This is a genomic window from Rhizobium sp. F40D2 (assembly GCF_051810745.2).
Classification (GTDB): Bacteria; Pseudomonadota; Alphaproteobacteria; order Rhizobiales; family Rhizobiaceae; genus Rhizobium.
Window position 1 is genome coordinate 2,587,844 of record NZ_CM131436.1, and the last position, 448,949, is coordinate 3,036,792.

A 448,949-nucleotide genomic window follows, 5' to 3' on the forward strand; every position below is an offset into this window, starting at 1 on the left:
CGGCCGGAACGAAGATCGAGATCCTGAAGGCCGGTAACGTAACCGGCGCGTTCGGCAAGGTCACCGTTTCCGGCCACAAGGCCAGCCTTTCCTATGGCCCGACGTCGGTCATCCTGACGATCGAAGGATAATTTCTTCTCGAACCAAGAGGGCGTTCCCAACTGCGGGGATGCCCTTTGCTTTCCGGCCTGTTCGTTTGCCCCCTACACCTACGTCATTTTGCGTATGTGTTTTTGCGATGCAGCACCCGATAGTCCCCTCGGCAACAGTTAAATTCCGTTTCCGGCCTGTTGCGGAACAAGAAGAGGGGCTCAACCAAATGAATCTCAGATCCACATTCACCGGCGCTGCGCTCGGTGCCGTCATGGCGGCATCGGCTGCCTTCCAGGGCGCGCTTGCCGCCGACGACACGATCAAGGTCGGCGTATTGCATTCGCTTTCCGGCACGATGGCGATTTCCGAAACCACGCTGAAAGACGCCATGTTGATGCTCATCGACGAGCAGAACAAGAAGGGCGGCCTTCTCGGCAAGAAGCTCGAGGCCGTCGTTGTCGATCCGGCTTCCGACTGGCCGCTGTTTGCCGAAAAGGCCCGCGAGCTGATCCAGAAGGACAAGGTTGCCGCCGTCTTCGGTTGCTGGACGTCCTCGTCGCGCAAGTCCGTTCTGCCGGTATTCGAAGAGCTGAATTCGCTGCTCTTCTACCCCGTGCAGTATGAAGGCGAAGAATCCTCGCGCAATATCTTCTACACCGGCGCTGCTCCAAACCAGCAGGCTATTCCGGCCGTCGACTACCTGATGGAAAAAGAAGGCGTCAAGCGCTTCGTTCTTGAAGGGACCGACTACGTCTATCCGCGCACGACCAACAAGATTCTCGAGGCGTACCTGATTTCGAAGGGTATTCCGAAAGAAGACATCATGACCAACTACACGCCGTTCGGCTTCTCCGACTGGCAGACCGAAGTTTCCAAGATCAAGGAATTCGGTTCGGCCGGCAAGAAGACCGCCGTCGTCTCGACGATCAACGGTGACGCCAACGTTCCGTTCTACAAGGAACTGGGCAACAAGGGCATCAAGGCAACCGACATTCCCGTCGTCGCCTTCTCGGTCGGCGAAGAAGAACTTGCCGGCCTCGACACCAAGCCGCTCGTCGGCCATCTGGCCGCCTGGAACTATTTCGAGTCTGTGGAAAGCCCTGCCAACAAGAAGTTCATCAAGGACTGGCACGCTTATACCAAGAACGACAAGCGCGTGACGAACGACCCGATGGAAGCTGCCTATATCGGCTTCAACGCATGGGTTAAGGCCGTCCAGGCCGCCGGCACGACCGATACCGACAAGGTTCTCGACTCCATCATCGGTGTCAGCGTTCCGAACCTCTCCGGCGGTTATGCGACCGTCATGCCGAACCACCACATCACCAAGCCGGTGCTGATCGGTGAAATCCAGGCCAACGGCCAGTTCGAAATCGTCCAGCAGACGCCCGCCGTCGTTGGTGACGAATGGTCGGATTACCTGCCCGACTCCAAGGACCTGATCTCCGATTGGCGCAAGCCGATGTCCTGCGGCAACTTCAACGTTGCAACCGGCAAGTGCGGCGGCAAGGGTTCCTGAATACAATACCGATCAGATGATTGCCTGAAGACTTCCGTCCGGGTTTGATACCCGGGCGGAAGCTCCGTCCCAGCGATTGCGCCGCGAGGCCAACACTATCAAGGGCGAGAAAGCCGATGTATCGCGCCATAAAGATTTTCCTCATCACGCTCTGCCTGACATTCTCGGGCCCGACATTTTCCGGCCTCGCATTTTCGGGCCTGGCTGCATCGAGCGAAGTTCGGGCCGAGGACGATATCCACGTGCTCATCGATGCGCTCGGCGTCGGCGACTTCCCGGAGCGCGAAGCGGCCATCAAGACGCTGGTCGCCTCCAAGAACCCGCATGTCAGCCAGATCCTGCAGCAGTTGAGCGACGGCCTTCTCTACGTCAATTCCGACGGCGGCCCGGTGCTCCTCCAGGGCGGCACCGATGACGAACCGACCTATTCCGATCCAATCACCGGCGAAGCAGCTGCCGATGTCGATCCCGACATGATGACCAAGGTCAAGATCAACAACGCGCTTCGCGGCGTGATCAGCGCCGCCACCAGCCAGCTGACGCTGATGAGCCCGGACCGCTCGGCGCGGCTCGCCGCGGCACAGGGCCTGCTGAAGGACGCCGATCCCGCCAATCTCGATCTGCTGAACGCGGCGCTTGCGGCTGAAAAGGACACCGAGATCAAGAATACGATGGAAGCGGCGCGCGCTGTGTTGCTGCTGAAGACCGATGCGAGCGTCGAAGACAAGAAGGCTGCGATCGATACGATCGCGGCTCGCGGCAATCGTGATGCGCTGACCATTCTCACGACCACACTCGAAACCGCGCCTGACGATCTGAAGCCGGCGATCCAGGCCGATATCAGCACCATCAATCGCAGCCTGGCGCTGTGGGATGTGGCCCAGAACGTCTGGTACGGCTTGTCGCTCGGCTCGGTGCTGCTGCTTGCCGCGATCGGTCTTGCCATCACCTTCGGCGTCATGGGCGTCATCAACATGGCGCATGGCGAAATGGTGATGATCGGCGCCTATACCACCTATGTCGTGCAGGAATACATTACTTCGACCTTTCCCGGCGTGGCGGACTATTCGCTTGCCTTTGCCGTGCCTGCCGCCTTCGTCTTCACCGGCTTCGTCGGCCTGGTGATCGAGCGCGCCGTCATTCGCTATCTCTACGGCCGCCCGCTCGAAACGCTGCTCGCCACCTGGGGCGTGTCGCTGATCCTGCAGCAGGCCGTGCGCAGCATCTTCGGCCCGACCAACCGTGAGGTCCGCAATCCAACCTGGATGTCCGGCGTCTTCGATCTCGGCGGGCTCTCGATCACCTGGAACCGACTGTGGATCATCGTCTTTTCGATGGTTGTCTTCGTGACGCTGCTCCTGCTGCTCAAGCGGTCGGCCTTCGGCCTGCAGATGCGCGCCGTCACGCAGAACCGCCGAATGGCCTCCTCGATGGGCATCCGCACCGGCTGGGTTGATGCCTTCACCTTTGCGCTCGGTTCGGGCATTGCCGGTATTGCCGGCGTGGCGCTCAGCCAGATCGACAATGTCTCGCCGAACCTCGGCCAGTCCTACATCATCGACAGCTTCATGGTCGTCGTCTTCGGCGGTGTCGGCAATCTCTGGGGCACGCTGGTCGGCGCTCTTTCGCTCGGCGTCGTCAACAAGTTCCTCGAGCCCTTCGCCGGCGCCGTGCTTGGCAAGATCCTGGTGCTCGTACTCATCATTCTCTTCATCCAGAAGCGGCCCCGCGGGCTCTTCGCACTCAAAGGAAGGGCGGTGGAAGCATGATAACGGCCTTCCTTCTCCGGTCACTTGATCGCAAGATCGTCATTGCCATCGCGCTGCTGCTTCTGGTCGCCGTTCTCGTGCCGGTCCTGAACCTGATGACCGGGCCGACCAATCCGCTGCATGTGCCGACCTACATCATGTCGCTGTTCGGCAAGTATCTGACCTATGCCTTGCTGGCGCTGGCGCTCGATCTCGTCTGGGGCTTCTGCGGCATTCTCTCGCTCGGCCACGGCGCCTTCTTTGCGCTCGGCGGTTATGCGATGGGCATGTATCTGATGCGCCAGATCGGCGCCCGCGGCAGCTACGGCGACCCAATCCTGCCTGATTTCATGGTGTTTCTGAACTGGAAGGATCTGCCCTGGTTCTGGTACGGCTTCAACCATTTCTGGTTTGCGGCGCTGATGGTCCTCGTCGTGCCCGGTCTGCTCGCCTTCGTCTTCGGCTGGTTCGCCTTCCGCTCACGCGTCAACGGCGTCTATCTCTCGATCATCACCCAGGCGATGACCTACGCGCTGCTGCTGGCGTTTTTCCGCAACGATATGGGCTTCGGCGGCAATAACGGCCTGACCGATTTCAAAGATATTATCGGCTTCAATGTCCAAGCTGACGGCACGCGTGCAGCCCTCTTTGCGACAACCGCGGTCTTGCTGGCGCTGTCGCTGCTGCTTGCCTCGGCAATCGTGCGCTCGAAGTTCGGCAAGGTGCTGGTCGGCGTGCGCGATGCCGAAAGCCGCACGCGCTTCCTCGGCTACCGCGTCGAACACTTCAAGCTCTTCACTTTCGTCGTCTCGGCGATGATGGCGGGCATTGCCGGCGCGCTCTATGTGCCACAGGTCGGCATCATCAATCCCGGCGAATTCGCCCCCGCCAATTCGATCGAAGTGGTCATCTGGACGGCGGTCGGCGGGCGGGCGACGCTGATCGGACCGATCATCGGCGCGATCCTCGTCAACGGCGGCAAGACGATCTTCACCGGACTCTTCCCGGAGTTCTGGCTGTTTGCGCTCGGTGGTCTTTTCGTCGCCGTCACGCTGTTTCTGCCGAAAGGTGTCGTCGGCACGATCGCCCAATATCTCGGCAGGCGGAAAGCCGTCTCCAAGGCTGCTCCACCGGTGGCGCAGGAAGACGTCATTGAACCGAAAATCCAGGCCGCGGAGTGAGCGCCATGATCCCCGACATCAAACCCACCAGCGTGCTTTACCTCAACGGCGTCTCGGTTTCCTTCGACGGCTTCAAGGCGCTGAATTCGCTGTCGATCGTCATCGAGCCCGGTGAACTGCGCGCCATCATCGGCCCGAACGGGGCGGGCAAGACGACGATGATGGATATCATCACTGGCAAGACGCGGCCCGATGAGGGCGAAGTGTTTTTCAACGGCACGATCGACCTCACCAAAAAGGACGAGGCGGATATCGCCGAGCTCGGCATCGGCCGCAAATTCCAGAAGCCGACGGTCTTCGAAAGCCACACGGTATGGAACAATCTGGAACTGGCGCTGAACCGCCGCCGCGGCGTGTTCTCGACGCTGTTCTATCGGCTTTCGGGCGAGGACAAAGCACGCATCGAAGAAATCCTCGAAACGGTGCGGCTGACGCATCGGCGTGACGAATTCGCCGCCAACCTCTCGCATGGGCAGAAGCAATGGCTGGAGATCGGCATGCTGTTGGCGCAGGAGCCGAAGCTGCTGCTCGTCGACGAACCGGTTGCCGGCATGACGGATGCCGAAACGGCGGAAACGGCAATCCTGCTCAAGGACATCGCCCGGACCCGGTCGGTGGTCGTCGTCGAGCACGACATGGGCTTCATCCGCGATCTTGGCGTCAAGGTGACGTGCCTTGCGGAAGGCTCGGTGCTGGCTGAGGGATCGATCGATTTCGTAAGCTCGGATCCGAAGGTGATCGAGAACTATCTGGGCCGGTGATCCATGCAACTTAAAGGCTTGAACCTGACAAAAGAAAACGCTCTAAAACGGGCGGGGTTTTTGTGGGGTTTCATCATGGCTTTTCTCGGTATTCTGGTCGCGGCGATCAGCGGCGCGGTCATCTGGTATTGGCGTTTTAAGATGGTGCGTGAGGCGGGAGGCGAGATCATCGATTCCGTCGAGCGGATGCGGGGCGCCTATAAGCGTGGAAAGTTGCGCAAGCAGGCGGAGGCAGCGCCGCTGGCCTCGATCGCCGATCCGGCGATTGCGGCAGTGGCCTTCTTCTTCTGCCTCGCCAAGGAAAAGCCGATGTATCTCGACGCTGCCAAGGATGTCGTCCGCAACCGCATGAAAGGCATCATTCGGCCGGGCGATATGGAGGAGGTGCTGGTTTTCGCCGATTGGGCGTCCAAGAACGTCACCAGTCCCGAAGACCCGATCCGCCGGTTCCGGGATCTCTGGATGAGGGCGCTCGACATGCAAGAGCGTCAGCAATTGATCGGCATTGCCGAGGACGTGGCCGTTGCCGGCGGCGAGAAAACGAAGGAACAGGAGTACGCCCTGCAGATGCTGAGGCGGACGCTGATGAACTGATGGGGAATGGGTGAACGGATGCTGACAGTCGAAAACGCGAATCTGCATTATGGCGCGGCGCAGGCACTGCGCGGCATCTCCATCAAGGCGGAGATGGGCAAGATCACCTGCGTGCTGGGGCGCAACGGTGTCGGCAAGAGTTCGCTTCTGCGCGCCGTGACCGGCCAGCATCCGCTGTCGGCCGGCACCGTCACCTTCAACGATACCAGGCTGAACGGCCTGCCGCCCTTTGCCCGCGCCAAGCAGGGCATCGGCTATGTGCCGCAGGGGCGAGAAATCTTCCCGCTGCTGACGGTCAAGGAAAATCTCGAAACCGGCTTTGCCCCGCTCGGCCGTCGGGACCGGAATATCCCCGATGACATCTTCAGTCTCTTCCCGGTGCTGAAGTCGATGCTGTCGCGCCGCGGCGGTGATCTTTCCGGCGGCCAGCAGCAGCAGCTGGCGATCGGGCGGGCGATGGTGACGCGGCCTCGGATTCTCGTGCTCGACGAGCCGACCGAGGGCATTCAGCCATCGATCATCAAGGATATCGGCCGGGCGATCCGTTATCTCCGCGATTCCACCGGCATGGCGATCCTGCTCGTCGAACAATATCTCGACTTCTGCCGGGAGCTCGCCGATTACGTCTACATCATGGATCGCGGCGAGATCGTCCACGAAGGCCTTGCCGAAACGCTGGATACGCCGGAGGCCCGCCGCCATCTGACCGTCTGATCGGCAAATGCTGCATTTTTCAGCAGGTGGCGGAGCGCCTTTCAAATCTACCGGCCCCGCTACGGGTATCCTTGGACGGCATGGGAATTGCTTGCTTTCCGTCACCCGCGCAATCGAACGAACCGGTTGCGCGACCGAAAGGGGCTTTATGATGATTGCGGCGGCAGGCACGCGACCGCAAAGAGCGGAAGGACGCGGGCATCTGGCGGCAAAGCTGCTCGACGGCCGCACGCGTCTGCGTGAGCTCTACCAGGAGGGCGCGGCGAAGATCCGCCTGCCGGATACGTTCGATGCCTCGATGGAAGCCGTCATCATCAACACAGCGGGTGGGCTGACCGGCGGCGACCGGATGGATTGGAGCGTTGAGGCCGGAGCGGGCACGCGCATCGACGTGACCACCCAGGCCTGCGAGAAGATCTATAAGGCCTCGGCCGGCACGGCCGAGGTGACGACCAGCATCAAGGTCGGAACCCAAGCCCGCGTCGACTGGCTGCCGCAGGAAACGATCCTCTTCGATCGTTCCGCACTTTCTCGCCGGCTGGATGTCGATCTCGACGAGAGCGCCGAATTTCTGGCCGTCGAGGCCATACTGCTTGGCCGCAAGGCGATGGGCGAGACGGTGACGACTGGGCTTTTCCGTGATCGCTGGCGCATCCGGCGCTCGGGTCGGTTGATCCATGCGGAAGAACTGAGGCTTTCGGAAGGGGTGGCGGCGCTGGCGGCGCGCCAGGCGGTGCTCAGCGGGCAGGTGGCTTTTGCGACGCTGCTTTATGCCGGGCCCCTTTCGGAAGCCTATCTCGGCAAGGTGCGGCCGCTGGTCGAGGGCGCGATGGGCGGTGCGAGCGCCTGGGACGGCAAGCTCGTCGTCCGCCTTGCGGCAGCCGACGGCTTTTCGCTCAGAAAAATCCTGATCCCGGTCATTTCCGCCTTGCGCAATGGTGCGCCCGTGCCGAAAGTCTGGAATCTATGAGTTCAATAAGCAGGTAGAAAATGAACCTCACTCCGAGAGAAAAAGACAAGCTGCTGATATCGATGGCGGCGATGGTGGCCCGGCGGCGGCTGGAGCGCGGCGTCAAGCTGAACTACCCGGAAGCGATCGCGCTGATCAGCGACTTCGTCGTCGAAGGCGCCCGTGACGGTCGCCCGGTCGCCGAGCTGATGGAGGCCGGCGCCCATGTGATCGGCCGCGATCAGGTGATGGAGGGGATTGCCGAGATGATCCATGACGTGCAGGTGGAGGCGACCTTTCCGGACGGAACCAAGCTCGTCACCGTGCACGAACCGATCCGGTAAGGAGACCGATATGCTCGAGCTCAGGCCCAACTGCGAATGCTGCGACAAGGATTTGCCGCCGGAAAGCGCGGAGGCACGGATCTGCACCTATGAATGCACCTTCTGTGCCGACTGCGTCGACGGAGTGCTGAAAGGTCTCTGCCCGAATTGCGGCGGCAATCTTGTTGCAAGGCCTATCCGGCCGGCGGCGATGCTTGCCAAAAATCCGGCAGCAACGAAACGCGTGCTGAAGGCCGAGGGCTGCGCGCCCAAGGCGGCTTAAGGAGATAAGATGATTCCGGGCGAGATCATTGCCGCAAGCGGCGACATCGAACTGAATGCCGGCGCGCTGACGGTGACGCTGGAGGTTTCCAACACCGGTGATCGGCCGGTGCAGGTCGGCAGCCACTATCATTTCGCCGAGACCAATGCCGGGCTTTCCTTCGACCGGGCGGCGGCGCATGGCAAGCGGCTCGATATTCCGGCGGGAACGGCGGTGCGCTTCGAGCCGGGACAGACGCGTTCGGTGACGCTGATCCCGCTTTCCGGCAAGCGCGAAGTTTATGGCTTCCGTCAGCTGGTGATGGGAAAGCTTTAACGGGAGGGACGCATGCGTTTGAACATCTGCCTCATCGGGGCGGCGATGTTGCTGGCGGCTGATAGCGCTTCCGGTCAGGATATCGATTGCCAGAACCCGAAGACGCAATCGGACATGACCTCTTGCGAGGCGGCGCGCCACGAGACCGCCGACAAGGCTCTGAATGTGCAATACAAGAAGACCCGCGCGGCTCTGGCGGCGGTCGACAAGGATCTCGACGGCGACAGGAAGGGCGCGGAGCAGGCGCTGGTCAAGGCGCAGCGCGCCTGGATCGATTATCGTGACGCCGAGTGCGATGCCTCCGGCTTTCAGGCACGCGGCGGCACGATGGAGCCGATGCTGGTCGCCGGCTGTCTCGCCAACATCACCGACAAACGCACGAAAGAGCTGAAAGAGCTCGAAGACACGATGAGCAACTAAGGTGATCAGGAAAATCGCAATCGTCGGCAATGGCGAAGTCGCGGAGGCGGAAGCAGGCGTGATCGATGCCGCTGATTTCGTCATCCGCTTCAACGATTGCCGTTCCTATGGGACCGGCGGCAGCAGGACGGATGCCGTTGCGGTCTGCAATACCGGCCGGCCGGCAAAGGCGATGCTCGGTTCGCCGCAATGGCGTGCCCATCCCGGCGTCGTTTCGGCCCGCGAAATCTGGAGCGTGCGCGACCCGGAAAAGTTCGCCGCGATTCGGGCGCCGCTTGCCGTCTCGCATCCTGATCTCGACGATTTCTGCGACGATTATACCGATGAATTCACTGCCTTCTGCGTGGCGACGTGCAAGAGACATGTCGTCATCGGCAAGTCGGTCCACGACGCCGTCGATTCCGCTCTATCGGCCTTTGCGCCGGCGCCCTATGTCGTGCCGAGCAGCGGCTTGATCGTCATTGCCGAGGTGCTGAACAAACATGCCGGGGCCGAGGTGATGCTGGCCGGCTTCGGCCACGTCGGCTGGGAGTGGCACCCGTTTGCGGCCGAACGGCAGCTCGTCGATCGTTATATTGCCGCCGGCCGCCTCACGCGGCTTGGCCGAAACACACTAGTCTTTTCCTCCCACGGAGCCTGACGGATGCCCTATAAGATCTCGCGCGCCGCCTATGCCGGCATGTTTGGACCGACGACCGGCGACAAGGTGCGCCTTGCCGATACGGAACTCTTCATCGAGATCGAGAAGGATTACACCACCTATGGCGAGGAGGTGAAGTTCGGTGGCGGCAAGGTGATCCGCGACGGCATGGGCCAGAGTCAGGTGACGCGGGCGGACGGCGCGGTCGATACCGTCATCACCAATGCGGTGATCGTCGATCACTCCGGCATCTACAAGGCCGATATCGGGCTGAAGGACGGGCGCATCGTCGCCATCGGCAAGGCCGGCAATCCCGATATGCAGCCCGGCGTCGATATCATCGTCGGCCCTGGCACGGAAGCGATCGCCGCCGAAGGCAAGATCATCACCGCTGGCGGCATGGACAGCCATATCCACTTCATTGCGCCGCAGCAGATCGAGGAAGCGCTGATGTCGGGCATGACCTGCATGCTCGGCGGCGGCACGGGGCCGGCGCACGGCACGCTCGCCACGACCTGCACGCCCGGTCCCTGGCATCTCGCCCGCATGATCGAAGCGGCCGACGCCTTCCCGATGAATCTCGCCTTTGCCGGCAAGGGCAATGCCTCGCTGCCGGGGGCACTGACCGAGATGGTGCTGGCCGGCGCCACCTCGCTGAAACTGCACGAGGACTGGGGCACGACGCCTGGCGCCATCGATTGCTGCCTGTCGGTCGCCGACGAATATGACGTACAGGTGATGATCCACACCGATACGCTGAACGAAAGCGGCTTCGTCGAAGACACGATTGGCGCCATCAAGGGCCGCACAATCCATGCCTTTCACACGGAAGGGGCAGGCGGCGGACATGCACCCGACATCATCAAGATCTGCGGCCAGCCGAACGTCATTCCGTCGTCCACCAATCCGACCCGGCCCTATACGGTCAATACCATTGCCGAGCATCTCGACATGCTGATGGTCTGCCATCACCTGTCGCCGTCGATCCCCGAGGATATCGCCTTTGCCGAAAGCCGCATCCGCAAGGAGACGATCGCCGCCGAAGATATATTGCACGACATCGGCGCCTTCTCGATCATCTCGTCCGATAGCCAGGCCATGGGTCGCGTCGGCGAGGTGGCGATCCGCACCTGGCAGACGGCCGACAAGATGAAGCGCCAGCGCGGCCGGCTGAAGCAGGAAAACGGCGACAACGACAATTTCCGCGTCCGCCGCTATATCGCCAAATATACGATCAATCCGGCGATCGCCCATGGCCTCAGCCATGAAATCGGCTCCGTCGAAGTCGGCAAGCGCGCTGACCTCGTGCTCTGGAACCCGGCCTTCTTCGGCGTGAAGCCCGACATGGTGCTGCTCGGTGGCTCGATCGCCGCAGCGCCGATGGGCGATCCGAACGCCTCGATCCCGACCCCGCAGCCGGTGCATTACCGGCCGATGTTCGCCTCTTACGGCCGGAGCCTCACCAATTCCTCCGTGACCTTCGTCAGTCAGGCCTCGCTCGATGCCGGTCTGAAGAGCCGGCTCGGCGTCGCCAAGCAGCTCGTGGCGGTGAAGAATACCCGCGGCGGCATCTCCAAGGCCTCGATGATCCACAACGACCTGACACCGGAGATCGAGGTCGATCCAGAGACGTACGAGGTCAGGGCAAACGGTGAATTGCTGACCTGCGAGCCGGCGACGGTGTTGCCGATGGCGCAGCGCTATTTCCTGTTTTAGGCATAGGTCCCCATGCGAGGGACAGCTCTGATGAAAACAGGCATCCGCTGGCTGTTGCGGGCCGTATTCCTGCTCGTGTTTCTGGCGGCCTGCGGAACCTTCATTCCCCGGCCGCTGATTGCCCCCGTCGAGGCGTCGTCTGCGGCGGCGACGCATCGGATTCTGCTGCTGTCCGGACCGATCCATACCGATATTGCCATTCCGCTCGACGAGGAGACGCGGGCTGCCTTTTCCTTTCTCGCCGAGACCGGTGTTCCGCTCGGCCATCCGGATGCGGAATGGCTCATCATCGGCTGGGGCGGCCGCGCCTTCTATCTGGAAACCCCGAGCTGGTCGGAGCTGAAGCCGCTGCCGGTGCTGCGGGCGCTGACGATCGACCGTTCGGTGTTGCATGTCGATCTTGCCGGTCACATTACCGAGCCGCAGCCCGCCGTTGCGGCGTTCGATATCGGCGACGATCAAATGGCGCGGCTGCGGAATTTCATCTCGGACAGCTTCATTCGCGACGCGGGCGTGGTGGCGCCAATCCCAAATGCGGGGTACGGCGAGATCGACCGGTTCTTCGAGGCCAAGGGATATTTCAACGCCCTCTTCGGCTGCAACACCTGGACGGCTGCCGCGCTCCGCTCGGCGGGGCTTCGGACCGGCTTATGGAACCCGCTTCCACAATCATTGCGATTGTCTCTCGGTGTCTACAATTGAGGCAGCCGCCGGCCGGTCCGCTCTTAATGTGAATTGTGAACGGAACTCTCCATTCGGTTGTAAAAATCGGTAGAGAAACCGGTGTTTTCCCCCGCTAGATCATTCTAGAACAGCCTCACCGCCCAGTCTGATAAAGCTGTTTTAATTCAATAGCCTAAGCGTCCCCCTGTGCTGTCCGATTCAGGGATTGGGCCGTTGCATCTCCTGCTAGAAAAAATCTGCCCAGCGAATCGTCCGAAACCGTTCGCATTTTAACGAGTCGATTAAGGCACCCGCAGTAATTGGGCTCTTATCAATGCCTTGAAACGCCGGGCAGGAAGGCCGATTCTCATGAGAAACTGGATGTCGCCGCAGGCCGATTTCGGCAATTTTCAACATCGCAGGAACGTCTATATCTTCGCGTTGAAGATGAGCTTTCTTGCAGTCATTCTCTCCGGCGTCGTCATATCGCTGACGATACCGCCGCTCGGCTTTTTCGGGCTGCTGCCGGTGACGCTCGCGCATGCGATCGGCTTCGGCGCCATTTTTTCCTGGCTCGTCGGCGGGACGGTTTCCGGCATGCTGTCGCTGGCTGCCGGTTTTGCCCTGCATGAATTGACGCTGTCGCGGGCGGAGTTCGAAAAGCTCAGCCGCACGGACATGCTTTCAGGCCTATTGAACCGGCGTGCCTTCACCGAGGCGCTCGAGAACACCGAGGGCAACGCGTCACTCGTCATATTCGACGTCGACCGCTTCAAGGCGATCAACGATCGCTTCGGCCATGCCTGTGGCGATGCCGTTATCACCGCGGTCTCGGCAATGCTCACATCCGCCTTCGATGACATGTCCGTCGTCGCACGGTTGGGCGGGGAGGAGTTTGGCGTCATCGTTTCCGGCGAGCCGCTGGAGGCGCGGATGGAACGCATCGAAGGTGTCCGGGCCCGGATCGCAAGCGGCGCCATAGCGGCCGAGGGGCACGATATCCGCATCACCGTTTCCGGCGGTGTCGCCGATTTCGTCGCCGGGCGCAACAAGCAGGCGGTCTATGCGTCGGCAGACCGGGCGCTCTACCTCGCCAAGGCGCTCGGGCGCAATCGGGTCGTACACGAGCGGGAGGGCCTGCACCATGCCTGGCACGGGCTTGCCGATAATGGCATCGAGACCAAGGGCAGGGGAGTAGTGAGCGACAACGTGATGCAGGCTTACGGAATATAAAAGCCCGAAGCGGGCACAAAGGCCATTGGTGCTTGCATCGGGAAAGGCTATTTTGCATGGTCGCCTCAGCAAAACGGACATATCATGCAGCGCGTTACCTCCTATCTTCCCGCCGGAACCCCGTCCTCCCATCCGACCGCCCAGGTCAAGCTGCCGCACGATCTGCGCCATCTGCGCCGCAAGCTGCTGCATCTGGAAAATGGCGAGATGGTCATGCTCGATCTAAAGGACCCGGTGCTTTTCGCCAATGGCGACCTGCTGGTGCGCGACGACGGCGAACTGATCGAGATTCTCGCGGCCGATGAGAAACTCTTCGAAATTCGCGGCCGCGACCGCACACATCTGGTCGAACTTGCCTGGCATCTCGGCAACCGCCATCTCGCGGCGCAGATCGAGGAAGACCGTATCGTCATCCTGCGCGACCACGTCATTCGCAGCATGCTGCAGGGGCTCGGCGCCACCGTCCTCGACATCGACGAACCGTTCCAGCCGGCGCGCGGCGCCTATCATTCCCATGGCGCGCATTCGCACGATCAGGGTCATGCGGCGCATGACCACGGGCATGAGCACAAACAGGATCACGGCCACGACCATGTGCATGGGCCGGGATGTGACCATGACCATGACCACTGACCATGACCATGACCATGACCATGGGCATCATCACGACCATAAACACGACTGAGGCTCGATGACGGGAGATCGTGAGCTGCAGGCATTGCTGCGCCTGACGGCATGGCTCTCGCCAGCCTTTCCGATCGGCAGCTTTGCCTATTCGGGCGGGCTGGAGCGGGCGGTTGCGGACGGGCTGGTCACCGATGCCGCCTCGCTGGCGGCCTGGATCCGCACGCTGATCGGCCATGGCTCAGTCTGGAACGATGCGGTGCTTTTGGCCGAGAGCCAGAGGTGGCAGGCAGAGCCCACACGCCTTGCCGAGATTGCCGCGCTTGCGGAGGCGCTTGCCGGCTCGCGCGAGCGCCATCAGGAAACAATGTTGCTCGGCGAGGCCTTCCTGGCGGCGGCAAGCGCCTGGCCGGATGGCGTGTTCGAAAGACTGCCTGACAGGGCGGCCTATCCCGTCGCGGTCGGGGCGGTCACCGGCGCGCACGGCATAGGGCCTGAGAAGGCGCTCGCCGTCTTCCTGCATGCCTATGCCTCGCAGGCGGTTTCCTCAGGCATCCGCCTCGGCGTCACCGGCCAGAGGGACGGTGTTGCCGTGCTTGCCGGCCTCGAAGAGTGCATCACCGAGGTTGCTCGGCGGGCAGCGGTCTCGTCGCTCGACGATCTCGGCTCGGCGACGGTGCAGGCCGATATTGCCAGCCTGCGGCATGAGACGCAGGCAACGAGGCTGTTCCGTTCGTGATGGCGTAAATTATGCGAGCATCTGCGTCATTTGACGGTGGCGTGCGCAGCGGTGACGGCTATCATCGGGTTCGATTGGAGTAAGGCATATGAAATCAAGAAACGGACCTCTGCGCGTCGGCATCGGCGGGCCGGTCGGCTCGGGCAAGACTGCGCTGACGGAAAAGCTCTGCAAGGCGATGCGCGACGACTATTCCGTCGCTGTCGTTACGAATGACATCTACACGACCGAGGATGCCGAGGCGCTGGTGCGCATGCAGGCATTGCCTTCGGACCGCATCGTCGGCGTCGAGACCGGCGGCTGCCCGCACACCGCCATTCGCGAGGACGCGACGATCAATCTTCAGGCGATCGCCGGCCTCAACCAGCGGATCCCGGATCTCGACGTCGTCTTCATCGAGTCCGGCGGCGACAATCTGGCGGCGACCTTCTCGCCCGATCTTGCCGATATCACCATCTATGTCATCTCCGTCTGCCAGGGCGAGGAAATCCCGCGCAAGGGCGGGCCCGGTATCACCCGGTCGGACCTTCTCGTCATCAACAAGAAGGATCTGGCGCCCTATGTCGGTGCCGATCTCGAGGTGATGGACCGGGATGCGACGCGCATGCGCGCAAGCCGCCCCTTCGTCTTCTCCGACATGAAACGCGGCGACGGCGTCAGCTCGATCGTCAGCTTCCTCAGGGAGCAGGGCGGGCTCTGACCATCAGACCTGCCGTTGCAGATAGCGGCGAGAACGGCAAAATGAAACGGGCCGGGAGATCGCTCCCGGCCCGTTCATGTTCTGCGTTTTGCTCATTCCGCTGCGAAAGGCGGCAGGCGCAGCACGTTGGTGTCTTTGCCGTTGGCGTTCTTGCGCTTGCTTTCCGGTTTTTCGATCGCGGTCAGCCGCTCCTCCAGCGAGTCGATATCGTCGCGGTTCTCGCGGGCGACGCGGGTGAGATCCTCGCGCGACAGCGGCAGTTCCTCCTCGTCCTTCCTGCCGACCAGGCGACCGAACATCCAGCCGAGCAGGCGGGACAGATCATCCATGATCAGGAAGAAGGACGGCACGACGACGAGCGAGAGCACCGTCGAGACGATGATGCCGCCGATCACCGCGATCGCCATCGGCGCGCGGAACGAGCCGCCTTCGCCGACGCCGAGCGCCGATGGCAACATGCCCGCCGACATGGCGATCGAGGTCATGATGATCGGCCGGGCGCGCTTGCGGCCGGCTTCGACCATGGCCTCGACGCGAGCCATACCCTGATGGCGCATCTCGATCGCGAAGTCGACGAGCAGGATGGCGTTCTTGGTGACGACACCCATCAGCATCAGGATGCCGATCATGACGGGCATCGACAGCGGATTGTTGGTGATGATCAGAGCTGCCGCGACACCGCCGATGGCGAGCGGCAGCGAGAACAGGATAGTGAAGGGCTGGATCACGTCCTTGAAGAGCAGGATCAGCACCGTCAGCACCAGCAGCAGGCCCATCAGCATAGCGTTGACGAAGCTCTGCTGCATCTCGCTCTGCACCTTGGTGTCACCGCTTTCGGCAAGGTGCACCGTGGCCGGAATGTTGGCTGATTTGACGATCTCGCGGAAGCGGGCCGAAGCCGTGTCGAGCGCCACGCCCTGCGGCAGGTCGGAGCCGATCGAGACGACGCGGTAACGGTTGTTGCGCTTGATCGAACTTACGCCTTCCGAGTAGTCGATATCGGCGACGCTTGCGAGTGGAACGGTGCCGCTGCTGGCGGTCTGGATCTTCAATGCGCGGATGGCTGAGAGATCCCGGCGCATGTCCACCGCCGCCTGGACCCGGATCGGGATCTGGCGATCGTCGAGCGAGATCTTGGCAAGTGCCGCATCGACATCGCCGATGGTGGCGACACGGATCGTCTCGGAGATCTGCTGCGGCGTGATGCCGAGGCGTGCGGCCTCGTCCTTGCGCGGATAGACCTGCAGTTCCGGACGGGGCAGGGCGCCGTCGGCGCTGACATTCGCCAACAGCGGATCGGCGCGGAGCTTGGATTCCAGAATGCCGACGGCGTCGTTCAGGTCCTTCTCGTTTTTGGAGAGGAAGTTGAAGGAGAGGTCGCGTTCGCCGCGGTCGTTGAGCTTCAGGATATGGACGTCGGGAATGTCGCGCAGCTTGGCGAAGACCTCCTTTTCGATCTCCCATTGCGGACGCTCACGGCCGTGGACTTCTACCTTCGGCAGCATCGGACCGATGAGAGGGATGCGGCCGAGCCCATCGTTGACCATCTTCTTGATCAGCGATTGGTCGAGCTTGTGAAGCGCGAGCGTGATGGTCGCACGGCGCAATTCGAGATCGCCCTTCGGCGATGCACCGCCGAGCACGAAGACACTCTCGACGCCGTTGATATCCTTGACCCTGTCGTAGATCGCATCCGTCGTCTTTTCGGTGTCGTCGAGCCTGGCATTGGGCGGCAGTTCAACGGAGAGTACGATGCGCGAAGCGTCTTCGGGCGGCAGGAAGCTGCCCGGAACCTGCATCAGCAGCATAATGGAGCCGGCCAGGAAGCCGAACGCGACAAGCAGCGTCGCGTAACGCGTGTACCAGCGCCCGGTTGTGCCACGTATGAGCCGTGTGTATCCACGCATCAGAAGGCTGTCATTGTCATGATGGTCGTCGACGCCATCTTCTGCACGCATCAGATAGGCGGCCATCATCGGGGTGATGAGGCGTGCGACCATCAGCGAGAAGAAGACGGAGAAGGCGACGGTCAGGCCGAACTGGATGAAGTACTGGCCGGGAATGCCCGGCATGAAGGAAACCGGCACGAAGACGGCGATGATGGTGAAGGTCGTGGCGATGACGGCAAGGCCGATTTCATCCGCCGCCTCGATCGCCGCCCGATAAGGCGTCTTGCCCATCTTGATATGGCGGGCGATGTTCTCGATTTCGACGATCGCATCGTCGACCAGGATACCGGTCGCGAGCGTCAAAGCGAGGAAGCTGACGAGGTTCAGCGAGAAGCCCATCATGTCCATGACCCAGAAGGTCGGGATCGCCGACAGCGGCAGGGCGATGGCCGAAATCAGCGTCGCACGCCAGTTTCTGAGGAACAGGAGGACGACGATGACGGCGAGCAGCGCGCCTTCGAGCAGCGTATGGATGGCGGCTTCGTAGTTGCCGTAGGTGAAATAAACCGAATCGTCGATCAGTTCGATCTTCACGTTCGGGTTTTCGGTGCGGACCTTGTCGAGGCTCTGTGCGACGGTTTCGGAGACGCTGACTTCGCTGGCGCCCTTCGAGCGGAAGACGCCGAAGGTGACAACAGGCGTATCGTTGAAGCGCGAGAAGGATTTCGGCTCTTCATAGGTGTCCTTGATGGCACCGAGATCGGACAGCTTGACGAAGCGGCCGTTCGGCAGCGCAATCGTCGTGTCGGCGAGCTCGGCGACGTTGCGGGCATCGCCGAGAACGCGGATCGCCTGTTCGCTGCCGGCCACCTGGCCGCGGCCGGAGCCGAGGTCGATGTTGGTGCCGCGCAGCTGCTGGTTCACGCTTGCGGCGGTGATGCCATAGGCATCGAGCTTGCCCGGAGTGAGTTCGATGCGCACTTCGCGCTCGGCGCCGCCGTAACGGTCGACGCGGCCGATGCCGGCCTGGCCCTGCAGCGCACGCTTGACGGTATCGTCGACGAACCAGGAGAGTTCTTCCAGTGACATGGCGGGCGAGGACACGGCGAAGGTCTGGATCGCTTGGCCCTCGACATCGACCTTGGTGACGATCGGTGCCTCGGCGGTCGCCGGCAGATCGCTGCGAATGCGGTCGATCGCATCCTTGACGTCCTGCACGGCCTGTTCCGTCGGCACTTCCATGCGGAACATGACGTTGGTCTGCGAGCTGCCGTCGGTCACCGTCGACTGAATTTCGTCGATGCCCGTGATGGAGGCGATCGCGTCTTCGATCTCCTTCGTCACCTGCATTTCGAGCTCGGCCGGTGAAGCGCCGCTCTGCGTGACGCTGATCGAAACGAGGGGAACGTCGATGTTCGGGAAGCGCGTGATCGGCAGCTTGTTGAAGGACTGCATGCCGATGAATATCAACAGGCAGAAGGCCAGGAGCGGCGCGATCGGGTTTCGAATGGACCAGGCTGAAAAATTCATCGGATGGTCTCTTTAGTTGGAAGCCGGGGGCTGTTCACGCACCGGCGTGATGTGGTCGCCGTCACGGACATAAGCGCCCGCCTTGGCCACGACCTCGTCGCCGCTCTTCAATCCATCGACGATCTCGACATAGGCACCGTCCTGGATGCCAGTCTCGACCTTGGCGAATTTCACCACGCCATCTTCGACCTTGCGGGCCGACGAGCCTTCGTTGCCGGTGAGCACTGCGGTCAGCGGAAGCGATACGCCTTCCGTCTCGCGAACGATGATCTCGGCGCTGCCATACATGCCGGAGCGCGCCTTGCTGTCGTCGTCGATGGAAATATGGACGAGGCCCAGGCGGGTGGTGGGATCGACGGTCGGGGACACCAGGCGCACTGCCCCGGAAAGCTTGTCGCGGCTGCCGGAAAGGGAGATGGTCGCCTTTTGGCCGGCCATCACTCTAACGATATCGCTTTCGGCGACCTCGGCGACAAGCTCGACATCGCCGTCACGGATGATGGTGAACAGCGGATCGCCGTTGCCGGCGGCAATGGCGCCGACCTTGGCGTTCTTGGCCGAGATCGTGCCGGCGACCGGGGTCTTCACATCGGTACGCGCCAGCTTCAGATCCGCATCGGCGATCTGGCTGTCGAAGACCTTGAGATCGGCTTCGGCGACCTCGATCGCCTGTTCGGCGGAAACGACGCGGGCGTTAGCGGCTGCGGCGGTCGCATCGGCCTGTTCGACCTGGGCGGTGGAAACCGTGCCCTTCTTGCCCATTTCCTGAGAGCGGGCCTGCTGCTGCCTAGCCTGTTCGGCATTGGCCTGCGCCTCGATGAGCTGGGCGCGCAGCTGGGCGAGGCTTGCCTCGCCCTTGGCTTTCGTCGCCATCATCTGGCTTTTCTCCAGCACCAGCGCGTCATCGTTGAGCGTCGCCAGGGTGCTCTCCGCCTGAACCTTGTCGCCGACATCGGCTTTCAGCGTGCGGATCGACAGGCCTTCAACCTGCGGCTGGATATAGACTTCCTCGACGGGCTTGATCGTTCCCGTTCCGATGACACGGTCGACGAGCGTCCGATTGACAGCCTTGGTGACGACGATCGCCGGCAGATTCTGTTGCGGTTTTTCAACCGGCTTTTCCTGCGAAAATGCGGTGGATGCGGCGAGAGCCGCTGCAAAAAGGGTAGCGGCGCCTAAAATTTCAATCGGCTTGCGTGCCATGCGTCTTCGTCCAATCTTGTAACAAGCTTAGCCGAACTCGCGCGTCTGCCACTCAGTTCGCGACCAGGCCACTGCCTTTCCTGCATTCTCAGGGGTATCCACACATCATTGCCGTCTTCGTCCCTCGCCGGCAAATCGGCTTCTAATTGGTATCGATTTGCTCGATATGCAAGCCCGGCAGAAAACAATTCCCTATGAGCCGATACTAATTACCATCGGAACTTGAATCAATCACCGGAGGGTTATGTGAACATGACGATGATTGATCTTGGTTCTTCCCTATGACGTTTGACGCCGGATCAATGCGACAGTTGCAAGGCGTTTTTTTTCCTCTAGTCAAGAAAAAGACGAAACGCGCGGAGATCTCCCGCGCGTTCCGCTTCGCATTGCATGCCGCGATTATTTGGACGCGGCGTCGGTAATGTCGTGCGTCCAGGCGCCCGAGGGCTCCTTGCTGATGATCTTCTGGTCGAGCAGCGCCTTGGCCGTGCGGGCATAGAGCGCTTCATCCAGTTTGCCGGAGCCGTCTCCGACGAGCTTCGCGACTTCGCCCATCATCCGCTTCTGGTGATTGTCGTCCTGACCGCCATTGTCCATCACGATCTCGGCGGCTTCGTCGGGGTTTTCGGTCGCATATTTCCAACCCTTCATTGAGGCGCGGACGAACTTGACCATCTTCTCCTTGAAGGCTGGGTCCTTCAGCTTGTCTTCCATCGCATAGAGGCCGTCTTCCAAGAGGTCATTGCCCATCTCGGTATAGTTGAAGACCGTCAGTTCCTCCGGCTTGAAGCCGGCATCGATCGCCTGCCAGTATTCATTGTAGGTCATCACAGAGATGCAGTCGGCCTGCTTCTGGACGAGTGGCTGCACGTCGAAGCTCTGCTTCAGCACGGTGACGCCGTTCGCGCCGCCTTCCGTCGACAGACCCAGCTTGTTCATCCAGGCGAAGAAAGGATATTCGTTGCCGAAGAACCAGACGCCGAGCGTGTGGCCCTTGAAGTCGGCTTCGGTCTTGACCGGGCCATCCTTGCGGCAAATCATTTCCAGGCCCGATTTCTGGTAGGGCTGGGCGATGTTGACGAGCGGAACACCCTTTTCGCGGGCAACCAGGGCGCCGCCCATCCAATCGACGATGACATCGGCGCCGCCGCCGGCGATCACCTGCTCGGGGGCGATATCGGGGCCGCCCGGCTTAATATCGACGTCGAGGCCTTCTTCTTTATAGAAGCCCTTGTCTTTGGCGACGTAATAACCGCCGAACTGGCTCTGCGTGACCCATTTCAGCTGCAGCACCACCTTGTCGGCGGCCATCGCCTGAGCAGCGGCAAGCGTCATCGCGCTCGCCATCATTGCAACCATCAACTTTTTCATTTTCTTATCCTTACCCTCTGAAGTTATGCCCGAACCCCATTTGCGAAGCCCGTGCGCGCCTAGCCACCACGGATAGACGGATGCCAGAACGTCACCGCCCGTTCGGTCAGGGCGATGATGCCATAAAAGATCGAGCCGGCCAGTGCCGCGATGGCGATTTCCGCCCAAACCATGTCGACATTCATGCGGCCGATCTCGGTGGAGATGCGGAAGCCCATGCCGACGATCGGCGTCCCGAAGAATTCGGCAACGATGGCACCAATCAGCGCCAGCGTCGAGTTGATCTTCAGTGCGTTGAAAATGAAGGGCATGGCGGCCGGAAGCTTCAGCTTGAGCAGTGTCTGCCAGTCGCTCGAGGCGTAGGTGCGCATCAGGTCGCGCTCCATGCTGCCGGAGGCGGCAAGGCCGGCGACGGTATTCACCAGCATCGGGAAGAAGGTCATGATGATGACGACGGCGGCTTTCGACGGCCAATCGAAGCCGAACCACATGACCATCACGGGTGCGACGCCGATGATCGGCAGGGCCGACACCATATTGCCGATCGGCAGGAGGCCGCGGCGTAGGAAGGTGATGCGGTCGGCCAGCACCGCGACGGCAAAGCCGCTGAGGCAGCCGACGATATAACCGATCAGCACCGCCTTGAAGATCGTCTGCCTGACGTCGGCACCGAGGATGGGCAAGGAGGCCATGATACGGGCGCCGATGGCGCTCGGCGGCGGCAGGATGATGAAGGGAATGCCGGCGCCGCGCGTCGCGGCTTCCCAGAGGATGAGAATCCAGGCGCCGAAGATCGCGGGGATCAGCAGTTGGAGCGCCGATTTGCCGAAAGCAGTGACGGGCTGCAGTTTCGACAGCTCGGTGACGCATCGCCAGGCAAGCAGCCAGCAGGAAAAGAGCAGCAGGAAATAAGCCCGCGTTGCCATGCCCTCATTGCCGGAGAGAGCGGAAAGCAGCATCCAGGCGGCGCCATGCGCGCCGATGAACAGCACGGTGGCCCGGTAGGCCGGCGGCTGCGGCGCAAAGGAGAGCAGGGCGGCCGCCATGACGATGGTGAAGACGAGGCTTGCCGTGCCGTCGGTGAAGGGCTGCGCCGCACCTTCGGCCAGAAGCGGCAGGGTGACAAGCGCTGCCATGCAGAAGAGAAGGGCGGTCACGCCCTGCCAGGAGAAGGTCAGATGTCTCATGCCGGCCTCCCGCCCATGGCACGGTCGACGATCTTCGCCGCAAGGCCGACGATCGCAACCAGGATGCCCGCCAGCAGCGACCCGGCGACGAGAGCCGCCCAGATATCGATGGTCTGGCTGTAATAGGAGCCGGCCAGCAGCTTCGAGCCGATACCGGCAACCGCACCTGTCGGCAGCTCGCCGACGATGGCGCCGACGAGGCTGGCGGCGATGGCGACCTTCATCGAGGTGAAGAGGAAGGGGATCGAGGCCGGGACCCGCAACTTCCAGAAGGTCTGCATGGGGCTCGCATAATAGGTGCGCATCAGGTCAAGATGCATGATCTCAGGCGACCGCAAGCCCTTCACCATGCCGACGGCGACGGGAAAGAAGGAGAGGTAGGTGGAGATCAGCGCCTTGGAGACGAGGCGGGAAGCGTCGGAATCGAGGTTCAACAGATGAGCAAGTGCATTGTCGCCGGTCAGCACATTGTAGGAGATGATGACGATCATCGGCGCGATGGCGAGGATCGGGATGGTCTGGCTCGCCACCAGCCAGGGCATCAGCGAGCGGTCCATGGCGCGGTTATGTACGATCAGCACCGCAAGAAGAATGCCGAGCAGCATGCCGAAGCCGAAGCCGAGCAGGGTGGAGGAGAGCGTCACCCAGCTGTGATAAATGAGGCTGCGATTGCTCGAAAGGCTGCGCAGAAATGTGTTCTCGTAGACATTTTGCGCCACCTGATGCGGCGCCGGCAAGATCGGCTTCGGCTGCGCCAGCGTCTTGCCGATGAATTCGATTGTCGTCGGTGTGACGCCGGCGCGGCTGTCCATGTCACGCTGGAACGGCGCGTTCATGAGAACGGCGGCGACATACCAGATGGCGATGAGAGCGAGCAGGATGGTGGTGACGGGGACGATCTTGTTTTTGAAGGTGTCGGGTTTCACAGCGACCGCCCCCATTTGTATGCTTCCAAACTCAACCGCCTAAACCTCATGACTATGCCCCGTCCTCAGCCCTTCGCGGACACGATGGGCGATCTCCAGAAACTCGGGGGTGTCGCGGATGTCGAGTGGGCGTTCGGCGGGCAGGGGCGAGTCGATTACGTCGGTCACGCGGCCCGGGCGCGGCGACATCACCACGATCTTGGTCGAGAGGTAGACTGCCTCGGGGATGGAATGGGTGACGAAACAGATGGTCTTGTTGGTGCGCGCCCAGAGTTTCAGCAGTTCTTCGTTCAGATGGTCGCGGACGATCTCGTCCAACGCGCCGAAGGGCTCGTCCATCAGCAGCAGGTCGGCATCGAAGGCCAGCGCGCGGGCGATCGAGGCGCGTTGCTGCATGCCGCCGGAGAGCTGCCAGGGAAACTTCTTCTCGAAGCCGGTGAGGCTGACGAGATCGAGCGCCTCGGCGATGCGTCTCGTCCGGTCGGCGCTGGAATAGCCCATGATCTCCAACGGCAGGGCGATATTGTTTTCGATGGTGCGCCAGGGATAGAGCGCCGGTGCCTGGAAGACGTAGCCGTAGGCGCGGGCCTTGCGGGCTTCTTCCGGCGTCATGCCGTTGATCGAAATCTCGCCCGAAGTGCTCTTTTCGAGATCGGCGATGACACGCAGGAAGGTGGTCTTGCCGCAGCCGGACGGGCCAATGAAAGAGACGAAATCGCCCTTGCGGACATCGAGATTGACATCGCTGAGAGCCCGCACCGGGCCGTCATTCGCCTGGTAGGTGAGACAGAGATCCTTGGCGGATACGACGGAGGGTGCTTGCATCAATGCGACCGTTCTTGTTTTCGCCGCGGGGAGGCGGTTTGCATGTTACCATCGCCGCAGGCCCTGCCGGCGGCACATTTCATGGAGGAAGAGAATGGACGCGACATCAAAACCCACCTGCCACATCGTTCGGCCCAACCATGCCTATGACGGCAAGCAGGGGCTCAGCTATTTCCAAGGGATCGCGGCCGAGACGGTGGGCGCCAAGGGCATCTGCATGCACCTGCTGACGATCCCGCCCGGCGTGCGCGCCAAGGCGCATCTGCACGAGGCGCATGAGACGGCGATCTACATGCTCTCCGGCGAGGCTCATACCTGGTACGGAGATCGGCTCGAGCAGCACGTCATCGTCCATGCCGGCGAACTCTTCTACATCCCGGCCGGCGTGCCGCATATGCCGGCAAACCTCAGCAGCACGCCGTGCACGGCAATCATCGCCCGCACCGATCCCAACGAGCAGGAAAGTGTGGTGCTGCTGCCGGAGTTGGATGCGCTGGTGCCGGCATGAGGTCATCGACATGAAGGCGCCGTTCTCCGGTTGATGGCGGGTTGGTCATGGAGCATCGTCAAACGCCGGTCGCCGGAATGCCGCTGCGCGTCACCTTGCGCGGGGCGGTGATCTCCTTCCAGGTGGAGAGTGCCTTGCTGACGGCCGTTACTGGTTCGCGCCGGACGAATTCACCATGGCCCTCTTGGGTCTTGATGGTGCTTTCCTCGATAGCGACGACGCCGCGCGTCAGCGTGTAGCGCGGCAGGCCGGTCACCTCCTTGCCTTCGAAGACGTTGTAGTCGATTGCCGACTGCTGGCTCTTGGACGAGATGGTCTTCGATCGCTTCGGATCCCAGACGACGATATCGGCATCGGCGCCGACGAGGATCGCGCCTTTCTTCGGATAGATGTTGAGGATCTTGGCGATGTTGGTCGAGGTGACGGCGACGAACTCGTTCATTGTCAGCCGGCCGGTGTTGACGCCGCGGGTCCAAAGCATCGGCATGCGGTCTTCAAGGCCGCCGGTGCCGTTCGGGATCTTGGTGAAATCACCGACGCCGAAACGCTTCTGCGCCGTGGTGAAGGCGCAATGGTCGGTGGCGACCACCTGCAGCGAGCCGGAGGCAAGCCCGGCCCAGAGGCTGTCCTGATGTTGCTTGTTGCGGAAGGGCGGCGACATGACCCGGCGGGCGGCGTGGTCCCAGTCGGGATTGGAGTATTCGCTCTCGTCGAGCGTCAGGTGCTGGATCAGCGGTTCGCCGTAGACACGCATGCCCTTGGCGCGGGCCCGGCGGATCGCTTCATGCGCCTGCTCGCAGGAGGTATGCACGATATAGACCGGGCAGCCGGCCATGTCGGCGATCATGATGGCGCGGTTGGTGGCCTCGCCCTCCACCTCGGCGGGGCGGGAATAGGCATGCGCCTCGGGACCGTTATTGCCTTCGGCGAGCAGCTTTGCCGACATGGAGGCGACCACGTCGCCGTTTTCTGCGTGTACCAGCGGCAGCGCGCCGAGCTCAGCGCAGCGCTGGAACGAGGCGAACATCTCGTCGTCGTCGACCATCAGCGCGCCCTTGTAAGCCATGAAGTGCTTGAAGGTGTTGATGCCCTTGTCGCGGACGATGGTCTCCATCTCCTTGAAGACCTGCTCGCTCCACCATGTGACCGCCATGTGGAAGGAATAGTCGCAATTGGCCCGCGTCGACTTGTTGTCCCACATGGTCAGCGCCTCAAGCAGCGACTGGCCGGGGGCGGGCAGGGCGAAATCGACCACCATGGTCGTACCGCCGGAAAGGGCCGCACGCGTGCCGCTCTCGAAATCGTCGGAGGAATAGGTGCCCATGAAAGGCATTTCGAGATGGGTGTGCGGATCGATGCCGCCCGGCATGACATAACAGCCGGAGGCGTCCAGCGTTTCGTCGCCGGAGAGGTTCGGACCAATCTCGATGATCTTGCCGCCGTCGATCTTGACGTCAGCCTTGTAGGTGAGATCGGCCGTGACGATGGTGCCGTTTTTGATGACTGTGGTACTCATAATCCTAGTCCTTCCTATAGTCGAAATCTGGTTGACCATCAGGACGCTTAATGATGTGAAGGCCTCTCAGTGTTATACCTTTGACTTTCCACGTTTGTAACGTGCGACAATCCCGGTTTAGGCTTTCGATAATGAACAAGTTCAATTTCTGAACGGCATCCCTCGTGTTCCATACGTCGCTATTGTCCTGAAGAATAACTGTAACAGAGTCGCCTTCACGCGTGATTGTGGCTGGTGTCAATGATCTTGAGTCTGGCAACACCGGGTTGGCTATCATCAGCTCCAATGTTTGGTTGCGTGTACAAAAGTCAGCTGGCGTAATGTGAATTTCCTGATTTTCTTCCACATTACTAAGCTGTCTTACATCCGCATCATTGTTCGTTGCGCCAAAGACGTCAGGTGCACCCACTAATGCAGTCCAAGCGAAGACTGCATAAGCGAGATACGGCGGCCAAAGGTTCATTCGGTGACAATCTCTGCCGTCTCGACGACCGCATGGAACAACACGTCGGCGCCCGCCGTCGCCCATTCCTTGGAAATCTCTTCCGCCTCGTTGTGCGAGAGCCCGCCGACGCAGGGGCACATGACCATCGTTGCGGGCGCGACCTTGGCGGCCCAGCAGGCATCGTGGCCGGCGCCGGAGATGAGGTTCATGTGAGTGTAACCGAGGCGCTCGGCGGCCGCGCGGACTGAAGTAACCAGCTTTTCGTCGAAGGTGACGGGCGCGAAATGGCCGATCGCCTCGATGGAACAGCCGACGCCGAGGGCATCGCAGATGCCAGGCGCTTCCGCCTCGATCTTTGCCCGCATGCGGTCGAGCTTGGCCTTGTCGGGCGAGCGGATGTCGACGGTGAAAACCACCTTGCCCGGCAGCACGTTGCGGGAATTCGGCGAGAAGAAGGCCTGGCCGACGCCGCCGACGGCGCCCGGCTGTTCGCCCATCGCGACAGCCTGAACCATTTCCAGGATGCGCGACATTGCAAGGCCGGCATTGACGCGCATGTTCATCGGCGTCGAGCCGGTATGGGCTTCCTTGCCGGTCAGCGTGAATTCCAGCCACCACAGGCCCTGACAGTGGGTGACGACGCCGATCTGCTTGTCTTCGGCCTCGAGGATCGGGCCCTGCTCGATGTGATATTCGAAATAGGCGTGCATCTTACGGGCGCCGACCTCTTCGTCGCCGAGCCAGCCGATGCGCTTCAGTTCGTCGCCGAAGAGATTGCCCTCGGGATCCTTGCGATTATAGGCAAAGTCGAGGCTGTGCACGCCGGCGAAGACGCCCGAGGCCAGCATGGCAGGGGCAAAACGTGCGCCTTCCTCGTTCGTCCAATTGGTGACGACAATGGGATGTTTGGTCTTGATGCCGAGATCGTTCATGGTGCGCACGACTTCGAGGGCCCCCAGCACGCCGAGCACGCCGTCAAATTTGCCGCCGGTCGGCTGGGTGTCGAGATGCGAACCGACATAGACGGGCAGGGCATCGGGATCGGTGCCGGGGCGGGTGGCGAACATCGTGCCCATCTGGTCGATGCCCATGGTGAGGCCCGCTTCGTCGCACCATGTCTTGAAAAGGCTTCGGCCCTCGGCATCCGAATCCGTCAGCGTCTGGCGATTGTTGCCGCCCGCAATGCCGGGGCCGATCTTCGCCATGTCCATGAGACTGTCCCAGAGACGGTCGCCATTGACGCGCATGTTCTCGCCTGGTGCTGCCACCATTCTTCAAGCCCTCACCTGTTTGCGGCAGCCATGCGAAGTGGCATGCCCGCCTGTTCCCGTGGTCTATTCCAGCGCCTCTTATTGCTTTTGTCGAGCGCCGGAAAATCGCCAGTTGCCTTTGTTTTTCATCTGGCGGATAATTTGACCGATTGGTAAACATTACAACTTCCACCGCCGGGCTCAAGACGAAAATCACGAAAATTGCCGATAAAAATACGGGCAGTTGCTCAAGAAAGCGGCAGGGTCGCCTCCTGCCAAAACTTGAGCGAAGAAGTTGAATTTCAAGGGGAAACGACAGCCTGTGACCATACCGAGAGCAGCGAAAACCCTGAGGCGGACGCGAATTCAGGAGGAGAAGGAAGAGCAGATCCTGGAGGCGGCGCTCGACGTGTTTTCGGCAAGCGGCTTTCGCGGCTCGACCATCGACCAGATCGCCGAAGTGGCCGGCATGTCGAAACCCAACCTGCTCTATTATTTCCGCACCAAGGAAGCGATGCATCGGGCGCTGATCGACCGGGTGCTCTACACCTGGCTGGAGCCGCTGCGTGCCTTCGACGCCGAGGGCAATCCGGAGGAGGAAATCCGCAGTTACATCAGACGCAAGCTGGAGATGGCCCGTGATTTTCCGCGGGAGAGCAGGCTCTTCGCCAATGAGGTGCTGCAGGGCGCTCCGCATATCGAGGACGAGCTGAAGGGACCGCTGAAGGAACTGGTCGACGAGAAGGCAGAGGTTATCCGCGCCTGGACGAAATCAGGCAAGATCGCCAAATGTGATCCCTACCACCTGATTTTCTCCATCTGGTCGACGACGCAGCATTACGCGGATTTCGACGTGCAGGTGCGTGCCGTGCTCGGGCAGGAGCATTCCGGCGAGGGGCGCTTCGAGGATGCGGCGCGGTTTCTGGAACAGCTCTTCATTGGCGGGCTGCGCCCGGATCGCTCCGAGAGCTGACGTTTATTGCTTTTTCAAAAGCGGCAGGCGAGCGAGGGTGTCCGTCACACCGTCGATGGTATAGGGCTTCTGCAGCACGGGCGCGTCCGAGTGGCTGTTTGCTTGGGCAATGCCTTCCCCATAGCCTGTGGCAAAAGCGAAGGGAACGCCTTCGGCTGCCAGTCGGTCGGCAATTCCGAAACTCGTCTCATCGCCGAGATTGACGTCGAGAAGCGCCAGGTCGAAGGACTGGCCGGCCAGGATCTCCATCGCCTCGGCGACACTGGGCGCCGTTGCCACGTCGGCGCCGAGGCGACGCAGGATATCCTCTCCATCCATGGCGATGATCAGGTTGTTTTCCACCAGCAGCACCTTTAGGCCGGAGAGCGGCCGATGATCGCCGGCAATCGTCTTCTGATCGGCCGCGCTGGCCGCAGCCGGATCTGACCGTTCGCTCGTCGCTGTGACAACATATCGTGCCGGAATAGAGAAATCTGCTTCGACCCCATCTCTGCTGTAGCGAACGTCCGCCTTGCCGCCGAGGTCATAGGGAATCGAGCGGCGGATGATCGTCGAACCGAAGCCGTGGCGTTTGGGCTCGACGACCGGCGGACCATCCTTTTCGCGCCAGTCAATGTGCAGATTGCCTTCGTCATCGCGGTGCCAACCGAGTTGGACGGTGCCGCTGCCGGTGCCGGAAAGGCTGCCATATTTAGCGCTGTTGGTCATCAGCTCATGGAAAACAAGGGCTGCGGTGGAGAAGGCCTGCGGTTCCAGCAGCACGTCCGCTCCGCTCAGCTGAATACGCTGGGCGTTTTTGCCGAGATAGGCGGCGGTCTCGGCCAACAGCAATTGCCGCAGCGAAGCCGGCGCCCAATGATCGCGGGTGATCTGGTCATGAGCGCGGGCGAGCGACTGGACGCGGCCCTCGATCTGGCGGATGTAATCGCCAACGCTGACCGACGTCGCCTGCGATTGCCGAATGATGCCGGTAATCAGGCTCAATATGTTGCGGACCCGATGGTTGAGTTCGGCGATCAGCAGCTCCTGGCGCTCGTTGGCGGCCTGGCGCGCCATGCTGGCCTCGTCGGTGAGGCGCAATACCACTTCGATCAGCGTGATGCGGATCGTCTCGGCGACACGGCGCTCGGCTTCCGTGAAGGGCAGGGAGCGGCCGCGCACCAGTTCCGACCAGGCTTCGAAACTCTTGCGCGGCGTCAGCCGCGGGCCATTGGGGCCGTATTCAACCGGCTTGTGCGGGTCGCCGCCCCAGCGGACGGTGCGCACCATCTCCTGGCGGAAGAGCACGACATAGTCGCGCGGCGAGCGCGAGATCGGGATAGCGAGCATGCCCGCCACCGCTTCGTCGAGTTCGAGATCCGGATAGGTCTCGGCGAGCCTGTCGACGGCGTAGATGCGGCCGGCGGCATTGCGGTTGAGATGGCGGACAAGGGCTGCGAAGCTTCTCTCATCCGGCCCGATGCCGGCAAGCGCCAGCCGGCCGTTGATCCAGACGCCGATGCCGTCGGCAGGAATGACGTCGGCGAGCGCTTCGATCAGCCAGGCCGGATCGTCGAGCAGGCTGGCATTGTCGGCGACGGAGGTGAGAAGCCGGTCGGCGATGCGGCGCGTTTTGGTCTCATAGTCAAGCGCCAGCCGTCGTTCGCGGCTTTCAAGGCGCGACGCAAACATCTGGCCGAACAATTCGGCGGTGGAGCGGCTTTGCGCCGAGGGCAGGCGCGAACCGTAATGATGGCAGGCAAACAGGCCCCAGAGCTTGCCGTCAACGACGATCGATATGGAGAGCGAGGCTCCGACGCCCATGTTTTTCAAATATTCGATGTGGATCGGCGAGACCGAACGCAACACCGACATGGAGAGATCGAGCGACTGTCCGTTCTCGTTGAGCTGCGGGAGGATCGGGACCGGAGCGGCGTCGACATCGGCAATGATGCGGAACAGGTTGCGCAGATAGAGCGCCCGCGCCTGCACCGGAATGTCGGATGCCGGATAGTGCAATCCGAGGAACGAGCCGATGCCGGCCCGGGCCGCTTCGGCTACGACTTCGCCGGAGCCGCTGTCGTCGAAGCGATAGACCATGACCCGATCAAAGCCGGTCAGGGCGCGCGCCTGTCTTGCCCCGTCGCGAAAGAAGGCCTCCATCGTTTCCGTATGGTCAAGACGGGACATCATGCTGCGCATGGAAAGGGAGGGGGCGTCGTGCCTGTCTTCCTGACAGCGCTCGCCTTCGATGATGACCCCGCTGTCACTCATATGCACGGCAAGATCGAACCTGTCCGGAGCTGATGTCAGGGCAATGCCGAAAATGCGCTCGACGACGTCAGAACCGCGCAGTGTGGTCAGCTTGTTGCGGATTGTGTGGAGCGACTCTGGCGTGATCAGCGAGGTGACAGGGCGACCGAGCGCGTCGGCCTGGGTAATTCCGAGGAACTCCGCCAGATTTGCCGAGGCGCGCGTGACAATCCAGTCCGAGGATATCGCCAGCAGAAAGCCGAAGGGTTGAACCGATCCGAGCTGATGGATCGGCTCGCGGTCGCAATTGGTCAGATCGACGGGTTCAAAGGTGCCGCTCATGGGACGGCTTCCAGTTCGAGTTGCCCGGCTTTTAAAAAGAGGCTGAACACATCGCGGGCTGCGGAAACGGCGGCCGCGGGATCGTCTATACCGCTGGCATCGAGGCGATCCATGAAGATCTTCGTGGCGCCCTTTGGACCTTGCGGTATGAGGTAGCTGCCGGGCAGGTGATCGGGCACGGATTTGGCAAGCAGGGCGCCCCCGAGCTTGGAGCCTTCGAGCACGTAGAGGGCGCCCCAGAGCGCGGTCTCGCCGTGCAATGCCGGCGGCGGAAGAAACGGGGGCAATGGATCGCCGAGTTTCCGGATATCGGCCAACAGCAGCCGCGTGCGCCGTCGTTCCGGCCAGTCGGGCAGCAGGCGGATGATTCCCGCATCCTCAAGGGCGTCTTCGGTCGCCGGCACGATCCGGGCGTGGGCGCGCAGGAATGTCCTATATTGCTGTCTATGGGAAAGATCGAACGTGCCGAAAAGCTTGTCGACCTCGGCGTGGCAATCTGCTGTTTGTGCGCGGAGTACGCTGCGAAGTGACATGCGGACCGTGTTCTAAGGAATATGGCATAGGATGCCGTTCATGCGGGATGGCAAATTGGCGATATATTGCAGCATCGCTGTATTTCCAGGGAAACTCGTAGAAACACATGGGCTTCCCCTCTTTTCCGCAGCTCGTTGTTCGCCTCCCTCGACTTTTGAAAAGGCGCAGCCGGGCGAGACCGCCGGACCGCCAGACAGCAAGGTCAGCCCATCAGGCGCGGTAGCTCGGCCGCCAGCATATCGATGGCAAGACGCACCTTCGGCAGCATGACGGGCGATCTCGGCCAGACGGCATAAGCGTCGAAGATGCTTGGCGGCCTATCGGTCAGAACCCGCACGAGTTGGCCCGACAACACCCTGTCGCGCACCAGCCAGCAGGTCAGCCAGGCAAGCCCTCGGCCTTCGACAGCGGCGTCGGCTATCGAGGCGAGATCGTCGAGCCGCAGTCGCGATTTCGGTAGAATTTCACGTGCGGGCCCCGCGACAGCTGGAAAGGTCCAAGCTTTGTCGTTGTCACCCCGGCTATAGACGATGCACTGGTGATGGGCGATATCGTCCAATGTTTGCGGCACCCCATATTTTTCCAGATAAGCGGGCGAAGCGCAGACGGTCATGGGCTGTCGGGCGATCGCCCGCGCCATCAGGTCGGGGTTGTCTTTCAGCGGGCCGTTGCGAACGGCAAGGTCGAAACCGTCTTCCAGAAGATCGACGACGCGATCGCTGAAGGAGAGGTCGAGTTCGAGATCCGGATGGTCGTCGAGCAGGCGGGCCAGGATCGGGGCGGCGCAATGGCGGCCAAACAGCATCGGCATCGATACGCGCAGCCGGCCGCGGACTTCGCGCTTGCCCGATTCAAGCTGGGCCTCGCCGATGCGGATTTCCTCGACGGCTCTCAAGCAGCGCTCGTAGAAGAATCGGCCCTCGTCGGTCAGGTTCTGGGCACGGGTCGTGCGGTTGAACAGCCGGACGCCGAGTCGTTCTTCGAGCCTCGCAATCGTCTTGCTGACCGCCGAGCGGGTGAGATGGAGCCGCTCGGCGGCGGCCGAGAAACCGCCAGCCTCGACAGTCTCGACGAAGATCGAGATTCCCTTCAACTGCTCCATCTTTGTTTCCCAAATGGCACCATTCTGACGATTTAATATCGCAACTAGAGAGGAATATTCAACGATATACCTGCTGCTCCGCCTATTGAGAAGGAGCAGAAAGATGCAGACGACAAGACAATGGCAGACCGATGCCATCGGCCCGCAGGCCAATCTGAAGATCGGCGAGGTAAGAATTCCCGAGGTGTCAGGCGCGATGATCCGGGTGCGCACACAGGCTGTCTCCCTCAATTTCCGCGACAGGCTGGTGCTTGAGAGCGGCATGGGCCTGCCACTGCAATTCCCCTTCGTGCCGGCCTCCGACATGGCAGGGGTGGTCGATGCCGTCGGGCCTGACGTCACGCGCTTCAAACCCGGCGATCGGGTGATCTCCAGCTTTTCCCCGGATTGGATCGATGGACGCGGGCCTGGTTCTGCCCGCAACCCGCCGTACCAGACGCGCGGCGGCTTTTATCCTGGTGTACTTTCCGAGCACACGGTGCTTTCCGAGGAATGGTTTTCGCTTGCACCGAAAACTCTCGACGCGGCCGAAGCAAGCACATTGCCGTGCGCTGGACTGACGGCTTGGTTTGCGCTCGTCGAGTGCGGCAAGCTCAAGGCTGGCGACAAGGTGGTGGTGCAGGGAACCGGCGGTGTTGCGCTGTTCGGTCTGCAGATTGCCAAGGTGCATGGCGCCGAAGTCTTCATCACATCAGGCAGCAGCGAAAAGCTCGAACGTGCATCGGCCCTCGGCGCCGATCATCTGATCAACCGGCACGAGGGCGACTGGGTGGAGCAGCTCTATCAACTGACCGGCGATTATGGCGCCGACCACGTGCTCGAAATCGTAGGCGGGCCGCATCTCGGCCAGGCGCTGAAGGCTGTGGCGGTCAACGGCCGCATTTCGGTGATCGGCGTGTTCGAAGGCTTCGAAGTGTCGGCGCCCGTGGCGCCATTGCTTCTCAAAGCGCCCGTCGTGCAGGGAATTACCGTCGGTCATCGCCGGGCGCTGGAGGATTTGGTGCGGGCTGTCGATCAGACCGGGCTGAAGCCCGTGATCGACAGGCGTTACTCTTTCGAGGAGCTGCCGCAGGCGCTCGATCATCTCTATCGCGGCCCGTTCGGCAAGGTCGTCATCGAGTTCTGAGATTGCGCTCCCCTCCTTCAGAGGGAAGCGTTGTTCTATTCGGCGGCAACGGCTTGGCTTTCGAAGGCGAAACCCTCGTCGGCCCAGCCGGTCATGCCGCCGATCATCAGCTTGGCCTTGAGGCCGAGCTTGGCGAGGCGGAAAGCGGCCTTGTCGGCGCCGTTGCAATGGGGACCGGCGCAATAGACGACGAAGAGGGTGTCCTTTGGCCATTCCGACATGCGATGCGCGGTCATCTTGCCGTGCGGCAGGTTGATAGCTTCGGCCAGATGGGACTGCGCAAACAGCGCCGGGGTGCGCACGTCGAGGAGGATGAAATCGACCTTGGCGCCGGCAAAGGCGGCATGGACATCCGAGCAATCGGTTTCGAAGGCGAGCTTGGCGGCATAGTGGGCGGCGGCGAGATCAGGTTCGGCAGCAGGGATTTCAGCGACGGGGCTTGGCATCGGTCTTTCCTTTCCAGGTTGGAGTTGCCGCCTGGTATCGCCGATGCTAGAGCTTTGCGGAATTGGCCATCATGACCGACAGCGTAAAGATCATGCCAATCTTATCACCACAGCAGACGAAAGGACCGTTGGTCGCAGCCCTTGCCTATGACGGGCTCTGCACCTTCGAATTCGGCATCGCCTACGAGGTCTTCGGCCTGCCGCGCCCGGAGATGGGCGAAGGCTGGTATCGCTTCTCGGTCTGCGGCATCGAGCCGGGGCCGCTTCGCGCCGCGGGAGGACTGACGGTCGCGGTCGACAACGGGCTGGAGGTGCTTGATGAGGCGGATCTGATCGTCGTGCCGGGCTGGCGGGCGATCGATGCGCCGGTGCCCGAGCCGCTCGCCGCAGCGCTGAGGGCGGCGCATCAGCGTGGCGCGCGCATCATGTCGCTCTGCTCCGGCGTTGCAGTTCTGGCCGGATCTGGATTGCTTGCCAACCGCAGGGCGACGACGCATTGGCGCTATGTTGCCTTGATCGCCGCCCGTTATCCCGATATCGCGCTCGATGCCGGCGTTCTCTATATCGACGAAGGCAGCCTGCTGACGGCTGCGGGCAGTGCTGCCGGCATCGATCTCTGCCTGCATGTGGTGCGCGGCGATTTCGGCGCGGAGGCGGCAAACAGCGTCGCCCGCCGCCTTGTCGTGCCGCCGCATCGCGAAGGCGGACAGGCGCAGTTCATCAGCGCGCCGGTTCCCGAAGAGCGTGAGGGCATTCGCTTGGGACCGCTGATCGAATGGATGCGGGGAAGTCTTTCGCAGGAGCAGCCGATCAGCCTGCTGGCTAAAAGAGCGGGCATGAGCATGCGCACCTTCCAGCGCCGGTTCGAGGCGACGACGGGTCTCAGTGTCGGCGAATGGCTGCTGACGGAGCGGCTGCGCCATGCCCGCGACCTTCTCGAGAAAGAGCTTGCGGTGTCGCTCGACGACATCGCGGTATCAAGCGGCTTTGGCACGCTGGCGACAATGCGGCATCATTTTCGCAGGCGGCTGGGGACGAGCCCAAGCGCTTACAGGCGGTCGTTCGGTCTTTGACCCACCTCACGCTTGCATTTCTTTCTCACTTCGCCGACTTGACCGCGACAATAAACGGCGCCTTCCGATGAAGGGCGCCGCCTGCTTTAGTCACGATCTCCAAAAAATAGTAGTCCCGTTCGATGCCGTCATAGCGGCCGGATTGCAGCCAGCAGCTCTTGAAACCGCCTTCTGGAATCGCAGGAGCAGGGATCGTTGCGGCCGAGTTTTTCGATCAGTTCAACGTCGCCATGAATGATCTGCGAACCGGTCTTGACCCGGGCTTCGGACGGGAAGGATTTACGTCGTTTCGACGTGACTTCAAAAGCTGAAGTCGGTGAGGTGTTTGCGAGCCATGGCTGCCTCCTCTACGGTTACACGCTGCGATCGTGCAGCATGAACCCCCTAACTCCATTGCCGGCTCAGCGCAACGCCGCGGAGTGGTTTTCTCCGCGGCATGTCAAACCGATCACTCCGCCGCCTGGCGGGCCATCGGGTTGTTCGGGTGCGTCGTCCAGTTGGCGTAGTTCGGGTCGACGGTGCGGCCGGTGCGCTTGTCGAGGGTGCCGGCGGCAAGCGGCTCCATGGTGATGCAGTTCTCGACCGGGCAGACGTTGACGCAGAGATTGCAGCCGACGCATTCTTCTTCGATCACCTCGAAATGGCGCAGGCCGTTGACGACGTTGGTGATCGCCTGATGCGAGGTGTCCTCGCAGGCGATGTGGCAGCGGCCGCATTTGATGCAGGCGTCCTGGTCGATCTTCGCCTTGGCGATATAGTTGAGGTTCAGATACTGCCAGTCGGTGACGTTCGGTACGGCGCGGCCGGTGATATCGTCGAGGCTGCGATGGCCTTTTTCGTCCATCCAGTCGGAAAGACCCGAAATCATCTCCTGCACGATCTTGAAGCCGTAGGTCATCGCAGCGGTGCAGACCTGGACGTTGCCGGCGCCGAGAACGAGGAATTCGGCCGCGTCGCGCCAGGTGGTGATGCCGCCTATGCCGGAGATCGGCAGGCCGTAGGTTTCAGGATCGCGGGCGATTTCGGCCACCATGTTGAGGGCGATCGGCTTGACCGCCGGGCCGCAATAGCCGCCATGACTACCCTTGCCGCCGACCGTCGGGTTGGGGGCGAAGTTGTCGAGATCGACCGAGACGATCGAATTGATCGTGTTGATTAGCGAGACGGCATCGGTACCGCCGGCCTTGGCGGCGCGGGCGGGGCGGCGGACATCGGTGATATTCGGCGTCAGCTTGGTGATGATGGGCATGCGGGTGTACTGCTTGCACCAGCGCACGACCATTTCGATATATTCCGGCACTTGGCCGACGGCGGAGCCCATGCCGCGCTCCGACATGCCGTGCGGGCAGCCGAAATTGAGTTCAACGCCGTCGGCGCCAGTCTCTTCGACGAGCGGCAGGATCGACTTCCAGGCCTGTTCCTCGCAGGGCACCATGATCGAGGCGATCAGCGCCCGATCCGGCCAGTTCATCTTGACCTGCTTCATTTCCCTGAGATTGGTGTAGAGGTCGCGGTCGGTGATGAGCTCGATATTGTTGAGGCCAAGCAGCCGGCGGTCGGCGCCCCAGATCGCGCCGTAGCGCGGGCCGTTGACATTGACGACGGGCGGGCCTTCCTCGCCGAGGGTCTTCCAGACCACACCGCCCCAGCCGGCCTTGAAGGCGCGCTCGACGTTATAGGCCTTGTCGGTCGGCGGTGCGGAGGCCAGCCAAAACGGGTTGGGCGACTTGATGCCGACGAAATTATTGCGGAGATCAGCCATTATTCTCTCTCCCCTTCAAGCAACCGCGACCGCCGGAGCGGCGGCTGCGGTGAGGGCGCGATGGATGGATTCAGCCGCGTCGCGGCCGTGAGCGACGGCGGAAACCGTGAGATCGTCGCCGCCGAAGACGCAGTCGCCGCCGGCCCAGACGCCATCGAGCGAGGTGTGGCCGTCGGCATCGACGGCAATACGGCCGGATTCCATGCGCAACGAACCGAGGCCCGAGGCGTCAAAGCTCTGGCCGATCGCCTTGAAGATCTGGTCGGCGGCGATCACGCCGGTTTCCCCGGTGCCGATGAGGCGGCCTTCGAGGATCCTGGTATACTCCACCTCGATCGCCGCGACCTTGCCGTCCTGTGACAGGATCGACTTGGGCGCCAGCCAGTGGCGGATGATGACACCCTTGGAGCTTGCCAGATCCTGCTCATATTCCGACGCGTTCATGTGCTCCTTGCCGCGGCGGTAACAGATCGTCACCTCCTCGGCGCCGAGCAGCGTCGCCTGGACGGCAGCGTCGATCGCCGTCATGCCGCCGCCGAGGACGACGACACGGCGGCCGATGGCGATCTGGCTCTTATCTTCGGCTTGGCGCAGTGCCGCGATGAAATCGACGGCGTCGTCGACGCCGGCGAGATTCTCGCCGTCGATGCGCAGCGCATTGACGCCGGCAAGGCCGATGCCGAGGAAAACGGCGTCATATTGCGCCTGCAGATCGGAAAGCGAAAAATCGCTGCCGAGAAGAGCGCCGTGGCGAACCTCGATGCCGCCGATCGAAAGGATGTAATCGACTTCCGCCTGGGCGAAATCGTCGACTGTCTTATAGGTGGCGATGCCGTATTCGTTGAGGCCGCCGGATTTTTCCCTGGCATCATAGATGACGACGGAATGGCCTTTCACGGCCAGTCGATGGGCGGCGGCAAGGCCGGCCGGGCCTGCGCCGACGACGGCGATCGTCTTTCCGGATGCTTCGGCCCTGGCGTAGAACTGCCTGCCGGCCTGCATGGCGGCATCGGTCGCATAACGCTGCAGGCGGCCGATCTCGACGGGGCGTTCTTCGGCCGTGTTGCGCACACAAGCCTGTTCGCAGAGCTCTTCGGTGGGACAGACGCGGGCGCACATGCCACCGAGGATGTTCTGGTCGAAGATCGTCTTGGCCGAGCCGATCGGATTGCCGGTCGAAATCTGGCGGATGAACAGCGGAATATCGATCGAGGTGGGACAGGCCGTCATGCACGGCGCATCATAACAGAAATAACAGCGGTCGGCGGCGACCAGCGCCTCATGATTGTCGAGGCGCGGATGAAGATCGGAAAAATTAGCCTCATACTCGGCGGGCGAAAGCCGGCCGGCATGAATCCCCGTTTCCAGTCGTTCCATTGAAGTTCCCTCATTATTGGTAAACGGCCTGTGAGGGAAAGCGTAACTCAGGTTTAAAAATTTATCAAACGGTAAAATTTTGACGATCATGCCTTCGGCGCGCTGCGGCAAATGTCTGTTTATCATCCTAATTTATACAGTTTCCTATCGGCGAAATGGTTACGCGTGCGGCCGAAGGAGGACCTCCGAAAAAAGATTCAAAAAAGTCGAATTTTTTGTCGGTGGAGGGAACCAATGTCTGAGGTCGTCGTTAATGCGATATCCGGATGGTGATCGCATCGACCCAACATGCGCGCCCCCAACCCACTATCCGGACGTACTCACGGTCCCCTCCCGGTGAGTGAAGACAGCCGGTGCGCCGCCCTCGCACCGGCTGTTTTTCCGTTCGGCCATTCCCGTCTCTCAAGCGCAGGGATCTCACACGCGCTTGAAGATCTCGAATTCGGTTTCCGGAATCGTCAGACAATATTCGATGCGGCCAGGAACGAGGTTCAACTCCGCATTGCCGTTGACCGATGAGGGCACGACACGCTCGAGCACGGTGCGACCGAAGCTGTTGTCGCTGAATTCGTGGACTTCCGTCTGGTTCTGCAGAACCTCTGCCCAGATGACTTCGATCGCCTTCCTGTCGCCGATCATAGCGTCGCGGCAATTCAAGGTGATCGAGGCGGCGCCACCTGATATCGCGCCATAGGAGGCGGAGTTGACGATGAGTTCGTGGAGGGCGAGCCCGAGATGCACAGCGGCATTCGGCGTCAGATGGGCGTTGATGCCGTAGATCGGCATGGAGCCGGCCGTTTCCGGCCAGTAGGGAGCGAATTGCTTTTCGGCCAGTTCGAAGAGGTAGGCGCCGCGCCAGCTGGAATCGGTGATCAGATCCTGCGAGTTGGACAGCGATTGCAACCGTCCGCGGAATTTGAGCAGGAAACTGTCGAGGGAGAGCGTGTTGCGCGCCGTTTGCGTGGCGATACCCTGAATGATGGCGAGAAGGTTCTTCGAGCGGTGCGAAAGTTCGCGCAGCAGGGATTTCAGTACTTTTTCACGATGCCGGCTTTCGGTAACTTCAGCCATGACCGACAGAAGCGCATGGGTACCAGGTTGGCCGGTACGCTGGATCTTCAGCTCATAGGTGCGCATTTCGCCGTCGACGTCGACGTCGACCTCGGCATTGTTGGGCATGCCGGTTTCCAGCACCTTATGTTTAAGCGCTGTCAGATACCGGCCGTGCGTGTCGCCGAACAGAGCAGCATCGCCGTCGCCCGGCGTGAAGACCGCTGCGAAATGGGGCGGCAGATTTTCGGCATAGAAGATTGCCAGCCGGTCATCCTGGCAGAGGATAGAAATCCCGGCGCTGCCGAGCGCGCGTTCCATCATTTCGGCTTTGCCCTCAGAGGTAAAAGGCATGCCGGACAATGGTTCAGTCGTATTCACTCGGCCGCCTTTCCTTGTGACATCTTGAACGTCGCTGAAGGAAGCGCCCATAGGGACGCCGCCCGTCAACTTTAGAACAGAGCGCTGCAGAAACCGTTAAAACAGCGGCGCGTCCCGGTAGCACCGGAACGTCTGCTTTGGCGATTTGGTTCCGAAGGCCGGAAAATTGCGTCTCAGGCGGCCACTCGCGTCGATTCGTTGAAGAAAAGAGCTTGGCTGATCAATGCTTTGACCATGTCGGGATTGAATGGCTTGGTGACAAGGAAAGTCGGTTCCGGGCGCTCGCCGGTCAGAAGCCTTTCCGGGAAAGCGGTAATGAAGATCACCGGCACGCTCGACGTCTTGAGAATGTCGTTGACGGCGTCGATGCCGGAGCTGCCGTCGGCCAGCTGGATGTCGGCCAGCACCATGCTCGGCTTGGTCTTGTTGTAGAGCGCCACGGCCTCGGCATGGGTACGGGCAATCCCGGTGACGCGATGGCCGAGGCTTTCGACCATTTGCTCGATATCCATGGCGATCAGCGGCTCGTCCTCGATGATCATGATATCTGTTGCGACCTGACGTGAAATTTCCTGCGAGGCGATGTCGAGCAGACGCATGACATCCTGTTCGTCGAGTTCCAGGATTTCGCCGATCTCGGCGACGCGGAAATTCTCTACGGAGGCGAGCAGGAAGGCCTGTCTGGCGCCCGGCGAAACCTTAGATAGGTTCAGGGTGGCGCGCTGTTCCCAGGCATAAGGCGAAGTCGGCTCTGGAATCTGGACGGCAGTGGAACCAAACAATTGTGTAAATAGTTTGTAGAGTGCCACCCGGTCATTCGCCGTATCCGGGAAAATGGTGAGATCGGCGATGATAGCTTCGAGGACGGCGGCGACATAAGCGTCGCCCGAAGTCTGAGTGCCGGTAAGGGCGCGGGAATAGCGGCGCAGATAAGGAAGGTGCGGCGCAATTCGAGTGGAAAGTGTCATTAAGGGCTCCCGTATGCAGGCCGGTCATTGGCTCCAATGAGCGGTTAACTCCCCTTTGATAAAAAAGTTCCGGAACGGCAGGAACTTTTTTTGTCGCGCCGCATTATCAAGCCGACGAAGAAAGGGCGTAGCGATTTGACCCATGCAACAAAAATGTCAGCGACATCGACAAGCGAAGGGTCGGTGTCGAAGGTTGAAATCGTGATCAGCCCCATGCACGCCCCAACAGACAACCGGCGAGAAGACGAATTGATGACGACACGCAAGAAAGAAGCAGCCGATCAGCGCAAGCTGGAGCTGCGGGCAAGCGACATCCTCGACCCGAACAATCAGATCGGCGTCAGGCTACGGTCGCTCTATGCCTCTGCGCAGGAGGAGGCGATCCCCGATCGCTTTCTCGACCTCCTCGAAAAGCTCGACCACGCCGAAATGATGGCTTCTGCCAAGATGGCCGAATAGGATCGTGCGCATGGAAGAAAAAGCGCAACCCAGCTTCAAGCGGGAACTACTGGCGGCCCTCCCGAGTCTCCGCGCCTTCGCAATTTCTCTGATCGGGCGGCATGATCGTGCCGACGATCTCGTTCAGGACACCATCATGAAGGCCTGGGCCAAACAGGATCATTTCGAGATGGGCACCAATATGAAGGCCTGGCTCTTCACGATCCTGCGTAACGAACTCTATAGCCAGATGCGCAAGAGCGGCCGCGAGATCCAGGACAGCGACGGGCTGTTCACGGAATCGATGGCGATGCACCCCTCGCAATACGGCGCCCTCGATCTGCAGGACTTCAAGAAGGCGCTCGACCAGCTGCCGCCGGATCAGCGCGAGGCGATCATCCTCGTCGGCGCCTCGGGTTTTTCCTACGAGGAAGCGGCCGAAATCTGCGGCTGCGCCGTCGGCACCATCAAGAGCCGCGTCAACCGCGCCCGCCAGCGGCTGCAGGAATTGCTGCAGATATCCGGCGAAGCCGATTTCGGCCCTGACGCCACCTCGGCGCCGCTGACGTCGAAGGCGTTTGCATTCTGAGAAAGTGATGATTGCGAGGAAGCCGGCTGCCTGTTGGGGCGCCGGCTTTTTGCATCGTTTTACAGGGCGTCGCCATTCGTGGCACTACCTCTCCACCCTCATTCCTGTGCTTGTCACAGGAATCCAGTGCGCCCAAGTCCTTGGGCGCGAAAGACTTTTTCGTGACGATTTCGTTCATTTGCGGCGCGGACGCGCCGTGGCTGGATTCCTGTGACGAGCACAGGAATGAGGGCGGAAAGGTGCGGGCTCCACCTCTCCGGGGTCGGGGCGATCACCGCAAGGGAATCAATCCTCCCGCTTCGACCCCACCAGATTGGCCGCGACGATGGCCGCCAGCACGCCCGCGGTCAGCAGCGGTTGAGAGCGGATCAGGCCGATCCCCACTGCTGCCATCGATTCCAGTGCGGCGCGGCGCTCGCGGGCGCGACGCTTTTCCCGGGCATTGATAACCGCCATCACCACCAGCGCGATGATGGCGATCAGCAGCGCGCAGGCGGCGAGAAAGAGAACGGCGCCCAACGCGCCGTAGATGCCGGCGAGCCAGATGGCGCCGGCGGTGACAGCCAGCGCGTAGGCTGTGAGGAGAAAAAGCGCGGCGACCGCGATGAAGATGCTATTGCGCTTGGCGCGTGCAACGGTTCGCTGCACGCTTGCGCCCGTCACGAGGCTGAGGATCGACAGCATTGCGCTTCCTCAGCGGCGGGCGAGGAAGGCGATGGCGAGGCCGAAAGCGGCAGCCGCGCCGAGGGTTGCCAGCGGATGTTTGCGTACGGTGTCGCGCATTTCGGTCGTGCCGCGCTCATAGCCGTGCTGCAATTCGCGCAGCAGATCCTCGCTGCGGCTAAGCAGTTCCTCATAACCGGCGCCGGCCTGGCTGCGGATTTTCTCGCTCTGGTGACGTGAATTCTTGCCGACGAGGCGCGTCAGTTCTGCGAGTTCGTCGCGCAGTGCTTCGATCTGCTCCTCGACGCCGGATTCGAGATTGTGGAAGGTGCCGTTGCGGCGGCTGCGGCCGGACTGGAAGATAGAATAGCTCATGGCTGTCTCCATTGGCTGGGGCGCGCGCAAGCCCGCCTATTTCGCACTGGGGGTCACCACCGTCCATTGCATGAAAGATATCGCGCGGCATTGACCCAAATCACTGCCGAAAACGCCCCGGGCGGTCAAAAGTTCCGCTGCGCGGTCGGTCAGCGCTGGGAAACGGCGCTGTGGGCGAGCACGAAGGGCGTGCCGTCGGCCGGCACCTGGTTGATCCGTAGCGCGCAGCCGAATACCGAGAGCATGGTCTCGTCCGTCAATACGTCACAGATGCCGCCGGCAACGGCGAGGCGGCCGGATTTCATCAGCACGATGCGGTCGGCAAAGAGCGCCGTCAGATTGAGATCATGCATGACGGCGATGACGCCGCCGCCGCGCTGGCAGAAATTACGGGCAAGCGTCATGATCGTCAGCTGGTGGCTAATGTCGAGGCTTGAGACCGGCTCGTCGAGCAGCAGCCAGCAGGGTTTGCCGTCGACGACAGGCTCGGCGATCTGGCAGAGCACGCGGGCAAGCTGAACGCGCTGCTGCTCGCCGCCGGAGAGTTCCTGATAGAAACGGCCTTCGAAGCCGGTCAAATCGACTGATGCAAGTGCGGAGGCCGCGGTCTGCTCGGCCTTGTCGGGGTTGAGGTTGATGCCCGATGTCAAGCCCATGCGAACGATCTCGCGCACGGTGAAGGGAAAAGAGATGGTGCTGGCCTGCGGCAGCACGCCGCGAATGGCGGCAAGCTGCCAGGGTTTCAGCTCTTTCACCTCGTCGCCGCCGATGCGCACCGAGCCGCCATAGGCAAGCTCGCCGGAGATGGCTTTCATCGTCGTCGTCTTGCCGGAGCCGTTCGGCCCGGCAATCGCTGTCAGCTCGCCGGCCTTTGCCATGAAGGCGACATCGCTGATGATTGATTTGCCGGAAAGGCGCACGGAAAGGTCGGACACTTCGATCATCTCGTCACTCAAGACAGCACTCACAGGGCAAGGCGCGAACGCTGCCTCAGCAGAATCCACAGGAAGAACGGCCCGCCGACCGCCGCGGTGATGATGCCGATCGGCAGCTCGGCCGGGGCGACCAGCGTGCGCGCCAGGACATCGGCGAAAATCAGCAGCGAGCCGCCGAGAAGAGCTGCGGCCGGCAGCAGGAAACGATGGTCCGGGCCGATCGCCATACGCAGGATATGTGGCACGACGATGCCGACAAAACCGATGCCCCCGCTGGCGGCGACGGACGAACCGGTCGCCGCGGCGACGCCGACGACAGCGATATTCTTCAGTCGCTGCACCGGCACGCCCATATGAAAAGCGGCGGCCTCGCCGAGCGTGATGGCATTGAGGCCGCGAGCCATGAAGGGCAAGGCGGTGAAGGACAGGAGAATGATCGGGGCGGCGGCGGCGATCTTCGTCCATGTGGCGCCGGCCAGCGAGCCCATGCTCCAGAATGTCAGGTCGCGCAGCTGCTGGTCGTTGGCCATGTAGATCAGCAGGCCGGTCAGGGCGAGTGTGAGCGTGCCGAGCGCGATGCCGGCCAGCAGCATCGTCGCCACCGAGGTCTGGCCGTGACGGGTGGCGATCCTGTAGAGCAGCAGCGTCGTGACGAGACCGCCGCCAAAGGCGGCGGCCGGCAGGGCATAGATGCCGAGAAGCGCCTGAAGCGGCGCTGCAAGGCTGCCGCCGAGCACGATCATGGTGACGGCACCGAGGCTTGCACCGGAGGAGACGCCGACCAGGCCGGGATCGGCCAGAGGGTTGCGGAACAGGCCCTGCATCACCGTGCCGGAAACGGCCAGCGAGGCGCCGATCAGGAAGCCGAGGATCGCTCTCGGCAGGCGGATGTCGAGGATGATGATCCGGTCGCGCGTGTTCAGCGCCGCCTCGGAACCGGCCATCTTGCCGACAAGGTCGAGGATCGAGGCATCCGAGGCGCCCGTCGTCACCGAAAACAGCATCGAGAAGACCGAGCCGACGACGAGCAGCGCGATGACCAGCACGGCGAGCCGCGTTCTGTCGCCCGCCTGCCGGTTTGCGCTGATCTCCACCATCGGTAATGGCCGCCTTCGTTCCATCATGGCTTGCGGCAGGGCCATGATCAGCCCCCGTAGATCGCCGCGTTGAGCTCACGCGCTGCGGCTGCGGTGCGCGGGCCGAAGCCGAGCAGGTAGATGCCATCCATGCGGATGATCGCCTTCTTCTCGCCAGCCGGCGTCAAGGCGATCGCGGGCTGAGCCAGCAGGTCCTCGTTCGTTGTGCCGGCGCCATCGCCGCGGTTCATCATCAGGATGATGTCGGGCTTGGTTTCGATGATCGCTTCGTCGGTCAGCGGCTTGTAACCCGGGAACGCGCCGACGGCGTTGACGGCGCCGGCGAGCTTGACGATGCCATCGGCCGCCGTGCCGGTGCCAGAGGCCATGATCCGGCCGTTCTGGGCGCTGAGGATGAAGAGAACGCGCTTGCGTTCGGCCTCCGGGCGCTTTTCGGCGTCGGCAATCGCCGCATCGAGATCGGCCGCCACCTTTTCTTCAAGCGTCTTCGCCTTTTCGGGCACGTTTAGCAGTGCGCCGACGCGATCGATCTTGGCGATGATGCCGTCGCGGGTAAAGGGGCTCGGCACGGTCTCGAAGGGCACGCTGGCATTCTTCAGGACGGCCAGCGCCTCCTTCGGGCCCGACCCCTCGACGGCGATGATCGCCGTCGGGTTCATGGCAAGGATGCCTTCCGGCGAGAGCGCCCGCATGTAACCGACGTTGGGCAGCTTCAGCGCCGCCTCCGGATAGATGCTCGTCGTGTCGCGGGCGATCAGCCGGCTTTCCTCGCCGAGCGCATAGACGATCTCGGTGATATCGCCGCCGACCGAAACCAGGCGCGAGGTGTCGAGCTTCTTTTCCTCGGCGTGGCCGGGGCGCACGAAGGCGATGCCCTTGAGCGCCGGTGCCGACGGGATCAGTGGCAGTGCCATGACGGCCGCCGTGAGCGCCAGTTGCCAGGGGCGAATCCCGCGAAGATTGTTAGGCATCGTCATCGTTGCAATCCTTATGCGGCGAAACTTGCCGCCCGCGGCAGGTTTTCCATGATCTCGCGCCACTCGGCGCGTTCGTCGGATCCTTCCTTCCGCTTGCCGAAGAACTGGATGATCATCTCGCCTTGCGCATTGTAAGCCTCCAGCGAGGTGACGTGGCCGTCCTTGGTCGGCTTGCGCACCGCCCAGGTCTCGGCGATGTGATCCTGGCGCAGATGCAGATGGAAGGTAGGGTCCATGATATTGATCCATGGGCCCATGGCCTGGACGTTGAAGATCGGGCCGGAATGGATCTGGACGATGCCGTCATTGGCGACGAAGCACATGATCGGCAGGCCGGATTTCACCGAGGCATGCATCATCTCAGCCGTCGCGCTGTTGTCGAGCTTCCAGGCATAGTCGTCGCCGACGCTGCGCACGGCCGCCTGGCGGCCGATCTTCAAGCGTTTGAGCATGCCGAAGAACTCGTGCGTGTCGGTGAGCCTGCTCCAGTTGTCGCGCAGCTCGTCGCGGCTGACGTCGGCGGTTTCATCAACGGTGTCCGAGGTCTCGGCCTCGACGAAGTCCTGCGACTGGTCTTCCAGCTTCAACTCGGCGACCAGCGCGTGATAGGCCTCGACATTCGAATTCGGACGTAGGTGCACCTTGTGCACGGCGTTGCCCGCCTTGTCGAAATATTGCAGGCTGAGGCGCAGCTGGTCGCCATCCTTCTTGGATACGGCGAAGCCATGTTCCCATCGGCTCGGGAAGATGCGCAGGTCGATATTCTCGCCGAGAACGATTGCGGCCTGCACGCCGCTTTTGATGTTTTCGAAGATGCCGATCTTTTCGTGCACGGCACTTTCGTTGCGCGACAGCGCCATCACTTCGCCGAGGCTTGCGACGCGTTCGAGGAGCTTCAGCGCGCTGCCATCGATGCGGGTGACGCTGATGCCGGTTTCGGCGGCGACGAGCGCTGCCTCGGAAATCTTCAACTGGGCGGCGATATCGCGCTCGCGCATCTTCGGGTTTTCGGCGCGAAACGCCCGGATTTCGGCTGGTGCCGGTCTTGTCTGTTCAGCCATGTGTTACCTACTATTGGCCCTACTTATTGAGAATGAGCTTGCCCTGACGGGTGATCTTCAGGCGATAGGTCACGCCCTCGTGTCTGATCATGATCTCGTTCATGCCGCGGAAAAGATCCGCGCTTTCGACGATCCGGTGCTGCGCCGCGGGCTCGCTCGGCAGCGACACGTGCTTAAAGTTATCTGGCTTTTCAACCATCATTTCGGTTGGCAATTCCGTGAGGCCGGGGATCTGGACCCCCGGTTGTGGTGACATTTATCTTGACTTTCATACTCATGGTTTTTTAAAGACGCAATAGGAGACTGTTACAGTCAGGTTTTCGAAATTGCTGATGCGAGTTGCCTGCGGGCGGCTCGCGACGATGACGGAGAAGGTTTTATGACAGGTAGGTTTGCGGCTGTTGCGGCCGGCATGGCGATGGCGGTTTCAAGCGTATGTCAGGCGCAGGAGGCGGCACCCGCAGCTTCCCTCGATGTCGAACTCAATGCGCTGGCGCCCTCGCAGAAGGGCTGCATGATGACCTTCGTGGCGCTGAACCAACTGCCTGCCGCCATCAATAAGGTTTCCTTCGAGCTTGCCTTCTTTAACGACATGAATGCCGTCGACCGGATCACCGTGCTCGATTTCCGCGATCTACCGCAGGGCAAGAAGCGCGTGCGCCAGTTCGATATGCCGAATGTCAAATGTGAGAGCGTGACCCGCATCCTCATCAACGACACGCCGGTCTGTGACGGGCCGGCGGCGGGCGAGTGCATGAAGGGCCTCGTTACCCGATCGCAGATTTCGGTTCCCTTCGAGGGCTAAGATAACGCCCGGGATGATCCCCGGCGGACATGTTTCAGGCTGTCTAAGGCGTACACAATGGCGATTTCATCGAAGTCCAGATCGAGTCAGGTGCTCATCGGGGAGGCGGACGCCGATAGCAGCCTGAACGACAATATGCCCGGCATGCATCCTGGCCATGAGCTTTCCGAACTGCGCAATGCGCAGCGGCAGCCAGCCGGCGAGACGGTGATCCACTACACACGTTTTGCGCAGATATCCTCCTTTCCCGACCATCCGGAAGCGGCGTTGGCCGCTCCGCTCTCGGCGCCGCCGATGGATGCGGCTGGAGAAAAGCAGGATGACGAGAAGAAGCCGGTGCGGCGACGGCTGGCGCTGACTTGTGTTGGTTCGCTGCTTTTCCACGCGACCTTGGCTATAGCGCTGATCATTGCCTTCCCAAAAACGCCGGAGGAGGCGATCGAGGAAGCTGGCGAAGCTGTGAGCGTCGTGATGTACGGCAATTCGGACGTCGATCAGACTGCTGCCGGTGAGACCGAGGTGACCGTACAGGAAGAAATCATTCCGGAGGCTGTCGAGCCGGACACGATCCAGCCGACCGAAACCACTGACCTTCAGCCGGAAACTGTTCAGCCCACCGAAGTCTCGCCGGTCGAGACGCAGGATACTATCCAGCAAGCCCCGGCCCCTGAGGTGACGCGTGTTTCGCCGGAAACCGCGGCCGCTGTCGAGCCTGAGGTTCTCGTTTCCGAAGTTCCGTCTGAAACTGCCGTGGCGCAACCGATGTCGACGGTCGTTCCGGAAGAGCAGAAGCCAGTCGAAGAGATTCCCGCGGAGATAAAGCCATCCGAGACGCCTCCCGTCGCCGCAGTTGAACCCGAAGAGGTCAAGCCCGTCGCGACGGCGGAGGTTCAGCCGGAACCGGAAACGCCGCAGGAGATCGTGACGCCGACGCCGAAGCCAAAAGCGGCGATTCAGGAAAAGCCGAAACCGGTTGAGAAAAAGCGCGCCCCGAAAAAGACCGCAGGTTCTCAGGGCGAGGCACAGCAGGATTCCGCTCGTGGTGTTGCTGAAGGTGACCCGTCGGCGCAGTCGGATCGCAACTCGCGTAGCGCCGGCAACAATAATGGGATCGGAACTGCGGCCTTTGCCAACTACGACGGGAAGGTTCGTAGCCGCATTCGCCGCGCGATCAGAAAGCCTCGTGGTGTCCAGGGAACTGTGGTCGTCTCGTTTTCCGTGAGTGGCAGCGGCGGCTTGACTTCCGTTCGTGTGGTGACCGGATCCGGCGTTCCGGAAATCGATCAGCTCGCCGTCGATGCCGTCCGGCGCGCGGCGCCATTCGGGCCGACGCCCGGAGGGAATGGAAGGAGTTTCACCTCCCTGTCGATCGCAGTCGAATAATATGAGAATACTAATCAACTTTATACTTTACTCTAAAAATCAAGTTTAATAGGGTCGGCCCGAACACGCAGGAATCGTGTGACGATCAACGAATGAACGGGTGGTATATGGCTCGCAAGGGCAAGAAGGGGTCGAACCGGGAGGTCCGCGACGTCGCGGGCGAGGGCGTCGCTCAGGCGTCCGCCGGGCGTTCCAAACTGGATGGCCGCAGTTTCCTCTATGTCGGCGGGCGTGACTGCCAGGTGGCGCATCTTCGCCAGATCGCCAGCAATTTCGGCGCCGAACTCCTTCATCATGACGGCGGCCTGCGCGAAGCGGTGTCCCGCATCGATACCGTGCTGCCGTCTGTCGACTGCGTGTTCTGCCCGATCGACTGTATCAGCCACGATGCCTGCCTGCGGGTGAAGACCGGCTGCAAAAAGTTCGGCAAGGCCTTCATTCCGCTGCGCAACGGCAGCAAGTCCAGCCTGGAGCGTGCGCTGCAGACGATGAACGAGCGAGACAATTCCCGATGAACGACCAGCGTCCCGACGGCTTCACCATGATCGGCCTGCACAAGCTTGCCGCGCAGACGGGCGAGGGCCTCGTGCCCGAACTCTACGAACTTTTCCGGCAGCATGCCGAACGCCAGGAGAGCTACCAGAATGTGGCGCTGTTCCCGACCTGGGAAGCGCGCATGCCCGGAGAAGCGGCGACAAGGCCGCTTGGCCCAGCGGCGGCAAACGGCAATAATGTTGTCGCCTTTCCCTCGTATGCGGCAAGGGCCGGCAAGAGGAACGCGTAAGGAGATCGCATGTATATCGCAATGAACCGCTTCAAGGTCGCAACCGGGAGCGAAGGTGATTTCGAGACGGTCTGGCGCAATCGTGATTCGAGCCTGGCCGACGTGCCCGGTTTCGTCGAATTCCGTCTGTTGCGCGGCAAGGCCAGCGTAGAGGAGGGCTATACGCTCTATTCCTCGCATACGGTCTGGGCGAGCGAAGCGGATTTCCAGAACTGGACGAAGTCCGAGAATTTTCGCGCGGCGCACCGCAATGCCGGCGATCGCAAGGCGATGTACAAGGGCCCGCCCGTTTTCGAAGGCTTCAACGTCGTCGAGGACGTATAACTGCTGACGTTAGCTCGGCGCCTGCAGCCCCCTCATCCGACCCTGCGGGCCACTCTTGTTTGCCCAAGGAACCGGCGGCGATTGCCAAAACTCTACGCCCGTACCCGAAACACGGCGCCGGCGGCAACGGCCACCCACCCCAGCATCATCGCCCAGCCGCCGGTCGGGGCCGCATAGGGGAAGAGGCCGGCACCGGTGAAGCGCAGGGTCACGAGGTCGCCGGCAAAGAGCAGCGTTCCAACAATCATGAGCAAACCGGCCATCCAGGCGGTTTTGAGCTTGGCGGTGCCGAGAGCCAATGCCAGCAGGGCAGGGGCGTGCGCGAGGCACATGGCGGATGCGGATGCCGCCAAGTTGGTTTCGCCGCCGCCATGGGCGGCAAGAGCCGCAAGAGCCACGCCGGCGATACCGAACAGGCCGGCAAAAAGATAGAGCACTGGCTCCAGACGCGCATTCAGGCTCATGGTTAGTCCTTGTTCTGCATATGATGTGCGAGCCGCTCCACCGGCGCCCAGATGAGATCGCGTAGCGCCTGGCTTGATATCGTCTCGTCAAGGGCGCGGCGGAAGCAGAGCAGCCACTCGTCGCGCTCGACGGGGCCGATCTCAGCGACGAAATGGCGGCTGCGCAGGCGCGGATGGCCGCGTTTGTCGGTATAGAGCGGCGGGCCGCCGAGATAACCGCTCATATATTCGTAGAATTTCTCTTCGCTGCCGTGAAGGCTCGGCGGGTGCACGGCGCGCACGTTGCTTGCCTCCGGCAGCTTGTCCATCAGTTCGTAGAAACGGTGCGTCAGCGCCCGCACAGCCGGATCGCCGCCGATCGCTTCATATAAAGTGGTGACCTTTTCCGTCACGAAACCATCCCGGATGTCATTCCCCGTCTGCCACTTTCATGCACCGGGGGTTAAATGATCGCAACTGTCATCAAGCTGCCGCGGCATTTTGCGCATAATGCCTGTAGCGCATGGGTTCCGACCGATTCTCCTTGACAAAACCGTCCAGACGGTATCTTTTAATTGCATGTCGAACGCTCATCATCGCAAGAAACAACCCGTCCTCGTGCGCCAGCAGTTGCTGGATGTTGCCGCGCGCCTTGCTGCCAGCGAAGGCATGGCCGCGGTCACGCTCGATGCGGTCTCCGCCGCCTCCAGCATCAGCAAGGGCGGGCTGCTGCATCACTTCCCGACGAAGAATGCGCTGCTGGATGCCCTGTTCGAGAGCCTGCTTGAAAAGTTCGACGCCGATATAGAGGAACTGATGCGCGGCGATCCGCTACCGCAGGGCCGTTTCACCCGCGCCTATCTGCGGGCCGTATCCGGTCTCAAGGATCGTCCCGCCGATTCCAGGGGCTGGACGCAGGTGACGATCGCGCTTCTTGCCGAACCCCGGCTGCGTCTTCGCTGGCGTCAGTGGGTGCAGGCGCGGGCGGAGGAATATGTCGGCACTGATTCCTCCCTCGACGCACAGGTCGTGCGTTTTGCCGCCGACGGGCTGTGGTTCGCAGATACGTTGGAAAGCCATGATATCGACGGCGTTCTGAGGCGGGATCTCATCGATCGCCTTGTCGAACTGACCGGGAAATAATCCGAAGGAATTTCGCCATGAGCCAGGCCGCCGTCTACGGGCTGTTGTTTGCCGCCATCGTGCTCGAGGTCATCGGCACGACCGCGCTGCAGCTGTCGCAGCAGTTCACCCGCATCGGGCCGACGGCGCTCGTCGTCGCCTGTTATGCGGCCGCCTTCTATTGCCTGTCGCTGACGCTGAAAAGCATTCCTGTCGGCATCGCTTATGCAATTTGGAGCGCTTTGGGAATCGTCCTGATTTCCTCGGTCGGCCTGGTCTTCTTCAAGCAGCGTCTCGACCTGCCGGCGATCGTCGGGCTCGGGCTGATCATTTCAGGCGTTTTGGTCGTCAACCTCTTCTCGAAATCGGTTTCCCATTGATATTGCTATGATATTTCCTGCCTGATTTTCCATCTTCCGGCGGCAAATTTTCTCCTTTGTCAAATTCCTGACAAAGGTCTATGTCTTGCTAAGACGTGGAGGAGACCAGGCGTAGCCGGCGCTGTTTTCCAAAGCGCTTTGAATCCCTGCCTTCCCGCCTCTCGATACTTCCAGTTTCTACAGGAGCACATCATGGCCATTCGCACCGTCGTCTGGGGAGAGAATATCCACGAGACCACCAATGAGATTGTCCGCGGCATCTATCCCGAGGGCATGCACACGGCGATTGCCAATGCGCTGAACACCGACCCCGGCATTTCGGCGACGACGGCGACGCTGCAGGAGCCGGAACACGGGTTGAGTGAAGCCCGCCTTGCCGAAACCGATGTGCTGACCTGGTGGGGCCATAAGGATCACGGCGCGGTCTCCGACATCGTCGTCGAGCGGGTCGCCAGGCGTGTCTGGGAAGGCATGGGCCTGCTTGTTCTGCATTCCGGCCATTTCTCGAAAATCTTCAAGCGGCTGATGGGCACCCCCTGCGCGCTGAAATGGCGCGAGGCGGGCGAGCGCGAGCGGCTGTGGACCATCAATCCGCGCCATCCGATCGCCGCCGGCATCGGCGAGCATTTCGAGCTGGAAAACGAGGAAATGTACGGCGAGCAGTTCTCGGTGCCGGAGCCGCTCGAAACGGTGTTCATCTCTTGGTTCCAGGGCGGTGAAGTGTTCCGCTCCGGCCTGACCTGGCGGCGCGGCGCCGGCAACATCTTCTATTTCCGGCCCGGCCACGAGACCTATCCGACCTATCACGACGCCACCATCCAGAAGGTGCTGATCAATGGCGTCAAATGGGCGTACAACCCGCAAGGGGCGTTGACTGGCATTATCGACGCCCCAAATGTGCCGGTAGAAAAGGCACTGGAGCCGATCGTCGAACGCGGCCCGAAACTGCATCAGGCCGGCGAAGCCGGTTACCGCTGAGGAGCATCCATGCGACTACTCGTTCTTGGCACGGGAGTGATGGCGAAAAACCAGCTCGCCCGCTTTCCCCTCATCGATGGCGTGACGGTGGTCGGCGCCGTCGACACCGATCCCGAACGGCTTTCCGCCTTCGCCGACAAGTTCAACATCGAAAAGCGGTTTCTTTCGCTGGAAGAGGCGATCGCCTGGGGTGAATTCGATGCGGCGACGAATGTCACGCCCGACCGGATCCATCACCCGACGACCATGGCGCTGATTGCCGCCGGCAAACATGTGTTCTGCGAAAAGCCGCTGGCGGAGAACTATGCGAAGGCGCTGGAGATGACGGAGGCAGCGGAGAAGGCCGGCGTCATCAACATGGTGAACCTGACCTACCGCAATGTCGCGCCGTTGCAGCGGGCCCGCGAGATGGTGCTCGCCGGCGAGCTTGGCACGATCAGGCACGTGGAAGCCTCCTATCTGCAGAGCTGGCTCGTGTCGCGCGCCTGGGGCGATTGGCGGACGGAATCCACCTGGCTGTGGCGGCTTTCCACCGGCCACGGCTCGAATGGCGTGCTCGGCGACGTCGGCATCCATATCCTCGATTTCGCCGCCTATGGCGCAGCGACCGACATCGACCACGTCTTTGCGCGGCTGAAGACTTTCAACAAGGCGCCGGGCGGCCAGATCGGCGAATATATGCTGGATGCCAATGACAGCTTCACCATGTCGGTCGATTTCGCCAACGGCGCGCTCGGCGTCATCCACGCCAGCCGCTGGGCCACGGGCCATCTGAACGAGCTGAAGCTGCGCATCTACGGCGAAAAAGGCAGCCTTGAGGTCATCCATCGCCCCAGCGGCTCCGAGCTGCATGGCTGCCTCGGCGAAGGTGTTGAAACCGCCACCTGGACGCAGATCGAGGTTGAACCGGTGGCGACCAACTACGAGCGTTTTGCCGAGGCCGTGGCAACCGGTATCCAGCCCGACCCGAACTTCCGCCACGCCGCCAACCTGCAGAAGGTACTGGATCTCGCCATGGTGACCGAGCGCGAGCGGCGCGAGCTGAAAGTCTGATCTGCCTTAGGATGAGGTGCAACGGGGCAAGGACACGCGGCATGAAAAGCCTTCTGACAAGCTGGCCGCTTTGGGCGCTTCTTTCCGCCGGCTTTGCAGCGCTCACGGCGATTTTCGCCAAGGTCGGCGTCGAGAACGTCAATTCTGACTTCGCGACCTTCATTCGCACCATCGTCATCCTGCTGGCGGCGGGAATGATGGTCTACATCACCGGCAGCTGGCAGGAACCGTCTTCTGTGTCGAACAGGAGCTGGCTCTTCCTGGTGCTTTCCGGCCTTGCCACCGGCGCATCCTGGATTTGCTATTTCCGGGCTCTGAAGCTCGGGGATGCTGCCGCGGGTCGCCCCGATCGACAAGCTATCCGTCGTCTTCGTGGCCGTCTTTGCGGTGCTCTTCCTGGGTGAACGCCTGACGCTTCCGAACTGGCTCGGCGTTATCATGATCGCCGGCGGTGCCGTACTCGTCGCTTACAGGGCATGAACCGGCGAGGAGCATAATGCGTTTTCGCGGGCCCACGAAAAATGACCCCGCCGAGGCGGGGCCGGAGGGGGCCGAGCCGCAGCAGGCGGCTTCGGCAGGTTGATTATTCAATCACTTGCACCACGCGGTGGGTGCGCGGCTCGACGATCACATGGCGATCGTTGATGACGGTGTAGGCATATTTCGGATTGTCGGGCACCGGCGTCACCACGACATCAGCCGGAAGCGGCTTACCGACGACGATCGGTTCCTGGACCACCACCGAGGCGGTCGGGGCAGGCTGCTGCTCAACATAGGTGACGACCTCGCGCGGCGGCGGATCGACTACGGCACCGGCGACACCGCCGGCTATGCCGCCAACGGCAGCACCCACGGGGCCACCGACGATTGCGCCGGTGATGGCGCCGCCGGCTGCACCGGTCACGGCGCCATCAGCGAACGCATTGGTGGCAAAAGACGACAGCGCAAGGGCGCTGGAGACAAGTAGGATCTTGTACATTTTGCTTCTCCTTTGCTGGGGTTGCGTTTGGGTAACGACCACGCCAATCCGAGGTTCCGGCAGAAGAGAGTCACGCTTTGGCAGGCCGGTTCACATTCTGTGAGGCGACCGAAGCATGCGGCGTTATTGGGTTATTCCAGGCGCCGCCGGAAGAGCCAGGCGGCGGCGCTGAGTGTCACGGCGGCGATCAGCGCCAGCGGGATCGTCTGGCTCACCACCTCGCTCAAAGGGATATCCTTGAGGAAAACGCCTTTGACGATCACCAGGAAATAACGCAGCGGGTTGATCAAGGTCGCCGGCTGCAGCCATGCCGGCATGTTTTCGATCGGCGTCGCGAAGCCCGAGAGCAGCATGGCCGGGACCATGAACAGGAAGGCGCCGAGGATCGCCTGCTGCTGGGTCATCGACAGTGCCGAGATGAAGAGGCCGAGGCCGGCGACCGAGCCGAGATAGAAGACCGCGCTGCCGTAAAGCAGGAACAGCGAGCCGCGCAGCGGTACCTCGAACAGGAAGACGGCGGCCAGAATATAGACGGTGATGTGGAAGAGGCCAATCATCATCGGCGGGATCAGCTTGCCGATCAGGATTTCATGCAGGCGCAGCGGCGAGACCATCAGCTGGTCGAAAGTGCCGAGCTCGCGCTCGCGGGCGATCGACAAGGCCGTGACGATCAGGCCGATCAGAAGCGCGATGCTGGCGATCAGGTTCGGCACCATGAACCACTGGTAGGTGAGGTTCGGGTTGAACCAGTTGCGCGGCACCGATGAGACGATGCCGGCGCCGGCGCGTTTGCCGGCCGGTGTTTCGGCGGCGAGGGCGCCGCCAATCTGCGAGAGGTAGCCGGCGACGATCTGCGAGGCGTTGGAGCGGCGACCGTCGAGCACCACCTGCAGATCAACAGGCGTTCCCGCCTCGATATTGCGCGAAAAGTCCGGGCCGATCTCGATCGCCGCGATGGCCGTCTGGTTATCGATCGCCACCCTGATATCCGCCTGGCTTTCCGCAATCTCGATCCGGCGGAAGGTCGGCGAGCCGTCGATACGCTCGATCAGTTCCTGGCCCCAGTGACCGCTGTCGCGGTTGAGGATCATCACGTCGACATTGCGGACTTCCAAGGTTGCGGCATAGGAGAAGACGAGAAGTTGCACGATCGGCGGGCCGATCAGGATGGCGCGGCCTTTGGGGTCGCGCAGCACGGCGAGTAGTTCCTTGACGATGAGGGCGTAGAGCCTTGTCCATCCCATCTCAGCCGATCCTCTTCCGGGTGCTGCGGGCCGCAAGCACGAACATGACGGCGCCGATCGCCAGCATGACGGCGATTGCCTTTGCGAACATCGGCCAGATGTCGCCGGCGAGAAACACCGTCTGCAGGCTGGGGATCAGGTAACGCGCCGGCACGATGAAGGTGATCCACTGGATAATCCTGGGCATAGAATTGATTTCGAACAGGAAGCCCGAGAGCAGGAAGGCCGGCAGGAAGGCGGAGATCAGTGCCAGCTGCGAGGCGAGGAACTGGTTCTTCGTTGCCGTCGAAATCAACAGGCCTTGGCCCAGCGCCGGAATCAGGAAGGCGGCCGAAAGCGCGTAAAGGGCGGCGACCGAGCCGCGGAACGGCACGCCGAAGAGAAAGACGGCAAGCAGCACGCAGAGCGTCATTGAGGTCAGGCCGAGCAGGAAATAGGGCAGGATCTTGCCGGTGAGCAGTTCGACCGCCGTCACCGGGGTCGCCATCATCGCTTCCATCGTGCCGCGCTCCCATTCGCGGGCGACGACGAGTGAGGTCAGCAGCGTGCCGACCAGCGTCATGACGATGGCGATCGAGCCGGGCACGAGAAAATTGCGGCTGGCGAGCTCCGGGTTGAACCAGAAGCGCTGCTCGACCGCAATGGCGGTACCGCGGGAGGCGACGTCGGCCTGCCGCTGCCGCTCCCAGTTGGCGACGGCGCCCTGGGCATAATTCTGGACGAAATTGGCAGTGTTCGGGTCGGAACCGTCGACGATCACCTGGATGGCGGGACGGTTGCCTGCGGTGTAACGCGTGGTGAAATCGGCCGGGATGACGACGATGCCGCGCACCTTGGCGAGCACGAGGTCTTCCTCGAACAGTCGCCGGTCGCGGCCCATTGCGACATCGAAATAGCGTGAGGCCTGGAAGCTGGCCGACAGGTCCTGCGTGAGAGGCGTCAGCTCCTCGGTCACGAGGCCGATGCGGGTGCGGGTGGTATCGAGGGAGACGCCGTAGCCGAAGAGAAAGAGCAGGATCAGCGGCAGCACGAAAGCAATGAGGATGCTGCTCGGATCGCGGATCGCCTGGAAGCTTTCCTTGCGCACGAGGGCAAAAAGACGCCGACGCCGGCCAGAAGAGGCGCTCATGCGGCATCCTCCGCTTCCGATTGCTGCACCAAGGCGATGAAGGCGTCCTCCATCGTCGGATCCGGCTGCTCTTTCGTTGCGACCCGGGCCTTCAATTCATCCGGCGAGCCGAGCGCGATCGAACGGCCGCGATAGATCAGCGAGATGCGGTCGCAATATTCCGCCTCGTCCATGAAATGCGTGGTGACGAGCACGGTGACGCCTTTTTCAACCAGCGCATTGATATGCGTCCAGAACTCGCGCCGGGTGATCGGATCGACGCCTGATGTCGGTTCGTCGAGGAAGAGGGCGCGCGGCTCGTGCATAACCGCGCAGGCGAGCGCCAGGCGTTGCTTCAGGCCAAGCGGCAGGTCCTTGGCAGGCTCGCGGGTGTGGCGGCCGAAACCGAAAATGCCGACCATCAGCGCGATGCGTTCGCGCTTGCGCTGCCCACGAAGACCGTAGACGCCGGCGAAGAATTCGAGATTCTGCATGACGGTGAGATCGCCGTAGAGCGAGAATTTCTGCGCCATGTAGCCGAGCTGGTTGCGCGCTTCGGCGGCATCGCGGCGAAGGTCGAAACCGGCGACGCGGCCTTCGCCGCCGGTCGGTTTCAACAGGCCGCAAAGCATCTTGAAGGTGGTGGATTTGCCGGCGCCGTTCGGGCCGAGCAGGCCGAAGATCTCGCCGCGGCGGATATCGAAGCTGATATCCTCGGCGGCGGTGAAATCGCCGAAACGCTTGGTCAGGCCCTTGGCCTCGATCACCGGACGGTCGCCCTCAGCCTTTAGCGGCTCTTGCGCCTCGGCAAGCCTGGAGCGGCCGCCGGGGCCGCCGCCCAGCATGTCGACGAAGGCATCCTCGAAGCGGGGCGGGGCCGGGCTCAGCGATGCGCCGTCGCCGGCCTTGCCGATATCGGGCTTTTTGTCGTTGGCCGCCACCAGGCGGATCGCCTCACCCTGGATGACACCGTCGATGACGCCATCGGCCTGCAGGAGCTCGGCAAGCACCTGTCGGCGGCGCCCGGTGACATTGGATACCCTGAAGACCCGATCGTTGACGCGCTCGGTCATCTCCGCGGGCTTTCCCGAGAAGAGCAGCCTTCCCTGGTTCAGCAGCAGGACATGGTCGCAGGCTTCCGCCTCGTCGAGATAGGCGGTCGACCACAGCACGCCGATGCCTTCCTTCGTCAGGTTCTCGACCATCTTCCAGAGGTCGCGGCGCGAGATCGGATCGACGCCGACGCCCGGCTCGTCGAGCAGCAGCAGGCGTGGCTTCTTCAGAAGCGCGCAGGCAAGACCGAGCTTCTGCTTCATGCCGCCGGAGAGTTTGCCGGCGAGCCTGCCGGTGAAACGCTTGAGGTCGGTGAACGTCAGCAGCTCGTCGAAGGAGCTCGCGCGCTCGCTCTTCGGCAGGCCGCGCAGATCGGCATAAAGATCGAGATTTTCCTGCACCGAGAGGTCCTCATAGAGGCCGAAACGCTGCGGCATGTAGCCGATTGCGGCCTGGATGCCGGCGGCGTTCTTCCTGGTGTCGAAGCCGAGAACCTCCACTGTCCCCGCATCGGGCAGCATCAGGCCGGTCATCAGGCGGATCAGCGTCGTCTTGCCGGCGCCATCAGGGCCGACGAGGCCGGTGATCGCACCGCCGCCGATGATGCCGGAGACGGCGTCGAGGGCCGCGGGCGCATCGCCGAAACGTTTGGTGACGCCGTCAATCCGGACGAGCGGCTTCTCGTCCCGCTCTGTCTGGGTGGCGGTTTCGGCGGCGGTCATTGTCTGTCTGCCTGAGGATGGGGAAGTCGCACGGTGACTGGCATGCCCTGGCGCAGATCCGCGCCGGGCTTGTCGATGACGATCCTCAGGCGGTAGACGAGATCGGTCCTGAGCTCCGGCGTCTCCACCGATTTCGGGGTGAATTCGGCGACCGGCGAGATGAAGCCGATCGTGCCGTCATAGGGCCTGTCGGGCGCCGTATCGGAGGCGACGGACACCTTCATGCCGGGGTGGATGCGACCGAGATCGGGCTCGGCGACATAGCTGCGCACCCAGACGGGCTCGGTCAGGGAGAGCACGAAGACGGTATCGGCCGGTGAGACGATGGCGCCGTTCTCCCGCACGCGCGAGAGGATGACGCCGTCGTTCGGCGCGCGCAGTTCGGTGTCGGCAAGCGACGTGCGGGCCGAGGCGAGCGTTGCCTCGGCTGCCTTTACCTGCGCATCGGCGGCGGCAATATCCTCGATGCGCGAACCTTCCTGCAACAGCTTCAGCGCCTCGTTGGCGGACTCGGAGCGGGCCGCAGCCATCGCTTTTGCCGCGGTTGCCTGGTCGAGCGTCGCTTCGGAAATCGTGCCCTGCGGACGAAGCTGGCGGGCTCGGTCATAGGCGAGGTTGGCATTTTCGAGATCGGCGAGGCTTTCGTCATAGGCGGCGCGCGCCTGGGCGATCTCGGTCGGGCGGGGGCCCGCCTTCAGCTTGTCGAGCGTTGCCCGAAGGGCCGCGGCATTGGCTTCGCCCGAACGGACGTCGAATTCATAGGGCGCGGCATCGAGTTTGGCCAGTACCGCTCCGCTCTTGACGACATCGCCTTCGTCGACGCCGAGTTCGGAGAGGCGACCGCTGACGCGGAAGCCGAGCGAGACCTGGCGGATATCGACATTGCCGTAAAGGACGAATTCGCGGCGGGCCTCGGGCAGCCAGCCGAGCTTTTCAGGCAGGCCGTACCACCAGGCGGCGGCGCCTGCCGCAACGAGGAGAAGGAGGGCGACGGGGACGAGGCGTTTCATGCCGCGCCTCCCTTCGTCGACGGGCCGAGCATATCGACTAGTTCGGCGGCGAGGCCGCGCAAGATTTCCACCTGTTTCGGGCCGATGGCGTCCCATTCCATCTGGGCAAGCACGGCCGCGTGGGTGACGCGAAACACAAGGATGCTGCCGACAAGGTTGAAGGTGCGCAGGCGCACGTGTTCCGAGGCGGGATCTTCACCCAGGATGGCGCCGATCAGCCGCCGGCCCATCTCGATCATCGGCCGCATGATGCCCTGATAAACCCGTGCGAAGGCTTCGGTCGGCTCCATCTGCTCGCGGATCAGGAAGCGTGCCCAGGATTCGGATTCCTTGCCGACGAAAAGCGTCACCATCGTCTGAAGAATTTCTGTGAGGAACAGGCGGGCTTGCGTTTCGTCCAGCGTTTCGCCGGCGGCGTCCAGCGCCATGAGGCGCATGCCGATGCGCGTTCTCATGTCGCCGACATGCGTATCGATGCGGGCCATCAGATACTCGGCGGTGGCGATATAGAGACCTTCCTTGCTGCCGAAATAATAGGGGATTGCCTGCAGGTTGACGCCGGCGGCTTCGGTCAGCTGCCGTGTCGAGGCGCCGTCAAAGCCGTAGCGGCCGAAGACGTCGAGGGCGGCGGCCAACATCTTCTGGCGCGCGGCCTCGGCGCGGGTGGATGCTGGTGGGGTTTGGCTGTCGTGTTCCTGGTTCATGACTGTTTTATAGCGCTGATCGTAAAATAAGTCAATCGATTGATATATTTTGCCGCGCAATGGTCTAAGCTGTGGGGCTTATTACTCAGGCCCGATGTATCGGAGGATGTCAGCCACCCGCATGAACGTCGGCAAAAAAGGCAAAGAGGCCCGTGGCGAACGGACCTCTGAGGGTTCTCGGGATGGCAAGAGAAGCCAAGTCTCGGGGTAGGCTGCTAACAGTAGCTACGCACCATCGCCCAATTCACGCGACACCGATATGGCCGATCCCAAACGAACGGGCAAAAGCCCCCCGATTTTTTCTATTTTCGCGGTCATTTTTTGACACAAAACTGCCTTGCTCTTTCCGTATCGCCGATGAGATGCGTATTCAAATTTATATTATTGCGCTGCTCCTGAGCGCCATCATGTGGTCGATCTCGTTCGATGCGGCGCGCGAATCCTATCATGCCGCGCAAAGTGCGGGATTGATGCCCAACCTGCATATCAACAAGAAGCTGGATCGCGTTCTCTAGATTGCGGTCAGCGTCCCTCGTTATTCCGCCGATCTTGCCTTGGCGACCTCAGGGCGGGGAAAGCGTTTTCCCGTGTGCCCTATCGGGACAGAAAACCGAAATTCATAAAATTTGACTGATCCGCTTAAAAGCCCTGCAAATACTGATGTGTAGAGTGGCCTCATGAAAGCGACCGAAGCGTGGACAGACGCGTCGATCGTTTGGAGACGGGCAAAGCGAAGCCCGCCGATCCACAAACGGGGACTTCGACATGCACAGACTTCTTGCCGCTATCGCTTTGACTCTGACCATCACGGCCGCCGCCGGGCCGGCGTTCGCGATCGGTCCGGCCAGCCTTGGCCGCGACCTGATGTACACCTCCGCCATCGGCCATTCGCCTGAAATTCCGTTGACGACACGCGCCGGTTTCGTGCGCCCGAGCGTTCCTTTCGTCCTGCGCAACCCCGCTGAAATCGAGGGCGAGGGTTATCAGCTCGAGGCCTATTCGCAGACACTGATCGTTATCGTCGACTATGTGTTTTCGAAGGCGCTCGACGCGGCTGAGGCGGTGACGTTTCTGCGTTGATATTCCCGGTCATAGGAAACACAATTCCGGTCGGCGCAGGGGGTAACCCAACTAGGCGTCGAGTTCGCCGCGGACGTCGAGATACCAGTCGACGAAGGCTTTGACGCCGACATCCAAAGTCGTATCCGGCTTGTAACCCGTCAGCGCAACGAGCAGATCGGGGGCCGCGAAGGTGCGCGGCACGTCACCCTTCTGCATCGCTAGCATCTTGCGAATGGCCGGACGGCCGAGCGCCTTTTCCACCGTTTCGACGAAATCCATCAGGCTGACCGGCTGGCCGCCGCCAATATTGACGACTCGAAAGGGCGCTTGGCGCGAAAGCGTTTCGACGGCCACGTTGTCCAGACGGTTATCCTCACCAGGGGCGATTGCCGACAGCCTGACGATCCCCTCAACGAGATCGTCGATATAGGTGAAGTCGCGGCTCATATTGCCTTCGCCGTAGATCTCGATCGGCTGTCCCTCAAGCATGTTCTTGGTGAATTTGAACAATGCCATGTCGGGCCGGCCCCACGGGCCGTAAACGGTGAAGAAGCGAAAGGCCGTCGTCGGGATCTTGTGCAGATGGGCATAACTGTGCGCCATCAGTTCCATCGATTTCTTCGTCGCGGCATAGATGGTCAGAGGCTCGTCGGCGCGATCGGTCTCGTGAAAGGGAACGGTCGCATTGGCGCCGTAGATCGATGACGTCGAGGCCAGCATCAGGTGGCGAATTTCGGCGCGCCGCGCGATTTCCATGATGTTCCACGAGCCTTCGACGTTCGATCGAAGATAGGCCTCGGGATTTTCCAGGCTGTAACGCACACCGGCCTGGGCGGCGAGGTGGATCAATATGTCCGGCTTGGCCGCGACAACCGCCGCCTCAAGCGCTTCGCGATCCTCGAGCATAGCGATGACCGGTTTGAAGGCCGGGAACTGGGAGAGTGCTGCATGGCGCATCTCCTTGAGCTTGACGTTGTAATAGGGAGTGAGGCCGTCGAAGCCGGTGACCTCGTGCCCTTCCTGCAGCAGGCGCCTGGCCAGATGAAAACCGATAAAGCCGGCCGTCCCGGTAATGAAGTAGCGCATTCCCACCTTCTCTCGGCTCGCTGCCGACGGCAAAAGCCGATTCCGTATCGCGTGACCCCACTTACAAGATAAGAAGAGGCCGAGTCGATAGATCTTTGAAAGAGAAGGCGGCGGCTGCCTTTGCTGCGGTTGCCGGCATATTCGCCCGCTGCGCTGCCGGGTGACGGAGGGCCGTCGATATGGTCCGATCGCCGGCCGCGGCCATCGGCCGTCATGCTGCGTTGCAACATCCCGGCCTGCATGTTATGGCCGGCGGGTCGTCTGCAAGTAGGTCAGGATCGATGAGAGAGATAATTTATTGGATTCTCTGCGCGTTTCTGACCGTTGCCATCGCGATTGTGTCCTTACGCTATGTCACGAACTTCTGGCTGCTGTCCTTTCTCTATAGCTTTCAGGTTCACTTCGGCGTCCTCTTTGTTGCCGCCAGCCTTGTCATTCTGGCTGTCAGGCGACAGATTTACGGCTTCGTCCTTCTGTTTGTCTCGCTTCTTCTCATCGCTCACGGCGTCATCATGCTGCGGGAGTTTTCGGAGGACGGCAGAGGCACGGACAGGCCGCCGCTTTTTCGTCTGATGTCGTTCAACATCGCGATCGACAACTGGAAAAACTCGACTGCCATCACCGACATGGTGATCGCGTCGAATGCCGATGTCGTCAATTTGCTCGAAGCCAAGCCGCTGACCTTCCATCTGCAGCAATTGTTCAAGGCCTATCCCTATCATATCGGTTGCGACACCGGGAAGGATACCTGCGATACGCTGGTGCTGTCCAAACGGCCTTTCGTCAACCAGCAGGTCGTTAGCATGGGCAGCCTGCGGAAAAACAGGCTGGTTATATCGAGCGTCGACTTCGGCGGCGAAACCATCAATCTGGTATCGGCGCATCTGACCAAACCATATTTCGACGATTTCCAGATGGCTGAATTGGAAGATCTCGCCAAAGTGCTTGGTTCGATCGACGGCCCCGTGGTGCTGTCCGGTGATTTCAACTCTTCTTCGATCGCCCCGAGCATCCAGGCTTTCCTGCGCAAACAGGGACTGAAGACGATTGTGCCCGAACCGGCGACATGGCCGATTGCTGCCGGCTCATTGGGGATCGCCATCGATCATATATTTGCGCGCGCGCCGCTTCATCTGACATCGCTGAAACGTCTCGATGACAATCTTGGCTCGAACCATTCCGGTCTGATCGCGGAATTCGTTCTCGACAGGGACGGTAAAACTGCACCGGCAAAATAAGCTGCCGGTCAAAGTCAAAATTTCGTCCTGCCGCCTTTCTTGTCGATCATCTGAAATTTCTCGCCGTCGGTCTTCACGCTGACGCAGTCGGTCGACTTGTTGGCAAACCGGACGCACACCTGGCCATTGGTTATTTTATAGCCATTCCTGTTGCCCTGGCGATATTCGTAACCGTTGCTGCTTTCTTTCAGTTCCGACGTGCCCGGAAGGTGCTCACGGATTTCAGCCTCGCTTGCGGTCCGCATCTTTCCGGTTTCGGCAAACGCCATTGCCGGGGCCATGATTGAAAGAAATCCGGCGAGGGCGGGCAGGATGCGCATCAGGGGATATCTCCGGTCATGTCTCTCGGTACGTCCATTCTACGAGAAGTCCGATAGCGAATTCAACAGCGATGGCGACCGCGCCGGAAAAGGCGGCATTGTTTGGGCCTAGCCGGCGGTTCGGCTGCGACGTCACGTTCTTCCGAACTCATCGACGATGCGGATGATGTCGTCCTCGCCGAGATAGGAGCCGGTCTGCACCTCGATCAGTTCGAGGAGGATCTTGCCGGGGTTGGCGAGACGATGGACTTCGCCGAGCGGAATATAGACGCTCTCGTTTTCGCGCAGCATCCGCACGGTCTCTCCGACCGTCACCTCGGCGGTTCCCTTGACGACGACCCAGTGTTCGGAGCGATGGTGGTGTTTCTGCAGCGAAAGCTTCTTGCCCGGCGTCACGAAGATGCGCTTCACCTGGAATCGATCGCCGTTGAAGATCGAGGTATAGCCGCCCCAGGGGCGATAGGATGTCGGATGGGTTTCGGTGAATTTCGCCGTGGCGGAAGAGGAAGCCAGCATCTTGACCAATTGCCCGACATTCTGGCTGTCTTTGAGCGGTCCGACATAGACGGCGTCCTCGCTGGCGATGACGGCCACATCCTCCATGCCCTGAACGGCAAGATGCACGCCGTGGGTCATGACCAGCGAATTGCGCGTGTTGACGACGGTGGTGTTTGCGGCGGCGACATTGCCGTTGTCGTCACGCACGCCTGATTTCCAAACGGCATCCCAGCTTCCCATGTCCGACCATTTGAACGGCGAGGGGACGACAGCGGCTTTGGAGGTCTTTTCCATGATCGCGTAGTCGATTGAGATATCGGGGCTCTTGGCGAAATGGTCGGCGTCGAGGCGGGTAAAGTCGAGGTCGCGGCTTGCCTTGGAAACGGCTTTGCTCGCCGCCTTCAGCACATCGGGCGCATATTCCTGCAACTCGGCGATGAGTTCCTCCACCGGGAACATGAAGATGCCGGAGTTCCAATAGAAGCCGCCGTCGGCAAGCATCTGTTCGGCCTTTTCCAATGCCGGTTTTTCCACAAAACGGCTGACTTTGTGGGCGCCGTTTTCAAGCGCATCGCCGATTTCGATATAGCCGTAGCCGGTTGCCGGCTCGGTTGGGCTGATGCCGAAGGTGACGAGCTTGCCGTCGGCTGCAGCATTCCGGGCGATGCGGATGCAATCGAAATAGCTCTTGTCGGCGAGGATCTCGTGATCCGAAGCGAGCATCTGGATAATGGTGTTCTTGCCGAAAAGCTCGGCGGCAAGGGTGGCGGCGGCGGCCACCGCTGCTGCGGTGTTGCGGGCGACCGGCTCAAGCAGCACCGCGGCGAGCGGGACGCCCAGAGTGCGGGCCTGCTCGGCGACCAGGAAGCGAAATTCCTCATTGGTGACGATGATTGGGGCTTCGTAGAGCTCCGGGTTGGAAACACGTTCGAGCGTCTCCTGAAACAACGTCTTGTTGCCGACGAACTGGATGAACTGTTTCGGGGCGGTGGCACGGGAAAGCGGCCAGAGCCGCGTGCCTTTGCCGCCGGCCATGATCACGGGAACGATTTTCTGCGTCATAGGCGGGTTCCTTGAAAAAAGCTTGTTCGTGGCATGTTTAGCGGGCGTTTGCCCAGTCCGTTATTCGGGTGAGCCCTGCCTTCAGCAGATCCAGGGCTGCGGTTTCGCTCCCGGCTTCGACGTAGCAGCGCATTTCGGGCGCATTACCGGACGGGCGGAAATGAATGATGCTGCCGTCTTTCAGCGTCACGCGAAGTCCGTCGATGTCGGATTTCGCCGCCACCTCGCCGATCGGTTGCAGGAAAGCGGCAAGGTTTTCACCGGAGGCGCGCAGATGCTCCATCAGCGCCGCACTCGTCTCCAACGGAAAATTCTCCAGGCGATCGGCGGCGGCAAAGGGCAGATGGTAGGAGGCGGCAACGGCCGAAAGCGGCTGCCCGCGAACGGCGGCGAGCGACAGGATCGCAAGCATCGGGAGAAAACAGTCGCGCGTCGGCAAGGCGCGCACGGATCTGCCGTTGATATCGAAAGGGGTTGCTGTCAGCAGCCCGCCATTGGCTTCAAAGCCCATGACATGATCTTCGCCGGCGGCTACGGCCTCTTCCATGCCTGCGATGACGAAGGGCGAGCCGACGCGGGTGCGCCTGACTGCGAAAGAGCCTGCGGCCTCGATGCCGGAATTGGAGGTCACCGGCGTCACGACCGTGCCGGCGCCGAGAAAATTGGCTGCGACAAGGCCGAGAAGGTCGCCGCGCAGCGGCATGCCGGTTTCGTCTGCGACCAGTGGGCGGTCCCCGTCGCCATCGGTCGAGACGATCGCATCGAACTTGTGCTCGGACACCCAGCGTTTCATCAGCGTGATCGTCTCGTCGGAAACGGCTTCGGTGTCGACGGGAATGAAACTCTCCGAACGTCCAAGAGCGGTGATCTCGGCGCCATAATGGGCGAGAACGTCAACCAGCATGTCGCGTGCGACGGTGCTGTGCTGGTAGACGCCGATCCTCAGGCCAGCTAGTGCGCCTTGCGGCAGCAGGTCGGCGTTGCGTTGGAAAAACAGCTGACGGCAGATCGCCTCATGATCTTCGGTCTCAGCCGGGGCCTCTGCAACTGTCTCGCCTGTTCGCTCGATCTCGGCCGCCGATGCGGTGATATGAGCCTCGTCCGATTTGTCGATCTCGCCGTCCGGGCGATAGAACTTGATGCCGTTGCGGTCTGCCGGAATATGCGAGCCCGTCACCATCAGGCATGCAGCGTTGCTCTCGAGGCCATAGAGGGCAAGGGCGGGTGTCGGGACATTGCCGCAGTCCAATACCCGGAAGCCGAGTGCGGCGAGTGCGCCGGCACAATTTCCCGAAATATCGGGGCTCGAATCGCGAAAATCGCGGCCGATCAGAATGGCGTCGCCGGGCTGCGCCTTGCCGGTCTGCAGCAGATATCTGCCGAACGCCGTCGCATAAAGCGCAGAGGCGCGTCCCTTGAGATCCACTGAAAGTCCGCGAAGGCCGCTCGTGCCGAATTTCATTTGAAGACATGTCTCCGGTTTATCATAAGGTTCTACTCAGGCCGCCAGCCGGCGTAAATACCAAAGCCGTCATATAGTTAAACACGGACGACCGTGCTTCGGACAGGCCTCGCAATCTTCTCTCGCCGATTCTATCTCCCTGGACCCGTTGCCGAGCCGACAGGCATTGCAGCGTAGATCGATTTTGTTAGAACCGTGTGTCCGTTGTTTCGTCATATACGAAGGGTTTGCTGGATGAGCGATACATCAGTCAGTCTCGAAGAGAGCTGGAAAGCCGCCTTGGCGGGGGAGTTCTCAAGCCCCTATATGCAGCAGCTTAAATCCTTTCTTGTCGCGCAGAAGCAGGGCGGTAAGCGGATTTTCCCCCAAGGCAGTGAGTATTTCCGCGCCCTCGACCTGACGCCGATCTCCAGCGTCAAGGTCGTCATTCTCGGTCAGGACCCCTATCACGGGCTGGGACAGGCCCATGGGCTGTGTTTCAGCGTGCGGCCGGGCGTGCGCATCCCGCCCTCGCTCGTCAATATCTATAAGGAGATTCAGGCGGATCTTGGCATAGTGCCGGCGCGTCACGGGTTTCTAGAACATTGGGCAAGGCAGGGCGTGCTGCTGCTGAACAGCGTGCTGACCGTCGAGGAAGGGCAGGCGGCTGCCCATCAGGGCAAGGGGTGGGAGCGCTTCACCGATGCCGTCATCCGCAAAGTCAACGACGAGTGCGAATCCGTCGTCTTCATGCTCTGGGGCTCCTATGCCCAGCGCAAGGCCGCCTTTGTCGATACCACGCGGCATCTGGTGCTCAGGGCGCCGCATCCCTCGCCGCTTTCGGCCCATAACGGATTTTTCGGCTGCGGGCATTTTTCGAAGGCGAACGATTTCCTGCAGTCGCGCGGGCGGTCCCCAATCGATTGGCAGTTGCCGGCCGATCCACAAGGCGTCGAGGTGTGAACGCAAACCGCTGTTCGTTCACTAAAAGAAGACAATGCGTTTTGATCCAGGGGTCTGTTCCCACGGAGTTTCAGCGCGCATCTTAGCCCCATCGAAAGCCTGCGCACTGCAGGCAAGAAAAGGGGTCTCACATGCTCGATCAAATCAAGGGTCTGCACCACGTCACGTCGATGGCGGAGGACGCCCGGACCAACAATCAGTTCTTCACCAATGCGCTTGGGCTGCGCCGCGTCAAGAAAACGGTGAACTTCGATGCGCCTGATGTCTATCACCTCTATTATGGCGACGAGACCGGTGCGCCCGGCACTGTCATGACCTATTTCCCGTTCCCGAAGATGGCGCAGGGCCGTCCCGGCACCGGGGAGGTCGGCACGACGGTGTTCTCCGTTCCGCAAGGCTCACTCGGCTTCTGGAGCGATCGTTTCAGCGCGTTGAATATCGGCGGGCTGAAGGCCGAGGAAAGTTTCGGCGAGAAGCGCCTGAATTTTTCCGGTCCCGACGGCGACGGCTTTGCGCTCGTCGAGGTCAAGGACGATGCCCGCCAGCCCTGGACACACGGCGGCATCAGCGAAGACCACGCCATCCGCGGCTTCCATTCCGTGGCGATGCGGCTCAGGGATGAAGGCGCCACCGCCGAACTCCTGAGGTTCATGGGCTACGAGGTCGCCGAGGAACGGGATGGCGTCAAGCGGCTGATCAAGCCTGACGGCAACGGCGCGCATCTCATAGATATCGAGACCATGCCGAACATTGCCCGAGCGCTTCCCGGTGCCGGCTCCGTTCACCACGTCGCCTTCGCCGTCGAAAACCGCGAGAAGCAGCTCGAAGTGCGCAAGGCGCTGATGGATACCGGCTATCAGGTAACGCCGGTGATCGACCGCGATTATTTCTGGGCGATCTATTTCCGCACGCCGGGCGGTGTGCTGTTCGAGGTCGCGACCAATGAGCCGGGCTTCGACCGCGACGAGGATACTGCCCATCTCGGCGAAGCCCTGAAGCTGCCCCAGCAGCACGCCCATCTTCGCGCGTTGCTGGAGCAGCACCTGCAGCCGCTCGAAGCGTAAGGAGGGGCGCTATGACCGAAGCTGGATATGTGCACCGGCTGCATGCCGGTGCACCTGATAGACCCATTCTGCTGGTGCTGCATGGCACCGGTGGCGACGAGAACCAGTTCTTCGATTTCGGCCGGCGCCTGCTGCCCGAAGCGACAGTCCTCTCGCCGCGCGGCGACGTTTCCGAACATGGTGCGGCGCGGTTCTTCCGGCGCACCGGGGAGGGGGTCTACGACATGGCCGACCTCTCACGGGCGACGGAGAAGATGGCCGCCTATGTCAAGGCATTGGCAGACGAATACCAGGCTTCCCAAATTCTTGGTCTGGGTTTTTCGAATGGCGCGAACATTCTTGCCAATGTGCTGATCGAGAAAGGCATCTTCGATGCCGCCGTTCTGATGCACCCGCTCATTCCGTTTCAACCCGAAGCCCAAGCAACTCTTGCGGGGAGAAAGGTGCTGGTGACGGCCGGGCAGCGCGATCCGATCGCTCCCGTCCCGGTGACCGAGGCGCTGTCGGAGCATCTGAAGGATCGCGGCGCTGATGTCAGAACGGTCTGGCATCCCGGCGGTCATGAGATTGCGCCGCTCGAGATCGATGCAGTTCGCGATTTCTTCAGTGGTTATTGATGGAATGTGCGCCGGTCGGCGGCACTGATTTGCGGGGCCGGTGATGCCGGTCCCGTATCAGCCTGTCGCGGAAAAGTGTGCAGCGGTTTTGCGGAAACGACATGCGCAAAACAAAAGCTAAAGCGCGAGGAGCGAATCTGAAAAGATCGCGACGCGCTTTAGCTGAAATGAAAGATCACATTAGGGGCGGGGAGGATATTTGCCCCTGATTGCCGTCATATAAAAATTTCCCGGGGATTCCGCCATCGTCAAGCCGACGACGACGCCCTTGGGGACGCCTTCATATTCCCGCCTCTGACCGTTTGTCAGATAGACCCGTAGATGCCGGCTGTCTTCGTCGTAGCTGATCGCCTCGATAAGTTTCGAATCAACCGCAGTTTCCACTTTGCACCCCGCAGTTTTGGATCTGAGAATCCCGGTAAAGACTGTCATTGACGCTCGCAATGCGCCATCATCATGCGCCAGTGCAGTAGCGTCAAGCGTGATAATCTTAAGCGTTCATTTTTTTCTACGCGCTCTCGCTATAGTTGATTTATACAGCTTTTTCGGAGGTGTCGCCTGTGGAAATCCGATTGCCGAAAGTTCTTTGGTTTGGAGAACTGGCGGCGGACACAGCCGCTGCTGGAACGAATAATACGGCTTAACGCTGAATTAACCCTCATCTACCAAAATACAGCGCGATATTGACCGTGATGTCCTTCTAAAACGGCCGAATACAAAATGCGTTTCTCGCAATCATAATTTCGCTGTCGCGGGGACGTTGCGCAAGGGCAGCACGATGTGACTGCGAAAGCCAATCCGCATGAAAGCCGGAAGGGATCAACTGAGGATTGGGTGATTCGACGCGAGGCTGAGTGTCCGGTGGGGAGGAGACCGTTCCGGGAGCGATCGACGACGCAAGAAAAGTGCTGTCGGTTCACGGGCGACGGCCCTATAGCCTCTTCACGCGGGGTTCCGGTTACAATTTCGATGAGGCCGTGATCGGGTCAATTTCTTTTTGAACACTGAGCCTTATACCCATGCAAGGATCGGCAGGAAATCGAGCTTTTCCGACACCCTCGCGGGCTGTCGGACCTAATATATGGATTACATGTTTAACTATCTCGGGCCGTGGCGACAACGGATACGGATACTGGCCGGCAACCGCAAAGGACGCGCCCGGCTGACGTTTGCCGAAGGTGAATTCGCTGCGGTCTATGCGATGAGCGATGTTCACGGATGTTATAAGGAGCTAGTCGAGGCGCATCGCCGCATCGAGGAGGATGCCGCGCGCATTCCGGGGCCGAAACTTATCGTCATGCTCGGCGATTATGTCGACCGCGGGCCTGATTCGAGCGCGGTGCTGGAGTTCCTGAGCAAGAGCCCGCCGCCGGGATTTCAGCGTTTCTCTCTGTGCGGCAATCACGACGCGGAACTGGTGAAGCTCTATCGTAAACCCGCGCACATTCTTGAATGGCTCGGCTTTGCAGGGACCGAGACACTGCACTCATACGGTATCGATATCGAGCACCTGCTGCAGTCGGCGGCTGGAAGCGAAATGATTGCCCGGGTCATTCGCAACATGATCCCCGAGCGGCATATCCAGTTTCTGGAATCACTGCCGATCATGCTGCGGATCGGCAGGGTGGTCTTTGTCCATGCCGGCGTCAAACCGGGCATCGACCTCAAGAAACAGAAGGACAGCGACCTGATGTGGATCCGCCAACCCTTCCTGGATGACGGGCCGCAGCTTCCCGTCCTGGTGATCCACGGGCATACCCCGGCGCGAACGCCGACATTCGGTCCGCAACGGATCGGCATCGACACCGCGGTCTCGGCGACGGGCCGGCTGACCGTGCTGACGATAAAAGGAACGCGGGTCGGGCTTCTCAAGTAAAGCGCGTTCAGGCCTTTTGGTGCAGTGCGCTAAAAACCAAAACGCCGCGGGATTTGCTCCGCGGCGTCAGGACGATTACCGGTTCACCAGAACCTGTCAGGCGTTTGATTCCTGATAGAGATTGGTGCCGATGCCGGTATAGGTAAAGCCGTATTTGCGGACCTCGTCGCTGCGGTAGATATTGCGCAGGTCGACCAGGACCGGCGCGCGCATCGCCTGCTTCAGGCGATTGAAATCGAGTGCGCGGAACTGGTTCCATTCGGTGACGATGACCAGCGCATCCGCATCGGCGGCCGCTTCATAGGGACCGTTCGCATATTCGATGTTCTCGATCACCTTGCGAGCGTTCTCCATGCCCTCGGGATCGTAGCCGACCACCTTGGCACCGGCGTCCTGCAGGGTCTGGATGACGGCGATTGCCGGGCTGTCGCGCATGTCGTCGGTGTTCGGCTTGAAGGTCAGGCCGAGAATCGCGATCTTCTTGCCGCGAATGTCTCCGCCGACGGCCGAGATAACTTTGCGTCCCATCGCCCGCTTGCGGTTGTCGTTGATCGAGATCGTCGTCTCGATGAGACGGATAGGCGCGTCGTAATCCTGCGCCGTCTTGGCAAGAGCAAGCGTATCCTTGGGGAAGCACGAACCGCCGTAACCCGGGCCGGCATGCAGGAACTTGGCGCCGATACGGCCGTCGAGACCGATGCCCCGCGAGACGTCCTGGACGTTTGCGTCGACCCGCTCGCAAAGATCGGCGATCTCGTTGATGAAGGTGATCTTCATCGCGAGGAAGGCATTGGCCGCATATTTGATCAGTTCCGAGGTGCGGCGGGTGGTGAAGACCAACGGCGCCTGGTTAAGGTAAAGCGGACGGTAGACCTCCGTCATGGTTTCGCGCGCGCGGTCGTCATTCAGTCCGACGACGATACGGTCAGGACGCTTGAAATCTTCGATCGCCGCACCTTCGCGCAGGAATTCCGGATTGGAAACCACGGCAACATCCGCCGCAGGATTGGTTTCGCGCATGATGCGCTCGACTTCGTCGCCGGTGCCGACCGGCACCGTCGACTTGGTGACGATAACGGTGAAGCCTTCCACATAAGTGGCGATCTCGCGCGCAGCGGCGTAGACATAGGAGAGATCCGCGTGGCCGTCGCCGCGCCTGGACGGCGTGCCGACCGCGATGAAGACGACGTCGGCGCTACGGACGCTTTCGCCGACATCCGTCGAAAACGATAGGCGGCCGGTGCTGGTATTTTCGGCAACCAATTGTTCCAGACCCGGCTCGTAGATCGGAATGCGGCCTTCGCGAAGGGCTTCGATCTTACTCAGATCCTTGTCTACGCAGATGACGTCGTGGCCGAAATCCGCAAAGCAAACGCCTGAAACGAGGCCGACATAGCCTGATCCAATCATCGTGATGCGCATAATTCCCTCAAATCATTAGAGTAGGACATCATGCTGCGTCGCAGCATGGCGTCCGTCATACTTAATCTGGGCGAAAAGACAATATCGAAGATCGCTTGATACCCACACTGGAAATCGAACTTGGGGCGCCGCAACTCGGTGTCGGCGGCCGTGCCGTTAGCTAAAAGCATAGGTTTATGTGGGCGATATGACAAGTCGAGCCGCCCATGAGAGCGGCTCGACTTCGATGTCGAGGAGGTGCGTTCGGTGTATTTTGCTGCGCCCGCTGTTACAGCCGGTACCAGACATAGGGGTCTGTTCCCGATTGAATCTTGTCCCAGCGCAGATCTGTGTCCCGCCAGTTCTTGATGCTGCTTTGCCTATTGTCGAGCACGAGGTCGCCCTTATCAGTCCTGACCACCAGGACGGCATGCCCTTCGCCGGAGGGCGTGTAGGCAGTCGCAATCCGCAAAGCGCGTGACGACCAGCCCATCGCAATGAGCCGGCTGCGCTTGGTGAGGGCGAAATCTTCGCAGTCGCCGCTGCGGACATTCACCTTCCAAACGTCGCCGTTTAATTCGCTGCGGGAATCGTTCCTGCCGATCATCGTATGATTGACGGCGCCGTTCACGGTTTTCAGCTGCAGCATTTGCTCATCGGTGAGCGCGATGACCGAGACACCGTTGTTGTCACGACATTCGGCCGGGTTCTGGGCGCAGAACAATACCTGGGCAAAGGGCGGAATGATCTTGCCTTTTTCTGAGATATAACTGACTGCCGAACCGTCGTCGAGGCCGCGGGCAAAACCTGCGGGACCGGCGGCAAATGCTGAACAAGCATTCCCTGCTGTAAAGGCCAGCGCCAGAAGTGTAACGAATGCTTTCTTCACCTGTCAGATCCTCGTTGAGAGCAACCGATTGAGATCAGGCTTGCCTTTTGTCCCAGTCAATGGCATGGCGACTTAGTGATCTGCCAAGTATTGGCCGCAGAACGGCTGTCCCGTTCCTGCTGCTTGACGGAGCATAGCCAGGGCTTGTCTCGATTGGCTTAAGTCTTTCGCGACAATTTTAAACGATGTGAAATTCTGTTACACTTTAACACGCAAGCCGTTGATATGCAACTTATGTTAGTACGTGCATATTAGCCGCTTGGGTTGCAATTCCGCTATTGCGGCCCGCTTGTGAAGAAATCGAATGTTATCCAACCTCATCAACCGGCAGGTCTTGCGAGAGGCTCTTCTCCTCGCCTTTATCGGCCTCGTTATACTGACGCTCATTCCGTTTGGGAGCGTCACGCCCTTTCCCTTCGCCTTTGCCGCGATCGGCATGTTTGCCCTTGGCGCCTTTTCGGCACTGCTGTTCGGGGAGCCGAGACAGAGCAGATGGGTCTTCAGCAGCGCTTTGTTGGTGCTCGTCGTGGTGACAGGCTGGACGTTCATCCAGACCATAGAGCTGCCTTCCAACTGGCTGGCAAACCCGGCCTGGAGTGCAGCTCATGACCTTGCAGGTGTCGAGTACGCGGCAATCTCGGTCGCGCCGGCCGACACGCTGGCGTCGATCCTCGCGGTGGCGCTGCCTTTCGCCACCTTCCTGACGGGGCTTCTCTTATGCGATACCGATCGGCGCGCAAGTAAAGTGCTGACCCTCCTCGGACTTTCAGCGGGCATCATCGCTGTGTTCGGGCTGATCCAGTTTTCGCTGTTCCCAAACATCCTAATCGTCGTGGAGAAACAGGCATACCTCGACAGCTTGACCACGGTCTTCGTCAACCGCAATACCGCAGCGACCTTCCTCGGGCTTGGAACGCTGCTGATGCTGACCCTGGTCAGAGACATCGCCCGTTCCTATTCAAACCATCCGCCCGGCGAGCCGGGCCGAAACACGCTTCTGTTGAAATCGTGGATCTACATCCTGCTCTTGTGCGCATGCTTCACCGCACTAATGCTGAGCCGCTCGCGCGCCGGCATATTCGCGACCTTTATTGCCGCCCTCATTTATTTTCCGTGGCTGGTCATGAATTGGAACGGCTCGCGGCGTTATCTGAAGCCGGCGCCCGGATGGCGTTCGATGCTGAAGTTCCTGTCGGCGATTGTTTTCGTCGTCGTGCTGCTGGCGGTGTTTGCAGGTCAGGCGATTTTACGCGCGCAAGAGCGGCGGCTCGAGGATGATGATCGGTTCTGCATCCTGCCGGGCATATGGCGTGCTATTTCGGATCATTGGTTGACCGGGACCGGCCTTGGAACCTTCCGGACCGTATTTCCTGCTTACCGCGATCCGGCCTGCGGTATTTTCGGGATCTTCGACCGAGCGCATAACTTCTATCTGGAAGGATTTCTGGGCCTCGGGATATTGTTCCCAGTCACGGCAATCCTTGCCTTCGCGGTGCTGGCCAGGGTGTTCCGGCAGGGGTTCGCCCAAAGGCGGCGTCTCAGGCATTTTGTTCTTCTTGGCTTGGCGGCAACGGTTCTGGTCGCCCTTCATGCGGCCGTCGATTTCTCGCTGCAAATACCGGGTTTCGCCGTGTTTTATTCCGCCTTCCTCAGTGCTGTCGTTGCCATAAGCCTTGGACGCAGCAACGGGGACGCGGACGTGGCATATGAGCGGCCGCTCAGCCGCTAAAATTTAAACAGATGGTTTATGAAGGTTTTTGAAAAATAACGATTGTGCAGGTGCGAACGGTTGACTCTGAAACGCAAGAAATTTTATAGCGGGTCTGGCCTTCGGGTTCTTACGGCGCCAGAAAAGTTGGGCTGGGTCGTTTTTCGCTTCCTCAGGGGCTTGGCGTTGCCAGCCTGCCACAGTTAGGGGAATGTTAATCGGCTTCCAGTGTTATTGATCGGGGTTTGTCTTGTATTTTGTCAGATTGCGGGGCAGTAGCTTCAGGGGCGTCAACACAGGTTATTCTATGGGTTGTTCTCGTATCGGTAGTACACGCGTCGCCATTGTTGTAGCGCTAACCACTATATTGGCAAGCTGCACATCGTTGCCAAGATCCGGTCCCGATCACAAAGATGTTGATCGAGATGCGGCAGTGAAAGTGACAACGAAGGAGCGTCGCGTCGGCATCGACTACGCCCTGATCGATCTTAGCAAGAACGTTCTGCCCTATTTTACTTCTCCCCAGCCGACGTCCTTCAAAGGATTTGGCGGTGGTCGCGGCGGTGCGCCTGAAATTCCGCTTGGTTATGGCGACGTCGTCCAGGTTGCCATCTTCGAAGCTCAGTCCGGTGGGTTGTTCATTCCCTCGGACGCCGGAAGCCGACCCGGCAATTACATTTCCCTGCCAGAGCAGACGATCGACAGAAACGGGACGATTACTATCCCCTATGCTGGTCGCGTTCCGGCCGCCGGTCGCCTGAAGGAGACCGTGGAGCAGGACGTGGAAGATCGGCTCGCAAGCCGTGCGATCGAGCCGCAGGTAGTTATCACGACGACGACCAACCGCTCCAGTCAGGTGGCCGTGCTCGGTGACGTCAACAATCCTCAGCGCATCACGATCAGCCCGGCCGGTGAGCGCGTTCTCGATGTCATTTCCGCCGCCGGCGGTTTGACGACCAACAATATCGAAACGAATGTTACGCTGCAGCGTCGCGGCAAGACGGCAACCGTCGCCTACAATACGCTGTTGAAGAATCCGGCGGAGAATATCTATGTCGCGCCGAATGATACGGTCTCGATCGATCATGAGCGCCGCACCTATCTTGCGCTCGGCGCCGCTGGCGTCAGCGGCCGCTTCGATTTCGAAGAATCCGACCTGACCCTCGGCGAGGCTATCGCCAAGGCGGGCGGCTTGCGCGACGATCGCGCGGATCCGGCCCAGGTCCTGCTCTATCGCCTGGTCCCGAAGAAAACGGTTCAGTCGATGAACGTCGACACGACGAGATTTACGGGTGAGACGGTTCCAGTCATCGTCCGCGCCAATCTTCGCGATCCGGCGACCTTGTTTGCCGTTCAGCAATTCAAGATGGAAGACAAGGATATTATCTATATTTCCAATTCGGACTCGGTTGAACTGGTCAAGTTCCTTGACATCGTAAACTCGGTATCGTCCACTGTTTCCGGCGTGAGCGACGACGCGCGTGATACTCGCAACGCGGTCCAGGATCTCGGAAATTGATTGAAATAGGCCGCCGGCATCGATCGCAAGCGATCGATGCCGGCGGCCTATCTAGCGGATTTGATGAAGGACTATGTTATGGCAAGGATTGGTGTTTATCGTAAGCTTGCATATAGCGGAATGGCCGTGGCGATGTTTGCCGGCATGAACTCAAACGCTTTTGCGGCTGCTTGCCTGGGTCCGGCAAATCTCACTTCCGTCGATGTCAGTGGATTTACGGCCAACCCCGCCGTTCTGCTCGACATGTCCGATCCATTGATTTTGTCGTCGCGTGTTCGCGCCCTGGTCGGGACCAGCAATGACGCGCTGTCACCGGTGATCGAACAGGCCAAGAAGGCCAATGCCGCGCAGATGGCGGCAATCGGCTCCGGACTTGGACGGGCCGCAAACAGCTGCCAGGTGTCGGATCCGCAGTTCAAGCTGGCGATCGAAAAGGCTGTTGCCGATGCGGCAAGTGCCGATCCCAACCTCGCGCCGCTGCTCGCAGCCTTTGCAAAGGTCCTCGCAGAAGGCGGGACCGCAGCACTCGGCCCGGGTGCTGGCGCTGCCGCTGCCGCATCCGGCATCGGCAACACGGGATTGATTGGGCAGACAGGTCCTGGATCGGACGATGGCACGCCTTATGACGGCGCAGCGACGACTGCGGGAACGCTCAAGGTGTCGAACGCCAGCAACGACTCGTCTTCGACGACCACGACGATCGTCAGCACAAATGGGGGAGGTCAGTCCTCCTCAGACACGACCCAGTCGACCAGTCCAAGCGTCGCGGTCATACAATAGCTGGAATTGCCCTTAGATCTTAGCGCTTGATTTGTTGGAGATCGAAATTGCTATCGCCAGATAAACTTACGCCGCGTATCGACCCCTCCCGCGATACGGGAAATGAAGCTGATTTCATCGATTTCGACAAGCTCATCGCGATTGCCCGCCGACAGTGGCGGATGGTTGCGGCGTGCGCGTTCGCCTTTGCGATTCTCGGGATTGTGTATGTCTTGACGTCGGTGCCTGTCTACACCGCCGACACAAGCGTGTTGATCGACCGCAGCGACAATCAGGTCATCAACCAGTTGGCGGCTTTCGGCCAGATGGACGATGACGAAGGAACTGTTCTTAGCCAGGTCGAGCTGTTGAAATCCGACACGATCGCCTATGCCGTCGTCGACAAGTTGAAACTGGTGGACGATCCGGTGTTCAATGCACAGCGGAGTTCGCTGTTTTCGGTTGCAACGCTGAAGTCTCTGTTCAATTTTAAATCATGGTTTGCCGACGACACGGCAGTAGCGCCCGATCCGGAAATGAAACGGCGGAGCGCTGCGGAAACTGTGGCCGGCAATATCGATGTCGAACGTGTCGGTAAATCCTACGTACTCGATGTCAGCTATACCTCGCAGTCACCCGATATGGCGCGTCAGATCGCCGCGGCCATTGCCGACGTCTATCTGGTCGATAAACTCAATTCGAAATACGAGGCGACACGCCGGGCCGGCGAGTGGCTGCAGGAGCGTATCGAAGAGCTCCGGCAGCAAGCGCTGGACACCGACCTTGCTGTTCAGAAATTCCGCAGCGAGCACGGGCTTGTCGAGGCCGGATCGGGTACGCTGATCAGCGAGCAGCAGCTTTCCGAGATCAACACGCAATTGATCAATGCCCAGGCCGAGACGGCGAAGGCCGAGGCAAAATATGCGCGCGTCAAATCGATCATCGACGCCAAGCAGACCGATGCGATCGTCACCGACGTGCTCGACAGCTCCATTTCCAACGACCTGCGAAAGAAATATCTCGAGGCTTCCAAGCTTGAGACGGAAATCGAGGCACGGCTCGGTCCTGATCACGTCCAGGCGGTTCGGCTTCGTGCGGAGATGGAAGAATACAAGAGACTCATGTTCGATGAGTTGAACCGCATCGCCGAGAGCTACCAAAGCGAAGTGCAGGTCGCACAATCACGGGAAAATTCTTTGCGTGAAAGTGTCACAAAGGCGACTGGCGTTGCCGCGACGGCCGGCGAAACGCAGGTGCAGGTTCGTGAACTCGAGCGCACGCGTGATACCTACAAAAATCTTTATCAGAGTTTCCTGACGCGCTACCAGGAAGCCATTCAGCAGCAGAGCTTTCCGATTACCGCTGCGCGCATCATCACGATGGCGGAGAAACCGACAAAGCCGAGTGCTCCGAAGAGAGCCCTTGTCGTCGCTTTTGCAATGTTCCTCGGATGTGCGGTCGGAAGCGGTATCGGCGCCTTCCGAGAATTCCGGGATCGGTTCTTCCGCACCGGTGATGACGTCAAGGAAGTGCTCGATGTCGAATCGCTTGGCGTCATGCCGCTGGTTGACGATAACATCGATGATCCGACGCTCGTCGATCCGAGCAATCCGCGAAGCATCGCCAGGGGTAGCAAGACCACGACCTATGTCGAGGAGCATCCGCTCTCGGCGTTTGCCGAGACGCTCCGAAGCGCCAAGATTGCGATCGACCTCAGTGCAGCCGACCAGCGCTGCAAGGTCATCGGCGTGGTGTCGAGCTTGCCCGGCGAGGGGAAGTCGACGACATCCATCAATTTTGCCAAGCTTCTGGCAATGCAGGGCGCCCGCTGCCTGCTGATCGACGGCGACATGCGCAATCCCGGTGCGACCCGAGCAATCGGTCGTCATGCCGAGGCCGGCTTGCTCGAGGCGATCGTCGATGGCCGTCCGCTCAAGGATCTGATCCTTCTCGATCCCAAGACAAAGCTTGCATTTTTGCCCACGGTTGCAAGGTATCGTGTCCCACATTCGTCGGAGCTGCTCGCGTCACGCGGCATGGACCAGCTTCTTGAAATTGCGCGTCAAAGCTTCGATTACATTATCGTCGACCTGCCGCCCTTGGCGCCCGTCGTCGATGCGCGGGCTATCAACTCGAAGCTCGATGCAGTGGTTTTCGTTATCGAGTGGGGAAAGACATCGCGCAAGGTCGTGCAGTCGACGCTGCTGTCCGAGCCGGAGCTCTATGCGAAATGCGTCGGCGCGATATTGACCAAGGTCGATCCGTCGCAGATGAAGCTTTACCGGACATTCGGCTCCAGTGAGTATTATTATAAGCGTTACTCGCGATACTACACTGAAAGCTGATGCCTCGCGGCCCGTTCGTTTCGGTCACACGGATTGTTTTCCTTGTCGTCACCGCAGTCTTTGCGGTGCTCGCCGGCAGAGAGCTGTACGCTTCGATAAGAACCGCCAGTATCTCTATCGTCGCTGAAAGGCTCGAGCACGGCGAGACTGTCACCGATGATGTTGCAGCCAAATATGCGGCGCGGACCATCGACATTGTCGATGGACATTATTGTCGGTCCGACATTGTCGCCGCCGGTGTGACACTTGTCCTGGCGCAACTCGATCGGCAGAACGTCAACGTCAATTACGACGCCTGGGCTGCCGCGGCATCGAGCGCCCGACACTACCTGCAACACGCGCTCTCGTGCATGCCGACGAACAGCAATTTTTGGCTTCGTCTCGCCGCCGTCCAATCCGTCATTGCGGAAGATCCGCTTTCGGTTGCGGAAATGATGAAGCGGTCAGTCGCTCTTGCGCCCCACGACGAGTCGATGATTCTGACGCGGTTTTACTTCTGGAACGATTTTACGAATGCGACGCTTTCAACGGCAAAGGCTGCGCTCGATAGCGATCTCGTGACGATGCTGAAACTTGGCGACCGTTGCAGGGTCAACGCCACCATTAAAGAGATCAGCCCACAACTCCGCCCTATCTTCGATCGAACCTGGGCAGGGCTTGGGGATGGAGCGACTGCGCGATTCCGGCAGCGCTGCAGCAAGTAATCGTCAGCCGTTCCAAGGAGAACAGCTGCAGAGTCAGAACCGCCGTCAACTAGGGCTTTAAGGGCAATAGCGCCCGCCGCTTGCGCGGCGGGCGTCGTCTATTGATTATCTGATGAACGATTAGACGCTGGCGCCCGAGACAAAGTCCGTGCCCGTGATATTGAGCGTCAGAACGCCGGCATCCGTATGACCTTCGCCGTCGGAGATCTTGTAATATTGGATGGTTTCCGTGACGTGATCGCCCGGAGCGATATCCGCTGCCAGATCGTAGGTGAATGAACCGTCCGCCTTGACGTGGAACGTGCCATAGGTCCCGGCGACGTCGGTCGTTGCGCTCGGATTGCCGTTGACATTCGTGCCAGCGAACTGACGGAGGAAGAGATGTCCATTGTCGCCGGCAATGTCGTTGTCGAGCGCATTACCGCTGATCGGGCTGCCTTCATTGAAGCTGTAGTGGTCGTCGACAGCGATCGGCTTGACCTGGGTGACGCCCTGGATGTTCAGGGTGAACAGGCCGACATCGGTATGACCGCTGCCGTCGGAGATCTTGTATGAGACCTTTTCCTGGAGCAATTCACCATTGGTGAAGTTAACCTTGGCAGCATCGCTCAGAACATAGGTGTAGCTGCCGTCCGGTTTGACGAAGAAGGTGCCATAGTCGCCCTGGATTTCAGTAACCTGGCTGTTGCCTTGCTTGGCGCCGACGCTCTGCTGGTCGAATGCGCGAAGGAATAGGTGGCCGTTGTCAGATGAATCGTTGCTCAGGAGGTTTCCCGAAATAGCGTCGGTTTCAAGGAATGTTGCAGTATCGTCGGTTGCGTGAATAGCCATTGTTGTCTCTCCTGAATTGATCTTCGCTGGCCAATTTTAACCTTAGCGACGTATGGAATTAAGGATATATTAATACATGGAGTCAAGGCTATGATTAACAGAAGCTGAACATGAGGCGTGATGTGTGCAATAATGGCACACATGCTATCGAGGTGATGGGGTGAAACACTTGCAGATTGGTGCGTTGATAATAAGTGAATACGTGGTGCTCTGGACGATTGCGCTGAGTTCTTCGGATGGTAAGAAATTTTATTCAGAGGCAATCAATAATAATACAGGCATTCACCTCTATGAAGCTGACATTGTCAAATAATCAAATTGGGCTACCAATCGCCTTTGACGATTTTCTCGCGTTGCTCCGATATCCCACCGCACATCTTTTTAAGTTCATCACTGTCGTTTCCTCTGCCGGATACGTTGAGGGAGGAAACTTCGCCGTTGTGGCAACATGATCACAGTAATCCGCCGGATACGGAAATGGACTGCTATCAGAATGATGTTCTAGTAAAAATACACTTTGTCGTTCTATACAACTTTGGCGCCATGAAAAATACCTCGGTGGTAAAGAAGGTTCGCCCGATGATAAAGAATATCGGCAGATAGAAAGAATTTTAGTGTTTCATTTTAGCTACCGGAGAGAGGTCCACGCTTAGAAGATTTCCATTATCTTCGGGAGATCAAAGCATGACCGTCTACTACGTGAATTCAGCGACCGGATCCGATCATAACAGCGGAACCACGGAGAGCTCGGCTTTCGCGACATTGTCCGCTGTCGAATCCCTGAGGCTGAACCCTGGCGACAGTGTGCTGCTTGCTGCCGGAAGCGTGTTCAATGAACAATTCGATTTGAAATACTCCGGAAGCGTCACGGCTCCGATCACCATTGGCAGCTACGGTCTTGGCGACGCCCCGGTCATTCACAGCAGCAATGACGGCATCCACGGGTCCAAGGCCTCGAATATCGTAATCGAGAATATCAAGATCGCCGATACCGGGGCGAACGCGATATATGCAGGGAACGTGTCCAACTGGGTCGTGCGGAATGTCGAGGTGACGAATACCGGCCTTGCCGGAAAGCCGGGATCCGTCAGCTTCCAAAGCAGCCAGAACATCACCATCGAGAACAGCACGCTGACCGGTGTCCATTCCGACGGGATCTGGATGGAAAAGGTCAACGGCGTCACCCTGATCAACAACACTGTCACAAATAGCCAGGGAAGTGCCGCAGACGCCATTCAGCTCAACGACAGCAGCAATATTCTCGTCAAGGACAATTATCTGGAGCAAACGCAAACCAACAGCGCCAAAGGTGTGCTGGTACTGGTTCGAGCTCAAGATGCTTTGGTCGAGGGCAATACGCTCGTCGGCGGCGGCTTCGGGTTGAGCGCACAAGCGGGCACCAACATCGCCATCCACGACAACGACATCTCGGGATATGGCGGCTACAGCTGGTCCTACGGCATCGGCCTTGGCGATCAGGGTGATGCGAAGAGCTACGATATTAGCGGGAATTATATCCATGACGGCGTATATGGGGTTCTGGTCAGCGCCGCCGGCAATCCCGTCTATATCCGCGAGGATATCGTTGTTCATGACAACGTCTTTGACGATCTGTCCTCCTCGGCGCTTAAGGTCGACCGGCCTGCATCGGGATCCTTCTATGATAATATCATCGACAGCGATGTATCGACGCTGACGATGCCCGCCACAATCGCTGCGCAAAACACGTTCTTTGTTGGCGACAACAAAACATTCGAGCAGGCGCAGGCTGAAATCGACAGCGCCGCCGGCAGCACGGATGGCGATACGTCAACGAGCCACGAGCAGCCGCCTGTCGCGCCGGTCATCGAGCATCCCGCGGAAATACCGGCGCAGCCGCAGACAACCACTCCAGCGCCTGCGGCAGAAACGCCGGTCGCGACCACGCCCTCAGTCGCCGCCCCGAAAATTGTCGCTGTCCACGACAACTTGAAGATTTCGGCCGATACCGGCAGCGCATATCATGGAAACCTTCTTGAAAACGACAGTGCGGCTAATGGAAGTGTGCTGCTCCGCCGCTTTGGCGACGCTGCCGTGGATAAACATGGGCTGACGGTAATGGGGAAATATGGTGTGATCCATATCGAGAGTGATGGCGATTACACCTACACCGTGGATGCGGCCAAACTCGCCGGCCTTAGCGGCAACGTCAGCGAATCCTTCCAGTACAAAATTTCCGACGGTGCTTCGCACATCGACACGGACTCGTTGGGTATCTACATCAATGTCGATGCATTTCATTCCAGCCAAGCATCGCACCTGTTGGTCTGAAGCCCGCCAACGCTGAGACAGCGTCAATCGGTCCTCTTCTTCAGGTTGACGTTTCCCGGCTTCAATGAAGATGATTGCTGCAAGCCTGTCGAAAGCGGGAGATGGCAGATGGCAAAATATGTCCGCCGGTCATAATCAGAACAAACTATAGACTGAATTTATAGTTAATCCCCCAGTAAATCTCGCGTCTATGTGCGCGTCATGTTCATCTCTTTGAACCGTTATTGGGCGATTTGCGGTTTTCCCTTGCTTAGGCCGATATATTTAGCGTAGCGTTAAACTAGGGCCTCTGAAATCATTCGCTATAAATAGGGAATTTCGGTCATTTTTCAGTGGGGTTCATATAATAAGCTTTGGACTTGTCAGCGGGTTTCGGTACCAGTGCCGAAACCGCGAAGTAGCTATGTCATTGTCTGGCCTTGATGGGCCTGTAGCTGGGATATACGCAGGCCTGTTTGCCTGTATGCGATGCGGTAGAGAGGGATTTAATTCGTGTTTCAGAGTTCAGCGACTGATGCCAGTGAGCCGTCCAAAGCCTTGCGGAAGTGCAAGGGAGGACTTGTCTTCATCGGCATAGCAAGCGCGCTTATCAATATTCTCTATCTTACCAGCTCGTTTTTCATGCTTGAGGTATATGACCGCGTCATTCCGAGCAAAAGCATACCGACGCTGGCTGCCTTGGCGATACTTGCACTGGCTCTTTATGCGTTCCAGGGCGCGTTCGAGGTTCTCCGGAGCAGGATGCTCGTGCGCGTTGCCGGGGCGCTCGACGAGATGGTGAATGGACGCGTGTTCCGGGCACTCATAAAGGCACCGCTGAAGGTCAAAATCGGCGGTGATGGGCTTCAGCCGTTGCGCGACTTCGACCAGATAAGAACCTTCCTGTCCGGCATGGGCCCGACAGCGATGTTCGATCTGCCCTGGCTTCCCTTCTATCTGGTGATCTGCTTCCTGTTTCATCCGGCAATCGGATATATTGCGATCGGTGGATCGCTGGTTCTCGCCATCCTGACGTTCTTGACCAATCAGGGAACGCGGACACTGTCAAAACAGCAGTCCGAAGCCGCCAATATGCGCAATGCCTTTGCGCAGACCTCGATCCGCAACTCCGAGGTCATTCACGCAATGGGCATGGCGGGCACCATGGCTGAAATCTGGGACCGCAAGAACGGGGAATACCGGCTCATCACCCGGCAGGCGTCGGATGTGGGGAACGGATATGCGACCCTGTCGAAGATTTTCCGTATTGCCCTGCAATCGGGAACGCTTGCGACCGGCGCGATCCTGGTCATTCAGGGGCAGGCCTCTTCAGGCATTATCATCGCCGGGTCTATTCTGACGTCTCGCGCTCTGGCGCCTGTGGAAGCCGCGATCGGAAATTGGCGCGGCTTCGTTTCCGCCCAGCAAAGCTGGGCGCGGCTTGCGAACCTGTTGAAAACCATTCCGGAAATTCCAGCACCGCTCGCGCTTGCAGCGCCTTCCAAGCAGGTTACGGTCGAGGGGCTGGCAAGCGGGCCACCGGCAGGCCAGCGACTGGTTATTTCCGATGTCAGCTTCGGATTGAGAGCAGGAAGCGCGCTCGGGGTCATCGGTTACAGCGCCTCTGGCAAGTCGTCGCTGGCGCGGGCGATGATGGGCATCTGGCCGACCGTCCGGGGATCCATTCGCCTCGATGGCGCAGCACTCGATCAGTGGGATGGCGACGCCCTTGGCCGGCATATCGGTTATCTCCCGCAGGACGTGGAACTGTTTTCAGGAACCGTCGCGCAGAATATCTGCCGTTTCGCCAAGGAGATGTCGCCTGAGGCGGTGGTTGCCGCGGCGCGGGCGGCGCGAGTTCACGATCTCATTCTTCGTCTGCCGAACGGTTACGAAACCGAAATCGGTGAAGGGGGTGCGGCACTTTCGGCCGGCCAGAGACAGCGTATCGCACTTGCAAGAGCGCTTTACGGCGAGCCCTTCCTCGTCGTGCTCGACGAACCGAACTCTAATCTCGATGAAGAAGGCGAGCGGGCGCTGAGTGCCGCGATCATGAGCGTGCGCGCACGCGGCGGCATCGTCGTCGTCATCGCGCATCGGTCCGGGGTCCTGGCGGTCTGCGACTTCGTGCTGATGATGCAGGACGGCCGGATGATCGCATTCGGTCCGAAGGAGGAAGTTCTGGCACGGGTCAGCCGTCCGGAACCGGCGGTGCGTACGCCGATTGCCGAGCGCGTTGCTCAGCTCAAAGTCGTGGTCGACGGCATGAATGCGGCCGAATAGGCCGGAAGGAAGATTGTGACTAAAGTCATCAGTGAATCGAAACGCTCCCTCAATCGTCATGTCGCCATTGTCGGCGTGCTGTCGTTAGCTCTCGTTTGCGGCATTGGCGGTTGGGCGGCAACGACGGAGCTGTCGAGCGCCGTCATCGGCGAAGGCGTGGTCGTCGTCAACGGCGATGTCAAGAAGATCCAGCACCTGACCGGCGGCATCGTGTCGAAACTGCTGGTCTCCGAAAATGATCATGTGACGGCTGGACAGATCCTGATACAGCTCGATGGCACGACGACAAAAGCACAGCTCTCGATCGTCGAAAGCACACTCGCACAGCTTTATGCGCGTCGTGCCCGTCTGAAGGCCGAACGGATCGACGCCGAGTCGTTCGATGTCGAGGAAAATATCAGCGATCTGACATCCAGCACCGCGGCGCGGGATCTGCTCGACGGCGAGACGAAATTGTTTGACAGCCGCAGGTCGGCGCTGGTCGGAATGAAGAGCCAGTTGGCGTCGCGCAAGGATCAGCTGGCCGAGCAGATCAAGGGCTTGGTCGTTCAGATCAATGCCACCAATGATTCCCTAGGCCTGATCGAGCAAGAGCTGGAAGGTGTCGATACGCTCTACAAGAAAGGGCTGGTTACGCTCCAGCGTTTGAATGCACTCAAGCGCGCCCGCGCCGACCTTCAGGGTAATAGCGGCCAGGAAATTGCTGCAAAGGCGGAGGCCGAAGGCAAGGCGATCGAGATCGATCGCCAGTCGCTCCAGCTGGACGAGGATCGCCGTTCGGAGATCGCCAAGGAACTGACCGACGTTGAGGCGAAGATCGCCGAAAATGAAGAGCGCCGAGGAACCGCGCTCGATCAACTCCGCCGTCTCGACATTGTCGCGCCGCTCAGCGGGCGTGTACACGAGCTTTCCATTCACACGGTCAATGGCGTCGTCAATCCGGGTGAGACCCTGATGCTCGTCGTTCCCGAAAATGAAGATCTCACGGTTCAGGCGAAAGTCGCCACGCGCGATATCGACCAGCTTCACGTCGGCCAATCCGTGGATGTTCGTTTCAGCGCCTTTGATCAGCGCACGACGCCTGATGTGCGCGGCGAGATCACTTCGATTGCGCCCGATGTCGTCAAGGATGAGCGGACGGGCATCAGCTATTATCCCCTTCGCGTCAAGCCGGAGGCTGAAAGCATCGCCAAGCTGAAGTCGATAAAGCTCTATCCCGGCATGCCGGCCGAAGTCTTCATCAAGATCGCCGACAGAACCGTTATCTCCTATCTGACGAAACCGCTGACCGATCAGATGCAGCACGTATTTCGTGAGGAGTGATGGCGCGGCTGTGCCGCGTCACAAGCGGCGTGAGCGGTCATCTTCATGACATTGTTTCAAGGCTGCTGCAGCTTGGTTGAAGAAGGGCATGGCTGCCCTTCCAGCCGGATTTCTGACGCGTGACCTACCGGTTCCGCTGAGATATGATTCCTCCATGATAAGTTTGCGGCTTTGGCGAATGCTGCCAATCGAGAGACGATCGACCTATGGATGGCTTCTGCTTCTGGCGTGTCTGGTGATGCTCTCGGCTCCGAAAAGCGGTTATGCCGAAAATTCCCCGCCGTTGAAAATAGTAGCTTTCGGAACATCGTTGACAGCCCGAGGAGGGTGGCAGCCCGCTCTGGAGAGAAGGCTTGCAGCCTGCCTGCAGAGGCCGGTGAAAATCGAGAGCGTTGCAAAGAGCGGGGAGACGTCGCTCTGGGCTCTCACCCAGATTGATCGCGTCGTCGCCGAGCAGCCGGATGTCGTTCTGATCGAGCTTTACGCTAACGACGCAGCATTGCAGCGGTTCGTCTCGCTTGCGCAAAGCCGACAGGATATCGGCGATATCCTCGATCAGCTTCGGCAGCGCCTGCCGCAAGCGCGGATCATCGTCATGGCGATGAATCCGTTTTCGGGACTGCGTGCACTGATCCGCCCCTTTGTCGGCAGTTACATCTCGGCCCATCGGGCGGAGGCAGAGAAACGGGGTCTGGAGTTTGTCGACCACCGGCCGAACTGGCAGCGTCTGACACCGGGGGATCTGGCCGCGGCAATTCCCGATGGCGCCCATCCCCTGCCTGACGTCGCTTCCAAAATCATCGCGCCTGAACTCGTCCGGCGTATTGCTGGCCGCAGTTGCGAAGACTGAAATTCTCTCCTTTGTCGACGGCGTCGGCGATTGGTCGCTCAGCCTGCAGCGAGATAGCCTTTCAGGTAGTTGACCAGCGAAGCCCGCCCAAGCTCAGACGGATCCTCGTGAGAGGGGCTGTCCAGATCGTCGAGAAGATAGTTTTTCAGATCATCGTCGCTGTGCGCGACATAAATGCCCGGCCGGCCCGCGAGCTGGCCTACCGTGGCAAGCTGATGATCGTTGCGATGCTCGCCGAGGGATGCCTGCCGGGGCACGAGAATGATCGGCTTTCCAAAACGCTTTGCGGTCAGCACAGTGCCGATTCCTGCATGAGAGACGATGACGCTTGCATCGAAAAAGACCCTGTCGAAGTCCGCGGGCTCGATATTCTTGATCCATTTCATATTCTGTGGCGTGTAGGTGCCCTTGCCGATCTGCGCCAGAACCGGCCTGGACAGGTCCTTTGCGAAAGTGTCGACAGCCTTGACGAGGCGATCGAACGGCAGCTGCGTTCCGACGGTGACAAGGATCAAAGGACAGCTCCTGCGTAGTGGGGGCCATCAGGCCGCGACAAATGTTGCCATTGCGTCAGCCACAGCGTCGCGATACGGCCAGCCAGTTTTCCCGATAGCGACAGCTTCTCGACATTGGCGACGCTGTCGATCCAGATCGTCCGTTTGCCCGTCAATTTACCGGCAAGCAGGCAAAAAAGCCCGGGCGCGGCACCTGTGGAAATGACGACGTCTGGCCTCTGCTTGATAACGATGGCGAAGGCGCTGAAAAAGCATCGGATCGACATGGTAATCGAGTCGCGGCTGCAATCGGGAAGGACCAGCCCGTCGCGAATATCATATTTGGCAAGCAACCCGGGAATGGTCGTCGCAAAGACGATATCGCAGCCCTCGAACGCGCCGCGCATGGCCATCAGCTGCTCCCAATGGCCGCCTCCCGAGGAGGCGGCGAGGACCTTCAATTTTTTCTCAGTCATAGACAGGCCTCTCCTATATTTGACCGACGATAAGAGCGAGAAACCGTTCAGGTTGAACAGCAGTTGTGTCACGGTTGTTCAGTAAAAGCATATCATTCTTGCCCCGCTTGGTTGAAGCCATCAAGTTCGTCGATGTTATTAGGCATGATGCTTTTGGCTGAAACATAGTAAGAGCCTGAAGGTCTCCAAGAGCGCTTCCGCAAATAATATCAGTGGGCGCCATTGGGCTTGTATTCCTGATAGGCATGTCCGAGGATCCCGTTAACCATGCCAGCGCCGCGCAGAACATGGGTGAGCGCGCGCATGCCCCAGTAAGGTGAAATCAAGATCGCCGGCAGCATGACCAGTCCGAGCACGACCCTCGTGGCTCCATAGGCCGCGCGATAGATCCGGCGCTTGAGGTTGCCATGCAGAACCTCGCTGACGGCGAAGGTATTGCCCAGCCGGTACTGTCTTTGCAACACCCACTTCCAGGTCATCCGGTTCGCGGGAACGATGTCATAGACAAGGGCCTTATCAGCCCAGAAAATCTGCATGCCGCGGCGGATGGCCTGATTGAAGAACAGATAGTCCGTGCCGCCGGTGAAGCGCATCTTTTCCTCAAAACGAAGATTCCATGAGCGGATCAGGGGATAGTCGAACATGACGTTGTTCGAAGCCGCATAACCGATGCGCTGGCCGTCGATGTTCTTCTTGCGCTCGAATACCCTGGCCTTGATGAAATATTCCGGCGGGTTTTCGGGATAGACCGGCTGGACGGGGCCGTAAACGCAATCGGCGCGGTTTTTCTCGCGGGTCTCCAGCATGGCGTCCAGCCAGCCGTCGACCGGCCATTCGTCATCGTCGAGAAAGCAGAAGAGGTCGGTGCCGGCAGGTGCCGAATCCAGCGCGCGGTTGCGCGCAAAGGGGATTCCCTGGTTTTGCTCGACGACGTAGATCAGATCATAGGCGCCTGTCTGGCCAAAGCCCTCCACCGTTGCCTTGGCGCTGCCGGCCGCATCATTGTCCACGATCACCATGGTGAGATGATAGGGGCGGGCCGGGTGCCTGATCTGGCGCGTCATGACGTCAAGCAGCTTGGCGATCCCATCCAGACGCCGATAGGTCAGTACGCCGACGGCGATCTTCAACGGCGCAGCACCTGCCTGATCGGTGCCGACGGATGAATGCGGGAAGGTTTCCTGCTGGTTCATGCCTGTCCTTTCCGCAGCATATTTGCCAAACGCTTGCGCGCGGCCATCAGGGCCACCTCGGTTGCGGCAGCATCGCCGAACGGACCGCCGGTCACCGTGTTGCGCGCTTCGCTCCTAAGCTTCAGAAGCGATGTCGTCTCGGCAATGCCGCCGGCCACCAGGCTCTTGCCGAGCGCCTGCAGCCCATCATATCGGCGGGCCAGTTCCAGGCCTGTCGCGATCATGATCCGCGGGCGCAGCGTCTTTGCCCTGCTTGTGCCGGTATAGCGGTTCGACGCATGAATGCGCTGGAAGGTCAGCGGTGTTTCGACGATGGCGCCGCGACCAAGAAAGGCTGCGGCAAACTTGATATAATTGTCGCTGAGGACGACGTCTGACGCGACGGTCATCGGCAATATCTGGGACAGCAGGCTGCGGCGGAAGCTCAGGCCCGAAGTCGGAACCGGAAGCGAGGGAAAGCCGCCCTTGCGAAGCGTGTCCCGCTTGTCGAACAGCGTCACTTGCAGTTCTGCGGAAGGCTGGTCGCTTTCCTCTGTCGTCACCCGGTCGAAACACCAGTCGATCTCGTTGCGATCGTAGATCTCGGCGATCCGTGCGAGTTTGCCGGGCAAAAACGCGTCGTCGGCGTCAAGGAGAAAGAGGATATCGCCGCTTGCGGCCGCGAAACCTGCATTGAAGCTCGAGGCCTGACCGCCGTTCTCCTTCAACACAGCCAGAATCCGATCCCCGTAGGAGGCAAGAACCTCGCGGGAATCATCCGTCGATCCGTCGTCGACCACCACGACTTCGAAATCAGGGTAGGTCTGCGACAGGACGCTGTCTACACATGCACGTAGGTACTGACCGTAGTTGAAATTATTGATGAGCACCGAGAGCTTCAAATTACCGCCTCCTAGATCAATCGATCACCGCGCCAGGGTCTGAGGCGCATATCGGCGAATTCCGGCACGATAACCCCGCATGTAGTAATATTTCCAGATAGCCCAGAAACGCTTCTTGGATTGCGGAAAGAGATAAAGGGTGGCTGCCCGGAATGCCCATTGCGCGCTTTCGATCCAGGTCGGAAGCGGAACTCCGCTTAACCTCACTCCTCCAGGCACCTCGTCGGGAAAAAGCGCCGGCATGCCGTAGCCCAGACGCTCGCCGCGTTTCTGCACCCAATCCTCGGTGACGCTCGACGCAGGAATCCAGTGATGAACCACGGCTTCGGCGCAGCGATAGGATTTGGCGCCATTTGCCGCCAGGCGAATGATGATTTCCGCATCTTCACCCATGGCAAATATCTTTCCGGGAAGAGGACCGATATCTTCGCGGTAGCGCACGCTTGTTCCCAGCAGTTCCCGCCGAATGATCGTATTCGGACCCCAGACTTTTGTCGGGTCACACGGTCCGCTTTGCTTTTCATCGACGATCGCAAAAGTGGAGCCCATCGGGATCCACTCGATAAAAGGGTCTTTTGGTTCTCTCTCCCAATCAGGGACGATTCTGCCGCCGAAGACGCCATAACCCGGGTGGGCGGCAGCGCAGTCGACGATCGCTTTCAACCAGTTGGGTTCGGCGCGAACATCGTCATCGGTAAAGACGACGAGATCGCCCTTCACCCGATCCAGAGCCAAATTCAGCGCCCCAGACTTTCCCGGCTTGCGCTGCTGCAGGATCGTGATGGGGAGCTTGTCGCCATACGACGTCAAAAGATCAAACGTGTCGTCATTGCTATTGTTGTCGACAGCAATCAGTTCCCATCGATCATGAGGAAGCTCCTGGCGCACCAAGGAATCCAAAGTATGGCGCAGCCGGCGGCTGGCGCCATTGTAGGATGAAAAGAGTACGCTGACGAAGAGATCCGACATCAGTGACCAACCCTCTTGGTGAAGTCGAAAGCGAAAAGTCTCATATTTTGACTGCCTGTGCGATGTTTGAACGGGATCGGCGCCTTACGCGGGGCTCGACCGTGTTTTGCCGAAAAACTCGCGTCTTTGATTTTCGCCGAGTACCCTCAGCTTGCGGAGATTGCGCAACCAGCGCCGCGGTTTGGTCAACACGCCGCGGTTTAGGAAATACTGCCGCAGCAGGCTCGGTGCCTGACTGTGCGATCCGCCGTGGGCAACCCGGTAGACGGCCCCGCGAAAGGGAAGTTTCGTCAACGGCGCTCCACGTTGGGACAGGATATTCGCGATGCGGACATGGCTGCCCAGCATCGACTTGATCCAGTCGAGCGAAGCATCCTCGAAGCGGTCGGGGAGTTCGTAGAGATCGGACCGAATGATCAGCGACGTGCCGCAGAGATGGCTGAAATCATCATGGCCGAACAGGAAATTGCCGCCATCGTCCCAGATATAGCCATGGTCGATCGTCCACCCGTTGGCGTCCCGATTTTCGGACACGTGCTGCACGATTCGAGAACTGACGAAGTCATCGTCGTCGACAATCATGAAAAAGCGACTATCGGCGGCGGTCAACATGCCGCTCAGGACGCGCCGGCCCTTGTCTGCCCGGAAGGCGTCAAGGAAGTCTTCCTTGCTGCCCTTTCCGAGTTCATGCAGGTCATTGGGCGGAAAAGTCACGCGCACGGCGGAAAATTTCTCCGGCAGATCAGGCAGGTCGGCCCCTTCGTTCGCCACGATGATCCCGCGCCAGTCTCCATTGGTCTGGTTGGAAATGGAGGCCACGGTCTGGCTGAGGTTTGCCTTCAGCTTGCTCCAGTCGCGGGCATTGTCCTGATGTCGGACCGGGATAATGAAGGTGACAAGTGGCATCGAATAACCCCCTTAAGCCCGCAAGCTCACAGCTTCTTTGTCATCGATACGCCGATTGGCTGCCTGGTGACGCGCCCACTCGATCCCGTCTTCGAGCGAGGTTGCCTTGTAGGAAAGATCCGTTCCGCCGGAGAATGCATTCATGAAGCGGCGGATCTTTCCGTAGCTGTTGTCCAGCACGGCATGCGGACGGCCGAGCAGCATCGAGCAGATATGGACGTGCAGGCGGTCGGTGACGATTGCGCGGGCACGCGAGATCTGGCTGATGCCGCGTTCGAAGCGGTTGTGCGCAGCCGAGTCCAGCCTGCGCAAGGCAACTTCGCTTGGCTTCAATGCGAGATAGGCCGAAGCTACTCCAAGCTTCTTGGCGATATTCACCTTCCGTTTTGACTCCGTGATCCAGTCTTCCACAGGGATGTCGGAAGGGATATTGCGATCGGCGCCGCCAACCCGTTCCGCATCCTCCCGCAGCATGGCGAGCACGGGAATTTGCGTCGCCCTTTCCGGAAGCGCGCCGATGGCGAAAGCCATATCCGGGCATAGGCGCACCGTGCAGTCGAAATGTTTCTCGGAAAATTCCTTCGATTCTTCGTCGCGCACGAGCAGCACGAAATTCTTGTGGCGTCCGATTGCCCGTTTGGACTGCTCGATGCGCTCAGCCGAACTGTAGTGGATCGACTGCGGGAACTGGATGATCTGCCGATCGGGGAAACGCTCCATGATCGCTTCACGGAAATCCTGATGGGCAACCCAGATGTCGCCGAAGTTGCCGCCACCGTGAATGAAGATCGGGCCTGTGGGAGCGCGCCGTTTCAGCTCTTCGGCGGAGAAGTCGTATAGTCTGGAAACATAGTCCGGGCGCTTGCCGAAACGATCGTTGAGATAGGCCATCTCACCCAGCCAGATCGCCGAGTCGCCGCAATTGCGGATGTCGGGGAAGTCGAGAATCGCGAGCGGCTCGTCGCGCGAGACATAGTCCTTCAGGCAATCATGGATCATGCCATTGAGTTTTGCGATCAGCTCAGATCTGGATAGGCTGGTCATTCTGCCTCACTTGTTAATGTTCGTTTTAGCTTTAAGCCGACTTGGGAACGGCAATACGCTTGGCTTTTGACAGGAACTTGACGACGATACGCTGAACTTCGGTTTCCGGGCCATTCGGCTTCTTCATGGCGAGCCAAAGGACAAAGCTGGAACCGATATAGAGAATACCGCCGGTGACGACGAGGATGGCGAGGTGCAGGGCCAGCGCCGGCTTGTCGGTCGGGGTGTTCAGGATATGCGACAATCCCCAGACGCCGGCGGCCATCAGGGCGACGCTGGCAAGCGCGCGGAAATTTGCCGCGAGCTGCTGGAGGAATGGCAGGTTGATCAGCCGCTTGACGAGAAGCATGTTGACCACGGTGGAAATCAGGCCCGTGAACACACGCGCATAAACGACGCCCGGAAGCCCGGCCATCATCAGGCCGGCGATGATGATGGGAATGCGAACCACCAGCATCTGCGTGTCGCGGATGAACAGCATCTTGGTATGGCCCTTGGCCATGCCCAGCGGCTGGACGAGCGAACCGAGCGTCTGCAGGGCGAAGACCGATGCGAGTGCCTGGACGATGAAGATGGCGGGAGCCCATTTCTCTCCCAGGGCCAGCCGCATCATCGGATCAGCCACAACAGCCATGCCGATACCTGCCGGAAGCGCCACCGCAGCCAGAAGCGCCTGCGCGCGCTGATAGGCTGCGATAAGCCGGACCGGATCGTTTCGGACCTTGGAAAAGCCCGGATAAATCGTCTGGTTCAACGGAGCCGTCGCCTCGCGCGTCGGCAGCGTCGAAAGCGTGTTGCCGACGGTATAATGACCAAGCTGCGTGGCGCCGAGCATCTTGCCGATCAGCAGATACTCGATCCGCCAGTTCAGCGTATTGACGATCTGTCCGGCCGTCAGCCACACCGAGAAGGAAAACAGTTCCCGGGCATGGCGGAAGGTGATGCGCGGCCAGAACGGCAAGACGGTGTAGGACACGATGATATTGGTCACCTGATAGGCAAGCGTGCCGATCACGAGCGCCCAATAGCTCTGATAGATCGCAGCAATTGCCACCGTCACGATGAAGCCGACGAGCTTTTGCGAGACGTTGAGGACGAATTCCTGCCAGAAGATCAGATCGCGCTGGAGCATGACGCGGCGCGGATTGGCGAGACCACTCAGCAGCAGGCTGAAACTCAGAGCAAGCATCACGCTCGTCAAACGAGGTTCATTGTAAAACTCGGCGATCGGATAGGACGCGGCGGCAAACAGCAGCGCCAATATGGCGCTTCTCGTCACGCTCAATGTCCAAACCGCGCTGAAGTGCGTTTCGCTCGGCGACTCGTGGCGGATGAGCGCCTGATTGAGCGAAAGCTCGGTGACCGAACTCAAGATGACCTGGATCGTCGTTGCAATGGCGACGAGACCAAAATCCGCCGGTACGAGATACCAGGCGAGGACAAAGGTGCTGAGTGCCGAAAGCCCGTTGACGATGGCGCGGGACAGGCTCAGCCACATGCTGCCTTGGATCAGTCGGTCGGTCACACTGCTCATGGGCGAACGGCTCCCGAGGTCGAGCAAATCGACCATCTGAGCGGACCACATGCACATTCAAGGTGCTTCTCGCCCTTGCGGGCGCAGAAGCTATTGAGGGAGTCGAAAAGCATCATGCCTTATTGCCTCGTCACGAAACCGGTTACGATCTTAAAGGGCGCTTGCCGTTTTCTTGGAAAAATCTTGCTTCAGCCGGTTCAGTTCGACCAGCATTCTATCGTGTGCTCTTACGATCGACTCATCGGTGCTGAGCTGGCCCGGCTTCTCAGCCACCCGCTGCAACGTCTTGACCGTCGATCCGAACACGTAATTTCCGGTCAGCTGGCGGATGCGGCGGTGACGGAACGTTATGTTCTTCAACAGGGTGGTATTTTTCCGCACCAGCGACGCTCCGACCTCGACGAGGTTCGACGGGCCGATCGGGTCGAAATCGATCTCCAGATCGAGCGCACTCGCCCAGTCATACCACTTGGCTCTGTTCCCCGGCGCGATCGGCCGGATCGCCCGCCACGGAACGCGCAGCGCATCCGAAATAATGCAGCCATGCATCGCTTCCGATACGACCTTATGTGATGCGCTGATTTCGGTCAGAACCTTTTCCACCGACCAGCGCGGATCGATATAGTGAATGCCGGCGAGATCGCAGACCTTATCCCAGCTGCCGTACATGGCGCTTTCGTAGTGCGGCATGAACGAGACCGAGTAGCGCTTCTCGATGTTTTTTGCATCCCAGCAGCTACGCGTCAGGATGCCCGAATCGCCGATGGCGTAGCTCGGATCGATGCCGAGGACTTCGGCGGTCTTCTTTCCGCGCACGAAATAGAAGGTCCAGTTGCCGTCGACTTTCGGCGGGTTGGTGTAGCCGCCATAACCTGAGCCGAAGACGATCTTCTGCATGTTCGGGTCGAAATTGTCGTAGAGGATCGAACCGATGCCGAGAAAGAGCTGACCTTCGTCATCATCGAAGAAGTCGGGCAGCAGCCGCTCCCAGAGCCAATGATTGAGCTCATCGCCAAAATTCTCGTGTTTCCCGCGATAGGCAAACATCTTCATCGTGCTTCTCCAGTCGGCAAGTGCGTGACGATCTGCGAGACCGCTTCGTCTTCGCGTGCCATGCGTCCGTAACGCGAAATGATCTTGATGTCGCTGCGGATGACCTTTGCCGGGTTGCCCGCCACGAGCGAGCGCGGCGGCACGCTTCTGGTCACCACCGAGCCGGAGCCGATGACGCATTCGTCGCCGATTTCAACGCCGGGCAGAATGATGCTGCGGGCGCCGATGAAGCAGCGTTTGCCGATACGCGTGTGGAGGTAGAGCCCGCGCGTGAGGTCATGGGTCAGGATCGCTGCCTCAAAGGCGACATAGGTTTCCGCGCCGATATGAAGGCCTTTCGGATTGGTCTTGTCGAACCGGACGCTTAGGGAAAAGCTCGCCGTCGGATCGATGTCCATGCCCCAGAATTTCGTATAATAGAGCCACTTGGCCGTCACTATGCCGTTCCGCAGCGGCCGAAATACGTTCAGTCCCCACTTCGGCTTCTTTCCTGTCTGCACCATCAAGTCCGACCCCGGCTGGAAAATTCGTCTAGCACGGAACTGTAATAGTCCTCGAGCATCCCCGTCTGACGACGTAAGTCGAAGCGCTCGGCCACCAGAAGCGGTGCCCGCGCGCTGAAGGCTGTCCACAGAGAATGGTCGTTGAGCAGCCTTCCGACGGCTTCGGCCATTCCTGCGACATCCCGCTCCTCCACGAGATAACCAGTTTTCCCCTCTTCGATCGCTTCGCCCACGCCTCCCGAGCGAAATGCGACGACCGGAGTCCCGACGGCTTCCGCCTCTAGATTGGCGAGGCCGAACGCTTCGGCGTGACCATTGTCGAGGGTCACGCTGCCATGAAGATAGAGCTCCGCACTGGCGAGCAGATCCCTTATCTCAGTCTGCGACAGATTTTCATGGATCGTGACGCTTGGCAAGGAACGACGCGCCAGCGCCTCGATTTCCTCTTTCAGCGGTCCCTGACCCACCATGACGAATTCGACCGGGGTGCCGGTCGCCGCCACGCGCGACAGCGCGTCGATCATGAAGCGGTGGCCCTTATAGTCGACGAAACGGGCAATGGAAACCACCAGTCCTTTTTTTCGGGGACGCGGTTCCATTTTGAAGAGGTCGAGATCGATGCCGATATGGTGGCGAAAGACCCGATCGGCGCGAAAGCCGAGCGCCAGCAGCCGGTCGCGGATGAAATCGGAAACGGCGATATTCCAGCTGTTCCAGCCGGCCATCTCCCGGCGTCCCTTGGCAAAGAAGCGCACCTGGTTGAAGCCGCCCGGCTTCCTTGGATCGCCGCCATAGGTGGCGTCGAAGCCGTGGAATGTCGTGACCAGCGGCTTGCCGGCGGCGCGCGCCAAGGGGCCGATGACATAACCGTTCTTGCCGAAATGGGCGTGGATAACATCGGCATTGCCGATCGCGGGAAAGAGAAAGGGAAGGCCGATCTGGGGGATTTTCAGAAGCAGTTCACCGGCCCGCGCAACGGGAGACCGACGGATGTCATGAACCGGAACCGTGGATTTTTTGGTATGGGCGGAAGAAATTCGCGAACCGGCAAGAATTTCAGCTTCGAAGGAACGAAATGCCACCGCCTGATTGAGAACAAATGCCTGGCTGGCAGGCAGAAATTTTTCCACGTAAATAACGGCTTTTCTCATGAATCTGTCGACGTCTCCGTTGTCTTGCGCATCACATCGCCTCTATTGCCCGTCGGATGCCATCAACCGCACTTCTCGGCGTGTTGTTTTCGTCGTAAAGATTAACGCGCTTCGTGCAAGCCGCGTCGGGGCCGGCCGCCTTCTCGTCGGGCTCGGCGTATTTTTCCGACATGCCCCATACCGTCACGCCTTTCAAGTCGCCACGCTCGGCCGCCACGGTGATCACGTCACTGAAAATATCGGCGTATGACGCCGGCGTGAAGCCTTTGTCGCGGTTGAGGAAGTGGCAGGACGCATCGAGTTCGGTGATGAAAACGCCGACCCCCATGTCCTTCAGCGCCGCGCAAAAGCGCCCCATTCCTTCCGGATCGATTCGGTCGAGGCCGGGCCGGAAATGCGCTTGCAGCCCGACCGCGCCGATCGGCGTTTTCCGGGCGATGAGGTCCTCGACGATTTTCAGGATGCGGGCGCGCTTCTGTTCGAACACGTCGGATTTTTTCTCCAGATGCGTTTCGTTGAGCACAAGCGTCGCGCCGGGATTGGCCTGATGTGCCATGTCGAAGCTCATACGGATATAGTCGTCGCCAAGAAGGCGTCGGAAAACACAATCCCGCAGATCCGGCGCATCATATTCCAACGGCTCGTTCACCACATCCCAAGCGTCGATCGAGTTCTTATAGCGAGTGACAACCTGTTTTATATGACGGTTCATCGTCGCCTGAATCGTCTTGGCGTCGGTGATCTCAGACACCCAGTCCGGGACGCGATACCAGATCAACGTATGGCCATAAACCCTCATGTTGTTTTTTCGTGCAAATGCAACCATAAGGTCGGCGCTCTTGAAGCTGAATATTCCCGGCCTCTTTTCCGTCGCATTCCATTTCAGCTCGTTTCGCGGCGTTATCGAATTGACGTTGTCGATGTAGATCCCGGAAGCGATTGGGTCGTTGATGTTCTGCAGGTCGATTGCCGATCCGAATCGGAGCGCCTTGCTGTCGGCAACGGCACGCAACCCTCTTGCCGGAGGCACCTGTGCGAGGACGTCGCCCGCATTGGCATACAACAGAGCAAGCGGAATCGAGGCGAGGAAACGTCTTCTATTCATTCTATCTCTCACTGTTGGCTTTTTTCATGTCCGCGGCGGAATTTAACGGGCCGGGCGCACCGGCACCGATCCATCGCAGAGTTTGCGCTCAATCGAGTAGAACAAAGCAACCTGAAATATACTTTCGAATTCGGGATATCGTCAGTATCTGCTAAATCTCCAAGATATAAACCGGTATGGAGGGCGCTCGCGACGGGAGATTGGTTTAGCTACCTGATGAGCTGTTTTCATATGGAATTTCAAAATGCCGTTTTTTTATGGCGACCGTCCGAAACGATCTATTTCTTCTCGATGGCCGGCAGTTCACAGCCCTTGTTCTCGGCGTCGTCGCCCTCATTGTCATCCTGTTTGCAGCGCTGATCAGAACACCCTGAGGTTGCGTCGATCGGCAGTCGCCCTTCGCTCTCCGAGCGATGATCTTGCCCAGTCACACAGGACATCAATGTCGAGCGTCTCTGACGCCTGGCGGGCAGAGACGGCACCGAACGGCCGAACGCGGAAAGCTTGAGAGAGCTTTACAGGATCCTGGCCAGGCATCACGACGATGCAAGTTACATGGCGTGACAAACCGGCGCATAATCTCGCCAGGTCCTAATGCGGATGGTCCGCATTTTCTCTCGGTGCCTCGGCATCGGCAGGCGTGGATAGCTGGGCCGGTCGTAGGTTGGTCTCGACCGTCGGTTCAGGCGATGGGAGCCATGATCTGTCGGAAAAATAACTTCTTGTTCTTTTTTGCGGTCCCGAGGTCGCATCCAGCGACAGCGTGAAATTATAGCGGCCGGGATTGAGCACCTCACGGGCGAAGTTGATACTGGCTCCGAAGCCGTCTTCCTTGATGTCCTTCAGATTCTTGATTGCGTTCAATGTCTCGTGAAAATCGAGCCATTGCGGTTGCCGCAACATGGTTTCGAAAATTCGCAGGATGGCGGGATCGAGCTGGCCGTTTTGATCCGTTTCGGGATTGATGATTTTCACCCGCATATTGCTGATCACGCCAGCGGCGTCGCCGCGAACGATGACGAAGATGGAACTCGGAAGCTGATCCTTTTCCCGCTTGGCGCCATGTTCGAAAAAGCATTCGAACGTGTCGGCGTTAAAGCTCGCCGCCGCCCAATCGCTGGTTTCGATACCGGCATCGCGCAGAGCTGCACACATTGCGGGCCCGGATATTCGCCACGTGCGCAGAAAGGTCGACACGGTCTGCGCCACGGGAGGCTCGATGAGATGCAAGGGTAGTGTAAAGGCGGCAGGCGGCGCCGGGCGGGGAAGGGCTTTGGGGGGAGGTGGCTTAACGTCAGGGGGGAAGAGATCAAAGCCAAAATAATGGCCCACCGTCTTCAAGTGTTTCATATCGTTGGAAAGAAGCACCGTCCCCATGACCAGTGAGAGGGAGATCGTCAGCAGCAACCAGAAGACCACGGGAATCGTCGGTTTTCCCAATGGCTGTTTCGCATTTGCGGACGACGAATTATCGGGCAAGCTTGTCTTCTCCGGTGCGAGAAGGGTTTCGATCGGGCTGTCTAAATCCAGCAGTATACATTTATCCGTTAAATATCTTTGGCTTCGTGTCGGCAATTGGGCGCCTTTGCGCCTCACCATCAGTGCGCGAGAGGCGAAGGCGCAGCACCATCTGGGAACCGCTCATGCCGCTCAATGTCACTCTTCGCTCGCTGGTTTCATGCTTTCGTAATTTCGAGAAATTGCTTTGATTATTATTGTGAATTCGAAGAATTCATTGGCTTATTTCAAGTATTATTAAAGATATTGTGTAATGTTGTGCATTCTGTGCATCGCAGTTTTGGTATTTTCGCGCGATGGTTTTAGTTTTAATGGCAAAACTCCAGATTATATCTTTTTCTATCCTTGCTGTTTGGCGGATTTCATCAAATTTTTGACGCATTCTTCGATAGGGTCTGCCGCGCAATCGCGGAGGGGGACATGTCCGTCGAATTAGACGCAACTAACTATGTTCATGCCAAGCCGACAACCGCGCATTCCTACATCTTGCCCGCCGTGCTTGACGCGCTGGAGAGCCATTTCGACGGTTCTGCGAAAAACGACGTCTTTGATTTGGGATGTGGTACGGGCGGAGCGGCGGCTGCTCTCGCGGAGAAGGGTTATTATGTCGTCGGCGTCGATCCTTCCAGCGACGGTATTGCCAAGGCCAATATCAATTATCCCGAACTGCCGCTGAATGTCGGCTCGGCCTATGACGATCTTTCCCGGGAGTACGGCACGTTCAACGCGGTCATCAGCCTGGAGGTTGTCGAGCATGTCTACGATCCGAGAGCATTTGCCTCGACGATGTACGATCTTGTCAAGCCGGGCGGCGTCGCCGTGATGTCGACGCCCTATCACGGCTATCTGAAGAATCTTGCGCTCGCCGCGATGGGGAAAATGGATGATCACTTCATGCCGCTGAAGGATCATGGGCATATCAAGTTCTGGTCGAAAAACACCCTGAGCACGCTGCTGCTGGATGCCGGCTTCGACAAGGTCCGTTTTCAATATGTCGGAAGAATTCCCGTTTTGGCCAAGTCGATGATCGCCGTGGCTCAAAAGCCTCTTTAAAAGCGAGTCGCGATCTTTCAGATTCGCTCCTTGCGCTTTAACTTTTTGTTTTTACGCATGTCGTTGCCGCAAAACCGCTGCACACTTTTGTGCGACATGCTTTGGAGACGCTGTCCTAGCGGCCCTCATTTCGAGCAGCAGTGCGCGCGAGAGCGCGGTACGCATCCCTCCAAGCGGAACCGCTACGATAATCCACAGGTTGTTTCATCCGGTGCGCGGCGCGGAAAAAAATCTTATGAAATATTTACTTTTAGTTGCATTTTTGACTAAACTCTCCATTATACGGCTGGCATGCTGATAAAGTGGGAGACTTATTCACATGAAGGCTAAATCCCCGAATTCGATCGACGTCTATGTTGGCAATCGCGTCAGGGTCCGGCGAAAGACGCTCGGGATGACCCAGCATGGTCTCGCCGAACTTCTGGGCATTACCTTCCAGCAGATCCAGAAATACGAAAAAGGAACGAACCGAATAGGCGCCAGCCGCCTTCAGCGCATATCCGAGATTCTTCGTGTGCCCATCGGCTTTTTCTTCGAGAACGGTGGCTCCGGACCGATCGAAGGCGAGACGAGCGAATTGAACAAGTTTTTGTCCTCGAAGGAGGGGCTGGCGCTCAACAAGGCGTTCATCGCCATCGAGGATCCGAATATCAGGCAAAAACTGGTGGCATTGGCCAAAAGTCTGGCAGTCGCCGGGTTGTCGGAGATCGACGGTGAGTTGCAGGATCCGGTTGTAAACGGCTGAGGACGGATGGTGCATCACCTGCAGACATTCGACGATCTGCGGTTGATCGAGACGAATGGTGACTGGTCCTCCCTCCGATCAAGGGGCTGTTGATGACGGCCCATATCTATGCCGGCGCGCTATGAATTCAGCCCTACACCCGGCCCACTATTCCGACAGGACCATATCGCCGGGGAGACTCTTTCCCGCGTCGAACCTTTCTTGACCAGATTCGGCATTACCAGGGTTGCGCGACATACCGGATTGGATGACATCGGAATCCCCGTCTGGTGCGCCTGTGCCCCGAATTCGCGGTCGATCGTGATTGCTCAGGGAAAGGGCCTGACCGATCTGGACGCCATGGTATCCACTGTCATGGAGGCGCTCGAACGGGCCGTTGCCGGCGAACCCTTCGTCAAGCGCGTCCACGGTTCCTGTTCCCGCCTGCAGGCGATGGGCTACCAAGTCGACAGGTTGAGCTGCCTGACCGCCGTCCATAAACCCGATCTCGGGCCGGATGACGAAACCGAATGGGTTGCCGGCCTCAATATCCTCAGCGGCGAAGAGATCCACATTCCCTTCGAAGCGGTTGTGCTCGACCGGACGCGTGACGCGCGATACTGGATGTCGTCGGATGGCCTGGCTTCGGGAAACAGTGTCGAGGAGGCAATCTTTCACGGCGTCCTGGAGCGCATCGAGCGTGACGCTCAGGTGCTGTGGCAGGTGGGCGGGGAAGCTGATCTCTATGCCGGCTGTGTCGACCCCCGCGGCTTTGAGGATATTGCCCTTAACGGGCTGATCGACAAGATCGAAGCATCGGGATTGGCGCTCAGGCTGTTCGATATCACCAGCGACATCGCAATCCCCTGTTTTACCGCCATGCTGGGTCCGGGGGAGCTAGTTCCAGGCCCAATGCATGTTTGCGCTGACAGGGACATTCGCCTCGTCGAGGTGACCGGTGGCACCGGGGCGCATACGTCCCCCGTGCGTGCGGCCATTCGGGCGGTGACGGAAGCCGTGCAATCGCGGCTCACCTATATCAGCGGCGCCAGGGACGATATTTCTCCTGCAACTTTCTCGAGATCCCTTCCGCCGCTGATGCGGCGGGCCTTCGATGCGGTTGCCGCACCGCCCGCCGCCCTCCGCCATGACGGCGCGGCAGGATATCGGGCACGGAATCTGACGGAGTTGCTGCAACATGTGCTTGACGCTCTGCGCAATCGGGGGATCGCTTCGGTGATCCGAGTTGTCCTCAGCGACGACACGCTTCCCTTCAGCGTCGTCAAGATCGTTATCCCCGAACTCGAAAATCCGGAGGGGGAGCGCGCCCGGCGATTTGGAACAAGGGCTCTGGCCAAGGCGATCGGGTTTTGAAGATCATTTTCGCAGGCCCCAGTCTTCCCGATGCGGCATCGCTCGCCGGCGAGGCGGTATGCGTCCTGCCGCCTGCTATGCAAGGTGATGTCCTGGGTCAGGTGGAACAGGGCGCCAATGTCATCGGCTTGATCGACGGCGGCTTCGAATATGCCGCACCGGTCTGGCATAAGGAAATTCTCCATGCTCTCTCGCTTGGCGTGGCCGTTCTCGGGGCAGCAAGCATGGGCGCCTTGCGGGCTGCGGAATGTCATCCGTTCGGGATGATCGGGATCGGCCGCATTTTCGAGGGCTATCGCACCGGTCGGCTGATCGACGATGCCGCCGTCGCACTTATGCACGCGCCGAGCGCGCTCGGCAGCAAGCCGCTGACGATACCGCTCGTCAACGTCAGCGCCACGCTCGATGCGATGGCAGATAGCGGATTGCTTGCAGCTGGACTGCGCGAGCGGCTCGAAGATGCGGCAAACGCGATCTTTTTCAAGAAGCGGACGTGGCAGTCGATCGTCGAGCAATGCGCCGGTATAGCCGAGCCGGACCGTCCGCAGCTGCTGGCGACGCTTCTTTCGAATTCTGTCGATCAAAAACGCATCGATGCCCTGGAATTGCTGAAAGCCGTGCAGGACGCCCGTGACACCCGCTCGAACGCCGATCTGCCCTGGAAACTGCATGCAACTGCGTTCCGTACGCGTCCTGCATTGTAAATCGAAAGCGGCAATTCTCACCGAGGGTTGTGTCACGCTTTTTTCACGGGCTCAATTATCTCTGCGCGCGTATCATTGCTTCAATTCGTTGGAGAAATGCTCATGAGCGTGACATCGATTGCCAAGGCAAATGCAGACCACGGGGCGGAAGATGGTCTGAACGAACTCATCGCGCTGGCGCGGATGATTGCCTACGCGCGGCAGGTCGCTGACGATGTCAAGCTGCAGTTCGCAACGAATTGCCTCGATCTGGCGCTCGAGGCGGTGAAGCAGGAGGTGGGGGAAGGCTTCACCAGGGAACTGGCCGAATTGAGCTCGCCGGTTCCGCAAGTGAGTGTGAGCTGTCACTAAAACAAACGACTGGAGCGGTTCTGCGCTTCCGTAACAGTTGAACCGCTCCAATGCATGTCGCCCGGAAGTGTGTAGCGTTCCGGGCGATATGCATTGACATAACGCGCGTCGCTTGGCGCGATGCGACACTCCTCCGAACGCGCGCGCATAACCGCGAAAATCAACATCGATTTTCGCGGTTATGCGCGCACTGTTAGGGACAGGGGCGTTTGCGGAACCTTTCGATCCCTTCGCGGGGGCGATAACGGGCTCAAACCGACGCCTGAGCTTTGGCGAATCCATTTGAACTGCGGCTTGGAGGCCCGGCTGGTTGGTCGGCGCGTTATTCAGGATCTGCCGGACACGATCTCGGGATGGTTGCCAGCGAAGAGTAAATGATCTCCTCGACGTTGCTTCCGGGAGGGGAAGCGGCGCAACTTCGCGTTCACATGGCTTCTGCGCGATGGGCCGATCGACGGCCGATCCCTCATCTCAGTGGGTCAAATTGCGCTTCTGGGCCAGCAGTAAAATGTAATCGTCGGCGATGTCTGCGATGGCCATTGCGACTTCAGCCGGATCGCACCCTTCGACCTTCGTATTTGCAATGAACTGATAAACCGCCTTCTCGATCTGCTTCCGGCAGATCATCACGCGTTCATCGTAACCAAATTCCGGAATATGCGATGCTATATCACTCATCAGGTCGGCTCCCTCACTACTTACAGTGACCATGACACAAATTATAAGTTGAGCAAGTAAATGCTTTATGAAGGGTTAATTCCCTATCGACGTGCGACCATTTCGACACAGGTGTAGCACACCATAAGACGCCTTCGCCGTGTTGAACGGGACGGGCTCGAAGAAGGTCGACCACCTCGTGTCGGAAAGATCGCGAACGAGGATGACGCCGCGGCTTGGCGCCGTATCTCGGTCGGATATACCGGAACCCATGCGCCGGGGTTGAAACGGACAGAGCCGCTGCTGCTGGCGGAACTGTTCTGTGTTCACGGTCTAACCATCTGATTTGACAACACGTTGCACCATCGTACATCTCCGCTGCCGTCATAGGACGGTCCTAAGTTGCACCGCCAACGCTCTGGCGCGCGCTCATCTCCACGACTGCCAAACTATCAAGCGTGATCCCCATCCGGTGTTCACGGGAAGTTTGGCGGGCGGCTGAAACCCGAGGTGGGACGCGGCTTAAGCTGGCTTTTTGGCCTCCTGATAAAAACTGAAACCGGGCAGGTGGTAGTTAAAGACAGAATAACCGGCAGCCGATTATCAGAGTGCTCAAGAAAATTTTTATCAAAATGTTAAATAATATGTTTCAGATGGAGGTTGTATTTAAATATCAATTAAAAGATGATTTAACTTTTATTTCTATATAATCACGCGATGTATTGTGTTGCGGCTTTCGCGGTTTATTGGTGGTTAACATGTTCCGATATCGACTATGTGACATCGGTGTTGGGTGAAGTTACATCGAGGCATGCGTAGGTGTCTGGCTCGCCGTTGAAATAAGCTTCCGATATTGCCCGCGCGGGCGGCGGGCCTCCAGTCTTCAGTTGGAAAAATGTGAGTTTGTCTCATCCGGCAGATCTCTGCCGGGCGATATCATTGTTGAAAGCAATATTTTTCTATGCCGATACAAAAGCAACAGCAATTGCATTTATGGCAAGCGTCCGGGAAGCAAAGCAGAGGACCCGCCGGGGTGGTGACGGGTCCTCCAGTAGAAATGCTTGCACAGTGCGCAGGTATGATTGCAGGTAAATCGTGTATTGCAACACATTATTATTGGGGTGATTGGTTTTTCCCATGAGTTTGTCGATTTTTACTTATTGATATTCTGGCGAAATATCACATTTCGGAGTGTAATAGCGAGATGTTGACCGGTCAGCCGCCAGGCATCACGTCTGGCGTGACGAGGTCGCAACAGTGCATTGCCAGACCGATCGATTTCCGACAAGCGCTGGAGCAATGCTTTTGTCCTGAAGCGCGACCAACCGCCCACCAAGGGGGAAAGCGGATCTATCTCTTCAAATTTCCTGACATTCTTTTCCTCATTTTCGCTGGCCGGCCAAGCTTTGGACAATGTCCTGCGTGCCGCTCTGTTGGCTTTTGAGAGAATCAACTTGGCCAGCACGGCGGAGGCGAGCATGGGGCTATGATGATAGATATGATTCAGCGAGGCCGCGGCGCTGTGCCAATCTTTCAAAATCGCAAATTTCGAGAATGCATAAAGATGCGCCGAGGCGCGGGCGCAACTGATGACAAATACCGGCAGATCCGGATTGCGGGCGATACATTGCTCGGTCACTGCCAGGAGCGATCGAGCCATCCGTGATTTATCTGCAGACATGGCCTCCGAGTGAAGACGATATCCCACCAGACCCAGCGGTACTGTCTCGATCTTGAAATGCTCGGCCGTACGGAGTTCGAAATCGAAATCCTCGCATCCGCCGATCCCCTGCCTGGCATAGCGCGGATCGTAGCCGCCGATCTTGTCGATGACGGCCCGGCGAACCATGAAGCCGCTGCCATTGCCGACGAAGCGGAAGACGAGATGACGCGCTAAAATGGAGTCCCGGGCGTTCAACGACGAGCCTGATTTGGTGCAATATCCTTCGGAATCGATAAAGCGATGAAGAGCATAGACCGCCCCCCAGGCGTCCGGCAGCGGATGAAGGGCCGAAAGCATGCGCTCGACATAGGTCGGATGCCATAGGTCGTCGGCATCGAGGAAGGCGATATAGCCTGAGGTCGATGCCTCTATTCCGAAATTGCGGGCGGCAGCAACGCCGCGGTTTGCCGTCGACAAAAGCTTAAACCTTGGATCTCCGGCTGCGAAGCGACGGCAGATGGACGCCGTCTCGTCGGTCGAGCCGTCGTCGACGATGATGATTTCCAGTGCCTTATGGGTCTGATCGACAACCGATTGCAGCGTCTGGGCAAGGTAGGGGCTGGCATTATAGGCCGGGATCACGACGGCCACCTCAATCCTTGATATGGTCGAAAGTTCCATCGCCGTCACCCCAGCCTGGAGGTAGGGGTGGGCGGACGGAGATCGATGCGGTTTTTCATCAGCCGGGCGACAGCCGGCCGATGGCTGACGACGATCAGCGTTCTGCCGGCGTCTTCCTTCATCGCCGCAAACACCCGCATCTCGGTATCCTCGTCGAGTGCGCTCGTCGCTTCGTCGAGCAGCAGGATTTGCGGCCGGCCGGCGAGCGCGCGCGCCAGGCCGATGCGCTGCCTTTGTCCGCCCGAGAGCCGGATCGCTTCGTCACCCAGCCATTCATCGAAGCCATAAGGCAGATCTTCGATGAACTCCGTGGCGCAAGCCACATCCGCGGCCCACCGGATATCCTCCTCCGAGATATCGCGCCGAAACCTTATGTTGTCGAGGACCGTGCCCTCCATTAGTTCGACGTCCTGGCCGGACACGGAGAGCAGTTGCAGCCAGCTGGAGCGGTCGATTGTTGCGAGATCTCTGCCGTCGACCGTGATCCTGCCTTGGGTCGGGCGGCTGAGGTCGAGGATCATGTTGAGGATCGTCGTCTTGCCGGAGCCGCTTGGCCCTGTCAGAGCGGTCGTCTCGCCTGCTCGGATCGAAAAGCTGAGCCCGCGAACCGCCGGCGCGTTCGCATGCTCATAGGTGAACGAAACATCGTGGAAGACGATCGCCTCTGCGAGACACGTCACCGGCGCCGCTTGCAAAGTCCGTTTGACGTCGTCCTTTTCCGAGAGCAGCGCCAGGACGTTGTGCAGCGACGCTTCCATCTCGTAAAGGCGCAGGATCTGCGAGTCGAATCCCTTGATATGCGGTTGAAGCCTGTAGAGAAGGATCGTCGCCGAGAGCGCCGCCTTGAAATCGACGGGAAGGAATTGAGAAGACAGAATGATCGTCAGGATGACCCCGAAGGTCAGAATCTCGCTCAGAAGGGATGTTGTGGCTCCCATCCAGTCCGACCGGCGCCAAGTGTGGCCGACGTCGCGGGAAAGCGTTTCGAAGAGATCTTGATGACGGGTCTCAAGGCCGAAGCTTTTGACCGCCTTCAAGGTCTGCAGTGTTGTCCAGCTCAGCTGCGTCAGTGCTTCTACTGCGGCCAGCGTAGAGGCGCCGAGGCGCCGGTAGGGACCGGCAAAGGAACCCAGAGCGAAGTTATGAATGAAGCCGAAGGCGAGCCCGAGCAATGCGATAGGCCAGGCCATGACCAGCATGCCGATCCCGAAGATCAAGATCGTGCCGAAATTGACCCCAAGACGCACCAAGCTGGCATGCGCCGACGATACGGCGTAGGATTCGGTCGCGATCACGTTGATCAGATCGCTGCGCTCATAGTCCTGAAAGCGCTGGAAGGGGATGGTCAAGACCTTGGCGTAGAGGCGCGCGCGTATGGAGTCGTTGATTTGATGGCTGACCGTGCTTGATATAAGCGAATTGGCGAAGCCTAAAAAAATTCTGAGGAGGATGGATCCGATCAGAATGCCGATTAGCATGGGCTTGGAAAGGCTGAGATCGATACTGCCAAAAAATGCCGGGAGCCATGCGCCGGCGGAGCCGGAAGCCGCATCCTGCTGCCCAAGAAGAAACACGAGGCTGACCAGGAAGGTGATTCCGACCATTTCCGCGAAGCCGGTGAGAATTCCGAGAATGATCATTACGGCCGTCGTCAGCCGCAGCGTCGGCACGAGTTGCAGAAGGTCGCGGAACCGTGCCGCGACTACCAGGTTGTAGGCGCCGGCGGGCTTGGAGGAAGCGGGTTTTGGTAACCTCTTCATTGCAGGCCGTCCTTGGTCGATTTCATCGTCTCCCTGACGGGCACGGGCGCGAATCGATCGATGAATGCCGTTCCGACCTGTGGAAGGACGGCGCCGGCGAAGCGGGTTTTCCGGGACGGCGATTTTCCGAGCGCGCGCCTGGCGATCTGCATGCCCTGGCGTTTTGCTTGGCGCCAGCTTTGCCGCACGCCATGGACGACCAGCTGCGGGATATATTTTTTCAGCATCATCGGCGCCATCTCGTTGAGCTGTGCACGGTCGCCGTCGACAAAAGCCTTCTTGAAATACCAGCACGCGGTGTTGAACTGAGCGAGGCGGATATCCCGCGCAAGAAGCGGATGGCGTGCAATGATCGGGGCCATCACCAGGGCGTGGGATTTCAACATCCGATAGGCATTGCTGGACATGTTTCCCCTGGTGAAGCGATAGCCGGTGAGGAAATCGGGAACCAGGGCGAAGGGTAGGGTCTCGGCGAGCACCAGATAGAGTTTCAGATCCTCGCATCCCTCGGCGCCGCTGTCGCGCAAGCCGGCGTCATAGCCGCCGCAGGCAAGGACCTCCGCCCGCGGCATCAATGGCGTGCTGCCATTGCCGATGAAGTTTTCCCTCAACAGCGGTTCGAAGATGTCGCCTTCGTGCATAACTGGCCGCGAATTGCCAAAAATGATGCCGTTTTCGTCGATCGCCGCATACCAGTTGTAGACGACCCCGTGTCCGCCGGGAAGCTTCCTCAGCGCCTGCAGCTGGAGTTCGATTTTCTGAGGATGCCATATATCGTCGGCATCGATGGGGGCGATATAGAGGCCGCGCGCTTCTCTGATGCCGTGGTTGCGGGCGCGCGCCACCCCGCCATTCTCCTGGCGCAGAACCCTCACGCGGCCGTCGTTCAGGCCATAGTCGCGCGCGAGATCGAAAGTACCATCCAGCGATCCGTCGTCGACCACTAGAATTTCAAGCCTGTCATAGGACTGATTGGAAACGCTGGTCAGCGTTTCCAGAAGCGTCTTCTCGGCGTTGTAAGCCGGGATGACGACGGTGACCAATGGGCTCGCTATGGCAGTCATGGCTTTGTCATCCGATAAAGGTTCCGGGCAGGCCCATGAGTTCGGGGAAGGCTTCGAGCGGCCGGTCACCGCGAACTTCGAGACGCGGCAGGGCGAAAAAATTGTCGGAGAGGCTGGCTATTACAGGCCGTGTGGTGAAGCAGATCCGGTAGCCCGCCAGCGCCAGAATGCCGGGGACCCGGAAATCCGTCGCGCCATAGGGGAGAGCGACGGATTCCACGGAGCCGCCCAGCCAGTTCTGCAGCGCTTTGCGCGAGCGCATCGCTTCAGCGAGCAGACTTTTGCTTTCCATCGCCGTGGCCGGTGTATGGGAGGCAAGATGGGAGCCGAAGCTGATGCCCTTTTCCTGGAGCTCCTGAATTTCCGGCCACGACATCAGCGCCGCCGGCTCGCCATTGGCGCAATCCCAGTCCGAGTGGCCGCCGACCTTATCGGTGACGACAAAGACGTCGGCGCTCAGATCATTTTCGACAAGTACCGGGAAGGCGTTGGTACGGAAATCGACATAGGCGTCGTCGAAGGCCAGCATGACCGGCCGGCCCTGGATCGGCTTGCCGCTGCGGAAAAGATTGAGCAGGGTGGGCGCCGTCACGGAGTAATAACCGTGCCGGCGAAGGAACTGCATTTGCTTGCGGAAGTGCTCCGGCGTGGTGCGGAAGCGCCGCAGCGCCGCGGGGCCGTCTTCTGCGATCCGATGATACATCAGGATGGGAATCGAGGTTGTCACTTCAGTCGTCCATGCGGCCTCGCGCGCGACGCCGGCCGGTCCGCAGATGATGTGTTTTGCCACAAAGGCGTCCATGGGCGTTCCATGCGTCTCGATCCGCAGAACGGGATCGGCGACGGAGGCTTTCCGGAACCGGTGGATGGCGTAAAGCTCGGTGTCGATCGTCTCTTCCAGAGCGAGCCCGGCTTGCTCGGCCAGAACCCGCTTGATGGTGCCGACGCCGAAGGGATGGCCCCAATCGAAACCGGTTCGGGCAGGTTCATCTCGGCGGAGATGCGCATGAGCGGTGATCAGATAGCCGCCCGGCTTCAGCGCCGCCGCCATCTTGCGGCAGACGGCCGCAAGCATCTCCTCATCCTTCATGTAATAAAGCACTTCCGAGCAGAGGATGAGATCCTGTTGGGGCGGAAGATCTTCGCTGACGAAGTCGAGAACGCGGAGCTCGACATTGGAGAGATCGCGGCAGCGCTCGACCGCCCTGTCGATCGCCCGCTGGGAAATGTCCGTCGCGGTTACCCGGCCGACTTCTCGTGCCAGATTCTCGGTGAAGATCCCTTCGGCGCAGGCGAGTTCCAAGGCCGTCTCGATGCCTTTCGGGATCAGGCTCATCGTCTGTGCATATTTGACCTGCTCGTAGACGGAGAGGTAATTCCACGGATCCGGGCGTTCGAAGATATGCTCCCAATAGTCTTCTTCGGACTGGGCGGGAGGAGCCGGCTTTACCGTCTGCGGCCGCGGCCCGGCCGTCTGCCGAACGGGCTGCGGCAGGTCGCGTTGGAGATCGCGCAGAATGCCGTACAGTCGGGTATCGTTGTCCTGCTTGTCGCCTGGCGCCTGGGCAAGGATGGCGTTACGGCCGATCCGCACCAGAAGCCGTTCGAGACGTCCCCGCCGCCGGCCGCTGCGGATGATGACACCGCCGAAGGTTCTGTAGCCGCGTAGTGCCTCCCTTGTCCACGAAGCTGCATAGGCGAGCGTCCGCTTCGGCTGCAGATGCTCGTCCGCCTGCATTTCCTGCATGATCAGCCGGATCTGCGCCCGAATCGACAGATCGCCCCAGAACGGCCCGACAAAGGTGCCGACATGCTCGTCGCCGGAGAAGGCATGCATGACGAGCGTATCCGCCTTCTCCGCTTTCGGGATACTGGAAAGGGCGCCGAGCTCGACGCTGGCCACCTGGATATTGCCGAGGGTGAAGGAGCGCCGGAGGTTCCCGGCGGATAGCTGCCAGGCGGCGGCCTCAAGGATCTTTCGGCCGGTGCCGGGGAAGGAATGACGCTGAATCAGTTCCACGAGCAAGAGGAAAGTCGGTCCCCATTTGTCGGGCGCATCCATGAGATCGTCGGCGCGATCGGGGAGGAGACCGGTCTGCAAGCCATGCAGAATCACGCCGGCAAAAAAGCTCTCGTAGCCCACGGCATCAGGTATATCGGGCAGCAGTGCGGCAAGGGCCGGTATATCCAGGCTCGGATCGCCCTTGGCGGCGACAGCCCAGACAAGCATGCGCAATTGGCTGATGGCGGGCGTGATCCAGCCGGTCTCGGGGCCTTCCTCCGCCAAGCCATCCTGCGTCCGTAGCGCCTGCGCCTTCGTCGTCACGCGAATAGCGTCGCGCACCAATTTCGTCGGGTCGCCGGAGAGCGAGCCCGGCTTCATGCGATAGAAGGCGAGGCACATGTCGACACGGCGAAATTGGGCGCCTGCAAAGGCCAGGCGCAGCCAGAGTTCCCACTCCTCGCAGGTCTGCAGGGTTTCATCCATGCCTCCGACCCGCTCAAAGAGGCTACTGGGAAAGACAACCGTATGAATGGCGAGTGCACAAAGGACGAGAACTCGCGCTTGGCGGCATCGCCGGCGAGGAGGGGGCCTGTTCGACCGGCATCATCCGACCGTCCGGGGCGACGCGGCGGTAGGCGCAATGGGCGATAGCGGGGGTAGATTGATCCTCAGCGACCGGGAGCATGTTCTCGATGAAGGCCGGATCCAGCCAGTCGTCGGCATCCAGCATGCAAAGCAGCGGGGCAGCCGCCAGCCGCGCGGCATGGTTTCGCGCCGCCGCCGCGCCGGCATTGGCCTGGCGAGAGGGGAGAATGCGTTTGTCCGTCCCGGCGATCGCCTGAAGAAGCTCCCAGGTGTTGTCGGTCGAACCGTCATCGACGACGACAGCCTGCCAGTTGGATCGCGTCTGCCGCTGCAGGCTGGCAAGACATGCAGCCAGCGTCTCGCCGGCATTAAAGGCAGGGATGAGGAAGGAGATATCCGGTGCGGCGGCGGTCACCATGCGCGCATCTTCCAGCGGCGCAGAACGTAGAAGGCGCCATGGACGCTGCCGAGCATCTCCTGCTTGAGGAAAAAGTCGCGCGAGCTCGCACCCTTGCGCAACCGTCTGCGCAGTCTTCCGGCATAATATCTCGGAAAGGAGAGAAGAATGCGCCGCAGGTTGCCGCTCTGTCCGGTATTCTGATACTGCACCAGCAGTGCCGCGATGTGGCCGCTCATATATTGGTGGATCTGTTTGGCCAGCCCCTTCATATCCTTGCGATGAAAGTGCCAGGAGACCGCCGTCGGCTCGTAGCGGCAGACATGGCCGTGATGCAGCAGCCGGTTCCAGTATTCGGAATCGCCCGAGCATCCGGCGGCGCCCATGTCCAGGCGGACATCGAACAGGCCGATCTCGTTGAAGACCTTGCGGCGGAACGCCTGGCTGGCGCCGGCGCCGATCGTCCAGACCGGGGCGCCGTAACGGTCGTGCAAGCGGTAGAAATCCTGGTCGAAATCCTGCCGGAGATAACCCCTGCCGAAACTCCAGTGTGTTTCGAAGATAAGTTGTGCAGGCGTTGCGAGTTCTCCGGGAAGGATCAACCCGGTCACGCAGGCAATTTCCGGCCGGTCGAACGCCTTCATCAGGTTCTCCAGCCATCGCGCGTGCAGAACCACGTCATCGTCGGTAAAGGCGACGAATTCGGTTTTCGCCGCCCGAATGGCCGCATTGCGGGCATGATCCAGCCCGACCCGATCTTCGCGGACATAGGTGACGCCGGCTTCTTCGACCACGCGACGCGTCGCATCGCCTGATGAGGCATTGTCAACGACGATGATCTCGACGGGCTTTAGCGACTGGTCAGGGATCGATGCCAGGCACCGGCGCAGTTCCTCCGGCCGGTCCTTGGTGCAGATCAGGATGCTGACGTTGCGATTGCCAAGAGGCGTTTGCGCGACCTGGGCAATGTGCTCGAGCGTCTCCGGCCGCACGACACGCTCGGCCAGTGCCGCCGCCGTCTCGGGCGTTTCGAGATAGGCTTGTCCGACCGGAAGCCCATCCGACAGAAAGACCACCAACCCGTCGGAGAGCGGGGACGAAACGGCATCGAGAGGGCAGGATGCGAGATCGAGATACTGAATCGGAACGGGAAAATTTATATCGTTCAGATCGGACGGTATTGGTTCACGCATTACCACTCTCTCAATCGCACTGTGAGCATACGCCGCGCCGGCAAAGACGCGAAGCTCAAAGCCGTGATGGTTTATTCGGCCGCACCTGCCTTTATCTTGTCCCTGAACCAGTCGAGCGTCATGGCGACGCCCTGTTCGTAGCTGATGTTGCACGACCACTCGGGCATGACGTAGTTCGCCTTGGTCAGGTCCGGCCTTCTGTTGGTGGGGTCCTGCGGTGGCGAAGGCTCGAAGACGATCGGCACGCCACCGACCAGCTTGGACACATATTGCGCGACTTCGAGAACCGAGATCTCGCGATCATTGCCGACGTTCAAAGGTCCCTTGTAGTCGGTTTCATTCATCCAGAAATAGCGGGCGAAACCATCGACGACGTCATCGACATAGCCCCAGCTGCGCGATTGCTTGCCGTCGCCGAACACTGTGATCGGCCGGCCCGCCAGCGCCTGGGTGATGAAGTTGGAGACGGCGCGGCCGTCGTCGGGCCGGGTGCGGGGACCGTAAATGTTGAAGGGACGCACGACCTTGAGGTCGAGCCCGCGGGTGCGCTGCATTTCGAAAAGCAGCGATTCCGTGCACCTTTTGCTCTCGTCGTAGGACGAGCGCGGTCCGGTGCAATCCACCTGGCCCTTGTAGGATTCCGGCTGCGGCGACACCAAAGGGTCGCCATAGACTTCGGAGGTCGAGGTGAAGCAGAAACGCCCGCCCTTCTTCAGCACATCCAGCAACCGGAAGGCGCCGAGAAGGTTGGCGGAAATCGTCCTCTGCGGTTCTTTCATGTACCACGGTGGCGATGCGGGGGATGCGAGATGGTAGACTTCGTCGAACTTCTCCGACGTCTGCAGCTTCTCGACGTCCGATTTCACGAAGTGAAAACGCGGATCCCTGATGTGGGCGATATTTTCGAAAAGCCCGGTCCAAAGATTGTCAACAACGACCAGCTTGTGGATGTCTGTTCTAAGTAACAGTCGATCGCACAAATGCGATCCGATAAATCCAGCTCCGCCAGAAATCAATACGCTTTTCATTGCATGGCGCCTTGTGACTTTAAGAAGGTGAGTGTTTATTAGCATCACCTTTAAGGCGTGGCAATTACTTAGAAATGTTCTGGAAAATACTCGCTTATTAATCTTAATTATTAACACGTGTTACTTAAAGTAGTGCCGCCGGCTTCGACATCGGACCAATTGCGGCAGGGTGAACCCGTTGCCGGCAGCCCATTTTATATCACGACGGCGCTGGCTGGCGCATCAGGCTAAAGTCTGACGCCATTTTCGGTAGCCGGGTACACGGATTCAACTGTTGCAGTTGCGCGTCTGACGCTTAGCGCGCCGCCTGTTTTCCGATCAGTCGGAGAGTGCCGTCAATATCTGATAGGCGGCGGCGACGCGATCCTCGTTGGGATAGTTCTTGTTGGCCAGGATGACAATGCCGAGCCGCTGTTTGGGGATGAAGGCGACATAGGCGCCGAAGCCGTTGGTCGAGCCGGTCTTGTTGATCCACACATCGTCGACAGGTTTCATGGGCGGCTGCAGTTCCGAAACCGGCATGGTCTTCAGCATCGCGGGCGAATTGCCCTCCAGCAAGTCGTTCAACGCGGCGGGATAGGCATATTGCTCCCAGATGAGATCCTGGCTCATCGCCCCCGCTTTGAAATATCCGATATGGGTGTTGGTGATCGCCTGCTGCAGTTTTTCGTCGAGCTTGACCAGGCCCATATTGGCGCCGACGAAGCGGATCATGTCGCCTGCGGTGGATTTGACGCCATAGGCTTCGGCCGAAAGCATGGCAGGCGTCATCCGGGCGGGCTCGCCGCTGCGCTTATAGCCTTGAGCATAGTCCGCCAGCCGCGCTTTCGGTACATCGATATAGGTGCTTTTCAAGCCGAGCCCGGCAAACAGCTTGTCCTGCATCAAAGCCGTAAAGTCCCCATGCATGGCTTTGGCCACGATATAGCCGAGCATGCCGATGCTAGGATTGGCATAACTTCTCTGCGTCCCAGCCGCATAGGAGGGCTGCCATGCCTCGACATAGCCGAGCAGCTGTTTTTCGGTTTTGATCTCCTCGGGAAGCTGCAGCGCAAATCCGCCCGCCGTGTGGGTGCCCAGATTCATCAGGGCGATATCGCCGAACGGCTTGCCCTTCATCGCCGGCAAATACTTGCCGACCTTGTCCGATAGCGAGAGCTGTCCGCTCGCTTGCGCGTAGGATGCCAGCGTCGCCGTGAAGGTCTTGCTGATCGATCCGAGTTCGAAGAGCGTGGTCGGCGCCACCGGCCTGCCGCTGTCCTTGGATTCGACGCCGTAGTTGAAGATGTGGTCCTCACCGTCAGCGGTGATGGCGACGGCAATGCCGGGGATGGTGTATTTCTCGATGATCGGCTTGATCGCCGCATCCGTGATCGCCTTCAACTTGGTCTCGTCGGCGGCAAAAACACTTGTGGCAGCGCTGGCCGAGAGCAAAATGGCCGATAAAATTCTTATCCCAACGCTTTTCATAACCGTCATCCTCCAATCGACAGGGCAGCCAAAACAAGCGCAAAAGCGCATGGGGAAGACGTTTAACGGCGCTATTTTGCAATCACAAATGATGATATCTCGCAGCAGCCACAAGAATTTCTAGGGCTCACATGGTTCGGCAATTCCTCCCCCTGAACGGCCTGCGCGCCTTCGAAGCCTCGGCCCGGCATCTGAGTTTCACCCGTGCGGCGATCGAGCTCTGCGTCACCCAGGCGGCGGTCAGCCAGCAGGTCAAAGGCCTGGAGATGCGATTGGGGGTGGCCCTGTTCCAGCGTCTTCCCCGCGGCTTGAAAATCACCGCGGAAGGCGAAGCGCTGCTGCCGACGGTGACGGCCTCCTTCGACCAGATGGCGACGACGCTGGACAGGATCGAAGCCGGGCAGGTGCGGGAATTGCTGTTTCTCGGCGTGGTCGGGACGTTTGCCGTCGGCTGGCTGTTGCCGAGGCTTGCGGATTTCCAGCGCCGGCATCCCTTCATCGATCTGCGCATTTCGACCAACAACAACCGGGTCGATCCGGCCGCCGAAGGACTGGATTTCGCCATCCGCTTCGGCAGCGGTTCATGGCACGGAACGGAGGCGCAGCGCCTGTTCGAAGCGCCGCTCTCGCCTCTCTGCATCCCCAAACTGGCGGAACATCTGCAGTCGCCTGAAGATCTCGCCGGGGCGGTGCTGCTGCGCAGTTACCGGACGGATGAATGGAGCAGCTGGTTTCAGGCGGCAGGCGTTCCCCCGGCGGCGCAGGTCAATGCCGGCATCGTCTTCGATTCCTCCGTCGGCATGATGGAGGCGGCCCTCCAGGGGCTCGGCGTCGCGCTCGCGCCGCCATCGATGTTCACAAGGCATCTTTCCTCGGGCGCGATCGTCCAGCCCTTCGCCACCGCCATATCGCTCGGCAGCTACTGGCTGACGCGCCTGCAGTCGCGCCCGGTCACGGCGGCCATGCAGGCGTTTTCGGATTGGATCGGTGCGCAATCGAGCGCTGCATAATCATCGGAGCGCCCACGTGTGTGGGCGCTCCGAGCCGCATCATTGAGGGAATGCCGACGTCACTTTTGAATGCAGGTGTCGACGGTATCCTTGGTGCATTCGTCCAGCCCGGTAAACACCGGATCCTCGACCGGCTTCCCGGCGATCAGGTCCATCATCACGGTTGGCGCCTTATAGCCCATTTCGAACGGCCGCTGGCCGACGAGGGCGGTGACCAGGCCCTCCTTGGCGATCGCCACTTCGTCGCCGATCGTGTCGGCGGCGCCGATGACGAATTCGTTCTTGGCGATCTTGTCGGCCATCGGCTTGAACAGGTCGCGATAGGGCTGCGGGGCGCCGAACAGCGGCCAGCCGCCCATGATGCCGAAGGCATCGAGGTCGGTATTGGCGGCAAGGATGTCGGTCATCGCCTGCACGCCCTTGGCGCCATCGTCATTGGTAAAGACCGGGCAGCCGGCGACCTCCGTCCAGCCGCCTTCACCTTTCAGCGCCGCCAGCCCCTTCTGGCCGCTCAGCGTATCACGCATGCCCTGGGCGCGGCGCAGAATGTTGTCGGCGCCGGGATTGCCTTCGATGGTGCAGATCTTGCCGCCGTTCGGCTTGGCCTTCTTGATGTATTCGCCGATCTTGGCGCCCATCAGGTAGTTGTCGGTGCCGAGATAGGTCTTGCGCAGCGCCGCGTCATCGGCTGCAAGATCGGCATCGAGCGTCATCACCGGAACGCTTGGATTGGCCGTCTTCAGCGTCTGGGCGATCAGCTTGGCGTTCGACGGCGAGATGGCGATGGCCGCGGTATCGGCCTTCCCCAGCATATCCTGGACGATCTGCGCCTCGCCGGCCTCATCGGAGGTCGATGCCGGGCCGGTGTAGAAGCATTCATATTCGGCTGATGCGTTTTCCTTGTTCCACTTCTGGCAACCCTGGTTGATCGCCTCGAAGAACGGGTTGTCGAGGCCTTTGACGACGATGACCAGCTGCTTCTTGGCGGCGAGCGCCTGACCGGCCGTCAGCGCCATAACTGCAGCTGTAAGCAATAATGCCTTCCTCATAGCTTCCTCCCATTGAAAAAGACGGGCACTTCTGCACCCGCCGCGTCATCAACCTGGATACCAGACGACCCGAGGCTCCTCCTTCGAACGCTGGTAGTCCCAAGCCGAATTGATCAGCTTTTCCAGATCGTAGACCGGCTTCCAGTCCAAGAGATATCTGGCCTTGCTGTTGTCCATCCAGTTCGAGTGGAACTGGCTTGCGATGTCGATCGAGCCGAGCCCGCGCGTGCGGGCAAGGTGTGCTGCAACCTCGCCATAATCGACGGGCCGATCCATCGCGATGTTGAAAAGCTCCCCCTTGGCGCGCGGATTGTCGATTGCCGCAAGGATCGCCGCGACCAGATCGTCGACATGCACGAAATTGCGCTTCAGCGGCCGCCCGTCGGCATCGCGCAGCAGCGGCACGGTGCCGTCATGGGCGTAACGTTCGGCATCGGCCGCCGGCACCAGCGTCTTCCAGTCCGGCCCGCCGAAGACATCGTCGCCGAAGGACAGGGTGTATTTGAAATCGTCCTTCTCCATGATCCAGGGCGCGCGCAGGCAGCAGGTGTTGATGCCGTACTGGATGGTGAACTGCTCGAGCATCACCTCTTCCAGCACCTTGGAGAGCGCGTAGCAGCCGGGATAGGCCCGATGCGGCGTCTTTTCGGTCACCGGCCCGTCATGGCGATAAAAGAAATGGCCGATGCCGGCATCGCCGCCGATCAGGATGAACTGCTTTGCCGTGGGGCTGGCGCGAAACGCCTCGAGCAGCCAGAACAGGCCCTTGACGGTGATATCCATCACATCGGCCGGGATTTCCTTGCAGGTGGCGAGATGCACGACGTGGGTGACGCCGTCCATTGCCGCTGCCACGACATTGCTGTCGGCGATCGAGCCTTTCACCACACTGATGCGGTCGGTCTCCTCGAGCACACGATTATGACAAAGCGCGCGAATGCGTGCTTTGGAAAATTGCGGCTCGTCAAGCAGCCCAGTAATGAAGCGCCGCCCGACCTTGCCCGTAGCCCCGGTGACAAGGATCAGCATACCTCTCTCCCCAGTAACAGCTAATATCCCCGCGTTTCCGGCGTCAATCTGTATTTGTCGTACAAAATAGATTTTTGTGATGAGAGGCCGTTTTAGCGGACATTTGATTGACGATTCCTGGCGCTTTTGCATTAATGCAGACAATCGCTTTTCCGGGAGGAGATCGGCCAAGCGAGATCGCAGGTGTCTGACTGGCAACCGGGGTTTGGCACCGGCGGCGAAGGCGGGCCTGCAGGTTCCGGGGAGGGTAGTCGGCTGGTCGCGGTTCTCGAACTCACCAATATTTCAAAACATTTCGGCGCCATCCAGGCGGTCAACGACGTGTCCTTCGCGCTCGAAGCCGGCCAGGTCGTCGGCCTGATGGGCGATAACGGCGCCGGCAAAAGCACGCTGGTCAAGATGATCGCCGGCAACTTCCGGCCGAGCGAGGGCACGATGCGGCTGGAGGGCAAAGAGATCGTCATGCACCGTCCGATCGAAGCGCGCCAGCACGGCATCGAGATCGTCCACCAGGATCTGGCGCTCTGCAACAACCTGACGGCGGCCGCCAACGTCTTCCTCGGGCGGGAGCTGCGCCGCGGCATCGGCCCGTTCCGCATCCTCGATTACAAGGCGATGTACCGGCGCGCCGGCGAGATCTTCAAGGAATTGAAATCGGAAACCCGCCCGCGCGACCTGGTCAAGCAGATGTCGGGCGGCCAGCGGCAGGCGGTGGCGATCGGGCGCACCATGCTGTCGGAGGCGAAGATCGTACTGATGGACGAGCCGACCGCGGCCATCTCGGTCCGCCAGGTGGCCGAAGTCCTCAATCTGATCCGCGAACTGCGCGACCGCGGCATATCGGTCGTGCTGATCAGCCATCGCATGCCCGATGTTTTCACCGTCGCCGACCGGGTGATCGTCATGCGCCGCGGCCGGAAGGTCGCCGACAAGGCGATTACGGCAAGTTCGCCTGAGGAAGTGACGGGTCTTATAACGGGCGCCATCGAGCAGGTCTGAGCGGGCTATTTCTCCCGCGGGAGAAATACCGCTGACGGCAATGCCCCATCTGGAGTGAGAGGTCGAAATGGCAGTGACACTGGACCAGACGATTGCACAGAAGCAGCGCAGCCGGCTTGCGGAGTTTGTCGGCGGTCAGACATTCTGGGTGCTGATCGCCGTGCTTCTCGCCTGCCTCTTCCTGTCCTTCGCCACCGATTCCTTCGCGACGTCGAAGAACCTCTACAACATCACCCGCAACGTCACCTTCGTCGCCATCATCGCGCTCGGCATGACGCTTGTGATCATCACCGGCGGCATCGATTTGTCGGTGGGCTCGGTGCTCTGCCTCTGCAGCATGGTGCTGGCGGTCACCATGAACGCCGGTTATTCCATCGAGGTCGGCATAGCGGCCGCGATCGTCACGGCGCTGGTTATCGGCGGCTTCAACGGCGTGCTGATCGCCTATCTCAATTTCCCGCCCTTCGTGGTGACGCTCGGCATGCTGTCGATTGCGCGCAGCTTGGCGATGGTCGCCTCCAACAACACCGTCGTTTTCCAGTTCGGCCCCGACCATGACAAGCTGCTCGCGCTCGGCGGCGGCGCCTGGTTTTTCGGCATCGCCAACCCGGTGCTCTACATGGTCATCCTGGCGCTCATCACCGGCTTCGTGCTGCGCTGGACGCGCTTCGGCCGCTATATCTTCGCGATCGGCGGCAATGAACATGCCGCGACGCTGACCGGCGTTCCCGTGCGCAACATCAAGGTCGCCGTCTATATGATCTCGGCGCTCTCAGCCGGCATTGCGGGCATCGTCCAGACCGGCTGGCTCGGCGCCGTCACCACCAATATCGGCGCCGGGATGGAACTGCAGGTCATCGCTGCCGCCGTCATCGGCGGCGCCAACCTCGCCGGCGGCGTCGGCACCGCCTTCGGCGCCCTGGTCGGCGCGGCGCTGATCGAAGTGATCCGCAACAGCCTCGGGCTGCTCGGCATCAATGCGTTCTGGCAGGGGACGTTTATCGGCGGGGCGATCGTGCTGGCGGTGCTGTTCGACCGGATTCGGAATTTGCGGCAGAGCGAGTAGGGTTGGGCTGCGCGGCCTGCAGCACATCCGGCCGCAGCAGTCGTTGAACAGACTCTGACTACACCCTCAGAAGCGCCCGTCCTCATAGCCATCCAACTCAGGGCATCCCCTGATGTTGCCGAAGCCGATCTCCCGCCGGTCGCCCGATTGATCCAGGCCTCTGAGCACGATGACATTGTCATCCTGCTGTATAATCTCGCTACGATAGATGCCGGCCCGCAGCGCCAGGTTTTTCGCCTGGCTTATGTTGCATTGTCCGCGCCGTGGCGTGACGTGCCAGTATCTGGTGCCTTGGCCATCCGTCTGCCATCCGCCGGAGGCGGCGAGCCCCGACACGCTGGAGAGCAGGATGGCACACGACACTATCGAGCTGCCTAAAACCAGTTTCATGTCATCTCCGTCAGCCGTCGGCGTTTCAGGGCTCGTCGCTCATCGACTTGCCTCGGTTGCAATGGATAACCGGGTTTGCCTAGCGTCACGACAGTAGATCACTCGCGCTAACACGGTGCTAACGCGGCGCCGGCATCCGGCCCAAGGCCCCGAAACCCCGGTTTCAAGATAACGCTGCCAGCGACTTTCATCCTCGGCATGTTCGCGGATCGCGCGTTCTGCTTTATCGGCATAGGAACGCAATATGCTTTCGATGAAATCGGCAAGGGAGGTGCCTTGCCTCTTTGCGAGCACTCCGCGCTATGGACGGCAGTCGAGACAAAGTTTGATAATCCCCGCCAGAGCCAAAACCGTGACGAGCAACATGAAAGAGGTTGCCACCACGGAAAAAGGCATGGCGATCAGGAACTTCGATTTCGGCGTCGCCAACAGGCGATCGTCACCCCCACCACCGGACCAGGATATTTTAGGGCCGAAATCCTGGCTGAAATCATAGCCGTTTTTGCGGTAGAAGATGATCGACCGGATGCACCAATACCAGCTGTAGGCGCAAAAGCCGCCTGCCGCGCAGAACATCACCCACAGTTCAACCCACTCGTCAGTAACCAATACTATTCTCCCCACCGTTCGAAGGTGCCGCTGCATCAAGCCGGTATTGAAGATCAACCAGAGATAGCTATGTTGCGTCGTATAGTCACAACAATTTAAGGTCTATCGAATTTTGCACAGCGTCATCTCACTCTTCTCAATGCTTGGACTATGCATTCTGGCCATTCCCGCCGAACGCGCCCTGGCCACCGACAATCCAAACATCCAGAGGATCGCGCCCGGCGATCCGGCCATGGCCAAAGCCCATGAGAAATCCATGAGGGAGTTGGACGGCTTCCTCGAGAAACTGCGCAATCCACCGCCGGGAACCGAAAACTACAACATAAAACTTGGTTTCACGGACAAAGCCAAGGGCGTGGTACTGACCACTGACGAGATGGCGTCGCATATTGAATTCATGTGGGTCTATCAGATCGAGGCATCGGGTGACCATTTTACTGCTCTTCTGGGCGATACGCCGGAAGACGTCCACAACATCAAGCAAGGGGATCGCGTCGAGTTCGAGAAGTCGGATATCTTCGACTGGCTCTATATCGAGAATGGGAAAATGAAGGGAAACTATACCGTTTGCCCATTGCTCTTGGCCGGCCCGAAAGAAGAGTTGGACCAATATCGCGAAATCCTCGGCATCGTCTGCGACTGACCGCAAGGACGCTCCCAGCTCCCCATGATGATCGCGGTCAGCCCTCCGGTGCCGATGTAAACCGGCTGGCATCGAACGGGCCTCTGGCGGCGACCGGCCCCCTGGCGGCGACCGGGATGACATCCTCACCCGACGTCGCGACATTCGCTTCACGATGAACCGCGCGGGGGAGATCCGCGGCGCGCTCAACCCGATCGCCTCGCCCGGAGAATGCAGCGCCCATTTCATCAGCGCCGCGTCGGACGTGGATCCGAGGAAATTTGCTTCTTCCCAGGAGGCGGTCATCGGCAGCGAGGCGATCATATCAGCGCCCGGCCTGGAGGCCTCCGCTGCAGCAATGCGGGGATGGAAGCGGGCGTGATCAGGCAACGCCGAGATCTGTCTCTCCGGAAGTGCGGCAATCGGCCCGATCGACGCAGTCTCCAGTTCGTCGTCCACATCAGCGTCCTGCGCAAGGGCAGGCGGGCGCATCGCCGGTATCGGAATCTGCAAAGATGAAAGATCCGGAGCGGAGCCTTTGTCATCCCGCTCGGCCGCGCCGGTCTGCAGCGCGAGCGCGTTCACTGCTCGGCTTTTCGGCGTCGGCAGAAGCGCCGTCACCAGGTTGCCGTCTCTGGCGCCGCCGCTCGGCCTGGTCGACACCACCACCTCTTCGTCTTCTCCGGCGGTGCCGGCGATCTGGATCGCGGTGGGGCTGACGCGCTTCTTGTAGTTCGCAACCGCCTGATTGTATCCCGGCAGCGGCCGGCCATCGGCCGGCAGATGCATGGTCTGCCCATTCGGGAATATTCGCGCGAGTTCCTGCCGCGACATGCGCGGCCAGGCCCTGACATTGCCGACGTCGAGATGCACGAAAGGCGATCCCGATGTCGGATAATATCCGACACCGCCGATCTGCATCTGCATGGCAAGCGCCCGCAGCGTCGCAAGCTTCACGCCGGGAACGTAGAAATCCATCGCCTTACCCAGCATATGCTGGCTCTTCTTGGCGACACCCGTACTGCGCGAACGGTTGCGGAGCATGTTGTTGGTGGTGGGAGATCGATAGGCGGAGACGATGTGGATGTAGTCCTTGCCGCCGCTGCGCTTGTACACCTCCCAGACCAGGTCGAGCAGCCGCGGATCCATCCGGGTCGGCTCGTTCCTTCGCCAGTCGCGCAGAAACCGATTGATCTGGGCAAGGCCCTTGGCATCGAACTTTCCGTCGCGCTTATAGGTGATCGTCGCCTTCTCGCCCGTATGGGTAAAGAACAGCTTCAGGGCGCGATCCTCAGCCGAGGCAAATGATGCGGAACCGATAAGGGGAGGGAGCGCAAACAGAGCCGGCAGAATGGTCTGCGCTGCGAAGCGCTCAACACGCGACAGGAGCGTGGCAATTCCGCCCGACAAACCTTGCAGTGAATACCTCAACGCCAACAATCCCGTCTCACACCGAACACTTGACGACGGGCGGGAACTCCGCATCCATCAGGCTCAGTAAAGCCAGCTTATGGTCAATAAATTGCTAACGAGGGGATGCGGAAGCTCGGTGAGTTGAGGATGCGAGCTATCCGAGAGCGCAATCGCAGCCTGCGCCCTCGGAGGAGGCCGCGGCACGTCACCACAATATCGGCGGCGGCGCGGCGCGTCTTTAGAACCAATGGCTTTTCATTTCGGCAAGGAATTCCATCGCCGCCGCAGGAAAACCAGAGGCCTCACCGATCACAGCGTCAATGCCGCAGCGCGGGCACAGAGCTGTACTGTCATCGTCACCCACTCTTCAATCTCGGCAGGCTTAAAAACTGCGCAGCAGTGAAAGCAGCCACAAGATGCGCTCGCGTCGATCTCTCGTCGATGATTGCTGGACTGTGTGTGCGCTTGAATGAAATCATCGCGCATGCTGCATCTTTTCCTCGGAGTATCGGGTGTTGGCGCTGTTCCCATTCAGTGTTGCGGGCTACATACTTGCTCCTTCGTGGCGGTGATCGCCGCCCAGAAGGTCCAGCCAGGCCTGCGCCAGTTTCCGGCAACCGTGAACTCGGCGTGATAAAGAATAACCGCGATCACCGATATGGCCCTGAGGCCATCAATCTCTGGTCTGTAAACCTTCAATGCCCGCGGCTTCATATCGAGAGTGTACTTGGTCGCGCGCAAGATTGGCGCTTTTGGGGCTGCCTAACACAGAGATCCTGGAGGGAGAACCGTTACGGCCCAATAAAAGATTTGCGGGCGGGGCCGATTTCAATCTTTATTTTCTGCGCTGTTGTAAATCAGCATTCCCCGTTCGTTTGTTTTCCCGGTCGCTCTATTGGCTGTTCCAGAAGCGAGAAAAGACGCCAACTGACTTAGATCCCGCTTTCCCCCGGCATGATCGGGATCAATGCGGGCCTCGGCGAGCTTCTCCAGTTCCGCGTCGCCGAGGTCGCCCTGCAATTACGATGAGGCATCAGAAGGACGGAAAGAATTCTGGCCAATGACGGTACGACGGCGTGCCGTCACCCTATTCACGGTCAGTTCGTCTGACGCAGCTTATACCTTCGGCAGCAGGATGGGGTTTTTCATGCGGCGTAGACTTTTACTCGTACGTTTCCGCCGCCGGCAAAAGGATTGTCGCAATGAAGGTAGAGGCCGAGCGCGAGCCGTAAGCTGCGAGGCACGTAATGTGCGTCAAAATCTGTCGCCGTGAAAATCGGTTGCTGACTCCATGGACGAAGTACGGCCCATCCCCAGCCGTTGGTATCGCTTCCTTCGCACTCGATGAATATGCCATCGGGAATGTCTCCCGGCGCCAACTGCGACTGATCGCCGCCACCTGCGTTTGTGAACGGACCTTGTACTCGACCTGCTCCAGGGGTGAGGTCCCCTATTGCAATGGTGAGTGTATGATCTTCTTTTTTGTTAATGTGATCCCCGGCGGAGCATCCCATCCAGAGTTCACCCAATAGTTTTGCCATAAATTATCTCCATCAATGATATTGTTCATTCGCTAGTGGCTTACGTTTCGAGGCGATCTCTCGCGTGCTCGCGATGGATAAAATTGCGAAATCCGTTGCGCCCCGCCTCCTCCATTTGGAGGAGGGCCGTGAATAGCCAGTTGATTTTCAGATGTGCCGGTTCGACGTGCATACCTTCGTCCGCTCAGCAATTTACTGAAGAGCAGATTATTTCAGTGATGAAGGAAGTGGGAGGCTGGCGCGAACGAAAGCCCCCCGTGTGTCAAGCGCGGATTTCTGAAACGACATCCTACGATTGGGCCGCAAAAATATAGCGGCATGGAGGTCTCCGAGGCGAAGCGTCTGAAGGTCTGCCGTGGAGTATAAACGCTATGAGTCCATAGAGGGCGGACGTCAGTTGGCCTGGCATCCTCACTTGAGTTTGTTAAGCAGCGCAATCAGCTGCCCCTGCTTGGAAGTATCGGTTTTCGCAAAGATAGCTCGAAGATGCGTTCTTGCAGTCTCGTAGGTGACATTGCAGATGTCGGCGACGTGGCTCAACTCCTTACCCGTAGCAAGGAGGCTTGCAACCTTGACTTCGGTTCCTGTTAAGCCAAACAAAGCACGTGCGACGTGCAAGTCACCTGGCGATTGGTTCTCATCAGGATCAACGAGGATACCGAGCGCCCATCCTGTATTGAAGACATCCAGCAAATTGCCGCGCAGCCTATGTATCTTTAAAACAAGATCACGCCTGTCATCACGCGCAAGCCTGATGGGGCTGCCGCTATTGGCGATCCCGCTTGGGTTCAGAATGGCATTACAGGCAGCCGCTTTCACACGGGCACCGTCTCCACTTCGCGGAGTTGAAATCTGCCCTTGCTTAAGATTGATACCGTTTCGGAACATGGTTTCAGCTTTCGCATTGACCCGGATGGTGTTGCCCGCCCGGTCGAAAAACAATCCTGCGACATCCACCAGATCGAATGCGTCGTGCATCGCTTCTATTTTCGTGTCTGCAAGTTTTCGAGCCACCGTCCCGGCGACGGACATCTGATTGCGAAAACGGTGTAGTACCGCCTGCTCCTCGTCGGAGAAGGGGGCATCATCAAGCCCCCGATTGAGAAGAACCGCATAAAGATCGCTGTTTATATTGAAGCCGACATAGGCGCCGTAAAAGAAACCGTGTGGCCGCAGGAATTCCTGATAGTAGGGATCGGTCCGATATTCCTCTTCCGTTGCACAATCCTTGTCAGTCATAATTCCTTTGCGTTCCAGTGCAGGAATGCCTCTGGCGCGAACACAGGTTTTGTAGAGTTCGTTTCGGAGATAGAACTCCGTCATTTCCTTGGCATTGTGGGTGAACTCGATGGAACCAGGAACCTGAGCGCGAATGGGCATGACGTTCGCTCCGGTCGCACCTCCCCTCGCGCAAAAACATCCAGTGCATCATGCCAAGGCGAGATTCCGATGGATGCCTCGAAGAGCAGGTCGGTAGCTTTCCCCAACAGTTCTATGTCCACGCTCACCACCTTCGGTTGGAATTTCCTCAGCACAAGCAACTTGGTCCACAAGATACTTTGTTTGTAAACGGTGTTTCGATGGGCGCTGACTTTTTACCGTTCACGGAGCGGGAACTTCTTGTCACGAAGCTGACGATGGCGCGGAGGTTGCCTCAAAATGGAGGATGGAGCGGAAGCCGAGAACCGGGCTAGCGGCCTTTCCCTTGTCGAGCCGCGATCCGATGAAGGCGCACGAGGAGACAAATACCACGACTTAGTCCGGAACCTTGTTCCGGCACGATGAAGGTCAGGCGGGCGCTACCGGTTTGCTGGAGGGCCGGGGCATGAGCGATGTGTGCCGGGATTTCGGCATCTCGCGCAAGACCGGCTACAAAATCTTCAATCGCTACAGGGAGGGCGGGCTTGAGGCCCTGACCGGCCGGTCGCGTCGCCCGGTACGCTATGCAATCAGTTGCCGGAGCCAGTTACGGCGGTGGTCGGCCTTAACAATACCCTCAGAAGTTCGGGCTTTCCTCATAGCCTTCCAACTCAGGGCATCCCCTGATGTTGCCGAAACCGATCGTTCGCCGGTCGCCCGATTCATCCAGACCTCTGAGCACGATGATGTTCTCATCCTGCTGTATGATCTCGCTGCGATAGATGCCGGCCCGAAGCGCACGGTTTTTCGCCTGGCTTATATTGCATTGCCCGGGCGGCGGGGTGACATGCCAATATCTCGTGCCTTGCCCATCCGACTGCCATCCGCCAGAAGCGGCAAATCCCGACGCGCTGGATAGCAGCATGGCAGACGACAATATCAGGCTGGCTAGAACCGGTTTCATGTAATCTCCGTAAGCCGTGGCGTTTACGGGGTCGTCACCATTCCATTTGTCCCTGTTGCAACGGACAAACCGGGTTTCCAATAGTGCCGCTATGGTAGGTGACTTACGCTAACACCGTGCTAACGCCGGCTGCGGCCGCAATTCGCCGATTGAAAACAACGAGTTTTCCTTAGCGGTTTGCGTTGCGCTGCCGATGTTGCCGTTTAAGGAAGAGCGCAAAAGCCGACAAATCAACAATTTCGATAAGGCGGAACCGCACGGGACGAGATGAAATTTGGCACTCATATGCCATTGTTTTTGCTAAATAATTTCGATGACTCTGTGTTGGGTGGCTGTAGTTTATCAAAAAGATTCGGCTGACCGGAGATAAAATTATCTTAACGGTTCACGCGATTCCTAGGCATGCCGAATTGCCCATTTGCACTCTCAATAAATGCACTGCTACCACAATTCGGAGGGGGTTTTGTTTGATGGTGGAGCGTTCGATCGTATATGGGACAGAGTTCCAACTATGTCTTCAGAGAATCAGAACAAGGTGCCGGTAGTAGCCCGCGTCTTTCGCGTTTTTGAGATCCGCGCCTCCTTAAATCCCGTGTTGCAGTAAGGGTGTGTCAGTTGGGCATTGTCAACAGACGCAGCACCACCGTCCTGTCGGCGCTCGTTATGGTCAATGCTGATGGCCTGGCGTGGGACTACGCCAGTGCAGATGGAACATCTCGGGCTCTTTGCGAGTAGTTCGCGGATTACAATCCCAGACTTCATTTGCGAGGAGTACGAGTTTGAAGGCGACGGTTGGTAAGGGTTTTCTGAAGGCTGAAGATACGAGAAAGCCCGATCTTCCATCACGGCTTTCGTTATCTCGTCTGCAGTTTTCCCGGCCTGGATTGCCTCAAGAACTTTTGTGTAGAACGACTGGAGGTGAGTCTGGAGGGTTCTGTGAGGTCCGGGCGCTGTGCGTGCGGCATTCACTGATCGGACCTCATTGAAGCCGGATTGAGCGAAGGCGCGGGTTGTTTGGCGCTATGGGGATTTAGCCGAAGCGGTGGATGGCGTTTTGCAGGGTTGAGCCTTGCCGGAGCCCGTGGACAGGTATGGAAGGAGATTCTTGCCGGTATTTGCGGTGTCTTTGACGCGCCTGTCGGCTGGTTTGCATCGACCGAAACGTCGCTCGGGCACGATTGGCCAAAGCACTCGCACCGCGGCTCTTCGGCATGCCGACGCTGATCGTTGCAATGATGCCGCGCGTAATATGATCATGAACTGTCGTTCCATGCTGGCCGACGTACCGGCTGGAGCGGGGTCCACGCGCCGATGATCGTCATGGTTCCGCCGCAACAGGAGCAGCGGTGCAGCAAAGGTGGTGGCTTTGTGTCCGGTTCTTCGACCGGGTGTTCCGGCGGCGGGACGTCGAGCAGGCTTCGGCACAGGTCCAGCTTCAGTTGCCGATGGCCATTGGCAAGCAGGCCATAATGACGAATGCGGTGAAAGCCGTCCGGAACGGTGTGAAGCAGGAAACGGCGGATGAACTCGTGGGCATCGAGCGTCATTACCTTTTGCCTGCCGCCCGTTCGATAGTCCTTCCATCGGAATGTGACTCGATCGCCATCGATGCTGACGAGGCGGGAATTGGAGATGGCAATGCGATGGGTATAGCGCCCGAGATAGGCCAGCACCTGTTCGGGTCCGGCAAATGGCGGCTTGGCATAGACCACCCAGGCGACACGCCGCGTTTCTTTGACAATGTGATTGAACGCCGCCGGATTGGCCAGGCCGGCGATATCGCCAAAGAACCGAAGCTGGTCCAGGTCGTAGGCCTGCTTCAGCTCTTCAAGAAACAACCGCCTGAACAGGGATGACAGAACGCGCACGGGCAGGAAGAAGTTTGCCCGGCAGGGAACCCAACGGGACTGGTCCGCCGACAATCCGCCGCCCGGCACGATGCAGTGGATATGAGGGTGAAAATGAAGGTTCTGTCCCCAGGAGTGCAGCACCGCGATGAAGCCGATCTCTGCACCCAGATGCCTGGGATCGGCAGCAAGCTTGCGCAACGTCTCGGCGACGGCGCGAAACAGGATCGTGTAAACGGCATTTTTGTTCTGGAAGGCAATTGCGGCGATCTGCTGCGGTAGGGTGAAGACCACGTGGAAATAGCCGACAGGCAGAAGGTCGGCCTGTCGGGCAGCAAGCCAGTCACGGCTCGCCTGTCCCTGGCACTTTGGGCAATGCCGGTTGCGACAGGAATTATAGGCGATGCGGAACGCCGCGCAGTCCTGACATTGCTGGACATGCCCGCCCAGGCGAGCGGTCCGGCACATCTCGACCGCACTCATGACCCGGCGTTCGACACGCCCGAGATGGGTGTCGTGGGCTTGACGATATCTTTCCCCGTGGCGGCGAAAAATATCCGCCACCTCCAGTCCCGCCGCCATGGCGAAACTTGCTCAGCTTGGCGGCACCACCTCCAGCGTCAGTCGGTCGAGCGGGCTGGTCGTGCTGCGGATCAGGGTATTGGAAACCTTCGTGTAGCGTGCCGTGGTGGACAGATTGTTGTGGCCGAGCAAAACTTGGATGATGCGGATGTCGGTTCCGCTTTCCAAAAGATGGGTGGCAAAGCTGTGGCGCAGCGTATGCACCGTTACCCTTTTGTCGATGCCGGCCGCGGCGCACGCCGAACGGCAGGCAGAATACAGAACCTGGACGTCGATGGGCTTGGTCTCGTCCCGACCCGGAAACAGCCAGACCTCGGGTCTCGCCAGCCGCCAATAGACCCGCAGGATCGCGAGCAACTGCGCTGACAGCATGACGTTGCGATCCTTTCCGCCCTTGCCATGCTCGACGCGGATGATGCCGCGTTCGCCATCAATGTTGCGGACCTTGAGATGGACAGCTTCCGAGGCGCGCAGCCCCGCCGCATACGCTGTCGTCAGTGCGGTACGGGTCCTCAGGCTTGGAACGGCTTCCAGAAACCGCACGATCTCGTCGCCGTTGAGGATCGTCGGCAGCTTGGCCGGTGTCCGGGCATAGGCAATGCGCTCCGGTATCTCGCCATGACCAAGCGTGACGCCAAAGAAGAACCGCAGGGCACAAACTGTCTGGTTCAAGGCTGGCCATGATAGGCCCGAAGAAACCAGATGCACCTGAAACGCGCGCACGTCTTCCAGTCCAAGACGGTCTGGCGATCGCCCGAAATAGCGCGAGAACTTCGTTACCGCATGTAAATACGATCGTTGCGTTGCTGGCGAAAGATTGCGGATCGTCATGTCATCGATCATGCGCCGGCGTAGAGGGCTCATCTCCGTCATCGTCATCTCCTGATTGAAGGTTGGGCAAAACAGCCCATTCCTTCAATCAGGAGCGCTTCATGCAATCAGATCCTCCAAATGCCGCGAAAGCGGCTTCGTTCAATCCTGCCGGAATCCTTAGTTCCGAATTTTCGTACAATCTGATTCAAAAGGGTTCGGTTGGATATTGACCTGATGTGGTGGACGGCCTCCGCTCCCGGCATCGCAATGTGCCAAAGTGTGGCTGTCGAAAGTCACATAAGGGAGAGCCGTCCATGGAGAAGATTACCACAATTGGTCTGGATATCGCCAAGCATGTATTTCAGGTTCACGGGATCAATGGTGCTGGCGCGACGGTGAGCCGCCGCAAGCTGCGCCGCGACGATGTCGTTGGATTCTTCAAGGCATTGCCGCCATGCCTGATCGGAATCGAGGCATGCGCGACTGGACACCACTGGGCTCGGGTTCTTATGGCGCTGGGTCACGAGGTTCGGCTGATGCCGGCGTCTTACGTCAAGCCATACGTGAAGCGGCAGAAGAATGACGCGACGGATGCCGAGGCGATTTGCGAGGCGGTGACGCGGCCGACGATGCGGTTTGTCCCTGTGAAGAGCGAGGAGCAGCAGAGTGTGCTGATGCTGCATCGGGTCCGCGAGCTTTTGATCCGGCAGCGGACAATGCTGGTAAACGCCTTGCGCGGCCACTTGGCGGAGTTCGGCATCGTAACGCGACAGGGCATTGCCGGCGTCGGAATGCTGATCGCGTTGGTCGAAGATGGTGATCACGATCTCATCCCGCCGCTCGCGCGGTCCGCGCTTCTTCCGCTGATCGGGCAGTTGCGGGAGGTGCACGAGAAGGTTAGCGAGCTGGATCGCCAAATTCATGCTTGGCATCGCTCGAACGAACTGAGCCGCCGCCTTGAGACGATCCCTGGAATTGGCCCGATCACTGCCAGCGCAATTGCCGCGACGGTGACCGACGCGTCGCTCTTCAAATCCGGCCGACAATTGGCGGCCTGGATAGGCCTGGTGCCGCGGCAGAACTCATCAGGTGGCAAGGACCGCCTCGGAAGGATCAGCAAACAAGGCGATCCCTATCTCCGCCGGCTTCTCGTTGTGGGCGCGCATGCGGTGCTTCGTTTCAGCGGCAAGGCTAAAGTTGCACCGACGCGTTGGGCGGCCGAACTTCTGGTGAAGAAGCCGTACAACGTCGTCGCTGTTGCTTTGGCCAACAAGATGGCGCGGATCGTCTGGGCGTTGATGACGACGGGCAGGCGCTTTGAGGCAACCGCCGCCCTTTGAATGCTCACAGAGGATGCAGAAATTGGTGAGGTGCTGATGGCGTGATGGCGAACGGTCGAGCCGGGATCGGACAAACCCGATCAGTGGGTGCCGCTTGAAAGCGCGTTGACCTGTCTGGGATCCGATCAGCGGACTACATCAGGGCCAGCGGCATGAACGCGCCGCAATCAAAGGCCGTATACATGCCTGCACCCGACCAATCTGCCAGAAATACTACACTGCCCCTTGCCACGCGGAGGCCGTCCATACATGCCACTGCGAATTTCCTCCAGAATGGATAAGAGTCCGGCCCATTGAAGGACGGACGAATAAAGAAGCAGCGATTTACGGAAGAGCAGATTATTGCGGTGCTGAAGGAGCAGGAGGCTGGCGCGAAGGCAGGCGACCTCTGCCGCAAGCACGGGATTTCAGAAGCGACGTTTTACAACTGGAAGGCCAAATACGGCGGCATGGAAGTCTCCGAGGCGAAGCGGCTGAAGGCGCTTGAGGACGAGAACGCGAGACTGAAGAAGCTGCTGGCCGAACAGATGTTGGACGCAGCAGCGCTCCGCGAGCTTCTTGCAAAAAAATGGTAGGGCCTGCCGCCAAGCGTGACGCCGTCACGCATCTGAAGACCGTCATGGGTCTTTCGGAGCGGCGGGCCTGCCAGATCATATCTGCCGATCGCAAGATGGTGCGATATCGGTCCTGCCGACCGCCGGAGGTAGAATTACGGACGAAGCTGCGCGACCTCGCCAATGAGCGAAGGCGTTTCGGCTACCGGCGGCTGTTCGTCCTGCTTCGGCGGGAGGGAGAGCCGTCCGGGGTCAACCGCATCTATCGGCTCTATCGCGAGGAAGGTCTTACTGTGCGCAAGCGTAAAGCCCGGCGGCGTGCTGTTGGCATGCGTGCGCCGATCCTGGTCGAAGCGAAGGCCAATTCCCGCTGGTCGCTGGATTTCGTGCACGACCAGTTTGCCTGCGGCAGACGCTTCCGCATGCTCAACATTGTCGACGACGTGACGCGCGAATGCCTGGCAGCAATCCCGGACACCTCGATCTCCGGCCGCCGCGTCGCTCGCGAACTGACGACCCTCATCGAACGACGCGGCAAGCCGGGAATGATCGTCTCCGACAACGGCACCGAATTCACCTCGAATGCCATCCTTGCCTGGTCGAAGGATCACAAGGTCGAGTGGCACTACATCGCGCCGGGAAAGCCGATGCAGAATGGCTATGTCGAGAGCTTCAACGGCCGGATGCGCGACGAGTTGCTCAACGAGAGCTTGTTCTTCGGCCTCGATCATGCCCGCAGTGCCATTGCCGAGTGGGCTGAGGATTATAACAATTTCCGGCCGCACTCATCGCTCGGATACCAGACCCCGGCAGACTATGCCGGGTCCATCGCCGCAACCGGCTCCAACACTACGCAAGATGAAAGCTTCGCGTTTCCGCCGGTTGCTCACACCGCGCCACTTGGCGTATTGAAATCCGCCGAGGCTCTAATCGCAGCTGGATGAAAGTTCAGTGGCATGTATGGACGGCCTCCGCGTGGCAAGGGGCAGTGTAGTATTTCTGGCAGATTGGTCGGGTGCAGGCATGTATACGGCCTTTGATTGCGGCGCGTTCATGCCGCTGGCCCTGATGTAGTCCGCTGATCGGATCCCAGACAGGTCAACGCGCTTTCAAGCGGCACCCACTGATCGGGTTTGTCCGATCCCGGCTCGACCGTTCGCCATCACGCCATCAGCACCTCACCAATTTCTGCATCCTCTGTGAGCATTCAAAGGGCGGCGGTTGCCTCAAAGCGCCTGCCCGTCGTCATCAACGCCCAGACGATCCGCGCCATCTTGTTGGCCAAAGCAACAGCGACGACGTTGTACGGCTTCTTCACCAGAAGTTCGGCCGCCCAACGCGTCGGTGCAACTTTAGCCTTGCCGCTGAAACGAAGCACCGCATGCGCGCCCACAACGAGAAGCCGGCGGAGATAGGGATCGCCTTGTTTGCTGATCCTTCCGAGGCGGTCCTTGCCACCTGATGAGTTCTGCCGCGGCACCAGGCCTATCCAGGCCGCCAATTGTCGGCCGGATTTGAAGAGCGACGCGTCGGTCACCGTCGCGGCAATTGCGCTGGCAGTGATCGGGCCAATTCCAGGGATCGTCTCAAGGCGGCGGCTCAGTTCGTTCGAGCGATGCCAAGCATGAATTTGGCGATCCAGCTCGCTAACCTTCTCGTGCACCTCCCGCAACTGCCCGATCAGCGGAAGAAGCGCGGACCGCGCGAGCGGCGGGATGAGATCGTGATCACCATCTTCGACCAACGCGATCAGCATTCCGACGCCGGCAATGCCCTGTCGCGTTACGATGCCGAACTCCGCCAAGTGGCCGCGCAAGGCGTTTACCAGCATTGTCCGCTGCCGGATCAAAAGCTCGCGGACCCGATGCAGCATCAGCACACTCTGCTGCTCCTCGCTCTTCACAGGGACAAACCGCATCGTCGGCCGCGTCACCGCCTCGCAAATCGCCTCGGCATCCGTCGCGTCATTCTTCTGCCGCTTCACGTATGGCTTGACGTAAGACGCCGGCATCAGCCGAACCTCGTGACCCAGCGCCATAAGAACCCGAGCCCAGTGGTGTCCAGTCGCGCATGCCTCGATTCCGATCAGGCATGGCGGCAATGCCTTGAAGAATCCAACGACATCGTCGCGGCGCAGCTTGCGGCGGCTCACCGTCGCGCCAGCACCATTGATCCCGTGAACCTGAAATACATGCTTGGCGATATCCAGACCAATTGTGGTAATCTTCTCCATGGACGGCTCTCCCTTATGTGACTTTCGACAGCCACACTTTGGCACATTGCGATGCCGGGAGCGGAGGCCGTCCACCACATCAGGTCAATATGATGAAAGCTTCCAATTCCCCCCGCGCCTCCGTGAACGCGGGAAGGGTTTTGTTTCGATCATGCTCGATGATCAGAGAGGCCATCGTCAGAAACAGAATTGGCTGCTGCTTTCCAGTCCACGAGTAGAAGTAAACAGCCCGATGCAAGCCGACCGAACTTGGCTTGTTGCTTATTATTAGCTCAGCGGCACGTTTGGTCCGCCGCAGAAACTCCACTGTCCGATGCCCCCTGCTATCCTCGGCTTCATCGATGGTGCCCTGGGCTAGGAGCACAAAATCATGGATCATTTTCAGCGTGGGCGCCGCGTAAACCGAGCCACCAGCAGGAAGATCAACGGTCTTGATAGGATAGGAAATCGAAGGCTCGAAGAGCAGAGCGTAAATCTCTGCAGCAAGCGATTTGATTTCAGCTTGCTCAGTGTCCCCAAATCCCGACCAATATTGGTGGCCTGTGCCTCGACGAGTAATCGCGCGGGCTGCCATTACATCGGGCTTTCGTCGACCCCTTATCAGGCTTAATTCTTGTGGAGTGATTTGGGCGGCTTGCTGATTTATTCGAACGAATGAATCTTCGGCCGTTGCAGCATCACCTCTGACCCATTGCAAACTTAGTACCCGGCTTCCCAGCGCGCGACTTTTCGCAACGATATCAGGTCCGAAGTCGCTGGGATTCTGCGCCGCTTTTACAAAATCTTTGTAAGAACCGATCTCCTTAGACACAAGTTCGCGTGTTTTTTTCGCAAATTCGAGTTGTTCTTGGGGAATGGCGTGGCCGAAAAATTTCTGAGATAATTCGCCATCGCCATAGTCATCCTGAACCCAAGCGATGAGTGCACTGAGCCGATGAGAACCATCGATTACAAATAGGAGGTCCTTATGCTTCCAGAGAATTACCGCTGGGATCAAGTGCCCATCGATGAATGTTCTTATCAGCCCGACCACCCTCTTCGCGTCCCACTCTGAAGTTTCGCGCTGAAAGTCGGGTTTCCGCAAGGCGAGATAGAAGAAAGCGTTGATCTCCAAATCACGCGAGCTAATCGTTTGTGGCACGGGTGCATCATCATTGGAGCTGACGACCTCAAAATCCTCGCGGGACAAAAGTGCGTCAAGATTAACATTTCCGGCCACGATACCCACCCACTTTCCTAAGTCGCCCTAAGCGAATCACAGGTCCGCATTCATCATAACGTTGCAATCGGGGGTCGCACAGAGAGATGTAGGTGAGTTGTTTACTTCTGAAACCGGAGCATTTGGCAAAGTGTTGTGAAGCATCATGCGCTATCACCACCCGGCAGTTCGAATCTCGTCCGGTAGTATGGCGCACCCGACAGGATCTGAACCTGTGACCTTTGGAATCGGAATCCAACACTCTATCCAGCTGAGCTACGGGTGCATGCCGAAGGCGGTTTGAATCGCCTGTCCGATGGGTGGTTCTTAGCCTAGCTTGCGGCCGGCTTCAATCGCGAAATTCTCAGAAATACCAATGCTTGCGGTTTGCAGGGTGTTTTTATTCGTCAGTCTCGGGATTGAACGAAAAACTCCGCCGGCCTTGCGGGCGGCGGAGCGGGTTGTCTGGGGCAGGGCGCGCCTTACAGCGGTCAGATCTGCATGGCGCCGGGGCCGGGGATGGCCTTGGGCGGCACCTTGCCGAGGATGATCATCCCCAGCACTTCGTCCTTGGTCACATCCTCGGTGCGGGCGTGGCCCACGAGCTGGCCGTTCTTCATCACCGAAACGCGGTCGGCGAGGTCGAAGACGTCGTGGATGTCGTGGCTGATGAGGAAGATGCCGATGCCCTCCTTCTTCAGCTGCTTGATCAGCTCGCCCACCTGCGCCGTCTCCTGGGGGCCGAGGGCTGCCGTCGGCTCGTCCATGATCAGGATGCGGGCGTTGAAGAGGATGGCGCGGGCGATCGCCACCGATTGCCGCTGGCCGCCCGAAAGCGCCTTCACCGGCTCCTTGAAGCGCTTGAAGTTGGGGTTGAGCCGCCCCATCACCTCGCGTGCCGAGGCTTCCATCGCCACGTCGTCGAGCGTGCCCCAGCGGGTCTTCAGCTCGCGGCCGAGATAGAGGTTGGCGGCGGCGTCGACATTGTCGGCGACGGCAAGCGTCTGGTAGATCGTCTCGATGCCGTATTTCTTGGCGTCGCGCGGGTTGCGGATGTCGGCCGGCTCGCCATTGATCAGGATCTCGCCGCTGTCGCGCTTATAGGCGCCGGAGAGGATCTTGATCAGCGTCGATTTGCCGGCACCGTTGTGGCCGAGAAGGGCGACCACTTCGCCGGGGTAGAGATCGACCGAGGCATTGTCCACGGCATGGATGCCGCCGAAGGAGATCGAGATGTTTTTCAGTTCCACAAGGGGAGTGCGTTGATCAGCCATGTCTAGGGCTCCTCTCACTTGGCACGGGCGCGATAGACGGTGTCGAGCCAGACCGCCACGACGAGGACAGTGCCGACGACGACGCTCTGCAGCGGCGTGTCGACATGGGCGAGAACCATGCCCGATTGCAGCGACTGCATGACGAGCGCGCCGAGCATGGCGCCGGCAATGGTGCCGGTGCCGCCCGCCAGCGACGTCCCGCCGATGACGGCGGCGGCGATGGTGTAAAGCTCGTCGAGCGTGCCCTGCGAGTTGGTTGCGGCGTTGAGCCGCGCGGTGGAAATCGCCGCCGCAATGGCAGCAAGAACGCCCATCAGCGCGAAGATGCGCACCGTCACCCAGCGGGTCTTGATGCCGGCGAGCTCGGCCGCCTCGGGGTTGCCGCCGATTGCGAAGACATAGCGGCCGAAGCGCAGCCTTGTGGCGATGAAGGTCATGATGATGCCGACGACGATGGCGATCAGCACCGGCACGGCGATGCCGTAGGGAATATCCAGGCCGGTTTCGGGCCAGGGGATATTGTTGGTCTCGGCATATTTCTTGGCGATGTTGATCGGCCAGTAATAGCTGTTGGCGATGCAGACGGCGCCGAGGATCAGCACGCAGCTGAGGATGGCGAGGAAATATTCAGCCCAGATCGGCCGGCGCGGAAAGCCGAAGCGGCGGCGCTGCCGGCGCGAGCCGATGATGCTGGCGATGACGAACAGGCAGGCGGCGATGCCGACGATCCAGCTCCAGGTGGCGCCGATCGAGCCCTCCGCGCCGCCGCCCATGATGCGGAAGGTCTGGTCCATGGGGGCAACCGTCTGGCCGCTGGTGACGAGCCAGGTCGCGCCGCGCCAGACCAGCAGGCCGCCGAGGGTGACGATGAAGGAGGGAACGTTCAGGAAGGCGATGATCATGCCCTGGAAGGCGCCGATCAGGAAACCTGCCGCAATGCCGACCAGCAGCGTGATCGCCCAGGTGAAGGGGCTGTCGAAGCCGATATACTCAGGCAGGATTTTCGCCTGGGTCACCCCCATGATCATGCCGCAGAGGCCGAGCACGGACCCCACAGAAAGGTCGATGTTGCGGGTGACGATGATCAGCACCATGCCCGTCGTCATGATCGCGATATCGGTCGTCTGAACCGAGAGGTTCCAGAGATTGCGCGGGGTCAGAAACAGGCCGCCGGTGATGATGTGGAAACCGATCCAGATGATGATCAGCGCGCCGATCATGCCGAGCAGGCGCGTGTCGATCTCGGTCGCGCGGAAGAAGCGGGTCACCGGATTGGCTTCCGCCGTTCGCGGCCCGCTTGATGCTGTTGATTTTACCATTTCGGCCATGGGTTTGCCGTTCCCCCATTATGTTTGGACGGCTGCGCCGGCGTGCCCGAAACTCTGGGCGGCGTCATTCGTCTGTTCTTCAACTGACCATCGCGATGCTTCCGGAAACCGTGGCGTGGCGTCGCGACACCCTTCCGGCAGGGAATGCAGGTCCGCGATGGTGCGGCGAGGCGGAGAAAGCTCTGTGGTCGAAGTTCTCATCCGCATCCGGCGCCGCAACGGTCTTTCCGCTGCGGCGCCGGCAATTTCGTTCGAAGCTTGCTTACTTGCAGGCGGCGACCGTGCCGGCCTTGACGCCCTGGCAGGCTTCAGCCTTGGAGATCCAGCCGGCGTCGATGACGACGTTCAGATTGTCCTTGGTGATCGCCAGCGGCTTCAGGAAAACCGACTGCATTTCCACGCCCTTCGGGCCGCCCTTGAAAGCCTGGGCGCCGTCGATCTTGCCCATGTCCTTGCCGCCGGCGAGGTCGAGAGCGATTTCGGCAGCGCGCTTGCCGAGTTCGCGGCTGTCCTTCCAGACGGAAACCGTCTGTGTGCCGAGAGCGATGCGGTTCAGCGCCGCCTTGTCGCCGTCCTGGCCGGAAACCGGAACGGAGCCGGCGAGGCCCTGCGCGTCGAGCGCTGCGATCGCGCCGCCGGCCGTGCCGTCATTGGAGGCGACGACGGCGTCAACCTTGTTGTTGTTGGCGGTCAGGAACTGCTCCATGTTGCGCTGGGCGTTCTCCGGCAGCCAGCCGTCGGTATAGGCCTCGCCGACATTCTTGATCTTGCCGGCGTCGATCGCGGCCTTCAGCACTTCCTGCTGGCCCGAGAACAGGAAGTCGGCGTTCGGGTCTGAGGATGAGCCCTTGATGAAGACGTAGTTGCCTTCCGGCTTCGCCTTGAAGACGCCTTCGGCCTGCAGGCGGCCGACTTCCTTGTTGTCGAAGGTGATGTAGAAGGCAGCCGGGTTTTCGATCAGGCGGTCGTAGCCGACGACCGGGATGCCTTCGGCAGCAGCCTTTTCGATTGCCGGGCCGATGGCGTCGGAATCCTGGGCGAGAATGATCAGCGCGTTGGCGCCCTGCGAGATCAGCGATTCGACGTCGGTCAGCTGCTTTGCGGCCGAGGACTGCGCGTCAGCGGAAATATACTTGGCGCCCTTGGCTTCGAGAGCCTTCTTGATGGCGGCTTCGTCGGTCTTCCAGCGCTCTTCCTGGAAATTCGACCAGGAAACGCCGACGACGAGATCGGCAGCCAAGGCCGCGGTATGCACGGAAACGAGAATGGCCGCGCCTGCCATCAATTTAAAAATAGACTTCATAATGTCCTCCCGAGTGAGTTGCGACCGGCCCAGCCCATGCTTCCTCCGGCCACCGCGAAAAGCTGTCGAGGGAAATTCGGATTATTTTCTCGACAGTCGAGAAATTTGATGTCAGAGATTTTTTCGGCTGTCAACACTGGGCCGTCAGCTTTATTTTCCTTGCGGAACGACGGCCGGCGATGCAGTGGAAGCGAGGGCGGAGAGAAGCATGATGCCGAAAAGTGTGAGCGGTTTTCTCATGATATCATGCTCTAACTTTTGAATTTTAGCGGGAAGGAGAGGGCGGCATTCATGCTGACCAAGTCGAGCACGGAGCTGGTCCGGCAGAGAAACAGCGTGCTCGTGCTGTCCGTGCTGCGCCGTCACGGTGCGCTCGCCCATACCGAAATATCGGATTTCACCGGCCTTTCCTCGGCCACCATTTCGGCGATCACGGCCGATCTGGAGCGCGCCCATATCATCGAAAAATCCGAGCAGCAGGCGGCGAGCGGCCGCGGCCGCCCGCGCGTGCTTCTGCGCCAGCGCCGCGATTGCGGCTATCTCATCGTCGTCATCATCTCGTCCGATGCCGTGCAATATTCGCTGGTGGATTATGCCGGCAAGCTGATCGACCGTTTCAGCGAGGAGCGCTCGCATGATCCCTCGGGTGCGGCCCGTTTCGTTGAAGGCGTGCGCGCCGGTCTCTCGCGCATTCTCGAGCGCTCCAGAATTACGCAGGAAAAAGTGCTGCTAATCTCGATCAGCAGCAAGGGACTGGTCAATTCCACCGAGCCGGTCCTTCTGTGGTCGCCGATCTTCGGCAGCGATCAGATCGATTTCGAATCGGTGCTGCGGCCGGACTGGCAGGCCAAGGTCATCCTCGACAACGAAACACTGCTGGTCGCAGCCGCCCTCGGCGCCCGCGAAGAGATCGTCAAGGGCGCCGATTTCCGCTCGCTCGCCGCCCTTTCGCTCGGACACAGCATCGGCCTCGGCATCGTCAGGCGCGGCGGCCAGACCGGCCAGGAGATCTCGGCCCCCAATTTTGGCCACATGCTGCACATGGCGGGTGGCGGCCTCTGCCGCTGCGGTACCCGCGGCTGCATCGAAGCCTATGCCGGCTTCTACGCCATCCTGCGCAGCGCCTTCGAAGTGCCGCTCGACACGATCCCGGCGAAATTCGTCCCCGTCACCGAACTCGATAAAATCGCCGCCAAGGCCCGCCAGGGCCACCGCACCTCCACCATCGCCTTCCGCCAGGCGGGCCTTGCGCTCGGCAACGGCCTGTCGCGCATGCTCAGCCTCACCGAACGCATGCCCATCGCCATCACCGGCCCGGGCACCCGTTATTACGACCTGCTGCGCCAGGGCATCGAAGAAGGGCTGGGGCAGTCGCACATCGTGCGCATGGAAGGCATGCCGGAAATTCGCGTGGTGGCAGACGAACCGATCCTCGTGTTCGAAGGCCATCTCAACCGGGCGCTCTCGGTAATCGACGAGGATATCGTGATCTCGGGGGGGCAGGGCGGGGATTAAAGCACCCCCGACACCGGCCTATAGTGGCTTTCGGAAGAACACGACGCGCTGTGTCTCCTCAAATCCTAAAGCGGTATGGAGCGCGTGGCTCGCTGAATTCTCAAGCGGCGCGTCAGAGCCAAACTCAACACACCCACGCGACCTTCCCCAATCCGCAACGGCATTGCAAAGCGATCCTGCGATACCCTTTCGCCTGTCAATCGGCCGGACATAAATCCCTTCGAGGAACAGAACGGGCGAGCTGCTGCATCCATTCACATAATCATGTCGCAACGTGGCCTCCGCAAACCCGACAGCTTCATTCGCAGCATTTCGAGCGATGAACGCGACGGCTTCTCCACTGTCTGACAGAAACGCCCGGCCCAACTCAGCGCGATGATCTTCAAGCGAGTGATGCGGCCATAGCGCAAGGCGAAGCCGCGCCCATGGCTCGGCATCTTTTATAGTCCCAATCTCGATCATCGATTCCATATTGCGATCCCTCCTGTCGACAAAATCCCGATTGAAGCGACACAGATGCTTCACGAAGATAGCGCCGCCCCGTGAATATCTCCTAGAGCGCCACCCACCCTCCGTTAAGCCGAGTATCCACACCGCATCCACCACCGACGATGAGCAGGTCGCATCTCCTCTTGCACCCTCATTCCTGTGACGGGCACAGGAATGAGGGCGAGAGAGGTCGCGTCCCGACCCCAGCAGGTCGCGTCCGCCGTGCTATGTGGCTGCCTAAGACCCCGCCCCAACCCCTCCCCACAACGGGGAGGGGGCTTACCCCGTTGCGCCCGGGTCGGCTGCGGCCATGAGTTCCAGGCTCAAGGCCTGGAATGACAGAGGTTGGAGGTGCGCTGCCGCCAAACAGGCTGTCGATATTTCGGATGGCGCGGGGTGCTTTCTCGTGGCTGTCATAGCGCCCGCCCGATGACGCCTCATCCGCTGCGCTGAGGGCGAGTTTGGCGCAAACGCAACCCTACCCTCCGTCATCCCAGGCCTCGAGCCTGGGATCCATGCCACGACTGCCGGTGAATGCGGCGTGGGTGCTCGGCTCAAGGCCGAGCATGACGGAGGGAGGGGCAAAAGTCGCTGGAGATAGCTCACCCGCCAGAGACTTTGCGACAGATTCGAGCCTACTGACGGCGAGTTTGGCGCAAACGCACCCTCACTCTCCGTCATCCCAGGCCTTGAGCCTGGGATCCATGCCACGACTGCCGATGCATGCGGCTTGGATGCTCGGCTCAAGGCCGAGCATGACAGAGGGTGGGGAGCCGGAGCAAACAACGGGGCCATACACAAACGAAAAACGGCCGGGCAAACGCCCGGCCATCTATATCACCCAATCAAAAGCCAGCCGTCAGCCAACTTTGACCAGCTTGCCTTCCTTGACCGACTGCACCGCCGCATCGGCAAGCACCAGAGCCGCCAGGCCATCGGCGCCGGAAGGCGAGATCTTCGTGCCCTTTTCGATCGCGGCAATGAAGGCGGCGATTTCGTTGGCGTAGGCTTCGGTATAGCGGGTCATGAAGAAATCATGCAGCGGTGGGCGGGTATAACCGTCGCCGTTTGCCACTTCGATCGAGACCGGACGCTGGTTTTCGGCCGCGGCCATGCCCTTCGCACCGTGCACTTCGATGCGCTGGTCGTAGCCATAGGTGGCGCGGCGGGAGTTGGAGATGACGGCCTGCTTGCCGGATTTGGTCTGCAGGATCACCGAGACGCTGTCATAGTCGCCGGCTTCGCCGATCGCCTTGTCGACGAGGACGGCGGCGGTTGCCAGCACCGACACCGGCTCTTCGCCGAGCAGGAAGCGGGCCATGTCGAAATCGTGGATCGTCATGTCGCGGAAGATGCCGCCCGAGCGCTTGATGTAATCGACCGGCGGGGCGCCGGGGTCGCGCGAGGTGATCGTCACCATTTCGACATCGCCGATCTTGCCGTCGTCGATCACCTTGCGCACCGCCATGAAATGCGGGTCGAAGCGGCGGTTGAAGCCGACCATCAGCTTGGCGCCGGTCTCTTCCACCACCTTGATGCAGGCCTTGACGCGGGCGACGTCGAGATCGACAGGCTTTTCGCAGAAGATCGCCTTGCCGGCGCGGGCGAAGCGCTCGATCAGGTCGGCATGGGTGTCGGTCGGCGTGCAGATGACGACGGCGTCGATATCCTTGGCTGCCTCTATCGCCTCGATGGTGCGGACTTCGCAGCCATAGGCCGAAGCAATGGCGTCGGCCGCCTGCGGAAAGGCGTCGGCCACCGCGACCAGCGTCGCATTGGCGTCGCCGCTGACGGCTTTCGCATGAACCTTGCCGATGCGGCCGGCGCCGAGAAGACCAAATCTCACTGTCATAGCAACCTCCGTTGAATTCGGAACAAATAAACCGAATTACCCAAAATCTGGAATTTTCATTCCATCTTCTCCACGCGGCGTCAAGCCCGCGGCTCTTTCACATTTGCAAGATTCCAACTAAAGACAAGCGCGACACATGCCGATGGCTGTGCCGCACATGCCAGGGGCATGTGCGGCACATGCCGGGGTATGCACGACATATCCGACCGCGGGGCAGAGATGCAACTGATTGATCCGAACCATCCGGCATACCGGCGCCTTTGGGTGCGTGTCGCCATCGTTGCCGTCTGCTTCGGCTGGGCGGCGTTCGAGATCGTTGGCGGCGATCCCTTCTGGGCGGTGCTCTCGGCCGCGGCGGGCGCCTATTCCTTCTATATGCTGTTTTGGACCTTCAAGCCGCAGCCGGCGACCGTCGAGCCGACGGCCGAGCCTCAGGCAGATGAAGACGAAGAGCCGGCGGAGATATCCACGGAGAAATCGTCCAAGGACGGGCTCTAATGCAATGTCGCCCGGAAGTGTGCAGCGGTTCCGGGATAACGACATGCATCAAAACAAAGCGCTAAAGCGCGTCGCATGAATCAAGTTTGATGCGACGCGCTTTAACGGCCCAATCGCCGCAGCGCCTCGTCGATCAGCAGATTGGCCAGCATCATCCGTGTCGTCGCATTGTCGCGGAAGGGCAGGGCGACGCCGTCGGGATGGTTGGCGCGGGCGAAGGTGCGGCGTTTCTCGCTGAGGGTCATCGGCGTGTCGGCAGCCGAGATCGCCAGTTCGGCGGCAACCTCTTGCGGCGCCGTGCGGGTGAGATGGTCCGGCATGGCGGGCTCTGGTTCCGGCAAAGGCGCCGGTTTCTCGACGAACCCGGCGGCGGCGTCGAGATCCAGGTTGTCGAAATAGGCCTCGCCGATCCGCTGCGAGGCGACCGAGACGCCCTCCATGACATCGAAAGCAAAGCCGGTGCCGAGGCCTGCCACGCGGTGGCTGGCTGGCGCTTCGGCCTCTTCAGTCGTCTCCTCCTCAGCCTTCAGCCGCTCGAGCACTGATTGAAATACCGACTGTCCGAACAGCATCCGCTTTCCTCGAGAGCGTTCGTTTTCTTCGAAACACCCGACGTGCTCAAATTTTTTCCGCAATTCCCGGACGCAAAAACTGCTGCGCCTTTTGGTGGAATTGCGCCGGCGCGCATTAGAGATGGGGAAGATGGCGCCGGGCTTGCGGGCCTCTTCAGCCTGCCTGCTTCAGGCTCTCCTCCAGAATGATGTCGTAGAGCAGTCTTGCGCTCGGCGGCAGCGCCCGTTCCCTGGCGGTGATCAGGCTGTAAGGCTTGACGTTGATGTCGAAATCGATCGGCAGCATCCGCACGTCGGAAGCCCTGGCGCTCTGGCCGGACAGGAACTGGGCGACGTCGGTGGCGACAGGAGCGATCGCATCGGTTCCGCAGACGATGGCGCAGGTCAGAAGCAGCGAGGAGGTGTTGACGATATTTTCCGGCAGCGCCACGCCGCGCGACAGGAAAATATCCTCGATGGTCCGGCGCAGCAGCGTGCCCGGCGGTTGAAATACCCAGTCGTAATCCCTGATATCGGCAAGGCTGCTGGCCTTTTTCTTCTTCAGCAGCGGATGGCGGCTGCGCACGATCAGGCAGGCGCGTTCGATGCCGATCTCAGTCACCTCGAACAGGCGCGGATTGAGATCGTCGGGAATGCGGCTGATGATGAAGTCGTGGCGGGCTGCGAGCAGCTCGCGGGCGAGCACGTTGCTGGTCTCCACCTGAATGTTGATCTCGATGCCGGGATAGGCCTTGCGCACCCTGTTGATTGCCGGCACGACGAGGCTCATGGCCGGCGCCGTCACCGCGCCGATAAAGACCGGGCCGCCCTTGCCGCTCTTCAGTTCGCCGATCTCGCGGCTCGCCTCGCGCAGCTCCAGAAGGATCTTCCGCGCGCGTCTCGCCAGCGCCGCGCCGAAGGTCGTCAGCACCACGCCGCGGGCGACGCGCTCATAGAGCGGGGTCTTGGTGATTGATTCCATTTCGGACAGCATGCGCGATGCGGCGGGCTGTGAAATGTTCAGGACTTCCGCAGCTGCGGAAATCTGTCCGCTATCTTCGATTGCGACGATCATGCGCAGGTGATTCAGCTTAAGTCCTGCACGTAAAAGGCTGTCATCGCCGAAACTATCGCTGTGGATATCGACGTGGTCCATCAAAATGGGTTCTGAAACAATCGTCATGGTTGCAGCCTCCTCGCTGCGCTCCATCAAAAGTAATACTTTTTAACGATATACCAAAATTGTTATGCACGTTACCACTTATTCTATTTGACAGTTATAGGAATCCATACCAGTTTGCCGCCGTGTGCTGGTTGGCACTCAACACGTGTGAGATCGTGGAGGAGACCTACTTCGTTTCTCACCATCTGAAGTAACTATCCAATACGGAACCTGCCACAGTTTCGGGGCGGGCGATTTTTCGTCCGCTGCTTATTAACAAGGGAGAGAGAAATGAAGTCCATTATCTCATTGATGGCTGCGGCTGCCTTCGGCGTCGCTTCGTTCGTTGCACCGGCAATGGCCGCCGACAAGGGCACCGTCGGCATTGCCATGCCGACCAAGGCTTCGGCCCGCTGGATCGACGACGGCAACAACATCGTCAAGCAGCTCGAAGCTGCCGGTTACGCCACGGACCTGCAGTACGGCGACGACGACATTCCGAACCAGCTTTCGCAGATCGAAAACATGGTCACCAAGGGTGCCAAGGTTCTGGTCATCGCTTCGATCGACGGCACGACGCTTTCCGACGTGCTGCAGAAGGCTCATGACGCCGGCATCAAGGTCATCGCTTATGACCGTCTGATCCGCGATTCGGGCAATGTCGATTACTACGCGACCTTTGACAACTTCCAGGTTGGCGTTCTTCAGGCTAACTCCATCGTTGACGGCCTCGGCCTCAAGGATGGCAAGGGCCCGTTCAACATCGAACTGTTCGGCGGTTCGCCGGATGATAACAACGCCTTCTTCTTCTATGATGGCGCAATGTCCGTCCTGCAGCCCTACATCGACTCGGGCAAGCTCGTCGTGAAGTCCGGCCAGACCGGCATGGACAAGGTCGGCACCCTGCGTTGGGATCCGGCAACGGCCCAGGCCCGCATGGACAACCTGCTCTCGGCTAACTACACCGACGCCAAGGTCGACGCTGTTCTGTCGCCTTACGACGGTCTGTCGATCGGTATCATCTCCTCGCTGAAGGGCGTTGGTTACGGTACGGCTGCTCAGCCGCTGCCGATCGTCACCGGCCAGGACGCTGAAATCCCGTCGGTCAAGTCGATCATCGCTGGCGAACAGCACTCGACGATCTTCAAGGACACCCGCGAACTCGCCAAGGTCACTGTTGCCATGGTCGATGCCGTCATGTCCGGCAAGGAGCCTGAGGTCAACGACACCAAGACCTACGACAACGGCGTCAAGGTCGTTCCGTCCTACCTGCTGAAGCCTGTTGCCGTCGACAAGACCAACTACAAGCAGATCCTCGTCGACAGCGGTTACTACTCTGAAGACAAGCTGAAGTAATAAGCAGGACCGGAACCCGCGCTTGCGGGTTCCGGTCTTCGATTTTATGATCGCCAAGCCGCTTGGCGGCTCACGGCGCTGGAACTTTGACTATGGACAACACCATCCTCGAAATGCGGAGCATCACCAAGACGTTCCCGGGCGTCAAGGCGCTGGAGAACGTGAACCTCAAGGTTCGCCAGGGTGAAATTCACGCATTGGTCGGCGAAAACGGGGCCGGCAAATCGACCCTGATGAAGGTCCTCTCGGGGGTCTATCCCACCGGAAGTTATGACGGCGACATCGTCTATGAAGGCGAGACGCGCAACTTCAAGGTCCTGAAGGATTCCGAAGAAATCGGCATCGTCATCATTCACCAGGAACTGGCGCTGGTGCCGTTGCTGTCGATCGGCGAGAATATCTTCCTCGGCAACGAAAATGCCAAGAGCGGCGTCATCAGCTGGGACGAGACGTTCAACCGCACCAAGCAGCTGCTCAAGAAGGTCGGCCTGTCGGAATCTCCGAACACGCTGGTGACCGACATCGGTGTCGGCAAGCAGCAGCTCGTCGAGATCGCCAAGGCGCTTTCGAAGAGCGTCAAGCTGCTCATCCTCGACGAACCCACCGCCTCGCTCAACGAAAGCGATTCCGACGCGCTGCTCAACCTGCTGATGGAATTCCGCAACCAGGGCATCACCTCGATCATCATTTCCCACAAGCTGAACGAAATCCGCAAGGTCGCCGACCAGATCACCGTCCTGCGCGACGGCATGACGGTCAAGACGCTCGACTGTCACGCGGACGAGATCAGCGAAGACATCATCATCCGCAACATGGTCGGCCGCGATCTCGAGGACCGCTATCCCCCGCGTTCGGTGCCGATCGGCGAAACCATTCTCGAAGTGAAGAACTGGAACTGCTATCACCAGCAGCACCGCGACCGTCAGGTCCTGCACGATATCAACGTCACCGTCCGCAAGGGCGAGGTCGTCGGTATCGCCGGGCTGATGGGGGCAGGGCGCACCGAATTCGCCATGAGCCTGTTCGGCAAGGCCTATGGGCACAAGATTTCGGGCGACGTGCTGATGCATGGCAAGCCGGTCGATGTCAGCACCGTGCGCCGGGCGATCGATGCCGGTCTTGCCTATGTCACCGAAGACCGCAAGCAGCTCGGCCTGGTGCTCAACGACACGATCCTGCACAATACGACGCTCGTCAATTTGAACGCGGTGTCGAACGCATCGGTCATCGACAGCGTCAAGGAATCCAGGGTCGCCTCCGACTACCGCTCGAAGCTGCGCATCCGCTCTTCCAGCATCTTTCAGGAAACGGTCAATCTGTCCGGCGGCAACCAGCAAAAGGTGGTGCTGTCGAAGTGGCTGTTCTCCGATCCCGATGTTTTGATCCTCGACGAGCCGACGCGCGGCATCGATGTGGGTGCAAAATACGAAATCTATACTATCATCAATCAGCTCGCGGCTGACGGCAAAGCCGTTCTGATGATCTCGTCGGAAATGCCGGAACTTCTTGGCACCTGCGACCGCATCTACGTCATGAATGAAGGGCGTATCGTTGCGGAACTGCCGAAGGGAGAAGCGAGCCAGGAAACCATCATGCGCGCCATCATGCGCTCAGGAGAGAAGAAACAATGACGCCGATCAACCAACCCATCGCTGAGCAAGGGCGTGTCGTCTCGATCGGAGACTACGTTCGCGGCAACATCCGGGAATACGGCATGTTCATCGCGCTGATCGCGATCATGGTGTTCTTCCAGATTTCGACCGGCGGCGTTCTCTTCAGGCCGCTCAACCTGACCAACATCATTCTGCAGAACTCGTTCATCGTCATCATGGCGCTCGGCATGCTGCTGATCATCGTCGCCGGCCATATCGACCTTTCGGTCGGCTCCGTCGTCGGTTTCATCGGCGCCATTGCCGGCGTCATGACGGTGCAATGGCACGTCAACTATGTCGTCGCGACTGTCGTCTGTCTGGCCATGGGCGCGCTTGTCGGCGGCGTCCAGGGCTATTTCGTCGCCTATCACAAGATCCCGGCCTTCATCGTGACGCTGGCCGGCATGCTGGTCTTCCGTGGCCTGACGCTGTTCGTGATGACGGCTTCGGGAACCGGCACCAGCATCGGTCCGTTCCCGCCGGAGTTCCAGCTGATCAGCATCGGCTTCCTGCCGAACCTTTTCGATATGGGCGGCATCAACTCGACCTCGATCATTCTGACCGTTATCGGCGCCGTCGCCCTCTTTTATCTCGCGTGGCGCAAGCGGCTGTCGAACGAGAAGCATGGCAATGACGTCGAGCCGTTGGGCTTCTTCCTCGCCCAGAACGTCATCGTCAGTCTCGCCATTCTGGCGCTCGGCTACCAGCTGTCGATCTATCGCGGCTTCCCGAACGTGCTGGTCATCATGCTGGCCCTGGTCGCTGCCTACGCCTTCATCACCCGTCGCACGACGATCGGCCGCCGCATCTACGCCATGGGCGGCAATGAGAAGGCGACCAAGCTTTCCGGTATCAACACCGAGCGGCTGACCTTCCTGACCTTCGCCAATATGGGTCTGCTCGCTGGTCTCGCCGGCCTGATCGTGGCGCTGCGCCTCAACTCGGCGACGGCCAAGGGCGGCTTCGGTCTCGAGCTTGACGTCATCGCCGCCTGCTTCATCGGCGGCGCGTCGGCCCAGGGCGGCGTCGGCAAGGTGACGGGTGCAGTCATCGGCGCCTTGATCATGGGCATCATGAACAACGGCATGTCGATCCACGGCCTCGGCACCGACTCGCAGCAGATGGTCAAGGGCGCGGTGCTACTCGCTGCCGTGTTCTTCGACGTCTACAACAAGAACAAGGGCTGAGCGCTCGAGCGCAGCCCGGGCATTCGCAGTCATATGAATGATCAATTCCGGCTCCTGAGGGAGCCGGACAGGCGGAGCTTTTTCTGAAAGTCTTCGCTGGAACGAGAAGGATCGAAGTCGTGCTTATTTCCCAGATCAAGGGTGCCAACGGAGAGATCGTCGTCGCCGTGCGCGAGCAGGGCGGCGCTGCAAGATCGGTGAAGAATGCCGGCAGCGTCTATGCGCTGGCGATGGAAGCCGCCGACGGCGGCAAGTCGCTTGCCGCGGTTATCGAGGCGCATGGTTACGGCGATGCCGTCGATCTTGAAAAAGTCTATGCGGAAGGCCGCTTCCTGCCGCCGATCACCCATCCGGAAGCCGCCCACCTGCATCTGACCGGCACCGGCCTGACGCATCTCGGCTCCGCCGCCACCCGCGATTCCATGCACAAGAAGACCACCGAGGCGGCCGAGGAAACGCTCACCGACTCGATGAAGATGTTCAAAATGGGTCTCGAGAACGGCAAGCCGAAGGCTGGCGAAAAGGGCGTCCAGCCCGAATGGTTCTACAAGGGCAACGGCTACGGCACTGCTGCCCCCGGCGCGCCGCTCGTCTCGCCGTCTTTCGCGCTCGATGGCGGCGAAGAGCCTGAAATGGCTGGCATTTACGTCATCGCCAAGGACGGCTCGCCCTTCCGCATCGGCTTTGCTTTGTCGAACGAGTTTTCGGACCACGTGACCGAGCGGATCAACTATCTCTATCTGGCCCACTCGAAACTGCGCCCCGCCGCCTATGGTCCGGAAATCCGCATCGGCGCCGCCCCCGACGACATCCGCGGCACCTCGCGCATCAAGCGTGGCGACAAGGTGATCTTCGAAAAGCCCTTCCTGTCGGGCGAGGCGAACATGTCGCACACCTTCGCCAATCTCGAATATCACCACTTCAAATACGGCATCTTCCGTGTTCCGGGCGATGTTCATGTCCATATGTTCGGCACGGCGACGCTCTCCTTCGCCGACGGCATCAAGGCGGAAGAGGGCGATGTCTTCGAAATCGAAGTAGCCGATTTCGGCCTGCCGCTGCGCAATCCGCTGAAGGTGGCCGCCGAAGAAGAGATCGCCGTCAGGCAACTCTGATTTCTCGTAAACGGCAAAGGAGGCTCATTCAGCCCATGACCATTTATCAAAACCTGATCGCCGGCGAATGGGTCGGCACCAACGCGACGAAGAACATCAATCCGTCCGATACGAACGAAGTCGTCGGCCTTTATGCCGACGGCAGCGCCGAAGATACCAAGAACGCTATCGCCGCCGCCAAGGCCGCTTTCCCGGCCTGGTCGCGCTCGGGCATCTGGGAACGCCACGTCATCCTGAAAAAGGCCGGCGACGAGATCATGGCGCGCAAGGACGAGCTCGGCGCGCTGCTTGCCCGCGAGGAAGGCAAGACCCTGCCTGAGGCCACAGGCGAGGTCATCCGCGCCTCGCAGATCTTCGAATTCTTCGCAGGCGAAGCCCTGCGGCTGGCCGGCGAGGTCATCCCGTCGGTGCGCCCGAACATCGGCGTCGAAATCACCCCCGAGGGCCTCGGCGTCATCGGCATCATCACGCCGTGGAATTTCCCGATCGCCATTCCCGCCTGGAAGATCGCGCCGGCGCTCTGCTACGGCAACACCGTCGTCTTCAAGCCGGCCGAGCTGGTGCCCGCCTGTTCGTGGGCGATCGTCGACATCCTCAACCGCGCCGGCCTGCCGAAGGGCGTGTTGAACCTCGTCATGGGCAAGGGCTCGGTCGTCGGCCAGGCGATGCTCGAAAGCCCCGACGTTCACGGCATCACCTTCACCGGCTCCACCGGCACGGGCAGGCGCGTCGCCGCCGCCTCGATCGAGCATAACCGCAAGTTCCAGCTGGAGATGGGCGGCAAGAACCCGATGGTCGTGCTCGACGACGCCGATCTTTCCGTCGCCGTTGAAGCCGCCGCCAATTCCGGCTTCTTCTCCACCGGCCAGCGCTGCACCGCCTCGTCGCGGCTGATCGTCACCGAAGGCATCCACGACAAGTTCGTCGCGGCCCTCACCGACAAGCTGAAGACGCTGGTCGTCGACAATGCGCTGAAGGCCGGCACCCATATCGGCCCTGTTGTCGACGAGCGGCAGTTGAAGACCGATACCGACTATATCGAGATCGGCAAGTCGGAAGGCGCCAAGCTCGCCTTCGGCGGCGAGGTCATTTCCCGTGACACGCCCGGCTTCTACCTGCAGCCGACGCTGTTCACCGAAGCGACCAACCAGATGCGTATTTCGCGCGAGGAGATCTTCGGACCTGTGGTCTCGGTGATCCGGGCGAAGGATTACGACGAGGCGCTTGCCATCGCCAACGACACGCCGTTCGGGCTTTCGGCCGGCATCGCCACCACCAGCCTGAAACATGCGACGCACTTCAAGCGCAATTCCGAGGCCGGCATGGTCATGGTCAACCTGCCGACGGCGGGCGTCGATTTCCACGTGCCGTTCGGCGGCCGCAAGGGTTCGTCCTACGGTCCGCGCGAGCAGGGCAAATACGCGAGCGAATTCTACACAACCGTCAAGACCGCCTACACGCTGGCTTAAAACAAAGTGCGATGACCCGGGCCGTACGAGGCGGTCCGGGGATATCCCTGAAGGACAGAGACGATGAAAAAGAAAGCGGAATGGCCGCGCAGGCTGAGGTCGCAGGAATGGTACGGGGGCACGAGCCGCGACGTGATCTATCACCGCGGCTGGCTTAAAAACCAGGGTTATCCGCACGACCTGTTCGACGGCCGACCGGTGATCGGCATCCTCAACACTTGGTCGGATATGACCCCGTGCAACGGTCATTTGAGGGAGCTCGCCGAGAAGGTGAAGGCGGGTGTCTGGGAGGCCGGCGGCTTCCCGCTCGAGGTGCCGGTATTCTCGGCATCCGAAAACACCTTCCGCCCGACCGCGATGATGTACCGCAACCTCGCCGCACTGGCGGTGGAAGAGGCGATCCGCGGCCAGCCGATGGATGGCTGCGTCTTGCTGGTCGGCTGCGACAAGACCACACCGTCGCTTCTGATGGGGGCCGCCTCCTGCGACCTGCCGTCGATCGTCGTCACCGGCGGGCCGATGCTGAACGGCTATTTCCGCGGTGAACGCGTCGGCTCCGGCACGCATCTGTGGAAGTTTTCGGAAATGGTGAAGGCCGGCGAGATGACGCAGGCCGAATTCCTCGAGGCGGAAGCCTCGATGAGCCGTTCGTCGGGCACCTGCAATACCATGGGTACCGCCTCCACGATGGCCTCCATGGCCGAGGCGCTCGGCATGGCACTGTCCGGCAATGCCGCAATCCCGGGCGTCGATTCCCGCCGCAAGGTCATGGCGCAACTGACCGGCCGGCGGATCGTGCAGATGGTCAAGGACGATCTGAAGCCCTCCGAGATCATGACGAAACAGGCTTTCGAAAACGCCATCCGCACCAATGCGGCGATCGGAGGATCGACCAACGCCGTCATCCACCTACTTGCGATTGCCGGCCGCGTCGGCATCGATCTTTCGCTCGACGACTGGGACCGCTGCGGTCGTGACGTCCCGACCATCGTCAACCTGATGCCGTCGGGCAAGTACCTGATGGAAGAGTTCTTCTATGCTGGTGGCCTGCCGGTGGTGCTGAAGCGCCTCGGCGAAGCGGGCCTGCTGCACAAGGACGCGCTGACGGTCTCCGGCGAAACCGTCTGGGACGAGGTCAAGGAGGTCGTCAACTGGAACGAGGACGTCATCCTGCCGGCTGAAAAGGCGCTGACCTCTTCGGGCGGTATCGTCGTGCTGCGCGGCAATCTGGCGCCGAAGGGCGCCGTGCTGAAGCCTTCGGCCGCCTCGCCGCATCTCTTGGTGCACAAGGGCAGGGCTGTCGTGTTCGAGGACATCGACGACTACAAGGCCAAGATCAACGACGACAATCTCGACATCGACGAAAACTGCATCATGGTCATGAAGAACTGCGGGCCGAAGGGTTATCCCGGGATGGCCGAAGTCGGCAACATGGGACTGCCCCCGAAGGTGCTGAAGAAGGGCATCCTCGACATGGTGCGCATTTCCGACGCCCGCATGTCCGGAACCGCCTACGGCACCGTCGTGCTGCACACCTCGCCGGAAGCGGCAGTCGGCGGCCCGCTTGCAGTCGTGAAAAACGGCGACATGATCGAACTCGATGTGCCAAACCGTCGTCTTCATCTCGACATTTCCGACGAGGAGCTGGCGCGGCGGCTTGCTGAATGGCAGCCGAACCATGATCTGCCGACATCAGGTTATGCCTTCCTGCATCAGCAGCATGTCGAAGGAGCTGATACCGGCGCCGACCTCGACTTCCTCAAGGGATGTCGCGGAAACGCAGTCGGCAAGGACAGCCACTAACCGGATGCATCCGGAATTGATCGTTGATGAGGCGGGGCAAAACCCCGCCTTTTTCTGTCCACCGGTTCCGTGCGACTGGCCAGGCCCTTTATGCGGTCGATCGGAGCCGAGCGCTTCGAAGACGTCGGCGACCGCCACGGTGCGTGCTTTGATGGGGATTGCGTCGCCGGACAGGCCTTAGGATAGCCGGTTCCGGCCCATTTTTCATGATAGCCTGCAGTTCTGACGGGTCGAAGGGCTTGGCCAAAAAAATTCGTGGCGCCGGCCTCCAGCGCTTCGAGCCGAACCGACCGTTTTGCCTGCGACGTGAACCGCGCCCGGAGCGCGACGAAACGGGCAGCCGCGACGCTTCCAGGGGCGGGTCAGAGGAAATTCGCTCTGACATCAGAGACGAAAGCGCCGGGCAAAAACGGCCAGTCGAGACACTGGTGAAAAAACCAGCACGTTTCCAACCAGCACGGCGCAGAGCCCGAGAGCTGCCAATGGGCCGAGCTGATAATCTTCGAGAAACATCGAAATCGTCAGGGCAACGATGGGAAAGAGGACGGTCATGTAAGCGGCTTTGGCTGCTCCCAGCCGGTTAACGACGGTGAGATAGGTAGTAAAGCCGATAACGGAGCCGAAAATCGCGAGATAAAGGAGAGAGCCGACATAGGACGCTGAAGGATCGAAGGTAAATTCGACACCCCGAATGGCGGCGAATGCCGAGACGATGCCCGCACCATAGAGCATTCCATATGCGTTTACCGAAACCACCGACAGTCCGTGCTTCCTGTTGCGCACGGACACGAGGTTGCCGACCGAAAAGAACCATGTTCCGAGGAGGGCAAGCATCACACCGATCACAATGTTGCGGTCGAATGCGGCGGCGGCAGCTTCATTCCAAAAAAGGCAGACAATGCCGGCAACGCCGAAGGCCGCACCCACGAGAATGCGCGCCGACGGCCTTTGGCCAAATGCGACCATGCCATTGGCAAGATTGAAGATTGTCGCAGCTGAAAAGATCACTGAAACAATGCCGCTCGGTACCAAGGTTTCGGCGATATAGAAGCAAAGAAAATTACAGGAAAAGAGACAGATCGACTGCAGGACCACATAGGGATGATGACGCAAGGGAATGGGCTGAAGCCTCTTCGCAACCGTCAGACCTACGAATAATATCGCGCCGGCAAGGGCGAAGCGGTAGGCGATCGACGCTTCAATCGGAACGACGCCAAGCTGGTTCTTGATGGCGATCCAGGTGGTGCCCCAGATCAAGACGGTTAAAGCATAGCAGAGGCCGGTCATGGTCTTTCACTCCGTCAATGACAATGGGAGGATCGATATCGAGCCGAACAACCAGGTCTATGCCGCAGACCGTGGAGACATTATATATTCTTGGGTTTTTTGCTTTTGGCCCTATTGATCGGCTGCGCCGTCCCATTCAAACTCGTGAGACAAGGCCGCGATGGATCATGGAACAGCAACACCGTCTGACAGTCAAAGAAGCGCTCTCAAGATCCGGCGCTTGCCTGCAGCGCGCCGGCTCGATCGACCGGGGGCTGTCGCTTGCGGAGTGGACCAACAGCGCGGGACAAGCGTTCTATGAGCGCCCCGATCACCACACGCTGAGCATCTATCTTGACGGCGGCGAAAGGGTCATTCGGGAGGATAAGCGGCTATCGGGCGGAGCACCGGGCAAGCTTTGCCTATTGCCGGCCGAACACAAAAGCCAATGGCATATCGGCGGGCCGTTGAGGATGTTTCATCTTTACGTCGATCCCGAGCTCCTCGCTTATGAGGCGCTGACGTCGTTCGACATTGACCCGAGACATATCGATCTGATGGATCTGACGTTTTGCGATGATCCGGCGATGGCAATGATTGTCCGGGGAGGGGTTTTGCCTCTGAACTGGCAAGAAAAGAGCGACCGCATCGCCCTTGATGCGGTTTGTAAGCTTCTCATTCATCGCATCTTGAAATCGCACAATCGGCGGGCGCGGCAGGAGGCCGTGCGCGGAGGGCTTTCACCCTCAGTGCGTCGCCGTACTGCCGATTACATCGACGCCAATCTCGAACAGGCGCTGACTCTTGATCGGCTGGCACGGGAAGCCGGCTTGAGCACCTTTCATTTTGCCAAGATGTTTCGCCTCAGCTTCGGAATGCCTCCACATCGCTACGTGGCGGCGCGGCGGATCGAGCAGGCAGAAAGGCTCCTTCGCAACCGCGAAAACAGCCTTGCAGCCGTTGCCTCCGCCTGCGGCTTCGGTTCACAAAGCCATTTTTCCAAGGCGTTTAAAGCCACCACCGGCGTGCCGCCAGGGGAGTGGCGAAGCCTGCCGTGAGACCAGGCTCCCGCTAGCGAGAGTCGTTGTCTGACATCCACGGAGAAATGAGAGGCCTCGAATGGCGGGGGATTGTCAGCAGGCGCTGTTGCCGCGCTTTGGCTCGCATCCGCATCCGCTTCCTATATCGTCGGTTGGGATATCGTCATCGATTGCGGCGCTTCGGCGTGATCATCGATACCGGCGACAATACACCGCCGAAAAAATCCCGCCGGCGATATCGCCGGGCGGTTAGTGCGGTCTTTCATCGAAATGCAGAATCCCTTTAGCTTTCTGTTTTAACGTAAGAGCGCTTCGCGCTTTGCCTGGAATTGCTCTTAGTCCGCCTGCAGGAAATCGCCGGCGCGTGATAGGCCCAGCCATGACGCTTCGAGGGGCAAAGGCCGGATGCCGCCAGCAGTTCAGCCAGGCGGACGGCTGCATCGATGCCGTCGATGACGGGAATGCCGAACTCCTGCTGCAGCGCCGCGGCCAGATCCGCCATGCTGGCCGGATCGTATCCGAGCGAAGCTCGTCTGCCGATCGCGACATGCGGATTGCCTTAGATGCGGTGCGTGAAGGTTGCGCCAGCCCCAACTGTTAATTGCTGTCCTTGCCGCGGGACGAAACCGAGCCGGCGGATATCAACTCTGGAAGGCCGTCGATATCGAGTGTGCGCATGCAAGGGAACCCAGATTTGGATCTCCCTCTTTCAAGCTGCTGATGTCGCTTAGCTCTGGCTCTGGCTTTGCATCTGGCCGCCGTCCTCGACCTTCACGGTCACCGACAGCGTTTCACCCGGCGTGCCGATGCGCATGCCCGAGATCGGCGCGGCGTCGCGGTAGCAGAGGCCGGAGGCGACGCGGACATAACGCACATCCGGGCAGATCTCGTTGGCGGGATCGAAACCGACCCAGCCGAGGCCGGGAATATGGGCTTCGGCCCAGGCATGAGTTGCCGCCTGCTCGACCTTTTCCTCCATCATCAGATAGCCCGAGACATAACGCGCCGGCACCTGCAGGGCGCGGGCGGCGGCAATGAAGATATGCGCATGGTCCTGGCAGACGCCGCTCTTCTTTTCCAGCGCCTGTTCGGCCGTCGTCGCGGTGTTGCTGGTGCCGGGCTTATAGTCGACCGTCTCATGGATGGCCGCCATCAGCGCATGCATGCGGGCAAGCTCGTTATCGCCAGCGACGCCCTTTATGAGCTCCCTGACCAGCTTGCCGCACTTGGTCAGCGGCGTTTCGCGCAGGAAGAGCCAAAGCGGGCAGAAGCCGGTATGCGGGCCGGTGACGCCGTTATTATCAGCCGTTTCGATCTCGCCCTCGGCCAAGATGCGCGTCATGTGCTGCGCGCCTTCCAGCGACACCAGGTTGACGTGATTGCCGTACTGGTCGTCATATTCCACCTCGGGCTTGGCGCCCTCGACGTTCAGTGACCAGCAGAGCACCTTCTGGGCAGCCGTTGTCGGCGGCGTCAGCCTGAGGCGCTGCAGCGAGAACTGCGCCGGTTCGTCGTAGCGGTATTCGGTGAGGTGGCTGATTTTCAGTCTCATGTTCTGATCCGCTTAAACGTAGAACCGATAGCCGTCGGAAATTTCCGCGCCGAGCTGGTTGTTGCGCGAGACGAAATCCTCCAGGAACTCGTGCAGGCCCTGATCCATGATGTCGCGGATCGCCCGCGTCTGCAGCGTGGTGCGGATCGCATCGGCCGTATCGTGGGCGGGCAGCCGCTCCTCGTAATCCTGAGCGAGATAGCCGAGATTGCTGACGATCTTCTCGTAACAATAAGCCAGAGAACGCGGCATTTGGACATTGAGCGTCAGGAAGTCGGCGATGTTCATCGCCCGGTATTCGCCATCATAGGCCCAGCTATAGGCGCGGTGGGCGGAGACCGAGCGCAGGATCGATTCCCACTGCACGTTGTCGAGCGAGGAGCCGACGGCCGAGACCGAGGGCAGCAGCACGTAATATTTCACGTCGAGGATGCGGCTGGTATTGTCGGCCCGCTCGATGAAGGTGCCGATGCGGGCGAAATTATAGAGTTCGTTGCGCAACGTCGAGCCATGGAAGGCGCCGCGGATGAGACCGGCGCGGCGCTTGATGGCGTCGATCACTTCAGGCATTTCGGCCGGCTTGACGCGCCTTTCGAGCAGCGACTTCAGGTCGATCCAGCATTCGTTGGTCGCTTCCCAGGTCTCTCGCGTCAGCGCGGTGCGCACCATACGGGCATTGTTGCGGCCGGACTCGATGCAGGACATCACGCTCGACGGGTTGGCCCGATCGCGCAGGAGATAGTCGATCGCATCGGCATTGGTCAGCTTCGTGTGGCCCTCGTCATAGGCTTCGCGAACACCGGCACTTTGCAGCACGCCGTCCCAGTTGTCGTCGCCGGCGCTGCTGCGGGTCAGCGACATGCGCAGCCCGGCATCGACCAGGCGGGCGATATTTTCGGCTCGCTCGATGTAACGGAACATCCAGTAGAGGCCGTTTGCGGTTCTTCCGAGCATCAGTCCTCCAATACCCAGGTGTCTTTGGTGCCGCCGCCCTGGCTGGAATTGACCACCAGCGAGCCCTGCTTCAACGCGACGCGGGTGAGCCCGCCCGGAATGATCTGAACCTTGTCCGACACAAGAACATAGGGGCGCAGGTCGACATGGCGCGGCGCAATGCCCTTGTTGACGAGGATCGGCACGGTGGAGAGCGACAGCGTCGGCTGAGCGATGTAGTTGTTCGGCTTGGCCTTCAGCTTTTCGGCGAAATCGGCGCGCTCCTTCTTCGATGCCGTCGGTCCCACAAGCATGCCGTAGCCGCCGGAGCCGTGCACTTCCTTGACGACCAATTCCTCGAGGTGCTCCAGCACGTATTTCAGGCTTGATGCTTCCGAACAGCGCCAGGTCGGCACGTTCTCGAGCAGCGCCTTGCTGCCGGTGTAGAATTCAACGATCTCCGGCATATAGGAATAGATCGCCTTGTCGTCGCAAATGCCGGTGCCGGGCGCGTTGGCGATGGTGATATTGCCGGAGCGGTAGACATCCATGATGCCGGGAATGCCGAGTGCGGAATCGGCCCGGAAGGTCAGCGGATCGAGGAAGTCGTCGTCGACGCGGCGGTAGAGCACGTCGATCGCCTCGTAACCACGGGTCGTCCGCATCTTCACCTTGCCATCGATGACGCGCAGATCCGAACCCTCGACCAGTTCGACACCCATCATGTCGGCGAGGAAGGAATGCTCGTAATAGGCCGAATTGTAGATGCCGGGGGTCAGCACCGCGACGCGCGGCTTGCCGCTGCAGCCGGGAGGCGCGAGCGAAGCAAGGCTCTGGCGCAAGAGATAGGGATAATCTTCGACGCGCTGCACCTTGTTCTCATGGAAGAGTTCCGGGAACATCTGCATCATGGTTTCCCGGTTTTCCAGCATGTAGCTGACACCGGAAGGCGTGCGGGCATTATCCTCCAGCACGTAGAACTGATCCTCGCCGGTGCGCACGATGTCGGTGCCGACGATATGGGTGTAGACGCCGCCGGGCGGGCGGAAGCCGATCATCTCGGGGATGAAGGTGACGTTGTTCTCGATCAGCTCGCGCGGGACGCGGCCGGCACGGATGATCTCCTGCTTGTGGTAGATATCGTCGAGAAAGGCGTTGAGCGCGATCACCCGCTGCTCGATGCCCTGGGCGAGCTTGCGCCATTCGCGGGCGGAGATGATACGGGGAATGATGTCGAAGGGGATGAGCTTTTCGGAACTATCGGCATGGCCGTAAACCGCGAAAGTGATGCCGGTCTTCCGGAAGATGTTTTCCGCATCGCGGGATTTGGCAATCAGATGCGACCGGTCTTGGCTGTTGTACCACTCAAAATATTTTTCATAAGGCGGGCGAGGACTTTCGTCCCCGGTAATCATTTCATCAAATGCCAAAGGTACGTGCTCCCCTTTTTTGTTCATTTGAATACAACGCAAATTGCAATGCAAGAACCATGCGCAGTTCGAGGAAAAGATTTTGCGTTGCGGGAAACAGGGGGAATCTGGGCGGTGGAAGCGAGGTGGCGGATGGTAGTTCTGCAAAGGCTGCCTAAAATGTGAGCAGGTGATGGTTTTTCGTTCGGCGGATATGCGGAGGCGCGGCCTTGCCGCACACTCCCTCATCAAGTCAGTTCGACCGAGGTGCCGGCATTGTTTGGTTCAGTTGGTGGATGGCATTCGAGAACCGGCTCTGCGCTGTGAATAGCTCTTTGTGCCCGCCCTCCCTCCGTCATGCTCGGCCTTGAGCCGAGCATCCACACGGCATCCACCGGCGTCGTGGGATGGATCCTCGGCTCAAGGCCGAGGATGACGGAGAGTGGGGTTGGCTTTCCAGCCAAACTCCCTCGGAAGTACTCGGCGTTTCAGATGCTTCATCAGGCCGGCACTCACCCACCCTCCTGTGCCTTTCACAGGAATCCAGTGCGCCCAAGTCCTTGGGCGCGGGAGACTTTCTTGCCGTAGAGTCATTCACCGCGCTGACGCGCGGTGGCTGGATTCCTGTGACAGGCACAGGAATGAAGATGGGTGGGAGGCGTAGGCGATTCCTTGCTGCGGCGGTATGGTGTGGATCTGTCGATAGGCTTGTCCATCAAATTGGATTATCGTCGGCCAGCCCTGTCCTCTCACCATCAGCGAAATTTCAAATAAGCATCAACGCTTCGCCTTTGACTGTGACCGCCGGATGCAGCTATCAGCGCGGCGAAACCTTATTTCCGAGCAGCCCCATGTCCCTCGATCGCTTCGCACCCGCCGTTTTCGTCCTGCTCTGGTCCACGGGCTGGGTGGTGGCGAAATATGCCTCGCTGCATTCCGAGCCCTTCACCTTTCTTTCGATACGTTACGGGCTGTCGGCCTTGGCGTTCCTCGCCTTTTGCCTGGTGACCAAAGCGCAATGGCCGACAAGCCGAGCGACGTGGCTGCGTGCAGTCTATTCCGGCTTTTTTCTGCATGGGTTTTATCTGGCCGGCCTGTGGTGGGCGATCGCCAATGGGGTGCCGGCCGGCATATCTGGGATCATCGCGGCGCTGCAGCCGCTGTTGACAGCGATGGCCGCTCCCTTCCTGGTCGGCGAGCGGTTGCAGCAGACGCAGAAGCTCGGCCTTGCCTTCGGCTTCATCGGCATTGCCATCGCCATTTCGCCGAAGCTCCTCGATCCGGCGACAGCTGATCTTACGCATGCTGCCCTGCCGCTTGCGATCAACCTCATCGCCATGGGGTCGGTCACCTACGGCACGCTCTATCAGAAGAAACACCTGCAATCTGGCGACCTCAGATCCATCGCGACGCTGCAATATGTCGGGGCGCTGCTTCTTACCCTGCCGCTTTCGCTGATCTTCGAGCATCAGCATTTCGACGGCACCGCGCAGGCCTATGGCGCGCTCGTCTGGTCGGTCTTCGGCCTGTCGATGGGCGGCGTCGGGCTGCTGCTTTATCTGATCCGCCGGGGGCAGGTCTCCCGCGCCGCCTCGCTGATCTATCTGATGCCGCCAGCCGTTGCTTTCGAAGCCTTCATCGCTTTCGGAGAGCCGCTGACCGTGCCGTTGATTGCGGGTACAGTGATCGTGGTTGTCGGCGTCTATCTAACGAACCGCCGGGCGGTCGAAGGCCAGACGCTGGCGGAAGCATAAATAGCAAAAGGCCGGGTTTCCCCGGCCTTTCTAGTTTGTCATCGATCGATGCTTAGGCGCGTTCGCGACGCTGGCCGCCGCCATTGCGGGAGCCGGAGCCGCCGCGGCGGTTGCCGCCATTGCCCTCGCGGCGCGGTTCGCTGCCCTGGGCCTGCTGCGGGCCGCGGTCTTCGCCGTGCTTGCGGGCCGGGCGGCCGTGGGCGTGGCGGTTATTGCCGCGGTGATGACCGCTCGGCTCGCCATTGGCAGGACCGGCATGGGCTGGACGCTGCGGCTTTGCCGAGGGGCGGAAGTCGGAGGTCGAGACCAGATCGTTGTCGGGGCCGAGATTGGGGGTGGCTTCGCCGCGGCGCTGGCCGCGGAAATCCTCGTTGCGGCTCGCGTGTTCGGGACGCGGACGGCGCTCGCGGCGCTCCTCGCCACCGGCGCGGACTTCGCTGCCTTCGCCTTCACGGCGCGGGCGGCGTTCCTGGCGGCTGCCGCGATGCTCTGAGCGGTTCTGATCGCCACGGCCTTCGCCGCGACCCTGGCCTTCGCGACCCTGGCCGCCACCGCGATTGCGGTTGTTGCCATTGCCGTTGCCGCGGCGCGGGCCGGCATTGCTGATATTGGCCGGCGCTTCGCCGCTTGCGACCTTGATGTCGATGCCCATCAGGCGCTCGATATCACGCAGCAGCTTGGCCTCGTCCGGGGCGCAGAAGGCAATCGCGATGCCGTCGCGGCCGGCGCGCGCCGTGCGGCCGATGCGATGGACATAGGCGTCGGGCACTTCGGGCAAGTCGTAGTTGTAGACATGGCTGACGGCCGGGATGTCGATGCCGCGGGCGGCAACGTCGGTGGCGATCAGCGTCTTGATGCTGCCGTCGCGGAAGGCCTTCAGCGCCCGCTCGCGCTGGCCCTGGCTCTTGTTGCCGTGGATCGAGGCGACGGAATAACCGATATTGTCGAGATGCTTCATCAGCTTCTCCGCACCATGCTTGGTGCGCAGGAAGACGATGGCGCGGCCATCGGGGTTTTCGGTCAGCGACTTGCGCAGCAGTTCCGTCTTGTCGTTCTTGCCGGCGACGAAATGGACATACTGCTCGACCTTGTCGGCAGCCTTGCCGGGCGGGGTGACTTCGACCTTGACCGGATCGACGAGATATTCGCCGGCGAGATCGGCGATTGTCTTCGGCATGGTGGCGGAAAACAGCATGGTCTGGCGCTTCTTCGGCACCAGCTTGGCGATCTTGCGCAGATCGTGCACGAAGCCGAGGTCGAGCATCTGATCGGCTTCGTCGAGCACGAGATAACGCACCGTGGTCAGGGTGATGGCGCGGCGATTGACGAGATCGAGCAGGCGGCCTGGCGTCGCGACCAGGACATCGGTGCCCTTTTCGAGCTGCAACTGCTGCTTGTTGATCGAGACGCCGCCGACGACGACGTTGACGCGCAGGTGCGACTTACGGATGAACTTCTTCAGATTGTCGGCGATCTGGTTCACCAGTTCACGGGTCGGCGCCAGGATCAGCGTCCGCGTCGTGCGATTGTCGGGGCGGCGCTCGTCGGCAAGCAATTTTTCGATGAGCGGCAGGCCGAAGGCGGCGGTCTTGCCGGTGCCGGTCTGCGCAAGGCCGATTAGGTCGCGGCCTTCAAGAAGGAGGGGGATGGCCTGTTCCTGAATGGGCGTCGGCGTTTCGATGCCGAGCTGGAACAAGGTGGCGACGATCGGCTTGGAGACACCAAGCGATTCAAAATTAGTCAAGGCATAACCTTTCGGGGCGCCACAACGACTATCGCCGGAACGCACCATGCGATCCGGTTTCATTCTGGCGTCAAGAACCCCGCGTGAAGTGGGAACTTGTGAGTTGGAAAAAGCTTTCCAGCGCTTCTGGCCGCGGATGGGAGTGCGGCGCTCTATCGAAATGCGCTTTTGTCCCTTCTTCCTGCGTCCGTATTTTCTAGCAGGGGCACGCTCACGCGGCGGCCGGAAGGGTGAAAGCTGCGCTGCATTTGGGCTAGTTCGCTGACAAAGTCAAGTGCAGTGCACAAGAAAGCCGCCGGTGGAACTTAGTCGGGCATGACGAGCAAGAAGCTTTGCGATGCGCTTTCCGCGCCGTTGACGAGGATGGCGATGCGGTGTTCGCCGGGGTAATAGCGCCGGGTGGTGATCGGCCGCATGGCGTGGCGGCGCTCGATTGTGTGGCTTTGGCCGGGCGCGAGCATGATCGTCTTGCATTTGAAGACCTTGGGCGAGAGCGAGCCGTCGGCCTTCACGTGGTGGATGGCGTAGTCGATCATCAGCGATTGCGCGGTCTCGCCGGCATTATTGACCCGGATTTCGAAATCCAACCCTTCGCCGAAGGCGACCTCGCCGTTCAAGAGGCGCAGTTTGCATGTCAGCGCGGTCGCCGCGCCGAAGCCGAAATTGGCGAGCGCTTGCGCATGACCCTTCTTCAGGAGCGTGCGCGAGGCATGTTTCAGCAGACGGCGCCGTTCAAGCGATGCCGTCTCGATGTGGCCGGCGATGAAGGTTGCGATCAGATCCGGGTGATCCTTGGCGATGTCGTTGAGGCTGTTGGCGACGGAGCGGCGGACATAATCCTCCGGATCGTCGATCAATGCAGTCAGGATCGGCAGGATCGGCGCTGGGTCCTTCACAAGCTGCGGCAGGCGCATGGCCCAGGGCAGGCGCGGTCGCGTTCCTTCGCTCGCCAACCGGCGCACATGCTGATCAGGGTCGCCGACCCAGGCTGAGATAATGGCGAGCGCGCGCTGCTGGTCGCGGTGGATGAATTGTCGGATGCCGAATTCGGCGGTGAAATGCGGCGTCAGCGCCTTCAGCAGATCGAGGCCGAGATCGAAATGATCCGGGCCGCGGGCCGCGATGAACTGGTTGACAGGCAGCAGCATCCAGCCGCGCAGTCCCGGATTGCCTGACGCAGGCAGGCTTGCCTTCAGGATTGCGGCGGCCTTCGTAAAATCATCGGGAAGCGTGGCATACAGCGCGTCGCGGATCAGAGCCGAGCGCTCCATCAGCTCCAGCGCACCGAGGCCATTGGTCGCCAGCGCCACGAAACGGCTCCTGTCGAAGGCGGGCGCATTGGCAGCGATGCGATCGGCCATGTCGCCGACCAGCGTCTCATGCAGCAGGTTCTTGAGCGGTTCCGGCATGCTGATCCTCCCTCTGGGAGGATTGGACTGGCGCCGCCGGGAGGTCAAGCGGCGCCGGGTGTGGTTTTCTATTCCGGGCAGACTTGGACGCGGTGTGGTTCGCCCCAGCGATCGCGCCGCCATTCGATGTGACAATAGGACGGGCGGTAATAGGTTCGGTAGACGGGATAGGGTCGATACACAGGATAGGCCGGATAAACCGGGTAGGCGGGGCGGGCAGCCTCGGACAGCAGGGCGCCGCCGACGACGCCGGCGGCAAGGCCGCCCCAGAAGGCATCGCGTGGACGGGCATCGGCGGTGGTGGCGGTGGCGAGTGAGGCGCCGGCAAGGGTCAGCGCGATCAGGCCCGTCGCCATGGTCTTATGAAGAGCGGACATGCTATTTTCCTTGATCTAGACTGGCTTCCATAAAGCCGTGTTCAGATTCCGCCCGCATCGCGGCGCCGCGATGGCCGTGCAAGCGTCTCCCGCATTAAATTTTCGTCATGATTTCAACGACGGTCGAAGCGGTAAGGGAATGAGCGAGCGGTGAGGATTGCGCGCCGGGGCGCCAATGCGCGGCGGCTCGGCTTGATGAGCCGACTGTAAAAATCCGCTGCTGAAATTTATGGTTAAAACCTTGTTAAAAGCCTTGGCGTTATAGTCTTTGTAGTTGATATTTCATTCATTGCGGGAGCGACAATTTCTTGAAATCAGCCGGGGACATATTGGAATTGGCTTGCCGCCGGATCGCCGATCTGGACACCCCGGCCTATGTCAAGAACAGCGAACTGCGCTATGTCGCCGTCAACGAGGCCTATGCCGATTTCCTCGGCCGCGAGATTTCCGATTTCATCGGCAGACGCAGCCGCGAGCTGTTCGACCGTCCCGAGGAAGAGGAGCGCGAGGATAGGGAACGCCGCGCGCTGGTGTTCGGCACCGAGGAAAACGCCATCTGTTTCGATGCCGCCGGCCTCGGCCACGAGCGCATCCAGATCGAAAGTTTTTCGCCGTCGCCGGAGCGAGCCTACGTGCTCGGCATTTTCGAAGTGCGCGAAGCGCCGCGGCGCGCGGTGAACGATAGAGGGGCTGCCGGCAACGCCGGCGCTGCGGCGGATTTTGCCCGTGTGCGCGAGGCGCTGGAAAAGCTCGACCACCCGATCGGCATCTTTGCCGAGGACGGGCGACCGCTGGTCGTCAACGCCGCCTACCGCAACGGCGCAAAGCCGGCTGCTCAGAGCGATACGGGCTGGCACGAGAGCGTCAACGAACGCGATCTGCTGCGCACCATCATGGAGGACCTGCCGGTCGCGGTTTTCGTGCGCGACGATAAACATCGCCTCGTCTATGCCAATCAATATTACGAGAGCTTCAGCGGCTATGAACGCTCTCAGGTGCTGGGGATGACCGAGCACGAGATGTTCGGGCCGGAGGGTGGAGAGGCGATCTACCAGGAAAACCGCCTTGCGCTGGAAGATGGCTTGTCGAAGGAGATCGAAAGTCAGATGCCGGGTAGGGATGGCCGCATTCATCCGCTGATCTCGCGGGTCAACCGCGTCGTGACGGCGGATGGGCGCACCTATGTCGTCGGCTCCTTTTCCGATATCGCGCCGCTCAAGGAGCGGGAGGCGGCGCTGATCGAGGCGAAGAAGCAGGAAGAGGTGCTGCATCGGGATATCGAGAGCATCCTGCGCTCGCTGCCGATCGGCGTGCTGATTCTCGATAACGACCACCGGATTCTCTCCGCCAACGACGAATTCTACAGCATCTGGGAGCTGCCGCTCGACGATCCTTTCGACGGCCGTCATTTCGTCGACGTCATCCGCCGCAACAACGAGCTCGGCCGCTACGACGGCACGCAGACGCCGGAAGAGATCTACGCCTTCCGCAAGCACCTGTTCGAGACCGATGAACCGGAACCGATCGAGCTCGGTTGGGCGGGCGGAAAATCCGTCATCTTCGACAGCCGCCGCATCTCCAACGACCGCATCCTGCTCACCTATGCCGACATCTCGGCGGTGCGCGAGCGGGAAAAGGAAATCCACGAGACCCGTGCCGCGCTGGAGCGGGTCGGCGAAATGATGCGCGACGCGACGCATGCGATGTCGCAGGGTCTTGCCATCGTCCAGGACGGCATCATCAAGATGTCCAACGAGGCGATGGCCGATATCCTGCAGATTCCGTCCGCCTATATCGAGGCCGGGCAGGGCTGGCTCGGCATGTTCGAATTCTGCGCGGCGCGCGGCGATTTTCATGATGCGGCGGACGAGATCCTGCAGGGCTGGCGCGCCAATATTGCCGCCAGGCAGCCGATTTCCACCGTCTTCCATGTCGGCGGCGAGCGCTGGGTGAACATGGACGCGATGGTCAGCGAGGGACAGCATTGGGTGGCGCTGTTTACCGACGTTACCGAGCTGAAGAGCCGCGAGGAGGAACTGCGTCATCTCTTATCGCGCGCCGAAGCCGCCGACCGCGCCAAATCCGAATTCCTCGCCAATATGAGCCACGAAATCCGCACGCCGATGAACGGCGTGCTTGGGATGGCGGAGCTGCTTGCCAAGACCAATCTCGATACGCGCCAGAAGACCTTCGTCGACATCATCGTCAAATCGGGCAATGCGCTGCTGACGATCATCAACGACATCCTCGATTTCTCGAAAATCGATGCCGGGCAGATGAAACTGCGCAGAGCCGCCTTCGACATCACCGAAGCGGTGGAGGATGTGGCTACACTGCTCTCCTCTCACGCGGCCGAGAAGAATATCGAACTGTTGGTGCGCGCCGCACCCGATCTGCCCGCCGCCGTGATCGGCGATGCCGGGCGCTTCCGGCAGATCGTCACCAATCTCGTCGGCAATGCGGTCAAGTTTACCGAGCGTGGCCATGTCTTCGTCGACGTCGGCTTCGAGGCGGCCGGGGGCGGCGAGATCATGGCGAGCATCCGCATCGAGGATACCGGTATCGGCATCCCGGCCGAAAAGCTCGAATCGGTCTTCGACAAGTTCTCGCAGGTCGACGCTTCTTCGACCCGGCGGCATGAGGGAACGGGTCTCGGCCTTGCGATCACCGCCGGCCTTGTCGATCTCTTCGGCGGCTATCTCAATGTCGAGAGCGAATGGGGCAAGGGCTCGGTCTTCACCGTCAACCTGCCGTTTGCGGTGGCGGCCGCCCGGCTCGAGCCGAAGCCGCTGCCGATCAATGTGCAGGGTGCGCGCATCCTTGTCGTCGACGACAATGACGTGAACCGGCGCATCCTGACCGAGCAGCTGTCGCTCTGGGGCTTCGACGGCGTGGCGGCCGAAGGCGGCGGCACCGGTCTGGCGATCCTGGAGGCGGCGGCCGATCTCGGCATCACCGTCGATGCGGTGGTGCTCGACTATCACATGCCGGATATGAACGGCGCCGATGTCGCGCGCCGGCTGCGTGCCGATCACCGCTTCGTCGAGCTGCCGATCATCTTCCTCACATCGATGGATATTTCGGGCACGGAAAAGGAATTCGCGGCGCTGAACGGCCACGCGCATCTGATGAAGCCGGCGCGCGCGAATTTGCTGCGCAACACCGTCGTCGAAGTGGTGCGCGCCAGCCGCGTCAAGCAGGCTTCAGAGGCTGAGTTCGCCCGGCTGCGGGCGGAAGCGGCCGCACCTGTACCGGCGCCTGCGCCCGTGCCGCAGCAGCGGGCGGCGGAATTCGTCGACGTGCTCGTCGCCGAGGACAACGAGGTCAACCAGATCGTCTTTACGCAGATCCTGCAGGGAACCGGCCTATCCTTCCTCGTCGTCGACAACGGCGAGGAGGCGGTCGCCGCCTGGGAGCGGCATACGCCGCGCATCATCATGATGGACGTGTCGATGCCCGTCATGAACGGCCATCAGGCGACCCAGACGATCCGCGAAAGGGAAAAGGGGCAGGGCCACCGCGTGCCGATCATCGGCGTCACCGCCCATGCGCTGGAAAGCGATCGCGAGCTCTGCCTCGACGCCGGCATGGACGACTACATGTCGAAGCCGATCAGCCCGGAATTGCTGGAAGAGAAAATCCGGCAGTGGCTCCGCAAGGACGATCGGCAACCGGAACGCACCAGCTACTGATCTCAGTGCGTGTCGGGCGTCTTGATGCCGCAGAGCATTTCGCGTTTGCCGGCGAAGCCCTGGCGGCGTTCGACGGCAAAACCTGCCGCGATGAGATTGCGGCGGACGAAGCCCGCCGCCGCATAGGTGGCGAAGGTGCCGCCGGGCGTGGTCTTTTCGTGGACGCGCCTCATCAGTTCCTCCGACCACATGTCGCCGTTGCGCGACGGGGCGAAGCCGTCGAGATACCAGGCGTCGAAGCCGGACTTTGCGGCTGCGACGCCGTCGAGTGCTGCGCCGCAGACGACGCTGAGCCTCGTCCGGTCGTCGAGGTCGAGCGAGACGGTACCGGCAGGCGTTTGCGGCCAGGACGCCGTCAGCGCCCGGCGTTCGGCATCGATCTCCGGCCAGTGCGAGAGCGCCCGATCGATCTCCTCGCCGCGCATCGGGTGGAGTTCGAAGGAGATGAAATGCAGTCGCTGACCGGCCGCGCGGTGCTGCTTCCATTGCCGCCAGGTCTCGGCGAAGTTCAGGCCGGTGCCGAAGCCGAGTTCGCCGATCACGAATTCCTGCCGCCCGTCCCAGCGCTCCGGCAGGCCGTTGCCGGCGAGGAAGACGTGGCCGCATTCCAGCCGCCCATCGGTTTGGCAATAAAAATGATCGCCAAAGGCGGTGGAATAAGGCATATCGCCGTCGCGCCATTCGAGCGGCTGCGGCGCGCCCGCGCCAATCTGATCGGGGTTAACGTCTGTCATGGAAAAAGCCGATAATCCTCGGCCGGTCTCAGGTCAATCGTCCTGCCAATTGCTGATCGTCGGCGGTGGCATCATGGGTCTCTGGGCGGCCGTCCATGCCGAGCGGCGCGGCATCGATACGATCATCGCCGACGCCGGCAGGTTGGGCGCAGGCGCAAGCGGCGGCCTGCTCGGCGCGCTGATGCCGCATATGCCGGATCGGTGGTCTAAGAAGAAGCAATTCCAGTTCGATGCGCTGGTGTCGCTCGAGGCCGAGATCGCCACGCTCGAAGCGGCGACCGGGCTTTCGGCCGGTTATCGCCGTTCGGGACGGCTGATCCCGCTGCCGAAGCCGCATCTCGAAAAAATCGCGCGCCGCCATTGTGAGGACGCCGAGCGCCATTGGCAGGCTGGCGAGCGCAGCTTCCACTGGCATGTGCTCGCCGGCCCGCCGGTCGGTGGCTGGATCGAGGCCACTGCCGGCGAGAGCGGCTTCGTGCACGACACGCTCGCTGCCCGCGTTGCGCCCCGCTCGCTGATTGCAGCGCTCGTCGCTTTCCTGCGGCGGGCCAAACATGTGCGTATCCTTGAGTATGCAATGGTTGCCGGCCTTGATCCGGATCGCGGCACGGCCGCTATAGGCGGCGAAAATATCGCTTTCAATCACTGCATCCTGGCTGCCGGCCATCAGTCCTTTCCGTTGCTGCAGGGCCTGACGCCCGGGTTGAAACACTGGCTTGGCCAGCCGGTCAAGGGACAGGCGGCGCTGTTGAAAGCCGATATCGACCCGGGACTGCCGACGATCTTCCTCGACGGGCTCTATATCGTCGCGCATGAGGGCGGCCATGCGGCGATCGGCAGCACCAGCGAAAACCGTTTCGACGATCCCGCTTCAACCGATGCCCAGCTCGACGCGCTGATCGAGATGGCGCGAGAAATCGTGCCGATCCTTGGCGACGCGCCCGTTGTCGAACGTTGGGCCGGGCTTCGTCCGAAGGCGATCGATCGCGATCCGATGATCGGCCGCCATCCCGATCACCCGTGCCTGATCGCGCTGACCGGCGGCTTCAAGGTCAGCTTCGGTCTCGCGCACCGGCTGGCGGAGGCGGCGATATGTATTGCAGGCGATACAGACTGTGGATTTTTGCTGCCGGAAAGCTTCGCGATATCTAGCCATATCGCAGCCGCTTCACGTTAAACGTGAATTCGGCGTCGCTTCGTTTCGTTATTCTGTCATGCAAATCACCTATCTGCTTGCGCATCGACAGCGCCTGAAATCACCGGCGCTCCTCTTCCTGATGGAGGAAATCGCATGCGCTATGCCATTTGCTTCACGCCTCCGGCGAGCGACCCGCTATCGCTCATGGCCGCCCATTGGCTTGGCCGAAACGTGTTTTCAGGTGAGATGCTGGAGCCTCCGGCAGTTCGTGGCCTCGGCATTCATGAAATTGCCTTTTATACGGCCGTGCCACGGCGCTATGGTTTTCACGGCCTTTTGAAGGCGCCGTTCCACCTGCGTCCGGAGCTGTCCGAATCGCAACTCCTGCGCGACCTCATGCGTTTTTCCGGGACGGTCCTTCCCTTCCAGATTCCGCGTCTCGAAGTCGCCCGGCTCGGCAACTTCTACAGCCTGCTGCCGAGTGTTCCCTGCGAGCAGATCCAATATCTCGCTTCGGCGATCGTGCAGGAATTCGACCGTTTCCGCGCGCCGCTGAGCGAGGCCGATATCGAACGCAGCGATCCGGACGGGCTGTCGGCGGCGCAATTCGCCAACCTGCATCGCTGGGGCAATCCCTATGTGATGGAAGAGTTCCGCTTCCATATGCCGGTCACCGGCCCGGTCAACGCGATCGACATGCCGCGCATCGAGCCGGCGGTGCGGGCGATTTTCGAGCCCGTGCTCAGCGAACCGGTCGTGGTTTCGAACGTGGCGCTGATGATCGAAGAGGGCACGGGCGGTCCTTTCCGCGTTCATTCTCTGCACCCGATGGGCAAGGTCAGCGCGCGCAAGATCGCCTGACATGCGGTAAGCTAACCTATTGAGTGGAAAGGATAAAAATCCGCTGCGCAGTTTCCGTCTCGACATTCCGGCTGCGGATGCTACCGTTCTTCGTCTTTTCAGAAGGTGATTTGATGGTATCCGAGACTTATCCGCGCAATCTCGTCGGCTACGGGCGTCAGACGCCCGATCCGAAATGGCCTGAAGAGGCACGCGTCGCCGTGCAGTTCGTCATCAATTACGAGGAGGGCGGCGAAAGCTCGATCCTCGACGGCGATCCGGCGTCCGAAAACCTGCTGTCGGAGATCGTCGGCGCGGCGGCTTGGCCGGGGCAGCGCAATCTCAATATGGAATCGATCTACGAATATGGTTCGCGCGCCGGTTTCTGGCGCCTTTGGCGGATGTTCACCGATCTCAAGGTGCAAGCGACCGTCTACGGCGTGACGCTGGCGATGGCACGCAACCCCGAGGCCGTCGCGGCGATGAAGGAAGCCGGGTGGGAGATCGCCAGCCACGGTTACCGCTGGCTGGAATATAAGGATTTTCCGGAAGATCTCGAACGCAAGCATATTCTCGAAGCCGTGCGCCTGCACACCGAACTGACCGGCGAGCGGCCCTACGGCATGTATCAGGGCAAGCCCTCGGACAATACGCTACGGCTGGTGCAGGAGGAGGGCGGTTTTCTCTATTCCTCCGATTCCTATGCCGACGACCTGCCTTTCTGGGTCAAGGGCATCGACGGGAAGCCCTTCCTGATCATTCCCTATACGCTCGAAACCAACGACATGCGTTTTGCGACGCTGCAGGGTTTCAATACCGGCGATCAGTTCTTCACCTACCTCAAGGATGCCTTCGATACGCTCTATGAGGAAGGCAAGGCGGGCAGCCCGAAGATGATGTCGGTCGGCCTGCATTGCCGTCTCGTCGGACGTCCCGGCCGGGCGGCAGCGCTGAAGCGATTCATCGAATATGTATTGAAGCACGACAAGGTGTGGATTCCGCGCCGCATCGAGATTGCCGAGCACTGGCACAAGCATCATCAGCCGGACGCGATCTGATGCTGTCGCGCGAGGATTTCGTTTCCCGCTTCGGCGGCGTCTTCGAACATTCGCCTTTCATCGCCGAGCGCGCCTATGATGCCGGCAGCATGACCGAGCCGCTGACGGCATCAGGCGTGCATGCTGCGCTTGCGGCGGTCTTCCGCGCGGCAAGCCGGGAGGAACGTCTCGGCGTGCTCCGAGCCCACCCCGATCTTGCCGGGCGTCTTGCCATATCGGGCGAACTCACCGAGGACAGCCGCAAGGAGCAGTCCGGTGCCGGTCTCGACCGGCTGAACCCTGCCGAGCACGCCCGCTTCACCGAACTCAATTCGGCCTATGTCGAAAAATATGGCTTTCCCTTCATCATCGCCGTCAAAGGACTCGGCAAGGAGGATATCCTGGAAGCTTTCGAAACACGGATCGGCAACGGCCGGGACGAAGAATTTTCGACCGCGACTGCGCAGGTCGAAAAGATCGCGCTGCTGCGCCTAACCTCGATGCTGCCGGAGGCGGAATGAAGGAGAGGCGTGCCATCGACTATCTCAATGACATGCAAAAGGCGGCATCCGAAGCGCTGTCCTTCATTGGCGGAATGGATGAGGCGGCCTTCGCCGAGGACCAGCTCACTTTCAAGGCCGTGGCCTTCTGCCACTTCACCATAGGTGCCGCGGCATCCCGTCTGCTGGTGTCGCATCCCGAATTTGCCACCGAGCATCCCAGCCTGCCGTGGACGAAAATCTGCGGCACGGGCAATCGCATCCTCGACGATGTCTTCGATCTCGATCCCTCGGACATCTGGGAGGAGACTTATCGAACGCTGCCGGAGCTTCTTCGCGAGATCGATGCCGTCCGCAACTGGCATGCCCAAGGTGAGTGAGGCGATGCCCGAATTTCTCGACATTCGCCCGCTCACCAGCGCCGCCTTCGCTCCCTTCGGCGAGGTCATCGAAGCCGATCCGGCCTCGATGCGGCTCATCAATGGGGGCACGACAGAACGGTTTCACGCGTTGGCCGCAGCGGAGGCGGTTGGCGAGGGCGCGCGCGTCATCATCAATCTTTTTCGCGGCCAGCCGCGCAGCTTCCCCTATGGCGTCGACATGATGGAGCGCCATCCTTTCGGCAGCCAGAGTTTCTCGCCGGTTTCCGGGCGTGCTTTTCTCGTCGTCGTCTCCAAGGATGAGAGCGGACTCCCGGGCAGGCCGCAGGTGTTTCTGGCGCGCGGGGACCAGGGCGTGAACTACCGCCGCAACGTCTGGCATCATCCGCTGATGGCGCTTGGCGAGGTCTCCGATTTCCTGGTCGTCGACCGCGACGGGCCGGGCAACAATCTGGAGGAATTCTTCTTCGAAACCCCCTACATTATCAAAGAGCCAGCCCTATGACCGGACTGACCACACATGTTCTCGATACCGCCCTTGGCAAGCCGGCCGAACGGCTGAGGATCGATCTTTTCCAGCTCGACGGCGAGATCCGCAGACATCTGAAGACGGTCGAGACCAATGCCGACGGCCGAGTCGACGGCGGCCCCATCCTTGCCGGCGAAAATTTCCGGGCCGGCACCTATGAACTGGTCTTCCACGCCGGCGATTATCTGAGGGCCTGCGGCACGCCGCTGCCGCACCCGGCCTTCCTCGATCTCGTGCCGATCCGCTTCGGCATTGCCGATGTCACGGCGCATTACCATGTGCCGCTGCTGATCTCACCCTACGGTTATTCCACCTACCGAGGCAGTTAGAAATGAAGTTCGCCGCGATCGCCGACATCCACGGCAACCATCTGGCGCTCGAGGCGGTGCTTGCGGATATTCGCGCTGAAGGCATCGAGGAGATCGTCAATCTTGGCGATTTGTTCAGCGGCCCGCTGGAGGCCGGCCGGACGGCGGATCTGCTGATGCCACTCGGCCTGACCTCGGTGCGCGGCAATCACGACCGCTATCTGATCGAGCGGGATCCGGTCTCGATGCATCGCTCGGATGCCTCAGCCTATCGGCAATTGACGCCATCCCACCTCGATTGGCTGCGCAGCCTGCCATTCGATACCGTCTTTCGCGGCGAGGCCTATCTCTGCCATGCGACGCCGAAGGACGACAATCTCTATTGGCTGGAATCGGTCTCGCCGGAAGGCTTCGTCTTCCCGAAGCCGATCGAAGCGATCGAGGCGCTGGCCGAGGGCATCGACCTGCCGCTGATCCTTTGCGGCCACAGCCATATCCCGCGCGCCGTCCGCCTCTCCGACGGACGGCTGATCGTCAATCCGGGCAGCATCGGCTGCCCCGCCTATGACGACGTGCTGCCTTATTACCACAAGGTCGAAGCCGGCCACCCGCTGGCGAGCTACGCTATTTTGGAAAAGACGGCGGACGGATGGATATGGCAGTTCCGAACCGTCGCCTACGACCATATGGCAATGTCGGCACTGGCCGCCGAAAGGGGCCGTGCCGACTGGGCGAGTGCATTGGCGACGGGTTGGGTGAGATAGCCCGGACCCGCCTAAAGCGCGGCGCGATCCTTCAGATCGCTCCTCGCGCTTTAGCTCTTTGTTTTTGAGCATGTCGTTGCGGCAAAAGCACTTCGCGCTTTGCCAGGCAAAAGCACTTGGCGCTTTGCTAGGCAAAAGCACTTGGCGCTTTGCTAGGCAAAAGCGCTTCGCGCTTTGCCTGGGAAAACCGCTGCACAGTTTTGCGCGAGATGCTTTAGGCTGCCCTTCATCAATCCTTCGTCGGCGCCGAAGGAGCGATCGGTTTTGCCGGGGCTGCGGCCGGTGCCGGCGTCGCCGGAGGTGCTGCGGGTATTGCCGGCTTTGCCGGAGCCGCAACCGGTTTTGCCGGTTTTGCACCATCGAGATTTCCAAGGAGGGACGAGATGGCGTTGTCGCCTTCGAAGCCGGCCTCCTTCAGCAACCTGTCGAGGATAGGCTTGTTGGCCTGATAGGACAGGAGCTGCCCGGCCAGGCCCTCGCCGAGACCGATGCCGCTGTCGCCATTCGCTCCATTTCCGCGACCGAGCATGCCGCCAGTATCGAAGATCCTGATATCGGAGATCTTTTCGATCGGCTTGACCGCCTCGGCAAGTGCCTCGGGAATGATGCGGATACGCTCGCGGGTGATCTCGAACTCGATGATCGTCTGGCTGAGCTTGTTGCGGGCTTCGTTGAGCAAAGCCTCGCTTTCCGCCGCTGCCTTGCCGGTTTCGAGAACACCCTTGGCCTTGATGATCGCCGCATCCGCTTCGGCGTTCGCCAGCGTCTTGATCGCTTCGGCCTGATCAATCGCCGCCTGTTTCTCGGCCTCGGCGCCGACGGTGACGGCGGTCGCTTCGGTTTCGGCTTTCTTGCGCGCGTCGATCACGGCAATCTGTTTTTCGCGCTCGGCAATCTCGATCGCCTTGGCCGTGCCGACCTTTTCCTCTGCCGCGATTGCCAGCGCTCGGGCGGCTTCGGCGGTTGCCTTCGCCTCGGATTCCTCGCGGCTCTTAGTGGCGACGGCGATCGCGCTTTCCTGGGCGACAATCTGAAGGTCGCGCTTGGCTTCGGTTTCGCGTTGCTGGACGGCGCGGGCCGCGTCGATGTTGGCGCTTTCGCGGGCCTGCTTGGCGGCTGCCTCGCGTTCGGCGATCGCCTGTTCGGAGGCGATGCGGGCTTCTTCCTCGGCGCGTTTTGCCGCCTGCTCCTGCTGGGCGGTTTCGGCGCGCGTCGCCGCGGATTTGTTGGCGATGTCGCGTTCCTGGCTGAGTTCGGCTTCCCGTTTGGTCCGCTCGATGGTCAGCGACTGCTGGCGAGCCTCCAGATCCTTCTGGGCGATGGCGACTTCAGTATCGCGAACGATCTCGTTTCGCTCCTTCTTGCGACCCTCGGTGATGCGGGTCAATGCTGCAAGACCTTGCGCATCGAAGAAGTTGTTGGCGTTGAAGTGCTTGATATCGGTCTGGTCGAGGCGTGTCAGGGACACGGATTCGAGCTCGAGGCCGTTCGACTGGAGATCGGCGCCGACGGCTTCCTGCACGGCCTTGACGAAGTCCATGCGCTGTTCCTGCAGCGCGTCGAGATTCATCGTCGCGGCCACCGAGCGGAGGCCGTCGACGAATTTCGCTTCGATCAGGATACGAAGCGCCTCGGCATCGTTGGTGCGGTTGCCGAGCGTCTGGGCGGCAAGCGCAATCGAGGAGGCGTCGGGTTTGACGCGGACGTAGAACTCGGCGCCGATATCGACGCGCATGCGGTCCTTGGTGATCAGCGCGTCGCCTTCGCCGCGGCGGACTTCCAGCCGCAGCGTCTTCAGGTTCACCCTGGCTGTGGAATGGAAGATTGGCAAGACGACCGAACCGCCGTCGAGCACGACTTTCTGGCCGCCGAGGCCGGTGCGCACATAGGCTTCGTCACGGCTGGAGCGTGTGTACAGGGAGGCGAGGACAAAACCGATGCCGAAGATCAGAACGATTGCAATGCCGGCCGGTAGAAGAATGTCATACATCATGACTGCTCCGTGAAAGATTGATTGTCCGATCCGGTGGGGTCCACCAGGGCGGGAATGGCGATAAACACATCTGCGTTGCGATCGACGAGGAGAACCTGCGTGCCGATCCCGAGAGGCTGTTGATCCTTGGCAGCTCTGGCTCTCAGCACATGCCAGTTTCCATGCTGGTCCTTGACGCGGACGCGTCCCGGCAGTCCCTGATCGAGCGGGCCGAGGGACACTTCGGCAGTCCGGCCGACGAGGGCGTCGAGATCGACTGCATAGGTCTCGTCGTGCGGCACGATCCGCGCCACGGTTCTGCTCGATGCCCTGACCATGGGGAAGGTGATCAAGAGGGCGGGAATGACGGCGATGACGGAGGGCAGCGGCGCCCAGAATGTGTTGGCGACGGCCTGGACGGCAAAGCCGGCAATGGCGAAGAAGCCGAGTGTCAGCATCAGCAGAATGAGCAGGGGAACGCCGCCGAGATTGAGCCAGGAGAGATAGCCAGCAATGCCGTCATGGCCATGGAAATCCGGCTTTCCGAGAAGTTCCGTGATCGAAAAACCCATGACGGTCGCCAGCATCTCGATCGCCGTCAGGCCCGCAAGCACGGCGGCGGCAATGGCAAAGGGAGCACATTCGGGCGCGAAGAAAAGTCCCATCGGCGTTACCGGTTATCCGTCTTGAAGCGTGCGAGGCGTGCCTCGATCGCTCGTTCGCGGTGCAACCGGTCGAGTTCGTCCAACTCGGAACTATTTGTATGCTCGGCTGATGGCACGCCGGTCAGCCGCGAGACCGCCGCTGCGGCGCGGGCGGCACCTGCCCCGGGCGTCGGTCTGTTGTGGCCGGCTGCGGCCTCTTCGGGATGCTTGGCGATGCTGCGCTTGAAATCGGCAAGGCGGGCGTCGGCCTCGCGGCGGGTGGCGAGCACGGCCTGGAGGGCTTTCTGGCCTTCGTCCAACTGCTCCCGGGCATCGGCTAGCGCCTTGTCGAGCGCTGCGATCTGGGATTCGAGATCAATCTGACGGGCGACGCCGGCTTTTGCAAGATCATCCCGTCCAGAGGAAACGGCAAGGCGGATCTTCGCGTTGAGTGCGTCCATGTCTTCGACGATTTCGTCCTTGCGGCTCTGGATGCGGTATTCCTCAGCGCGCGCCCTGCCGAGGTCGGTGCGGGCTTCCTCGGCCGCCGCATCGATTTCGCGGATCGCCTGTTCGATGACGGCGATCTTATTGACGCCTTCCGCTTTGTCGATCGCTGCATTGGCGATACCCGCGATCAGGCGTCCCATGCGTGAAAGAATGCCTTCATTCGTCATGTTTTCCTCCATCCGAGCGGAATTCGGCGTGACGCCGATGTTAATCTCGTAGCGATCGTGGTCCGCTACAAGGTATGCGGGAAAAATACTCTCCCATCCCTTGGAATAACCCGCGACATCGAAAGGCACGGCAACACGTCCGTGCACCGTAGCGATCGTGAGATCCGAGGGCCCCTTGATGGCGAAGAGCTTGTCGTCGAGCGGCAGTTGCAGCGGATCGGGGAGGACGCCCCGATTGGCGGCGAAATCACGAAGGCCGAGCGTGACCAGCCGCGCCGGCAGGCCCGTCTGCTCGCGAACGGTCTCGTAAGCAAGATCATGCAGGACGACGAGATTGGCGCCGGCCTTGTCGTCGATCAGTTCAGTCAGGATGTCGATCATCCTGCGATAGGCGGCAATGGTGTCATCAAGCGCCTGCCGGGCCTGATCGTCAGGCGCCAGCATGTATTGCAATAGCGACGGATGCGATGTCTTGCTCGTGGGTGCCATGGACAAAACATAAAGCACCGCTTTTGTGCTTTCAAGAGGAAGCGCAAACAAATACAACCTTTGTTTAACGTATCGTTAGAGGCGTCGGGCGACGCCAAGTTGCAAGAAGCAGAGTTCGAGACATTCCGGCCTACATCTGCCGATGGAAGAACCGACAGCAGATCGGCTCCCTTCTCTATGGAGCGGCCGTGCGCGCCTCGCGAATGCCGGCGCTGATACGGTTGATAATGGTCCATATGAGAAGGAGAGCCACCACCGCCCAAAGCCACGAAGTCCATGTTGCAAACGTACCGCCCACCGCGACAAAGATGCCGAGCGCGCCAAAAAGCACTGCGCGGTCGCTCTTGCCGAGCGGCCCGTCGTAACGCCGGCTTGCCCCGACCGTCTGACCCAGAACGCCGGTAAATTCCGTCAGCGCCGAAAGGAATATAACGGCCATCGCCACCACCAGGCCGTTTGGATCGATGAGCGCAAACGGCAAATACAGGGCGACATCCGACACGACATCGCCGATCTCGTTCAGATAGGCGCCCAACATGCTCTTCTGCCCATGTTCGCGCGCGAGCATGCCGTCAATGGCGTTTAGGCCCATGCGCAGGAGAAACCACACAGGTATCAGTAGGAACCAATGCGGAAGCGGAGCAACGCTCAGAAAGAGGCCGAGTGCAACCGAGACGGCGGCGGCAAGTGAAGTCACCTGATTGGCGGTGACGCCTCGCGCCGCAAGGAAGTGCACCAGAGGGCGAAGAATATTCTGAAACCGGGACTTCAATTGATAAACAGACATGCGACCTCATGGAATTTCGTGGCATCGGATAAATCTATTCCGGCTCCGGCGGTGCAGATCGTCGTACTTGTGGGGAAGTCCGTACTTCATAGCGGTTCTCGCATAGGACTTACATTTGCGACTAGACTTTTGCAATGAATGCAAATCACTGTTCCGCTAATGGTTGCAACTCATCCATCGATCAGAATTGGAGAAAACCGTGCTGCAAACTGCCGATAGTGGGCATTCGTCATCGACGGCCAGACCAATGCGTGAATCCGAATTTGTCTCGCATGACGGCACACGGCTCTTTTATCGGATGTGGCCTGCGACGGGTGCCGCAGCGAAGGGCGCAATCATCCTTCTCCATCGCGGCCACGAGCATAGCGGCCGCGTCGCCCATCTCGCAACCGAGCTCGGCTTCGATGATTTTGCCTTCTATGCCTGGGACGCGCGCGGCCACGGGCGTTCACCGGGAGAGCGCGGCTATTCGCCATCCTTTGCCGCCTCGGCGCATGATCTAGATTGTTTCGTCCGCCATGTCAGCGAGACAAGCGGTACTGCCGTCGAAGATATCGCCGTCATCGCGCAGAGCGTCGGCGCGGTTCTCGCCACCACCTGGGTGCACGATTATGCGCCGCCGATCCGTGCGCTTGTGCTTGCCTCGCCGGCCTTCAGCGTCAAGCTCTACGTGCCTTTTGCCAAAGAAGGCATTGTGCTCTGGGAAAAGCTCAAGGGGACATTCTTCGTCAATTCCTATGTCAAGGCGAGGTTTCTGACACATGACCCTGAGCGCATCGCCTCGTACGAATCCGACCCGTTGATCACCCGGCCAATTGCCTCCAACATCCTGTTGCAGCTCTATGAGGCGGCAGCCCGCGTCGTCGGCGACGCCCGAGCCATCACCGTCCCGACCCAGCTGCTGATCTCCGGCAGCGATTGGGTGGTGCGACATGCGCCGCAGCACCGGTTTTACGAAAACCTCGGCAGCCGGATCAAGGAACGGCATGTGCTTGCCGGCTTCTACCATGACACACTTGGCGAACGGGACCGCGCGATTGCTCTCGCCGAGATCCGCCGTTTTATCGATGCGCGTTTCGCCGGGCCCCGGGCGCCTGCCGACCTTCGCACTGCCCATATCCAGGGCTATACCAAAGATGAGGCCGACCGGCTCGCGAGCCCTCTGGACGCCGCATCCCCACGCGGCATCTACTGGGCGCTCAGCCGCCTCAACATCAGGCTCGGGGCACTGGTGTCCGAAGGCATAAAGACCGGGGTCAGGACCGGTTTTGATTCCGGCTCGACGCTCGATTACGTCTACGAGAACAAGCCGCGGGGGCTCGGTCCCGGCGGACGGTTGATCGACAAGGTGTTCCTAGATGCGATCGGCTGGCGCGGCATCAGGCAGCGCAAGCTTCACTTGCAGGAGCTGATAGACCGCGCGCTGCAGCGCCTGAAAGCAGCCGGCCGCAGTACCCATATGCTCGACATAGCGGCCGGGCACGGCCGTTATGTCCTTGATGCGATCGAGGCGGCTGCCGTGCGTCCCGATAGTGTACGGTTGCAGGATTATTCCCCCATTAACGTCGACGCCGGCCGCAACAGCATCGCCGCGCGGGGACTGGGTGATTTCGTAAGCTTCCGCCAGCAGGATGCCTTTGACGGCGAGGGGCTGGCTGCCATCACGCCGGCTCCGGATCTCGCAATCGTCTCCGGCCTGTATGAATTGTTTTCCGACAATGCGATGATCATTGCTTCGCTCGATGGGATTGCCCGCGCGATGCGGCCCGGCGGACTGCTCGTCTACACCAATCAGCCATGGCATCCACAACTGGAGATGATCGCCCGCGCTCTGACCTCCCACCGCGGCGGCCAGGCGTGGGTGATGCGACGGCGGACGCAAGAAGAAATGGACCAGCTGGTCGCCGCCGCCGGCTTCCGCAAGATCGAACAGCGCATCGACCAGTGGGGCATTTTCACCGTCTCGCTGGCGGAGAGAGTGTGAGGGCAAAGCCGTTGGGGCAGGCACGTTCAACTCTTTCTGAGGCAGCGCCGGTCCTGAGGCGGGCAGCGCTCTGGCTCCTCTTCCTGGCGCCGTTCTTCTATCTGACCTATGGCGGCGCCAATTGGATGGCGTCGCAACGCGCTCATGTGCCGAACATCGCCTTCGCATGGGAAAGCGCCATTCCGTTCTTCGCGTGGACGATCATTCCCTATTGGTCGATCAATCTGTTCTACGCACTCTGCCTGTTTATCAACACGACGCCACGCGATGTGGATAGGCTCGCGAGGCGTTATCTGACGATCCAGCTAATAGCCGTTGCTTGCTTTGTCGCGTTTCCGCTCGAAGCAACCTTCGTGCGGCCGGCCACGAGCGGCCTGCCCGGTTTCATGTTCGCTGTCCTCGGTGGCTTCGATAAGCCGTTCAACCAGGCGCCGTCGCTGCATATCGCGCTTCTGGTGGTGATCTGGGACCATCTGCGCGGCCGGCTGCCGCGGAGGGCACGGCTTTTTTGGCACTTCTGGTGCTTCCTGATCGGCGCCTCTGTGATGACGACGTGGCAGCATCAGGTCATGGACATACCGACCGGCATGCTGCTCGGTCTGTTTGCCGCCTGGCTTTTCCCGCGCGATGCCGGTTCGCCTCTCGCGAATTTTGCGATGAGCGCCGATCCGAAGTCGCGCCGTCTTGGCGTCTACTATCTGTGCGGTGCCCTCGCATTACTCAGTCTTGCAGTGCTCTGCACGCCTCTATCGGCCGCAGCGCTTCTATTGCTCTGGCCGGCCGTGGCGCTGGCGATCGTCGCAGTCGGATATTTCGGCGCCGGCCCGCAGATATTCCTGAAAGGCAGCGACGGCCGGGCTGCGTTTGCCAGCCGCTGGTTACTGGCGCCCTACCGGCTCGGCGCTGTCATCAACGTTTGGCTCTGGACCCGCAAAATGCCGGCATCGGTGGCGATCGCTGATGGTGTCCATCTTGGCCGTTTTCCGCGTCGCCACGAGGCCAACCGTTTTGCCACGGTGATCGACATTACCGGCGAACTTCAGCGCCCAAGCGGGACGCTCGCGGGCTGATCCAGCTTTCCAACCCTTGATCTGACTGGCCTCGACAAGATCCAGACCCGAGCCGCGGCGAACCTTATCGAGGTTGCGCGCCAGCAGGGACCGGTCCTCGTCTGCTGTGCGCTCGGTTTCCAGCGGAGCGCCGGCGTCGTGGTGCGCTGGTTGCTCATCAGCCGACGTTGCGACAATCCAGCCGAAGCGCTGCGGCTGATCGAACGGGCGGGGTGGCGTGTCTATCTGCCCGTGGAAAGTCTCCATGCTGTGGCGGAGGGCTTGCAATGACGCAGTGGAATAGCACGGCCTCCGCGGCTGCGCGAAATCTCGGCCGCAATGCGATCTTTTGCGGGCTGACAGCGTTGTTGCCACTGATTGTCGGCCCGATCACCGCGGCATATCGAGGTTTCGCTCCAACGCTCGGCTGGCTCTTGATGCTCGTTTTCTGCGGTATTGTCCTTGCGCTGGCGATCCACCTGCTCTTCGATGCGCTGTTATTTCGTCTCGCGTCGAGCCACGAGACAGAGGCCGCCGGCCTTGCCGCCATTGACGACCTCTTGTCCCGGATGCAGCTTCGCAAGCCTGACGGGACGCCGCGTGGCCTCGAGAAGCGGATTGCCGGATCGCGCCGCATCGTCTGGCAGCAGCGTTTCGCGCTCGCCATCTATCTCGTGATTTTTGCGATTCTTCTGCTCGATGCGTGCGCCGGCCAGCCGCTCTGCTGAGCGCGTCTCAAGCAGGTTCACTGCCGCCCTGCGATGATCGACGAGTTCACGTTGTTGATGTCGCGCCTGCCGCAGAGCGCCATGGTAATATCCATCTCCTTGCGGATGATGTTAAGCGCCATCGTTACGCCCTCCTTGCCCATGGCGCCGAGGCCATAAAGGAACGGGCGGCCGATATAGGTGCCTTTGGCGCCGAGCGCCACGGCCTTCAAGACGTCCTGGCCGGAGCGGATGCCGCCGTCGAGATGGACTTCGATGCGGTCACCGACGGCATCGACGATCGCAGGCAGCATGCTGATCGAGGAAGGGGCGCCGTCAAGCTGGCGGCCGCCGTGATTGGAGACGACGATCGCATCGGCACCGGTGTCGGCGGCAGCCTTCGCATCTTCCGGATCGAGCACGCCCTTGATGATCAGCGGGCCGCCCCATTGCTCCTTGATCCAGGCGACATCGGCCCAGGAGAGCCGGGGGTCGAACTGCTCGTGCGTCCATGCGGCGAGCGAGGTGATGTTGGTGACATTTTTCGCGTGGCCGATGATGTTGCCGAAGGTGCGGCGCTTGCTCTTGAGCATGTCCAAGCACCAGAAGGGCCGAGTCGCCATCTGCCAGATGTGCTTCGGGGTGAACCTCGGCGGCGCCGACAGGCCGTTGCGCAGGTCCTTGTGGCGCTGGCCGAGGATCTGCAGGTCGGCCGTCAGCACCAATGCCGAGCATTTGGCGGCCTTGGCGCGGTTGATCAGCCCGAGGACGAAATCCTTGTCCCTCATCACGTAGAGCTGGAACCAGAAAGGGCGCGTCGTCACCGAAGCGACATCCTCGATCGAGCAGATGCTCATCGTCGACAGCGTGAAGGGAACGCCGAACTCCTCGGCGGCGCGCGCCGCCAGCATCTCGCCATCGGCATGCTGCATGCCGGTCAGGCCGGTCGGCGCCAGGGCCACCGGCATCGACACTTTCTGGCCGATCATCGTCGTTTCCAGCGTGCGGTCGCTCATGTCGACCATCACCCGCTGGCGCAGCTTGATGCCGCTGAAATCACTCTCGTTCGCCGCGTAGGTCGACTCCGTCCAGGCGCCCGAATCCGCATAATCGAAAAACATCTTCGGCACACGGCGCTGCGCGAGCGTTTTCAGATCGGCGATGGTGAGCGGATTGGCCATGAATTGAACCTTCACATCTGAATGCGGCTATCGGCCGTACCATGAATTCGATGGAAATGTTACGGGCATTCGAAGGTCTTTCGCGGCGGCGTGCGTAAAAGCCGGCCATTCCTCCCAGCCGATATCGCGAAGGTCGCTGGCTCCATCGATGACGCGCACGATACGGACGTCATCGCTATCGCAGGCGTAAAGAACAAGCCATCTTTCAACCACCAGGATCCGGGCACCTCTGGCAATGTCCGGTCGCTTGGGACCCATCTGAGGGTGCCGTTCGAGAGAAGCAATGCGCCGTTCGATGCGGTCGATGACCGTATCGGCTATTGGCTGGCCGCTCTTTTCGGCGATCCAAAGCCATAGGTCCAGCATGTCCGCGCGGGCGCGCCTCGAATAGACAACAGCGGCCATCGATCAGGTTTTTGATCCGGCAAATCGCCGGCGCCCTTCGGCCTTTACGGCATCGATGTCCAAAGGAGCGAAGTCCCCGCTTTTCATTCCTTCCTGCCACGCATTACGCAGGCGTTCGGTCTCGCGGGCTTTTGCGCTGTCGCGCTCTTCCAACAGCCGCAGGGCTTCGCTCACGACATCGCTCGAAGAGCTGTAACCACCGGAATCGATCTTTCTCTTGATGTAGCTCGCCAGCTCATCGGGCAGTGAAACGGTCAGGTCCATAGGCTATCTCCTCGGAGAAGTATGGGAAGATCGGCGGATTTTTGCAAGTTCGCTAAAGGTTCTTTTTCAAAGCGACACCCGCCACATAGGTCTCGGCGATTGCCCTGTCGTCGCCCATCGTCTGCAGCAGGAAGAGTTCTTCGGGCAGCGTCTTCACCGCTTCCAACTTCAGCGCCATGGCCGGGGTCGCCGCCGCGTCGAGGACGACGAGATCGGCCTCGGTGCCGGACTCCAGCGTGCCGATCCGATCTGCGAGCGACAGGGCTTCGGCATTGCCGCGCGTCATCAGGTAATAACTTTCCAGTGGGTTCAGTCGTTCGCCGAGCAGCTGCTGGATCTTGTAAGCCTCGTCCATCGTCCTCAGCATCGAATAGCTGGAACCGCCGCCGATATCGGTCGCAACACCGATGCGGACCGGCTTTTCGCGCCGCGCCAATGCCTTCAACGGAAACAGGCCCGAGCCGAGGAAGAGGTTCGAGGTCGGGCAATGGACGGCGACAGCGCCCGTCTCGCTCATCACATCGGCTTCGCGCTCCGACAGGTGGATGGCATGGCCGAACAGGCTTTTCGGCCCGAGCAAGCCGTAACGGGCGTAGATGTCGGTATAGTCGATCGCCTCGGGATAGAGCTCGCAGGTGAATTTGATTTCGTCGGGGTTTTCCGAAAGATGCGTCTGGATGTGCAGGTCGGGAAATTCGCGGGCAAGCGCTGATGTTGCTTCCATCTGCGCCGGCGTCGAGGTGATGGCGAAGCGCGGGGTGATGGCGACATGGTTGCGGCCCTTGCCGTGCCAGTCCGCTATCACCTGGCGAGTCTCGTCATAGCCCGTTTCGGGCGTGTCGAGCAGGCCCTGCGGAGCGTTGCGGTCCATCATCACCTTGCCGCCGACCATGCGCATGTTGCGCTTCATCGCTTCGGCGAAGAAGGCGTCGGCCGAGGTCTTGTGCACGGAGCAATAGGCGACCGCCGTCGTCGTGCCGTGGCGGATCAACTCGTCATAGAAATGCGTGGCGATCCTTTCAGCATGTGCCGTTTCGACGAAACGGCATTCCTCGGGAAAGGTATAGGTGTTCAGCCATTCGAGCAGGTTGGCGGCATAGGAGGCGATCACCTGCATCTGCGGAAAATGCAAATGCATGTCGATGAAGCCGGGCAGGATCAGATGCGGGCGATGGTCGATCTCGACCACATCAGCGGCTGCCTTTGCTTTCACGTCGGCATAGGGGCCGGCCGCCGCGATCAGCCCGTCTCCGATCAGGAGGCCGCCATCCTCCTCGTAGAGATAGCTCTGGCTGTCGGTCAGACTCAGCGGCGCGCGATGAAAAGAAAGCAGGCGGCCGCGCAGGAGTGTCGTCGTCATTGTTTCTTGCCTTCGACTGCGCTTTCGAACCAGGCGACCAGCAGCTTGCGTTCGTCCGGCGTGATATCGGTGATGTTGCCGGGCGGCATGGCATGGCTGCGGCCCGCCTGTATATAGATTTCGCGGGCATGGGCGGCGATTTCCGCGTCGTTTTCGAGCATCACGCTCTTCGGCGGCCGCACAATGCCCTCATAGGCGGGCTCAGCCGCATGGCACATGGAACAGCGCGTCGAGACCAACTGTTTGACCGCGGGAAAGTGCGGATCGCCGGCAAATTGCTGGAAGGCCGGCGCGACGGCTGCCGCATCCGTTTCGCCGGTCAGCAGTTTCGGCACCGTCGAAAGCCACATGATCAGGATGAAGAGGACGAGGGTAACGATCCAGGTCCAGGTCGGCCGGCCTTTCCTCGCATGGGTGGTATTGAACCAGTGGCGGATGGTGACGCCCATCAGGAAGACAAGCGCCGCGATCACCCAGTTGAACGCCGTGCCGAAAGCCAGCGGATAATGGTTCGATAGCATGAAGAAGATGACGGGCAGCGTCAGGTAGTTGTTGTGCAGCGAACGCTGCTTGGCGATCTGGCCGTATTTCGGATCGGGCGTGCGGCCGGCGATGAGATCGGCAACGACGATCTTCTGGTTCGGGATGATGATCATGAAGACGTTGGCCGACATGATCGTCGCGGTGAAGGCGCCGAGATGCAGGAAAGCGGCGCGGCCGGTGAAAAGCTGCGTATAACCCCAGGCCATGAAGACGAGCACGACATAGAGTACCGCCATCAACCCCCAGGTGTTCCGGCCGAGCGGCGATTTGCACAGCAGATCGTAGACGATCCAGCCGAAGGCCAATGACGCCAAGGAGATGAGGATCGCCGCCGGCGGGCTGATATCGAGCACGTGCCGATCAATCAGGAAGAGGTCGGCGCCGCCGTAATAGACGATGCAGAGCATCAGGAAGCCGGAAATCCAGGTGAAATAGCTCTCATATTTGAACCAGGTCAGGTGCTCCGGCATTTGCGCGGGCGCGACCAGATATTTCTGGATATGGTAGAAGCCGCCGCCATGGACCTGCCATTCCTCGCCATAGGCGCCGGGCGGCAGATGCGGGCGTTTCACCAGTCCGAGATCGAGCGCGATAAAATAGAAGGACGATCCGATCCAGGCGATCGCGGTGACGACATGGAACCAGCGCGCCGCGAAGGCGAACCATTCCCATGCTATGGCATATTCATACATCGAGTTCCCCTATCTTCCTCCGACTCGTGACATTGCGGAAATTTTGGCGGGGAGGGAAGAGGAGATTGAAAGACTGCACATGTGCACCGGCCGCAACGGTGGCGAGGCCGAAGGAGCAATAAAATGATCACAGCGCTCTACAGCGATCAGATCATCGCCGAAAACGCGCCGATGGACCGGCGGCTTGCCGCGCTCATCCTGTCGCGCGGCAACCGCATCGGCTATATCGCCTCGGCTCCGGAGCCGCAGCGGGAGTTTTTCGACGAGAAGCGGCGGTATTATGCCCGATATGGGCTTTCTCTCGATCTCTTCGTCGATCTCGACGCGCTTGCCGGCGACGAGGAGATCGGCCGGCTGTTTGCCTGCAACGCCATCCATCTCACAGGCGGCCACACCGGCGATTTTCTGAGACGGCTGCGCCAAAGCGGCATGCTGGAAAAACTGCGCGCATGGGCGCTTGATGACGGCATTCTCGTCGGCACCAGCGCCGGGGCGATTTTGATGACGCCGACGATCGCCGCCGACGCGCTCTTTGAGGGCGGTTCGCCGGATGCTGTGCGGGATGGCGCGGCTCTCGATCTGGTGCCCTTCGAGTTCTTTCCGCATCTGAACGACGATCCCGGTTATCTCCCTGCGCTGCTGCGCTACAGCGAGACGACGGCAAATCCCATTCTCGGGTGCCGGGATGGTGAGGGTCTCATCCTCGGCAGCGGGCTCGTCGAAATCTTCGGCGCTCCGCTGATGATCTCCGGCGGCTTTGTCGAAGCTGCCGACCGCGGCCGGATCGCCGATCTGCTGTCCTGTGCCTAAAAGCTGCCGAGAATGCTGTGCATTATCTCCGGCTTATGCTCGATCTGCCAATATAGCGGATCTTGAACGATGACGACTCGGTTGCAGTTATGTTTAAGGCCGCCGGAATAAATAAGAAAAGTTAGATCATCGGCGGCGCATTCATCAACGGAGAAGATGCCCATGCGCAGCATTCTGACGTGTGTGATGATTGCCTATGCGTCGCTGGCGACGGCTCACGACGCACCGTCGGGGTGGAGTTATGACCCCTATTGTTGCAATGGCGACAGTCACAATGGCGATTGCCAGATGATCCCTTCGAAGAGCGTGGCGGTGACGCCGGGCGGATATCGTGTCACGCTGCTGCCGGGCGACCACCGGCTGGTCACACATGCCCACGTCTTCCTGCTGCCGATGACGAAGGCGATGCAATCCGGCGACAACGACTATCATCTCTGTCTATTCCCCAACGAGGACACGCCGCGCTGCTTCTATGCGCCGGAGATGGGATACTGAGGCCACGGCGATGCCTGGCTCTAAAGCGCGTCGCAGCACACTTCCGGGCGACATGCATTAATTCCCGGCTGCCTTCATCTCGTCGAGGATCCAGTTGCGGAAGGCTTTGATCTTCGGCACGTTGCGACGATTTTCGGGGTAGGCGAGCCAGTAAGCCTTGCCGTCGCTGCGGGTCAGTTCGAAAGGTTGATACAGCCGGCCGAGGGCGATCTCGGCCACGTAGAAGGCCGGATTGAGGATGGCGACGCCATGGCCGGCGATTGCCGCGTCGGCTTCCACCGCCTGGGAGCCGAGTTGGTTGCGCGGGCGGCGATCGAGATCCGTTTCGGTAACGCCGGCTGCCTCGAACCATTGTTTCCACCAGATGTCGCCGGCGTCGAAGAGATCGAACTTCAGGAGATCGCGCGGCTCCTTGATGCCGCCGGCTGATTCCGCCAGCTTCGGGCTGAGCATCGGCGTGAACTCCAGCCCCATCAGCCGGTGCAGGGTCAGACCCGGCCAGTTGCCGTCGCCCCAACGGATCCCGACATCGATCTGTTCACGGGTAAAATCGATGATGTCGGAACTCGCCTGAAAGCGCACCGCAATCGCCGGATGTTTCAAGTGGAAGGAGCCAAGGCGCGGCGCCAGCCATTTCGAGGCGAACGTATGGGTCGAGCTGATGGCGAGCGTGCCCTCGACGCTGTCACGCGCCGTCGCCATCGCGTCGTGCAGCATGGCGAAGGCTTCGGTCACCTTCGGCGCCAGCCGCTCGCCGGTCTCCGTCAGGGCGATCTGACGGGGACGGCGCAGGAAGAGCGGCTCGCCGACATTCTCCTCCAGCAGCTTGATCTGGTAGCTGACGGCCGTCTGCGTCATGCCGAGTTCGTCGCCCGCCTTGGTGAAACTTCCGAGCCGGGCCGCGGCCTCGAAGACGCGCAGGGCATTCAGCGGAAATTGTTTCGAGAGTTTCATGGATAAGTTCTCTTGATGCAGGCAGACGGTCGTTCGATTGGAATTGCAGCATTTTCGGCGGCAAACTGCAACTCTTACCATCAATCTATCGAGGTGATGTCATGGATTGCTCCACGATCGAAGAGAACCGGCCGCAGCAAAGCATCGGCGCTTTCCGGCGTCTTGCCGGCTGGCTGGCGGGCGGCGCCACCCGTTTCTGCCGTGTGCCTCGGCTCGACTTTTGCGCGATGCCGGACCGCGTCAAGCGCGACCTCGGTTTCCTCGACGGTCGCGACCCTTACTACGAAGACGAGCGCATGCGGTAGGCTGAAAGCGCCGTCAGGATTTCGGCGGCGCTCATGGCCGCGATCACCTCAGGGCGCTTGTCCCTGACCGCCGAGCCGCCGATCGGCAGCGTCAGACGCTCCATCCAGCCGCGCTCTCCGCCGCCTTCGCGGGAAAGCCAGCTTGCGAAAGTGGCGCGCTTGGTCGCCGAGCCGATCATGCCGGTATAGGCAAGGTCGTTCCTTGCCAGCGCCTCGCGGGCGATGAGAAAGTCCAGCGCGTGGTCGTGGGTCAGGATGACAACCGCGCCGCCGGCCGGAATATCCTTCACCAGTGCTTCCGGCATCGGCACGAGGCGGGTCTTCGTCTCCGCCGGCAGATTGGTCAATTCCTCCTGTCTGGTTTCAACGACCGTCACCGACAGCGGCAGCGGCGCCAGCGCCGCCGCCAGTGCCCGCCCGACATGGCCAGCGCCGAAGAGAAGCACTTCGGGCAGGCGCTCGATCTCGCCGGCAAGCCTGGCTTCGAGTTCGTGTTTCACCGCCTCAGTCAGCCGGCGAAACCGCAACTGCGTGCGTCCACCGCAGCACTGGCCGATTTCGGGGCCGAGCGGGATATCCATGGTGGGTGCACCGCCGGTTCCCGTAAGCATCTCCCGGGCATTCCGGATGGCCATGAACTCGAACTGCCCGCCGCCGATCGTGCCCCAGAGCGCGTTTTGCGAGACCAGCATGAAGGCACCGGCTTCGCGCGGGGTGGAGCCCTGGGTGCCGGTGATGTCGATGAGGATGCTGTCGGGATTGGTGGCGAGAAAGGTTGGGAGGTCGGTCATAGGAGCCGGTCCTCGCGGTCGTTGGAGTATGCCGCGAAGACCCCCTCATCCGACCCTTCGTGCCACCTTCTCTCCACTGGGGGGAAGAGGGAGAATGCCGCTCCCTCGTTGATCCCATCTAGGTTTTTACATGCGGTTCCCACAGGTTCAGAGATTTGCTTCAACAATATGCGAAAGTCTTGCTCCCTCTTCTCCCCAGCGGGGAGAAGGTGGCCCGAAGGGTCGGATGAGGGGGCTTGGTTCAAGCGCATTATGTTCTCAAATTCTCCGTATGAACGATCGCAGGATAAAAGCGAAGGATATCATCGCGCTGGAATATTCGCCTTTCAAGTGCGGCAAGGATCGTCTCGAGGACTGCTCTCCGCTCTTGGGTTATCCAGCCTGGTTTAGCCACAAGGTCCGAGCCATGTCAGACATATTGTTTGCGTGTTGAAATCCATCGATTTCGATAATCAGTCGCTCTTCGCGGCATAGAAAGTCGGCGATGTAGGCCCCAAGCGGGACTTGTCGCGTAAACTTATAGCCATTTAGCTGTCTATTTCGCAGATTGCCCCAAAGCCGATATTGCTCTTCAGTTTCGGTTTGGCGTAATTTGCGGGCTTGCAGAGTTTTGCCGGGACGTCTTTTCCTAATGTTTTCGGGATCGGACATTTTCCGCCGCCATCCTACACCCGCTTCATCCGCTCCACCGCCATCAGCACCCGTTCCGGCGTGGCCGGGGCGTCGAGCCTGGGGCAGACCTTGTAATCCGCCACGCTTGCCACCGCCATCGACAGCGCTTCCAGCACCGAGATCGCCAGCATGAAGGGTGGTTCGCCGACGGCCTTGGAGCGGCCGATGGTGGCTTCCGTGTTTTCCGACCATTCGGCCAGGCGCACATTGAAGATCTTCGGGCGGTCGGAGGCGAGCGGGATCTTGTAGGTGGATGGTGCATGGGTGCGCAGGCGCCCCTTGTCATCCCACCAGAGCTCTTCCGTCGTCAGCCAGCCCAGGCCTTGGACAAAAGCGCCCTCGACCTGGCCGAGGTCGATTGCCGGATTCAGCGAGCGGCCGACATCGTGGAGGATGTCGGTGCGGTCGATCAGATATTCGCCGGTCAGCGTATCGATCGAGACCTCGGTGCAGGCGGCGCCATAGGCGAAATAATAGAAGGGCGTGCCGCGGCCGGCCTTGCGGTCCCAGTGGATCTTCGGCGTCTTGTAGAAGCCGGCGGCGGACAGCTGGACGCGGGCGAAATAGGCCTGTTTGATGAAATCGGGGAAGGGGATCTCGATTTCGCCGACGCGCACACGGTTCGGCAGGAAGACGACGTCGCCGGGCGCCACATCCCATTTTTCGGCGGCAAAGGCTACCAGCCGTTCCTTGATCTGGCGGGCGGCGTCATAGGCTGCCATGCCGTTCAGATCCGAGCCGGAGGAGGCGGCGGTGGCCGAGGTGTTCGGCACCTTGGCCGTCGTCGTCGCGGTGATCTTCACCCGATCGATATCGACCTGAAAACTGTCGGCCAGCACCTGCGCCACCTTGGTATAAAGGCCCTGGCCCATTTCGGTGCCGCCGTGGTTCAGATGGATGGAGCCGTCCTGATAGATGTGGACGAGGGCTCCGGCCTGGTTGAAGGCGGTCATCGTAAAGGAGATGCCGAATTTGACCGGGGTCAGCGCGATGCCTTTTCTGATATAGCGGCTGTCGCGGTTGAAGCCGATGATAACATTGCGGCGCGCCCGGTATTCGGCGGTTTCTTCGAGCTCCTCGACGATACGGGCGATGATATTGTCCTCGACCTCCTGATGGTAGGGCGTCAGCGTGCGCCCGGAGCCCGGCTGGCCGTAAAAATTCAGCTTGCGGATATCGAGCGGATCCTTGCCGAGTGTATAGGCGATCTCCTCGATGACACGCTCGGCGCCGAGCATGCCCTGGGGGCCGCCGAAGCCGCGGAAGGCGGTGTTGGAGACGGTGTGCGTCTTCAGCGGTTTCGACTGCAGATGCACATGCGGATAGAAATAGCTGGAATCGGCATGGAAAAGCGCACGGTCGGTCACCGGTCCGGAGAGATCCGAGGAGAAGCCGCAACGCGCGGCGTAAGTCGCATCGAGCGCGTGGATGCGGCCTTCGGCATCGAAGCCCACCTCGTAGTCGACCAGGAAATCATGGCGCTTGCCGGTGGTGCTCATATCCTCGTCGCGGTCCGGGCGGAATTTGATCGCACGGCCGAGCTTCTTGGCGGCGATTGCCGCAAGGGCTGCGAACTGGTTGCCTTGCGTTTCCTTGCCGCCGAAGCCGCCGCCCATGCGGCGCACGTTGACGGTGACCGCGTTGGAGGGGATATCGAGCACGTGGCCGACGATGTGCTGGATCTCGCTCGGATGCTGCGTCGAAGACCAGACGGTAACCTCGTCGTCCTCGCCGGGGATCGCCATGGCGATATGGCCTTCGAGATAGAAATGCTCCTGTCCGCCGATGCGCATCTGCCCCTTCAGACGCATGGCGGCATTCGGCATTTCCGTTTCCGGCTCGCCGCGTTGCAGCGTCATCGGGGTGATGACCAGCGGGCCTCCATTGGCGAGCGCGCCGTCGATATCGTGCCAGTGCGGCAAGTCGCGATAGTCGATCTTCGCCAGCCGCGCCGCGCGGCGCGCCGCGTCGCGCGTTTCGGCGATGACGGCAAAGATCGGTTGACCGTGGAACTGAACCAAAGTTTCGGCGAGCAGCGGCTCGTCATGGCTGCCGTTGGAACTGGTGTCGTTGACGCCGGGCACATCCTTGCCGGTGAACACCCAGACGACGCCGGGATAAGCGGCGACCCCGGAAAGATCGATGCTTATGATCTCGGCATGCGCCCGATCGGAGAGGCCGAGCGCGCCGTGCAGCAGGCCGGCGGGTTCGGGAATATCATCGATATAATCGGCGCCGCCGGTGACATGTTTATGCGCTGAGTCATGACGGAGCGAACCGTGCATCGGGCCGGAGATGACGACCTTGGGGTTTTCGAAGGTGGATTTGTCCATTAGCGCCTCCCTGCCGAAAGATTGCCTGTCGCAGATGCTCCAGGCGCTCGCGGCTTAGCGCCGCTCGCCCCTCTCATCCGCCCTATCGGGCACCTTCTCCCCAGCGGGGAGAAGGTGCCGGCAGGCGGATGAGGAGGGCGGGTGGCGCCGCGGGTTGATTTCTTCATCACGCCACCTCCTCAAACCGCTTCAGCTCCGCCGGCGCACCGACCGTTTCCAGGTAGAACCGCGTCAGCAGGTTCTTCGCCGTCAGCTGCCGGTATTCCGCCGTGGCGCGCCAGTCGGTGAGCGGCTGGTAGTCGGCGTCGAAGGCGGGGCGGGCGGCTTCGATCGTCGCTTCGGTCCAGGCTTTGCCAATCAGTTCGGCCTCGACCGTGCGGGCGCGTTTCGGCGTCGCGGCCATGCCGCCGAAGGCGATGCGGATGTCGGTGACCACTTCGGCTTCATCGAGCGTCAGCAGGAAGGCGCCGAGCACGGCGGTGATGTCCTCGTCGCGGCGCTTAGTGATCTTGTAGGCGGCAAAGCGGTTGGTTGGCTTGGGATAGGGGACGAAGACACTTTCGACGAATTCACCGGGCCTGCGATCCTGTTTTCCATAGGCGATGAAGAAATCTTCGAGCGGCATTTTGCGCTGACCCTCCAGGGAGCGCAACGTCAGCGTCGCGCCCAGCGCGATCAATGGCGGGGGGCTGTCGCCGATCGGCGAGCCGTTGGCGATATTGCCGCCGATCGTGCCCATATTGCGCACCTGCTCGCCGCCGATGCGGTCGATCAGCCGTCCAAGCGCCGGGATTTTTCTGGCGATCGCTTCGAAGGCCCTGCTGTAGCTGACACCGGCGCCGATGGTCACGCCGTCCCCGCTTTCCCCAACCGACTGCAGTTCGCTCAAATGATTGATGAAGACGACCGGGCTCAGTCGGCGCATCTGCTTCGTCACCCAGAGACCGACATCGGTGGAGCCGGCGATGACGGTCGCGTCGGGCTCCTCAGAGAGGACTTCCGCCAGTGCCTGTGGCGAAGCCGGCACGATCAGCCGGTCTTCACCGTTGGCAATCCGGATGGTGCCGCTCGCCTGCATGGCCCAGAGCCGCGCGATGATTTCGGAGCGCGTCCGCTCCAGCGGGTCGAAGAGCGCGCTCGGCCGCGTCAGGCTCACCTGCTCGGCGGCCTTGACGATCGGCTCGTAGCCCGTGCAGCGACAGAGATTGCCTTGCAGCGCTTTTTCGATCTCGCGGCGGCCGGGTTTTTCCTTCGTCAGCCACAGGCCGTAGAGCGACATGACGAAGCCCGGGGTGCAGAAGCCGCATTGCGACCCATGGCAATCGACCAGCGCCTGCTGCACCGGATGCAGCGCGCCGTCCCGGCCGGCAAGATGTTCGACCGTCACCACATGGGTGGCATGCAGCGAGCCGATGAAACGAATGCAGGCATTGACCGATTCATAGGCGAGTTTGCCGTCGGCGAGCCGCCCGACGAGCACGGTGCAGGCGCCGCAATCGCCTTCCGCGCATCCCTCCTTGGTGCCTGTCAGCCGCCGCCTCAGCCGCAGAAAATCGAGAAGGGTCTCGGTCGGCCCAACATCGGTGAGCGCGATATTCTCGCCGTTCAGGATGAAGCGGATGCTGTCGTTCATGATATTCCCGGTTGTTTTTTCCAAATGGTTAAGCCGCCGTCCAGCCACCGTCAATCGAGATGTGCGATCCGGTCACCTGCCGGGCGGCGTCGCTGGCGAGGTAAAGCGACAGTGCGCCGATCTCTTCGGCCTTGACGAATTCACGGGTCGGCTGCGCCTTGAGGATGACCTCGCTCTTTACCTGTTCCTCGGTCATGCCGCGGGCCCTGGCGGTATCGGGGATCTGCTTCTCGACGAGCGGCGTCAGCACATAGCCAGGGCAGATGGCGTTCACCGTCACGCCAAATTCGGCAAGCTCCAGCGCCGCCGTCTTCGTGAGGCCTAATATACCATGCTTTGCCGCGACATAGGCGGATTTGAAGGGGGAGGCGACGAGCCCATGCGCCGAGGCGATGTTGATGATGCGGCCATGCTTCTTCGCTTTCATCAGCGGGATGGCGGCGCGCATGGTGTGAAAGGAACTCGACAGATTGATGGCGATGATCTGGTCCCATTTTTCGATCGGGAAGTCCTCGATCTTTTCGACATGCTGGATGCCGGCATTGTTGACCAGGACATCGACGGTGCCGAAGCGCTCTGCGGCCGTTTCGATCAGATCGGCGATCTCGGCGGGCTTCGTCATGTCGGCCGGATGATAGATCGCCCGGCCTTTCGACACTGATTCAAGCCGCTCGACGATTGCCTTGATTTCATCGGCATTTCCGAAGCCGTTGATGACGACGTTGTCGCCGGTTTCGGCAAAGGCGGTGGCGATCGCAAGGCCGATGCCGCTGGTGGAACCGGTGACGACGACTGATCTGCTCATGCTGTTTTCTCCTGACATCGCGATGCTGTCTTGCAACGTTATGGCGAGGTTATGCCCAAAGCCGGCAGGCTGGCAATTCCGCTTTATTCGCTTTTCTCGCCCGCATCCGTGTCCTATTGATTTGCCTCGACAATCGACATGCCGAGCATTTCCGTTTTTCTTCGAATCACGGAAATGTTCTATCTCTTTTTCCACGCAATTCCGGACGCAAAACCGCTTCGCACTTTTGCTGGAATTGCTTTAGCGGGAGGATTTCATGGGTGGATATGTTCTGGCGATCGATCAGGGAACGACGTCGACGCGGGCGATCGTCTTCGATGGCGACATGCATGTCGCCGGCAAGGGCCAGAAGGAATTCACCCAGATCTATCCGCGCTCCGGCTGGGTCGAGCACGATCCCGAGGAGATCTGGGACTCGGTCGTCTCCACCGTCCAGATGGCGCTTCGCGATGCCGGCGTTACGGCCAAGGATATCGCAGCACTCGGCATCACCAACCAGCGCGAGACGGTCGTCGTCTGGGAGCGCGAGACGGGCCGGCCGATCCAGAATGCCATCGTCTGGCAGGACCGGCGCACCGCAAGCTATTGCGACAATCTGAAACGGCAGGATCTCGAGCGGCTGTTCACCAAGAAGACCGGCCTGCTCCTCGATCCCTATTTCTCCGGAACGAAGCTTTCCTGGATGCTCGCCAACGTGAAGGGCGCGCGGGCGCGCGCCGCGAGGGGCGATCTCTGCTTCGGCACGATCGACACTTTCCTGATCTGGCGGCTGACGGGTGGCAAGGGCTTCGTCACCGACGCCACCAATGCCTCGCGCACGCTGATGTACAATATTGCCGAAAACGTCTGGGACGAGGATCTGCTCGATATTCTGAGAGTGCCCGCCGCCATGCTGCCTGAAGTGAAGGACTGCGCCGCGGAATTCGGCACGGTCGATCCTGAGATCTTCGGTGCTGCGATCCCGATCCTCGGCGTCGCCGGCGACCAGCAGGCGGCGACCATCGGCCAGGCATGTTTCCAGCCGGGCATGCTGAAATCGACCTACGGCACCGGCTGTTTCGCGCTGCTCAATACCGGCGCCGACATGGTGCGGTCGAAAAACCGGCTGCTGACCACCATCGCCTATCGCCTGAACGGCACGACGACCTATGCGCTCGAGGGGTCGATCTTCATCGCCGGTGCCGCCGTGCAATGGCTGCGGGACGGGCTCGGCATCATTGGCAGCGCCGCCGAGACCAATGCGCTGGCCGAAAAGGCCGATCCGACGCAGGAGGTGTATCTCGTGCCCGCCTTCACCGGCCTCGGCGCGCCGCATTGGGATGCCAAGGCGCGCGGCGCTATCTTCGGGCTGACACGTAATAGCGGCCCGGCGGAACTGTCCAGGGCGGCCCTCGAAGCCGTCTGTTACCAGACCCGCGATTTGCTCGACGCCATGCAGAAGGACTGGAAGAACGGCGGCGACGACACCGTGCTACGCGTCGACGGCGGCATGGTCGCCTCCGACTGGACGATGCAGCGTCTTGCCGACTTGCTCGATGCCCCGGTCGACCGCCCGGTGATCCTGGAGACAACGGCGCTGGGTGCGGCCTGGCTCGCCGGCAGCCGGGCAGGGGTGTGGCCGGACAGGGACGGTTTTTCCGCGACGTGGAAGCGGGACCGGCGGTTCGAGCCCGACATGGACGAGAAGGTGCGGGCGGCCAAGCTCAAGGGCTGGAGAAACGCGGTCAAGCGGACGCTGAGCGAGGGGTGAGGAACGCGCTATAGGCCCTGCGCGTCTCCCCGCGCGGTGCCGCCTGTTTCTTCCGCCGGGGCGTTGCCGTGCTCCGGAAGATCACGAATCCCATCCAGAATTTTTTGATGCGGCCTGTCGGCTAAGCGGCTACTCCTTCGTCATTCGGAAAGAGGAGTGAACAATGCTTTATGCAATCCTTTGTTACGCCCATGAGGAAACCGTCTTCGCCTGGACGAAGGAGGAAGAGGCTGCCGTCATGGAGAAGCTTTACGCCGTGCAGGAGCCGCTTGCCGCATCCGGCAAGCTCGGCCCCGTCGGCCGGTTGATGCCGACGACGGCTGCGACCACCGTGCGCAAGGGCAAGGACGAGCCTTTGGTCATCGATGGGCCCTTTGCGGAGACGAAAGAGGCACTTCTCGGCTTCTACGTGGTCGACTTCGAAACGCTCGACGAGGCGGTCGCCTTTTCGAAACAGCTTTCATCCGTCAATCCGGGTTCCACCTCTTACGAGATTCGGCCGTTCTACGTGTTCAGGCCGGGAGATGCTTCATCATGACAGACATTGCCTGGATCGACCTTGCACTTGCCTCGGCCCGCCCGAAGGCGCTTGGTGCGCTGCTGCGCTATTTCCGCAATCTCGATACCGCGGAAGAGGCGTTTCAGGAGGCATGCCTGAGGGCGATCCGCACATGGCCGGAGAAAGGACCGCCACGCGATCCCACCGCCTGGCTCATCTTCGTCGGCCGAAACAGCGGGATCGACGCGGTGCGCAAGCGGGCGAAGCTCCAGGCCCTGCCGGACGAGGATACGATCTCCGATACCGAGGATGCCGAAAGTGATATTGCCGAGCGGCTGGACGATTCCCACTATCGCGACGATATCCTGCGGCTTCTCTTCATCTGCTGTCATCCCGATCTGCCGGCGACCCAGCAGATCGCGCTGGCGCTGCGCATCGTTTCCGGCCTTTCGGTGACGCAGATCGCCCGTGCCTTCCTGGTGTCGGAAAGCGCCATGGAGCAACGCATCACCCGTGCCAAGGCGCGCGTAGCCAAGGCCGGCGTGCCTTTCGAGACGCCGAGCTCTGAGGAAAGGGCGGAACGTCTGTCGATCGTCAGCACGATGATCTATCTCGTCTTCAACGAGGGCTACAGCCAGGCCGATCCCAGGCATGAGGCAGCCGCCTTCAGCGACGAGGCGATCCGGCTGGCGCGGCTGATGCTGCACCTCTTTGCGTCCGAACCGGAGTTGATGGGGCTGCTTGCACTGATGCTTCTGCAGATCTCGCGCCGGCCGGCGCGCTTCAGCGCTGAAGATGAAATCGTGCTGCTCGAAGATCAGGACCGCTCGCTCTGGAACCAGCCTTTCATCAACGAGGCCCTGGCGCTGCTCGACAAGGCGCTGCGACACCGCCGGCCCGGCCCGTATCAGCTTCAGGCGGCCATTGCCGCCATCCATTCCCGGGCGAAGCGCGCCGAAGACACCGATTGGGTGGAAATCGATCTGCTTTATCGTGCGCTCGAGCGGGTTCAGCCTTCGCCCGTCGTGACGCTTAATCGCGCGGTCGTGGTTTCCAAGCTGCACGGGCCGCAGGAGGCGCTCGATCTGATCGATCCGCTCGGCGAGAAGCTCGGCGGCTATTTCTACTATCACGGGCTGCGGGGCGGGCTGCTGAAGCAGCTTGGCTTGACCCGCCAGGCGCGCGAAGCCTTCGACCGTGCCATCGCGCTTGCCCATTCGGCGGCGGAAGCTGCCCATATCCGCCGGCAGATCGACAAGATGCAGGCAGAGGCGGCCCAACCGGTCGCAAAATAATCAAGAAAGAATCGTCGCTTTGTCGGAACGGGGAACTTCGGCACGTCCTTGTAACAACCTGACAGAACCAGGTTTATTCAAATGGAGAGATGTTGAAATGACCGCCAGCACACAACATGAACTCACCCTCGTTCGCGAATTCGACGGGCCGCGCGAGAGGATTTACAAGGCATGGACCGATGCTGATCTATTGAAGCAATGGTTCGTGCCGCGTCCCTGGAGTGTGGCGGAAGCAACGCTCGATGTCCGTCCCGGCGGGGCCAGCGTCATCGTCATGCAGGATCCCGAGGGCACTCAGTATCCGAACCGCGGCGTGTACCTGGAGATCGTCGAGAACGAGAAGATCGTCTTCACCGATGCCTATACCAGCGCCTGGGTGCCTGCCGAAAAACCTTTCTTTACCGGCGTCATCCTGCTCGAAGACCTCGGCAACGGCCGCACGAAATATACCGCCAAGGCGCTGCACTGGCGCGCCGAGGACAAGGAAGCGCACGAAAAGATGGGCTTCCACGAGGGATGGGGCAAGGCGGCGGACCAGCTGGCGGAGCTGCTGGCGATGGAGCCATCCTGACGCTTCAAGTGCGAGTTGAGGCAGCTTGGAAAATGATTCCGCCGGTGCTTCGAAGTCGTTGAATTCAGATTCGAATTGGTAATTCGGTCGGCGCCTATAGACGGAGGACCAAAAACATCCCGTTGTTATCGAAATTCTCGAACATTCCGTTCCAGAGTTTGTATTTGCGCTCGGTCTCGGCGATCCTTATCTCCGGGCGGAATTCAACAGGATGCCGACGATGGAACTGGGTCTTTATACGTTTGCGGATGTCAATCCCAATCCCTCCCGCAGCAAGGGTGCGGAAGAGGCTGAACGGCTGAAGCATCTGATCGAGGAGATCGAGCTTGCCGATCAGGTGGGGCTCGATGTCTTTGGGCTCGGCGAACATCATCGGCCGGATTATGCGGCGTCTGCGCCTGCCGTCGCGCTGGCGGCGGCGGCGGTCAAGACGAAAAACATCCGGCTGACCAGTGCGGTCACCGTGCTTTCCTCCGATGATCCGGTGCGCGTCTTCCAGCAGTTTTCGACGCTCGATCTGATTTCGAACGGCCGGGCTGAGATCATGGCAGGGCGCGGCTCCTTCATCGAGTCCTTCCCGCTGTTCGGCTACAATCTCGAGGATTACGACCAGCTTTTCGAGGAAAAACTCGATCTGCTTTTGGCGCTGCGTGACGGTGAGACGGTCGACTGGAGCGGCGAGCTTCGCGCGCCAATCCGCGGGCGCGGCGTCTATCCCAGACCGTTGCAGGATCCGTTGCCGCTGTGGATCGCCGTCGGCGGCACGCCGCAGTCGGTGGCGCGCGCCGGCGCGCTCGGCCTGCCGGTGGCTCTGGCGATCATCGGCGGCGAGCCGCATCGTTTTGCGCCGCTCTTCGACCTCTACCGCGAGGCCGCGCGCCGAGCAGGGCAGGATCAGGCGAAGCTGAAGACCAGCATCAATGTTCACGGCTTCATCGCCGATACGACGCAGGCGGCCGCCGAACAGTTTTACGGGCCGCAGGCCGAAGTGATGAATCGCATTGGCCGCGAGCGCGGCTGGGGGCCGACGAGCCGTGCGCAGTTCGACATGTCGCGCGGACCGAACGGTGCGCTCTTTGTTGGGGATCCCGAGGTGGTGGCCGAAAAGATCATCGCCCATCACGCACTCTTCAAGAACGACCGCTTCCTGCTGCAGATGGCCATCGGCCTGATGCCGCATGCCGAGATCATGCGCGGCATCGAGCTCTACGGGACGAAAGTCGCGCCGATCGTCAGAAAGGCATTGACTGAAAGCGGCGAAGGGGCGAAAGCCACGGCCTAACCAAGGCGGCTGCGGTCGCCCCTGCGCAAAGCCGGAACAGACGAATGGTTATCGCAAACGACGACGAACTGACAAAGCTCAAGGAGATCGGCCGGATCTGCGCCAACGCCATCCAGGTGATGGCGGCGGCAATGGAGCCCGGCATGACGACGCTGGAGCTCGACCAGATCGGCCGTAAGGTGCTCGAGGATTCGGGCGCGCGCTCGGCGCCGGAGTTTTGCTACCAGTTTCCGGGGGCGACCTGCATCAGCGTCAATGAGGAAATCGCTCACGGTATTCCCGGGCCGCGCGTTATCCGCGCAGGCGACCTGGTCAACATCGACGTCTCCGCGGAGAAGGACGGCTTCTTTGCCGATACCGGCGCTTCCTTCGCGATGCCGCCGGTCAAGCCGAAGATCGACAAGCTCTGCCGTGACGGCAAGCGTGCGCTCTGGGTCGGGCTCAATCAGGTGAAATCGGGCGAGCCGTTGGCAAAGATCGGCACCGCTGTCGGCGCTTTCGCGCAGAAGAACCGCTATACGCTGGTCGCCAATCTGGCGAGCCACGGTGTCGGCCGCTCGCTGCACGAAGAGCCGGCCGAACTCTCGACCTGGCCGGACCCTTCGGAAAAACGCGTCATGACGGATGGGCTCGTCTTTACCGTCGAGCCTTTCCTGTCGCTCGGCGCGACCTGGGCGGAAGGCGGCGACGATGCATGGACGCTCTATGCCGATCCGATGGCGCCGACCGTGCAGTATGAGCATACGGTTGTGGCAACGCGCAACGGGCCGGTGATTCTGACTTTGCCGGACGGGCGGGCGTAGGGCAGCGGGTAGAGCGTTCTTCCTTCGTGCGGCATTCTCCAGGGGCTTATCCTAAGGCGCAAAGCTCGTAGGATCATACTGCAATCTCGCTTCTTGCCTTCATCCGGCATCAGTGCACCCGCCCCTTCCTTCGAGGCCCCTGCGGGGCACCTCAGGATGAGACTCCCTTGGAGGCTGTGCGCATCCTTTTGAGCCCGCTACTACAAGCGCGGCATCCACCAACGCTCCTCATGCTGAGGTGCGCAGCCCAAAGGGCGGAACCTCGAAGCACGGCACAACACTGCTTCTTGCATTCACCCAGCATCGGCGACCTGCCTCGCCCCTGAGGCTCCTAACAGGGCGCGCCTTAGGACGAGGCTCTCTTTGGGTGTAGATGGGGGCGCGCCTCATCCTTGTAGCTTGGCATCACTCTGTCTTCAGCCGCGCGTTTCCGGTCTGCCGCCCTGCAGGATTTCCGTCGCCGCACGTTCCAATATGCCGGCTATGCGGGCGGCCTCGGGCTTTGACCAGGGATAACGCATGCGCAACGCCGAGCGCAGCAGCATGCGAGCGGCGCGGATATCGCCGCCGTCCTGCATGAAATCGCCGTCATCACCCTCGTCGGCGCCGTGGCGGTCGGTTTCGAAGACGCGCCTCACATAGGCCATCTTCTCGCCGATGCGTTCCAGCTTGGCGAGCGTGTGCAGGATCATGTCGCGATTTTCCTCGACGCGGCGGCGGCCGGCCTCGGTGATGCTGTAGAGTTTCTTGGTGCCCTCGTTCTCCACCTCGGCAAGACCGGTTTCTTCGAGATAGGTGAGCGCCGGGTAGATAACGCCGGGGCTCGGCACGTAGAAGCCGCCGGAGCGTTCCTCCAGCAATTTTATCAATTCATAGCCGTGGCGGGGTTGCTCAGCGAGCAGCGCCAGAATGACGAGCTGCAGATCGCCGGCCGCAAATTTGCGGCCCATGCGGAAAGCGTCGCCGAACATGCCGCCTTTAAAACCTCTCATAACTCTTCCTTTCATCGTTGGATGTATCGTTGGCTATGTCTTAAAACATATATCGTAAGATAATTTCGTTCAAGGGAGAGGCGGAAATTTTCAAGTTTCCGGAAATTGATCGACCGATCAGAATTACTTGATTGTCGTGCAGGTGCTGCGGCGCGATAAGCGCTGCATGCTTGAGCGCATTCGTCATTCCTCGCCCAACCTTGCTTCCACCGCCGCCGCTGGCGCCGTTGCAATGGCAGCGGCCATGGGCTTCGGGCGTTTCTCCTACACGCCGATCCTGCCCGGCATGATGAGTGGCGTGCCGCTTTCGGCGGCGGATGCAGGTTTTATCGCTTCAGCCAATTTCGTCGGTTATCTCGTCGGCGCCGTGCTAGCCGCCTATGGCTGGGCGGCGGGGCGCGAACGGCTGGTGGCGCTGCTGGCACTGCTGGCCACCGCAATCCTGCTCGCCGCCATGGCCGCCACAAATTCCGTCGCGGTCTTTGCCGTCATCCGCTTCCTGGCCGGCCTCGCCAGCGCCTTTGCGATGGTTTTCACCTCATCGATCGTGCTCAGCCACGGGGCTGCCGCCGGCAACGACCATGTGCAGGCGGCGCATTTCGGCGGTCCGGGGGCGGGGATCGCGCTGTCCTCGATCATGGTGTTTTTCATCAGCCTCGGCTTTCACGACGGGCCGGGCGGCTGGCGGGCCGACTGGATCGGCGGCGCGCTCTACTGCGCGGCAAGCCTTGTCGTCGTCTTCCTGCTCTTGCCGTCGGCGCCGGCGCAATCGGCGCGCACGGGCAAAGAGCCGGCTCTCGTCTGGAGCCGGCCGATGGTGCTGATCACGCTGTCCTACGGCCTGTTCGGCTTCGGCTACGTCATCACCGCGACCTTCCTCGTCACCATCGCCCGCCTGTCCGCCACAGGTGCCTTCGTCGAATTTCTCTGCTGGTTCATCGCCGGCCTGACGTCGGCGGTGGCGCTGTTTGCCTGGAAGCCGTTGGTCAGGCCGCTCGGGCTCGGCGGCGTCTATGTCGCAGCACTTCTGGTCGAAGCCGCCGGAGTGCTCGCAACGGTGATGCTGCCGCACTCTGCGGCACCGCTGATCGGCGGGGCGCTGTTCGGCGCGACCTTCCTGGCGATCACCGCTTACGGCCTGCAGATCGGCCGAAAGCTTTCGCCGGAGAGCCCGCGGCGGATCCTGGCGATGATGACCGCAGCCTTCGGTGTCGGCCAGATCGTCGGGCCTGTCGTTGCCGGCTGGATCGCCGAACGCAGCGGCAATTTCACCGCCCCAACGGTGATCGCGGCCGCGGCTCTTCTTGTTTGCGCGGGGCTGGTGATGCCGGTGATCAAGAAAATCGCTTAACCCGTTACATCTGCGTAACAATCGGCTGAACCCATTGCTGCTTCCTTCGAACTGCCTTAGTTTCCGGCAAAATCAGTGTTCCACGACACTCCCGAGACTCACAGTTCAGGAAAGCAAAGCTCCCCGTGTTTCATTCCTTTTTTCCGCAGCCGAAGGCGTTCTTTACCTCGCTTGTTGTTTGGACGCTGATTTCCATCGCCGGCTGGTATCTCTTTGCCGCTCATCTCGGTGTATCGATGGGTTATGCGCCGGTTGCTGAGGAACAGCAGCCAATCGACCTCTCGTTCTTCCTGCTGCCCGAAAATGTCTGGTTCTACAGCTATTTCTTCCTTACGGCGGTGATCTTCTGCGGCGCATGGCATCTGAAGGCGCTGCACCACCCTTGGAAACTGTGGTCGATCTGGGGTTCGGCGCTGATTATTTTCGTCACCTACTTCGGCGTCCAGATCAGCGTCGTGATCAATAACTGGCGCCGGCCGTTCGGCGACCTCCTGCAGAATGCATTGTCGAAGCAGCCAGGCATTTCCGTCGACAATTTCTACAGCCTGATGTGGGTCTTCTGTCAGATCGCATTTCTCAGCATGTTCGTGTCGATCATGACCGACTTTTTCACCAGCCACTACATCTTCCGTTGGCGCACGGCGATGAACAATTTCTACATGTCGAAGTGGGAAAAGCTGCGTCACATCGAAGGCGCCTCGCAGCGCGTTCAGGAAGACACGATGCGCTTTTCGAGCACGCTCGAAGGTCTTGGCATCAGCCTGATCAACTCGGTGATGACGCTCGTGGTATTCCTTCCGATCCTTCTGGCGCTGTCGCATTATGTCACGGAACTGCCGTTCATTGGACCGGTGGCGAATTCGCTCTTCTGGCTGGCGCTCTTCTGGTCGACGTTCGGAACGGTTTTGCTGGCGGTCGCGGGTGTCAAGCTGCCGGGCCTGAACTTCCGCAACCAGCGCGTCGAAGCGGCCTATCGCAAGGAGCTGGTCTATGGCGAGGACCATGCGGAACGGGCTCAGCCGCTGACCGTCGGGGAGCTCTTCGGCAACGTTCGCCGGAACTATTACCGCATGTATTTCCACTACATGTATTTCAACGTCGCCCGCTATTTCTATATTCAGGCCGACGCACTCTTCGTGGTCTTCATGCTGGTGCCGACGATCGTGGCGGGCACGATCACCTACGGTATCTTCCAGCAGATCTCGACTGCCTTCGGGCAGGTCAGCAACTCGTTCCAGTACCTGGTCAACTCCTGGACAACGATCATCGAGCTTCTTTCCATCCACAAACGCTTGAAGGCCTTCGAGGCGGCAATCGACGACGAGCCGCTGCCGGAGATCGATCAGCGTTACCTGGAGCGTGAGGTGGGCGCCGTACACGCTGATGGTTGATGGGTGAGGTTTGTCCGGGCGGCGGTGGGCCGATGGAAAGACGCTTCGGCGTGCCGTGCAGCCCCTCATCCGCCCCCTCGGGCTTCGACGTCTCGCTTTAAAAACTATCCCGTTACAGCCCCGACGTCTGCTGCAATATTCCGCGCGCCTCGATCATCGGGATCGCTTCGGAATAGCTGACGCAGGCGACATCCGCTCGATGGCAGACATCGCTGACCAGACGATCGAGGGCGCGCCAGTAGGCGCCGCCGTTCATCTCGACGAAATGGAAGCCGAGTTGGAGGGGGATTCGGCTGCCAGCATATTGCTTGTCGAAAGCCTCTTTGAAGGCTGAATAGGCGCGCTGCTCGAAGGCCGCGCTATCTGCGGTGTCTTCCTCGCCCTTGGAGTGGCGGACGAAGAGATTGTAGTCCATGCCGATGATCGGTTTTTCGCTTGGGCCTTCAGGGATCAGCGGCAGGCCGAAGCGGATGATTCCATCTTCCTCGACAGGCATGGCCGGGCCTTTGGTGACGAGGCTTGCGTCGTAGCTGAAGCCCGCTTTCTTTTCAGCGGCGATCATGTCGGCGCCCGCGGTCGCGGAAAGATAGGGCGCGCGGAAACCTTTGATGCCGTGATCGACGAGATCCTGCCAGCCGGCCGGCTCCTCAAGACCGACGCTTTTCCAAGCATTCTTCAGGGTTGCGTGGAAGGTGGCGTATTCGGTCGACCAGTCGGCCTCGCTCCACTCGCGGCCGTCGAAATGGCCGCAGGCGTGGCTCGATAGGTCGTGACCTTCAAGATGGGCGTGCCAGACATTGCCGAGGCGTTCGCGGATCTCGTCGTCGCTTTGGGCGAAGCCGACATTTGATTTTCCGCGTTTCTGGTGCGGCGCCTGGTAGGCCTTCTTCGCCGCCTCGTTCATCAGGAAGGTGCAGGAGAGGAAATAGGTGAAGTGGGCACCGTTCTTCGCGGCCATCTCGCGGCTCTTCAGCCAGAGCGCATTGTCGTGGGCACCGTCGAACGAGATGATGACCAGCTGTTTCGGCCGGTCGGCCGCCTCTGCCGTGACAGGCAGAAGGAAGGAGGCAGTCAGACAGGCGGAGAGGAGAGGACGAGACATGGACACCGTGACAATTTGTTCGCGGTTTCCCTCCGATAGAATTGCGGCGAAGCTGCGGTCTCAACTGGTATTTTTTCCCGCCAGCCGCTAAGCCATGACAAACGGCACGGAAGGGACTCGCCATGACATTGCTTATCGTCGGCATCATACTTTTCCTCGGGGTGCATCTGGTGCGGGTAGTCGCCCCCGGCTTCCGCGCCTCGATGATCGCAAGCCTCGGCGAGAAGGGCTGGCGGGCGGCTTATTCGATCGCCAGTCTGGCGACGCTGATCCTGTTGATCTACGGATTCGGCCAGGCCCGGCAGGCGACCGGCATGATTTACAATCCGCCGGTCTGGATGGCGCATATCACCATTACACTGATGCTGATCGCGATGATCTGTCTGGTCGCCTCGCTGCTGCCGGCGGGGCATATTGCGACCAAGACCAAACATCCGATGGTGCTGTCGGTGAAGATCTGGGCGCTGGCGCATCTGCTCGCCAATGGCGAGACCTCGTCGGTGCTGCTGTTTGCAGCCTTTCTCGCCTGGGGCGTCATACTGCGCATTTCGCTGAAACGGCGGCAGCGGGCGGGCGAGATCGTGCTCCGGCCGTTCGTGTCAGCCAAATACGATCTCTATGCGATCGTCATCGGCATCGTCGTCTGGGCGCTGATCATCTGGAAGCTGCACGAATGGCTGATCGGCGTTTCGCCGCTGGTCATGTAACGAATCTTTCATATCCCCCTTACAACTGCGGCAAAATGGGGTAGAAGGCCCGGCAATATGCATCTTGCATAGTGTTGGGTATTTCCGCGGCCGGAGACGAGAATGGCATTCAACGACGACAGCTTCATCCGTGAAGTCAATGAGGAATTGCGGTCCGACCAGATGAAGGGTGTCTGGCGCCGCTTCGGCCGCTATATCATCGTCGTCGCCATCCTGATCGTCGTCGGCACCGCCGGCAAGGTTCTCTATGAATACTGGGACGATACCCGCTCCTCCGGCGCCGGTGACCAGTTCCTGGCGGCGATGAAGCTTGCCGACGAGAACAAGAACGACGAGGCGCTGGCCGCGCTCGATAAGCTCGAAAAGGAAGGCCATGGCGCCTATCCGGTGCTGGCGCGCATGCGGGCGGCGACCGTTCAGGCGCAGAAGGGCGATGCTGCCGCGGCGATTGCCGCCTTCAACGAGATCGGCAAGGACAATGGTGTTCCGGCTGCCGTGCGCGATGCCGCCAAGATGCGGGCTGGCTGGCTGCTGATCGAAAACGGCTCCTACGAACAGGTTTCGGCCGCGATCGAGGAAATGGCCGTGCCGGGCAACGCCTTCCGCCATTCGGCGCGTGAAGCGCTCGGCCTTGCTTCCTATAAGGCCGGCAACATGGCGCAGGCGCGGCAATGGTTCCAGTCGATCGTCGACGATACCGACAGCCCGCGCAATGTTGCCAATCGCGCTCATATGATGCTTGATCTCATTACCGCATCCGGCAAGGCGCCCGCCGCGCAGGGCTGAGTTTTAAGGAAAAAGAATGAGTTTCACGGTCGCGATCGTCGGTCGTCCGAATGTCGGCAAGTCGACGCTTTTCAACCGCCTGGTGGGAAAGAAGCTGGCGCTTGTCGACGACACGCCGGGCGTGACCCGCGACCGCCGGCCGGGCGATGCGCGGCTGATGGGCCTGACCTTTACCATTATCGACACGGCCGGTCTGGAAGAGGCCGACGAAGAAAGCCTGCAGGGACGGATGCGCGCCCAGACGGAAGCGGCGATCGACGAGGCCGATCTTTCGCTTTTCGTCGTCGATGCCAAGAACGGGCTGACGCCCGTCGACACTGCTCTTGCCGAAATGCTGCGCCGGCGCGGCAAGCCGGTGGTGCTGGTCGCCAATAAATCCGAAGCGCGCGGCTCCGACAGTGGCTTCTACGACGCCTATACGCTCGGGCTCGGCGAGCCGACGCCGATTTCGGCCGAACACGGCGAGGGCATGCTCGATCTGCGCGACGCGATCGTCGAGGCGATCGGCAAGGATCGGGCCTATGCCAAGGAGGATGTCGCCGTCACCAACGTCGATATTTCCCAGGCCGCGGGTGAAGGCGAAGATGAGGACGAAGAGCCCGTCTATGACGACACCAAGCCGCTCAGGGTGGCGATCGTCGGCCGGCCGAATGCCGGAAAGTCGACGCTGATCAACCGTTTCCTCGGCGAGGACCGGCTTTTGACCGGGCCGGAGGCAGGCATTACCCGCGATTCCATTTCGGTCGAATGGGATTGGCGCGGCCGCACCATCAAAATGTTCGATACCGCAGGCATGCGCCGCAAGGCGCGGGTGACCGAGAAGCTGGAGAAGCTTTCCGTCGCCGACGCGCTGCGCGCCATCCGTTTTGCCGAAACCGTCGTCATCGTCTTCGATGCGACGATCCCTTTCGAGAAGCAGGATCTGCAGATCGTCGATCTCGTGCTACGTGAAGGCCGCGCCGCCGTGCTCGCCTTCAACAAGTGGGACATGATCGAAGACCGGCAGGCGGTGCTTGCCGACCTGCGCGAAAAGACCGACCGGCTGCTGCCGCAGGCGCGCGGCATCCGCGCCGTGCCGATCTCCGGCCAGACCGGCTGGGGCCTCGACAAGCTGATGCAGTCGATCATCGACACGGACAGGGTCTGGAACAAGCGCATTTCGACGGCGAAGCTTAATCGCTGGCTGGAAACGCAGCAGATCCAGCATCCGCCACCGGCCGTCTCCGGCCGCCGGATCAAGTTGAAATATATGACACAGGTCAAGGCTCGCCCGCCGGCCTTCATGATCTCCTGCACCCGTTCGGATGCACTGCCGGAATCCTATACACGTTATCTGATCAACGGGTTGCGCGCCGATTTCGACATGCCGAGTGTGCCGATCCGTATCCATTTCCGTTCAGCTGAGAATCCGTTCGAAGGCAAGAAGAGGCGGACGTAGGGGGCTTTTGGGGCGCCGGTGCCCCAGGCGCGCCCTATATCGGTTGTCTTGACCTTAAGCCGTGCTCTTGTCCAGCGCTTCGCGCAGCGCCACGATCTCAGCCTGTAGCCGGGTGAGATCCACCGTATCGCGGCTCCCCGCCGGCGTTCGCGCCGCGTCGATGCTACAACGGCACGATCCGTGACTTCGTGCTGTTGGAAGCGACTGCCGAAACGCCTGCGGCGCAAAGCGCAATCGCCGTTGCGAACGATACGCTTTGCGTGAGTAAGAGCATCACTCCGCGGAGGGGAGAGGCCCGACGGTTTCGCCGGGCTTTCTGCTTCTTGGCAGCGATTTGGCAAACTGCCAGGCCTTTTTCCATTTCGGCGTAATGACGCCGTTGGCGGCGCGAATATTGTTGATGAACTGCAGCGTCGCCGCTTCCCAGGAATATTGCATGGCAAGCTCACGCGCCTTGGTGCGCGAGGCGGAGAGGGCGGCAAGGCAGGCGGCCTGAAGGTCCTGGTCGAGCGCGCCCACCTCGCTGTCTTCGCCGATGATATCGAGCGGGCCGGTGACCGGATAGGCGGCGACCGGGACGCCCGATGCCAGCGCTTCAAGGATGGTGTTGCCGAACGTATCGGTGAGCGACGGAAAGACAAAGACGTCGGCCTGGGCATAGGCTTTGGCCAGCTCCTCGCCGAACTTCACACCGGTAAACTGCACATCGGGATAGCGCTGCTCCAGTTCGGCGCGCGCCGGGCCGTCGCCAACGACGACCTTCGAACCGGGCAGGTCGAGATCGAGAAAGGCCGGCAGGTTCTTTTCCAGCGCCACGCGGCCGACCGTCATGAAGATCGGGCGGGAAAGGCCGAACGGCTTCTCCTCGAGCGGCATGGGATGGAATTGCGTGGCGTCGATTCCTCGGGTCCAGGGCATCAGGTTCTTGATTCCGCGTGCCGAAAGCTCGCGAGCAAGACTCGGGGTGGCGACCATGCAGCCGGCGCCGCCATTATGGAACCAGCGCACGAAGGCATAAAGCCAGCTTTGCGGAATCGGCAGGCGGGCGGAAACATATTCGGGAAAGCGCGTGTGGTAGCTGGTGGAGAAGGGCATGCCCTTGCGCAGGCACCAGCGGCGGGCGGTCAGCCCCAGCGGCCCTTCCGTGGCGATATGCACATAGGAGGGATTGTGTTTTTCGATCTCACGGGCGATGCGGCGGTAATTGGCGATCGACAGGCGGATCTCGGGATACGTCGGGCAGGGGATGCTGTTGAAGCGCTCCGGCGTCACCATCGAAACAGCCACGCCCATCTTGGCCAGCTCGCGATTGGTGTTCTCGATCGAGCGCACAACGCCGTTGACCTGCGGATGCCAGGCGTCGGTGATGATCGCCAACCGTTCGGGCAGGTTGCCGGCGGCTGCAGCATTGGCCCAGCTCTCGCTGTGATGAGTGTTTGCCGGACGTTGCAGCATGTCACGATTTCCATCCCCGTTGCATCGATATGCCAACGCTCAACCCCAAAGCGGGGTTCCGGAACGGCGATTCCCGCTTGCCTATTTTGAGGCATGACCATGATGGAAATATTACAGCCGCACGCTAGCGTTTGCAGGCCTTTCAGCGGCCCGATCCCCGCGAATATGTCAGCGGCCGATCGCGGTTTTCATGCGGAAAGAAGGACGGCGCCGGTCGTGGACCGGCGCCGTTTGGGAGGTTAGGCAGCAGCGGAAGCCGAGCTTGCAGTCGGAACTTCCGAAATCGTCTTCAGAACCTGCGAAGCGATCTGGTAGGGGCAGCCCTGCGAGTTCGGGCGGCGATCTTCCAGATAGCCTTTGTAGTCGTTCTTGACGAAGGAGTGCGGGACGCGGATCGAGGCACCACGGTCGGCAACGCCGTAGGAGAACTTGTTCCACGGTGCCGTTTCGTGTTTACCGGTCAGGCGCTTGTCGTTGTCAGGACCGTAGACGTTGATGTGGTCCATCAGGTTCTTTTCGAACTGCGCCATCAGTGCTTCGAAATAGGCCTTGCCGCCGACTTCGCGCATGTACTTGGTCGAGAAGTTGCAATGCATGCCCGAACCGTTCCAGTCGGTATCGCCGAGCGGCTTGCAGTGATACTCGATGTCGATGCCGTATTTTTCGGTCAGGCGCTGCAGCAGGTAGCGTGCCATCCAGATCTGGTCGGCAGCCTTCTTGGAGCCCTTGCCGAATATCTGGAATTCCCACTGGCCCTTGGCCACTTCGGCATTGATGCCTTCGTGGTTGATGCCGGCAGCGAGGCAGAGGTCGAGATGTTCTTCGACGATTTCGCGGGCGACATCGCCGACGTTCGAATAACCGACGCCGGTGTAGTAGGGGCCCTGCGGAGCCGGGTAACCCTGCTCAGGGAAGCCGAGCGGACGGCCGTTCTGATAGAAGAAATATTCCTGCTCGAAGCCGAACCAGGCATCTTCGTCGTCGAGGATGGTCGCGCGAGCGTTGCTCGGGTGCGGCGTGACGCCATCGGGCATCATGACTTCGCACATGACCAGCGCGCCGTTCGTGCGGGCCGGGTCGGGATAGATGGCGACCGGCTTTAGCACGCAATCGGAGCTGCGGCCTTCGGCCTGCATGGTCGACGAACCGTCGAAGCCCCAGAGCGGAAGCTGTTCCAGCGTCGGGAATACGTCGAATTCCTTGATCTGCGTCTTGCCACGCAGGTTCGGTACCGGAGTGTACCCATCGAGCCAAATATACTCGAGCTTATATTTTGTCATCGTGACTCTCTCAATGCTACGAAGGTGAGCAAATCCGGAGACGATCTCGGCGCGCAAGCGCACCCAACCGCCAGGGGATGCGCCTTCAAAAGCACGTAGCGTGCCAGTTCGGCCGACAGGACACGAAAAATCGCAAATCAGTCGGTCTAGATGCATTTTTCTTTTGTCAAAACCACCCCATTTCGATGGGGGAGGGCCGTATCATCAGCACGAAACCGAATTTCCCCTTCGGAACCGGATGAAAATTTCGGCGTTAGCCGGGAGTGATCAAGTGTTGAACAAATAGGCGGCCGCTCTCGGCACAGATAGCGTATCGATCAATCATAATGTAAAGATGCATATAATTTGTGCAACTTGCATAAACTATGTGCATCGTGTTATGGTCGTGGCCTTGAATGTTGATGCGCCGAACTGAATGGAGGCGATCTCATGCCCACCGGTTTCCATCGTGAATCCGCAACGATCTATCAGTTTCCCGTCAAGCCGACGCGGGCCGCAAGCCGGCTCGAGCGCGCCCGGCTGATGGAGCGCGAGGCAGCCGATATTTGCGACGCGGCGCTCGACAGCTGCTGGTATCATGACGAGGCGGTTCGCGAGTCAGATCGGCCGACGAAGTCGTGATCTCTTATCCCCTCTAACAGGGGCAGAATGCGACAAGGCGGGAAGCGCCTCTTGCATGACATTCGTGCCATTTATCATGCGCGGGCTTAGGCGCCATCCAATCCCAGTTTTTCCTTTGCTACCAATGCGCCGTGTTCGCTGACAACACGGGCTGCGACGCCTGCGGCGAAGCGGGCGGCGGCGGTTGCGTTCCCCGTTTCCAGATAGTGCGCAAGGAAGGCGCCGTTGAAGCTGTCGCCGGCACTTGTAGTATCAACCACTTGCTCAACCTTCTCGGCCGGAACGAAGCTCTCCTCGCCGGAGAAATTCAGCCTAACTCCGTCCGCACCATTCTTGACGACGATATGGATGGCGCCCAGCGCGCGATAGCGGTTGACCGTCGCTTCAATTGAATCGTCACCGAAATGGGCGGCTTCGTCGTCGAAGCTCGGCATGACGAGGACGGAGGAGCGTGCGCCCTCGCTGATCGTCGCGTGCATGATGTCATAGCTCGACCACAGGCGGGGGCGGATGTTTGGGTCGAACACCACAAGCTTGCCGGCGGCCTTGGCGCGGCGGATCTCGGCGAGCAGCGTTGCGGCGTCCTCCTGCGGTAGGATGGCAAGGGTGATGCCGGAGAAATAGACGAGGTCAGCGCTCTCCACCGCCTCGCGCAGGCTGTCGGGATCGGCGGCCAGGCTGCGGGCCGCCGAACTGTCGCGCCAGTAGCTGAAGGAGCGTTCGCCGTTCTTCAGATTGATCATGTAAAGGCCGGGAGTCTTGCCCCTGATGCGGCGGATGAGGCTCGTGCCGATGCCCGCCTTGTCGATGAAGGCCACCATCTCATCCGACATGGCGTCGTCGCCAAGCGCCGTGAAATAATCGACCGACCAGTCGGGGCCAAGGCAGGCGCGGGCATACCAGGCGGTGTTGAACGTATCGCCGGCGAAACCTTTGCGCAGCAGGCCGTCGCCGGCCTGCGAGAGTTCCACCATGCATTCACCGATCGATAGAAACCGTCTGCTCACCTTGTCCTCCCGGCACTGCTCTTCATCGCTGATACGCGGAGCCAGACGGAGTGACAAGCGTTGATATCGTAGATGCCGATATCGCAGGAGGTAAAAAGCCCGTCTTCGCAGACGAGGCGAAGGCGGGCGCCGGCGAAGGCTGCCTATTCGTGGATCGTGTAGCTGCCCATCTGGCAAAGATCCTGCGTATCTTCGGTGGTCGCGAGGTTTGAGCCTTCCTCGAATTCGAAGCGCATATCGTATTTGCAGACGGTGCGGCCGTCGGCGATGGTGATATCGATGCTTTCGCCCGGATCGAGAACGTCTTCGCCGAAGACGTCTTCCTCCCAATCGGCGACTCCCGTCGGCGAGCTGTAGAAGCGCGTCAGGACGGAGTCGGTGCCGTTGATGAGCGTGAACTTCAGATCTTCGGCCTGTGCCGAAACGGCGGAGGCAGCGATGATCGCAGTCGCAACTGCGATCAATCCCGATAGTTTCGATTTCATATATGCATTCCCCTAACCCTTGATTGGGCGGGATAGAGTTAGCATGCGCTCAGATAAATCTTTCTTATCCGGGACTTTAGAACCCAAAATAAGTCCGTTTTTCCAAGCGCTTCACCCTGAGGTTGCGTAGCCGCTCATGGCCTGTCCATATGATAGCAGGCCGCCTTCTGGCCGGGGCGGACCTCCTCGGTCGGCGGCATTTCGGTGCGACAGATATCGGTCGCCTTCCAGCAGCGCGGCGAGAAGACGCAGCCTTTCGGCGGGTTGAGCGGCGAGGGTGGATCGCCCTGCAGGCGGATGCGGGTGCGCAGGCGTGCGAGCTTCGGATCCGGGATCGGTGCTGCGGAAAAGAGCGCCTGCGTATAGGGATGGGCCGGATGATCGAAGACGGTGGCGCAGTCGCCCGCCTCTACCACCCGGCCGAGATAGAGCACCAGCACATCGTCGGAGATCAGGCGGACGACGGAAAGGTCGTGGCTGATGAAGATCAGCGTCAGGCCGAATTCCTTACGCAGTTTACGCAGAAGCGTAATCACCTGCCCCTGGATCGAGACGTCGAGGGCCGAAACCGGTTCATCGCAGATGATCAGCTTCGGCTTGGTGACGACGGCCCGGGCAATGCCGATGCGTTGCGCCTGGCCGCCGGAGAATTCGTGGGGATAGCGGTTGATCATCTCCGGCACCAGCCCGACTGCGGTCATGATCTCGCGGACACGTTCGGTGCGCTCGGCCTTCGAAAGCTTCGGCTCGAAAACGGTGAGCGGTTCGGCGATAATGTCTCCAACGGTCATGCGCGGGTCAAGCGAGGCGATCGGATCCTGGAAGATGATCTGCATGTCGCGGCGGGCGGCGCGCATTTCCTCCTCCGAGAGGTCGAGAAGATTGCGGCCCTGCCAGAGGATGCGGCCCTTTTGCGATTTCAAGAGCCGCAGGATGGACCGGCCGAGCGTCGACTTGCCGCAGCCGGATTCACCGACGACGCCCAGCGTGCGGCCTTCGGCGAGATCGAAGCTGACATTGTTGACGGCGGTGAGGAAAATCGGCGGCTTGAACAAGCCCTTCGCCGGCAATTCGAACTGGGTCGTCAGGTTCTCGACCCTTAGAAGCGATCGGTCAGCCATGGTTCAGCAACTCCTCGCGACGCGGGAACGGATGATAGCAGGCGGCGCAGTGACGCGGCGCCAGTGTTTCGAGCGGCGGCGGATGGTCGATGCAATCGTCCTGGACCAGCGAACAGCGGGGCGAGAAATTGCAGCCCTTCGGCAAGTGCTGCAGGTTCGGCGGGCGCCCGGGGATGACGACGAGGTCGTCGACATCCTGATCCGGGCGTCGGATCGAGGCGTGCAGCGCTGCGGTATAGGGATGAGCGGGATTGTCGAAAAGCTCGTCGACGGGCGCCTCCTCGACGATGCGACCGGCATACATGACGGCGACACGGTCGGCGAGGCCGGCGACGACGCCGAGATCATGGGTGATCATGATCAGCGCCGTATTCATCTCCGCCGTCAGGTCGTTAAAGAGATCGAGGATCTGCGCCTGGATGGTGACGTCGAGCGCCGTCGTCGGCTCGTCGGCGATGAGCAGCTTCGGTTTGGTGAGCAGCGCCATGGCAATGACGATGCGCTGGCGCATGCCGCCGGAAAGCTCATGCGGATAGAGGTGGAAGCGCCGCGTCGGGTCGGGGATGCCGACACGTTTCAGCATGTCGAGGGCAGCGTCCGATGCGGCGCGTGCCGTCAGGCCGCGGTGAACCTCGAGCTGTTCGGTCAGTTGCCGGGAAATCTTGAGCGACGGATTCAAGGCGGTCATCGGATCCTGGAAGACCATCGCCATGTCCTTGCCGCGAATCTGGTCGAGCTCGCGCGGTTTCAGCGACAGCACATCCCTGCCTTCGAGCAGCGCATGTCCCGTCGTTCTGCCGTTCTTGGCGAGCAGGCCCATGATGCCGAGGAAGGTCTGGCTCTTACCCGAGCCGGATTCGCCGACAATGGCAACGCGCTCGCCGCGCCGGACGGTGAGGTTCATGTTCGAGACCGCCTTCACCTCTCCATCCGGCGTCTTGAAGGTGATCGAATAATTCTTGAGTTCGAGGAGGATGTCTTTTTGTGTTTCGTAGGGCATTCTTAGCGATCCTTCGGGTCGAACGCGTCGCGCAGGCCGTCGCCGATGAACAGCAGACTGAGCAGCAGGGCCACGAGGAAGCTTGCCGGGAAGATCAGCAGCCAGGGCATGCTTTCCATGGCGTCGGTCCCCTCGGCGATCAGGGTGCCGAGCGAGGTCAGCGGTTCCTGGACGCCGAAGCCGAGATAGGAAAGGAAGCTTTCGGTGGCGATGATTTCAGGAACAGTCAGCGCCGCAAAAATGACCACCGGTCCGACGAGGTTCGGAATGATGTGCTTGACGATGATCTTGAATGGCCGCTGGCCGGAGGCACGGGCCGCCTCGATGAATTCGCGATGCTTGATCGACAGCGTCTGGCCGCGCACGATGCGGGCCATGGTTAGCCACTCCAGCGCGCCGATCGCTGCAAAGAGCAGATAGACGTTGCGGCCGAAGATTACCATCAGCAGGATGACGAAGAGGATGTAGGGAAGCGCATACATGATATCGACGAAGCGCATCATGATCGCGTCCAGCCTGCCGCCGATATAGCCGGATATCGCACCGTAGAGCACGCCGATGACGACCGAGACGACGGTCGCCGTCAGTGCTACGGCAAGCGAGATGCGGGTGCCATAAAGCACGCGGGCGAGAAGATCGCGGCCGTTCGGGTCGGTGCCGAAATAATGGCCGGTCTCGATCGAGGGCGGGATGCGGAAGGCGGCCCAGTCCGGATCCTCGTAATTGAAAGGAATGAACCAGGGGCCGAGGAAGGCTGCCAGGATCAGCAGCGCCAGGACGACGATCGACAGCACGGCCGCCTTGTTGCGTCCGAGGCGGCGCAGCGCATCCCTGGTGAGCGAGCGGCCTTCAGGTGCAAGGCCTTCCGCCTCCAGGAGCTCCTGGGCGAGAAGTTCGCGTTTTGCGGGGTTGAGGATCATCGGTTTCTCACTTTCGGATCCAGCCAGGCATAGGCGATATCGACCAGAAGGTTCAGGAACACGATCAACACCATGTAGAAGATGACCGTACCGAGAACCATGCCATAATCGCGGTTCAGCGCCGCGTTGACGAAGTAGCGGCCGATGCCGGGCAATCCGAAGATGCTCTCGACGACCAGCGAGCCGGTGAGAAGGTAGCTTGCTGCCGGACCCAGATAGGAGACGACCGGCATCAGCGCGGGCTTCAGCGCATGGCGCATCACCGTCAGCCGCGGGCCGATGCCCTTGGCCTTCGCCGTGCGGATGAAGTTCTGGTTCATCACCTCGATCATCGAGCCGCGGGTGATGCGCGAGATGCGGCCTGCATGCGGCAGGGACAGAACGACGATCGGCAGGATCAGGTATTTGATCGACCCGTCGCCCCAGCCGCCGACCGGAAACCAGGCGAGATGGATGCCGAAGATAAGCTGCAGGATCGGCGCGATCAGGAAATTCGGCAGTACGACGCCAACCAGGATAAGGGCGCCCAGAATGTAATCCGGAGCCTTGTTCTGGTAGAGCGCCCCAAGACAGCCGACGGCCACGCCGACGATGATGGCAATCAGAAAGGCAGCCGTGCCGATGGTGAAGGTGTATGGCAGACCGATCATGATCTGCTGGGCGACGGTGAAATCCTCACTCGCAAAGGAGGGGCCGAGATCGCCCCGCAGCAGGTCGCCGACATAGATCAGATACTGCTGGATCAGCGGCTTATCGAGATTGTAATGGACGGCAAGGTTTTTCAGGATCACCGGCGGCAATGGCCTTTCGCCATCGAAAGGGCCGCCGGGGGCAAGGCGCAAAACGAAAAAACAGGCTGTGACGGCGATCCACAGAACCGGGATCGTCGATAGCAAACGACGGAGGGCGTATTTGATCATGGTCGTGGGCCGGTCCTTGCCGCAAAGCGCGGCAAGGACCGTTTTCCCTTACTCTTTCATCGACAGCCAGCGGGTGCGGTGGATGTCCTGGATGTTATCGACGAAGCCTTCGATCTTCGGTGAGACGACGTTCTTCGAAACATAATAGTAGATCGGCAGGGCGGCGGAATCATCGAGCGCCAGTTGTTCGGCTTTCTTGAAGATTGCCGCGCGCTTGGCGAGATCGGTCTCGGCGTTGCCGTCCTTGATCATCTTGTCGTAATCAGGATTGGACCAACGGCCGTAATTCATCTGAACGCCTGTGACCAGGAGGTTCAGGAAGTTGTCTGGGTCGTTGTAGTCGGCCAGCCAGCCGGCGCGGCCGATCTGCACTTCGCCGCGTTGCAACTGGTCATAATGGACCTTGGTCTCGGCATTGACGAGTTCGACATTGACGCCGAGCGGCTTCCACATCGAGGCGATCGCCACGGCGATGCGCTTGTGATTGTCGTTGGTGTTGTACTTCAGTTCAGCGGTCAGCGGATGATCCGGACCGAAACCTGCTTCCTTCAGCAGCTTCTTGGCTTCCTCGACCTTGTCCTTGTAGGGAAGATCCTTCCACGAGACGTATGCCGGTTCGCCGTAGTTTGCCGTGCCCGGCGGGACCCAGGAATAGGCCGGCAGTTCGCCGGTGCCGAGAATCTGCGGGCCGATGACTTCGCGGTTGATCGCCATGGAGAGCGCCTGGCGCACGCGCTTATCGGCGAAGGGCGGCTTGGTCGAATTGATGACGTAGTAGTAGAGGCCGGAGAAGGGAGCGACATGCGCCTGGCCCGGCAGGTTCTTCTTCATCCACTCGTATTGGTCGGTGGGGAAATCGGTGAGGATATCGAATTCGCCGGCGCGGTAACGTTTCAGTGCGGCTTCCTGATCCTCGAGCACGAAGAACTTGGCGCCATCAATCTTCAGGTCCTTGGCGCCGTACCATTGGTCGTTCTTGACCGTGGTGACATGCGAGCCCGGAACCCACTCGACCGGCTTGTAAGGTCCGTTGGTGACGATGTTGCCGATCTTGACCCAATCCTGGCCCTTCGCTTCGACGACGTGCTTCGGCAGCGGATAGGCGGTGTAGTGCATCAGAGCGTTGAGGAAATAGGGCGTCGGGTTTTCGAGCGTGATTTCAAGCGTCTTGTCGTCGATCGCCTTGACGCCGAGCTGATTGAGATCGGTGATCTCACCCTTGTTGATCTTTTCCGCGTTCTTGATGGTGAACTGCAGATAAGCATAATCGGCGGCGTTCTTCGGGTCGACGAGGCGCTGGAAGGCGAAGACGAAGTCTCCCGCCGTTACCGGCTGGCCATCGGACCACTTGATGCCGTCGCGAAGCTTGAAGGTGTAAACCTTGCCATCGGGCGAAATGGTCCAGCTTTCGGCCTGGCCGGGGACCGGATTGTCCTTGGCATCTTCCGTGACCAAGCCTTCGAAAATGTCGCCGGCGATACGATTCTCCCAGTCGCCGGAAAGCTTCTGCGGATCGAGCGATTGCGGGTCGCCACCATTGTGAATATTCAGCGTGGCCGCATGCGCCGAAAACGCCAGCAATGTGCCAAACATTGCGGAGGCGAGAAATTTTTTCGTGAACTGGTTCATGGTGGGTCCACCTTTCTAGGCTTTGCGCCTTTATTAGACATCTGTTCCCGAGATTTGACCTCTTACGTGCAGGTCAGTGCGCACCTTATCGCAAAGGAATCGCGTTGCAACCCCAAATCCGGAGGCGGGAAACGGGTTGTGGACAAGCCTATATCCGTCTCCCTTTTGTTGGATCGCGACGATACTTTGCGACATTCCAGCACCTTCATGACTGTCTCATATGTTGTCTTTTGTTTCGTCCGCTTTAGTGTGGCGAGCGCTAACGAGCGAGGAGATCTAGCCGATGACATTGCAGGCAGGCGGGAATGCGGACTGGTGGCGCGGCGCGGTGATCTACCAGGTTTATCCGCGCTCGTTTCAGGACACCAACAGCGACGGGCTCGGCGACCTCAAGGGGATTACCCGCCGGCTGCCGCATATCGCCAGTCTCGGTGTCGACGCGATCTGGCTTTCGCCTTTCTTCAAGTCGCCAATGGCCGATATGGGCTATGATGTTTCCGATTATTGCGACGTCGACCCGATCTTTGGGACGCTCAGCGATTTCGACGAGATGATGGCGGAGGCGCACAGGCTCGGCATCAAGGTCGTCATCGACCAGGTGATCTCGCATACATCAGACCAGCACCCCTGGTTCGTCGAAAGCCGGACGAGCCGAACCAATCCGAAGGCGGATTGGTATGTTTGGGCCGATCCGAAGCCCGATGGCACGGCGCCGAACAACTGGCTGTCGATCTTCGGCGGGCCGGGCTGGGAGTGGGACGGCGTACGCCGGCAGTATTACCAGCACAACTTTCTGACCTCGCAGCCGGACCTCAATTTCCATAGCAGGGAAGTGCAGGATGCGGTGCTGGAGACGGTGAAGTTCTGGCTCGACCGCGGCGTCGACGGCTTCCGGCTGGATACCGTCAACTATTATTTCTGCGACAAGCAGCTCAGAAGCAATCCGCCCCACGAGCCCGATGAGGATGATGCAGGCCTCGATGCGCCCGACAGCAATCCCTACGGGATGCAGAATCACCTCTATGATAAGACGCAGCCGGAAAACGTCGATTTCCTCAAACGCTTCCGAGTGCTGCTCGACCAATATGAGGATCGCACCACCGTCGGCGAGGTCGGCGACGGTGCGCGTTCGCTGAAGACGGTGGCGGCCTATACGAGCGGCGGCGACAAGCTGCACATGTGCTACACCTTCGACCTGCTGGGACCGGATTTTACCGCCGAGCATATTCGCAGCTGCGTCGAAGCTTTCCAAAAATCCGTGACCGATGGCTGGGTCTGCTGGGCTTTCTCAAACCATGACGTCATGCGACACGTCAGCCGTTTTGCGCTGACCGAGGAAGAGCGGCCCGTCATCGCCAAACTGGCGATCTCGGTGCTTTCGGCGCTGCGCGGTTCGATCTGCCTCTATCAAGGCGAGGAGCTCGGCCTGCCGGAGGCGGAGCTTGCCTTCGAAGATCTGCGTGACCCGTACGGCATCCGCTTCTGGCCGGCCTTCAAAGGCCGCGACGGATGCCGCACGCCGATGCCCTGGGAGGCGGGCAAGGCGCATGCGGGCTTTACTTCAGCCGAAAAGAGCTGGCTGCCGGTGCCTTACGAGCAGGCAGCCCTTTCCGTGGATACGCAGGAGGGGAGCGACAGCTCGGTATTGCATCACTATCGCAAGACGCTCGCATTCCGGAAGAGCCATCCGGCACTGATCGACGGCGAAATGACCTTCATCGGCACCAATCAGGACCTGCTCGTCTTCACCCGGGAAAAGGACGGCGAAAAACTGCTCTTCGTTTTCAACCTGACGCGCAAACTGGCGGAATTCTGTCTGCCTGAAGGCATCAGGTTGCGCGAACCGCTCGAGATGCCGGGGTTCGAGGCGGTGTCGGCTTCGGGGCTGGTGAAGCTTGCGGCGCTGGACGGCTTCTGTGCGCGGCTTTGAGGATCATTTCAGCAGTTTGTCGGTTTCGGTGGCATGCAGGCACTTGTAAATCTCGCTAGTAAACGAGGCTCCTAGGATGAGCGGTCGTCAGAAGAAAATTGTTTGTTAGCCGTCTTTCGTGCTTTCTCAGTGACAACCATCCCGAAATGTTGCGAGTGCTAATTTCTCCATGGCGTTGTAACGCTCAGTGAGCTACATCGTGAGCAAATGGCGAAAGTGAACGGTTTGCCGCTGTAAACACGCCAAACTGCAGCTTCAGGGAGAATGACTTCGTACATGGACGGTGCCGTTCCGCAGCATTACGACTCCGGTCTTCGTGCGCTTTGTGGTATCGCCGCGTTCTACCGTATTGCCGCCGATCCGGTTCAATTGCAGCACGACCTGGCGTTGAAAGGGCGTACATCCGAAGCGATCGACATTCAGCGAGCAGCCAAGATCATCGGCCTCAAGGCGCGTCTTGTTGAGAAGGTCACCGAGCACCGCCTTCGATCCATGCCGGTTCCCGCAATCGTCAAAGTGGCCAATGGCTCCTTTCAAGTGCTCGGGGGGCTAAACCCATCCGGAAAGTATAGGCTCGTCGATCCAGTAACGCGCGTCGATCGGGAAATAGCCGCCTCAGATATCGTCGCGGAAATCGGCGCGCGTGTTATTCTCGTGTGCCGGCGCATAAGAGGCGAAGGGTCCGACCCGCGAGAATTCGGCTTCAAGTGGTTTCTGCCGTCGATCTGGCGATATCGAAAGCCGCTGGCCCACGTATTGCTTGCATCGCTATTTGTGCAGATCTTTGCGCTGATCACACCTTTGTTCTTTCAGGTCGTCGTCGACAAGGTCCTGACTCACAAAGCTTATTCGACCCTGTTCGTGCTTGTTGCCGGTATCGCGATTATTGGCTTCTTCGATGTGCTGCTCCAGTATCTAAGAGCCTACGCGTTGGCTCATACGACCAACCGGATCGATGTTGAGCTCGGTCAGCGATTGTTCCACCATCTGCTGCGGCTGCCGCTAGGCTACTTCGAAACGCGATCCGCCGGCCAGACTGTCGCCCGTGTTCGAGAACTTGAAACGATCCGCGCATTTCTGACAGGGCAAGGATTGTTTTCAGCGCTCGATGTCGTTTTCACTTTTGTGTTCATCGCAGTTCTCTTCGCTTACTCCTGGAGCTTGACGCTGATCGTCATTGCCGCCATCCCGATCTACATCCTGATCGGAATCGTGGTTCGCCCGCCGCTGCGCGAATTCGTCAAAGAGAAGTTCAATCGGGGGGCGGCCAGTCAGCAGTTCCTGGTCGAGGCGATCGTCGGTGTTCACACGGTTAAGTCCGCGGCGGTGGAGCCGGTGATGCAGGCGCAGTGGGAGGAGAAGCTCGCAGCCTACGTGCGAACGGCTTTCGATACGACACTGCTTGGCGTTGGCGGACAAAACGCCATTCAATATGTAAGCAAGCTTGCCACGGCGGCCCTTCTTCTTTTCGGTGCGAAAGCCGTTATCGACGGGGAGCTTTCCGTTGGCTCACTTGTCGCCTTCAACATGATCGCCGGGCAAGTTACGCAGCCGGTTTTGAGGTTGTCTCAACTTTGGCAAGATTTCCAACAGGTGCAGATCTCGATCGACAGGCTCGGTGACATTCTGAACACGCCGATGGAACGCCAGCCGGGCTCCCGTCTGTCGTTGCCTTCGCCAAGGGGGAATATTGAACTTCGAAATGTCACCTTCCGTTATCGGCCCGGCTCCTCGGAAGTCTTGAAAAACGTATCGATTGAAATCAAATCCGGAGAGGTTATCGGCATCGTCGGCGCATCGGGCTCCGGAAAGTCTACGATCGCCAAACTGGTTCAGCGTCTCTATATCCCCGAAGAGGGGCAGGTCCTTCTCGACGGTATGGATCTATCGCAACTCGATCCCGCTTGGCTTCGAAGCCATATCGGAGTCGTTCTTCAAGAGAACCTGCTGTTCAACCGGACGATCCATGAGAACATCGCTTTCTCAAACCCGGCGATGAGCCGCGCGCAGGTTATTGCGGTCGCCAAGCTCGCCGGCGCCGATGAATTCATTCTGCGATTGCCGCAAGGCTACGACATGATGATCGAAGAGCGCGGCGCGAACCTCTCCGGTGGCCAGCGTCAGAGGATCGCCATCGCCCGCGCCCTTGCCACCAGCCCCCGGATTCTGATTTTCGATGAGGCGACCAGCGCTCTCGACTATGAAAGCGAACGCGTTGTGCAGACCAATATGCACCAGATCGCCGCTGGCCGAACGGTTATTATCATCGCGCATCGGCTCGCAGCTGTGCGGCCTTGCAATCGGATTATCGGAATGGCTGACGGCCGCATAGCGGAAGTTGGAAGCCATGATGATCTGCTTCAGCGCCCCGATGGGCTCTATGCGCGGCTATGGGCTTTGCAGAATGATAGGGGCGTCGCATGAAAAGCGCGCCTGCCCAAGCTGTTCGATACGCCGGCCTTCCGCCGCGCCCGCAAAAGCGATCCGATCATGAGTTTCTGGCGCCGGCAATCGAAATCCTGGAGACACCCCCTTCGCCGGTGCGGTTGGCCTTGATCTTGATCATTTGCGCCTTCGTCACAACAGCTTTAATCTGGTCCTATATCGGCCACATCGACATCATCGCGGCCGCGCAAGGCAAGATTCAGCCGACCGGCCGGGTCAAGGTTGTTCAGCCATTGCTGACCGGGAAGGTGAAGGCGCTTCCGCCACCAAATGGCGCGCACGTCGAAAAGGGCGATATCCTCCTTGAACTTGATCCAACGGATGCCATTGCCGATGAGACGGATGCGGCAAAGGGTCTGGCGTCCGTCAGCGCCGAGGTCCGGCGCCGAAAAACTGCCGTGGACTATGTTCGTTCACAGGAGATGAACCAGACGCTGCCAACGATCTCATGGGATGCAAGCGTGCCCGATGAATTGCGCCGCCGGGAAGAGGGCATCCTCCGGGGCGACCTTGAACAGCGCCAGGCTGCAGTTGCCTCGCTTGATGCTCAGAAGCACCAGAAAGAGGTGGAGCGCGACCGCCTGACAGTGACGGTCGCGGCTCAGAACTCTCTGGTGGAAACGCTGAAAGAGCGAGTGACGATGCGCAATATGCTGGCTTCGAAAGAGGCCGGAACGATGGCGAGCGTGATCGATGCGACCCAAACTTTGAAAGAGCAGGCGACGCAGCTTGCCATGCAGGAGGGCCAGCTTGCAGATGCCGCAGCGGGAATCGAAGTCTTTACAAGGGAAAAGGACAAGGTCACACGGACGTTCCTGAGCGATCAACTCGTACGGCTCGGCGATGCGGAACGTCGGGTCGAAGAGCTGGAGCAGCGGCTGGCGAAAGCGAGAAATTTTCGTGAGCAGATGACATTGCGCAGTCCAATAGACGGCACGGTGCAAGCGTCCTCGATTACCAGCGTCGGTCAAGTGGTGACCGTCGGACAGGACGTTATGCGCGTGGTTCCCGAGGGCAGTACCTTGGAGCTCGAAGTTTACGCTCTGAACAAGGACATCGGCTTCATCAAGGTCGGGCAAGAAGCTGTCGTAAAGCTCGAAGCTTTCCCCTTTACCCGCTACGGAACGATCGCGGCCCACGTCACCAAAATCGCGGCAGATGCAATCCCGGAACCCGATGCCGCACGCCGTGAAGGCGATCCTGCGACAAGACAGGCGCAGGCACCGTTCGGCAGCGCCGAGAGGATGCAGAACCTCGTTTTTCCCGTCACCTTGAGTCTGGAGGTCGATCAGATTTCAGCAGATGGTCGTGTCGTCAAGTTAAGCGCGGGCATGGCAGCAATCGCGGAGGTTCGAACGGGCGAGCGCAGGATTTTGGAATACGTCTTCTCGCCTTTGGTCGAGGTTGCGGAGGAAGCGCTTCATGAGCGCTAACGACTCCGCCGATTTTACTGAATAAAAATGAAGCTTTTGGTTGAAGTTTCCCCTTTTATAGAGCAGAGGGAAGCTGCCATTAAGCGCGGCCGAATAGAATAGGTAAACGGGGATTTTATGACGGACCTTATTACTCCGACGAAGAGCGTCACCTCGACTGGCGATCAGAAGGTAGACGGGCTCTTCAGCGGCACTGCTTGGGACGGAACGATAACCTATGCGTTTCCCACCACCTCGGCATCGTATGACTATGGCTACGAAAAATACTATTCTTTCTCTCCAATTTCGTCGCAGCAGCAGTCTCTGGCCTTGTTCTTTATGGAGCAGTCCTATGGAAATACGGCAAATGACGGCTTCTCCGTCGAGGGGTTCACGAACGCCAACTTCGAGGCCGGCAGCGCGGGTACCGCAACGGTGCGCTTCGCTCAATCATCTCTGCCTGACACGGCATGGGCCTACACGCCAGATGTCGACGAGGCGGCCGGCGATGTCTGGTTCGGGACGGGATATGCTGGCACCGAAGATGATTATCGCTACCCGAGGTTCGGCAACTATGCGGGCCAGACGTTGGCGCACGAGCTGGGTCACGCTCTCGGACTGAAACATGCTCAAGAAGGGCGTTATCCCAATATGACGGTCGTCCCGAGCGCCTACGACTCGCTCGAATATACGATCATGACCTATCGCACCTATATCGGAGACGATGGGAGTGGGTACACGTATGAGCATGATGGTGCGCCACAAACCTTCATGATGCTCGACATCGCCGCCCTGCAGGAAATGTATGGTGCGGACTATACGACGAACAGTGGCAATACCGTCTACAAATGGAATCCCAACCAGGGCATTACCTACGTCAATGGGGTGGCAGCCATCACGCCCGCTGCCAACAGGATCTTCGCGACAATCTGGGACGGCGGCGGTATCGATACCTATGATCTGAGTGCTTATACAACCGGCCTCAAGATCGACTTGCGAGCAGGAGGGTATTCGGTCTTTTCCCAAGGCCAGTTGGCCGACCTGGGAGGAGGTCCGAATAATGGTTATGCCCGCGGCAACATTTTCAACGCCCTTCTTTATCACGACAATGTTGCATCGTTGATTGAGAACGTTCAGGCCGGCTCCGGCAACGATACGATTATAGGCAACGAGGCGGACAATACGCTCTGGGGTAATGCCGGAAATGATTCCCTTACCGGCGGTACCGGCAATGACACATTGATCGGCGGAGTAGGCAACGACACCTATACTGTCGATGATCTGGCCGACGTGGTCACCGAAGGGCTGAATCAAGGGACCGATCTGATCAGGACGGCGCTTTCTTCCTATGCCTTGACCAATATTGCCAATGTCGAAAACCTGACCTTCATCGGTACCGGCGATTTCAGCGGGACTGGAAACAGCCTCGCCAACACGATCACCGGCGGCGCCGGCAATGACACGCTTGACGGCGCCGCCGGCAATGACACGCTGATCGGCGGTGCTGGCAACGACATCTATGTGGTCGGCGACAGCTTCGATTTTGTGATCGAGAGTGCGAATAAGGGGACGGACACGGTCCAGACAGCGCTTTCAAGCTATACGCTCAGCAACAATGTCGAGATTCTGACCTATACGGGATCCGCCAGCTTCACCGGTACCGGCAATGCGCTTGCCAACACGATCACCGGCGGCGTCGGCAATGACACGTTAGATGGCGGGGCTGGCGCCGACGCCTTGACCGGTGGGGTGGGCGACGACACCTATATCGTCGACAATGCCGGCGACAGCGTCGCCGAGAACACCGGCGCGGGTACCGATACTGTTCGCACAACACTGGCAAGCTATAGGCTTGGCGGCAATGTCGAGAACCTCACTTACATCGGCACGGGAACTTTTACCGGGACAGGCAATAGCCTTGCGAACACGATCAAGGGCGGGGCAGGTGCCGACACCCTGGACGGACAGGCAGGAGCCGACATACTGATCGGCGGAGCGGGCAACGACACCTATATTGTCGATGTTTCCGACGTGGTCACCGAAGGGCTGAATGAAGGAACCGATCTGATCAGGACGGGGCTGTCTTCCTATGCCTTGACCAATATTGCCAATGTCGAGAACCTGACCTTCATCGGCACCGGCAATTTTGCTGGGACTGGAAACGGCCTCGCCAACACGATCACGGGCGGTGCCGGCAATGACACGCTTGACGGCGGCGCCGGCAACGACACGCTGAATGGGGGTGCTGGCAACGACATCTATCTGGTCGACAGTGCGGGCGACGTGATCAATGAGGCGGTCAGCGCCGGTACCGACGAAATCCGCACGGCGCTTGCAGCGTACTCGATGGCCGCATTGGCAAATGTCGAGAAGCTAACCTACACCGGGTCCGCCAACTTCACCGGCACCGGCAATGTGCTGGCCAACACGATCACAGGCGGCGCCTTCAACGACACGCTGGATGGCGGGGCCGGCGCCGACAGCTTGATCGGTGGGTTGGGCGACGACATTTACGTCGTCGACAATGCCGGCGACAGCGTCACCGAGAACAGCGGCACGGGGACCGACACGGTTCGCACGACACTGGCGAACTATACGCTTGGCAGCAATGTCGAAAACCTCACCTATACCGGCACGGTAGCCTTTACCGGGACCGGCAATAGCCTTGCCAATACGATCAAGGGCGGAGCAGGTGCCGATGCCCTGGACGGAAGCGCCGGAGCCGACGTGCTGATCGGCGCAGCCGGCAACGACACCTACATTGTCGATAATGTTGGCGACGTGGTCACCGAAGGGCTGAATGAAGGAACCGATCTGATCAGAACGGCGCTTTCAAGCTACACGCTCGGCAACAATGTCGAGAACCTGCTCTATACGGGCTCTTCCGGCTTCACCGGCACCGGCAATGCGCTCTCCAACACGATCACCGGCGGCGCCGGCAACGACACGCTTGACGGCGGCGCCGGCAACGACACGCTGAATGGGGGTGCTGGCGACGACACATTGATCGGCGGGGCCGGTTCCGACACGATGTTGGGTGGGATTGGTGACGACACCTATGTGGTCGATATTGCGACCGATCTGGTGATCGAGAATGTGAACGAAGGGGCGGACACGGTCCAGACGGCGCTTTCAAGCTATACGCTCGGCAACAACGTCGAGAACCTGACCTATACGGGATCCGCCAACTTTGCCGGCACCGGCAATGCGCTGGCCAACACGATCACCGGCGGCGCCTTCAACGACACGCTGAATGGCGGGGCAGGTGCGGACAGCTTGATCGGCGGAGCGGGCAACGACACCTATATCGTCGACAATGCCGGCGACATCGTCACCGAAGCTGCCGATGAGGGAACCGACACGGTTCGCACGACACTGGCAAGCTATACGCTTGGCAGCGATGTCGAGAACCTCGCCTATATCGGCACGGCGGCCTTTGTCGGAACAGGCAATGATCTCGACAACACGATCACCGGTGGCGCTGCCACCGATACGCTTTCCGGCGGTGCCGGCAATGATACGCTGAATGGCGGGGCCGGGGCCGATCGTTTGATCGGTGGTACGGGCAACGACACCTATATCGTCGACCATGCGGGCGACCTCGTCACTGAGGCCGCCAATGAGGGGATCGACACGGTTCGAACGAACCTGAGTGCCTACACATTGGGGGCCAATGTTGAGAACCTCACCTACATCGGAACGGTAGCCTTTGTCGGGACAGGAAATCTGCTCGACAACGTCCTCCTGGGTGGTGTTGCTGCTGACAAGCTCATGGGGGCTGCGGGCAACGACACTTTGATCGGTGGTGGTGGCTCCGACACGATGTTGGGTGGGATTGGTGACGACATCTATGTGGTCGATATTGCGACCGATCTGGTGATCGAGAATGTGAACGAAGGGACGGACACGGTCCAGACGGCGCTTTCAAGCTATACGCTCGGTAACAACGTCGAGAACCTGACCTATACGGGATCCGCCGGCTTCACCGGCACCGGCAATGCGCTGGCCAACACGATCACCGGCGGCGCCGGCAACGACACGCTGAACGGCGGGGCAGGTGCGGACAGCTTGATCGGCGGAGCGGGCAACGACACCTATATCGTCGACAGTGCCGGCGACATCATCACCGAAGCCGCCGATAAGGGAACCGACACGGTTCGCACCAACCTGGCGAGCTATACGCTTGCCGACAATGTCGAGAACCTGAGCTTTGCCGGCACAGGGGCTTTCGCCGGGACCGGCAACGCGCTCGATAATGTGATCACGGGTGGCGCCGCCATTGATGCGCTTTCCGGCGGCGACGGTAATGACACGCTTGATGGCGGGGTTGGCGCCGACAGCTTGATCGGCGGGTTGGGCGACGACACCTATTTCGTCGACAATGTCGGTGACATCGTCACCGAAGCCGCCGATGAGGGGATCGACACGGTTCGCACGACATTGGCGAACTATACGCTTGGCAGCGATGTCGAGAACCTCACCTATACCGGCACGGTAGCGTTTGTCGGGACCGGCAATAGCCTTGCCAACACGATCAAGGGCGGGGCAGGTGCCGACACCCTGGACGGAAAGGCAGGAGCCGACATACTGATCGGTGGAGTGGGCAACGACACCTATATTGTCGATGATGTTGGCGACGTGGTCACCGAAGCCGCCAATCAAGGCAGCGATCTGATCAAGACGGCGCTTTCAAGCTATACGCTCGACAACAATGTCGAGAACCTGCTCTATACGGGCTCTTCCGGCTTCACCGGCACCGGCAATGCGCTCTCCAACACGATCACCGGCGGCGCCGGCAACGACACGCTTGACGGCGGCGCCGGCAACGACACGCTGAATGGGGGTGCCGGCGACGACATCTATGTGGTCGACAGTGCGAGCGACGTGATCAAGGAGGCGGTCAGCGCCGGCACCGACGAAATCCGCACGGCGCTTGCAGCCTACTCGATCGCCGCATTGGTCAACGTCGAGAACCTGACCTATACGGGATCCGCCAACTTTGCCGGCACCGGCAATGCGCTGGCCAACACGATCACCGGCGGCGCCTTCAACGACACGCTGAATGGCGGGGCAGGTGCGGACAGCTTGATCGGCGGAGCGGGCAACGACACCTATATCGTCGACAATGCCGGCGACATCGTCACCGAAGCCGCCGATGAGGGAACCGACACGGTTCGCACGACACTGGCAAGCTATACGCTTGGCAGCGATGTCGAGAACCTCGCCTATATCGGCACGGCGGCCTTTGTCGGAACAGGCAATGATCTCGACAACACGATCACCGGTGGCGCTGCCACCGATACGCTTTCCGGCGGTGCCGGCAATGATACGCTGAATGGCGGGGCCGGGGCCGATCGTTTGATCGGTGGTACGGGCAACGACACCTATATCGTCGACCATGCGGGCGACCTCGTCACTGAGGCCGCCAATGAGGGGATCGACACGGTTCGAACGAACCTGAGTGCCTACACATTGGGGGCCAATGTTGAGAACCTCACCTACATCGGAACGGTAGCCTTTGTCGGGACAGGAAATCTGCTCGACAACGTCCTCCTGGGTGGTGTTGCTGCTGACAAGCTCATGGGGGCTGCGGGCAACGACACTTTGATCGGTGGTGGTGGCTCCGACACGATGTTGGGTGGGATTGGTGACGACATCTATGTGGTCGATATTGCGACCGATCTGGTGATCGAGAATGTGAACGAAGGGACGGACACGGTCCAGACGGCGCTTTCAAGCTATACGCTCGGTAACAACGTCGAGAACCTGACCTATACGGGATCCGCCGGCTTCACCGGCACCGGCAATGCGCTGGCCAACACGATCACCGGCGGCGCCGGCAACGACACGCTGAACGGCGGGGCCGGTGCGGACAGCTTGATCGGCGGGGCGGGCAACGACACCTATATCGTCGACAATGCCGGCGACATCGTCACCGAAGCCGCCGATGCAGGGACCGACACGGTTCGCACGAACCTGGCGAGCTATACGCTTGCCGACAATGTCGAGAACCTGAGCTTTGCCGGCACAGGGGCTTTCGCCGGGACCGGTAACGCGCTCGATAATGTGATCGTCGGCGGTAGCGGTCCGAACACGCTAACGGGTGGCGCAGGCGATGACATACTCGTCGGTGGAGCAGCGGCTGACTTCTTCGTCTATTCGCCCAACTGGGGTCACGATACAATCACAAACTTCGTGGCTACCGGTATGGTGCACGACACGATCAAGATCGATATCACCGTTTTTGCTGATTGGGCGGCACTTCTTGCCGCTTCAAACGACTCCGGCAGTGACACGACTATCACAGCGGATGCTGATAACACCATCACGCTGAAGAACGTGGCCGTGTCGAGTCTGCAGTCCTCAGATTTCCAGTTTGCGTGATCGCTCGATGCCAAAGCGGCCGACCCCGATGGGCCGGTCGTCACGATATCGCAAGATAGGCGCTGGCGGGGAATTTTCCGAGGATCTGATCAGCGGATCAGCGCGAACTTGTCCACATCGACCATACCGCGGTCGGATATCTTCAGGTGCGGGATGACCGGCAGCGGCAGGAAGGCGAGCTGGAGGAAGGGTTCTTCCAGTGTGGCGCCGAGCGCGAAGGCGGCCTTGCGCAGTTGGTGCAGGGTGTCGCGGACTGTCTCGTAAGGCTCAAGGCTCATCAGGCCGGCGATGGGCAGGGCGATTTCGCCCGTGACCTTGCCGCCCTCCACGACGACGAAGCCGCCCTTGATTTCACCAAGGCGGTTTGCGGCGCGCGCCATGTCGTCTTCGTCGACGCCGACGACGCAGATATTGTGGCTGTCATGGCCGACGGTGGAGGCGATCGCGCCCCTCTTCAGGCCGAAGCCCTGGACGAAGCCGTTGGCGTGATTGCCGTTCTTGCCATGGCGCTCGATGACGGCGACCTTGATGATGTCGTTGGCAAGATCGACCGATGTCTCGTTGCCCCTGACGGGCAGGCGGTAGCGGCGATGCTCAGTGATGATCTTGCCCGGCATGACGCCGATAACCGGCGTTTCGCCTTCGGCGACCGGCACGCCGAAATGGGCGGCGTTGACCGGCCTGGCCTTGACGCTGTCGAGGCCGATCGGTGCAACCGGTCTGCGTGAGGAAAAGAGCGCATCGGTGACGCGGCGGCCGGCGGAGAAGACCATTTCGGCGCGACAACCTTCCAGGCTGTCGAGAACCACCAGATCAGCGCGCCAGCCCGGCGCGACCAGGCCGCGGTCCCTGAGGCCGAAGGCTCGGGCGGCCGAAATCGAGGCGGCGCGGTAGATCGCCAGGGGCTCGACGCCGTTTGAAACCGCCGTTCGGATCATGTGATCGAGATGGCCCTGTTCGGCGATGTCGAGCGGGTTGCGGTCGTCGGTGCAGAGCGCGAGGTATGGTGAAAGCCGCTCAGTGATGATGGGGATCAGCGCGGCGAGATCCTTCGACACCGAGCCCTCGCGCACCAGGATATGCATGCCCTTGCGGATCTTTTCCAACGCCTCGGTGGCGGTCGTGCATTCGTGTTCGGTGCGGATGCCGGCTGCGAGGTAGCCGTTGAGGTCGTTGCCGGAAAGAAGCGGTGCATGACCATCGATATGACCGCCCTGGAAGGCGTCGAGCTTGGCCATGCAGATGGGATCCTTGTGGATCACGCCGGGGAAATTCATGAATTCGGCGAGGCCGATGACCTTCGGATGGTGACGGAAGGGCAGGAGGCGCCCGATCGGCAGATCGGCGCCGGAGGTTTCGAGATGTGTCGCCGGCACGCAGGAGGACAGCTGGACGCGGATGTCCATGATCGTCTCGAGCGCGGATTGGAGAAAGAATTCGATGCCGGCGGCGCCGAGCACATTGGCGATCTCGTGCGGATCGCAGATCGCCGTGGTGACGCCATAGGGCAGAACGCAGCGGTCGAATTCATGCGGCGTGACGAGCGAGGATTCGATGTGCAGATGCGTGTCGATGAAACCGGGAACGACTGTTTTTCCCGATATGTCGATCTCGGTTTCGCCCTGATAACTGCCTGAGGTGCCGACGATGCGATCGGCGCCGATAGCGATATCGGAGTGGACGAGTTCGCCGGTGACGAGGTCGAAGAAACGGCCGCCCTTCAGCACGATATCGGCCGGCACGCGGCCCACACCCTGGTCGATGAGGCGTTCGAGTTTGCTGGTCATGGCCTTGCTCACATTGCAACCGATTCTGAAACTTATAGCCGATCTGCCGCCACAAGCGAGTGGTGCAAAACGAAACCAGGCGCCACAAGGGCGCCCGGTCGATTGCGATCAGCCATAGTTTACTCGGCGGCGACGATCTTGCCGGCTTCCCATTTGTAGAGCGAGAAGCTCTGCGAGGTCAGGTCGCCGGTTTCGCCATAGGTGACCTTGCCGATAGCAGTCGGGATCTCCTTGCCGTCTTTCAGCGCGGTCGCGACGGCTTCCGCATCCTCGGCGCTGCCGGCCTTCTCGATGCCGGCTTTCAGCACTTCGACGGCGGCATAGGCGTTGAGCGTGAAGGCCTCGGCGGGGATGTTCTTGGCAGCGAGCGCATTGGCGGCAGCCTTGGAATCCGGGTTCTTGGTGGCGTCGGAGGCATTGGTGAACAACGTGCCTGCGGCCGCATCCGTGCCGATCGCCCAGAATTCGGTATTTGAGAGGCCGTCGCCGCCGATGATCGTCGCGTTGGCGGCGAGGTCATGCAGCTGCCGGGCAAGCAGGCCGCCTTCCGGGTGATAGCCGCCGAAATAGACCAAGTCTGCCTTTTCGGATTTGATGCGGGTAGTGAGCGCGCTGAAATCCTTGTCGCCGGGCGTGATCGCGTCATTGACGACTTCGGTCATGCCACCGGCGTTCAGCGTCGCCTTGAAGGCGTCGGCAAGGCCTTTGCCATAGGCGCCCTTGTCGTTGACGATGGCGATGCGCTTGTCCTTGAAATTCTTCAGAACGTATTTGGCGGCGACTTCGGCCTGCTGGTCGTCGCGGCCGCAGGTGCGCAACACGTTGGCGAGGCCGCGCTTGGTGAGGTCGGGGGCCGTTGCGGTCGGGGTGACCATCAGCACGCCGTTTTCAGCCAGAACGTCCGAAACCGGAATGGCGACGCCCGATGTCACCGGCCCCACGACGAAGCGAATGCCGTCTCCGACGACCTTGTTGGCGGCGGAAACGCCCTGCTTCGGTTCGCCGGCATCGTCGGCCAGTTCGAGGACGACCTTCTCACCGAGAATACCGCCGTTCTTGTTGATCTCGTCGACGGCGGTCTGAGCGCCGTTCTTCACCTGGTCGCCATAGGCGGCGACGGGGCCGGTCAGCGGCGCAATCAGGCCGATGGTGATATCGGCATGGGCAAGGGGCGCGAAGGCAAGCGACGCGACGAGTGTCGCCGTCAATGTCTTGAGGGTCATTGTCTATCTCCTTGGGTGGGGTCCTTCGACCCGCGATGAGGTGCCGCGCCGGTTTTTCCGATCATTCCACGGCCCTTTGGGCCGTGCCAAGGACGATCGACAAAGGCGCGATCAGTGAACCTGCCGGCCATATTTGACTCGGGAAGGCTCACGACGAGATTTCTAGGAATTCTGACGGGATTGCGCAAGTTCATAACAAAATGGAAGGGAAATCGGATCGATCAGGCCGGAAACCCGTTCGAAGGCGGTCACTTTTTCTGCTTTTTTTGATTTCTCATAGGCGAAGTTGCAATGGGCAGGGTCTCCGCCCAGAGTGAAACCACCTCGTAGGGTTGTCTTTATCTTTCCCATTAACCGTTAGTTTGGCCGATGGCAGTAGTATCCCGGGATACCCAAAATACCGCAGTATTGAAAAAGAGACCCATACAGATAATTAGATAGACACATCGGGAAACAGAGACTGGATGCTCAAGCGTATCGACGCCAGCCAGGTGCGTATCGGAATGTTTGTGGAGGCCGTCGAGGGCCTGTGGCAGGATGCGCTATTGTCCAAGCGCAGATTCTCCCTGCGGCGCGAGGTCGATGCCGCAAAAATTCGCAAATGCGGCACTGCCAGCGTCGTCATCAACACCAGCAAGGGGCTCGATACCAACGGCCTGCCGGGCCGTGACATCGAGATCGATATCCAGGCCGCGCGCGAGACCGTCCAGAAATCCATGCAGGTGCTGGGCGAGGCTTTCGTCAGGCTGCGCAATGGCGATGCGATCAGCGTCGCACATGTCGCGCCGGTAATTTCATCCGTCTCCAAGTCGATGGAGGAAAATCCCTCGGTCTTTCTGAGCGTCACGCGTTTGAAATCAAGGGACGAAGTGACCTTCCTCCATTCCATTTCGGTGAGCGCGCTGATGATCCTGTTCAGCCGCCATCTTGGACTCGACGAGCACACGGTCCAAATGCTCGGCACCGCGGGGTTGCTGCATGATGTCGGCAAGCTTGAAATTCCGCTTGAGGTGCTCAACAAGGCGGGGCCTCTGGAAAAGGATGAGATCAGCCTGATCCGCGGCCATCCGGAGAAGGGACACGCTTTCCTGTCGCGGCAGGAGGGGATGTCGGAGATCGTTCTCGATGTCTGCCTCAATCACCACGAGCGCATCGACGGCAAAGGTTATCCGCGCAGGCTTTCGGGCAGAGAGTTGAGCCTCCACGCGCGAATTGCCACGATCTGCGACGTCTATGACGCCATCATCTCGGTACGGTCATACAAGGCGGCGTGGAGCGCGAGCGACGCACTGAAATGGATGTTCGGCAATGGAGGGCACTTCGACCGCCGGCTCCTGAAAAAATTCGCTCTCTGCCTTTCCGTCGCCTCCGTGACCTGAGGTCGATCCATCGCGGGGGCGAAAGGCCTGCGTGGGCTTGCACCCGCCGCAGGCCATGACGGGAAAGCTTTCTCAGATGTTGTTCTGAAGGATGGTGCGCAGCTTGCCGAAAAGTTCGTCGATGTGGTGCTTCTCGATGATCAGCGGCGGGGAGAGCGCGATGATATCGCCGGTGGTGCGGATCAGCAGGCCGCCTTCATAGGCTTTCAGGAAGGCGGTGAAGGCGCGTTTGGTCGGTTCGCCGGCAATCGGATCGAGCTCGATCGCGCCGATCAGGCCGGTGTTCCTGATGTCGATGACGTTGGGGCAGTCCTTGAGCGAATGCAGCGCGTCGGCCCAGTAATCGGAAAGCTCGGCGGCGCGCGTCAGCAGCCCTTCTTCCTTATAGGTATCGAGCGTGGCGAGGGCGGCGGCGGAAGCGATCGGATTGCCGGAATAAGTGTAGCCATGGAAGAACTCGATCATATGCTCCGGGCCGTTCATGAAGGCATCATGGATCTCGGAGGTGACGAAGACGGCGCCCATCGGAATGACGCCATTGGTCAGGCCCTTGGCGGCGGTGATCATGTCAGGCTTGACGTCGTAATATTGCGCGGCGAAGGGGGCGCCGAGGCGGCCGAAACCGGTGATGACTTCGTCAAAGATCAGAAGAATGCCATGCTTGGTGCAGATCTCGCGCAGCTTCTGCAGGTAGCCCTTCGGCGGGATCAAGACGCCGGTGGACCCGGCTACCGGCTCGACGATGACGGCGGCGACCGTGGAGGCGTCATGCAGGGTGACGATGCGCTCGAGCTCGGTGGCGATGTCGCCGCCATGCTCGGGCTCGCCGCGGGTGAAGTTGTTCTTGCCGGGCTGGTGGGTGTGCGGCATGTGATCGACGCCGGTCAGCAGTGTGCCGAACATCTTGCGGTTGGTGACGATGCCGCCGACGGAGATGCCGCCGAAATTGACACCGTGATAGCCGCGCTCGCGGCCGATCAGGCGGAAGCGTGAACCATTGCCCTTCACACGGTGATAGGCGAGCGCCACCTTGAGCGCCGTCTCGACGGATTCGGATCCGGAATTGGTGTAGAGAACTTGGTTCAGGCCTTCCGGCGCAATGTCGACCAGGCGGTTCGCCAGTTCGAAGGCCTTGGGGTGGCCGAGCTGAAAGGCCGGGGCATAATCGAGTTCGCCGGCCTGCTCGCGGATCGCCTCGGTGATCTTCGGGCGGCAGTGGCCGGCATTGACGCACCAGAGGCCGGCCGTGCCGTCCAGCACCTGGCGGCCGTCGTGGGTCGTATAATACATGTCCTTGGCGCCGACGAACATACGCGGCTCCTTCTTGAACTGGCGATTTGCCGTGAACGGCATCCAGAAGGCGCGAAGATCGTTCGGTGCGTTGAGGCGATTGGACATGCTGTTCTCCTGGCCGCTGACGGCCCTTTCCCGGGGCTTCACGCCCATATTTTGACTGCCCGGTCAAATTATCAGGGCTTCTTCAAGCGTCAACGGTAAAACGCCCGAGAGCCACTCGGGACAGGAAGGCTTGAGTTTCGAGGCATCCCGGGATCGGCAGGTGCAGCAAAAAAGGGCACGACCGGCAAATCGCAAGATTTACCGGTCGTGCCATAAGGTTCAGGTGCTGAAATATCGTTGCCGCGCCTCCGGGAACATCCCCTTGCGGCATGGCATCGGCCGACATTCATGTCAGCGCTATCATCAAGCGGCGGATCTGTTTCTGTTCGTCACCAGGTAGATGTCTTCGAGCGTTGCCAGGATCTTCATGACCGGCTCGGAGGTGCTGGAATAGTAAATGGTCTGTGCGTCACGGCGGGTCTTCACCAACTTCTGTGCGCGCAGTTTCGACAGGTGCTGGGAGAGTGCCGACTGGCTGAGGCCGACCTGCGTTGCAAGCACGCCGACGGGCACTTCGCCCTTCACCAGGCTACACAGGATCAGCAATCTCTTGGGATTTGCCATTGCCGACAATAAAGCTGCCGCCACATTGGTGTGATCGGCCAAATCAGTGGTTTCCATATTGTTATCTTCCTAATGCGAAACGTACATCATGCGTGTTGGCACAGGCCGTCAGTCGGATTTTGACCGACGCCCAAAAACTAGCAATTGGGGTCGAAGATTGTATATACCTAAATTTAAGGTATCGAGTATGCTATTTTAGATATGTTTGAACAAATGTGATCGGCATCCCCAACGAGGGTTTCGAATTCATATCGCAGTAGAAAATCGCCGGAAATCATATCGAAACCTGAGGGATCGATACCACAAATGCGCCAGGATGCCGATTCCGGTGCCTTTAGCCTGGCAGCGAGGGCCTCGGCCACATCGGGGTGGCGTTCTACTAAATCTCGCACTGTTTCTGCCGCGCCGGCGGCAATCTCCTCGTTGACGGCCGACTGGATGATGAGGTCGTTTCCATCAAGCTGATAGGCGCGGCCAAAGCCGCCATTAAGGCTGGCCTGCTGCGGTTTAAGCCGGAAGAAGAGGAAATCGGGAAAGTCGATATAAAGCTTTGCCTTGGTGTGGCGAGCGAGAAAACGCGTGCGGATACGCTCGTGGAAGGCGTTACCGTGCTCGACGGGTTCCGCCAGACATTGGGTCGTCAGGCGAGGGTGGGCGAGCGGATCGCCCTTGCCGGGCTCGCCGGTGAGCAGTGAGGCGCGCGCGTCCCTGGCGAGTGCTTTGGTATGGGCCGAAAGCTTCGAAACGAGAATGACGGGGGTGCCGTCTATATCGGTGGCGACGAGCACGCGGCTGGCGAAGGGAAAGCCGGTCTCGGGATCGAGAACGGCAATCGCCGCGTGCCGTGCGGAGCGCAGAAGCACGCGGGCGAGTTTGCGGGCGTCGTCGTCGGTTTCGCGTATGGGCGATGGCTGATCTTTCATATCCGCTTTGTGACAAAGCGGATTGAAAACATCAAGCGTCCTGCTTGCGGCGATGGCGGGTGAGGCCGGCGACGATATCCTGGGCCGAGATGGTGCCGACGATGGTGCCGTTCTCGACAATGCCGATACTGCCCGGCTGGCGTGCAAGGGCATCGAGGATATCGACGAGCGGGGTCGCGGCGCGGGCCGTGGCGCTGACACTCATACCGGCGGCAGTCTGACCGAGGCCGGACTGCATCACGTCGGCTGCCGTCAGCATGCTGATCGGATTGAGATGCTGCACGAAATCGGCGACATACTGGTCGGCGGGGTTCTTGACGATGTCATGCGGCGTTCCGCACTGGATGATGCGGCCGCCCTCCATGATGGCAATGCGGTTGCCGATGCGGAAGGCCTCGTCGAGATCGTGGCTGACGAAGAGGATGGTCTTCTTCAGCCGCCGCTGGAACTCCAGAAGTTCGTCCTGCAGGCGGGTGCGGATCAACGGATCGAGCGCCGAGAACGGTTCGTCCATCAGCAGGATCGGGGCGCCGGTGGCAAAGGCACGGGCAAGTCCAACACGCTGCTGCATGCCGCCCGAGAGTTCGTTGACCTTGCGGTCGGCCCATTTCGCCAGGTTGACGAGTTCGAGCTGCTCGCCGACGCGCTGTTTGCGTTCGGCCTCCGGCATGCCGGCGAGTTCGAGGCCGAAGCCGACATTCTCGGCGACCGTGCGCCAGGGCAGAAGAGCGAATTGCTGGAACACCATGGAGACGGTGTGGGTGCGCAGCTCCCGCAGGGTCTTGGCATTGCATTTGTAGGGGTTGACGGAGCCGGTGGCGGTGGAGACCGCGACATCGCCGCGCACCACTGGGGCGAGCCCGTTGACGGCGCGCAGCAGCGTCGACTTGCCAGAGCCGGAAAGGCCCATCAGCACCAGGATCTCGCCTTCCTCGATCGTCAGCGAGGCATTGGCGACGCCGAGCACCAGGCCGGTGGCGGCACCGATTTCGTCACGTGTTTTGCCCTGATCGGCCATGGCAAGCGCTGTTTCCGGCCGGTCGCCGAAGATGATGCTGACATCCTTGAAGTTTACCGCGGTCATGCTCCGTCTCCTTCACCTGCCGCGCGGAACATGCGGTCGAGAATAATCGCCAGGATGACAATGCAGAGACCGGCTTCGAAGCCTTTCGCAACATTGACGGTGTTCAGCGCCCGCACGACAGGCACGCCGAGACCATCGGCGCCGACGAGGGCGGCGATGACCACCATCGACAAGGACAGCATGATGGTCTGGGTGAGGCCCGCCATGATCTGCGGCGCGGCGAAGGGAAGCTCGACCTTGCGCAGCACCTGCATCGGCCGCGCGCCGAAGGCTACGGCGGCTTCCACAAGCGAAGGCGGCGTCGAGATGATGCCGAGGCGCGTCAGCCGGATAGGGGCCGGGATCGCGAAGATGACCGTGGCGATCAGCCCCGGCACCATGCCGAGGCCGAACAGGATGAGCGCCGGAATGAGATAGACGAATGTCGGAATGGTCTGCATGAGATCGAGCGCCGGGCGCATGGCGGCATAGATCCAGGCGCGGCGGGCCGCTGCAATCCCGAGCGGAATGCCGATCACCATGCTGACGAAAGTGGAGGCCAGCACAAGAGCGAGCGTCTCCGTCGTTTCCTTCCAGTAGCCCTGGTTCATGATCAGCAACAGACCAAGACAGGTGAAGAGGGTCACGGCAATCGATCGGCGCAGCCAGAAAGCGATGGCGGCGATGGCGGCGATGACGATCAGCGGGTGAGGCTTCTGCAGCACGAAAAGCAGCCCGTCGATAACGTGCGACAGAACGGAGGCGAGCTGGTCGAAGAACCATGCGCCGTTCGAAGTGAGCCAGTCCACAAAGGATTTTGCCCAGGGGCCGATGGGAATCTTAAAGTCGGTGATCCAATTCAAGAGCGCGCGCCTATCCAGAAAAAATCAACAATGGACAAAATGAAGCGGGGCGGCGAGCCGCCCCGTTCATAGCATCAAAGGCCGAGACCGGTCTTGGCGGCCGCCAGCGCGTCGCCCTTGCCGTCGCGGGTCTTGACCCCTGCGAGCCAGGGCTCGAGCGCAGAAGGGTTCGCCTTCAGCCATTCGGAAGCGGCGGCTTCCGGCTCCTTGCCGTCATCGAGGATCTTGCCCATGATCTGGTTCTCCATGTCGAGAGAGAACGTCAGGTTCTTCAGCATCGTGCCGACATTCGGGCATTCGTCGAGATAGCCGGCGCGGACATTGGTATAGACCTTGGCGCCGCCGAAGTCTGGACCGAAGACGTCGTCACCGCCGGTGAGGTAGGTCAGCTTGAAGTTGGTGTTCATCGGATGGGGCTCCCAGCCGAGGAAGACGACGGGCTTGCCGGCTTTCTCGGCACGGGCGACCTGAGCGAGCATGCCCTGTTCCGAGGATTCGACGACTTCCATCTCCTTCATGCCGAAGGTGTTCTTTTCGATCAGGTCCATGACCAGGCGGTTGCCGTCATTGCCAGGCTCAATGCCATAGATCTTGCCGTCGAGATCGTCCTTGTGGGCGGCGATGTCCTTGAAGTCCTTGATGCCGAGTTCGGCGCCCTTGGCGTTGGTGGCGAGTGTGTACTTGGCGCCGACGAGGTTGGGGCCGAAGGATTCGACCGACTTGTCATCGAGATAAGGGCGGACGTCCTTTTCCTGCGTCGGCATCCAGTTGCCGAGGAAGATGTCGATGTCCTTGTTCTTCAGCGAGGTGTAGGTGACCGGCACCGAGAGAACCTTCACGTCGGTCTGATAGCCGATGCTCTTCAGGACGACGGATGCGGTGGCGGTGGTGGCGGTAATATCAGTCCAGCCGACATCCGAGAAGTGCACGGTGGAGCAGCTGTCGGGATCGGCGGCGAAGGCGACGGTCGCAACCGAGAGGGCGGCGACGGCAGTTGCAGTAACGAGTTTGAACGTGCTTGTTGTTTTCATTTTAGACTCCCAGTCTTTAAGTTCCCAAGCCAACCACCAATAGCCGAGTTTGACAAGCGACCTCAGTGCGTTTGCGTCGTATCGACCCATGCGATTGCGACGTCGGCGGATTTTTCGCGGCACCTTGTTTTCGGGCCGCCGGGCGATTTGCGGGCTGGGATTCCTGTGATTATCGCCCCAGGGGGCTTTTCTTTGCCATTGTGAGCTTCAATAAACCGATCAAGGAGAGATCGGATGGCAAAACTCTATTTCAACTACTCGACGATGAACGCCGGCAAATCGACGATGCTGCTGCAAGCCTCCTACAATTACCAGGAGCGCGGCATGCGCACGGTGCAGCTGATCGCCGCTTTCGACGAGCGAACCGGTCGGGGCGTCATCGGCTCGCGGATCGGGCTGGAGGCCAGCGCCATCCCCTTCGAGCCGCATGAGGATCTGTTCCGGCTGATTGCGACGCTGAGCGGAGAAGGCGCGCCGATTGCCTGCATCTTCGTCGACGAGGCGCATTTCATGACGCCTGTCCATGTCTGGCAGCTTGCCCGCGTCGTCGACAGGCTCGGCATTCCTGTGATGGTCTACGGGCTGAGAACCGATTTCCAGGGCAAATTGTTTCCGGCCTCGCAGGAACTCTTGGCGATCGCCGACGAAATGCGCGAGGTGCGGACGATCTGCCATTGCGGGCGCAAGGCGACGATGGTGGTGCGGCTCGACGCGGAGGGGAACGTGCTGCACGAAGGCGCGCAGATCGATGTCGGCGGCAATGAGAAATATGTCTCGCTCTGCCGCAGGCATTGGGACGAAGCGATGAACGGGGCGGATCGCCGAGCCGGTCTGAAGACGCGGCTGCCGCCTGTTTCTTCGGTGCCGCAAGCGACCTGCCTTCCATTTTACACAATTGCGGGCGGAAAACCGCTTCACACTTTTCGGCATCATGCTCTAGCTTGGGCGATATGAGATTCCCTGGAGAGGCCTGTGCGCAAACCTCCGCCATTCCAAAGCCAATACGAAGCTGCCGGCAGCCTTGCCGAGAGGGTTGCGGCCGACGGCGCCTATTGCGTTGGCGCGATCAGCGCGTTCAGCGGCGATGAAGCACGGTCGGCCGACGAGGTTTTCCTCGAGCAGAATGCTCGGTTCCAGGCCCATATCAACGATGCTGAAGCACTCGACGCGCTGCAGGCCGAGCTGGTCTTTTCCCTCGACCGGCTGACGGCCGAGGTTTCCGCCGATCTCGACAGCTTCCGGGGGCTGACGCTGCGGGAGAAGATGGCCGGCTGGACGTCGCGCCAGCGGATGTGGCGCATGTATACCAAACGCGTGCGCGAGGCTCCGGTTATCGAACGGCTGCTCGAGCTTCTGACGAAATCGGATGCGCTCGCCAGGCTGATCGCCGGCCAGCGCGCTTCGATCATCGAACGGCACAGGGCCGCCGAACGCAGTCTCGTCGACATCGTCGAGCAACGGCGCCGGCTGGTCGATTCCATCGATATCGCCCGCCTCAAGATGAAGGAGCTCAACGCCAAGGCGCTGACGACGCAGGGCCGTATCGGCGTCTATGGCAACAGGGCGCATTGGGAGCAGATGGAGGCGGAGCGGCGGGCGCTGAAGGCGGAGGCCGAGCAGATTTCCGCCGGGGAGCATGAGATGCGCGACGACAGCCAGCGGCGCGAGCGTTTCATCGGCCTGTTCCAGACCTTTGTCGATCCGCTGAACGGCCGGATCGCCGCCTGCAACGTGCTGCTACGCAAGCTGATGATCGACGTCGAGGAGCGGCTGATCATCTACCAGGCGCAGGTCGATACCGACAGGCCGGGCATGAAGATGCGGATCAAACCGGAACTCTTTCCCGATATCGCCGCGCCGATCGAACTGTTCGAGAAGGGCATGCTGGTCGCCCAGGATCTGGAGCGGCGCAAGAGCCGCGCCGATCTGGAATTCGCCGGCAGGTTTCCGGCCTATGCCGAACCGCTGCCGGAGACATCGGGAGTGCCTCTGATCGACACGGCGCGCAGGCGCCTCCGTTTCAGCCTGCCTTTCCTGCGTTCCTGAGCCGTAGGCCCCGGTTTGCGCCCCGTTCGGGAATGCCTTCAATCCGAAAAATCGAAGGGCTCGTGTTGTGCTCGGCCCGTCGAGCGCATATGTGGGTGTGGCAATGTCCCACTGCATAATTCCTTAAATCGGAATCGATTTAAGGAATTATGCAGTAATTGAAAGTGTTACAGCGTCCTTAGCGCGTCTGAAAAGACGCGCGGCGCTGTGGTGTTCGCCTCGCCTGACAGGAGACGACGATGCTTGACCGGATAGCCGGTTTTTTCAGGCTGATCGGCCAGACGATCGGTCGCTGGGCCCGCCTGTTTTCCGCCTGGGCCTTCTGGCCCTTTCTTGCCGCGCATGGCTGGTATCAGCGCCGGAGCTGGATGGTCCGGCTCCCGGTTACCGCGTTCGTGGCGCTCTTCGTCGTGCTCTACGGCTATTTCTTCTGGCAGACGCAGGTCTGGTCGAATTTCAATACCGCCTTTGTCGATCAATACCGGCTTTCCGAACGCAAGGTTGCCGCCGGGCAGGAAGTACCGATCGCGGAGGGAAGCAACAGTTCAGCCGCCAAGACCTGCCAGCGTTCGGCCATCGTCGATGTCACGGCCGACCTGACCGACTTCAACGTCAACCAGAACGCATGGATCTCCTCGATGCTGCTCTATAAAATGGGCTTTTTCGGCATCGACTGGGATCACACGCCTTTCCTCGATAACAAGGCGTCGTTCCAGCGCGGCATCAATCAGGCGGTCCGCCGGACGTCGGCGGAGCTTGTCGATACGCTCGGACGGGTGCGCGGCACGTCGGGCATCAACAACGATCTGCAGCGCGCGCGGGGTAACCTGCAGTTCGACGAATACAGCTGGTATTTCGGGCTCAATCCCTTCGGGCCGAAGACACCGACGCCCTCTTATTACCGCTCGGCGATCGACAGCCTGCGCAAATTCAACACCGATCTTTCCGCCTGCAGCGTCATTTTCGACGGCCGCGCCGACAACCTCATGCAGTTCATCGACCGCATCGCCAACGATCTCGGCGGCACCTCCGACATGCTCGCCGAGCGCTCGGAAAATCACAATCGCGGCTGGTTCGATACGCGCGCCGACGACCGGTTCTGGTTTGCCTACGGCCAGCTCTACGCCTACTACGCCATCCTTGCCGCCGCGCAGGCGGATTTCTCGCAGGTGGTGCAGGAGCGCAATCTCGGAGCGGTCTGGGGCGGCACGATGCGGCAATTCCAGGCGGCGCTGCGCATTCAGCCGGCGATCATCTCGAACGGGCGCGAAGACGGCTGGATCATGCCGAGCCATCTCGCCACCATGGGCTTCTATATTCTGAGGGTGCGCTCGAACCTCGTCGAGATTCGCTCGGTGCTCGACCGCTGATATTTCCGGGGGTCAGTGCAGTCTCGTATCGTCCTCGAAGCCGACGGCGCGCAGCCTGTCGACGAACTCACAGGTGACGCCGACGATGTCGCCGCCGGACCGTCCCGGAAGCGACCGACGCTGCGCACCAGCTTGTAACCGCCAAGCCGATTGTCGACGCGGTATACGAAATGGAAACTGACGCCGTGAAGGCTCGCCTCTTCTAAAGTCTGAGCGATCAGGCTGCGGTCGTCCTCGTGGGTGCGCGACATCAGCTCGGTCAGATTGAGGGGGCCGTCGCTGTAGGGGAGGTCGAAAATCGCGTGCACATCCTCGCTTGCAAAGAAATGTCCCGTCTCGATGTCGATCCGCCAGAAGCCGGAAAGGCGATAGGCAGCAAGCATCTGGACGATTTCCGCATCGGTGATACCGATGTGGGTGCGGGATTGCTCAGTCTTGTCGATGACGCGCTGTTCGAAGCGAAGAGACGCGATTCCCCCAGATCACGGGACGACACGCCGGCTCTCTTCCGATCCCTCAGTTGATCAGCTTCAATCGAATTGCCTTAGCTACCAACTGGGTGCGGTTGACGCAATCGAGTTTTTTGATCGCGTTGGTCATGTATGCGTTCACCGTATGATCCGAGAGCGCCAGAATCTGGCCGATTTCGATCGAGGTCTTGCCCTGGGCCGTCCAGCGCACAACTTCCAGTTCTCTGGTCGACAGCGCGTTATGCGCGCATTCCTCATTCCGCTTGACCGCATTATATGCGTCGAGTGCATGCAGAATGATCATTGCCAGCTCGTTGACCTCGCTCTGGCCGAGCGCGGCGCGCTCGCCGCAGAACCAGAAGACCAGGCGCTGGCCATTGGCAGCAATGGTCGGCATGGCAACGCCCGCCGGTATGGCGTGGCGCAGCATCAGGGCGCGCAGTTCGGCGGGGAAGGCCTGACCATTGGCGGCGTCGTTAAGGTGCCAGGTCGGGGGGACGGCGGATTCCCTCAGCCGTAAGCCGAAAGGGCAGCCACGCATCATGTGGGCGCGGTCGAACTCCTTGATATAGGCGGCCGGCAGCGAGCTTTCGATCAGCAGGGGTTTCAACAGGAGGTCTTCCGGGGAGGGCGCGTGCATCAGGGTCGCATGCGACAGTCCGAAGGCGGCGGAGACCCTGCCGAGCGCTTGCGCAAACAGGCTACGCGTTCGCGCGGTGGCAAGCTCTGCAGAAAGCGATGACTGTCTTTCAGAGGTAGTCATATAAGACATCTGTACGCCCCCGGCTGCCCCAATGTTAACGCTATCAAACACAGAAAGCCGGCCCGATGCTAGTCCCAATTGACTTAGCGCAAGCTGATTTACTCGAATTGTGTAAAATTATTGAGGGGCGATCGCGCTTTAGTTGAGTTTTGACTTGCGGATACACCGCTACGGTATCTTTGATCTCCTTCACGCCGCATAGCCACGGGTCTTGTGCAGTGATGCACGGAGAGAATCACTTGGGGGAGTCGGCGGCAACACGTGCCGAAAACCGGCTTGCTGGCAATCAAGGCAATTGCTAAGCGTCTTACCATGTATAATTGAGGCAATTTAATCGTGCGCTCTGCGATTTCTTTTTTCGTGAAGTCCCTGCTTTCCCCGATAGTACTTGTTTTATTATTTTTGACCCTGCCGATCGGAGCTGCAAGCTCGCAGGCTGCCGGAGAGAAGAAGCAAGCAGGGCAGCCGCCGATGCGCTTCATCCTCGTGCACCATCCCCTCTGCATGGAAGACTGCCCGGGATGGGTATCGGGAGAGGGTCGTATAACCTCTGATACACCGGCCCAGCTCCGAAAAATTCTGAAGAAGATCGGCGGCCGGAAACTGCCGATCGTGTTCCGGTCGGAGGGCGGGGATGTCGAGGCTGCTTATGCGATGGGCCGGATGATCCGCAAAGCCGGTCTTGAAACGGCGGTCGGCGGCACACGGCTGAAGGATTGCCCGGCCGACGATCTGCGTTGCGATGCCGCTATCACAAAGGATGGGACCGCGCTTGGCAACGCCTATTCGGAAGGCGCATATTGTTTTTCCGCCTGTCCGCTGGCATTGGCCGGCGGCACGTCGCGCGTCGCGTCGCAATGGGCTTTGATCGGCGTTCACCAGATCACGACTGTCTATAACAAGGTGCGTGTCTCCTACCGCATCGAATACAAGATCGTGAACGGCAAGAAGAAGGAAATCTCCCGCAAGGAGGTTGGACGCAAATCAGCAGGGCAGAGCAGTTCCACCAAGCTCGGCAAGAAGGCCGGTGCTGCGTTGACAGCCTATTTGAAGGAAATGGGTGTCAGCCAGGATGTGATCGGCCTGATGATGAGCGCCACCCCTGACAATATCAACATCGTACTGCCCGCGGAGGCACTTCGGACGGGTCTCATCACCGATATGCTCTCCTACAATGAGTGGCCCGGCATGCCGCTCTGCGCGCCGGATGCAGCGGCCGAGACTGCCTGTCACGGCCACCCGGTCGCCCAAGCGCCCGTGGCGGCTGCGACGCCTGTATCCAAGGCGCCGGCGCAGGATGCGGCCGCGGTTACCAGCGAGACTCCACCGGAAACCCGGCCGATGGATTTTCTGCTGATGTATAACGGCAATTGCCAGGACGAGTGCACGCAATGGATTTCTGCCGAAGGAGAGATCACGCCGGAGACACCGGCTCGGCTGCAGGCGATCTTGAAAACGCTCGGTGAACGAAAGCTGCCGGTCGTCCTTCAGTCCTATGGCGGAGACATGGACGCGGCTTTTGCGATGGGGCGCACGATCCGGGCTGCTGGCTTGGAGACCTCTATTGGCAGAACGCGGTTGCCCCACTGCCCGACGCTGGATCCGCGTTGCAAGGCGAGCATGGCCAAAAGCGGGGCGACCATGGGCGAGGTCTCTGCCGGCGGTGCATACTGCCTTTCGAGCTGTACTCTCGTCTTGATGAGCGGAACGCCGCGGCTTGTCGGATATTCCGATATCGGCCTCGTCCGGCCCACGACTGCTGAATATACGAAATTCTTCGCCTATTTCGACGAGATGGGCGTCAGTCCCGAGACATATGAGGCGATGATGTTCGCCACCTCGACTGAGCGAAAGAATATACCTCGTTCGCAGGCGCTCGAGCTTGGCATCATCAATGGTATCATCCCTTATGGGGACGAACCCGGTAATCGCCTGTGTGGACCCGGTGCCAAGGAAAGTCTTCGATGCCCCAGAAAAGCTGAGGCAGGAATCGCTCCTGCTGCTGCCTCGCTAAATTGATTTCAGGATCCGAAGGAACTGCTCGGCGTTTTGCATCGGGCTGCGCTGTTCATCCTTCGAAGGCGCGCCTCTGCGCCATTCTCTAAGCCTTATCCTTCAAATCATTCTTCGACGTCACGCTCATCAGCTTTTCCAGGAAGCCGAGCATGACGGCGGAGGCGACGAAGGCGAGATGCATGAAAGTCAGCCACATGATCTTGCCGTCGGCATATTTGTCGGCATTGAGGAAGACCTGCAGCAGGTGGATGGAGGAGATGGCGACGATCGAGGAGGCGACCTTGATCTTCAGGCTGCCTGAATCAAGCTTGCCGAGAAAGGAGACTTCGTTGTCGGCTTCGCTCGCTTCATCGAAGCGGCTGACGAAATTTTCATAGCCCGAGATCATCACCATGACGATCAGGCTTGCGACGAGAGCCGCATCGATCAGACTGAGCATGGCAAGGATCATCTCCGCCTCGTCGAGGGCAAAGACGCCGGAAGCGATCTTCAGGAGCTTGTAGCCGAAGGAAACGGCATAGACGGCGAGTGCCGCAACCAGGCCGATATAGAAGGCGACGAGGATCCAGCGGCTCGACAGGATGATGCGCTCGATGATCAGTTCCAGTGCTTTCATGTCCTCACCCTATAAAACCGCGATCGTTGACCGCCACATAAACATCCGGCGTGGCCGCCGCAAGGCGCGGCGCTATTCACACCTCGCCCATATTTCGCTATCCCGATGAAGAGGGAACAACGCCTCCGCGCCCCGCGGCAGGCCGGGACGGGGAACATCCATGCCATCAATCAAATCCGATATCGAAATCGCGCGCGCTGCGGCCAAGAAGCCGATCTTCGAAATCGGCGCGAAGCTCGGCATTCCGGTCGAGCAGCTCGTTCCCTACGGTCACGACAAGGCAAAGGTCAGCGCCGAATTCATCGCCGGGCAAGCGGGCAAGAAGGACGGCAAGCTGATCCTCGTCACCGCGATCAATCCGACGCCGGCGGGCGAGGGCAAGACGACGACGACCGTGGGTCTCGGTGACGGGCTGAACCGGATCGGCAAGAAAGCCATCGTCTGCATCCGCGAGGCTTCGCTCGGCCCCTGCTTCGGCGTCAAGGGCGGCGCGGCCGGCGGCGGTTATGCGCAGGTCGTGCCGATGGAAGACATCAACCTGCATTTCACCGGCGATTTCCATGCGATTACCTCGGCGCACAATCTGCTGGCGGCGATGATCGACAATCACATTTACTGGGGCAACGAAGAGAATATCGATATCCGCCGCATCACCTGGCGGCGGGTGATGGATATGAACGACCGGGCGCTCAGAAGCATGGTCTCCTCGCTCGGCGGCGTTGCCAACGGCTTCCCGCGCCAGGGCGGGTTCGACATCACCGTTGCCTCCGAAGTGATGGCGATCCTCTGTCTCGCCACCGACCTCAAGGATCTGGAGCGGCGGCTCGGCGACATCATCATCGGCTATCGCTTCGACAGGACGCCGGTGCACGCGCGCGACCTGAAAGCCGACGGCGCCATGGCGGTGCTGCTGAAGGATGCGATGCAGCCGAACCTCGTGCAGACGCTCGAGAACAATCCGGCCTTCGTGCATGGCGGGCCGTTTGCCAACATCGCCCATGGCTGCAATTCGGTGACGGCGACGAAGACGGCGCTGAAGCTCGGCGACTATGTGGTGACGGAAGCGGGCTTCGGGGCCGATCTCGGCGCCGAAAAATTTTTCGACATCAAATGCCGTAAGGCCGGGCTGAAGCCGGATGCGGCGGTCATCGTCGCGACCGTCAGGGCGCTGAAGATGAATGGCGGGGTGAAGAAGGACGACCTCGGCACGGAGGATGTCGCGGCGCTGAAAAAGGGCTGCGCCAATCTTGGCCGCCACGTCGCCAATGTCCGCCGGTTCGGTGTGCCGGTGGTCGTGGCGATCAACCATTTCATCTCCGATACCGACGCCGAAATCGCGGCGGTGAAGGAATTTGTTTCGAGGCTCGGCGCCGAGGCGATCCTTTGCCGCCACTGGGCGCTGGGTTCGGCCGGCATCGAGGAGCTGGCGCACAAGGTGGTGGAGCTTGCCGAATCCGGCCAGGCGAAATTCCAGCCGCTCTATGGCGACGATATTTCGCTGTTCGAGAAGATCGAGATCGTCGCCTCGAAGATCTACCATGCCGGCGAGGTGACGGCCGACAAGGCGGTGCGCGACCAGTTGCAGACATGGGAGGAGCAGGGCTACGGCAAGCTGCCGGTCTGCATGGCGAAGACGCAATATTCCTTCTCCACCGATCCGAGCCTGCGCGGCGCGCCGGAAGGCCACATCGTTACCGTGCGCGAGGTGCGGCTTTCGGCGGGGGCCGGCTTCGTCGTCGCCATCACCGGCGAGATCATGACAATGCCCGGGCTGCCGAAGTCACCGTCGGCGGAACGGATTTTCCTGAATGAGCAGGGTTATATCGAGGGGTTGTTCTGATCCGGCACGTGACATCTTCTTTTCGACGAGACCAACCCCTTGCATCCGGCTGCCGCCACCTCTCCCCGTAAACGGGGCGAAGGGGATACGCGCAACCTCTCCGTCCCTCGCCCACGCCTTGCAGGGCACGTCCCCTCTCCCCGTAGAACGGGGAGAGGGTTAGGGTGAAGGGCAGCGTTCTGTTGGTTGGCCAACCTGATTCAAAGCGAGACGCGGCCATTGAATGATCAGTGGCAGTAGCGATAGCCGCCTTTCCTTTCGATCACGTCGAGGTGGAAATGGGTTTCGTGGGCGGCGTCGCTTTCGGGGTCGAGAACGGTGGTGAAAAAGAGGCAGCCGGCTGCGCTGACGGTGCGTTGGAAGGCGCCCGTCAACGTCGGGTCCTCGCGGCGGGAGCGGATGGCGACATCTTCGCCTTTTTCGAAATGGAAGCTTGCGATGTCGATGGCATTGCCGCGGGCATGTTCGGAGATCTTGCCCGTGCCGGCGCTATTGCGCAGGCGGCACATATAGGAGGTTGCCTGGTTGACTGTCGTGAGGCGGCCCTGCTCCGGCAGAGCGGCAGAGGCTGCCGGAATAACACTCTCCTTCATCCAGCGGGCAAGGGCGAGTGCGGCGGGGCAGCGGACCGTCGCCTCCGGCTTCAGGGTGATGCCGGGCAGGGCTTCGGAAACGATGATCGGCTTGTCGATACCGCAGCCGTTGCCGTCGTCGATGCGTGGGACATCCTTGAAGACGACGCCCAAGGCCTTAAGCGCAGCGGTGCATTCAGCGTGCTCGGCATCGCTTTCCGGTTCGATCGTCAGATGCTGCTCTTCGAGGGTCTGCTCGGCGGGTGGCTTGTTGTCTTCCTCCGGCGTCTGCGGGCTTTTGCCCGGCGGGAGCGGTGGGCCCTGCATCGGTTCTGCCTGCGAGGGCTTTGCCGGTTCGGTTTTTTCGGTTCGGTGGGCGGCGCCGATGGCTGGTCTGGTGCAGGTGCCTCCGGCTCCTTCACGTCAGGTTTTGGCTGAGGTGCCGGCACATCATCCGGTGCCGGCGGTTCAGCCTTATCGGGGAGTGGGGTGGGGCTCGTCGTAGCGGCTGCGTCCGGTCGAGGCTGGGGTAGGGGACCGTGCGGGGGCAGGCGGGCACCGGCAAGAAAGGTGGCTGCGGCGAGAAGGATAGCCGGTATCGAAAGTTTTCTCAACGCATCCGTTTCCGTCATGTCGATTGCGTAGGGGTAACGCATTATCGCGGTTTTCGTTGCAATGGCGCAACGTCAGGAAAGATCGTTAAAACTTGATAGATTTATTCAACATAATTCGCCGGTTTATGTTGACAGAAGTTCTCATGTTTTTTATGCGGCAAAAAGAAGGCGGAATTCTGCATCGCCTTCATCCGCAAAAGCCCAGCCAGCCCCTCGAGCGTTCGACGCGCCACGACCAGCCAGCCCGGTAATCATCATTTAGAGGATAGGTTATGATCGTCCGGTATTGGCGCTCGGTTCTATTGGTCTGCACGGCAGCTGCAGTTGTTCTTCCTGTTTCACAGTCTTTCGCGCAAAGCGCTGCGGCAACCACGCCGCAAGCGACGACGGACGACAGCACCGTCCTGCAGAAGATCGTCGTCAAGGGCAAACGCGTGGCGCCGGGCAGCGTCGCCGACACGCCGCTTGCAACGGAGATTACCGACAAGCAGCTTGACGAGAAACAGGTGACCAATCTCGAAGACCTCGGACGCAGCATCGATCCCGGCGTGAACTTCTCGCGCGGCGATGCCGGCGTCAATCTGCGCGGCCTCTCCGGCGCACGCATCCTGACCGTGGTCGATGGCATTCCGATCCCCTATCTCTCGAACAGCGCGCGCCAGGGTGCATTTGCGCCGGCCAACGCCAACGGCGGCGGCGACACGTTCGATTTCAACTCTCTGTCGTCGCTCGACATCGTGCGCGGCGCGGATTCGAGCAAAGGCGGCTCGGGCATGCTCGGCGGTGCGATCGTCGTCAATACACTGGAGCCGGAGGATATCATTCCGGAAGGCCGCGACTGGGGTGCGATCGTCAAGTCGACCTATGACAGCGAAGACAGCAGCCTTTCCGGCTCGGCCGCTGCGTCCAAGAAGATCGGCGGCACGTCAATCCTGTTTCAGGGCGGCTACCGCAAGGGCCATGAGCGGGCGAATATGGGCAACAACGACGTTTATGGCCGGTATCGCACCGAGGCCGATCCCGCCGACTTCGACCAGCACAACCTGCTCTTCAAGCTCCGCCAGGAACTGGAAGGCGGTCATCGCATCGGCCTGACGGCGGAACGGTTCCGCCGCGATCTCCAGACCGACCTGAGGGATCTGCAGGGAACTGGACGTACCTACATGATCGACAACTATGACGGCCGCGAACTGCGCGACCGCGATCGTGTATCGCTCGATTACGACTACGAAGCGCAGTCCTCAGATGCATTCTTCACCAGCGCCCGGGCCGTCCTCTATTGGCAGGATCTGAAGAAGGAGTCAGGCAGCAAGGGACGCACAGCGGCCAATGTCGCCTACGGCCGCAACAACGAGATCGAAAATAAGACCTGGGGCTTCAACGGCACGGTTACCAAGGACTTCGAATATTCGAACGTCCGCCATTCGGTTAAGGCAACGCTCGAAGCGACGACGTCGGCCTGGAACCAGTACAGCTCGGCGCTTTGCCCGACGCCGACGACGTGCCCTTCGCTCAACAACCAGTCGGAAGTGCCAGACGTCGACAGCAAGACGATCGGCCTGTCGATCGAAGACAAAATCGAGTTCGGCGATACGAATTTTGCGCTGACGCCGGGCATTCGTTTCGACTGGTTCAGCTATGATCCGTCGACCGGCGGCGGTTTCGCCGGCAACCCCGCGCTTGCAAAATTCGGTGCGCTGTCTGACCGCAGCGATCAGCATGCCTCGCCGAAGGTGCTGGCCACCTACGAGCTGACACCCGATGTGCAGCTCTACACCCAGCTGTCGTCGGCCTTCCGCGCCCCGACGGTCGACGAACTCTATAGCCGCTTCTACAATGCGGGCGGCAACTATGCCCAGCTCGGCAATCCCGACCTGAAGCCCGAGACCGGCTACGGTGTCGAAATGGGCGCCAACTTCGACACAGGCGATTTCGACGGTCGCCTGGCGCTCTTTCACAACCGGTATCACAACTTCATTGAAACGGTGACGAGCGTCAACGCCTCGACCGGCATCACGGAGTTCAACTATACCAACGTCAGCAGTGTGACGATCTCGGGTGTCGAAGCCAGCGCCGACAAGACGTTCAATAACGGCATCAACCTGCACGCCGCACTTTCCTATGCCTACGGCAGGAACGAGGAAACCAGCCAGCGCCTGCGCTCGGTGGCGCCGTTCAAGGCGATCGTCGGCGGCGGCTGGAGCAACGAGACTTTCGGCTTCGACCTTTCCTCAACGCTTGCCGCGGGCATGCTCACCGACCATCTCGAGACCGTCGGCTCGACCGCCGATACGACCTTCGATGCGCCCGGCTATGCAATCGTCGACCTGACCGGCTGGTGGACGCCGGAACAAGTGCCGGGCTTGCGCGTGCAGGCCGGCGTCTACAACATCTTCGACCAGCAATATTTCAATGCGCTCGCCGTGCGCGATGTCAATCTTGTCTCAACCGCATCGCAGCCGCGCGATTGGTATTCCGAGCCTGGCCGTACCTTTAAGGTCACGCTCACCAAGACATTCTGATTGTCGATACGGATTCGAGGCTGGGGGTGGGGCGGCTTTCGGGCCGCCCCTTGCATTCGCGCAATCGCCTCTTGCGCGGCGGCTGATCTCAGGCTAACAATTTTTCCATGATCAAGTCCTTGAACATTGCTGTTTGGTGGTGGGCTCGCTAAGGCGGCCTCGACCAATCGTGTCCAAAGACGACGACGAGTGAGCCGCCCGAAACTTCGAGGCGGCTTTTTTATTTATCGCCGCCTGTCGTCCGGGCCCCGATAACGGAGTGGAACAATGGTAACGATCCTGCGGGATGATGGTGCGGAAATCTACGAGACCAAAGGCGGGATATCGGTCACGCGGCAGCGGCGTGCGATCCCCTACGGCGACGCGGTCTCTTCCTATATCGACAAGCTCGATGAGCGCCGCGGCGCGGTGTTCTCGTCGAACTACGAATATCCGGGACGTTATACGCGCTGGGATACCGCCGTCGTCGATCCGCCGCTCGGCATCTCCTCCTTCGGGCGCAACGTCTGGATCGAGGCCTATAACGAACGCGGCGAGGTGCTTCTCGGCTTCGTGACCGAGCGGCTGAAAACGGTGTCCGACCTCGTGCTCGGTGCTTCCTCCGCCCGCCGTCTCGACCTCTCGGTCAAAGCGCCGGATCGGGTGTTCACCGAGGAAGAGCGCTCGAAGATGCCGACGGTCTTTACCGTGCTGCGTGCCGTCACCGACCTCTTTTATTCGCAGGCGGATGCGAGCATCGGGCTTTACGGCGCCTTCGGCTATGACATTGCCTTCCAGTTCGATGCGATCGATCTGAAGCTGACGCGGCCCTCCGATCAGCGCGACATGGTGCTCTACCTGCCGGACGAAATCCTCGTCGTCGACAACTATGCCGCCAAGGCGTGGATCGACCGCTACGATTTCGAAAAGGGCGGCGTGACGACAGAAGGCAAGGCGCAAGACATCGCGCCGGAGCCTTTCAAGCAAACGGATGCCATTCCACCGAAGAGCGATCACCGGCCGGGCGAATATGCCGACCTCGTCGTCAAGGCGAAGGAAAGTTTCCGCAAGGGCGACCTCTTCGAAGTCGTGCCCGGACAGAAATTCATGGAGCGCTGCGAAAGCAAGCCTTCCGACATTTCCAAGCGGCTGAAGGCGATCAATCCGTCGCCCTATTCCTTTTTCATCAATCTCGGCCATCAGGAATATCTGGTCGGTGCCTCGCCCGAGATGTTCGTGCGCGTTTCCGGCCGCCGGATCGAGACCTGCCCGATCTCGGGCACGATCAAACGCGGTGACGACCCGATCGCCGACAGCGAGCAGATCCTGAAGCTCTTGAATTCCAAGAAGGACGAATCCGAGCTGACCATGTGCTCCGATGTCGACCGCAACGACAAGAGCCGCGTCTGCGAGCCTGGCTCGGTCAAGGTGATCGGCCGCCGGCAGATCGAGATGTATTCGCGCCTCATCCACACGGTCGATCATATCGAGGGCAGGCTGCGCGACGACATGGACGCCTTCGACGGTTTTCTCAGCCACGCCTGGGCCGTGACCGTCACCGGCGCTCCGAAGCTCTGGGCGATGCGCTTCATCGAAAGCCGTGAAAAAAGCCCGCGCGCATGGTATGGTGGAGCGATCGGCATGGTCGGCTTCAACGGCGACATGAACACCGGCCTGACGCTGCGCACGGTACGCATCAAGGACGGTATCGCCGAGGTGCGCGCCGGTGCGACGCTGCTCAACGATTCCATTCCTGAAGAAGAAGAAGCCGAAACAGAATTGAAGGCCTCTGCCATGCTTTCCGCCATCCGCGACGCCAAGACCGGCAATTCCGGCAAGACCCAGCGCGATGTCGCAAGCGTCGGCAAGGGCGTCAGCATCCTGCTGGTCGACCATGAGGACAGCTTCGTCCACACGCTTGCCAATTATTTCCGCCAGACGGGGGCGAGCGTTTCGACCGTGCGCACGCCGGTACCGGAGGAAATTTTCGACCGGCTGAACCCGGACCTCGTCGTGCTGTCGCCCGGGCCCGGAACGCCCAAGGATTTCGACTGCAAGGCGACGATCAAGAAAGCGCGGGCGCGCAATCTGCCGATCTTCGGCGTCTGCCTCGGCCTGCAGGCGCTCGCCGAGGCCTATGGCGGGGACCTGCGCCATCTGGCGGTGCCGATGCACGGCAAGCCCTCTCGCATCCGGGTATTGGAGCCGGGCATCGTCTTCTCCGGCCTTTCGAAGGAAGTGACGGTCGGCCGCTACCACTCGATCTTCGCCGATCCCTCGACGCTGCCTCGCGACTTCATCATCACGGCGGAAAGCGAAGACGGCACGATCATGGGTATCGAGCACGCCAAGGAACCGATCGCGGCTGTGCAGTTCCACCCGGAATCGATCATGACGCTTGGCGGCGATGCCGGCATGCGGATGATCGAGAATGTCGTGGCGCATCTGGCCCGCAAGGCGAAGACCAAGGCTGCCTGACCGCAACTCGGCCTTGCCCTTCCTGCTTGCGGGAAGGGCGGGCGAGGTGTGCATTCCGACGTGGATACGACGAGCAGCAAAGGAACCCGGGCAAGCATGGCAGAGCCGGGTTGACTTTATCAATCAAATCAGAACATTTCAGGAACGATCAACCGGAGCCCGTCGCCGTGGCCAATGCTGAAAAGTTCATCGTTCTCCCTTACCGCAAGAACCGCGGCAATCTCGTGCCCGGTGAAATGCGCCAGGCATCCAACTCCGTCAGCGCGGAAAAGATCGCCTCGGCGATGGCTCAGCGCTTCGTCGGCGTGGCGGCCTATGCGGTGATCGTCGACGAGGAAACCGGCGACATGTCCTCGCCGCGACTGCTGGCGCGCTATGGTGAGATTGCCGATCTCAACGCCGCCTGAGGTCCAGGTTCCGCCATGGAGACGTCGCTTTATCTGCCGGTCAAAGCCTTCTTGGAGGCGGCCGGTTATGTCGTCAAGGGTGAGGTCGGAAAATGCGATCTCGTCGGCTTGAGCGATAGCGAGCCGCCGGTCGTGGTGGTCTGCGAATTGAAACTCTCCTTCAATCTCGAGCTCCTTCTCCAGGCGGTCGACCGTGCGGCGATGAGCGATGAAGTCTGGATCGCGGCGCGCGTTTCGGCCAAGGGGCGCGGGCGGGAGGCCGACAGGCGCTACCGCGATCTCTGCCGGCGGCTCGGTATCGGCATGCTCGGCGTCTCCGACAGCGGCGAGGTCAGCATTATCGTCAGTTCGATCTCGCCGATGCCGCGGACCAACCCGAAGCGGCGCTCGCGCCTCGTCGGCGAGCACCAGCGGCGGCGTGGCGATCCTGCCGTCGGCGGCGGTTCGCGCGCGCCGATCATGACCGCTTATCGCCAGCAGGCGCTGCTCTGCGCCTCGGCCCTCAAGCAGGGGCTCAAGCGACCGCGGGAGATGAAGGCGCTTGCGGCCAATGCCGGCCCGATCCTGCGCGACAACGTCTATGGATGGTTCGAGCGTATAGAAAAGGGGATCTACGCGCTGACGCCGGCGGGGCAGGCCGCGCTTTTGCGCTGGCCGCAGCCTGTGATTTCAGACACGCCTGCCTGAGCCGCGCGACCGGCCTCTCCGGACTCCGTTGACGGGTTCGCGATCGAGGATGGCAACGCCTGTGAACGGTGTGTCATTCCCCTTTGACAATTCCTCCTTCATCGCCCATATCACCCTTAACTGAACCGCCTTCGCGATAGTCGCGTGGGCGGTTTTGCATTTCAATGGCTTGGACCCTGCAATTCATTCGCAACCGCAGGAGGACGATATGAGTGACAACGGCGATCTTACGGTTCGGACGCTGGCGATGTGGGGCATTCCGCTGTCGCTCGGCGTCATGGGCCTGAAGATGGTGGCCTGGTGGGTCACCGGGTCGGTGGCGCTGCTGTCGGACGGACTCGAATCAACCGTCAACGTCGTTGCCGCCTTCATCGCCTTTTTCGTCATTCGCTATGCGCAGAAGCCGGCCGACCACGACCATCCCTTCGGCCATCACAAGGCGGAGTATCTGTCGGCGGTCACCGAGGGCGTGCTGATCGTCGTCGCCGCACTCCTGATCGTCAACGAAGCTGTCGGTTACCTCGCCGCGCCGCGCATGCTCGATGCGCCGGTGCTCGGGCTTGCGATCAATTTCGCGGCCGGTGTCATCAATGTGGTCTGGGCGCGGCTGCTGATCAGAACCGGTCGCAAACATCGTTCGGCGGCGCTCGCCGCGGACGGGCAGCACATCATGTCGGATGTGGTGACCTCCGTCGGCGTGCTCGCCGGCTTGCTGCTGGCGCTGGCGACCGGCTATGCGATCTTCGATCCGGTGCTTGCCATTCTGGTCGCCGTCAACATCATCTACCAGGGCTGGAAGGTGATCTCGCAATCGATCGGCGGGCTGATGGACCAGGCCGTCGAGCCGCGCGAAGAGGAAGCGATCAAGGAGGCGATCGCCACCCATGCGGCAGGCTCGATCGGCGTGCATGACCTGAAGACCAGGCGGGCCGGCGCCGTCACCTTCATCGATTTTCACATGGTGGTGCCCGGCACTATGTCGGTGCGGCAGGCGCATGATATATGCGACCGCCTTGAGGATGCCATCAGTGCGGTGCACGAGGGCGCCAAAATAGCCATTCACGTGGAGCCGGAGGGCGAAAAGGCCCATGGCATCCGCGTCAAAGTCGTCAAGGAGGCATGATGCCGAATACCGATGTTTCCAGCCTGTCGATGCTGGGCCAGCAAACCGAAACCGCGCAATCGCCGGAGCAGGCGGTGCTTGAAAAAGTGCCGTCCAACCATGCCGGCACCGACTACGTCGTGCGCTTCACCGCGCCGGAGTTCACCTCGCTCTGCCCGATGACCGGACAGCCGGATTTCGCCCATATCGTCATCGACTACATTCCGGGCGAATGGCTGGTGGAATCGAAGTCGCTGAAGCTCTTCCTGCATTCCTTCCGCAACCATGGCGCTTTCCACGAGGATTGCTCGATCTACATCGCCAAGCGCATCGTCGAACTGCTCGATCCCAAGTGGTTGAGGATCGGCGCTTACTGGTATCCGCGCGGAGGCATTCCGATCGACGTGTTCTGGCAGACCGGCAAACCGCCGGAAGGTGTGTGGCTGCCGGAGCAGGGCGTCGCCACCTACCGCGGACGTGGGTGAGGAGCGGTCAGGCGAAGCCCGAGCAATCGATCGCTTTTCTTTCAACGCAATTCCGGACGAAAAACCGCTGGGCACTTTTTCTGGAATTGCTCTGAATCGATTGCAGCGGCGAACGCCCTGAGCTACTGGATAATTCCTTAAATCGGAATCGATTTAAGGGAAAAATTATGCAGCAATTCAAAGCGTTACAGCGTCCTTTGCGCGTCTGAAAGACGCGCGGCGCTGTAAGCGAAGGGCCGGGATACGGTGCGGCAACCGCTGCCCGTCTCCAACCGCCAAACCTCAAACATCCGTAACGTCGTCACTGGACGAATCGTCGGTGTAGTCGTCGCCGTCGTCATAATCGGCCTGCTGCACATTGTCGTTGTCGTTTATCGGCCGCATTGTCGGACGCCTGGCGGGTGTCGTCATTGCCGTAGTAATTGTTGATGACGGTTTCCTCGGTGGGCGCGCTGGCATTGCCGAAGGGGTTGGCGCCGAAGGGCGAGCCCCAGCCGAGCGAGGACATGTGATTGCCGAAGATGCCGCTCAGCGAATTGGCAAGCAGCATGCCGCCGGCAACGCCGGCGGCCGTGCCGAGCGCCCCGCGCAGAAAGCTGCCGCCGGCCGACGGCGCATAGGCCTGCTGGCTCCAGGGGCCGGTCGGCTGTTGCTGCTGCGGCTGGTGGCCATCGCGGTCATAGCCGCGGGAATCGTCATAGGCGCGGGACTGCTGACCCCAGGGACCAGGATTGGAAGGGACGGGTGCCGGCTGCTGCGTCTGGGTGTTGCCGAAGATCGAGCTCAGGAAGCCGCCGCCCTGTTCGGCCTGGCGGTGCTCGCTGGCGCCGGCTTCCAGCTGGCGGACATGCTCTTCGAGTTCCTTGATATGATTGGCGGCCGCTTCCAGTCCCTTTTCCTGAACGATGACGGCCTGGGCGAGATAATAGGTGGCGGAGGGCTGTTCGCGCGTTGCCTGGTCGATCAGGGCCTCGGCGTCGCGGTCGCGCGGCTGGGCCGCTGCTGTGCGCACACGGTCGAAGAGGGCGGTCAGCAATTGGCGTTCTTCGGGTGACATGTCTGCCTCCTGTTGGTCCGGAGCACTCTCGTATCCGATCGGACGCGTAAAGCGCTCCATGGTTTTTCGGTGCAGCTACCGCTGCGTGAGGTTGAGGTAGGAACCGATTCAGGCTTTTCAAAGCCTTTCACCGTTACATTTCAGTAAGGCTTGCAGAACGGCGCGCGGCTTCTTAAGGATATCTCCATCGCTTCGGTGCCTTGTGTTTTTCCCACATTGTTTTAGGCATTGAGTCGCACTATGTGCGGGGAAGCCGAATTCATCTCCAAGAGGTTCGAATGAACGACGAAGACCAGGACGACAAGACGAAGGAACTGCCGCTCGGCAAGGAAACGGAGGCGAATCTTTTCAAGTCGCGTTCGATCTTCATCTACGGACCGATCAATCAGGAATTGGCGCAGAAGGTCTGCTCGCAGCTCGTGGCGCTTGCCGCGGCCAGCGACGAAGACATCCGCATCTATGTGAATTCGCCCGGCGGCCACGTCGAATCCGGCGATTCCATCCATGACATGATCAAGTTCATCAAGCCGAAGGTCTGGATGATCGGCACGGGCTGGGTCGCCTCCGCCGGCGCGCTGATCTATGTCGCCGCTCCGAAGGAGCAGCGCCTGTGCCTGCCGAACACCCGCTTCCTACTGCACCAACCCTCGGGCGGCACGCGCGGCATGGCGTCCGACATCGAGATCCAGGCACGCGAGATCATCAAGATGAATGAGCGCCTGAACAGGATCATGGCGGCAGCCACCGGCCAGCCGCTCGACAAGATCGCCAAGGATACCGATCGAGACTATTGGCTGTCGGCCGAAGAGGCGAAGGACTATGGTCTCGTTTCGCGGATCGTGACGTCACAGGCCGATATCTGAGTTTTCTCATGTAATGCTATTGAACGCCCTCGCCTGCAGCATCAGGCGAGGGCGTTTTGTTTCTGCCGGAAGACGCGGGTGCTGAACGGAAAGAGCTGAATTCGGACTTGCGCGGGCGGCAGCCGTCATGCTCCATGCGCCATTCCCGCAGCTCGAGTTCCGCCATGCTCAAAGATTTTTCCGTCCAGGCCTTGTTCATGGGGCTGCTGACCGCCTTCGTCGGTTCCGCCAGCTCCTTTGCCGTCGTGCTGCACGGGCTCGAGGCCGTCGGTGCAACGGATGCGCAGGCGGGTTCTGGGCTGATGGCATTGTCGATCTCCATGGGCGTCTGCGCAATCCTGCTCAGTGCCGCGACGCGATTGCCGATCAGCATCGCCTGGTCGACGCCGGGCGCCGCACTGCTCGCAAGCACCGGGCCGATCGAGGGCGGCTTCAATGCGGCGGTCGGGGCATTCCTGATCTGTGGCGGGCTGATCGTCGTCGCCGGGCTGTTCAAGCCGCTCGGCCGGGCAGTTGCCGCCATTCCCGCGCCGCTTGCCAATGCGATGCTTGCCGGCGTGCTGATCGGCCTCTGCTTCGCGCCGGTAAAGGCGATCGGCTTCAATCCCGTCCTCGGTCTGCCGATCGTCGTCGCCTGGATCGTCGTCGGCGCCTTCAAACGGCTCTGGGCTGTGCCGGCGGCGCTCGCAGCCTTCGTGCTGGTGCTCACCTTCGGCGTCGATATTCCGGACGGCGCGCTCAGTTCGCTCGAACAGTCGCTGGTGCCGGCGGCGGAAATCGTCCGGCCGGTGTTCAGCCTTGCCGGCCTTGTCTCGATCGCGCTGCCGCTTTTCATCGTCACCATGGCCTCGCAGAACATTCCGGGTATCGCCGTCTTGAAGGTCAACCACTACGATCCGAAGCCTGGTCCGCTCTTTGCGGTCACCGGGTTTTTCTCGCTGCTGTCGGCGCCGTTCGGCGGCCACGCCGTCAATCTGGCGGCCATTACCGCGGCGATGTGCGCCGGACAGGATGCCCACGCGGATCCGAAGCGGCGCTATTGGGCGTCACTGATCGCCGGCGTCGGTTATGTCATCCTCGGGCTGCTCGCCGGCGCGGTGACGGCTTTCGTCGCGCTTGCGCCTCCGATCCTGATCGAGGCGGTGGCCGGGCTGGCGCTGGTCGGGGCTTTCTCCTCCTCGGCGATGTCGGCTTTCCAGGCGCCTGAGTCGCGCGAGGCGGCGGCGATCACCTTCCTCGTCACCGCCTCCGGCGTTTCCTTCGGCGGCATTTCCGGCGCCTTCTGGGGCTTGATCGCCGGCGGGCTGATGCTGGCGCTGTCGCGGCTGGTGAGCATTTGGAAAGACCGAAGCCAGCCGCGGTAGCGGAATGGCGTTACGCCTTCGGCGGCCAAAAGCCCGAGCAAGGGCTTGCCAGTTTCCCGGCCCAAGGTTATAAGCGCGGCCATGAAGACCACTGGCGCCAGAATTTCAGACACGATTGCACGCGGCCGCATCGCCCTGCGTGACAATACGCGCGCCCTGACCTCGCTTCTTCTCCTCGGCCTTACGCGCGGTTGCCGGGTCCTTTGAGGAGCGCCCGGCGGCCGAAAGCCCGCCCGGCGATTGCTCCTCGCGACTCATTTTCAAAATTGACCTAACGACCGACAAAGGTCCGCATTTGTTTATCGCCAAGCCTGACACGATCGGCTAAGAGCGGGGCGAATGCCGGGACGAGGAGACGATACGATGAACGCAAAGACGCAATTCTCCGAGGGAAAAACGGCCTCCGCAAAAGGCATGCCTGACGCTGCGGTGAAATACCGGGCCTATCCGCAGGTAAACATTCCCGACCGCACGTGGCCGACGAAGACCATCACCAAGGCGCCGGTCTGGTGCTCGGTCGACCTGCGCGACGGCAACCAGGCGCTGGTCGACCCGATGGGCCACGACCGCAAGGCGCGGATGTTCCAGCTGCTGCTGGAGATGGGCTTCAAGGAAATCGAGATCGGTTTCCCCTCCGCTTCGCAGACCGATTTCGATTTCGCCCGCTGGTGCGTGGAAGAGGGCAACGTGCCCGCCGACGTCTCCCTGCAGGTGCTGGTGCAATGCCGCCCGGAACTCATCACCCGCACCTTCGAAGCACTGGAAGGCGCAAACCGGCCGATCGTGCATTTTTACAACTCGACCAGCGAGCTGCAGCGCCGCGTCGTCTTCGCCAAGGATGTGCAGGGCATCAAGCAGATCGCCGTCGATGCCGCCAAGATGATTACCGACATGGCTGTCAAGGCAGGCGGCGGCTACCGTTTCGAATATTCGCCCGAGAGTTTTACCGGCACGGAACTCGAAGTGGCGCTGGATATCTGCAATGGCGTCATCGAGGTGGTCAAGCCGACGCCCGATAACAAGCTGATCATAAACCTGCCGTCCACCGTCGAGATGGCGACGCCGAACGTCTATGCCGATCAGATCGAGTGGATGTGCCGCAACCTCGACAATCGCGAGAACCTGATCATCTCCCTGCACCCGCATAACGACCGCGGCACCGGCATCGCCGCTGCCGAACTGGCATTGCTGGCAGGCGCCGATCGTGTCGAAGGCACGCTCTTCGGCAATGGCGAACGCACCGGCAATGTCGACATGGTGACGATGGCGCTGAACATGTTCACGCAAGGGGTCGATCCTGAGATCGACTGCTCGAACATTGTGCGCATCAAGGAAGTGTTCGAATATTCCAACCAGATGGCGATCGGCGAACGCCATCCTTACGTCGGCGAGCTGGTCTATACGGCCTTCTCCGGTTCGCATCAGGATGCGATCAACAAGGGTATGAAGGCGGCCCAGGTTGCCAACCACCCCGTCTGGGAAGTGCCGTACCTGCCGATTGATCCGCGCGATGTCGGCCGTTCCTATGAGGCGATCATCCGCATCAACTCGCAGTCCGGCAAGGGCGGAATCGCCTATATCCTGCAGCAGGATTACGGGCTGAACCTGCCGCGCAATCTGCAGGTGGAATTCCGCGAGGATATCCAGCGCATTACCGACGTCGAGGGCAAGGAGCTTCCCTCGCGGCGCATATACGACCGTTTCATCGAGCGCTACGTGACGCAGCCCGATGCGCGCCTGAGGTTCGTCGATCACCACACCTATCCCGACACCGAGCACAAGGGCCAGCGGATCGTGGCGGCCGAGATTACCGACAATGGCGAGATCAAGCGCATCGAAGGACGCGGCAACGGTCCGATCGACGGCTTCATCAATGCTCTGTCGCACTATCTCGGCATCGAGATGTCGGTCGAGGATTATTCCGAGCATTCTCTGCAGCACGGCTCGAACGCGGCGGCGATCTCCTACGTCGAGACCTCCTATCCCGGCGGCAAGCTCTTCGGCGCCGGCATCAATACCAACATCGTCGCAGCATCGCTGGAAGCGATCGTCTCGGCCGCCAACCGCGTGCTCGATGTGAAGGCCGGCAAGGGCTGATTCCAAAACGATTCAGGCCGCGATCGCACTTTTGTTTCGCGGCCTGACGATGCAGTCGGCGATCTTGTCGGCTTCGTCATTCGCCTCCGCATGGCGCTGGCCCCAGCGGCAGAGCGCCAGCAGCACCGGCTCGAGTTCAAGGCCGATCTCGGTCACGCTGTATTCGACACGGGAAGGGACCTCGGCGAAGACCTGGCGGGCGACCAGCCCGTGCTCCTCCATCTCGCGCAACTGCTGGATCAGCACCTTCTGGGTAATGGCGGGCATCATGCGCTTCAGCTCGGAAAGACGCTTCGGGCCGGAGAAGACATAGTAGAGGATGATGGGCTTCCAGCGCCCTGAAATCACTTTCAGCGCGCGCTCGACCGGCAATTCCGGCAGTCTTTTCATCGGCTCGGCCATGGTCACCTCCTGGTGGGTAGGGCACGAAAGAGTGTGTATTTTTGCCAGATATCCTATTGCTAAAACCCGCCTCACACCATTCGAACGTGAGGTATCGCTCCCATGAAAGCCGTTCAGTTCAGCCGCTTCGGTCCGGCCGATGTCCTGGAGGTCGTAGAGATGCCGGTTCCCGAACCGGGACGGGGCGAGGTTCTCGTTCGCGTTCATGCGGCGGGCATCAACTTCTTCGAGGTGCTGATGCGCGCCAATCGTTATGCGGTGACGCCAGACCTGCCGATGTTTCCCGGCGTCGAGATCGCCGGTGTGGTCGAGCGGATTGGGCTGGGCACGGATGCATCGCTTGTCGGCGCACGGGTCGCGGTGCCGCTCTTTGCGATCGGGCGTGGCTGGGGCGGTTATGCCGAGTTCGTAGCGGTCAGCGGCGGGTCGGTGGTGCCGCTGCCGGATGCGATCTCTTTCGAAGCGGCCTGCGGCCTGATGGTGCAGGGGCTGACGGCGCTGCATCTGTTGCGCCGCAGTCCTGCGAGAGGCAAGGCCGTTCTCGTCCATGCCGCGGCCGGCGGTGTCGGTTCGCTGCTGGTGCAGCTTGCAAGGCGTGGCGGGGCGAGCATGGTCATCGCGGCGGCGGGCAGCGACGAGAAGAGGGCGCTCGCCTTATCCCTCGGCGCCGATCGGGCGGTCGACTATACCGCGCCCGGCTGGCCGCAGGACGTCAAGAGGCAGACCGGAGAGACCGGCGTGGATATCATCTACGATACCGTCGGCGGTGAGTTTTCCAAGGCGGCGCTCGATGCCTTGGCGCCTTGCGGCGAGTTGGTGCTCGCGGCAATGGGGCGGTTCGGCCTCGAAGCGGCCGATATCGAGCGCATGCTTGCCGACAACCAGTCGATCAGAGGGTTTTCGCTGCTGCCGCTTCTGTCTCCTCAGGGGGTGTCGTCTGATCTTGCCGAGCTTTTCGCTCTTGCCGCGGCGGGTCGGCTCAAGGTTGTCGAGGGCGGTCGCTTTCCGCTGCATCAGGCGGCGGAGGCGCATCGCGCCATCGAGGAGCGAAGGGCGGTCGGCAAAGTGGTGCTGACGCCTTGATCAAAGAAAGGCTGGGGTCGAGGTAAGCGCATTCAACGGGTCTTCGCGATGGATGGCCTTGCGATCAAATCGCCGTGGCGATTTTCATGGCGAGCTGGCCGAGCGCTGCTTCAGCGGAAGGGCCGGCAAGCACATAGGACGTGCCTGCATTGTGCCATGTCACGAGACCGATCTCGTCCTTGATGGTTTCCTTGAAGTCGTCGGTCTCCGGTGGCTGCGCGTCCTTGCGGAAGCAGATGGAGATGACGTCGCCGTCGGCGTTGGAGTAGACGAGCTGGCCGACAGGGCGGCTGTCGCCGAGGATGACGCGCGCGCCCTGGAAGGTCCAGGCTTCGGCGCTGAGATCAGGCACGCGGAAGGGCACGCCGATCGCGGTCGTCAGCCAGCTGGAGATTTCCTCGGCCTGCGAGGCAGGCACTTCGACGAGATGGCGAGGCTGGCGGATCAGCAGGCGCTGATAGGCGGTGACGTCGCCCAGCCAGTCGCTGGTATTGGCCGGCGCCGTCGCGGAGGTCGTTGTGGCGATTTCGTCGGCATCCGGGCTGGTGCCGACGAAATAGCCGATACCGCAACCGACGGCGAAGAGAATAAGTGCGGCGGCCAGCGCCTGCGGGCCACTCGGCGCCAGTTTCACCGGCGGGCGCGTGGCGCGCTGGGCGATCGGCGTCTTCGGCGGCTGCGTGCTCTTGATCGAGCGGACGAGGGCGAGCGGCACCGGCTCCTTCAGGATGTCTTCGAGACGGCGACGGCCGAAATCGGCGCCATGGCGCAGCTTCTCGTGCAGCCGTCGCGCATTCTCGTCCGTTGCCAGGCGCTGCTCCAGTTCGTGGCGCTGTTCGGGCGAGACCTCGCCATCGAGAAGGGCGGTAAGCTGGGCTTCGAGCGGCAATTTCCTAAGATCGAGCAATTCAGTACCTGTGGATCGGGTGGGTGCCGGCAAGCCCGGCAAAATGCAGCCTTGCGGTCGCGAGCTGCGAGACGACATTTGCCACCGGCGTGCCCATGATGTCGGCCGCCTGCTGGTAGCTGTGGCCTTCGACATCGACGAGCAGGAACATGCTGCAAAGGCCGTCCGGCATATCGGCGATCATGCGATGAATGGCGTCGGGATCGACTGCGGCCGAGCGTTCGCGCGCGGCCTCGCGAATATCCGTGACGTTGCCGCGGACGGAAGCCTTCGGCTTGCGCTTGCGGCTGTCGTCGGTCCATTGCTGGCGGGCGAGCGTGTAGATCCAGCTTTCCAGGCGGCCTTCACCACTCCATTGATGGCCCTTGGCGATGGCGCGCTGGCAGACCGCCTGGACGAGTTCGTCGGCCACGGCGGCCTCACCCGCGAGCGTGATCGCGAAGCGGCGAAGGCGGGGCAGAAGGCCGACGAGATCACGCCGGAGATCGATGGTCGTTGCGGGTTGACGCATTGTCTATCCAAGAAGCATTCACAATGGTTTCGCGGACGAAGGGTTCGCCGTCGGGCGCGAAGCCGGCCGTATCGACGCCGCATGTGCTTTATGAAGCAAGTCTCCTGCACTTCGCAAGCATCCGGCTGTCTTCATCCCCTTTTCTCAAGGGATTTTCGTATTGTGGCCCACAAAACTTGCGTCAATATGTCTTGTAGCCGTTCAAGCTTTGCAGCAGAGCGCGATAGGCCCATGTGCCTTCGCCGCCGCGATCGCGGATTTCGACGAGCTGGACGCGGGCGCCCTGGATGTCTCCCTGTTCCACCAGCGCCATGCCCATGTAGGAGCGGGCAAGGATGTAGTTCTCATCCGCCTGCAGCGCCTTGCGGTAGTAGGACATGCCGAGTTCCATGCGGCCGGCCTTGCGGTTGGCGTAGCCGAGATAGTTCAGGATGCGCGGGTCGTTCTGGTTGTGGGCGAGATTGAGCACGGTGATGGCATTGTCATACTGGCCGGCATAGGCGAACTCGCGGGCGAACTTGTAGAGATCGTCGTCGTTGAAGCTGCTCTTCTTCGGGTTGACGCATTCCTTCTTGGCCTTATCCCAGACCTTGCCGCCGGTGCAGGTCTTGGTCGTCTGGGTCTTCGGCGGCGGATTGGTGTCATCGTTGTTGTCGCCGACCGCGAAAGCAGCTGTGGCGATGCCGAAGGCAAAGCCGGCGGCGAGCGAAAGTCTGGACAGGTGACGGAAAGAAGAAGTCATTGGCGGGCTCCGTTTTGAGGCGATGCAGTTGGCCGGATTGTACGCTTACCGTTAAAAATACCAAGAGGGTAAGCGGCCGCCATGGCAATTGTTGCGGCGATGGCCGGGCCTCCTCTCATATCGGTTCAAGTGCTGGAGGAAAGGAGTCCGGAGGCGGCGCTAACGCGCGAAAATATCTGCGCTTTCCGCCATCACGGCATCGCCGGACCGGTTGACGCTGAAGCGTTCGCCGCTGAGTTCCCAGGCGCCGGGAGAGCCGTCGATGGAGAAGAGGTTGTAGGCGGCCGGCGGCTTGATGCTGCCCGGTCCTTGCGAGGCGGAGGCGATGCCGACGACGGGCACCGGCTGCACCTGGCCGCGCAGCCAGTGGAGCGTGTTCAGGTGCGTATGCCCGTGCAGCACGAGCTCGGCGCCGCCGGTCGAAATCACCGCGGCGAAGCGGCGAATGCCGATCATGCGCTTGTAGAAGGTGGTGGCGCCGCGGATCGGCGGATGATGGATCATGACGACGCGGAAGAGACCGGCTTCGCCCGCCGCTCGCAGCATGTTGACGGTATCGCGGGCCTGGCGGGCGCCGAAAAAGCCGGAGGCGGCAAAGGGAGGGGTGGCGACAGCCGTCGAGCAGCCGACGATCGCTACTTTGCCGCGGATACGCAGATAGGGGAAGATATGGCGGTCTTCCTGCCATTGCGGCGGGGAGAGATCGCCGCGGACATACTCGTACCAGGCGCGCATCGACTTCTCGTAGGCGCCGGGCACATAGGCGTCGTGATTGCCGGGAACGACCGAGGTGTCGGCGGGATCGCCGAGCGCGCGCAGCCAGGCGGCGGCGGCGCGGATCTCGATACCGCTCGCCAGATTGACGAGGTCGCCGGTGACGGCCAGATGATCCGCCTCGTGGGCGCGGATGTCGTCGAGCAACAGATCCAGCGTGCTGCCGAAAAGGTGCTTGCGTCGATTTCGATGCCAGTTCACAAAGCCCGTTATGCGTTTTGAAAACAGCTCCTGGATGGAAAGACGGGGTAACGGCCCGAGGTGGACGTCGGAAATATGCGCGAGCTTGAACATGCTACGAGACATAGACCAGCTTATTGACAAATCAAACACATCCGGCGCGATGAAGGGCTGAAACGGAACGATGGTGGATAAAGAAAAGCGGCCCCTGCATATCAGAACGGCCCTGCGCCTTCTGCATGTCTATTTCTCCTTCGCCCGCGGCATGACGATGGGCGTCAGGGCCGCCTGCTTCGATGCGGAGGGGCGGATTTTTCTGGTGCGCCACAGCTATATCGGCGGCTGGCACATGCCGGGCGGCGGGCTGGAACGCAACGAGACGGTCGAAGAAGCGCTGGCCAAGGAATTGCGCGAAGAGGGCAACCTCAGGATCATCGGCAAACCGCAACTGGTCCAGGTCTATTTCAACACCACGAATACTCGCCGCGACCATGTCGTGTTCTACCGGGCGAATGTCGAGCAGACGGCGCCGCGCCCGCCCGACTGGGAGATCTCCGACAGCGGCTTCTTCCCGCTCGACAGCCTGCCCGAGGGTACGACCAAGGCGACGCATCGCCGCCTTGCCGAGCTTCGAGGCGAGCAGGAGCCCGACCACCGCTGGTGAGGGCTTCACATTTTTTAAGCCGCGGCAAGCTTCGCGCGCCCATGCGGGCTGTCGAGATCGAGCGCCGGGCCGACGGGAACGATGCCGGTCGGATTGATGGTCTTGTGGCTGCGGTAATAGTGCTGCTTGATGTGCGTCAGGTTCACCGTCTCGGCAATGCCCGGCGTCTGATAGAGATCTCTTAGGTAACCGGGCAGGTTGCGGTAATCGGCGATCCGGCGGATGTTGCATTTGAAATGGCCGACATAGACCGGGTCGAAGCGCACCAGCGTGGTGAACAGGCGCCAGTCGGCTTCGGTCTGACGGTTGCCGAGGAGATAGCGGCCCTTGGCCAGGCGTTCGTCGAGCATGTCGAGCGTTTCGAACAGCTTGCCGACATTTTCCTCATAGGCTTCCTGGGTGGTGGCAAAGCCCGCCTTGTAGACGCCGTTATTGACGGTGTCGTAGACAGTATCGTTCAGCGCGTCGATTTCGGCGCGGAGATCCTCGGGATAAAAATCGCTCTTCGAGCCGGTCAGCCCGTCGAAGGCGCTGTTGAACATGCGGATGATCTCGGCGGATTCGTTGCTGACGATCGTGCCGGTCTTTTTGTCCCACAGGACGGGAACGGTGACGCGGCCGGAATAATGCGGATCGGCTTTGATATAAATCTGCCAGAGCGTGGCTGAACCGAAGAGCTGGTCGCCGGTGGCGCCGTCGCCGACTTTGAATTCCCAGCCATTGTCGAGCATCAGCGGGTCGACGACCGATACCGAGATCAGCTCCTCCAGCTTCTTGAGCTTGCGGAAGATCAGCGTGCGGTGCGCCCAGGGGCAGGCAAGCGAGACATAGAGATGATAACGCCCGGCCTCGGCCTTGAAGCCGCCGCTGCCGGAGGGGCCTGCCTCACCGTCCGATGTCACCCAATTGCGGAACTGCGAGGGCTGCCGTTTGAACTGGCCCTTGCTCTCCTTCGTGTCGTACCAGACATCATGCCAGACGCCGTCCACCAGCATTCCCATGATCTTCATTTCCTTTGGTTGCGTGTCGAGACCGAAGTTAGCTGAGATAGCGGGGCTTTGCAGGCGGTAAAGGTTGAACAGTGTGCCACGCCGTTTTGGCGCTGCATAATTTCCAGTGCTGTCATGTGCATTTTGCGTTGGACGGCGGAAATTTTTCCTGCTATCGGCCTTTCACGATTTTAGGATGCCTGCCTGATGTTCATTTCCAGAAACCCGCGACGACGCTGATGCTCCCGAACGCCCAAGGCGTGTTCGAGACCCATCAATCTGTCCATCCGGTTTCTGTCATCATGTACAAGCACGATTTCGTCTACCTCACCGAAGACGCGTCTCATGACGCCGCCATCGAACATATCAACGAAGAAGCTTTCGGTCCGGGCCGCTTCACGCGGGCGGCAGCGCGCATCCGCGAGCAGGGGCCGCATGATCTGTCGCTCTCCTTCATCTGCACCGATAATGGCGAGACGATCGCTTCCGTGCGCATGACGCCGGTGCTGGCCGGCACGGTGAAGGGCCATCTTCTCGGCCCGCTCGCCGTCCGCCCCTCCCATAAGAACCAGGGCATCGGCCGTGAACTGGTGCGGATCGCGGTGGAGGCGGCAAGACGCAAGGGCTCGGAAGCCGTGATCCTCGTCGGTGATCCGCCCTATTACGGCCCGCTCGGCTTCCAGAAGGTTGCCTATAATGCGCTTTCTTTTCCAGGCCCCGTCGATCCCGGCCGCGTGCTCGTCGTTCCGATCGCCGAGGATGCACACGAGCGGCTGAAGGGCATCATCGCCTGGCACGGATGATCAGAGGTTTTTCCGCAGAAAGCTCCGTGTCCGGCCTTCCGGGAAATCCTCGAGCTCGCCGAAGACTTGATAGCCCTGGCGCAGATAGGCATTGAGAGCCTGCGGGCTGAACGTATCGATCCAGGCGCCGTGGCAGCCCCGGGCTTTTGCCTCTTCTTCGGCTTTTGCGAGAATCTTGCCGGCGAGGCCGGTGCCGCGCAACGTGTCGGGAATATAGAGCATCTGGGTGAAGAGCCAGCCCCAGGCGGTAAAACCCGACAGGCCGCCGGTCACCTTGCCGTCGGTATCGTGGATGAGAACGGCAAGCGGCCGGCGATCGGAGGGACCGACATCACCGGCGTTGAAGGCGGAGAGCGCATCGGTGATCGCCGCCAATTCCTCCAGCGAGGGTGATGCGGTCAGCTCGAATTCCGGCATCAGATTACCGCCCCTCGCGCCACCACATGGTTCCGAAGGCAAGCAGGAGGATGCCGACGCCGGCAAAACCGGCAAAGAGCGGCAGCGTGTTGATGCCCTTCAAGACCGTCTCGCTGGTCATGCGGATCATCATGCGATCGTTGTCGGCGACGCGGACCTGGCCGCGCACCGGCAGGATCGGCGGCACGGAAATCCTGCCGTTTTCGTTGGCGACGCGGGTGACGAGGCCCTTGCTTCTCTCGGCGACCGGCTTCAGCACATCGGTCGTCGAGATCATCGCCTTGAATTCCGGTGCGTCGACGGCGCCGATATGGACGAGCGTCGACAGCTTGCCGTTGCGGATTTCGAAGAGGCCGATTTCGTCCATCCGCTTCTCGGCCTTGTAGAGCCCCGGTTCGGCTTGGGTGAGCGGCAGGATTTCGGTCTTGCCGGAAGGGTAACGCACGGTGGCGTTTCCCGGATTGTCGCCGATCGTCTGGCGCGTAACTTCAAGCGTCCGACCGGAGGCGCGCGCCGTCAGCGCTTCTTCCTCGAGCGCCGGTTCCTTCATCAGCCAATGGGCGATACGGCGATAGAGCGAAACGTTGGGGCCGCCGCCTTCGAAGCCGCGCGCCCAGAGCCAGCCCTGATCGGAAAGCAGCATAGCGACGCGGCCCTGGCCGGCGCGGTTCAGCACCAGCAGCGGGTGGTTGTCGGCGCCGAGCATGATCGTCTCGCCCTGCGGCCGGTCGACATCGACGCTGCGGAACCAGCGGCCCCAATGCGGCGGATCCTCACCCGAGCCGTCCAGGCCGCGGGTGACGGGATGTTTGCGGCCTTCCTCGGAGAGGCGGGGATAGAAGGCCCTCTCGGTTATCTCCCCGGTGGGCGTTGCCGGCAAGATCGTGGAAAGCGGCGTCGTTGCAATGGAATCGGGGCCGGCATGTTCGGGACCGGCGGCGATCAGCAGCGCGCCGCCGTTTTCGACATATTGCGAGATGTAATCGTAGTAGAGCAGCGGCAGCACGCCGCGATGCTGGTAGCGGTCGAAGATGATCAGGTCGAAATCCTTGATCTTGTCGACGAAGAGTTCACGCGTCGGAAAGGCGATCAGCGACAGTTCGTTGATCGGCGTGCCGTCCTGCTTTTCCGGCGGACGCAGGATGGTGAAATGGACGAGATCGACCGAGGCGTCGGATTTCAGCAGGTTGCGCCAGGCGCGCTCGCCGGCATGCGGCTCGCCGGACACGAGAAGCACGCGGAGATTCTGGCGGATGCCGTCGATGACGTGGACGGCGCGGTTGTTGGCGGCGGTGACTTCGCCGGGAAGCTCGGCGACGGAAAATTCGAGCACATTGCTGCCGCCGCCCGGCACCTTGAAGGAGAAGGGCGTATCCTGGCCGGGTGTCGCCTGCAGGGTGGCGATCTCGTCACCGTTCAGCTTCACCGTGACATTGGCCGTGCCGCCCGGGCTCGGGCCGTCGTCGAAGACGCGCAAGATCACCTGCTGCTCCTCGTTGACGATGCCGAAGCGCGGCCCCTTGATGACTTCGATGCGGCGATCGAATTCGTTGGCCTTGCCGGTGATGAGGCCATGGATCGGCGCGTCGAAACCGAGCGCCTGGTTGGCGGCCGGAACATCGTGAACTTCACCATCGGTCAGCATGATGGCGCCGCCGATGCGGGCGGGCGGAACATCGGCGATGTTGGCCGACAGCGCGTCGAACAGGCGCGTCGACGGCACGTCGGAATTGACGTCGCCTTCGACATCGACGAAGCGGGGCTCGATCTGCGGGAAGCGGGCGAGCTGTCCCCTCAGGGCGGCAAGCGCATCATCGGTCATCTTGACGCGATCGGGCGTCTGCTGGCTCTGGCTTCGGTCGACGAGAACCGGGACGATCGTCGACAGTTGATCCCGATCCTCCTGCAGCAGCACCGGATTGGCAAGGGCGGTCAACATGGCGAGTGCCGCCAGCGTTCTGATCCAGGCGCCGCGAATGCCGCGCCAGATCGCGAAGGCGGCGATGATGACGCTGACTGCGGCCAGCGCGGCCAGAATTGGCCAAGGCAGGAAGGGCGAAAAGTCGAAGGTCATCTCACTGTCCTAACCGTTCGAGTAGGTCGGGAACATGGACCTGGTCGGTCTTGTAGTTGCCGGTCAGCATGTACATCATGATGTTGACACCGGCACGGTAGGCATATTCGCGCTGCGCTTCATCGGACGGCACGGTCGGCAGCATCGGCACGCCGTTGTCGTCGATTGCCCAGGCCCCGGCGAAATCATTGCCTGTGATCAGGATCGGCGAAACGCCGTCGGCCGTCGCAGCCGATTTTTCGGTCGCTTCGCGGCCGCCCTGCCGGGCCTCGATCCAAAGCGGGCTGCCGGTGTAACGGCCGGGAAAGCTCGACAGGAGATAGAAGGATTTCGTCAGCACATGATCTGACGGCACCGGTTCCAGCGGCGGAATGTCGAGATTGGCGAGGATTTCCTGCAGCCTCTGGCCGTTGGCGCTGATATTGCCGCCATTGTCCAGGGCGCTGATCTGATCGCGTGTATCGAAAAGCACGGTGCCGCCATTGCGCATATAGGCGTCGATGCGGCTGATCGCCGCCGACGTCGGCATCGGCGCCGTTGCCGAAACCGGCCAGTAGATGATCGGATAGAAGGCAAGCTCGTCTTTGGTGAGGTCGATGCCGACGGGTGGTGCCGGCTCCAGCGTCGTGCGGAACGTCAGGAACTGGGTAAGGCCCTCGAGGCCGCGCTCGGATATATCGTCCACGTCCCGTTCCCCGGTGACGACATAGGCGAGATGCGTATTGTCGAGCCTCTGGAGAATGAGGTCGTCGCCGGGCTGGGAGTCGTCGGCGTGAAGCATGCCTGGTTGCATGAGAAAGCCGGCACTAAGTGCAATGGCGATCATCGCCGCTGTGCGGGCAGCCGGGCGCAATCGTGAGAACGCGCCGTTCATGAAGAGGACGACCAGGCTGTCGACCAGCAGCAGCAGAAAGGCTGCGAGAAAAAGCGCGGGCTTTGCCGACCAGCTTTCGCCGCCGATCAGGCCTTCGCGCACGGCATTGGTGCCGGCTGTATCGAGCGGCGTCAGTTCGGCGTCCTCAGGCAATACGTTCAGGGAGGTGAAACCGTCTTCCGAACCGTAGAGCCCAGGTGGGTTGTCGAAATTCGCTGTCGGCTCGGCTCCGGCCTGTGGAATGAGGGGTCGCGCCGCCCCCGTCTCTGAGACGAGCGTGCCCTTGGCCGTCAGCATCCGGAATGGCGGCAGGGTTTCGGAGACACGCGCGTTGCCGCGCGCCTCCGATGTGACACCGCCTGAGCGCGATATCTGCAGGAGGTGACGCAGCATGTCGACGAAAGTGCCTGAGATCGGCAGGTCGGACCAGGTCGCTTCCGCAGTGACATGAAACAGGACGATCTGCCCGGATGCGAGCTGCTTCATCGTCACCAGCGGCGTGCCGTCCGCCAGGCTCGCCCAGGTGCGTTCGCCAAGATCGGGCGTCGGTTCGGCAAGCACTTGGCGCTTGACGACGACATCGGCGGGACGCGCTATGCCGGCGAAAGGCCCGAAACTCGGAAATTCGGCGAGCGACTGCGGCTCGCTCCAGGACAATGTGCCACCTAGCGCCCGCTCTCCCTGGCGCAGGATAACCGGGATCAGCGGATCGTCCGCAGGGGCTGCGGCCATGCGCGGACCGGCGAACCGCAGCAGCATGCCGCCGTTCGATATCCAGCGTGTCAGCGGTTCGTAGGTTTCTTCAGGCAGGCGGCCGATATCGGCCATAATGATGATGGAGGGATTGCTGGCGAGAAGTTTCGGTATGGCGACCGAAAGGTCGGAATCGCTGGGCTGGATCAGATCCGCATAGGGCTGCAGCGCCCGCTGGATATAATAGAGCGGCGACAGCAGCGGCTGGAACTCATCTCCTCCTTCCCCTGACAGCAAGACGACGCGGCGGCGCTTGAATGCGTCGTCGAGAAGGTGGACGGCGCCGGCCGTTGCGCCGTTATCGACGCTGACGCGGGCGAAATCGTTGCGCATTTCGAAGGGGGCGGTGATCGAACTCGTCGCCACGCTCTGGCCGGGACGGAAATCCACCCTGCCGTTGGCAATCGAGCGCCCCTGGGTATCGACAGCGTTCAGCGCCACGGATGCGGCACGCGAACTGTTGAGCCGTGTGACCTTGACGGTCATGGCATCGGCCGCATTGTTGGCCGCGGTGATGGCGACCGTCCGCTCGGCATCGCCCTCGATCAGGCGGAGATCGGCGGGCTGGAGTTCTGCGAGCCTTTGCACCGTCGCGTCGTCGGCCTTGGCGGCGGCTCCGTCGGTCAGGAAGGCGAGGGTGCCAGGCTTGACGCCGCTCAATGCGGCGCGCAGCGCCTGGAAGGCGCGCTCGCGGTCCGGCACCAGCGGTCGCGGCTCGGCGGCGCGCAGCTTGTCGCGGGCGGCAGCGGCGGTACCTGGAACGGCGTCATTGGTCGGATCGGCGGTGAAGGCGATCGACACGGGTGTGCCGGCGGATTGCGCGTCGTCTATCAACGCGTCGGCCGTCTGGATGCGGCGCTCCCAGTCTGGGGCCGCCGCCCAGCTGTTGTCGACGAAGAGGACGAGCGGGCCACCGGATGCAAGCGAACTGGTGCGCGGATTGAACACCGGATCGGCGATCGCAAGAATGACGGTGGCGGCGAGCAGCATGCGCAGCAGCGTCAGCCACCACGGGCTTTGCGCCGGCGTCTCCTCGCGCTTCAAGACGGAAGCAAGGATCTTCAGCGGCGGGAAGACCTCCGTCTTCGGGCGCGGCGGCGTCAGCCGCAGCAGCCACCAGATGACCGGCAGGGCGACGAGGGCGCCGAGAATGGCGGGAAAGGCGAAAGCGAAGGGAAGGGCGTTCACAGCTGCCCTCCATGCGTCGCCTTGGCCGGCATGCCGGACAGGTACATGTGCACCGCGACCAGCGCCTCCGAGGCGAGATGATCGGTGCGGTGCGTCGCAAAGGTCCAGCCGAGATGGCGCAACGACTGGCCGAGGCTGTCCCTGCGGGCGAGGTAGGCGTTGCGATAGGCCTCGCGGATGTGTTCGGCGCGTCCGGATATAAGCTTGGCGCCGCTCTCCGGATCGATGAATTCGGTGCGGCCGCTATAGGGGAATATTTCCTCGGCGGGATCCGATATTTCGACCACATGGCCGCGCAGGCCGCGACGGGCAAGCGGGCCAAGGCGTTCCATGATCGCCGGCGCGTCATCGAGGAAATCGCCGATGAGGACGAGGTCGCTCCAGCCGCGGATCATCGCCGTTTCCGGCAGGCCGCCGGTCAGCCGCGTGTGCATGAGCGCGGCCGCAAGGCGCTCAGCGGCATTGCGGGTGGAGGCGGGTTCCATGATGCCGGGGCAGCCGATGCGCTCGCCGGAGCGGGCGAGGATTTCGGCCAGCGCCAGCATGACGACCAGCGCGCGGCTCTCCTTGGAAACGCTGCCATAACTCGACTTGTACATCATCGAGGGCGACATGTCGCACCAGAGCCAAATCGTGTGGGCTGCCTCCCATTCGCGCTCGCGCACATAGGTATGGTCGTCGCGGGCGGAGCGGCGCCAATCGATGCGCGACAGGCTTTCGCCGTCGGCATAGGGACGGAACTGCCAGAAATTTTCGCCGATGCCGCGTTTGCGACGACCATGCCAGCCGGCGATCACCGTGTTGGCGATGCGCTTGGCTTCCACCAGGCAGTCCGGCACCAGGGCGGCCCGCTGCCTGGCGCGGGAAAGGGCATCGCTGCCTGACGTCGGATTGACGATCTGTCCGATAGATGCCACGCGTCCGGCTTCCTTATCCCTTTGCCTGCTTGACCAGTCCGGCGATGACATCGCGCACCGACATGCCTTCGGCGCGGGCGGCGAAAGTCAGCGCCATACGGTGCTGGAGGATGGGTTCGGCCAGCGCAAAAATATCGTCGAGCGAGGGCGCCAGGCGGCCTTCGTAGAGTGCCCGGGCACGCGCGCAGAGCATCATCGCCTGGCCGGCGCGAGGGCCCGGACCCCAGGCGACGTTCTTGTCGGTCGAGGCATTGCCCTGGCCGGGGCGGGCGGACCGCACGAGCGCCAGGATGGCGTCGACGACCGTGTCGCTCACCGGCATCTGACGCACCAGCGTCTGGATCTCGATCAGCCGTTGCGCGTCGATGGCGGCTGCCGGCCGGGTTTCACCCAGACCTGTCGTCTCGAGCAGGATCTGGCGTTCGGCGGCGAGCTCGGGATAATTGACGTCGACCTGCAGCAGGAAACGGTCGAGCTGGGCTTCGGGCAGGGGATAGGTGCCTTCCTGCTCGAGCGGGTTCTGGGTGGCGAGCACATGGAAGGGCGCCGGCAGGTCATAACGCTGGCCGGCGATAGTGATGTGATATTCCTGCATGGCCTGCAGAAGTGCTGACTGGGTCCGCGGCGAGGCGCGGTTGATCTCGTCGGCCATTAGCAGCTGGGCGAAGACAGGGCCCTTGACGAAGCGGAAAGAGCGGCGTCCACTGTCGTCCTGATCCATCACCTCCGAGCCGAGAATATCCGAGGGCATCAGGTCGGGCGTGAACTGGATGCGGTTGGCGGCGAGGCCGAGGACTTCGCCAAGCGTCGTCACCAGTCTGGTCTTGGCAAGGCCGGGAACGCCGACAAGCAGGGCATGACCGCCTGAGAGCACGGCGAGAATCGTGTTCTCGACGACGCTTTCCTGACCGAAGATCACCTTCGAAACCTCTCCGCGGATGGCGGCGATATCGGAGAGCGCCTTTTCGGCGGCGGCGACGATCGCCTTTTCATCGAGGCTGGCTTCGGTCTTCATCATACCCATGGGCATCTCCAACGGCTGAAATCATTCGGCAGCGAATCGGCGGACTTATACATGTGCCTCATACCCGATAGAGTTATGGAGATGTGACGGGCTGACAAGTTCGTTGCGAATGACTATCTCGTGACATCACTTCGTTAAGGACAAACCGGGACGGAAGAATGGCAGCCGAGGAAATCAGCGGAAAGGCGGATGCGGCAGGACTTGCCGCCATGATCTCGCGCGCGTCTGACGAAAGCGGCGGAAAAAAACGTGGCTTACCACCGGTCGAGCGGTGGAATCCGCCTTTCTGCGGCGATATCGATATGGAGATCAGAGCCGACGGCACCTGGTTCTACATGGGCACGCCGATCGGCCGGCCGGCGCTGGTGCGGCTGTTTTCGACGGTTTTGCGCAAGGATGAGGATGAGAAGACCTATCTTGTAACTCCTGTGGAAAAGGTCGGGATCAGGGTCGCCGACGCTCCGTTCATTGCCGTGGAGATGAGTGTGACAGAGCGGGAGGGTAAACAGGTGCTGACATTGCGCACCAATGTCGGCGAGGTCGTGGAGGCGGGAGGAGAGCATCGGCTGCGCTTTGCCATTGCGGACGGCAACGCCGAACTGAAACCCTATCTGCATGTGCGCGGGCGGCTGGAGGCGCTGGTGTCGCGTGCGGTGATGTATGAACTGGTCGCTCTTGGCGAGATCCTCGACGTGCAGGGACGGGCGATGTTTGCGATCCGCTCCGCCGGCGAGGTTTTTCCTGTCATGCCGGCCGACGAACTGGATGCTCTTTGCCGATGAATGATGCGATCACCCAGCGTTATCCGCTGTTCTCCGCAGCCGAATTCCGCCGCCGCGCCCTCAACCAGAATGGCGGGCCGGTCGACCATGCCTGGCGTGATCACGGCGACCATGTCCTCAATCCCGATATCGTCGCCGAGGTCGAGACCTTCAAACTGCGCGACGCCGCCGTGCTCGTACCCGTCGTCGATGCCGGTGACGAGGCGCATGTAATCTTTACCAAGCGCACGGCGACGCTGCGCAAACATTCCGGGCAGATCGCCTTTCCCGGCGGCTCGATCGATCCCGCCGATATCTCGCCGGAAATGGCGGCGATCCGCGAGACGGAGGAGGAGATCGGTCTTTCCGGTTCCTTCGTCGAGACCGTCGGGCGGCTGCCGAATTATCTTGCCTCGACCGGCTTCCGCATCACACCGGTGCTCGGCGTCGTCTCGCCGGGCTTCGCGCTGACGCTAAACCCGGCCGAGGTGGCCGACGTGTTCGAGGTGCCGCTTTCCTTCCTGATGGACCCTGCCAACCACGCCCGCGACAGGCGCGTCATCGACGGCATCGACCGGCATTTCTACCGGATGCCCTATGAAACCAGAATGATCTGGGGCATCACCGCCGGCATCGTCCGCACGCTTTACGAAAGGCTTTATGCATGACCGGTGTTGCCGACCAAGCATGGTTCCGTGACCCGGCGCTCGGCCGGATCCTGGAACTTCTCAACGCCGATGGCAGGGCCGAGGGTGGCGGGGAGGCGCGGGTGGTCGGCGGCGCGGTGCGCAACAGCCTGATGAACCTGCCGGTCAGCGATATTGACATCGCGACCACGCTCAGGCCCGAGGCAGTGATGGAGAAGGCGGCTGCGGCCGGCATCAAGGCGGTGCCGACGGGCCTGCAGCACGGCACGGTGACGCTCGTCATCGACGGCAAGCCTTTCGAAGTGACGACGCTCCGCACCGACGTCGAGACCGACGGCCGCCACGCCAAGGTTGCCTTCAGCACCGATTGGAAGGCGGATGCCGAACGGCGGGATCTGACCATCAATGCGCTTTATGCCGATGCCAAGGGCGACGTGGTGGACTTGGTCGGCGGGCTTGCCGATATCGAGAGCCGCAACATCCGCTTCATCGGTGACGCGGCAAAGCGTATTGCCGAAGATCATCTGCGCATCCTGCGCTTCTTCCGCTTCTTTGCCTATTACGGCTCCGGACGGCCGGATGCAGAGGGGCTGAAGGCGTGTTCGGCGGCGCGTGCGAAGCTGAAGACGCTGTCGGCGGAGCGGGTCTGGTCGGAGCTGCGCAAGCTGCTCGGTGCTGCCGATCCTGGCCGGGCGCTGCTCTGGATGCGGCAGGTGGCGGTGCTGACGGAAATCCTGCCGGAATCGGAACGATGGGGGATCGATGCGATCCCTTCGCTGGTCGCCACCGAAAAGGCGCTAGGCTGGACGCCCGATCCGCTGCTGCGGCTTGCGGCGATCGTCCCGCCCGATGCGGCGCGGCTGGAGGCGCTGGCAGCCCGGCTCAAGCTTGCGTACGCGGAAGCGGCTTTCCTCAAGGCCTGGGCAATGGCAGCACTTGTTAATGACGACATGTCGTCGGCCGCTTTCGAACGGCTGCTTTACCGCAACGGTCCCGACGGCATCACGACGCGGCTGAAGTTGGCGCTTGGCGTTGCGCGCGGCAAGGCTGAAGGGAGTTTCGACGAAATGGCGCGCTCGGCGCGGCTGTCCAAGCTCCTGGATCAGGCCGCGAACTGGAAGAAGCCGCAATTTCCGCTGAACGGCGGCGATGTGATGTCTATGGGAATTCCGTCCGGCCCGCGTGTCGGTGAGCTGCTTGCCGGCTTGGAAAACCAGTGGGTAGAGGAAAATTTCGTTTCCGACCGGGCGGCGCTGCTCGCCCGGCTGCAGGAACGGGTGCAATAATCAGGCTGCGTTGACCTCGTCTCGGATGCGAGCCTTGATATTATCCACCATGTTCTCGCGGATCGTGGTTTCGCCGTGAGCGTTTTTCAGGTGCTCGACGGCGCGGCGGACCACCTCCGCGTCGCTATCCGCCCGTGTATGCCAGGCGCAGCCCGGGACGAGAGTGCCGCATTCGAAAAGTCGCATGGTCTTCTCCTCTGTTTAAAACACGAAGACGATCGCGATCTGACGCGATTTATGAATGTGCGGGGGGGGGGAAGGTTCCGGCCGGCATCGATATGCCGGCCAGTAAAGGCCGTTTCAGTCGGGCATCGCCCAGGCTTTGTAGGTATCTGAGAGATGGCCGGGCAAGTTGCTGTTGGCGGCCGCTGCTTCGTTCTGCAGCTGTTCGGGCGACTTTCCGCCGGCCAGTTGCAGCTTGACCTGCTCGATGAAGCAGGACAGCGGCAGATCCGAACCGCTCTTGGCCCGCAGTTTCTCGGCGATGCGTGTCAGAAACTCGGATGTGTCGATTGTGCGGGATGTTTCCCGGACATCCGTGGACGCAGGCGAACCACTTTGTATCGTCATGACAATCCTCCTCCGATTGTTACGCACATACATATAAAGTTAGGACGCGCTTAATTTTCGTGAAGGTCAATCAACTCGAATTTATCGACGAGTTATCACAGTCTCATGGCCAGCGCACGACAGGGGGCAAGGACGAAAGAATGGATTCAACGTTGCCGCCGGTCTTCAGGCCGAAGATCGTGCCACGATCATACAGCAGATTGAATTCGACGTAGCGGCCCCGGCGGATCAATTGTTCGTCGCGATCGGCCTCTGTCCACAAATTATTGAAGTTGGATCGGACGATCTTCGGATAGACCATGGAAAAGGCCCGGCCGACATCGCGGGTGAAGGCGAAATCGGCGTCCCAGCCGCCGGCATCCTCGCTCGAATGCAGCCAGTCATAGAAAATGCCGCCAATGCCGCGGGCTTCGTTGCGGTGCTTCAAGAAGAAATAGTCGTCGCACCAGGCCTTGTAGGCATCGTAATCGGCGACGGCATGATTGCGGCAGGCGATCTCCATCGCCTTGTGGAAGAGTTGGCTATCCTCGTCCTCCTGGGTGCGGCGGCGCGACAGCACTGGCGTCAGGTCGGCGCCACCGCCGAACCAGCGGCTGGTGGTGACCACCATGCGGGTGTTCATATGCACGGCCGGGACGTTGGGGTTGACGGGATGGGCGATCAGCGAAATGCCCGAGGCCCAGAAACGCGGATCGTCCTTGGCGCCGGGTATCTGCGCCCGGAAGTCCGGGGAGAATTCGCCATGCACGGTGGAGGTATGCACGCCGACCTTCTCGAAGACCCGGCCTTCCATCATCGACATGCGGCCACCGCCGCCGGCGCCGTTTTCGCGTGACCAGTCCTTGGCGACGAAACGGCCGGGCTCCTGATCGGACAGCGGGCCTTCCAACTCGTCTTCGAGGGCTTCAAAGGAGGCGCAGATCGTATCGCGCAGTCCTTCGAACCAGTTGCGGGCGGCGGCCTTCTTCTCTTCGATATCGTCAGGCAAGCCGATCGGCAGTTCCGGTCTTTCCATGTCGCGCCTCCGGCGGTCGGCATCTTCATAGGAAGCGACTCGCTCATTCTCGATTACCCGCCCCGTTTAGCAGGTGGCGCCGCATCTCGCCAAGCCGAGGCAGCACGCCCAAGCGCTTCCAAGATCTGACTCGCAAATCCCGAATTTCGATACTACCTTTTTGGAAGAGGTAGGTTTGATGAAAAAAGTTCCAGGGCCTCCGTCTTTCGACGGCCTGAAGCGCAGGATAGCAAGACATCGGGCGGAAACGTCCTCCCGCCGGAAAGACCATTTCGTGCGTGAGACATATTGCCTCGGCCTGATCGACGCACGCGCCAAGGCGCGCGAATGGTTCGACGAATATCCCAAAGCCGCCTACTGGACAGAGGTGGAGAGCTGGCGTCAGCTCGACGGCGACCAGATCGAATTCACCATGCGCCGTCTGCCTTCGGCCGATTAAGCGTCACTCCGCCGCAGATCGCACGCGGCTTTCGATCAGCAGGCCGCTCTCATCCATGATCGGATGCGCCACCGAGACGATGTGGGCATTGATGCGCTTCAGGTCGCGCAGCATGTCGAGATGCAGCGAACTCGTCTGCAGGCTGTCGGCGCGGCCGTCGCGCAGACGTTCGAGATGGCGCTCGGCCGACTGCTTCTCCATCCGCCGCACCTCGACCTTTACCTCCATCATCTGCCGCGCCAGATTGAAATCGCGGGTGACGAAGATCGTCTGGGCGACGCGCAGATTGTCGATCGTCAGATCGAACAGCTTGCGCAGTTCCTGATGGCCGTCGTCGGAAAATTTCAGGCCGAGCGAGATCTTCTTCGCCACCTGCTCCCGCAGGCCCTTCTCGATGATGTCGCCCATATGTTCGAGATTGATCGCATAATCGATGACGACGATCGAGCGACGGGCGTTTTCGTCGCTGAGACCCTCGCGGCCGAGCTTCGAGAGATAGATCTTCACTGCCTGCTGCAACCGGTCGACGCGCTCTTCGAGCGTCGGGATTTCGGCAAGTTTGCCGGCATCATTCTGTTCGAAGGCTTCTGAGACCCTGACCAGCATGCGCTCGATGAGGTCGCCGACGCCGAGCACCTCGCGGGTGGCGCTCGTCAGGGCAATGACCGGTGTCGATAGCTCCTGCGCATCAAGATATTTCGGCGCGTTGTCAGGCTCGGCCTTATCCGGCACCAGCCGGGTCATCAGGGTGGCGAGCGGCCGGGAGAATGGCCAGGCGAGGGCCGCGAGCAAGAGGTTGAAGGCGAGATGGGCGTCGACCGGCAGCTTGGCCGGGCCGAAGGGCAGCATCTGGATGAGTTCGGCGCCATAGCCCGCGAGCGGCAGGGCGATGAAGCAGCCGAGTGTGCGGACGGCGAGATTGCCGAGAGTGACGCGACGCGCCGAAACCGGGCCGGACAATGTCGCGATGACAGGCGGGATCGCACCGCCGAGGTTGGCGCCGAGAACGAGCACGATGACGAGTTCAGCCGAGACCAGGCCTGCCGAGGCGAGCGACAGGATAAGCACCACCACCGCCAGGCTCGACGAGGAGAGGAAGGCGAGGGCCGCCGAGAAGAGCAGCGCCACGGGCAGCGCGCCGTCCAGCAGGCCAATGAAGGCGGCGAGAGCGGGGGAGGCGCGCATCGGTTCCGTCGCGAGGCTGAGCAGATGCAGCGACAACAGCATCAGACCGATGCCGATCAGCGCCGCTCCGCCGCCCTGGCGGGCGCTGGAACGGCCGCGGTAAAGCACGATGCCGACCAGGATCAGAAGCGGAGAGAGCCATTCGATGCCGGTGGCGACAATCCACGCGGTAATCGCAGTGCCGACATTGGCGCCGAGCAGGACGATCTGCGCCATGCGCGGCCTGATCAGATCGCGCTCGACGAAGGATGCGGTCATCAGCGCCGTCGCCGTGGAACTCTGCAGCGCGATGGTCGCGACGAGACCGGACAGGAATGAACGGAAACCGCCACGCGTGCCGGTCGCCAACCCTGTTCTCAGCCGTGCACCGAAAGCCCTGGACACACCGTCCTTTACCTGCGCAAGGCCGAACAGCAGCAAGGCCACTGCACCGAACAGGTTGATCATGATGATTGTGGAATCCATTTTCTTGTTTTTATTCTTCCTTCCAAAGAGGCGAAGCTAACGAGATTGGGACTGTTGCAACCGATTGGAATCGCAGGAGCTATGCGAGTTTTTTGATTGCCCGGCTAATAAATATACGCCGCTTTGGCGGATTGGCAACGTGGTTTTGCGACATATTCGGAACTGATCGGTGGTCGCGTCAAGCTGACAGCGATTATGCCCAAACCGTCTGGCGCATCGCTTCGCCGACGATCATCGCGGCAGAGACGGCGACGTTGATGGAGCGCTGGCCCTCGACCATCGGGATCAGGATGCGGGCATCGGCGCTCGCATGCACATGATCCGGCACGCCGGCACTTTCTCGCCCGAAAAGCAGGATGTCATCCGAACGGAAGACCCGATCGGTATAGCGATCAGCAGCCTTAGTCGAGGCGAGGATCAGGCGGCGGCCGGTCGTGGCGCGCCACGCCTCAAAGCGGTCCCAGTTGACATGGCGGGTCAGCGCAGCGGCGGCGATATAATCCATGCCGGATCGTCTCAGGTTGCGATCGGAAACGTCGAAGCCGGCGGGCTCGATCAGATCGACCGCAAAGCCGAGGCAGGCGGCAAGACGCAGGATCGTGCCGGTATTGCCGGGAATATCCGGCTGGTAGAGTGCCAATCTGAGGTCCGTCATCACACGCTGCTTTTTTCGTTAGAACGCGTGAGACCTAAAGCAACTCCCATTTCGCCGCAACAGGGCGCGGTTTGGCCGAGAAGCGTTCAATCTACGCCATTATAGGGCTGGAAATTTCGCGATTTTCGCGTTATCCATGCACATGTTCAATCGCCAGCAGGGAGGGCCGTCATGAATATTTTGCTCGATATGCGCTTTCCCGCCGTGATGCCGATTAGGGCGACATGGCGCCGCTAGTGCGCTTTTCTTCCTGAAACCCCTTTTTGATCCATTGTGCGGCTGCTTCAGCCTCGCCCCTTGAACATTCGGTTCCCATATGTGCTTGCGTGGCGCCGGGATGGCGCGAAGCCGGGAGCCGAACCGCTGACGTTTCGGAGCAATTTCATGTTTGGCTGGTTCGAACAGCGACTCAATCCCTTTCCGAGCGAGGAACCGGTCGCTCCGCCGAAGGGTCTGTTTGCCTTTTGCTGGCACTACAGCAAGCCGGCAGCGCCCTGGCTCTGCCTGATGGCCGTGCTGACGGCGCTGATCGCCGTCGGCGAAGTGGCGCTCTTCCAGTTCCTCGGTGATATCGTCGACTGGCTGACGAATGCCGACCGCGCCACCTTCCTGCAGACGGAAGGCCACAAGCTTTTCTGGATGGCGGCGCTGGTGCTGATCGGCCTGCCTCTGACGGCCGGCCTCGATTCCCTCATCATGCACCAGATGCTGCTCGGCAATTATCCGATGAGCGCCCGCTGGCAGATGCATCGCTTCCTACTGCGCCATAGCATGACGTTCTTCGCCAACGAATTTGCCGGGCGTGTGGCGACCAAGGTGATGCAGACCTCGCTCGCCGTTCGCGAGACGGTGATGAAGATCCTCGACGTGTTCGTCTATGTCGTGACGTACTTCCTGACGATGATTATCGTCATCGCGGCTGCCGATTGGCGGCTGATGATCCCGATCCTCGTCTGGCTCTCCGTCTATATCGGCATCGTCTCCTATTTCGTGCCTCGGCTTCGCAAGATCGCTGCGGCGCAGGCGGATGCGCGCTCGATGATGACGGGGCGCGTGGTCGACAGCTATACGAATATCGCGACGGTCAAGCTGTTTTCACATGCCGGCCGCGAGGAGGTCTATGCCAAGGAAGGCATGGACGAGTTCCTGCAGACCGTGCACAAGCAGATGCGCAAGGTGACGCTGTTCCACATCAGCGTCTACCTGAACAACTGCGTTGCGCTCTTCGTCGTCTCGGGCATGTCGATCTGGTTCTGGCTGAACGGGGCGATCTCGGTCGGCGCGATCGCCATCGCCATCGGTCTTGCCATGCGCGTCAACGGCATGTCGCAATGGATCATGTGGGAAGTGTCGGCGCTGTTCGAGAATATCGGCACGGTCTATGACGGCATGGAAATGATGAGCAAACAGCACGACATCGTCGACAAGCCGGACGCCCCCTCTATGACCGCAAAGAAAGGCGCGATCCACTACGACCGCATCCGCTTCCACTATGGCAAGAGCAAGGGTGTCATCGACAACCTGTCGCTCGACATCAAGGCGGGCGAGAAGGTCGGTCTCGTCGGGCGCTCCGGCGCCGGCAAGACGACGCTGATGAACCTGCTGCTGCGCTTCTACGATCTGGAGGGCGGCCGCATCACCATCGACGGGCAGGACATTGCCGGCGTCTCGCAGGAAAGCCTGCGCTCGCTGATCGGCGTGGTGACGCAGGACACCTCGCTGCTGCATCGCTCGATCCGCGACAACATCGCCTATGGCCGGCCGGAGGCCTCGGATGCCGAGATCATCGAGGCTGCCAAGCGTGCCAATGCCTGGGAGTTCGTCGAAGGGCTCGTCGACATGCAGGGCCGCCAAGGGCTAGACGCGCAGGTCGGCGAACGCGGCGTCAAGCTCTCCGGCGGTCAGCGGCAGCGCATCGCGATCGCCCGCGTCTTCCTGAAGGACGCGCCGATCCTGGTGCTCGACGAGGCAACCTCGGCGCTCGATTCGGAAGTCGAGGCGGCGATCCAGGAAAACCTTTTCGCCCTGATGGAGGGCAAGACGGTGATCGCGATCGCCCACCGGCTGTCGACGCTGACGGAGATGGACCGGCTGATCGTGCTCGACAAGGGCCGGATCATCGAGGCCGGCTCGCACAGCGAACTGATCGAGAGCGGCGGCATCTACGCCGACCTCTGGAACCGCCAGTCCGGCGGCTTCCTCTCCGATCACGCCGAGGAAGCGGAAGTGGCGGCGGAATGATAAAAGGCCCTCCCGGCGGGAAGCGGGGAGGGCCTTTATTCCTATCCTGGCTTTACATTGTGCCTGCCAGCGGTGCTGAGGACTGCAAGCGGCCGCGCCTGACTATTCACAGACTGTCGGCCCAGTCGATCACGCGATCATGTTCGACGAGGATGATGGTATTGGCGGCGGCGAGCGTGCGCAGCGTGGCGATGCGGCGGCGCTCCTCCTGGTCGAGCCAGGCGGTAACGGCCTCGGTGACGATTTCGTCGCGCGGCAATGCCAGGTCGAGCGCCAGGGCATCGAGCCTTTCCGCGAGCGGAAGCGGAATATGCGCATCGAGCATTTTCGTTTCCATGGACCTTCTCTCCGGTGAAGCGCGATCGTATCGTCAGATTGTGACCGGTTCGGGGGTAATCAATGGTGATGCCGCCGATGTTATCGATCATTACCAAAATATAACGTTGAGTCCGCTTTTCATTCCCTTTGCCGCTCCTCCCAATCCGCCTATATCGCTTCCATGTTCCTGCGCCCCATCCTTCGCCTGTTCGAAACCTGGATCGATCCGTTCCGCCCGCGCGCCAATCTTCAGCCGCCGGGCTCGACGCTCGGATTCATCCGGTTCTATATCGGCCAGGCGAAGATGCCCTTCGTCGCCATGCTCGTTCTCGGCGGGACATCGGCGGCAATCGAGGCGGCACTTTTCTGGTTCGTCGGCCGGTTGGTCGATATCCTCGGCAGTATCACGCCCGGCGCCGGCTGGAGCGGTCTTCTGGCTGCCCACGGCAGCGAGCTGTTCGGCATGCTCGCTCTCATCGGGCTCGTGCGTTTCGTCGTCGCCTTCCTGATCGCGCTCGTCGATCAGCAGGTGATCACGCCGGGCTTTTATAATCTAGCACGTTGGCAATCCTATCTCCATGTCTCGAGGCAGTCTTTATCGTTCTTCCAGAGCGATTTCTCCGGGCGCATCGTTACCAAGGTCTGGTCGGCCGGGCAGGCGACCGGGGATCTCGTCACCTCGCTGATGGAAAGCGTCTGGTTCGTCGGCATTTATGCCGTGACGACGCTCGTGCTCGTTGCCCGGCTGGACTTTTCCCTCGCCGCCGTCGTGCTGTTCTGGCTTGGCGCCTTCAGCCTGCTTGCCCGCCACTTCGTTCCGAGGATCCGCCAACATTCCCGCGAAACGGCGGAGGCCGGATCGATGCTGAACGGGCGAATGGTCGATTCCTACAGCAACATGCAGACGCTGAAGCTGTTTGCCCGCGACGAGGAAAGCGACCGCTACATGCGGCAGGGCTTCGATATCTATCAGGATACGGTGCTGCGCTTCACCCGCTTCATCACGGGCGTCAGGGCCTCCATGGCGCTGCTCTCCGGTCTGATGATCGTGACGATGGCGGGGCTGAGCGTCGATCTCTGGCTGCGCGGCATGGTGAGTTCCGGAGCCGTGGCCTTCTCGCTGGCGCTGGTGCTCAGGCTGAATTTCCTGCTCGGGCGGCTGATGACGCAGTTCAACGGCATCATGCGCAATCTCGGCACCATCCAGAACGCCGCCGAACTGATATCCCAGCCTCTGGGGCTGGTCGATCGGCCGGATGCGAAGAGGCTGGTGATCCGGCAGCCCGGCATCCGCTTCGACAATGTTTCCTTCCGCTACGGCAAGGGTCACCTGCCGGTCGTCGAGAATTTCTCCCTGACGATCCATCCCGGCGAAAAGGTCGGGATCGTCGGCCGTTCGGGCGCGGGAAAATCGACGCTGATGAACCTGCTGCTGCGCCTCTACGACATTCAGGACGGCCGCATTCTTATCGACGGCCAGGATATTGCAGCCGTGACGCAGGAATCGCTCAGAATGCAGATCGGCGTCGTCAGCCAGGACACCTCGTTGCTGCATCGTTCGGTGCGCGACAATATCCTGTTCGGGCGGCCGGATGCCGGTGAGGAGCGGTTGGTCGAGGCGGCCGGGCGCGCCGAAGCCATCGACTTCATCGAGCGCCTGCAGGATCAGCAGGGGCGCAGAGGTTTCGATGCGCATGTCGGCGAACGCGGCGTCAAACTGTCAGGCGGCCAGCGGCAGCGCATCGCCATTGCCCGCGTCATGCTGAAGGACGCGCCGATCCTCGTCCTCGACGAAGCGACGTCGGCGCTCGATTCGGAAGTGGAGGAAGCGATCCAGTCCAATCTCCATAGGATCATGGAGGGCAAGACCGTGCTTGCGATCGCCCATCGGCTATCGACGATTGCAGCACTCGACCGGCTGATTGTCGTCGATCTCGGCCGCATCATCGAGGAGGGCAGCCATGATCAGCTGCTTCGCCGCGGCGGGCTCTATGCCGAGCTCTGGGCGCGCCAGTCCGGCGGCTTCCTCGCGGCGGACGAGGATGCGGTCTCAAGGATCGACGGCGAATTCCGCCATGAGGCCAAAATGATTTGAACCGAAGCTGTTCGCGATGCGGCGGACCGACTTCAGCCGCAGAGGCGCCCGGCTGAAAACGTGATCGATCGGAATGCCGAAGGCGCCTGCCGCAATCGGCCAGGTCGCCGGTTCCAGCGAGACTGTGCCCAGCTCTTGGCTGCGCATCAGATACTGCACGTCGGGCGCCAGAATCGACGTGTTGAAATCGCCGGCAAGGACAAGCGGTCCCGGCAGGGACGGAATAATTTCCGCGAGATCTTCGATTTCCAGGCCGTGGAATTCGTCGTAATAGGGCTTGGTCAGGTGCGCGGCGAGGAAATTGACCTTTTGGCCGTCGAAATCGATCGTCGAGATCGTCAGCCGGTTGCGCCAAAGCAGTCCGAGATTGCGGATGCGGGGTTCGATGAGCGGGCGCTTCGACAGCACCAGCGTATCGCATTCCTGCATGCCGACACCGCAGCCGATGTAATAGGGGTAAGTCTTCAGGAGCCGAGGCAGTTCCGACAGCAGCGGCTCGGCCTCCAGGATGCTGACGACGTCGGCGCCTGAGGCGATCACCATGTCGGCGATATCGGCGCCGTTGGCGAAATTATCATTCTCAATATTGAAGGACATCAGCTTGAAGAGGGCCGGACGGCTTTGATCGACGGCCGGCTCGACGAACTCGCGCATCATCACGACGCCGTGGACGGCAAGGACCACGGATACGCCGAGCGTCAGCAGCGCATACCAGTGCCGTTTGACGAGAAGGGCCGCCATGGAGGCGGCTGCCGCGGCAACCGCCAAGTGGACCTGGAAGCTGTAAAAGAAGGAAAGCAGATAGAAATCGGTGACATACCGCAGCGAGACGATGGCGAGGACGAGGGTGGTGAGAACGCTGAATACGCAAAAAATCGTGTCTCTCATCCGCTCCGGTCCGGCTCGCTGGCTTGGCTGCGACTGCGCCTATCACGGTGGCGTTTTTGTTGCAATGCAACATAAGGGCAAGCTCGTGTTTGCCTTAAAAAATTCATCGGAAATTCCCGCGACATTGTGCCCTCGTCCCCTTGCCAAGGCTGGACATAATTTGCGATCAAGCTTAGAACGCGCCGGATTGCCGGGGAATCTATGGCCGAATTGTGTCCAGATCGATTCGCCGGCAGAGGGGGCAGGGCGGAATTCCGCAATAATTGCGCAGAGGATGATTAGGCCGTGAGCGAACACGTAACGACAAGCGAGGCTTCGACAGAGCCTACTCGCCGTGATTTCCTTTATCTCACCACTGGTATGGCGGGCGCTGTCGGCGCTGTCGCGGTTGCCTGGCCGTTCGTCGACCAGATGCGACCGGATGCGTCGACGCTGGCACTGGCCTCCATCGAAGTCGATGTTGCGAGCCTCGAGCCCGGCATGTCACTGACGGTTAAGTGGCGCGGCAAGCCGATCTTCATTCGCAACCGTACGCCTGAAGAAGTGAAGGCGGCCGCCGATGTTCCGCTGGCGGATCTCAAGGATCCGGTCGCCCGCAATGCCAACCTGCCGCCAGAGGCTCAGGCAACGGGTGTTGATCGTTCAGGCGGCAAGGACAAGGAAAACTGGATTGTCATGATCGGCACCTGCACCCATCTCGGCTGCGTGCCGCTCGGCCAGGCCGGCGAATATAATGGTTGGTTCTGTCCCTGCCATGGTTCGGTCTACGATACGGCCGGCCGCATCCGTAAGGGTCCTGCGCCGCAGAATCTGGCGATTCCGACCTTTTCATTTATATCCGATACCAAAATCAAGATCGGTTGAGGGGAGACTGATTAATGAGTGGCCATTCCAGCTACGAGCCATCAACCGGCCTTGAGAAATGGGTCGATGCGCGCCTGCCTTTGCCGCGCATGGTCTATGACAGCTTCATTGCATATCCGGTTCCCAGAAACCTGAACTATGCCTATACCTTCGGTGCCATGCTTTCCGTCATGCTGATCGTACAGATCCTGACGGGCGTCGTGCTCGCCATGCACTATGCCGCCGACACGACGATCGCTTTCAACTCGGTTGAAAAGATCATGCGCGACGTCAACCATGGCTGGCTGCTGCGCTATATGCATGCCAACGGCGCCTCCTTCTTCTTCGTCGCCGTCTACCTGCACATCGCCCGCGGCCTCTATTACGGTTCCTACAAGGCGCCGCGCGAAATCCTCTGGATCCTCGGCGTGGTCATCTACCTCCTGATGATGGCGACCGGCTTCATGGGATATGTTCTGCCCTGGGGCCAGATGTCCTTCTGGGGTGCGACCGTCATCACCGGCTTCTTCTCGGCCTTCCCGCTGGTCGGCGAATGGATCCAGCAATTCCTGCTTGGCGGCTTCGCCGTCGATCAGCCGACGCTGAACCGTTTCTTCTCGCTGCACTACCTGCTGCCCTTCATGATCGCCGGCGTCGTCGTTCTGCACATCTGGGCGCTGCACGTCACCGGCCAGACGAACCCGACCGGCATCGAAGTCAAGACGAAGACAGACACTGTGCGCTTCACGCCTTATGCGACAATGAAGGATGCGCTTGGCGTCTCCGTCTTCCTGCTGGTCTATGCCTATTTCGTCTTCTACCTGCCGAACTTCCTCGGCCATGCCGACAACTACATCCCGGCAGACCCGTTGAAGACGCCGGCCCACATCGTTCCGGAGTGGTACTTCCTGCCGTTCTACGCGATGCTGCGCTCGATCACCTTCAGCGTCGGCCCGATCGACTCCAAGCTCGGCGGCGTGCTGGTGATGTTCGGCGCGATCATCGTGCTGTTCTTCCTGCCCTGGCTCGACACCTCCAAGGTCCGCTCGGCCGTCTACCGTCCCTGGTACAAGCTGTTCTTCTGGCTGTTCGTGATCAATGCGATCATCCTCGGCTGGCTCGGCTCGCAACCGGCGGAAGGCCTGTTCACGACGATTTCACAGATCTGCACGCTACTCTACTTTGCTTTCTTCCTGGTCGCGATGCCAGTACTCGGCCTGGTGGAAACACCGCGCCGCATCCCGAACTCGATCACCGAAGCGGTGCTCGAAAAGCGCAACAAGACAGTTGCTGCCAATGCAGCGGCCAATGCGTAAGCGCGCGGCGGAAGGAAACAGAAATATGAAAACGCTTGTTGCAAGCATTCTTTCGCTCGCAGTCGCTGCTGTTCTCGGCAGCACAGCCTTCGCCCAGGAAGCGACGCCGGCCAATGGAGCCGCACCCGCCCATCACGAGGAAGGGGCGACGCCGCACTATCCGCTGAAGGAGCCGAAGGAAGAGGAGTGGAGTTTTGCCGGACCTTTCGGCCATTACGACAAGGCTCAGCTTCAGCGCGGCCTCAAGGTCTACACCGAAGTCTGTTCCGCCTGCCATTCGATGAACCTCGTGCCTTTCCGCATGCTCGACGAGCTCGGCTATAGCGAGGCGCAGGTGAAGGCTTTCGCCGCAAACTACGAAGTCCAGGACGGGCCGAATGCGGCCGGCGAGATGTTTTCCCGCAAGGCGGTCCCTTCCGACCACTTCCCGGCGCCTTTCGCCAATGAGGAGGCAGCCAAAGCGTCCAACAACGGTGCGGCTCCGCCTGACTTTTCGCTGATCGCCAAGGCCCGCGAAGTCGAGCGCGGCTTCCCGCAATTCGTCTTCGACATCTTTACGCAGTATCAGGAGAACGGTCCGGATTATATCCACGCACTTTTGACCGGCTATGAAGAGCCGCCGGCCGGTTTCGAGGTGCCGCAAGGCGGACATTACAACCCGTATTTCCATGCTGCCGCCGTCCTCGCCATGCCGAAGCCGCTCTCGGACGGCCAGGTGACCTATGACGACGGCGCGCCGCAGACCGTTGACCAGTATTCCAAGGACGTCTCCTCCTTCCTGATGTGGGCCGCCGAGCCGCATCTCGAGGAGCGCAAGCGCACCGGTTTCATGGTCATGGTCTTCCTGGCGATCTTCACGGTGCTGATCTACCTGACGAAGCGCTCGGTCTACGCCAACAAGGAGCATTGAGCGCTCCTTGCCGAAATTTTTAAAGGCGGCTCAAGAGCCGCCTTTTTTGTTGGTTCCGCCCCTGGCAATTGATAGGGTGCGGCCATCCTGTTCCAGACTAATGGTTCGAGCATGATGTCGTCCGAATAGCGCTCGCACTTTTCGGCATCATGCTCAGGTTTCATGCGCTCGCAGATACGGACTTTCCATGGACAAGAATACGACTTCGGAACTCGCAGCCAGCATCCGCTCCATTCACGACTATCCTAAGCCAGGCATCATCTTCCGCGACATCACCACTTTGCTCGGCAACCCCCGGGCTTTCCGCCGGGCGGTCGATGAACTGGTGCAGCCCTATGCGGGCACGAAAATCGACAAGATCGCCGGAATGGAGGCACGCGGCTTCATTCTCGGCGGTGCGGTGGCGCACCAGCTTTCCTCCGGCTTCGTGCCGATCCGCAAGAAGGGCAAGCTGCCGCATGAGACCGTGCGCATCGCCTACAGTCTGGAATATGGCGTCGACGAGATGGAGATGCATCGCGACGCGGTGCAGCCCGGCGAGAAGGTGATCCTGGTCGATGACCTGATCGCCACCGGCGGTACGGCCGTGGGTGCTACCAAGCTGCTGCGCCAGATCGGCGCTGAGGTGGTCGGCGCCTGCTTCGTCATCGACCTGCCGGATCTCGGCGGCCGCAAGAAGCTGGAAGAGCTCGGCGTCGTCGTGCACACGCTGGTCGAATTCTCCGGGCACTAAGCCCATATCCGATGCCGGCGGCGTCAGTCGAATTCCAGCACTCCGCTTTCGAAGCGCATGACGGGATCGCCGTTTTGATTGATGCCTTCGCAGAGGATGGTGTTGAGGTGCCATCCTGGCCGCGACGCGAGCGGCCGGCTGGAGAGCAGCGCGACGGAATAGGTCACGACGTCGCCCGGGAATATCGGCCGCAGCCATTGCAGTTTCTGGAAGCCCGGCGAAGGGCCGAGGTTCGGCGCCTTCTGGCCTCTTTGCGTAAGCGCGACGCTCTGGCTTTTCCAGAAGACGATGAAGGTCCGCATCCAGGCGGCGGTGGTGTGCCAGCCCGAAGCGCAAAGGCCGCCGAAGAGGGTATCCTTGGCGGCTTCCCTGTCGACGTGAAAACGCTGCGGATCGTAGCGCTTGGCGAAGCGGATGATGTTTTCCTCGGTGAAGGTGTAGCTGCCGATGTCGGCCTTTACACCGATGGGATAAAGTTCGGACATTCTCATGCTGCAATCTCCGGGCGCATGCGGATCATGACCGAATTTTCCGAGAGGCAGACGAGTTCGCCGCGCTGGTTTTCCACCTCGTGGCGGAACTTGGCGATGCCCATGCCGGGGCGCGAGCGCATCGGCCGGGCTTCAAGCACGGTCGAGTAACCCTGCAGCGTGTCGCCAGCGAGCACCGGCTTTCGCCATTCCATCAGATCGATGCCCGGCGCTCCCTCGCAGAGCGCGTTCAGGATGTAGCTGTCGGCCATCATGCGCATCAGCATCGAGGAGGTATGCCAGCCGGAGGCGGCGAGGCCGCCGAGAATGCTGGCGCGGCCGGCAGCCTCATCGAGATGCATCGGCTGCGGATCGAATTCCTGTGCGAATTCGATGATCTCCTCGGCGAGCACCAGCTTCGGGCCGAGCGCGAAGCGTCGACCGGGCTCAAAATCCTCGAAGGTAAGCTTTTCTGCCGGCATTCGCTTCTCCCGCCATATGCAGCGCCTAGAACAGGATGATTTTGGGCTGGATCAGCGTAAAATCTGAATCCTGTTCTACATTAAAGAGTTAGAGCATGATGTCGCCCGAAAACCGCTCACACTTTTCGGCATCATGCTCTATTGCTTACAATAGCATCCGTGCGGGCTCAATGATTCCGGGGAGATAAACCGGCATGACGGAACTGAGGTCGATACTCGACGAGGCGGCGCGCCACGGGCTGATTTCGCCGGAGGCGGGCGGACGGCTTTTGCCGTTCCTGAGCGAACGCGGTGTGGCCGTTGTCGGACCTCAGCCCATAATGGCGGTTGAGGGAGACGCCTGGTCAGACACCGAGACGCCACGTTTCGTGCGAGGGTTCCACGATGTGCTGATCACCATCGGCGTTGTCGTGGCGCTCGGCGGCCTCTGGGGGCTTGCTGCACTTTATGCCGTGGCGCCTGCCATCATCGTGCTTTCGGAAATCCTGGTGCGCCGCCAGCGGCTCGCACTGCCGGCCGTCAGCCTGACGATCGCGCTGTTTTGCTGGACATGTCTGCTGATGTCGCATTTCTTCCCGCCGTGGACGCCGACTTCTCAATCCTTCGGAGCGGAGGCGACGCCGTTCGTCGCCGGCTTCCCGATCATTCTTGGCGCCTATTATGTCCGCTATCGCGTACCGCTGTCGCTGGCGCTCGCCATCATGTCGGTTCTTGCCTTCGTCCTCACTCTGCTTTTGCGCCTGGTGCAGTGGGCAAGCGGCAATCCGGCGTTTTTCCTCGATCATCCCGTCGCGCTGGCGCTGGTTTCTCTCGTCTGTGCGCTCGGACTGTTTGCGATGGCAATTTATTTCGATCTCGGCGACCGGCTGCGGCGGACAACGCGTTCGGATATTGCTTTCTGGCTGCATCTCGGCGCCGCGCCGGCGCTGCTCTACAGTACCGTTTTTCTGCTGTCGTTCGGGGAAGGCGTCCGTATCTTTGACGTCGGGAACATGTCGTCGCGGACACCCGCGGTCGTCGCGACGGTGGCGGCGCTGATGCTGATCGGTCTCATCATCGACCGGCGCGCCTTCGTGACCTCGGGGCTGCTGTCGCTCGGCGTCGCGATCTTCAGCGTCTTCAGGCAGGGAAGCGCTACGGTCGACACCTACATCTTCACGACGCTGATTGTCGTCGGCGCGATCGTATTGATCATCGGCACCGGCTGGATGCCGCTTCGCCGGCTGGTGCTGCGCGCACTGCCGCCGGCAATTGCAAACAGGCTGCCGCCGGGTTGAGGCGGCAGCCAATTCGCCTCAGGTATTGAAACGGAAGTGGATGACGTCGCCGTCCTGGACGACGTATTCCTTGCCTTCGTCACGCGCCTTGCCGGCATCCTTGGCGCCGACTTCGCCGTTGTATTTGATGTAATCGTCATAGGCGATGGTATTGGCGCGGATGAAGCCGCGCTCGAAATCCGAATGGATGACGCCGGCGGCCTGCGGCGCCTTGGTACCGCGCTCGATCGTCCAGGCGCGCGTTTCCTTCGGGCCGACGGTGAAATAGGTGATGAGGTGGAGAAGTTTGTAGCCGGCGCGGATCAGCCGGTCGAGGCCCGCTTCGTCAAGGTCGAGGGCGGAGAGGAATTCCTTGGCCTCATCTTCGGGAAGCTGAGCGACCTCGGCCTCGATCGCCGCCGAGATGACGACGGTTTCAGCACCCTGTTCCCGGGCCATGGCGGCGACGGCCTCGGTGAATTCATTGCCGGTCGATGCCTCGGCCTCGGCGACGTTGCAGACATAGAGCACCGGATGCGAGGTCAGGAGATTGAGGCCCTTGAGGATGGCGATTTCCTCGGCATCCAGCGTCGACAGCAGGGTGCGCACCGGCTTGCCTTCGTTGAGCAATTTCAGCGACGCTTCCATGATCGGCAGCATCGCCATCGATTCCTTGTCCTTGCCGGTGGCGCGCTTGCGCGTCTGCTCGGTGCGGCGCTCGAGGCTTTCGAGGTCGGCGAGCATCAGCTCGGTCTCGATAGTCTCGGCATCGGCGACAGGATTGATGCGGCCCTCGACATGGGTGATGTCGCTGTCTTCGAAGCAACGCAGCACATGCACGATGGCATCGACTTCACGGATATTGGCAAGGAACTGGTTGCCGAGGCCTTCACCCTTCGAGGCGCCGCGCACCAGGCCGGCGATGTCGACGAAGGAGATGCGGGTCGGGATCAGCTCCTTCGACTTGGCGATGTCGGCAAGCTTGCGCATGCGCGGATCGGGCACGGCGACTTCGCCGGTGTTCGGCTCGATGGTGCAGAAGGGATAGTTCGCCGCCTGTGCGGCGGCCGTCTTGGTGAGCGCGTTGAAGAGGGTCGATTTGCCGACGTTCGGCAGACCGACGATGCCGCATTTGAAGCCCATGGCTAAAACCTGCTGTTCTTGAATTTCTTGCTGGTGCCTATGGGATAAAGGAGCAATGTGGTCAAGTCTTAGCGAGTTTTTAGCGTTGCTCACTTGCTCACGGAACGGTGGCGGCCTATTTTGGAGGGCGATTTCGGTTTCGATGCATTGCGGATTTTGTCGAGGTTGCTCTTGCCTGGCCGCAATAACCGTGCCGGTCTCAAGCCAGCGGGCTTTTCCTCCTGATTGGTGGAGGCAGCGACCGTGGACCGTCGAAAATTCGTCATCGACAATGATTAGTTGTTTTGAAGATTCCTGACCATGTCATCGACGGGTGGATTTTCCGATGAGTGACAATGACGTTGCCCTGAAACCGAAGACCAAGGTGAAGCCGAAGCTGGACAAGCCGAAGCTCTACAAGGTCATCCTCGTCAATGACGACTATACCCCGCGTGAGTTCGTCATCGTGATCCTGAAGGCCGTCTTCCGCATGAGCGAGGAGACCGGCTATCGGGTGATGATGACCGCCCACAAGCTCGGCTCCTGCGTGGTCGTGGTCTGCGCCAGGGACATCGCCGAGACCAAGGCCAAGGAGGGCATCGATCTCGCCAAGGAGATGGGCTTTCCGCTGATGTTCACGACAGAGCCGGAGGAATAAGTTTTGCTTCAGAGCATGATGCCGAAAAGTGTGAGCGGTTTTCGGACGACATCCTGTTCTAGGGCCGGCGGATCTGAAAACCGGTCTTATCCCGCACGAAACCACAATTTTCGTAGAAGCGCAGCGTCGCCGGGTTCTTCGAGCCGGTGAGCAGCATCACCTTGTAACAGCCGGCCTTCCAAGCCTCAGTCACTGCGTGACTGATGACCGCGCCGGCATAACCGCGCTGGCGGTGATCGGCGTGGGTGACGACGTTTTCAATTAACGCATAGGAGGCGCCGTTGCGCGTCAGGTTCGGCACGACGATCAAGGTGGCAGTCGCGGCGGGGATATCGCCGGCAAAGCCAATGAATACGATCATGCCGGGCTGGGCGAGGACGGTGGAGAACAGCTCTTCGGCCACTGGCTTGTCGAGAACCGGATCGGCCGGGTTCAAATGCTGGTAGAGGGTGGTCAGCCCGGGAAGGTCGCCGGCGGCGGCCGGACGGATGGCGAAGTTCTGATCCGGCACCGGCGTCATTCCCCCTTGTTGCCGAACATCTTCTTCAGAATATCGGCCATCGGGCCGGTGGCCAGCACCTTCGGCTGATTGTGATTGCGCGCCTGATGTATATGCGACTGGCCGGCCGGCTTCTTTTCGGTTGTCTTGTTGTCCTTCCGCGGCTTCTCCTCCTCGGCCTTGCCGCCAAGTGCCAGCGCGATCTTGTTCATCAGCTGCGAATCCTCGTTTCGCACCAGCATGTCGGCATTGTCGGCGAGGGTATCGAGAAGCGGCTCCAGCCAAGCCTTGTCGGCCTTGGCGAAATCGCCGAGCACGTGGTTCTGCACCATTTCCTTGATGCCGGGATGGCCGATACCGAGGCGCAGCCGCCGGTACTCCTTGCCGCAATGAGCATCCAGCGACTTGATGCCGTTGTGGCCGCCATGGCCGCCGCCGGTCTTCAGCCGTGCCTTGCCCGCGGGAAGGTCGAGTTCGTCATAGATCGCGACAAGATCGGCGGGCTGGAGCTTGTAGAAGCGCATTGCTTCGCCGACGGCCTCGCCGGAGAGGTTCATGAAAGTCTGCGGCTTGATCAGCAGAACCTTCTCGCCGCCGAGCTCGCCCTCGGCGATCTCGGCCCTGAATTTCTTCGACCAGGGCGAGAAGCTGTGACGCCGATGAATGGCGTCGACGGCCATGAAGCCGATATTGTGGCGGTTGCCGGCGTATTTGCCGCCGGGATTGCCGAGACCCGCGATGATCAGCATGGCCTGTCGTCCTCGCTTAACTTTTGCCCACGTTCACCACCCGGAAACGAGAGCAAAGTCAAGCGGAAAGGGCAAGTCCGCCGGCAGCGTCACTCCGAGAGGTTCATGCCGTATTTCTGGAAGATCTGCTTCTGGTCGCCATCTGCGATCAGCTTGTCGAGGGCCGCCTGCATCCTGGCGCGCAGATCGTCCGGAAAGCTCTTCTCGCAGGCAATGCTCATCGGTTGGGCGGAGAGCACGGTCACCATTTCCACCGGCTGGTCGGCCTTCAGCTTTTCGAAATAAAGCTCTGAGATCGGCATCATGTCGATGCGCCCGCCGAGCAGCTTGCGCAGCGTCGCGTTGAAATCGCTGGCGACATCGAGCTTGGTGAAGCCCTTCTCCTTCAGGATCGTCTCGGTATAATCTTCGCGCTGCGTGCCGATCGTATATTTCTTCGCCTCGTCCAGATTGCTGGCGGTGACGCCCGAGCCTTTGCGGGTTATCAGGATGTTGCGGTCGATCAGCAGCGGCTCCACCCATTTGAACATAGGGTCGCGTGCGCTGTTGTGAGCGGTCGCGAAGACGCAGGTCATCGGCGCGGTGCGGGCGAGGCCGAAGGCGCGCGCCCAGGGCATGATCTCGATCGTGTAGTCGACGCCGATCGCGGCCATCACCTTCTCGACCTGCTCGACGGTCGCGCCTTTGATCTCCTTGCCGTCGCGATAATTGAAGGGGGCGTAATCCTCGGTCGTGAAGGTCACCGTTTGCGCATGGGCGGCGCAGGGCAGCGCCAGGCATGCGAGAAGCAGGAGCTTTTTCATCATCTCATCTCCTTTGTTCATGAGGCGCGTGCGACGGCCGATTCCGAGGCCATCAGTTCCTCGATGAGTACGGCTGCGTGCTGCGGGCGATGGAACAGGTAGCCCTGGCCATAATCAAGCCCCATCTGGTGGAGCGTGCGGCATTCCTCTTCGGTTTCGATACCCTCGGCGATGACGGTGCAGTTCATCTTGTGAGAAAGCGTGGTAATGCCTTCGATCAGCATGCGGCTCTTCTGGCGCACGTCGTCGTCGCCATCGTTGATCGCGCGGGTGAAGGACTGGTCGATCTTGATGATGTCGACAGGGAAGCGGTTGAGGTAGCTCAGTGACGAATAGCCGGTGCCGAAATCGTCGAGCGCGATACGGCAGCCGAAGCGGCGAAGCTCGGTGACGATCATGCGGATCTGCGGATTGTCGTGCATCAGCACGGCTTCGGTGATCTCGACGACGATGTGCTCTGGGCGGATGCCGTGGCGACCGACGATGGCGGCAAGCCGGGCCGGCAGCGCCGGCTCGAACTGTAGGGGCGAGAAGTTGATGGCGAGGTAGCTATCCTGCATGCCTGGTATACGGGAGATCTTCGCGAGATTGCAGATCGCCTTTTCCATGATGACGTTGCCGACGCGGACGATTTTTCCTGTCTCCTCGGCAACGCTGATGATCTCGGCTGGCGGCATCAAGCCTTTCTGCGGATGGTTGAGGCGCATCAGGGCTTCGAAACCGGCAATACCGCGACCGTTCAGATTGACGATCGGCTGCAGGAAGGCCTCGAACCAGTTGTCGACGAGACCGGCTTCGATATTGGCCTCGATCTCGGCGCGGCTGCGGGCACGGTCGAGCATGGCGTTGTCGAAAAGCTGGGCGCCATTCTTGCCGTCGCGTTTCTTGGCATACATTGCCAGGTCGGATTTCTGCAGCAGTTCGGAGGCGGTTGCGGCATGGTGCGGATAGATGGCGATGCCGACGGAAGCACTCAGATGCATGTCGGGGGCAAACGGCGTTTCGAAGATCGAGGCGATCTGCTCGCACATCATCCTGGCGCGTTTTTCGGCGTCCTTCGCTGGCAGCAGGATGGCAAATTCGTCGCCGCCGAGACGGGCCGCCTCATCGGAGGGAGCGAGATAGGTCTTCAGCCGCTCGACGAGCTCGATCAGCGCCATATCGCCGGCGGCATGGCCCATATTGTCGTTGATCCACTTGAAGCGATCGAGATCGACGAAGAGGCAGGCGAGTTCCTGGCCGGCCGCGTCGGCGGCGGCGATCTTGTTGTCGAGGACGGCTTCGAAGCCTTGGCGATTGAGCAGTCCGGTCAGGTGATCGGTGATCGCCTGGCGGTGGTTGCGGTCCTCGGAGGCCTTAAGTTCGGTCACATCGGTCATGACCGACAGTGATAGGCGGTCGTGAGCGCCGGCTTCCGCCTCCGACTCCATGATGAGGACGTCCATGGTGCGGCCGTCCAGGCAGACGAACTTGACGGTGACGGCGATACCGCTTTCGGCCTGGCGGCGCTTGACGAACTTATCGCGAGTGGTCGATGTGACGAGATCGGCGAAGTTGCGGCCGATGACGGCGGCGCGGTCATAACCGGTGGCAAGCAGCCAGTAATCGCTGACGGCGGTGATACGGTCTTCCTCGTCGAGCGAGAAGAGCATGGCGGGCGTCAGATTATAGATGTCGGTCGCGCGGCGATGGGCGAACTTCAGCTCCTTCTCCTCGCTTTCGAGCTTTGTCTGCATCTCGTTGAAGCTGTGGGCAAGCCGTCCCATCTCGTCGTTCGACTGCCAGTCGACATGGTGGCGGGAGCCGAGCTGCCGGGTGGCCTCGATCGCCGCCGTCAACCGCATCAGCGGCTGGATGACGAAGAACCGGTTGCCGATCAGCGCCGTGCCGAAAACCGCCAGAACCGCGAAGATGAAGATCGAGATGAAGACGACCTCTTCCTGCTTCAGGCCGGAAAACAGGCCGAGCGCGGGATAGTAGACGCTGATGCTGCCGAGATTCTTCGGGCCGTCGACAGTGTTGTAGATGATGGCGCGCGATACCTGGACGAGCTTGCCGTCGAAGGAGCGCGGAATAGTGGACTGGCTGATGTCGAGCTGGCCCGACTGATCACGCACCTCGACCTTGACGATGGCGCCCTGCGAAACCACCGTCGCGCTGATCTGGGTGACGCTCTCCTCATCGAGATCCCAGAGCGGCTTTGCCAGCGCCTGGGCATTGGCGACAAGGAGAACAGAAATATGATCGCGTATTTCCTTGTCGGCCCGTTCGGAGGACAGAAAAAGGAAGAGAACAAAGAGGGGAGCGACAAAAACGAGCAGCGCTCCGCAAACAATTCCAAAAAATCTGTTCTCAACGGAATTGTTCATGGTTCCGTCTACTCCCCCAGGCCGACCCTTATCTGCTGTCGCGCGCTAAGGCGGGCTCCTTCGCAGCTGACGAAGCATGCTTTCATGAATACGTTAAATGTTGCTGAAACAGGGGCTTGCCGGGCAACGAAAAGCCCGCCTTCCCAGTTCACGGGAAAGCGGGCCGTATGCTTTACAAATTGTCGAAGCGATCAGGCTTCGGCTTCGCCTTCGGCGGCGCTCTCGTCGACGCCGGCAGCTGGAGCGATGATGGTCGCGATCGTGAAGTCGCGGTCGATGACGGTGGTGACGCCCTTCGGAAGGGTGACTTCCGAAATATGGATGCTGTCGCCGATCTTCTTGCCGCTGAGGTCAACGTTGAAGAATTCCGGGATCGCATCGGCCGGGCAGTGAACTTCGACTTCATGGCGGACGATGTTCAGAACGCCGCCGACCTTGAGGCCCTGGGACTTCTCTTCGTTGATGAAGTGAACCGGGATTTCAACGGTCACCTGGGTATTGGCGGACACGCGCAGAAAATCGACATGCATCGTGAAGTCACGGACCGGATCGAGCTGGTAGTCCTTCGGCAGAACCTTGTACTTTTTGCCGTCGACTTCAATCGTCGCCACGGTGGTCATGAAACCACCGGCATGAATGCGCTTCGTCACCTCATTGGTGTTGAGAGCGATGGAAATGGGGGCCTGCTTGTCACCATAGATGACAGCGGGAATCAAACCGTTGCGGCGAAGTTCACGGGCGGACCCCTTACCAACCCGTTCGCGCGCCTCGGCCTTGAGCTCGTAAGTTTCCTGGCTCATGGCTATTCCTTTCGAGGTTATTTGGAGAGTTCGTCGGCGGGCAAAAGCCTTGTTCCGTCGAACCGGAGGCGGGTTTCCCCATCCTCATCCGCGTTGCCTCCAAGGGTGTCTACACGGACCGGTGGCCTATATTATAAGTCGCTCGGAAACGCAAGTTGTGGATCAGGCTTGTTTCTGGCAAGCCGAATGCCGCGTTCGGGAAGGCGATGTTTGCGCCTGCTGCGAATTCCGCAGCCCCGCAAAGCGGCGAAATCAGCAGTCCCGCTATAGCTGAGGTTGACATCGGCGCGCTTCCCCTCTTTGGATGCCGCAATCAAAAAAGCGGCTGAGGAGAAATCGGACTATGCGTCTTAAACTTGTCACGGCAACGAGCTTGCTGGCACTTTGCCTTGTCACCACCGCCCAGGGTGTCGAGATCAACCAGAACGGCGCCGATGCGCTCAAGGGCAACCTGACGAAGCTGCTTCCCGAGGATCTGGCAAAGAGCGGCCTGATCACCGTCAATCCGGCGGGCACACGCTACGAAATCATCTACGATCTGGCAAAGCTGCTTTCCAAAGCTGACCCTTCAAAATTCACCATCAACGGATTGACGCCGTTCTCGACCTTTGCCACACCGCTCGACAGCGGCCTCTGGAACATCGAAGGCGACAATAAGTTCGATGTCTCCGGTCATTTCAAAGGACCCGACGAAAAGCCGACGGATTTCTCCTATTCCATCGCTTCGCTTGTCTATGCCGGAGTCTTCGATCCGGCGATCAGCTATCTGCGCTCCAGCACCGCCACGGCCAAGGACATCAAGCTCACCAGCAAGTCCGAGACCGAAGAAGTCAGCGCCAGCATCGCCAGCATGGATCAGAAGCTGAGTTCGACCGACAGTGCCGGCGGCAACGGGCGTATCGATATCGTCGGCAGCGGCTCGGCGTCGACTTTCGTCGAGCAGGTTTCCGGCGCGCAAATGCCGCCCGTCGAAATCCGTGCCGACTCGATTGATGTCGAAGCCAAGATAAACGCTCTGCCGGCCAAGCAGATCCGCGAGATGGTCTTCTTCATTCTCGATCATGCCGACGAGAAGGAGCTGAGCCCCGAAAACAGCGCCAAGGTGAAGGGGATACTCAAGGAATCTTTCCCGCTTCTTGCCTCGTTCAGCGAGACGATCGGTGTCAACAATCTGACCGTCAGCACCCAGATGGGCAATGGCGGCGTCAAGCAGTTCGGCTATAACGTGGCCATGGACGGGCCGAGCGACGCCATGCGTTTCGGCTTCGGCATGAATGCGCATGATATCAGCCTCGACAGTCCGCTGATGCCGCCAAGCTATTCGACATTCATGCCGACCAGCTTCGATCTGCAGCTTGCCGTGCCGAATCTGGACTTTGCCAGCTTTGGCGATGCCTTGATGGCGATGGATTTCAAGGAAAATGCGCCGGAGGCGAGCGGCGAGGAGATGGGCAAGAAGCTCTTCCGCGACGGCCGGGTCGCGGTCGAGTTTCCGAAGATCAGCGCGAAGTCGGATGTCTACGACATCGACATGACCGGCAAGATCGAGGGACGGGTCGACACCGAGAAGGACTATTCAATGCAGGCGACCATCCTTGCCCGCGATCTCGACAAGACGATCGCCGCGGTTCAGGAGCTTGCCAAGACGGATCCGGATCTCAACCAGGTCTCCTTCGGCATCATGATGGTGAAGGGCTTCGCCAAGACCGATGCGGACGGCCGCTCGCGTTGGGATATCAGCGTCAGCCGCGACGGCGCGGTCACCGTCAACGGACAGGTGGTCAAGGAAGCGGACGGTCCGGATCAAGATCAAGGGCTGGAGCCAGACCAGGAGCAGGAACCGGATCAGGGTCAGGACGCGGTACCTGCGTCGCCGCAGCAGCCTTGAGCGTTATCAATCGGGATAAAAAATAAAAGAGGCCGGCCTTGTGCCGGCTTCAGCTTGTTGACCAACTCCGTTCTTTATTCGGCGTCATCCTCGGCCTTGTGCCCGTGCCGTCGGGCTTCGCGCCGATGGCTGCCACTTACCCTAAAGCGCGTCGCGATCTTTCAGATTCGCTCCTTGCGCTTTAGCTCGTTGTTTTTACGCATGTCGTTGCCGCAAAACCGCTGCACACTTTTGCACGACATGCTTTAGCCCGACCGGGGTCGAGCCGCTGGTCTCGACCCGTCCTTCGACCCCCGTAAACGGGAGGGAACGTGCCAAACGCAGCGTCGAGGGTATGGAAATCCGGTGCGGCATATCCCTTCGCCCCGCGTGCGGGGAGAAGCTGGCGGCAGCCGGATGAGGGGTGGACGGCGATCTCTTAGGGCGACAATTTTCTACTGATTCGTGCCCATCTGATGCAAGACCCGGTCGAATGCCGGCTCTTTTTAATCGAAGAGACTGGAGACAGACTCTTCCTGGGCCGTTCGGCTGATGGCTTCGCCGATCAGCGGCGCCGTCGTCACGATGCGGATATTGTGTGCGGAGAGTACCGCCGTGGTCGGCTGGATCGAATCCGTGATGACGAGTTCGCGAAGCTTGGAGGAGGTGACGCGGGTGACCGCGCCGCCGGATAGAACGCCGTGGGTGATATAGGCAGTGACGCTGGCTGCGCCCTTGGCCAGCATCGCGTCGGCGGCGTTGCAGAGCGTGCCGCCGGAATCGACGATGTCGTCGATCAGCAGGCAGTCTTTGCCGGTGATGTCGCCGATGATGTTCATCACTTCGGATTCACCCGGCCGATCGCGACGCTTGTCGACGATGGCCAGAAGACAGTCCAGCCGCTTGGCAAGCGCGCGGGCACGCACCACGCCGCCGACATCCGGCGAGACGACCACGACGTTGCTGAGGTCGTAATGGCTCTTGATGTCGCGCGTCAGCACGGGCATGGCGAAAAGATTGTCTGTAGGTATATCGAAGAAGCCCTGGATCTGCCCGGCATGGAGATCGAGCGTCATGACGCGGTCGGCGCCGGCCTCGGTAATGAGGTTTGCGACCAGCTTGGCTGAGATCGGTGTGCGGCCCGAGGCGCGACGGTCCTGACGCGCATAGCCGAAATAGGGAAGTACGGCCGTGATGCGGCGGGCTGAAGAACGACGCATCGCGTCGATCATGATCAGCAGTTCCATCAGGTGGTCGTTGGCAGGGAAGGCGGTGGGCTGAACGAGGAAAACGTCCTCGCCGCGCACATTTTCCTGGATTTCCACGAAGATTTCCTGATCGGCAAACCTTCGAACACTGGCTCTCCCCAAGGGAACGTTGAGATAGGTGCAGATCGCTTCGGCGAGTTGCCGGTTCGAATTGCCTGCGAAAACCTTCATTTTGGTCCGCCTGTTATGCGCTGATAGCCGCGCTTTTTAGCCAGCTTCCCCGTGAATGCAAGGGCAAAGGCGCCACAGGCTTTGATATTTGCAAAAAGTTTGTGACTAACCGCCCCGCGTCTGCCGCCAGGAGGAGAATTCCGCGATGGTTTTCGAGCCGATCTGCTGCATCACCGAGGCAGGAACGCCGGCCCAGGGATCGGCCGCCGCCGTCGGCACGCTTTCCTGCCCCTGGATGCGGTGCAGGCGGCCGCCGGCGCTGTCGAGAATGTCCCAGACATAGACGACGGTGACCTTGCCGTCGTCGTTGAAGGCGGAGAGGTAGCCTTTGAGAATGTAATCGCTGCTCGCATCTGTCGAGCTCTTGATGGAAAGGCCGTGCGAGCGCGCCTCGGCGCCGAGCTGGCGCGAGAGCGGGGTCACCGCCTGAACCGGCGCGCCGATGATCGGCAGGAAGCGCACGGTGTTGCCGTGGGCAGAGGAGGCGCCAGCGTTGAGGGCGGCGGTCTGTTGCGGCTGTTGTACGGCCGGCGGCTGAGCCGGTTGTGCGGGAAGCTCACTGCTGGAAGCCGGCGGTGGCAGCGATTGTTCCTCGATCGGGGCGGAGGCGGCGGGCGAGGAACTGCTCCTCGACAGGGCGTCTGCCTGCTCCTGCATCGTCGTCGGCGGCGCGCCGGTGCCCGGCCTATAGGCCTGCTGCGACTGATCGTAAGCTGGATGGTAACCGCCCGGCTGGGAGCTTTCGGCGAAGACCCGCTGGCGGGAGCCCGCCAGACGCTCGGCCTCGCTCTGCGTCACCGGGCTCGACGACGCGCGCGCGGAGGAATCGCCGATGTCGACCTGCGGTGTCAGCGCATCGGTGGTGTTGCAGGCGGTCAGCAGGGCCGTGAAGACCAGGAGCGTGGGCACAATCGCAGCTCGCGTCATCCCTTGATCCGTCCTTCCCACAATCACATCAGCCCCGCCCGAATGTATGCGGGCGCCGGCGGGCGTCTGTCAATTCCGGATTCTCATCGGTTAAAGACCGATGAAATCGAGCGGATGGCGGGATAGGGCACGCGGCGCATCCGCCGTCGTCAGATAGGTCTGGCCGAGCGTCATCGCCGTGCCCGTGTCGGAATCGGCGATGATCATGTGCACGAAGAGCGACATGTTCGGCTCGATCGGCTGCGGATTGCCGACATGGAACATCTGATGCTCCATCCAGGAGGGCGAGAAGCGGGCGCCGAGCGAATAGCCGCAGGCGTTCAGCCGGTGGCGGGCGAGGCCGCGCTCGTCCATAATCCTGGCATGCATGTCGAAGACGTCGCCGAAGCTGTTGCCCGGCTTCAGCACCGTCTCGATCGCTTCAATGGTTTCGCGGCAGGCATTGTAAAGTTCGCGGTGGCGTTGCATCGGCGCGCCGATGACGATCGTGCGCATCATGGCGGCATGGTAATGCGCGTAAGCGCCGGCCCATTCGAGCGTCAGCTGGTCGCTGGCGTCGAGCTTGCGGCGGCCGGCCTTGTAGCGGCAAAGCAGGGCATCGGCGCCGGAGCCGATGATGAACTCGTTGGCGGGATAGTCGCCGCCGCCGGAAAAGATCGCGCCCTGCATGGCGGCGAGGATATCGGCCTCGTCGGCGCCGGGCTTCGTCAGCCGGATCGCGGCGTCGAGGGCATCGTCGGCGAGAACGGCGGCGCGCTCGACATAGGCAACCTCGGTCGGGCTTTTGACAAGGCGCAGGCGACTGACGAGGTAGGAGGCGTCGGTGATCTGGCCGAAAGTGGTCAGTTGCGCGTCGAGCAGGCGCGAGATACGGCCGGTCATGCCGTGCGTGTCATATTCGACGCCGATGCGGGCGCCGAGCAGATCCATCTCGACCAGCAGGTTCTTCAGGTCGAGCGTCGGATCGGCATTGACCCGGTCGACCCAGATATGGATGTCCTCGAGGATCGAGGTGTGCCTGGCCTGGCGAAGATCGGCCGAGCGGGTCAGCAGCGCCATGGTGCCGTCGCTCTTGACGACCAGCGTCTGGAAGAAGCAGTAGCCGAAGGTGTCGTAGCCGGTCAGCCAGTACATGCTTTCCTGGGCGAAGAGCAGCAGGGCGTCGAGCTTTTCTTCCTTCATCTTCTCGGTGAGGCGCGCAAGCCGGCTTGCGAATTCGGCCTTTTCGAAATGCAGTGCCATTCTGCTCACGTCTCCCTGATTGATATCGCGGAAATCTGCCGGCCGTAGTCCGGTTCCTTGCGATGTGTCGTCCTGCGGTAGGAAAAGAAGCGCTCGCTGTCCGGATAGGTGCAGAGGCCGAGGCTTGCGGCCCGCACGCCGGCTTTCGTCAGCCGGTCGACGGTCAGCGCCGGAAGGTCGAACATGGCATGGCCGGAGGTTGCGGAAGGCACGAAAAAACGCGCATCTTCCGGGTTCCCGGCGACGAAACGCTCGACGAACTCAGGACCGACCTCATAGCTTGCCTGGCTGATCGAGGGGCCGAGGCAGGCGATAATGCGCCCGCGGTCTGCCCCCAGCGCTTCCATGGCGGCGATGGTATTTTCGAGCACACCCGTCAGCGCGCCCTTCCAGCCGGCATGAGCGGCGCCGACGACGCGATTGTCCGGGTCGGCGAACAGGATCGGGCCGCAATCGGCGGCAAGCACGCCAAGCACGATGCCGGGGGTGCGCGTTACCATCGCATCCGCCTCGGGGCGAGCGCCGTCGTAATCGGCATCGATGGTCACGACATCAGGGGAATGGACCTGATGCACGGTTGCCAGCCGCTCGACCGGCAGGTCGAACCAGGCGGCGACGCGGCGGCGGTTTTCCAGGACCTTGTCGCGTTCGTCGTTGGAGCCGAGGCCGACATTGAGGCCGCGATACAGGCCTTCGGAAACCCCGCCGGCGCGGGTGAAATAACCGTGGCGGATCGTGCCGCCTGCCGCTTCGTTCAGCAGCGCGCTTTCGATAGGTGCGGGAGAGGCCGCGTCCTGCATCTGTGATTCCGGGGTTTTTAAAGGGGTTTGTTATAATCCCAAGCGCATCGCACAGGCGGCGCGCTTCAAGTTCTTGTTCGCGCGGATGTTGAACCAGCCGCGTGCGCCCTGTCAATCCACCGGGCGAAAGGGCATGAGGTCGACCGCGGGATGCGAGACCGCCATCACCTTGAAGAGTTCGCCCATCCGGCCTTCACCAGCGCCGGCGAGCCGGTCGACTGCCGCCTGGATGACCTGCTGGGTTTGCGGCTCGCGGTCGTGGCCGAGGGCGGCGGCACGTTCGAGGATGCCGAGACCGGTCAGAAAATCACCCTGATGCAGGGCGCCGTTCAGATGGACGCCGGCTGCAAGTGCGGTTTCGGCGAGCTGCTGGAAGTCGACATGACTCGTCAGATCGGCTTCACCGGGATGGGCGAGCGGCGGATCGAATTCATGCATGCGCACGGCTTGCAGCGTATCGCCGAAGCCGGTGACGAGATGGCCGTAATCGATCGCGAGCGCCGTGCCGCCGAAAGCGCGCAGCCGCTCGCAGATCGCGATCATGACAGCCTGGCGGGCAGGCGAGATCTCGAAGAGCGTGCCGAGCGGCAGGTTCTGCACCGGTTCGGGCAGAAGTGCCGGATCGAGGCCGGCGACGCCGGCGGCGAAAGCAAGCTCGCCATCGGTATCAATGCCGATCATGCGCTCGCGGAAACCCGTCGGCATGCGGACGAACTGGCGGATTGGAATGGCGTCGAACAATTCGTTGGCGGCGATCAGGGTGAAGCCCGGCGGTACTTCGTCGAAGCCGTCGTGCCAGGCAATCTTTTCGCCGTAAGCTTCGAGCGTCTGGCTCTGGACATCACGCAGGCGCTCGCTGGTTTCGACGAGATGCACGGTCATGGCATCAAGCAGCGGCGGGGCGATGCGGGAGATGACGCGCAGCATATCAGCCATCATGGTGCCGCGGCCGGGGCCGATCTCGACGAGGCGGACGCCCGCCGGCGTGCCGTGGCGCTGCCAGGCATGGACGATGAAGACGCCGATCATTTCGCCGAAGATCTGGCTGACCTCGGGCGCAGTCACGAAATCACCCGAACGGCCGAAGGGCTCGCGGGTGCGGTAATAGCCGTGTTCGGGATCGGCCAGGCAGAGCGAGAAATAATCGGTGACGCTGATCGGGCCATTGGCCTGGATGATCGCCTTGATCTTTTCGCCTAGAGCGGTGGTCATATCGCGCGTCCTGCCGTTTTCAGAGCTGCAGCGCAGCCTGGCGGCGGGCCCTGAGCATCGCCCAGAGGCCGAGCAGGATCATCGGGGAGGAGAGCACCATGCCCATGGTCAGCCAGTTCGTGCCAAGGAGATAACCGAGCTGGGCGTCAGGCTCGCGGAAGAATTCGACGAAGATGCGCGACAGGGCATAACCGCAGACGAAGACGCCGGTGATGAAGCCGGGGCTTTTCAGCGCGCGCATGCCGTAAACCAGGGCGGCCAGCACCAACAGAAGAACGATGCCTTCGAGGCCGGCTTCGTAAAGCTGGCTCGGGTGGCGGGCGAAGGGGCCGCCGGTCGGAAAAACCACGGCCCAGGGCACGTCGGTCAGCCGGCCCCAGAGTTCGCCGTTGATGAAATTGGCGATGCGGCCGAAGAAGAGGCCGCAGGGAACGACCGTGGCGACGATGTCGAACAGGCTCCAGATCGGAATGCCGTTGCGGCGGGCAAAGACGATCATGGCGATCGTCGTACCGGTCAGGCCGCCATGGAAGGACATGCCGCCGTTCCAGATCTCGAGCGCGCGGACAGGACTGCGCAGGACGGCGGGGAGATCATAGAAGAAAATATAGCCGAGGCGACCGCCGAGAACGACGCCAAGGGCGGCCCAGACGATGAAATCGTCGAGCTGCGTCCGTGTCATCGGCGAGGCGTTGCCGGGCCAGAGACTGTCATTGGCGGCGAGGCGGCGCGCATAGGCCCAGCCAAGCAGGATGCCGGCGACATAAGCGAGACCGTACCAATGAATCGCCAGCGGGCCGATCGAAAAGGCGATCGGGTCGATGTCCGGAAAAGGCATGATGGCAAGGAGATTGGCTGCTGTCGGCAAGGTTTTCCCACCTGTTTGGTTGCGCGGAACATGCCGCTGCGATCTCGGACGGTCAAGTCCATTGTTCGTGATGGCTCTTTGGCGGGCCGGTTCCGGCAGGCCTATCCCATGTAAAGCGCTTGCATCGGGGGTGGCGAAGCCCTACCTCAATCCTTGAGGCCCCGAAGGGCTGCATTCACCTCATGCGAAGGGAGAAAAACGCCATGACGACCGGAACGAACCGCATCATGGACGAATTCGCCAAGCTGATGACCGACGCGGCCGGTGCCGCTCAGGGCGTCCGCAAGGAGATCGAAACCGCCTTTAACGCCCAGGCCGAGCGTTGGCTGAATAGCATGGATATCGTCAAGCGCGAGGAGTTCGAGGCCGTGCGCGAGATGGCGATCAAGGCGCGCGATGAGAACGAGGCGCTTGCTGCCCGCATCGCGGCGCTCGAGGCGAGGCTTGGCGGCGAGGGGCACTAAAGCGCGTCGTGGTCCTTTGGATTCGCTCCTTCCGCTTCAAGTTTTCGTTTCCGCTTGTCCCCGCAAGGCCGCTGAACTTTTGCGCGACGAGCTTGAAAGTCCCGATATGACCCAGATGCGGCGTTGCCTTCATGCCACACGCCGCATCCGTCACAAAAAATTCAGGTGAGTTTTCCACCTGTGGACACTGCCAAAAAAGCCAATTCGCAGAGTCGCTTATTCTCCCTTCTGAATTGAATTTCGAAGAGCCTTTCCACAGTGGTCCGGCCTATTTTCCCCTCAGGGGGCTGGCAGGGGGCAGGGCGCATTATACACTGATTTTAAATGATGATTCGAAGCGACTTGGTAAGCTCCGGGCAGGTTATCTGCGTTAAGTCTGGCAGCGGTTCAACGATCATCCGAGTGGTGGTTCCGGTATTTGCGTGTGTCTTTCTTGTGTGCGTACACAAAGTTAGGTCGCATTCGTTCCGGTCAAGAAGGTGCTGCATGAACCTGATGGAATTGGAAGTCGAGCGTCAGTCGAACCCGGTCGATATGATCGAGTACGTTGCCTCCAACAACGACTGGTCGTTCGAACGGTCCGGCGAGGACGAGATCGCGATGACGGTCGAGGGTCGCTGGACGGACTACCACGTCTCCTTCTCCTGGATGGAGGAATTCGAGGCGCTGCACCTTGGCTGCGCCTTCGATATCAAAGTTCCCGACATCAGGGTCAACGAGGTGGTCAAGCTGCTCTCGGCGATCAACGGGCAGGTGCTGATGGGGCATTTCGATCTCTGGCGCCAGGAAGATGTCGTCATCTTCCGCCAGTCGCTGCTGCTCGCCGGCGGTGCGGAGCCCACCAACCGCCAGGTGGAAGTGCTGCTTTCCAGCGCGCTCGATACCTGCGAAGCCTATTTCCAGGCATTTCAGTTCGTCGTCTGGTCCGGCATGGAAGCGACGAAGGCGATGGAAGCCGTGTTGTTCGAAACAGTCGGCGAGGCATAAGATGCCCGCAAACGCGTTCTCCTCGACAAATCCCGTCGTCCTGATCGGCGCCGGTAACATGGGCGGGGCAATGCTCTCAGGCTGGCTGAAAAGCGGCGTGCCGGGCTCTGCCGTCCTTGTCGTCGATCCCGGCCCCTCGCCGGCGATGCTGGCGACGATTAGCGAGGCCGGCGCGACCCATGTTATCTCGGCTCCGGCGGATTTGAAGGCGAGCGTGCTGTTTCTCGCGGTCAAGCCGCAGGTGATGGAGACGGTGCTGCCGGCGGTGAAAACTGCTGTCGGGCCGGAAACGGTTGTCGTCTCGGTGGCTGCCGGCAAGACGCTCGCTTTCCTCGAGAAACATCTAGGCAAAGCCGCCATGGTGCGGGCCATGCCGAACACGCCGGCCATGGTCGGGCGCGGCGTCACCGGCGCCTTTGCCAATTCAGGGGTCAGCACTCAGCAGCGCGAGCGTGTCCATTCTCTTCTCAGCGTCTCGGGTCCTGTGGAATGGGTGCCTGCAGAGGCCGATATCGATGCCGTGACGGCGCTTTCGGGCAGCGGTCCGGCCTATGTGTTCTATCTCGTCGAATGTATGGCGGAGGCAGGCCGTAAACTCGGCCTGCAGGCGGACCTCGCCATGCGTCTTGCGCGGGAAACAGTCGCGGGGGCTGGTGAACTTCTGCACCAGTCCCCCGACGACGCTTCGCGGCTGCGGCAGAATGTGACCTCTCCCGGCGGCACGACGGCGGCCGCACTTGCCGTGCTGATGGCCGAAAACGGCATGCAGCCTCTGTTCGACGCAGCACTGGCGGCGGCGCGCAAGCGGGCCGAAGAACTGGCCGGCTGACGGAGACGATATGGCCGAGGAGATTGCCTACACCGATTTCGAGCGTGTCGATATTCGCGTCGGCACGATCATCGAAGCCAGCCCCTTTCCGGAAGCGCGCAAGCCGGCGATCAAGCTGGTCATCGATTTCGGTCCCGAGATCGGCACGAGGAAATCCTCGGCCCAGATCACCGTGCATTACACGCCGGAAAGCCTGATCGGCAGGCAGGTGCTCGGTGTCGTCAACTTTCCGCCGCGCCAGATTGGGCCGTTCCGCTCGGAAGTGCTGACGCTGGGATTTGAGGACGAGAACGGCGCGATCGTGCTTGCTGCTGTCGAGCAGCCGGTGCCGAACGGCCGGAAGATGATGTGAGCCCGCGCCGGAAGCTCAGCCGGTTCTGATTTCCTGCAAAAATGGATTGCTGCGCCGTTCATCGCCGATGCGGCTGCCGGGGCCGTGGCCGCAGATGAAGCCGACGTCGTCGCCGAGCGGCAGCACCTTGTCGCGGATCGAATCGAGAAGCTGCTGATGATTGCCGCCTGGCAGGTCGGTGCGGCCGATCGATCCGTTGAAGAGCACGTCTCCGAGATGGGCGAAATTCTGCGCCCGGTTGAAATAGATGACGTGGCCGGGGGCATGACCGGGCGCATGATAGACCTCGAATTCGTGGTCGCCGAAAGAGATCTTGTCGCCATCCTTCAGCCAGCGGTCAGGTAGGACGTTGCGCAATCCCGAGATGCCGTATTTTTCGGCCTGGGTCTCGATCCGCTGCAGCAGCGGTAGATCGTCTTGATGCGGGCCGACCACGTTAATGCCCAGGGCTTCCTTCAGTTCGCTGGCGCCGCCGGCATGGTCGAGATGGCCGTGCGTCAGCCAGATCTCCTTGATGATCAAGCCGTTTTGCGCGATCGCCTGAAGGATCAGCGGCACGTCGCCGCCGGGATCGACGACGACGCCTTCCTTGGTCTCGGGATCGAAGAAGATCGTGCAGTTCTGCTGGAAGGGTGTCACCGGAATGATCCCGGCCTGGAGCATGCCCATAAGTGCCTCGCTTGGTGTCTCGGATGCTCAGGGTATAGTCCGAAACCGCGTCAAGGATAGCCGGAATTTTCCGTGTCTGCTGCCTTGCCTCACGCCAAAAAGACCGGCTGCAACAAGAATTTATGCCTTCCGATGGTGTCGTCGGAGACCGAAAAGGCCCTGTTTTATTCAAGTTTTCAATGGCTTGTGAAAAGCCTCCCGCACGTGGTCTTTGACGCTAGCCAGTGGATGGGAACATCGTGGAACGCCATGCGTTGTCAGCCCATCGAAACCAAGGAGACGCTCAGATGACCTTGAAGAGAAACATTCTATTGGCTGGAGCCGTGCTCCTGACGAGCGGCGGTCTGGCGCAGGCGGAGATGGTGGCGACGACCGTCAACGATCTCAATGTCCGTGCCGGCCCCGGCCCGCAATATCCGGCAGTCGGTCTTGCCACCCGCGGCTCGACCGCGGTGCTCGACGGCTGCATCGAAGGCAGCCGCTGGTGCCGCGTCGATGTCAACGGCATGCGCGGTTGGGTCTACGCCGATTATCTGCAGGTCGACCGAGGCGGCAGCCAGGTCATCGTCGAACAGCATCGCGACGAGATCGGCGTTCCTGTCGTAACCTACGAGTCGACCGCCAGCGTCGTTCCCGTCGACCCGCAGCCGGCCCCGGGCGACGAGCTGCTCGGTCCGGTCGGGGCTGTCGAGACCATCACGCCGCCGGAGACGGTCCGCACCTATATCGACACCAATCCCGGCCAGACGGTGCAGCTCGGCGGCGATGTCGTCGTCGGCGCCGAGGTGCCTGCCGATGTTACCTTCCAGTCGATCCCGGATTACGAGTACCGCTACACCAGGATCAACGACCGGCCGGTACTGGTCGATCCCGGTACACGCCGGATCGTCTACGTTTATCAGTGATGCAACCGGCAATAACACAATGGGGCGGCCGAACCGGCCACCTCGTTTCCGGCCTGTGCGCTTCCTCCCTTGCCTCCCGCATGGGTTGATTTTTACTTAACGCTTTCCTCCAGAATATGATAAAATACTAATATGCCGAAGGTTCGGCATATCAACGGCGATCGGGGAGATCGCCAGAGGAGGAAAGTCATGGAAGCGCTACTTCCGCTCGTCATACAATTGATTGCCGGTGCCATCGGCGGCAATGCCGCGAGCGCCGCCTTGAAGCAGCACGCGATCAATGTCGTCGCCCGCACGATCGCAGGCGCGATCGGCGGTGTCGCCGGCGGTATGCTGCTCGGCATGGTCGGTGGGGAAGCGGCTATGACCGGCCTGATCGCCGACGGCATCGGCGGCCTGATCGGCGGCGGCATTCTCTCGACGCTCGCCGGCCTGGTCATGGCACGGGCGCATCGGTAAACGCCCGGCGGGCGTTCATCTGAGCGCCGCGCGTCTTTACAGCCGTGCGGCGCCGTAACGCTTTGAATTGCGAGGTCGATTGCGCAAGACGTCTTATTCGGCGGCGGTCGCCGCCGGATAGACTTCCTTCATGTAGTCAAGTTTCAGGCCCTGGTTAACACCCGTAGGCGCGCTCGCCTTCCAAGACGGCGCTGGCATAATGCCGGCCGTGGGTTAGCACGTAGATCTTGGCGTCCTTCCAGGCGACGAATTCGCCGTTGAACCATATTTCGCCGTCCAGCTGGTCGAAAGGAACTGAAGCCATCCCTAGTCTCCTCCGGCGCTTCAAGCGCCATGCCTGTTGATTGTTGTCCCCATTACGTTTTATCCACAGATGCAAGGGGAAATCGCGTATTGCGTCGGAGTGCCGGGCGGGCCTTGGTTTCCAGGGAACAGTGACGCAAATTTATGTCAATAAAGCTGACATATCTTGGCGAAAGTTTCCCGCGGGGGCGGGAAGAGAAAGGAATGCCGCGTGTCACGACAGACCGGCCCGAAAGCAGGCAAGCCAGAGCCTCTGGCCACGCCGATGGAAGATACCGACATCATCGATTTCGAGATCATCGAGCTGTTCTTCTTCGCCTATCGCGACTTCGTTTCCGATCCTGACGCCATCCTCGAAACAAGCGGCTTCGGGCGGGCGCATCACCGCGTCGTGCATTTCGTCAACCGCAACCCCGGCATGACGGTGGCCGATCTTCTCGATACGCTGAAGATCACCAAGCAGAGCCTTGCAAGGGTGCTGAAACAGCTGATCGATTCAGGCTATATTCGCCAGGTCGCAGGGCCTGAGGACCGGCGGCAGCGCAAGCTTTATCCAACGAAATCGGGACGAGAGCTGGCGCTTGCCCTTGCCGAGCCGCAATCGCGCCGCATTGAGCGGGCATTCGAAGGGGCTTCTGCGGAGGTGCGGGAGGGCGTAAAAGCCTTCCTTAGAGGCATGCGGGACAGACAGAAGGCGGATTGAATGGCGGTCAAGACAGGTATTTCCGACGATGCGGCGCATCTGCTGGTGGTCGACGACGACTCGCGCATCCGCGCGCTGCTCAATCGTTATCTCGCCGAGAACGGCTTCCGCGTTACCGTCGCCGCCGACGGTGCCGAGGCGCAGCGCAAGCTCGAGGGTCTCGATTTCGACCTGATCATCATGGATGTGATGATGCCCGGCGAATCCGGCATCGACGTCACCCGCGGGCTTCGCGCGATCAAGAATGTGCCGATCATCATGCTGACGGCGTTGGCGGAGTCCGGCAACCGCATAGAGGGCCTCGAGGCAGGCGCCGACGACTATCTTTCCAAGCCCTTCGATCCGCGCGAACTGGTGCTGCGCATCAACAACATCCTGCGTCGCAATGCCGGCGGGGAGGGACCGAAGATCGAACAGGTGATGTTCGGCCCCTACACCTTCTCGCTGACCCGTAAGGAACTGAAGAAAGCCAGCGAGGTGATCCGGCTGACCGACCGCGAGCAGGAGATCATGCTGCTCTTTGCACGGCGCGCCGGCGATACGATCCCCCGCCATGAGCTGATCGGCAACGACACCGAGGTCGGCGAGCGGACGATCGACGTGCAGATCAACCGGCTGCGGCGTAAGATCGAGGATGATCCGGCCAATCCCGTCTGGCTGCAGACCGTGCGCGGCATCGGATACAGGCTGAGCATCGACTAGATCTAAGGATAGAGGCCAGGACCGGCGCTGATGGTGACGATCGACAGCTTGCGGCGGGAAGACCGCAATTCTGCGCCAGGCTGGCGCTGGGTCGTCCGCTGGCTGCGCCGGCGGCTGCCGACCGGGCTTTACGCGCGCTCGCTGCTGATCATCATCATTCCGATGGTGCTGCTGCAATCCGTCGTTGCCGCCGTCTTCATGGAACGCCACTGGCAGATGGTGACGGAGCGGCTGTCGCTTGCCGTCACCCGCGACATTGCCGCGATCATCGAGATCATCGAGACATACCCGCAGAACTCGGACTATAGCGAGATCGTCCGCATCGCCCGCGATCAGCTCAGCCTGCAGATCTCGATCGAGCCGGACGGCGATCTGCCGCCGCCGCGCGTCAAGCCGTTCTTCTCGATCCTCGACGGCATCCTCAGCGACGAGATCACCGACGAGATCCACCGGCCTTTCTGGATTGACACGGTCGGCAACTCGAACCTCGTCGAGATCCGCATCAAGCTCGACAACAAGATCCTCAGGGTGCTGACCAAGCGCAGCCAGACCTATGCCTCGAATACCCATATCTTCATCGTCTGGATGGTCGGCACCTCGCTGGTGCTGATCGGCATCTCGATCCTCTTCCTGCGCGGGCAAATCCGGCCGATCCTGACCTTGGCGCGCGCGGCCGAAAGCTTCGGCAAGGGGCAGAAGCCCGACAATTTCTATCCGCGCGGCGCCGACGAGGTCCGGCGCGCCGGCCTTGCCTTTATCCTGATGCGCGAGCGAATCGAGCGGCAGATCGAGCAGCGCACTGCGATGCTATCGGGCGTCAGCCATGATCTGCGCACCATCCTCACCCGCTTCAAGCTGCAACTGGCGCTCGCCGGCGACAATCCCGACCTGCATGGGCTGAACGACGACGTCGACGATATGCAGGCCATGCTGGAGGCCTATACTGCCTTCGCACGCGGCGAGGTCGAAGAGGATGTCGGCGAGCTGAAACTCAGCGAGGTCTTCGCGAAGCTGGAATCCGATTTCGCCCTGCACGGCAAGACATTCAGCTATTCGATCGAAGGCGATGACGACATATCCGTCAGGCCGAACGCTTTCATGCGTCTCGTCACCAACCTTGCCTCAAATGCGCGGCGTTATGCGGGCAGGCTCGACATCGAGGCCAAGCACAGTGCCAAATGGTTGACGGTCATCTTCGACGATGACGGGCCGGGCATTCCGGAAAAGAACCGCGAGGACGTGTTCAAGCCGTTCTTCCGGCTGGACGCGGCGCGCAACCTCGATGCCTCGGGCACCGGCCTTGGCCTTGCTATCGCCCGTGACATCGCCCGCAGTCACGGCGGCAACGTCACCCTCGGCGACAGCCCGCTCGGCGGTTTGAGGGCAACGATCCGCATCCCGGCCTAATGCATGTCGCCCGGAAGCGTGCAGCGGTTCTGGGATAACGACATGCATCAAAACAAAGAGCTAAAGCGCGTCGCATGAATCAAGTTTGATGCGACACGCTTTAGACATCGGTGGCGGCCGTCAGCTTTACGGCCTTGCGCGCATCGAAATCGCCAAGCCGTTCGACGATCCAGCGCCATAGCGCTGCGACCTGCATGAGGAGGTCGCGCCCGAGCGGCGTCAACTCATATTCAACGCGCGGCGGCACTTGCGGATAGAGCGTGCGGATGATGAGGCCGTCTCCTTCGAGGGTGCGCAGCGTCTGCGTCAGCACTTTCTGGCTGATGCCCTCGACCCTCTCCATGAGCCGCGAGAAGCGCAAGGGTGCGCCGGCATCGGAGAGCACGTGCAGGATGCGAAGCGGCCATTTCGCCGCTGCGCGCTCGATCAGTTCGCGGGCCCGCGCATCCTGTTCGTCCGTCATGGAGCAGCAGAAATCGAACATGTCGCTCAAGTCAGTTACCTCAAGGTGTGTATAGATCGTCCGGGTACCTTCTTTCGATCGGATACAATAGACCATACATGAGCCGGGAACCAAAGAAGGAAGGGTTTCCGATGTCCAGGGTCTGGTTGATTACAGGAAGTTCGCGCGGTCTCGGCCGGGCGCTGGTAGAGGCGGTTTTGGCCTCCGGCGACAATCTGGTGGCGACGGCGCGCGATCCCGCCCGGCTTGCCGATCTCTCCGAGCGGTATGGCAGCCAGGTGCTGACGATAGCGCTTGATGTGACCGACGAAACCGCGGCAGCGGCGGCGGTCGAGGCTGGCGTGAAGCGGTTCGGGCGCATCGACGTGCTGGTCAACAATGCCGGCTATGGCAATGTCTCCTCGATCGAAGATACCAGCCTTGTGGATTTCCGGGCACAGATCGAAGCCAACCTGTTCGGCACGATCATCATGACCAAGGCGGTCATTGCACTGATGCGCGGGCAGGGCGCGGGGCACATCATTCAATTCTCATCCGTCGGCGGCCGGATCGGGCCTGCCGGGCGCGGCGCCTATTCGGCGGCGAAATTCGGCGTCGAGGGCTTTTCCGAGGTGCTGGCGAAAGAGGTCGCGCCATTCGGCATCAAGGTAACGGTGATCGAGCCCGGCGGCTTCAGAACCGATTTCGCCGGCGCCTCGACGGTGCTTGCCGAGGGGCGGGCGGAATATGCCGAGACGGTCGGCGCTACCGTGCGCTTCCAGCGTGAGTATAATGGTCGCCAGCCCGGAGATCCCGCCAAGGCGGCTGCCGTCGTCATCCATGTCGCCGGCCTCGATGCGCCACCGCTCCGGCTGCTACTTGGCAGCGATGCTGTCCGCAATGTCGAGAAGGCGGATGCCGCGCGTATCGAAGCTGATCGAGAATGGCGCGCAGTCAGCGTCTCGACCGATTTCGAGCCGGATACCGAGATGGGGCCCATGCCTTGGGAAAAGAAGGCCGGGTAGGGCCCTAAAAACAAAAGCGCCGCTGATGAGCGGCGCTTGGTACCTGGGATTGTTGAGCGATCAGCCGGCGGTGCAGAAGTGGCTGCGGCCGTCATTGCCGATATAGGTGCCGCTGCGCGGATCGAAGGAGCGGTAGCGGTAGGAGCAGTAACGCTCCCATTGCGGCGACCAGGGCTCCACAGCCGTGCGGACCGGCGCATAGTAGCGCGGCTGTTCGACATACTGCGGCTGCTCGACATAAACACGGCGCGGGGCGCGGTAGACCGGAGCCGGCTCGTAATATCCGGGTTCGTAGGGCGGGTCGATGTAGCGAGGCTCGTCGTAAACAGAGCCGTTATTGGCGTTGGCGATGGCCGAGCCGACAATCAGGCCGGTGGCAAGGCCGACTGCGCCACCGACAAGCGCGTCGTTGCTGCCATGATGGTGCCAATGGCGGTCGCGGGCCGATGCCTCGCCGATGGCAGAAAGGGTAAGTGCAGCAGCCGTTGCCGTCAGCAGAAGAGTTTTGGCGAGCCTGTTCATAAGCATAAATCCCAATCTCGGGAACCGAACGCCGGTTCCTTTCTCGATGATGACAGTTGTAGAGATCGGTAGCTGAATGAAGGCTGAACGACAAAACCCGGCATTTCTGCCGGGCTTCAACTCGAATTCGACAGCCTTATTAAGGGTTCAGCCCGCAATCTGCAGATTGACGGCCTTCGGGCCCTTGCCGCGGCGATCCGGCTCCGTGTCGAAGCTTACCTTCTGGTTTTCCGTCAGACCGGCCAGGCCGGAGGCTTGAACGGCAGAAATGTGAACGAAGATATCGGCGCCGCCCCGGTCCGGCTTGATGAAGCCGAAGCCTTTGTCGGTATTGAAGAATTTTACAGTGCCAGTCTCTGCCATGCGTCAGGTCCTTTTCTCTCTGCCCGCCATCCACACGGGCAGCATCATAGCATTGCCTCCTTGCGGGAGGTGTTGGCAGGCAATTCTTGAAATGTGAGAAAAAGGTCCCCTCTACCTCGGCCTGCTCCAGGCAGGACTTTCGCCCGCCATTATCGGAACCGGCTGACCGGGATATTGGCGTTCCCGGCGCGCAAATACTTTAGGACTTCCCATGCTCGCAAAATGCCCGAACGCGCTGAGAGTGCTGCGTTAAACGAATTTTGGCAAGTAAAAGTTTTTTGCGGTGTCGTTCGAGGCGCACCCGCCCGGATATCGGATTTGCGCAAAAACGCAAAATTTCCTTCGCCGATAGGGGATGATTAACGTTTTATATCGTCTGCAATATAAGTTTCGAGCAGATTTTCCCAAAAATGCAACGTAAACGCGTCTTGCCGCTCTCGTTAATTTTTTTTCAGATTCGTCAACCGCCCATATTTGGACGCGTGTTCAGACGGCTGGCAAGCGTCGCCGGGCGAATCCGGGCACGAGTTCGACCACAAGCATAGCGATAAACATGAGCCCGCAACCTGCATAACCCGTCGCCGGCATCGTCTCGCCGAGCAGAAGGGCCGCCAGCGATGAGCCGAAAAGCGCTTCGGAGGAGAGGAAGATCGCGGCCTGCGAGGGCGTTGTGTAACGCTGAGCGATCACCTGCAGCACGAAGGCCAGGCCCGAGGAGAAAATGCCGACATAGAGAATCTGAGGTCCTGCGGCCCATATTGCCGACAGGGTGATCGGTTCAAAGGCTGCGGCAAGCGCGAGCGCGCAAATCGCGGTGACGGCGAATTGCGTGGCCGAGAGCGCGAGCGGCCTTCCGGTCGCAGAAACGGTCGTGCCGGCAAGGGTGATCTGGATTGCCCAGAAGACGGCGCAGGCGACTGTCAGGAGATCGCCTGATGTGAGGGCCGAGAGATGACCGCCGGAGAGGAGATAGATGCCGGCGACGGCCATCAGCGCGCCCGGCCAGATGATCCAATGCGGGGCACGGCGCAGGAAGAACACGGCGATCAGCGGCACGAAGACGACATAGAGGCCGGTAATGAAGCTGGAATTCGTTACCGTCGTCGTCTGCAGCCCGACCTGTTGTGTGGCTGCGCCGCTGAAAAGGGCAAGGCCGGTGAGGATAGAGAGTTTCGCATGGCGAGCGCTTGTCTTCGCCTTGGCTTTACGCGCTTCGAAAACGACGAAGGGCAGCACGGCCAATGTGGCGACGGCAAAACGCAGGGCGATGAACCAGAAGGGCACGATCGCCTTCATCGCCGTCGACTGGGCGACGAAGCCGCCGCCCCAGATGGCGGCTGCGAGCAATAGCAGGAGGTTCGCCTGAGCGCGCGTCATGTCGTCCTCTATGGGGAAGGGTGTGCCCGAGCGGTTAGCAGTTGCGTTTCCTCCAGGCAAGGGCAAAGACTTCTATCGGCGGAGATGACAGGATGGGACACGAAGAAAGGCGGTTGGCCGGCGATATGGCAGCGACGTCCGGGACGGCCGGCTATTCAGGCAGGCCGCTCGCCAGCAAGCTCGGCCTTGGGCGCGGCCAGGCGGCTGCACTTCTCGGCGTTCCCGAAACGATTGGCGACATCCATGGCTTCGATGGTTTTGCCTCGGTCGCCCTTGCGCTGCCGGAGACGCCTCGGCGGGCGTTCGACTACGTGCATCTGTTTGTGACCGAACGGGCAGCGCTGGAGGCTGTCGCGGTTAAACTCTTCGGCGTTCTCAAGTCGGACGGCATGCTCTGGATCTCCTGGCCGAAAAAGAGTTCGCGGGTGCCGACCGATGTCACCGAGGACATGCTCCGGGAGATCCTCCTTCCGACCGGTCTTGTCGACGTCAAGGTCTGCGCCGTCGACGAGATCTGGTCCGGGCTGAAATTCGTCATCCGTAAGGAGCTGGGCGGGGCGTTGTGATCTTTCAACCGTTGTTGGCCTCGGCGCGCGAAACCCTGAGCAGCGCGCCGTTATCCTCGTCCGTCACCATCAGCAGCGCGCCGTCGGGCGCGACGATGACATCGCGAATGCGGCCATATTCTCCCTCGAACAGCCGTTCCTCAGCGACGAAGGCGCCGCTTTCGTCGCGCTGCATGCGCGAAAGCAGCTGGAACTTCAGCGCCGCGACGATGAAATTGCCGTCCCATTCCGGAAACATGGCGCCGCGATAGACAGCGAGCGCACCGGGCGCGATCGACGGATCCCAATAATGCAGCGGCTGTTCCAGGCCTTCCCTAGCGGTGCCTTCACCGATCTCGGCACCCGAATAATCCCGGCCGTAGGTGATGATCGGCCAGCCGTAATTCTTGCCCGCCTCGGGCTCGTTGATCTCGTCGCCGCCACGCGCGCCGTGTTCGACGGTATAAAGCTTACCGTCCTTGGTATCGAAAGTGATACCCTGCGGGTTGCGGTGGCCTTTCGACCAGATTTCCGGCAGCGCCTTGCCGCCGTCCTTGAAAGGATTGTCGGCCGGGATGCTGCCATCGGCATTGATGTGGACGATCGAGCCGGCATCGTCCCGCCAGTCCTGCGAGCGGTCGCGGTCGCCGCGGTCGCCGATGCTGATGAACAGCGAACCGTCACGGGCAATGGCGATGCGCGAGCCGTACTGGATATTGCCCGAGGTGAAGCGCTGCATGGTGAAAACAGGCGTCACAGCATCGAGTGTCTTCTCGTCGGTGGAAAGCGTGGCGCTGAAAGCCTCGGTGCCGGAACCCTGTCTATTGGCGATGGCGGCGGTGAAATAGAGCTTTCTCGACGTCGCAAAGTCCGGAGCGAGCGCCACATCCATCAGGCCTCCCTGGCCACGAGCGCTGACCCGCGGCACGCCGTCGATCGGGTCGGAGACCTTGCCGTCGCGGATGATGCGCATGCGGCCCGGCCGCTCGGTAACGAGGTAGGCGCCATCGGGCAACACCTCGACCGCCCAGGGATGTTCGAGGCCGTCGGCGAGCTTGTCGACACGGACCGCGAGATCCTGCGTGTTGACGATGTCGGCCGCATCGACGGATGCGGCGCCGAGCAGAACCAGCGCTGCGGCGAAATGAAAGGCGGATATTCTCATCTTGCTTTCTCGCGGTCTCACACGCTCAACGTGGAGCGGACAGGGGAGAGCTTCAACCCTCATTCCACCTGATATAACGGCTTTGTGTTTGCTGGTTGAACGGAGCCCGTGGCTTGCGCATCCTTCTTTCCGAAATCGGGATCGATTTTTGGAAAGAAGGATGCGGGGATTGAAAAGAGATAGAGCGTCCTTTGTGCGTCGTAGAGGACGCAGGGTGCTCTACTCGTCGACAAGTTCGGCCTCGAGGATGTAGCGCAGCGGCCCGCGTTCGGTCGCATCGAAGGGCCAGCAGGTGGTCAGCACCAGGCGGCGGCCGTTGGAGGAGGGGTCGATACCGCTGGCATCCCATGGGGCGATGCGGCCTTCGCCGGCCTTGAAGGTCAATAATTTGCCGTCCCGGCGGGTAACCTCGATCGTATCGCCGGGCTTTACATATTGCAGCCAGCGGAAATGCGTGTCGCGATGAGCGGCGATCACCGAGGTGCCTTGCTCGCCTGGCTGCGGCGTATCGGTGAGCCAGGCCGGGCCGAAGGCGAGGGCTTCGCCGGAGGCGCCGGAGAGCACGATCGCCTCCTTGCCGAGGCGCGGTGCGCGCACTTTGGCCTCGGTGGTGAAATCCGCCCAGGGCCAGGGTTTTGTCTCCTCGCCCTTGAGTTCCGCGGCGAAGGCGCGTTTCAGCAGGATCTGGGAGAGTTCCGCCTTCGCCTTCAGCAAGAAGCCGTCGCCGATCAGCGCCAAGCCGTAAAGGGCAAGGCCGGCGATGGCGAAGGCGATCGCTTTTTCGATCGAGGAAAGGCGCCAGAGGAAGAAACCTCTCCTTTGGCGCACCTTGGGCCTGTTGTGGGCAGTGGCGGCGGCCATGGCGAGTTCCAGATAGGTCGGGAGCGGCTCGAATTCGGCCGCTTCCTCGTTCCGGCTTGCTGAGAGCCTAGAGACCATTTTGCTTGGCTCCCACCGCGATCATCCGCTTGATGCGCCGGCGCCAGACGGCCAGCCCGCTTGCCGCCGTCAGCGCCAGGAGCAGCATGGTAAGCCCGCGGATGATCCGCTCGTCGGCGCGCGTCGCCGTCTGCGGTAGGTTCACGGTCGAGCTCTTCTGCGCGATCAGGGTGGCGGCCTTGGCGGTCGGGGCTGCGGCCATCATGTTTGCGATCTCAGGCGATGCGGCGAGATCCGGTGTTTCGGTCGCGGCCTGCTGCGGTCCGGCGTTTCCCGCAGGGGTAGCTGCGCCATGACGTTCTCCGCCGCCGGGAGGGACAACGTTTTCGCCGAAGACCTTATCGAAATCCCAACCCTCAGGCAGGTTGAGCGGCAGCTTCGCCGAGCCGAGCGGCTCACCTGCCGGCCGCGACGGCGTGACGTCGACGGCGACCAGGCTGGTGAGGCGGGAGACGAGATGGTGGGCGAGCGCCACCGCCTCGATATCCTTGTCGAGCCCGGCCGGATCCTGGCGCTCATAGGCGCGGGCTTCGAAATCATCGATCTTGCGCCGCGCCCAGAGCTTGGAGATGCCGTTTCCGTCGGCGGCATTGGCGATATCGATTTGGACGCGCCAGGGCTGGTCGCCCGTCTTGCCGATGATTTCAAGCTTCCCAGCGGGCTTATCCCCAGGCAGTTCGGCGGTCAGCACGACGGGCTCGCCGCTATAAAGGTCCGGCATCGGATTGGGCGTGATATCCTCGGCAGAGATGCCTTCGAAATTTGCGGCGATATCGGTCATGGTGGGGTTCTGCAGCTTGGCGAAAAGCTCGCCCATGCGGCTTGCCACCTGATCGGTCGAGCCGATCTGAGTGAAGGTGCCACGGCCGATTTCGGCGGCCTTGGTCATGAAATAGGTGTTCGGAGCCGAGCCGATGCCGACGGTGAAGACACGGGCATCGCCGCGGTTTGCGGTGATTTCCTGGAAGAGCTGCTGTTCGTTGCCGATCGCACCATCGGTCAGGAACACGACCTGCCGCAGAGCTCCGGTTGCAACCGGTCCCTGATTGCGCAGCGCATCTTCGAGCGCGGGCAGCATCTCCGTGCCGCCGTCGGCGGTCAGGCCCCTGACATAGGCGATTGCTTTTTCGCGATTGTCTGGGGTGGCAGCGACCAGGCCCTCGAAATAGTCGGTCATCGTGTCGTCGAAACGGATGACGTTGAAGCGGTCGTCGGGGTTCAGCCTGGAAATCGCAAGCGCCAGGCTCTGCTTTGCCTGCTCGATCGACGGCCCCGACATGGAGCCGGAATTGTCGATGACGAAGACCACTTCACGTTTGGCTGGCGGCGCTGCCGCATCCGGCGCCGTCGGCGGGGTGACGAAGGCGAGCAGATAGGTCTTACCATCCTTCACTTCGCGGAAGAGGCCGGCGCTCGGCACCTTACCGGGCGCGGATCGCCAGGTGAGCTCGAAATCCTTGTCGGCGGGGACGGCGTCGCCTTTCAGGCTGATCGTTCTCGCCTTGTCGCCGTCCTGGCGGATATCGACCTCGTGGAAGGAGGATTTGACCTCGCCGAGCGGGAAACCGGCCTTGAGGTCGACTGTCAGCGAAACCGGGTTGATCTTGGCATTCTCGCGCGGATCGAGAACCGGGGCTTCGATCTTCTCCCGGTTTTCCACCGGATCGCGCGGCGTGGCGAAACCGGCGCCGTTGTTGAACTCGACGGTCTGGACGATCGGCGCAGGATTGTAGCGCGGGGCGACGACCATCGGGAAGCGCAGCGAGAACGCGCCGCCCGACTGGTGGACCGTCTGCTGGTATTCGATCTGCACGACGATTTCTTCGCCGGGGCCGATATTGGCGACCTGGTTGGTGAAGATGTTCGGCCGCTGCTGTTCGAGCAGCGCCGTCTTCTTGCCCTCCGCCTTGGCCTGCTCGTAGATCTCACGGGCTTCCTGGCGCGGCTTGATCTGGCCTTCGATGAAGCGTTCGCCGATCTGCATCTTCAGCGCATCGACGGCGGAATTGTCCGGCAGTGGGAAGACGTAGGTGCCCTCGACCCAGCCCTTACTCGGGTTCTGGAAACGCTGCGTCACCTTCACCCTGGCGATCGGGCCCGAGACATCGATCGCGACGTCGCTCTTCAGCCGCGGCGCTTCGACGTAGAAGCCCGGCTCCTTCGAAGGAAACAGCAGCGAGCCGCTGTTGACGTCATTCGGCCGCAGCAGTGCTGCAACCTGGCTGGACGCCTGCTGCGTCTCTGCACGCGCGGCGGAGACAAGCCCCAGCATTGCCGTGACGCAGGCGACAAAGGCGGTGGCGGCGACAAGAAATGAAATGGAAATCCGGCGCGCACGTATGCGCGCTATGGCATATTCGTCTTCCAGAAACATTGGCATACCCTCAATAACCAATTTTGGATAAGGCAATGATGCGGCTTCGATCTCGGCGCGCTCGCGACCGAATTACGGCGCGGCACGGCATTTGTTGCGGCTTATTCGTGGCGATGACGAAATCCGATGATCTGTCTGATTTCAAAAGACATAGGTGAGGGGAAAACGCGATCGTCGCTACCGCGAAGGTGCCGGATGCTGTCGAGACGTCACCAGCCGTCCGCCGCCGTCGCGGCTCTCATGGACGGGTGATCCGATAGACCAGCAAATCATCCGAATCCACAAGCTTGGTTGCTGTTCTGTCCAGATAGTCGACAACCCCGTCGTGATGCTCGATGAACAGCAGGTCCTGTTTGTCGGTGGCGTTCTTGGCGACGCCGAACAGATCCGCGCCCTGCGCGCGCAGGTCCTCGAGCTGCGCGATCGCGGTGGCGTCATCCGCGACGAATTTCGACCATTCGGTATCGCCACCGCCGGGCGGAAACACCCAGCCGCGCGTCCTGCTATAGTAGACTGCGACCGGATCGCCGACCTCGGGCGCGATGGCAACGACGAGGTCGCCCGGTTGCGCCAGCCGCGCCAGTTCCTCGCCAAGCAGCTTGCCCTTCATGGCGATTGGCTTCTTCATCGTTCTGACGAGGGGAAAGGTCGACCAGACAAGGGTGACGGCCACGATGCATATCGCCCGAAGCACGACCGCCGGTGCCAGAATTGTTCTCGATGCAAGCCTTGCCAGAAGAAGCGCGCCATGGCCTGAGAATATCGCGATCGGCACATGGAAGATGTGGAAGTTCCACACATTGCTGGTGATCTCGCCCGCCGCCGACAGATAGAGGATCATGGCCGCAGCCAGCCAGACGTAGGGAATGGCCGAAAGCGTGCGTTGTTTCTGGTCTTCGGCGGGTCTCGGCGGCAGCCACAAGCCGACCGCAAACAGCACCACGAATGGGTAGCCGTAGAACCACAAAACCGAGGTGTTCCATGCGGATTTAAAATAGAACCTGTCCCTGACGTAGGTCCAGAAGCCGGAGTCCCAAATATAGCCGCCGCTGCCGGCCATATGAAACGGCGGATAGCTACGGGCGAGATAAATCGCCCAGCTGAAATAAGCGACGATGATGGCCAGGCTCAAAAGCCCCGACAGGAAGACCAAGGCCGCCTGCTTTCGCTTGTTCTGCAAAATCCAGCAGATCATCAGGTAAAAGATGACGGCGCCGGCGGCGATGCCTGGTGGCTTTGATAGCACACCGAGTGTGAAGCTGACCGTGGCGAGCGGCAAAAGCCAGCCGCTGCCGCCGGCCCAGTATTTGGCAAACAGCCAGACGCCAAGGGTCACCAAGGCCAGCATCGCGGGATCGGGAAGAAACGAGCTGTCGATCATGACCGCCGCCGGCATCAGCGCGTAGGCGAGAGCGGCCGCGTGGGCGTGCATCTCGTCCCAGCATAACGCCGTCAGCCTGTGCAGCGAAAACACCGTCACCAGACCGAAGAAGGCCGCAACCACGCGGCCGAACCAGTCGTGCCAGCCGAAGAGTTGGTAAAGCAAGGCCGTGAGGTAGCTGACGATCTGGAACTCGCGGCCCTGATAGCTTGGCCCGGGCCCGGTCCAGCTGACCTCCGGAAAGAAGATGTTCCAGCTGCGCTCTCGGAAATTGTCGGCCATCATTGCGGTGCTTATCTCGCGCCAGCTGAAGCCGTCGACCAGCGGCAAGGTGATCTTGTGGAACCTGAAGACGATCGCAATAAGCAGGATCGTCAGCAGGATTGCCGTTTCGAGGCTCAGGTAGTTGCGGGCAGCCATGTCCCGATCGGTTGTCTGCTGCGGGTAATGCTGATCTTCGGCCTGATTCAATTCCGGGTCGTCCGGCGCGATACGCTGCAGCTTGGAAGGCTTTCGGGGCGGCTTTGTCATGGCGGCAGTTCAGCAGCAATGTCTTAAAAAGCAATTCGCCCAGATTGATTATTCACTCCATTCCTCGTGCAAAAATGGCAAGGATATCGGCGAGGCGATCGAAGGTCAGGTCGCGCGGATCTTGATCTCCTCGACGCGCTCACGGATGACTTCGAGGAAACGGATAAATCCCGATAGTCTCAAGGATAGATTCAAGAGTTGCGGGGAGCGCTTCAGCTGCGCGCCGCAAGCCTTGCCGAAAAGGATGCCGGGCCGGCTCGCCGGTGCGGCAAAATGATCAATAAGAATCATTGCCCCCATCACGCCTTTACGCTTGAAATGCCGTCATACATTGGACATAGAGCTAACCGCAGAACTCCGGTCGCGGCTTTCTGCCCGTTTCAACCATTAGGACCGATATCATGGCCTTCCTTGCCGATGCTCTTTCCCGTGTGAAGCCTTCAGCCACCATCGCCGTTTCCCAGAAAGCGCGCGAGCTGAAAGCAAAAGGACGTGACGTCATTGGCCTCGGTGCGGGTGAGCCGGATTTCGATACGCCCGAGAATATCAAGACGGCCGCCATCGACGCGATCAACCGCGGCGAGACCAAGTACACGCCGGTTTCCGGCATTCCCGAACTGCGCAAGGCGATCGCCGCCAAGTTCAAGCGCGAGAACGGGTTGGAATATTCCTGGGAGCAGACGATCGTCGGCACCGGCGGCAAGCAGATCCTGTTCAACGCCTTCATGGCGACGCTGAACCCTGGCGACGAAGTCGTTGTCCCGGCGCCTTACTGGGTTTCCTACCCTGAGATGGTGGCGCTCTGCGGCGGCACGCCGGTTTTCGTTTCCGCGACCCAGGAGCATAATTTCAAACTCCAGGCTGCCGATTTGGAAAAGGCGATCACGCCGAAGACCAAGTGGTTCATCTTCAACTCCCCGTCCAACCCGACGGGTGCGGCCTATACGCAGGACGAGCTGAAGGCACTGACGGATGTGCTGATGAAGCATCCGCATGTCTGGGTGCTGACCGACGACATGTACGAGCACCTGACCTATGGCGACTTCAAATTCGTCACGCCCGTCGAAGTCGAGCCGAAGCTCTACGACCGCACGTTGACGATGAACGGCGTCTCCAAGGCCTATGCGATGACCGGCTGGCGTATCGGCTATGCCGCAGGCCCAATCCAGCTCATCAAGGCGATGGACATGATCCAGGGCCAGCAGACCTCGGGCGCGACGTCGATTGCCCAGTGGGCGGCCGTCGAAGCGCTGAACGGCACGCAGGACTTCATTCCTGAGAACAAGAAGATCTTCGAAGGCCGCCGCGATCTCGTCGTTTCCATGCTGAACCAGGCCAAGGGCATCGTCTGCCCGGTGCCGGAGGGTGCCTTCTACGTCTATCCCTCCTGCAAGGGCTTGATCGGCAAAACCGCACCCTCCGGCAAGGTCATCGAGACGGATGAGGATTTCGTTTCCGAGCTTCTGGAATCGGAAGGCGTCGCCGTCGTTCACGGCTCGGCCTTCGGCCTCGGCCCGAATTTCCGCATCTCCTATGCGACCTCGGAAGATCTTCTCGAGGAAGCTTGCCGCCGCATCCAGCGTTTCTGCGCCGCCTGCAAGTGAGCGGACTGCGATAGAATCGAATGAAGGCCTGCCGGCGACGGCGGGCCTTTGTTTGTCTCACGTTGACGATGTGGCTGCATGTGGCTACATTTAACTCATGAAGACAGTTTCGATCCGCGATGCGAAAAACCGCCTGACCGAGCTTGCCCGCGAGGTTGAGGACGGCGAGACTATTGTGGTGACGCGCAACGGCCGGCCGGTCTTCGATCTTGTACCGCATCAGAAGCGCGGCGGTTTGAACCTGGAGGCTGGCGAGGCCTATCTCCGTTCCAAGGGTATCACGAGGACGGAGATGTACATCTCCGACGACTTCGATGATCCTTTGTCGGAAGATTTCCTTTTGAAGCCGCTGCCGTGACCATTCGGGTGCTGCTTGACACGCACATGGTGATCGCCGTTGCGCAGAAGAAACTGGCGGAACGTTTTCCACGTGTCGAGCAACTCCTTTCCGACAATACCGCCAGTGGCTTCGTCAGCGTCGCCAGTCTCTGGGAAATTGCCATCAAGACGAGGCTTGGCAAATTGCAGCCGGGATTGCCTCTGGAGACCATTCCCATCTATCTGCGGGAAGTCGGGCTGACGATCCTGCCCGTCGACATCCCGCACGTCGTCACCGCCGCCGACCCAGAGCCGGAGACGCGCGATCCCTTCGATCGCCTGCTGCTGGCGCAGTGCAAGGTCGAGGGCTTGCAGCTCGCGACGGTCGATCGATGGCTCGTCGATCATCCCCTGGCGCTGCGACTCTGAATCAGGCTGATATCCCGATTCAAGATCTTGCGGCATTGATTCCGCTTTGGCTCGCAAGTCGTTGAATTCCGATTGAACGAAGCCGCTTTCGCGGCATTTGGAGGATCTGATTGCATGAAGCGCTCCTGATTGAAGGAATGGGCTGTTTTGCCCAACCTTCAATCAGGAGATGACGATGACGGAGATGAGCCCTCTACGCCGGCGCATGATCGATGACATGACGATCCGCAATCTTTCGCCAGCAACGCAACGATCGTATTTACATGCGGTAACGAAGTTCTCGCGCTATTTCGGGCGATCGCCAGACCGTCTTGGACTGGAAGACGTGCGCGCGTTTCAGGTGCATCTGGTTTCTTCGGGCCTATCATGGCCAGCCTTGAACCAGACAGTTTGTGCCCTGCGGTTCTTCTTTGGCGTCACGCTTGGTCATGGCGAGATACCGGAGCGCATTGCCTATGCCCGGACACCGGCCAAGCTGCCGACGATCCTCAACGGCGACGAGATCGTGCGGTTTCTGGAAGCCGTTCCAAGCCTGAGGACCCGTACCGCACTGACGACAGCGTATGCGGCGGGGCTGCGCGCCTCGGAAGCTGTCCATCTCAAGGTCCGCAACATTGATGGCGAACGCGGCATCATCCGCGTCGAGCATGGCAAGGGCGGAAAGGATCGCAACGTCATGCTGTCAGCGCAGTTGCTCGCGATCCTGCGGGTCTATTGGCGGCTGGCGAGACCCGAGGTCTGGCTGTTTCCGGGTCGGGACGAGACCAAGCCCATCGACGTCCAGGTTCTGTATTCTGCCTGCCGTTCGGCGTGCGCCGCGGCCGGCATCGACAAAAGGGTAACGGTGCATACGCTGCGCCACAGCTTTGCCACCCATCTTTTGGAAAGCGGAACCGACATCCGCATCATCCAAGTTTTGCTCGGCCACAACAATCTGTCCACCACGGCACGCTACACGAAGGTTTCCAATACCCTGATCCGCAGCACGACCAGCCCGCTCGACCGACTGACGCTGGAGGTGGTGCCGCCAAGCTGAGCAAGTTTCGCCATGGCGGCGGGACTGGAGGTGGCGGATATTTTTCGCCGCCACGGGGAAAGATATCGTCAAGCCCACGACACCCATCTCGGGCGTGTCGAACGCCGGGTCATGAGTGCGGTCGAGATGTGCCGGACCGCTCGCCTGGGCGGGCATGTCCAGCAATGTCAGGACTGCGCGGCGTTCCGCATCGCCTATAATTCCTGTCGCAACCGGCATTGCCCAAAGTGCCAGGGACAGGCGAGCCGTGACTGGCTTGCTGCCCGACAGGCCGACCTTCTGCCTGTCGGCTATTTCCACGTGGTCTTCACCCTACCGCAGCAGATCGCCGCAATTGCCTTCCAGAACAAAAATGCCGTTTACACGATCCTGTTTCGCGCCGTCGCCGAGACGTTGCGCAAGCTTGCTGCCGATCCCAGGCATCTGGGTGCAGAGATCGGCTTCATCGCGGTGCTGCACTCCTGGGGACAGAACCTTCATTTTCACCCTCATATCCACTGCATCGTGCCGGGCGGCGGATTGTCGGCGGACCAGTCCCGTTGGGTTCCCTGCCGGGCAAACTTCTTCCTGCCCGTGCGCGTTCTGTCATCCCTGTTCAGGCGGTTGTTTCTTGAAGAGCTGAAGCAGGCCTACGACCTGGACCAGCTTCGGTTCTTTGGCGATATCGCCGGCCTGGCCAATCCGGCGGCGTTCAATCACATTGTCAAAGAAACGCGGCGTGTCGCCTGGGTGGTCTATGCCAAGCCGCCATTTGCCGGACCCGAACAGGTGCTGGCCTATCTCGGGCGCTATACCCATCGCATTGCCATCTCCAATTCCCGCCTCGTCAGCATCGATGGCGATCGAGTCACATTCCGATGGAAGGACTATCGAACGGGCGGCAGGCAAAAGGTAATGACGCTCGATGCCCACGAGTTCATCCGCCGTTTCCTGCTTCACACCGTTCCGGACGGCTTTCACCGCATTCGTCATTATGGCCTGCTTGCCAATGGCCATCGGCAACTGAAGCTGGACCTGTGCCGAAGCCTGCTCGACGTCCCGCCGCCGGAACACCCGGTCGAAGAACCGGACACAAAGCCACCACCTTTGCTGCACCGCTGCTCCTGTTGCGGCGGAACCATGACGATCATCGGCGCGTGGACCCCGCTCCAGCCGGTACGTCGGCCAGCATGGAACGACAGTTCATGATCATATTACGCGCGGCATCATTGCAACGATCAGCGTCGGCATGCCGAAGAGCCGCGGTGCGAGTGCTTTGGCCAATCGTGCCCGAGCGACGTTTCGGTCGATGCAAACCAGCCGACAGGCGCGTCAAAGACACCGCAAATACCGGCAAGAATCTCCTTCCATACCTGTCCACGGGCTCCGGCAAGGCTCAACCCTGCAAAACGCCATCCACCGCTTCGGCTAAATCCCCATAGCGCCAAACAACCCGCGCCTTCGCTCAATCCGGCTTCAATGAGGTCCGATCAGTGAATGCCGCACGCACAGCGCCCGGACCTCACAGAACCCTCCAGATTCAAATCGTGACGGGGAGCGTCGGTAGCGCGGCTGATCTCAGGTTGCGGGCAGCCTTCAAACCAACTAGATATCCGGCATCAAGTTCAAGTTGCCGCTTCGGGAGGCCGGATTTTGCAGAGTAATGCCGTCATCGTATGTTCTGACGTCAACATGCTGCCGGCTGCCTGTTGCACGCTGCTTTCCGTCAAGCGCAATTTCGGCGGTCTTGGCGTAGAGTTCCTGCTTCTCGGCATCGACCTCAAGCCGAACGAGAGCGCCGAGGTCGGCAATTTCGCGAAGCTGCACGACATGGCGATCACTGTGCTGCCCTATAATACCCCGGATAAGGCAAAGCAGGCCCGGGGCCGCTGGTCGGGCGCGACACTGGCGCGGCTCTACATGGATCTGCAAATCCCTGAGAATGTTAAACGCTTGCTTTACCTCGATGCCGACGTGCTCGCGGTAGCGCCCGTCGACGAACTCTTCACCAGGGATCTCCGAGGCAAGGCGCTTGCCGCGGTCGACGACTATGTCATGGCCTTCCCAGAGAAAGCCGGAGCACGGCAGCGCAAGATCGGCATGGGCGATGGCGGACGCTATTTCAATGCCGGCGTGCTGCTGTTCGACTGGTCGGTCTGCCGGGCGAAGGGACGGTTTGCCAGGACACGGGAGATCTTCGAGCAGCGGTCGCATCTTTTCGAGAATAACGACCAGGATGCGCTGAACGTCAGCTTCGACGGCGACTGGCTGGTGCTCGATCCGCGCTGGAACACGCAGACGGGGCTTTTGCCTTTCGTCGCCCGGCCGGCAATCCTCCATTTCACCGGCCGCAAGAAACCGTGGCAGGCGACGGTGCCCTGGGTGCATCGGCGGATGGCCAGGCGCTATGCCGAGGATCTCGGCAACACGCCCTGGGCCTCCTTCTGCAGGCAGCCGTCGATCACAGGCCGGGTGGCGGGCTTCCTCTCGCATGTGGGAAAGCAGATCGGCGGGCTGGCGCGGCTTGCACGGATGCGCGCCTATTTCAGCAACAGCTAGCAAGGCGCGTCCTTGGAAAGTACATGTGAGCCGATATGGAATCGACCCCCAGTGATACGCAGAGGCTAGCCGCCGCCGACAGCGGCTTCAATTTCCCGACGCCGGAAGCGTGGAAGGCACTGCTGTCGCGCTATTCCCACATCGTGCTGGTGGCAAACAGCGAAGCGGTCGATTTCGAGCGGCTGCGAAGCGAGCTGCCGGAGGCGGCGCTCTACGTCTTTTTCAACAACGTCTACAAGGTGCTCGACGAACCCTTCGCCGGACATGCGGTGCTGGTCGCCCGCAGCGGTGTGATGGGCGCCAATATCGTCCACCGCCGCGAGGTGGCGGATGTCCTGCGCTTCTTTACCGGCGATGATTTTCTGGGTGTGGTCAACATCCGCGTTTCCCCCGAGGAGAACTTCAGCGAGGAGAGCCGGTTCAATGGCACCGGCACCCGCCACCTCGATCTGACGCAAATGATCGGAGATCTCTATCCAACAGGCAAGATCGCGACGAGCGGCTTTGCGATGGCGCTCTGGCTCGCCGACCTGCAGCTGCCGGGCAAGATCCTGCTTGCCGGCTTTTCGGCAAAGAGAAGCGAGAAGTGGAAGGTCTTCGACGTGCACGATTGGACGTTCGAGCAAATCTTCCTGCGTCTCTTTGCCAGGATGGGCACCATCTCGATGATGGGCGGTGTCGATGCCAGCCCCTATGCGGCGCTCGCCAAACGCTTTCCGCAGGTGCCGCCGGTCGAAATCGCGTTGACGGCGGCCGAAGTCCTGTCCGAGCGGCTTCACAATGCGAACAGCCAGATCGACAGGCTGATGTCCGTCACCAAATCCCTCCGCGCCGTCGAGGGTTTCTTCCGGCGCTTCAAGCCGAAAACCCGTAAAGAGCGCTTCCTGGAAAAATCGAAAGAGTGACTGTCGCGGGCCATCGCCGACGGGCGTGACCTGCCGAGAGCTCCTTTCGAAGATCGAACGCAGCGCCGTCTTCAAAGCCCCAGCGCGGTTAGCATGACGAAAGTGGCAAAGAGGATGAAGTGCGTCATGCCTTCGATGGCGTTGGTCTCGCCGTCATTGAGGTTGATCGCTGCGGCAAACAACGTGATCGTCACCATCACGGTCTGCACCGGGGTCATCGCCATGATGAAGGGTTGGCCGGTATAGAGCGCGATCGCCTCCATGACCGGCACCGTCAGGATCACGGTCGAGAGAGGCGCCCATGGCGATGTTGACAGTCGCCTGCATGCGGTTTCTCAGCGCTGCCCTCAAGGCGGTCAGGATCTCGGGGGCAGCTGAAATCGCCGCGACGACGACGGCGGTGACGGCGATCGGCGTGCCGCTGTCGCGCAGACCTTCGGTCATCAAGGCCGACATGAACTCGGCCAGCAGGCCGATGATGACGACGCCGACGAGAATAGTGGCGATCGACATCGCGGCCGGCTCGTCAGCGCCATGTCCATCCTGAACCCCCTTCTTCCGTTCGGAGCGCGGGTAGCTGTAGCTGAAGAAATAGCTGTGTTGGCCGACCTGCATGCGCAGGAAGAGGCCGTAGAGCGCAATCATCGCGACGATGGTGAAGGCGGAATAATAGTGCCATTTGTCGCCGGGCACGAATTCCGGCACGATCATCGAGATGCCCATGGCGGTGAGGATCATCACGCCGTAGGTCTTGCCCGAATTGTCGTTGTAGGGCTGCTCGCCGTGCTTCAGGCCACCGAGCAGGGCGGCGAGGCCGAGAACGCCGTTGATGTCGAGCATCAGGGCCGAATAGATCGTGTCGCGCACCAGTGTCGGCGAACTCTCTCCGCTCATCATGATGGCGAGGATGATGACCTCCACGGCAACAGCAGACAGCGTCAGGATCATCGTGCCATAGGGGTCGCCGACCTTGACGGCGAGCAGCTCGGCATGATGGGCAACGCAGATCGAGGCGAGAACGATGGTGCCGACCAGGGCGGCGGCGGCGATCAGCGCGACGCCGCGTCCCATCTCGATCAGCGCGTGTTCCAAGAGATAGGCGATCGCTGCAACGGCAAGTGCGGCGACCAGCAACTTCTCTTCTTTTAAGCGTGATGCAATCGCCAAGTTTCAGCTCCTGTCCCGATTCATGCGTTTTATCTAAGCCACTGATTTCGCATATCAAGAAAGCCGCGGGCTGGTGCCATTTGCAGTCTTCGGCGTTTAATGGAATACTAAACATCATCGGGGCCGGAAAGCAGATCGCGGCGTCCTCGAATTCTTGTCAAGCGGCCGCGATGATCCGGATCCTGTCCGGAAGCGTGCGAATGCGCAACAAGAAGATGAGGAGACGGATGCATGATCAAGGTGGTCTACGAAGTCGTGCCGCATGACGGCGGTTGGGCTTACAGGCTCGGAGGCGTCTATTCCGAGGCATTCCCGACTCATGCCGAGGCGCTCGAAGCTGCGCGCATCGTCGCGGCCGAACAGCAGGTCGGCGGCGATTCCGCCGAGATCAGTTGGCAGGACGAGAACGGCAAGTGGCATGAGGAATATGCCGAAGGCGGCGACCGGCCGGAAACCGAGGTGGTAGACGGCCAGTGGAAGGACCGCGGGGCCGGGGCCTCGCAAGGCATTTGAAGTCAGCGATCGTCCGCCAATGCCCGCGCGACGATCGCTTCGACGAATTCGCGCTTATGCGCGGTATAGCCGTCGCCATCCATCCTGAATTCGCCTGCCAGCCTGCGTTTGAGTGCGGCATATTCGGCCGCAGCCTCGGGATGCGTGACGAGATGATCCCGGAAAGCCAGCCTGTTTCGATGCGTGCCGTTGCCAACAGGACAAAGATAGACCCGCTCCCGCGGCACCAAACCTCTCGATAAAAACGCCCAGACCTCATCGTCATAACGATTCCCGCGCGGTTCGTAACCTTCGGCCAGAAGTACATCGGTGGCAGCCTCGATATGCCCGAGGCTGGGAAGAACGATGTCGATATCGATCAGCGGCTTGGCTGTCATGCCCGATATGGAGGTGCTGCCGATGTGATCGATGGAGAGCGCCTGCGGCAACAAGACGAGCAACCTGTCGCGGATGCGCCGGAACGCCTGCGGCCATTGCGGATCGTAGGGCACGAGTTCAACCGGGTCGTGGCTCATCATTTTCTCCGGCTACAGCGCCGCGCATCCGACATGACAGCTTTCGGGTGCTCTCTTGCGTTGAAATTTGCGCATGATTCTCTCCGAAAATCGATTCCGGATTTCGAGATTATGTGCCGGTCGAATATCGGTGATAATCCTGAAGCCCCTTGACCAGCGCGTCGAAGGTGGCGCGGCAGCGCGGCGAGGTTTTCAGGCTCTCATGCATCGCCACCCATGTGCCGAGCGGGATGTTGAACGCCTCGGGCAGGATATGAATCAGATCGGGGTTTTCCCGCGCAAGCCCGGTCTGGCAGATGCCGATTCCGACGCCGGCGCGGATCGCGGAAAGCTGCGCGAGATTGCTGTCGGAACGAAAGACGAAATCGATGTCAGGCATGGAATAGCGGCTGATCATCAGGCGGATATAGGCCGTTTGCCGGTCGAAGCCGATAAGGCGGTGCCTTGCAAGGTCGGCAATGGTCTCCGGCATGCCGTGGCGCTCGATATATCGACGATGGGCGTGGAAGCCGACCGGAAGATCGCCGATCCGACGCACGATGAGCGCATCCTGCCGAGGCTCGGCCATGCGCACGGCGATATCGGCTTCACGACTGAGAAGGTCCTCGATCGTATCGGACGCCGAGAGTTCGATCTGGAGTTTCGGGTAGGTTTCCTGCAGCGGACCGAGGATGCGCGGCAGGATCTCGACGCCGACGACCTCGCTGGCGCTGACCCTGACGGCGCCCGCCACGCTCTCGCGCTGGCCGGACGCCGTCCGCAAAAGTGCTGCCGTGGTTGCGGCGAGCGTTTCGGCATGGGGCTTCAGTGCCAGTGCGGTGTCGGTCGGCAAAAGGCCGTTCGGCGAGCGGGTGAAGAGCTCGGCGCCAATTGCCTCTTCCAACGCATCGACATGGCGGCCTACGGTCGGCTGGCTCAATCCGAGTTCGCGGGCGGCGGCCGAAAGCGATCCTTGCTGCAGCACGGTCAGAAAACTGCGGTAGAGATCCCAACTGAGTTCGCTCATATATTTTTGTATATCTGATGTACTTATTTAGTCAATTTTGTTTATCTGATGCAGATGGCATCATGCCTTCATCCAATCGAAGGAGATGATCATGAGCAGCGAAATAAATAAGACGGCCCTCGTTCTCGGCGCCACCGGCGGCATCGGCGGGGCGGTCGCCCGCAAGCTTCTCGAGCGCGGCTGGCACATCCGGGCGCTTAACCGCAATGCAGCCAAGGCATCCCAAAGCCAGCCGGCATTCGAATGGCTGCAGGGCGACGCCATGAATTCAGGCGATGTGCTGAAGGCCGCAGAAGGCGCCAGCCTGATCGTGCACGCCGTCAACCCGCCCGGCTACCGCGACTGGGAAAAGCTGGTGCTGCCAATGCTCGACAATACCATCGCGGCTGCCCGAAGCGTGGGTGCGCGTATCGTGCTGCCCGGCACGGTCTATAATTTCGGTCCCGATGCCCTGCCGACGCCGACCGAGGAAAGCCCGCAGCATCCGGTGACCAAGAAAGGGGCGATCCGCGCCGAGATGGAGAAGCGGTTGAAGGCTGCGTCGCAGCCCGGCGCCGGCGTCATCATTGTTCGCGCGGGTGACTTCTTCGGTCCAGGGACGACATCAAACAGCTGGTTCTCATCTGCGCTGGTTACGCCGGGCAAGGCGGTAGCCACGATCAAGAACCCGGCGCGACGCGGCATCGGTCATCAGTGGGCCTATCTGCCCGACGTGGCCGAAACCATGGTTCAGCTGATCGCGCGTGCCGATCAACTGCCGCCCTTCGCCGTCTATCATATGGAGGGCTTCTGGGATGCTGACGGCATGCAGATGGCCGAAGCGATCAAGCGTGTGGCCGGCGGCAGGGCGAAGATCGGTGGCTTCCCCTGGTGGATCGTGCCGCTCGCTGCGCCCCTTATGCCGATCATGCGGGAGATCAAGGAGATGCGCTATCTCTGGAAGGTGCCGCTCAGGATGCGGAACAGCAGGTTGACGGCCGAACTCGGCAAGGAGCCGCAGACGCCGATCGATGATGCGGTGAGGGCCTCGCTCGTGGCGCTCGGTTGCCTGCCCGAACCGCACCGCGAAACGGCCGCGGCCTTGATCAGTGGTATGGAGACCGGACGTTAGACCCCGAGTTCGGAAAGGGCGATCCTGGCGACTGTCAGGGCCATGTCCGCCTGCCAGGTGCTTCCATCGCCAAGGAACCAGGCGGCGGAAAGGCCGGAATAGGCGGCGATCCATTGCAGCAGCCGCTTGGGCTCGAGCCGAGCCTCCGCCGAGACGATGGCGAGCTGGCGGCGGAAGCGAGCGGGCTCGGTGATAACAGGCAGTTCCTCGTTGGCGAAGATATTGGCGAAATCGAAGCCGCGCTCGCCATGCAGCCGCTTCGGATCGATCGCCAGCCAGCCGCGCGCCTCGAAATCGAGGATATTGCCGTGGTGGATGTCGCCGTGGAGGACGGTGAGGTCACGCGGATCGGCAAGCAGCGCATTGGCAAGCGCCGAGCATTCGGCCAGCGTGCCGCCATATTTGCCGGCCGCCGGCTCGAGATCGCGGAACCAACGGGTGAGGGGTATGGGATCGGGTAGCGGTTTTTCGCGCGGCGCATGCAGCCTTGCGGCCGTCCGGCAAAGGATGCGGCTTGCCTCGTCGTCTTCTCCGTTCATCGCCATGGCAAGCAGCGAGCGTTCTCCCATAGCCCTCTCCAGGAGCACCGCGTCGCCCTCATGAGCATAGACATGGGCTGCGCCGTCGCCATCCCACCATTGCATCAACAGCGCGCCGCATCGTTCGTCGACATCGGCGGCGACTTTCAGCATGGCGGGCTTCTCCTGCCAGAGGACCGGCAGCAGGCGGCTTGAATGGGTGATGATGGGCTCGCCGTCTGATATCAGCGACCAGCGATCAAGATGGGCAGCGAACATTGGCACACCCTACAAAGACGCGAGGGAAATTAAAATCCCGCCTTTCGGCGGGATTCGCGATGTGTGTTCGAAAGGCTCAGGCGACCTTTTCGAGAGCGGGATAGTCGATATAGCCCTTGGCCGTGCCGCCATAGAAGGTCGACTGGTCGGGCGTGTTGAGCGGCAGGTTCTTCGCCAACCGTTCGACGAGATCGGGATTGGCGATGAAAGGCTTGCCAAAGGCGACGAGGTCGACGCGGCCGCTTTCGACAGCGTCGATCGCCAGATCGCGATCATAACCATTATTGACCATCCAGCGGGCCTTGCCGCCGGCGGTTTCATAGGTCTGGCGCAACGCCTTGTAATCGAAGGAAGGATTGTCGCCCTGACGGAAGTCGCGATCACCGCCGGTCTGGCCTTCGATCACATGAATATAGGCGAGATCGAATTTGGCCAGCCCCTCGACGACATGGCTGAAAGTCGCCTGCGGATTGGAATCGTAGCTTTCGCCCGAAGGTGTGACCGGCGAGATGCGGATCGCGGTGCGGCCTGCGCCGATTTCCCTGACGACGGCATTGACGACCTCTAGGGTCAGACGGGCGCGGTTTTCAATCGAGCCGCCATATTGGTCGGTGCGATCGTTGACGCCGTCACGGATGAACTGGTCGAGCAGGTAGCCGTTGGCGCCATGGATCTCGACGCCATCGAAGCCGGCGTTGATCGCCGCACGCGCGGCCTTGCGGTAATCTTCGATGATGCCGGGGATTTCAGCGGTCTCAAGGGCGCGCGGCTCGGAGGTGTCGGCAAAGCTGCCGGTGCCGTTGCCATTGACCAGATAGGTCTTGGCCTTGGCGACCCGGTCGGTCGAGGAGACCGGCTTGCCGCCATTCGGCTGCAGCGTCGTGTGCGAGATGCGGCCGACATGCCACATCTGGACGACGATCTTGCCGCCAGCCGCGTGAACGGCGTCAGTGACACGCTTCCAGCCGTCGAGAGCCTCTTTGCTGTAGAGGCCGGGCACGTCGGCATAGCCCTGGCCCTGATGGGTGATCGCGGTCGCTTCGGTAATGATCAGGCCCGCCGTGGCGCGCTGGCGGTAATATTCGAGATTGAGGTCGTTCGGGATGGCGCCGGGTGAGCGGTTGCGGGTAAGCGGCGCCATGACGATGCGGTTCTTGACTGCAATGTCGCCAACCTTGGTGGGTTCGAAAAGCTTGGCCATGATGGTCCTTTCTTTTGCGGGAGGATCACTCGGCAGGGGCAAGGGCGGCCCGGCCCCTGGCGGAGAGATAGGTGAGCGCCGTCGCGCCGAGGCCGATCAGGGCCATCAAGGCTGCGGCGAGCGGGACGCGGGTGAGATCGAAGCCGGCATCGATGACCAGGCCGCCAACCCAGGCGCCGAGCGCGTTGCCGGTGTTGAAGGCGCCGATATTGATGGTCGAGACGAGGTTCGGGGCGTCCTTGCCGAAGCCGACGACGCCGACCTGAAGCGCCGGCACGGCGGCAAAGCTTGCTAGCGCCCAGAGGAAGAGCGTGATCTCAGCCGGGATGAAGAAGCGGCTGGTATAGCTGAAGGCGATCGACGTAATGGCGATGGCGGCGAAGACACCGGCAAGCGTCGTGCCAAGCCGCCAGTCCGCCAGTTTGCCGCCGATGAGATTGCCTATGGTCAGCCCGAGCCCGATCAGGAACAGCGTCCAGGTGACGCCTTCCGGCGAAACGCCGGTGACGTCACGCAGCAGCGGGGCGATATAGGTGAAGAGGGCGAACATCGAGGCGGCGAAGAAGACGGTGGTGGACAGCGCCAGCCACAGGCCGCCATTCCGGAGTGCGGCGATCTCGCGCAGGATACTGCCGTTTTCCTGCTGCCTGTCCCTGGGCAGGATGGCGATCAGGCCTGATATGGTGACGACGCCGATGACGGTGACGATACCGAATGTGGCGCGCCAGCCATAGGCCTGGCCGATGGCGGTGCCGAGCGGCACGCCAAGAACGTTGGCGAGCGTCAGGCCGGTAAACATCAGGGCGACGGCGCGGGCCTTGCGGTCTTCGGCGACCAGGCCGGCGGCGACGACCGAACCGATGCCGAAGAAGGCGCCGTGGCAAAGCGCGGTCACGACACGGGCGATCATCAGCACCCAGTAGTCGCTTGCCAGCGCGCAAAGCAGGTTGCCGGCGATGAAGAAGGCCATCAGCGCGATCAGGGCGGTGCGGCGCTTCAGCTTGGCCGTCGAAATAGCCATCACTGGGGCGCCGATTGCGACGGCCAGTGCATAACCGGTTACCAGCCACCCGGCCTGCGGGATCGTCACCGAGAGATCGGCGGCGACCTCGGGCAGAAGACCCATGATGACGAATTCGGTGGTGCCTATCGCAAACGAGCTCAAGGCAAGGACGAGAAGGGCGAGGGGCATTTTATAGGTCCTGCGTCAGCTGCTTGAGGAATGCAGCGATCGTTTCTTCGTTGCGCTTGTAGAAGATCCACTGTCCCACGCGTTTGGTGGTGACGAGGCCGGCGCGATGCAGCGTTCCCAAATGGGCCGAGACCGTCGACTGCGACAGGCCGCAGCGCTCGAACTGGCTGGCACACACACCCATTTCGAAAGGATGCTCCTGCGAGGGGAAATGCTGCTCGGGATTTTTCAGCCAGCTCAGAATGTCCATCCGGGTGGGATGGGCGAGTGCCTTGATAATCTCGTCTTTGTCCATCGTCGCTCGCCGAACTATAAATCGTGTTTGTTCGATATATTGATCGTCAGGCGTCGATATGCAAATCACGGAGGCGTGAGGCTATGCGTTTTATTGAGTGAGCAAAAATTAGGCAAAAAAAGAGGGCCACCGGAAAACCAGGGCCCTTGTAATTGTGAAGGTCAAAAACCTCCAGAGGGGAACAGCTAATGCGGTGGTACTGGGAGAGAAACCACAAGATGCATCAGCTGAGAGAAATATGGTGCTTCCTTGGGCAGGTTTCAATGCTTTTTTGTGCATGCCTGCTATGCGCCGCACAATTTTTTTGCGACGCAGCATTTCCCGGGTAGGCAAGGGCAAAAAAAGAGGGCCACTGGAAAACCAGGGCCCTTATAAGGGTGAAGGTCAAAAACCTCCAGAGGGGAACAGCTAATGCGGTGGAACTGGGAGGAAAAGCCACCATGTGCATCAGCTATGTGCGATATGGTGGTTTAATGGGCAAACGGCAACCCTTATTTGTGCATGCCAGTCATGCGCTCAATGCATAGTATGGAAAACATTCCATAATCTGGCCTAGGTCCGGATGATTCAACGACGATCCGGCCTAATATCATCCGGAGCTGAATCACCGTTCACACTTTCGGCATGATGCTCTAGAAATTCCAGTTTCTGGCCTTGCTGACGATGAAATCACGGAAGGCCTTCAGCTTGGCGGCGTTCTTGATCTCGTCGGGATAGCAGAAATAGGTGTCGAAGGAGGGTACATCGGCATTGATCGCCAGCTGAATGAGGCCTGGATCGCGGCCGACGATATAGTCCGGCAGGCAGGCGACACCGATGCCCAGCAGGGCGGCGCGCTTGATCGAGGTCTGGCTGTTGATCTGCAGATGCGGGATGCGCTTGTTGTCCGACGAGCGGCCGGCAACCTCAAGCCAGTTGACATCGAGCAGGTAGCTCGGCGCCGGCTCGCCGAAGGTGATGATGCGGTGATTGTCGAGATCCTCGATCTTCTGCGGCTCGCCGTGACGGTTGATGTAGGAGGGAGCGGCATAGACGTGCATGTGCACGGTGAAGAGCTTGCGCTGGATGAGGTCTGATTGCTGCGGCTGGCGTAGGCGGATTGCGCAGTCGGCATGGCGCATGTTCACATCCACTTCCTCGTTGTCGAGGATCAGCTGGATCTGCACATCGGGATAAAGCTGCAGGAATTCCTGGATCTTGTCGGTCAGCCAGCCCTGGCCGAGGCCGACCGTGGTGGTGACGCGCAGCTTGCCGGACGGTGTTTCGTTCGTTTCCGTCAGCTGCATCTTCACGGTTTCGAGCTTCAGCAGCACGTCATGGGCGGTGCGGTAAAGCAGCTCGCCCTGTTCCGTCAGGATCAGGCCGCGCGCATGGCGGTGAAACAGCTTGGTGCCGACATCCTGCTCCAGCGCGCTCACCTGGCGGCTGATGGCGGACTGGGATAAATGGAGTTTATCCGCCGCATGGGTGAACGAACCCGCTTCGGCAGCTGCGTGAAAAATACGCAGCTTATCCCAATCCAATGGCATTCCCCCACCCCTCATGCCGATCTTACTCCGCGGCTACGGCGACGGGCATGTGACCCGTCAGATAGCGCTCGGCTTCAAGCGCTGCCATGCATCCAAGACCAGCGGCAGTGATTGCCTGACGGAAGGTATCGTCGGTCACGTCGCCGGCGGCATAGACGCCCTCCAGGCTGGTCGCTGTCGAGTCCGGCGCGGTCCAGAGATAGCCGTTGTCCTTCAGCTTCAATTTGTCCTTGAAGAGTTCGGTTGCCGGCGCATGGCCGATGGCGACGAAGACGCCGTCGATTGCCATCTCGGTGATCGCGCCGGTTTTGACGTCACGCAGGCGTGCGCCGGAGACGGATTGCGGCATCGGCGGCCTGGCCGGCGCGCCCGTGATTTCGGCCACTTCGGTGTTCCACAACACCTTGACGTTCTCCTTGGAGAACAAGCGTTCCTGCAGGATCTTCTCGGCGCGGAAGAAGTCGCGGCGGTGGACCAATGTCACCGACTTGGCGATGTTGGAGAGGTAGAGCGCTTCCTCGACGGCGCTGTTGCCGCCGCCGACCACAATCACATCCTTGTTGCGATAGAAGAAACCGTCGCAGGTTGCGCAGGCCGAAACGCCGAAGCCCTGGAAATGCTGCTCGCTCTCGATGCCGAGCCACTTGGCCTTGGCGCCGGTGGCGATAATCAGTGTATCAGCAGTCCAGACCTGGCCGCTGTCGGTGCGGGCGACGAAGGGGCGCTGGTTCATCTCGACTTCGGTCACCAGATCGTTGACGATCTCGGCGCCGACATGTTTTGCCTGCTGCAGCATCTGTTCCATCAGCCAGGGACCCTGGATCGGATCGGCAAAGCCCGGATAATTCTCCACATCGGTGGTGATCATCAGCTGGCCGCCCTGTTCGAGACCGGCGATCAAGACCGGCTTCAGCATGGCGCGCGCGGCATAGACCGCGGCGGTATAGCCTGCGGGTCCGGAACCGATGATGAGCACCTTGGTGTGGCGGGCGGGCATGTCATTTCCTTTCGACTGGCAGGAGGGCGGCGGCTAAGTGGCGATTGCGGCCGTTTCGCGGTCCCTGCGCCATTTATGAACGTCCAATGCTTTTATTCAAGGGCAGCCTTGCGTTACCAACAAGGCAAATCGGCCGGATGTGCAAGAATCCGTCATCGGCGTGAAACATTCTTGCGTATTCCGCGGCTTTATATAGAAGCTCCCCGCGGAGAATTAAAGAAAGGCAATGATGTGGGTCGCGCCGAACTCGACGTCATCGACATAAAGATCCTCCGGGAGCTGCAGGCCGACGGCCGCATGACCAATGTCGAGCTTGCCGATCGCGTCGGCATCTCGGCACCGCCATGCCTGCGCCGGGTGCGTAAGCTCGAGGAAGCGGGCATCATCGAGGGCTACCATGCGATGCTGAACAGCCCGAGGCTCGGCTTCGACCTCGTCGCTTTCTGCATGGTCGGCCTTAAGCATCAGTCGGAAGGCAATCTCAAGTCCTTCGCCGCCGCCACCGCCGAGTGGCCGCTGGTGCGCCAGGCCTGGATGGTCTCGGGCGATAGCGATTTCCTGCTGCATTGCGTGGCGGAGAATCTCACCCACTTCCAGGATTTCGTCATCGAGGTGCTGACGGCGAACGAACATGTCGATACCGTGCGCACCATGCTGACGATCCGGCAGGTGAAGAAGCTGGGACTGGTGGAAGTCTGAAACAGTCTGAAGCGCGTCGCGATCTTTCAGATTCGCTCGTTGCGCTTTAGGTTTTTTACGCATGTCGTTGCCGCAAAAGCGCTTCGCGCTTTGCCTGGGAAAACCGCTGCACACTTTTGCGCGACATGCGTTATTTGCGCGCGGTATAGCCGCCGCGGTTGATGCCGTGGCGTTGGAGCTTGTCGTAAAACGTCTTTCTCGGAATGCCGAGCGCCTCGATGGTGTTGCGCACGTCACCGTCATTGGCCGTGAGCGCGTCGCGGATGATCTCCTCCTCGTAGCGTTCCAGCCGTTCGGGCAGCGTGCCGCCGCCGGTCGGCTGGGCAGGGACCGGTGCCGCTCCGCCGCCTTCGACGCCCAGCACCACACGTTCGGCATAATGCGAGAGTTCGCGGACATTGCCCGGCCATGCATGCGCGGCTAAGTGGCGGCGCACCTCGGGCGAAAGTGCCGGCACCTCTCTGCGGAAGCGCTCGGCGGCGCGCGCGGCGAAATGGGAAAACAGCAGCGGAATATCGTCGCGGCGCTCCCTCAGCGGCGGAATGGAGATCGTCACCACATTCAGCCGGTAATAGAGGTCCTCGCGAAAATCGCCGCGCAGGTCGGGATCGCCGAGGTCAATCTTGGCGGCCGCGACGACGCGAAGATCGACCGGGCGTACTTCATTGGTGCCGAGCGGGGTGATTTCGCGCATCTCCAGCACCCGCAGCATCTTGACCTGGGTGGCAACAGGCATGCTCTCGATCTCGTCGAGGAAAAGCGTGCCGCCGCTTGCATGTTCGATACGGCCGGTGCGGCGCTTCTGCGCGCCGGTAAAGGCGCCGGCCTCGTGGCCGAACAGCTCGCTTTCGATGACGGTTTCGGGGAGCGCGCCGCAGTTCAGCGCCACGAAATTGCCCTTCCGGCGGTGGCTCCACTGATGCAGGATCTGGGCGACGACTTCCTTGCCGCTGCCGGTCTCGCCGGCAACGAGCACGTCGACATCGGTATCGGCGATGTGACGAAGGATCTTCCGCAAGTTTTCCATGACTGGCGTCTGGCCGATCAGCGGCGAATTCTCCTGTGCATCTTCGGCAGCTTTGCGCAGCATGCGGTTTTCCAGGATAAGCCGCCGTTTCTCGCTGGCGCGACGCACACTTTGGACCAGCCGGTCGGCCGAAAAAGGTTTGGCAATGAAATCATAGGCGCCGTCCTGGATCGCCTGAACCGCCATCGGAATATCGCCATGGCCGGTCATCAGGATCACCGGCAGGTCAGTGTCCACGCCCTTGAGCATGGCGAACAACTGTAGCCCGTCGAGTTCAGGCATGCGGATATCGGTGACGACGGGGCCGGCAAAATCCGCGGCCAGGTCGGCCAGCGCGGCCTTCGCACCGTCATAGGCCAAAACGGAAAATCCGGCGAGTTCCAGCGTCTGGGCGGTGGCGCGGCGCAAATCCTTGTCATCGTCGATCAGCGCAACGGGCATCGGTGTGGCCATGATCTCAAGCCTTCCTCAGATGGACGACGAACCGGGTCCCGCTGCCGTCGCTGTCAACCTCCATGCGGCCGCCGTAATCGCCGACGATATCCTTGGAGATGACCAGCCCCAGGCCGAGGCCGCTTTCCTTCGAGGTGTTGAACGGCGTGAACAGGCCCTTGCGGATCTCAGGCGAAATGCCGGGGCCGTTGTCGGCGACCGTCAGCGTCACCATGTCCCCTTCGCTTGACGTTCCGACCTCGACGCGCGCCTCGTCGGCCTTCGGCGCCACCGCTTCAAGCGCGTTCTGAAGCAGATTGATCAGCACCTGTTCGAGGCGGATCCTGTTGCCCATGACCTGCAGGTCGGGCGGCGGCAGGTCGACGTCGAGCGTGTCCATGCGGCCGGCGAAGCGGCTGCGCAAAAGCATTACTGCCCCCTCGATGACATCCTTCAAGCCTGTGGGTTCGGCGCTGCCGCGGCCCTTGCGGGCAAAACTCTTCAACTCCTCGGTGATCGAGCCGATGCGCTCCGTCAGCGCCGCGATGCTTTCGAGATTTTCACCGGCCGGCGCCGTCTGGCCGCGGTCGAGAAAGGTGCGAGCATTATCGGCATAGGCGCGGATGGTCGCGACCGGCTGGTTGATCTCATGGGCGACGCCGGCGGCCACCTGGCCGAGGATTGCCAGCCGGTTGGCCTGCACCAGATCCTGCTGCACCGCCTGCAGCTTCTGCTCCGTGCTCCTGTGGCCGACGATCTCCGCCTGCAGCCGATCCCGCGCCTGGCTGAGATCCTGTGTCCGTTCGGCGACGCGCCGTTCCAGCTCCTCCCGCGCCTGCTGTTCGCTAAAGATCCTGAGGGTGACCGTCTGACGGCGGCGCAGCAGGAAGGCGCCGACCGCCAGCAGCGGCAAGAGCGTGAGCAGTGCCAGCATGCGGGCCTCGCGAATGCCCGCGTCGACGGATGGTCCCAGGGCCACGAGATGCTGCAAATGCCAGGCGGTCGCGGGAACCGAGATCCCGACATCGAGAAATCTGGTTTTTCCGGCGCCGCCCGGCATGACGATTTCGACAACGTCGAGCCTGTTGCCGAGACTTCGGACGGTATCGAGCGGTAGCGGCTGCAGCGGCGCATCGCCGAATTGCAGGCTTTCGCGGATCGCAATCAGCCGGTCCTCGGCGATCCGGCCGATCGTCATGAATCGCCAGGAGGGAATGCTGGTGATAAGGACGATACCGCGATCGTCGATGACGTAGGACGGCGCGTCGGTGGCATTCCAATCCGCTTCGACTTCGTCGAATTCCACCTTGACCACGACGACACCGAGCAGCCCGTTGCTGCCGGTGATCCGCTCGGAGATATAGAGGCCGGGTTTCTTGCTGACGGTGCCGAGCGCGAAGTGCTCGGCCTGTCCTTCAGCAACCGCACCCTGGAAATATTCGCGAAAACGATAGTCGTTGCCGACGAAGCTCGTCGGTTCTCGCCAATTGCTGGCCGCAACCGCCATGCCGTCCTTGTCGATGACATAGATGACTGAAGCCTTCGTGCCCGCCGCCAGCGTCTCCAACTTCTGGCTGAGCTGCTCGAAGGTGCCGGCATCGTTTCCCGCAAGGGCTGCGGCGAGTGCCGTATCCTGCGACAGCACGAAAGGCAGCGCCCGGTATTTTTCAAGGACCGTGCGCAGCAAGGCCGCATTCAGCCTGGCATCGGTGCGGGCCTGTTCTTCGAGGGCCGCCTCGGCATGGCGCCGGCCGATCTCGCCGCTTGCCCACAGGCCGAGGCCGGCGACGACAAGCGCAATCACCGCATAAGCCCACCACATCCGGCGGATGCGGTGCCGCAGGGGCAGGGAAGGCCACAGCGATGAAAGGGACAGGGACATAGCGAATTTGTGCATTTTTCTGCACTAGTTGCAAACGGATTTGTGCGGATTTCCGCATTTCTTGACAGGCTGTCAGAGGTCTTGGAAATTTTTATTGAATAAATTCAAGATGCTAGTTGCACACGTCAAAACTGGCACGGTGATTGCGAAGGAGATGGCAACAACGGCTGAGCTGTTGGATTGAAGCGAACGGCTCGGGAGGCCGGAGTTCGTTCCGGACGAGCCCTTAGGAGGATATCATGATCGCAGCACCAGTCGATGCAGTCACAGACAGCAAGAGCAAGAAGCCCTTTTATTCCCATCTTTACGTGCAGGTTCTCGCCGCTATCGCCGCGGGTATCCTTCTCGGCCATTACTATCCGGAACTTGGCGCGCAGCTGAAGCCGCTCGGCGATGCCTTCATCAAGCTCGTCAAGATGATCATCGCTCCGGTGATCTTCCTGACGGTGGCGACCGGCATTGCCGGCATGAGCGACCTGAAGAAGGTCGGCCGCGTCGCCGGCAAGGCGATGCTGTACTTCCTGACCTTCTCGACCTTGGCGCTGGTCATCGGCATGATTGTTGCCAATGTCGTCCAGCCCGGCGCCGGCATGAATATCGATCCGGCTTCGCTGGATCCCACCGCCGTCGCCAGCTACGCCTCCAAGGCGCATGAGCAGAGCATCGTCGGTTTCCTCACCAATATCATTCCGACGACGATCGTCGGCGCTTTTGCCGATGGCGACATTCTGCAGGTGCTGTTCTTCTCGGTGCTCTTCGGCATCGCGCTTGCCATGGTCGGCGACAAGGGCGAGCAGGTCGTCAATTTCCTCAATGCCCTGACGGCACCGGTCTTCAAGCTCGTCGCCATCCTGATGAAGGCTGCCCCGATCGGCGCTTTCGGCGCCATGGCCTTCACCATCGGCAAGTACGGCATCGGATCGATCGCCAACCTTGCCATGCTGATCGGCACTTTCTACCTCACCTCGTTGCTCTTCGTTCTCGTCGTTCTCGGCGCCGTCGCCCGCTATAACGGCTTCTCGATCCTGGCGCTGCTGCGCTACATTAAGGAAGAGCTGCTGCTGGTGCTCGGCACCTCGTCGTCGGAGGCGGCACTTCCGGGCCTGATGAACAAGATGGAAAAGGCCGGCTGCAAGCGCTCGGTCGTCGGCCTCGTCATCCCCACAGGCTATTCCTTCAACCTCGACGGCACCAACATTTACATGACGCTGGCAGCGCTGTTCATCGCCCAGGCAACCGGCATCAACCTCTCCTGGGGTGACCAGATCCTGCTGCTCTTGGTAGCGATGCTGAGCTCGAAGGGGGCTGCCGGTATCACCGGTGCCGGCTTCATCACGCTTGCCGCCACGCTCTCCGTCGTGCCCTCCGTGCCGGTCGCCGGCATGGCGCTCATCCTCGGCATCGACCGCTTCATGTCGGAATGCCGGGCGCTGACCAACCTCGTCGGCAATGCCGTGGCGACGATCGTCGTGGCACGCTGGGAAAACGAACTGGATACCGCGCAGCTCGCCAGAGCCCTTGGCGGCCAGACAGAAGAGGGCGCTCCGGCCGCCGGACTGCAGCCGGCGGAATAATCAGCACGATTGTTGGTAATCTTTGCAGCGGCCCGTCATCCGACGGGCCGTTTCTCTTTCTGCTTCAGCGGTTGTCGCCGAGAAGGCGATCGTAAATAGCGCCGATCGCGTTTGCTTCCTTCTCCAGCGCAAAATTTGCTCTGACATGGCGCAGCGCATTCTCGCCATGCGCGATTGCCAGACCGGGATCGGCGATATAGGGGGCGATGGCCCGTGTCAGCGCTTCACTGTTGCCGGCCGCCACGACCGAGCCGGTCTCACCTTCGGCGATGAGCTCGGCATAGGCGCCGGCGTCGGATGCCACCACCGCCGTTCGCGACGCCATGGCTTCGAGCGGGGTCAGCCCGAAACCCTCGTTGCGGGAGGGGGCGACATAAAGCGTCAGGCGGCGATACCACACTTTGATATCGGGCACTTCGCCGAGGAAGAGGATACGGTCGCCGAGCCCGGCGGCGGCGGCATCCGCCTTGAGCTTGTCTGCGAAGGCGGTGTGCTCTGCGGTCACCCGGCCGGAGACGACCGCCGTCCATTCCGGGTGCTGCGGCAAGAGTTCGATCATTGCACGGACGAAAAGATCGGTGCCCTTCTGATGGCGCACGCGGCCGAAACAGCCGACCAGATGGCGGCCGGGCAGGCCGGTGGCGGCAATGCCGTCTTCCGCCGTTTCCGGCGGATGGAACAGCGAAAGGTCGACGCCGTGCTGGATGACCGTGTGCGGCACCTCGAGGAACGAGCCGGAGCGGTCGCTGGTCGCGATCACCGCGTCCATGCGGCGGATCAGCCATTTCGTATAGGCGGTATGGCGGCGCTGCGCGGCCGAAGTGAAGAGCAGCTTCAGCGGCATGCGCAGGAGATAGCGAAGCAGGATGCCGACGGCCATCTCATTGTTGCGGCGGGCGTGCCAGACACGCCGCCGCCGGCGCGCCGGCGGGCGCCAGAGGCCAAGGAGCTGCGACCATCTCAGCTTCGCCAAGCCTTCCGGCAGGCCGGGGCCGAGCGTTGCGATCCTCATGCCGAGCCTGATCTGGCAGGGGATGAGCTGGACGATGGTCGACGTGACGCCGGAGAGCCGGCGCTTGAAATTGGGCGCGATGATCTCGACGTCACGCATATCAGGCAAGGGAGGGGTCTCGTCTGTGGCGGGCGATCAGCCCCAGGAAACCTGGAGGATTTCGTAGGCCTTGGAGCCGCCGGGCGCATTGACCTCGATGGAATCGCCGACTTCCTTGCCGATCAGCGCGCGGGCGATCGGCGAGGATATGGAGATGCGGCCGGCTTTGACGTCGGCTTCCTGGTCGCCGACGATCTGGTAGGTCTTTTCTTCCTCGGTGTCCTCGTCGACGAGCTTCACCTTGGCGCCGAACTTGATCTTGTCGCCGGACATCTTCGTCAGGTCGATGACCTCGGCGCGCGCCGTCAGGTCTTCCAGTTCGCTGATGCGGCCTTCATTGTGGCTCTGGGCTTCCTTGGCGGCGTGATATTCGGCGTTTTCGGAAAGGTCGCCATGGGCACGGGCTTCGGCGATCGCCTCGATGATTCGAGGGCGCTCCTCCTGCTGACGCCAGCGCAGTTCTTCCTGCAGCTTGACGAAACCACCCGGTGTCATTGGTACCTTTTCAACCATTTTTCTGTCCTTCACTCCTTGTATCCACGCAGTAGGCGCGAACACAAAAGAAAACAGGTCCCGAAGGGGAGCTTCGGAACCGTGCCACAATCCTAGTTAAGTGCTTATAGCAGATCGCCAAGGCCGATTTCCAGAAAATTCGCATTAACGAAAAAGCGAGCCGCCGCGACAGCGGGTCATCAGGCGCAAAAATGCGGTTAAGCCAAGTTCGCCGCGATTGACTTTGTCTGCAAGAACATATAGTGAACATACTAATGAAGAAATCGCTAACAGAACGCTTGGCCATCCTTTCCGATGCTGCCAAATATGATGCTTCCTGCGCCTCCAGCGGCACGGTGAAACGCGATTCGGCGGCAAGCGGCGGGCTCGGCTCGACCGAGGGGTCCGGCATCTGTCATGCCTATGCGCCGGATGGGCGATGCATTTCGCTTCTGAAAATACTGCTGACCAATTTCTGCATCTACGACTGTGCCTATTGCGTCAATCGCTCGTCGAGCAATGTCGAGCGGGCGCGCTTCACGCCCGAGGAAGTCATCTGGCTGACGCTGGAATTCTACCGCCGCAACTATATCGAAGGCCTGTTCCTTTCCTCAGGCATTATCCGCTCGTCCGATTACACGATGGAAGAGATGGTCCGCATCGTCCGCGAACTGCGCGTGACGCATAATTTTCGCGGTTATATCCATCTGAAATCGATCCCCGAGGCGTCGCCGCGTCTGATCGAGGAAGCGGGGCTTTTTGCCGACAGGCTGTCGCTCAATATCGAGTTGCCGACAGATAATGGCATCAGCCGCTTCGCGCCGGAAAAGAAGCCCGCCAATATTCGCCGATCGATGGGCGATCTGAGGCTGAAGATCGAGGCCGCCGGCGAGCCGACGCTGCGCACTAGGAAACGTCAGCGCTTCGTGCCGGCCGGCCAGAGCACGCAGATGATCGTCGGTGCCGACGGCGCGAATGACGCGACGATCCTTGCGACCAGCTGCCGGCTTTACAGCAGTTACGGCCTGAAGCGTGTCTATTATTCCGCCTTCAGCCCGATCCCGGATTCATCGAAAAACCTGCCGCTGATCAAGCCGCCGCTGATGCGCGAACACCGGCTCTATCAGGCCGATTGGCTCTATCGATTCTATGGGTTCGGCATCGACGAAATTACCGCCAACCAGACGGGCGGCATGCTCGACCTCAATCTCGACCCGAAGCTTGCCTGGGCGCTCGCCAACCGGGCCGAATTTCCCGTCGATATCAACAAAGCCGAACGTGAACGCCTACTGCGCGTTCCCGGTCTCGGCACCAAGACCGTCAAATCAATCGTTTCGGCCCGCCGCTTTCGCCGGCTGCGGCTCGACGATCTTTCGCGGCTCGGCATCTCGATCAAGAAAGTCCAGTCTTTCATCTCGGCGGAAGGCTGGTCGCCGCGCCGGCTGATCGATCGCCCGGACCTTCGCGCCATGTTCGAGCCGAAACCTGAACAATTGTCGCTGCTATGATGCGCCGGGTCGTGCTTGCAGGGCGGGGCGATCTTGCCGAATGGCGCGACGCCGCGCGCGCCTTTGCCGCCGCCGGCATTTTGCCTGAGGAGATCGACTGGCGGGAAAGAAGCGCAGAGGCGGATCTTGCCTTTCAACGCGACGCCATGCCGCCGGCGCCGGTGACACGCAGACCGATGACGGTGCCGCTCGCCTTTATCGAGCTTGCCGAGACGGTCCTCTGCCACTCCGACCCGGCGCGGTTCTCCCTGCTTTACCGCCTGCTCTGGCGGCTGCAGCTGGACCGGCAACTGCTCGAAGTGGCTTCCGACGAGGATGTCGTGCGTGCTCGCCTGATGTCAAAAAATGTCCGGCGCGACGCCCACAAGATGACGGCTTTCGTCCGCTTCAAAGAGGTTGCTGCGGCAGCGACGGGCCGTCGAAAATTCATCGCCTGGTTCGAGCCAGACCATCATATTGTCAGGCGCACGGCACCCTTCTTCCAACGGCGCTTCACCGATATGGACTGGCTGATCGCCACGCCCAAGGGGTCGGCGGCCTGGGATGGCGCGCGGCTGACGCTCAGCGACGCGCCTTGCGAGAAGCCCAATCTCACCGATGCCACCGATGAACTATGGCGCACCTACTATGCCAGCATCTTCAACCCGGCGCGGCTGAAGCTGAAGGCGATGCAGGCGGAAATGCCGAAAAAATACTGGAAGAACCTGCCAGAAGCCGATCTTATCCCCGGGTTGATCGCCTCCGCCGAGAGCCAGGTGCGGGCGATGGCCGCGCGCGAGGCGACGCAATCGCTGCCCTTTCACGACCGGCTTCAGGAGGCCGCCCGCAACCTTCCCATAGAACCCGAAGCACCGGCCGGCACGCTCGAAGCGCTCAGCGCCGAAGCTGCCGCCTGCACCCGCTGTCCGCTTCATGTCAAGGCGACGCAGACCGTCTTCGGGGAGGGGCCGCGCGATGCGGAGGTGATGTTCGTCGGTGAGCAGCCTGGTGACCAGGAGGACATTGCCGGGCGGCCCTTCGTCGGCCCGGCCGGCAAGCTGCTCGACCAGGTAATCGCGGACGTCGGCATCGACCGCTCGGCGCTTTACGTCACCAATGCCGTCAAGCATTTCAAATATGAGCCGCGCGGCAAACGGCGGATCCATCAGAAGCCCAATATGGGCGAGGTGAAGCATTGCCGCTGGTGGCTGGATCTGGAACTGGCGCTCGTCAAGCCGAAGCTGATCGTTGCCATGGGGGCGACGGCGCTTGCGGCGCTGACCGACGTGAGGGAGCGCCTGCAGGACGTCAGGGGACAGGCGATGGCGATCGACGGAGGACGCACGCTCTTCGTGACGGTGCACCCCTCCTATCTTCTGCGCATTCCCGACGAGCGGTTGAAAGCGCAGGAGATGGTGCGATTTCGCAACGATATGCTGCAGATTCAGCGGCTTATGGCGTCCGCCGGATAAAGTGATTCCGGTGAAGCCGCGCCACCGCCCACCGAGCGATGGCGCTGTCTCTTTGTTTTTACGCAATTCCGGACGCAAAACCGCGGCACAGTTTTGCTGGAATTCTTCGATCTCAGGCGAAGTAGCTCTGCAGCGGCCGCACTTCGAGATTGCCGGCTTTCAGCGCCTTGATCGCCTGGGCGGCGGCTTCGGCGCCTGCCATGGTGGTGTAATAGGGCACCTTCTGCATCAGCGTCGCGCGGCGCAGCGACTTCGAATCCGAGATCGCCTTGTTGCCGTCGGTGGTGTTGATGACCAGCTGAACCTGACGGTTGCGGATGGCATCCTCGATATGCGGACGGCCTTCCAGCACCTTGTTGATCTTCGTGGCGGTGATGCCGTTTTCGCCGAGGAAGCGGGCGGTGCCGCCGGTCGCCAGCACCTTGAAACCCTGTTCGACGAGAATGCGGATCGCCGGCAGCACGCGCGGCTTGTCCTCGTCGCGGACCGAAACGAAGACCGTGCCGTCACGCGGCAGCTCGACGCCGGCGCCGAGCTGCGACTTGGCGAAGGCGAGCGCAAAATCGGTGTCGAGGCCGATGACTTCGCCGGTCGAGCGCATTTCCGGACCGAGCAGCGTGTCGACGCCGGGGAAGCGGGCGAAGGGGAAGACGGCTTCCTTGACGGCGATATGCGTCAGTTTGCGCGGATCGGGCTTTTCGCCATAGGCGGCGAAGGTCGCGTCGAGTTTTTCGCCGGCCATGACGCGGGCGGCGATCTTGGCGATCGGCGCGCCGATGGTCTTGGCGACGAAGGGCACGGTGCGCGAGGCGCGCGGATTGACTTCGAGAACGTAGACGGTGCCGTCCTTGATGGCGAACTGAACGTTCATCAGGCCGCCGACATTGAGCGCCTTGGCCATCGCCTTTGCCTGACGCTCGAGTTCGTCGATCAGTTCGACGGGCAACGAGCGCGGCGGCAGCGAGCAGGCGCTGTCGCCGGAATGGATGCCGGCTTCCTCGATATGCTCCATGATGCCGGCGACATAAACGTCGATGCCGTCGGAGAGGCAGTCGACGTCGACTTCGATGGCATGAGAGAGATAGCTGTCGAAGAGCAGCGGGTTCTTGCCGAGCAGGGTGTTGATCTGGCCGGTCTTGTCGTTCGGATAACGCTGCTTGATATCTTCAGGCACCAGTTCCGGAACGGTGTCGAGCAGGTAGGTCTGCAACTGGCCTTCCGAATGCAGGATCTGCATGGCGCGGCCGCCGAGCACGTAGGACGGGCGCACGACCAGCGGGAAGCCGATTTCGGCGGCGACCAGGCGAGCCTGCTCGACCGAATAGGCGATGCCGTTGTTCGGCTGGTTGAGATCGAGCTTCATCAGAAGCTTCTGGAAACGGTCGCGGTCCTCGGCAAGATCGATCATGTCGGGTGCGGTGCCGAGGATCGGGATGCCGTTCTTCTCGAGCGCCTCGGCAAGCTTCAGCGGCGTCTGGCCGCCGAACTGGACGATGACGCCGACGACTTCGCCCTTTTCCTGCTCGGCCCGCAGGATCTCGATCACGTCCTCGGCCGTTAGCGGCTCAAAATAGAGGCGATCGGACGTGTCGTAGTCGGTCGAGACGGTTTCCGGGTTGCAGTTGATCATGATCGCTTCATAACCCGCATCCTTTAGCGCGAAGGCGGCATGGCAGCAGCAATAATCGAACTCGATGCCCTGGCCGATGCGGTTCGGGCCGCCGCCGAGGATGACGACCTTCTTGCGGTCGGAAACCTCAGCTTCGGAGCGGGCGACGCCGACGAAGGGCGTCTCGTAGGTCGAATACATGTAGGCGGTCGGCGAGGCGAATTCGGCGGCACAGGTATCGATGCGCTTGAAAACCGGGCGGACGTTCAGGCTGTTGCGAAGTTCGGCGACCTGCTTGGGGCGCTTGCCGGTCAGCGTCGCCAGACGGGCGTCGGAAAAGCCCATGGCCTTCAGCATGCGCAGGTTCGCGGCATCCTCAGGCAGGCCGTGCTCGCGGATGCGGGCTTCCGTGTCGATGATGTTCTTGAGTTCGGCGATGAACCAGGGGTCGATCTTGCAGCCCTCATGCACCTCTTCGATGCTGAGACCCATGCGCAGCGCCTGGGCGACCATGCGCAGGCGATCCGGCGTCGGCGTGCCGATGGCGGCGCGGATGGCGTTGTGGCTGGATTCGCCTTCCTCGGAATCGGGGATCTCGATTTCGTCGAGGCCGGTCAGCCCGGTCTCGAGGCCGCGCAGCGCCTTCTGCAGCGATTCGGCAAAGGTGCGGCCGATCGCCATGACTTCGCCGACCGACTTCATCGCGGTCGTCAGCACCGGCGAGGCGCCGGGGAATTTCTCGAAGGCGAAACGCGGAATCTTGGTGACGACATAGTCGATCGACGGTTCGAAGGAGGCAGGCGTTGCGCCGCCGGTGATGTCGTTGTCCAGCTCGTCGAGCGTATAGCCGATGGCGAGCTTGGCGGCGACCTTGGCGATTGGGAAGCCGGTGGCCTTGGAGGCGAGCGCCGAGGAGCGCGAGACGCGCGGGTTCATTTCGATGACGACCAGCCGGCCGTCCTTCGGATTGACGGCGAACTGGACGTTCGAGCCGCCGGTCTCGACGCCGATCTCGCGCAGCACCGCGATCGAGGCGTTGCGCATGATCTGGTATTCCTTGTCGGTCAGCGTCAGCGCCGGGGCGACGGTGATCGAATCGCCGGTATGGACGCCCATCGGATCGATGTTTTCGATCGAGCAGATGATGATGCAGTTGTCCGCCTTGTCGCGGACGACCTCCATTTCGTATTCCTTCCAGCCGAGCACCGATTCCTCGACCAGCACTTCGGTGGTCGGCGAGGCATCGAGGCCGCCGCCGACGATCTCGAAGAATTCCGAGCGGTTGTAGGCGATGCCGCCGCCGGTGCCGCCGAGCGTGAAGGAGGGGCGAATGATGGCGGGCAGGCCGACATGATCGATCGCCTGGGCGGCAATCGCCATGGCATGGCTCATGTAGCGCTGCTTGCGGTCGCTTTCGCCGAGGTTCCACTGGTTTTCCAGTTCGTCCAGTGCCTTGTCGAGATCGGGGCCCGAGAGGCTTTCGCGCAGCTTGTTGCGCTCGGTCTCATGCGTCTTGCGGTCGAGATCCTTGATATCGGTGGCGTTCGCCAGCATCGAGCGCGGCGTTTCCAGCCCGATGCGGGCCATCGCCTCGCGAAACAGCGCCCGGTCTTCGGCCATGTCGATGGCGGCGGGTTTGGCGCCGATCATCTCGACATTGTAGCGGTCGAGCACGCCCATGCGCTTCAGCGAAAGCGCGGTATTCAGCGCCGTCTGGCCGCCCATCGTCGGCAGCAGCGCATCCGGGCGCTCCTTGGCAATGATCTTGGCGACGACCTCGGGGGTGATCGGCTCGACGTAAGTTGCATCGGCAAGGCCCGGATCGGTCATGATCGTCGCCGGGTTGGAGTTGACGAGGATGACGCGGTAGCCTTCCTCCCGCAGCGCCTTGCAGGCCTGGGTGCCGGAATAGTCGAACTCGCAAGCCTGGCCAATGACGATCGGTCCCGCGCCGATGATGAGGATCGATTTGATGTCTTGGCGCTTCGGCATGGGCGATTCCATTGTCTGGCTGCGCAAAAAGCCGGCCAGGGTGGGAGATCACCGGGTCGGGTCGCGCATTGAAGGTCTTTTCAGGCTAGAAGCGGCTTATAGGCAAATGTATTTGCAAACGGAACCCCATAAATCGCGGAATCGACAGGAATCCAACACGGCGTGACCGCCTATGTCCGCCGGGGCACGACGCGCACCCGGATTTCGCCGCCGCGCACCGGATCGGCGATGGCAAAGACCGCCTCCTGGGGCTCGATCAGCCTCTATATCGGCGGCTCAACCTTGCGCTCGCAGCCGGCGGCGCTGGGCCGGTCCACGGTCCTCGCGCAGGCTGGAGCCTCGCCTGCCACATGAAGCTGCTGGAATTCCAGCCGTCGCCGGATATATAGATCCGTTAAGGTGCAAGCACAGGCATTGCCGGGGAGAGCGAAGATGGAATGGAGAGGCCGGCGTCAGTCCGACAATATCGAGGATCGCCGTGGCGATCCGGGCAGCGGCGGTTTCGGCCGCGGCGGTGGCTTCAATTTTCCCTCCGGCGGCGGCGTTCGCCGCGCTGGCGGCGGCTTGAGCATCGGCACGATCATCTTCCTCGTCGTTATCTATTTCATCTTCAAGATGATGGGCGTCGATCTGCTGCAGGTGCTCGAAGGCGGCGGTATGACGAGCGGCCCCGGTTACGAACAGAGCCAGTCGGAAGGCACGCGGACGCCCGCCAATGATGAGATGACCGCCTTCATGCGCACCGTTCTTGCCGAAACCGAGGATACCTGGACGGGCATCTTCCAGGCGCAAGGCCAGACTTACGAGGAGCCGCGCCTCGTGCTGTTTTCGGGCTCGACGGCATCGGCCTGCGGCTCCGCATCGGCGGCAACCGGGCCGTTCTACTGCCCCGGTGACCACAAGCTCTATCTCGACACGGATTTCTTCCAGGAGCTCTCCGACCGGTTCGGCGCGTCCGGCGATTTCGCCGAGGCCTATGTCGTCGCTCACGAGGTTGGCCATCACGTGCAGAACCTGCTCGGCATCCTGCCGAAGTTCAATCAGGCCCGCCAGCGCATGAGCGAGGAGGAGGCCAACAAGATGTCGGTGCGCGTCGAGCTGCAGGCCGATTGCTTCGCGGGCATCTGGGGCAAATATACTGAGCAGAAGGGCTTGCTGGAGTCCGGCGACCTTGAGGAGGCGCTGAACGCCGCCCAGCAGATCGGCGACGACACGCTGCAGAAGCGGTCCCAGGGTTACGTCGTGCCCGAGAGTTTCAACCACGGCACTTCGGCGCAGCGCGTCAGATGGTTCAAGCGCGGCTTCGACAGCGGGCAACTGTCGGCTTGCGATACGTTCTCGGGGCCGGTGTGAAATGCCCCTCATCCGCCTGCCGGCACCTCTCCGTTCCCCACTTACCCGTCACACAGGGCACGTCCCCTCTCCCCGTCAGAACGGGGAGAGGGTTAGGGTTAGGGTGAGGGTGAGGGTGAGGGGCAGCGTCGTCCTCTCTCATTTCTAACGGGTCCGCACCTACCTCTCACTATCCATATGCTGCAGCATATGCTCCGGATAACGCCCGCCGACAGCCGCATCCTTCGGGACGGCGCGTTCGATCGCGGCGAAATCTTCTGCCGACAGATCCACCGCGCGTGAGCCGAGCGCCTCGGTCAGCCGGTCGCGGCGGCGGGCGCCGATGATCGGGACGATATCCTTGCCCTTGGCGGCGACCCAGGCGATGGCGATCTGGGCGACCGAGACGCTCTTGGCCTCGGCGATCGCGCGCAGTTTTTCCACCAAAGCGAGGTTCTGCTCGATATTGGCCTCCTGGAAGCGCGGGCTATGGGTGCGGAAGTCTCCGGCTGCGGCCTGGCCCTTTTGCCAGTGGCCGCTGATCAGGCCGCGCGAGAGCACGCCGTAAGCGGTGATCGAGATGCCGAGTTCGCGCGTCGTCGGCAGGATCTTCTCTTCGATGCCGCGCGAGATCAGCGAATATTCGATTTGCAGGTCGACGATCGGTGCAACAGCGGCGGCGCGGCGGATGGTGTCGGCGCCGACTTCCGACAGGCCGATATGCCTGACATAACCCGCTTTGACCATGTCAGCGATGGCGCCGACCGTATCTTCGATCGGCACGTTGGGATCGAGGCGGGCCGGGCGGTAGATGTCGATATAGTCGACGCCGAGGCGCTGCAGCGTATAAGCGAGGAAATTCTTCACCGCGCTCGGGCGGGCGTCGATGCCGCTCCAGCCGCTGGCGGGGTCGCGGAGCGCGCCGAATTTGACGCTGATGACCGCATCCTCGCGCCTGCGACCCTTCAACGCCTCGCCAATCAGCATCTCGTTATGGCCCATGCCGTAGAAATCGCCGGTGTCGAGCAGATTGACGCCGGCATCGAGCGCAGCATGGATCGTCGCGATACTTTCGGCCCGGTCGGCAGGGCCGTACATGCCCGACATGCCCATGCAGCCGAGGCCGATGGCCGAAACATCGGGTCCGGACTTTCCCAAACGATAGGTCTGCATTGTCTTCTCCCTAATCCGCGCCAGAGCGGCGCTGCCGGATGCCGTTTTTACAGCCTTCGCCCCTGCGCGATAATCCGGATGGTCTCGAACGGGCCGTGCGGAGGGGCGCACAATGAACGATCATTCCCCGAATGATCTGGACGTCGTCAATGCGATTGCAAGGGAGCCAATGATCACCTTGCCGCGCCCAACGGTTGAAGCACGTCATAAATTTCCCGTTCCGCATTATCAAAAACTTTGAAATGTTCACGGATTGTTTCGTTTTCTTTTCTGAGCTATGTCAGTTTCTCGGCGACGAAATCGTCTTTTCAGAAGCAACCGCTGTAGAGATGCATCATGCTTGACCCCAAATTCGTCCGTCGCGGCCTTTTCCTGGTCTTCATCATTCTCTTCCTCGACATTATCGGCATCGCCATCATCATGCCGGTGCTGCCCGCCTATCTGGAACAGTTGACCGGCGGCGGCGTCAGCGATGCGGCGATCGATGGCGGCTGGCTGATGCTCGTCTATGCCGGCATGCAGTTCCTGTTCGCACCGCTGCTCGGAAACCTTTCCGACCGGTTCGGCCGTCGGCCGATCCTTCTGCTGTCGGTGCTGACCTTTGCGATCGACAATTTCATCTGCGGCATCGCCACCAGCTTCTGGATGCTGTTCGTCGGCCGCGTGCTTGCCGGGATCAGCGGCGGCAGCTTCGCCACATGCTCGGCTTATATCGCCGATATCAGCACCGAGGAGAACCGGGCGAAGAATTTCGGGCTGATCGGCATCGCCTTCGGCGTCGGCTTCACGATCGGCCCCGTTATCGGCGGTGTCCTCGGCGAATTCGGCCCGCGTGTGCCGTTTCTCGGCGCGGCAGCACTGTCGTTCGTCAATTTCATCGCCGCCTGCTTCCTGCTGCCGGAAACGCTGGAGGCTAGAAATCGCCGCCGCTTCGAGTGGAAGCGTGCCAATCCGCTCGGCGCGCTGCGGCAGATGCGCCACTACCCGGGCATCGGCTGGGTCAGCCTCGTCATGTTCCTGTTTTTCCTCGCCCATGCCGTCTATCCCTCGGTCTGGTCCTTCGTCTCGACCTATCGCTACGGCTGGAGCGAGGGACAGATCGGCCTGTCGCTCGGCATCTACGGCATCGGCGCTGCGCTGGTGATGGGATTGGTATTGCCGCGTGTCGTGCCTCTGGTCGGCGAATGGAAGACAGCGCTTCTTGGCCTCTGTTTTTCGGCGGCGGGGCTGACCGGCTATGCCTTCGCCTGGGAGGGCTGGGTGGTCTACGTGGTGATCGTTGCGACCGTCATGGAAAACGTCGCCGATCCGCCGTTGCGCAGCATCGCTGCCGGCAAGGTGCCGCCCTCGGCGCAGGGCGAGTTGCAGGGTGCGCTGACCAGTCTCAGCAGCATTACCACGATCGTCGGACCGCTGATCTTTACCCAGTTGTTCAGCTATTTCACCCGGCCAGAGGCGCCCGTCACCTTTGCCGGGGCGCCCTATCTGACTGCTGCCCTGTTCATCCTGGTGGCCGCCGGCGTGTTCCTCGTACGGGTCCGGGTCCGTCAGCCGGCGGAGGCGCTGGAGGCGGCGGGTTGATCGATCAGAAACGGTGATACGATGATGAATTTTTCATCATCTGCCTGTTTAGGGTGGTTCTTTGCTGGGGTTTGATCTAAATCCCGATGATATTTCTCCGCAGATTGCGCGGCGACCCATATTTCAATCACAGGACCAGGTGTCATGGACACGCCGATCGACGCGCGCAGGCTTGCGCCGACAACCGATAATCGTTGGGGTGCACATTTCCGTGCAACGTTGGCGCTCGGCATTCCGCTGATCGGTGCGCAGCTCGCCCAGCTCGGCATCAACACCACCGATGTGATGATCGTCGGCCGCCTCGGCGCCGAGCATCTGGCGGCTATGGTGCTGTCCGCTCAGTTCCTGTTCACTATCCTGATCTTCGGTTCGGGCTTTGCCATCGCGGTCATCCCGATGGTGGCCCAGGCCTATGGCCGTGGCGACGTCGTCTCGGTGCGCCGGGCGCTGCGCATGGGTCTCTGGGTGGTGATCGCATATTGGGTCATCATGCAGCCCGCCTTCTTCAATTCGGAGCGGATCCTTCTCTTTGCGCAGCAGAAGCCCGAGGTGGCGAAGCTCGCCCATGGCTACATCATGATCGGCCAGTTCGGCGTGCTGCCGGCGCTGCTTTTCAACGTCATGCGCGCGCTGGTCAGCGCCATTGGCAAGGCGGGCATCATCCTCAACGTCACCATCGCGACGCTGGTGTTGAACGCGATCTTCGCCTATGCCCTGGTGCTCGGCCATTTCGGCTTTCCGGCGATGGGGCTCGAAGGTGCAGCGATTGTGTCGGTCGTCGTGCAGACGGCCGGATTTCTCTTCATCCTCGCCTTCGTTCAGAAGCGGGACGAGACACGGCGCTACGAGATCTTCGTGCGGTTCTGGAAGCCCGATTGGCATGCGCTGCTGGAGGTCCTCCGGCTCGGCTTTCCGATCAGCGTCACCGTGCTTGCCGAGGTTAGCCTGTTTACGGTGGCCTCGCTGTTGATGGGCTATATCGGCACCATCGAGCTTGCCGCTCACGGCATCGCCCTGCAATGGGCCTCGATCGCCTTCATGATCCCGCTCGGCCTAAGCCAGGCGGCGACGGTGCGCGTCGGGGTCGCCCACGGGCAGGGCGATTACCGCGGGCTCGTGCGGGCTTCGATCATGGTGCTTATCCTTGCCTGCGCCATTTCGGCGGTGGGCTCGGTGCTGTTTGCCACCATGCCGCAATTCCTCGGCAGCTGGTTCCTGGACGTCAATTCGCCGGAGGCGCCCGCCGTGCTTGCCTATGCCGGGCCGCTGATCGTCGTCGCCGGGCTTTTCCAGCTCGTCGACGGGTTGCAGGTGATCGCCAACGGATTGCTGCGCGGCCTCAAGGACGCACGTGTGCCGATGATCATGGCATTGATTGCCTATTGGCCGATCGGCTTCTTCCTCGCCTGGGCCTTTGCCTTTCCGCTGGGCTTCGGCGGCATCGGCATCTGGTTCGGTTTCCTCGTCGGGCTGGCGGCGGCCGCTGTCATGCTCTGCTGGCGGTTCTATCTTCTGCTTCGCCGGGAAGGAGCGATGGCCGGCGCCTGAGCCGGCCGTCCTTATGCTCAAGCCGCGACAGGCTTGTAGCTCGCCATGTCGGCGCGAATGCCGAGACGCGCAAACATCTCCTGCGGGTCGAACTTGGCGGCTTTGTGGGCGGCTGCGACGGCTGCCCGCACACGCTCGACGACATCGGCGCTTTCCCATTGGGCAATGGTCACGAAGTTGAACTCGCCGGGACCGGCGACCTGTTCCAGCACCTTGTGATCGATGAAGCCGTCCTGTGCCTCCAGCAGCTTGTGGGTCATCATCACATTGATGAGAAATTCCTCGCGCGCCGCAACCGGCACGACGAATTTATCGACTCGAAAGAAAGCTCCGCTCATCCATTTTCTCCTGCATCAAATATCTGCAGGCAATTCTGTAATTCCTTAACTTAAGTTGAGGTCAATATGCAGAGCAAAGAAAAGGCCCGGTTGACGGGCCTCCCTGAATCGATGTTGGCTAAGATCAGCGTTCGGCGAGCGCCGGTTCGCCCTTCTTCTCGCGCACCATGTTGATGAAGCGGCGGAAGAGATAGTGGCTGTCCTGGGGGCCTGGAGAGGCTTCCGGGTGGTGCTGAACGGAGAAGACCTGCTTGCCGAGCACGCGCAGGCCGCAATTGGTGCCGTCGAAAAGCGAAATGTGAGTCTCTTCAACGCCATCGGGCAGCGACTTCGAGTCGACCGCGAAGCCATGGTTCATCGAGACGATCTCGACCTTGCCGGTCGTGTGGTCCTTGACGGGGTGGTTGGCGCCGTGATGGCCCTGGTGCATCTTCTCGGTCTTGGCGCCGAGGGCAAGGCCGAGCATCTGATGGCCGAGGCAGATGCCGAAGACCGGGATGTCGGTCTTAACAAGGGTCTTGATTACGGGCACGGCATATTCGCCGGTCGCCGCCGGGTCGCCCGGGCCGTTCGACAGGAAGATGCCGTCCGGCTGCATCGCGAGCACGTCTTCGGCGCTGGTTGCCGCCGGCACGACCGTCACCTTGCAGTCGAGGCCGGCAAATAGGCGCAGGATGTTGCGCTTGACGCCGTAATCGAGGCAGACGACGTGATACTTCGCGTCCGCTGCGGCGAGTTCGCCATACCCTTCATTCCAGACCCACGGCGTCTCGGTCCATTGCGAGGACTGGCCCGACGAGGCGATCTTCGCAAGGTCGAGACCTTCGAGGCCGCTCCAGGCCTTGGCTTCGGCTTTCAGCGCCTCGATATCGAAGACGCCGTTCGGATCGTGGGCGATGACCGCATTCGGGGCGCCGTTCTCGCGGATCCAGGCAGTCAGCGCGCGCGTGTCGACGCCGCAGAGACCGATGACGCCGCGCGCCTTCAGCCATTGGTCGAGATGCTTGGCGGCGCGGTAGTTCGAAGGGTCGGTGATGTCGGCCTTGAAGATGACGCCGACGGCGCCGTGGCGGGCAGCAGGCGTCAGATCCTCGATGTCTTCATCATTGGTGCCGATATTGCCGATATGCGGAAAGGTGAAGGTGACGATCTGGCCGAGGTAGGAGGGGTCCGTCAGGATCTCCTCGTAGCCGGTCAGCGCCGTGTTGAACACCACTTCGGCCTGGACCTTGCCGGTGGCGCCGATGCCCTTGCCTTCGATGACCGTGCCGTCGGCAAGAACGAGGAGGGCGGTCGGCTTTTCGATTGTCCAGGGTGCTGTCGCGGTCATCTTCATCCCGTTTCCGGCGGCCGGCGCGCGTTTCCGCGCTCGTCGCCCTTTGATCTCGCAGGCGTGTGGACACGGCAATGCCGCGCGCTTCAGGCCTGATCACGAATTTTGGTGCAGGTGGCGGTAAATAGCCACGCAATCGCGTAGCGTCAATCTTTGTAGCGGAGATTGCCGCCGTTTTCCTGCGCTTTATCGCGGCAATCGCGCAATTTATTTGATCCGCCGCATCAGCGTGGTTTATGAAGCGGCATCAAAACAGGAGTGAAGACCATGCTGCGCGATCAACTCGCCACCCAGCTGAAAGAGGCGATGAAGGCCAAGAATGCGGAGCGGCTTTCCACCGTCCGGCTGATTCAGGCCGCTGTCAAAGATCGCGATATCGCCAATCGCGGCACCGGCAAGGAGCAGGCGAGCGACGACGAGATCCTGCAGATTCTGGCCAAGATGGTGAAACAGCGCGACGAATCGGCAAAGATCTACGAGGAGAATTCCCGGCCGGAGCTTGCCGCCAAGGAGCGCGCCGAAATCACCGTTATCCAGGATTTCATGCCGAAGCAGCTTTCGGACAGCGAAGTGCGGGCCAATGTGTCGGCTGTTATCGCCGAGACGGGCTCTTCGGGCGTCAAGGACATGGGCAAGGTGATGGCGGCGCTGAAAGAACGTTATGCCGGCCAGATGGATTTTGCCAAGGCGTCGGCGACCGTCAAGGAACTGTTGAACTGATTTAGACCATACGTCTTGCCTGCGGTTCGATCAGGACCGCAGGCCCGAGCACCGCTTCGGCGGCGGCATCGATGATGGCGAATTTCGCCGCCTGATAATTCCAGTATTCGAGAATGAAGCGGCGCGACAGCCAGAAGTCGCCCTTGCGGGAGGGTGCTGTCCAGCCGACACTTTCCATGTTTGCGGCCTGTGTCAGAAGCCGCTTCAGGTGGGTGTTTGAGATCATGAACTGTTCGCGGATTTCTCTCAGCGACAGAGGACCGACCACGACACGTTCGGCCGTGCGGGGAAATTCCGGAAGGCGGGAGATCAGGTAGTCCATCACCAGGCCGCCGGTATTTGCCCAGTTGAAGAGGTTGAAGGTGGGGCCGGGATTGCGCACCGCTTCGCTCCCGATGATCGCCCTGGCGATGCGCGGCTGGATCGCTGCCATCATCGCCGAGGGATCGGCGCTGACCTTACCGGCGCGTTCGCCGCCGTCGAGGCTGTCGAGGATCATCAGATGGGCGACAAGCCATCGGGTGAAATGCTGCTCGGCGGTTTCCGTGGGCTCCAGATAGCGCGTGCGCTTGTCGGGGCCTGGTATCGGCCGCAGGAAACGATAGGCCAGCATTTCCTGCATGAAGGCCGCTGCCGTATTGCGGCTGGCGATGTCGTTCCTGACTGCAAAATCGATGAAGCGGCCGGAATAGAGACCGCTCTTGCCGTCGTCGGGATGGCCGTAATGAAGCGCAAAGCCGGCATGGGCCATTAGCCAGCGCTGCTGTGCGGCGAAAATCGAGGCGATGCGCGGGCTCTCACGATAGATCGTGAGCATCTGATCGGCGCAATGCAGGATCGCAGCGAGAAAACGATCGTCTGCTGCAAGAGTTTCAGCGGTAGAGGCCATATGGAAGGGTCCAGGGAATTCGGCGCATACTTCTTTCATGCAAGCGCCGCCTGTCAACGGGTTTGTCAATAATCGGTTAATTTCAAAAGGGAATTTGTATCAGGGGAAGCCAAAAATTTAAGAAGGCAGGAGCTGGGGGCGCTCCTGCCTTCTTGCTCTTTGCTTCCGCCGGCAAACGCAGGGCCGAGGCCCAAGCCGGAGGGTATTTGCAAAGGCACCCTTGCGAAGCGGCGCCGGGGGTAGGGATGGTGCTTCGCTCGGGGATCGCTTTGTTGAGATCGAACCTATTGCGGTGCGGCGGCTTATTCAAATTACAAAAAAATAATGATTGCCGAAAACGTCGTTTTTGGAGGCTTCGAAGCGAAGGCTCGCGTGGCGTCGCCGGGATAAGGCTGCGCCAATAATGCAGGTGATAAGCATCTGTTTTAAAACGGTTTAACTTGGCTCCATCAAGGGCCGGCACTCTTGCCGAGACGTTTGCGACGGTGGAATTTCAGCGCTTGAAAGACAATAATGTCGCACCCTGTCGCAGGGGGCGATAACGCGTTTTTGATTGGATAACCGACGCCATCGAGGACGGCTGCACTTGCCTGTGAATAGCGGGTTTTCGTGACAAGTTTCGTGGCATGACGCGGCAAAGCAGCTTATATGGAGGCTGGCCAAGAGGTATAAATGCGCTTTTCCAACACTTTTCTCGATGATATTCGCGACCGCGTTCCGATTTCGAACGTGATTGCGCGCCGTGTCAGCTGGGATAAGCGCAAGACCAATGTGTCGCGCGGCGATTACTGGGCCTGCTGCCCGTTCCACGGCGAGAAATCCCCGAGCTTCCACTGCGAGGACCGGAAGGGCCGCTATCACTGCTTCGGCTGCGGCGTCACCGGCGACCATTTCCGCTTCCTCACCGAGCTGGAGGGCTTGAGCTTTCCCGAGGCGGTGCAGCAGATCGCCGATATGGCGGGCGTTCCGATGCCGCTTGCCGATCCGGTGATGGAGAAGCGCGAGAAGGAGCGCGGCTCGCTGATCGACGTCATGGAAATGGCGACGCAATTTTTCCAGGATCAGTTGCAGACCGCGAATGGGGCGAGGGCGCGCGCCTATCTGCGCGACCGCGGGCTGACCGGGCGCACCATCGAGACCTTCCGTCTCGGCTATGCGCCTGACAGCCGCAATGCGCTGAAGGAATTTCTCGCCGGCAAGGGCGTCACCAAAGAGCAGATCGAGGCCTGCGGCCTGGTCGTTCATGAAAACGTGCCGGTGTCCTACGATCGCTTCCGCGACCGCATCATGTTCCCGATCCTCTCGTCGCGGGAAAAGGTGATCGCCTTCGGCGGCCGCGCGATGTCATCAGATGCGCCGGCGAAATATCTGAACTCCAACGAGACGGAGCTCTTTCACAAGGGCAATGTCCTTTATAATTTCGCCCGGGCGCGCCGCGCCATCCAGGGGCCGGGCCGCATCGATGCCCAGGACGACAATGCGAGCGGCACCATCATCGCCGTCGAAGGCTATATGGACGTGATCGCGCTCTATCAGTCGGGCATCGAGAATGCCGTCGCACCGCTTGGCACGGCGCTGACCGAAAACCAGCTCGAGCTGCTCTGGAAAATGGTGCCGCAGCCGGTGCTCTGCTTCGACGGCGACGGTGCCGGCATTCGGGCCGCCAATCGTGCCGCCGAACTGGCGCTGCCGCATCTGAAGCCCGGCCGGTCGGTCCGCTTCGCGCTTCTGCCTGATGGCAAGGACCCGGACGATCTCGTGCGCGACGATGGCCGCGCACCCTTCGACAAGGTGATGAGCCAGGCCAAGCCACTGTCGGAGATGCTGTGGAGCCGTGAGATCAATACCGGCAAGTTCGACACACCCGAGGCGCGCGCCGAACTCGAGGCGCGGCTGAAGCAGCTCGTTGCCGTCATCGCCGACGAGAATGTGCGCCGTCATTACCAGCAGGATATTCGCGACCGGCTGAACGCCTTCTTCCAGCCGCAGTTTCAGAACCGCAACAATGGCGAGCGCCGCGGTTTCAGCGGCAATTCCCGGACTGGCCGCGACAATGCTGTTAAGGCAGGGCCGAAAAGCCCCAGCCTTATTTCCGACCGGCTCGCCCGCTCAGGCCCGGTGCGCGGCCACCGGGACAATACGGCGCTGCGCGAAAGCGTGCTGGCGCTCACCATCGTCAATCATCCGTCGCTGATGATCGACGATTATGACGAGATCGCCTCGATCGATTATGACAGCCGCGAGTTGAAGCAGCTCTGGTCGGCGGTGCTTGGGGCCGCGGCGGCCGTTGCCGGCCCGCATCTGACGCGCGAATATCTGACCGAGAGGCTGGAATTCGAAGGCTTTGGTCCGTTGATCAAGGGCCTCGACCAGCAGGTGCGCAATGCCAGACTCTGGACGGCGACCGAGGAGGCGGCGCTGGAGGATGCGCGTGAGGGTTATCGCCAGGCGCTCGCCTTCCACAAACGGGCAAAGGCGCTGCGCCGGCAGAAGATGGAGCTTGAGCGCGAGATTGCGCTGGCGACCGAAGCCGGCGACGGCGAGGCGATCGTTCAACTGATGCGGGCGCAGCAGGAAGTGCATTTCGAAGGCGTGCGGCTTGAGAACCAGGAGGCGATCATCGACGGCTTCGGCGTGCTCTCCGGCCGCGTCAAAGGGGCGGCGAACCACTGATGCCGCAGACCGAACGGAATGAACCGGGCTTTTCCGCCTCCGGTGCGCTGTTTTCCGCCGGCCGCGCGCCGCTCGATATTCTCAAGCAGGTCTATGGCTATTCCTCCTTCCGCGGCAAGCAGCAGCTGGTGGTCGAACATGTGGTATCCGGCGGCGATGCCGTGGTGCTCTTCCCGACAGGCGCGGGCAAATCGCTGTGCTTCCAGATCCCGGCGCTCTGCCGCGATGGCGTCGGCATTGTCGTTTCGCCGCTGATTGCGCTGATGCGCGATCAGGTGGAGGCGATGAAGCAGCTCGGCATCCGCGCCGCCGCGCTCAATTCGTCTCTGTCGCGCGAGGAGTTCGTCGAAGTCCGCCGCGCGCTTTCGGCGGGAAAGCTCGACCTTCTCTATGTCACACCCGAACGCATTCTGACCGATGGTTTCCGCGAGCTGATCGCCAATGAGAAGATCGCGCTGTTTGCGATCGACGAGGCGCATTGCGTCTCGCAATGGGGCCATGATTTCCGGCCGGAATATCGCGCGCTCGGTCAGCTTGGCGAGCAATATCCCGGCGTGCCGAGGGTAGCGCTGACGGCGACAGCCGACCCACATACGCGCGACGACATTATCGAGCGGCTGGGGCTCGACGCTGCCGAGATCTTCACCACCAGCTTCGACCGGCCGAACATCGCCTACGAAATCGTCGAGCGCGACCAGCCGCGCCAGCAGCTGTTGCGCTTCCTGTCCGGCCACAAGGGAAACAGCGGCATCGTCTATTGCCTGTCGCGCGCCAAGGTCGAGGATACGGCCGAGTGGTTGAACGGGCAGGGCGTGCGTGCGCTTGCCTACCATGCCGGCATGGACAGGGCGGTTCGCGACGCCAATCAGGATGCCTTCCTGAAAGAGGAAAACCTCTGCCTGGTCGCCACCGTCGCCTTCGGCATGGGCATCGACAAGCCGAATGTGCGGTATGTCGCCCATCTCGACCTGCCGGGCTCGGTCGAAGCCTATTATCAGGAGACCGGGCGCGCCGGCCGTGACGGGCTGCCTTCGGAGGTCTGGATGGCCTATGGCATGGCCGACGTCATCCAGCGCGGCCGGATGATCGACGAGGGCGGGGCCGCTGCGGAGATCAAGCGGGTCGAGCGCGCCAAACTCAATGCATTGCTGGCGATCTGTGAGACCGCCTCCTGCCGCCGCCAGGCGATCCTTGCACATTTCGGCGAGGCGCATGCCGGACAATGCCGCAATTGCGACACCTGCCTGAAGCCGGTCGAGACCTGGGAGGGCACGGAAGCGGCGATCAAGGCGCTGGCCGCGATCTACCGCACCGGCGAGCGTTTCGGCGCCGGCCACGTCATCGATGTGCTTGTCGGCAACGTCAACGAAAAGACCGAGCGTTTCGGCCATATCGACATGCCGGTCTTCGGCGCCGGCAAGGATATTCCATCGCGCACCTGGCAATCCGTCTACCGCCAGCTGCTTGCCATGGGGCTGATCCGTGTCGATCACGAAGCCTATGGCGCGCTGAAGCTGGAGCCGGAGGCGCGCGCCGTCTTCAAGCAAGAGCGGCAGGTGTTCTTCCGCAAGGACCGCCCGGCCTCGGAACGGCGCACGAAGAAGGCTGAACGCAGCGAACGCAAATCGGGTTTGTCAGGCGCCGACGGCACCCTCTTCGACGCGCTGCGGGCCGAGCGCATGGCGATCGCCAAATCGCTCGGCGTGCCGCCCTATGTGGTCTTTCCCGATACGACATTGATCGCCTTTGCCACCGAACGGCCGCGCAGCCGCAAGGAATTGCTCGCCATATCAGGCGTCAGCCAGGCGAAGCTCGAGCGCTATGGCGATGCGTTCCTGGAAATCATCCTGGCGCAGGACGGCTGAATGGGCCGGCCGATGTTCCTGCTGATCTCGGCCCAGCGGTGAAGAAGACAAGCCGGCGGCGATATGCTAACCCGAGTGCTATAAAAAACATCAGGAAGGGCCGCCCATGACCTCGCCATTTCTCTCCCATCTCCGGGCCGAAATTTCCGCGCTGAAGGATGCCGGCCTCTATAAATCCGAACGGATCATCAGCTCCAAGCAGGCAGGCGAAATTGCGATTTCGACCGGCGAGCGGGTGCTGAATTTCTGCGCCAACAATTATCTCGGCCTTGCCGACAATGAGGAGCTGGCCGAGGCCGGCAAGCAGGCGCTTGACCGCTATGGCTATGGCATGGCCTCGGTGCGCTTCATCTGCGGCACGCAGGAGGAGCATAAGCAGCTCGAAGCGCGCATTTCCGCCTTTCTCGGCATGGAGGACACGATCCTCTATTCCTCCTGCTTCGACGCCAATGGCGGCCTTTTCGAAACGCTGCTCTCCGAGGAAGATGCGATCATCTCGGATGCGCTGAATCATGCCTCGATCATCGACGGCGTCAGGCTGTCGAAGGCCAAGCGCTTCCGCTACGCCAACAACGACATGGCAGCACTCGAAGAGGAGCTGAAGAAGGCCGAAGGCAGCCGCTTCAAGCTGATCGCCACTGACGGCGTCTTCTCGATGGATGGCATCATCGCCAATCTCGGTGGCGTCTGCGATCTCGCCGAGAAATACGGCGCCATGGTCATGGTCGATGACAGCCACGCAGTCGGCTTCGTCGGCAAAAATGGCCGCGGCTCGCCCGAATATTGCGGCGTCGAAGGCCGGATCGACATCATCACCGGCACGCTCGGCAAGGCGCTCGGCGGCGCCTCGGGCGGTTATACCTCGGCCAAGGCGGAGGTCGTCGAATGGCTGCGGCAACGCTCGCGGCCCTACCTGTTCTCGAATACGCTGGCGCCTGTTATCGCCGCCGCCTCACTGAAAGTGTTCGACCTCATCGAAAACGGTAACGCCTTGCGCGAACGCCTGTCCGACAATGCCGATCTCTTCCGCAGCGAGATGACGAAACTCGGATTCACGCTTGCCGGCGAAGGACATCCGATCATCCCGGTCATGCTCGGCGACGCTAAACTCGCCCAGGACATGGCGGGGCTGATGCTGAAGAAGGGCATTTACGTCATCGGCTTCTCCTTCCCGGTCGTGCCGAAGGGCCAGGCCCGCATCCGCACGCAGATGTCGGCGGCGCATTCGAAGGCGGATGTGGAGCGGGCGATTGCGGCCTTTGCAGAGGCAGGGCGGGAATTGGACGTGATTTGAGAATGAGGCTGCCCCTCACCCTAACCCTCTCCCCGTAAACGGGGCGAGGGGACGTGCCCTGCGAGAGGATGGTGGGGACGGAGAGGTCGCCGCGTGTCCCCTTCGCCCCGCCTGCGGGGAGAAGGTGCCGGCAGGCGGATGAGGGGCCGAAACAGGCGCTGGCCAAGGGATACAGATATGTCGAACATGATGAAGGCGCTGGTCAAGTCGAAGCCCGAGGTTGGGCTCTGGATGGAGAATGTGCCGGTGCCGGAGGTTGGGCCGAACGATGTGCTGATCCGGGTGAGGAAATCGGCGATCTGCGGCACGGACGTCCATATCTGGAATTGGGATCAATGGGCGCAGAAGACCATTCCGGTGCCGATGGTTGTCGGTCATGAATTCTCCGGCGAGATCGCCGAGATCGGTTCGGCGGTCACGCGCTATCATGTCGGCGAGCGGGTTTCCGGCGAGGGCCATATCGTCTGCGGCAAGTGCCGCAACTGCCGGGCGGGCAGGGGGCATCTCTGCCGCAACACGCTCGGCGTCGGCGTCAACCGGCCGGGCTCTTTCGGTGAGTTCGTCTGCATTCCCGAAAGCAATGTCGTGGCGATCCCGGAAGATATCTCCGATGAGATCGCCGCGATCTTCGATCCGTTCGGCAATGCCGTGCACACCGCGCTTTCCTTCGATCTCGTCGGCGAGGACGTGCTTGTGACCGGCGCCGGGCCGATCGGCATCATGGGGGCGCTCGTCGCCAAACGGTCCGGCGCCCGCAAGGTCGTCATCACCGATATCAATCCGCACCGGCTGGCGCTGGCGCGCAAGCTTGGCATCGACCACGTCGTCGACGCTTCGAGCGAAAACCTGGCCGACGTGATGAAGACGATCGGCATGACGGAGGGTTTCGATGTCGGGCTCGAAATGTCGGGGGCCGCACCCGCCTTCCGCGACATGATCGACAAGATGAACAATGGCGGCAAGATTGCCATTCTCGGCATCGCGCCGGCGGGCTTCGAGATCGACTGGAACAAGGTGATCTTCAAGATGCTCAATCTCAAGGGCATCTATGGCCGCGAGATGTTCGAGACCTGGTACAAGATGATCGCCTTCGTCCAGGGCGGCCTTGACCTTGCGCCGATCATCACTCATCGCATCGGGATCGACGAGTTTCGCGACGGGTTCGAGGCGATGCGGTCGGGCAATTCCGGCAAGGTCGTGATGGATTGGATGTGAGGAGAAAGACATGCTTTATGAAGGAAGCTGCCATTGCGGCAAGGTCGCATTCGAGGTCGAAGGCGAATTCACCGAGGCGCTGGACTGCAACTGTTCGCTCTGCCGCCGGCGAGGCGGGCTTCTCGCCTTCGTGCCGCGGGACAAGCTGGTGCTGAAGACGCCCGAAGACGATCTTTCGACCTATACTTTCAACAGGCATGTCATCCAGCATCACTTCTGCGCCAAGTGCTGCATCGCGCCGTTCGGCGAGGGGGTCGGCCCGAATGGCGCGGCCATGGCGTCGGTCAATCTGCGCTGCATTCCCGCGGTCGATCTCGGGGCGCTGAAGGTGACGGCCTATGATGGCGAGGCAAAGTAGCCGATGTTCGTCCGGACAAAGGCGAATAGACCAACCATAGGACCGCAAAAATGCCGCGAACAACTGGCATGGCGGCCAATATCCATGCTGCCCTTGTCTTTTGTTCGCCGCATCTTAAATAAGGGTTCGCAATCGCTGCCGCGGTTCAAAGCCTGTGGATAAGGCTTTTTCCGATCTTTCGTGAGCTTTTTTTGTAGAAAAGCTTGACGAGAACAAAAAATGTGGGAATCACCGTTCGACTTGTTGAAACGGTGAACTGGGTCAAGGCGGATCGCGCAACCATGGCCGGAAATCCAAAAGCAAAAAAGCTTTGCTGTCCGGTGCCGGCGATCGTGGTTAATCAGGCTTTAAATGTCATCCCGTTAGGTGGGCAAAGGTGATTCTAGGGCGGCGCGAGCGACGTGTCAGGCCCTGAGACGGCCCATTCACCGTAGCGAGATTGGATAGCGTCAGGAAGGCGACGATATAAATGGCAACCAAGGTCAAAGAGAACGAAGACGCGGAAGTCGAACGCGACGGCGCAAGCGACGGCCCTCTTCTCGATCTTTCCGACGACGCGGTCAAGAAGATGATCAAGGCCGCCAAGAAGCGCGGCTATGTGACGATGGACGAGCTCAACGCGGTCCTGCCGTCCGAAGAAGTGACGTCCGAGCAGATCGAAGACACGATGTCGATGCTGTCGGATATGGGCATCAACGTCATCGAAGATGAAGAAGCCGAGGAAGCCGGTGCTTCCGGCGGCGGCGATGACGACGATGCCGGTTCCGACGAGGAGAGCGAAGGCGGCGAACTGGCACCGTCGAGCGGTACCGCGCTTGCGACCGCCAAGAAGAAAGAACCGACCGACCGTACCGATGACCCGGTGCGCATGTACCTGCGCGAGATGGGCTCGGTGGAGCTTCTTTCCCGCGAGGGCGAAATCGCTATCGCCAAGCGTATCGAGGCCGGCCGCGAGACGATGATCGCAGGTCTCTGCGAGAGCCCGCTGACCTTCCAGGCGATCATCATCTGGCGCGACGAACTCAACGAAGGCACGACGCTGCTGCGCGAGATCATCGATCTCGAAACCACCTATTCCGGTCCTGAAGCCAAGGCTGCGCCGCAGTTCCAGAGCCCCGAGAAGATCGAGGCCGATCGCAAGGCTGCCGAAGAGAAGGAAAAGACCCGCCGCGCCCGTTCCGGCGACGACGACATCACCGATGTCGGCGGCGAAGGCCTGCCTCCCGAAGAGGAGGAAGAGGACGAGGACGAATCCAACCTTTCGCTGGCGGCGATGGAAGCCGAGCTTCGCCCGCAGGTGATGGAGACGCTGGATACGATCGCCGAGACCTACAAGAAGCTGCGCAAGCTGCAGGACCAGCAGGTCGAGCAGCGCCTGTCGGCATCCGGCACGCTGTCGACCGCCCAGGAGCGCCGCTACAAGGAGCTCAAGGATGAGCTCATCAAGGCCGTCAAATCCCTGTCGTTGAACCAGAACCGCATCGAGGCGTTGGTCGAGCAGCTTTACGACATCAACAAGCGCCTCGTTTCCAACGAGGGCCGCCTGCTGCGTCTGGCCGAATCCTACGGCGTCAAGCGCGATAGCTTCCTGGAACAGTATCAGGGGGCCGAGCTCGATCCGAACTGGATGAAGTCGATCGGCAATCTGGCCGCCCGCGGCTGGAAGGAATTCGCCCGCGGCGAAAACACGACGATCCGGGACATTCGCCAGGAGATCCAGAATCTCGCGACCGAGACCGGCATTTCGATTTCGGAATTCCGCCGCATCGTGCACATGGTGCAGAAGGGCGAGCGCGAAGCGCGCATCGCCAAGAAGGAAATGGTCGAAGCAGATCTTCGCCTGGTCATTTCCATCGCCAAGAAATACACGAACCGCGGCCTGCAGTTCCTTGACCTCATTCAGGAAGGCAATATCGGCCTGATGAAGGCGGTCGACAAGTTCGAATACCGCCGCGGCTACAAGTTCTCGACCTATGCGACATGGTGGATCCGTCAGGCGATCACCCGTTCGATCGCCGACCAGGCCCGCACGATCCGCATTCCGGTGCATATGATCGAGACGATCAACAAGATCGTCCGCACCTCGCGCCAGATGCTGCACGAGATCGGCCGCGAGCCGACGCCGGAAGAACTGGCCGAAAAGCTCGCCATGCCGCTCGAAAAGGTCCGCAAGGTCCTGAAGATCGCCAAGGAGCCGATCTCGCTCGAAACGCCGGTCGGCGACGAAGAGGATCTGCACCTCGGCGATTTCATCGAGGACAAGAATGCGCTGCTGCCGATCGACGCCGCCATCCAGGCGAACCTGCGCGAAACGACGACCCGTGTTCTCGCGTCGCTGACGCCGCGCGAGGAACGCGTGCTGCGCATGCGCTTCGGCATCGGCATGAACACCGACCATACGCTCGAAGAAGTCGGCCAGCAGTTCTCGGTCACCCGCGAACGTATCCGCCAGATCGAAGCGAAGGCGCTGCGCAAGCTCAAGCATCCGAGCCGCTCCAGGAAGCTGCGCTCCTTCCTCGACAGCTGAGGCTTCGATACCGTACTGATTGGAAAAGCCGGGCCCTGCGCCCGGCTTTTGCTTTTGTGATTAACACCAATGAGTGCTGCGGTTTTCTTGTCCCCGTGCGGTGACAGGGCTATAATCCGGCCACGGGGGAAGGGACCGATCGCGACGCGAGCGAGGTCGGCGTATTCCTGTCGACCGATCCTCCGCTAGATCCGGATGATTCTAAGCTTGGCCGGCTTAGAATCTGAATCCGGATCTGCATCAAAGAAATAGAGCATGATGTCGTCCGAAAACCGCGGACACTTTTCGGCATCATGCTCTGGGAGGTGCGACATGACCACTTACATTCTTTTGATCGACTGGACGGATCAGGGCATCCGCAATGTTCGCGACTCGGCCAAGAGGCTGGACGCGGCGAAGAAACTGCTCGCCGGCGTTGGCGGTTCCTTTAATCAGTTCTACCTGACGATGGGCGGGCATGACATGGTCGCCGTCTGCGAGGCGCCCGATGACGCGGTGATGGCGCATTTTACGCTGTCGCTGGCCATGGGCGGCAATGTTCGGACGGAGACGCTGAAGGCCTTTCCGGAGGCCGCCTATCGGGATCTCATCGGTTCGCTCGGCTGAGCGCAATTATAGATTGTGCATTTTATGTGTTGCAGGGCCTCGGCTGTGCTGGCAGTGTCGCGCCGTGCTTCAATTTCCGCGGCGGGGCTCCCGGCCCGATTTTTTCGGCAAGGTCCATGATGAAAGCGCGCCTCAGTTCCATGACCTCCGCCGATCATGCGACAGCGGCTTTCTGACCGATGGAACTGGTGGCCGGCAAATGGGATGACGGGATCCAGCGGGGCGCAGCGGCGTCCTTCGCCTTGCATGCCGCGGCGATCCTGGTGCTCCTGCTGCTGTTGCCGAAGGCCGAGCCGCCGCTGCCGTTGCCTGATGACGGTCTCTCGGTGGAGATCGTTCCGCAGCCTGAGGGACCACGGACAAGACCCGAGCGGGTCAGGGCGCCTTCGCCGGAACCGGCAAAGCCAGAAGCCGTAGCGCCCCGGGCCGAAGGGCCTGCGCCAGCTCCCTATAATGCGCCTGCTGCGGCAATCCCGTCTGTGATGCCGATCGCTCCACTGGTGCCAAGGCCGGCCGAATTCACCACGGCAAGCCGGCTGTTCTCCGACAAGGTGCTGGCCGACCCGCGCAGCCGGGGCGCCCGCGAAGCGCTGCGCGGCCTTGCCGGCAGCGAGCGCAATCTGCAGCTTTGCGACCTCGAGGCGCTGGAGCAGGTCCGCCGCGCGCGGCCTGATATGCAACCCGATACGCTCGCCCCCTATGCGATGGCGCCGGAGAAGGTCAGCGGCAATAGCGTCGAGGTGAGGGGCGGCGCCTTCCGCAGCAAAGGCAAGTGGTACAACATCCAGTTCAAATGCGGGCTCGATGCCGGATCCGGCAAGGTCGCGTCCTTCGCCTTTCTCGTCGGCGATGCCATTCCGCAGGGTGAATGGCAGGCGCATGATCTGGTGGCCGATGACGGGGCGGTCGACCAATGAGGCCAATCGTGGCTGCGATCACGCGGTTTTTTTCTTTTGTGGCTTGATGCTGCCGGTTTTAAAGGCCACATCGCTGCTGTGACGGAAGATGACGTGGCACCAGCGGAAACGCAGCACGAAACGGGAAAACAGCGGCCTGAAATCCGCTGGGGCATCGGTGCGTCCGTACTTCTGCATGTCCCCCTTGTCGCGCTCCTGATCTTTGGACTGCCGAAGATCGAGCCGAGACCTGCCGAAGACGAGAGCGTGAAGGTCGAGCTTGTTCCGCCGCCGGAGGAGAAGAAGCCGGAGCCAAAACCCGAGGAGAAACCACCGGAGCCGAAGCCGCCGGCGAAGAAGCAACCGCCTCCGCCACCACCGCCTCCGCCATCGCCGCCACCACCGCCCCCGCCGCCGCGCGCCGCTGAAAATAAGCCCGCGGCCCTGATGCCGAGCCTGAATCCTGTTTTCGAGTTCGGCGACAGGGACAGCGGACCGAAAAAATCGACGTCGGGGAATTCTTCGCAGGGTGAGGTAAAGTCCGCGACGACGGCGCCCCAGCACGGTGCAAAGTCGGAACAGGCGCCTACGGAGGCCTCTGCAGAAAAGCCGCAGACCGAAACGCCTCCGGCACGGCCGGTTCCCGATGATATACAGCTTCCCGAGGTTGCTGCGACCGACGTCTCTCCCGAGCGCAATGCGCCTCTTGCAGAAGCGACGGGTGAAGCCAAGACCGATATCGAGGCGCTGAAGCCGCCCGAACAGAAGCCTCCTGAGCCGACGAAGACGGACGCAGCAAAGGACGATCTCGTGAGGGCAAAAACCTTGTTTTCGCAGGCTGCCGATGACGATCCCATGGCGAAAATCGCGATGAATGGCGTGCCGCGCCCTAAACGTGTTGCCCAGCTTTGCAGTAGCGAACTCCAGCAACAGCTGATTCACGCTTCGCCAAGCTTTCAGCCAATTATTGTACCCAGACAGGATTTGTCACGTGGCACCGTTCTCGACCTTCGTGCCGCCTTCCGCACAACTGAAGGCTGGTACGATGTGCACTTTCGTTGCGAAGTGGATGAGGACGCTACGAAAGTTGTCTCTTTTGCTTTTGATGTCAGCGGAGCCATTCCGCGCAGCCAATGGAAAAGTCGGGGGCTTCCTGGGAATTGAGTTTGTAAACTCGATGCCAACAAGCCACACGCAAGGAACCGCATCTAGCCTCTCCTCATGGCCGTGATGATACGGTGAGAGAGGACAATGATATGTCGAACGAGATCGAGCATTTTCTTGAGCGCCAGGATGAAGCCGTGAGCGCGCTGTTCCTGGAACACAAGGGCGACGAGCTGACCGATATTCTGGTTGCGGCCCTGGAAGAGGCGTTCGAAATCCTGCTCGAGGCCGCGCCCGCCGAAACCGTTCATTGACATAGAGACGCGCGGTCTGCTGCGTGATTCCTTTAATTGGAATAGGATTCCCCGCCCGTCGGAACGAGGCGCCCAGATGCCCCAACAGGATCAACCGCTGTCGGCGGGTGCGCTCGATGCACGTCTTGCCGGTTATCGGTTCGAACGCGATGCGCTCGGCCGTTCGGCGGCGAGCGTCTTCCGGCTGGAAGCGAGCGGATTGCCGACGCTTTATCTGAAGGTCGAAGAGGCCGGCGCTTTCGGCGAGATCGCCGACGAAGCAGCAAGGCTTGACTGGCTCAAGGCTTCCGGTCTGCCCTGTCCCGAGGTCATCGCGAATGAAAGCGGCGGCGGGCGCAACCGGCTGCTGATCGGCGCCCTGCCAGGCGCCGATCTCGCCAGCGCGTCGGCGCTGACGCCGCTTGTGCGGGTCGAATTGCTGGCTGCGGCGCTGCTCGACCTGCATCGACTGCCGATCGCATCCTGCCCATTCGATCACCGGCTGGAGAAGCGCATGGCGGTCGCCAAAGCGCGGATGCAGGCCGGCATCGTCGACGAGGCCGATTTCGACGAGACGCGGCTTGGCAAAAGTGCCGAGGCGCTGTTTGCCGAACTCGAAAGCAGAAGACCGGGCCGCGAAGATCTTGTCGTCACCCATGGCGATGCCTGCCTGCCGAATTTCATCGCCTGCGAAGACGGATTCTCCGGCTATATCGACTGCAGCCGGCTCGGCGTCGCCGACCGCTATCAGGATATCGCGCTCGCCTGCCGCAGCATCGCCTATAATTTCGGCGAGGCGCTGGTGCAGCCCTTCCTCGATCGTTACGGCATGCCGGCCGCGGATCCTGTGAGGCTCGACTATTACCAGCTGCTCGACGAATTTTTCTAGCCGTTGCGCCATCTCCATCCGGCTGGCAGAGTGGCCGCAATCGAACCTGCGGACAGACGATGGCGAAGAACCAGTTCAGGATGCTGCGCTCGGCGCTGGCCGGCGTCGAAGCGGTGGAAGCGGAAACGCATCACAGCTTTTCCAGGCACACGCATGAGCAGTTCGGCATCGGCTTCGTCTCATCAGGGGCGCAGAAATCGCTGAGCGGCCGCGGCATGGTGGAGGCCGAGGCCGGCGATATTATCACCGTCAATCCGAATGAGGTGCATGACGGCGCGCCGATCGGCGATGGACGATCGTGGCGCATCCTCTATTTCGATCCCGAGATCGTCGCCCGACTGTCGCGAGAGATCGGCGAGGGTGGGGCAGGGCGGCAGGAAATCCCCCATCCCGTTATCCGCAACAGGGCGATCGCCGCCCGCTTCGAAACATTGTTCGGCGCGGTGACCGAGAGCGGGGCGGGGTATGGGCTGCTCCGCGAGCAACTGCTGCTGCAGCTTGTGGCCGATGTCATGCGGGAACGCGGCGGCGGCGACGAGCGGCCGCCGGTGCCGGCGTCGATCCGCGCGGCCCGGGATCTGATCGACGACGATCCGCTTGCCGCTGTCTCGCTCGCCGATCTCGCCGGAGAAAGCGGGCTCAGCCGCTTCCAGCTGCTGCGTGGCTTTGCCAAGGCGACGGGATTGACGCCGCACGCCTATCTCGTCCAGGCCCGCATCCATATCGCACGGCGGCTGATCGCTCAGGGCATGCCGCTTGCCGAAGCCGCCTTCGCCAGCGGCTTTGCCGATCAGAGCCACATGACGCGGGTCTTCGTGCGCAAATACGGCCTGTCGCCGCGGCTCTATGCCGGCGCCTTTCTCTAAAGACCCGGCGCCTGCAATTTCGTTCAAGACCGCGAGACGCCCCTGTTGTTTCCTCGACGTTCCAACAGGAGGCGTTGAATGTCGAGGCAGGTTCAAGGGTATGTCTATCTGGCGCTGGCGATGCTGACGGTGGGCAGCACCGTCATCGCAAGCAAGCTAATCGCATCGGGCCTGCCGCCATTCACCGCCACCGCCCTGCGCTTCGCGCTGGCTTTTCCGGTCTTGCTGGTGCTGATGCGGGCAAGCGGCGTTCGGCTGCCGAAGCTCTCCGGGCACGATCGCCTGATTCTCGTCGTTCAGGCGGGCGCCGGCAGCGTCGGTTATACGACGCTGCTGATCTCCGGCCTCAGCCTCACATCGGCCACCGATGCCGGCGTGGTCATCGGCACGCTGCCGGTGGTTTCGGCGGCCATTTCCATCCTGCTGCTGCGCGAAAGGCCTGGGCGCGGCCTGCTCCTTGCCGTGGCGCTTGCGACGGCGGGCGTGCTTTCGATCGCTGTCACGCCGGATGCGGCCGGCGGGTCGGCCGCCGGCAATCTGCTGATCTTCGGCGCCGTCGTCTGCGAGGGGCTATTCATTCTGCTGAACAAAAGGCTGAATGCGGACATTCCGCCGCTTGCCCAGTCGACGCTGATGGCCGGCATCGGGTTTTCCGTCGCCGTCATCCCGGCGGTTTTCGAGGCGCCCTTCGCACCGGATATGTCCACAAGCGCCGTCATTGCCGTCGTCTATTATGCGCTCGTGCCGACCGTCGGCGGCTTCCTGCTCTGGTATGCGGGGGCGGCACGGGTGAGCGGCACGGAGGCTGCGCTCTTCACCGCAGTCGCTCCGGTCTCCGCCGTCATGTTTGCTTTCCTGATCCTCGGCGAACCGATCGGACTCAACCAGATCGCCGGCATTTTCTGCGTATTGGCGGCCGTGCTCGGGCTTGCCTTTGCCGGAAGCCGGGTGGCAACGAATATATCCGGAGGGAGATAGGCCATGCAGTTCCGTCATTCCGATGCGATATGGCAGGCGTTTCCGGAACTTCGCGCCGGCGCGCTCCATGTGGACGCTATTGATGCGAATGCCAATGTCGAGACGGCGATGGCCAGTTTCAGCACAATTGCCGAGGCCCGGCTGTCCCTAGCGCAAGAGGGCGAATTTCCCGAAATCCAGGCGTGGCGGCGCGGCTTTTCCCGCATGGGGCTGAAGCCGACGCAATATCGCTCAGCCTGCGAGGCGCTGTTGCGCCGCTTCCGTCAGGAACATGGCCTGCCGCGCCTGCATCCGCTCGTCGATCTCTGCAATGCGATTTCGCTCGCCTTCGCCATTCCGATCGCCGTCTTCGACACCGAACAGATCACTGATGATCTCGAGGTTCGGCGCGCCGGCGGCCACGAGACCTATTTGACCTTCGGCGGCGAAATCGAGCATCCGGAAGTAAACGAGGTGATCTTCGCCGACGGTGCGGAGAGGGCGCATGCGCGGCGCTGGACCAATCGGCAGAGCGGGCTTTCGGCAGTGCGGCAGCAGACGTGCTCGGTGCTGATCGTCGCCGAGGCGCTGCACGCTACTGCCGGCGAGGATATCGGCAGGCTGGTTGCAACGCTTTCGGAGGCGCTGGCGCATTACTGGGCGGTTCAGCCGAAAACCGCCATGCTGAGCCTGGCATCGCCGCGTTTCGAATTCTAATGCATGACGTCCGAAAGGCCTTGGGCCGGCGGCATGCGCGACCTATCTCAGTGGGATCGATATCTCATGGAGACGAACCTCATGTCAGACAAATCGATCAAGATCCCGGGCCCGGATCATCCGATCACCGTCGAGCACAATCCTTGCCGCGTCGTCGTCACGCTGGCTGGCAAGGTGATCGCCGACAGCCGCGATGCGCTGACGCTGCGCGAGGCCTCCTATCCGCCGGTCCAGTATATTCCGCGCAGGGATGTCGAGATGTCGCTGCTGCAGCGCACCGATCATACCAGCCACTGCCCCTATAAGGGCGACGCCGCCTATTACAGCGTCATTCCGGGCGGCGAGCGTTCGAAGAATGCCGTCTGGACTTACGAGGCGCCGAATGCCGCCGTCAGCAACATCAAGGACCATCTCGCCTTCTATCCCGACCGTGTCGACGGCATCGAGGAAATGGCCTCTCCTGAGGCCGGCACCTTCTGATCACGGCAGATAGGGCATATCTGGGGCCGGGAACATGTTGCCTGCGGGATCGTTAGACTGATCTAGCGGGGGATGTGTCGTGCCGAAATTCTACTTTCAGCTCCTCGATCGTGATGGCGTCGGGGCGACCGAGACAGGATATGAATTCGCCTCCATCGACGCCGCGAAAGCGGAGGCCCGGCGCGTGCTGGCGGAGATGGCCGCCGAAGGCCTGCCGGCGGAGCCTCTGAACATGCTGTCGGTGGAACTCTTCGACGAAAGCAGGCAGCCGCTGGCGGAAATCCGGCTGATCCTCGAGGAAATCCCCAAATAGCCGCAGCCGGCAAGCCGCCTACGATGTTGCTCCAAGCAAGGGCGACTATGTCAAATTTAATTGCCGGCTATGAAGGCGGGTCTTAATGCATGTCGCCCGGAAGTGTGCAGCGGTTCCGGGATGACGAGATGCATAAAAAAGAGCTTAGGCGTCGCGGCGACCGAGTCGGATCGATCGGCGGAGATCGGCGGCAAGCCCTGAACGGCGGCAATCAGAAGACGTCGAGCCATTCATTGTTGAAGACGAGGCTGGCAACCGTAATTGGGTCGCCGCTTTCGTCGCGAACGGTGACGGCGATGATGGTGCGATCACCCCCTGGCAGTTCGTCACGGGCCACATCCAGCAGGATGCGGGTCACCTCTTTCGGAATGTCCTCGCGCGATCTGAGCTCGGTGCCGTGCTCGTCGCGTGTGGGACCTTCGCCGTTATGCAGATCGAAAAAGTAGCGAGCCATGTTTTTTCCTGTGCGTCACAGGGGGAAATTACAGATGAAGACAATTGTTCCCGAGGCTAGGCATTGATTCTTATAGAAAATACAGGTTGCATCGTCATGATCCCATCATGCGCTATCGGCGGACAAATCCGTGATTGAAGCCCTGCTGCTCAATCTTGGAAGCCGCGATGTGCTTTCGGCCGAAGAGGAGAACCTCCTTAGGTCGATCCTGGTCAAGGACCGGCATTTTGTTGCCGGCGAGGATATCGTCGCCGAAGGCAGCCGCCCGCCCTACAGCACGCTGCTCCTTGATGGTTTTGCGGCGCGCTACAAGGTGATGGCCGATGGCAGTCGCCAGATCACCGCGCTGCATGTCGCCGGCGATTTCGTCGATCTGCATGCCTTTCCCGTCAAGAAGATGGATCACGGCATCGTTGCGCTGTCGACCTGTCATGTCGCCTTCGCCGATCATGCCGATCTCAGGGCGATCACCGAGCGCATGCCGCATCTGACCCGGCTGCTCTGGCTCGATACGCTGGTCGATGGCGCCATTCATCGGGAGTGGATCGTCGCCATGGGCCGGCGCTCCAAACGCGCCCATATCGCCCACCTCGTCTGCGAGCTTTTCGTGCGCCTGCAGGTCGTCAAGCGGACGCGCGGCGCCAGTTTCCAGTTTCCGTTGACGCAGATCGAGATGGCCGATGTGCTCGGCGTTTCGGTCGTCCATCTGAACAAGACGCTGCAGGCGCTGCGGCGCGAGGGAGTCTTCACCTGGGAGAACCGGACAATCACCATCGTCGACTGGGAGCGCCTCCAGGAAATCGCCGAATTCGACCCCGCCTATCTGAACATCTTCAAGGAGCCGCGCTAACGCCAGACACGCGGGGCCAGACACGTGGGGCCTGACACGCGATGCCGGCCGGCGCGACATCATATCCGCTCGTTGCAATTGACAAACCGCTCATCGGAGCAGAACACCGTTCTGACATGCACGAAAACCTCCTGAAGGCCGCGGCCTCCCTTCGCCGGCCGGTGAAATCTCAAATGGACATATCCCAAGGCCCGCGGAGCGTTCTTCGCCACCCCGGCTATCTGAACTTCGCTGCCTCCCGCGTCTTTTCCTCGCTTGCCTTCCAGTCCATCGGCATCGCCATGGGCTGGATGATTTATGATCAGACGCACAGCGCCTTTGCGCTCGGCCTCGTCGGCCTCTGTCAGTTCCTGCCGATGGCGGTGCTGACCTTCGTCGTCGGCCATGTCGCCGACCGGTTCGACCGGCGGCGTATCGGCCTCATCTGCCAGTTGATCGAGGCGGTGACGGCGCTGGTGCTGGCGGTTGCCACCTGGCAGCAATGGCTGATGCCTTCAGGCATCCTTGTCGCCGTCACGGTGCTTGGCGCCGTCGTCGCCTTCGAGCGGCCGACCATGGCAGCGCTGCTGCCGAACATCGTGCCGGCTTCGATGCTGCAGAAGGCGGTCGCCACCTCCACCTCGCTGATGCAGACGGCGCTGATCATCGGCCCCTCGCTCGGCGGTCTGCTCTACGGTCTCAACCCGGTCGCGCCCTTCGCCGTGTCGGCGCTGCTCTTTGCCGTTGCAAGCTTCAACGTCATCTCGATCCGCATGCAATGGGCGCCTTCCAAACGCGAGCCGGTGACACTAGCCTCGGTCTTTGCCGGCGTCTCCTTCATCCGCAGCCGGCCCGTCATGCTCGGCACGATCTCGCTCGATCTCTTTGCGGTGTTGCTCGGCGGCGCCACCGCGCTGCTGCCGATGTTTGCCCGCGATATCCTGAGTGCCGGCCCCTGGGAGCTCGGCCTTTTGCGCGCCGCACCGGCGATCGGCGCGCTCGCCATGTCGATCGTGCTGGCCCGCCGGCCGCTCGAGAACAATGTCGGGCGCAAGATGCTTCTCGCCGTCGCCGTGTTCGGCATCGCCACCATCGTCTTTTCACTGTCCACCAGTATCGTGCTTTCCGTCGCCGCCCTGCTTGTCGTCGGCGCGTCGGATACGGTCAGCGTCGTCGTGCGCAGCTCGCTGGTGCAGCTTCTGACGCCGGATGAGATGCGCGGTCGTGTCAGCGCCGTCAACTCGCTGTTCATCGGCACCTCCAACCAGCTCGGCGAATTCGAATCCGGCATGATGGCGGCAGCACTCGGGCCGGTCGCCACCGGCATCGTCGGCGGGCTCGGCACGATCATCGTCGTGCTGCTGTGGATGCGGCTCTTCCCCGATCTTACCAAGGTCAAGACGCTGCAGGGCTGAAACATGCAAGGTGCGTTGAAAGTGGGAGGCGGTCCCGTTAGGGTGCCGCGCCAACCATTATTCGGCGGGGGCCGCGTGACGAAAACTTTTCTATCCTATGTTCTGGCGGCGATTTTCGCCTTGTCGCCAGCCGCTGCACTGGCCGAATGGCAGGCTGTGGAAGAAGTGCGGCCCTATTCGATATCCGGCAAGACCGGCGCCGAACTCTACGAATCGATCGGGGCGCGGGGGCCTGAAGTCGGCGAGGGCCGGGTGATCGCGCATACGACATTCAAGCTGACCTGGACCCGGAAATACGAAGCGCAAGGCGCCGCCTGCGTCATCACGACCAACCGGCCGAAACTGATCATCACCTATACGCTGCCGAAACCCTCGACGGCGCTGCCACCGGCCGTCCAGACCAGCTGGGAGAGCTTCATCGCAGGCGTGCAGGCGCATGAGCGGGTGCATGGCGTGACCATCAAGGAGATGGTCAAGGAAATCGAGACGATGAGCATCGGCCTCACCGTTGCCGACGATCCCGATTGCAAGAAAATCCGCGTCGAACTGACCCGTCGCCTCGGCGAGATCTCGGCGAAGCAGCGTCAGCGCGGCCGCGACTTCGACAAGGTGGAAATGGGCGACGGCGGCAATATCCAGCAGCTCATTCTCAAGCTGGTCAACGGACCCTGATTGCCGCTGCCGGCGCTTCGTTCCTGGACCTGCCCGGCAGCGCTCCTATCTCTTCCTCCAGCGCGAGATAGATGGAGAAGGTAGTCATGTCCTATGTCGACGGTTTCATCGTGGCAGTGCCGAAGGAGAATATCGAGGCCTATAAGAAATTCTCGACCTTCGCCGGCTCGATCTGGAAGGATTATGGGGCGCTCGAATATGTCGAATGCATCGGCGACGACGTGCCCTATGGCGAGCTGACCTCCTTTCCCCGCGCCGTGCAGGCCAAGGAGGACGAGGTGGTGGTGTTTGCCTGGATCGTCTACCGGTCGCGGCAGCAGCGCGACGACGTCAACGCCAAGGTGATGGCCGATCAGAGGCTCAAGGGCGATCAATGGCAGATGCCCTTCGATGGCAAGCGGATGATCTATGGCGGCTTCGAAACGCTGATCAAACTCTTAACTCATCCGGGCATTGACTTGGCCGTCATGGCGCGCCAACTCGCGGGGATCATATTCCGAGACGGGAGAGCGCCTTGCCCCAGACGATCCTGAGCCTATCCACACGCGGACAGGGCCTTTACGAATTCACCGATCAGGCGGACGCCTTCGTCAACCAATCGGGGCGGGAGGAGGGGCTTCTCACCGTCTTCGTGCGCCACACCTCCTGCTCGCTGCTGATCCAGGAAAATGCCGATCCCGACGTGCAAACCGACCTGCTTTCCTTCTTCCGCCGCCTCGTGCCGCCGGCCTCCGATCCGTCGATGGGCTGGGTCGTGCATCGGGCCGAGGGGCCGGACGACATGCCGGCGCATATCAAGGCGGCGCTGACGCAGGTTTCGATCGGCATTCCGGTCGCCCGCGGCCGGCTGATGCTCGGCACCTGGCAGGGCCTCTATCTCTTCGAGCATCGCGACCGGCCGCACCGGCGGGAAATCGTGCTGCATCTCAGCCCGTAAAGGGATTAATCCTTCTGAATGAAAACTGAATGGATGGTTCGAACGCCATTCAGCTTGCAGCGTTTACTGTCGAGACAATCCCTGAAGGGAGAGCCAAAGCATGTCGCGCGATAACGACATGCTTAAAAATAGAGCCAATCGACGGAGACACACCATGACACATTTCCTCGCCAAGGCCTCGCTTGCCGCATTGCTCGCCCTCTGCGCCATTCCGGCCACTGTCACCACCGCGGCAGCCGCAGGGCCGCAGACGAACTTCGTCGTCGAGGCGCAATATCATCGCCCGATCCGCGCCTGCTCGCCGATGCATGCTGTGCGCAAGGCACGTGGTTTCGGCCTGCGCGATGCCCGCATCACCCGCATGTCGCCGCGCGTCGTCGTTGTTGCCGGCCGCGACCGCCGCGGCTGGGACAGGATCACCTTCGCGAATGTCCGCGGCTGCCCGCTGATCCGGCGCTGAGGACTGCGCAGGCAAGCGCCCACACGGCGCTTGCCTGCCGCTTTTGCCTTGACGGCGACACTTTCAGCCGTTTCTTCTCTGGCCCGTATGAGTGATTCCCGCATGACGCTTCGGCGGAATGCGGAGTAACAGGGCAGGCGGCTCGGCCGCACCGACTTTGAAACGAAAGGTTTTTCGATGATGCAGTTTTTGGCAAAGGCGGGTCTTGCCGTCATGCTGACCGCCGGCACCCTTGCCGGCACGGTGGCGCCCGCCGCCGCGCAGTTGAATATCATTATCGGCGATCAGGACCGTGACGCGCCGCGGGATTACCGCCGCCCGCCTCCGGGCTACGACCGTCCCCCTCCGGGCTTCGATGGCCGCCGGCCGCGCGGCTGCGATCCGCGCCTGGCCCAAGATATGGCCCGCGATTACGGCTTCCGCCGCGCTCGTGTCGTCGACATCACGCCGCGCCGCGTCATCGTCCAGGGCTGGACACGCCGCGGCCCCGACGAAATGAGCTTCGGCAACGTCCGCGGCTGCCCGGCGCTGCGCCGCTGATAAACTAGAATACCGCCTCGTCTCCCCGATGCGGCGGCCAGAACCGCCTTTGCCAGTCTCCCCGGATCGGCAAGGGCGGTTTTCTTTTGTGCTCAGTTTGATGATATCTGCGCTCTTACCTGGCGTTGTCCTCTGCTTCGGAGCCCAGGACTGCCCCTCACCCTAACCCTCTCCCCGTTCTGACGGGGAGAGGGGACTTGCCACGCGAGACGTTGACGAGCAACGGAGAGGTCGCGTCATATCCCCTTCGCCCCGCAAGCGGGGGTCCGAAGGACGGGTCGAGACCGGTGGCTCGACCCCGGTCGGTGCCGGCAGGCGGATGAGGGGCTGATGCACGGCGCTATCATTACTGCTCAATCGCAAAAGTCACCGTGACGCTGACACTGTAATTGTTCTCGCCGCTCTGGACGGGAACGGCGGCATCGGCCTCCTTCATCATCGTGGCGCGATAGGCCGGCTGCGGCATCGGGCGAGGCACATTCTCGTTGATCTCGATGATGCGGCCGAGCTTGACGCCGGCGGCTTCGCTCAGCGTCTTTGCCTTCTTCACCGCCTCGGCGACGGCATTCTTTCGCGCCTCTTCGAGGGCTGCTTGCGGCTTGTCGTTGGTGAACTGGATGTCGCCGCCCTGGTTGATGCCGAGGGTGACGGATTGGTCGATCACCTGGCCGAGCTTGGCGAGATCGCGCAGCCTGATGGTGATGGAATTGATGGTCTGGTAGCCGATCAGCTGCGGCTGTTGCTGCTGACCATCGACCGGCTGCGGATAATTATATTGCGGCTGGATTGAGAAGCCCGAGGTCTGCAGATCGCGCTCGGCGATGCCGCCGTCCTTCAGCGCCTTGAGCACCTCGTTCATCGCCTTGTTGTTCTCGTCGAGCGCTTCGCGGGCGGTCTTCGCCTGCTTGACGACGGCGAGATTGACGACGGCCATATCGGGCGCGAGGGCCGATTCACCATCCCCCGTCACCGAAATCACCGCCTCGCGCGGCTTTGCCTCCTGCGCCATCACAGGCGCTGCGCTGCCAAGCGGCAGGGCGAGAAGGGCAGTCATCAGAACAGTCTTGGAGAGAATCGGCGCCATGTTTCATTCCCTAGTTGTTGTTTCCCGGATGAACTTTCTGTCGGTTGATTGTGAAGCTATTGCGGCGGAAGAGAAGGGCGAGTGCGTGCGGAGAGAAAAATGTGAAGGTGCGAGAGGAGATGGCGCGCCGTGAGTGCCCTCTCTGCCTGCCGGGCATCTCCCCCTCAAAAGCCAAGACCGACTGTCGGACATGTCTCCGAACATCTGTCAGGTATGCGTCCGGGCTTTAGACCTGGGGGAGATCACAAGCGTTGCGGCGGGCTGCAACTTTAGTTGTTTTGGGAAGCGGTCGTGCCCAGCCGATCTCTCCACCTGCGGGGGCTCCGAAGGACGGGCGAAACCCGCGACTCGCCCCAGCCCCGACAGGGCAGAGGCGGCGCCCCACGGCACACCCTTCCATTCCTGCCTTTTCACCAACGCAAAGCCCTTATGAGAAACGGGATCGTCAAGGATTGGGCGACGGGCTCCGTGCAGGGCAGCGCCAGCGACTGCGTGCAATATATCGGCGGCATCATCAACCGCTGCAACGACATGCGGCAGCTTCAGGCTTCGCTCGCGCTCTATGATGTGAGGGTGGCAACCAAGGCCGGCCGGCCCATATCGAGCCGGGGAGAACCGGCAGCGCCCGCAGTGAACTGAGGGCGCACGCCAGCCAGGATAAGGTCGTTTGCCTAACCTTGCGGCCAGCGGACACATTGCGGATCTAGGCGCCGAAATCATCCATGAAGGACGGATGGATCGCAGGCTTACGCTCTTCGCGCGCATCGCGAAAACGCTGGGGAACCGCGCCGAGACCGGTCACGAGACGGGTGAGGAGATTGCGGTTGAAAAGTTTATGCAGGGCACTCATGGCAGTTCACTCATTCTTTTTTTGTTAGCCGGCAGCATATATTTTGCCCAAGCTGCCTTCGCAATGGGCAATTTTACATGACAGTTATGCGACAGTGCATGGCTTGGGAGATCACATTGGCGTTATGATGAGCGCCCAAGGGCACTCTCGCCCCATAAATCCTCGCGAACATACGGGATCGCGTGGTAAATTCTCCGTTCAGGGCCAAGCCAAGCCCCTCCGAAGGAGAAGCTCAGATGAACCGATTTTTCGCATTTGTCGCGACCGGAACGCTGATCAGCCTTGCCACGATCACTTCGGCCTGTACCTCATCCGGAAACCTCGACCAGACCTCGTCGATCGGCGGCTATTATCGGGAAGAGATGCCGCTCAACCCGGCCTGCGGCGGTGGGTTCAGACCGAGCGACGGTCGCTCCTGCAGCTATTAAAGGCCGGCTCGGGCCATTGGCAGAAAATCCATCACCAAGTCCGGAACCGAGATAGTCGGATTCCGGCTTGGGCAGCAATGACATCACCCCGACGCCTGCTTGGCGTCCAAGGGTATCACTCAGTGAAGTCCTTGCAGTCTGTTCCGCCGCTCTGCCAGCAGTTCATTTTGAACCAGATTCCTGGCATTGTCCGAAAGACCATTCGGCCCCAACAGACCAAGTTCGGTAAACCGCGCTTCGATTTCCTTAGGAATGCTATCCGCTTCGTGTTGGCAAAGGCGCACAAGCCACTTCCATTCGTCGCTAGTCATATCCCTGTGCACGACCATGAATGCTACCCCCTCCCGAGAACAACGACATCCGTTAACAAGTACCACAACTTCTGTCGAAACGCAGGTGGCTCGACGACCGGCCTAATCAAGCACAGATCGAGTCAAAGCTTCCTGGTAAATCTCTACCACACAGGCAACGATTCGGACGCCGGATGCGCGGTAGCGCTCCAGCCTGCACAGCGTTCCGTCGGGGGGCTGGCCCATTAAATTTCAACGGAAACTTTGGTGTTTAATTTCCGTGCAAGAATATCCGCCGCCACACCGCGCGTGATGGAAAACTGCCCGCTGCAGCCGATGGCATTGCCGAGTTGGGTGTCATATTGCCGTTGACGGCGGATGGAGATCCCCATGGCCGAGATTCCGAGCTGGCACGTCGTGGGCGATAGTTCGACGATTGCAGTTGCGTCGTCGCGTGCCCCTGCACCTTCGCGCAAGCCGTGGGACAAGGGAAGTCCACCTCCCGGGAATCGCAACGATACGCTCAGCTTTCCTTCGAGCAGTCGCACGGCTGGATCTTCTTGTCTGCGGCATTCTTCCGGAAACGTCGTCGATCAGGGGTTGGGTCTCGGATTTCGTTGGCCGTGTACCAGTCGGAGATGACATTCCAGCCCGTGCCATCCCACGGTTGCACACGCCCATCGCGCGCCCTCGTGGTCGGAGCAGGAAATCCTGATCGGCTTCAGCATCTCCAGAGCCAGCCTGGCGATCGGGAGATTCTCGAAAATGGGGCGGATCGCGGACGTGTCATAGCGCTTGCGGTCTCCCGAGGCGAATGCGAGTCCACGCCTGACCGCAGCCGCTGGCATCGAGCTCTTCGTCGAGGTCTCCTGGGGCCGGCCCGGCCAGGGGAAGGCCGACCGCCCCAGGAGAAGTCGGGTCACGGCTTCGGGCGGTAGCGCAGGTGGGTGACGTACGGCGACTGGACCGCCCCCAACTGCTCCAGCTCGATGTGCTCTACGCCGAGGTGCTCGAAAAGACGCGTGCCGGAACCGAGCATCACGGGCGCGATCTGCACGCGGATCTCGTCGACGAGACCGGCCTTAAGGAAGTGCTGGGACACCTCGGCGCCCATCAGCCGCACTACGTTGTCCCCGGCTGCGGCGACGGCCTGCGCGTAGGCGTCCTTCACGTCGGTGACGAATGTGAACGTGCCGTTCTTCTCGACCCTCGGCTCCAGCGGGGCGTGGGTGAGCACGAAGCACGGAGTCGCGAACGGCGTGTCGTTCCACACCCCGTAGCCGACGTCGAAAGTGCGTCGGCCCAGCACCACCGCGCCCGTCGCCTCGCGGCTGCCGCCCTCGGCTTCGGCGTCGACCAAGCTGGACGAGCTGTTGAACAGCCACTCGTGCAGCCGCAGGCCGCCCTCACCCATCGGGTGCGCGACGCTGATGTTGGGGCCGGCCATGAAACCGTCCAGCGACATAGTGGCGTCAATGAGCACTTGTGTCATCGGCAATTCCTCGCAGGGCCGACGCGCTCCAGCGCGCCCGATGGTAACTAGCTAGCTATAGTCGCGGCAATCCGAAATTCGCCATGTCGTGGGGATTTCTGCGGCGTTGGCTGATCTGCACTGGTCGAAGGAAATCTAGTCTACCACCGCGCCGCCGGTGAGATTGATGACGGCCCCGGTCATTGACGCCGCATGCGCTGAGGCAGCGAATACGGCGGCATTCGCCACCTGATCAAGCGTGGGAAGCAGCTTTAGCAACGTTCCTGCCGCTGCTCCCTCCATCATCTCCTCGAGGCTGATGCCTGCGCTTCGGGCGACAGGCTCGAACACATCGCGGGAGTGAGAGCCTATGGCCGCAGCCTCGGGAATTGCGTGCGACCGTATGCACACGACCCGGACCCCAGCCGGGGCGAGTTCCGCGGCCAGCAGCCGTGTCATGCCCTCCGTCGCGGCACAGGAAACTCCGTAGCCGAGAAATCCAGTGCCGGGCATTCGAGCGCCCGGTGTCGATGGCATCATGATAACGCCCGAGCCCCGAGACGCCATGTGCGGCGTCACGGCTCGGGCAGTGATGAAGTATGCCGTCGCGTAGGCCGTGATCGGATGAAGGAAATCTGCTGCCGACAAATCGGTGAGAAGCACGCCCTGCACATGATTTATGCCAAGTCCGTTGAACGCGATGTCAACCCCGCCCGCCTTGGCAGCAACCCGCGCTGAATGCAGTGCGACCTCCTCCTCGTTGAGGGCGTCGATGACAGAAACCTCGGCGCGACCGCCTACGCTACGAATGTCATCTGCGACCGCATCCAGCTTTTCCTTTGTTCGGCCAGCGAGGAAGAGTTCGGCTCCCTCTTTCGCAAAAGCGCGGGCAACTGCCCCGCCTATAGCGCCGCCGCCGCCATAGACGATCGCCACCTTGTTTTGCAGCATCATTGCTCACCTCAAAACTGATTGCATATTACAATTGGTTTCGTAAACTAAGTGGTATGAATATGCAATCGCTTCGGTGAAGCAGGATTGGGCGAAACACGGGGGTCCGGCTGTCCACCAATTTGTCAGGCGAGGTGCTCGCTCACAGATGGACGCTGATCATCCTGCGCGACATGATATTCGGCGGTCGGCGGCACATCGCGCCCGGCAGGGCCGGTCGAAATTCCGAAATCTATGGTTCCGGGACCTTCCTGTCTGGCTACGCTCTCATGGTGACAAAAGCGGCTTTTGTAGCCCAGGCTGTAGCCCGCTCCGGGCGTGGTGGCCCCAATATTCAGCTAAGTTATTGAAATAAATGGTGGGCCCGGAGGGACTCGAACCCCCAACCAAGCGGTTATGAGCCGCCGGCTCTAACCATTGAGCTACAGGCCCTTGACGCCGATGGTGAGCGCCTTGGCGCCGGAGGCCGACGCCTGGATGCCGGGGCAATGGTTCCCTCAGCATCGGTTCGCTCTAACGCAAATTGCAGGGAGCCACAAGCGCAGAGCGCAAGCATCTGTGGACGATGCATATTTCATCGGTGCGGGCACTGGAACCTTCTGACGCCGGCGACAATTACAGAGATTGGATTTGATGAAAGAGGGCGAGCGCAGATGGTGGCGTTGAACAGTGCCGTGGTGCTTATCGTCGAGGATGAGCCGCTGATCCGGTTCAATGTTCTCGATGTGCTGGAAGAGGTCGGCCATGTGGCGCTGGAGGCGGCGAATGCCGACGAGGCGATGGTGGTGCTGAAGGGCCGGCAGGATGTCGATATCCTGTTCACCGACGTCAATATGGCGGGTACGATGGACGGGATCCAGCTTGCCAAGCGGGTGAGGGCGATGCGGCCGAATATCGGCATCATCATCACCTCGGGCATGGTGCGGCTCGACCCCATGGCGCTGCCCGCCAACACCGCCTTCCTGCCGAAGCCCTATATGCACGACGCGCTGATCTCGACGATCGATTCCCTGATGGCGTGACGGCAATCCCTGATGACATGACCCCGATGACATGAAGGGGCGCGCAGCCGCAAAACGGGGACAGGTTTTGCGGCTGCGCGCGAGGCGCCGGGAGACATGCTCGTCTTCAGGCGTGCGGAGGGGGTCGCGCCCTCAGCTGAAGCTGCTCTTCAGCGCCTCGTTCTCGTGGTGGGCCTTCTTCTCGTAGATCGTGAACAGCGCCATCGAGAGGAGATAGGAGAGGAAGGGATCCCCGATCTGCGTGGCAATATCGCGGGAGGCGAGCACGTGGCGCTCCAAGGCCCCGATATCTTTCTGTATTGCGGTTTCAGCGAGGCGGTTCATGCTGCCATCTCCAGGAATTGGGTCACGACCGAGCGGGCCGGAACATGTCTGACGTAAAGGGGTAGGGTCAGGCCGAGGGCGGCGCGCATCTTGCGCAGCACGCGGTCCGACACTTCGAAGGCGCCGCAGCAGACGGGGTATTTGCCGTAGCCGTCTGCGCGGCCGAGTTCTTCCACTTCGGCGCCCGCACGCTTGTAGACGCGCTTGAGATAGGGCTCGTAGTTGGAAATCATCGTATGGATGCCGTGGTCCAGCGCGCATTCGCAAAGCGCAAGCAGCATCATCGAAAAGGCGCGGCCGGCGTCGATCTGGGGGAAATCCCTGGCGATCGCCTCTTCGTCGATGCACATGCGCGTGCCCTCCCAGATGCCCGGCGCGATGAGATCGGCGGCATCCGGAAACGTCTCGCGGAAGACGTCGTAGAGAAGGGTGGGGCCGGTCGTCGGCATCAGGCGCATGCCGCCGTAAAGGCGGGTGCGGCTGTCGTTGCACCAGACGAGATAGGCGGGAGCCAGCGCATCGTAGCTGTCGCGTTCGTAAGGGCCGATGACGGGAACATCCCAGCCGAGCGTATCGGCGAACACCTTCTTGCGCAGGCGAAACATCTGGTCGAGTACGGCAGCGTATTTCTGATACTCATGTGCCTGAATGATAACGAACATTTTGCCCTCCAGCGTTTACAAGTCCGTGGAGAGCAGAATGGTTCAGGAAGGCCCGATCGGAAATTCCCTCAGATGGGCCCCCTCAGATGAGGGGATTAGCCCAAAAGTATGACGACGCCACAAAAAAATGCGCTGGCCCAAGACTATGGATTGATGATGCGCAATTGCACGGCTCGCGAGGCGGCGGCCGAGATCGTGGCGCAGCCGAGCTTGAAGCGGGCGGTCTTCAGATAATCGCGCGTGGTGTGTTCGGAAATGCCGAGGATGACCGAGATGTCCTTGTAATCCTTGCCGAGTGCCGTCCAGTGCAGGCACTCGATCTCGCGCGGCGACAATGCCGGCACCGGGTCGTTCTCGCCGTGCAGCTCGTAGACGGCCTTGCGATGGATCAGATGGGCAATCTCGATCCATTCGTTGCGGCAGCGGCGGACAAGCTCGGTCCATTCCTCGACCGGGATGCGGGCATTCATCGACAGTAGCGCGCGGCGCTGCGCCTTGTCGGCGACCGGAATGGAGTAGCCGTTGCCGCCGATGCCGTGCTTCTGGGCGTCGACCAGCATGGCATAGGCCTCAGGCGTCGGCTCGACCTCGCTCCAGTCGAAAGGCAGCTGGCGCTCGAAGCCCTGCTTGACGATCGGATCGACCTTCACATAGCTGTTCAGCAGGTAGCGGGAGACCCAGGCATCCGGATAGGTGGTGCGCACGAAGGGCGAATCGATCTTGCTGGCGATCGTCTGGGCGAGGTGGTAGGTGACGAAATCGAGCCCATATTCGGCCTGGAGAATGCGGATGGCCGCATCCACATTGGCCGCGGCCTTGATCTGTTCGAAGGCGGACTCGAACTTATCGCTATAGGTATTCTCGATCATTTCCACTGCCCCAATTCCCTCAATCCTACCGTGAGGACCGTCATAAATACAAGGCATCCCCACATATGCGGGGAATGACAATCCCGGCTCCGCCTGCTAGCGCCTTTCCACGAGGAGACCTCATATGGACAGCAAGCGACCCTTCGAGATTGCCGAATGCCAACAGGCCGCCAAGGGCCTGAAATCCAGCTGGCAGGACATGGCAGGCTCCGAAGCGCTGATCCGCGCGCTCGTTGCCGAACGCAACGGCGACACCCCGCTAGCGCTGTTCTGGACCGAGGTCCACAGGGCGCTTTGCGTGGAAAACAACGTTTTCTGACATGGCTCGCCCCGACAGGGCTTTCCAGCCCTTCCCGATCTTACAGCACCGACCGGGCACCGGGAGCGGCCAGGACGAGATGAAATCCGCGTCCTGCGAGCGACCACGTTTTCATTCTTATCCGTTTCCGATTTTGGGAAGAAAGTGTCGAGCGGCAATGTCCCGGCCAGGCAGGCGGAAAGCCGGTACTCCATGGGTTTGTGCCAATATGCTTGATGAATGGTTTCCAGCGGAAGCAATGGCGGTCGGGGAAGCGGTTACACTGTGCCATTGTTGACGCACGCTCACGACTGGCGCGCCGCAACCTCTCTCCACCCTCATCCTGCGGGTGCCCCGGCAGGGACCTCGAAGGACGACGGCGGCCACCCGCGCTCACTCCACCTCGATCGGCCCGCGTTTAGACAATTCCGGTAGGGCCTCGTAGTCCAGGGCAATCAACGCCTCCTTCTTGCGGCGTGACCACCCCTTGATCTGGCGCTCGCGGGCGATGGCGTCGATGATGCGGTCGTAGGTTTCGGTGAAGACGAGTTCTACGGGAAGGCGCTTGGCGGTGTAGCCGTCATAGGTCCCGGCATTGTGAGGCACGCCGCAACCTCCCTCCGCCCTCATCCTGAGGTGCCCCGCAGGGGCCTCGAAGGACGAGACCGGCCACCCCCGAGACAGGGATCAGCCAACCTTCGTCGAAGGGTTGAGCCAATCCTGCAGCGGCAGTTCGGGCCGCGGCTGCTTCGGGCGAAATTTCACCAGCACCTCGCGTCCGTCGATAGAGGCTTGCGTGCGTTCGAGTGCATTGCGTTCGGCCACCGCCTGGCGCCAGTGTTCGTCACCGCGCCCGTCGGGACGGCCCTGTTCTTCCCAGATCGCGTAGGCTCTTTTGCTGATCCATTCGTGGCGTCTGTCGCTCATCCATCTATTCCATTCGTTAAAGGTGTTATTCGGCAATCCTGTCCTGCGGAACCGGCCCGTCGTTCCGAACCGGCAGGCGCCGCTTGGCAGCCATCAGCAGGTCGAGTTCTATCGAGGAGGGCCCAAAACGGGCAAAAAGGCTTTCGGCCTGCTCGCCGCCAAGGCCATATTTGGAAGCGAATTCATCAAGGCTGTAGGGGCGGCCGCGCAATATTCTGCTTCGGCGCTCCGGTTCACGGATTTGCGTCATTGGTGATTACCCCAGACTGTTTTTCGAAGTGTGAGAACAAAACAAATTACAGCGGCAAAAGTTCCGTGAATTTGCAGGGTTTTTTCGCCCGGTCGTGCCATTGCGGGGCGATTTGCTGCCGGTGGCATGGATTTTCAGGAAGGGGCGCGGCTAAGAAAATTTCCACTAAAACACGCAAGAAAATCAGCGCGTTATGGAATTCGCTTCCGCAAGGGTGCAGAATTGGGCTTTACCCCAGCGTGTTACTCTATAGAATCAATAGTGTTATTCGGTTCGCAGGGGCAGCAAAACCTGCCATTCCCCGCGTTGGCGCGACCGAGACCGGAGGACTTTGGCCTCAACCCATCGAGAGGAGACAGACATGATGAATGCCCTGCCGCCACTTCATGACGGCCACGCGCCGTTTACCCTCCAGCAGCTGTTTCGCGAAGCGCTTTACGCCTTCGAGGAGTGGGACAGCGAAGTGACCGAACCGATCGTCACCTACGAAGGACGGGTCATCCCCATCGGCTTCGTTTTCGAAGCCATGCGCGAATGCACTGACATCGTGCCGATGAACATCGTCGGCGCCGTCACCGAGCGGCTGACCAAGCCGTGGGAGGGCGAAGGCCCGCTCGACCAGATGACCTTTTCGACGGCGGCGCGCGTCATGCGCGTGCTGGTGCGCAAGCGCCTGCTTGCCAACGGCACGGTCGATCTCGTCGCCGTTTCGGCCCACGCGGCCGAAGATCAGAGCCGCGACTGACAGGATGAGGATCGCTGCCATGGCTGCGATCCTTTTCCGCGTATTGGCGGAACCTCGCCCATTGCCGGCCGTTTACTGGCATGCCCGCCGCCAGTGCGGGTGAGGAATAAGCACCATGCTGAAATCCATCGTTCATGAAATAATCGGCACGCCGCGGCGTGAGCCGGAGCTTCCGCAGTCGCTTGAGCAGTTTCGCGACAGGAAGCGGGTGCTGATCATCTTTGCCGATGCCCAGGACGACCGCGCCGTCATCCAGGACGAATGGCTGCGGAACGCGCATATGCGTCTCATCGAGGAAGACGTCGAGGTTTTCATTATCGCCGGCGGCGGCGCTTTCTCGCTGTTCGACGACGGCTCCGATCTCGAGGCCGACGATATCAGAGAGCGGCTGCAGGGCCCGCCATCCGGCGAGTTCGGGCTGATCCTGATCGGGCGCGACGGCACGGTCAAGCTGCGCTCGAACGAGCCAAGGACTGCGGAGGATATCTTCGCCGCCTTCGAGATGCTGCCGACGCAGACGCCTTGGTAGGGCTTCGGACTGCGCGTGACACGGGGCGTGGCGAAGCTGCGCGTCCGGCGTTCCGCATGCCGATCGTCTGAAAGGCGTTTCTTTAGCTCTTTGGATGCATGTCGTTATCCCGGAACCGCTGCACGCTTCCGGGCGACATGCATTAAAGCTCGAAGGCTTCCTTCAGACCGAGGCTCTTGCGTTCGCGCAGGTCGAGATCGGTCTCGATATGGGTGATGTGATGCAGCATCAGCTGGCAGGCGCGGTCGAGCTCGTTATTTTCGATCGCCGTAATGATCTCGCCATGTTCGGAATGGCCGCAGCTCGATGCGGTGGACTGGCCGTAAAGGGCAATCACCAGCGACGAGCGGGCGACAAGCTCTTCCATGAAGCGCTGCATGATCGCATTGCCGGAGATTTCCGCCAGCCTCAGATGAAAATCGCCCGACGCCTTGATCTCGGCGCGCCGCGCCGTCTGGCCGCGCTCGCTCATCAAGCGGCCTTCCTCTAGTAGAAGCTGTTTCAGCTGGCTGATGTCACCAGGCGTGATCCGCGCCGCCGCCTCGCGCAATATGCCGGGCTCGACCAGGCGGCGGGCGGCAAAGATCTGCCGGGCCTCGTCGGGCGAGGGATAGGCGACAAAGGCGCCGCGGTTCTTCTCGACGCTGACGAGGCCTTCATAGGAGAGCGCCTGCAGAGCTGCGCGGGCAAGCGTGCGGCTGACGCTGAAGAGATTGCCGACATCCTTTTCGGAGAGCTTCGTGCCGGGCGAAAGCCTGCGCTCGACGATTGCTTCGCGAATGGAATCGCGGATCAGTTGTACGCTGGTTTCGGCGGAGTCTTCGGCCTGCATGGCCTTGGCAGCGGATTTCATGAAAATCGATTTCCTGATGATCGGCAAACCATATCCGGCTTTCCGGCAAAAGTTAAACGGAATTTGTGCTCGAAGCGGCGGACAAATTGTATACGATCGCCTGCATAAATTGATGACGATAGCCTAATTCCTGTGCAGGCGTCGTTCTGCCCATAATTTATCTCTTTCAGATCTGCGGGGGATGAAACCCTTGTTTCACAATGGGTTGAGAAATCATCGGCGAATTGGCACGGCAAGTGCATCGTCTTCTCCAAACAGGGGAAGGCATGATGTCGAAAGCGGCAGAGATCGATATAGTATCCGTTTCCAAGGTCTATGGGTCAACGACCGCGGTACAGGCGATCAGCCTGAAGATTCCGGCCGGCTCCTATTGCTGCTTCCTCGGCCCGTCGGGCTGCGGCAAGACCTCGACGCTACGCATGATCGCCGGCCATGAGAGCATCTCGTCGGGCGATATCCGGCTCGGTAATACAGTCATCACCGATTTTCCGCCGGCCCGGCGCGGTACGGCGATGATGTTCCAGTCTTATGCGCTGTTTCCGCATCTCGACCTCATCGACAACGTCGCCTTCAGCCTGAAGATGAAGGGCGTCGACAAGGCGGAGCGGCGAGCCAAGGCGCTCGACATGCTGAAGCTGATGCAGATGGAACCCTATGCTATCAGGCGCCCGGCCCAGCTTTCCGGCGGCCAGCAGCAGCGCGTGGCGCTGGCGCGCGCGCTGATCACCGATCCGGAGGCGCTGCTGCTCGACGAGCCGCTGTCCGCACTCGACCCATTCCTGAAGATCCGCATGCGGGCCGAACTCAAGAAACTGCAGAAGTCGCTCGGCATCACCTTCGTGCATGTCACCCACAGCCAGGAGGAGGCGATGGCGCTCGCCGATATCATGGTCATCATGAATGACGGCCGGATCGAACAGGCGGCCGCGCCCCGCGAAGTATTCGAAAAGCCGGCGACCGCCTTCGTCGCCCGCTTCATGGGCGACCACAACGTGCTTACCGGCCGGGTGACCTCGAACGAGAACGGCGTGATCGTCATGACCGTGCCGGAGGGGCAGAGCTTTTCCGTGCGCGGGGCGGGCAGGGAGGTCGGCCAACCCGTCGATATCGGCATCCGCACCGACCGCGTGCGCCTGCAGGTGGCGTCCGAATGGACGCTCGGCTTCAACGCCATCGTCTCCAATGTCGAATATCGCGGCTCTTCGGTGAAGATCACCGTTCTCGGCGCCGGCAGCGACGACTTCACCGTCATATCAGACGATAGCGATTATTTCGCCCGCCCGGTCGCCGTCGGCGATGCCGTCTCGCTCAGTTGGACGCTCGACGATGCCGTGCTTCTCGGCAGCTCTTCCGCATGAACCGTCACCAACCATCCTTCCGCATCAACAAAAAGGGGAACTGACATGACGACTGAAACGACATCGACCAAGGCTGCGAAGGGTCTTTCCCGCCGCACGCTGCTGAAGACGGGCGCTGCCGCCGTTGGCGCCATCGCCGGCTCCGGCGCGATCACCGGCTTTCCCACCATCTGGGCGCAGACCAACATCACGCTTCGCCAGTTCGGCACCGGTGTTTCGAACATCAATGCCATCGCCGAAAAGTGCAAAGCCGATCTCGGCATCACACTGGAGATGACGGCGACCGATTCCGACGCTGCAGCCCAGCGCGCCGTCACTCAGCCCGACAGCTACGACATTGCCGATATCGAATACTGGATCGCCAAGAAGGTGTTCCCGACGGGCGTTCTGCAGCCGATGGACGTCAAGAAGCTGAAATATTACGACAAGATCGTGCCGCTGTTCATCAACGGCAAGCTGAAGGCAGACAGCGTCATCGCCCAGGGCACGGCGCCGCACACGGTTGGCTTCGTCGAGGCGCAAGGCTCCAAGAAATTCGCCAAGGAGCCGACGCAGTGGATGACGATGGTTCCCACCATCTATAACGCCGACACCCTCGGCATCCGCCCCGACCTCACCGGCCGCCCGATCACAAGCTGGGCTGATATTCTCGATCCGGCCTTCAAGGGCAAGACGGCGATCCTCAACATTCCGTCGATCGGCATCATGGATGCGGCGATGATCATGGAAGCCGCCGGCAAGATCAAATATGCCGACAAGGGCAACATGACCAAGGAAGAGATCGACAAGACGATCGAATTCCTGATCAAGACCAAGGGCGAAGGCCAGTTCCGCGCCTTCTGGAAGAGCTTCGACGAGTCGGTCAACCTGATGGCCTCGGGCGAAGTCGTCATCCAGTCCATGTGGTCGCCGGCCGTCGCCGCCGTCCGCTCCAAGGGCATCGCCTGCACCTTCCAGCCTCTCAAGGAAGGCTACCGCGCATGGGGCGGCGGTCTCGGCCTTGCCTCGCATCTGAAGGGCGCCGAGCTCGACGCTGCCTATGAATATATCAACTGGTACACGTCGGGATGGGTCGGCGGCTATCTCAACCGCCAGGGCTACTATTCCGCTTGCATGGACACCGCCAAGAACTTCATGTCGGCTGACGAATGGGGCTATTGGATCGAGGGCAAACCGGCGCAAGGCGATATCCTGTCGCCCGAGGGCAAGGTCATGGAAAGGGCCGGTGCTGTCCGCGACGGCGGCGCCTTCGAAGCCCGCATGGGTGCGGTCGCCTGCTGGAACTCGGTGATGGACGAAGACCGCTACATGGTCCGCCGCTGGAACGAGTTTATCGCGGCTTGATCAGCGAGGGGGCGGAGAAGCATTGTCTTTCGCTGATGCTCAAGACGTCGCTCCGCTCCGCCCCCTCATCTGCCCTTCGGACATCTTCTCCCCGCTGGGGAGAAGGGGAGTTCGCGGCTAGAGTCGCATAATGAAAGCAAGGTTCGCGGTGGCCGAGGCGCTGCCGCGATTCCTCTTCTCCCCAGCGGGGAGAAGGTGCCGGCAGGCGGATGAGGGGGCAGCACGCACCTTCGTTCAACCTGACGTAATCGTAACGGAGAACGGACATGGCAACCATGGCAGCAGCAACGGAGGAAGGGCGGCAGGCAGGGCGCAGACTGAGCCTCTCCCCTTCAGCCATCTCCTATCTCCAGGCGACGCCGCTGATCGCCATCCTCGGCTTCTTCTTCCTGCTGCCGATCGCCATGATCGCGGTCGTCAGCTTCTGGGACTACGACTTCGCCGGTCTCTATCCCGATTTTCTCACCATGAACTACACCGATACGCTCGGTTCGTGGGTCACCTGGAAGACCTATCTCAACACGTTGAAATTCACGGCGATCGTCTGGGCGCTGACGCTTCTCATCGGTTTCTGGGTCGCCTATTTCCTGGCCTTCCACATCCGCAAGACCTCGACGCAGATGATCCTCTTTCTCGTCTGCACCGTGCCGTTCATGACCTCGAACATCATCCGCATGATCTCGTGGATCCCGGTGCTCGGGCGCAACGGCCTCGTCAATTCGACGCTGATTAAGACGGGCATCATTCCGCAGCCGATCGAATGGCTGCTCTATTCCGATTTCGCCGTCGTGCTCGCCATGGTGCATCTCTATACGCTGTTCATGGTGACGCCGATCTTCAACACGCTGATGCGCATCGACCGGTCGCTGTTCGAGGCGGCGCGCGATGCCGGCGCCTCCGGCTGGCAGGTGCTGTGGAATGTCGTCATTCCGCTGGCAAAACCCGGCATGGCGATCGGCACGATCTTCGTCGTCACCCTTGTCATGGCGGATTTTTCGACGGTGCAGGTCATGTCCGGCGGCCAGAGCGCCTCGGTGGCGCTGATGATGAAGAACCAGATGTCGCTGCTGCAATATCCGGCGGCGGCCGCCAATGCCGTGGTGCTGCTCGCCGTCGTGCTGCTGATGGTCGCGGCGATCCTGCGCGTCGTCGACATCCGCAAGGAGCTTTGAGATGAACCACGAAAAACGCGGCCTCGAATTCTATCTGCTGGCGATCTTCTTTGCCGTCTTCGTGCTGTTCCTCTACGGGCCGCTGTCGGCGGTGCTGATCCTCTCTTTCCAGGGGCCGGACGGCGGCTTGACCTTCCCGATGAACGGCGTTTCCACCCATTGGTTCTTCAACCTGTTCGAAAAGCAGGCGGTCGGCGATTTCGGCGCCTCCTTCCGGCGCTCCTTCACCCTCGGGCTGATGGTGATGGTCGTGACCGTCACCGTCTCACTGCTCGCCGGCCTTGCCTTCCGCCGCCGTTTCCGCGGTTCGACCGTGCTATTCTATGCCACGGTCGCAAGCCTCGTCGTACCGTCGATCATCGTCTCGCTCGGCATCGGCGTCGTCTTCCAGGAGGGAGGGCTGAAGCCCGCCTGGTATTCCTCGGCCTTCGGCGCGCATCTGACCTGGACGCTGCCTTTCGGCGTGCTGATCATGTTTGCCGTCTTCAACCGTTTCTCGCCGGCCTATGAAGAGGCGGCGCGCGACCTTGGGGCCAGCGCCTGGCAGACGTTCTGCCATGTCGTGCTGCCGATGATCGCGCCGAGCCTGATCGGCGTCGGCCTGTTCGGCTTCACGCTTTCCTATGACGAATTCGCCCGCACGTTGATGACGTCGGGCACTTACAATACGTTGCCGCTCGAAATCTACGGCATGACGACCAACGTTACGACGCCGGTGCTCTATGCGCTCGGCACGGTGACGACACTGTTTTCCTTCACCATCATTCTCATCGCGCTCGGCATCATGACGATGCTCAGCCGGCGGCAGGCAAAGATCGACTGACATGCGCATCCTCATCGTCAATCCGAACACTACGGCCTCCATGACCGAGAAGGCCGCCACCGCCGCGCGTGCGGTGGCCGCATCCGGCACGGAAATCATCGCCGCCACATCCAGCATGGGGCCTGTCTCCATCGAGGGCCATTATGATGGAGCGCTGGCAATCCCCGGCCTGCTTTCCGAACTGAAAGAGCGGCAGGCAGAGGGCTATGACGCGGCCGTCATCGCCTGCTTCGACGATACCGGGCTCGACGCGGCGCGGAGCTTTGCCGATGTGCCGATCCTCGGGCTTTGCGAATCCGCAGTCGCAACGGCGGGTTTTCTGGCGCAGCGTTTCACCGTGGTGACGACGCTGGAGCGGTCGCGCGTACTGATCGACAATCTGGTGCGCCGCTACGGCATGGGCGAGCGCGCCAAGGTGCGGGCCTCCGATATTCCGGTGCTGGAGCTTGAGACTGCGGCCTCGGGCGCGATCGGCAAACTCAGGGCCGAGATCGAGCGGGCGCTCGTCGAAGACGGCGCCGAGGCGATCGTGCTCGGCTGCGCCGGCATGACGGATCTGGCGCGCGAACTGCAGGCAATCTATGGCGTGCCCGTCATCGATGGTGTCTCGGCCGCCGTCAAGCAGGCCGAGGCGCTGGTCTCGCTCGGGCTTTCCACCAGTAAGCGCGGCTCCTACGCCTCACCGCTGCCGAAAGCCTTTACCGGAGCGATGAGCGCTTTTTCGCCGGCCGGCAAGCTCGGCTGAGCCATGGCCGTTTCCTTCGACTTCAAAGAGCTCAGTGAGCGTGAGCGATACAAGCTGATGATCGGCACGATCATTCCGCGGCCGATCGCGCTGGTGACGACGGTCGACGAACAGGGGCGGATCAACGCCGCCCCTTTCAGCTTCTTCAACTGCCTTTCGGCCGATCCGCCGATCCTGGCGATCGGGGTCGAAAACAATGCCGACATGTCGTTCAAGGATACCGGCCACAATATCCGCATGACCGAGGTCTTTACGGTCAACATCGTCTCTTTCGCCATCGCCGAGGCGATGCATGTCTGCGGCGCCCGCTATCCCCGTGGCGTCGACGAGCTGAAGGCGGCTGGGTTGACGGCGATGCCGGGCGAGAAGGTGGCCTCGCCCTGGATCGCCGAGGCGCCGGCCGCCTTCGAATGCCGGCGGCATGTGACGCTGGAGCTCGGGCGCTCGCGGCAGATCGTCATGGGCGAGATCGTCTATGCGCATTATCAGGACGGCGTCGTCGATCCGGAACGGCTGTATGTCGATCCGGCCGCCGTCGATGCGATCGCGCGGCTCGGCGGCGATACCTGTGCCACCATCCGCGACCGCTTCGAGATGCTGACGCCGAAGCTCTGAGGCCAGGGGTAGCTCCAAGTTTTTGCTTTACTTTTTTGCTCCCCGCAAGAATGGTCGCAGCGGATCATTACGGCAGAGGAGGGCTTAGCCATGACAATCGAACAGGATCTCAGCCGGATCGCGGAGCAGGAGAAGGCCCTGAGCTTCGACGCCTTCGACCTGACGACGGCCTGGCAGCTCGGCAAACTCCTGCAGGAACTTGCGACCGAGCGCGGCCTCGGCATCGCGATCGATGTGACCCTGCATTCGATGCCGGTCTTCTATGCCGCACTGCCCGGTGTGACGCCCGACAACGTCAACTGGGTCCGCCGCAAGCGCAACATGGTGCTGCGCTATTTCCGCAGCAGCTATGCTTCCGGCCTGAAGCTCAGCAAGGACGGCAAGACGGTCGAGGATAACGGGCTTTCCGGCGCCGATTATGCGCCGCATGGCGGCAGCTTCCCCATCAACGTCAAGGGCACCGGCTGCATCGGCGCGGTCACCGTCTCCGGCCTGCCGCAGCGCGACGACCACAATCTCGCGGTCGAGGCCTTGGCGCTGATGCTCGCAAAGGATCTGGATACGCTGCGGCTCGACCCGCCGCTCTGAGCGGGCCGTTTGCTGCGCCGGCGGGCGCCGACCACTGAACCTCAGAGCCTGCCGCCGGCTTCGGCGATGCCCTTGGTCAGGCTGCCGGTTGCCGGGAAGAGCGGGATGAGGCAGGCCTGCAGGGCGTGATAGATATCGCCCTTGCCGGGGAAGAGCGAATGGGCGGGAACGAGATCCTCCGTCAGTTCCTCATGCCAGCCACCGTTCCTGTGGTCGATGAAGGCGCGTTCGATCACGTTCCAGATTTTGCGGTAGCATTCCTCGTGATAGTCGCTCGGCAGGTGCTCGTTGAGGAAATGGGCGGCGGCTGCACCCTCGCAGGCAGGCCACCAGAGCTTGTTGCGCTTGGCGGGCTTGTCGTCCCAGTCAAGCGTATAGAAGAAGCCACCCTTGTCGTTGTCCCAGCCGAGCGCCATGGATTGCTCGAAGAGGGCTTTGGCCGCGTCCGGCATCCACTCGATGCGTTTGCCGCCGAGCGCCCAGAGCTGCAGGATGAGGCGGGTCCATTCCAGCCAATGGCCGGGCGTCGTGCCGGCCGGGCGGAACATTTCGTTCGGATGATAGTATTGCTTGTCGAGGTTCCATTCGGCGTCGAAATGCTCGGCGACGCGCCAGTCGACCGAACCCGCCTGCCGGCGGATGACGAGATCGGCGATACTTTCGGCCTTGGTCAAGTAGTCCCGGTCGCCGGTCGCTTCGAAGGCGGCCATCAGCGCTTCGGTCAGATGCATGTTGGAGTTCTGGCCGCGATAGGCGCCGCCGTCGAGCGGCTGCCAGTCGGCGGTGAATTCTTCGGCGATCGCGCCGTGGAGCGGCTCCCAGAACCTCGTGTTCAAGACCTCGGCAATATCGGCGAGCATGCCGTCGGCCAGCGGATGGCCGATCGTCTTGGCGGATGCGGCGGCGAGCAGCACGAAAGCATGGCCATAACCCTGCTTGTTGGAATCGACCGGACCACTATTGTCGAGCGACCAGAAATAACCGCCATTCTTCCGGTCGCGATGATGGTTCCAGAGATAGTCCATGCCGTGGTCGATGAGATCGGCCGCACCCGGGCGGCCGAGCAGCGTGCCGATTGCGAAGCAATGCACGGCGCGCGCGGCGATATGGATGCTGCGGACCTGGCCTTCGGCGTCAAGCGGCTTGCCGCTATCGTCGAGATCGCAGAAGCCGCCCTTGGGATTGACCGAATTGCGCTGGAAGAAATCGAAGAGGCTGTTCGCCTGGTTGAGCAGCCAGTCGCGGTGATAGGCGCGGCTCGTCCAGTTTCCAAGCAGGGGTGCCATGATACTCCTCCGATTTCGTGCGCAATGCGTGTCAATTGCCTATATAGAGCCCCTTCAAGCCTGTCATCCGCTGAGACTTGCAAAGCACGAAATCGATAGGCATATATTGACATAAAGATATCTTTATGTGATCTGGACTGTCTGGTCTTACGACGTCAAGGAGCCCTCCCGTGTTCGATACTCTCTTTGGTCCGGAAACGGGCAAACGTGACGGCAATGAAGTTTTCGCAGCGCTGCGCAAAGCCGCCAGCGAACGCATCCTCGTCCTCGACGGCGCCATGGGCACGCAGATCCAGGGGCTCGGCTATGACGAAGACCAGTTCCGCGGCACCCGCTTCATCGGCTGCGCCTGCCACCAGAAGGGCAATAACGACCTTCTGATCCTGACCCAGCCGGATGCGATCGAAGAGATCCATTACAAATACGCGATGGCCGGCGCCGATATTCTCGAGACCAACACCTTTTCCTCGACCCGCATCGCGCAGGCCGATTATGAGATGGAAGGGGCGGTCTACGACCTCAACAAGGAAGGCGCCGAGATCGTGCGCCGGGCAGCCCAGCGCGCCGAGCGCGAGGACGGCCGCCGTCGCTTCGTCGCCGGCGCCATCGGCCCGACCAACCGCACCGCCTCGATCTCGCCTGACGTCAACAATCCCGGCTTCCGCGCCGTCACCTTCGACGATCTGCGTTCGGCCTATGGCGAGCAGATCGACGGGCTGATCGACGGCGGCGCCGACATTATCCTGATCGAGACGATCTTCGACACGCTCAACGCCAAGGCTGCGATCTTTGCCTGCGAGGAGCGCTTCGAGGCCAAGGGCGTGCGCCTGCCGGTGATGATCTCCGGCACGATCACCGACCTGTCCGGCCGCACGCTGTCCGGCCAGACGCCGTCTGCCTTCTGGAACTCGGTGCGCCACGCCAATCCCTTCACGATCGGGCTGAACTGCGCGCTCGGCGCCAATGCGATGCGCCCGCATCTGCAGGAGCTTTCGGGTGTCGCCGATACCTTCATCTGCGCCTACCCGAATGCCGGCCTGCCGAACGAATTCGGCCAATATGACGAAACGCCGGAACTGATGGCGGCGCAGATCGACAGCTTTGCCCGCGAGGGCCTGGTCAATATCGTCGGCGGCTGCTGCGGCTCGACGCCTGAACATATCAGAGCGATTGCCGAGACCGTCGCCAAGTACAAGCCGCGGCCGCTCCCCGAGCATCGCCCCTTCATGTCGCTGTCCGGCCTCGAACCCTTCGAACTGACCAAGGATATCCCCTTCGTCAATGTCGGCGAGCGCACCAACGTCACCGGCTCGGCGAAGTTCCGCAAGCTGATCACCAATGCCGACTACACCGCAGCACTTGATGTCGCGCGCGACCAGGTCGAGAACGGCGCGCAGGTGATCGACATCAACATGGATGAGGGCCTGATCGATTCCGAAAAGGCGATGGTCGAGTTCCTCAACCTGATTGCCGCCGAGCCGGACATCGCCCGCGTGCCTGTCATGATCGACAGTTCGAAATTCTCGATCATCGAATCCGGTCTGAAGCGCGTCCAGGGCAAGCCGATCGTCAACTCGATCTCGCTGAAGGAAGGCGAGGAGAATTTCCTCGCCCAGGCACGGCTGCTGCACAATTACGGTGCCGCCGTCGTCGTTATGGCCTTCGACGAGACGGGGCAGGCCGACAGCTATGAGCGCAAGGTGGAAATCTGCACCCGCGCCTATAAGCTTTTGACGGAAAAGATCGGCTTCCCGCCCGAGGATATCATCTTCGACCCGAACATCTTCGCGGTCGCGACCGGCATCGAAGAACACAATAATTACGGCGTTGATTTCATCGAGGCGACGCGGACGATCCGCGAGCGCATGCCGCTCGTCCATATCTCCGGCGGCGTTTCCAACCTGTCCTTCTCGTTCCGCGGCAACGAGCCGGTGCGCGAGGCGATGCACGCCGTGTTCCTCTACCACGCCATCCAGGCGGGCATGGACATGGGCATCGTCAATGCCGGCCAGCTCGCCGTCTACGACAATATCGATCCGGAACTGCGCGAGGCCTGCGAAGACGTGGTGCTGAACCGCCGTCCCGACGGCACCGAGCGGCTGCTTGAAGTGGCCGAGCGCTTCCGCGGCGCCGGTGCCAGGGAAGGCCGGGTCCAGGACCTCTCCTGGCGCGAATGGAGCGTCGAGAAGCGCCTCGAACATGCGCTGGTCAACGGCATCACCGAATATATCGAAGCCGATACCGAGGAGGCGCGCCAGCAGGCCGCCCGGCCGCTGCACGTCATCGAAGGGCCGCTGATGGCCGGCATGAACGTCGTCGGCGACCTGTTCGGTTCGGGCAAGATGTTCCTGCCGCAGGTGGTCAAGTCGGCGCGCGTCATGAAGCAGGCGGTTGCCGTGCTGCTGCCCTACATGGAGGAGGAAAAGCGCCTGAATGGCGGCGAAGAACGTCGCTCGGCCGGCAAGATCCTGATGGCGACGGTCAAGGGCGACGTGCACGATATCGGCAAGAATATCGTCGGCGTCGTGTTGGCCTGCAACAATTACGAGATCGTCGACCTCGGCGTCATGGTACCGGCGACGAAGATCCTCGACACGGCAATTGCCGAAAAGGTCGACGTCATCGGCCTTTCCGGCCTGATCACGCCGTCGCTCGACGAGATGGTGCATGTCGCGGCCGAGATGGAGCGGCAGGGCTTCGACATCCCGCTTTTGATCGGCGGGGCGACGACCAGCCGCGTGCATACGGCGGTGAAGATCCATCCCGGCTACAACAAGGGGCAGGCGATCTACGTCACCGATGCGAGCCGCGCCGTCGGCGTCGTCTCGGCGCTGCTGTCGCCGGAAACGCGCCAGGGCTATGTCGACGATACAAGGGCCGAATATGAGAAGGTGGCGGCCGCTCATGCGCGCAGCGAGGCCGAGAAGGTGCGCCTGCCATTGCCGCGGGCCCGCGAGAATGCGCATAAGGTCGACTGGTCGGCCTACCAGCCGACGAAGCCGGAATTCTTCGGCACGCGGGTGTTCGAGGATTACGATCTGGCCGAGCTTGCCAGATATATCGACTGGACGCCGTTCTTCCAGACCTGGGAACTGCGCGGCCGCTACCCCGCCATTCTCGAGGACGAGAAGCAGGGCGAAGCGGCGCGTGCGCTCTGGGCCGATGCGCAGTCGATGCTCAAGAAGATCATCGACGAAAAGTGGTTCCGCCCGCGCGCCGTCATCGGCTTCTGGCCGGCCGGCGCCGTCGGCGACGATATCCGTCTGTTTACCGATGAGAGCCGCAGTCATGAGCTTGCCACCTTCTACACGCTGCGCCAGCAGCTTTCGAAGCGGGACGGGAGGGCGAACGTGGCGCTCTCTGATTTCGTCGCGCCTGTCACAAGCGGTGTGCAGGATTATGTCGGCGGCTTCGTGGTGACGGCCGGTATCGAGGAAATCGCCATCGCTGAGCGTTTCGAACGCGCTAACGACGATTATTCCTCGATCCTCGTCAAGGCGCTGGCCGACCGCTTTGCCGAAGCGTTTGCCGAGCGCATGCACGAGCAGGTGCGGCGCGAATATTGGGGCTATGCAAAAGACGAGACGCTCAGCAATGAGGATCTGATCACCGAAGCCTATGCCGGCATCAGGCCTGCGCCCGGCTATCCCGCCCAGCCCGACCACACCGAAAAGGCAACGCTCTTCAAGCTGCTCGACGCGGAAAAGGCGGCCGGTGTTAAGCTGACGGAGAGCTATGCGATGTGGCCGGGCTCCTCGGTCTCCGGCCTCTATATCGGCCACCCCGACTCCTATTATTTCGGCGTCGCCAAGGTGGAGCGCGATCAGGTGGAAGACTATGCCAAGCGCAAGGGCATGGAGGTTTCGGAAGTCGAACGCTGGCTCGGACCGGTGCTCAACTACGTGCCGCGCAAGACCAACGAGGAGATCGAAGACGCGGCATGATTTGCCGAGTCTTCTCGGTCGCTTAAGGCGGCGTGCTGAGAGATCGATTCAACGGATGGAGAGTGAACTTGCGCCGCAGCCCCGGTCGCCGGACGCTTTCGGGTAATAGGCATCAGCGGCGGACAGAGTCGCTTTTCCTTGCCTTAGCAAGATCGAGAAATTTCGCCTTGATTGTTGCGAAAAGCCCAGGCGGAATGAAGCCGTAGGCGAACATTCCCTCGCTGCCCGGCACGGGTGAAAGCCCGCCCTTCGGCCATTCATCGATATTGTGTTCGGAGACGATGACCCAACTCGGGGCGTCGTCCAGACCGATCGCCTGGTTCACCTTCGGTGGGATCTCTATTCCGACCGTTTCGCCGGACGGCGGCGTATGCGTGATCGGCAGCAGAACGACATAGCGGGGACTGGCCAGGCTATCGCTCGCCGCAACAAGACAGGCGGGTCTGTCTTTGCCCTGATCGCGACCCGCCAAGGCTTCGCGCGACCACAGGTAGTCATAGCGCACGATGAGGCCGGGCTTCGGCTGGGGGATTGAGGCCATGACGCGTTATTTCAGCAACTCATCGAGAGAGGTGTGGGCAGCATCCATCTCCGCTCTCTCGACGGCATCGATGACGACGGACAAGGCATCGGCCGTCAAGTGCGTGCGTTGCGCGGCAGCCCTCAGCCAATCATAATGCTCGGCCGACATCAGCACGAATTCGCGGCGGCCGTGACGGGTGATCTCGACGGGCTCGCGCTGCGCCTGATGCTGAAACGCGCCGAATTTTCGCTGAAATTCCAGAGCCGTGGTCCGGGCCATGATAAGATTCCAAACTTCGATATCCGGATTATACGTATAATTTGGACAAGCTCAAGCCGTCAGGTTACCCCGATCGTCAGCTCCGCGACGAAATCATAGGCGTCGCCGCGATAGAGTGAGCGGGTGAATTCCACGGCGCGGCCGGAGCCTAGATAGGAGATGCGCTCGATCGACAGGCCGGCGGCGCCGACGGAGACGCCGAGAAGCTGGGCGTCGGCTTCCTTCATGTTGGTCGCCGAAATGCGCTGCACGGCGCGCACCGGGCGGACCTGGAGGCGTTCGAGTTCGGCATAGAGCGAATTGGTGACGGCCGAGGGATCGGGGAGAAACTCGCCGGAGACGCTGGCATTCTCGATTGCCAGCGGCTGGTCGTCGGCGATGCGCAGGCGGGAGAGACGGGAGACCTTCACGTCGGTGCCGAGGCCGAGAATCATCATCTCGTCGGGCGAGGGGGTGTGGATGCCCTTGTGCAGCCATTCGGAGCGGGAGGACATGCCGCGGCGCGCCATGTCCTCGGTGAAGGAGGTAAGCTGCGACAGGCGCTGCTCGACCCTCGAGACCGGTTTGGCGACGAAGGTGCCCGAACCGTGACGGCGTACCAGCAGGCCGTCGGCGACGAGTTCGTCGATCGCCTTGCGGACGGTAACGCGGCTGACGGCGGCGAATTCGGCGATATCGCGTTCCGGCGGCAGCGCATCGCCATGGCCGAGCGTGCCGGTGCGCACGGCCTCTTCGAGCGTGCGGCGTAGCTTGACGTAGAGCGGGCCGGTGCCGGCTGCCTGCAGACGCTCCAGGGACAGAAGGGTGGCGAGATCGTCGGTCATGCCGCACCTCTCTGTCCGTCGTGCAGCAGCTTGACGGCAAGTTCGACCGCACCCTGCAGGGCATCGCCCTTCGGCCTGGCAAGCCGTGCCTTGTGGCGTTCGGAAAGCCACGGCTCATAGGCTCCAGCAAGGCCGCCGAGCAGGCAAATCGACGGGCATTCTGGCCAGAGCAGCGCGTCGAGGCTTTCGCCGATCGCCGTTGCCGCGTCCGTGATGATGCCGACCGCGACGGCATCGCCCTTGGCCGCATGTTCGAAGACGACGGGCGCATAGCGGGCAAAATCCGTCGGTCTTGCCGAATGCGCGAATTCGACGATGCGCTCAGGGTCGCTGCCGTATTCGGCCATGATCGCTTCGGTCATGGGGGACGCCGGGCGCACGCCGTCATGGGCGAGCAGCGCTCGTTCCATCAGGTCGCGGCCGACTCGGGCGCCGCTTGCCTGGTCGCCGACGATGAAGCCCCAGCCGCCGATGCCGTTCAGCCGGCCATTCCTGCGGGCATTGTAGACCGAGCCGGTGCCGAAGGCGCCGACGATGCCGTCGCCATCGCCGAGCGCGCCCTGCAAGGCAATCAGCGCATCGGTGACGACGCGGCCTTCGGCAAAGGGCAGGGCCTTTTCGATTCGCTGGCCGTAATCCCTGACATTGGCGCCGGCGACGCCGACCACTGATACAACGGAGGCGATGGTTTCAGCGGCAAGCCCTGCATCGATCAGCGCCTGCCGGGCAGATTCGACGATGTTGAGAAGAGAGTTTTCCAGATCGGACAGGATATTGGCCGGGCCTGCTTTGCCACGGCCGATGACATTGCCATGTCTGTCCGCGACTGCGGCCCGGCAGCTCGTTCCACCGCCGTCTATGCCGATTGCAAGCTCCGTCATCGGGCCTCCGAATACGCTGTTCCCTATGTTTCTTAATACAATACCAAAAAAATACCATTTACCAAGTGGGAATGATGGGGAAAATCATTCTTTTTATCGTATTGATTTTATTTAATAAAATTTTTTAATGAATTTTTGGGGACCGAAAAGTTAAATTCGGCTGGACAATTGGTATTTTTTTGGCATTAATTTGGCAAAAGGGAACAGCACATCGAAGCCCACGAAAACCGGCAGCAAGGCCAAGCCGGAACCGCTTCGAGGATGATCGAGAGAACGACCCGCCGCCTGTCAGGCTGGTGGCGAAGCTCAGCATCCATCGGCTTTTCCCATCATTTTTTGCCGCGCCCGATTCATGTCATGGGCAAGGCGCAGTCCGGCCGCAGGCGATCCGCCTTCGCGTCCGTCGAGCTTTCGGGGCCGGCAGGTGCTGGCGGCCCTCCAAGGGGCGTTGGGTGTTTCCTCAGGCACGCCAACTGCTTGTTTCAGATCCAAAACGGCGCCTTGCGGCGCTAAAAACACAGGAGAGGGAAATGAAAAACACTGCTCTGAAAAGCTTGCTGCTTGCCTCCAGCCTACTGACGTCGGCAGGTTTCGTCCATGCCGCCGATGTCACGCTGACGGTCGAAAGCTGGCGTAACGACGATCTGCAGATCTGGCAGGAGAAGATCATTCCGGCGTTCGAAGCGAAGAACCCGGGCATCAAGATCGTCTTCTCGCCGACCGCGCCGACCGAATACAACGCTTCGCTGAACGCCAAGCTCGATGCCGGCTCCGCAGGCGATATCATCACCTGCCGTCCGTTCGATGCGTCGCTCGAACTCTTCAACAAGAAGCAGCTCGTCGACATCACCAGCCTGCCTGGCATGGAGAACTTCTCGCCGGTCGCCAAGGCCGCCTGGACGACCGACGACGGCAAGTCGACCTTCTGCGTGCCGATGGCTTCGGTCATCCACGGCTTCATCTACAACAAGGATGCCTTCGACAAGCTCGGCATCTCCGTGCCGAAGACGCAAGACGAATTCTACGCAGCGCTCGACAAGATCAAGGCCGACGGCACCTACATTCCGCTCGCCATGGGCACGAAGGATCTCTGGGAAGCCGCCACCATGGGCTACCAGAACATCGGCCCGAATTACTGGAAGGGCGAGGACGGCCGCGCCGCCCTGATCGCCGGCAAGCAGAAGCTGACGGATGCCGACTGGGTCAAGCCCTATGAGGAGCTTGCCAAGTGGAAGCCTTATCTCGGGGATGGCTTCGAAGCCCAGACCTATTCGGACAGCCAGAACCTCTTCACGCTCGGCCGTGCGGCGATCTATCCGGCCGGTTCGTGGGAAATCGCGCTGTTCAACAGCCAGGCCCAGTTCAAGATGGGCGCCTTCCCGCCGCCGGTTCCGAAGGCCGGCGACACGGGCTACATCTCCGATCATCCCGATATCGGCGTTGCGCTGAATTCGAAGAGCACGCATGCCGAGGAAGCCAAGAAATTCCTCAGCTGGGTCGCATCGCCCGAGTTCGCCGATATATATGCCAACGCGCTGCCGGGCTTCTTCAGCCTGAACTCTAACCCGGTCAAGATGTCCGATCCGCTTGCTCAGGAATTCGTTTCCTGGCGCGGCCCGTACAAGTCGACCGTGCGCTCGACCTACCAGATCCTGTCGCGCGGCACGCCGAACCTTGAAAACGAGACCTGGGTGGAGTCGGCCAACGTGATCAACGGCACCGATACGCCGAAGGTCGCTTCCGAAAAGCTCCAGAAGGGTCTCGACAGCTGGTACAAGCCGGCCAAGTGATGTGCAGAGGGGCGGCGTTTGCGGCCCCTCATCCGGCCTGCCGGCCACCTTCTCCCCGCGAGCGGGGAGAAGGAGACTCGCAGCGACCTCCCAGCCCGATCTGATCAGGGCGCGGTCCCTCTCTTCCCAGGTGGGTAGAGGGTCAGGGTGGGAGCATGTTTTCCATCTGCGCTGCGCCTCGCAGCCAGTCGACAAGAACAGGCAAAAGCCATGAGCGAAACCGACAACGCGATCGATATCGTCCCGATCAAGCGCCCGGTGCGCTGGCACATCTTCGTCTTCATGCTGCCCGCCGTGATCGTCTATTCCGCCGTCATGGTGCTGCCGCTCATCGAGACGCTCCGGCTTTCGCTCTACAATATCGTCGACGGTCAGCCGGCCTTCGTCGGTTTTGCGAATTTCAAGGTGCTGTTCGGCGATCCGCGCTGGGCGCGTGATTTTTGGAATGCGCTCGTCAACAACCTGATCTTCTTTGCCATCCACATGTGCGTGCAGAACCCGATCGGCGTGGCGCTTGCCGCCCTGCTTTCAGTGCCGAAGCTCCGCGGTGTCGCCTTCTACCGCACGGCGATATTCCTACCGACGCTGCTCTCCTTCGTCATCGTCGGCTTCATCTGGAAGCTGATCCTCTCGCCGATCTGGGGCGTGGCGCCCTGGATGCTCGATCTCATCGGATTGAAATTCCTGTTCGCGCCCTGGCTCGGCAAGCCCGGCTCGGCGCTGATCGCCGTGTCGCTGATCTCCAACTGGCAATATATCGGCATTCCGATGATGCTGATCTATGCCGCCTTGCTCAGCATCCCCGAAGAGGTGATCGAGGCGGCCGAATGCGACGGCATCACCGGCTGGGCCCAGTTCTGGAAGATCAAGCTGCCTCTCATCCTGCCGGCGATCGGCATCATCTCGATCCTGACCTTCGTCGGCAATTTCAACGCCTTCGACCTGATCTACACGGTGCAGGGGGCGCTCGCCGGACCCGACATGTCGACCGATATTCTCGGCACGCTGCTCTACCGCACCTTCTTCGGTTTCCAGCTTCAGCTCGGCGACCGCTCGATGGGCGCGACGATCGCAACCGTGATGTTCCTCATCATCCTCGCCGGCGTCTCGCTCTATCTCTTCGTCATCCAGCGGCGCATGCGTCGCTACCAGTTCTGAGGAGCGCGCATGTCCAAGGCACGCACATCTCCGATCCGCACCGGCCTCGTGCATCTGGCGCTTGGCGCCTATACGCTGGTCGCGCTGTTTCCGGTTTTCCTGACCGTCGTCAACTCGTTCAAGGATCGGGCATCGATCTTCCGCGAGCCGCTGATGGTGCCGACGCCGTCAACCTTCAGCCTCGTCGGCTATCAGACGGTGCTCGGGCAGGGCGATTTCGCCACCTATTTCCAGAACAGCTTCATCGTGACGATCGTCTCGATCCTGCTGGTGCTGCTCTTCGGCGCCATGGCGGCCTTTGCGCTCTCGGAATACCGTTTCCGCGGCAATACGCTGCTCGGGCTCTATATGGCGATCGGCATCATGATCCCGATCCGTCTCGGCACGGTGGCAATCCTGCAGGGCATGGTGGCGGCAGGCCTCGTCAATACGCTGACGGCGCTGATCCTCGTCTACACCGCGCAGGGCATACCGCTGGCGATCTTCATTCTGTCGGAATTCATGCGCACGGTTTCGGACGATCTCAAGAATGCCGGGCGCATCGACGGGCTTTCCGAATATGCGATCTTCTTCCGCCTGGTGCTGCCGCTGGTGCGCCCCGCCATGGCGACGGTCGCCGTCTTCACGATGATCCCGATCTGGAACGATCTCTGGTTCCCGCTGATCCTGGCGCCCTCCGAGGCCACCAAGACGGTGACGCTCGGCTCGCAGATCTTCATCGGCCAGTTCGTCACCAACTGGAATGCGGTGCTGGCGGCGCTGTCGCTGGCGATCCTGCCGATCCTCGTCCTCTACGTCATCTTCTCGCGGCAGCTGATCCGCGGCATTACCTCAGGAGCCGTCAAGTGAGCGATAAACCCATCCGCGTCCTCGTTGCCGGCCTCGGCAATATGGGCCGCAGCCATGCGCTCGCCTATCACAACAATCCAGGCTTCGAGATCGTCGGTCTCGTCAATCGCTCGACGCCTAAGCTGGAGCCCGAGCTGCAGGCCTATACGATCCATCCCGATTTCACGACGGCGCTCGCCGAGCTGAAGCCGGACCTCTGCTCGATCAACACCTATTCCGACAGCCATGCCGATTATGCCGTCGCCGCCTTCGAGGCCGGCTGCGACGTCTTCGTGGAAAAACCGCTGGCAACCACCGTCGCCGACGCCGAGCGGGTCGTCGCTGCGGCGAAGAAGGCGGGGCGCAAGCTGGTGATCGGTTACATCCTTCGCCATCACCCCTCATGGACGAAGCTGATCGAGGAAGCACGCAAGCTCGGACCGCCTTACGTCTTCCGCATGAACCTCAATCAGCAGTCCAGCGGCCCAACCTGGGCGACGCACAAGTCGCTGATGCAAACCACCTCGCCGATCGTCGATTGCGGCGTGCATTATGTCGACGTCATGTGTCAGATCACCGACGCCAGAGCCGTCGAAGTACGCGGCATGGGGCTGCGGCTGTCCGACGAGATTGCCGCTGACATGTATAATTACGGCCAGTTGCAGGTGCTCTTCGAGGACGGTTCGGTCGGCTGGTACGAGGCCGGCTGGGGGCCGATGATCTCGGAGACCGCGTTTTTCGTGAAGGATGTGATGTCGCCGAAGGGCGCGGTGTCGATCGTCATGGATCCGAACGCCAAGTCCGACGATATCGACACCCACACCAAGACCTCGGTGATCCGTCTGCATACGGCCGAAACCGGCCCGGACGGCAAGTTCATCCGGCCCGACCAGGACATGAGGATGACGGGTGAGCCCGGTCATCAGGCGCTCTGCGACATGGAACAGGCCTTCATGCTGAGGGCGATCCGCGAGGATCTCGACCTCGATCGCCATATGGCGGATGCCGTGGCGTCGCTGCGCATCTGCCTTGCCGCCGACGAGAGCGTGCGTACCGGCCAGCCGGTCAGATTGTAAGGAAAAATCAGTGGGATCACTTCAACTCAAATCCATCCGCAAGACCTATGGCACGCATGAGGTGCTGAAGGGTATCGACCTCGAGGTGAGGGATGGCGAATTCGTCATCTTCGTCGGGCCATCTGGCTGCGGGAAGTCGACGCTGTTGCGCAGCATTGCCGGCCTCGAGGACGTCACCTCGGGCGCCGTCGTCATCAATGGCCGCGACGAGACGCTGACGCCGCCGGCCAAACGCGGCATCGCCATGGTGTTCCAGTCCTATGCGCTTTATCCGCACCTGACGGTCAAGGACAATATGGGGCTTGGTCTCAAGCAGGCCGGCACGCCCAAGGACGAGATCGACAGCCGAGTCGGCAAGGCATCCGGAATGTTGTCTCTCGCGCCCTATCTGGCGCGGCGGCCGGCCGAACTATCAGGCGGCCAGCGCCAGCGCGTCGCGATCGGCCGCGCCATCGTGCGCGAACCGGAACTCTTCCTGTTCGACGAGCCGCTGTCGAACCTCGATGCGGCGCTGCGTGTCCAGACCCGCCTCGAAATCGCCCGGCTGCACCGCAGCCTGAAGGCAACGATGATCTATGTCACCCACGACCAGGTCGAGGCGATGACGCTTGCCGACAAGATCGTCGTGCTGAATGCCGGCGCGATCGAACAGATTGGCTCGCCGATGGAACTTTACAATCGCCCGGCCAATGTCTTCGTCGCCGGCTTCATCGGCTCGCCGCAGATGAATTTCATCGCGGCCGAAAAGGTCGGCGATCACAGCGCCAAGACGATCGGCGTGCGTCCCGAACACATGACGCTGTCGCGCGAGCAGGGGAGTTGGGCGGCGAAGGTCGTGCATGTCGAGCATCTCGGCGCTGACACGATCATCTATCTGGAATCCGACCAATGCGGCCTGCTGACGGCACGTCTGTTCGGTGAACACCAGTACGAGCCCGACGAGATCGTTTATGCGACACCGGATCAGGCCCGTGTGCACCGCTTCGATGCGGACGACCAGGCGATCCGCGCGTAGCCGACACCGGATCTATTTTCGGAAAACATGCGTGCAAATTTCAAAGGAGGGCTCGGTCGCAGCCCTCCTTTTTTCCATATCGCTCCGGCCGGAGGCCACGCTTGACTTTTTTATCGTAGATCGTATACGTTATTCTAAAAAACTGAAGGGCCTCCTTCACTTGATTTTCATGCGGTTTCGGCTGCAAAACTACTGCACGCTTTTGCTGGAAGTGCTCAGGTTTCGAACAATAGGCGCGGGGAACATCAAATGCGTACCTCCAAGGTCGTGCATATCGTCAGCTGCCATGCAGAGGGTGAGGTCGGCGATGTCATCGTTGGCGGCGTCGCGCCGCCGCCCGGCGCAACGGTCTGGGAGCAGTCTCGGTGGATTGCCGAGGATGATGCACTTCGAAATTTCGTGCTGAACGAACCTCGCGGCGGCGTGTTCCGTCATGTCAACCTGCTTGTCCCGCCGAAGAACCCCAAGGCGCAGATGGGCTGGATCATCATGGAGCCGGCCGACACACCTCCGATGTCGGGCTCGAACTCCATGTGCGTGTCGACCGTGCTGCTCGATACCGGCATCATCCCGATGCAGGAGCCAATCACACGCATGATCCTTGAGCCGCCGGGCGGCCTGATCGAGGTCGAGGCTGAGTGCCGCAACGGCAAGGCCGAACGCATCCGCGTCCGCAACGTCCCGTCCTTTGCCGACAAGCTCGGTGCCAGGATTGAGGTCGAAGGTATCGGCACGGTCACGGTCGACACGGCCTACGGCGGGGACAGCTTCGTCATCGTCGATGCGGCGTCCATAGGGCTCAGCCTTCGACCTGACCACGCCCGCGATATTGCCCGCATGGGCGTCAAGATCACCGAAGCCGCCAACGAGCAGCTTGGCTTCAAACACCCTGCCAATGATTGGGGCCACATCTCCTTCTGCCAGATCACCGATCCGGTCGAGATAAGGGATGGCGTGTTCTGGGGTAAGAACGCGGTCGCCATCCGTCCGGGCAAGATAGATCGTTCTCCTTGTGGCACGGGATGTTCGGCTCGCATGGCCGTGCTCCACGCCAAGGGCCAGATGAAGGCAGGCGATAAATTCGTCGGCACCTCGCTGCTGGACACGGAATTCCACTGCAGCATCGATAGCGAAGTCGACATCAACGGCAAGCCCGGAATCATCCCGATTATCTCGGGTCGCGCATGGGTCATCGGCACGAAGCAGCTCATGGTCGATCCGGCTGATCCGTTCCAGACCGGTTACCGCCTCTCCGACACCTGGCCGATGGACCTTTGAAGACGGGATGCCGTTAAGCAACGCAAATGGCGCCGTTTTTATACGGCGCCATTTGCATGGGTGGTTCGTCAAGCTCAGTCGCGGATGACCAACAGATCGGCTGCCATGAAGCGCAGCGTCACCGTTTCGCCGGCCTGCGGCGGGGTGACGCCGGGGCTGTTGAACATGTCGAAGGAAATGACGTTGCCGCCGACATTCATGCGGGTACGGATGACCGAACCCAGGAAGTGGGCCGAGACGACCTGGCCGGTGAGCGCAGTATCGCTTCTGACGCTGTCGGAGAGCGAGCCTGCTTCCGGGCGCAGCGCCAGCGAGATGGTCTCGCCGGCCTTGTGGGCTGCGACCGACTGCTTCAGCGTGATGGCCTGATCGCCGATCTGGATGCGGTTGGCGTCGGGATCGACGACCTTGGCCTCGATGAGGTTCAGCGTGCCGACGAAGGAGGCGACGAAGCGTGTTGCCGGCGTGTTGTAGATCTCAAAGGGCGAACCGATCTGGTCGGCCTTGCCGGCATTCATGACGACGATGCGGTCTGAGATCGACAGCGCCTCTTCCTGGTCATGGGTGACGAACACCGTGGTGATGCCGAGCTGCTGCTGGATCTGGCGGATTTCCTCGCGCAGCGAGACGCGGATCTTGGCGTCGAGTGCGGAAAGCGGCTCGTCGAGCAGCAGCACCTGCGGCTTGACGGCAAGCGCTCGAGCAAGGGCTACACGCTGCTGCTGGCCACCCGACAATTGGTAGGGGAAGCGATCGGCCAGGTGATCGAGTTTGATCAGGCCGAGCATTTCCTTGACGCGGGTGTCGATCTCAGGCTTGGGGGCGCCGGCGACCTTGAGGCCGAAGGCGACGTTGTCGTGCACCGTCATATTGGGAAACAGCGCGTAGGCCTGAAACACCATGCCGATATTGCGCTGGTTCGGCTTCAGTGCGCTCTGGTCCTTGCCGTTGATGGTCAGCGTGCCGCCGGTCGGCGTTTCGAAGCCGGCGATCATGCGCAGAACGGTCGTCTTGCCGCAGCCAGATGGCCCGAGAAAGGAGACGAACTCGCCCTTCTCGATATTCATGTTGAAGTTCTTGACGACCTGGACCGGGCCGAAGGATTTCTGAATGTTGTTCAATGTGAGAAAGGACATGAGCCGAATACCTTAAGCCTTTGCCGGGCGGGCTTTGCCGAAGCGGGAAACGAGGTTGAGCAGGCCCATGCTGAGCCAGGTGATCGAGAAGGCGATGACGGCAAGCGCCGAAGGCTCATAAGCCTTGTTGGCACCGACAAGCTGCAGGTAGGGGCCGAAGGCAGGACGGTTGAGCAGGGCGGCGAAGGTGAATTCGCCCATGACGATCGCGAGCGTAATGAAGGCACCCGACAGCACGCCACTCATGACGTTGGGGAAAATGCACCTGAACATGATGGTCGTCCAGCGGGCGCCGAGGCTCTCGGCCGCTTCCGTTAGCGTCCGAACGTCGATGGCGCGCATGGCGGTGTCGACGGCGCGGTACATGTAGGGCAGGGACAGCGTGATATAGGAGAAGACCAGCAGAATGTTGGTGCCAGTCGTCGAACCCGTCAGCGGCAGATAGGACGACGAGTTGTACATCCTGAGATAACCGAAGACGATGACGATTGCCGGAATGACGAGCGGCAGCAGCGTGATGAATTCGACGACCGGGCGCATCTGCGGCAGCCGCAGCCGCACCCAGTAGGCCGTCGGAACGACGAGCAGCATGCCGAAGACGATGGTCAAAAGCGCCATCATCATGGAATAGCCGAAGGTCTCGCGGAACTGGGCGTCCGAGAAGACCGACTGATAGGCATCGAGGCTGTATTCGCCGCGGCGCATGCGCAGCGAAAATTCAATGGTGCCGATTAACGGAATGATGAAATAGGACGCGCCCAGAATGATGGCGATCCAGGCTCCGAGACGTTGCGCTTTCATTTCTGCCACCGTTCGGCGCGCATGCGCAGCATGAGGTAAAGGACATTGGAGACGCCGGTGATGACGATCATGCCGAGCGCAATGGCGTAACCAAGGTTGGCATTGTGCAGAACGTCGCCGCGGATCTGCGCATATAGCAGGATCGGCACGATGTTCAGCGAGCTGCCGGTCAGCGCGAAAGCGGTGGCGATGGCGCCGAAGGCGTTGGCAAAGAGCAGCAGCGTCGTGCCGAGCAGGCTCGGCCAGAGGATCGGTAGTGCGACCATCGTCCAGTACTGACGGTTGGTGGCGCCGAGGATCTGCGAGGCTTCACGCCATTCCTTCTTCATGCCGTCGAGCGCCGGCGTCAGGATCAGCACCATCAGCGGGATCTGGAAATACATATAGGTGATGGTGAGGCCGAAGAAGGACAGCAGGTTGAAGCCGGTGCTGTAAAGGTTGAAGTCGAACCATTCCCGCAGGAAGACCGTCACGAGGCCGGTGCGGCCGAGCGTTGCCAGAAAGGCGAAGGCGAGCGGCACGCCAGCGAAATTGGAGGCGACGCCGGAGAAGGTCAGAAGCGTCGAGCGCACCGAGTTCGGCAGACCGCCGAGCACAACGGCCCAGGCGAGGAAAAAGCCGATCAACGCGCCGCCCAGAGCCGAGGCGACCGAGACGCGGATACTGATCCAATAAGCGCTCATGATCGACGGCGTAAAGAGATCGCCGATATTCTTCAGCGTAAAACTGCCCTCGGGTGTCAGGAACGCGCCGGCCACGAGATAAAGCGTCGGGACGATCAGGAACAGCAGCGAGAAAATGATGAAGGGGGCAATGCCCAGCCAGTCGATCACGCGATCTTTGCTGATCAAGGGGGCGCTGCTCACCATCGGCGTTGAAACGGTACTCATGGAAAAGCTTATCCTGGGGCGTCGGGGTGAGAAAACCTCCCCGCCTTTGCGGCGGGGAGGCAGGATCAGAAGTTACTTGACGCTGGCGCCGACCACGGAATCCCAGTTCTTGGTGATGGTTTCCTTGCCGGCAGCCTGCTCTTCGAGCGTCGGGAAGACGGCCTTTTCATAGGCTGCTGCCGGCGGCAGCTTGTCGAGCAGGTCCTTCGGGATCTTGTTGTTCTTGGCAAGATCGTTGAAGCGGATCGGGTGGCAATAGCCCTTCAGCCAGCCGAGCTGACCTTCGTCGGAATAGAGGTATTCCATCCAGAGCTTGGCAGCGTTCGGGTGCGGAGCGAAGGCGGAAATCGCCTGGACGTAGACACCGGCAACAACGCCCGTCTTCGGAACGACGACCTCGAACGGAGGATTGCCCTTGAGGCTCTGGCCCCAGGACAGGGCGTTATAGTCCCAGGCGACGATGATCGGCGTCGAGCCCTGTGCGAAGGGAGCCGCCTTGCCGACAACAGGCACAAAATTGCCCGCCTTGTTGAGTTCGGCGAAGAACTTCAGGCCTTCTTCGCCGGCCTTGGCCGCGTCACCGCCGGATACGGAAAGACCAGCGGCATAGACGCCCTGGACAGCCTGGTTGGCGCTGCGCGGATCGCCTGCAAGCGCGACGGTGTTTGCGTAGTCGCTCTTCTTCAGGTCGGTCCAGTCGGCCGGCGATTCCTTGACGAGGTCCTTGTTCACGAGGAACGAGAGAACGCCGTAATAGTCGCCGTACCAGTAGCCTTCGGCATCCTTGGCCGTGTCCGGGATCGAATCCCAGGTGGAGACCTTGTAAGGCTGGATCAGGCCGTCCTTCTTGGCAGACGGACCGAAGGAGAGGCCGACGTCGATGACGTCAGGAGCCTGCGGGCCGGTGTTGCCCTTGTTGGCCTTGATGGCTTCGACTTCGTCGCCCGAACCTGCGTCCGGGTTCAGTTCGTTGACTTCGAGGCCATACTTGGCCTTGAAGCCGGCAATGACATCGCCGTAGCCGCACCAGTCGTGCGGAAGAGCGATCGTGGTGAGGGTGCCTTCCTTCTTGGCGGCGGCGATAAGTTCAGCGCTCGGCTCGGCGGCGGCAATCGCGGTCGAAGCCACGATCATCGCAGTAGAGAGCGACAGAAGTCGAGAAATGTTAGAGATCACTGTTGTTCTCCTTCGGGTTTTCAGTGTCTGGCGATGCTGTTAATCAGCTTACATGAAGCTTGTGTGACGGGTGGATGACGTTAACTTTGCTATGAATAGCAGGCGTTTGCGACACGTGTTTTATTTGCGACGACACGACCTGTTTCCGCGAAAGTCCGTCCTTGTTCTCCCCTTTGTTTTTCTTGTCCCTCCTAACCCGGTTTGCGGAAAAGCTTGGTCTGCTCGAACAAGCCCTCAAGAGTCTTCATGCGCTCCTTCGTCTCGTCCCAAGTGGAATTCTGAACGGCCTCGATGAGCGCTTCGACGATGAAGAGGGTGACGACGGAGGAGTCCCAAGCCGACGGCGCCTCGATCCGAACGCGGAAGGCATGCCGGGCGAGCTTGGCGGCGGGCGAGCTCCACTGGTCGGTGAAGACGACGATTTCTGCGCCGCGTTTGCGAGCGGCAGTGGCAAGGCTCACCATCTCCTGCTCGTAGCGGCGGATATCGAAGATGATCAGAATGTCGCCGGCATTCATGTTGAGAGCATATTGCGGCCAGCTGCTGGAGTTCGACGACAGCAGCGTCGTCGCCGGCCGAATCACCTGCATATGGGTGAAGAAATACTCGGCAAGCGCGCCGGTGATGCGGCCGCCGACGAAATAGAGGCCGCGCTTGCGGTCCGACAGCAGTGAGGCCACGCTGTCGAAAGTCGCGGTGTCCAGATCGGTCAGCGTCTGACGCAGATTGCTCATGATGGCATCGGCGAACCGGTTGAGGATATGAGTGCCAGGCGCGTTCTGGGCCCAACGATCATGCTTGGCGATCGGGTTGGAGATCGTCGCCTCGACCTCCAGATGCAAATGCGCCTGAAAGTCCGGATAGCCCTTGAAACCGAGTTTCTGCACCATGCGCACGACGGTCGGCGTCGAAACGCCGGCATTCTCGGCGATCGTGGTGATGCTGCCGAGACCGGAGACTGGATAATTGTCGAGAAGGCTTTCGGCCAGTTGCTTCTCGGCGCGCGTCAGCACCCCGAAATGCGAGTGTATGACGTCCGAAACCGTCTTCGACGCAACTGTCACCTAACTATGCTCCCCGGGATGGTCTGGCGCCACTTTCCCATTCAAAGTTAACAACGCTGTCATAATCCATGTCAACCACTGTCATGAAAAGAATTTTTCAGTCGACGCTTGACAGTGACCAAAACCTGAAGAATTCTTTTCTTGGAAAGATTTTATTAAGGGATAGGAGTGGCGCCATTGGTGCTGGCCGGGTCGAAAATCCTCAGCGAAGCGGACGGCGACTGCGTCGAGATAGAGCGCGTCGGAGGCCGAAGCCCGGTGCTGCTCGTCTGCGAACACGCTTCGAATGTGCTTCCCGCTCATTTCGGCGATCTCGGCCTGCCCAGCGAAGCGCTCTCGAGCCACATTGCCTGGGACCCGGGGGCTCTTCCGGTTGCCCGCGGCATATCGGAAGGGCTCGATGCGACGCTGGTCTACCAGCGCTTCTCCCGACTGATCTACGACTGCAACCGGCCACCGAGTTCACCCGGCGCGATGCCTGAAGCAAGCGAGATCTATGCCATTCCCGGCAACACCGATTTGACCGCTGAAGAACGGCTTGCGCGCACCGCCGCCCTCTACGTGCCTTTCCACGATGCCATCCGCGGGCTGATCCGTGATCGCCGGGCGAGGGGGCAGGACAGCATCATCGTGACGATTCACAGCTTCACGCCGGTCTATCACGGCCGCGAACGCGCCGTCGAACTCGGTATATTGCACGACGAGGACAGCCGGCTCGCCGACCGGATGCTGGAGGCTGCGGCCGAGGCGCCGCTTTACAGGACGGAGCGCAACCAGCCTTACGGGCCCGAGGACGGCGTGACCCACACGCTGATCCTGCACGGGCTTTCGAACGGCTTGCGCAATGTGATGATCGAGGTCCGCAACGACCTCGTCGCAGACGATGTCGGCCAAGGGGTCATGGCCGACTATCTAAAAGGGCTGCTCCAGCAAAGCCTGGACGCCTGATAAAAAGAAGACCCGAGGGAGCAGTCTAACTGCGAACGTCCGCACGGCGCAAATGCCGCGGGCAATTTGGCACTGAACCGGCCCGCAATCCCGCGGCCGATCGTGAACAGGGGGAAGTCATGTCGGACTATACCGAACTGGACAAAAAGCAGGATGTGCACATCCTGCATTCCATGGGCTATGCCCAGGAACTCGAACGGCGAATGAGCTCATTCTCGAACTTCGCCGTCTCATTCTCCATCATCTGCATTCTCTCCGGCGGCATCAATTCGCTGGCGCAGGCGACCGCGGGCGCCGGCGGAGCCGCCATCGGCATCGGCTGGCCGCTTGGCTGCTTCATCTCGCTCGTTTTCGCCGTCGCCATGGCGCAGATCAGTTCTGCCTATCCGACGGCCGGCGGCCTCTATCACTGGGGTTCGATCCTCGGCAACCGCTTCACCGGCTGGCTGACCGCCTGGTTCAACCTGCTCGGTCTCGTCACCGTGCTCGGCGCCATCAATGTCGGCACCTATTATTTCTTCATGGGCACGTTCGGCACAGGCTATCTCGGCTTGACGGACACGATCACGGTGCGGATCGTCTTCCTCGTCATCATCACCGGCGCGCAGGCGCTCGTGAACCATATGGGCATCGGGCTTACCGCCAAGCTCACGGACTTCTCCGGCTATCTGATCTTTGCGACCGCGATCTGCCTCGCCGCGGTTTGCCTGATCGCTGCGCCTTCCTATGAATTCGGCCGGCTCTTCACCTTTGCCAACTATTCTGGCGAGGTCGGCGGCAACGTATGGCCCGAGACTTCGAGCACCTGGGTTTTCCTGCTTGGCCTCCTGCTGCCGATCTACACGATCACCGGCTATGACGCCTCCGCTCATACCTCGGAAGAAACGGTCAAGGCGGCGCATTCCGTTCCGCGCGGCATGATCTCCTCCGTTCTCTGGTCGACACTGTTCGGCTACATAATGCTGTGCTCCTTCGTCTTGATGATCCCGAACATGGACGATGCGGCCAAGCAGGGCTGGAACGTGTTCTTCTGGGCGATGGACAGCCAGGTGAACCCTGTTATCAAGGAAATTCTCTATCTCGCGATCCTCGTCAGCCAGTGGCTGTGCGGCCTTGCGACCGTCACCTCGGTTTCCCGCATGATCTTCGCCTTCTCGCGTGACGGCGGCCTGCCGGCATCGAAGGCGCTGTCGAAAGTCAGCCCGCAGTACCGCACGCCGGTGGCTGCGATCTGGACCGGCTCGATCCTTTCGGTGCTGTTCGTCTGGTTCACCTCACTCGATATCATGAAAATCGGCGACACTCCGGTCTACACGATCGTCGTTTCGTGCACGGTCATCTTCCTCTTCTTCTCCTTCGCGATCCCGATTACGCTCGGCCTCTTCGCCTGGGGCACATCGAAGTGGGACAAGATGGGTCCGTGGAACCTCGGCGAAGGCCTCTTCAAGCTCTTTGCAGGGCTGTCGATCATCGCGATGGTGCTGATCTTCATTCTCGGAATCCAACCGCCGAATGGTGCTGCGCTTTACGTCACGGTCGGATTCCTCTTGCTGACTGCGATCGTCTGGTTCGGCTTCGAAAGCCGGCGCTTCAAGGGGCCGCCGATCGGCGCCGAAGTGGCAAAGCGCCAGGCCGAAATCGCGGCGGCAGAGGCAGCCGTCGGCGAAAGCGGCGAACGCTAAATATCGAAACTTCCCACTCGAATGGCGGGGCCGCACCTGCGGCCCCCACACCGGTGCAACGAAAAGGCATCAGGCCCACATCTGGCCGAGCGCATGCGATTTCGTTGCCCCGATCTTCTCAATTCCAATGTCAGGCGGATCAATCATGAGCAGCTACACAATCGACGATCTCAAGAAGGATGTTGCCGAAGGGCGCATCGATACGGTTCTGGCTTGCCAGGTGGACATGCAGGGCCGGCTGATGGGCAAGCGCTTTCAGGCGGAATATTTCGTCGAGAGCGCCTGGAAGGAAACGCATAGCTGCAACTATCTGATCGCCACCGACATGGAAATGGAGACCGTCTCCGGCTACAAGGCGACGAGCTGGGAAAAGGGCTACGGCGACTATACGATGAAGCCGGATCTCGCGACCCTGCGCCGCATTCCCTGGCTTGAGGGCACAGCGCTGGTGCTCTGCGACATGCTCGACCATCACACCCATGAGGAAGTCGCCCATTCGCCGCGCGCGATCCTGAAGAAGCAGGTGAAGCGCCTGGAGGACATGGGCATGAAGGCCTACATGGCCTCCGAGCTCGAATTCTTCCTGTTCGACCAGAGCTACGAGGCGGCGCATACGGCGGGCTACCGTAATCTCAAGCTCGTCAGCGCCTATAACGAGGACTATCACATCTTCCAGACCACCAAGGAAGAAGATGTGATGCGGGCAATCCGCACCGGGCTGCAGGGCGCCGGCATTCCGGTCGAAAACTCCAAGGGCGAGGCCTCCGCCGGCCAGGAGGAGATCAATGTGCGTTATGCCGACGCGCTCGCCATGGCCGACCGTCACGCGATCATCAAGAACGGCTGCAAGGAGATCGCCTGGTCGAAAGGCAAGGCCATCACCTTCCTTGCCAAGTGGAATTACAACGCCGCCGGCAGTTCCTCGCATATCCACCAGTCGCTCTGGAGCCTGGAGGAGAAGCCGCTGTTCTTCGACCATACCGGCAAATACGGCATGTCGCCGCTTATGCATAATTATGTTGCCGGGCTTCTCGCTCATGCGAGCGAGATCACCTATTTCCTGGCGCCCTACATCAATTCCTACAAGCGCTTCATGGCAGGCACCTTCGCACCGACCAAGGCGATCTGGAGCAAGGACAACCGCACCGCCGGCTACCGCCTCTGTGGCGAGGAAACCAAGGGTATCCGCATCGAGTGCCGCGTCGGCGGCTCCGACCTCAATCCCTATCTCGCCTTCGCCGCGCTGCTCGCGGCCGGTATCGACGGGATCGAGAACAAGCTCGAACTCGAAGCCCCCTTCGTCGGCGACGCCTATGGCGGTAAGGGCGTTCGCGAAATCCCGCGCACGCTGCGCGCGGCCACGACCGAAATGACGGAATCGGCAATGCTGCGCAAAGCCTTCGGCGACGATGTCATCGACCATTATACCCGTGCTGCCGAATGGGAGCAGGAAGAATACGATCGCCGCATCACCGATTGGGAAGTGGCGCGCGGTTTCGAAAGAGCTTAATAGGCTTTTTGAGGGTTGCTTGCCCCTCACCGTAACGACCGGGGCCGACGCGGGTCTCGGCCCGTCCTTCGGACCCTCGTTTTACGCGGGGAGGGGACCTGACACACTGATCGCTTGAGAGTTCGGAAAACGGTGCGGCATAACACCTTCTCCCCGCGAGCGGGGAGAAGGTGCCGGCAGGCGAATGAGGGGCTTACGCCCTCGACGAAATTTTTGATCAATACGAGGACGGAAATCGATCATGACAATGATCCAATGCATTTCACCGGTTGACGGGTCGGTCTATGCCGAGCGCGCCGCACTTTCTCTCGATGCCGCCAAGGATGTGGTGGCGCGGGCCCGCAAGGCGCAGAAAGCCTGGGCTAAACGGCCGCTCGAAGAGCGCGTGCAGCTTGTGCTGAAGGGTGCTGCGCGGCTGAACGAGATGTCCGGCGTCGTCGTGCCGGAACTTGCCTGGCAGATGGGCCGGCCGATCAAATACGGCGGCGAATATAAGGGTTTCAATGAGCGCTCCAACTATGTCGCCTCGATCGCGGCCGATGCACTGGCGCCTGTTGTCGTCGAAGAGAGCGATCGTTTCGAACGCCGTATCGAGCGCGAGGCACATGGCGTCGTCTTCGTCGTTGCGCCGTGGAACTACCCCTATATGACGGCGATCAACACGATCGCGCCGGCGCTGATGGCCGGCAATACCGTGGTGTTGAAACATGCCTCGCAGACGCTGCTGGTCGGCGAGCGCCTGGTGCAGGCCTTCATCGAGGCCGGCGTTCCCGAGGATGTGTTCCAGAACGTCTTCCTCGATCATCAGACGACCTCGGCGCTGATTGCCGCGGGCAGCTTCAATTTCGTCAACTTCACCGGATCGGTCGAAGGCGGACGCTCGATGGAGCGGGCCGCCGCCGGCACCTTTACCGGCCTCGGCCTCGAACTCGGCGGCAAGGATCCGGGTTATGTCATGGACGACGCCGATCTCGACGCGGCCGTCGACACGCTGATGGACGGCGCGACCTACAATTCAGGCCAGTGCTGCTGCGGTATCGAGCGCATCTATGTGCATGAGTCGCTCTACGACGCCTTCGTCGAAAAATCGGTCGCCTGGGTGTCGAATTACAAGCTTGGCAATCCCCTCGATCCCGAGACCTCGCTCGGGCCGATGGCGAACAAGCGCTTCGCCAAAGTGGTACGCGAGCAGATTGCCGATGCGGTTTCCAAGGGCGCCAAGGCGCTTGTCGACCCGAAGCTTTTCCCTCAGGACGACGGCGGCGCCTATCTCGCGCCGCAGGTCCTCGTCGATGTCGACCATTCCATGGCCTTCATGCGCGAGGAGACTTTCGGTCCGGCGGTCGGCATCATGAAGGTGAAGAGCGACGAAGAGGCACTCGCCCTGATGAATGACAGCCAGTACGGGCTGACAGCTTCACTCTGGACCAAGGATGCCGAACGGGCAGGACGGCTCGGCCGCGAGATCGAAACCGGCACCGTTTTCATGAACCGTGCAGATTATCTCGATCCGGCGCTCTGCTGGACCGGCGTCAAGGAGACCGGCCGCGGCGGCTCGCTGTCGATCATCGGCTTCCAGAATCTGACGCGCCCGAAATCCTTCCACCTGAAGAAAGTCACAGCATGAGCAGCAACATCACAGCAAACTGGAGCTATCCGACATCGATCAAGCTCGGCCGGGGCCGGATCAAGGAACTGGCCGACGCCTGCAAGAGCCTCGGCATCAAAAAGCCGCTGCTGGTCACCGACCGCGGCCTCGCCTCGATGGCGATCACCAAGAACGCGCTCGACATCCTCGAAGATGCCGGCCTCGGCCGGGCGATCTTTGCCGATGTCGATCCGAACCCGAACGAGAAGAACCTCGAGGCCGGCGTCAAGGCGTTCAAGGAGGGCGGCCATGACGGCGTCGTCGCTTTCGGCGGCGGCTCGGGCCTCGATCTCGGCAAGTGCGTCGCCTTCATGGCCGGCCAGACCCGGCCGGTCTGGGATTTCGAGGATATCGGCGACTGGTGGACACGCGCAAGCCTCGAGGGCATCGCTCCGATCGTCGCCGTGCCGACGACGGCGGGCACCGGCTCGGAAGTCGGTCGCGCCAGCGTTATCACCAATTCCGTGACGCATGTGAAGAAGATCATCTTCCATCCGAAGTTCCTGCCTGGTGTCGTCATCTCCGATCCGGAACTGACGGTCGGCATGCCGAAGATAATCACGGCCGGCACCGGCATGGATGCCTTTGCCCATTGCCTGGAGGCCTATTCCTCGCCCTTCTATCACCCGATGTCGGCCGGCATTGCGCTTGAAGGCATGCGGCTCGTCATGGAATTCCTGCCGCGCGCTTATCGGGAAGGCACCGATCTCGAAGCCCGCGCCAACATGATGTCCGCCGCCGCCATGGGTGCGGTCGCCTTCCAGAAGGGGCTCGGCGCAATCCATGCGCTGTCGCATCCGATCGGCGCCGTTTACAACACCCATCACGGCATGACTAATGCGGTTGTCATGCCGGCGGTGTTGCGTTTCAATCGCAAGGCGATCGAGGAAAAGATCGGCCGCGCCGCCGCCTATCTCGGTATTTCGGGCGGTTTCGACGGCTTCTACGACTATGTATTGAAGCTTCGCTCCGACCTTGGCGTGCCGGAGACGCTGACGGCGATGGGAATCGCTGCCGACCGCATCGACGAATTGTCGGCCATGGCGATCGAGGATCCGAGCGCGGGCGGCAACCCGGTTGCGATGACGCTCGAAAACACCAAGGCGCTGTTCAGGGATTGCTTCTGACATAAAAGCGCGTCGCATTGACATTGCATCATGCGAGGCGCTTTCGCTCTTTGTTTAGGCATTCGTCATGCCTGAGCCGCTGCACGCTTGCGGACGGCATGCATGAGAGGCGACCCTGCACGTCGGCCCGGAAGGCTTTGGTCTTCCGGGCTTTTTCGTATGGGCGGCATCCCCAATTTTAGGGATGTGAAAAATACCGGCTGCAATTTCGCCGCGCGCGTTTGGGATTTGTTAACTATGATTGTAAAGGATGCCTTAACCGCACGATGCTCCGACAGTGCGTAAGAAAGAGCGATACCGGCTCGCGCTATTCCTTCCGAGGACCGAACATGCCTGTCATTACATTCGCAAACACCAAGGGCGGCGCCGGCAAGACGACCGCTGTTCTCCTGCTCGCCACCGAGCTTGCCCGCAAGGGTTATCGCGTCACCATTCTCGACGCCGATCCACAGCACTGGATTTCACGCTGGCATGAGATCTCGGGTCACGTGCCCAATATTTCGGTGATCGATTTCGTCACAACCGCCTCGCTGCCGCTGCACATCAGCGAGAACAAGCACAATACCGACTATTTCATCGTCGACCTGCCAGGTGCGCGCAATCCGCTGCTTGCCACCGCCGTCGGCCTTTCCGACCATGTGCTGATCCCGATCCAGGGCTGTGCGATGGATGCCCGCGGCGGCGCGCAGGTGCTCGAACTGCTGCAGTATCTGGACGAAAAGGCCGGCATCAAGATCGGTCATTCGGTGGTGCTGACCCGCGTCAACTCGATGGTGACGACCCGGGCGCTGCAACTCGTCAAATCGCTGCTCAGCGAGCGGCACGTGCCGGTGCTGGATACGGCGATCATTGAACGCTCCGCCTTCCGCGACATCTTCGACTGTGGCGGCACGTTGCACACGCTCGATCCCGCCCGTGTCAGCAATCTCGACAAGGCGCGTGAAAACGCCACCTGTTTTGCCGAGGAGATAATGAGCAAGCTGCCGGCTCGGCTTACGGCGTCGCCCCGGATGGCAACGGCGGCCTGACCATCCCCGGTATGAAACGAAAAGGCCGCCGGAGCGATCCGGCGGCCTTTTCCGCGTCGTTGTCACGCCGGCTTCAATCGACGAATTCGACCGTCACTCCCGGCTTGACCATCTTGGCAAGCTCGGTTGCGTCCCAATTGGTCAGGCGGATGCAGCCATGGCTCTGGGTGCGGCCGATCTTGGAAGGCTCGGGCGTGCCGTGGATGCCATAGGTCGGCTTGGAGAGCGCCATCCAGACGGTGCCGACCGGGCCGTTCGGGCCGGGCGGAATGTTGAGAACCTTGTCGTTGGCGCCCTGCTGGAAATTGATCTTCGGATTATAGGTATAACCGGGATTGAACGCGACCCGCTCGACAGTCACGGTGCCCGACGGGGAGGGTGTGTCGGTGGAGCCGATCGATGCCGGATAGGCGGCAATGAGATTGCCGGCGCTATCATAGGCAAAGACCTGCTTGCGGCCCTTGTCGGCGATGATGCGGGCAACTTCGCCGCTCTTCGGCTCGCCCGGATTGACGACCTTGATGACAGTGCCGGCGACGCTGAAATCGGCGCCGGGGTTCATCTCCTTGAGGAAGGCCTCGTCCATGTGGAAGCGCTCGGCCAGCATTTCGGTGGTCGATGTATAGGCAAGCGACGGCAGCAGCGCCTTATGCGAATAGTCTTCCGGGATCTCTGCGACGTAAGGGCCGGCTGCATCGGCCGGCGTGATGGTGTAGCTGACGACCGGCAGGCCGCCATTCATGCGCAGCTCTTCCAGAATGGCGTCGGTGTCGTTCGGGTCGAGTTTGGAGCCGGTCATCTGGTCATAGGCATAGATCGACTTAGTGACATTCGAGCCCATATGGCCGTCGATGACACCGGGCGAGATGCCGGCGCGATCGAGGAAGACCTGGAGTGCGACGATCTCCGGCTTCGACTTGTTCTTCAGCGTGATGACGGGTTCATCCGGCGCGGCCTTGGGCGCGTCTGCGGGCGGAATCTGCTGGTCGGGATCGATCGAGGCATAATCGTCGCCGGATTGCGGATTGCCGATGCTGTTGTCCTCGGGATAGGGCTGCTCGCCGAGCGGCTGGCGTTCGATCGCCGCATCGCGCGGGATGCCGCCGGTGACTGCACCACGCTCGGAATAGCGTGTGTCGCCATAGGTGTTGTCGTCGGCATAATAGGGATCGTTGCCACCCTGGTCGGCGTAGACATCACGCCGGCCGGGGCGCGGCGGATAATAGCCGCGGGCGCGCATCTCGGTGGCGACGATATTGCCGTAGTCGTCGATCAGCACGCGGTTGCCGCTACGGTCGCGGGCGTAGATATAGCCGCGCGGGACATAGTCGAGGATTTCGCCGCTCGGGGTTACGAGCACGACATCGCTCTGGCGACGGTCGCGGAACTGCTGCGCGCCGGCCTCCGGTGCCGCAGCCATAATGGCTGCCAGCACTGCCGCAAGCGAAAATGCCGACTTTAAGAATCGATTCACGTCTCACACCTCGAACAGTGATTAGGCCGACACACACCTGCGAATTTTGACGCTAGTGTGGAATTTATGAAACCGTGCTGAACAAAATATGAAAATCACTAAGATTTCCTTTTACTCATAAACGTTTGCGTCTCCGTGTCAGTTCCGCAAAATCCATGGTTGCGGCGAAAGCGCAAGAGAGGAAAAGGGTCCGATTGACGAAAGACGGCGCAAAACCTAACGCTATGCCGGCCATAAGCCCCTGAGGAGACTGCGATGATCGAATTTGCCGCTGCAAGCGGGCCGCGCCTGATGCTCGATGAAACGTCGGTGCTGGATATCGGCGGATGCATCGTCGAAGGCGTCGACATCGCGCCGAAGCGCGCCATTCCCGACGACGGCGATCCCCGAATCGATCATTCGCTCGAAGGCTTCCTGTTCACCTGCGGGCCGGACCATATCCGCCACCGGCAGCCGATCGCCGGTAGCGCCGAGGGCAAGGTCTATCCGCTGCACGGATCGGCCTCCGGCCATGCAGCCAACGTGCTGTGGACGAAGTTCGAGGACGGCAATGCCGAATGCCGCGCCGATATCGACATCACCACGGTCGAGGGTCTGCCGCAGCGCATCGAGCGGCTGTGGCGGATCGACGGGGCGACCGGCGAGGTCCGGCTCGATGACAGGGTCGTCAATACCAGCGACCGGACGGTGCCGACCTTCCTGATGTATCACATGAACACCGGCGGCAAATGGCTGGACGAGGGCACGCGGATCGAAGGCCGGATGCTGGAGAATGGCGGTTTTCCCTGGACATTCGGCGAGGAGCCGGGCGGCATTTTCTGCGTGCCGGCGCCGGCGACGGAGCAGGGCTTTGCTGAAGTTCGCCTCGGGCCCATCGTCGCGATCGGGGGCAGGACGCTCCGCGTTCGCTTCCTCGCCGACACGCTGCCTTATCTGCAGGTCTGGCGGAACCAGAAGGCGCCGGCCCATATCATCGGCATCGAGCCGGTCTCGCATCGTTGGGTGTTGCGCGACGAGCTTCAGGCTGCCGGTGAGTTCAACATGCTGGCGCCCGGCGAGAGCCGCAGCTATAGGCTGAGCTTTGCCTTCCTCTGAGCG

417 protein-coding genes, 2 tRNA genes and 20 pseudogenes (1 of these 439 cut by a window edge) are annotated in these 448,949 nt (G+C 60.9%); 219 read left to right on the forward strand and 220 right to left on the reverse strand.

Annotated features, from left to right (window positions below; all coding sequences use genetic code 11):
• From ACS4RS_RS12330 to ureG, 19 genes and pseudogenes are all read left to right on the forward strand, one after another.
• Window positions 1-131, forward strand: the 3' portion of a protein-coding gene (locus tag ACS4RS_RS12330; protein WP_439010740.1) for a phosphatase PAP2 family protein. The gene continues 1,774 nt to the left of window position 1, outside the view; only the last 131 of its 1,905 coding nucleotides appear in the window; the start codon falls outside the window, past its left edge; its stop codon occupies window positions 129-131.
• Between the two features lie 188 nt (window positions 132-319).
• Window positions 320-1,612, forward strand: a complete 1,293-nt coding sequence (gene urtA / locus ACS4RS_RS12335) for an urea ABC transporter substrate-binding protein (RefSeq protein WP_439010739.1) — start codon at window positions 320-322, stop codon at window positions 1,610-1,612.
• A gap of 116 nt (window positions 1,613-1,728) precedes the next feature.
• Window positions 1,729-3,381 carry an urea ABC transporter permease subunit UrtB gene (urtB, locus tag ACS4RS_RS12340; protein WP_439010738.1) on the forward strand — a complete coding sequence of 551 codons (1,653 nt, stop codon included), beginning with the start codon at window positions 1,729-1,731 and terminating at the stop codon, window positions 3,379-3,381.
• Window positions 3,378-4,541 carry an urea ABC transporter permease subunit UrtC gene (gene urtC, locus ACS4RS_RS12345; RefSeq protein ID WP_439010737.1) on the forward strand — a complete coding sequence of 388 codons (1,164 nt, stop codon included), beginning with the start codon at window positions 3,378-3,380 and terminating at the stop codon, window positions 4,539-4,541. Before urtB ends, urtC begins: the two co-directional genes overlap by 4 nt.
• 5 nt (window positions 4,542-4,546) lie before the next feature.
• On the forward strand, window positions 4,547-5,302 hold the full coding sequence (gene urtD, locus ACS4RS_RS12350) for an urea ABC transporter ATP-binding protein UrtD (RefSeq protein WP_439010736.1): 756 nt from the start codon (window positions 4,547-4,549) through the stop codon (window positions 5,300-5,302).
• 75 nt (window positions 5,303-5,377) lie between these two features.
• Complete coding sequence (locus ACS4RS_RS12355) at window positions 5,378-5,896, forward strand: hypothetical protein (RefSeq protein ID WP_439010735.1); 519 nt, start codon at window positions 5,378-5,380, stop codon at window positions 5,894-5,896.
• Between the two features lie 18 nt (window positions 5,897-5,914).
• Window positions 5,915-6,610: an urea ABC transporter ATP-binding subunit UrtE gene (urtE, locus tag ACS4RS_RS12360; RefSeq protein WP_003581844.1), complete on the forward strand. Its 696-nt coding sequence runs from the start codon at window positions 5,915-5,917 to the stop codon at window positions 6,608-6,610.
• A gap of 148 nt (window positions 6,611-6,758) precedes the next feature.
• Window positions 6,759-7,580, forward strand: a complete 822-nt coding sequence (locus tag ACS4RS_RS12365; protein WP_439010734.1) for an urease accessory protein UreD — start codon at window positions 6,759-6,761, stop codon at window positions 7,578-7,580.
• Between the two features lie 20 nt (window positions 7,581-7,600).
• Entirely contained in the window at window positions 7,601-7,903 is a 303-nt protein-coding gene (locus ACS4RS_RS12370) for an urease subunit gamma (RefSeq protein WP_003561955.1), read from the forward strand.
• 10 nt (window positions 7,904-7,913) lie between these two features.
• Window positions 7,914-8,165, forward strand: coding sequence for a DUF1272 domain-containing protein (locus ACS4RS_RS12375; protein WP_439010733.1), 252 nt, complete (start codon window positions 7,914-7,916; stop codon window positions 8,163-8,165).
• A gap of 9 nt (window positions 8,166-8,174) precedes the next feature.
• On the forward strand, window positions 8,175-8,480 hold the full coding sequence (locus ACS4RS_RS12380) for an urease subunit beta (RefSeq protein ID WP_439010732.1): 306 nt from the start codon (window positions 8,175-8,177) through the stop codon (window positions 8,478-8,480).
• A 12-nt stretch (window positions 8,481-8,492) separates the two neighbouring features.
• Window positions 8,493-8,900, forward strand: coding sequence for a lysozyme inhibitor LprI family protein (locus tag ACS4RS_RS12385; protein WP_439010731.1), 408 nt, complete (start codon window positions 8,493-8,495; stop codon window positions 8,898-8,900).
• Between the two features lies 1 nt (window position 8,901).
• The gene (locus tag ACS4RS_RS12390) at window positions 8,902-9,540 is read left to right on the forward strand and encodes a Urease operon accessory protein (protein ID WP_439010730.1); all 639 of its coding nucleotides are present in this window, start codon (window positions 8,902-8,904) and stop codon (window positions 9,538-9,540) included.
• A 3-nt stretch (window positions 9,541-9,543) separates the two neighbouring features.
• Entirely contained in the window at window positions 9,544-11,256 is a 1,713-nt protein-coding gene (gene ureC, locus ACS4RS_RS12395; protein ID WP_439010729.1) for an urease subunit alpha, read from the forward strand.
• Window positions 11,257-11,286: 30 nt separating this feature from the next.
• Window positions 11,287-11,958, forward strand: a complete 672-nt coding sequence (locus tag ACS4RS_RS12400; RefSeq protein WP_439010728.1) for a TIGR02117 family protein — start codon at window positions 11,287-11,289, stop codon at window positions 11,956-11,958.
• A 330-nt stretch (window positions 11,959-12,288) separates the two neighbouring features.
• Complete coding sequence (locus ACS4RS_RS12405; protein WP_439010727.1) at window positions 12,289-13,152, forward strand: diguanylate cyclase; 864 nt, start codon at window positions 12,289-12,291, stop codon at window positions 13,150-13,152.
• 84 nt (window positions 13,153-13,236) lie between these two features.
• A pseudogene (locus ACS4RS_RS12410) lies at window positions 13,237-13,837 on the forward strand (urease accessory protein UreE).
• Window positions 13,838-13,843: 6 nt separating this feature from the next.
• Window positions 13,844-14,515, forward strand: a complete 672-nt coding sequence (locus ACS4RS_RS12415; RefSeq protein ID WP_439010725.1) for an urease accessory UreF family protein — start codon at window positions 13,844-13,846, stop codon at window positions 14,513-14,515.
• A gap of 88 nt (window positions 14,516-14,603) precedes the next feature.
• Window positions 14,604-15,215, forward strand: coding sequence for an urease accessory protein UreG (gene ureG, locus ACS4RS_RS12420; protein ID WP_003590582.1), 612 nt, complete (start codon window positions 14,604-14,606; stop codon window positions 15,213-15,215).
• 92 nt (window positions 15,216-15,307) lie between these two features.
• On the opposite strand, the gene ACS4RS_RS12425 is transcribed toward ureG, so the two are convergent.
• From ACS4RS_RS12425 to ACS4RS_RS12450, 6 genes are all read right to left on the reverse strand, one after another.
• Window positions 15,308-18,634, reverse strand: a complete 3,327-nt coding sequence (locus tag ACS4RS_RS12425) for an efflux RND transporter permease subunit (RefSeq protein WP_439010724.1) — start codon at window positions 18,632-18,634, stop codon at window positions 15,308-15,310.
• A 12-nt stretch (window positions 18,635-18,646) separates the two neighbouring features.
• A complete protein-coding gene (locus ACS4RS_RS12430; RefSeq protein ID WP_439010723.1) occupies window positions 18,647-19,837 on the reverse strand; it encodes an efflux RND transporter periplasmic adaptor subunit in 1,191 nt (396 codons plus the stop codon).
• Between the two features lie 399 nt (window positions 19,838-20,236).
• Entirely contained in the window at window positions 20,237-21,208 is a 972-nt protein-coding gene (locus tag ACS4RS_RS12435) for an ABC transporter substrate-binding protein (protein WP_439010722.1), read from the reverse strand.
• A gap of 59 nt (window positions 21,209-21,267) precedes the next feature.
• Entirely contained in the window at window positions 21,268-22,395 is a 1,128-nt protein-coding gene (locus ACS4RS_RS12440) for an ABC transporter permease (protein WP_310806301.1), read from the reverse strand.
• On the reverse strand, window positions 22,392-23,321 hold the full coding sequence (locus ACS4RS_RS12445; protein WP_439011842.1) for an ABC transporter permease subunit: 930 nt from the start codon (window positions 23,319-23,321) through the stop codon (window positions 22,392-22,394). The genes ACS4RS_RS12440 and ACS4RS_RS12445 overlap by 4 nt, the downstream gene beginning before the upstream one ends.
• A 39-nt stretch (window positions 23,322-23,360) precedes the next feature.
• Window positions 23,361-24,146, reverse strand: a complete 786-nt coding sequence (locus ACS4RS_RS12450) for an ABC transporter ATP-binding protein (protein ID WP_012558716.1) — start codon at window positions 24,144-24,146, stop codon at window positions 23,361-23,363.
• Between the two features lie 94 nt (window positions 24,147-24,240).
• Between ACS4RS_RS12450 and ACS4RS_RS12455 the strand changes: the two genes are divergently transcribed.
• Window positions 24,241-24,654 carry a cupin domain-containing protein gene (locus ACS4RS_RS12455; protein WP_012558715.1) on the forward strand — a complete coding sequence of 138 codons (414 nt, stop codon included), beginning with the start codon at window positions 24,241-24,243 and terminating at the stop codon, window positions 24,652-24,654.
• A 58-nt stretch (window positions 24,655-24,712) separates the two neighbouring features.
• On the opposite strand, the gene hydA is transcribed toward ACS4RS_RS12455, so the two are convergent.
• Both hydA and ACS4RS_RS12465 read right to left on the reverse strand, forming a co-directional pair.
• Entirely contained in the window at window positions 24,713-26,170 is a 1,458-nt protein-coding gene (hydA, locus tag ACS4RS_RS12460; RefSeq protein ID WP_439010721.1) for a dihydropyrimidinase, read from the reverse strand.
• 459 nt (window positions 26,171-26,629) lie between these two features.
• Complete coding sequence (locus ACS4RS_RS12465; RefSeq protein ID WP_439010720.1) at window positions 26,630-27,886, reverse strand: Zn-dependent hydrolase; 1,257 nt, start codon at window positions 27,884-27,886, stop codon at window positions 26,630-26,632.
• A gap of 274 nt (window positions 27,887-28,160) precedes the next feature.
• On the opposite strand from ACS4RS_RS12465, the gene ACS4RS_RS12470 reads away from it, so the two are divergent.
• Window positions 28,161-28,838, forward strand: a complete 678-nt coding sequence (locus ACS4RS_RS12470; protein WP_003590606.1) for a TetR family transcriptional regulator C-terminal domain-containing protein — start codon at window positions 28,161-28,163, stop codon at window positions 28,836-28,838.
• A gap of 3 nt (window positions 28,839-28,841) precedes the next feature.
• Here the strand turns inward: ACS4RS_RS12470 and ACS4RS_RS12475 are convergent, their stop codons facing one another.
• The 3 genes from ACS4RS_RS12475 to ACS4RS_RS12485 all read right to left on the reverse strand — a co-directional run bounded on the left by ACS4RS_RS12475 (window position 28,842) and on the right by ACS4RS_RS12485 (window position 33,048).
• The gene (locus ACS4RS_RS12475; protein WP_439010719.1) at window positions 28,842-31,412 is read right to left on the reverse strand and encodes an HWE histidine kinase domain-containing protein; all 2,571 of its coding nucleotides are present in this window, start codon (window positions 31,410-31,412) and stop codon (window positions 28,842-28,844) included.
• Window positions 31,409-31,945: a biliverdin-producing heme oxygenase gene (locus ACS4RS_RS12480; protein ID WP_439010718.1), complete on the reverse strand. Its 537-nt coding sequence runs from the start codon at window positions 31,943-31,945 to the stop codon at window positions 31,409-31,411. The genes ACS4RS_RS12475 and ACS4RS_RS12480 overlap by 4 nt, the downstream gene beginning before the upstream one ends.
• A 203-nt stretch (window positions 31,946-32,148) precedes the next feature.
• Window positions 32,149-33,048, reverse strand: coding sequence for a LysR substrate-binding domain-containing protein (locus tag ACS4RS_RS12485; RefSeq protein ID WP_439010717.1), 900 nt, complete (start codon window positions 33,046-33,048; stop codon window positions 32,149-32,151).
• Between the two features lie 103 nt (window positions 33,049-33,151).
• Here ACS4RS_RS12485 and ACS4RS_RS12490 point away from each other — a divergent pair, with 103 nt between their 5' ends.
• Entirely contained in the window at window positions 33,152-34,174 is a 1,023-nt protein-coding gene (locus ACS4RS_RS12490; RefSeq protein ID WP_439010716.1) for a zinc-binding dehydrogenase, read from the forward strand.
• A gap of 35 nt (window positions 34,175-34,209) precedes the next feature.
• On the opposite strand, the gene ACS4RS_RS12495 is transcribed toward ACS4RS_RS12490, so the two are convergent.
• The gene (locus tag ACS4RS_RS12495) at window positions 34,210-34,620 is read right to left on the reverse strand and encodes a rhodanese-like domain-containing protein (protein WP_439010715.1); all 411 of its coding nucleotides are present in this window, start codon (window positions 34,618-34,620) and stop codon (window positions 34,210-34,212) included.
• Between the two features lie 71 nt (window positions 34,621-34,691).
• On the opposite strand from ACS4RS_RS12495, the gene ftrA reads away from it, so the two are divergent.
• Window positions 34,692-35,693: a transcriptional regulator FtrA gene (ftrA, locus tag ACS4RS_RS12500; protein ID WP_449313670.1), complete on the forward strand. Its 1,002-nt coding sequence runs from the start codon at window positions 34,692-34,694 to the stop codon at window positions 35,691-35,693.
• Window positions 35,694-36,141: 448 nt separating this feature from the next.
• On the opposite strand, the gene preA is transcribed toward ftrA, so the two are convergent.
• From preA to ACS4RS_RS12520, 4 genes are all read right to left on the reverse strand, one after another.
• A complete protein-coding gene (preA, locus tag ACS4RS_RS12505) occupies window positions 36,142-37,455 on the reverse strand; it encodes an NAD-dependent dihydropyrimidine dehydrogenase subunit PreA (protein ID WP_097629090.1) in 1,314 nt (437 codons plus the stop codon).
• A 15-nt stretch (window positions 37,456-37,470) separates the two neighbouring features.
• On the reverse strand, window positions 37,471-38,832 hold the full coding sequence (locus ACS4RS_RS12510) for an NAD(P)-dependent oxidoreductase (protein WP_439010714.1): 1,362 nt from the start codon (window positions 38,830-38,832) through the stop codon (window positions 37,471-37,473).
• A 417-nt stretch (window positions 38,833-39,249) separates the two neighbouring features.
• A complete protein-coding gene (locus ACS4RS_RS12515) occupies window positions 39,250-40,245 on the reverse strand; it encodes an HWE histidine kinase domain-containing protein (protein ID WP_439011841.1) in 996 nt (331 codons plus the stop codon).
• A gap of 191 nt (window positions 40,246-40,436) precedes the next feature.
• Entirely contained in the window at window positions 40,437-41,231 is a 795-nt protein-coding gene (locus ACS4RS_RS12520) for a response regulator (RefSeq protein ID WP_003590622.1), read from the reverse strand.
• A 252-nt stretch (window positions 41,232-41,483) separates the two neighbouring features.
• Between ACS4RS_RS12520 and ACS4RS_RS12525 the strand changes: the two genes are divergently transcribed.
• Both ACS4RS_RS12525 and ACS4RS_RS12530 read left to right on the forward strand, forming a co-directional pair.
• On the forward strand, window positions 41,484-41,690 hold the full coding sequence (locus ACS4RS_RS12525) for a NepR family anti-sigma factor (RefSeq protein ID WP_007630755.1): 207 nt from the start codon (window positions 41,484-41,486) through the stop codon (window positions 41,688-41,690).
• Window positions 41,691-41,700: 10 nt separating this feature from the next.
• Window positions 41,701-42,258, forward strand: coding sequence for an RNA polymerase sigma factor (locus ACS4RS_RS12530; protein WP_116406804.1), 558 nt, complete (start codon window positions 41,701-41,703; stop codon window positions 42,256-42,258).
• Between the two features lie 285 nt (window positions 42,259-42,543).
• Here the strand turns inward: ACS4RS_RS12530 and ACS4RS_RS12535 are convergent, their stop codons facing one another.
• From ACS4RS_RS12535 to hemP, 7 genes are all read right to left on the reverse strand, one after another.
• Entirely contained in the window at window positions 42,544-42,942 is a 399-nt protein-coding gene (locus tag ACS4RS_RS12535; RefSeq protein WP_439010713.1) for a hypothetical protein, read from the reverse strand.
• Between the two features lie 9 nt (window positions 42,943-42,951).
• Complete coding sequence (locus tag ACS4RS_RS12540) at window positions 42,952-43,296, reverse strand: hypothetical protein (protein ID WP_439010712.1); 345 nt, start codon at window positions 43,294-43,296, stop codon at window positions 42,952-42,954.
• A gap of 149 nt (window positions 43,297-43,445) precedes the next feature.
• Window positions 43,446-44,240: a heme ABC transporter ATP-binding protein gene (locus tag ACS4RS_RS12545; protein WP_449313972.1), complete on the reverse strand. Its 795-nt coding sequence runs from the start codon at window positions 44,238-44,240 to the stop codon at window positions 43,446-43,448.
• A 20-nt stretch (window positions 44,241-44,260) separates the two neighbouring features.
• Window positions 44,261-45,373 carry a FecCD family ABC transporter permease gene (locus tag ACS4RS_RS12550; RefSeq protein ID WP_449313671.1) on the reverse strand — a complete coding sequence of 371 codons (1,113 nt, stop codon included), beginning with the start codon at window positions 45,371-45,373 and terminating at the stop codon, window positions 44,261-44,263.
• A 2-nt stretch (window positions 45,374-45,375) separates the two neighbouring features.
• Window positions 45,376-46,305, reverse strand: a complete 930-nt coding sequence (locus tag ACS4RS_RS12555; protein WP_439010711.1) for an ABC transporter substrate-binding protein — start codon at window positions 46,303-46,305, stop codon at window positions 45,376-45,378.
• Between the two features lie 11 nt (window positions 46,306-46,316).
• Window positions 46,317-47,366, reverse strand: coding sequence for a ChuX/HutX family heme-like substrate-binding protein (locus ACS4RS_RS12560; RefSeq protein WP_439010710.1), 1,050 nt, complete (start codon window positions 47,364-47,366; stop codon window positions 46,317-46,319).
• Window positions 47,367-47,385: 19 nt separating this feature from the next.
• The gene (gene hemP, locus ACS4RS_RS12565; protein WP_439010709.1) at window positions 47,386-47,568 is read right to left on the reverse strand and encodes a hemin uptake protein HemP; all 183 of its coding nucleotides are present in this window, start codon (window positions 47,566-47,568) and stop codon (window positions 47,386-47,388) included.
• Window positions 47,569-47,745: 177 nt separating this feature from the next.
• Here hemP and ACS4RS_RS12570 point away from each other — a divergent pair, with 177 nt between their 5' ends.
• From ACS4RS_RS12570 to ACS4RS_RS12590, 5 genes are all read left to right on the forward strand, one after another.
• Window positions 47,746-48,171 (forward strand): hypothetical protein, encoded by a 426-nt coding sequence (locus tag ACS4RS_RS12570; protein WP_439010708.1) that lies wholly within the window; start codon window positions 47,746-47,748, stop codon window positions 48,169-48,171.
• Window positions 48,172-48,228: 57 nt separating this feature from the next.
• The gene (locus tag ACS4RS_RS12575; RefSeq protein ID WP_439010707.1) at window positions 48,229-49,554 is read left to right on the forward strand and encodes a TonB family protein; all 1,326 of its coding nucleotides are present in this window, start codon (window positions 48,229-48,231) and stop codon (window positions 49,552-49,554) included.
• Between the two features lie 107 nt (window positions 49,555-49,661).
• Entirely contained in the window at window positions 49,662-50,069 is a 408-nt protein-coding gene (locus ACS4RS_RS12580; RefSeq protein WP_003590644.1) for a DUF2325 domain-containing protein, read from the forward strand.
• Window positions 50,066-50,338, forward strand: a complete 273-nt coding sequence (locus ACS4RS_RS12585; RefSeq protein WP_439010706.1) for a hypothetical protein — start codon at window positions 50,066-50,068, stop codon at window positions 50,336-50,338. Before ACS4RS_RS12580 ends, ACS4RS_RS12585 begins: the two co-directional genes overlap by 4 nt.
• 9 nt (window positions 50,339-50,347) lie before the next feature.
• Window positions 50,348-50,662, forward strand: a complete 315-nt coding sequence (locus ACS4RS_RS12590) for an antibiotic biosynthesis monooxygenase (protein WP_439010705.1) — start codon at window positions 50,348-50,350, stop codon at window positions 50,660-50,662.
• A gap of 92 nt (window positions 50,663-50,754) precedes the next feature.
• On the opposite strand, the gene ACS4RS_RS12595 is transcribed toward ACS4RS_RS12590, so the two are convergent.
• The gene (locus tag ACS4RS_RS12595; protein ID WP_439010704.1) at window positions 50,755-51,126 is read right to left on the reverse strand and encodes a DUF423 domain-containing protein; all 372 of its coding nucleotides are present in this window, start codon (window positions 51,124-51,126) and stop codon (window positions 50,755-50,757) included.
• Window positions 51,127-51,128: 2 nt separating this feature from the next.
• Window positions 51,129-51,518 carry a globin domain-containing protein gene (locus tag ACS4RS_RS12600; RefSeq protein ID WP_439010703.1) on the reverse strand — a complete coding sequence of 130 codons (390 nt, stop codon included), beginning with the start codon at window positions 51,516-51,518 and terminating at the stop codon, window positions 51,129-51,131.
• Window positions 51,519-51,684: 166 nt separating this feature from the next.
• Between ACS4RS_RS12600 and ACS4RS_RS12605 the strand changes: the two genes are divergently transcribed.
• The 5 genes and pseudogenes from ACS4RS_RS12605 (at window position 51,685) to ACS4RS_RS12625 (ending at window position 55,118) form a co-directional block, all read left to right on the forward strand.
• A complete protein-coding gene (locus tag ACS4RS_RS12605; protein WP_439010702.1) occupies window positions 51,685-52,248 on the forward strand; it encodes a TetR/AcrR family transcriptional regulator in 564 nt (187 codons plus the stop codon).
• Window positions 52,249-52,265: 17 nt separating this feature from the next.
• Window positions 52,266-52,607, forward strand: a complete 342-nt coding sequence (locus ACS4RS_RS12610) for an SMR family transporter (RefSeq protein WP_168253327.1) — start codon at window positions 52,266-52,268, stop codon at window positions 52,605-52,607.
• Window positions 52,608-52,799: 192 nt separating this feature from the next.
• Window positions 52,800-53,585, forward strand: a complete 786-nt coding sequence (locus ACS4RS_RS12615; protein ID WP_439010701.1) for a ThuA domain-containing protein — start codon at window positions 52,800-52,802, stop codon at window positions 53,583-53,585.
• A gap of 9 nt (window positions 53,586-53,594) precedes the next feature.
• Window positions 53,595-54,638 carry a Gfo/Idh/MocA family protein gene (locus ACS4RS_RS12620; protein WP_439010700.1) on the forward strand — a complete coding sequence of 348 codons (1,044 nt, stop codon included), beginning with the start codon at window positions 53,595-53,597 and terminating at the stop codon, window positions 54,636-54,638.
• 41 nt (window positions 54,639-54,679) lie between these two features.
• Window positions 54,680-55,118, forward strand: a pseudogene (locus ACS4RS_RS12625) (EamA family transporter).
• Window positions 55,119-55,221: 103 nt separating this feature from the next.
• Here ACS4RS_RS12625 and ACS4RS_RS12630 read toward each other — a convergent pair.
• The 6 genes from ACS4RS_RS12630 to ACS4RS_RS12655 form a co-directional block, all read right to left on the reverse strand.
• Entirely contained in the window at window positions 55,222-55,617 is a 396-nt protein-coding gene (locus ACS4RS_RS12630) for a DUF1236 domain-containing protein (RefSeq protein ID WP_439010698.1), read from the reverse strand.
• 131 nt (window positions 55,618-55,748) lie between these two features.
• Window positions 55,749-56,861 carry an ABC transporter permease gene (locus ACS4RS_RS12635; protein WP_439010697.1) on the reverse strand — a complete coding sequence of 371 codons (1,113 nt, stop codon included), beginning with the start codon at window positions 56,859-56,861 and terminating at the stop codon, window positions 55,749-55,751.
• Between the two features lies 1 nt (window position 56,862).
• Complete coding sequence (locus ACS4RS_RS12640) at window positions 56,863-57,990, reverse strand: ABC transporter permease (protein ID WP_439010696.1); 1,128 nt, start codon at window positions 57,988-57,990, stop codon at window positions 56,863-56,865.
• Window positions 57,987-59,744, reverse strand: a complete 1,758-nt coding sequence (locus ACS4RS_RS12645; protein WP_439010695.1) for an ATP-binding cassette domain-containing protein — start codon at window positions 59,742-59,744, stop codon at window positions 57,987-57,989. The genes ACS4RS_RS12640 and ACS4RS_RS12645 overlap by 4 nt, the downstream gene beginning before the upstream one ends.
• Window positions 59,741-60,754 carry a secretion protein HlyD gene (hlyD, locus tag ACS4RS_RS12650; protein WP_439010694.1) on the reverse strand — a complete coding sequence of 338 codons (1,014 nt, stop codon included), beginning with the start codon at window positions 60,752-60,754 and terminating at the stop codon, window positions 59,741-59,743. Before hlyD ends, ACS4RS_RS12645 begins: the two co-directional genes overlap by 4 nt.
• Window positions 60,751-61,458, reverse strand: coding sequence for a CerR family C-terminal domain-containing protein (locus tag ACS4RS_RS12655; RefSeq protein ID WP_439010693.1), 708 nt, complete (start codon window positions 61,456-61,458; stop codon window positions 60,751-60,753). The genes hlyD and ACS4RS_RS12655 overlap by 4 nt, the downstream gene beginning before the upstream one ends.
• Window positions 61,459-61,640: 182 nt before the next feature.
• Between ACS4RS_RS12655 and ACS4RS_RS12660 the strand changes: the two genes are divergently transcribed.
• Window positions 61,641-61,973, forward strand: coding sequence for a hypothetical protein (locus ACS4RS_RS12660; protein WP_439011893.1), 333 nt, complete (start codon window positions 61,641-61,643; stop codon window positions 61,971-61,973).
• Window positions 61,974-62,223: 250 nt separating this feature from the next.
• Complete coding sequence (locus ACS4RS_RS12665) at window positions 62,224-62,538, forward strand: hypothetical protein (protein WP_439010692.1); 315 nt, start codon at window positions 62,224-62,226, stop codon at window positions 62,536-62,538.
• Between the two features lie 51 nt (window positions 62,539-62,589).
• On the opposite strand, the gene ACS4RS_RS12670 is transcribed toward ACS4RS_RS12665, so the two are convergent.
• Window positions 62,590-63,606: an NAD-dependent epimerase/dehydratase family protein gene (locus tag ACS4RS_RS12670; protein WP_439010691.1), complete on the reverse strand. Its 1,017-nt coding sequence runs from the start codon at window positions 63,604-63,606 to the stop codon at window positions 62,590-62,592.
• A 281-nt stretch (window positions 63,607-63,887) separates the two neighbouring features.
• Between ACS4RS_RS12670 and ACS4RS_RS12675 the strand changes: the two genes are divergently transcribed.
• A complete protein-coding gene (locus tag ACS4RS_RS12675) occupies window positions 63,888-64,844 on the forward strand; it encodes an endonuclease/exonuclease/phosphatase family protein (RefSeq protein WP_439010690.1) in 957 nt (318 codons plus the stop codon).
• A gap of 14 nt (window positions 64,845-64,858) precedes the next feature.
• Here the strand turns inward: ACS4RS_RS12675 and ACS4RS_RS12680 are convergent, their stop codons facing one another.
• The 3 genes from ACS4RS_RS12680 to ACS4RS_RS12690 form a co-directional block, all read right to left on the reverse strand.
• Window positions 64,859-65,164 (reverse strand): hypothetical protein, encoded by a 306-nt coding sequence (locus ACS4RS_RS12680; protein ID WP_439010689.1) that lies wholly within the window; start codon window positions 65,162-65,164, stop codon window positions 64,859-64,861.
• A gap of 132 nt (window positions 65,165-65,296) precedes the next feature.
• Window positions 65,297-66,724: a mannose-1-phosphate guanylyltransferase/mannose-6-phosphate isomerase gene (locus ACS4RS_RS12685; protein ID WP_183696296.1), complete on the reverse strand. Its 1,428-nt coding sequence runs from the start codon at window positions 66,722-66,724 to the stop codon at window positions 65,297-65,299.
• 37 nt (window positions 66,725-66,761) lie between these two features.
• A complete protein-coding gene (locus tag ACS4RS_RS12690) occupies window positions 66,762-68,186 on the reverse strand; it encodes a phosphomannomutase (RefSeq protein WP_439010688.1) in 1,425 nt (474 codons plus the stop codon).
• A gap of 234 nt (window positions 68,187-68,420) precedes the next feature.
• Here ACS4RS_RS12690 and ung point away from each other — a divergent pair, with 234 nt between their 5' ends.
• From ung to ACS4RS_RS12705, 3 genes are all read left to right on the forward strand, one after another.
• Window positions 68,421-69,128, forward strand: a complete 708-nt coding sequence (ung, locus tag ACS4RS_RS12695) for a uracil-DNA glycosylase (RefSeq protein WP_439010687.1) — start codon at window positions 68,421-68,423, stop codon at window positions 69,126-69,128.
• Window positions 69,129-69,259: 131 nt separating this feature from the next.
• Window positions 69,260-70,192 carry a VOC family protein gene (locus ACS4RS_RS12700; RefSeq protein ID WP_439010686.1) on the forward strand — a complete coding sequence of 311 codons (933 nt, stop codon included), beginning with the start codon at window positions 69,260-69,262 and terminating at the stop codon, window positions 70,190-70,192.
• An 11-nt stretch (window positions 70,193-70,203) separates the two neighbouring features.
• Window positions 70,204-70,809 carry a dienelactone hydrolase family protein gene (locus tag ACS4RS_RS12705; protein WP_439010685.1) on the forward strand — a complete coding sequence of 202 codons (606 nt, stop codon included), beginning with the start codon at window positions 70,204-70,206 and terminating at the stop codon, window positions 70,807-70,809.
• A gap of 180 nt (window positions 70,810-70,989) precedes the next feature.
• Here the strand turns inward: ACS4RS_RS12705 and ACS4RS_RS12710 are convergent, their stop codons facing one another.
• The gene (locus tag ACS4RS_RS12710; protein ID WP_449313672.1) at window positions 70,990-71,241 is read right to left on the reverse strand and encodes a KTSC domain-containing protein; all 252 of its coding nucleotides are present in this window, start codon (window positions 71,239-71,241) and stop codon (window positions 70,990-70,992) included.
• A gap of 649 nt (window positions 71,242-71,890) precedes the next feature.
• Between ACS4RS_RS12710 and ACS4RS_RS12715 the strand changes: the two genes are divergently transcribed.
• A complete protein-coding gene (locus ACS4RS_RS12715; RefSeq protein WP_439010684.1) occupies window positions 71,891-72,685 on the forward strand; it encodes a metallophosphoesterase in 795 nt (264 codons plus the stop codon).
• Window positions 72,686-72,781: 96 nt separating this feature from the next.
• On the opposite strand, the gene ACS4RS_RS12720 is transcribed toward ACS4RS_RS12715, so the two are convergent.
• Both ACS4RS_RS12720 and ACS4RS_RS12725 read right to left on the reverse strand, forming a co-directional pair.
• On the reverse strand, window positions 72,782-74,107 hold the full coding sequence (locus ACS4RS_RS12720) for a nucleotide sugar dehydrogenase (RefSeq protein WP_439010683.1): 1,326 nt from the start codon (window positions 74,105-74,107) through the stop codon (window positions 72,782-72,784).
• A 268-nt stretch (window positions 74,108-74,375) separates the two neighbouring features.
• Window positions 74,376-74,975, reverse strand: a complete 600-nt coding sequence (locus tag ACS4RS_RS12725; RefSeq protein WP_439010682.1) for a transglutaminase-like cysteine peptidase — start codon at window positions 74,973-74,975, stop codon at window positions 74,376-74,378.
• 304 nt (window positions 74,976-75,279) lie between these two features.
• Here ACS4RS_RS12725 and ACS4RS_RS12730 point away from each other — a divergent pair, with 304 nt between their 5' ends.
• The 5 genes from ACS4RS_RS12730 (at window position 75,280) to ACS4RS_RS12750 (ending at window position 82,010) form a co-directional block, all read left to right on the forward strand.
• Window positions 75,280-76,704 (forward strand): O-antigen ligase family protein, encoded by a 1,425-nt coding sequence (locus tag ACS4RS_RS12730; RefSeq protein WP_449313673.1) that lies wholly within the window; start codon window positions 75,280-75,282, stop codon window positions 76,702-76,704.
• Window positions 76,705-76,990: 286 nt separating this feature from the next.
• Window positions 76,991-78,202, forward strand: a complete 1,212-nt coding sequence (locus tag ACS4RS_RS12735) for a polysaccharide biosynthesis/export family protein (RefSeq protein ID WP_439011840.1) — start codon at window positions 76,991-76,993, stop codon at window positions 78,200-78,202.
• 78 nt (window positions 78,203-78,280) lie between these two features.
• A complete protein-coding gene (locus tag ACS4RS_RS12740; RefSeq protein WP_449313674.1) occupies window positions 78,281-78,982 on the forward strand; it encodes a sugar transporter in 702 nt (233 codons plus the stop codon).
• A 47-nt stretch (window positions 78,983-79,029) separates the two neighbouring features.
• Window positions 79,030-81,306 (forward strand): polysaccharide biosynthesis tyrosine autokinase, encoded by a 2,277-nt coding sequence (locus ACS4RS_RS12745; RefSeq protein ID WP_439010681.1) that lies wholly within the window; start codon window positions 79,030-79,032, stop codon window positions 81,304-81,306.
• The gene (locus ACS4RS_RS12750; protein WP_439010680.1) at window positions 81,306-82,010 is read left to right on the forward strand and encodes a hypothetical protein; all 705 of its coding nucleotides are present in this window, start codon (window positions 81,306-81,308) and stop codon (window positions 82,008-82,010) included. Before ACS4RS_RS12745 ends, ACS4RS_RS12750 begins: the two co-directional genes overlap by 1 nt.
• 120 nt (window positions 82,011-82,130) lie before the next feature.
• On the opposite strand, the gene ACS4RS_RS12755 is transcribed toward ACS4RS_RS12750, so the two are convergent.
• The gene (locus ACS4RS_RS12755; protein WP_439010679.1) at window positions 82,131-82,841 is read right to left on the reverse strand and encodes an Ig-like domain-containing protein; all 711 of its coding nucleotides are present in this window, start codon (window positions 82,839-82,841) and stop codon (window positions 82,131-82,133) included.
• Between the two features lie 684 nt (window positions 82,842-83,525).
• Here ACS4RS_RS12755 and ACS4RS_RS12760 point away from each other — a divergent pair.
• The 4 genes from ACS4RS_RS12760 (at window position 83,526) to ACS4RS_RS12775 (ending at window position 89,586) form a co-directional block, all read left to right on the forward strand.
• The gene (locus ACS4RS_RS12760) at window positions 83,526-85,151 is read left to right on the forward strand and encodes a right-handed parallel beta-helix repeat-containing protein (protein WP_449313675.1); all 1,626 of its coding nucleotides are present in this window, start codon (window positions 83,526-83,528) and stop codon (window positions 85,149-85,151) included.
• Between the two features lie 492 nt (window positions 85,152-85,643).
• The gene (locus ACS4RS_RS12765; protein ID WP_439010678.1) at window positions 85,644-87,413 is read left to right on the forward strand and encodes a type I secretion system permease/ATPase; all 1,770 of its coding nucleotides are present in this window, start codon (window positions 85,644-85,646) and stop codon (window positions 87,411-87,413) included.
• A 15-nt stretch (window positions 87,414-87,428) separates the two neighbouring features.
• A complete protein-coding gene (locus ACS4RS_RS12770) occupies window positions 87,429-88,736 on the forward strand; it encodes an HlyD family type I secretion periplasmic adaptor subunit (RefSeq protein ID WP_439010677.1) in 1,308 nt (435 codons plus the stop codon).
• A 154-nt stretch (window positions 88,737-88,890) separates the two neighbouring features.
• The gene (locus ACS4RS_RS12775) at window positions 88,891-89,586 is read left to right on the forward strand and encodes an SGNH/GDSL hydrolase family protein (protein ID WP_439011839.1); all 696 of its coding nucleotides are present in this window, start codon (window positions 88,891-88,893) and stop codon (window positions 89,584-89,586) included.
• A gap of 38 nt (window positions 89,587-89,624) precedes the next feature.
• On the opposite strand, the gene ACS4RS_RS12780 is transcribed toward ACS4RS_RS12775, so the two are convergent.
• The 12 genes from ACS4RS_RS12780 to ACS4RS_RS12835 all read right to left on the reverse strand — a co-directional run bounded on the left by ACS4RS_RS12780 (window position 89,625) and on the right by ACS4RS_RS12835 (window position 100,895).
• Window positions 89,625-90,101: a glycosyltransferase gene (locus ACS4RS_RS12780; protein WP_439010676.1), complete on the reverse strand. Its 477-nt coding sequence runs from the start codon at window positions 90,099-90,101 to the stop codon at window positions 89,625-89,627.
• The gene (locus ACS4RS_RS12785) at window positions 90,098-90,556 is read right to left on the reverse strand and encodes a glycosyltransferase family protein (RefSeq protein ID WP_003565826.1); all 459 of its coding nucleotides are present in this window, start codon (window positions 90,554-90,556) and stop codon (window positions 90,098-90,100) included. The genes ACS4RS_RS12780 and ACS4RS_RS12785 overlap by 4 nt, the downstream gene beginning before the upstream one ends.
• 209 nt (window positions 90,557-90,765) lie before the next feature.
• On the reverse strand, window positions 90,766-91,749 hold the full coding sequence (locus ACS4RS_RS12790; protein WP_439010675.1) for a glycosyltransferase family 2 protein: 984 nt from the start codon (window positions 91,747-91,749) through the stop codon (window positions 90,766-90,768).
• Complete coding sequence (locus tag ACS4RS_RS12795) at window positions 91,746-92,630, reverse strand: glycosyltransferase family 2 protein (RefSeq protein ID WP_449313676.1); 885 nt, start codon at window positions 92,628-92,630, stop codon at window positions 91,746-91,748. Before ACS4RS_RS12795 ends, ACS4RS_RS12790 begins: the two co-directional genes overlap by 4 nt.
• Before the next feature lie 24 nt (window positions 92,631-92,654).
• Entirely contained in the window at window positions 92,655-93,599 is a 945-nt protein-coding gene (locus ACS4RS_RS12800) for a glycosyltransferase (protein ID WP_449313677.1), read from the reverse strand.
• An 84-nt stretch (window positions 93,600-93,683) separates the two neighbouring features.
• Window positions 93,684-94,505, reverse strand: a complete 822-nt coding sequence (locus ACS4RS_RS12805; protein WP_439010674.1) for a galactosyl transferase — start codon at window positions 94,503-94,505, stop codon at window positions 93,684-93,686.
• A gap of 12 nt (window positions 94,506-94,517) precedes the next feature.
• Window positions 94,518-95,549, reverse strand: a complete 1,032-nt coding sequence (locus ACS4RS_RS12810) for a polysaccharide pyruvyl transferase family protein (protein WP_439010673.1) — start codon at window positions 95,547-95,549, stop codon at window positions 94,518-94,520.
• Window positions 95,550-95,580: 31 nt separating this feature from the next.
• Window positions 95,581-97,083: an oligosaccharide flippase family protein gene (locus ACS4RS_RS12815; RefSeq protein WP_439010672.1), complete on the reverse strand. Its 1,503-nt coding sequence runs from the start codon at window positions 97,081-97,083 to the stop codon at window positions 95,581-95,583.
• Window positions 97,084-97,233: 150 nt separating this feature from the next.
• On the reverse strand, window positions 97,234-98,136 hold the full coding sequence (gene pssM, locus ACS4RS_RS12820; protein ID WP_449313678.1) for an exopolysaccharide glucosyl ketal-pyruvate-transferase: 903 nt from the start codon (window positions 98,134-98,136) through the stop codon (window positions 97,234-97,236).
• On the reverse strand, window positions 98,133-98,639 hold the full coding sequence (locus ACS4RS_RS12825; protein ID WP_439010671.1) for a DapH/DapD/GlmU-related protein: 507 nt from the start codon (window positions 98,637-98,639) through the stop codon (window positions 98,133-98,135). The genes pssM and ACS4RS_RS12825 overlap by 4 nt, the downstream gene beginning before the upstream one ends.
• Entirely contained in the window at window positions 98,639-99,790 is a 1,152-nt protein-coding gene (locus tag ACS4RS_RS12830; RefSeq protein ID WP_449313679.1) for a glycosyltransferase, read from the reverse strand. The genes ACS4RS_RS12825 and ACS4RS_RS12830 overlap by 1 nt, the downstream gene beginning before the upstream one ends.
• Window positions 99,791-99,821: 31 nt before the next feature.
• The gene (locus ACS4RS_RS12835) at window positions 99,822-100,895 is read right to left on the reverse strand and encodes an endo-1,4-beta-xylanase (protein WP_439010670.1); all 1,074 of its coding nucleotides are present in this window, start codon (window positions 100,893-100,895) and stop codon (window positions 99,822-99,824) included.
• A 148-nt stretch (window positions 100,896-101,043) separates the two neighbouring features.
• Here ACS4RS_RS12835 and ACS4RS_RS12840 point away from each other — a divergent pair.
• A pseudogene (locus tag ACS4RS_RS12840) lies at window positions 101,044-101,459 on the forward strand (hypothetical protein).
• A gap of 27 nt (window positions 101,460-101,486) precedes the next feature.
• Here the strand turns inward: ACS4RS_RS12840 and ACS4RS_RS12845 are convergent.
• Complete coding sequence (locus ACS4RS_RS12845) at window positions 101,487-102,374, reverse strand: DUF6030 family protein (protein WP_439010669.1); 888 nt, start codon at window positions 102,372-102,374, stop codon at window positions 101,487-101,489.
• A gap of 459 nt (window positions 102,375-102,833) precedes the next feature.
• Here ACS4RS_RS12845 and ACS4RS_RS12850 point away from each other — a divergent pair, with 459 nt between their 5' ends.
• The 5 genes from ACS4RS_RS12850 (at window position 102,834) to ACS4RS_RS12870 (ending at window position 106,619) form a co-directional block, all read left to right on the forward strand.
• A complete protein-coding gene (locus ACS4RS_RS12850; RefSeq protein WP_439011838.1) occupies window positions 102,834-103,466 on the forward strand; it encodes a methyltransferase domain-containing protein in 633 nt (210 codons plus the stop codon).
• Window positions 103,467-103,785: 319 nt separating this feature from the next.
• Complete coding sequence (locus ACS4RS_RS12855; protein WP_439010668.1) at window positions 103,786-104,211, forward strand: helix-turn-helix domain-containing protein; 426 nt, start codon at window positions 103,786-103,788, stop codon at window positions 104,209-104,211.
• 165 nt (window positions 104,212-104,376) lie between these two features.
• Window positions 104,377-105,564: a YcaO-like family protein gene (locus tag ACS4RS_RS12860; RefSeq protein WP_449313973.1), complete on the forward strand. Its 1,188-nt coding sequence runs from the start codon at window positions 104,377-104,379 to the stop codon at window positions 105,562-105,564.
• Window positions 105,561-106,268, forward strand: a complete 708-nt coding sequence (locus ACS4RS_RS12865; RefSeq protein WP_439010667.1) for a TfuA-like protein — start codon at window positions 105,561-105,563, stop codon at window positions 106,266-106,268. Before ACS4RS_RS12860 ends, ACS4RS_RS12865 begins: the two co-directional genes overlap by 4 nt.
• A gap of 102 nt (window positions 106,269-106,370) precedes the next feature.
• Window positions 106,371-106,619: a hypothetical protein gene (locus ACS4RS_RS12870; RefSeq protein WP_439010666.1), complete on the forward strand. Its 249-nt coding sequence runs from the start codon at window positions 106,371-106,373 to the stop codon at window positions 106,617-106,619.
• Window positions 106,620-107,090: 471 nt separating this feature from the next.
• On the opposite strand, the gene ACS4RS_RS12875 is transcribed toward ACS4RS_RS12870, so the two are convergent.
• From ACS4RS_RS12875 to ampC, 8 genes and pseudogenes are all read right to left on the reverse strand, one after another.
• Window positions 107,091-107,297: a hypothetical protein gene (locus tag ACS4RS_RS12875; RefSeq protein ID WP_012558648.1), complete on the reverse strand. Its 207-nt coding sequence runs from the start codon at window positions 107,295-107,297 to the stop codon at window positions 107,091-107,093.
• A gap of 1,208 nt (window positions 107,298-108,505) precedes the next feature.
• A pseudogene (locus ACS4RS_RS12880) lies at window positions 108,506-109,629 on the reverse strand (glycosyltransferase family 2 protein).
• Window positions 109,626-111,380 carry an ATP-binding cassette domain-containing protein gene (locus ACS4RS_RS12885; RefSeq protein ID WP_439010665.1) on the reverse strand — a complete coding sequence of 585 codons (1,755 nt, stop codon included), beginning with the start codon at window positions 111,378-111,380 and terminating at the stop codon, window positions 109,626-109,628. The pseudogene ACS4RS_RS12880 and the gene ACS4RS_RS12885 overlap by 4 nt, the downstream one beginning before the upstream one ends.
• Window positions 111,377-112,444 carry a glycosyltransferase gene (locus ACS4RS_RS12890; RefSeq protein WP_439010664.1) on the reverse strand — a complete coding sequence of 356 codons (1,068 nt, stop codon included), beginning with the start codon at window positions 112,442-112,444 and terminating at the stop codon, window positions 111,377-111,379. The genes ACS4RS_RS12885 and ACS4RS_RS12890 overlap by 4 nt, the downstream gene beginning before the upstream one ends.
• A 7-nt stretch (window positions 112,445-112,451) precedes the next feature.
• Window positions 112,452-115,452, reverse strand: a pseudogene (locus ACS4RS_RS12895) (glycosyltransferase).
• Window positions 115,446-116,624, reverse strand: a complete 1,179-nt coding sequence (locus ACS4RS_RS12900; protein WP_449313680.1) for a glycosyltransferase family 2 protein — start codon at window positions 116,622-116,624, stop codon at window positions 115,446-115,448. The pseudogene ACS4RS_RS12895 and the gene ACS4RS_RS12900 overlap by 7 nt, the downstream one beginning before the upstream one ends.
• Before the next feature lie 71 nt (window positions 116,625-116,695).
• On the reverse strand, window positions 116,696-117,652 hold the full coding sequence (locus ACS4RS_RS12905; protein ID WP_439010662.1) for an NAD-dependent epimerase/dehydratase family protein: 957 nt from the start codon (window positions 117,650-117,652) through the stop codon (window positions 116,696-116,698).
• Between the two features lie 318 nt (window positions 117,653-117,970).
• Complete coding sequence (gene ampC / locus ACS4RS_RS12910; protein ID WP_439010661.1) at window positions 117,971-119,122, reverse strand: class C beta-lactamase; 1,152 nt, start codon at window positions 119,120-119,122, stop codon at window positions 117,971-117,973.
• A gap of 131 nt (window positions 119,123-119,253) precedes the next feature.
• Here ampC and ACS4RS_RS12915 point away from each other — a divergent pair, with 131 nt between their 5' ends.
• Window positions 119,254-120,132: a LysR family transcriptional regulator gene (locus tag ACS4RS_RS12915; RefSeq protein ID WP_439010660.1), complete on the forward strand. Its 879-nt coding sequence runs from the start codon at window positions 119,254-119,256 to the stop codon at window positions 120,130-120,132.
• A gap of 59 nt (window positions 120,133-120,191) precedes the next feature.
• Here the strand turns inward: ACS4RS_RS12915 and ACS4RS_RS12920 are convergent, their stop codons facing one another.
• The gene (locus ACS4RS_RS12920; protein WP_439010659.1) at window positions 120,192-121,181 is read right to left on the reverse strand and encodes a substrate-binding domain-containing protein; all 990 of its coding nucleotides are present in this window, start codon (window positions 121,179-121,181) and stop codon (window positions 120,192-120,194) included.
• A 48-nt stretch (window positions 121,182-121,229) separates the two neighbouring features.
• Window positions 121,230-122,210 (reverse strand): NAD-dependent epimerase/dehydratase family protein, encoded by a 981-nt coding sequence (locus tag ACS4RS_RS12925; protein WP_439010658.1) that lies wholly within the window; start codon window positions 122,208-122,210, stop codon window positions 121,230-121,232.
• Between the two features lie 255 nt (window positions 122,211-122,465).
• Here ACS4RS_RS12925 and ACS4RS_RS12930 point away from each other — a divergent pair, with 255 nt between their 5' ends.
• Entirely contained in the window at window positions 122,466-123,209 is a 744-nt protein-coding gene (locus tag ACS4RS_RS12930; protein ID WP_439011837.1) for an ATP-binding cassette domain-containing protein, read from the forward strand.
• Between the two features lie 67 nt (window positions 123,210-123,276).
• Window positions 123,277-124,275, forward strand: a complete 999-nt coding sequence (locus ACS4RS_RS12935) for an ABC transporter permease subunit (RefSeq protein ID WP_439010657.1) — start codon at window positions 123,277-123,279, stop codon at window positions 124,273-124,275.
• A 66-nt stretch (window positions 124,276-124,341) separates the two neighbouring features.
• Here ACS4RS_RS12935 and ACS4RS_RS12940 read toward each other — a convergent pair whose 3' ends face one another.
• Window positions 124,342-124,665, reverse strand: coding sequence for a hypothetical protein (locus tag ACS4RS_RS12940; RefSeq protein ID WP_439010656.1), 324 nt, complete (start codon window positions 124,663-124,665; stop codon window positions 124,342-124,344).
• Window positions 124,666-124,965: 300 nt separating this feature from the next.
• Entirely contained in the window at window positions 124,966-125,274 is a 309-nt protein-coding gene (locus ACS4RS_RS12945; protein ID WP_439010655.1) for a hypothetical protein, read from the reverse strand.
• Between the two features lie 256 nt (window positions 125,275-125,530).
• Here ACS4RS_RS12945 and ACS4RS_RS12950 point away from each other — a divergent pair, with 256 nt between their 5' ends.
• On the forward strand, window positions 125,531-125,917 hold the full coding sequence (locus ACS4RS_RS12950) for a DUF2314 domain-containing protein (RefSeq protein WP_449313974.1): 387 nt from the start codon (window positions 125,531-125,533) through the stop codon (window positions 125,915-125,917).
• Between the two features lie 37 nt (window positions 125,918-125,954).
• On the opposite strand, the pseudogene ACS4RS_RS12955 reads toward ACS4RS_RS12950, so the two are convergent.
• The 4 genes and pseudogenes from ACS4RS_RS12955 to ACS4RS_RS12970 form a co-directional block, all read right to left on the reverse strand.
• Window positions 125,955-127,381, reverse strand: a pseudogene (locus ACS4RS_RS12955) (DUF882 domain-containing protein).
• Window positions 127,382-127,618: 237 nt separating this feature from the next.
• Entirely contained in the window at window positions 127,619-127,795 is a 177-nt protein-coding gene (locus ACS4RS_RS12960) for a hypothetical protein (RefSeq protein WP_439010654.1), read from the reverse strand.
• Between the two features lie 659 nt (window positions 127,796-128,454).
• On the reverse strand, window positions 128,455-128,850 hold the full coding sequence (locus ACS4RS_RS12965) for a hypothetical protein (RefSeq protein ID WP_439010653.1): 396 nt from the start codon (window positions 128,848-128,850) through the stop codon (window positions 128,455-128,457).
• A 411-nt stretch (window positions 128,851-129,261) separates the two neighbouring features.
• Window positions 129,262-130,230 (reverse strand): helix-turn-helix transcriptional regulator, encoded by a 969-nt coding sequence (locus ACS4RS_RS12970; protein WP_439010652.1) that lies wholly within the window; start codon window positions 130,228-130,230, stop codon window positions 129,262-129,264.
• Between the two features lie 388 nt (window positions 130,231-130,618).
• Between ACS4RS_RS12970 and ACS4RS_RS12975 the strand changes: the two are divergent.
• Window positions 130,619-130,830 (forward strand): annotated as a pseudogene (locus ACS4RS_RS12975) (helix-turn-helix domain-containing protein); the annotation flags it as partial.
• A gap of 16 nt (window positions 130,831-130,846) precedes the next feature.
• Here the strand turns inward: ACS4RS_RS12975 and ACS4RS_RS12980 are convergent.
• The 4 genes from ACS4RS_RS12980 to ACS4RS_RS12995 all read right to left on the reverse strand — a co-directional run bounded on the left by ACS4RS_RS12980 (window position 130,847) and on the right by ACS4RS_RS12995 (window position 134,475).
• Window positions 130,847-131,173: a hypothetical protein gene (locus ACS4RS_RS12980; RefSeq protein ID WP_285195613.1), complete on the reverse strand. Its 327-nt coding sequence runs from the start codon at window positions 131,171-131,173 to the stop codon at window positions 130,847-130,849.
• 525 nt (window positions 131,174-131,698) lie between these two features.
• Window positions 131,699-132,016 (reverse strand): HNH endonuclease signature motif containing protein, encoded by a 318-nt coding sequence (locus ACS4RS_RS12985; protein ID WP_449313681.1) that lies wholly within the window; start codon window positions 132,014-132,016, stop codon window positions 131,699-131,701.
• A 410-nt stretch (window positions 132,017-132,426) separates the two neighbouring features.
• The gene (locus tag ACS4RS_RS12990) at window positions 132,427-133,602 is read right to left on the reverse strand and encodes an IS91 family transposase (RefSeq protein WP_439008677.1); all 1,176 of its coding nucleotides are present in this window, start codon (window positions 133,600-133,602) and stop codon (window positions 132,427-132,429) included.
• 12 nt (window positions 133,603-133,614) lie between these two features.
• Window positions 133,615-134,475: a tyrosine-type recombinase/integrase gene (locus ACS4RS_RS12995; protein WP_439008560.1), complete on the reverse strand. Its 861-nt coding sequence runs from the start codon at window positions 134,473-134,475 to the stop codon at window positions 133,615-133,617.
• 254 nt (window positions 134,476-134,729) lie between these two features.
• On the opposite strand from ACS4RS_RS12995, the gene ACS4RS_RS13000 reads away from it, so the two are divergent.
• Both ACS4RS_RS13000 and ACS4RS_RS13005 read left to right on the forward strand, forming a co-directional pair.
• A complete protein-coding gene (locus tag ACS4RS_RS13000; protein ID WP_439010117.1) occupies window positions 134,730-135,755 on the forward strand; it encodes an IS110 family transposase in 1,026 nt (341 codons plus the stop codon).
• Window positions 135,756-136,063: 308 nt separating this feature from the next.
• Window positions 136,064-137,253 (forward strand): IS3 family transposase gene (locus ACS4RS_RS13005; protein WP_439011834.1). Its coding sequence is split into 2 segments (ribosomal slippage): window positions 136,064-136,316 and window positions 136,316-137,253, totalling 1,191 coding nucleotides; the frame shifts between segments, so codons are not numbered across the junction.
• Between the two features lie 263 nt (window positions 137,254-137,516).
• Here ACS4RS_RS13005 and ACS4RS_RS13010 read toward each other — a convergent pair.
• From ACS4RS_RS13010 to xylF, 6 genes are all read right to left on the reverse strand, one after another.
• On the reverse strand, window positions 137,517-138,542 hold the full coding sequence (locus tag ACS4RS_RS13010) for an IS110 family transposase (RefSeq protein WP_439010117.1): 1,026 nt from the start codon (window positions 138,540-138,542) through the stop codon (window positions 137,517-137,519).
• Window positions 138,543-138,621: 79 nt separating this feature from the next.
• Window positions 138,622-139,770 carry a DUF262 domain-containing protein gene (locus tag ACS4RS_RS13015; RefSeq protein WP_439010651.1) on the reverse strand — a complete coding sequence of 383 codons (1,149 nt, stop codon included), beginning with the start codon at window positions 139,768-139,770 and terminating at the stop codon, window positions 138,622-138,624.
• Between the two features lie 179 nt (window positions 139,771-139,949).
• Window positions 139,950-140,026: transfer RNA gene (locus tag ACS4RS_RS13020), tRNA-Arg, on the reverse strand.
• Between the two features lie 205 nt (window positions 140,027-140,231).
• Window positions 140,232-141,014, reverse strand: a complete 783-nt coding sequence (locus ACS4RS_RS13025) for an ATP-binding cassette domain-containing protein (RefSeq protein ID WP_003592835.1) — start codon at window positions 141,012-141,014, stop codon at window positions 140,232-140,234.
• A 14-nt stretch (window positions 141,015-141,028) separates the two neighbouring features.
• A complete protein-coding gene (locus tag ACS4RS_RS13030; RefSeq protein ID WP_439010650.1) occupies window positions 141,029-142,342 on the reverse strand; it encodes an ABC transporter permease subunit in 1,314 nt (437 codons plus the stop codon).
• 262 nt (window positions 142,343-142,604) lie between these two features.
• Window positions 142,605-143,645, reverse strand: a complete 1,041-nt coding sequence (gene xylF / locus ACS4RS_RS13035) for a D-xylose ABC transporter substrate-binding protein (protein WP_439010649.1) — start codon at window positions 143,643-143,645, stop codon at window positions 142,605-142,607.
• Between the two features lie 291 nt (window positions 143,646-143,936).
• Here xylF and ACS4RS_RS13040 point away from each other — a divergent pair, with 291 nt between their 5' ends.
• Window positions 143,937-145,160: an ROK family protein gene (locus ACS4RS_RS13040; protein ID WP_439010648.1), complete on the forward strand. Its 1,224-nt coding sequence runs from the start codon at window positions 143,937-143,939 to the stop codon at window positions 145,158-145,160.
• Between the two features lie 18 nt (window positions 145,161-145,178).
• Here ACS4RS_RS13040 and aac(6') read toward each other — a convergent pair whose 3' ends face one another.
• Together aac(6') and iolG are read right to left on the reverse strand one after the other, a co-directional pair.
• The gene (gene aac(6') / locus ACS4RS_RS13045) at window positions 145,179-145,622 is read right to left on the reverse strand and encodes an aminoglycoside 6'-N-acetyltransferase (protein ID WP_439011833.1); all 444 of its coding nucleotides are present in this window, start codon (window positions 145,620-145,622) and stop codon (window positions 145,179-145,181) included.
• Between the two features lie 886 nt (window positions 145,623-146,508).
• Window positions 146,509-147,501: an inositol 2-dehydrogenase gene (iolG, locus tag ACS4RS_RS13050; RefSeq protein WP_439010647.1), complete on the reverse strand. Its 993-nt coding sequence runs from the start codon at window positions 147,499-147,501 to the stop codon at window positions 146,509-146,511.
• Window positions 147,502-147,720: 219 nt separating this feature from the next.
• Here iolG and ACS4RS_RS13055 point away from each other — a divergent pair, with 219 nt between their 5' ends.
• Window positions 147,721-147,999 (forward strand): hypothetical protein, encoded by a 279-nt coding sequence (locus tag ACS4RS_RS13055; RefSeq protein WP_439010646.1) that lies wholly within the window; start codon window positions 147,721-147,723, stop codon window positions 147,997-147,999.
• Window positions 148,000-148,100: 101 nt separating this feature from the next.
• Here the strand turns inward: ACS4RS_RS13055 and ACS4RS_RS13060 are convergent, their stop codons facing one another.
• Window positions 148,101-148,571, reverse strand: coding sequence for a hypothetical protein (locus tag ACS4RS_RS13060; protein ID WP_439010645.1), 471 nt, complete (start codon window positions 148,569-148,571; stop codon window positions 148,101-148,103).
• 154 nt (window positions 148,572-148,725) lie between these two features.
• Window positions 148,726-149,733 (reverse strand): LysR family transcriptional regulator, encoded by a 1,008-nt coding sequence (locus ACS4RS_RS13065; protein WP_449313682.1) that lies wholly within the window; start codon window positions 149,731-149,733, stop codon window positions 148,726-148,728.
• 270 nt (window positions 149,734-150,003) lie between these two features.
• Between ACS4RS_RS13065 and chvE the strand changes: the two genes are divergently transcribed.
• The 6 genes from chvE to araD all read left to right on the forward strand — a co-directional run bounded on the left by chvE (window position 150,004) and on the right by araD (window position 158,294).
• The gene (gene chvE, locus ACS4RS_RS13070) at window positions 150,004-151,068 is read left to right on the forward strand and encodes a multiple monosaccharide ABC transporter substrate-binding protein (protein ID WP_003565744.1); all 1,065 of its coding nucleotides are present in this window, start codon (window positions 150,004-150,006) and stop codon (window positions 151,066-151,068) included.
• A 92-nt stretch (window positions 151,069-151,160) separates the two neighbouring features.
• A complete protein-coding gene (gene mmsA, locus ACS4RS_RS13075; RefSeq protein WP_439010644.1) occupies window positions 151,161-152,699 on the forward strand; it encodes a multiple monosaccharide ABC transporter ATP-binding protein in 1,539 nt (512 codons plus the stop codon).
• On the forward strand, window positions 152,696-153,907 hold the full coding sequence (gene mmsB, locus ACS4RS_RS13080) for a multiple monosaccharide ABC transporter permease (protein ID WP_439010643.1): 1,212 nt from the start codon (window positions 152,696-152,698) through the stop codon (window positions 153,905-153,907). The genes mmsA and mmsB overlap by 4 nt, the downstream gene beginning before the upstream one ends.
• A gap of 119 nt (window positions 153,908-154,026) precedes the next feature.
• On the forward strand, window positions 154,027-155,022 hold the full coding sequence (araD1, locus tag ACS4RS_RS13085) for an AraD1 family protein (protein WP_439010642.1): 996 nt from the start codon (window positions 154,027-154,029) through the stop codon (window positions 155,020-155,022).
• A gap of 35 nt (window positions 155,023-155,057) precedes the next feature.
• Complete coding sequence (locus tag ACS4RS_RS13090) at window positions 155,058-156,491, forward strand: aldehyde dehydrogenase family protein (protein ID WP_439010641.1); 1,434 nt, start codon at window positions 155,058-155,060, stop codon at window positions 156,489-156,491.
• Window positions 156,492-156,554: 63 nt separating this feature from the next.
• Window positions 156,555-158,294 carry an L-arabinonate dehydratase gene (gene araD, locus ACS4RS_RS13095; RefSeq protein WP_439010640.1) on the forward strand — a complete coding sequence of 580 codons (1,740 nt, stop codon included), beginning with the start codon at window positions 156,555-156,557 and terminating at the stop codon, window positions 158,292-158,294.
• Between the two features lie 67 nt (window positions 158,295-158,361).
• Here the strand turns inward: araD and ACS4RS_RS13100 are convergent.
• Together ACS4RS_RS13100 and ACS4RS_RS13105 are read right to left on the reverse strand one after the other, a co-directional pair.
• Window positions 158,362-158,512 (reverse strand): annotated as a pseudogene (locus ACS4RS_RS13100) (HD-GYP domain-containing protein); the annotation flags it as partial.
• A 166-nt stretch (window positions 158,513-158,678) separates the two neighbouring features.
• Window positions 158,679-159,581 (reverse strand): EamA family transporter, encoded by a 903-nt coding sequence (locus ACS4RS_RS13105; protein WP_439010639.1) that lies wholly within the window; start codon window positions 159,579-159,581, stop codon window positions 158,679-158,681.
• Between the two features lie 59 nt (window positions 159,582-159,640).
• On the opposite strand from ACS4RS_RS13105, the gene ACS4RS_RS13110 reads away from it, so the two are divergent.
• The gene (locus ACS4RS_RS13110) at window positions 159,641-160,618 is read left to right on the forward strand and encodes a helix-turn-helix domain-containing protein (RefSeq protein WP_439010638.1); all 978 of its coding nucleotides are present in this window, start codon (window positions 159,641-159,643) and stop codon (window positions 160,616-160,618) included.
• A 265-nt stretch (window positions 160,619-160,883) separates the two neighbouring features.
• Here ACS4RS_RS13110 and ACS4RS_RS13115 read toward each other — a convergent pair whose 3' ends face one another.
• The 4 genes from ACS4RS_RS13115 to ACS4RS_RS13130 form a co-directional block, all read right to left on the reverse strand.
• A complete protein-coding gene (locus ACS4RS_RS13115; protein WP_439010637.1) occupies window positions 160,884-161,102 on the reverse strand; it encodes a hypothetical protein in 219 nt (72 codons plus the stop codon).
• Window positions 161,103-161,327: 225 nt separating this feature from the next.
• On the reverse strand, window positions 161,328-162,152 hold the full coding sequence (locus ACS4RS_RS13120; RefSeq protein WP_439010636.1) for a transglutaminase family protein: 825 nt from the start codon (window positions 162,150-162,152) through the stop codon (window positions 161,328-161,330).
• A 12-nt stretch (window positions 162,153-162,164) separates the two neighbouring features.
• Window positions 162,165-163,106, reverse strand: a complete 942-nt coding sequence (locus ACS4RS_RS13125; RefSeq protein ID WP_439010635.1) for an alpha-E domain-containing protein — start codon at window positions 163,104-163,106, stop codon at window positions 162,165-162,167.
• Window positions 163,106-164,515 (reverse strand): circularly permuted type 2 ATP-grasp protein, encoded by a 1,410-nt coding sequence (locus tag ACS4RS_RS13130; RefSeq protein ID WP_003592875.1) that lies wholly within the window; start codon window positions 164,513-164,515, stop codon window positions 163,106-163,108. Before ACS4RS_RS13130 ends, ACS4RS_RS13125 begins: the two co-directional genes overlap by 1 nt.
• 830 nt (window positions 164,516-165,345) lie before the next feature.
• Here ACS4RS_RS13130 and ACS4RS_RS13135 point away from each other — a divergent pair.
• On the forward strand, window positions 165,346-166,248 hold the full coding sequence (locus tag ACS4RS_RS13135) for an EamA family transporter (RefSeq protein ID WP_439010634.1): 903 nt from the start codon (window positions 165,346-165,348) through the stop codon (window positions 166,246-166,248).
• A gap of 52 nt (window positions 166,249-166,300) precedes the next feature.
• Here ACS4RS_RS13135 and ACS4RS_RS13140 read toward each other — a convergent pair whose 3' ends face one another.
• The 3 genes from ACS4RS_RS13140 to ACS4RS_RS13150 form a co-directional block, all read right to left on the reverse strand.
• Entirely contained in the window at window positions 166,301-168,040 is a 1,740-nt protein-coding gene (locus ACS4RS_RS13140) for a DEAD/DEAH box helicase (protein ID WP_439011832.1), read from the reverse strand.
• 257 nt (window positions 168,041-168,297) lie between these two features.
• Window positions 168,298-169,401, reverse strand: a complete 1,104-nt coding sequence (locus tag ACS4RS_RS13145) for a DNA alkylation repair protein (protein ID WP_439010633.1) — start codon at window positions 169,399-169,401, stop codon at window positions 168,298-168,300.
• Between the two features lie 68 nt (window positions 169,402-169,469).
• A complete protein-coding gene (locus ACS4RS_RS13150; protein ID WP_439010632.1) occupies window positions 169,470-169,778 on the reverse strand; it encodes a hypothetical protein in 309 nt (102 codons plus the stop codon).
• Window positions 169,779-170,086: 308 nt separating this feature from the next.
• Between ACS4RS_RS13150 and ACS4RS_RS13155 the strand changes: the two genes are divergently transcribed.
• Entirely contained in the window at window positions 170,087-173,470 is a 3,384-nt protein-coding gene (locus tag ACS4RS_RS13155; protein WP_439010631.1) for a response regulator, read from the forward strand.
• Between the two features lie 2 nt (window positions 173,471-173,472).
• Here ACS4RS_RS13155 and mnmD read toward each other — a convergent pair whose 3' ends face one another.
• Window positions 173,473-174,204, reverse strand: coding sequence for a tRNA (5-methylaminomethyl-2-thiouridine)(34)-methyltransferase MnmD (mnmD, locus tag ACS4RS_RS13160; RefSeq protein ID WP_439010630.1), 732 nt, complete (start codon window positions 174,202-174,204; stop codon window positions 173,473-173,475).
• Here mnmD and ACS4RS_RS13165 point away from each other — a divergent pair.
• The 8 genes from ACS4RS_RS13165 to ACS4RS_RS13200 all read left to right on the forward strand — a co-directional run bounded on the left by ACS4RS_RS13165 (window position 174,203) and on the right by ACS4RS_RS13200 (window position 179,700).
• The gene (locus tag ACS4RS_RS13165; protein ID WP_439010629.1) at window positions 174,203-175,381 is read left to right on the forward strand and encodes an FAD-dependent oxidoreductase; all 1,179 of its coding nucleotides are present in this window, start codon (window positions 174,203-174,205) and stop codon (window positions 175,379-175,381) included. The two genes, mnmD and ACS4RS_RS13165, sit on opposite strands and share 2 nt — an antisense overlap.
• A 114-nt stretch (window positions 175,382-175,495) precedes the next feature.
• Window positions 175,496-176,203, forward strand: a complete 708-nt coding sequence (locus ACS4RS_RS13170; protein WP_439010628.1) for a DUF1045 domain-containing protein — start codon at window positions 175,496-175,498, stop codon at window positions 176,201-176,203.
• A gap of 113 nt (window positions 176,204-176,316) precedes the next feature.
• Window positions 176,317-177,240 carry an allantoinase PuuE gene (gene puuE, locus ACS4RS_RS13175; protein WP_439010627.1) on the forward strand — a complete coding sequence of 308 codons (924 nt, stop codon included), beginning with the start codon at window positions 176,317-176,319 and terminating at the stop codon, window positions 177,238-177,240.
• Window positions 177,240-177,740, forward strand: a complete 501-nt coding sequence (gene uraD, locus ACS4RS_RS13180; RefSeq protein WP_439010626.1) for a 2-oxo-4-hydroxy-4-carboxy-5-ureidoimidazoline decarboxylase — start codon at window positions 177,240-177,242, stop codon at window positions 177,738-177,740. Before puuE ends, uraD begins: the two co-directional genes overlap by 1 nt.
• Window positions 177,737-178,099: a HepT-like ribonuclease domain-containing protein gene (locus ACS4RS_RS13185; protein ID WP_439010625.1), complete on the forward strand. Its 363-nt coding sequence runs from the start codon at window positions 177,737-177,739 to the stop codon at window positions 178,097-178,099. The genes uraD and ACS4RS_RS13185 overlap by 4 nt, the downstream gene beginning before the upstream one ends.
• A gap of 4 nt (window positions 178,100-178,103) precedes the next feature.
• Window positions 178,104-178,604 carry an ureidoglycolate lyase gene (locus ACS4RS_RS13190; protein ID WP_439010624.1) on the forward strand — a complete coding sequence of 167 codons (501 nt, stop codon included), beginning with the start codon at window positions 178,104-178,106 and terminating at the stop codon, window positions 178,602-178,604.
• Window positions 178,601-178,957, forward strand: a complete 357-nt coding sequence (gene uraH, locus ACS4RS_RS13195; protein WP_179611771.1) for a hydroxyisourate hydrolase — start codon at window positions 178,601-178,603, stop codon at window positions 178,955-178,957. The genes ACS4RS_RS13190 and uraH overlap by 4 nt, the downstream gene beginning before the upstream one ends.
• A gap of 2 nt (window positions 178,958-178,959) precedes the next feature.
• A complete protein-coding gene (locus ACS4RS_RS13200; protein WP_439010623.1) occupies window positions 178,960-179,700 on the forward strand; it encodes a metallophosphoesterase family protein in 741 nt (246 codons plus the stop codon).
• A gap of 229 nt (window positions 179,701-179,929) precedes the next feature.
• Here the strand turns inward: ACS4RS_RS13200 and ACS4RS_RS13205 are convergent, their stop codons facing one another.
• The 4 genes from ACS4RS_RS13205 to ACS4RS_RS13220 form a co-directional block, all read right to left on the reverse strand.
• Complete coding sequence (locus ACS4RS_RS13205; RefSeq protein ID WP_439010622.1) at window positions 179,930-181,693, reverse strand: flotillin domain-containing protein; 1,764 nt, start codon at window positions 181,691-181,693, stop codon at window positions 179,930-179,932.
• On the reverse strand, window positions 181,690-182,337 hold the full coding sequence (locus ACS4RS_RS13210) for an OB-fold-containig protein (RefSeq protein ID WP_439010621.1): 648 nt from the start codon (window positions 182,335-182,337) through the stop codon (window positions 181,690-181,692). Before ACS4RS_RS13210 ends, ACS4RS_RS13205 begins: the two co-directional genes overlap by 4 nt.
• Before the next feature lie 5 nt (window positions 182,338-182,342).
• Complete coding sequence (locus ACS4RS_RS13215; RefSeq protein WP_439010620.1) at window positions 182,343-183,482, reverse strand: PspA/IM30 family protein; 1,140 nt, start codon at window positions 183,480-183,482, stop codon at window positions 182,343-182,345.
• A gap of 175 nt (window positions 183,483-183,657) precedes the next feature.
• Window positions 183,658-184,269, reverse strand: coding sequence for a CDP-alcohol phosphatidyltransferase family protein (locus ACS4RS_RS13220; RefSeq protein WP_439010619.1), 612 nt, complete (start codon window positions 184,267-184,269; stop codon window positions 183,658-183,660).
• Between the two features lie 199 nt (window positions 184,270-184,468).
• Between ACS4RS_RS13220 and ACS4RS_RS13225 the strand changes: the two genes are divergently transcribed.
• The 3 genes and pseudogenes from ACS4RS_RS13225 (at window position 184,469) to ACS4RS_RS13235 (ending at window position 188,030) form a co-directional block, all read left to right on the forward strand.
• Window positions 184,469-186,253: an alpha/beta fold hydrolase gene (locus ACS4RS_RS13225; protein ID WP_439010618.1), complete on the forward strand. Its 1,785-nt coding sequence runs from the start codon at window positions 184,469-184,471 to the stop codon at window positions 186,251-186,253.
• 11 nt (window positions 186,254-186,264) lie between these two features.
• Window positions 186,265-187,593, forward strand: a pseudogene (locus ACS4RS_RS13230) (phosphatase PAP2/dual specificity phosphatase family protein).
• Window positions 187,590-188,030, forward strand: a complete 441-nt coding sequence (locus tag ACS4RS_RS13235; protein WP_439010617.1) for a hypothetical protein — start codon at window positions 187,590-187,592, stop codon at window positions 188,028-188,030. The pseudogene ACS4RS_RS13230 and the gene ACS4RS_RS13235 overlap by 4 nt, the downstream one beginning before the upstream one ends.
• Before the next feature lie 17 nt (window positions 188,031-188,047).
• On the opposite strand, the gene ACS4RS_RS13240 is transcribed toward ACS4RS_RS13235, so the two are convergent.
• From ACS4RS_RS13240 to puuD, 5 genes are read right to left on the reverse strand one after another with little or no spacing between them, the layout of a single operon-like run.
• On the reverse strand, window positions 188,048-189,190 hold the full coding sequence (locus ACS4RS_RS13240; protein WP_439010616.1) for an L-lactate dehydrogenase: 1,143 nt from the start codon (window positions 189,188-189,190) through the stop codon (window positions 188,048-188,050).
• Between the two features lie 27 nt (window positions 189,191-189,217).
• Window positions 189,218-189,595, reverse strand: coding sequence for a type II toxin-antitoxin system RelE/ParE family toxin (locus ACS4RS_RS13245; RefSeq protein ID WP_439010615.1), 378 nt, complete (start codon window positions 189,593-189,595; stop codon window positions 189,218-189,220).
• A gap of 3 nt (window positions 189,596-189,598) precedes the next feature.
• Window positions 189,599-189,859 (reverse strand): type II toxin-antitoxin system ParD family antitoxin, encoded by a 261-nt coding sequence (locus ACS4RS_RS13250; protein WP_439010614.1) that lies wholly within the window; start codon window positions 189,857-189,859, stop codon window positions 189,599-189,601.
• Window positions 189,860-189,911: 52 nt separating this feature from the next.
• On the reverse strand, window positions 189,912-191,219 hold the full coding sequence (gene guaD / locus ACS4RS_RS13255) for a guanine deaminase (protein WP_439010613.1): 1,308 nt from the start codon (window positions 191,217-191,219) through the stop codon (window positions 189,912-189,914).
• The gene (gene puuD / locus ACS4RS_RS13260) at window positions 191,216-192,454 is read right to left on the reverse strand and encodes a urate hydroxylase PuuD (RefSeq protein WP_439010612.1); all 1,239 of its coding nucleotides are present in this window, start codon (window positions 192,452-192,454) and stop codon (window positions 191,216-191,218) included. The genes guaD and puuD overlap by 4 nt, the downstream gene beginning before the upstream one ends.
• Window positions 192,455-192,577: 123 nt before the next feature.
• Between puuD and ACS4RS_RS13265 the strand changes: the two genes are divergently transcribed.
• A complete protein-coding gene (locus ACS4RS_RS13265; RefSeq protein WP_439010611.1) occupies window positions 192,578-193,264 on the forward strand; it encodes a Type 1 glutamine amidotransferase-like domain-containing protein in 687 nt (228 codons plus the stop codon).
• Here ACS4RS_RS13265 and ACS4RS_RS13270 read toward each other — a convergent pair.
• Window positions 193,261-193,428 carry a hypothetical protein gene (locus ACS4RS_RS13270; protein WP_449313683.1) on the reverse strand — a complete coding sequence of 56 codons (168 nt, stop codon included), beginning with the start codon at window positions 193,426-193,428 and terminating at the stop codon, window positions 193,261-193,263. The two genes, ACS4RS_RS13265 and ACS4RS_RS13270, sit on opposite strands and share 4 nt — an antisense overlap.
• On the opposite strand from ACS4RS_RS13270, the gene ACS4RS_RS13275 reads away from it, so the two are divergent.
• Window positions 193,427-193,759: a hypothetical protein gene (locus ACS4RS_RS13275; protein WP_003565666.1), complete on the forward strand. Its 333-nt coding sequence runs from the start codon at window positions 193,427-193,429 to the stop codon at window positions 193,757-193,759. The two genes, ACS4RS_RS13270 and ACS4RS_RS13275, sit on opposite strands and share 2 nt — an antisense overlap.
• Before the next feature lie 57 nt (window positions 193,760-193,816).
• Here the strand turns inward: ACS4RS_RS13275 and ACS4RS_RS13280 are convergent, their stop codons facing one another.
• Window positions 193,817-194,713 carry a LysR substrate-binding domain-containing protein gene (locus tag ACS4RS_RS13280; protein WP_439010610.1) on the reverse strand — a complete coding sequence of 299 codons (897 nt, stop codon included), beginning with the start codon at window positions 194,711-194,713 and terminating at the stop codon, window positions 193,817-193,819.
• 101 nt (window positions 194,714-194,814) lie between these two features.
• Here ACS4RS_RS13280 and ACS4RS_RS13285 point away from each other — a divergent pair, with 101 nt between their 5' ends.
• Window positions 194,815-195,018, forward strand: coding sequence for a hypothetical protein (locus tag ACS4RS_RS13285; RefSeq protein ID WP_439010609.1), 204 nt, complete (start codon window positions 194,815-194,817; stop codon window positions 195,016-195,018).
• On the opposite strand, the gene xdhC is transcribed toward ACS4RS_RS13285, so the two are convergent.
• The 5 genes from xdhC to ACS4RS_RS13310 all read right to left on the reverse strand — a co-directional run bounded on the left by xdhC (window position 194,994) and on the right by ACS4RS_RS13310 (window position 201,252).
• Window positions 194,994-195,809: a xanthine dehydrogenase accessory protein XdhC gene (gene xdhC, locus ACS4RS_RS13290; RefSeq protein WP_439010608.1), complete on the reverse strand. Its 816-nt coding sequence runs from the start codon at window positions 195,807-195,809 to the stop codon at window positions 194,994-194,996. The two genes, ACS4RS_RS13285 and xdhC, sit on opposite strands and share 25 nt — an antisense overlap.
• 372 nt (window positions 195,810-196,181) lie before the next feature.
• A complete protein-coding gene (locus tag ACS4RS_RS13295) occupies window positions 196,182-196,460 on the reverse strand; it encodes a DUF559 domain-containing protein (RefSeq protein WP_439010607.1) in 279 nt (92 codons plus the stop codon).
• A 14-nt stretch (window positions 196,461-196,474) separates the two neighbouring features.
• Window positions 196,475-198,814 carry a xanthine dehydrogenase molybdopterin binding subunit gene (xdhB, locus tag ACS4RS_RS13300; protein WP_439010606.1) on the reverse strand — a complete coding sequence of 780 codons (2,340 nt, stop codon included), beginning with the start codon at window positions 198,812-198,814 and terminating at the stop codon, window positions 196,475-196,477.
• Window positions 198,815-198,980: 166 nt separating this feature from the next.
• Window positions 198,981-200,447 carry a xanthine dehydrogenase small subunit gene (xdhA, locus tag ACS4RS_RS13305; RefSeq protein WP_439010605.1) on the reverse strand — a complete coding sequence of 489 codons (1,467 nt, stop codon included), beginning with the start codon at window positions 200,445-200,447 and terminating at the stop codon, window positions 198,981-198,983.
• Between the two features lie 28 nt (window positions 200,448-200,475).
• Window positions 200,476-201,252 (reverse strand): 3-hydroxybutyrate dehydrogenase, encoded by a 777-nt coding sequence (locus ACS4RS_RS13310; RefSeq protein WP_449313684.1) that lies wholly within the window; start codon window positions 201,250-201,252, stop codon window positions 200,476-200,478.
• Window positions 201,253-201,508: 256 nt separating this feature from the next.
• Here ACS4RS_RS13310 and glpK point away from each other — a divergent pair, with 256 nt between their 5' ends.
• The 6 genes from glpK (at window position 201,509) to map (ending at window position 207,452) form a co-directional block, all read left to right on the forward strand.
• The gene (gene glpK / locus ACS4RS_RS13315) at window positions 201,509-203,002 is read left to right on the forward strand and encodes a glycerol kinase GlpK (RefSeq protein WP_439010604.1); all 1,494 of its coding nucleotides are present in this window, start codon (window positions 201,509-201,511) and stop codon (window positions 203,000-203,002) included.
• A gap of 163 nt (window positions 203,003-203,165) precedes the next feature.
• Window positions 203,166-203,540 carry a YciI family protein gene (locus tag ACS4RS_RS13320; RefSeq protein ID WP_064840153.1) on the forward strand — a complete coding sequence of 125 codons (375 nt, stop codon included), beginning with the start codon at window positions 203,166-203,168 and terminating at the stop codon, window positions 203,538-203,540.
• On the forward strand, window positions 203,537-204,796 hold the full coding sequence (locus ACS4RS_RS13325) for a sigma-70 family RNA polymerase sigma factor (protein ID WP_439010603.1): 1,260 nt from the start codon (window positions 203,537-203,539) through the stop codon (window positions 204,794-204,796). The genes ACS4RS_RS13320 and ACS4RS_RS13325 overlap by 4 nt, the downstream gene beginning before the upstream one ends.
• Before the next feature lie 97 nt (window positions 204,797-204,893).
• The gene (locus ACS4RS_RS13330; RefSeq protein ID WP_439010602.1) at window positions 204,894-205,367 is read left to right on the forward strand and encodes an SRPBCC family protein; all 474 of its coding nucleotides are present in this window, start codon (window positions 204,894-204,896) and stop codon (window positions 205,365-205,367) included.
• Between the two features lie 220 nt (window positions 205,368-205,587).
• The gene (locus ACS4RS_RS13335; protein WP_439010601.1) at window positions 205,588-206,649 is read left to right on the forward strand and encodes an Atu2307/SP_0267 family LLM class monooxygenase; all 1,062 of its coding nucleotides are present in this window, start codon (window positions 205,588-205,590) and stop codon (window positions 206,647-206,649) included.
• Window positions 206,650-206,693: 44 nt separating this feature from the next.
• Window positions 206,694-207,452: a type I methionyl aminopeptidase gene (map, locus tag ACS4RS_RS13340; protein WP_439010600.1), complete on the forward strand. Its 759-nt coding sequence runs from the start codon at window positions 206,694-206,696 to the stop codon at window positions 207,450-207,452.
• Window positions 207,453-207,868: 416 nt separating this feature from the next.
• Here the strand turns inward: map and ACS4RS_RS13345 are convergent, their stop codons facing one another.
• The gene (locus ACS4RS_RS13345; RefSeq protein ID WP_439010599.1) at window positions 207,869-208,444 is read right to left on the reverse strand and encodes a helix-turn-helix transcriptional regulator; all 576 of its coding nucleotides are present in this window, start codon (window positions 208,442-208,444) and stop codon (window positions 207,869-207,871) included.
• A gap of 166 nt (window positions 208,445-208,610) precedes the next feature.
• Between ACS4RS_RS13345 and ACS4RS_RS13350 the strand changes: the two genes are divergently transcribed.
• Window positions 208,611-209,795, forward strand: coding sequence for a YbfB/YjiJ family MFS transporter (locus ACS4RS_RS13350; protein WP_439010598.1), 1,185 nt, complete (start codon window positions 208,611-208,613; stop codon window positions 209,793-209,795).
• 125 nt (window positions 209,796-209,920) lie between these two features.
• On the forward strand, window positions 209,921-211,186 hold the full coding sequence (gene sbmA / locus ACS4RS_RS13355; protein WP_439010597.1) for a peptide antibiotic transporter SbmA: 1,266 nt from the start codon (window positions 209,921-209,923) through the stop codon (window positions 211,184-211,186).
• Between the two features lie 112 nt (window positions 211,187-211,298).
• Here sbmA and ACS4RS_RS13360 read toward each other — a convergent pair whose 3' ends face one another.
• Window positions 211,299-212,288: a polysaccharide deacetylase gene (locus ACS4RS_RS13360; protein WP_439010596.1), complete on the reverse strand. Its 990-nt coding sequence runs from the start codon at window positions 212,286-212,288 to the stop codon at window positions 211,299-211,301.
• A 122-nt stretch (window positions 212,289-212,410) separates the two neighbouring features.
• On the opposite strand from ACS4RS_RS13360, the gene ACS4RS_RS13365 reads away from it, so the two are divergent.
• The 3 genes from ACS4RS_RS13365 to der all read left to right on the forward strand — a co-directional run bounded on the left by ACS4RS_RS13365 (window position 212,411) and on the right by der (window position 215,219).
• Window positions 212,411-212,995 carry an NnrU family protein gene (locus tag ACS4RS_RS13365; protein WP_439010595.1) on the forward strand — a complete coding sequence of 195 codons (585 nt, stop codon included), beginning with the start codon at window positions 212,411-212,413 and terminating at the stop codon, window positions 212,993-212,995.
• Window positions 212,996-213,097: 102 nt separating this feature from the next.
• Window positions 213,098-213,781, forward strand: a complete 684-nt coding sequence (locus tag ACS4RS_RS13370; RefSeq protein WP_439010594.1) for a tetratricopeptide repeat protein — start codon at window positions 213,098-213,100, stop codon at window positions 213,779-213,781.
• Window positions 213,782-213,797: 16 nt separating this feature from the next.
• Complete coding sequence (gene der, locus ACS4RS_RS13375) at window positions 213,798-215,219, forward strand: ribosome biogenesis GTPase Der (protein WP_439010593.1); 1,422 nt, start codon at window positions 213,798-213,800, stop codon at window positions 215,217-215,219.
• A gap of 54 nt (window positions 215,220-215,273) precedes the next feature.
• Here the strand turns inward: der and ACS4RS_RS13380 are convergent.
• A pseudogene (locus ACS4RS_RS13380) lies at window positions 215,274-215,360 on the reverse strand (MarR family transcriptional regulator); the annotation flags it as partial.
• Here ACS4RS_RS13380 and ACS4RS_RS13385 point away from each other — a divergent pair.
• Window positions 215,359-215,476, forward strand: a pseudogene (locus ACS4RS_RS13385) (lipase); the annotation flags it as partial. The pseudogenes ACS4RS_RS13380 and ACS4RS_RS13385 overlap by 2 nt on opposite strands.
• A gap of 16 nt (window positions 215,477-215,492) precedes the next feature.
• Here ACS4RS_RS13385 and ACS4RS_RS13390 read toward each other — a convergent pair.
• Window positions 215,493-216,674 carry a glycosyltransferase gene (locus ACS4RS_RS13390; protein ID WP_439010592.1) on the reverse strand — a complete coding sequence of 394 codons (1,182 nt, stop codon included), beginning with the start codon at window positions 216,672-216,674 and terminating at the stop codon, window positions 215,493-215,495.
• Window positions 216,675-216,913: 239 nt separating this feature from the next.
• A complete protein-coding gene (locus ACS4RS_RS13395; protein WP_283197882.1) occupies window positions 216,914-217,954 on the reverse strand; it encodes a glutamine synthetase beta-grasp domain-containing protein in 1,041 nt (346 codons plus the stop codon).
• Window positions 217,955-218,383: 429 nt separating this feature from the next.
• Between ACS4RS_RS13395 and gstI the strand changes: the two genes are divergently transcribed.
• Entirely contained in the window at window positions 218,384-218,575 is a 192-nt protein-coding gene (gene gstI / locus ACS4RS_RS13400; RefSeq protein WP_439010591.1) for a glutamine synthetase translation inhibitor GstI, read from the forward strand.
• Window positions 218,576-218,661: 86 nt separating this feature from the next.
• Here gstI and ACS4RS_RS13405 read toward each other — a convergent pair whose 3' ends face one another.
• The 7 genes from ACS4RS_RS13405 to ACS4RS_RS13435 all read right to left on the reverse strand — a co-directional run bounded on the left by ACS4RS_RS13405 (window position 218,662) and on the right by ACS4RS_RS13435 (window position 225,657).
• The gene (locus ACS4RS_RS13405; RefSeq protein ID WP_439010590.1) at window positions 218,662-219,582 is read right to left on the reverse strand and encodes a PfkB family carbohydrate kinase; all 921 of its coding nucleotides are present in this window, start codon (window positions 219,580-219,582) and stop codon (window positions 218,662-218,664) included.
• A 143-nt stretch (window positions 219,583-219,725) separates the two neighbouring features.
• Entirely contained in the window at window positions 219,726-220,067 is a 342-nt protein-coding gene (locus ACS4RS_RS13410) for a hypothetical protein (RefSeq protein ID WP_439010589.1), read from the reverse strand.
• Window positions 220,068-220,201: 134 nt separating this feature from the next.
• Window positions 220,202-221,188, reverse strand: coding sequence for an ABC transporter ATP-binding protein (locus ACS4RS_RS13415; RefSeq protein ID WP_012558549.1), 987 nt, complete (start codon window positions 221,186-221,188; stop codon window positions 220,202-220,204).
• Window positions 221,181-222,188 (reverse strand): ABC transporter ATP-binding protein, encoded by a 1,008-nt coding sequence (locus ACS4RS_RS13420; RefSeq protein ID WP_449313685.1) that lies wholly within the window; start codon window positions 222,186-222,188, stop codon window positions 221,181-221,183. Before ACS4RS_RS13420 ends, ACS4RS_RS13415 begins: the two co-directional genes overlap by 8 nt.
• A gap of 2 nt (window positions 222,189-222,190) precedes the next feature.
• A complete protein-coding gene (locus ACS4RS_RS13425) occupies window positions 222,191-223,108 on the reverse strand; it encodes an ABC transporter permease (RefSeq protein WP_003592967.1) in 918 nt (305 codons plus the stop codon).
• Window positions 223,105-224,028 carry an ABC transporter permease subunit gene (locus ACS4RS_RS13430; RefSeq protein ID WP_003592968.1) on the reverse strand — a complete coding sequence of 308 codons (924 nt, stop codon included), beginning with the start codon at window positions 224,026-224,028 and terminating at the stop codon, window positions 223,105-223,107. The genes ACS4RS_RS13425 and ACS4RS_RS13430 overlap by 4 nt, the downstream gene beginning before the upstream one ends.
• Window positions 224,029-224,076: 48 nt before the next feature.
• On the reverse strand, window positions 224,077-225,657 hold the full coding sequence (locus ACS4RS_RS13435) for an ABC transporter substrate-binding protein (protein ID WP_439010587.1): 1,581 nt from the start codon (window positions 225,655-225,657) through the stop codon (window positions 224,077-224,079).
• 283 nt (window positions 225,658-225,940) lie between these two features.
• Here ACS4RS_RS13435 and bglA point away from each other — a divergent pair, with 283 nt between their 5' ends.
• The 4 genes from bglA to ACS4RS_RS13455 all read left to right on the forward strand — a co-directional run bounded on the left by bglA (window position 225,941) and on the right by ACS4RS_RS13455 (window position 237,828).
• Window positions 225,941-227,587 carry a beta-galactosidase BglA gene (bglA, locus tag ACS4RS_RS13440; protein ID WP_439010586.1) on the forward strand — a complete coding sequence of 549 codons (1,647 nt, stop codon included), beginning with the start codon at window positions 225,941-225,943 and terminating at the stop codon, window positions 227,585-227,587.
• Between the two features lie 276 nt (window positions 227,588-227,863).
• Window positions 227,864-230,011 carry a type I secretion system permease/ATPase gene (locus ACS4RS_RS13445; RefSeq protein WP_439010585.1) on the forward strand — a complete coding sequence of 716 codons (2,148 nt, stop codon included), beginning with the start codon at window positions 227,864-227,866 and terminating at the stop codon, window positions 230,009-230,011.
• Window positions 230,008-231,465 carry an HlyD family type I secretion periplasmic adaptor subunit gene (locus ACS4RS_RS13450; RefSeq protein WP_439010584.1) on the forward strand — a complete coding sequence of 486 codons (1,458 nt, stop codon included), beginning with the start codon at window positions 230,008-230,010 and terminating at the stop codon, window positions 231,463-231,465. The genes ACS4RS_RS13445 and ACS4RS_RS13450 overlap by 4 nt, the downstream gene beginning before the upstream one ends.
• Window positions 231,466-231,582: 117 nt before the next feature.
• Window positions 231,583-237,828 carry a M10 family metallopeptidase C-terminal domain-containing protein gene (locus ACS4RS_RS13455; protein WP_449313686.1) on the forward strand — a complete coding sequence of 2,082 codons (6,246 nt, stop codon included), beginning with the start codon at window positions 231,583-231,585 and terminating at the stop codon, window positions 237,826-237,828.
• Window positions 237,829-237,917: 89 nt separating this feature from the next.
• Here the strand turns inward: ACS4RS_RS13455 and ade are convergent, their stop codons facing one another.
• Both ade and ACS4RS_RS13465 read right to left on the reverse strand, forming a co-directional pair.
• Entirely contained in the window at window positions 237,918-239,615 is a 1,698-nt protein-coding gene (ade, locus tag ACS4RS_RS13460; RefSeq protein WP_439010581.1) for an adenine deaminase, read from the reverse strand.
• A gap of 119 nt (window positions 239,616-239,734) precedes the next feature.
• Window positions 239,735-240,838 (reverse strand): ABC transporter substrate-binding protein, encoded by a 1,104-nt coding sequence (locus ACS4RS_RS13465; RefSeq protein ID WP_439010580.1) that lies wholly within the window; start codon window positions 240,836-240,838, stop codon window positions 239,735-239,737.
• Window positions 240,839-241,302: 464 nt separating this feature from the next.
• Between ACS4RS_RS13465 and ACS4RS_RS13470 the strand changes: the two genes are divergently transcribed.
• The gene (locus tag ACS4RS_RS13470; RefSeq protein WP_439010579.1) at window positions 241,303-242,217 is read left to right on the forward strand and encodes an HD domain-containing phosphohydrolase; all 915 of its coding nucleotides are present in this window, start codon (window positions 241,303-241,305) and stop codon (window positions 242,215-242,217) included.
• Between the two features lie 72 nt (window positions 242,218-242,289).
• Here ACS4RS_RS13470 and ACS4RS_RS13475 read toward each other — a convergent pair whose 3' ends face one another.
• The 6 genes from ACS4RS_RS13475 to ACS4RS_RS13500 all read right to left on the reverse strand — a co-directional run bounded on the left by ACS4RS_RS13475 (window position 242,290) and on the right by ACS4RS_RS13500 (window position 248,059).
• Window positions 242,290-243,615: an aspartate aminotransferase family protein gene (locus ACS4RS_RS13475; RefSeq protein WP_439010578.1), complete on the reverse strand. Its 1,326-nt coding sequence runs from the start codon at window positions 243,613-243,615 to the stop codon at window positions 242,290-242,292.
• Window positions 243,616-243,918: 303 nt separating this feature from the next.
• Window positions 243,919-244,236, reverse strand: a complete 318-nt coding sequence (locus ACS4RS_RS13480) for a metalloregulator ArsR/SmtB family transcription factor (protein WP_439010577.1) — start codon at window positions 244,234-244,236, stop codon at window positions 243,919-243,921.
• Window positions 244,237-244,352: 116 nt separating this feature from the next.
• Window positions 244,353-245,102, reverse strand: coding sequence for a HugZ family pyridoxamine 5'-phosphate oxidase (locus tag ACS4RS_RS13485; protein WP_449313687.1), 750 nt, complete (start codon window positions 245,100-245,102; stop codon window positions 244,353-244,355).
• Window positions 245,103-245,133: 31 nt separating this feature from the next.
• Complete coding sequence (gene choV / locus ACS4RS_RS13490) at window positions 245,134-246,186, reverse strand: choline ABC transporter ATP-binding protein (protein WP_439010576.1); 1,053 nt, start codon at window positions 246,184-246,186, stop codon at window positions 245,134-245,136.
• Window positions 246,183-247,028, reverse strand: coding sequence for a choline ABC transporter permease subunit (gene choW, locus ACS4RS_RS13495; RefSeq protein WP_439010575.1), 846 nt, complete (start codon window positions 247,026-247,028; stop codon window positions 246,183-246,185). Before choW ends, choV begins: the two co-directional genes overlap by 4 nt.
• A 74-nt stretch (window positions 247,029-247,102) precedes the next feature.
• Window positions 247,103-248,059 carry a choline ABC transporter substrate-binding protein gene (locus ACS4RS_RS13500; protein WP_439010574.1) on the reverse strand — a complete coding sequence of 319 codons (957 nt, stop codon included), beginning with the start codon at window positions 248,057-248,059 and terminating at the stop codon, window positions 247,103-247,105.
• A gap of 234 nt (window positions 248,060-248,293) precedes the next feature.
• On the opposite strand from ACS4RS_RS13500, the gene ACS4RS_RS13505 reads away from it, so the two are divergent.
• The 3 genes from ACS4RS_RS13505 (at window position 248,294) to ACS4RS_RS13515 (ending at window position 251,475) form a co-directional block, all read left to right on the forward strand.
• Window positions 248,294-249,013 (forward strand): thymidine kinase, encoded by a 720-nt coding sequence (locus ACS4RS_RS13505; protein WP_449313688.1) that lies wholly within the window; start codon window positions 248,294-248,296, stop codon window positions 249,011-249,013.
• A gap of 18 nt (window positions 249,014-249,031) precedes the next feature.
• Complete coding sequence (locus tag ACS4RS_RS13510; protein ID WP_449313689.1) at window positions 249,032-250,105, forward strand: hypothetical protein; 1,074 nt, start codon at window positions 249,032-249,034, stop codon at window positions 250,103-250,105.
• A gap of 239 nt (window positions 250,106-250,344) precedes the next feature.
• Window positions 250,345-251,475, forward strand: a complete 1,131-nt coding sequence (locus tag ACS4RS_RS13515; RefSeq protein ID WP_449313690.1) for a DUF2333 family protein — start codon at window positions 250,345-250,347, stop codon at window positions 251,473-251,475.
• Between the two features lie 12 nt (window positions 251,476-251,487).
• Here the strand turns inward: ACS4RS_RS13515 and ACS4RS_RS13520 are convergent.
• Together ACS4RS_RS13520 and ACS4RS_RS13525 are read right to left on the reverse strand one after the other, a co-directional pair.
• Window positions 251,488-251,948, reverse strand: a pseudogene (locus ACS4RS_RS13520) (PAS domain-containing protein).
• Window positions 251,949-251,991: 43 nt separating this feature from the next.
• The gene (locus ACS4RS_RS13525; RefSeq protein ID WP_439010571.1) at window positions 251,992-252,717 is read right to left on the reverse strand and encodes a LuxR C-terminal-related transcriptional regulator; all 726 of its coding nucleotides are present in this window, start codon (window positions 252,715-252,717) and stop codon (window positions 251,992-251,994) included.
• A 327-nt stretch (window positions 252,718-253,044) separates the two neighbouring features.
• Here ACS4RS_RS13525 and ACS4RS_RS13530 point away from each other — a divergent pair, with 327 nt between their 5' ends.
• Window positions 253,045-254,727 carry a hypothetical protein gene (locus ACS4RS_RS13530; RefSeq protein WP_439010570.1) on the forward strand — a complete coding sequence of 561 codons (1,683 nt, stop codon included), beginning with the start codon at window positions 253,045-253,047 and terminating at the stop codon, window positions 254,725-254,727.
• 82 nt (window positions 254,728-254,809) lie between these two features.
• On the opposite strand, the gene ACS4RS_RS13535 is transcribed toward ACS4RS_RS13530, so the two are convergent.
• Window positions 254,810-255,340 carry a TIGR00645 family protein gene (locus ACS4RS_RS13535; RefSeq protein WP_439010569.1) on the reverse strand — a complete coding sequence of 177 codons (531 nt, stop codon included), beginning with the start codon at window positions 255,338-255,340 and terminating at the stop codon, window positions 254,810-254,812.
• Window positions 255,341-255,500: 160 nt separating this feature from the next.
• On the opposite strand from ACS4RS_RS13535, the gene ACS4RS_RS13540 reads away from it, so the two are divergent.
• A complete protein-coding gene (locus ACS4RS_RS13540) occupies window positions 255,501-257,180 on the forward strand; it encodes a formate--tetrahydrofolate ligase (RefSeq protein ID WP_439010568.1) in 1,680 nt (559 codons plus the stop codon).
• Window positions 257,181-257,407: 227 nt separating this feature from the next.
• Here ACS4RS_RS13540 and ACS4RS_RS13545 read toward each other — a convergent pair.
• Window positions 257,408-258,384, reverse strand: a pseudogene (locus tag ACS4RS_RS13545) (extensin family protein).
• A gap of 254 nt (window positions 258,385-258,638) precedes the next feature.
• Here ACS4RS_RS13545 and ACS4RS_RS13550 point away from each other — a divergent pair.
• The 6 genes from ACS4RS_RS13550 (at window position 258,639) to queF (ending at window position 266,026) form a co-directional block, all read left to right on the forward strand.
• Window positions 258,639-260,888: a TonB-dependent hemoglobin/transferrin/lactoferrin family receptor gene (locus ACS4RS_RS13550; RefSeq protein WP_439010567.1), complete on the forward strand. Its 2,250-nt coding sequence runs from the start codon at window positions 258,639-258,641 to the stop codon at window positions 260,886-260,888.
• Window positions 260,889-261,155: 267 nt separating this feature from the next.
• Window positions 261,156-263,345, forward strand: coding sequence for an anthranilate synthase (locus tag ACS4RS_RS13555; protein WP_439010566.1), 2,190 nt, complete (start codon window positions 261,156-261,158; stop codon window positions 263,343-263,345).
• 167 nt (window positions 263,346-263,512) lie between these two features.
• Window positions 263,513-263,752: a hypothetical protein gene (locus ACS4RS_RS13560; protein ID WP_439010565.1), complete on the forward strand. Its 240-nt coding sequence runs from the start codon at window positions 263,513-263,515 to the stop codon at window positions 263,750-263,752.
• Window positions 263,753-263,767: 15 nt separating this feature from the next.
• The gene (locus ACS4RS_RS13565; RefSeq protein ID WP_439010564.1) at window positions 263,768-264,439 is read left to right on the forward strand and encodes a DUF2161 domain-containing phosphodiesterase; all 672 of its coding nucleotides are present in this window, start codon (window positions 263,768-263,770) and stop codon (window positions 264,437-264,439) included.
• Window positions 264,440-264,647: 208 nt separating this feature from the next.
• Window positions 264,648-265,562 (forward strand): CDF family cation efflux transporter EmfA, encoded by a 915-nt coding sequence (gene emfA, locus ACS4RS_RS13570; RefSeq protein ID WP_439010563.1) that lies wholly within the window; start codon window positions 264,648-264,650, stop codon window positions 265,560-265,562.
• Window positions 265,562-266,026, forward strand: coding sequence for a preQ(1) synthase (gene queF / locus ACS4RS_RS13575; RefSeq protein WP_003581211.1), 465 nt, complete (start codon window positions 265,562-265,564; stop codon window positions 266,024-266,026). Before emfA ends, queF begins: the two co-directional genes overlap by 1 nt.
• A gap of 282 nt (window positions 266,027-266,308) precedes the next feature.
• On the opposite strand, the pseudogene ACS4RS_RS13580 reads toward queF, so the two are convergent.
• A pseudogene (locus ACS4RS_RS13580) lies at window positions 266,309-267,083 on the reverse strand (DUF2076 domain-containing protein).
• A gap of 278 nt (window positions 267,084-267,361) precedes the next feature.
• Here ACS4RS_RS13580 and ACS4RS_RS13585 point away from each other — a divergent pair.
• From ACS4RS_RS13585 to leuA, 3 genes are all read left to right on the forward strand, one after another.
• A complete protein-coding gene (locus tag ACS4RS_RS13585) occupies window positions 267,362-267,946 on the forward strand; it encodes an ATP-dependent Clp protease proteolytic subunit (RefSeq protein ID WP_439010561.1) in 585 nt (194 codons plus the stop codon).
• A 134-nt stretch (window positions 267,947-268,080) separates the two neighbouring features.
• Complete coding sequence (locus ACS4RS_RS13590; protein ID WP_439010560.1) at window positions 268,081-269,310, forward strand: benzoate/H(+) symporter BenE family transporter; 1,230 nt, start codon at window positions 268,081-268,083, stop codon at window positions 269,308-269,310.
• A gap of 363 nt (window positions 269,311-269,673) precedes the next feature.
• The gene (gene leuA, locus ACS4RS_RS13595) at window positions 269,674-271,407 is read left to right on the forward strand and encodes a 2-isopropylmalate synthase (RefSeq protein WP_439010559.1); all 1,734 of its coding nucleotides are present in this window, start codon (window positions 269,674-269,676) and stop codon (window positions 271,405-271,407) included.
• Window positions 271,408-271,419: 12 nt separating this feature from the next.
• On the opposite strand, the pseudogene ACS4RS_RS13600 reads toward leuA, so the two are convergent.
• Window positions 271,420-271,900 (reverse strand): annotated as a pseudogene (locus tag ACS4RS_RS13600) (winged helix-turn-helix transcriptional regulator); the annotation flags it as partial.
• An 11-nt stretch (window positions 271,901-271,911) separates the two neighbouring features.
• Here ACS4RS_RS13600 and ACS4RS_RS13605 point away from each other — a divergent pair.
• Entirely contained in the window at window positions 271,912-272,892 is a 981-nt protein-coding gene (locus ACS4RS_RS13605; RefSeq protein ID WP_439010558.1) for a zinc-binding dehydrogenase, read from the forward strand.
• 64 nt (window positions 272,893-272,956) lie between these two features.
• Here the strand turns inward: ACS4RS_RS13605 and ACS4RS_RS13610 are convergent, their stop codons facing one another.
• From ACS4RS_RS13610 to ACS4RS_RS13625, 4 genes are all read right to left on the reverse strand, one after another.
• Window positions 272,957-273,799, reverse strand: a complete 843-nt coding sequence (locus tag ACS4RS_RS13610) for an anti-sigma factor family protein (RefSeq protein WP_439010557.1) — start codon at window positions 273,797-273,799, stop codon at window positions 272,957-272,959.
• Between the two features lies 1 nt (window position 273,800).
• Window positions 273,801-274,310 carry an RNA polymerase sigma factor gene (locus tag ACS4RS_RS13615; RefSeq protein ID WP_054182556.1) on the reverse strand — a complete coding sequence of 170 codons (510 nt, stop codon included), beginning with the start codon at window positions 274,308-274,310 and terminating at the stop codon, window positions 273,801-273,803.
• Between the two features lie 181 nt (window positions 274,311-274,491).
• The gene (locus ACS4RS_RS13620; RefSeq protein WP_439010556.1) at window positions 274,492-275,052 is read right to left on the reverse strand and encodes a tetratricopeptide repeat protein; all 561 of its coding nucleotides are present in this window, start codon (window positions 275,050-275,052) and stop codon (window positions 274,492-274,494) included.
• 159 nt (window positions 275,053-275,211) lie between these two features.
• Window positions 275,212-276,120 (reverse strand): metallophosphoesterase, encoded by a 909-nt coding sequence (locus ACS4RS_RS13625; protein ID WP_439011830.1) that lies wholly within the window; start codon window positions 276,118-276,120, stop codon window positions 275,212-275,214.
• 70 nt (window positions 276,121-276,190) lie between these two features.
• On the opposite strand from ACS4RS_RS13625, the gene ACS4RS_RS13630 reads away from it, so the two are divergent.
• A complete protein-coding gene (locus ACS4RS_RS13630; RefSeq protein ID WP_439010555.1) occupies window positions 276,191-276,670 on the forward strand; it encodes an NUDIX domain-containing protein in 480 nt (159 codons plus the stop codon).
• Between the two features lie 14 nt (window positions 276,671-276,684).
• Here the strand turns inward: ACS4RS_RS13630 and ACS4RS_RS13635 are convergent, their stop codons facing one another.
• Complete coding sequence (locus tag ACS4RS_RS13635) at window positions 276,685-277,671, reverse strand: glutathione S-transferase C-terminal domain-containing protein (RefSeq protein ID WP_439010554.1); 987 nt, start codon at window positions 277,669-277,671, stop codon at window positions 276,685-276,687.
• Between the two features lie 227 nt (window positions 277,672-277,898).
• On the opposite strand from ACS4RS_RS13635, the gene ACS4RS_RS13640 reads away from it, so the two are divergent.
• Window positions 277,899-278,462 carry a GNAT family N-acetyltransferase gene (locus tag ACS4RS_RS13640; protein WP_439010553.1) on the forward strand — a complete coding sequence of 188 codons (564 nt, stop codon included), beginning with the start codon at window positions 277,899-277,901 and terminating at the stop codon, window positions 278,460-278,462.
• Here ACS4RS_RS13640 and ACS4RS_RS13645 read toward each other — a convergent pair whose 3' ends face one another.
• The 5 genes from ACS4RS_RS13645 to ACS4RS_RS13665 are packed head-to-tail and all read right to left on the reverse strand — an operon-like array spanning window position 278,463 to window position 285,709.
• Window positions 278,463-278,879 carry a GNAT family N-acetyltransferase gene (locus ACS4RS_RS13645; protein WP_439010552.1) on the reverse strand — a complete coding sequence of 139 codons (417 nt, stop codon included), beginning with the start codon at window positions 278,877-278,879 and terminating at the stop codon, window positions 278,463-278,465.
• Between the two features lie 4 nt (window positions 278,880-278,883).
• Complete coding sequence (locus ACS4RS_RS13650; protein ID WP_439010551.1) at window positions 278,884-280,953, reverse strand: hypothetical protein; 2,070 nt, start codon at window positions 280,951-280,953, stop codon at window positions 278,884-278,886.
• Window position 280,954: 1 nt separating this feature from the next.
• On the reverse strand, window positions 280,955-283,768 hold the full coding sequence (locus tag ACS4RS_RS13655; protein WP_439010550.1) for a DUF4159 domain-containing protein: 2,814 nt from the start codon (window positions 283,766-283,768) through the stop codon (window positions 280,955-280,957).
• Window positions 283,765-284,685 (reverse strand): DUF58 domain-containing protein, encoded by a 921-nt coding sequence (locus ACS4RS_RS13660; protein WP_439010549.1) that lies wholly within the window; start codon window positions 284,683-284,685, stop codon window positions 283,765-283,767. The genes ACS4RS_RS13655 and ACS4RS_RS13660 overlap by 4 nt, the downstream gene beginning before the upstream one ends.
• A 13-nt stretch (window positions 284,686-284,698) precedes the next feature.
• Window positions 284,699-285,709: an AAA family ATPase gene (locus ACS4RS_RS13665; protein ID WP_439010548.1), complete on the reverse strand. Its 1,011-nt coding sequence runs from the start codon at window positions 285,707-285,709 to the stop codon at window positions 284,699-284,701.
• A 158-nt stretch (window positions 285,710-285,867) separates the two neighbouring features.
• Here ACS4RS_RS13665 and ACS4RS_RS13670 point away from each other — a divergent pair, with 158 nt between their 5' ends.
• Genes ACS4RS_RS13670 through ACS4RS_RS13680 form a run of 3 tightly spaced genes read left to right on the forward strand, consistent with a single transcriptional unit; the run spans window position 285,868 to window position 288,403 of the window.
• Window positions 285,868-286,491: a DUF1285 domain-containing protein gene (locus tag ACS4RS_RS13670; protein ID WP_439010547.1), complete on the forward strand. Its 624-nt coding sequence runs from the start codon at window positions 285,868-285,870 to the stop codon at window positions 286,489-286,491.
• Window positions 286,488-287,138 carry a CoA pyrophosphatase gene (locus ACS4RS_RS13675; protein WP_439010546.1) on the forward strand — a complete coding sequence of 217 codons (651 nt, stop codon included), beginning with the start codon at window positions 286,488-286,490 and terminating at the stop codon, window positions 287,136-287,138. Before ACS4RS_RS13670 ends, ACS4RS_RS13675 begins: the two co-directional genes overlap by 4 nt.
• Window positions 287,135-288,403 (forward strand): CCA tRNA nucleotidyltransferase, encoded by a 1,269-nt coding sequence (locus ACS4RS_RS13680; RefSeq protein ID WP_439010545.1) that lies wholly within the window; start codon window positions 287,135-287,137, stop codon window positions 288,401-288,403. The genes ACS4RS_RS13675 and ACS4RS_RS13680 overlap by 4 nt, the downstream gene beginning before the upstream one ends.
• Here ACS4RS_RS13680 and ACS4RS_RS13685 read toward each other — a convergent pair whose 3' ends face one another.
• The 3 genes from ACS4RS_RS13685 to hemF form a co-directional block, all read right to left on the reverse strand.
• Window positions 288,404-288,589, reverse strand: a complete 186-nt coding sequence (locus ACS4RS_RS13685) for a DUF1059 domain-containing protein (protein ID WP_003565542.1) — start codon at window positions 288,587-288,589, stop codon at window positions 288,404-288,406.
• A gap of 114 nt (window positions 288,590-288,703) precedes the next feature.
• The gene (locus ACS4RS_RS13690; protein ID WP_439010544.1) at window positions 288,704-288,973 is read right to left on the reverse strand and encodes a hypothetical protein; all 270 of its coding nucleotides are present in this window, start codon (window positions 288,971-288,973) and stop codon (window positions 288,704-288,706) included.
• 103 nt (window positions 288,974-289,076) lie between these two features.
• Entirely contained in the window at window positions 289,077-289,988 is a 912-nt protein-coding gene (hemF, locus tag ACS4RS_RS13695) for an oxygen-dependent coproporphyrinogen oxidase (RefSeq protein ID WP_439010543.1), read from the reverse strand.
• Between the two features lie 178 nt (window positions 289,989-290,166).
• Here hemF and ACS4RS_RS13700 point away from each other — a divergent pair, with 178 nt between their 5' ends.
• Window positions 290,167-290,427: a hypothetical protein gene (locus ACS4RS_RS13700; protein WP_003593048.1), complete on the forward strand. Its 261-nt coding sequence runs from the start codon at window positions 290,167-290,169 to the stop codon at window positions 290,425-290,427.
• A gap of 3 nt (window positions 290,428-290,430) precedes the next feature.
• On the opposite strand, the gene ACS4RS_RS13705 is transcribed toward ACS4RS_RS13700, so the two are convergent.
• Together ACS4RS_RS13705 and ACS4RS_RS13710 are read right to left on the reverse strand one after the other, a co-directional pair.
• Window positions 290,431-292,077, reverse strand: a complete 1,647-nt coding sequence (locus ACS4RS_RS13705; RefSeq protein ID WP_439010542.1) for a sodium-dependent inorganic phosphate transporter — start codon at window positions 292,075-292,077, stop codon at window positions 290,431-290,433.
• 193 nt (window positions 292,078-292,270) lie between these two features.
• On the reverse strand, window positions 292,271-292,732 hold the full coding sequence (locus ACS4RS_RS13710; RefSeq protein ID WP_439010541.1) for a TrmH family RNA methyltransferase: 462 nt from the start codon (window positions 292,730-292,732) through the stop codon (window positions 292,271-292,273).
• A 384-nt stretch (window positions 292,733-293,116) separates the two neighbouring features.
• On the opposite strand from ACS4RS_RS13710, the gene ACS4RS_RS13715 reads away from it, so the two are divergent.
• A complete protein-coding gene (locus ACS4RS_RS13715) occupies window positions 293,117-294,973 on the forward strand; it encodes an ATP-binding cassette domain-containing protein (RefSeq protein WP_439010540.1) in 1,857 nt (618 codons plus the stop codon).
• Between the two features lie 106 nt (window positions 294,974-295,079).
• Here the strand turns inward: ACS4RS_RS13715 and ACS4RS_RS13720 are convergent, their stop codons facing one another.
• The gene (locus ACS4RS_RS13720) at window positions 295,080-295,310 is read right to left on the reverse strand and encodes a P-loop NTPase family protein (protein WP_003593055.1); all 231 of its coding nucleotides are present in this window, start codon (window positions 295,308-295,310) and stop codon (window positions 295,080-295,082) included.
• Window positions 295,311-295,472: 162 nt separating this feature from the next.
• On the opposite strand from ACS4RS_RS13720, the gene ACS4RS_RS13725 reads away from it, so the two are divergent.
• On the forward strand, window positions 295,473-297,386 hold the full coding sequence (locus ACS4RS_RS13725) for an ATP-binding cassette domain-containing protein (protein ID WP_439010539.1): 1,914 nt from the start codon (window positions 295,473-295,475) through the stop codon (window positions 297,384-297,386).
• Here the strand turns inward: ACS4RS_RS13725 and ACS4RS_RS13730 are convergent.
• On the reverse strand, window positions 297,342-298,274 hold the full coding sequence (locus tag ACS4RS_RS13730; RefSeq protein ID WP_439010538.1) for an endonuclease/exonuclease/phosphatase family protein: 933 nt from the start codon (window positions 298,272-298,274) through the stop codon (window positions 297,342-297,344). The two genes, ACS4RS_RS13725 and ACS4RS_RS13730, sit on opposite strands and share 45 nt — an antisense overlap.
• Window positions 298,275-298,559: 285 nt before the next feature.
• Here ACS4RS_RS13730 and petA point away from each other — a divergent pair, with 285 nt between their 5' ends.
• The 4 genes from petA to ACS4RS_RS13750 all read left to right on the forward strand — a co-directional run bounded on the left by petA (window position 298,560) and on the right by ACS4RS_RS13750 (window position 302,076).
• Window positions 298,560-299,138, forward strand: a complete 579-nt coding sequence (gene petA, locus ACS4RS_RS13735) for a ubiquinol-cytochrome c reductase iron-sulfur subunit (RefSeq protein ID WP_082935677.1) — start codon at window positions 298,560-298,562, stop codon at window positions 299,136-299,138.
• A gap of 14 nt (window positions 299,139-299,152) precedes the next feature.
• A complete protein-coding gene (locus tag ACS4RS_RS13740) occupies window positions 299,153-300,433 on the forward strand; it encodes a cytochrome b N-terminal domain-containing protein (RefSeq protein ID WP_439010537.1) in 1,281 nt (426 codons plus the stop codon).
• A 25-nt stretch (window positions 300,434-300,458) separates the two neighbouring features.
• Complete coding sequence (locus ACS4RS_RS13745) at window positions 300,459-301,343, forward strand: cytochrome c1 (protein ID WP_439010536.1); 885 nt, start codon at window positions 300,459-300,461, stop codon at window positions 301,341-301,343.
• Window positions 301,344-301,530: 187 nt separating this feature from the next.
• The gene (locus ACS4RS_RS13750; protein ID WP_439010535.1) at window positions 301,531-302,076 is read left to right on the forward strand and encodes an adenine phosphoribosyltransferase; all 546 of its coding nucleotides are present in this window, start codon (window positions 301,531-301,533) and stop codon (window positions 302,074-302,076) included.
• A 23-nt stretch (window positions 302,077-302,099) separates the two neighbouring features.
• Here the strand turns inward: ACS4RS_RS13750 and ACS4RS_RS13755 are convergent, their stop codons facing one another.
• Both ACS4RS_RS13755 and ACS4RS_RS13760 read right to left on the reverse strand, forming a co-directional pair.
• Entirely contained in the window at window positions 302,100-302,567 is a 468-nt protein-coding gene (locus tag ACS4RS_RS13755) for a MaoC/PaaZ C-terminal domain-containing protein (RefSeq protein ID WP_439010534.1), read from the reverse strand.
• Complete coding sequence (locus ACS4RS_RS13760) at window positions 302,564-303,028, reverse strand: MaoC/PaaZ C-terminal domain-containing protein (protein WP_439010533.1); 465 nt, start codon at window positions 303,026-303,028, stop codon at window positions 302,564-302,566. The genes ACS4RS_RS13755 and ACS4RS_RS13760 overlap by 4 nt, the downstream gene beginning before the upstream one ends.
• Window positions 303,029-303,222: 194 nt before the next feature.
• On the opposite strand from ACS4RS_RS13760, the gene ACS4RS_RS13765 reads away from it, so the two are divergent.
• Window positions 303,223-304,305, forward strand: a complete 1,083-nt coding sequence (locus tag ACS4RS_RS13765; protein ID WP_439010532.1) for a hypothetical protein — start codon at window positions 303,223-303,225, stop codon at window positions 304,303-304,305.
• Window positions 304,306-304,323: 18 nt separating this feature from the next.
• Here the strand turns inward: ACS4RS_RS13765 and ychF are convergent, their stop codons facing one another.
• Window positions 304,324-305,427: a redox-regulated ATPase YchF gene (ychF, locus tag ACS4RS_RS13770; protein ID WP_439010531.1), complete on the reverse strand. Its 1,104-nt coding sequence runs from the start codon at window positions 305,425-305,427 to the stop codon at window positions 304,324-304,326.
• 325 nt (window positions 305,428-305,752) lie between these two features.
• Here ychF and clpS point away from each other — a divergent pair, with 325 nt between their 5' ends.
• Window positions 305,753-306,064 (forward strand): ATP-dependent Clp protease adapter ClpS, encoded by a 312-nt coding sequence (gene clpS / locus ACS4RS_RS13775; protein WP_003593075.1) that lies wholly within the window; start codon window positions 305,753-305,755, stop codon window positions 306,062-306,064.
• Window positions 306,065-306,122: 58 nt separating this feature from the next.
• On the opposite strand, the gene ACS4RS_RS13780 is transcribed toward clpS, so the two are convergent.
• The 5 genes from ACS4RS_RS13780 to ACS4RS_RS13800 form a co-directional block, all read right to left on the reverse strand.
• On the reverse strand, window positions 306,123-306,584 hold the full coding sequence (locus ACS4RS_RS13780) for a GNAT family N-acetyltransferase (RefSeq protein WP_184378396.1): 462 nt from the start codon (window positions 306,582-306,584) through the stop codon (window positions 306,123-306,125).
• Entirely contained in the window at window positions 306,581-307,312 is a 732-nt protein-coding gene (gene pth, locus ACS4RS_RS13785; RefSeq protein ID WP_003593077.1) for an aminoacyl-tRNA hydrolase, read from the reverse strand. Before pth ends, ACS4RS_RS13780 begins: the two co-directional genes overlap by 4 nt.
• A gap of 89 nt (window positions 307,313-307,401) precedes the next feature.
• Window positions 307,402-308,115 carry a substrate-binding periplasmic protein gene (locus ACS4RS_RS13790; protein ID WP_439010530.1) on the reverse strand — a complete coding sequence of 238 codons (714 nt, stop codon included), beginning with the start codon at window positions 308,113-308,115 and terminating at the stop codon, window positions 307,402-307,404.
• A gap of 17 nt (window positions 308,116-308,132) precedes the next feature.
• Window positions 308,133-310,484, reverse strand: a complete 2,352-nt coding sequence (locus ACS4RS_RS13795) for an EAL domain-containing protein (protein WP_439010529.1) — start codon at window positions 310,482-310,484, stop codon at window positions 308,133-308,135.
• Window positions 310,485-310,675: 191 nt separating this feature from the next.
• On the reverse strand, window positions 310,676-311,284 hold the full coding sequence (locus ACS4RS_RS13800; protein WP_439010528.1) for a 50S ribosomal protein L25/general stress protein Ctc: 609 nt from the start codon (window positions 311,282-311,284) through the stop codon (window positions 310,676-310,678).
• 343 nt (window positions 311,285-311,627) lie between these two features.
• On the opposite strand from ACS4RS_RS13800, the gene ACS4RS_RS13805 reads away from it, so the two are divergent.
• The gene (locus ACS4RS_RS13805) at window positions 311,628-313,172 is read left to right on the forward strand and encodes a hypothetical protein (RefSeq protein WP_439010527.1); all 1,545 of its coding nucleotides are present in this window, start codon (window positions 311,628-311,630) and stop codon (window positions 313,170-313,172) included.
• A gap of 485 nt (window positions 313,173-313,657) precedes the next feature.
• On the opposite strand, the gene ACS4RS_RS13810 is transcribed toward ACS4RS_RS13805, so the two are convergent.
• The 6 genes from ACS4RS_RS13810 to lgt all read right to left on the reverse strand — a co-directional run bounded on the left by ACS4RS_RS13810 (window position 313,658) and on the right by lgt (window position 319,639).
• Window positions 313,658-314,590 (reverse strand): ribose-phosphate pyrophosphokinase, encoded by a 933-nt coding sequence (locus ACS4RS_RS13810; RefSeq protein WP_449313691.1) that lies wholly within the window; start codon window positions 314,588-314,590, stop codon window positions 313,658-313,660.
• A gap of 105 nt (window positions 314,591-314,695) precedes the next feature.
• Entirely contained in the window at window positions 314,696-315,517 is an 822-nt protein-coding gene (locus ACS4RS_RS13815) for a hypothetical protein (RefSeq protein WP_439010525.1), read from the reverse strand.
• A 90-nt stretch (window positions 315,518-315,607) separates the two neighbouring features.
• Window positions 315,608-316,759 (reverse strand): M24 family metallopeptidase, encoded by a 1,152-nt coding sequence (locus tag ACS4RS_RS13820; protein WP_439010524.1) that lies wholly within the window; start codon window positions 316,757-316,759, stop codon window positions 315,608-315,610.
• Window positions 316,760-316,764: 5 nt separating this feature from the next.
• Window positions 316,765-317,559: a peptidoglycan editing factor PgeF gene (gene pgeF / locus ACS4RS_RS13825; protein WP_439010523.1), complete on the reverse strand. Its 795-nt coding sequence runs from the start codon at window positions 317,557-317,559 to the stop codon at window positions 316,765-316,767.
• A gap of 111 nt (window positions 317,560-317,670) precedes the next feature.
• On the reverse strand, window positions 317,671-318,771 hold the full coding sequence (locus ACS4RS_RS13830; RefSeq protein WP_439010522.1) for an SAM-dependent methyltransferase: 1,101 nt from the start codon (window positions 318,769-318,771) through the stop codon (window positions 317,671-317,673).
• Window positions 318,772-318,790: 19 nt separating this feature from the next.
• A complete protein-coding gene (gene lgt / locus ACS4RS_RS13835) occupies window positions 318,791-319,639 on the reverse strand; it encodes a prolipoprotein diacylglyceryl transferase (protein WP_439010521.1) in 849 nt (282 codons plus the stop codon).
• 203 nt (window positions 319,640-319,842) lie between these two features.
• On the opposite strand from lgt, the gene ACS4RS_RS13840 reads away from it, so the two are divergent.
• From ACS4RS_RS13840 to ACS4RS_RS13855, 4 genes are all read left to right on the forward strand, one after another.
• The gene (locus tag ACS4RS_RS13840; protein ID WP_049736202.1) at window positions 319,843-320,103 is read left to right on the forward strand and encodes an accessory factor UbiK family protein; all 261 of its coding nucleotides are present in this window, start codon (window positions 319,843-319,845) and stop codon (window positions 320,101-320,103) included.
• A 486-nt stretch (window positions 320,104-320,589) separates the two neighbouring features.
• Window positions 320,590-321,090: a type III secretion system chaperone family protein gene (locus ACS4RS_RS13845; RefSeq protein ID WP_003541709.1), complete on the forward strand. Its 501-nt coding sequence runs from the start codon at window positions 320,590-320,592 to the stop codon at window positions 321,088-321,090.
• A 1-nt stretch (window position 321,091) separates the two neighbouring features.
• Window positions 321,092-321,919 (forward strand): pyrroline-5-carboxylate reductase, encoded by an 828-nt coding sequence (gene proC / locus ACS4RS_RS13850; RefSeq protein ID WP_439010520.1) that lies wholly within the window; start codon window positions 321,092-321,094, stop codon window positions 321,917-321,919.
• A 10-nt stretch (window positions 321,920-321,929) separates the two neighbouring features.
• On the forward strand, window positions 321,930-322,271 hold the full coding sequence (locus ACS4RS_RS13855) for a tRNA-binding protein (protein ID WP_439010519.1): 342 nt from the start codon (window positions 321,930-321,932) through the stop codon (window positions 322,269-322,271).
• Window positions 322,272-322,286: 15 nt separating this feature from the next.
• Here the strand turns inward: ACS4RS_RS13855 and ACS4RS_RS13860 are convergent, their stop codons facing one another.
• A complete protein-coding gene (locus ACS4RS_RS13860) occupies window positions 322,287-322,940 on the reverse strand; it encodes an MBL fold metallo-hydrolase (protein WP_439010518.1) in 654 nt (217 codons plus the stop codon).
• A 287-nt stretch (window positions 322,941-323,227) separates the two neighbouring features.
• On the opposite strand from ACS4RS_RS13860, the gene ACS4RS_RS13865 reads away from it, so the two are divergent.
• Together ACS4RS_RS13865 and ACS4RS_RS13870 are read left to right on the forward strand one after the other, a co-directional pair.
• Complete coding sequence (locus ACS4RS_RS13865; protein ID WP_439010517.1) at window positions 323,228-323,845, forward strand: DUF1236 domain-containing protein; 618 nt, start codon at window positions 323,228-323,230, stop codon at window positions 323,843-323,845.
• A gap of 189 nt (window positions 323,846-324,034) precedes the next feature.
• Window positions 324,035-324,304, forward strand: a complete 270-nt coding sequence (locus tag ACS4RS_RS13870) for a hypothetical protein (RefSeq protein WP_003593093.1) — start codon at window positions 324,035-324,037, stop codon at window positions 324,302-324,304.
• A gap of 160 nt (window positions 324,305-324,464) precedes the next feature.
• Here ACS4RS_RS13870 and ACS4RS_RS13875 read toward each other — a convergent pair.
• Window positions 324,465-324,608 (reverse strand): annotated as a pseudogene (locus ACS4RS_RS13875) (branched-chain amino acid aminotransferase); the annotation flags it as partial.
• A gap of 210 nt (window positions 324,609-324,818) precedes the next feature.
• Here ACS4RS_RS13875 and ACS4RS_RS13880 point away from each other — a divergent pair.
• Genes ACS4RS_RS13880 through ACS4RS_RS13890 form a run of 3 tightly spaced genes read left to right on the forward strand, consistent with a single transcriptional unit; the run spans window position 324,819 to window position 327,419 of the window.
• The gene (locus ACS4RS_RS13880; RefSeq protein WP_012558487.1) at window positions 324,819-325,310 is read left to right on the forward strand and encodes a MarR family winged helix-turn-helix transcriptional regulator; all 492 of its coding nucleotides are present in this window, start codon (window positions 324,819-324,821) and stop codon (window positions 325,308-325,310) included.
• Window positions 325,311-326,012, forward strand: coding sequence for a response regulator (locus tag ACS4RS_RS13885; protein ID WP_439010516.1), 702 nt, complete (start codon window positions 325,311-325,313; stop codon window positions 326,010-326,012).
• A 30-nt stretch (window positions 326,013-326,042) separates the two neighbouring features.
• Complete coding sequence (locus ACS4RS_RS13890) at window positions 326,043-327,419, forward strand: ATP-binding protein (protein WP_439010515.1); 1,377 nt, start codon at window positions 326,043-326,045, stop codon at window positions 327,417-327,419.
• 100 nt (window positions 327,420-327,519) lie between these two features.
• On the opposite strand, the gene ACS4RS_RS13895 is transcribed toward ACS4RS_RS13890, so the two are convergent.
• Entirely contained in the window at window positions 327,520-327,978 is a 459-nt protein-coding gene (locus ACS4RS_RS13895; protein ID WP_439010514.1) for a winged helix-turn-helix transcriptional regulator, read from the reverse strand.
• A gap of 35 nt (window positions 327,979-328,013) precedes the next feature.
• Between ACS4RS_RS13895 and ACS4RS_RS13900 the strand changes: the two genes are divergently transcribed.
• Entirely contained in the window at window positions 328,014-328,886 is an 873-nt protein-coding gene (locus ACS4RS_RS13900) for an oxidoreductase (RefSeq protein ID WP_439010513.1), read from the forward strand.
• A gap of 60 nt (window positions 328,887-328,946) precedes the next feature.
• Here ACS4RS_RS13900 and ACS4RS_RS13905 read toward each other — a convergent pair whose 3' ends face one another.
• From ACS4RS_RS13905 to ACS4RS_RS13915, 3 genes are all read right to left on the reverse strand, one after another.
• On the reverse strand, window positions 328,947-329,408 hold the full coding sequence (locus ACS4RS_RS13905) for a BA14K family protein (protein ID WP_439010512.1): 462 nt from the start codon (window positions 329,406-329,408) through the stop codon (window positions 328,947-328,949).
• Window positions 329,409-329,555: 147 nt separating this feature from the next.
• Window positions 329,556-329,771 (reverse strand): cold-shock protein, encoded by a 216-nt coding sequence (locus ACS4RS_RS13910; protein WP_003561293.1) that lies wholly within the window; start codon window positions 329,769-329,771, stop codon window positions 329,556-329,558.
• Between the two features lie 486 nt (window positions 329,772-330,257).
• Window positions 330,258-331,148 (reverse strand): EamA family transporter, encoded by an 891-nt coding sequence (locus tag ACS4RS_RS13915; RefSeq protein ID WP_439010511.1) that lies wholly within the window; start codon window positions 331,146-331,148, stop codon window positions 330,258-330,260.
• 92 nt (window positions 331,149-331,240) lie between these two features.
• Here ACS4RS_RS13915 and ACS4RS_RS13920 point away from each other — a divergent pair, with 92 nt between their 5' ends.
• Entirely contained in the window at window positions 331,241-331,714 is a 474-nt protein-coding gene (locus ACS4RS_RS13920) for a DUF3052 domain-containing protein (RefSeq protein WP_439010510.1), read from the forward strand.
• A 4-nt stretch (window positions 331,715-331,718) separates the two neighbouring features.
• Here ACS4RS_RS13920 and ACS4RS_RS13925 read toward each other — a convergent pair whose 3' ends face one another.
• From ACS4RS_RS13925 to ACS4RS_RS13940, 4 genes are all read right to left on the reverse strand, one after another.
• Complete coding sequence (locus ACS4RS_RS13925) at window positions 331,719-332,858, reverse strand: PQQ-dependent sugar dehydrogenase (RefSeq protein ID WP_439010509.1); 1,140 nt, start codon at window positions 332,856-332,858, stop codon at window positions 331,719-331,721.
• A gap of 219 nt (window positions 332,859-333,077) precedes the next feature.
• Window positions 333,078-333,797 carry a class GN sortase gene (locus tag ACS4RS_RS13930; RefSeq protein WP_439010508.1) on the reverse strand — a complete coding sequence of 240 codons (720 nt, stop codon included), beginning with the start codon at window positions 333,795-333,797 and terminating at the stop codon, window positions 333,078-333,080.
• Entirely contained in the window at window positions 333,787-336,171 is a 2,385-nt protein-coding gene (locus ACS4RS_RS13935; RefSeq protein ID WP_439010507.1) for a marine proteobacterial sortase target protein, read from the reverse strand. The genes ACS4RS_RS13930 and ACS4RS_RS13935 overlap by 11 nt, the downstream gene beginning before the upstream one ends.
• A 238-nt stretch (window positions 336,172-336,409) precedes the next feature.
• A complete protein-coding gene (locus ACS4RS_RS13940; RefSeq protein WP_439010506.1) occupies window positions 336,410-338,083 on the reverse strand; it encodes a glycosyltransferase family 39 protein in 1,674 nt (557 codons plus the stop codon).
• Between ACS4RS_RS13940 and ACS4RS_RS13945 the strand changes: the two genes are divergently transcribed.
• The 8 genes from ACS4RS_RS13945 (at window position 338,082) to ACS4RS_RS13980 (ending at window position 344,913) form a co-directional block, all read left to right on the forward strand.
• Window positions 338,082-338,360, forward strand: a complete 279-nt coding sequence (locus tag ACS4RS_RS13945) for a hypothetical protein (protein WP_439010505.1) — start codon at window positions 338,082-338,084, stop codon at window positions 338,358-338,360. The genes ACS4RS_RS13940 and ACS4RS_RS13945 overlap by 2 nt on opposite strands.
• Window positions 338,361-338,484: 124 nt before the next feature.
• The gene (locus tag ACS4RS_RS13950) at window positions 338,485-339,687 is read left to right on the forward strand and encodes an aminotransferase class I/II-fold pyridoxal phosphate-dependent enzyme (protein ID WP_439010504.1); all 1,203 of its coding nucleotides are present in this window, start codon (window positions 338,485-338,487) and stop codon (window positions 339,685-339,687) included.
• 97 nt (window positions 339,688-339,784) lie between these two features.
• Window positions 339,785-340,045 (forward strand): type II toxin-antitoxin system prevent-host-death family antitoxin, encoded by a 261-nt coding sequence (locus ACS4RS_RS13955; protein WP_439010503.1) that lies wholly within the window; start codon window positions 339,785-339,787, stop codon window positions 340,043-340,045.
• Between the two features lie 2 nt (window positions 340,046-340,047).
• On the forward strand, window positions 340,048-340,434 hold the full coding sequence (locus tag ACS4RS_RS13960; protein ID WP_449313975.1) for a type II toxin-antitoxin system VapC family toxin: 387 nt from the start codon (window positions 340,048-340,050) through the stop codon (window positions 340,432-340,434).
• 175 nt (window positions 340,435-340,609) lie between these two features.
• Window positions 340,610-341,470 carry a tyrosine-type recombinase/integrase gene (locus tag ACS4RS_RS13965; RefSeq protein ID WP_439008560.1) on the forward strand — a complete coding sequence of 287 codons (861 nt, stop codon included), beginning with the start codon at window positions 340,610-340,612 and terminating at the stop codon, window positions 341,468-341,470.
• A 12-nt stretch (window positions 341,471-341,482) separates the two neighbouring features.
• The gene (locus ACS4RS_RS13970; protein WP_439008677.1) at window positions 341,483-342,658 is read left to right on the forward strand and encodes an IS91 family transposase; all 1,176 of its coding nucleotides are present in this window, start codon (window positions 341,483-341,485) and stop codon (window positions 342,656-342,658) included.
• Between the two features lie 444 nt (window positions 342,659-343,102).
• Window positions 343,103-344,008, forward strand: coding sequence for a glycosyltransferase (locus ACS4RS_RS13975; RefSeq protein ID WP_439010501.1), 906 nt, complete (start codon window positions 343,103-343,105; stop codon window positions 344,006-344,008).
• Window positions 344,009-344,043: 35 nt separating this feature from the next.
• Window positions 344,044-344,913: a 3-deoxy-manno-octulosonate cytidylyltransferase gene (locus ACS4RS_RS13980; protein ID WP_449313692.1), complete on the forward strand. Its 870-nt coding sequence runs from the start codon at window positions 344,044-344,046 to the stop codon at window positions 344,911-344,913.
• A gap of 71 nt (window positions 344,914-344,984) precedes the next feature.
• On the opposite strand, the pseudogene ACS4RS_RS13985 reads toward ACS4RS_RS13980, so the two are convergent.
• Window positions 344,985-346,080, reverse strand: a pseudogene (locus tag ACS4RS_RS13985) (calcium:proton antiporter).
• Between the two features lie 231 nt (window positions 346,081-346,311).
• Between ACS4RS_RS13985 and ACS4RS_RS13990 the strand changes: the two are divergent.
• Window positions 346,312-346,593 carry a DUF2188 domain-containing protein gene (locus tag ACS4RS_RS13990; protein WP_003593123.1) on the forward strand — a complete coding sequence of 94 codons (282 nt, stop codon included), beginning with the start codon at window positions 346,312-346,314 and terminating at the stop codon, window positions 346,591-346,593.
• Window positions 346,594-346,595: 2 nt separating this feature from the next.
• On the opposite strand, the gene ACS4RS_RS13995 is transcribed toward ACS4RS_RS13990, so the two are convergent.
• On the reverse strand, window positions 346,596-347,111 hold the full coding sequence (locus tag ACS4RS_RS13995) for a GrpB family protein (protein ID WP_439010499.1): 516 nt from the start codon (window positions 347,109-347,111) through the stop codon (window positions 346,596-346,598).
• Between the two features lie 106 nt (window positions 347,112-347,217).
• Entirely contained in the window at window positions 347,218-348,114 is an 897-nt protein-coding gene (locus tag ACS4RS_RS14000; RefSeq protein WP_439010498.1) for a LysR substrate-binding domain-containing protein, read from the reverse strand.
• 91 nt (window positions 348,115-348,205) lie between these two features.
• On the opposite strand from ACS4RS_RS14000, the gene ACS4RS_RS14005 reads away from it, so the two are divergent.
• Complete coding sequence (locus tag ACS4RS_RS14005) at window positions 348,206-349,225, forward strand: NAD-dependent epimerase/dehydratase family protein (RefSeq protein WP_439010497.1); 1,020 nt, start codon at window positions 348,206-348,208, stop codon at window positions 349,223-349,225.
• Here the strand turns inward: ACS4RS_RS14005 and ACS4RS_RS14010 are convergent.
• From ACS4RS_RS14010 to trxB, 6 genes are all read right to left on the reverse strand, one after another.
• A complete protein-coding gene (locus tag ACS4RS_RS14010; protein ID WP_439010496.1) occupies window positions 349,222-350,022 on the reverse strand; it encodes an aminoglycoside phosphotransferase family protein in 801 nt (266 codons plus the stop codon). The two genes, ACS4RS_RS14005 and ACS4RS_RS14010, sit on opposite strands and share 4 nt — an antisense overlap.
• A gap of 76 nt (window positions 350,023-350,098) precedes the next feature.
• Complete coding sequence (locus ACS4RS_RS14015) at window positions 350,099-351,223, reverse strand: oxidoreductase (RefSeq protein WP_439010495.1); 1,125 nt, start codon at window positions 351,221-351,223, stop codon at window positions 350,099-350,101.
• A gap of 25 nt (window positions 351,224-351,248) precedes the next feature.
• Window positions 351,249-352,415, reverse strand: a complete 1,167-nt coding sequence (locus ACS4RS_RS14020) for an MFS transporter (protein WP_439010494.1) — start codon at window positions 352,413-352,415, stop codon at window positions 351,249-351,251.
• Between the two features lies 1 nt (window position 352,416).
• Window positions 352,417-352,710, reverse strand: a complete 294-nt coding sequence (locus tag ACS4RS_RS14025; RefSeq protein WP_097626774.1) for an ArsR/SmtB family transcription factor — start codon at window positions 352,708-352,710, stop codon at window positions 352,417-352,419.
• Window positions 352,711-353,342: 632 nt separating this feature from the next.
• Window positions 353,343-354,239, reverse strand: a complete 897-nt coding sequence (locus ACS4RS_RS14030; RefSeq protein WP_003593139.1) for a LysR family transcriptional regulator VtlR — start codon at window positions 354,237-354,239, stop codon at window positions 353,343-353,345.
• Window positions 354,240-354,261: 22 nt separating this feature from the next.
• The gene (trxB, locus tag ACS4RS_RS14035; RefSeq protein ID WP_439010493.1) at window positions 354,262-355,236 is read right to left on the reverse strand and encodes a thioredoxin-disulfide reductase; all 975 of its coding nucleotides are present in this window, start codon (window positions 355,234-355,236) and stop codon (window positions 354,262-354,264) included.
• A 231-nt stretch (window positions 355,237-355,467) separates the two neighbouring features.
• Between trxB and ACS4RS_RS14040 the strand changes: the two genes are divergently transcribed.
• A complete protein-coding gene (locus tag ACS4RS_RS14040) occupies window positions 355,468-355,935 on the forward strand; it encodes an Lrp/AsnC family transcriptional regulator (RefSeq protein WP_003593144.1) in 468 nt (155 codons plus the stop codon).
• Between the two features lie 130 nt (window positions 355,936-356,065).
• Here ACS4RS_RS14040 and ACS4RS_RS14045 read toward each other — a convergent pair whose 3' ends face one another.
• Window positions 356,066-357,415, reverse strand: a complete 1,350-nt coding sequence (locus ACS4RS_RS14045; RefSeq protein ID WP_449313693.1) for a sigma-54-dependent transcriptional regulator — start codon at window positions 357,413-357,415, stop codon at window positions 356,066-356,068.
• 4 nt (window positions 357,416-357,419) lie between these two features.
• On the reverse strand, window positions 357,420-359,291 hold the full coding sequence (locus ACS4RS_RS14050) for an ATP-binding protein (RefSeq protein WP_439010491.1): 1,872 nt from the start codon (window positions 359,289-359,291) through the stop codon (window positions 357,420-357,422).
• A 224-nt stretch (window positions 359,292-359,515) separates the two neighbouring features.
• On the opposite strand from ACS4RS_RS14050, the gene ACS4RS_RS14055 reads away from it, so the two are divergent.
• Entirely contained in the window at window positions 359,516-360,850 is a 1,335-nt protein-coding gene (locus tag ACS4RS_RS14055) for a C4-dicarboxylate transporter DctA (protein WP_439010490.1), read from the forward strand.
• Between the two features lie 64 nt (window positions 360,851-360,914).
• Here ACS4RS_RS14055 and ACS4RS_RS14060 read toward each other — a convergent pair whose 3' ends face one another.
• Window positions 360,915-361,970 (reverse strand): glycosyltransferase, encoded by a 1,056-nt coding sequence (locus ACS4RS_RS14060; protein WP_439010489.1) that lies wholly within the window; start codon window positions 361,968-361,970, stop codon window positions 360,915-360,917.
• Between the two features lie 27 nt (window positions 361,971-361,997).
• On the reverse strand, window positions 361,998-362,474 hold the full coding sequence (gene greA, locus ACS4RS_RS14065) for a transcription elongation factor GreA (RefSeq protein ID WP_003565408.1): 477 nt from the start codon (window positions 362,472-362,474) through the stop codon (window positions 361,998-362,000).
• 254 nt (window positions 362,475-362,728) lie between these two features.
• Here greA and ACS4RS_RS14070 point away from each other — a divergent pair, with 254 nt between their 5' ends.
• Together ACS4RS_RS14070 and ACS4RS_RS14075 are read left to right on the forward strand one after the other, a co-directional pair.
• A complete protein-coding gene (locus ACS4RS_RS14070) occupies window positions 362,729-363,961 on the forward strand; it encodes a putative DNA modification/repair radical SAM protein (protein WP_439010488.1) in 1,233 nt (410 codons plus the stop codon).
• Complete coding sequence (locus tag ACS4RS_RS14075; RefSeq protein WP_439010487.1) at window positions 363,961-365,412, forward strand: UdgX family uracil-DNA binding protein; 1,452 nt, start codon at window positions 363,961-363,963, stop codon at window positions 365,410-365,412. Before ACS4RS_RS14070 ends, ACS4RS_RS14075 begins: the two co-directional genes overlap by 1 nt.
• A gap of 112 nt (window positions 365,413-365,524) precedes the next feature.
• Here ACS4RS_RS14075 and carB read toward each other — a convergent pair whose 3' ends face one another.
• Window positions 365,525-369,013: a carbamoyl-phosphate synthase large subunit gene (gene carB, locus ACS4RS_RS14080; protein WP_439010486.1), complete on the reverse strand. Its 3,489-nt coding sequence runs from the start codon at window positions 369,011-369,013 to the stop codon at window positions 365,525-365,527.
• Between the two features lie 162 nt (window positions 369,014-369,175).
• Here carB and ACS4RS_RS14085 point away from each other — a divergent pair, with 162 nt between their 5' ends.
• Both ACS4RS_RS14085 and ypfJ read left to right on the forward strand, forming a co-directional pair.
• Window positions 369,176-369,367, forward strand: coding sequence for a hypothetical protein (locus ACS4RS_RS14085; protein WP_439010485.1), 192 nt, complete (start codon window positions 369,176-369,178; stop codon window positions 369,365-369,367).
• A 78-nt stretch (window positions 369,368-369,445) separates the two neighbouring features.
• Entirely contained in the window at window positions 369,446-370,366 is a 921-nt protein-coding gene (ypfJ, locus tag ACS4RS_RS14090; RefSeq protein ID WP_439010484.1) for a KPN_02809 family neutral zinc metallopeptidase, read from the forward strand.
• Window positions 370,367-370,525: 159 nt separating this feature from the next.
• Here the strand turns inward: ypfJ and ACS4RS_RS14095 are convergent, their stop codons facing one another.
• On the reverse strand, window positions 370,526-371,518 hold the full coding sequence (locus ACS4RS_RS14095) for an aldo/keto reductase (protein ID WP_439010483.1): 993 nt from the start codon (window positions 371,516-371,518) through the stop codon (window positions 370,526-370,528).
• Window positions 371,519-371,630: 112 nt separating this feature from the next.
• On the opposite strand from ACS4RS_RS14095, the gene ACS4RS_RS14100 reads away from it, so the two are divergent.
• Together ACS4RS_RS14100 and ACS4RS_RS14105 are read left to right on the forward strand one after the other, a co-directional pair.
• A complete protein-coding gene (locus ACS4RS_RS14100; protein ID WP_439010482.1) occupies window positions 371,631-371,759 on the forward strand; it encodes a hypothetical protein in 129 nt (42 codons plus the stop codon).
• A gap of 95 nt (window positions 371,760-371,854) precedes the next feature.
• Window positions 371,855-373,099, forward strand: a complete 1,245-nt coding sequence (locus tag ACS4RS_RS14105) for a TCR/Tet family MFS transporter (protein ID WP_439010481.1) — start codon at window positions 371,855-371,857, stop codon at window positions 373,097-373,099.
• On the opposite strand, the gene ACS4RS_RS14110 is transcribed toward ACS4RS_RS14105, so the two are convergent.
• A complete protein-coding gene (locus ACS4RS_RS14110; protein WP_439010480.1) occupies window positions 373,066-373,245 on the reverse strand; it encodes a hypothetical protein in 180 nt (59 codons plus the stop codon). The two genes, ACS4RS_RS14105 and ACS4RS_RS14110, sit on opposite strands and share 34 nt — an antisense overlap.
• On the opposite strand from ACS4RS_RS14110, the gene ACS4RS_RS14115 reads away from it, so the two are divergent.
• Entirely contained in the window at window positions 373,244-374,647 is a 1,404-nt protein-coding gene (locus ACS4RS_RS14115) for an MATE family efflux transporter (protein WP_439010479.1), read from the forward strand. The genes ACS4RS_RS14110 and ACS4RS_RS14115 overlap by 2 nt on opposite strands.
• Before the next feature lie 17 nt (window positions 374,648-374,664).
• On the opposite strand, the gene ACS4RS_RS14120 is transcribed toward ACS4RS_RS14115, so the two are convergent.
• Complete coding sequence (locus ACS4RS_RS14120; protein ID WP_439010478.1) at window positions 374,665-374,985, reverse strand: antibiotic biosynthesis monooxygenase family protein; 321 nt, start codon at window positions 374,983-374,985, stop codon at window positions 374,665-374,667.
• A 124-nt stretch (window positions 374,986-375,109) separates the two neighbouring features.
• Window positions 375,110-376,315, reverse strand: a complete 1,206-nt coding sequence (gene carA, locus ACS4RS_RS14125) for a glutamine-hydrolyzing carbamoyl-phosphate synthase small subunit (protein WP_439011829.1) — start codon at window positions 376,313-376,315, stop codon at window positions 375,110-375,112.
• Window positions 376,316-376,585: 270 nt separating this feature from the next.
• Between carA and ACS4RS_RS14130 the strand changes: the two genes are divergently transcribed.
• The gene (locus ACS4RS_RS14130; protein ID WP_439010477.1) at window positions 376,586-377,038 is read left to right on the forward strand and encodes a GatB/YqeY domain-containing protein; all 453 of its coding nucleotides are present in this window, start codon (window positions 376,586-376,588) and stop codon (window positions 377,036-377,038) included.
• Window position 377,039: 1 nt separating this feature from the next.
• On the opposite strand, the gene ACS4RS_RS14135 is transcribed toward ACS4RS_RS14130, so the two are convergent.
• Entirely contained in the window at window positions 377,040-377,927 is an 888-nt protein-coding gene (locus ACS4RS_RS14135; protein WP_439011828.1) for a hypothetical protein, read from the reverse strand.
• A gap of 672 nt (window positions 377,928-378,599) precedes the next feature.
• Between ACS4RS_RS14135 and dnaG the strand changes: the two genes are divergently transcribed.
• From dnaG to ACS4RS_RS14215, 16 genes are all read left to right on the forward strand, one after another.
• Window positions 378,600-380,600 carry a DNA primase gene (dnaG, locus tag ACS4RS_RS14140; protein WP_439010476.1) on the forward strand — a complete coding sequence of 667 codons (2,001 nt, stop codon included), beginning with the start codon at window positions 378,600-378,602 and terminating at the stop codon, window positions 380,598-380,600.
• On the forward strand, window positions 380,600-382,465 hold the full coding sequence (gene recQ, locus ACS4RS_RS14145) for a DNA helicase RecQ (RefSeq protein ID WP_439010475.1): 1,866 nt from the start codon (window positions 380,600-380,602) through the stop codon (window positions 382,463-382,465). The genes dnaG and recQ overlap by 1 nt, the downstream gene beginning before the upstream one ends.
• A 106-nt stretch (window positions 382,466-382,571) precedes the next feature.
• Window positions 382,572-383,759, forward strand: coding sequence for a glycine C-acetyltransferase (locus ACS4RS_RS14150; protein WP_439010474.1), 1,188 nt, complete (start codon window positions 382,572-382,574; stop codon window positions 383,757-383,759).
• A gap of 177 nt (window positions 383,760-383,936) precedes the next feature.
• Window positions 383,937-384,974, forward strand: coding sequence for an L-threonine 3-dehydrogenase (gene tdh / locus ACS4RS_RS14155; RefSeq protein WP_439010473.1), 1,038 nt, complete (start codon window positions 383,937-383,939; stop codon window positions 384,972-384,974).
• A 10-nt stretch (window positions 384,975-384,984) separates the two neighbouring features.
• Window positions 384,985-385,332, forward strand: a complete 348-nt coding sequence (locus ACS4RS_RS14160; protein ID WP_439010472.1) for a GFA family protein — start codon at window positions 384,985-384,987, stop codon at window positions 385,330-385,332.
• A gap of 469 nt (window positions 385,333-385,801) precedes the next feature.
• Complete coding sequence (rpoD, locus tag ACS4RS_RS14165; protein ID WP_449313694.1) at window positions 385,802-387,859, forward strand: RNA polymerase sigma factor RpoD; 2,058 nt, start codon at window positions 385,802-385,804, stop codon at window positions 387,857-387,859.
• A gap of 312 nt (window positions 387,860-388,171) precedes the next feature.
• Complete coding sequence (locus ACS4RS_RS14170; RefSeq protein WP_003593180.1) at window positions 388,172-388,465, forward strand: GYD domain-containing protein; 294 nt, start codon at window positions 388,172-388,174, stop codon at window positions 388,463-388,465.
• Window positions 388,466-388,644: 179 nt separating this feature from the next.
• Window positions 388,645-389,382 carry a DUF930 domain-containing protein gene (locus ACS4RS_RS14175; protein ID WP_439010471.1) on the forward strand — a complete coding sequence of 246 codons (738 nt, stop codon included), beginning with the start codon at window positions 388,645-388,647 and terminating at the stop codon, window positions 389,380-389,382.
• Window positions 389,383-389,418: 36 nt separating this feature from the next.
• Window positions 389,419-390,525: a DUF930 domain-containing protein gene (locus ACS4RS_RS14180; RefSeq protein ID WP_439010470.1), complete on the forward strand. Its 1,107-nt coding sequence runs from the start codon at window positions 389,419-389,421 to the stop codon at window positions 390,523-390,525.
• Between the two features lie 92 nt (window positions 390,526-390,617).
• A complete protein-coding gene (locus ACS4RS_RS14185) occupies window positions 390,618-390,779 on the forward strand; it encodes a hypothetical protein (RefSeq protein ID WP_003593186.1) in 162 nt (53 codons plus the stop codon).
• A gap of 76 nt (window positions 390,780-390,855) precedes the next feature.
• Window positions 390,856-391,647, forward strand: a complete 792-nt coding sequence (locus ACS4RS_RS14190; protein ID WP_439010469.1) for an APH(3') family aminoglycoside O-phosphotransferase — start codon at window positions 390,856-390,858, stop codon at window positions 391,645-391,647.
• Window positions 391,648-391,706: 59 nt separating this feature from the next.
• A complete protein-coding gene (locus tag ACS4RS_RS14195; protein WP_439010468.1) occupies window positions 391,707-392,513 on the forward strand; it encodes an AraC family ligand binding domain-containing protein in 807 nt (268 codons plus the stop codon).
• 78 nt (window positions 392,514-392,591) lie between these two features.
• A complete protein-coding gene (locus ACS4RS_RS14200; protein WP_439010467.1) occupies window positions 392,592-393,491 on the forward strand; it encodes an EamA family transporter in 900 nt (299 codons plus the stop codon).
• A 3-nt stretch (window positions 393,492-393,494) separates the two neighbouring features.
• A complete protein-coding gene (locus ACS4RS_RS14205) occupies window positions 393,495-394,187 on the forward strand; it encodes a phenylalanine--tRNA ligase beta subunit-related protein (RefSeq protein ID WP_439010466.1) in 693 nt (230 codons plus the stop codon).
• 81 nt (window positions 394,188-394,268) lie between these two features.
• Window positions 394,269-394,667: a DUF427 domain-containing protein gene (locus ACS4RS_RS14210; RefSeq protein WP_439010465.1), complete on the forward strand. Its 399-nt coding sequence runs from the start codon at window positions 394,269-394,271 to the stop codon at window positions 394,665-394,667.
• 79 nt (window positions 394,668-394,746) lie between these two features.
• Window positions 394,747-394,980 (forward strand): DUF6894 family protein, encoded by a 234-nt coding sequence (locus tag ACS4RS_RS14215; RefSeq protein ID WP_003593194.1) that lies wholly within the window; start codon window positions 394,747-394,749, stop codon window positions 394,978-394,980.
• Between the two features lie 211 nt (window positions 394,981-395,191).
• On the opposite strand, the gene ACS4RS_RS14220 is transcribed toward ACS4RS_RS14215, so the two are convergent.
• Window positions 395,192-395,434 (reverse strand): DUF6894 family protein, encoded by a 243-nt coding sequence (locus tag ACS4RS_RS14220; RefSeq protein WP_439010464.1) that lies wholly within the window; start codon window positions 395,432-395,434, stop codon window positions 395,192-395,194.
• A 130-nt stretch (window positions 395,435-395,564) separates the two neighbouring features.
• Here ACS4RS_RS14220 and ACS4RS_RS14225 point away from each other — a divergent pair, with 130 nt between their 5' ends.
• The 7 genes and pseudogenes from ACS4RS_RS14225 (at window position 395,565) to ACS4RS_RS14255 (ending at window position 400,287) form a co-directional block, all read left to right on the forward strand.
• Window positions 395,565-396,284 (forward strand): helix-turn-helix domain-containing protein, encoded by a 720-nt coding sequence (locus ACS4RS_RS14225; RefSeq protein WP_439010463.1) that lies wholly within the window; start codon window positions 395,565-395,567, stop codon window positions 396,282-396,284.
• Window positions 396,285-396,457: 173 nt separating this feature from the next.
• A complete protein-coding gene (locus ACS4RS_RS14230; protein ID WP_439010462.1) occupies window positions 396,458-397,678 on the forward strand; it encodes an MFS transporter in 1,221 nt (406 codons plus the stop codon).
• Window positions 397,679-397,681: 3 nt separating this feature from the next.
• Window positions 397,682-398,350 (forward strand): DUF922 domain-containing Zn-dependent protease, encoded by a 669-nt coding sequence (locus tag ACS4RS_RS14235; protein ID WP_449313695.1) that lies wholly within the window; start codon window positions 397,682-397,684, stop codon window positions 398,348-398,350.
• 86 nt (window positions 398,351-398,436) lie between these two features.
• A pseudogene (locus ACS4RS_RS14240) lies at window positions 398,437-398,787 on the forward strand (DUF1428 domain-containing protein); the annotation flags it as partial.
• Between the two features lie 77 nt (window positions 398,788-398,864).
• Window positions 398,865-399,287 (forward strand): secondary thiamine-phosphate synthase enzyme YjbQ, encoded by a 423-nt coding sequence (locus tag ACS4RS_RS14245; RefSeq protein ID WP_439010460.1) that lies wholly within the window; start codon window positions 398,865-398,867, stop codon window positions 399,285-399,287.
• Between the two features lie 154 nt (window positions 399,288-399,441).
• Window positions 399,442-399,747, forward strand: a complete 306-nt coding sequence (locus ACS4RS_RS14250) for a hypothetical protein (RefSeq protein WP_439010459.1) — start codon at window positions 399,442-399,444, stop codon at window positions 399,745-399,747.
• A 177-nt stretch (window positions 399,748-399,924) separates the two neighbouring features.
• A complete protein-coding gene (locus tag ACS4RS_RS14255) occupies window positions 399,925-400,287 on the forward strand; it encodes a hypothetical protein (protein WP_439010458.1) in 363 nt (120 codons plus the stop codon).
• A 346-nt stretch (window positions 400,288-400,633) separates the two neighbouring features.
• Here ACS4RS_RS14255 and ACS4RS_RS14260 read toward each other — a convergent pair whose 3' ends face one another.
• Window positions 400,634-401,371 carry an SIMPL domain-containing protein gene (locus ACS4RS_RS14260; RefSeq protein WP_439010457.1) on the reverse strand — a complete coding sequence of 246 codons (738 nt, stop codon included), beginning with the start codon at window positions 401,369-401,371 and terminating at the stop codon, window positions 400,634-400,636.
• A gap of 429 nt (window positions 401,372-401,800) precedes the next feature.
• On the opposite strand from ACS4RS_RS14260, the gene ACS4RS_RS14265 reads away from it, so the two are divergent.
• Window positions 401,801-402,010 (forward strand): hypothetical protein, encoded by a 210-nt coding sequence (locus ACS4RS_RS14265; RefSeq protein WP_439010456.1) that lies wholly within the window; start codon window positions 401,801-401,803, stop codon window positions 402,008-402,010.
• Between the two features lie 64 nt (window positions 402,011-402,074).
• Here ACS4RS_RS14265 and ACS4RS_RS14270 read toward each other — a convergent pair whose 3' ends face one another.
• On the reverse strand, window positions 402,075-402,221 hold the full coding sequence (locus ACS4RS_RS14270; protein ID WP_439010455.1) for a hypothetical protein: 147 nt from the start codon (window positions 402,219-402,221) through the stop codon (window positions 402,075-402,077).
• Window positions 402,222-402,457: 236 nt separating this feature from the next.
• On the opposite strand from ACS4RS_RS14270, the gene ACS4RS_RS14275 reads away from it, so the two are divergent.
• Entirely contained in the window at window positions 402,458-402,649 is a 192-nt protein-coding gene (locus ACS4RS_RS14275) for a hypothetical protein (protein ID WP_439010454.1), read from the forward strand.
• A 119-nt stretch (window positions 402,650-402,768) separates the two neighbouring features.
• On the opposite strand, the gene ACS4RS_RS14280 is transcribed toward ACS4RS_RS14275, so the two are convergent.
• The 4 genes from ACS4RS_RS14280 to ACS4RS_RS14295 form a co-directional block, all read right to left on the reverse strand.
• A complete protein-coding gene (locus tag ACS4RS_RS14280; protein WP_012558428.1) occupies window positions 402,769-402,978 on the reverse strand; it encodes a hypothetical protein in 210 nt (69 codons plus the stop codon).
• A gap of 206 nt (window positions 402,979-403,184) precedes the next feature.
• Complete coding sequence (locus ACS4RS_RS14285) at window positions 403,185-403,487, reverse strand: hypothetical protein (RefSeq protein ID WP_439010453.1); 303 nt, start codon at window positions 403,485-403,487, stop codon at window positions 403,185-403,187.
• 371 nt (window positions 403,488-403,858) lie between these two features.
• Window positions 403,859-404,431: a dihydrofolate reductase family protein gene (locus tag ACS4RS_RS14290; RefSeq protein ID WP_439010452.1), complete on the reverse strand. Its 573-nt coding sequence runs from the start codon at window positions 404,429-404,431 to the stop codon at window positions 403,859-403,861.
• Between the two features lie 135 nt (window positions 404,432-404,566).
• A complete protein-coding gene (locus tag ACS4RS_RS14295; protein WP_449313696.1) occupies window positions 404,567-405,364 on the reverse strand; it encodes an SDR family NAD(P)-dependent oxidoreductase in 798 nt (265 codons plus the stop codon).
• Window positions 405,365-405,448: 84 nt separating this feature from the next.
• Between ACS4RS_RS14295 and ACS4RS_RS14300 the strand changes: the two are divergent.
• A pseudogene (locus ACS4RS_RS14300) lies at window positions 405,449-405,558 on the forward strand (winged helix-turn-helix transcriptional regulator); the annotation flags it as partial.
• Between the two features lie 159 nt (window positions 405,559-405,717).
• On the opposite strand, the gene ACS4RS_RS14305 reads toward ACS4RS_RS14300, so the two are convergent.
• Window positions 405,718-405,793, reverse strand: a tRNA-Ile gene (locus ACS4RS_RS14305).
• A gap of 221 nt (window positions 405,794-406,014) precedes the next feature.
• Between ACS4RS_RS14305 and ACS4RS_RS14310 the strand changes: the two genes are divergently transcribed.
• Window positions 406,015-406,383 (forward strand): response regulator, encoded by a 369-nt coding sequence (locus ACS4RS_RS14310; RefSeq protein ID WP_439010450.1) that lies wholly within the window; start codon window positions 406,015-406,017, stop codon window positions 406,381-406,383.
• A 132-nt stretch (window positions 406,384-406,515) separates the two neighbouring features.
• On the opposite strand, the gene ACS4RS_RS14315 is transcribed toward ACS4RS_RS14310, so the two are convergent.
• The 3 genes from ACS4RS_RS14315 to ACS4RS_RS14325 form a co-directional block, all read right to left on the reverse strand.
• Window positions 406,516-406,707: a hypothetical protein gene (locus ACS4RS_RS14315; protein WP_003593249.1), complete on the reverse strand. Its 192-nt coding sequence runs from the start codon at window positions 406,705-406,707 to the stop codon at window positions 406,516-406,518.
• Window positions 406,704-407,369: an acyl-homoserine-lactone synthase gene (locus ACS4RS_RS14320; protein ID WP_439010449.1), complete on the reverse strand. Its 666-nt coding sequence runs from the start codon at window positions 407,367-407,369 to the stop codon at window positions 406,704-406,706. Before ACS4RS_RS14320 ends, ACS4RS_RS14315 begins: the two co-directional genes overlap by 4 nt.
• Window positions 407,370-407,512: 143 nt before the next feature.
• Window positions 407,513-408,238, reverse strand: a complete 726-nt coding sequence (locus tag ACS4RS_RS14325) for an autoinducer binding domain-containing protein (protein ID WP_439010448.1) — start codon at window positions 408,236-408,238, stop codon at window positions 407,513-407,515.
• A 124-nt stretch (window positions 408,239-408,362) separates the two neighbouring features.
• Here ACS4RS_RS14325 and ACS4RS_RS14330 point away from each other — a divergent pair, with 124 nt between their 5' ends.
• On the forward strand, window positions 408,363-408,557 hold the full coding sequence (locus tag ACS4RS_RS14330; RefSeq protein WP_003580973.1) for a hypothetical protein: 195 nt from the start codon (window positions 408,363-408,365) through the stop codon (window positions 408,555-408,557).
• Window positions 408,558-408,929: 372 nt separating this feature from the next.
• On the opposite strand, the pseudogene ACS4RS_RS14335 reads toward ACS4RS_RS14330, so the two are convergent.
• The 3 genes and pseudogenes from ACS4RS_RS14335 to ACS4RS_RS14345 all read right to left on the reverse strand — a co-directional run.
• Window positions 408,930-409,136, reverse strand: a pseudogene (locus ACS4RS_RS14335) (GIY-YIG nuclease family protein); the annotation flags it as partial.
• A gap of 87 nt (window positions 409,137-409,223) precedes the next feature.
• Window positions 409,224-409,463, reverse strand: coding sequence for a DUF2934 domain-containing protein (locus ACS4RS_RS14340; protein WP_439010447.1), 240 nt, complete (start codon window positions 409,461-409,463; stop codon window positions 409,224-409,226).
• Between the two features lie 25 nt (window positions 409,464-409,488).
• On the reverse strand, window positions 409,489-409,713 hold the full coding sequence (locus ACS4RS_RS14345) for a hypothetical protein (protein ID WP_439010446.1): 225 nt from the start codon (window positions 409,711-409,713) through the stop codon (window positions 409,489-409,491).
• Window positions 409,714-410,074: 361 nt separating this feature from the next.
• Between ACS4RS_RS14345 and ACS4RS_RS14350 the strand changes: the two genes are divergently transcribed.
• Both ACS4RS_RS14350 and ACS4RS_RS14355 read left to right on the forward strand, forming a co-directional pair.
• Window positions 410,075-410,458, forward strand: coding sequence for a hypothetical protein (locus ACS4RS_RS14350; protein ID WP_439010445.1), 384 nt, complete (start codon window positions 410,075-410,077; stop codon window positions 410,456-410,458).
• 115 nt (window positions 410,459-410,573) lie between these two features.
• Window positions 410,574-410,987, forward strand: a complete 414-nt coding sequence (locus tag ACS4RS_RS14355) for a DUF4174 domain-containing protein (protein ID WP_439010444.1) — start codon at window positions 410,574-410,576, stop codon at window positions 410,985-410,987.
• A gap of 142 nt (window positions 410,988-411,129) precedes the next feature.
• Here the strand turns inward: ACS4RS_RS14355 and ACS4RS_RS14360 are convergent, their stop codons facing one another.
• Window positions 411,130-411,840: an FCD domain-containing protein gene (locus tag ACS4RS_RS14360; protein ID WP_439010443.1), complete on the reverse strand. Its 711-nt coding sequence runs from the start codon at window positions 411,838-411,840 to the stop codon at window positions 411,130-411,132.
• 269 nt (window positions 411,841-412,109) lie between these two features.
• Between ACS4RS_RS14360 and ACS4RS_RS14365 the strand changes: the two genes are divergently transcribed.
• The 7 genes from ACS4RS_RS14365 (at window position 412,110) to ACS4RS_RS14395 (ending at window position 418,485) form a co-directional block, all read left to right on the forward strand.
• Entirely contained in the window at window positions 412,110-413,198 is a 1,089-nt protein-coding gene (locus tag ACS4RS_RS14365; protein ID WP_439010442.1) for an ATP-binding cassette domain-containing protein, read from the forward strand.
• 45 nt (window positions 413,199-413,243) lie between these two features.
• A complete protein-coding gene (locus ACS4RS_RS14370; RefSeq protein ID WP_439010441.1) occupies window positions 413,244-414,542 on the forward strand; it encodes an extracellular solute-binding protein in 1,299 nt (432 codons plus the stop codon).
• 266 nt (window positions 414,543-414,808) lie between these two features.
• A complete protein-coding gene (locus ACS4RS_RS14375) occupies window positions 414,809-415,714 on the forward strand; it encodes an ABC transporter permease subunit (RefSeq protein ID WP_439010440.1) in 906 nt (301 codons plus the stop codon).
• A 1-nt stretch (window position 415,715) separates the two neighbouring features.
• Window positions 415,716-416,537, forward strand: a complete 822-nt coding sequence (locus ACS4RS_RS14380) for an ABC transporter permease subunit (protein ID WP_439010439.1) — start codon at window positions 415,716-415,718, stop codon at window positions 416,535-416,537.
• A gap of 1 nt (window position 416,538) precedes the next feature.
• Entirely contained in the window at window positions 416,539-417,282 is a 744-nt protein-coding gene (locus ACS4RS_RS14385) for an aspartate/glutamate racemase family protein (protein WP_439010438.1), read from the forward strand.
• A gap of 3 nt (window positions 417,283-417,285) precedes the next feature.
• Window positions 417,286-417,897: a flavin reductase gene (locus tag ACS4RS_RS14390; RefSeq protein ID WP_439010437.1), complete on the forward strand. Its 612-nt coding sequence runs from the start codon at window positions 417,286-417,288 to the stop codon at window positions 417,895-417,897.
• Window positions 417,898-417,987: 90 nt separating this feature from the next.
• Window positions 417,988-418,485 (forward strand): heme-degrading domain-containing protein, encoded by a 498-nt coding sequence (locus tag ACS4RS_RS14395; RefSeq protein ID WP_003593272.1) that lies wholly within the window; start codon window positions 417,988-417,990, stop codon window positions 418,483-418,485.
• 41 nt (window positions 418,486-418,526) lie between these two features.
• Here ACS4RS_RS14395 and ACS4RS_RS14400 read toward each other — a convergent pair whose 3' ends face one another.
• The gene (locus ACS4RS_RS14400) at window positions 418,527-419,771 is read right to left on the reverse strand and encodes an AGE family epimerase/isomerase (protein ID WP_439010436.1); all 1,245 of its coding nucleotides are present in this window, start codon (window positions 419,769-419,771) and stop codon (window positions 418,527-418,529) included.
• 170 nt (window positions 419,772-419,941) lie between these two features.
• On the opposite strand from ACS4RS_RS14400, the gene metH reads away from it, so the two are divergent.
• Complete coding sequence (metH, locus tag ACS4RS_RS14405; protein WP_439010435.1) at window positions 419,942-423,715, forward strand: methionine synthase; 3,774 nt, start codon at window positions 419,942-419,944, stop codon at window positions 423,713-423,715.
• Between the two features lie 112 nt (window positions 423,716-423,827).
• Here metH and ACS4RS_RS14410 read toward each other — a convergent pair whose 3' ends face one another.
• The 4 genes from ACS4RS_RS14410 to ACS4RS_RS14425 are packed head-to-tail and all read right to left on the reverse strand — an operon-like array spanning window position 423,828 to window position 426,222.
• Window positions 423,828-424,256 carry a hypothetical protein gene (locus tag ACS4RS_RS14410; RefSeq protein ID WP_439010434.1) on the reverse strand — a complete coding sequence of 143 codons (429 nt, stop codon included), beginning with the start codon at window positions 424,254-424,256 and terminating at the stop codon, window positions 423,828-423,830.
• Between the two features lie 6 nt (window positions 424,257-424,262).
• Window positions 424,263-424,517, reverse strand: coding sequence for a type II toxin-antitoxin system prevent-host-death family antitoxin (locus ACS4RS_RS14415; RefSeq protein ID WP_054182650.1), 255 nt, complete (start codon window positions 424,515-424,517; stop codon window positions 424,263-424,265).
• Window positions 424,518-424,576: 59 nt separating this feature from the next.
• Entirely contained in the window at window positions 424,577-425,341 is a 765-nt protein-coding gene (locus ACS4RS_RS14420) for a GntR family transcriptional regulator (RefSeq protein WP_012558410.1), read from the reverse strand.
• Entirely contained in the window at window positions 425,338-426,222 is an 885-nt protein-coding gene (locus tag ACS4RS_RS14425; RefSeq protein ID WP_439010433.1) for a BadF/BadG/BcrA/BcrD ATPase family protein, read from the reverse strand. The genes ACS4RS_RS14420 and ACS4RS_RS14425 overlap by 4 nt, the downstream gene beginning before the upstream one ends.
• 530 nt (window positions 426,223-426,752) lie before the next feature.
• On the opposite strand from ACS4RS_RS14425, the gene ACS4RS_RS14430 reads away from it, so the two are divergent.
• From ACS4RS_RS14430 to ACS4RS_RS14455, 6 genes are all read left to right on the forward strand, one after another.
• Window positions 426,753-428,012: an extracellular solute-binding protein gene (locus ACS4RS_RS14430; RefSeq protein ID WP_439010431.1), complete on the forward strand. Its 1,260-nt coding sequence runs from the start codon at window positions 426,753-426,755 to the stop codon at window positions 428,010-428,012.
• Between the two features lie 210 nt (window positions 428,013-428,222).
• The gene (locus ACS4RS_RS14435; RefSeq protein ID WP_439010430.1) at window positions 428,223-429,170 is read left to right on the forward strand and encodes an ABC transporter permease subunit; all 948 of its coding nucleotides are present in this window, start codon (window positions 428,223-428,225) and stop codon (window positions 429,168-429,170) included.
• Window positions 429,171-429,179: 9 nt separating this feature from the next.
• On the forward strand, window positions 429,180-430,019 hold the full coding sequence (locus ACS4RS_RS14440; RefSeq protein ID WP_439010429.1) for an ABC transporter permease subunit: 840 nt from the start codon (window positions 429,180-429,182) through the stop codon (window positions 430,017-430,019).
• 41 nt (window positions 430,020-430,060) lie between these two features.
• Entirely contained in the window at window positions 430,061-431,074 is a 1,014-nt protein-coding gene (locus ACS4RS_RS14445; protein ID WP_449313976.1) for a Gfo/Idh/MocA family protein, read from the forward strand.
• A gap of 10 nt (window positions 431,075-431,084) precedes the next feature.
• Window positions 431,085-432,089: an ATP-binding cassette domain-containing protein gene (locus ACS4RS_RS14450; RefSeq protein ID WP_439010427.1), complete on the forward strand. Its 1,005-nt coding sequence runs from the start codon at window positions 431,085-431,087 to the stop codon at window positions 432,087-432,089.
• A gap of 249 nt (window positions 432,090-432,338) precedes the next feature.
• A complete protein-coding gene (locus ACS4RS_RS14455) occupies window positions 432,339-433,367 on the forward strand; it encodes a trans-3-hydroxy-L-proline dehydratase (protein WP_439010426.1) in 1,029 nt (342 codons plus the stop codon).
• 74 nt (window positions 433,368-433,441) lie between these two features.
• Here ACS4RS_RS14455 and ACS4RS_RS14460 read toward each other — a convergent pair whose 3' ends face one another.
• From ACS4RS_RS14460 to ACS4RS_RS14480, 5 genes are all read right to left on the reverse strand, one after another.
• Complete coding sequence (locus ACS4RS_RS14460) at window positions 433,442-434,503, reverse strand: ATP-binding cassette domain-containing protein (RefSeq protein WP_439010425.1); 1,062 nt, start codon at window positions 434,501-434,503, stop codon at window positions 433,442-433,444.
• Window positions 434,504-434,515: 12 nt separating this feature from the next.
• Window positions 434,516-435,304 carry an ABC transporter permease gene (locus ACS4RS_RS14465; RefSeq protein ID WP_003593296.1) on the reverse strand — a complete coding sequence of 263 codons (789 nt, stop codon included), beginning with the start codon at window positions 435,302-435,304 and terminating at the stop codon, window positions 434,516-434,518.
• Complete coding sequence (locus tag ACS4RS_RS14470) at window positions 435,301-436,194, reverse strand: ABC transporter permease (protein WP_439010424.1); 894 nt, start codon at window positions 436,192-436,194, stop codon at window positions 435,301-435,303. The genes ACS4RS_RS14465 and ACS4RS_RS14470 overlap by 4 nt, the downstream gene beginning before the upstream one ends.
• 72 nt (window positions 436,195-436,266) lie before the next feature.
• A complete protein-coding gene (locus tag ACS4RS_RS14475) occupies window positions 436,267-437,370 on the reverse strand; it encodes an ABC transporter substrate-binding protein (protein WP_439010423.1) in 1,104 nt (367 codons plus the stop codon).
• Between the two features lie 191 nt (window positions 437,371-437,561).
• Complete coding sequence (locus tag ACS4RS_RS14480) at window positions 437,562-438,434, reverse strand: MurR/RpiR family transcriptional regulator (RefSeq protein ID WP_003593299.1); 873 nt, start codon at window positions 438,432-438,434, stop codon at window positions 437,562-437,564.
• Between the two features lie 177 nt (window positions 438,435-438,611).
• On the opposite strand from ACS4RS_RS14480, the gene ACS4RS_RS14485 reads away from it, so the two are divergent.
• The 6 genes from ACS4RS_RS14485 to ACS4RS_RS14510 all read left to right on the forward strand — a co-directional run bounded on the left by ACS4RS_RS14485 (window position 438,612) and on the right by ACS4RS_RS14510 (window position 446,377).
• Window positions 438,612-439,382, forward strand: a complete 771-nt coding sequence (locus ACS4RS_RS14485) for an N-formylglutamate amidohydrolase (RefSeq protein WP_439010422.1) — start codon at window positions 438,612-438,614, stop codon at window positions 439,380-439,382.
• Window positions 439,383-439,501: 119 nt separating this feature from the next.
• Window positions 439,502-441,064, forward strand: a complete 1,563-nt coding sequence (locus ACS4RS_RS14490) for an amino acid permease (protein WP_439010421.1) — start codon at window positions 439,502-439,504, stop codon at window positions 441,062-441,064.
• A gap of 145 nt (window positions 441,065-441,209) precedes the next feature.
• Window positions 441,210-442,574, forward strand: coding sequence for a glutamine synthetase family protein (locus tag ACS4RS_RS14495; RefSeq protein WP_439010420.1), 1,365 nt, complete (start codon window positions 441,210-441,212; stop codon window positions 442,572-442,574).
• A 241-nt stretch (window positions 442,575-442,815) separates the two neighbouring features.
• The gene (locus tag ACS4RS_RS14500; RefSeq protein ID WP_439010419.1) at window positions 442,816-444,201 is read left to right on the forward strand and encodes an aldehyde dehydrogenase family protein; all 1,386 of its coding nucleotides are present in this window, start codon (window positions 442,816-442,818) and stop codon (window positions 444,199-444,201) included.
• On the forward strand, window positions 444,198-445,349 hold the full coding sequence (locus ACS4RS_RS14505; protein WP_449313697.1) for an iron-containing alcohol dehydrogenase: 1,152 nt from the start codon (window positions 444,198-444,200) through the stop codon (window positions 445,347-445,349). Before ACS4RS_RS14500 ends, ACS4RS_RS14505 begins: the two co-directional genes overlap by 4 nt.
• Window positions 445,350-445,678: 329 nt before the next feature.
• Window positions 445,679-446,377, forward strand: coding sequence for a ParA family protein (locus ACS4RS_RS14510; protein ID WP_003593307.1), 699 nt, complete (start codon window positions 445,679-445,681; stop codon window positions 446,375-446,377).
• A 73-nt stretch (window positions 446,378-446,450) separates the two neighbouring features.
• Here ACS4RS_RS14510 and ACS4RS_RS14515 read toward each other — a convergent pair whose 3' ends face one another.
• Window positions 446,451-447,851: a L,D-transpeptidase family protein gene (locus ACS4RS_RS14515; protein ID WP_439010417.1), complete on the reverse strand. Its 1,401-nt coding sequence runs from the start codon at window positions 447,849-447,851 to the stop codon at window positions 446,451-446,453.
• Between the two features lie 255 nt (window positions 447,852-448,106).
• On the opposite strand from ACS4RS_RS14515, the gene ACS4RS_RS14520 reads away from it, so the two are divergent.
• Window positions 448,107-448,946 (forward strand): aldose 1-epimerase family protein, encoded by an 840-nt coding sequence (locus tag ACS4RS_RS14520; RefSeq protein ID WP_439010416.1) that lies wholly within the window; start codon window positions 448,107-448,109, stop codon window positions 448,944-448,946.
• Window positions 448,947-448,949 lie beyond the last annotated feature (3 nt).

What these genes read in the sequence shown, in the direction of transcription:
- urtA (WP_439010739.1), top strand. Translation starts at nt 320, where the DNA reads ATGAATCTCAGATCCACATTCACCGGCGCTGCGCTCGGTGCCGTCATG.
- urtB (WP_439010738.1), top strand. Translation starts at nt 1,729, where the DNA reads ATGTATCGCGCCATAAAGATTTTCCTCATCACGCTCTGCCTGACATTC.
- urtC (WP_439010737.1), top strand. Translation starts at nt 3,378, where the DNA reads ATGATAACGGCCTTCCTTCTCCGGTCACTTGATCGCAAGATCGTCATT.
- urtD (WP_439010736.1), top strand. Translation starts at nt 4,547, where the DNA reads ATGATCCCCGACATCAAACCCACCAGCGTGCTTTACCTCAACGGCGTC.
- ACS4RS_RS12355 (WP_439010735.1), top strand. Translation starts at nt 5,378, where the DNA reads ATGGCTTTTCTCGGTATTCTGGTCGCGGCGATCAGCGGCGCGGTCATC.
- urtE (WP_003581844.1), top strand. Translation starts at nt 5,915, where the DNA reads ATGCTGACAGTCGAAAACGCGAATCTGCATTATGGCGCGGCGCAGGCA.
- ACS4RS_RS12365 (WP_439010734.1), top strand. Translation starts at nt 6,759, where the DNA reads ATGATGATTGCGGCGGCAGGCACGCGACCGCAAAGAGCGGAAGGACGC.
- ACS4RS_RS12370 (WP_003561955.1), top strand. Translation starts at nt 7,601, where the DNA reads ATGAACCTCACTCCGAGAGAAAAAGACAAGCTGCTGATATCGATGGCG.
- ACS4RS_RS12375 (WP_439010733.1), top strand. Translation starts at nt 7,914, where the DNA reads ATGCTCGAGCTCAGGCCCAACTGCGAATGCTGCGACAAGGATTTGCCG.
- ACS4RS_RS12380 (WP_439010732.1), top strand. Translation starts at nt 8,175, where the DNA reads ATGATTCCGGGCGAGATCATTGCCGCAAGCGGCGACATCGAACTGAAT.
- ACS4RS_RS12385 (WP_439010731.1), top strand. Translation starts at nt 8,493, where the DNA reads ATGCGTTTGAACATCTGCCTCATCGGGGCGGCGATGTTGCTGGCGGCT.
- ureC (WP_439010729.1), top strand. Translation starts at nt 9,544, where the DNA reads ATGCCCTATAAGATCTCGCGCGCCGCCTATGCCGGCATGTTTGGACCG.
- ACS4RS_RS12400 (WP_439010728.1), top strand. Translation starts at nt 11,287, where the DNA reads ATGAAAACAGGCATCCGCTGGCTGTTGCGGGCCGTATTCCTGCTCGTG.
- ACS4RS_RS12405 (WP_439010727.1), top strand. Translation starts at nt 12,289, where the DNA reads ATGAGAAACTGGATGTCGCCGCAGGCCGATTTCGGCAATTTTCAACAT.
- ACS4RS_RS12415 (WP_439010725.1), top strand. Translation starts at nt 13,844, where the DNA reads ATGACGGGAGATCGTGAGCTGCAGGCATTGCTGCGCCTGACGGCATGG.
- ureG (WP_003590582.1), top strand. Translation starts at nt 14,604, where the DNA reads ATGAAATCAAGAAACGGACCTCTGCGCGTCGGCATCGGCGGGCCGGTC.
- ACS4RS_RS12425 (WP_439010724.1), bottom strand. Translation starts at nt 18,634, where the DNA reads ATGAATTTTTCAGCCTGGTCCATTCGAAACCCGATCGCGCCGCTCCTG.
- ACS4RS_RS12430 (WP_439010723.1), bottom strand. Translation starts at nt 19,837, where the DNA reads ATGGCACGCAAGCCGATTGAAATTTTAGGCGCCGCTACCCTTTTTGCA.
- ACS4RS_RS12435 (WP_439010722.1), bottom strand. Translation starts at nt 21,208, where the DNA reads ATGAAAAAGTTGATGGTTGCAATGATGGCGAGCGCGATGACGCTTGCC.
- ACS4RS_RS12440 (WP_310806301.1), bottom strand. Translation starts at nt 22,395, where the DNA reads ATGAGACATCTGACCTTCTCCTGGCAGGGCGTGACCGCCCTTCTCTTC.
- ACS4RS_RS12450 (WP_012558716.1), bottom strand. Translation starts at nt 24,146, where the DNA reads ATGCAAGCACCCTCCGTCGTATCCGCCAAGGATCTCTGTCTCACCTAC.
- ACS4RS_RS12455 (WP_012558715.1), top strand. Translation starts at nt 24,241, where the DNA reads ATGGACGCGACATCAAAACCCACCTGCCACATCGTTCGGCCCAACCAT.
- hydA (WP_439010721.1), bottom strand. Translation starts at nt 26,170, where the DNA reads ATGAGTACCACAGTCATCAAAAACGGCACCATCGTCACGGCCGATCTC.
- ACS4RS_RS12465 (WP_439010720.1), bottom strand. Translation starts at nt 27,886, where the DNA reads ATGGTGGCAGCACCAGGCGAGAACATGCGCGTCAATGGCGACCGTCTC.
- ACS4RS_RS12475 (WP_439010719.1), bottom strand. Translation starts at nt 31,412, where the DNA reads ATGAGCGGCACCTTTGAACCCGTCGATCTGACCAATTGCGACCGCGAG.
- ACS4RS_RS12480 (WP_439010718.1), bottom strand. Translation starts at nt 31,945, where the DNA reads ATGTCACTTCGCAGCGTACTCCGCGCACAAACAGCAGATTGCCACGCC.
- ACS4RS_RS12485 (WP_439010717.1), bottom strand. Translation starts at nt 33,048, where the DNA reads ATGGAGCAGTTGAAGGGAATCTCGATCTTCGTCGAGACTGTCGAGGCT.
- ACS4RS_RS12490 (WP_439010716.1), top strand. Translation starts at nt 33,152, where the DNA reads ATGCAGACGACAAGACAATGGCAGACCGATGCCATCGGCCCGCAGGCC.
- ACS4RS_RS12495 (WP_439010715.1), bottom strand. Translation starts at nt 34,620, where the DNA reads ATGCCAAGCCCCGTCGCTGAAATCCCTGCTGCCGAACCTGATCTCGCC.
- ftrA (WP_449313670.1), top strand. Translation starts at nt 34,692, where the DNA reads ATGACCGACAGCGTAAAGATCATGCCAATCTTATCACCACAGCAGACG.
- preA (WP_097629090.1), bottom strand. Translation starts at nt 37,455, where the DNA reads ATGGCTGATCTCCGCAATAATTTCGTCGGCATCAAGTCGCCCAACCCG.
- ACS4RS_RS12510 (WP_439010714.1), bottom strand. Translation starts at nt 38,832, where the DNA reads ATGGAACGACTGGAAACGGGGATTCATGCCGGCCGGCTTTCGCCCGCC.
- ACS4RS_RS12520 (WP_003590622.1), bottom strand. Translation starts at nt 41,231, where the DNA reads ATGACACTTTCCACTCGAATTGCGCCGCACCTTCCTTATCTGCGCCGC.
- ACS4RS_RS12525 (WP_007630755.1), top strand. Translation starts at nt 41,484, where the DNA reads ATGACGACACGCAAGAAAGAAGCAGCCGATCAGCGCAAGCTGGAGCTG.
- ACS4RS_RS12530 (WP_116406804.1), top strand. Translation starts at nt 41,701, where the DNA reads ATGGAAGAAAAAGCGCAACCCAGCTTCAAGCGGGAACTACTGGCGGCC.
- ACS4RS_RS12535 (WP_439010713.1), bottom strand. Translation starts at nt 42,942, where the DNA reads ATGCTGTCGATCCTCAGCCTCGTGACGGGCGCAAGCGTGCAGCGAACC.
- ACS4RS_RS12540 (WP_439010712.1), bottom strand. Translation starts at nt 43,296, where the DNA reads ATGAGCTATTCTATCTTCCAGTCCGGCCGCAGCCGCCGCAACGGCACC.
- ACS4RS_RS12545 (WP_449313972.1), bottom strand. Translation starts at nt 44,240, where the DNA reads ATGATCGAAGTGTCCGACCTTTCCGTGCGCCTTTCCGGCAAATCAATC.
- ACS4RS_RS12550 (WP_449313671.1), bottom strand. Translation starts at nt 45,373, where the DNA reads ATGGCCCTGCCGCAAGCCATGATGGAACGAAGGCGGCCATTACCGATG.
- ACS4RS_RS12555 (WP_439010711.1), bottom strand. Translation starts at nt 46,305, where the DNA reads ATGACGATGCCTAACAATCTTCGCGGGATTCGCCCCTGGCAACTGGCG.
- ACS4RS_RS12560 (WP_439010710.1), bottom strand. Translation starts at nt 47,366, where the DNA reads ATGGCTGAACAGACAAGACCGGCACCAGCCGAAATCCGGGCGTTTCGC.
- hemP (WP_439010709.1), bottom strand. Translation starts at nt 47,568, where the DNA reads ATGATGGTTGAAAAGCCAGATAACTTTAAGCACGTGTCGCTGCCGAGC.
- ACS4RS_RS12570 (WP_439010708.1), top strand. Translation starts at nt 47,746, where the DNA reads ATGACAGGTAGGTTTGCGGCTGTTGCGGCCGGCATGGCGATGGCGGTT.
- ACS4RS_RS12575 (WP_439010707.1), top strand. Translation starts at nt 48,229, where the DNA reads ATGGCGATTTCATCGAAGTCCAGATCGAGTCAGGTGCTCATCGGGGAG.
- ACS4RS_RS12580 (WP_003590644.1), top strand. Translation starts at nt 49,662, where the DNA reads ATGGCTCGCAAGGGCAAGAAGGGGTCGAACCGGGAGGTCCGCGACGTC.
- ACS4RS_RS12585 (WP_439010706.1), top strand. Translation starts at nt 50,066, where the DNA reads ATGAACGACCAGCGTCCCGACGGCTTCACCATGATCGGCCTGCACAAG.
- ACS4RS_RS12590 (WP_439010705.1), top strand. Translation starts at nt 50,348, where the DNA reads ATGTATATCGCAATGAACCGCTTCAAGGTCGCAACCGGGAGCGAAGGT.
- ACS4RS_RS12595 (WP_439010704.1), bottom strand. Translation starts at nt 51,126, where the DNA reads ATGAGCCTGAATGCGCGTCTGGAGCCAGTGCTCTATCTTTTTGCCGGC.
- ACS4RS_RS12605 (WP_439010702.1), top strand. Translation starts at nt 51,685, where the DNA reads ATGTCGAACGCTCATCATCGCAAGAAACAACCCGTCCTCGTGCGCCAG.
- ACS4RS_RS12610 (WP_168253327.1), top strand. Translation starts at nt 52,266, where the DNA reads ATGAGCCAGGCCGCCGTCTACGGGCTGTTGTTTGCCGCCATCGTGCTC.
- ACS4RS_RS12615 (WP_439010701.1), top strand. Translation starts at nt 52,800, where the DNA reads ATGGCCATTCGCACCGTCGTCTGGGGAGAGAATATCCACGAGACCACC.
- ACS4RS_RS12620 (WP_439010700.1), top strand. Translation starts at nt 53,595, where the DNA reads ATGCGACTACTCGTTCTTGGCACGGGAGTGATGGCGAAAAACCAGCTC.
- ACS4RS_RS12630 (WP_439010698.1), bottom strand. Translation starts at nt 55,617, where the DNA reads ATGTACAAGATCCTACTTGTCTCCAGCGCCCTTGCGCTGTCGTCTTTT.
- ACS4RS_RS12635 (WP_439010697.1), bottom strand. Translation starts at nt 56,861, where the DNA reads ATGGGATGGACAAGGCTCTACGCCCTCATCGTCAAGGAACTACTCGCC.
- ACS4RS_RS12640 (WP_439010696.1), bottom strand. Translation starts at nt 57,990, where the DNA reads ATGAGCGCCTCTTCTGGCCGGCGTCGGCGTCTTTTTGCCCTCGTGCGC.
- ACS4RS_RS12645 (WP_439010695.1), bottom strand. Translation starts at nt 59,744, where the DNA reads ATGACCGCCGCCGAAACCGCCACCCAGACAGAGCGGGACGAGAAGCCG.
- hlyD (WP_439010694.1), bottom strand. Translation starts at nt 60,754, where the DNA reads ATGAAACGCCTCGTCCCCGTCGCCCTCCTTCTCCTCGTTGCGGCAGGC.
- ACS4RS_RS12655 (WP_439010693.1), bottom strand. Translation starts at nt 61,458, where the DNA reads ATGAACCAGGAACACGACAGCCAAACCCCACCAGCATCCACCCGCGCC.
- ACS4RS_RS12660 (WP_439011893.1), top strand. Translation starts at nt 61,641, where the DNA reads ATGGCAAGAGAAGCCAAGTCTCGGGGTAGGCTGCTAACAGTAGCTACG.
- ACS4RS_RS12665 (WP_439010692.1), top strand. Translation starts at nt 62,224, where the DNA reads ATGCACAGACTTCTTGCCGCTATCGCTTTGACTCTGACCATCACGGCC.
- ACS4RS_RS12670 (WP_439010691.1), bottom strand. Translation starts at nt 63,606, where the DNA reads ATGCGCTACTTCATTACCGGGACGGCCGGCTTTATCGGTTTTCATCTG.
- ACS4RS_RS12675 (WP_439010690.1), top strand. Translation starts at nt 63,888, where the DNA reads ATGAGAGAGATAATTTATTGGATTCTCTGCGCGTTTCTGACCGTTGCC.
- ACS4RS_RS12680 (WP_439010689.1), bottom strand. Translation starts at nt 65,164, where the DNA reads ATGCGCATCCTGCCCGCCCTCGCCGGATTTCTTTCAATCATGGCCCCG.
- ACS4RS_RS12685 (WP_183696296.1), bottom strand. Translation starts at nt 66,724, where the DNA reads ATGACGCAGAAAATCGTTCCCGTGATCATGGCCGGCGGCAAAGGCACG.
- ACS4RS_RS12690 (WP_439010688.1), bottom strand. Translation starts at nt 68,186, where the DNA reads ATGAAATTCGGCACGAGCGGCCTTCGCGGACTTTCAGTGGATCTCAAG.
- ung (WP_439010687.1), top strand. Translation starts at nt 68,421, where the DNA reads ATGAGCGATACATCAGTCAGTCTCGAAGAGAGCTGGAAAGCCGCCTTG.
- ACS4RS_RS12700 (WP_439010686.1), top strand. Translation starts at nt 69,260, where the DNA reads ATGCTCGATCAAATCAAGGGTCTGCACCACGTCACGTCGATGGCGGAG.
- ACS4RS_RS12705 (WP_439010685.1), top strand. Translation starts at nt 70,204, where the DNA reads ATGACCGAAGCTGGATATGTGCACCGGCTGCATGCCGGTGCACCTGAT.
- ACS4RS_RS12710 (WP_449313672.1), bottom strand. Translation starts at nt 71,241, where the DNA reads ATGACAGTCTTTACCGGGATTCTCAGATCCAAAACTGCGGGGTGCAAA.
- ACS4RS_RS12715 (WP_439010684.1), top strand. Translation starts at nt 71,891, where the DNA reads ATGGATTACATGTTTAACTATCTCGGGCCGTGGCGACAACGGATACGG.
- ACS4RS_RS12720 (WP_439010683.1), bottom strand. Translation starts at nt 74,107, where the DNA reads ATGCGCATCACGATGATTGGATCAGGCTATGTCGGCCTCGTTTCAGGC.
- ACS4RS_RS12730 (WP_449313673.1), top strand. Translation starts at nt 75,280, where the DNA reads ATGTTATCCAACCTCATCAACCGGCAGGTCTTGCGAGAGGCTCTTCTC.
- ACS4RS_RS12735 (WP_439011840.1), top strand. Translation starts at nt 76,991, where the DNA reads ATGGGTTGTTCTCGTATCGGTAGTACACGCGTCGCCATTGTTGTAGCG.
- ACS4RS_RS12740 (WP_449313674.1), top strand. Translation starts at nt 78,281, where the DNA reads ATGGCAAGGATTGGTGTTTATCGTAAGCTTGCATATAGCGGAATGGCC.
- ACS4RS_RS12750 (WP_439010680.1), top strand. Translation starts at nt 81,306, where the DNA reads ATGCCTCGCGGCCCGTTCGTTTCGGTCACACGGATTGTTTTCCTTGTC.
- ACS4RS_RS12755 (WP_439010679.1), bottom strand. Translation starts at nt 82,841, where the DNA reads ATGGCTATTCACGCAACCGACGATACTGCAACATTCCTTGAAACCGAC.
- ACS4RS_RS12760 (WP_449313675.1), top strand. Translation starts at nt 83,526, where the DNA reads ATGACCGTCTACTACGTGAATTCAGCGACCGGATCCGATCATAACAGC.
- ACS4RS_RS12775 (WP_439011839.1), top strand. Translation starts at nt 88,891, where the DNA reads ATGATAAGTTTGCGGCTTTGGCGAATGCTGCCAATCGAGAGACGATCG.
- ACS4RS_RS12785 (WP_003565826.1), bottom strand. Translation starts at nt 90,556, where the DNA reads ATGACTGAGAAAAAATTGAAGGTCCTCGCCGCCTCCTCGGGAGGCGGC.
- ACS4RS_RS12790 (WP_439010675.1), bottom strand. Translation starts at nt 91,749, where the DNA reads ATGAACCAGCAGGAAACCTTCCCGCATTCATCCGTCGGCACCGATCAG.
- ACS4RS_RS12800 (WP_449313677.1), bottom strand. Translation starts at nt 93,599, where the DNA reads ATGTCGGATCTCTTCGTCAGCGTACTCTTTTCATCCTACAATGGCGCC.
- ACS4RS_RS12805 (WP_439010674.1), bottom strand. Translation starts at nt 94,505, where the DNA reads ATGCCACTTGTCACCTTCATTATCCCGGTCCGACATCAGGACAATGCC.
- ACS4RS_RS12810 (WP_439010673.1), bottom strand. Translation starts at nt 95,549, where the DNA reads ATGACCAGCCTATCCAGATCTGAGCTGATCGCAAAACTCAATGGCATG.
- ACS4RS_RS12815 (WP_439010672.1), bottom strand. Translation starts at nt 97,083, where the DNA reads ATGAGCAGTGTGACCGACCGACTGATCCAAGGCAGCATGTGGCTGAGC.
- pssM (WP_449313678.1), bottom strand. Translation starts at nt 98,136, where the DNA reads ATGAAGATGTTTGCCTATCGCGGGAAACACGAGAATTTTGGCGATGAG.
- ACS4RS_RS12825 (WP_439010671.1), bottom strand. Translation starts at nt 98,639, where the DNA reads ATGGTGCAGACAGGAAAGAAGCCGAAGTGGGGACTGAACGTATTTCGG.
- ACS4RS_RS12830 (WP_449313679.1), bottom strand. Translation starts at nt 99,790, where the DNA reads ATGAGAAAAGCCGTTATTTACGTGGAAAAATTTCTGCCTGCCAGCCAG.
- ACS4RS_RS12835 (WP_439010670.1), bottom strand. Translation starts at nt 100,895, where the DNA reads ATGAATAGAAGACGTTTCCTCGCCTCGATTCCGCTTGCTCTGTTGTAT.
- ACS4RS_RS12850 (WP_439011838.1), top strand. Translation starts at nt 102,834, where the DNA reads ATGTCCGTCGAATTAGACGCAACTAACTATGTTCATGCCAAGCCGACA.
- ACS4RS_RS12855 (WP_439010668.1), top strand. Translation starts at nt 103,786, where the DNA reads ATGAAGGCTAAATCCCCGAATTCGATCGACGTCTATGTTGGCAATCGC.
- ACS4RS_RS12870 (WP_439010666.1), top strand. Translation starts at nt 106,371, where the DNA reads ATGAGCGTGACATCGATTGCCAAGGCAAATGCAGACCACGGGGCGGAA.
- ACS4RS_RS12875 (WP_012558648.1), bottom strand. Translation starts at nt 107,297, where the DNA reads ATGAGTGATATAGCATCGCATATTCCGGAATTTGGTTACGATGAACGC.
- ACS4RS_RS12885 (WP_439010665.1), bottom strand. Translation starts at nt 111,380, where the DNA reads ATGAAGAGGTTACCAAAACCCGCTTCCTCCAAGCCCGCCGGCGCCTAC.
- ACS4RS_RS12890 (WP_439010664.1), bottom strand. Translation starts at nt 112,444, where the DNA reads ATGACTGCCATAGCGAGCCCATTGGTCACCGTCGTCATCCCGGCTTAC.
- ACS4RS_RS12900 (WP_449313680.1), bottom strand. Translation starts at nt 116,624, where the DNA reads ATGCGTGAACCAATACCGTCCGATCTGAACGATATAAATTTTCCCGTT.
- ACS4RS_RS12905 (WP_439010662.1), bottom strand. Translation starts at nt 117,652, where the DNA reads ATGAAAAGCGTATTGATTTCTGGCGGAGCTGGATTTATCGGATCGCAT.
- ampC (WP_439010661.1), bottom strand. Translation starts at nt 119,122, where the DNA reads ATGAAAAGCGTTGGGATAAGAATTTTATCGGCCATTTTGCTCTCGGCC.
- ACS4RS_RS12915 (WP_439010660.1), top strand. Translation starts at nt 119,254, where the DNA reads ATGGTTCGGCAATTCCTCCCCCTGAACGGCCTGCGCGCCTTCGAAGCC.
- ACS4RS_RS12920 (WP_439010659.1), bottom strand. Translation starts at nt 121,181, where the DNA reads ATGAGGAAGGCATTATTGCTTACAGCTGCAGTTATGGCGCTGACGGCC.
- ACS4RS_RS12925 (WP_439010658.1), bottom strand. Translation starts at nt 122,210, where the DNA reads ATGCTGATCCTTGTCACCGGGGCTACGGGCAAGGTCGGGCGGCGCTTC.
- ACS4RS_RS12935 (WP_439010657.1), top strand. Translation starts at nt 123,277, where the DNA reads ATGGCAGTGACACTGGACCAGACGATTGCACAGAAGCAGCGCAGCCGG.
- ACS4RS_RS12940 (WP_439010656.1), bottom strand. Translation starts at nt 124,665, where the DNA reads ATGAAACTGGTTTTAGGCAGCTCGATAGTGTCGTGTGCCATCCTGCTC.
- ACS4RS_RS12950 (WP_449313974.1), top strand. Translation starts at nt 125,531, where the DNA reads ATGAGGGAGTTGGACGGCTTCCTCGAGAAACTGCGCAATCCACCGCCG.
- ACS4RS_RS12960 (WP_439010654.1), bottom strand. Translation starts at nt 127,795, where the DNA reads ATGCGCGATGATTTCATTCAAGCGCACACACAGTCCAGCAATCATCGA.
- ACS4RS_RS12965 (WP_439010653.1), bottom strand. Translation starts at nt 128,850, where the DNA reads ATGGCAAAACTATTGGGTGAACTCTGGATGGGATGCTCCGCCGGGGAT.
- ACS4RS_RS12970 (WP_439010652.1), bottom strand. Translation starts at nt 130,230, where the DNA reads ATGCCCATTCGCGCTCAGGTTCCTGGTTCCATCGAGTTCACCCACAAT.
- ACS4RS_RS12980 (WP_285195613.1), bottom strand. Translation starts at nt 131,173, where the DNA reads ATGAAACCGGTTCTAGCCAGCCTGATATTGTCGTCTGCCATGCTGCTA.
- ACS4RS_RS12985 (WP_449313681.1), bottom strand. Translation starts at nt 132,016, where the DNA reads ATGGAAGATCGGGCTTTCTCGTATCTTCAGCCTTCAGAAAACCCTTAC.
- ACS4RS_RS12990 (WP_439008677.1), bottom strand. Translation starts at nt 133,602, where the DNA reads ATGGCGGCGGGACTGGAGGTGGCGGATATTTTTCGCCGCCACGGGGAA.
- ACS4RS_RS12995 (WP_439008560.1), bottom strand. Translation starts at nt 134,475, where the DNA reads ATGACGGAGATGAGCCCTCTACGCCGGCGCATGATCGATGACATGACG.
- ACS4RS_RS13000 (WP_439010117.1), top strand. Translation starts at nt 134,730, where the DNA reads ATGGAGAAGATTACCACAATTGGTCTGGATATCGCCAAGCATGTATTT.
- ACS4RS_RS13010 (WP_439010117.1), bottom strand. Translation starts at nt 138,542, where the DNA reads ATGGAGAAGATTACCACAATTGGTCTGGATATCGCCAAGCATGTATTT.
- ACS4RS_RS13025 (WP_003592835.1), bottom strand. Translation starts at nt 141,014, where the DNA reads ATGGCTGATCAACGCACTCCCCTTGTGGAACTGAAAAACATCTCGATC.
- ACS4RS_RS13030 (WP_439010650.1), bottom strand. Translation starts at nt 142,342, where the DNA reads ATGGCCGAAATGGTAAAATCAACAGCATCAAGCGGGCCGCGAACGGCG.
- xylF (WP_439010649.1), bottom strand. Translation starts at nt 143,645, where the DNA reads ATGAAGTCTATTTTTAAATTGATGGCAGGCGCGGCCATTCTCGTTTCC.
- ACS4RS_RS13040 (WP_439010648.1), top strand. Translation starts at nt 143,937, where the DNA reads ATGCTGACCAAGTCGAGCACGGAGCTGGTCCGGCAGAGAAACAGCGTG.
- iolG (WP_439010647.1), bottom strand. Translation starts at nt 147,501, where the DNA reads ATGACAGTGAGATTTGGTCTTCTCGGCGCCGGCCGCATCGGCAAGGTT.
- ACS4RS_RS13055 (WP_439010646.1), top strand. Translation starts at nt 147,721, where the DNA reads ATGCAACTGATTGATCCGAACCATCCGGCATACCGGCGCCTTTGGGTG.
- ACS4RS_RS13060 (WP_439010645.1), bottom strand. Translation starts at nt 148,571, where the DNA reads ATGCTGTTCGGACAGTCGGTATTTCAATCAGTGCTCGAGCGGCTGAAG.
- ACS4RS_RS13065 (WP_449313682.1), bottom strand. Translation starts at nt 149,733, where the DNA reads ATGACGATTGTTTCAGAACCCATTTTGATGGACCACGTCGATATCCAC.
- chvE (WP_003565744.1), top strand. Translation starts at nt 150,004, where the DNA reads ATGAAGTCCATTATCTCATTGATGGCTGCGGCTGCCTTCGGCGTCGCT.
- mmsA (WP_439010644.1), top strand. Translation starts at nt 151,161, where the DNA reads ATGGACAACACCATCCTCGAAATGCGGAGCATCACCAAGACGTTCCCG.
- mmsB (WP_439010643.1), top strand. Translation starts at nt 152,696, where the DNA reads ATGACGCCGATCAACCAACCCATCGCTGAGCAAGGGCGTGTCGTCTCG.
- ACS4RS_RS13090 (WP_439010641.1), top strand. Translation starts at nt 155,058, where the DNA reads ATGACCATTTATCAAAACCTGATCGCCGGCGAATGGGTCGGCACCAAC.
- araD (WP_439010640.1), top strand. Translation starts at nt 156,555, where the DNA reads ATGAAAAAGAAAGCGGAATGGCCGCGCAGGCTGAGGTCGCAGGAATGG.
- ACS4RS_RS13105 (WP_439010639.1), bottom strand. Translation starts at nt 159,581, where the DNA reads ATGACCGGCCTCTGCTATGCTTTAACCGTCTTGATCTGGGGCACCACC.
- ACS4RS_RS13110 (WP_439010638.1), top strand. Translation starts at nt 159,641, where the DNA reads ATGCCGCAGACCGTGGAGACATTATATATTCTTGGGTTTTTTGCTTTT.
- ACS4RS_RS13115 (WP_439010637.1), bottom strand. Translation starts at nt 161,102, where the DNA reads ATGGCGGATCTGGCCGCGGCGCTGCAGCAGGAGTTCGGCATTCCCGTC.
- ACS4RS_RS13120 (WP_439010636.1), bottom strand. Translation starts at nt 162,152, where the DNA reads ATGAGACTGAAAATCAGCCACCTCACCGAATACCGCTACGACGAACCG.
- ACS4RS_RS13125 (WP_439010635.1), bottom strand. Translation starts at nt 163,106, where the DNA reads ATGCTCGGAAGAACCGCAAACGGCCTCTACTGGATGTTCCGTTACATC.
- ACS4RS_RS13135 (WP_439010634.1), top strand. Translation starts at nt 165,346, where the DNA reads ATGTCCCTCGATCGCTTCGCACCCGCCGTTTTCGTCCTGCTCTGGTCC.
- ACS4RS_RS13140 (WP_439011832.1), bottom strand. Translation starts at nt 168,040, where the DNA reads ATGGTGCGTTCCGGCGATAGTCGTTGTGGCGCCCCGAAAGGTTATGCC.
- ACS4RS_RS13145 (WP_439010633.1), bottom strand. Translation starts at nt 169,401, where the DNA reads ATGCCGGAACCGCTCAAGAACCTGCTGCATGAGACGCTGGTCGGCGAC.
- ACS4RS_RS13150 (WP_439010632.1), bottom strand. Translation starts at nt 169,778, where the DNA reads ATGTCCGCTCTTCATAAGACCATGGCGACGGGCCTGATCGCGCTGACC.
- ACS4RS_RS13165 (WP_439010629.1), top strand. Translation starts at nt 174,203, where the DNA reads ATGGAAAAAGCCGATAATCCTCGGCCGGTCTCAGGTCAATCGTCCTGC.
- mnmD (WP_439010630.1), bottom strand. Translation starts at nt 174,204, where the DNA reads ATGACAGACGTTAACCCCGATCAGATTGGCGCGGGCGCGCCGCAGCCG.
- ACS4RS_RS13170 (WP_439010628.1), top strand. Translation starts at nt 175,496, where the DNA reads ATGCGCTATGCCATTTGCTTCACGCCTCCGGCGAGCGACCCGCTATCG.
- puuE (WP_439010627.1), top strand. Translation starts at nt 176,317, where the DNA reads ATGGTATCCGAGACTTATCCGCGCAATCTCGTCGGCTACGGGCGTCAG.
- uraD (WP_439010626.1), top strand. Translation starts at nt 177,240, where the DNA reads ATGCTGTCGCGCGAGGATTTCGTTTCCCGCTTCGGCGGCGTCTTCGAA.
- ACS4RS_RS13185 (WP_439010625.1), top strand. Translation starts at nt 177,737, where the DNA reads ATGAAGGAGAGGCGTGCCATCGACTATCTCAATGACATGCAAAAGGCG.
- ACS4RS_RS13190 (WP_439010624.1), top strand. Translation starts at nt 178,104, where the DNA reads ATGCCCGAATTTCTCGACATTCGCCCGCTCACCAGCGCCGCCTTCGCT.
- uraH (WP_179611771.1), top strand. Translation starts at nt 178,601, where the DNA reads ATGACCGGACTGACCACACATGTTCTCGATACCGCCCTTGGCAAGCCG.
- ACS4RS_RS13200 (WP_439010623.1), top strand. Translation starts at nt 178,960, where the DNA reads ATGAAGTTCGCCGCGATCGCCGACATCCACGGCAACCATCTGGCGCTC.
- ACS4RS_RS13205 (WP_439010622.1), bottom strand. Translation starts at nt 181,693, where the DNA reads ATGATGTATGACATTCTTCTACCGGCCGGCATTGCAATCGTTCTGATC.
- ACS4RS_RS13210 (WP_439010621.1), bottom strand. Translation starts at nt 182,337, where the DNA reads ATGGGACTTTTCTTCGCGCCCGAATGTGCTCCCTTTGCCATTGCCGCC.
- ACS4RS_RS13215 (WP_439010620.1), bottom strand. Translation starts at nt 183,482, where the DNA reads ATGGCACCCACGAGCAAGACATCGCATCCGTCGCTATTGCAATACATG.
- ACS4RS_RS13220 (WP_439010619.1), bottom strand. Translation starts at nt 184,269, where the DNA reads ATGTCTGTTTATCAATTGAAGTCCCGGTTTCAGAATATTCTTCGCCCT.
- ACS4RS_RS13235 (WP_439010617.1), top strand. Translation starts at nt 187,590, where the DNA reads ATGACGCAGTGGAATAGCACGGCCTCCGCGGCTGCGCGAAATCTCGGC.
- ACS4RS_RS13240 (WP_439010616.1), bottom strand. Translation starts at nt 189,190, where the DNA reads ATGGCCAATCCGCTCACCATCGCCGATCTGAAAACGCTCGCGCAGCGC.
- ACS4RS_RS13245 (WP_439010615.1), bottom strand. Translation starts at nt 189,595, where the DNA reads ATGGCCGCTGTTGTCTATTCGAGGCGCGCCCGCGCGGACATGCTGGAC.
- ACS4RS_RS13250 (WP_439010614.1), bottom strand. Translation starts at nt 189,859, where the DNA reads ATGGACCTGACCGTTTCACTGCCCGATGAGCTGGCGAGCTACATCAAG.
- guaD (WP_439010613.1), bottom strand. Translation starts at nt 191,219, where the DNA reads ATGACGACGACACTCCTGCGCGGCCGCCTGCTTTCTTTTCATCGCGCG.
- puuD (WP_439010612.1), bottom strand. Translation starts at nt 192,454, where the DNA reads ATGTATGAATATGCCATAGCATGGGAATGGTTCGCCTTCGCGGCGCGC.
- ACS4RS_RS13265 (WP_439010611.1), top strand. Translation starts at nt 192,578, where the DNA reads ATGATCACAGCGCTCTACAGCGATCAGATCATCGCCGAAAACGCGCCG.
- ACS4RS_RS13275 (WP_003565666.1), top strand. Translation starts at nt 193,427, where the DNA reads ATGCGCAGCATTCTGACGTGTGTGATGATTGCCTATGCGTCGCTGGCG.
- ACS4RS_RS13270 (WP_449313683.1), bottom strand. Translation starts at nt 193,428, where the DNA reads ATGGGCATCTTCTCCGTTGATGAATGCGCCGCCGATGATCTAACTTTT.
- ACS4RS_RS13280 (WP_439010610.1), bottom strand. Translation starts at nt 194,713, where the DNA reads ATGAAACTCTCGAAACAATTTCCGCTGAATGCCCTGCGCGTCTTCGAG.
- ACS4RS_RS13285 (WP_439010609.1), top strand. Translation starts at nt 194,815, where the DNA reads ATGGATTGCTCCACGATCGAAGAGAACCGGCCGCAGCAAAGCATCGGC.
- xdhC (WP_439010608.1), bottom strand. Translation starts at nt 195,809, where the DNA reads ATGACCGACCTCCCAACCTTTCTCGCCACCAATCCCGACAGCATCCTC.
- ACS4RS_RS13295 (WP_439010607.1), bottom strand. Translation starts at nt 196,460, where the DNA reads ATGTCCGATCCCGAAAACATTAGGAAAAGACGTCCCGGCAAAACTCTG.
- xdhB (WP_439010606.1), bottom strand. Translation starts at nt 198,814, where the DNA reads ATGGACAAATCCACCTTCGAAAACCCCAAGGTCGTCATCTCCGGCCCG.
- xdhA (WP_439010605.1), bottom strand. Translation starts at nt 200,447, where the DNA reads ATGAACGACAGCATCCGCTTCATCCTGAACGGCGAGAATATCGCGCTC.
- ACS4RS_RS13310 (WP_449313684.1), bottom strand. Translation starts at nt 201,252, where the DNA reads ATGAGCAGATCAGTCGTCGTCACCGGTTCCACCAGCGGCATCGGCCTT.
- glpK (WP_439010604.1), top strand. Translation starts at nt 201,509, where the DNA reads ATGGGTGGATATGTTCTGGCGATCGATCAGGGAACGACGTCGACGCGG.
- ACS4RS_RS13320 (WP_064840153.1), top strand. Translation starts at nt 203,166, where the DNA reads ATGCTTTATGCAATCCTTTGTTACGCCCATGAGGAAACCGTCTTCGCC.
- ACS4RS_RS13325 (WP_439010603.1), top strand. Translation starts at nt 203,537, where the DNA reads ATGACAGACATTGCCTGGATCGACCTTGCACTTGCCTCGGCCCGCCCG.
- ACS4RS_RS13330 (WP_439010602.1), top strand. Translation starts at nt 204,894, where the DNA reads ATGACCGCCAGCACACAACATGAACTCACCCTCGTTCGCGAATTCGAC.
- ACS4RS_RS13335 (WP_439010601.1), top strand. Translation starts at nt 205,588, where the DNA reads ATGGAACTGGGTCTTTATACGTTTGCGGATGTCAATCCCAATCCCTCC.
- map (WP_439010600.1), top strand. Translation starts at nt 206,694, where the DNA reads ATGGTTATCGCAAACGACGACGAACTGACAAAGCTCAAGGAGATCGGC.
- ACS4RS_RS13345 (WP_439010599.1), bottom strand. Translation starts at nt 208,444, where the DNA reads ATGAGAGGTTTTAAAGGCGGCATGTTCGGCGACGCTTTCCGCATGGGC.
- ACS4RS_RS13350 (WP_439010598.1), top strand. Translation starts at nt 208,611, where the DNA reads ATGCTTGAGCGCATTCGTCATTCCTCGCCCAACCTTGCTTCCACCGCC.
- ACS4RS_RS13360 (WP_439010596.1), bottom strand. Translation starts at nt 212,288, where the DNA reads ATGTCTCGTCCTCTCCTCTCCGCCTGTCTGACTGCCTCCTTCCTTCTG.
- ACS4RS_RS13365 (WP_439010595.1), top strand. Translation starts at nt 212,411, where the DNA reads ATGACATTGCTTATCGTCGGCATCATACTTTTCCTCGGGGTGCATCTG.
- ACS4RS_RS13370 (WP_439010594.1), top strand. Translation starts at nt 213,098, where the DNA reads ATGGCATTCAACGACGACAGCTTCATCCGTGAAGTCAATGAGGAATTG.
- der (WP_439010593.1), top strand. Translation starts at nt 213,798, where the DNA reads ATGAGTTTCACGGTCGCGATCGTCGGTCGTCCGAATGTCGGCAAGTCG.
- ACS4RS_RS13390 (WP_439010592.1), bottom strand. Translation starts at nt 216,674, where the DNA reads ATGCTGCAACGTCCGGCAAACACTCATCACAGCGAGAGCTGGGCCAAT.
- ACS4RS_RS13395 (WP_283197882.1), bottom strand. Translation starts at nt 217,954, where the DNA reads ATGACAAAATATAAGCTCGAGTATATTTGGCTCGATGGGTACACTCCG.
- gstI (WP_439010591.1), top strand. Translation starts at nt 218,384, where the DNA reads ATGCCCACCGGTTTCCATCGTGAATCCGCAACGATCTATCAGTTTCCC.
- ACS4RS_RS13410 (WP_439010589.1), bottom strand. Translation starts at nt 220,067, where the DNA reads ATGAAATCGAAACTATCGGGATTGATCGCAGTTGCGACTGCGATCATC.
- ACS4RS_RS13415 (WP_012558549.1), bottom strand. Translation starts at nt 221,188, where the DNA reads ATGGCTGACCGATCGCTTCTAAGGGTCGAGAACCTGACGACCCAGTTC.
- ACS4RS_RS13420 (WP_449313685.1), bottom strand. Translation starts at nt 222,188, where the DNA reads ATGCCCTACGAAACACAAAAAGACATCCTCCTCGAACTCAAGAATTAT.
- ACS4RS_RS13425 (WP_003592967.1), bottom strand. Translation starts at nt 223,108, where the DNA reads ATGATCCTCAACCCCGCAAAACGCGAACTTCTCGCCCAGGAGCTCCTG.
- ACS4RS_RS13430 (WP_003592968.1), bottom strand. Translation starts at nt 224,028, where the DNA reads ATGATCAAATACGCCCTCCGTCGTTTGCTATCGACGATCCCGGTTCTG.
- ACS4RS_RS13435 (WP_439010587.1), bottom strand. Translation starts at nt 225,657, where the DNA reads ATGAACCAGTTCACGAAAAAATTTCTCGCCTCCGCAATGTTTGGCACA.
- bglA (WP_439010586.1), top strand. Translation starts at nt 225,941, where the DNA reads ATGACATTGCAGGCAGGCGGGAATGCGGACTGGTGGCGCGGCGCGGTG.
- ACS4RS_RS13445 (WP_439010585.1), top strand. Translation starts at nt 227,864, where the DNA reads ATGGACGGTGCCGTTCCGCAGCATTACGACTCCGGTCTTCGTGCGCTT.
- ACS4RS_RS13450 (WP_439010584.1), top strand. Translation starts at nt 230,008, where the DNA reads ATGAAAAGCGCGCCTGCCCAAGCTGTTCGATACGCCGGCCTTCCGCCG.
- ACS4RS_RS13455 (WP_449313686.1), top strand. Translation starts at nt 231,583, where the DNA reads ATGACGGACCTTATTACTCCGACGAAGAGCGTCACCTCGACTGGCGAT.
- ade (WP_439010581.1), bottom strand. Translation starts at nt 239,615, where the DNA reads ATGACCAGCAAACTCGAACGCCTCATCGACCAGGGTGTGGGCCGCGTG.
- ACS4RS_RS13465 (WP_439010580.1), bottom strand. Translation starts at nt 240,838, where the DNA reads ATGACCCTCAAGACATTGACGGCGACACTCGTCGCGTCGCTTGCCTTC.
- ACS4RS_RS13470 (WP_439010579.1), top strand. Translation starts at nt 241,303, where the DNA reads ATGCTCAAGCGTATCGACGCCAGCCAGGTGCGTATCGGAATGTTTGTG.
- ACS4RS_RS13475 (WP_439010578.1), bottom strand. Translation starts at nt 243,615, where the DNA reads ATGTCCAATCGCCTCAACGCACCGAACGATCTTCGCGCCTTCTGGATG.
- ACS4RS_RS13480 (WP_439010577.1), bottom strand. Translation starts at nt 244,236, where the DNA reads ATGGAAACCACTGATTTGGCCGATCACACCAATGTGGCGGCAGCTTTA.
- ACS4RS_RS13485 (WP_449313687.1), bottom strand. Translation starts at nt 245,102, where the DNA reads ATGAAAGATCAGCCATCGCCCATACGCGAAACCGACGACGACGCCCGC.
- choV (WP_439010576.1), bottom strand. Translation starts at nt 246,186, where the DNA reads ATGACCGCGGTAAACTTCAAGGATGTCAGCATCATCTTCGGCGACCGG.
- ACS4RS_RS13500 (WP_439010574.1), bottom strand. Translation starts at nt 248,059, where the DNA reads ATGAAAACAACAAGCACGTTCAAACTCGTTACTGCAACTGCCGTCGCC.
- ACS4RS_RS13505 (WP_449313688.1), top strand. Translation starts at nt 248,294, where the DNA reads ATGGCAAAACTCTATTTCAACTACTCGACGATGAACGCCGGCAAATCG.
- ACS4RS_RS13515 (WP_449313690.1), top strand. Translation starts at nt 250,345, where the DNA reads ATGCTTGACCGGATAGCCGGTTTTTTCAGGCTGATCGGCCAGACGATC.
- ACS4RS_RS13525 (WP_439010571.1), bottom strand. Translation starts at nt 252,717, where the DNA reads ATGTCTTATATGACTACCTCTGAAAGACAGTCATCGCTTTCTGCAGAG.
- ACS4RS_RS13535 (WP_439010569.1), bottom strand. Translation starts at nt 255,340, where the DNA reads ATGAAAGCACTGGAACTGATCATCGAGCGCATCATCCTGTCGAGCCGC.
- ACS4RS_RS13540 (WP_439010568.1), top strand. Translation starts at nt 255,501, where the DNA reads ATGCCATCAATCAAATCCGATATCGAAATCGCGCGCGCTGCGGCCAAG.
- ACS4RS_RS13550 (WP_439010567.1), top strand. Translation starts at nt 258,639, where the DNA reads ATGATCGTCCGGTATTGGCGCTCGGTTCTATTGGTCTGCACGGCAGCT.
- ACS4RS_RS13555 (WP_439010566.1), top strand. Translation starts at nt 261,156, where the DNA reads ATGGTAACGATCCTGCGGGATGATGGTGCGGAAATCTACGAGACCAAA.
- ACS4RS_RS13565 (WP_439010564.1), top strand. Translation starts at nt 263,768, where the DNA reads ATGGAGACGTCGCTTTATCTGCCGGTCAAAGCCTTCTTGGAGGCGGCC.
- emfA (WP_439010563.1), top strand. Translation starts at nt 264,648, where the DNA reads ATGAGTGACAACGGCGATCTTACGGTTCGGACGCTGGCGATGTGGGGC.
- queF (WP_003581211.1), top strand. Translation starts at nt 265,562, where the DNA reads ATGCCGAATACCGATGTTTCCAGCCTGTCGATGCTGGGCCAGCAAACC.
- ACS4RS_RS13585 (WP_439010561.1), top strand. Translation starts at nt 267,362, where the DNA reads ATGAACGACGAAGACCAGGACGACAAGACGAAGGAACTGCCGCTCGGC.
- ACS4RS_RS13590 (WP_439010560.1), top strand. Translation starts at nt 268,081, where the DNA reads ATGCGCCATTCCCGCAGCTCGAGTTCCGCCATGCTCAAAGATTTTTCC.
- leuA (WP_439010559.1), top strand. Translation starts at nt 269,674, where the DNA reads ATGAACGCAAAGACGCAATTCTCCGAGGGAAAAACGGCCTCCGCAAAA.
- ACS4RS_RS13605 (WP_439010558.1), top strand. Translation starts at nt 271,912, where the DNA reads ATGAAAGCCGTTCAGTTCAGCCGCTTCGGTCCGGCCGATGTCCTGGAG.
- ACS4RS_RS13615 (WP_054182556.1), bottom strand. Translation starts at nt 274,310, where the DNA reads ATGCGTCAACCCGCAACGACCATCGATCTCCGGCGTGATCTCGTCGGC.
- ACS4RS_RS13620 (WP_439010556.1), bottom strand. Translation starts at nt 275,052, where the DNA reads ATGACTTCTTCTTTCCGTCACCTGTCCAGACTTTCGCTCGCCGCCGGC.
- ACS4RS_RS13625 (WP_439011830.1), bottom strand. Translation starts at nt 276,120, where the DNA reads ATGTTCAAGCTCGCGCATATTTCCGACGTCCACCTCGGGCCGTTACCC.
- ACS4RS_RS13630 (WP_439010555.1), top strand. Translation starts at nt 276,191, where the DNA reads ATGGTGGATAAAGAAAAGCGGCCCCTGCATATCAGAACGGCCCTGCGC.
- ACS4RS_RS13635 (WP_439010554.1), bottom strand. Translation starts at nt 277,671, where the DNA reads ATGGGAATGCTGGTGGACGGCGTCTGGCATGATGTCTGGTACGACACG.
- ACS4RS_RS13640 (WP_439010553.1), top strand. Translation starts at nt 277,899, where the DNA reads ATGCTCCCGAACGCCCAAGGCGTGTTCGAGACCCATCAATCTGTCCAT.
- ACS4RS_RS13645 (WP_439010552.1), bottom strand. Translation starts at nt 278,879, where the DNA reads ATGCCGGAATTCGAGCTGACCGCATCACCCTCGCTGGAGGAATTGGCG.
- ACS4RS_RS13650 (WP_439010551.1), bottom strand. Translation starts at nt 280,953, where the DNA reads ATGACCTTCGACTTTTCGCCCTTCCTGCCTTGGCCAATTCTGGCCGCG.
- ACS4RS_RS13665 (WP_439010548.1), bottom strand. Translation starts at nt 285,709, where the DNA reads ATGGGTATGATGAAGACCGAAGCCAGCCTCGATGAAAAGGCGATCGTC.
- ACS4RS_RS13670 (WP_439010547.1), top strand. Translation starts at nt 285,868, where the DNA reads ATGGCAGCCGAGGAAATCAGCGGAAAGGCGGATGCGGCAGGACTTGCC.
- ACS4RS_RS13675 (WP_439010546.1), top strand. Translation starts at nt 286,488, where the DNA reads ATGAATGATGCGATCACCCAGCGTTATCCGCTGTTCTCCGCAGCCGAA.
- ACS4RS_RS13680 (WP_439010545.1), top strand. Translation starts at nt 287,135, where the DNA reads ATGACCGGTGTTGCCGACCAAGCATGGTTCCGTGACCCGGCGCTCGGC.
- ACS4RS_RS13685 (WP_003565542.1), bottom strand. Translation starts at nt 288,589, where the DNA reads ATGCGACTTTTCGAATGCGGCACTCTCGTCCCGGGCTGCGCCTGGCAT.
- ACS4RS_RS13690 (WP_439010544.1), bottom strand. Translation starts at nt 288,973, where the DNA reads ATGACGATACAAAGTGGTTCGCCTGCGTCCACGGATGTCCGGGAAACA.
- hemF (WP_439010543.1), bottom strand. Translation starts at nt 289,988, where the DNA reads ATGGAAAGACCGGAACTGCCGATCGGCTTGCCTGACGATATCGAAGAG.
- ACS4RS_RS13700 (WP_003593048.1), top strand. Translation starts at nt 290,167, where the DNA reads ATGAAAAAAGTTCCAGGGCCTCCGTCTTTCGACGGCCTGAAGCGCAGG.
- ACS4RS_RS13705 (WP_439010542.1), bottom strand. Translation starts at nt 292,077, where the DNA reads ATGGATTCCACAATCATCATGATCAACCTGTTCGGTGCAGTGGCCTTG.
- ACS4RS_RS13710 (WP_439010541.1), bottom strand. Translation starts at nt 292,732, where the DNA reads ATGACGGACCTCAGATTGGCACTCTACCAGCCGGATATTCCCGGCAAT.
- ACS4RS_RS13715 (WP_439010540.1), top strand. Translation starts at nt 293,117, where the DNA reads ATGTTTGGCTGGTTCGAACAGCGACTCAATCCCTTTCCGAGCGAGGAA.
- ACS4RS_RS13720 (WP_003593055.1), bottom strand. Translation starts at nt 295,310, where the DNA reads ATGGAAACGAAAATGCTCGATGCGCATATTCCGCTTCCGCTCGCGGAA.
- ACS4RS_RS13725 (WP_439010539.1), top strand. Translation starts at nt 295,473, where the DNA reads ATGTTCCTGCGCCCCATCCTTCGCCTGTTCGAAACCTGGATCGATCCG.
- ACS4RS_RS13730 (WP_439010538.1), bottom strand. Translation starts at nt 298,274, where the DNA reads ATGAGAGACACGATTTTTTGCGTATTCAGCGTTCTCACCACCCTCGTC.
- ACS4RS_RS13740 (WP_439010537.1), top strand. Translation starts at nt 299,153, where the DNA reads ATGAGTGGCCATTCCAGCTACGAGCCATCAACCGGCCTTGAGAAATGG.
- ACS4RS_RS13745 (WP_439010536.1), top strand. Translation starts at nt 300,459, where the DNA reads ATGAAAACGCTTGTTGCAAGCATTCTTTCGCTCGCAGTCGCTGCTGTT.
- ACS4RS_RS13750 (WP_439010535.1), top strand. Translation starts at nt 301,531, where the DNA reads ATGGACAAGAATACGACTTCGGAACTCGCAGCCAGCATCCGCTCCATT.
- ACS4RS_RS13755 (WP_439010534.1), bottom strand. Translation starts at nt 302,567, where the DNA reads ATGAGAATGTCCGAACTTTATCCCATCGGTGTAAAGGCCGACATCGGC.
- ACS4RS_RS13760 (WP_439010533.1), bottom strand. Translation starts at nt 303,028, where the DNA reads ATGCCGGCAGAAAAGCTTACCTTCGAGGATTTTGAGCCCGGTCGACGC.
- ACS4RS_RS13765 (WP_439010532.1), top strand. Translation starts at nt 303,223, where the DNA reads ATGACGGAACTGAGGTCGATACTCGACGAGGCGGCGCGCCACGGGCTG.
- ychF (WP_439010531.1), bottom strand. Translation starts at nt 305,427, where the DNA reads ATGGGCTTCAAATGCGGCATCGTCGGTCTGCCGAACGTCGGCAAATCG.
- clpS (WP_003593075.1), top strand. Translation starts at nt 305,753, where the DNA reads ATGAGTGACAATGACGTTGCCCTGAAACCGAAGACCAAGGTGAAGCCG.
- ACS4RS_RS13780 (WP_184378396.1), bottom strand. Translation starts at nt 306,584, where the DNA reads ATGACGCCGGTGCCGGATCAGAACTTCGCCATCCGTCCGGCCGCCGCC.
- pth (WP_003593077.1), bottom strand. Translation starts at nt 307,312, where the DNA reads ATGCTGATCATCGCGGGTCTCGGCAATCCCGGCGGCAAATACGCCGGC.
- ACS4RS_RS13790 (WP_439010530.1), bottom strand. Translation starts at nt 308,115, where the DNA reads ATGAAAAAGCTCCTGCTTCTCGCATGCCTGGCGCTGCCCTGCGCCGCC.
- ACS4RS_RS13795 (WP_439010529.1), bottom strand. Translation starts at nt 310,484, where the DNA reads ATGAACAATTCCGTTGAGAACAGATTTTTTGGAATTGTTTGCGGAGCG.
- ACS4RS_RS13800 (WP_439010528.1), bottom strand. Translation starts at nt 311,284, where the DNA reads ATGAGCCAGGAAACTTACGAGCTCAAGGCCGAGGCGCGCGAACGGGTT.
- ACS4RS_RS13805 (WP_439010527.1), top strand. Translation starts at nt 311,628, where the DNA reads ATGCGTCTTAAACTTGTCACGGCAACGAGCTTGCTGGCACTTTGCCTT.
- ACS4RS_RS13810 (WP_449313691.1), bottom strand. Translation starts at nt 314,590, where the DNA reads ATGAAGGTTTTCGCAGGCAATTCGAACCGGCAACTCGCCGAAGCGATC.
- ACS4RS_RS13815 (WP_439010525.1), bottom strand. Translation starts at nt 315,517, where the DNA reads ATGACGCGAGCTGCGATTGTGCCCACGCTCCTGGTCTTCACGGCCCTG.
- ACS4RS_RS13820 (WP_439010524.1), bottom strand. Translation starts at nt 316,759, where the DNA reads ATGGCACTGCATTTCGAAAAGGCCGAATTCGCAAGCCGGCTTGCGCGC.
- pgeF (WP_439010523.1), bottom strand. Translation starts at nt 317,559, where the DNA reads ATGCAGGACGCGGCCTCTCCCGCACCTATCGAAAGCGCGCTGCTGAAC.
- ACS4RS_RS13830 (WP_439010522.1), bottom strand. Translation starts at nt 318,771, where the DNA reads ATGACCACCGCTCTAGGCGAAAAGATCAAGGCGATCATCCAGGCCAAT.
- ACS4RS_RS13840 (WP_049736202.1), top strand. Translation starts at nt 319,843, where the DNA reads ATGACGACCGGAACGAACCGCATCATGGACGAATTCGCCAAGCTGATG.
- ACS4RS_RS13845 (WP_003541709.1), top strand. Translation starts at nt 320,590, where the DNA reads ATGAACCTGATGGAATTGGAAGTCGAGCGTCAGTCGAACCCGGTCGAT.
- proC (WP_439010520.1), top strand. Translation starts at nt 321,092, where the DNA reads ATGCCCGCAAACGCGTTCTCCTCGACAAATCCCGTCGTCCTGATCGGC.
- ACS4RS_RS13855 (WP_439010519.1), top strand. Translation starts at nt 321,930, where the DNA reads ATGGCCGAGGAGATTGCCTACACCGATTTCGAGCGTGTCGATATTCGC.
- ACS4RS_RS13860 (WP_439010518.1), bottom strand. Translation starts at nt 322,940, where the DNA reads ATGGGCATGCTCCAGGCCGGGATCATTCCGGTGACACCCTTCCAGCAG.
- ACS4RS_RS13865 (WP_439010517.1), top strand. Translation starts at nt 323,228, where the DNA reads ATGACCTTGAAGAGAAACATTCTATTGGCTGGAGCCGTGCTCCTGACG.
- ACS4RS_RS13870 (WP_003593093.1), top strand. Translation starts at nt 324,035, where the DNA reads ATGGAAGCGCTACTTCCGCTCGTCATACAATTGATTGCCGGTGCCATC.
- ACS4RS_RS13885 (WP_439010516.1), top strand. Translation starts at nt 325,311, where the DNA reads ATGGCGGTCAAGACAGGTATTTCCGACGATGCGGCGCATCTGCTGGTG.
- ACS4RS_RS13890 (WP_439010515.1), top strand. Translation starts at nt 326,043, where the DNA reads ATGGTGACGATCGACAGCTTGCGGCGGGAAGACCGCAATTCTGCGCCA.
- ACS4RS_RS13895 (WP_439010514.1), bottom strand. Translation starts at nt 327,978, where the DNA reads ATGGTCTATTGTATCCGATCGAAAGAAGGTACCCGGACGATCTATACA.
- ACS4RS_RS13900 (WP_439010513.1), top strand. Translation starts at nt 328,014, where the DNA reads ATGTCCAGGGTCTGGTTGATTACAGGAAGTTCGCGCGGTCTCGGCCGG.
- ACS4RS_RS13905 (WP_439010512.1), bottom strand. Translation starts at nt 329,408, where the DNA reads ATGAACAGGCTCGCCAAAACTCTTCTGCTGACGGCAACGGCTGCTGCA.
- ACS4RS_RS13910 (WP_003561293.1), bottom strand. Translation starts at nt 329,771, where the DNA reads ATGGCAGAGACTGGCACTGTAAAATTCTTCAATACCGACAAAGGCTTC.
- ACS4RS_RS13915 (WP_439010511.1), bottom strand. Translation starts at nt 331,148, where the DNA reads ATGACGCGCGCTCAGGCGAACCTCCTGCTATTGCTCGCAGCCGCCATC.
- ACS4RS_RS13920 (WP_439010510.1), top strand. Translation starts at nt 331,241, where the DNA reads ATGGGACACGAAGAAAGGCGGTTGGCCGGCGATATGGCAGCGACGTCC.
- ACS4RS_RS13925 (WP_439010509.1), bottom strand. Translation starts at nt 332,858, where the DNA reads ATGAGAATATCCGCCTTTCATTTCGCCGCAGCGCTGGTTCTGCTCGGC.
- ACS4RS_RS13930 (WP_439010508.1), bottom strand. Translation starts at nt 333,797, where the DNA reads ATGGTCTCTAGGCTCTCAGCAAGCCGGAACGAGGAAGCGGCCGAATTC.
- ACS4RS_RS13935 (WP_439010507.1), bottom strand. Translation starts at nt 336,171, where the DNA reads ATGTTTCTGGAAGACGAATATGCCATAGCGCGCATACGTGCGCGCCGG.
- ACS4RS_RS13945 (WP_439010505.1), top strand. Translation starts at nt 338,082, where the DNA reads ATGGCGGCAGTTCAGCAGCAATGTCTTAAAAAGCAATTCGCCCAGATT.
- ACS4RS_RS13940 (WP_439010506.1), bottom strand. Translation starts at nt 338,083, where the DNA reads ATGACAAAGCCGCCCCGAAAGCCTTCCAAGCTGCAGCGTATCGCGCCG.
- ACS4RS_RS13950 (WP_439010504.1), top strand. Translation starts at nt 338,485, where the DNA reads ATGGCCTTCCTTGCCGATGCTCTTTCCCGTGTGAAGCCTTCAGCCACC.
- ACS4RS_RS13955 (WP_439010503.1), top strand. Translation starts at nt 339,785, where the DNA reads ATGAAGACAGTTTCGATCCGCGATGCGAAAAACCGCCTGACCGAGCTT.
- ACS4RS_RS13965 (WP_439008560.1), top strand. Translation starts at nt 340,610, where the DNA reads ATGACGGAGATGAGCCCTCTACGCCGGCGCATGATCGATGACATGACG.
- ACS4RS_RS13970 (WP_439008677.1), top strand. Translation starts at nt 341,483, where the DNA reads ATGGCGGCGGGACTGGAGGTGGCGGATATTTTTCGCCGCCACGGGGAA.
- ACS4RS_RS13980 (WP_449313692.1), top strand. Translation starts at nt 344,044, where the DNA reads ATGGAATCGACCCCCAGTGATACGCAGAGGCTAGCCGCCGCCGACAGC.
- ACS4RS_RS13990 (WP_003593123.1), top strand. Translation starts at nt 346,312, where the DNA reads ATGATCAAGGTGGTCTACGAAGTCGTGCCGCATGACGGCGGTTGGGCT.
- ACS4RS_RS13995 (WP_439010499.1), bottom strand. Translation starts at nt 347,111, where the DNA reads ATGATGAGCCACGACCCGGTTGAACTCGTGCCCTACGATCCGCAATGG.
- ACS4RS_RS14000 (WP_439010498.1), bottom strand. Translation starts at nt 348,114, where the DNA reads ATGAGCGAACTCAGTTGGGATCTCTACCGCAGTTTTCTGACCGTGCTG.
- ACS4RS_RS14005 (WP_439010497.1), top strand. Translation starts at nt 348,206, where the DNA reads ATGAGCAGCGAAATAAATAAGACGGCCCTCGTTCTCGGCGCCACCGGC.
- ACS4RS_RS14010 (WP_439010496.1), bottom strand. Translation starts at nt 350,022, where the DNA reads ATGTTCGCTGCCCATCTTGATCGCTGGTCGCTGATATCAGACGGCGAG.
- ACS4RS_RS14015 (WP_439010495.1), bottom strand. Translation starts at nt 351,223, where the DNA reads ATGGCCAAGCTTTTCGAACCCACCAAGGTTGGCGACATTGCAGTCAAG.
- ACS4RS_RS14020 (WP_439010494.1), bottom strand. Translation starts at nt 352,415, where the DNA reads ATGCCCCTCGCCCTTCTCGTCCTTGCCTTGAGCTCGTTTGCGATAGGC.
- ACS4RS_RS14025 (WP_097626774.1), bottom strand. Translation starts at nt 352,710, where the DNA reads ATGGACAAAGACGAGATTATCAAGGCACTCGCCCATCCCACCCGGATG.
- ACS4RS_RS14030 (WP_003593139.1), bottom strand. Translation starts at nt 354,239, where the DNA reads ATGCCATTGGATTGGGATAAGCTGCGTATTTTTCACGCAGCTGCCGAA.
- trxB (WP_439010493.1), bottom strand. Translation starts at nt 355,236, where the DNA reads ATGCCCGCCCGCCACACCAAGGTGCTCATCATCGGTTCCGGACCCGCA.
- ACS4RS_RS14045 (WP_449313693.1), bottom strand. Translation starts at nt 357,415, where the DNA reads ATGGCCACACCGATGCCCGTTGCGCTGATCGACGATGACAAGGATTTG.
- ACS4RS_RS14050 (WP_439010491.1), bottom strand. Translation starts at nt 359,291, where the DNA reads ATGCACAAATTCGCTATGTCCCTGTCCCTTTCATCGCTGTGGCCTTCC.
- ACS4RS_RS14055 (WP_439010490.1), top strand. Translation starts at nt 359,516, where the DNA reads ATGATCGCAGCACCAGTCGATGCAGTCACAGACAGCAAGAGCAAGAAG.
- greA (WP_003565408.1), bottom strand. Translation starts at nt 362,474, where the DNA reads ATGGTTGAAAAGGTACCAATGACACCGGGTGGTTTCGTCAAGCTGCAG.
- ACS4RS_RS14070 (WP_439010488.1), top strand. Translation starts at nt 362,729, where the DNA reads ATGAAGAAATCGCTAACAGAACGCTTGGCCATCCTTTCCGATGCTGCC.
- ACS4RS_RS14075 (WP_439010487.1), top strand. Translation starts at nt 363,961, where the DNA reads ATGCGCCGGGTCGTGCTTGCAGGGCGGGGCGATCTTGCCGAATGGCGC.
- carB (WP_439010486.1), bottom strand. Translation starts at nt 369,013, where the DNA reads ATGCCGAAGCGCCAAGACATCAAATCGATCCTCATCATCGGCGCGGGA.
- ypfJ (WP_439010484.1), top strand. Translation starts at nt 369,446, where the DNA reads ATGGAATGGAGAGGCCGGCGTCAGTCCGACAATATCGAGGATCGCCGT.
- ACS4RS_RS14095 (WP_439010483.1), bottom strand. Translation starts at nt 371,518, where the DNA reads ATGCAGACCTATCGTTTGGGAAAGTCCGGACCCGATGTTTCGGCCATC.
- ACS4RS_RS14100 (WP_439010482.1), top strand. Translation starts at nt 371,631, where the DNA reads ATGAACGATCATTCCCCGAATGATCTGGACGTCGTCAATGCGATTGCA.
- ACS4RS_RS14105 (WP_439010481.1), top strand. Translation starts at nt 371,855, where the DNA reads ATGCTTGACCCCAAATTCGTCCGTCGCGGCCTTTTCCTGGTCTTCATC.
- ACS4RS_RS14115 (WP_439010479.1), top strand. Translation starts at nt 373,244, where the DNA reads ATGGACACGCCGATCGACGCGCGCAGGCTTGCGCCGACAACCGATAAT.
- ACS4RS_RS14110 (WP_439010480.1), bottom strand. Translation starts at nt 373,245, where the DNA reads ATGACACCTGGTCCTGTGATTGAAATATGGGTCGCCGCGCAATCTGCG.
- ACS4RS_RS14120 (WP_439010478.1), bottom strand. Translation starts at nt 374,985, where the DNA reads ATGAGCGGAGCTTTCTTTCGAGTCGATAAATTCGTCGTGCCGGTTGCG.
- carA (WP_439011829.1), bottom strand. Translation starts at nt 376,315, where the DNA reads ATGACCGCGACAGCACCCTGGACAATCGAAAAGCCGACCGCCCTCCTC.
- ACS4RS_RS14130 (WP_439010477.1), top strand. Translation starts at nt 376,586, where the DNA reads ATGCTGCGCGATCAACTCGCCACCCAGCTGAAAGAGGCGATGAAGGCC.
- ACS4RS_RS14135 (WP_439011828.1), bottom strand. Translation starts at nt 377,927, where the DNA reads ATGGCCTCTACCGCTGAAACTCTTGCAGCAGACGATCGTTTTCTCGCT.
- dnaG (WP_439010476.1), top strand. Translation starts at nt 378,600, where the DNA reads ATGCGCTTTTCCAACACTTTTCTCGATGATATTCGCGACCGCGTTCCG.
- recQ (WP_439010475.1), top strand. Translation starts at nt 380,600, where the DNA reads ATGCCGCAGACCGAACGGAATGAACCGGGCTTTTCCGCCTCCGGTGCG.
- ACS4RS_RS14150 (WP_439010474.1), top strand. Translation starts at nt 382,572, where the DNA reads ATGACCTCGCCATTTCTCTCCCATCTCCGGGCCGAAATTTCCGCGCTG.
- tdh (WP_439010473.1), top strand. Translation starts at nt 383,937, where the DNA reads ATGTCGAACATGATGAAGGCGCTGGTCAAGTCGAAGCCCGAGGTTGGG.
- ACS4RS_RS14160 (WP_439010472.1), top strand. Translation starts at nt 384,985, where the DNA reads ATGCTTTATGAAGGAAGCTGCCATTGCGGCAAGGTCGCATTCGAGGTC.
- rpoD (WP_449313694.1), top strand. Translation starts at nt 385,802, where the DNA reads ATGGCAACCAAGGTCAAAGAGAACGAAGACGCGGAAGTCGAACGCGAC.
- ACS4RS_RS14170 (WP_003593180.1), top strand. Translation starts at nt 388,172, where the DNA reads ATGACCACTTACATTCTTTTGATCGACTGGACGGATCAGGGCATCCGC.
- ACS4RS_RS14175 (WP_439010471.1), top strand. Translation starts at nt 388,645, where the DNA reads ATGGAACTGGTGGCCGGCAAATGGGATGACGGGATCCAGCGGGGCGCA.
- ACS4RS_RS14185 (WP_003593186.1), top strand. Translation starts at nt 390,618, where the DNA reads ATGTCGAACGAGATCGAGCATTTTCTTGAGCGCCAGGATGAAGCCGTG.
- ACS4RS_RS14190 (WP_439010469.1), top strand. Translation starts at nt 390,856, where the DNA reads ATGCCCCAACAGGATCAACCGCTGTCGGCGGGTGCGCTCGATGCACGT.
- ACS4RS_RS14195 (WP_439010468.1), top strand. Translation starts at nt 391,707, where the DNA reads ATGGCGAAGAACCAGTTCAGGATGCTGCGCTCGGCGCTGGCCGGCGTC.
- ACS4RS_RS14200 (WP_439010467.1), top strand. Translation starts at nt 392,592, where the DNA reads ATGTCGAGGCAGGTTCAAGGGTATGTCTATCTGGCGCTGGCGATGCTG.
- ACS4RS_RS14205 (WP_439010466.1), top strand. Translation starts at nt 393,495, where the DNA reads ATGCAGTTCCGTCATTCCGATGCGATATGGCAGGCGTTTCCGGAACTT.
- ACS4RS_RS14210 (WP_439010465.1), top strand. Translation starts at nt 394,269, where the DNA reads ATGTCAGACAAATCGATCAAGATCCCGGGCCCGGATCATCCGATCACC.
- ACS4RS_RS14220 (WP_439010464.1), bottom strand. Translation starts at nt 395,434, where the DNA reads ATGGCTCGCTACTTTTTCGATCTGCATAACGGCGAAGGTCCCACACGC.
- ACS4RS_RS14230 (WP_439010462.1), top strand. Translation starts at nt 396,458, where the DNA reads ATGGACATATCCCAAGGCCCGCGGAGCGTTCTTCGCCACCCCGGCTAT.
- ACS4RS_RS14235 (WP_449313695.1), top strand. Translation starts at nt 397,682, where the DNA reads ATGCAAGGTGCGTTGAAAGTGGGAGGCGGTCCCGTTAGGGTGCCGCGC.
- ACS4RS_RS14250 (WP_439010459.1), top strand. Translation starts at nt 399,442, where the DNA reads ATGACACATTTCCTCGCCAAGGCCTCGCTTGCCGCATTGCTCGCCCTC.
- ACS4RS_RS14255 (WP_439010458.1), top strand. Translation starts at nt 399,925, where the DNA reads ATGATGCAGTTTTTGGCAAAGGCGGGTCTTGCCGTCATGCTGACCGCC.
- ACS4RS_RS14260 (WP_439010457.1), bottom strand. Translation starts at nt 401,371, where the DNA reads ATGGCGCCGATTCTCTCCAAGACTGTTCTGATGACTGCCCTTCTCGCC.
- ACS4RS_RS14265 (WP_439010456.1), top strand. Translation starts at nt 401,801, where the DNA reads ATGAGAAACGGGATCGTCAAGGATTGGGCGACGGGCTCCGTGCAGGGC.
- ACS4RS_RS14270 (WP_439010455.1), bottom strand. Translation starts at nt 402,221, where the DNA reads ATGAGTGCCCTGCATAAACTTTTCAACCGCAATCTCCTCACCCGTCTC.
- ACS4RS_RS14275 (WP_439010454.1), top strand. Translation starts at nt 402,458, where the DNA reads ATGAACCGATTTTTCGCATTTGTCGCGACCGGAACGCTGATCAGCCTT.
- ACS4RS_RS14280 (WP_012558428.1), bottom strand. Translation starts at nt 402,978, where the DNA reads ATGGTCGTGCACAGGGATATGACTAGCGACGAATGGAAGTGGCTTGTG.
- ACS4RS_RS14290 (WP_439010452.1), bottom strand. Translation starts at nt 404,431, where the DNA reads ATGACACAAGTGCTCATTGACGCCACTATGTCGCTGGACGGTTTCATG.
- ACS4RS_RS14295 (WP_449313696.1), bottom strand. Translation starts at nt 405,364, where the DNA reads ATGATGCTGCAAAACAAGGTGGCGATCGTCTATGGCGGCGGCGGCGCT.
- ACS4RS_RS14310 (WP_439010450.1), top strand. Translation starts at nt 406,015, where the DNA reads ATGGTGGCGTTGAACAGTGCCGTGGTGCTTATCGTCGAGGATGAGCCG.
- ACS4RS_RS14315 (WP_003593249.1), bottom strand. Translation starts at nt 406,707, where the DNA reads ATGAACCGCCTCGCTGAAACCGCAATACAGAAAGATATCGGGGCCTTG.
- ACS4RS_RS14320 (WP_439010449.1), bottom strand. Translation starts at nt 407,369, where the DNA reads ATGTTCGTTATCATTCAGGCACATGAGTATCAGAAATACGCTGCCGTA.
- ACS4RS_RS14325 (WP_439010448.1), bottom strand. Translation starts at nt 408,238, where the DNA reads ATGATCGAGAATACCTATAGCGATAAGTTCGAGTCCGCCTTCGAACAG.
- ACS4RS_RS14330 (WP_003580973.1), top strand. Translation starts at nt 408,363, where the DNA reads ATGGACAGCAAGCGACCCTTCGAGATTGCCGAATGCCAACAGGCCGCC.
- ACS4RS_RS14340 (WP_439010447.1), bottom strand. Translation starts at nt 409,463, where the DNA reads ATGAGCGACAGACGCCACGAATGGATCAGCAAAAGAGCCTACGCGATC.
- ACS4RS_RS14345 (WP_439010446.1), bottom strand. Translation starts at nt 409,713, where the DNA reads ATGACGCAAATCCGTGAACCGGAGCGCCGAAGCAGAATATTGCGCGGC.
- ACS4RS_RS14350 (WP_439010445.1), top strand. Translation starts at nt 410,075, where the DNA reads ATGATGAATGCCCTGCCGCCACTTCATGACGGCCACGCGCCGTTTACC.
- ACS4RS_RS14355 (WP_439010444.1), top strand. Translation starts at nt 410,574, where the DNA reads ATGCTGAAATCCATCGTTCATGAAATAATCGGCACGCCGCGGCGTGAG.
- ACS4RS_RS14360 (WP_439010443.1), bottom strand. Translation starts at nt 411,840, where the DNA reads ATGAAATCCGCTGCCAAGGCCATGCAGGCCGAAGACTCCGCCGAAACC.
- ACS4RS_RS14365 (WP_439010442.1), top strand. Translation starts at nt 412,110, where the DNA reads ATGTCGAAAGCGGCAGAGATCGATATAGTATCCGTTTCCAAGGTCTAT.
- ACS4RS_RS14370 (WP_439010441.1), top strand. Translation starts at nt 413,244, where the DNA reads ATGACGACTGAAACGACATCGACCAAGGCTGCGAAGGGTCTTTCCCGC.
- ACS4RS_RS14375 (WP_439010440.1), top strand. Translation starts at nt 414,809, where the DNA reads ATGGCAACCATGGCAGCAGCAACGGAGGAAGGGCGGCAGGCAGGGCGC.
- ACS4RS_RS14380 (WP_439010439.1), top strand. Translation starts at nt 415,716, where the DNA reads ATGAACCACGAAAAACGCGGCCTCGAATTCTATCTGCTGGCGATCTTC.
- ACS4RS_RS14385 (WP_439010438.1), top strand. Translation starts at nt 416,539, where the DNA reads ATGCGCATCCTCATCGTCAATCCGAACACTACGGCCTCCATGACCGAG.
- ACS4RS_RS14390 (WP_439010437.1), top strand. Translation starts at nt 417,286, where the DNA reads ATGGCCGTTTCCTTCGACTTCAAAGAGCTCAGTGAGCGTGAGCGATAC.
- ACS4RS_RS14395 (WP_003593272.1), top strand. Translation starts at nt 417,988, where the DNA reads ATGACAATCGAACAGGATCTCAGCCGGATCGCGGAGCAGGAGAAGGCC.
- ACS4RS_RS14400 (WP_439010436.1), bottom strand. Translation starts at nt 419,771, where the DNA reads ATGGCACCCCTGCTTGGAAACTGGACGAGCCGCGCCTATCACCGCGAC.
- ACS4RS_RS14410 (WP_439010434.1), bottom strand. Translation starts at nt 424,256, where the DNA reads ATGGCCTCAATCCCCCAGCCGAAGCCCGGCCTCATCGTGCGCTATGAC.
- ACS4RS_RS14415 (WP_054182650.1), bottom strand. Translation starts at nt 424,517, where the DNA reads ATGGCCCGGACCACGGCTCTGGAATTTCAGCGAAAATTCGGCGCGTTT.
- ACS4RS_RS14420 (WP_012558410.1), bottom strand. Translation starts at nt 425,341, where the DNA reads ATGACCGACGATCTCGCCACCCTTCTGTCCCTGGAGCGTCTGCAGGCA.
- ACS4RS_RS14425 (WP_439010433.1), bottom strand. Translation starts at nt 426,222, where the DNA reads ATGACGGAGCTTGCAATCGGCATAGACGGCGGTGGAACGAGCTGCCGG.
- ACS4RS_RS14430 (WP_439010431.1), top strand. Translation starts at nt 426,753, where the DNA reads ATGAAAAACACTGCTCTGAAAAGCTTGCTGCTTGCCTCCAGCCTACTG.
- ACS4RS_RS14435 (WP_439010430.1), top strand. Translation starts at nt 428,223, where the DNA reads ATGAGCGAAACCGACAACGCGATCGATATCGTCCCGATCAAGCGCCCG.
- ACS4RS_RS14440 (WP_439010429.1), top strand. Translation starts at nt 429,180, where the DNA reads ATGTCCAAGGCACGCACATCTCCGATCCGCACCGGCCTCGTGCATCTG.
- ACS4RS_RS14445 (WP_449313976.1), top strand. Translation starts at nt 430,061, where the DNA reads ATGGGCCGCAGCCATGCGCTCGCCTATCACAACAATCCAGGCTTCGAG.
- ACS4RS_RS14455 (WP_439010426.1), top strand. Translation starts at nt 432,339, where the DNA reads ATGCGTACCTCCAAGGTCGTGCATATCGTCAGCTGCCATGCAGAGGGT.
- ACS4RS_RS14460 (WP_439010425.1), bottom strand. Translation starts at nt 434,503, where the DNA reads ATGTCCTTTCTCACATTGAACAACATTCAGAAATCCTTCGGCCCGGTC.
- ACS4RS_RS14465 (WP_003593296.1), bottom strand. Translation starts at nt 435,304, where the DNA reads ATGAAAGCGCAACGTCTCGGAGCCTGGATCGCCATCATTCTGGGCGCG.
- ACS4RS_RS14470 (WP_439010424.1), bottom strand. Translation starts at nt 436,194, where the DNA reads ATGAGTACCGTTTCAACGCCGATGGTGAGCAGCGCCCCCTTGATCAGC.
- ACS4RS_RS14490 (WP_439010421.1), top strand. Translation starts at nt 439,502, where the DNA reads ATGTCGGACTATACCGAACTGGACAAAAAGCAGGATGTGCACATCCTG.
- ACS4RS_RS14495 (WP_439010420.1), top strand. Translation starts at nt 441,210, where the DNA reads ATGAGCAGCTACACAATCGACGATCTCAAGAAGGATGTTGCCGAAGGG.
- ACS4RS_RS14500 (WP_439010419.1), top strand. Translation starts at nt 442,816, where the DNA reads ATGACAATGATCCAATGCATTTCACCGGTTGACGGGTCGGTCTATGCC.
- ACS4RS_RS14505 (WP_449313697.1), top strand. Translation starts at nt 444,198, where the DNA reads ATGAGCAGCAACATCACAGCAAACTGGAGCTATCCGACATCGATCAAG.
- ACS4RS_RS14510 (WP_003593307.1), top strand. Translation starts at nt 445,679, where the DNA reads ATGCCTGTCATTACATTCGCAAACACCAAGGGCGGCGCCGGCAAGACG.
- ACS4RS_RS14520 (WP_439010416.1), top strand. Translation starts at nt 448,107, where the DNA reads ATGATCGAATTTGCCGCTGCAAGCGGGCCGCGCCTGATGCTCGATGAA.